We start from the raw sequence: 456,502 nt of genomic DNA, 5'->3' as shown, positions 1-456,502 counted from the left end.
AGATCCTCAACCCCGAGAAGCGCGTGCTGATGCCGACCCTGGAGGCGACCTGCTCGCTGGACCTGGGCTGCCCGGTGGACGAGTTCTCGGCGTTCTGCGATCAGCATCCGGAGCGCACCGTGGTGGTCTATGCGAACACCTCGGCGGCGGTGAAGGCGCGGGCGGACTGGGTGGTGACCTCCAGCTGCGCGGTGGAGATCGTCGAGCACCTGATGGACAACGGCGAGCCGATCCTCTGGGCGCCGGACCAGCACCTGGGGCGCTACATCCAGCGCGAGACCGGCGCGGACATGCTGCTCTGGGACGGCGCCTGCATCGTCCACGAGGAGTTCAAGGCCAAGCAGCTGGAAGACCTCAAGGCGCTCTATCCGGACGCGGCGATCCTGGTGCATCCGGAGTCGCCCGAGGCAGTGGTCGAGCTGGCCGATGCGGTGGGTTCCACCAGCCAGCTGATCAAGGCGGCGCAGACGCTGCCGAACAAGCGCTTCATCGTCGCCACCGACCGCGGCATCTTCTACAAGATGCAGCAGCTGTGCCCGGAGAAGGAGTTCATCGAGGCCCCCACCGCCGGCAACGGCGCGACGTGCCGCAGCTGCGCGCACTGCCCGTGGATGGCGATGAATACCCTGGAGCGCACCCTGGCGTGCCTGAAGGAGGGCAGTGGCGAGATATTCGTCGACCCGGCGCTGATTCCCAAGGCCATCAAGCCGCTCAAGCGCATGCTCGACTTCACCCAGGCGGCCAGGCTGAAGCTGGCGGGCAACGCCTGATCCATGGTTGAAACAAAAAAGGCCCGGTATTGCACCGGGCCTTTTCTTTGGCGCTTTTCGTAGGCGAGCTTGCTCGCGAATCGCCCAGCACCGTAGTGGCCGGTAAACCGTTCGCGAGCAAGCTCGCTCCTACAGGGGCAGTCTCAGCGGCCCATCATTTCCTTCAGCAGGCGCTCCTGCTCGCGGAACTCCTGCTGGCGCGCATCCAGGCGCGCGGCCAGGGTGAAGTTGCCGCCGGCGCGGCGCTTGGCGAAGTCCAGTTGCTCGATGGCGTGCTTGTAGTCGCCGGTGAGCGCGTCGTACTCCGCGCGGGCCTGGTACACGCCGATGGCGTTGCCGCTGAGGGTGCAGGCGTCCGCCAGGCGGCTCCAGACATCCGGGTCCAGCGGGCGCTTCTGCGACAGCTTGAACAGCGTCTTCTCCGCCTCGGCGGCGCGGTTGGTCTTCATCATCAGGTCGGCCTGGGCCTGGATCAGCGGGTAACTCTCCGGGTACTGGCCGAGCAGGCGCTGCACCCGCGCCTGGGCATCGGGGAGTTTGTTGGCGGTGATGTCCAGGTCGACCATGGCCAGGTTGTAGCTGATGTCGTTGGGCGCCTCGGCCAGCAATTGCTGGAGAGCGCTGCGGGCATCGTTCAACTGGCCCATGCGGATCTGCGAGAGCGCCAGGCCGTAGCGCGCCGCGTCGTTCTTCGGATCGTCGTTGAGCACCGCGCGGAAGCGCTTGCCGGCCATGCCGGGGGTTTCTTCGAAGATCAGCTGCACGCGGGCGCGCATCAGTTCGTAGCGCAGTGAGTCTTCCTTGCCGCCCGTGGGGAACTGTTCGGCGCGGTTGCGGGTGTCGGCGATGCGTGAATCGGTGACCGGGTGGGTCAGCAGGAACTCCGGCGGTTTGCCCTCGTAGCGGTACTGGCGGGCCAGGCGCTCGAACATGTTCGGCATGGAGCGCGGGTCGTAGCCGGCGCGCGCCATGGTGGCGATGCCGACACGGTCGGCTTCCTGTTCGTTCTGCCGGGAGAAGCGCAACTGGTTCTGGATCGCCGCGGCCTGGGTCGAGGCGATCGCAGCGATGCCGGCGTCACCGGCACCGGCCGCGGCGGCGACGATGCCGGCCAGCATGGCCGCCATCACCGGCACCTGCATGCGCTGCTGGGCCTCGATGCCGCGAGCGAAGTGGCGCTGGCTCAGGTGGCTGAGTTCGTGGGCCAGTACGGCGATGTATTCGCCCTCGGTCTGCGCATAGAAGAACAGGCCGCCGTTGATGCCGATGACGCCGCCGGGCGCGGCGAAGGCGTTGATCTGCTTGTCGCGGATCAGGATGAATGCCAGGCGGTGGTCCTGCAGTTCGCTGGATTCGGCCAGGCGATAGACGGTGGCCTCGACGTAGTCCTTGAGCTGCGGGTCGTTGAGCGTGTCGACCTGGCTGCGCAACATGCTCAGCCAAGCGCGGCCAAGCTGGAACTCCTGCTCCGGGGAGACGACGGACGAGCTGGCGTCGCCCAGGGACGGCAGGTCGTCCGACATCGCGGGTGTCGCCAGGGCGCAGGCGATGCAGAGCAGGGCGGGGCGCAGTGCTTTCATGTACACGGGGCTCGTTCCGGGAAAGGCTCTACTTTAGCCGTACGGCATTGCCGATGCCTAGGTCGCGCGGTGCAACGGTGGCGCAAAGCTATGTCGCCATTTTGCCTGTGGCCTGGGTCCCAGGCCGCGAGGCTGGTGGGCTGGTCCGGGGCGGAGGAGGTAGCGGGTCCTGGTTACTTTTCCAAGGCTTTCGGTATTCTTGAGGGCCATTCCCGGAGTTCGTTTCGATGTCTGATTCCAAACCGCCCGTCCCCGCCTGTGACGCGGAGCTGGATGCCAGCGGTCTCAATTGTCCGCTGCCCCTGCTCAAGGCCAAGCTCGAGCTGAACCGCCTGCCCAGTGGCGCGGTGCTCAAGGTGATCGCCACCGATGCCGGGTCGCAACGGGATTTCCGCGCCTTCGCCGAGCTCGCCGGGCATTCGCTGCTGCGTGAAGAGGTCGAGGCCGGCGTCTACCGCTACTGGCTGCGCAAGAAGTAGCCACTCAGGTTTCCGGGTGACCGGAACGCTAGCCCTTTCGTTTCGCAGGTCTTTCCATGCTCAAGGTTTTGCAGGACTGGATGCAGCGCTATTTCTCCGACGAGGAGGCGATAGTGCTGGCGGTCATTCTGGTGCTGGGGTTCACCGTCATCCTGGCGTTCGGCGGGATGCTCGCGCCGGTGCTGGCGGCGATGGTGATCGCCTTCCTGATCCAGGGCATGGTGGGCGTGCTGGAGCGCCTGCGCATGCCGCATCTGTTCGCGGTCTGGCTGGTCTATTCGCTGTTCCTGGGGCTGCTCGCGGTGTTCCTGCTGGTGCTGGTGCCGCTGGTCTGGAAGCAGCTGTTCACCCTGCTCAACGAGCTGCCGCGCATGCTTGGCGAGTGGCAGGCGACGCTGCTGATGCTGCCCGAGCGCTACCCGGGCATGGTCACCGAGGAGCAGGTGCTGCGCACCGTCGAGGCGGCGCGCGACGAGCTGGGCCGGCTCGGCCAGTGGGCGCTGACCTTCTCGCTGTCCGGGCTGCCGGTACTGGTCAACGTGATGATCTACCTGGTGCTGGTGCCGATCCTGGTGTTCTTCTTCCTCAAGGACCGCCGCCGCTTCTATCTCTGGTTCCACCGCTACCTGCCGCGCGAGCGTGGCCTGATGAAGCAGGTGTGGAAGGAGATGAACCAGCAGATCGCCAACTACATCCGCGGCAAGGTCATCGAGATTTTCATCACCGGCGTGACGACCTACATCGCCTTCGTGGTACTGGGGCTGGACTACGCGGCGCTGCTCGCCCTGCTGGTCGGCCTGTCGGTGGTGGTGCCCTACATCGGCGCGGTGGTGGTGACCGTGCCGGTGGCGCTGATCGCGCTGTTCCAGTGGGGCTGGAGCGACCAGTTCCTCTATCTGATGGCGGTGCACGCGATCATCCAGGCGCTGGACGGCAACGTGCTGGTGCCGCTGCTGTTTTCCGAGGCGGTCAACCTGCATCCGGTGGCGATCATCTGCGCCGTGCTGCTGTTCGGCGGCATGTGGGGCTTCTGGGGGGTATTCTTCGCCATTCCGCTGGCGACGCTGGTGAAAGCGGTGCTGGATGCCTGGCCCCGGCACCCGGAGCTGGAGCGACAGGTCAGTCCGCTGATGTGACACGGTCAAAGAAAAAGCCCCGCAGTGCGGGGCTTTTTTCATGGTCCGGCGGGTCAGGCCTTGTTCAGCGCCTGGGCCGCGGCGAGCACGGCGTCGACGTGGCCGGGCACTTTCACGCCGCGCCATTCCTGGCGCAGCACGCCCTTGGCGTCGATCAGGAAGGTGCTGCGGTCCACGCCCATGTATTCCTTGCCGTAGAGCTTCTTCAGCTTGATCACGTCGAACAGCTGGCAGATGGCCTCATCCTTGTCGCTGATCAGCTCGAAGGGGAAGCACTGCTTGGCCTTGAAGTTCTCGTGGGACTTGATGCCGTCGCGGGACACGCCGAAGACCACGGTGTTGGCCTTGGCGAAATCCTCGATCCGGTCGCGGAAGCCTTGCCCTTCGGTGGTGCAGCCGGGGGTGCTGTCCTTGGGGTAGAAGTACAGCACGACCTGCTGGCCCTTCAGCGCCGACAGGCGAAAGTCGACACCGCTGGTGGCCTGGGCCTGGAAATCGGCGACGGCTTTGTTCAGTTCAACGGCCATGGGGCTCTCCTTAAGGGTGCTGCGGGCGCCAGGGCTCGATCAGCGCGTCCAGGTTCAGGGCGTCGGCGAAGTCGAGGAACTGGTCGCGCAACCAGCTGATCTGGGTGCCGGCCGGTAGGGTCACGGTGATGGTGGCGTTGAGCATGCTGGTATTGGTGTGCGGCGCCTGGTAGGTGTCGCAGGTGAGGTTCTCCAGCTCGATGTGGTGATCGATGAAGAACTGGCACAGCTCGTTGAGGATATCCGGGCGATACACCGCGCTGACGTAGGCCACGTAGGGCAGCGCCTGGGCGCGGGTGACGTGGGCGTTGCTGCGGGTGACGCTGAGGGTGAAGCCATGACGCTTGGCCAGCGCCGGCAGGCCGCCGTCCAGGCGGGCCAGTGCGTCCCAGCTGCCGGCGACCTGCAGGACCAGCGCGCTGAACTCGCCGTGGCGGGTCAAGCGGCTGCTGATCACCGAGCAACGGTTATCGACGCAGGTGCGGCACAGCACGCTGGTCAGCTCCATCGGGTTCGGGCCCAGCGCGCTGATCAGAAGAAATTGTTCACGAGGGTGAGAGGTGGACATGCAGCTTTCCTGGGAATGGCGGCCAGCGGGCCGCATCGACAAAGGAAGAAGGGTAGCGAAAAGCGCCGATGAGGGGAATGTCTGGACGCTCGCGGGACGCTGCTGTCAGCTTGTGCGTGGCCGGTGGCGACAGTACCATTACGGCTTTCTTTTTCCGGCAGGAGCGGTTGCATGATTGCGGGCAGTATGGTGGCGCTGGTCACCCCCTTCGATGCTCAGGGTCGACTGGATTGGGACAGCCTCGCGAAGCTGGTGGACTTCCACCTGCAGGAAGGCACCAACGCCATCGTTGCGATCGGCACCACGGGTGAATCGGCCACGCTGGACGTGAGCGAGCACCTGGAAGTGATCCGTCGCGTGGTCGACCAGGTCAATGGCCGCATCCCGGTGATCGCCGGTACCGGCGCCAACTCCACCCGCGAAGCGGTCGAGCTGACCGAGGCCGCCAAGAGCGGCGGCGCCGACGCCTGCCTGCTGGTGACCCCGTACTACAACAAGCCGACCCAGGAAGGCCTGTACCAGCACTTCCGCCATATCGCCGAAGCCGTGGCCATCCCGCAGATCCTCTACAACGTCCCGGGCCGCACCGCCTGCGACATGCTGCCGGAGACCGTCGAGCGCCTGTCCAAGGTGCCGAACATCATCGGCATCAAGGAAGCCACCGGCGACCTGCAGCGCGGCAAGGAAGTGCTCGACCGCGTCGGCCGGGACTTCCTGGTCTATTCCGGCGACGACGCCACCGCCGTCGAACTGATGCTGATGGGCGGCAAGGGCAACATCTCGGTGACCGCCAACGTCGCTCCGCGCGCCATGAGCGACCTGTGCGCCGCCGCCATGCGTGGCGATGCCGCCGAGGCCCGTGCCATCAACGACCGCCTGATGCCGCTGCACAAGGCCCTGTTCATCGAATCCAACCCGATTCCGGTGAAGTTCGCCCTGCATGAAATGGGTCTGATCCCCGAAGGCATCCGCCTGCCCCTGACCTGGCTCAGCCCGCGTTGCCACGAACCGCTGCGTCAGGCCATGCGCCAGACCGGCGTGCTGGCTTAAGGAGCTCCCTCGCATGAAGCGACTGGCAGGACTGACTGCGCTCGCCCTGGTCATCGGCAACACCTCCGGCTGCGGCTGGCTGTGGGGTCCGGACGGCTATTTCCGCGACCGCGGCGACGATTACCTCAACGCCCGCGAAACGGCACCGATGAACGTGCCCGAAGGCCTGCAGAGCAAACCGCTCGATCCGCTGCTGCCGATCCCCATGAACGTCGCCACCAGTACCGAGAAGGAAGGCGAGTTCGAAGTGCCGCGCCCGCAGGCGCTGGCCAGCTCCGGCGAAGTCAGCGACTTCAGCCTGCAGAAGAGTGGCGATTCGCGCTGGCTGATCGCCCAGCGCCCGCCGGCTGAAGTCTGGCCGGTGGCCCACCAGTTCTTCCAGGACAACGGCTTCTCCATCGCCGACGAGCGCCCGCAGACCGGCGAATTCAGCACCAACTGGCAGCCGCTCTCGCAGCTCTCCGCGCCCTTGGCGCGCCGTCTGAGCAGCCGCGTCTCCGGCGTCGAGCCCGACAGCGAAGCGCGCGTGCGCGTGCGCATCGAGCCGGGCGTGGAAACCAACACCAGTGAAGTCTACGTGCTGAGCGAAACCCGCCCGGCCGGTAGCACCGCCAGCGCCGACTGGCCGTCCAAGCCGGCCGTGCCGAGCCTGGACGCCGCGCTGCTCGACGAAATGCTGGCGAGCATGGCCACCAGCGCCGAGAAGGGCGGTTCCGTCTCGCTGCTCGCCGCGCATTCGGCCTACGACACGCCCGGCACCGCCGAGCTGAGCAAGGACGGCAGCGGCAACCCGGTACTCACCGTGGATTCCGACTTCGACCGCGCCTGGGTCAGCGTCGGCCGCGCGCTGGATCGCGCCGACATCCGCGTCGACGACCTCAACCGCAGCCTGGGCGTGTACTACCTCAACATCGCCGAAGGCGCGAAGAAGCCGGACGAAGAACAGCCTGGCTTCTTCAGCCGCATGTTCGGCGGCGGCGAGAAGACCAAGGAAGAGGAAGACGCCAAGGCGCAGCGCTACCAGCTTCGCCTGACCAGCGTGAACAACACGGTGCAGATCACCGTCGACAAAGACATCAACACCTCCGCGCCGGCTGATGTCGCGCAGGGCGTGCTGGAAAAACTCCAGGAGAGTATGCGCAGTGCACTTCGCGGTACTGGGGAGCGGAAGCCGGGGCAATTCGGCCTTGGTGAGCAGTTCTGACACCCGGATACTGATCGATTGCGGCTTCCCGCTGCGTGAAACCATCCGCCGTCTGGCGCGCCTGGGCGTAGAGCCCGGGCAACTGGACGCGATACTCGTCACGCACGAGCACTCCGATCACGTCCATGGCGTCGAACTGCTGGCCCGGCACCATCGAATACCCGTTTACCTCAGCGCCGGCACCCTGCAGGGAATGCGCAAGCCGGTGGACGCGGCGGGGCTGCTCAAGGGCGGCGACCGCCTGCAGCTGAAAGACCTGGAAGTCACTGCGGTGAGCGTTTCCCACGATGCGCGGGAGCCCCTGCAGTACGTGTTTTCCGATGGCCGGAAGCGTTTTGGCCAGCTCACCGATCTGGGAGCTGCCACGGCGCAGGTGCTGGAATGCTATCGTGGCCTCGATGCGTTGATCATCGAGGCGAACCACGATACCGACATGCTGGCCCGCGGTCCGTATCCCTACCCACTCAAAGCCCGCGTCGGCGGCCAGTGGGGACATTTGAACAACCGGCAGGCCGCCGAACTGGTGGCGCAGCTGGGCTGGGAAAGCCTGCAGCACCTGGTGCTGGCGCATCTCAGCGAAAAGAACAACTCGCCGCAGCTGGCCCGGCAAAGCTTCGTCGACACCCTCGGGTGCGACCCGGACTGGCTGCAGGTGGCCGATCAGCATTCGGGACTCGACTGGCGCACCATCGCCTGAGCCCATCCATTCAAGCAAGCGGAGCCCATCATGGAAAAACGCGAAGAACTCTATCGCGGCAAGGCCAAGTCGGTTTACACCACCGATGACGCCGACCGCCTCGTCCTGCTGTTCCGCAACGACACCTCGGCGTTCGACGGCAAGCGCATCGAGCAGCTCGATCGCAAAGGCATGGTGAACAACAAGTTCAACGCCTTCATCATGCAGAAGCTCGAAGCCGCCGGCATCCCGACCCAGTTCGACGCCCTGCTGTCGGACAACGAAGTGCTGGTCAAGAAGCTCGCCATGATCCCGGTCGAGTGCGTGGTGCGCAACTACGCCGCCGGCAGCCTGGTGCGCCGCCTGGGCGTGGAAGAGGGCCTGCAGCTCACTCCGCCGACCTTCGAACTGTTCCTGAAGAACGATGCCCTGGGCGACCCCTTCATCAACGAATCCCACGTCCAGGCCTTCGGCTGGGCGACCCTGGAGCAACTGGCCGAAATGAAGGCCTACTCCTTCAAGGTCAACCAGGTGCTGAGCAAGCTGTTCGACGACGCCGGCCTGCTACTGGTGGACTTCAAGCTCGAATTCGGCCTGTTCCACGGCAAGATCGTCCTGGGCGACGAGTTCAGCCCGGACGGCTGCCGCCTGTGGGACAAGGAAACCCGCAAGAAGATGGACAAGGACCGCTTCCGCCAGGGCCTGGGTGACGTGATCGAGGCCTACGAAGAAGTGGCTCGCCGCCTGGGCGTGCCGCTCTGATCCGACGAGCGCACGCAAGCGCCTGATACCACGCAAAAAAATCCGAAAACAAAGCTTCGCGTTCGGACTTCAAGCTGGTATCATGCGCGCCGCACGGAGAGATGCCGGAGTGGTCGAACGGGACGGATTCGAAATCCGTTGAGTCAGCAATGGCTCCTAGGGTTCAAATCCCTATCTCTCCGCCATTACAGATGGCCGAAGCCCCTGAAATTCCAGGAATTTCAGGGGCTTTGTCTTTTCCGGGGTTGCTCAATTGGGCCAAAACCCGTTCTCCCACACCCCGCTTGATCCCTCCACATCTCCTTTCCGGGCCCCGGCCCTTTCAGACGCAGTAGACAGGCTGGTGGACTTTCACTTTCGTTCCCGCCAGAGCTGCCGCACAATCGCCTGAGCTTGAAAGCCCAGGAAGCAAGGATGCGCACGAACTACGTTCTGATCGACTACGAGAACATCCCGGTAAAGTCCCTGGAGCTGTTACAGGACCTGCATTTCCGCCTGCGGGTTTTCCTTGGTCCGAATAACTCGAAACTCCCCACCGAACTGGTCGTGGCCATGCAGCGGCTGGGGGAGCGCGCCGAGTACATCCAGCTGGAAACCTCCAGTCCCAACGCCCTCGACTTCCACATCGCCTACTATCTGGGCCGGCTTGCGCTGGAGGATCCCACGGCGTTCTTCCACATCATTTCCGCTGATAAGGGTTTCGACCCGCTTCTCAAGCACCTTAAGGGCAAGGGCATCTTCGCGATGCGCTCGGCAAGCATCGAGGCAATGCCCTGCTTCAAGGCACTGCCGGCCCTGCAAGCGACGCTCGCTGCTACCGCGGCCAATGCCCAGCAAGCGCCTTCGGACAGACAGAGCGAAGAGCCAGCCGAGCATCTCAAGCGGGCGGTAGACGATCTGATTCGCCGGAAGAACGCCAAGCCGGGAACCGTGAAGAAACTCATCAACACCATTCACTCGACGCTGGGAAAAGAGGTCGAGCTTTCCTGCGCTGAAAGCGTGTACCAGCAGCTACAGAAGAAGGGCTACGTCAAAGTGAAGGGCGAGAAGGTTGCCTACTCGCTGCCTGATCACCTCTAGTTTCGTCAGGGATGAGCACTAAAGTGTTCCTTCTGCTCTGCCTGTCCATCCTCCGCATGCATTGATCTGTGGCGCGGGCAAGGCTGCGTGGAAATACGCGACGCAGCCGAACGCTGGCAACCCACCCGAATACCCGCGGCATGGCGGCTCCAGCGGAGTCTCCATGATCTTCTTTTGAGGCGACGATCTGCGTGCGATGATGCGCCAGACTGGCGAGCTGCCAGTGGTCCCAACCTTCGTGTAGACGTCATTCGAGAAGAAACATGGACGACCTTCAGAATGCTGGTGTGCGTCTTCACCAACTCAAGCTGTACGTCGACAATCACCTGCACGACCGCTACCTGGCCCTGCCACTGACCATCGTGGTGGCGGCGTTGCTGACCTTGTGGGTGCCGGTCTGGCAGGCCGTGCTATGGGCTACCCTCGAGGTCGCCACCATTGCCATGTACGTCAGCGTCTATCTCCGCTTTCGCCGCGCAAAGCCTAGCCTGCGGAGCGAGAAGTACTGGGCGCGCAGGATCGCCTTGGCGCACAGCGTCCACATGGTCCTGTGGTCGTCCATCGTGGTGTGGGCCTACGTGCCAGGCAATATCGCCAGTTTGATGTTCGTCATGCTGGTGCATGTGGGGCTGATTTCGCTGACCGTGGTCATGAGCAACCCGCACCGCCTGCTGCTCTTTTCCGACCTGGCCGCACCGACGGTGGCGCTGCTGGCTCCGCCATTGCTCGATGGCAGTCTGTTCAGTCTCGGGCTGGCGGCGCTCGGCTGGTTCTATATCGTCCTGATGCTCCTGGTTGGCCTGAAGATTCACGCCAATACCACGGAAACACTGGTGCTCAGGCAGCGTAATGACGAGCTCATCCGCAGGCTCGAACAGCAGGTCAAGTGCGATGAGCTGACGGGTTTGCGCAATCGTCGGCACTTCGTCGACACGGGCTGCCTGGAGCTGCAGCGCGCGGCGCGATACCGGTCCTCGCTTGCGCTCCTGATGGTGGATATCGACCACTTCAAGCAAGTCAACGACACCCACGGGCACCTCGCTGGCGACGAAGTGCTCAAGGCGGTGGCCCTGGCCTGCGAGGAAACGGTGCGAGCCAACGATTGCCTGGCGCGCCTGGGCGGCGAGGAGTTCGCCGTGCTGATGCCGGAAACGACCGCCCATCAAGCCGGCGCGGCGGCCGAGCGACTGCGCGTGGCCATTGCCCGGGTGCGCTGCGAATTGGGGGAAAGCCTGGTAATGCCCACGGTGAGCATCGGCGTGGCGGTTGCCGAAGTGGGCGAGGAAAGTCTGTCTTCCCTGATGCGCCGTGCCGATCATGCGATGTATGCGGCGAAGTCGAAGGGGCGAAACCGCGTGGAAATCGCCCCTTCGCGGGTGGAGGGAAATCTTTCCTTGCAGGGCGAGGCCTAGGTTAAGGCGCAGGGCTTATCCAACCGGTGGCGCCTTCCACCACTCCGGAGGGACAAGGCTTCAATCCGCTCGCCTGCCGCCCTCGTCATCCGCAGTACCCATCCATCTTTTCCCGATTCTTCTGGCTCGGCTCCGCCTGATACTGCTGCCGCCAGAACTGGCAAGGCGTGCTGTTGAAACGCTTGTCCTGCCCCGCTTTCTCGATCTCGCGATTCTGCTGCTCCTGCACGGCCTGCTGGCGTTGCAGGTATTGCTGGAACATCTCTTCATTGCTGTGCGGCGCCGGGGCGGCAGCGGGTGGCGCAGCGGGGCGAGCGGCCAGGAAGGGCGGAATATCGCGCCAGATCAGCCAGCCGGTGGCGGCCACGGCCATGCAGCCGAGCCAGATGCCCGCGGCGATGGCGAGGGTGAGTTTCCAGGCGCTGAGGTGAGTGGGGCTGTGGGGCATGGCGGCCGGGGCGTGGTGGACGGGCCCCACAGATAACCCATCGCTGACGATCGGGAAAGGGGCAGTCCCGCGACACCGGGGCGTCGCGGGCTGCGGCTTATTTCTGCGCCTGCTCGAAGGCTTCCATGGCGCGCAGGGAGTAGACATAGGCGGCGCCGGCGTTCAGGGCGATGGCGGTGGCAAGGGTCTGGGCGATCTCGGCTTCGGTGGCGCCGGCCTTGCGCGCGGCCTCGGTGTGCACGCCGATGCAACCGTCGCAGCGGGTGGTGATGGCCACGGCGATGGCGATCAGTTCGCGGGTCTTGGCGTCCAGGGCGTCGCCGTCGGCGGCCGCGGCGTCGAGGGCCTGGTAGGCGGCGATCATTTTCGGGTGTTTCTTGCCCAGGGCGCCGAAGGCTTTCTTCACGGCGGGCACGTATTCGGACCAGTTGAACAGCATGGTGTCTCTCCTTGGAGGCCGGTTGGGGTTGGCCTTGAAGCTTAGCCTGCGTCAGCCGGTTGGCGGGAGATTGTCTGTTCCGCTCATTTTCTCATCGGTGCGCACGACTGCCGCCGGGGCGTGTCGTGCGGCCGGCTCAGCAGGCGTCGAGGATCTCGTAGCGCTGCCGCGCGTTGCCCTGGCCGACTTCCAGTTCATCGCCGGGCTGGCGGTGGAGCAGGGCGCTGCCCAGCGGCGCGCGGCTGGTGATGACGAGGATTTCGCTGCCTTCGTGCTGCACCTTCAGGCCGGCGGCATCCGGGCCGAGGAACACCCAGCGTTGCTGGCCGTGGTCGTTGACCAGTTGCACCAGGGCGCTGGTCTGGATGCCCGACTGCTCGTCGAAGTCGCGCAGCTGCAGGTTCTCGAACTGCGACAGTGCCTGGCGGATTTCCTCGACGCGGCGCGACTGGCCGGCAGCGAGGTAGGCCGCTTCGAGCCCGAGGGTGTCGTACTTGTTCTCGGCGATGTTCTCTTCGTGGGTCGCGGTCTCGTGGGCCGTCCGGGCGGCGCGCACGGCGACGTCGAGGTCTTCGGCGAGGCGGGCGAGGATCAGCTGGTAGACGAATTTCTTGTCCATGGCGACGGGAGTGGAATGAAAGGCGCCTATCCTAGGGCCTTTGCCGGCGTCTGCGAAGAACCTTTCAGGACTTCCCCGCGGCGGCGCTGGCTGGTCAATGCCAGCACCTGCCACGTTGCGATCAATAGCCGGCCAGTATGTTGGCGATCCGTCCGTTGTCGGTGTCGACCAGGACGTAGTCGCCATTGACGTGCAGCCAGCGATGGCCGCGCGGCGGCGCATAGAGGTGGCGCGCTCGCCAGTCGGTGACCCAGTAGCGGTCGCCACGGTAGACCGGCACCACCACGACGCCACGATGCCAGTCGCGATGGGGTACCGGCATGCCAGCATGTGGGCGGAAGTGCGGGTCCCGGTAGTAACGCGGGTCGGCGTGGTCGTGGCGCACTTGCCGGTCATGGTCGCCCCGGTGTTGTTGCGGCCCGTGGTTGTCCTGCCGGTACGGGCCATGATCCGGGCCGGGCTGGGCGAAACTGGCCAGGGGGCTGCCGAGCGTCAGGGCGGCACAGAGCAGAGCGGCGGACTTCTTCATGGTGTTCTCCTGGTGCATCCGGCCTCGCCGGTGCGTATTTCCTGCTTTCATCGTCCGGGCGAGCCGGGCAGTTCATGAGACCGCAGCTCCGCGTCAACGAGCGCCAAGGCTAAGTAAATGTCTTGTAAAGAATTTTCAAGTCCTCTCGGTTCCCGGGCAGCGGCCGTTGCGCCGGCAGATACGGCCGGACGTACTTTGTGCGGTTGCAGCATTTGATGCTATGTTTGCAGTAAATACACCAAGAGGAGTTTCACCGTGAGCGCGCTGCTGAAGGACAACCCGGCTGCCGATGCCGTCCTCGCCAAGGCCGTGCTGACCGCCCGCGAGCACCTGGCGATGACCCAGCAGGAACTGGCCGCCATCGTCGGCGTGGACCGCAGCGCCGTCAGCCGCTGGAAGCAGGGCGGCCTGCGGGTGGACAGCAAGACCGGCGAGCTGGCCCTGCTGCTGGTGCGGGTCTACCGCGCGCTGTTCGCCCTGTTCGGCGGCAACCTGGAGGACATGCGCCACTTCCTGCGCACCGAGAACCGTCACCTGAGCGGCGTGCCGCTGCAGTTGATGGAGCAGGTGCAGGGGCTGGTGGCGGTGGTCGAGTATCTGGACGCCATCCGGGGCAAGGTCTGAATGTCCTTCGAGACGGGCGCCCGCATCTGGGCCAGGCATGCGCCGGAATCGGTCGTCAGCCCCATCCGCGGGCGCCTGGTGCGCCTGGTGGAAAGCCAGGGCCAGGTGGCCACGCTGCAACTGGTGGACACCCTGGCCGAGCAGGCACTGCTGGAGGAACTGCTGGAAACCAGCAAGCCGCGCGTGCCGCCGCCCGCCGAGCACCTGCATTACCTGTTGAAGACGCCGTTCCGCTATCCGCCGCTGCGCTGGGGCTCGCGCTTCGGCCGGCGGCATGAGCCGAGCCTGTTCTACGCGGCGCTGAAGCTGGACACGGCGATGGCGGAGTCGGCCTTCTACCGCTTCGTGCTCTGGGAGGGGATGAGCGTGCCGCCGCCGAGCGGGCGGATTCTCTCCGAGCACGCCTCGTTCGAGGCGCGCTTCCAGGTGCAGCGCGGCGTGCGCCTGCAGTTGCCGCCGTTCCGCGAGTACGAGCCGGCGCTGCGCGATCCGTCGGATTACCGCGTCGCCCAGGGCCTGGGCAGCGCGATGCGCGAGGCCGGGGTCGAGGCGTTCGAATACCGCTCGGCGCGCTGCCCGAACGGCGGGGTGAACGTGGCGCTGTTCGCCCCCTCGGCCTTCACCGAGAAGCGTCCGCGCAACCTGATGCCCTGGCTGTGCGAGACCACGGCGGAGTACGTCGCCTTCAAGCACGCCCAGGTGCCGGATACGCCGCGGCTGTTCCCGCGCGGGCAATTCCTGGTGGACGGGCGCCTCCCGTATCCCGCCTGACCGTCCGTCGTGCCGCGGCATGTCGTCGCGGGCAGCGGTGTAAGGTGCGGGATGGTTACGCAGGGAGTGCCACATGGATATACGGATAGCCGTCCACCCCAGCGACAGTCGCCGCTGGCGGGTCTACCTGAATCAGTTCTTCTTCGACTGCGGCAGCCGCGGCGCGGCTGAACGCGTCTTCGCGCGAGCCTGCGACGCCGAGCGGCAGGCGGCGCTGCTGCCCAATCCGCCCAAGGCCGCCCGGCCCGAACGGCGGCGCGCCCAGCGGATGGAATGGGTATGAGACGGTTGATACTCCCGCCATCTGACCCGCAGCGGATGACCCGGATGCCGGCCCGGGCCTCGCCCGGCTGACCCGGTTTCCTCTCGCTTTCCACCTCGTACCGACCTTTCCACCGCCCTGTTTCAGGGCGGTCGGCCCTCGCTTGGCGCGCACTTGTGCACAATGCCGATGCGCGCTGTCAAGCCCCCGTAATATTGCATCCAGTCATTTTTCTGATTCTCTTGCTTTTTATAACTTATTGAAAAATAAGGATAATTTACGTTGGTGAAAAAATCGCCAATCTGTCATGCGCCCCCGTTTCACTGGGGGTGGGGCGCTTTTTCATCACGTTTTCCACCAACTTATCCACAGCTTCTGTGGATTGTCCCGAGCGCTTGCTCAGGAGCCCTGTTCCAGGGCCTTTACAGGTGGCAAGGCGTCGCAAGGTAGCCGGCTGTTAGTATTGCGCGATCGTTTGTCACACCCCGGAGTACCGCATGCCCCTCGACCTCTCCGCCCTGTTGCTCGGCGCGCTTGCCGGCCTGTTGCCCATGGCGGCGCTGGCCTGGCGCCTGCAGTCGCAGCGTGTCGCCACGGAGCAGGAGGCGACCCTGCTGCGCGAGCGCCTGGCCAATGCGCAGCTCGCGCAGGACGGCCTGTCGGCCCAGGCCGAGGCGGATCGCGAGGCCTTCCAGCGCCTGAGTGGCCGGCATGGCGAATTGTCCGCCGAAGCCGCCGCGCTGCGCCGCGAGGTCGAGCTGGGCAAGCAGGAGCGCGAGCGCCTGGGCGCGGCGGAACAGGACTGGCAGGCCGAGCGCGCGGACAAGGAGGTCGAGCTGCGGCGCCTGTCCGCCGAGCACGCGGCCTTGTCCGCCGAGCTGCGCGAGCAGCAGGACCATCACCAGCAGCGCCTGGGCGACCTGCAATCGGCCCGCGACGAGCTGCGCGCGCAGTTCGCCGAACTGGCCGGGAAGATCTTCGACGAACGCGAGCAGCGTTTCGCCGAGTCCAGCCAGCAGCGCCTGGGGCAGTTGCTCGACCCGCTGAAGGAACGCATCCAGGCCTTCGAGAAGCGCGTGGAGGAGAGCTACCAGGCCGAGGCCCGCGAGCGTTTCTCGCTGACGAAGGAGCTGGAGCGCCTGCAGCAGTTGAACCTGCGCCTGGGCGAGGAGGCGACCAACCTGACCCGCGCGCTGAAGGGCCAGAAGACCCAGGGCAACTGGGGCGAGCTGGTGCTGGAGCGGGTGCTGGAGCACGCCGGCCTGGAGAAGGGCCGCGAGTACGAGACCCAGGTCAGCCTGCGCGCGCCGGACGGCGAGCGCTTCCAGCCCGACGTGCTGATCCGCCTGCCCGGCGACAAGCAGGTGGTGGTGGACGCCAAGGTCAGCCTCACCGCCTACCAGCAGTTCATTGCCGCCGAGGACGAGGTGATTCGCCAGCAGGCGCTCAAGCAGCACGTGCTGTCCCTGCGCAACCATGTGAAGGGGCTGTCCGGCAAGGATTACCGCCGTCTGGAAGGGCTGCACAGCCTCGACTTCGTGCTGCTGTTCATGCCGGTGGAGGCGGCTTTCTCGGCGGCGCTGCAGGCCGAGCCGAACCTGTTCCAGGAGGCCTTCGAGCGCAACATCGTGATCGTCAGCCCGACCACCCTGCTGGCGACCCTGCGGGTGATCGACAGCCTGTGGCGCCAGGAGCGGCAGAACCAGAACGCCCGCGAGATCGCCGAGCGCGCCGGGGCGCTGTACGACAAGTTCGTGCTCTTCGTGCAGGACCTGGACGAGATGGGCACCCGTCTGCAGCAGCTGGACAAGGCCTACGCTGCGGCGCGCAACAAGCTCAGCGAAGGGCGCGGCAACCTGATCAGCCGCGCGGAGCAGGTCAAACTGCTGGGCGCGCGGGCGAGCAAGAACCTGCCGACGGAGTGGCTGGAGCGGGCGTTGAGCGATGATTCGCAGGTGCTGGAGGAAGGGGAGTAACGCGAGTCCGCCTCACACGCACCGGCGTACTGCAGGGGCGTAGGATGGGTGGAGCTTGCGATACCCATGCTGCATTCGATGGGTATCGCTGCGCTCCACGCCATCCTACGAAGAGCGTCCTGTCGCGCGATCAGTAGACCGTCAGAACAGCGAATAGGGCTTGCCCGCCGTGCCGTCGGCGAAGCGCCGCAGGCGGAAGGCATGCAGGTCCATGCCCGGTTGTCCCTCCAGCATCCACTGGCTCATCAGCCGGCCGACGATGGGCCCCATCGCGAAGCCGTGGCCGCAGAAGCCGGTGGCCACCAGCAGGCCGGGGACTTCCGCCGGGGCGTCGAGTACCGGGATGCCGTCGGGCAGCACGTCGATCAGCCCGGCCCAGCTTTCCACCACCTTTACGTCGCGCAGGGCCGGGAAGGCTTTGGCGAGGTTGGCCTGCGCCGCGAACACGCGAGAGGTGTTCACCTTCACCTGTGGATCGCGCTCGCCCAGCAGCGGGCCGTTGGCGCTGCGCTCCGAGCCCGGCAGGCGCTGGCGCAGGTCGTGCAGCAGCGCGCCGTTGAGCCTGAAGGCGAAGCTCGCGCGGTTGGCCGGCAGGTGCGGCAGGTAGTGCCTGGCGCCGCGCAGGTAGTCGAGGCTGAGGTCGATGTCGGCCTGGGTCTCGTCGGCGAGGTTGATGCTGCCGTCGGCGCGCTGGCGGAAGCCGATGTTGTGGCCGATGAAGCTCTGCGCGCCGACGTCCGGGCCGGGGCTGGTGCGCGAGACGGTGCAGCGCACGGCCTGCTGCGGCAGTTCCAGGCCGAGGCTCTGCACCAGGCGCCAACTGCTGGCGCCGGCGCAGATCAGCAGGTGCCGGGTCTTCACGTAGCCGCGCTCGGTCTGCACGCCGCAGATGTCGCCGGCGGCGCGGTCGATGCCGGTGACGCCGCAGCCTTCGACGAAGATTGCGCCGCGCTCGATGGCGCGCAGGGCATAGCCGGGGGCGACCCGGCGCGGTTCGGCCTGGCCGTCGTTGGCGGTGTACAGGGCGCCGAGCGCCGGGTCGGCCAGCGCCGGCACCCGCTGGGCGACTTCGGCGCGGCTGAGCAGGCGGGTGCCGAGGCCGACGTTGGCGGCGATCTTCAGCCAGTCCTCGTGCTTCTGCCGCTGCTCCGGGGTTTCGGCCAGATACAGGCAGCCGCCCTGGCGCCATTCCAGCGGCAGTTGCAGGTCGGCTTCGAGACGTTCCCACAGCGGGATGGCGGCCATCATCAGCGGCACTTCCGCCGGGTCGCGCGCCTGCTGGCGGACGAAGCCCCAGGCACGGGTGGATTGCTGGCTGGCGATGCCGGCCTTGTCCAGCACCAGCACGCGCATGCCCTGCCCGGCGAGATACCAGGCGCTGGCGCAGCCCATGATGCCGCTGCCGGCGATGACCACGTCGACCTGCTCCGGCAGGCGCTCCACGCGGGCGGAAAGGGCGGGGTGAAGCGGGTAGGTTCCCATCGGCATACGGCGGCGTCCCTGAGTCGAGTGGCGGATGCCGCAGTATGCGTTCGGCGTGCGCCGCGCAACCACTGCGCGGGCACGCCGGCAGGAGGCCCTACGAGGCGCGCGCGGCGCGGCTGGCGGCCGGCGAGCGGGCCAGGTAGTCCAGCGCTTCCTGGGTGTTGGCCTCGTGGTCCGGGTGGTACCAGGGCTTGAAGTAGCGCAGGAAGCTGGTGCCCACCGAGCCGAGCTTCGGCAGCACGCCGCGCCTCGAACCGTCGAGCCAGATGGCGGCGAAGGAGCGCGGCCGGACGATGCTCGGGTCCTGCCGCGACAGGGTGCGGGTGCCGAAGGCGAACAGCCAGGTGATCAGCGGCCACACCACGAACATCCACAACTGGCGGCTGATGAAGCTGCCGCCCAGGTGCACGTGCAGGTCGTGGGCGACGTTGCGGTGCTCCACTTCCTCGGCGCCGTGCCAGCGGAACAGGTCGAGCAGCACCGGGTCGGCGCCCTTGCGGTCCAGCGCGTCGGCCTCCAGCACCCATTTGCCGAGCACGCAGGTGAAGTGCTCCACCGCCGCGACGATGGCGCAGCGCTGGCCGATCCACCAGCGCCTGAGCCAGGGCGTGCGGTCGAACAGGCCGGAGCCCAGCGGCGTGTCGCTGAGCAGCTGTTCGAACAGGTAGTCCATGACCTTCAGGTAGCGCGTGGAGTCGATGCCGTGGTGGTTGAGGTAGCGCTCCAGCGCGCCGGAGTGGGCGCGGGCGTGCATCGCCTCCTGGCGGATGAAGCCCTGCACGTCGTCGCGCAGGCGGGCGTCCGTGACGAAGGGCAGCGCCTTGTTGTACAGCCGGCAGAACCACAGCTCGCCGGCCGGCAGCATCATGTGGATGACGTTGATCACGTGCGAAGCCTCGGCCTCGCCGGGAATCCAGTGCAGCGGCGAGTTGGAGTAGTCGAACTGCACCTTGCGTTGCACCAGCTTGTGATGATGGTCGTTCATGGGGATTCTCAGTCGGTCAGGTCGAGGCGGGCGAACAGGCGCGACAGCCAGGGCATGAAGCGCCATTGCAGGGCGCCCAGGTGCACTTCGCTGCCAACCTTCACCAGCGGCTGGTTGCGCTCCACCGCGCGGGCGATGCGCTCGCCGACGGTGTCCGGGCTGAGCCGGCGGCGACGGTAGAAGCGCTGCACCTTCGCGCGGTGTTTCGCTTGCTGTTCGTCGTCGAGTCCGGCGAAACGGGTGGCCTGGACGATGCCGGTGTCGACGAAGCCCGGACACGCCGCGCTGACGCCGATGCCGTGGCCGGCCAGCTCGGCGCGCAGGCATTCGCTGAGCATCAGCACCGCCGCCTTGCTGGTGGCATAGGCCGGGTAGTTGCGCGACGGCGCGAAGGCCACGCCGGAGGCGACGTTGACCAGGTGCCCGGGCGTGCCGGCCTCGACCATCTGCTTGCCGAACAGCCGGCAGCCGTCGATCACACTCCACAGGTTGATGCGCAGCAGGCGCTCCCACTCCTGCGGGGTGGTCTTGAGCATCGGCCCGGCCAGGCCGATGCCGGCGTTGCTCACCACCACGTCGGGCACGCCGAGGCTGCTCTTCACCCACTGGGCGAAGCGCTCCATCGCCGCGCTGTCGCCGACGTCCACGCAGTAGCTGCAGGCGCTGGCGCCCAGCGCCCGGGCCAGCTCCGCGCTGCGCTCGGCGGCGGCCGGGTCGATGTCCGCGGCCAGCACGCTGGCGCCGCGCTCGGCGAAGCTGAGCAGGGTCGAGCGGCCGATGCCGCCGCCGGCGCCGGTGACCACCACCAGCTTGCCGGCGAAGGACCCGGCGCCGGGTTTGTGCGCCGCGCGTTGCAGCTCGGGGCCGGCCTCGCCGCCTTCGACGTGCTGGACGAATTCGCCGATCCAGCGCGCCAGCTGCGTCGGCTCCGCCAGCAGTTGCCAATGCCCGGCGCTGACCTCGCGGCGCCACAGGCGCGGCGCCCACAGCGAGAGCTGCTGGAACAGCTGCTGGCCGACATAGCGGTCGCGGGTCGGCACGATCAGTTGCATCGGCACCTCGGTGTGGCGCCTGCGCGGCCTGAAGATCGCGCTGATGAAGTTGGCCCGGTAGAGCTTCACGCCATGTTCGCCGTCGCTGGCCTGGTGCGGGTTGCGCGGCGGGTTGCGGATGCCCTCGACCTGGCGCAGGTAGCGCGGCCACAGGCGCGCCGCGCCCAGGCGCCAGGACAGCACCGGCAGCAGCGGCAGGTGGAAGTAATAGATGTACCAGGAGTGCAGCAGCTGGCTGAGCATCTGCAGCAGCGCGCGCGGCGTCTTGCGCTGCAGGCGGTCGCGCATCCAGAAGCCGACGTGGTCCAGGCAGGGGCCGGAGATGCTGGTGTAGGAGGCGATGCGCGCGCGCAGCTCGGGATCGGTGACGCTTTCCCAGGTCTGGATCGAGCCCCAGTCGTGGGCCAGCAGATGCACGGCGCGTTGCGGGCTGACCGCGTCGAGCACCGCCCTGAGGTCCTGGCTGAGCAGCTCCAGGCGGTAGTCGCGGGTCCTGCGCGGTTTGTCCGATTCGCCGGCGCCGCGCACGTCGTAGGCCACCACCTGGAAGCGCCCGGCCAGGCGCTGGATCAGCGGCAGCCAGACGTCATGGTTGTCCGGGTAGCCGTGGACGCAGAGGAGCATCGGCAGGTGCGCCTCGCCCCAGCGCCAGACCGCCAGGCGCACGTCGCCGGAGCGCACGTCCAGGCGCTCGGGCGTCGGCAACGGGTTCTCCAGCATCGCGTTCATGCCACCTCCCGCCGCGCCGGGGCGCTGACCAGGCCGCGGGCGATCCAGCGGCGCACGTGGGGCAGGTCGTCGTCCAGCCAGAAGGCGTCGTCCGCGGTGACCACCAGCAGCTCCTCGAATTTGGCGCCCACGCCGCGCAGGCCCAGGTGCGGTTCCACCGCCCACAGGCCGGGCGTCGGCGCGTGCCGTGAGCGGTCGTTGCTCGACCACAGCGGCGACCAGCCTTCGCGGCGGCCGGTGATCAGCGCGTTCTTCACCAGGGTGGCGACGTTGCGCACGCCGAAGCGCGCGATCGACGGGCCGCTGCTGCGCGCGCCGAGCTTTTCCACGCGGTGCGCCAGCACTTCGAAGGGGTAGGCCTTGTGCCGGGGCAGGGTGCCCTGGCGCTGGCAGAGGCGGTCCACCGACTGGCTGACCTCGGCCAGCGGCAGGCGCTGGCGGACCTGTTCGAGGATCAGGTTGCGGTGCGCCAGCAGGTCATCCATCAGCCGCTCCAGCAGCAGGTTGCTGCCCAGCGCGCCGGAGTAGCCGACGTCGGCGGTGTAGGCGCCCAGGGTCGGCGCGCAGTCGAGGATGAACGGCATGCCTTCCTCCAGGCGCTGCCTGCCGGGGTAGAAGGCCAGGTTGAAGCCGCCCAGGTGGCGCAGGCCGTCGAAGCCCCTGAACGCGGTGCGCGGGCCGAACCAGGCGAAGGGCTGGTGGAACCAGTCGCGCACGCCGTGATCGAGCAGCCAGGTCTTCATCAGCGCGGCGGTCTCGCGCTCGCTGATGCCCGGACGCAGTTCGCCGGCAATGGTTTCGCAGCAGCGGTAGGCCAGCTGCTGAATCTCGCGGAAGTGCCGCAGGTCTTCGGGAGTGGGCACCCAGGCGCCGTGGGACATGACTTTCTCCAGGCTGGTTGTGGTTATCGTGACATTGAGCGATGTCACGATCGATGCTGACCCATCGCTGGCCGCTGCGCCATGTCGTGCGCGGCGGGCCTGGAGTGTTACCGGACGGGCAAGCCGCTGGCGGCGCGGCTTGCGGGAGGACGGCGGAAATCGGGCGGGCGCAGTTCCCGTCTTTGGTTGGGCCGCCGGGCTGTGCGGCGGGTCACCAAGGCATTAGCCCTTTGGATTGTTCGGCGTGGCGAACGCTGGCTATCATCCGGCCCATGAGCACACCCCTGAACCTGCTGCAGCGCCTGCTGCAACGCCCGGACGACGCGCCCCCGGCGCAAGAGGACGCGCGCGAATACACGGTGGACGAACTGGCCCGCGAGGCCGGCAGCACCGTGCGCAACCTGCGCGCCTACCAGGACCGCGGCCTGATGCCGCCGCCGGAGCGCCGCGGCCGCGCCGGGGTGTACTTCGCCAGCCACCTGCGCCGGCTGCGGCTGATCAACCGCCTGCTGGAGCGCGGCTACAACATCGCCAACATCAAGGAACTGCTGGAGAGCTGGGAGCGCGGCCACGACCTGGACCACGTGCTCGGCCTCGACGAGGCCATCGTCGGCCCGTGGAACCTGGAATCGCCCGGCAGCATCGGGTTCAGCGACCTGCAGGCGCTGTTCGGCGACGAACTCAACGACGCGGTGATCGAGCAGGCGCTGGAGCAGGGCCTGCTGGCTTTCGACGGCGAGCGCATCAGCATTCCCAGCCCGCGCCTGTTCAACGCCGGCGTCGAGCTGTACCGCGCCGGCATTCCGCTGGCCGCGCTGCTCGATCATCTCGCCGTGTTGCGCAGCGACACCGAGCACCTGGCCGCCGGCATCGTGCGCCTGGTGGTCACCCATCTGGTGGACAGGCCCGGCGCCGACCTGCTGCCCGGCGCGGCCGACCTGGAGCGCCTCGCCGAGGTGTTCCAGCGCCTGCGTCCGCTGGCCGAGCAGGTGGTGCTGGTGGAGCTGGCGCGCGGCCTGAAGCGCTCAGCCAACGAGATGCTCGGCGAGCGCGTCGGGGAAATCCTTCGCCGGTTGGAAACGCCGGAGTAGCGGCTCAGGTCCTGCCCGCCGCCAGTGCCAGCTTGCCGCGCAGCCAGCGCCGCGCGGGCTCTTCCTCACTGGTCTCGGACCAGATCTGCACGAAGTCGAAAGGCCCTGGTTTGGGCGGGGTTCGCGAGCAAGCTCGCTCCTACGAAGAACAGGCACGGTGCTCCTCTGTAGGAGCGAGCTTGCTCGCGAACCGCCGCTGCTGCCAAATCCCGGTTGGGCGACTTATCTAAGGCTCAGATGCCGGCTCAACAACGCCCTCAACGCCGCCGGTTTCACCGGCTTGGGCAGGAAGTCCAGCCCCGCCGCGTGGATCTGCGCCACCAACTCGGGACGGGCGTCGGCGCTGATCACCACGCCCGGCACCGGCTCGCCCAGGCGGGTGCGCAGCCAGGCCATGAGGTCGGTGCCCAGCTCGCCGTCGTCCAGGTGGTAGTCGATCAGCGCCAGCTGCGGACGCGCGTCGCCTTCCAGCAGGGCCTGGCATTCCTCGCGGCTGCGCGCGGTGAGCACGCGGCAGCCCCAGCGGCTGAGCAGGCTGTTCATGCCGGTGAGGATGCTGTCCTCGTTGTCCACGCAGAGCACCTGCGCGCCGTTGAGCTGTTCCGGGGTTTCCACCTTGTGCCCGTTGATCTGCGCCGGCGCCGGCTGCCGGGCCAGCGGCACGCTGACGCTGAAGACGCTGCCCTTGCCCGGCCAGGAGCGCACTTCCAGGCGGTGGCCGAGCACCTTGCACAGCCGGTCGGCGATTGCCAGGCCCAGGCCCAGGCCCTTTTCCGCGCGGGTCTGGTGGCTGTCCAGGCGCTTGAATTCCTCGAAGATCACGTGGAGCTTGTCCGGCGGGATGCCCGGGCCGTGGTCCCACACCTCCAGGCGCAGGTGCCCGGCGTCGCGGCGCACGCCCAGCAGCACGTGGCCCTTGGCGTAGCGGAAGGCGTTGGTGAGGAAATTCTGCAGCACCCGGCGCAGCAGCTTGATGTCGCTCTCGATGCGCAGCTTGCTGCCGCGCACGTGGAAGTCGATGCCGTGCTCCTGGGCCAGCACGCGGAATTCCACGCCGAGGGTGTCGTACAGGTTGCTCAGCGGGAAGGCCGCGACGTCGGCGCTGACGCGGCCGCCTTCCAGGCGCGAGATGTCCAGCAGGTCGGCGATCAGGTCTTCCGCCGAGCGCAGCGAGGAGTCCAGGTGGCGCACCAGTTCGGTGGCTTCCTCGGGCAGTTTTTCCTGGTGGGAGAGGGCAGCGGAGAACAGCCGCGCGGCGTTCAGCGGTTGCATCAGGTCGTGGCTGACCGCGGCGAGGAAGCGCGACTTCGACTGGTTCGCCGCCTCGGCGTTGCCCTTGGCCTCGGTGAGCGCCTGGTTCAGCTGCGAGAGCTCGAAGGTGCGCTCCTGCACGCGCTGCTCCAGGCCCTCGTTGGCGTCCTTGAGGCCCTGTTCGGCGTCGCGGAAGGCGGTGATGTCGGTGAAGCTCATGACGAAGCCGCCGCCGGGCATCGGGTTGCCGATCAGCTCGATCACCCGGCCGTTGGGGAACAGCCGCTCGGAGGTGTGCGGGGTGCCCTGGCGCATCCAGTACAGGCGCTTGGCCACGTGCAGGTCCGGGTCGCCCGGCCCGCACAGGCCGCGCTCGGCGTTGTAGCGGATGATGTCGGCGATCGGCCGGCCGACGTAGATCAGCCCTTCCGGATACTCGAACAGCTCGATGTAGCGGTGGTTCCAGGCCACCAGCCGCGCCGACTGGTCGACCACGCTGATGCCCTGGGTGATGTTCTCGATGGCGCCCTGCAGCAGCGCGCGGTTGAACTGCAGCACTTCGGAGGCTTCGTCGGCGATCTTCACCACGTCCTCCACCTGCATCTCGCGGCCTTCGATGGCGGCCTTCACCACCGCGCGCGCCGAGGAGGCGCCGAGCACGCCGGCGAGCAGGCGTTCGGTGTGGGCGATCCACTCGCCGTTGGCGTTCTGGCTCGGGGTGAAGCCCTTGCCCTGGCGGTAGGCGAAGCGGATGAAGCTCTGCCGCGCGCGCTCCTCGCCGACGAAGCGGGCGGCGAGCATCAGCAGGTCTTCCAGTTGCACCGCGAGCATCGAGCGCGAGCTGAGTTTCTGCGAGATTTCCTGGCCGATGAAGCGGCCGGCCTGCCAGTGCTCGGAGACGCGGGTGCGGGAGAACACCGAGACCAGTCCGAACAGCGCGAAGTTGCCGATCAGCGAGAGCAGCACGCCGAGGGTCAGCGGCTCGATCAGCAGGCCGAACGGTCGGCCTGCCAGCCAGGCCAGGCCCGGGAAGGCTTCCAGCGACCAGCCCAGGCCCTTGGCGATCACCGGCAGCACCAGGGTGTAGGCCCACAGCAGCGCGCCGGCGGCGAGTCCGGCGAACACGCCGCGGCGGTTGGCCTGCTTCCAGTACAGCGCGCCGATCATCGCCGGGCCGAGCTGGGCGATGGCGGCGAAGGCGATCTGGCCGATGGTCGCCAGGCTCGCGCTGGAACCCAGCAGGCGGTAGCTGACGTAGGCCAGCAGGAGGATCAGCGCGATGCTCACCCGGCGCACGGTCAGCAGCCAGTGGCGGAACGCCTCGAAGGGCTGCTCGGCCTCGCCTTTGCGGCGCAGCAGCCAGGGCAGCAGCATGTCGTTGGAGACCATGGTGGACAGCGCCACGCTGGCCACGATGACCATGCCGGTGGCCGCCGAGGCGCCGCCGATGAAGGCCAGCAGGGCCAGCGCCGGATGGGCTTCGGCCAGCGGCAGGCTGATCACGAAGGAATCGGGGATGACCCCGGCCGGCAGTTGCAACTGCCCGGCCAGCGCGATGGGCACCACGAACAGCGCGGCCAGTACCAGGTAGATCGGGAACACCCAGCGCGCCAGGTTGAGGTCGCGCGGCTCGATGTTCTCCACCACCAGCACGTGGAACTGCCGCGGCAGGCACATGATGGCGGTCATCGCCACGCCGGTCTGCAGCAGCAGGCCCGGCCAGTGCGCGGTCTCTTCCCAGTAGCTGGCCAGTTGCGGCGCGGCGCGGGCCTGGTCGAACAGGTCGCCGAAGCCGTCGTAGAGGCCGTAGGTGACGAAGACGCCCACCGCGAGGAAGGCGGCGAGCTTGACCAGGGATTCGAAGGCGATGGCCAGGACCATGCCGCGGTGGTGTTCGGTGACGTCCAGGCTGCGGGTGCCGAAGACGATGGTGAACAGCGCCAGCACCAGCGAGACGATCAGCGCGGTGTCCTGGGCGCGGCTGCCGCCGGCGTCGGCGCCGGCACCGATCAGCAGGTTCACCCCGAGCACGATGCCCTTGAGCTGCAGGGCGATGTAGGGCAGCACGCAGACCACGCAGATCAGCGCCACCACCACCGCCAGGGACTGCGACTTGCCGTAGCGCGCGGCGATGAAGTCGGCGATGGAGGTGATGTTCTCCTGCTTGCTGATCATGATCATCTTCTGCAGCACCCAGGGCGCGAAGAGCATCAGCAGCACGGGGCCGACGTAGATCGGCAGGAACGACCAGAGCTGGCCGGCGGCCTGGCCGACGGCACCGAAGAAGGTCCAGCTGGTGCAGTACACCGCCAGGGAGAGGCTGTAGACCCAGGCGCGGACGCGCGGCGAAAGTGGGGCGCGACGGCGGTCGCCATAGAACGCGATGGCGAACAGGACCGCCATGTAGAGCAGGGCGACCGTTGCGATCAGCCCACTGGACAACGACATGCTGACTCCGAAATGACTGGCTCCCCCGCAGGAGCGCTCGCAGCAGTTTCGCACCAAAGTTCCGATGTGTCAGACGCTTGCTACCAATGTCTCAGTGGCGCTGTGTCGCGCTTCTCACTTGAGGTGCGCCGGCCGGGCTGATAGCGTGCCGGCCTTTACGCGCCGCCCGTCTGTCGAGCCCCCTTGCGGGTGCGGCACTTCGGCCAGCCGCTACGCTCTGAAATGAGCGAGATTCCCGCGTCGACGCATCCAGGAGGACGCCATGTTCAGACCGTCACCGATCACCTTGCAGCGCGGGGCCTTGCGCCTGGAGCCGATGGTGGAGGCCGACGTGTCGGAACTGGTGACGCTGGCGGAAGCCAACCGCGAGGCGTTGCAGTTCATGAGCGCCCCGCAGCGTCCGGACTGGTACCGCCAGGGCCTGGCCGACCAGCGCGAGGGCCGCGCGCTGCCGCTGGTGGTGCGCCTGGGCAACGAGATCGTCGGCACCACGCGCTTCATGGACTTCCTCCCGGCGCTGCCGGCCTGCGAGATCGGCGCCACCTGGCTGGACCAGGCGCAGCACGGCAGCGGCCTCAATGCGACCATGAAGTACCTGATGCTGCGCCAGGCCTTCGACGGCTGGAAGATGGTCCGCGTGCAGCTCAAGACCGCCGCCAGCAACCTGCGCTCGCAGCGCGCCATCGAGAAGCTCGGCGCGGTCCGCGAAGGCGTGCTGCGCAATCACCGGCGCCTGGCCGGCGGCCGGCTCGACGACACCATTCTGTACAGCATCACCGACCGCGAGTGGCCGCAGGTGAAAGCCGCGCTGGAGGCGCGTTTCACCGGCTGACGGCGCTGTTGTAAGCTGGCTGGCCGCTCTCTGGCGAGCGGCGAGGCGGCGGAGCGAGAGATGCAACACGGTGGCGTGGACGGAGAAAAGACACGGTTCTGGCGGGCCCAGGAATTGGGCGGCGTCGAGCTGCTGCACGCGCGCTACATCGAGCAGGTGTTTTCGCCCCACGTCCACGAAGGCTTCGCCTTGGTGCTGATCGAGCAGGGCGCGCAGCGCTTCCACCATCGCGGCGGCGAGCATTTCGCCCCCAGCGGCAGCATGGTGCTGATCAACCCCGACGAGGTGCACACCGGCTCCAAGGCCGACGAGGCGGGCTGGCTGTACCGTGGCTTTTATCCCGAGCTGGGGCAGGTCTCCGGCATCCTCGAGGAACTCGAACTGGGCCGCTCCGGCACGCCGTCCTTCGCCGCCAGCGTGGTGCAGGACCCGGAACTGGTGCAGGCGTTGCTCGGCGCCCACCGGCTGCTGGAGTCCGAGGCGACGGTGCTGCAGCGCCAGACCTGCTGGCGCGAGGCCCTGTTGCTGCTGTTCCAGCGCCATGCGCGGATTCCCGATGCGCCGGCCGCCGGCAACGAGCCCCTGGCGGTGGTGCGCGCCCGCGAGCTGCTGGGTGCGCGGCTGATCGATCCGCCGTCGCTGGAGGAGCTTTCGGCGGCGGTCGGCCTGTCGCCGTTCCATTTCGCCCGGGTGTTCCGCAAGGCCACCGGCCTGCCGCCCCACGCCTGGCTCAAGCAGCGCCGCCTGGAGCAGGCCCGCGCCCTGCTCAAGCAGGGTTGCGCGCCGGTGAGCGTGGCGATGCAGCTGGGCTTCGCCGACCAGAGCCATCTCGGCCGCCAGTTCAAGCAGGCCTACGGAGTGGGGCCCGGCGAATACCGCCAGGCTTGCGCAAGATCGTTCCAGACGGCGTGAACCGTTCGCTCCGGGCTGGAGCCAAGGAGACGCCCTGTCACGCAAGGCCCACTGCCTGCGCCAGCCTTTCCAGGGTTGTCGGCGTCGTCATCCAGGGCACCCCGGCCAGCACCGCCGACCTGCTCGCCGGTATCGTCCGCATCGCGATTTCCGCCGTGCCCCGCAACCTGCTGGTGTTCTTCCTGCTGCGCTGGATGCCCGGACAATTGCTCGCAAGAAAGATAATCCAGTCCAATAGGAAAAACATATCATTTGATAGAGATTTTCATTTACGAAATTTACGATTTGGCGTAATTTGCGCCCCCTTCACGTAGTGCCCGCAGAGGGGGAAGCATGTCGTCCGTTCGTTCATGGTCGCGCCTGGCGATCGCCGTTGCCCTGGCCACGCCGCTGCTGCCGGCCCAGGCCGAAGAAGAGACCAAGGAGCTGGATTCGGTCACCGTGGTCGGTGACTGGCTCGGCGACGCCGACCAGCAGGTGGTGCAGAACCACCCCGGCGCGCGCACCGTGGTGCGCCGCGAAGCGATGGTCGAAAAGGGCGCGCAGAACGTGCGCGACGTGCTGCGCGGGGTTCCCGGCGTACAGGTGCAGGACAACAACGGCACCGGCGGCAGCGACGTTTCCCTCAACGTCGGCGTGCGCGGCCTGACTTCGCGCCTGTCGCCGCGCTCCACCATTCTCATCGACGGCGTACCGGCCGCCGTGGCGCCCTATGGCCAGCCGCAGATGTCGATGTTCCCGCTGTCGGTGGGCAACCTCGACAGCGTCGACGTGGTGCGTGGCGCCGGTTCCGTGCGCTATGGCCCGCAGAACGTCGGCGGGGTGATCAACTTCGTCACCCGGGCGATTCCCAAGGAGTTCTCCGGCGACGTCGGCACCACCACCGAGACCGCTTCCCACGGCGGCTGGAAGAAGCTCTACAACGCCTTCCTCGGCGGCACCGCCGACAACGGCATGGGCGTCGCGCTGCTGTATTCCGGCGTGAAGGGCGCGGGCTACCGCGACGGCAACGATTCCACCGACATCGACGACGTGATGCTCAAGACCCACTGGGCGCCCACCGATGTCGACGAGTTCTCCGCCAACTTCCACTACTACGACGGCAGCGCCGACATGCCCGGCGGCCTGACCCAGGCGCAGTTCGACAAGGACCCGTACCAGTCCGTGCGTGACTGGGACAACTTCACCGGCCGGCGCAAGGACGTTTCGCTCAAGTACAAGCGGCAGATCGACGACCTCACCCAGTTCGAAGTGCTGACCTACTACAGCGACAGCTTCCGCGGCAGCAACATCGCCAACCGCGACCGCAATGCCCTGGCGTCCTACCCGCGCGACTACCACACCTTCGGCATCGAGCCGCGGGTGTCGAAGATCTTCATGGTCGGCCCGACCACCCAGGAAGCCAGCATCGGCTATCGCTACCTGAAGGAAGCCATGCACGAGCGCGCCAGCCAGGTCGGCCTGGTCGACAACGTGCCGACCGTGAAACCGGACGCCGACGGCCACACCTACCAGGACCGTACCGGCGGCACCGAAGCCAACGCCATCTACCTCGACGACAAGATCGACGTGGGCAACTGGACGGTGACCCCGGGCATCCGCTTCGAGAGCATCTCCACCGACTGGCACGACCGCCCCGTCGTCGACAACAAGGGCAAGCCGGTGCAGGAGAAGAAGCGCAGCAAGGACTACAACGAGCCGCTGCCGGCGCTGGCGGTGATGTATCACCTGTCGGACGAGTGGAAGCTGTTCGCCAACTACGAGACGTCCTTCGGCAGCCTGCAGTACTTCCAGCTCGGCCAGGGCGGCAGCGGCAACGAAACCGCCAACGGCCTGCAGCCGGAGAAGGCCAAGACCTACGAAGTGGGCACCCGCTACGACGACGGCGTGTGGGGCGGCGAGGTGACGCTGTTCTACATCGACTTCGACGACGAGCTGCAGTACATCAGCAACGACGTGGGCTGGAGCAACCTGGGCACCACCAAGCACCAGGGCGTCGAGACCTCGGTGCACTACGACATGGCCGCGCTCGACCCGGTGCTGTCGGGCCTGACCGCCTATGGCACCTTCACCTACACGCATGCCACCTACGAGGGCGAAATCCCCGGCTTCAAGGGCCGCGACCTGCCGCTGTACTCGCGCCAGGTGGCGACCGTCGGCCTGCGCTACGAGCGCGACCGCTGGACCTACAACCTGGACGGCTTCGCCCAGTCGAAGCAGCGCGCGCCCGGCCCGACCACCGACAGCAAGGGCAACTTCACCGGCAACTACATCACCGAACCGACCGCCGATGGCCAGTACGGCGACATTCCCGGCTACATGCTGTGGAACGTCCGCGCCGGCTACGACTTCGGCCCGCAGCTGTCGAACCTGAAGCTGGCCGCCGGGGTGAAGAACGTCTTCGACCAGATGAACTACACCCGCTCCAGCGACAACAATGCCGGTATCTACCTGGGCGAACCGCGCACCTTCTTCGTGCAGGGCAGCGTCGGTTTCTGACCCGGCCCTCGCCTGAGTGAAAAGCCCGTCCCAGCGACGGGCTTTTTCTTGCCCGCAGCAACCCGGCAGATCATCGGTTGCAGTGGATTTGCGCGGAAAATGTGGCTTTTCTTCACGCCATTGCCGTCAAATCCGTGCTGTCATTCCGGCCACGCGGCCATCACGCAGGTAAACAAGGACGATGACTGAACATTCGCAATTCGCCCTGCTGGGCAAGAAGCGTTTCCTGCCATTCTTCATCACCCAGCTGCTGGGTGCCTTCAACGACAACATCTTCAAGCAGTCGCTGATCCTGGCGATCCTCTACCACCTCACCGTCGGCGGTGACCGCAACCTGCTGGTCAACCTCTGCGCGCTGCTGTTCATCCTGCCGTTCTTCCTGTTCTCCGCCCTGGGCGGGCAGTTCGGCGAGAAGTTCAACAAGGACGCGCTGATGCGCGCGCTGAAGCTGGCCGAAATCGCGATCATGCTGGTCGGCGCCGCCGGCTTCGTGCTCGGCAGCCTGCCGCTGCTGTTCCTCGCGCTATTCGCCATGGGCACCCACTCGGCGCTGTTCGGCCCGGTGAAGTATTCGATCCTGCCGCAGCACCTGCGGGAGGACGAACTGGTCGGCGGCAACGCGCTGGTGGAAATGGGCACCTTCCTCGCCATCCTCGCCGGCACCATCGGCGCGGGCGTGCTGATGTCGCGCCAGGACTACGCCGCCGGCGTCGGCATCGCCGTGGTGCTGGTGGCGACCTGCGGCTACCTGGCCAGCCGCAACATCCCCCGCGCGGCGGCCGCGCTGCCGGAGCTGGCGGTGGACTGGAACATCTTCCGCCAGTCCTGGAGCATCCTCATGCTCGGCCTGCGCCAGCGTCCGGCGGTGTCGCGCTCGCTGGTGGGCAGCTCCTGGTTCTGGTTCCTCGGCGCGGTCTACCTGACGCAGATCCCGACCTACGCCAAGGACCTGCTGCACGGCGACGAGAGCGTGGTGACGCTGATCCTCACCGTGTTCTCGGTGGGCATCGCACTGGGGTCGATGCTCTGCGAAAAGCTCTCGGGCAAGAAGGTCGAGATCGGCCTGGTGCCCTTCGGCTCCATCGGCCTGAGCCTGTTCGGCATCCTCCTCTGGTGGCATTCCGGCGGCTTCCCGCAGGGCGAGCAGCCGTACGACTGGCTGGCGGTGCTGGAGCATTCGCAGTCCTGGGCGGTGCTGGCCGACATCCTCGGCATCGGCATCTTCGGCGGCTTCTACATCGTGCCGCTGTACGCGCTGATCCAGGCGCGCACCGAGGAGGACAAGCGGGCGCGGGTGATCGCCGCCAACAACATCCTCAATGCGTTGTTCATGGTGGCGGCGGCGATCGTCTCGATCCTGCTGCTGTCGGTGGCGAAGCTGTCGATCCCCGAGCTGTTCCTCGTGCTGTCGCTGATGAACGTCGCGGTGAACGTGTACATCTTCAAGATCGTTCCCGAGTTCACCATGCGCTTCCTGGTCTGGCTGCTGACCCATTCGATGTACCGGGTCGACCACCGCAACCTCGACGTCATTCCCGACGAGGGCCCAGTGGTGCTGGTGTGCAACCACGTGTCCTTCGTCGACGCGCTGCTGATCGCCGGTTCCGTGCGGCGCCCGGTGCGCTTCGTCATCTACTACAAGATCTTCCGCATCCCGGTGCTCAACTTCATCTTCCGCACCGCCGGCGCGGTGCCGATCGCCGGGCGCAGCGAGGATGCGGCGACCTATGAGCGGGCGTTCGCCAAGGTTGCCGAGTACCTGCGCGACGGCGAGGTGGTGTGCATCTTCCCCGAGGGCATGCTGACCCTGGATGGCGAGATGAACGAGTTCCGCAGCGGGGTGGAGCGGATCATCGCGGAGACCCCGGTGCCGGTGATCCCGATGGCGCTGCAGGGGCTGTGGGGCAGCTTCTTCAGCCGCGATCCGCGCAAGGGCTTCCTGCGCCGCATCTGGTCGCGGGTGTGCCTGGTGGCCGGCCAGCCGGTGGCGCCGCAGGAGGCCGGGCGCCTGGCGCTGCAGGAGCGGGTCGCGGCCCTGCGCGGCGCGGCGCGCTGAGTTTCCCTGCAGAAAAGAAAAAGCCCCGGCAGTGCCGGGGCTTTTTCATGGGCAAATCGCGGTTCAGATGACCTGAACTTCGTCAGCCTGCAGGCCTTTCTGGCCTTCAACAACGATGAAGGAGACCTTCTGGCCTTCCTGCAGCGACTTGAAGCCAGTGCCCTGGATGGAGCGGAAATGCACGAAGACATCGTTGCCGCTTTCCGGAGTGATGAAGCCGAAGCCCTTGGCGTCGTTGAACCACTTGACGGTGCCGGTCTGACGATTCGACATGGAATTACACCTTGAACAATTGAATATTGTTTTGCGGAAAAGTCCGCGCTCGTCCTGAGTTGCAAGGTGCAGTCGATGCCGGGTGATGGGGATTCGCCCCACCAGGTCACGAGCCACAGTGACCCAAGCAAACACAGTGGCCCGCAGCATACCGACAAATTTTCGGGAAAGCGACAGCCCGCCGGCATCGACCCCGATGCAGCGTCAGTGGCTCAGTTTCAGGCCGACCAGCCCGCACAGGATCAGCGCCACGCTGAGGATGCGCACCGGCGCCATGGACTCGCCGAACAGCCAGATACCCACCGCGACGGTGCCTGCCGCGCCGATGCCGGTCCAGATGGCGTAGGCGGTGCCCAGCGGCAGGTTCTTCATCGCCACGCCCAGCAATCCCACGCTGGCGGCCATCGCCAGGACGGTGAGCACGGAGGGCAGCGGACGGGTGAAACCTTCGGTGTACTTCAGGCCGACGGCCCAGGCGACTTCGAACAGGCCGGCGACGAACAGGATGATCCAGGACATGGGAACTCCAGACGGTGGATGGATGGAAGGGCCGTCCCCGCTGGAGCACCGGAAGGTGGTGAGGTCGTCCTCACAATGTGCATTATTTTGCACAAATTCGGTGCGCCGGGCAAGCCGGGCACCGGATCAGTGCCTCATCGCGAGGCTTGCTGCTGCGCGGGCGGCTCGTCGTCCATGCGCCGGAACCAGGTGGAAAGCGTCGCCCCGGAAATGTTGTGCCAGACGCTGAACAGCGCGCTGGGCACCGCCGCCAGCGGCGAGAAGTGCGCGCTGGCCAGGGCGGCGCCGAGGCCGGAGTTCTGCATGCCGACCTCCAGCGCCAGCGACTTGCGCTGTGGCAGCGGCAGGCCGAAGACCTTGGCAGTGAAATAGCCGAGCAGGAAGCCGAAGCCGTTGTGCAGGATTACCACCGCCAGGATCAGCAGGCCGGACTCGGCGATCCTCGCCTGGCTGGCCGCGACCACCGCGGCGACGATGATCACGATGGCCACCACCGAGACCAGCGGCAGCACCTCGACCGCATGCCGTACCCGCGCGCCGAGCAGGCGCCGGGCGGCGAGGCCGAGAACGATCGGCGCCACCACGACCTGCAGGATCGACCAGAACAGCGCGCCGAAGGAGACCGGCAGCCAGGCCGAGGCCAGCAGCCAGATCAGCGCCGGAGTGAGCAGCGGGGCGAGGAGGGTGGTGACGCCGGCGATGGCCACCGACAGCGCCAGGTCGCCGCGCGACAGCCAGGTCATCACGTTGGAGGCGGTGCCGCTGGGGCAGCAGCCGACCAGGATCACCCCGACGGCGATTTCCGCCGGCAGGCGCAGCGCCTGGCAGAGCAGCCAGGCCACGCCGGGCATGATCACGAAGTGGGCGACCACCCCGAGGGAGACGCGCCAGGGATGCCGGGCGACTTCGGCGAAGTCCTCGACCTTGAGCGTCAGACCCATGCCGAACATCACCACGCCGAGCATCGGCACGATGGCGGGGGCGAGCGGAGTGAACAGGCCGGGGGCGAAGAACGCCAGGATGGCGAACAGCAGCACCCAGAGGGCGAAGGTGTTGCCCATGAAGCGGCTGAGTCGGACGAGGGCGCGCACGGGGCTTTCCTTTTTATAGTGTCGGGCGCCGCGCGGGCGCGGCGCCCGTCGGAGCGTCAGATGCCTTCCGGAATCGCCTCGCCGCCGAGCGCTTCGATCAGCGCCGGGAGGAATTCGGCAAAGGTCAGCATCATCAGGGTGAAGCTGGCGTCGAGCTGGCCGAGGGCGTCTTCGCCGCCGTCCTGCTCCGCCTTTTCCTGCAACAGGTCCTCGAAGCGCAGGCGCTTGATCGTCACCTTGTCGTCGAGGACGAAGGACAGCTTGTCCGACCAGGCCAGGGACAGCTGGGTGACCAGCTTGCCGGAGGTCAGGTGCAGCTGGATTTCCTCGCTGGTCAGGTCCTGGCGCTTGCAGCGCACCACGCCGCCGTCTTCGTGGGTGTCGCGCAGCTCGCACTCGTCGAGGACGAAGAAGTCGCCGGCGGCTTCCTGGGTCTTCACCCATTCGGTGAGGGTGGCGGTCGGCGCGACCTTCACGGTCAGCGGGCGCACCGGCAGCGAGCCGAGGGCTTCGCGCAGGGTGGACAGCAGGTCCTCGGCCTTCTTCGCGCTGGAGGAGTCGACCAGGATCAGGCCGAGGCTCGGGGCGATGGCGGCGAAGGTCGCCGAGCGGCGGATGAAGGCGCGTGGCAGCAGGCTCTGGACGATCTCGTCCTTGAGCTGGTCGCGTTCCTTCTTGTAGACCTTGCGCATCTGCGCGGCCTCGATTTCGTCGACCTTGTCCTTCAGCGCGTCACGCACGACGCTGCCGGGGAGGATGCGCTCTTCCTTGCGCGCGCTGATCAGGAAGAAGCCTTCGCTGGCGTGGACCAGCGGCGCGTCCGGACCCTTGCCGAAGGGCGCGGAGAAACCGTAGGTGGTCAGCTCCTGGCTGGCGCAGGGGCGCGCCGGCTTGCTGGCCAGGGCCTTCTCCAGGGCATCGGCGTCGATCTGCAGATCCTGGGTGAGGCGGTATACGAGCAGGTTGCGGAACCACATGAGGGGCGAACTCCTGGACACAAAGAACGCATTATTCCGTCCGGCGCTTTCCAGGCCAACCCCGTTTTGTCATTCGCACGCTTCATCTAAGCCTTTGGAACATCTGAAAATTTTTTTCATCACGGGGCTTGCCAGTCTCGAGTCTCCTCCGTAGAATGCGCCCCACTTCGAGAGTGAAGGGTGATTAGCTCAGCTGGGAGAGCATCTGCCTTACAAGCAGAGGGTCGGCGGTTCGATCCCGTCATCACCCACCAAACTCGAGGTCCGACGCAGCGGTAGTTCAGTCGGTTAGAATACCGGCCTGTCACGCCGGGGGTCGCGGGTTCGAGTCCCGTCCGCTGCGCCATATTCCGAAAAGCCCTCAGGTAGCGATACCTGGGGGCTTTTTCTTTGCGTGCGGAAAAGCCCCGCCACGTTGCATTCCTGCGACCTGCTCGCCGTACATATCCCGTTAATTTTCCTATAAGTTTGCTGTGGGAACTTCTCCCCTGGCGGGGGTTCCTATTGCCCATAGCCACTGGCCACGAGCGCCTGATAAGCTCGCGGCTTCAAAGACCCTGCCGTGACGGCGCAAAGACAAGGATTCAGCATGAAACAACATCGGTTGGCGGCAGCGATCGCGCTGGTCGGCCTGGTTCTCGCAGGCTGCGACAAGCAAGCCGCTGAAGTGGAACTGAAGACCCCCGCGCAGAAAGCCTCCTACGGCATCGGCCTGAACATGGGCAAGAGCCTGGCCCAGGAAGGCATGAATGACCTGGACTCCAAGGCCGTCGCCCAGGGTATCGACGATGCCATCGGCAAGAAGAAGCAGAAGCTGACCGACGAAGAGCTGACCGAGGCCTTCACCTTCCTGCAGAAGCGCGCCGAAGAGCAGCTCGCCAAGAAGAACTCCGAAGCCCTGGAAGCAGGCAAGAAGTTCCTCGAGGAGAATGCCAAGCGCGAGGGCGTGGTCACCACCAAGTCCGGCCTGCAGTATGAAGTCGTGAAGAAGGCCGAGGGTCCGCAGCCCAAGGCTACCGACGTGGTGACCGTTCACTACGAAGGCAAGCTGGTCGACGGCACCGTGTTCGACAGCTCCATCCAGCGCGGCAGCCCGATCGATCTGCCGGTCGGGGGCGTGATTCCGGGCTGGGTCGAAGCCCTGCAGCTGATGCATGTCGGCGAGAAGATCAAGCTCTACATCCCGAGCGAGCTGGCCTACGGCGCGCAGAGCCCGAGCCCGACCATCCCGGCGAACTCCGTGCTGGTGTTCGATCTGGAGCTGCTGGCCATCAAGGACCAGAATCAGCCGGAAGCGACTGAAGAAGCTCCGAAGCAGAACTGAGTACCTTCGTACCAATGAAAACGCCCCGTTACCCGCGGGGCGTTTTCGTTTTTGCGGGACCGGCTCTGGAGCGGCGTGCTGACCTTAGGGGCTGTTTAGGAAAAGTCTGACCCCCGGTGTTACGCTTATGCACATATTTGCCGCAGTTGTCGTATTGCCGGGTGCTTGACATTCGCGCAGCCATCGAATAGCCGCAACTGCATGATTTTTAACGCATTTGTCGGGCTGGATAAAAAATCGCCTATCTGTCTGGAAGCCTGATGCCCCGGGCGTTTGGGCGGTATTGAAACTGTCTTTCAACAGAGTTATCCACAGTAAAGGTGGATAACCCGAAGCAATTTGTCTGGATGTTCCCACCGAGGTGATGTGATGAAAAAGCCTCCAGGATTCGATCGCTACCTGAATCTTGCCGGACGCTTCCTGGCCCGCGGCCGGGTTCCGGCGTTGCTGTTCGCGGTGGCGCGCAAGAGCGGCCGGCTGAAGCTGGCCCGCAATGACCTGAAGCTGCTCCAGGAACTGTTGGTGGCCTGGGTGCGCGGCGACTATCGCGGCATCAGCTCCCAGGCCCTGGTGTCCGTGGTGGCGGCGCTGCTGTACTTCCTGGCGCCGGTGGACCTGGTGCCCGACTGGCTGCTGGGCGTGGGATTCCTCGATGACCTGGCCGTGCTGGCCTGGGTCGTGCGCCGCTGGCAGTCCGAGCTGGATGCCTTCAAGGTGTGGCGCGACGGCCAGGGGGTGGAAGCCCGCGAGGCACTCAAGCAACTGCCGGCGCCGGAGCCGGTTCAGCGTCTCTGACGCAGCAGCTGGTTCTGATGGGCGAGCATGCGCTGGATGGAGCCATCGTCCACCAGCGCCTGCAACGCCGCGTCGAGACGCTCGGGCGGAAGCGGTAAGGCCGGGCCGTAGGAGCAGTGGATCGAATAGTGCTGCAGGGCCACTGGATTGATCCGGATGGCCAGGCCGGGATGTTCCAGCAGCACGAACTCCAGCGGCCGGCGCATGTCGACAATGGCGTCCAGGCGGTTGTGTTCGAGCATGTGCAAGCGGGTTTCGAGGTTGCGCACGTCACTGCGGCGGATCGTGCGGTTGGCGAAGGCCGCCATCAGATCGGGCGGGTAGACGTAGCCCAGGCTGGTGCCCAGCGTGTGGCCGCGAAGGCTGTCGAGGGTGGTCAGCGCCGGCGCGTCGTTGCGCTGCGCCAGTACGTCTTCCTCCTCGAACAGGCTGGGCGACCAGTGCAGTTTCTCCGGAGCGCTCATCCATTGCGGGTTGTTGATGCACAGCAGGTGGATGCTGCCCTGTTGCAGCGCGGCTTCCGTGCGCTTGTCGGGGGTCTCGACGAAGCGAACCTGGAGGTTCAGGAGTTGTCCGACCCTTTCGCCCAGATCGCGGACGAAGCCGCGTGCCAGTTCGTGGTCAATACTTTCCACGTAGGGCATCGAGTTGTTTGGCGAGTAGCCCCAGCGCAGTTCTTCGGCGCCGCAGAGGGCGCTCGTCAGGCAGAGGCAGATCGGGAGGAGGCGCTGCAAGTCGGTCCCCATGTCCGGTTGGAGGTGACGGCTGCAGCAGTATAGCCGGCACAGGTGCCCGTCAGGCTGTTAAGATGGCGGCCTGCAAGGAGTGTGCTCATGAACGTGCAAGTCATCATGCGTGACGGCGAGGCAGAATACGCCGTTGTTCCCTGGGCCGAGTACCAGGCACTGCTGGCCGCTGCCGGCCGTGGCGCTGCGCAGGTGGTTCGGCCTGCCGCGGCACCGGTGTCCGATGAGGCGCCGAACTGGAAGTCCCAGCGCGAGGCGCGCGGTCTTTCCATCGAAATGTTGGCGCGTGCGGTGGGCATCAGCCCGTCGTACCTCGGCCTCATCGAAAGCGGCGAGCGCGAGGCCAGCGACGCCATTCAGCACGGCCTGCGCCGTGCCCTGGGCAGTGGGGAGTCCGGGTCTTGAGCGTACTGATCAGTCGCAAGCACTGGGATGGTCTGTTGGGCGAGCTGGAAGACGCTCGCCGCCAGCGCCATCTGTTGACCTACCGGGCGCTGATCGAGCGTTTGCAACTGCCGGCCCCGGCCATGACCACCCTGACCGCCGCCCTCGAACATCTCGCCGCGCTGGATGCGCGCGCCGGGCGTCCGTTGCGCAGTTCCCTGGTGATTAGCCAGGGGGCGAGCCGCCTGCCGCGTACCGGCTTCTTCGAATGCGTGGAGCGCCTCGGGCGCTTTTCCGGTGCGCCGGACGGCCCGGCCGCAGCCGGGTGGCATGCGGCGGAAGTGGTGCGGGTCTTCGAGTTCGAGTACCCCGAGGAGCCCTGACGTGGCGACACCCCGTGAGCTGTTCTGGCGTCTGCGCGCGCGCCTGACCTACGCCGTGGCGCGGCGCCTGATGGGCTGGCCCTGGCTGGTGCGCCAGCCGCGCGCCTGGCAGTGGATGCAGGGGCAGTTCTCGCGCATGGCCAATCTGGGCGATATCGCCGCGCAGAGCTTCTATGGACACCTGCTGCTGTTCCGCGGGCAGGGCCTGGGGGCGCGCGAGGAAGGCTTGCGCCTGCTGCGCCTGGCCGCCGCCGGTGGCGATGCCAAGGCGGCATACCAGGTCGGTGTGCAGGCGCTCAAGGGCGATACGCGGCATGCCGCCGATGCCCGGGAAACCGCCCGTTACTGGGGCCAGGCCGCCGAGGCGGGCCATCCGCTGGCGGCACGCAAGCTGGTGGAGCTGTACCGCAGTGGCGGGCCCGGTCTGCAGCCCGACGAGGAGCAGGCCGCGCGCTATGAAGCGCGCGCCCGGCAGCTCGGCCTCTGAGCTCAGTCGGCGCTAAGGATGTACAGGCTGTAGCCGGGCATGGCCTTGGCGTGCCGCTTGGCCTCCGAGGCCAGCGCGGCCAGTTGGCCGGCATCCAGGCGCGTGCAGGCCTCGGGCGTGAGCTGCACCACGCCGATCGACAGTGACAGCAGCGGAAACGCCTCGCGCTGCCCCTGGCGGTTGTGTGCGATGAAGCAGCCCGCCTCCAGGTGCTCGCGGCTGTAGAAGCGCCGGCATTGTCCCTGGAAGTCTTCCAGCAGGTGATTGAGGCGTTCGCGCCAGTCCCGGCCGCCGAGCACCAGCATGAAATCATCGCCGCCGATGTGGCCGACGAAATCCTGCGCCGGGTCCACCCGCTCACCCAGGCATTGCGCCAGGCACAGCAGCACTTCGTCGCCGCGGGCATAGCCGTAGAGGTCGTTGAAGGGCTTGAAGCTGTCGATGTCCACGTAGCACACCACGGCTTCCCGGCCCTGTTGCAGCAGTCGGCCCAGGCACTGCTGGATGGGCACGTTGCCGGGCAGCAGGGTCAGCGGATTGGCGTGCCGGGCCTGGCGGATCTTCTGTTCGGTGATCAGCTTGAGCACGTCGATCACCCGCCCCAGGCCCAGGTAGCGGCCGTTCAGGGTGATGATGAAGTCTTCCTCGATGCGCTGCCGCGCGCGGCTGGTGAGCAGGCGGCTGACCTGCTGCAGCGACTGGTTGCGTTCGACGGCGAGGAAGTCGCTGCTCATCAGCCGGCTGATCGGCTTGCGCGCATAGACTTCCGTGGCGAAGGGCTTGAGCAGGGCGTCGGACAGCGCATGGCGATGCACGATGCCCACCGGCTGCCCATGCTGGTCGAGCACCGCCAGGGAGTTGAGGTTGGCCTGGGCGCGGAAGGCTTCCAGCACGTCGCCGATCGGGGTGTGGTCGGCCACCGCCGGTTGCTCCAGTAGCAGCGGCAGCAGGTCGGAATGATCTTCGGCGAGCAGGGTGCCGCCGGCGTCCACCTCCGGCAGCAGGTTGCGCGCATCGCGCGGCGGCTGCTCGCTGGGGCGGCCGAACAGGTAGCCCTGCACCAGGTCGATGCCCATTTCCGAGAGCACCGCGAGCTCTTCCGGAAGCTCGATGCCTTCGGCGATGACCTGGGCGCGCGAGGCGTGGGCCATCTTCAGGATGGAACCGACGAACTCGCGCTTCACCATGTCCTGGTGGATGCCTTCGATGAAGTGGCGGTCGATCTTCACGTAGTCGGGGCGCAGCTCCGACCACAGGCGCAGGCTGGAATAGCCGGCGCCGAGGTCGTCCAGGGCGATGGAGAAACCCATCGCCCGGTAATGGTGAAGGGCGTTGTCGAGCAGGCTGAAATCCTCGATCGGGGTCTGCTCGGTGAGTTCGATGACCACGTCGTTCGGCGAGATGCCGAAGGTCTGCAGCAGCTGCAGGGTGCGGCCGGGCTGGTGAGTCGGCTCCAGCAGCGATTCGGGGGAGACGTTGAGGAAGAGTTTGCCGTCGAGCTTCAGGTCACGAAAGCGGGTGCAGGCCTGGCGCCGGCAGAGCAGTTCGAGCTGGCTGAGGCGGCCGCTGCTGCGGGCGATGCTGAACAGGGGGAGCGGTGAGTGCAGGGGGCCGTTGGAAGGGCCGCGGGTGAGGGCTTCGTAGCCGATCAGGCGCTTTTCGGAGAGCGACAGGATGGGCTGGAACAGGCAGTGCAGGTCGCCGTGAGCGAGGATCTGGTCCAGGGCGCTCAACTGCTCGGTGACGGTCATGACGGTTCTCGGTGGATGAAAATGCACAGGGCCGGTTTCCCGGCCCTGTGCATTTCACGACAGCATCATGACTGTTTGATTACATCCGATCAGTGTTTGGCGACCTGCGTGTCGAGGTTCAGGTAGTCGATCAGGATGTGCCCGGATTCGGTCAGGTAGGCGTCGTCCTGCGGCTTGGTCTTGTCTTCCTCCGGCAGGGCGTTCTCGTCTTCCTTCTTCAGTTCCTTGAGCGGCTCCTGGCCCTTGGATTTGCGCAGGGCGTTCTCCATGGCCAGCTGGCGGTTCTCGATGCTGGTCTGCTGGGCGCGGCGCTTGGCTTCGTTGAGGCTGACGGTCTTCTCCTTCATCAGCTCCTGGGCCAGCGCCAGACGCTCGCGGGCGTAGACGAAGTCGGCGTTGTTCGCGGTGCGCGCGTCATGCCGGCTGCGCAGCTGGTCGAGGAACGGCTTGAACGGGTCGGCCTGGGCGGTCAGCGCCGGCTTGATGGTGTCCCACGGCATGGAGTCGGGCAGGGCGCTCTCGCCGATTTCCTTGTCGTCGACGATGGACGGGTAGCTGATGTCCGGGATCACGCCCTGGTGCTGGGTGCTCTGGCCGGAGACGCGGTAGAACTTGGCCAGGGTCAGCTTCAGCTCGCCGTGGTTGAGCGGCTGGATGGTCTGCACGGTGCCCTTGCCGAAGGTCTGGCCGCCGACGATCAGTGCGCGGTGGTAGTCCTGCATGGCGCCGGCGAAGATCTCCGAGGCCGAGGCGGACAGGCGGTTGACCAGCACGGTCATCGGACCGGTGTAGAAGGCCTTGCCTTCGTCATCGTTGAGCACGTCGACGCGGCCGTCGCTGTTGCGCACCAGCACGGTCGGGCCCTGGTCGATGAACAGGCCGGTCAGCTCGGTGGCTTCCTGCAGGGAGCCGCCGCCATTGTTGCGCAGGTCGATGACGATGCCGTCGACCTTGTCCTTCTGCAGTTCGGCGATCAGCTTCTTCACGTCGCGGGTGGTGGACTTGTAGTCCGGGTCGCCGGCGCGGTAGGCCTTGAAGTCGAGGTAGAAGGCCGGCACGTCGATGATGCCCAGCTTGTAGCTCTTGCCTTCGTGGTCGAGGGTGATTTCCGACTTCTTCGCCGCCTGGTCTTCGAGCTTCACCGCCTCGCGGGTGATGGTGACGATCTTGCTGGTCTGGTCGTTCGGCGCGTTGCTCGCCGGGATCACCTCCAGGCGCACCTGCGAACCTTTCGGACCGCGGATCAGCTTGACCACTTCATCCAGGCGCCAGCCGACCACGTCGACCATTTCGCCCTTGCCCTGGGCGACGCCGATGATCTTGTCGGAGGTGGCGATCTGCTTGCTCTTCTCCGCGGGGCCCGCCGGTACCAGGCGCACGACCTTGACGTAGTCGTTGTCGCTCTGCAGCACGGCGCCGATGCCTTCCAGCGAGAGGCTCATGTTGATGTCGAAGTTTTCCGCGCTGTCCGGCGACAGGTACTGGGTGTGCGGATCGTAGGTCTGCGCGAAGGCGTTGATGTAGGCCTGGAAGATGTCTTCGCTGCGGGTCTGCTCCAGACGCATCAGCTGGTTCTTGTAGCGCTTGGTCAGCTGTTCCTGGATGGCCTTGTTGTCCTTGCCGGCGATCTTCAGGCGCAGGACTTCGTCCTTGACCTTCTTGCGCCACAGGTCGTCCAGCTCGGCGCCGTTCTTCGCCCAGGGGGACTTTTCACGGTCGATCTCGAGGGACTCGCTGGTGCTGAAGTCGAGCTTGTCGACGCCCTTGTCGAGCAGCGCCAGGGCGAAGTCCAGGCGCTCCTTCAGGCGGTCGAGATGGCGCTTGTAGATGGTGAAGCCGGGGTCGAGCTCGCCGCTCTTCAGGAAGTCGTCGAACTGGGTGCGCCAGGGGGCGAACTGGTCGATGTCGGCGGCGGTGAAGTACATGCGCGCCGGGTCGAGGGTCTTCAGGTAGCTGTCATAGATCTTCGCCGAGCGCTCGTCGTTCAGCGGCGGCTTGTTGTAGTGATGGCGCTTGAGCAGCTCAACGATGTTGAGGCTGGCGATCACCTGGTCCCGGTCCGGCTGCAGGCCATCCCACACGTTCGGGGCGCTGGTGGCGGCAAACGAGGACAGGGTGGTTGCGCCGAGGATGAACAACAGGGCGGTACGGGGCAAAAATCGCTTCATGCTGATTCGACTGAGTGCGGAGTTATGACGCATATTAGGCCGTAATTGGCGGCGCCGGGTTCAATCGCTGGAGAATTCGGCGCGAAGAAAAGGCCCGACCTTACGGATCGGGCCCTGCAAGGTCACTATGGAGGCAGCGTGAACGCATTGCAAGGTATCGAAGGACGGGTGGAATGGGCCGAGCGCCCCGCTCCGGCCTGCGCGCAGGGAGAGATTCGCATCCAGGTCGCCGCCGCCGGACTCAACCGTGCCGACCTGTTGCAGGTGGCCGGCCTGTACCCGCCGCCGCCCGGGGCCAGCGATGTCATCGGCCTGGAGTGCTCCGGGGTGGTCGCCGAGGTGGGCGCCGGCAGCACCTGGCAGGTCGGCGACCGGGTCTGCGCGCTGCTCGCCGGTGGCGGCATGGCCGAGGAAGTGGTGGTGGACGAGCGGCACGTTTTGCCCGTACCGGCGGGGCTCTCCCTGGCCGAGGCCGCGGCGCTGCCCGAGGTCTACGCCACCGCCTGGCTGAACCTGTTCATGCTCGGCGCGCTGCAGCCGGGCGAGAAGGTCCTGCTGCATGCCGGCGCCAGTGGCGTCGGCTCGGCCGGCATCCAGCTGTGCAAGGCCTTCGGCAGCCCCTGCTGGGTCAGCGTCGGTTCCGCCGAGCGCCTGGCCTACTGCGCGGAGCTGGGCGCCGAGGGCGGCGCGCTGCGTGGCGAGAGCCTCGACTCCCTGCGGGACTTCGCGCCGTTCGACGTGATCCTCGATCCGGTGGGCGCCAACTACGCCAAGCTGGACCTGGAAATCCTCGGCCGCGATGGCCGATGGGTGGTCATCGGCCTGATGGGCGGTCGCAAGGCCGAACTGGACCTGGCGCTGCTGCTGGGCAAGCGCATCCAGCTGATCGGCTCGACCCTGCGCTCGCGCGACGCCGGCTTCAAGGCGCAGCTGATCGCCGAGCTGGGGCAGAAGGTCTGGCCGCTGTTCGCAACCGGCAAGCTGAGCCCGCAACTGGAGCGCACCTTCCCGATCAGCCAGGCGCAGGGCGCCTTCGAGGCGCTGGCCAGCAACCAGGTGCAGGGCAAGGTCGTGGTGCTGATCGACGAAAGCCTGAGCTGATCGGGCGCCGGACGCAGGGAGTGCGCGCATGGCCGAGACGAGGGAGATCGCCGGCGACGGCGAGGTGGTGGAGGGTTTCTGGAGCCTGCCGGGCTGGCTCAACAGCCTGCTGTGGCTGCTCCAGTTCGCCTTGAGCGCCGCGGCCGGCGCGCTGGGTGTGCTGCTGTGCGTGTTGTGGCTGCCCGAGGGGGGCGTCTGGATTCTGTCAGGCGTGGTTGCCAGCTTCTTCCTCATTCACCTGTCCGTCGTCGCCCATGAGCTGGGCCATCTGCTGGCGGCGCGCTGGAGCGGGATGACGGTTCTGCGCATGCGTGTCGGACGCCTGGATATCCGGATGTTGCGCAACGGCTGGAAACTGGGCTGGCCGCCGCGCACGCAAAAACGCCTGCAGGGCTTTGTCATGGCCTTCGCCGATCCGCGCGGTTCCTGGCGGCGGCAGCATATGTGCTTCGTTGCCGGTGGGCCGCTGGCGAATCTGACCCTTGCGCTGTTGGTTGGCGCGCTGGGGATGTTGCTGGTACCCAACGCCGCCGCCGGGGTACTGCTGGCATTCGCTGCCTGCAACGCCTGTGTGGGCATCGCCAATCTGCTGCCGGTCGAGCGCAAGCCGCAGGTCAGCGACGGGCTCTGGCTGCTGCGCTGGTGGCGCGGTATGGATGTCGGCCATCCCAGGCTGGCTTTCGCCCGGCTGATGGCGGCGGCCTGCGCGGGACAGTGCGCCGATCAGGCGGACCCGGCGGACCTGCGCCTGCTGGAGGCTCAGGAGCAGCCCATGTCGCTGCTGGCGCTGTATATCCGCCTCAGGGGGCTGCTGGTCCAGGGACGCTGGGAAGACGCAGCCGCGCTGGATGCCGTGTTCCAGGCGCAACGCACGGCGCTGCCGGAGGCGATGCTGCGTCCGCTGTACGACCTGTTGCGACTGATGGACACCGAGCTGGCATTCGCCCGGGCGGTGGCCAGCGGGAGTGCCGTCGGGCTGCTCGACGAGTTGCTGCCGCGCCGGCTGCAACGGGAATACGCCAGCATCTGGGCGCGCTGCCTGGCCCTGCGTGCGGCGCTGGCCGGCGACGACGGGGAGCTTCGCCGTCAGTTGGCGCGGGGGCTCGAGCATGCCGCGCTGTCGCCCGATCTTTCCATGGAGAAGGAAGAGGCGCGAATCCAGCAGGGCATGCTCCGCTTCCTGCGCGGCTGAGCCGGCTCACTTCCAGACGAGATTGTCCCAGCCCATCGCCTGCGCATGTTCCAGCAGCACCGGGTCGGCGTTCACCACATGCGGGTGGCCGACCAGCCTGAGCAGCGGCAGGTCATTGCGCGAGTCGGAGTAGAAGTGCGCGTCGGCCAGCGGGCTGTCGTCGCCCCGCAGCAGGTCGCGCAGGCGCAGCACCTTGCCTTCGCGGTAGGTGAGGACGCCCACGGTGCGGCCGGTGTAATGGCCGTTCACCACCTCCAGGTCGATGGCCAGCACTTCGTCGATGCCGATCCGCTGCGCGATCGGCTGTACCAGATGCACCCCCGAGGCGGAGATCACCAGCGGGCGGTCGCCGGCCTCGCGGTGGCGGGCGAGGGTGGTGCAGGCGTCGCTGTGGATCAGCGGCTCGATCACCTCCTCGACGAAGGCTTCCACCTCGCGCTCGATCTCCTCCACGCCGCGCCCGGCCATCGGCTCCAGGGCGAAGGCCATGTAGTCCTCCATGGGCAGCTTGCCCAGTGCGTACAGCGCCATCAGTTCGGCGTCGCGCCTGAGGAACGACTCCGCGTCGACCCAGCCGAGATCGGCCATGCGCCGGCTCCACAGGCTTGCGCAGTCGCCGTCGATCAGGGTGTCGTCAAGGTCGAAGATCACCAGGGCCATCAGGCCACCTCCCGGATGCTTTCAATATCCACGTGCAGGCCGAGCGTGGTGCCGGCCGGGTAGAGACGCTCGGCGCTGCGGTTGAGGACGTCCACGGTCAGCTCCACGCCGGCGGCGTCCACCCGGTAGCGGATCACGTTGCCGAGCAGGCTGTGGGAGACCACCCGGACCGGGATGCCGTCGTCCGCCTCCACGCTCAGGCGCAGGGACTCCGGACGGATCGCCACCTTCTGCTGGAAGGGCCGGTCCAGCAGGCGGCTCGCCTGGGCGGCTTCGAGCAGGTTGTAGTTGCCGATGAAGCCGGCGGCGAAGGCGTTTTCCGGCGCGGTGTAGAGGGTTTCCGCGTCGCCGCTCTGGACGATGCGCCCGGCGTTCATCAGCACGACGCGGTCGGAGAGGGTCAGCGCCTCCTCCTGGTCGTGGGTGACGAACACCGTGGTCAGTTGCAGCTCCTGCTGGATGCGCCGGATCTGTTCGCGCAGGTGCTTGCGGATGCGCGCGTCCAGCGCCGACAGCGGCTCGTCGAGCAGCAGCAGGCGCGGGCGGGTGACCAGCGAGCGGGCCAGGGCGACGCGCTGGCACTGGCCGCCGGAGAGCTGGTGCGGGTAGCGCGCGGCCAGCCCGCCCAGTTCGACCATCTCCAGCGCCTCGCCGACGCGCTGGGCGGACTCCGCCGCCGGCACCTTCTGCATGCGCAGGCCGAAGGCGACGTTCTGCTCCACGGTCATGTTGGGGAACAGCGCGTAGCTCTGGAACACCATGGCGATGCCGCGCTTCTGCGGGCTGGCGGGCACGATGTCCTCGCCGTCCAGCAGGATGCGCCCGCTGTCCACCGGGGTGAGCCCGGCGATGCAGCGCAGCAGGGTGGACTTGCCGCAGCCGCTGGGGCCGAGCAGGGTGACGAACTCGCCGCGTTCGGCGGCGAAGTCGATGTCCTGGAACACCGAGGTGTTGTCGTAGCTCTTGTTCAGTCGTTCGACGCTGAGGAAGCTCATGTCAGGCCTTGTCCTTGTTCAAGCGGTTGGCCGCCCAGGTGAGCAGCAGGACGAAGAGGAAGTAGGAGACCACCACCGCGCTGGTGTAGTGGCCGCTGCTGTTGCGCATGTTGTTGAGGAACACCTGCAGGGTCTCGTAGCGGGTGCCCACCAGCAGGTTGGCGAAGACGAACTCGCCGATGAGGAAGGAGAACGACAGGAACAGCGCCACCATCAGGCCCTTGCGCAGGTTCGGCAGCACCACCAGCAGGGCCGCCTGCCAGGTGCTGGCGCCGAGCAGGTGGGCGGCGTCCATCAGGTCGTGCAGGTTGATCGCCTGCAGGTTGTTGCTGATCGCCCGGTACATGAACGGCAGGGCGATGGTGAAGTAGCAGCCGATCAGCACCCAGGGCGTGCCGATCAGCGGCAGCGGGCCGGCGGCATAGAGCTGCAGCAGGCCGACCGAGGAGACCACCGGCGGCACCGCGAAGGGCAGCAGGATCAGCACGTTCATCAGCGCGTCCAGGCGCGGGAAGTAGTAGTGCACGACGAACATCAGCGGCAGCACCAGCACCACGCTCAGCACCAGCGAGCCGAAGCACACCAGCAGCGACTGGCCGAAGGCGGTGAGGAAGCGCGGGTCGCTCCACAGCGTCAGGTACCACTTCAGCGTCATCCCGTCGGGCAGCACGCTGGCGCCCCAGGCGGTGGACAGCGAGTAGAGCAGGGTGGCGGCCAGCGGCACGAGGAGGATCAGGAACAGCGCGTACACCACCGCTCGGTGGTAGATCCCGCTAGCGTTTCTGGACATGGTAGCTCCGGCGCAGCAGCCACTGGTGGGCGAGGGTGATCAGGGTCATCAGGCCGACCAGGAACATGGCCAGCGCGCTGGCCATGTTCGGGTCGAGGAACACGTCGCCCGAGACCAGCCCGGCGATGCGGATCGGCACCACGTTGAAGTTGCCGGTGGTCAGCGAGTACACCGTGGCGTAGGCGCCCAGGGCGTTGGCCAGGAGGATGACGAAGGTGCCCAGCAGCGCCGGGGTCAGCACCGGGATGCCGATGTGCCGCCAGAACGCCCAGTGGCTGGCGCCCAGCAGCGCGGCGGACTCGCGCCAGTCCTCGCGCAGCGCGTCGAAGGCCGGGTAGAGCAGCATCACCCCCAGCGGAATCTGGAAGTAGGTGTAGAGGATGATCAGGCCGGTCTTCGAGTAGAGGTTGAAGTCGTGGATGATCCCCGCCTGTTTCAGCAGCAGCGTGATGGCGCCGTTGAAGCCGAGGATGATGATGAAGGCGAAGGCCAGCGGCACCCCGGCGAAGTTGCTGGTCATGTTGGCGAAGGCCATCACGAAGTCGCGCAGCCGGCTGTCCACCTGGCGCAGCGAGTAGCTGCCGAGCACGGCGATGAGCAGGCCGATCAGGCTCGACCACAGCGAGATTTCCAGGCTGTAGCGGATCGCCTGCAGGTAGAACGGCGAGCCGAGGATCTCGGCGAAGTTGCCCAGGCCCCAGGCATCGCTGGTGCGCAGGCTGTTCACCGCGATCCACAGCAGCGGGGCGACCTCGAAGGCGAAGAAGAACACCGCGAAGGGCAGCAGGCAGAGCAGGGCGACGAGTTTTCCGCGATTCGATCTCATGCCTTGAGCAACTCCCGGCAGACGGGTTTGTCGTGGGCGGCGCCGAGGATTTCGCACAGCGTGCCGCACAGCTCGACCTGGCGCGGGCGCGCCTGGTCGTCGAGGCTGAAGGCGTCGCCGAAGACGAACAGCGGCACTTCGCGCTCCTCCGGCAGGGTGCCGCCGTGGCTGCGGTCGTCGTTCATGCCGTGGTCGGCGGTGACCATCACCTGGTAGCCGGCTGCCAGCCACTGGTGCAGGTACTCGGAGAGGATGACGTCGGCGTGCCGCGCGCTGTTGCGGTACTGCGCGGTGCCCAGGCCGTGCTTGTGGCCGGCGTCGTCGATGTTCATCGGATGCACCAGCAGGCAGTTCGGCGCGTGGCGGCGGCGCAGCGACTCGGCGTCGGTGAACAGGTGCGAGTCGGGGTAGTGGTCGGTCCAGTAGAAGTGGCCATGCTGGATCGGCAGGGATTGGTCGTCGGTGTGGCGGTCGCGGGCCGGGTCGAAGGGCGTGCGGTTGTACAGCTCGCTGATCCAGTGATAGGCCGCCGCGGCGGTCGACAGGCCGGCGGCGCGGGCATAGTGGAACAGGCTGCGCTGGTTCGACAGGCGCGACACGTCGTTGTGCAGGATGCCGCTGTCGATGGGCGGCACGCCCGTGAGGATGCATTCGTAGAGCGGGCGCGACAGCGAGGGCAGCTCGCATTCGAGCCGGTAGAGCCGGCCGCGGCCGGCGTTGCACAGGGCCTGCAGGTGGCCCATGCAGTCGTGGGCGACGCTGTGGTTGAGGCCGTCGAGGATGACCAGGATGACGTCGTGGCGCATGGGGCGGGGCCTTTGTCGGCGCGCGGAGCCGCCCCGGCGAACCGGGGCGGCCGGGCGTCACTGCATGTTGATGATGACGTGTTCCTGCCACAGGCGCGGCAGCCGCTTGGAGGTCTCTTCCCAGGCCTTGGCGTCCTTGATCGGCTGGGCCTTGGCGTACTGCTCGTTGGGCAGCAGCTTGGCCTTCACCTCGGCCGGCAGGGTCAGATGCTCGGCGCGGATCGGCCGGGCGTTGCCCTTGGCCAGGTTGATCTGCCCGGCGTCGCTGAAGATGTACTCGCGGGCCAGCTTGGCGGCGTTCGGGTTCTTCGCGTGCTTGTTGATGATGGTGGTGTAGCCGGAGATCACCGAGCCGTCGGAGGGAATCAGCACCTCGAAGCGCGACGGGTCGATCTGGTCGCGGTAGCTCAGGCCGTTGAAGTCCCAGACGATGCCGACTTCGACCTCGCCCTTCTCCAGGGTATTGATCACCGGGTTGGTCAGCGACAGACGGCCCTGCTTGGCCAGCTGCGCGAAGAACTCCAGGCCCGGCTTGATATTGGTCTCGTCGCCGCCGTTGGCGATGCTCGCCGCCAGCACGCCGTTGACCGCCTGGGCCGCGGTGCTGACGTCGCCGATGGTGACCTTGTACGAGCCGTTGAGCAGGTCGGCCCAGCTGTGCGGGACGTCCTTGACCAACTGCTTGTTGACGATGAAGGCGATGGTGCCGGTGTAGGCCAGCGCCCAGTGGCCGTCCTTGTCCTTGGCCCACTCCGGAACCTGGTCCCAGGTGCTCGGCTTGTAGGGCTGGCTGACGTCCTGCTGCACGGCGATCGGCCCGAAGGCGGCGCCGACGTCACCGATGTCGGCGCTGGCGTTCTCCGCTTCGGCCTTGAACTTGGCCAGCTCCTGGGCCGAGCTCATGTCGGTGTCCATGTGCTTGAGGCCGTACTTGCTTTCCAGGTCCTTCCAGGTGTCCTTCCAGTTCGCCCAGCTGTCGGGCATGCCCACGCTGTTCACCTGGCCTTCCTTGCGGGCGGCGGCTTCCAGCGATTGCAGGTCGGCGTCGGCCGCCATGGCGAGGCCACTGCCGATGGCAATGGCCGATCCCAGCAGTGAAGCAAGCAAGCGTTTCATTCGGTGCTCCTTCGATCGTGAGGTAGGTCCGTGTCCGGCATCCGCCGACGCGGGAACGCATTGGTCTAGATCAGCAAGACCCAGGCCAATCTATGCGGCCCGGATGACAGTTTGATGTCCTGCCTGGCGCCGGCACGGGCGGCGAGGCAGTCCGGCGGGGCGTCCGGGGAAAGCGTAGACCATCGCCAACGTCGCGGTTTCATTGGTCTACGCTGCTTTCTTGAACTGGCGCGGGCGCCGCCTGAAAGCCGGCTGTCACGGGACGGTCACGGGATTTTCCTAGGATGGCGGCACCCCGGGGCGGGCAGCGAAATGCCCCGTTTCCGGTCTGGACTAGGCCAAAAGAGGACTCGGCATGCGCGATGCGGCGCTACCCACGGTGACGGCGATCTGCCGGGCACTGATCGAACAGATCGACAGCGGGCTGCTCCGCGCCGGCGGCAAGCTGCCGGCCGAGCGCAAGCTCAGCGAACTGTTCGATACCACGCGGATCACCTTGCGCGAGGCGCTGGGCCAACTGGAGGCCCAGGGGCTGATCTACCGCGAGGAACGCCGTGGCTGGTTCGTCTCGCCGCCGCGCCTGCTCTACAACCCGCTGGTGCGCAGCCACTACCACGCGATGGTCGAAGGGCAGGGCCGCGTGCCGGCCACCGAAGTGCTGTCGGCCCGGCAGATCCCCGCCAGCGCGGCGATCTGCGAGCTGCTGGAGCTGCCGGCGCTGTCCAGCGTGTTCCAGATCCGCCGCCTGCGGCGGGTGGACGGCCGGCTGGTGCTCTACGTCGAGCACTACCTGAATCCGGCGTATTTCCCCGGCATTCTCGACAGCGACCTCACCTGCTCGCTGACCGAGCTGTACGGCAGCCGCTACGACATCCGCTACGGCCGCGTGCGCTTCGACATGGTGCCCACCGCCCTGCACGGCGAGGCGGCCGGCGTGCTGCGCGTCGCCGAGGGCAGCCCGGCGCTGCGCATCACCCGCATCAACCGCGACCAGCACGGGCGGATCATCGACTGCGACCTGGAGTTCTGGCGGCACGATGCCATTCATGTGAGCGTGGAAGTGCCGGATTGAACCTCCGGCGCAGCGGGACGGTGCTCTTGTAGGAGCGGACTCCGTCCGCGATCAACCCCGCAGCGGAACCCATCGCGGACGGAGTCCGCTCCTACGAAAACCATCCCCGTGCACGGGTTGCCTCCCCGCAGTCAGGGTGACGGGCTTTTGATCTCGTAGGAGCGGATCTTATCCGCGATCCGGCCGCCAGGCCGGCCCTTTGGGCCATCGCGGGCGAAGTCCGCTCCTACGCAAGCCATCTCGGTGCGCGGGGCGCGCGATTGCTCTCATGGAACGCGCCTGCGGAAGCAGGGGCGCTCGGCTGCGGAGTGCGGAGCGGTTCGATCTCCCGCCGGCGACACCAAGGAAAAACGCCCGGCAAGTGCCGGGCGTTCGGGTCAGGGCAGGTCGGCGCTGTCGTAGAAGGCGCTGAGGACCTTGGTCAGGTAGTGCAGGTCCTGGCTGCCGGCCAGCTCGCGGATGGAGTGCATGGCGAAGGTCGGCAGGCCGATGTCCACGGTGCGCACGCCGATCTGGCTGGCGGTGATCGGACCGATGGTGGAGCCGCAGCCCATGTCGCTGCGGGTCACGAAGCTCTGCACCGGCACTTCGTTTTCCAGGCACAGGTGGCGGAAGAAGCCGGCGGTCTCGCTGTTGGTGGCGTAGCGCTGGTTGCTGTTGATCTTGATCACCGGGCCGCCGTTGAGCTTCGGGCCGTGGTTGGCGTCGTGCTTGTCGGCGTAGTTGGGGTGCACGCCGTGGGCGTTGTCGGCGGAGACCAGCAGCGAGCGCTGCACGGCGCGGGTGTAGATGTCGTTCTCCGGCAGCAGGCGGCGCAGCACCTGTTCGAGGAACGGGCCGTCGGCGCCGCAGGCGGAGCAGGAGCCGACTTCCTCGTGATCGGTGCAGACCAGCACGCCACTCTGTGCGGCATCGCTGGCCAGCAGCGCCTGCAGGCCGGCGTAGCAGGACAGCAGGTTGTCCAGGCGGGCGCCGGCGATGAAGGCCTGGTCGAGGCCGATCACGGCGGCGCGCTGGGTGTCGTAGAAGCTCAGTTCGTAGTCGAGGATGGCGTCGGCGGTGATGCCGTGTTCCAGCTGCAGCTGCTCGCCGAGCAGGTCGCGGAAGTCGCGGCCCTCGCCGGCGGAGACCTGGGCGAGGATCGGCGGCAGCTCGGTCTGCGCGTTGATCGCCCAGCCCATGTTCGCCTCGCGGTTGAGGTGGATGGCCAGGTTGGGGATCACGGCGATCGGCGCCTTGAAGTCGATCAGCTTGCTTTCCACCTTGCCGGCCAGGCGGAAGGTGACGCGGCCGGCCAGCGACAGGTCGCGGTCGAACCAGGGGGCGAACAGCGCGCCGCCGTAGACCTCGACGCCCAGTTGCCAGTAGCCCTGGCGCACCAGCTCGGGATTGGGCTTGACCCGCAGGCAGGGGCTGTCGGTGTGCGCGCCGACCAGGCGCAGGCCGCTCTCCAGCAGCGGCGCGCTGCCGAGCTTGAAGGCGATCAGCGACGAGTCGTTGCGGGTGACGTAATAGTGGCCACCGGCTTCGGTGCGCCAGGCGTCGCGCTCGTCCAGACGCTGGTAGCCGGCCTCGTCGAGGCGGCGGGCGAGGGTCTGGGTGGCATGGAAAGGCGTGGGGGAGGCCGCGAGGAAGTCGATCAGGCCCTGGTTGAGTTCTGCACGCATGGGTAACTCCGGACAGCGAATGGCCGGAAGTTTAACGTAAATGCGTGGGGCTGCGGCCGGGGGAAGCGTGTGGTGCAGGGTATTCAAGCGTTCGCGGTTGTACGCCGAGATACCTGTGTGCCAGTGGGCGCTTTTGTGGGCGCTCCCCGTGGGCCCGCTCCTGGCCCTACCGGATAGCACTGTGCTTCCTCTGTAGGAGCGAGCTTGCTCGCGAACGCATGACGCCGTGCCGGCCCGGTTCGCGAGCAAGCTCGCTCCTACGAAAAGCAGACAGTCGTCCTGCAGATGGCGGCCGCGGGGTGTCAGAACGGCGCGGGCGACTCGAAGCGCAGGCGCTCGCCGGTCTGCGGGTGGGTCAGGCACAGCAGGCTGGCGTGCAGGCATAGGCGGTCGCGCAGGCTGAGGGCTTCGCCCTCGGCGTACAGGCGGTCGCCCAGCAGCGGGTGGCCGATGCTCAGCATGTGCACGCGCAGCTGGTGCGAGCGACCGGTGATCGGGGTGAGTTCGACGCGGCTCCAGTTGCCGTGGCGCTCCATCACGCGCCAGAAGGTCAGCGCATGGCGGCCCTGCTCGAAGTCCACCACGTGGCGCGGCTTGGTCGGCGGGTCGTAGCGCAGCGGCGCCTCGATGCGCCCGCTGTCCGGTTCCGGCTCGCCCCAGCACAGCGCGGTGTAGGCCTTCTCGGTCTCGCGGTCGTGGAACTGCCGGGACAGCTCGCGGTGGCTGTCGGCGTCGCGGGCCAGCACGATCAGGCCGGAGGTTTCCCAGTCCAGGCGGTGGACGATGCGCGCTTCCGGATAGCCGTTCTCCTGCAGGCGGGTGATCAGGCAGTCCTTGTTGTCGTCCGCGCGGCCGGGCACGGAGAGCAGCAGGGTGGGCTTGTTCACCACCAGCAGGGCGGCGTCCTCATGGATGAATTCGATCTGGGAAAGCGGCATGGAAGCTCTTGCTGGAATAAGGGGGGGCTGAAACGACTGCGGCGGCCGAGGCCGCCGCAGGTTCACCACCGCCGGATCAACGTTCCGGCAGGGTGATGTTGAGTTCCAGGATCGAACAGCTGCCCTGGTTGGCCAGTTCGACCTGAACCTGCTCCTGGTCGATGGGTACGTATTTGCGGATCACTTCCAGCAGGTCTTTCTGCAGCTGCGGGAGGTAGTCCGGTTGCGAACGGTTGCCGCGCTCATGGGCGACGATGATCTGGAGTCTTTCTTTCGCGATGGAAGCGCTGGAGGGCTGCTTCCGGCTGCGGAAGAAGTCTAAAAGGCTCATTCACGTCCTCCGAACAGTCGTTGCAGGAATCCTTTCTTCTGCACATCGAGGAATCGATGCGGCATCTCTTTGCCCATCAGACGCTCGACGGCATCGCTGTAGGCCTGGCCGGCGTCGCTCTCTTCGTCGAGGATGACCGGCACGCCCTGGTTGGAAGCCTTGAGCACCGCCTGGGACTCCGGGATCACGCCGAGCAGGCGGATGGCCAGGATTTCCTCGACGTCCTCGACGCCGAGCATTTCGCCCTTGGTGACGCGCTCGGGGTTGTAGCGGGTCAGCAGCAGGTGCTCCTTGATCGGGTCCTCGCCCTTCTCGGCGCGGGCGGACTTGCTGGCCAGCAGGCCGAGCATGCGGTCGGAGTCGCGGACCGAGGAGACTTCCGGGTTGGTCACGACGATCGCCTCGTCGGCGTAGTACATGGCCAGGTGGGCGCCTTTCTCGATGCCCGCCGGGGAGTCGCAGATGATGTAGTCGAAGGACTGCTTGAGCTCTTCCATCACCTTGCCGACGCCGTCCTGGGTGAGGGCGTCCTTGTCGCGGGTCTGGCTGGCGGCCAGCACGTACAGGTTCTCGAGGCGCTTGTCCTTGATCAGGGCCTGGGTGAGGGTGGCTTCGCCGTTGATGACGTTGACGAAGTCATAAACCACGCGGCGTTCGCAGCCCATGATCAGGTCGAGGTTACGCAGGCCCACGTCGAAGTCGACGATGACGGTCTTGTGGCCGCGCAGGGCCAGGCCGGTGCCGATGGCTGCGCTGGTGGTGGTTTTACCGACGCCACCCTTACCGGAAGTGACTACGAGGATCTTGGCCAAGGTGATTCACCCCAAAGAAAAAACGAAGAATTCTGGTCCCTGAAATTCGCGGCAGTATCCGTTAAAGGCGGGTGATGTTCAACACGTCACCCGACAGGCTGACATGCACCGCCTGCCCCCATTGCGGACTGCGTCGAAGGTCTTCGGCGACCTTGTAATTTCCAGCGATGGACACCAGTTCGGCGGCCAGTTGCTGGCAGAAAATCCGTGCGCTGGTGTCACCCTTGACACCGGCCAGGGCACGTCCGCGCATCGGACCGTAAACATGGATATTGCCGTCGGCGAGAAGTTCCGCGCCGGGACTGACCGGCGCCAGCACGATCAGGTCGCCGCCGGCAGCATAGATCTGCACGCCGCCGCGCACCGGGGTGGTGACCAGTTTGGTCGGGCGCACGACAGGCGCGGGCGCTTCCGCCGGTTTTTCCGGCGCGGCGGGGGCCTCGGCTTCGGCGGGTTTCTCCGCCTGGGCTTCCGCCGGCTTCGCGGCGTTCGCCTCGGCGTGCGCGGTGGCGCTGCCGGCGGCCTGTTCCACGGCCTTCTCGGACAGGCGCTGGCCGCGCGGGCGGCGCACCGGCTCGGCGCCGGTCAGCGGGGAGTCCTTCGGCTCGACGATGCGCTCGCGGGACGAGCCCGACGGCGGCAGCACCGGGATGTCGAACATGGTGGCCAGACGGATGTCTTCCTCGCGGCTGGCGCGGATGGCCAGGGTGCGCAGGCCGTGGCGGCGGCAGATGTCCAGCACGCCCTGGAGGTCGAGCTGGCCCTCGCCGTCGGGCAGCTTGTCCAACGCCAGCACCAGCGGGGTGTCACGGAAGAAATTGGGCGCCTGGGCGACCTTGTCGGCGAGCTGCCGGTCCAGGCGCGGCAGGTCGTTGTGGGCCAGTTCCAGAACGGTGACGGCGAGCATGCTGCCCTTGAGCTGGAATACGGGATCGTGGTCGAGAAGGTCAGCTTGGCTCATGGTCGGACTGCGTCATTAAATGGGTTGGACTTATAGCGGACCGACCCGGCAGCCGCAAGCGTGGCGGATTGCTAGGGGCGGCAGCTGTTTCGGCGCGGCGCGCGCGGGCAAGGTAGAATGTCGCCCTTTGCCCCAGCCGGACGCTTTCATGGAACGCCCCACCTTTCGCCGCGAATTCCTCCACCCCAGCCACTGGCCGCTCTGGCTCGGCCTTGGCGCGCTCTGGCTGGTGGTGCAGTTGCCGTATCCGGCGCTGCTCCGGCTCGGGCGGGCGCTGGGCGCGGTGATGTACCGCGTGGTCGGCAGCCGCCGGGCGATTGCCGCGCGCAACCTGGAACTGTGCTTCCCGGAGCTGTCCGCCGCCGAGCGCACCCGCCTGCTCAAGGAAAACTTCGCCTCCACCGGCATCGCCTTCTTCGAGATGGCCATGAGCTGGTGGTGGCCGAAGGCGCGCCTGGCGAAGCTGGCGCACATCGAGGGCATCGAGCACCTGAAGCAGGCCGAGGCCGAAGGCAAGGGCGTGATCCTCATGGCCATGCACTTCACCACCCTGGAGATCGGCGCCGCGCTGCTCGGCCAGGTGCAGACCATCGACGGCATGTACCGCGAGCACGACAACCCGGTGTTCGACTTCGTCCAGCGCGCCGGCCGCGAGCGGCACAACGCCGACGCCACCGCCATCGAGCGTGAGGACGTGCGCGCGATGCTCAAGGTGCTGCGCGCCGGCCGCGCCATCTGGTACGCGCCGGACCAGGACTACGGCATCAAGCAGAGCATCTTCGTGCCGCTGTTCGGCATCCCGGCCGCCACCGTCACCGCCACCACCAAGTTCGCCCGCCTGGGCCGCGCGCTGGTGTGCCCCTTCACCCAGTCGCGCCTGGCCGACGGTTCCGGCTATCGCCTGACCATCCATCCGCCGCTGGACGACTTCCCCGGCGAGACCGAGGAGGCCGACTGCCTGCGGGTCAACCGCTGGGTCGAGCAGGAGATCCGCCGCCAGCCCGAGCAGTACCTCTGGGCGCACCGCCGCTTCAAGAGCCGCCCCGCGGGCGAGCCCAAGCTCTACCCGAGGAAGAAGAAGTAGGTTCCGGCGGGCTACTCTGGATTCGAGGTGACAAGGACTTCAACCGTGACCGACTCCGCCAGCCCCGCGACTCCCCCTGCCGTGACCGGCCTGATCCTCTCCGGGGGCGGGGCGCGGGCGGCCTATCAGGTCGGCGTGCTGGCGGCGATCGCCGAGCTGCTCCCGGAGGGCGCCGCGAATCCCTTTCCGGTGATCGTCGGCACCTCGGCGGGGGGGATCAACGCGGTCGGGCTGGCCTGCGGGGCGCTGTCCTTCCCGGCGGCGGTGCAGCGGCTCACCGAGGTCTGGAAGAGCTTTCGCACCGGCCAGGTGTACCGCGCCGACTGGCCGGGCGTAGTCGCCCAGGCGTTGCGCTTCCTCGGCCACAGCCTGCTGGGGCTGGGCAAGCGCCAGCCGGTGGCGCTGCTGGACAGCACGCCGCTGCGCTACCTGCTCGAACGTGAACTGGACTTCTCCGGCATCGCCGCCGCCGTGCGCCGGCGCAACCTGCGCGCGGTGGCGGTCACCGCGTTCGGCTACGAGTCCGGCCAGGCGGTGACCTTCTACCAGGGCCGCGCGACCATCGAGCCGTGGCTGCGCCATCGGCGCATCGGCGTGCCGACGCGGTTGCGCCTGGAGCACCTGCTCGCCAGCTCGGCGATTCCGCTGCTGTTCCGGCCGGTGAAGGTGAACCGCGAATATTTCGGCGACGGCGCGGTGCGCCAGCAGGCGCCGATCAGCCCGGCGCTGCACCTGGGCGCCAATCGCGTGCTGGTGATCGGCGTGAGCGGCAATCCGAGCCTGGGCAGCGCCAACGAGCAGGTGGGCAATTACCGCAGCGGCCAGCCGCCGAGCCTGGCACAGGTGGGTATCCAGCTGCTCAACAGCACCTTCATCGACAGCCTGGAAGGCGATATCGAGCTGCTGCACCGGATCAATTTCCTCAGTTCGATGGTGCCGGAGGGCAAGCGCCGCGCGGCGCTCGGGCTGCAACCGGTCGAGGTGCTGCTGATCTCGCCGAGCAAGCCGCTGGAGGAGATCGCCGCCGACTACCGCCACGAGCTGCCGCGCGCGCTGCGCCTGTTCCTGCGCGGACCGGGGGCGACCAAGGTGAGCGGGGCGGGGGTGCTGAGTTACCTGCTGTTCGAGCCGGGCTACTGCAATGCGCTGATCGAGCTGGGCTACCGCGACGCCATGGAAAAACGCGCCGAACTGGCGCGCTTCCTGGGGATGGAGGATTGGTCGCTGTAGGAGCGGACTCCGTCCGCGATGCTCTTGCTTTTCGTAGGGGGATAACGCGCAGCGTTATCTCCCTGATGGGTATCGCTTCGCTCCACGCCATCCTACGACGTGCAAATCCTTCAGCCGCTGCTCTACCTGTCACGCCGAAATTGCAGGCGCGCATGGGGTCCCGTCAGGAGGCCGAGTGGAGGTATTGCGCAGAGGGGCGAGCGGCATGGATGCCGCGAGAGGCTTGAAGGGCCATGGATGGCCCTTGCAAGCCGACCCTCGGAGCAATACCGGAGCGAGGGGAGTCCGGCGAAGCCGGACCCGGATGTCGGGACGAGTCCTTTTGGTTCCTTTTGGGACGCCAAAAGGGACTCGCCCGGGAGGGCGAAACAAGAAGTCTCAGCGCACGCCGAAGCGGCGCATGAACTCCGAACAGGACAGTGGATAACGCTGCGAGTTATCCGCCCTACGAAGAGCAAAAGCATCGCGGAGAAGCTCCGCTCCTACGAAAGCAGTGTTTCCCGTGTAGGAGCGGACCTTGTCCGCGAATTGCGGGCATGGCCCGCTCCCGCAAGGGGCGTCGATCAGACCGCCAGCACCCCGTCACGGTAATCGCGCAGTGCCTGCTCGATCTCCTCGCGGCTGTTCATCACGAACGGGCCGTACTGCACGATCGGCTCGTTGAGCGGCTTGCCGGCCAGCAGCAGGACGCGGGCTCCGCCCTCGCTGGAAATCCGGATCTCGTCGCCCTGGCCGAGCCGCACCAGGCGGTTGGTGGCCACGGTCTCGTCGCCGCGCTCGCCCGGAACCTTCAGCGAACCTTCGTAGACGTACAGCATCACCCGGTGTCCCGCCGGAATGCGCGGGCTGACCGAGGCGCCCGCCGGCAGCACCAGGTCGTAGTAGTGCGGCTCGGTGCCGGGGCGCTGCACGGCGCCGTCCTGGGCGGTCTCGCCGTCGTCGAAGCGGCCGGCGATCACGGTGACGCCGACGCCCTGCGCGGTGGTGGTGCGCGGCACGTCTTCCGGCTCGATGTCGCGGTAGCCGGCCGGCGACAGCTTGTCCTTCGCCGGCAGGTTCAGCCACAGCTGGAAGCCGCGCATGGCGCCTTCTTCCTGTTCGGGCATCTCGCTGTGGATGATGCCGTGGGCGGCGGTCATCCACTGCACGCCGCCGGGCTTGAGCAGGCCGCGGTTGCCCAGGTGGTCTTCGTGGCGCATGCGCCCTTCGAGCATGTAGGTGACGGTCTCGAAGCCACGGTGCGGGTGGGACGGGAAGCCGGCGATGTAGTCGTCCGGGTTCTGCGTGTCGAACTGGTCGAGCATCAGGAACGGGTCGAAGCGCTCGAGGCCGGGGCCGCCGATCACGCGGGTCAGGCGCACGCCGGCGCCGTCGGAGGCGGGGTGGCCGATTTGTTGGTCGATCAGGGTACGCAAGCGGGTCATGGAAACCTCCTCGATCAGTGAATGAGGCGATCATAGTCCTGATCGATGAATCAATGGTTGCGAGTTTTTCGCCAAAACAATCGATTTAATGGATGTGTTGGCCGAAAAAGAAACCGCCGCGAAAGGGCGGCGGTTTCGTCTCACTCGTTGATCTGCAGCTTGCGCGCCTGGGTGTAGACGTAGCGCAGCTTTTCGTACTCGAACGGGGTGTTCAGCTGGCCATAGCGGAAGCTCGTGCTGTAACGCCTGTCGATGATCTCCAGCGCCGGCAGTTCCCAGTATTCGCTGCCGAGGCTGGAGACGTTGAGGTAGTCGACCTCGCGGGCCGCCACGAAGTCGGTCACCAGGCCGCCGGTGTCGCGCAGGTTGGAGGGGCCGAGGATCGGCAGCACCAGGAAGGGGCCTTCCGACACGCCCCAGTAGCCCAGGGTCTGGCCGAAGTCCTCGCTGATCCTCGGCAGGCCCATGGCGGTGGCCGGGTCCAAGAGGCCGGCGATGCCGAAGACGGTGTTGAACAGCAGGCGCGCGGTGCTGTTCGCCGCGCGCCGGGCCTTGAGCTGGGCGACGTTGTTGAGCAGGGTCGGCACTTCGCCCAGGTTGTTGAAGAAGTTGCTCACGCCGGTGCGCACGAAGCGCGGGGTGACGTACTCGTAGCCGTTGACCACGGGCAGGAACACCCACTCGTCGAAGCGGTAGTTGAAGTGGTAGACGCGGCGGTTCCACGACTCCCAGGGGTCGTAGACGTTGAGGGCGTCCAGGGTGGCGCGCTCGAACTCGCGCTGGTCCAGGCCGGGGTTGAACTTCAGCTTGTCCAGCGGGTGCTTGAAGCCGTCGGCCTGCGGCTGCTGGGAGACATCGTCGGCGTCGCGGGGGGCGGGTAGCGTGTCGGCGGCCTGCGCCAGGCCGCAGCACAGCGCCAGGACGAATATCCAGGAGGAGCGGAATGGCATCGGTCAGTTCCCTGTCTGCGCGGCTGCCAGGCCCGGGGCCTGCGCATCCTGTCCCTTGAGGAACGCCAGCATGTCCTGGGCGTTCACGCGGTAGTTGAGGTTGCCGCAATGGCCGCCGAGCGGGTAGAGCGTCAGGCGCTCGCCGAAGGTGCGGCGCAGGAAGCCGATGTCGCCGGGCCCCAGGATGACGTCGTCGGCGTTGTGCATCACGGCGACCTTCGGGCTGTCGTGCAGGTAGTCCTTCAGGGCGTAGAGGCTCACCTGCTGGACCAGTTGCGGCAGGCTGTTGCCGTTGCCGTGGGCGCGCCAGACGGGGATCAGCTGTTCGGTCATGTAGCAGTTGAAGTCGCATTGCATGGCGCGCTTGAAGAAGGGCTCCAGGCTGGTGCCTTCGCTGATCGGGTAGTCCGGCGGGGTGATCAGGCCGCGGCGGTTGATCAGGTCGGAGGTGAAGGCCATGTCGGCCGCCGAGAAGCGGAACACCGTGCCGATCAGCATGGCCATTTCTTCATTGCTCAGGCGCTGCCTGGACTGCTGCAGCTCGAAGACGAAGGCATCGTTGAGGTCGATGTAGCCCTTCTGCTTGAAGAAGCGCGACAGCCTGGCCAGCATCACCTGGTAGAAGGTCTTGGAGTCGTTGATGCCCTTGACCCGGGTCTGCACCAGCTTGTCCATGTTGCTGGTCGAGGTGTAGAGGTTCACCGGCGGGTTGAGCAGCAGCACGCGCTTGAAGTTGAAGCTGCGGCGGGTTTCGTCGAGCTGGCTGACGAAGGCGGCGTGCAGGGCGCCGAGGCTGTAGCCGGTGAGGTAGAACCCGCTGACCGGCAGCTCCGGATGCTGGGCGCGCACGGCCTGCATCACCCGGTAGAGGTCCTCGGCGTCGGTGGGGCTGAAGCCCGGCGTGGCGGACTGCGAGGCGGCGGCCATGAAGTCCCAGCTGCTCGGCGAGGAAATCTGCACCACGTGGTAGCCGGCGCCGTAGAACAGGCGCTTGAGGTACTCCGGCGTGCTGCTGGCGTAGTTCGCGCCGGTGCCGGCGATGATGAAGATCAGCGGCGCCTCGTGGCGCTGCCAGGCCAGGCGGTAGCGCAGCGCCCGTACCGACCAGAAGTTGGCCGGCAGCTGGTGCTCGCGCTCCGGACGCAGCCGCAGGGAGAAGTCGCGCTGGCGTATGTCGCGGTCATCGGGCAGGGGCGGGCGCAGGTCCGGCGGCGTCGTGGCGATGGTCGCCTCGAACGGGTTGGTCAGCGGAAAGCCGTAGCCCGCCTCGTCGACATCGCGGCTGAACGCCGGCCCGGCGAGTCCCAGGGCGAGACAGCCGAGCAGGACGGCCGCGCGGGAAAGACATTTCATGGCGAAAGAGTCCTTTCGGAAGGAAATCAACTCTGTTGAGGTCGGCCAATATGACCAGCGCATCGCCCACAAGTGCGATGGCCCGTCCTACCCCTTGAGCGCCAGGTCGCGCAGCGCATCGCCGGTCAGGCGGTAGACGGTCCATTCGTCCTGCGCCCGGGCGCCCAGGCTGCGATAGAAGCCGATGGCCGGCTCGTTCCAGTCCAGCACGGACCATTCCAGGCGTCCGCAGCCGCGCTCCACGGCCAGCCGCGCCAGTTCCGTGAGCAGCGCCTTGCCCAGCCCGGCGCCGCGGGCGGCGGGGCGCACGTACAGGTCTTCGAGGTAGATGCCCGGCTGGCTGAGCCAGGTGGAGTAGTTGTGGAAGAACAGCGCGAAGCCCTGCGGCTCGCCGTCCACCTCGCCGATCAGCACTTCGGCGTAGGGCCGTGGGCCGAACAGGTGGTCGTGCATGCGCTGGGCGTCGGCCTTGACCTCATGCACCAGCCGCTCGTAGTCGGCGAGTTCGGTGATCAGTTCGAGGATCAGCGGGATGTCGGCGGGAACGGCGGGGCGGTGCGTGACGCTTGGCATGGGGGATTCCTTGATGAGCGGGATGCCCGAGAATGCCCCGTGGCCGGCGCCGCTGGCAACCGCCCGATGCGGCGCGTCAGAGGCGCTCCAGGCGTTCCACCCAGACCAGCTCGCAGGCGCCGACGCCGGTGTCCTCGCGGCTCAGCGAGCTGACCCAGCGCCAGCCGTCGTCGCCCTCCACGCGCACCAGCTTGCCGCTCAGGCGGACGGTCTCGCCCGCGCTCACCTTCGCCAGCGCGCGCGCCACGCTGTCGTTGGCCGGGATCATGTGCATGTTGGCGGCGTGGGTTTCGAGCTCCCGCCGGGGGATCGGCAGCCTGTCCGCGTGCCAGTAGAACCAGCGGTTGCCCTGGCTGAAGCGGATATCGGCCAGCACCTGCGGGTCGGCCATCGGGCCCCAGCCCAGGGCGAGATCGGTGGGCGACAGGTCGGCCTCGCGGCCCAGGCGATAGTCCTCGCGCCCCAGCACCCGCGCCTCGATAGTGAAATCCTCCAGCGGATAGATGGCATAGCGCTCGACCCGGAAGCCGCCGTTGGGCAGCACCTGGCTCTGCGGGTGGGGCACGGGCTGGCGGTCGGTCGGCCACAGCCACCAGAAGCTGGTCGCCACGCAGACCAGCAGGAACAGGGTCGATCGCTTCATCGAAGGCTCCGTTGGTGCGCGAAGTCTACGCAGGAACCGGCGCCTCTTGCATCGGCCCTTGTGCTGGCTATGCTGTGCGCCGTTTTCTTGTCTCTGTAGCGGAGTTCTGGCGCCATGCCCCGTCGATTGCCCGTGATCCTGCTGCTGCTCGCCCTGGCGCTGTGGCTGGCCGCCAGCTACGGCGTGCGTTTCGGGCTGATGGAGGATGGCCGCTGGGTCGGGCTCTGCGCCGACGACGCCGGGCGCTGGGAGTGCGGCGTGCGTGCCCAGCTGGGCTGGCTGATCCACTTCGGCGTGTTCGGCCAACTGGCGCTGGGCCTGTCGGCGCTGGCCTTCCTGGTCCCCGGACGTGCCGGCTGGTGGCTGGCGGTGCTGGCGATGCTGGTCGGCCTGCCGGCGCTGGTGCTGTACAACGCCGGTCTTGCGGTGTTTGCCGTGGTGCTGGCCGGGCTGCGCCTGGTGCGCGCGCGGCGGCCCTGATTCAGCCGGCGCTCGCCGGTACGCCGCTGGCCAGCGGCTGGGGTTGCCGCAGTCCACGGCAGAGCGCCCCGAGCAGCAGCAGGCTGACCGCCGCCCAGCCCAGCGCCTGCAGGTTGTTCAGCCCCTCCAGCGCCAGTTGCGCGGGTAGGCCGAGGGCGATGACCAGCGCCAGCAGCAGCGCCTCGCGGCGCGGCGCGACGGCCGGGCGGAACAGGTAGACCAGCGCCGGGAACAGCAGCGCGGCGCTGGGGAAGCTGCGGTAGCGGGCGTCGAACACCAGCCCCAGCATCAGCACCGCACCGGCGAAGCCGGCCGCCGCCAGCCAGAGCCCGGCGCGGCGCTCCAGCCAGTCGAAGGCCGTTTCCCGCCAGCCGGCGCGAGCCGACAGGGCCAGGCTGAGGTGCAGCAGCACCAGCAGGTTCAGCCCGATCAGGCAGGCCGCCCACAGCCACTCGCCCCAGGAACGGCTGCTGACCACCGCCAGCTCCGTCCACAGCCCGATGCAGGCGCCGCCCAGCGCGGCGCCCAAGGGCAGCAGCAAGGCGGCGCGCGACGAGGCGGGACGGCCGGCGGCGAGCAGGCCGCCGAGGCCGATCAGCCCCGACAACCCCAGCCACAGCGGCCACGCCGGCAGGTTGCTGACCGGCCCGGCGAGCACGCCCTTTTCCCCGCGGTCGGCGCTGAACAGGCCCCAGTAGCCGCCCACCGCGCCTTCGCTCTGCCGCTTCCAGGGCTGGTCGAAGGCCTCGATCAGGTTGTAGTGCCAGCCGCGCGCTTCGGCCATGTGCACGAAACCGCGGATGAAGCGTGCCTCGTTGACCCGGCTGGGCAGGGCGGTCTCGCGCTGGCGGCCTTCGCTGGGCCAGCCGGTCTCGCCGATCAGGATGTCCTTGGGCGCGAACTCGCGGCCGAAGTCCTCGCGAACCTGCGCCACGTGGGCGAGGGCGTCGTCGATGCCGCGCGGATCGTCTTCCCAGTAGGGCAGCAGGTGGATGGTGATGAAGTCCACCGCCGGGGCGATCTCCGGGTGGCGGTGCCAGAACTCCCAGACGTCGGCGTAGGTCACCGGCTGGCGCACCTGCGATTTCACCTGGCGGATCAGCCCGGCGAGGTAGCTTCCGGTGACTTCCTTGCGCAGCAGGGTCTCGTTGCCGACGATCACCGCCCGGACCACGTCCGGGTATTCGTTGGCGGCCTTGATCAGCGCGGCGATCTCATGCCCGGTGTCCACCGGGTTGGCGTTGACCCAGGCGCCGAGCATCAGCTTCAGGCCGTGCTTGCGGGCCAGCGCCGGGATGCCTTCCAGGCCGGTCATGGAGTAGGTGCGCACGCAGTCGAAGCGCGTCGCCAGCAGCGCCAGGTCGGCGTCCATCTGCGCGGGGCGCAGGACGAAGGGCTGGTCGAAGGGCGACTGGTCCTTGGCGAAGGGGCTGTAGGAGGCGCATTGCAGCTTGTGCGTGGGCGTCGCCGCATCGGGCAGCTCCAGCGGCCTGCCGAGGCCGTACCAGAGCCCGCAGAGGGCGGCGACGGCGATCAGCAGGGCGAGGCAATAGGGCAGCAGCGCAAAACGCGGGGACTGGGACATGGAGGCGAAGGCACGCGAACCGTGGGTCGCGCATCTTAGCAACGCCGCCGGCCGCCGTCAGTGCCCCACGGGGCACTCAGGCGTGGCGGTGGATCCAGTGGTGCGCCGGCACGGCGCCTGCGTGGTCGCCCTGTTCGATGCGCTTCCAGAGCTTCTCGTGGAAGTGGAAGCCGACGGCGTTGCACAGCGGCTCGACGATCGCCAGCAGGCCGCCCACGGTGATGCTGCCGGTCAGGGCGTAGGCGACGCTGAAGGCGATGGTGAAGTGCATCAGGGTGAAGGTGACGGTCTTGAGCATGGCGGTCTCTCCAAGGTGAGAATGGTTCTCCGTTGAGAAGAGACTAGCTTTCCCCCGTTCCGCCGGGTAATCGGCTCTGTGCATGGGGGCGATAGATCGCCTTGCGTCGCTGTTGGGCAGGTGAGGTCGCGGACGCGCCGATCCTGTCGCGGATCGGACCGTTGCGTGTCGTTCTCAGAGCAGCCCTTGCGCGGCCCGCGCCGATCATGGAAGGGCGGCCAAGACCGCGATACGCGCCGGGCGCCCGCCCGGACGTCAACAATTACGGGGAGAAAACCATGCGAATGATGCGACGCCTGTTGGGCCTGGGCGCAGGCCTGGTGCTGTCGGCCGCGGCGGGAATGGCCGCCGCGGCGGCCAAGCCGGAAATCACCATCGGTTACGTCGACGGCTGGTCGGACAGCGTGGCCACCACGCACGTGGCCGCCGAGATCATGCGTGAGAAGCTCGGCTACCAGGTCAAGCTGATGCCGGTCGCGGCCGGGATCATGTGGCAGGGCGTGGCGCGCGGCAAGCTCGACGCCATGCTCTCGGCCTGGCTGCCGGTCACCCACGGCGCCTACTACGACAAGATGAAGGACAAGGTGGTCAACCTGGGCGTGAACTACCCGGGGGCGAAGATCGGCCTGATCGTGCCCGAGTACGTGAAAGCCAACAGCATCGACGACCTCAACGCGCAGAAGGCCGACTTCGACGGCCGCATCGTCGGCATCGACGCCGGCGCCGGGGTGATGCTCAAGACCGACCAGGCGATCAAGGACTACGGCCTGGACTACAAGCTGGTGGCCAGTTCCGGCAGCGGCATGATCGCCGAGCTGACCCGCGCGGAGAACGACAAGAAGGCCGTGGCGGTGACCGGCTGGATTCCGCACTGGATGTTCGCCAAGTGGAAGCTGAAGTTCCTCGAGGACCCGAAGAAGGTCTACGGCGACGAGGAACACGTCGACAGCGTCGCCAACCCGGCGCTGGAGAAGAAGGCACCCGAGGTCTGGGCCTTCCTGAAGAAATTCCAGTGGAAGGACGGCCAGGAAATCGGCGAGGTGATGCTCGCCGTGCAGGACGGCGAGAAGCCGGACGTGGCCGCCAGGAAGTGGGTGCAGGCGCATCCGGACCGCGTGAAAGAGTGGCTGTAAGCGTCTGATCCGCCCCTCGATCGACACAGGAAAATCCCCCGCGAAGCGCTGCCTTCGCGGGGGATTTTTTCATCGCGCAGCGTCTATTCCGGGCTTGTTCGCAGGGGAGGGCGAATCGCTACGACTAAAGTCGTCTGGAGCCCTTGCAGCGCTCACATAAATTAGGGATCGACGACATCCGCGTCATCCCCCGCTGTGAGGACAAGAACAAAATGAACGACAGCATCTACCAGCGGATTGATACCAATCCGCGCTTCAAAGAATTGGTGGCCAAGCGCGAGCGATTCGCCTGGCTGCTCTCCCTGCTCATGCTGGGCCTCTACGTGCTCTTCATCCTGCTGATCGCCTTCCAGCCGCAGTTGCTCGGCGCGAAGCTCAGTCCCGATTCGTCCGTTACCTGGGGCATCCCCATCGGTGTCGGGCTGATCGTCTCGGCCTTCGTGCTCACCGGCATCTACGTGCGCCGTGCCAACGGCGAGTTCGACCGCCTGAATCAGGAAGTCCTGAAGGAGATCCAGCAATGATCGCCCGCCTGTTCGCGGCCCTCGGCCTGGCCGCCTTCGCCCCCGCCCTCTGGGCCGACGCCCTGACCGGCGACGTGCAACGCCAGCCGATCAACGTCTCCGCGATCGTCATGTTCGTCGTCTTCGTCGGCATGACCCTGTGCATCACCTACTGGGCCTCCAAGCGCAGCAAGTCGGCCGCCGACTTCTACACCGCTGGCGGCAGCATCACCGGCTTCCAGAACGGCCTGGCGATCGCCGGCGACTACATGTCCGCCGCGTCCTTCCTCGGCATTTCCGCGCTGGTGTTCACCTCCGGCTACGACGGCCTGATCTACTCGATCGGCTTCCTGGTCGGCTGGCCGATCATCCTCTTCCTGATCGCCGAACGCCTGCGCAACCTGGGCAAGTACACCTTCGCTGACGTGGCGTCCTACCGCCTCAAGCAGAAGGACATCCGCACCCTGTCCGCCTGCGGCTCGCTGGTGGTTGTAGCCTTCTACCTGATCGCGCAGATGGTCGGCGCCGGCAAGCTGATCGAGCTGCTGTTCGGCCTGAACTATCACGTCGCCGTGGTCCTGGTCGGCATCCTGATGGTGCTCTACGTGCTGTTCGGCGGCATGCTCGCCACCACCTGGGTACAGATCATCAAGGCCGTGCTGCTGCTCTGCGGTGCCTCCTTCATGGCGATCATGGTGCTCAAGCACGTCAACTTCGACATCAGCGCGCTGTTCTCCGAAGCCATCAAGGTGCACCCGAAGGGCGAGGCGATCATGAGCCCCGGCGGCCTGGTGAAGGACCCGATCTCGGCCTTCTCCCTGGGCTTCGCGCTGATGTTCGGCACCGCTGGCCTGCCGCACATCCTGATGCGCTTCTTCACCGTCAGTGACGCCAAGGAAGCCCGCAAGTCGGTATTCTTCGCCACCGGCTTCATCGGCTACTTCTACATCCTGACCTTCATCATCGGCTTCGGCGCCATCGTGCTGGTGAGCACCAACCCGGCATTCAAGGACGCCTCCGGCGCCCTGCTGGGCGGCAACAACATGGCCGCGGTGCACCTGGCCAACGCCGTGGGCGGCAGCCTGTTCCTGGGCTTCATCTCCGCCGTGGCCTTCGCCACCATCCTCGCGGTGGTCGCCGGCCTGACCCTGGCCGGTGCCTCGGCCGTGTCCCACGACCTGTACGCCAGCGTGCTGAAGGGCGGCAAGGCCAACGAGAAGGACGAGCTGCGCGTATCGAAGATCACCACCGTCTGCCTGGGCGTGGTCGCGATCGTCCTCGGCGTGCTGTTCGAGAAGCAGAACATCGCCTTCATGGTCGGCCTGGCCTTCTCCATCGCCGCCAGCTGCAACTTCCCGGTGCTGCTGCTCTCCATGTACTGGAAGAAGCTGACCACCCGCGGCGCCATGATCGGCGGCTGGATGGGCCTGATCACCGCGGTGGTGCTGATGATCCTCGGCCCGACCATCTGGGTGCAGATCCTCGGCCACGAGAAGCCCGTCTACCCGTTCGAATACCCGGCGCTGTTCTCCATGGCCGTGGCCTTCATCGGTATCTGGTTCTTCTCCATCACCGACAAGTCGACTGCGGCCGACGAAGAGCGCGCGCGCTTCTTCCCGCAGTTCATCCGTTCGCAGACCGGCCTGGGTGCCAGTGGCGCAGTCGCCCACTGATCGCCTGAACCGAGCTGACCTGGGGGGCCGGGAGTGGAGACGCTCCCGGCCCCTCTGCTTTGAGACGGAGTTCATTGCATGTCCGACGATTTCAACTTCACTTCGCCACCCTTCGACCAGTTGCGCCCGCAGGAGCGCGAGCAACTGCTCGAAGCGCTGAGCGTGGGTTACTACACGGTCGACGAAGTGCTGCTCGAAGCCGGCGCGCCGGTGCCCTGCCTGTTCATCCTGCTCAAGGGCGTGATCGAGGAGCGCGGCGAGGACGGCAAGCTGTTCGCCCAGTACGCCACCGAAGACCTCTTCGATGTGCGCGGGCTGCTCTCCGGCAGCAGCAAGCACCGCTACCTGGCGGTGGAGGAGAGCATCGTCTACGAACTGCCGGCACAGGTCTTCCACCAGCTGTGCGCCGGCAATCCCGAGTTCGCCCGCTTCTTCCGCGCCGACCTTGCGAGCAAGCGCCAGCTGGAGCGCCGCGACGGGCAGAACCTCGCCGAATTCATCCTCACCCGCATCGCCCGCGAGCACCTGCTGCCGGCCATCGAGGTGGACGCCGGGCTGCCGCTGGGCGACGCCGCGCGCCTGCAGCTGGAACGCGGCGCCGATGCCCTGCTGGTGCGCGAGGACGGTGCGCTGGGGATCGTCACCCGCACCGACCTGATGGTCGCGCACTTCCGCAACGGCAGCGGCGAGGGCGAGCCCATCGGCCCGCTGGCGCACCGGCCGCTGGCCTGCGTCGAGCTGGGCGACTTCCTGTTCGACGCGATGATCCTGATGACCCGCCTGCGCATCGAGCGCGTGGCGGTCGCCGAGGCGGGCAAGGTGGTCGGGTTGCTGCACCTGACCCAGGTGCTCAGCCTGTTCTCCACCCATTCCCACGTGCTGGCGCTGCGCATCGCCCGCGCCGAAAGCGAGGCGGAGCTGCGCGCGGCGGCGGAAACCCTGCACACCCTGATCGCCACCCTGGCCGGCAACGGCATCCGCCTGTGCTTCATCATGCAACTGGTCAGCGCGCTCAACGAGCAACTGCTGGAGCGTCTCTTCGAACTGCAGATCCCGCCGGCGCTGCGCGGCAAGTGCTGCCTGATCGTGATGGGCAGCGAAGGCCGCGCCGAGCAGTTGCTCAAGACCGACCAGGACAACGCCCTGATCCTCGCCGACGACATGCCGGTGGAGCAGGGCCTGCAACTGATGCAGCGCTTCTCCGCGTCCCTGCTGGACTTCGGTTACCCGCCCTGTCCCGGCGGGGTCATGGCCAACCGCGCCGAGTGGTGCAAGCCGCTGTCCGAATGGCAGCACGAACTGAGCGAAGTGGCGCTGCCGATGCTGGGGCGTCCGGACCAGTTGATGCGCCTGTCGATCCTCGCCGATGCCTGGCCGGTGGCCGGCAACCTGCAACTGTTCGACGGCCTGCGCGAGAGCCTCGACGCCCTGGCCGGCGATGACAGCCGCTGGCTCAGCGACCTGGCGCTGCCGGCCCTGCAGTTCGACACGCCGCTGACCTTCCTCGGCCAGCTCAAGACCCAGGACGCGCACCTGGACGTCAAGCGCGGCGGCATCTTCCCCATCGTCCACGGCGCCCGCGCGCTGGCGCTGCGCGAAGGGCTGGAGGCGCGCGGCACCCTGGCGCGCCTGGCCGCGCTCAAGGCACTCGGCGTGCTGGACGAGTCGCTGGCGGACAATCTGGTCGAGTCCTTCGAGCTGTTCCTGCAGCTGCGCCTGCGCCAGCAGCTGGACGGCGAGCGCGACGGCCGCGTGCAGGGGCTCGACGTCTCGCGGCTGAGCCGCCACGAGCGCGACCTGCTGCGCTACGGCCTGCACGTGGTGAAGAAGTTCAAGCAGAGCCTGATCCGGCAATTCCATCTGGAGACCCGATGAACGCGTGCATACATCTTCCCGATCACCAGTGGTCCGCCTGGCGCCGCCGCCTGTACTGGTGGCGCCATGATCCGGCGGATGCCGAGGAACTGGTGTCGCTGGACCTGGAAACCACCAGCCTCGACCCGCGCAAGGCCGACATCCTCAGCATCGGCGCGGTGCGCATCCGGCACGGCAAGCTGATCCTCGGCGAGCGCCTGGAGCTGCTGGTGGAGCCGCCGCCGAGCCTGGACGGCGACTCCATCCGCATCCACAAGCTGCGCCGCGCCGACCTCGAAGGGCAGCTGCCGCTGGCGGAGGCCCTGCGCCGGGTGCAGGCGTTCGTCGGCGACCGCCCGCTGCTCGGCTATTACCTGTCCTTCGACGTCGCCGTGCTGCGCCGGCACCTGCGCGAGCAGCTCGGCGCGCGCCTGGACAATCCGCGGGTGGAGGTTTCCGAGCTGTACCACCGCAAGATGAGCCGGCGCTTCCCCGACCTGCACCTGGACCTGCGCTTCGACACCCTGGCGCGCCACCTGGACATCCCGGTGGAAGGCCGCCACACCGCGATCGGCGATGCGCGCACCGCCGCGCTGATGTTCCTGCGCCTGCGCAAGGGCTCGCTGCCGCGCGACCTGAACTGAGCCTCGCCGGCCCGTCGCGGCGCACCACCCTCCGCGGTACCGGGCGGGGAATGCTGGTGCTGTGCGTGACTTCACGCCCCCGGTGAGACCTGGGAACGTACCGCGGGGCCACAGGGTGACCCGTCGCACAGCCCCGCCGCTGACCACGTACTAACATTGCGGACCTTTTCCATCGTGGAGCCGAGCGGATGCCGGGTGTTGTGCTGGTCGCACTGGGAGTGTTGTGGTTGGTCGTCCAGTGCGGCATGGGATTGCTGCCGCTGGCCGCTGCCGGTTCGCTGGAACCGGTCAGCCAGCCCGAGCGCTTCTGGCAGTTCGCCTTCCTCGGCCCCTCCATTCCCCTGGCCATGGGGCTGTTCCTGCTGCGCTACCGCGTGCGCCGTTTCGCCGAGCTCAAGCACGAGAGCGTCAACTGCGCGGCTCACCTGCTGATCTGCGCCGGGGTGGCCCTGGTGCTCGGCAAACTCTGCTCGCTGCTGATCGGCTGATCGGCTGATCGGCTGATTCAAGAGCCTGCGACGGCGGTTTGCCGGGGGCATTCAGCGGCCTGATATGGCCGCCGGGGCGGTGGGCCTTGGTTACACTCGGTCCACTGTCCCGGACAACTCCCCCCGAACAAGAAAAGGCAAACCTCCCTATGCAAAACCGCATCATGATCACCGGCGCCGGTTCCGGCCTCGGCCGCGAAATCGCCCTGCGCTGGGCCCGCGAGGGCTGGAAGCTGGCCCTGGCCGACGTCAACGAGGCGGGCCTGGCGGAAACCCTCAAGCTGGTGCGCGCCGCCGGCGGCGACGGCTTCACCCAGCGCTGCGACGTGCGCGACTACAGCCAGCTGACCCAGCTGGCGCAGTCCTGCGAAGAGAAGTTCGGCGGCATCGACATCATCGTCAACAACGCCGGCGTGGCCTCGGGCGGCTTCTTCGGCGAGCTGTCGCTGGAGGACTGGGACTGGCAGATCTCGATCAACCTGATGGGCGTGGTCAAGGGCTGCAAGGCCTTCCTGCCGCTGCTGGAGCAGAGCAAGGGGCGGATCATCAACATCGCCTCCATGGCCGCGCTGATGCAGGGCCCGGCGATGAGCAACTACAACGTGGCCAAGGCCGGCGTGGTGGCGCTGTCCGAAAGCCTGCTGGCCGAGCTGAGCCTGGTGGACGTGAAGGTCCACGTGGTCTGCCCGTCGTTCTTCCAGACCAACCTGCTGGACTCCTTCCGCGGCCCCAGCCCGGAAATGAAGAGCCAGGTCGGCAAGCTGCTGGAGAGCTCGCCGATCAGCGCCGCCGACATCGCCGACTACATCCACCGGGAAGTCGCCCGCGACGCCTTCATGATCCTGCCCCACGAACAGGGCCGCATGGCCTGGCAGATCAAGCAGCAGAACCCGCAGGCGATCTACGACGAGATGGCGAAGATGGCGGAGAAGATGCAGGCCAAGCGCCGCAGCCTCGCCTGAGGCGCGGGCCGTTTCGCCTTCTTTCGGTGCGCCGGGAGACAGGGCTTGCCCAGACCGGTGCAAAGGGTTAGCTTTAGTCACCGGCCTGCCTGGCTGAAGAACGTTGGACCCCGGTGAAAGCCCCGCTCATTTTGCGGGGCTTTTGCTTTTCCGGGGCCGGCTTCCGGGGCCTGCCGCGCAACTGCGGGGCCGCGCGCTTTCCCGCGCGCGGGCGCTGTGCTAGAAGGCAGCGGTGTCAATGAGGGAGTACCAGCTTGCAGTCCGAATCCATCGTCTATGGTTGCATCCGCGACTGGCCCGGCGACTCGATGGAGCGCCGCCTGCGCCGCGCGGCCAACCGCAAGGTGCTCGACAGCCTGCCGGCGGGGGAGGCCTGGCCCTTCCTCGGCCGCGAGATGTTCAGCCGCTGCGAGCAGGAAGGCGCGGGGCTCTACCGGTCCCAGGTGATCCATTTCGGCGCCAGCTACCAGGCGGTCGAGTACGAGTGGAGCCTGTGGGTCGAACAGTTCGAGGCGCTGCTGCGCAGGCTGTACTGGGCCAGCGCGGTGGTTCACCTGGAAACCGAAGTCAACGGCAGCCACACCTTCCGCTGGGAGTCCGAGCGCGGTTTCCACAGCCCGCAGGAAGACGACCTGCGCGTGCGCTGCGCCTGGGAGCGCGAAGGCAACCTGCGCGGCTGAGCCGGCGCCTGCCGTGATGGAACAAGCCTGATGATCAATTACCTGTGGTTCGTCCTCGCTGCCTTCTGCGAGATCGCCGGCTGCTACGCCTTCTACCTCTGGCTGCGGCTGGACCGGAGCGTCCTGTGGATCGCCCCCGGCCTGCTCAGCCTGACGCTCTTCGCCCTGCTGCTGACCCGCGTCGAGGCCAGCTACGCCGGGCGCGCCTACGCGGCCTACGGCGGCATCTACGTCGCCGCCTCGCTGTTCTGGCTGGCCTTCGTGGAAAAGAGCCGCCCGCTGTGGAGCGACTGGGTCGGCGTGGCGCTCTGCGTGGCGGGGGCCAGCGTGGTGCTGTTCGGGCCGCGTTTCGCGCCCTGAATAGCAGGGGCGGGCCATGCAGCGCTTCCGCAGGGGGACGCTTTCGTAGGAGCGGACTTCGTCCGCGATGCTTTTGTCTTGTTCGGTGTTTCTGCGCCGCTTCGGCGTGCGCTGGGAGATTTTGTTTCGCCCCCTCGGGCGACCTACTTTGCCAAACGACGCAAAGTAGGCAAAAGTCTGTGCCCCTGCATCCGGTTTTTCGCTTAGGCGAAAAATTCCCTCGCTCCATCGAAGTTTCAGGGGCCCGCGTTGACGGGCCATCCCTGGCCCGACAACGCTCTCGCGGCATCCATGCCGCTCAACCCCTGAAACTCCGATTCCGCTCGGCCTCCTGAAGGGGCGCTCCGGTGCGCGCGGATATTTCTCTGGAAGTCTGAAGGGCTAGAGCCGGAGCTGGAGCCGGAGCCAGAACGGAGCGCTGGCGCTCTCGTAGGAGCGGATCTTATCCGCGAAGGGGGGCGCTTTCTGCCGGGCCGTCCCGGGCACGCCGGTCGGGATTTCGCGGACAAGGTCCGCTTGTACGGGGTGGGCTAGCGCTGGCTCAGTCCTCCCGCCACTCCTTCGGCACTTCGCTTTTCAGCATCAGCTGGCACTGCTGGCTTTCCGGATCGAAGACGATCACCGCCTCGCCGCGCTTCAGGGCGTGGCGCGCGCGCTCCACGCGCACGTCCAGCGGCGTGTCGTCGCCGTTGTCGGTGCCTTCGCGGGTGACGAAGTCTTCCAGCAGGTTGTTCAGGGTCTCGGCTTCGAGCAGGTCGTGGGGAATCAGCATCTTTCGGGCACTCGCCATCGCAGCGCGGGATTGTAGTCCCGCGCCGCGATGGCGGCGAGCGTCGCTCAGGACTTGTCCTTGTCCGCGCCGTCGTTGTTCTCCAGCAGTTCGTCCACCGGCGGTACGTGGGTGGTGCTTTCCATGTGCACCGGATGTTCCAGTTGCTTGCTGAAGCGCTCCAGGGCGCCTTCGCTCGGCTGTGCGTCGCTGTCGAACACCGGCGGGCTGAGCAGGTAGGCGGTGAGCAGGCGGGCGAGGGCGGCGAGGCTGTCGATGTGGGTGCGCTCGTAGCCGTGGGTGGCGTCGCAGCCGAAGGCCAGCAGCGCGGTGCGGATGTCGTGGCCGGCGGTGACCGCCGACTGCGCGTCGCTGTGGTAGTAGCGGAACAGGTCGCGGCGCACGGCGATCTCGTGGCGTTCGCTCAGCCGCAGCAGGTGCCGCGACAGGTGATAGTCGTAGGGCCCGCCGGAGTCCTGCAGGGCCACGCTCACCGCGTGCTCGCTGGAGTTCTGCCCCCCGGCCACCGGGGCGATGTCGATGCCGACGAACTCGCTGACGTCCCAGGGCAGCGCGCCGGCCGCGCCGGAGCCGATTTCCTCGGTGATGGTGAACAGCGGGTGGCAGTCGATCGGCGGCTGCTGGCCGCTCTCGCGGACCGCCTTCAGCGCCGCCAGCAGCGCGGCGACGCCGGCCTTGTCATCGAGGTGGCGGGCGCTGATGTGGCCGCTCTCGGTGAATTCCGGCAGCGGGTCGAAGGCGACGAAATCGCCAATGGCCACGCCCAGGGTCTCGCTGTCGGCGCGGCTGACGGTGTAGGCGTCCAGGCGCAGTTCGACGTGGTCCCAACTGATCGGCAGGTTGTCCACCGCGGTGTTGAACGCGTGCCCGGAGGCCAGCAGCGGCAGCACGCTGCCGCGTAGCACACCGTTCTCGCAGAACACCGTGACCCGGCTGCCCTCGGCGAAGCGGCTCGACCAGCAGCCCACCGGCGCCAGCGCCAAGCGGCCGTCGGGCTTGATCTCGCGGACGATCGCGCCAATGGTGTCCAGATGCGCCGAGACCGCGCGGTCCGGGCTGTTGCGCCGGCCCGAGAGCGTCGCGCGGATGGTCCCGCGGCGGGTCATCTCGAAGGGCACGCCGATCTCCTCCAGGCGCTCGGCGACGTAGCGCACGATGGTGTCGGTGAAGCCGGTGGGGCTGGGGATGGCGAGCATTTCCAGCAGCACGCGCTGCAGGTAGTTCAGGTCGGGTTGTGGCAGTGGACTCATGCCGAAGCCTCCGTGCCGGGGTGGGATTCACGGTGGAGCAGTTCGCGGCTCAGCGGGAACAGCAGGTCGACGAAGCGCTCGGCGGTGGGCTGCGGCTCATGGTTGGCCAGCCCCGGCCGTTCGTTGGCCTCGATGATCACGTAGTCCGGCTGGTCGGCGTCGCGCACCAGCAGGTCGAGGCCGGTGACCGGGATTTCCAGCGCGCGCGCCGCGCGGATCGCGGCCTCGGCCAGTTTCGGGTGCAGGTGCCCGGTGACGTCCTCCAGGGTGCCGCCGGTGTGCAGGTTGGCGGTGCGGCGCACGGCCAGGCGCTGGCCGCTGGGCAGCACGTCGTCGTAGCCGAAGCCGGCGGCGGCCAGGGTGCGTTCGGTCTCGCCGTCCAGCGGGATGCGGCTTTCGCCGCCGGTGGCGGCCTGCCGGCGGCGGCTCTGCGCCTCGATCAGCTTGCGGATGCTGTGCCGGCCGTCGCCGATGACTTCGGCCGGGCGGCGGATCGCGGCGGCCACCACTTCATAGCCGATCACCACGATGCGCAGGTCCTGGCCTGCGTGGAAGCTCTCGAGGATCACCCGGGTGTCGAACTGCCTGGCCTGGGCGATGGCGCTTTCCACCTCGCCGGTGCTGCGCAGGTCCACGGCGACGCCCTGGCCCTGCTCGCCATCCACCGGCTTGACCACCAGCGAGCCGTGCTCGGCGAGGAACTTCGCATTGTCCCGGGCGCTGCCCGCCAGGCGCTGCTGCGGCTGGCGCAGGCCGGCGCGGTCGAGGGCGCGGTGGGTGAGGGTCTTGTCCTGGCACAGGCTCATGCTCACCGCGCTGGTCAGGTCGCACAGCGATTCGCGGCAGCGGATGCGCCGGCCGCCCTGGGTGAGGGTGAACAGCCCGGCGTCGCTGTCCTGCACCTGCACCTCGATGCCGCGCCGATGGGCTTCGTCGACGATGATCCGGGCGTAGGGGTTCAGGCCCTCTTCAGGGCCGGGGCCGAGGAACAGCGACTGGTTGATGCTGTTCTTGCACTTGATGGCGAAGGTCGGCAGCTCGCGGAAGCGCAGCTTGCGGTAGAGCGCCTTGGCCTGCTGGTTGCTGTGCAGCACCGACAGGTCGAGGTAGGCCAGGCCGCGGCTCATGAAGTGCTCGATCAGGTGGCGGACCAGCGCCTCGCCGACGCCGGGGCGGCTGGACTGCGGGTCCACCGCCAGGCACCAGAGGCTGGAGCCGCCTTCCGGGTCGCGGAAGGCCTTGGCGTGGTTGATGCCCATGACGGTGCCGATCACCGTGCCGGTCTCGTCGTCCTCGGCCAGCCAGTAGGCCGGCCCGCCGAGGTGGCGCGGGGTGACCTGCACCGGGTCGACCGGCAGCATGCCGCGCGCCAGGTACAGGCGGTTGATCGCCGCCCAGTCGTCCTCGCTGTGCACCCGGCGGATGCGGAAGCCGCGGAACGGCCGGCGCGCCGGGCGGTAGTCGGTGAACCACAGGCGCAGGGCGTCGGAGGGGTCGAGGAAGAGTTGCTGCGGCGCCTGTGCCAGCACCTGCTGCGGCGCGGCGACGTAGAGGGCGATGTCGCGCTCGCCGGGGCGTTCGTGGAGCAGTTCCTCGGCCAGCTGTTCGGCGGTGGCGAAGGTGTGCCCGATGAGCAGGCGGCCCCAGCCGCACTGCAGGATCAGCGGGCCCTCGTGGCGCTGCGCGTGGTCGCCGGCGAAGCGCGCCTGGAGGCGTTCGTAGGTCGGCGTCTGGCCTCGCAGCAGGCGCTGGTTGTGGGGGTGAGGCAGGTTCAAATGGGTCTTCATGGCGTACTCCCTGAAAAGCATTCGTCCTGGGCTTCACAAACCTTGTTCGGTCAGCCAGAGGTTGAGCGCGGCCAGCTGCCAGAGCTTGGAGCCCCGCAGTGGCGTGAGGTCGGTCGACGGGTCGCTGAGCAGGCGGTCGAACATCGCCGTCTCGAACATGCCGCGGTCCTGGCTCGGGTCCAGCAGCAGCTCGCTGACCCAGGCGCGGGTGTTGCCTTGCAGGTGCTTGAGGCCGGGCACCGGGAAATAGCCCTTGGGCCGGTCGATGACGGCGCTGGGGATGACCCGGCGCGCGGCGGCCTTGAGCACCTGCTTGCCGCCGTCGCCGAGCTTGAAGCGCGACGGGATGCGCGCCGACAGCTCGGCCACCCGGTAGTCGAGGAACGGCACGCGGGCTTCCAGGCCCCAGGCCATGGTCATGTTGTCCACGCGCTTGACCGGGTCGTCGACCAGCATGATGGTGCTGTCCAGGCGCAGCGCCTTGTCCACCGGGTCGTCGGCGCCGGGTTGGGCGAAGTGCTCGCGGACGAACTCGCCGGCCACGTCCTCCACCCGCAGCGCCTCGCGCACGGTTTCCAGGTACTCGCCGTGGCTGCGGTCGAAGAACGCCGCGCGGTAGGCCTGCAACGGGTCCTTCGCGCCGGCCACCTTCGGGTACCAGTGGTAGCCGGCGAACAGCTCGTCGGCGCCCTGGCCGCTCTGCACCACCTTGCAGTGCTGCGACACCTCGCGGGAGAGCAGGTAGAAGGCGATGCAGTCGTGGCTGACCATCGGCTCGCTCATGGCCTGGAAGGCCGCCGGCAGCTGCTCGATGACTTCCTGCTCGGCGATGCGCAGCTGGTGGTGGCGGGTGCCGTAGTGCCGGGCGATCAGGTCCGAATACTGGAATTCGTCGCCGCGCTCGCCGCCGGCATCCTCGAAGCCGATGGAGAAGGTCAGCAGGTCGTCCACCCCGGCCTCGTGCAGCAGGCCGACCAGCAGGCTCGAATCGACCCCGCCGGAGAGCAGCACGCCCACCTCGCGGGCGGCGCGCTGGCGCACGCTCACCGCGTCGCGCAGGCTGTCCAGCAGGCGTTCTTCCCAGTCTTCCAGGGTCAGCTCCCGTTCGTCCGGCAGCGGGCCGTAGTCCAGGCTCCACCAGCGCTGGCGCTCGGTGTGGCCTTCGGCGTCGATGCTCATCCAGCTGGCCGGCGGCAGTTTCTGCACCTCGGCCAGGAGGGTGCGCGGGGCGGGCACCACGGCGTGGAAGTTGAGGTAGTGGTTGAGCGCCACCGGGTCCAGCGCCGGATCGATGTCGCCGCCCTTGAGCAGCGCCGGCAGGCTGGAGGCGAAGCGCAGGCGCTGGCCGGTCCGCGACAGGTACAGCGGCTTGATGCCGAGGCGGTCGCGGGCGATGAACAGACGCCGTTTGTCACGCTCCCAGATGGCGAAGGCGAACATGCCATTGAGGCGTGGCAATAGTTGCTCGCCCCAGGCGTGATACCCCTTTAGAAGTACTTCGGTGTCGCCACCGGAGAAAAAGTGGTAGCCGAGGGCTTCCAGTTCCCCGCGCAGTTCGGGGTAGTTGTAGATTGCGCCGTTGAACACCAGCGACAGGCCCAGCGTCGGGTCGATCATCGGCTGGCCGGAGGCTTCGGCCAGGTCCATGATCTTCAGGCGCCGGTGCCCCAGGGCCAGTGGCCCTTCGCTGTGGAAGCCCCAGGCATCGGGGCCCCGCGGGGCGAGGTGGTGGGTGATGCGTTCGACCGCGGCGAGATCGGCGGCCTGCTTATCGAAGCGAAGTTCTCCTGCTATTCCGCACATGTCCTTACCGGTTCTCCGTTGGGGATGAGTGGGTGGTCCCAGAGAGGGGCCATAGGGGAGGACCGTCCGAATGGATGAGAGTTCTATTTTGATTTCATTGAGGAAAGTTCCAAGGCACAGGTGAACGATGATGGCCGATAGCAAATCTTCGATGCGTGACGCCCATGCCCTGTCGATGCTGCAGGCGCTGCGGCGGCTGCAGCAGGCGGCCGACATGCACTCCAAGAGCCTGGGGCGCGATGGTGAGTTGACGCCGCTGCAATTGCTGATCCTGCAGGTGATGGCGCTGGAGGGGGAAATTACCGCCGCCCAGCTGGCCCGGCAGGTCGCGCTCTCCCAGTCCTCGCTGTCGGGCGCCCTGACGCGCCTGGAAAGCCGGGGCCTGCTGACGCGCCGGCGTGACGCCGAGGACCGCCGCAAGCAGTGGCTGAGCCTGACCGGCGCGGGGCACCAGGCCTTGCGCGAGGGGCCGGAGCTGCTGCCCGAGCATGCCCTGGAGCGCTTCGCCGGCCTGCCGGAGTGGGAGCAACACGCCGTTCTCGCCGGGCTGCTGCGCGCCGCCGAGCTGTTCGAGACGCCCGAAGCGGCGGGTGTGGAAGAGGAAGAAGAGGAAGAAGAGGAAGAAAGCTAGGACGCCAGCAGCTTCTGCGCGGCCAGCGACAGGCTGACCGCCACCAGCATCAGGGCGAACAGGCGCTGCAGCGTGGCGCCGCCCAGGCGCACGGCCAGGCGGTTGCCGGCCAGCACCCCGAACGCGCCGCCCGCGGCGAGGCTGGCGAGCAGCGGCAGGGGCGGCTGGGCATCGCTCAGGTAGAGCAGGAAGCCGCCGCCGGAGACCAGCGCGATCACCGCCATGGAAGTCCCGGTCGCCGCCAGCATCGACAGCGGGGTGAACCACAGCAGCCCCGGCACGATCAGGAAACCGCCGCCCACCCCCATCAGGCCGGACAGCAGGCCCACCGCCAGGCCCACGCCCAGCAGCGCGCCGTTGCGCGTCGTCTGGCCGCCCGTGCGCTCCTGGCGCGAGCCCTGCCACATGCGCCAGGCGGACCACAGCACCAGCAGGCAGAAACCGACGATCAGCCAGGCATCGGGCACGAATTTCCCCAGCCACTGGCCGATGGCATTGCCCGGCCAGCCGGTGATCACCAGCCAGAACAGCGGCCGCCACGCCACCTGCCCGTGACGCGCCCGGGGTACCGCGCCGATCGCCGCCGACAGCGCCACCGCGCCGAGGCTGACGCCGATGGCATCGTGCAGCGGCAGGTGCAGGCTGAGCAGCAGCGGCAGCGCCACCAGCGAGCCGCCGGCGCCGGTCAGGCCCAGCAGCAGGCCGAGGATCAGGCCGATGACCAGGGACTCCAGCAGTAGTGCATCCATGTCGGTGGTCCGCTCTGGAAGTGGGGCGCGGCCCGACCGGCCGCGCGGCGATCAGGAGGACTTCTGCCCGCGCACGACGTCACGCAGGAAGAAGCGGTTGGGGTGGCAGGCCTCGGCCACGGCGCGCGGCAACGGCAGCGGCTCGTCGTCCAGCCAGGCCGCCAGCAGCTCGGCGGCCAGCGGCGCGGTGACCAGCCCGCGCGAGCCGTGGGCGCTGTTCAGGTACAGGCCGTCGAGCCAGGGGCAGGGCGTCTCCGGCTCCTGCCGGGCGTCCTTGCCGAGCACCGCGTAGGCCGCCGCGAAGGCGTCGCGGTCGGCCAGCGGGCCCACCAGCGGCAGGTAGTCCGGGGTGGTGCAGCGGAAGGCGGCGCGGCCCTGCAGGGTCGCCGGGTCGAGCTGGGCGATGCGCATGCGCTCGCTCAGGTCTGTGGATATCTCCGCCAGCAGATCGAGGTTGCCCAGGTGTTCTTCCAGCGATGGCTCGGTGTCGTCGCGCTTGAACTCGAAGCTGGCGCCCAGGGTGTGTTCGCCGTGGCGGGGCGGCGCCACGTAGCCCTCGGCGCAGACCACGGTGCTCAGCGCCGCGCTCTCGGCGGTGGCCGGCACGCGGGTGATCTGCCCGCGGATGCGTTTCATCGGCAGGCTCTGCGCGCCGTCGAAGCGGCGCACCTCGGCGGCGGTGGCGAGGATGGCGACCGGCGCGCTGGCGAGTTTCTCGTCGCCACGCCAGGCGCTCCAGCCATCGCCGTCGCGTTGCAGGCGGACTTCCTCGCCGGTCAGCACGCGGATATTCGGATGCTTGGCCAGATGCCGGCACAGCGCCGGCGGATGCACCCAGCCGCCCTCGGGGAAGAACAGCCCGCCGGCGGGCAGGCCGACGCCGGCGATGCGTTCGGCCTCGGCCTTGTCCAGCAGGCGCAGCAGCGAGTCCGGGAAGGCCGCGGCCAGCTGCGCCTGGCGCTGCGCCTCGGCATCGCCGAAGCCCAGTTGCAGCACGCCGCAATCGGACCATTCCTCGCCTTTCTGCAAGCGCTCGATCAGCCGCCGGGTATGGCCGAAGCCGCTGACGACCAGGCGCGACAGCGCGGTGCCGTGGGCCGACAGCTTGAGGTAGAGCACGCCCTGGGGATTGCCCGAGGCTTCCTCGGCGAGGGCGTCGTGGCGTTCGATCAGCGTCACTTGCCAGCCCCGCTCCGCGAGGCTGGCGGCGCTGGCGCAGCCGGCCATGCCGCCGCCGATCACCAGCGCCTCGCGCGGGCCGCTCGGGCGCGGCGGGCGGGCGTACCAGGGCTTGGCGGCGGGCTGTTCGGCGCCTGTGTAGGTGCCTTGCGACATCTCCCACTTCTTGCCGTGGCCGGGCGTGCGGCGCATGGCGAAGCCGGCGGCGATCAGCCCGCGGCGGACGAAGCCGGCGCTGGTGAAGGTGGCCAGGCTCGCGCCCGGCGCCGAGAGCCGGGCGAGCTGGGCATACAACGCGTCGTTCCACATCTCCGGGTTCTTCGCCGGCGAGAAGCCGTCGAGGAACCAGGCGTCGATGCGTGCGTCCAGCTCCTGCAGGGCGTCCAGCGCGTCGCCCACCAGCAGGGTCAGCACCACGCGGCCGCCGGCGAAGACGAAGCGCTGGAAGCCGGGGTTGATCGCCACGTACTGCGCCAGCAGCTGTTCCGACCAGCCCGCCAGTTGCGGCCAGAGGGCCAGGGCGCGGCGCAGGTCGTCCGGCGCCACCGGGAATTTCTCCACGCTGACGAAGTGCAGCCGCGCATCGGCCGAGGCCAGCGCGTCGAACTGCTGCCAGGCGCAGAGGAAGTTCAGCCCGGTGCCGAAGCCGGTCTCGCCGATGCACAGCCGGCCGCCGGCGGGCAGCGCGGCGAAGCGCTCGGGCAGGCGGTTGCCGGCGATGAACACGTGGTGCGTCTCGTCGATGCCCGAGGCGCTGGAGAAGTACACGTCGCCATAGACGCGGGAGGTGGGCTGGCCGTTTTCGTCCCAGTCGATCTGGGCGTTGTGGACTTTCGGCGGGGAAGGAAGCATGGAGTCGGTCGCGGTGAAGACGAAGGCGGCAGTTTAGCCGATCCGCCGCGCGCACCTCAGGGGGGACCGCCGTTTCGCCGTGCGCCGCGTTGCCGCGGCAGGTCAGCGGCGACGACGAAATGTCAGCAGCGCGGCCGCCACATCCGCTACCTTTACGGCATTCGGAATCAAGGAGAGGTGCATGTTCGAATCCGCCGAGATCGGCCATTCCATCGACAAGGAAACCTACGACAAGGAGGTCGCCGTCCTGCGCGAGGCGCTGCTCGAGGCGCAGTACGAGCTCAAGCAGCAGGCGCGCTTCCCGGTGGTCATCCTGATCAACGGCATCGAGGGCGCCGGCAAGGGCGAGACGGTGAAGCTGCTCAACGAGTGGATGGACCCGCGCCTGATCCAGGTGGAAAGCTTCCTCCTGCCCACCGACGAGGAACTTTCCCGCCCGCCGCAGTGGCGCTTCTGGCGCAAGCTGCCGCCCAAGGGGCGCATCGGTATCTTCTTCGGCAACTGGTACAGCCAGATGCTCTATGCGCGGGTGACCGGCGAGATCAAGGACAACCAGCTGGATGTCCTGATCGACGACGCCGAGCGCTTCGAGCGCATGTATTCCGACGAAGGCGCGCTGATCTTCAAGTTCTGGTTCCACCTGTCCAAGCGGCAGCTCAAGGAGCGCCTCAAGGCCCTGGAGCACGATCCGCAGCGCAGCTGGCAGCTCAGCGAGCTGGACTGGAAGCAGAGCGAGGTCTACGACAAGTTCGTGCGCTACGGCGAGCGCGTGCTGCGCCGCACCAGCCGCGACTACGCGCCCTGGTACGTGGTCGAGGGCGTCGACGAGCGCTACCGCAGCCTGACGGTGGGCCGCACTCTCCTCGAAGGCCTGCAGGCCGCGCTCAGGCTCCAGGACCGGCCGGCGCCGCAGCCTCATGCCGCGCCCCTGGTGTCGAGCCTGGACAACAAGGGGCTGCTCGACGCGCTCGACCTGAGCCTGAAGCTGGACAAGGAGCAGTACAAGGAGCAGATGGCGAAGGAGCAGGCGCGCCTGGCCACGCTGATGCGCGACAAGCACTTCCGCAGCCATTCGCTGATCGCCGTGTTCGAGGGCAACGACGCCGCCGGCAAGGGCGGCGCCATCCGCCGCGTGACCGACGCGCTGGACCCGCGCCAGTACCACATCGTGCCGATCGCCGCGCCCACCGAGGAAGAGCGTGCCCAGCCCTACCTGTGGCGCTTCTGGCGGCACATGCCGGGGCGCGGGCAGTTCACCATCTTCGACCGTTCCTGGTACGGCCGGGTGCTGGTGGAGCGGGTCGAGGGCTTCACCCCGGACGCCGACTGGCTGCGCTCCTACGCCGAGATCAACGACTTCGAGGAGCAGTTGGTGAACTTCGGCATCGTGCTGGTGAAGTTCTGGCTGTCCATCGACCAGGATACCCAGCTGGAGCGCTTCAAGGAGCGCGAGTCGATTCCGTTCAAGCGCTTCAAGATCACCGAGGAAGACTGGCGCAACCGCGACAAGTGGGACCACTACGTGGACGCGGTGGGCGACATGGTCGACCGCACCAGCACGGAGATCGCGCCCTGGACGCTGGTGGAGGCCAACGACAAGCGCTTCGCCCGGGTGAAGGTGCTGCGCACCATCGCCGACGCGCTGGAGGCGGCCTACGCGAAGAAGAAGGGCTGACCGGCTCTTCGTAGGCGCGAGCTTGCTCGCGAACGGCGTTTCGCCTGCAGCCCAGGCACGGAGGAAGGCCGAGGTTCGCGAGCAAGCCCGCTCCTACAGGTCTCCAGGCACCGGCCTCAGAAGTTGCGCCCCAGGTTGATGTACACCGCGTGCTCGCTGGCGTCGTTCAGGCCGTAGCTGAACGACAGCGGCCCCAGCGGGGTCTCGAAGCCCATCAGGAGGCTGCCGGCGTTGATGTAGCCGGTGTCGTAGCTGTTGTCGTTGTTCCACACCCGGCCGCGCTCCAGGCTGCCGCCCAGGTAGAAGGGGAAGTCCAGCGGCAGGAACGAGCGCTCGGTCATGCGCCGGTAGTAGATGACCCGGCCGAGGCTGTAGTTCTGCCCGGCCAGGGCGTCCTGGCGGTAGCCCGAGAGCTGCCGCGCGCCGCCGAGCAGGAAGCTCGACACCACCACGTTGGCATCGTCGAGGGTGCGGCCGTAGCCGCCGCCGAGCACGAAGGTGTCCGCGCCGCTGCTCAGCGCCTTGTCCAGGCGGATGTCCCACTGCCGGTAGCGGTCGTCGTCGCCCAGGGACGGCGTGTGCTCGCGGAAGCTCGTCTGGATGTCCTCGCCCTCGCGGGGGAAGTCGACGTTGTCCATGGTGTCGAAGGAATACTTGAGCTCGGCATAGCCCTCGTTGAAGTGGTAGTTGGGCAGGTCCTGGTCGCCGACGCGCACGTCGGCCTTGCCGTAGGCCTGGGCCACGCCGAAGCGGACCTCGCCGTTGTTGGCGATCTGCCGGCCGAGGTTGAGGCCGTAGCCGTAGCGCTCCAGGCGGTACTCGGCGATGGGATCGTCGTTGTCGGTGGCCTCGACGTTCTGCGCCTCGTTGAACAGGAAGGGCGCGACGAAGTAGCGCGAGCCGACGTCCAGCGGCTGGTAGAACTCGCTGTAGATTTCCTGGCGGTCGCCGATCTGCAGGCGCGTCAGCCATTCCGCGCCGAGGCGGTTGATGCCGTTCATGCGGTAGCTGGCGCCGACGTTGAAGGTGCTGTCGCCGCTCAGGTCGTCGGAGAGGTTCAGGCCCAGGCGCAGGTAATCGGTGCCGCTGCGCTTGCCGTAGGCGTGGATCACCAGGGCGTTGCCGGCTTTTCGGTGCACCACGCGGTATTGCACCTGGTCGAAGTAGTCCAGGCCGTAGAGGGTGCTCATGTCGCGCTGCAGGCGTTCGAGGTCCAGGCGTTCGCCCAGCGGCTGGCGGATGTAGTGGAGGATGACCTCGTCGCTGACCTTGGAGTTGTTCTCCACCTCGATGCGGGCGATCACCGGCTGGCGTTCACCGGGCGCGCGCGCCTCGCTCAGGGCGACGGCGCGTTCGTCGCCGTCCTGGCGCAGGCCGGCCAGGCGCGGCGCGAGGATGCTGGTGGCGCGGTAGCCGGCGTCGATCAGTTGCGGCACCTTGCCGAAGTCGGCGGAGCCGTAGGCGCTCAGCGGCGGCTGGATCAGCACGTCGCTGGCGCCCAGGGTGGCCAGCTGCGCCTCGGAGTTCTTGCGGGTCATCAGGGTGACGGACTGGTTGAGCATGTCCACCACCGTGGTCAGCTGCTTGCGGTCCAGCAGCGGGTTGCCGATGTCGACCACGATGACCACGTCGACGCCCATCTGCCGCGCCACGTCCACCGGGATGTTGTCGACCATGCCGCCGTCGACCAGCAGCTTGCCGTTGACGTCCACCGGGGCGAACACCGCCGGGATCGACATGCTGGCGCGGATCGCCTGGGGCAGGTGGCCCTTGGCGAACACCACTTTCTCGCCGGTGGCGATGTCGGTGGCCACCGCGCGGAAGGGGATGGCCAGCTTGTCGAAGTCGCGGGTGTCGCTGGTGTGCACCAGCAGGCGTTCCAGCAGCATCGACAGGTTCTGGCCCTGGATCGCGCCCAGCGGCAGGCCGAGGGTGCCGTCGTCGCGGAAGCTGAGCTTCTGTTTCACCAGGAAGTCGCGGTCGTCCTGCTTGCGCCGGAAGGGCATGTCGACCCGCGGCGGGGAGTCGGACAGCGCCTGCTGCCAGTCCAGGCCCAGGGCCAGCTGTTCCAGCTCTTTGGGGGTGTAGCCCGCCGCGTACAGCCCGCCGATCACCGCGCCCATGCTGGTGCCGGCGATGGCGTCGACGTGGATGCCCTGTTCGTCCAGCGCCTTGAGCACGCCGATGTGCGCCAGGCCGCGCGCCGCGCCGCCGGAGAGCACCAGGCCGATCTTCGGCGGCGCGGTGGCCGCCAGGGCGCCGAGGGGCAGGAGCAGGAACAGGACGAACAGCAGGCGGCGCATGACAGAATAATCCGGGCAGGCTTGTCGCCCGGTATTATAGGTGCGCGTCCTTGAGCGGGGTCTGATTCATGTCCGAAGGCAAAGCCGAAATCGTCATCACCTATTGCACCCAGTGCCAGTGGCTGCTGCGCGCCGCCTGGCTGGCGCAGGAACTGCTGAGCACCTTCGGCGACGACCTGGGCAAGGTCAGCCTGGTGCCGGGCACCGGCGGGGTGTTCCGGATCACCTGCGACGGCGAGCAGATCTGGGAGCGCAAGGCCGACGGCGGTTTCCCCGAGGCCAAGGTGCTCAAGCAGCGGGTGCGCGACCGCATCGATCCGCAGCGCGACCTGGGCCACAACGAGCGTTCCTGAATCCGCGCTGAACCGGCCGCCGGATGTATTGGTTAGCTGGCTAACTTGTTTGCTTCATGTCAACGGGGTACGCCCGTACCGCTTTTAGCCTGAGCGCATCCGTTTCCGCAGGGGATGCCCGACATGAGCATCATCGTCACCGGCGCCGCCGGTTTCATCGGCAGCAACCTGGTCAGGGCGCTGAACCGGCGCGGCGAGACCGACATCATCGCCGTCGACGATCTGACCGACGGCGACAAGTTCGCCAACCTCGCCGACTGCGACATCGGCGATTACCTCGACAAGCGCGACTTCATCGAGCGCTACGCCCGCGGCGACTTCGGCGTGGTGCGCGCGCTGCTGCACCAGGGCGCCTGCTCCAGCACCGTGGAGCGCGACGGGCGCTACATGATGGACAACAACTACCGCTACAGCTGCCAGTTGCTGGACGCCAGCCTGTCGCTGGGCGTGCCGTTCCTCTACGCCTCGTCGGCGGCGGTGTACGGCGGCGGCCGGGAGTTCCGCGAGATGCGCTCGTGCGAGCGGCCGCTGAACGTCTACGGCTATTCGAAGTTCCTCTTCGACCAGCGCGTGCGCAAGGTGCTGCCCGGCGCGCGCAGCCAGATCGCCGGCTTCCGCTACTTCAACGTCTACGGCCCGCGCGAGCAGCACAAGGGGCGCATGGCCTCGGTGGCGCGGCACTGCTTCAACCAGTTCCGCGAGACGGGCAAGGTGCAGCTGTTCGGCGAGTACGGCGACTACCCGGCCGGCGGGCACCTGCGCGATTTCGTTTCGGTGGAGGACGTGGCTGCGGTCAACCTGCATTTCCTCGACCACCCCGAGCACAGCGGCATCTTCAACCTCGGCAGCGGCCGCGCGCAGTCGTTCAACGACGTGGCGCTGGCGGTGATCAACACCCTGCGCGCGCAGCAGGACCTGCAGCCGCTGACCCTGGAAGCGGCGATCCGCTCCGGGCTGCTGGAATACATCGGGTTCCCGGAGGAGCTGCGTGGCAAGTACCAGTGCTACACCTGCGCCGACATCGCTTTCCTGCGCGAGGCCGGCTACCGCGAGCCGATGCTGGGCGTGGAGGAGGGGGTTGAGCGGTATTGCCGCGCGTTGCTGGAGCGGGAACGCGCCGGCGTGTAGCGGCGGTTTTACCCAGTCTTTACCCGTGCTGACACTCAGGGACGCGGGGACGCGCGATCATTGCACCCAGGGCCCCGCCCGAGCGGGCGGGGTTACAGCGTCAACCGAGGCTCCCGACATACGGGAGCCGTCAGCGGACAGGCCGCTTCGCAGGCTGTCATGCGAGGAGTCCTTGGCAGTCCCTTCGGGGCAAGGACTCGGAATCCGCATGCTGCGAGGCGGCCTTCTTTATTTGCGGGCACGGAGCTTCGATGAATCGTAGAAGCGGACTTTGTCCGCGAATCCTGTGCGGGGCTATCGCGGACGGAGTCCGCTCCTACGGGACCACGTGCGTTATGCCGCCCCACGCGCACTGAGAAAAGTGGCGAAGATGATCAGCGCGCCGCCCGCCAGCATGCGCAGGCTCGGCTCTTCGCCGAACAGCATGGCGGCGAAGGCGATGCCGTAGACCGGCTCCAGGGCGAAGATCACCGCCGCGGTGCGTGCCTTGATCAGCCGCAGGCTGGCGACGAACAGGCTGTGGGCGACGCCGGTGCAGAGTACGCCGAGGGCCACCAGCCACAGCCAGTCCATGCCGCGCACCGAGGGCAGGTCGAGCAGCACCAATGGCAGCAGGCAGGCGATGATCGTCAGGTTCTGGCACAGCGCCGCCTGGATCGGGTCGATGCCGCGCACGCTGACCCGGTTGGCCAGCGACAGCAGGGCGAACAGCAGGCCGGAGACGGTGCCCCAGAGCAGCCCGGCAGTGGCGCCGTCGCGCAGGTCCAGGCTCGGGGTGACCATCACCAGGCCGATGCACACCAGCGCCACCACCCCGTATTCGCCCCTGCGGATGCGCTCGCGGAACAGCAGCCCCTCCAGCAGCACGGTGAAGGCCGGGAAGCTGGCGAAGCCGAGGGTGGCGACCGCGACGCCGCCGACCTTCACCGCGAGGAAGAAGGTCAGCCAGTGGGTGCACAGCAGCACGCCGCTGCCCAGCAGCATGGCCGCCTGTTTCAGCCCGGGCCGGCGCTGCTGCCGCAGATGCCCGGCGAACACCGCCGCCAGCGACAGCGAGCCGAACAGCGCGCGGCCGAAGACGATGATCAGCGGGCCGGCGAGGATGAGTTTGCCGAAGATGCCGGACAGCCCGAACATCAGGGCGCCGATGTGCAGGCCGAGCAGGGCGCCGCGGGGAGTGAGTCGGGAAATGGAGATCATGCCTGCGAACCCGCCGACTGCCGTGGCGGGACCCTTGCGGAAAAAGTGGAAGCGCGCCGGGCGGGCCGGCGCGGGTGGTAATGCCACTCAGGCCAGCCGTGCGCCATTGGGCAGCGGCTTGTCGAAACCGGCCAGCACCACCTTGTCGTCGCTGTCGTAGACGCCGGTGACCAGCACTTCCGAGCGCACGCCGGCGATGGACTTGGGCGCGAAGTTGCACACGCACAGCACCTGGCGGCCGATCAGCCCGGCGAGGGCGTAGTGCGCGGTGATCTGCGCGCTGGAGGTCTTCAGCCCCAGTGGGCCGAGGTCCACCTGGAGGATGTAGGCGGGCTTGCGCGCCTTCACGTTGGGCTCGGCCTGGACGATGGTGCCCACGCGCAGTTCGACGCGTTCGAAATCCTGCCACTCGATGGTGTCTGCCGACATCGCTGTTCCCCGTTCGTTGATCGGTTCGATGGCCGGCAGTCTAGGCCGCGGGCGCGCGCCTGTCTGTCGCGCGGCTAGCGGGAATTGTCGCGCGCCTCCCGGCGCAGCTGGCGCGGCGTGGTGCCGAACTGGCGCGCCAGCGCGGCGGTGAAGGCGCTCTGCGAGGCGTAGCCGACCCGGGCGGCGATCTCGCCCACCGGCAGGCGGGTGCCGCGCAGCAGCTCGCGGGCCTGATGCAGGCGGCGCTGGCGCACGTAGTCCATGGGCGTCTGCCCGGTCTCGGCGAGGAAGCGGGCGTGGAAGCGCGCGGCGGACAGCCCGGCGAGGCGCGCGAGGTCGGCCACCTGCAGTGGGTGCGCGGCGTGGCGGTCGATGTAGCTGTCGAGGCTGGCCAGCGGCAGCTGCGCCGGCTCGTCCAGGCGCTGCTGGCCGGCGGCGAGGCTGGCGAGCAGGAGGATGGCGCCCTGGCGCGCCAGCACCGGGTCGTGCAGCGGGCTGCCGGCGAGCCAGTGCACCAGCTGCGCCTGGTCGCCGCTGAGCAGGCGCTGGCCGGGGGTTTCCAGCAGGCGGCGGCCGGCGTCGGCGTGCTGGCCGAGGCCGCCGAGCAGGTCGTCCTCGTCCTCCAGGTCGACCACCAGGCAGCGGCTGCCGGCGGGGCTGGCGCAGACGTGGTGGGTCTCGCGCGGGACCACGGCGAAGTGCTGCCGGGTCACCAGGCTGCCGCGGCCATCCACCTCGAAATCCAGGCTGCCGGACAGGCCCAGCACCAGCTGCGCATGGCTGTGGCTGTGGGCGAGGTGCTCGTGGTGGTAGTTGCGCAGGGAGAGGATCAGGCTCATCGGCGGCTCCGGTGGACTAGGGGGAGTCTAGCGCGGCGGCGGCTGTAACGGGACTGTCGCCAGTCGGTCATGTGCACTTCACCGCCAGTGCCGAAAATTGGAAAAACCCCACTGGAGGTCGCCGACGATGAGCAGCGCGCAACGCATGACGCCGACGAAGAAACAACGCGTTCGGACCCTGTGGATATCCGATGTCCACCTCGGCACCCGCGATTGCCAGGCCGAGCACCTGGCCGGCTTCCTCAAGCGCTACCACGCCGACCGCATCTACCTGGTCGGCGACATCATCGATGGCTGGAAGCTGCGCGGCGGCATGTACTGGCCGCAGGCGCACACCAACGTGATCCGCCGCCTGCTGACCATGAGCAAGCGCGGCACCGAGGTGATCTACGTCACCGGCAACCACGATGAATTCCTGCGCCGCTATTCCACGCTGCTGCTGGGCAACATCCGCCTGGTGGACGAGATCGAGCACACCACCGTCGACGGCCGGCGCCTGCTGGTGATCCACGGCGACCAGTTCGACGTGATCACCCGCTACCACAAGTGGCTGGCCTTCCTCGGCGACTCCGCCTACGAGTTCACCCTGACCCTCAACCGCTGGCTGAACTACTGGCGCAGCCGCTACGGCTACGGTTACTGGTCGCTGTCGGCGTACCTCAAGCACAAGGTCAAGACGGCGGTGAACTTCATCAGCGACTTCGAGGAAGCCATCGCCCACGAGGTGCAGAAGCGCGGCCTCAACGGCGTGGTCTGCGGGCACATCCACCACGCGGAAATCCGCCGGATCGGCGAGGTGGAATACCTCAACTGCGGCGACTGGGTGGAATCCTGCAGCGCGCTGATCGAGCACTGGGACGGCAGCATCCAGCTCTACCGGCTGGCCGAGGAGCAGGCGCGCGTCGCCGAGCCGGCGGCGGTCGGGACGGCGGCATGAGGCTGCTGATCGTCAGCGATGCCTGGCTGCCGCAAGTCAACGGCGTGGTCACCAGCCTCAAGGCGCTGGTGGCGGAACTGGAAGGGCTGGGCCATGTGGTCGGCCTGATCACCCCGCAGGATTTCCGTCACCGTCCGTGCCCGAGCTATCCGGAAATCCCGCTGGCCTGGGACCTGTGGAAGGTCGGCGGGAAGATCGCCGGATTCGCCCCCGACTGCGTCCACCTCGCCACCGAAGGGCCGCTGGGCTGGGCCGCGCGGCGCTGGCTGATGCGCCGGGGCCTGAAGTTCAGCAGCGCCATCCACACGCGCTTTCCCGAATACGTGAATACCCGCTGGCCCTGGTTGCCGCTGGACTGGGGCTACGCCTTCCTGCGCCGCTTCCACGCGCCGAGCCAGGCCGTGCTGGTGAGCAGCGAGCGGATGTGCGAAGCCTTCGCCGAACGCGGCCTGGAGAACCTGGCGCTGTGGCGCAAGGGCGTCGACCTGGCGCGTTTCCAGCCGGGCGACGGAGCGCCGGCGAGCGATCCGGTGTTCCTCTACGTCGGGCGCCTGGCGCGGGAGAAGAATCTGGAAGCCTTCCTCGACCTGGATCTGCCCGGGCGCAAGCGCGTGGTGGGTGATGGCCCGCAGCGCGGCGAGCTGGAGGCACGTTATCCACAGGCGGAGTTCCTCGGCTACCGCCACGGCGAGGAGCTGGCGGCGGCCTATCGCAGCGCCAGCGTGCTGGTGTTCCCCTCGCGGACCGACACCCTCGGGCTGGTGATGTACGAGGCGCTGGCCTGCGGCACGCCGGTGGCGGCCTTCCCGGTGGCGGGGCCGCTGGACGTGCTGGAGGAGGGGGTGACCGGCGCGCTGGACGAGGACCTGCGCGGCGCCTGCCGGCGGGCGCTGGAACTGGATCGCCAGGCCTGCGCGAACTGGGCGCGCGGGCAGTCCTGGCGGCTGTCGGCGCAGGAATTCCTCGCCCTGCAGGTGCGCCTGACGGAGCTGCCGGTCAGCGAAGCGCCGGCCTGCTGATCAGAACAGCGGCTGGTCGTGGTCCAGGCTCTGGTCCACCAGCCATTTGCCGTGGGCGATGGAGGCGTGCTGGGCCTTGTCCAGGTCCGCCATGAAGGCGAATTCCACCGGCAGCGTCTTGCGCTTGGTGGTCTGGCCGTCCGGGGTGGTGATGTGGCAGCCGCCGGCCCAGGGCGTGGGCAGGCCGGGGTGTTCGACGACATCGGCGGTGATGATGTGCTGGCGGTGTTCGCATTGCATCAGGCTCATGGGGCATCCTCCGGGCTGTGCGCCAACGGCCCGGGCCGGGCGCGTGACGGGGCGGAACGGAGCCGGCGGGGTTTGCCGGCAAGCCTTGCCTGTCCCACCATAGACCAGCCTCCGGGGCCTTACCGCCGGATACCGACGAACGTGAATGTCCCGAACTGGTCGAACCTTCCCTTCCCGGGCGCTGCGCGCCAGACTGTCGCTCATGCCGATCCAGACCCTTTCCCGCCTCGCCGATGTGGATGCCCGCCAGTGGGATGCCCTGCTGCCGGACGGCCAGCCGTTCCTGCGCCACGCCTTTCTTTCCGCCCTTGAGGAAAGCGGCAGCGTGGGCGGCCGGACGGGCTGGACGCCGGCCCATTGCGTCCTGCGCGGCGACGATGGCCGCCTGCTCGCCGCCGCGCCGGCCTACCTGAAGAGCCATTCCTACGGCGAGTACGTGTTCGACTGGAGCTGGGCCGACGCCTGCCAGCGGGCCGGCATCCGCTATTACCCCAAGCTGCTGGTGGGCGTGCCCTTCACCCCGGTGGGCGGCGCGCGGCTGCTGGGCGCGCCCGGGGCGGCGCTGAGCCTGGTCGGCGCGCTGGCGGGGGAGGTGGAGGAGGCGCGTTGTTCCGGCGTGCACGTGAACTTCACCGACGCCGCCGCCGATGCGCTGCTGGCCGGCGCCGACGGCTGGCTGGAGCGCCTGGGCTGCCAGTACCACTGGCGCAACCGCGGCTACCGGGACTTCCAGGATTTCCTCGACGCGCTCAGCTCGCGCAAGCGCAAGCAACTGCGCAAGGAGCGCGAGCAGGTCGCCGGGCTGGGCATCGATTTCGTCTGGATGGAGGGCCGGGAGCTTTCCGAGGCGCACTGGGACTTCGTCTACGCCTGCTACAGCAGCACCTACGAGGTGCGCGGGCAGGCGCCGTACCTGACGCGGAGCTTCTTCAGCCTGCTCGGCGAGCGCATGCCGGAGGCCGTTCGCGTGGTCTTTGCCCATCGCGGCGGGCGGCCGGTGGCGATGGCCTTCAGCCTGGTCGGCGGCGATACCCTGTACGGCCGCTACTGGGGCTGCCTGGCGGAGTTCGACCGCCTGCATTTCGAGACCTGCTTCTACCAGGGGCTGGATTTCGCCATCGGTCACGGCCTGCGGCGCTTCGATGCCGGGGCGCAGGGCGAGCACAAACTGGTGCGCGGTTTCGAGCCGGTGATCACGCGTTCCTGGCATCGCCTCGGCCATCCCGGCCTGCGGGAGGCGGTGGCGGAGGTCCTGGAGCAGGAGCGGGTGGGGATTCTGGCCTACGCCGAAGAGGCGCGGGCGGCGTTGCCGTATCGGCAGGACGGCTCTGCGTAGGAGCGAGCTTGCTCGCGAACTCGCCTGACGCCGGCCTTGCCGGTGGATCGCGGACAAGGGCCGATCCTACAGGGGCACCGCTTTCGTAGGAGCGGATCTTATCCGCGATGCTTTTGGTTGGGTGTTTCTGCGCCGCTTCGGCGTGTGCTGGGAGATTTGGTTTCGCCCCCTCGGGCGACCTACTTTGGCAAACGCCCCAAAATAGGCAAAGGTCTGTGCCCCATCATCCGGGTCCCGCTTCGCGGGACTTCCCTCGCTCCATCGAAGTTTCAGGGGCCCGCGCTGACGGGCCATCCCTGGCCCGACAGCGCTCTCGCGGCATCCATGCCGCTCAACCCCTGAAACTCCGATTCCACTCGGCCTCCTGAAGGGGCGCTTCGGTGCGCGCGGATATTCCTCTGGAAATCTTCAAGAGCCAAAGCCCAAAGCCACAGCGTGCCAGGGATTTGCTTGTGTAGGAGCGGACCTTGTCCGCGAAGCTCTTGAGCCGGGCCTATCGCGGACAAGGTCCGCTCCTACAAAAGTCGATCCCACCGTAGGAGCGGACTCCGTCCGCGATGCTCTTGCTCTTTGTAGGGTGGATAACGCGCAGCGTTATCCACCTGATGGGTATCGCTTCGCTCCACGCCATCCTACGACGTGCAAATCCTTCAGCCGCTGCTCTGCCTGTCACACCGAAATTGCAGGCGCGCGCAGGGTCCCGTCAGGAGGCCGAGTGGAGGTATTGCGCAGAGGGGCGAGCGGCATGGATGCCGCGAGAGGCTTGAAGGGCCATGGATGGCCCTTGCAAGCCGACCCTCGGAGCAATGCCGGAGCGAGGGGAGTCCGGCGAAGCCGGACCCGGATGTCGGGACAAGTCCTTTTGGTTCCTTTTGGGACGCCAAAAGGGACTCGCCCGGGAGGGCGAAACCAAAACTCTCAGCACACGCCGAAGCGGCGCAGAAACACCGACCCCAAAGCACGGCGGATAACGCTCAAGACGTTAGAAGATCATCGCGGGGGGATATCGGCGCAGTCGAGGATATCGGCGCAATGGCCGTGAATCAGGATCGCCCTCCGACCGCCACCACAGGCTCGCGGGGGATTGGCCAAGACGGCCGGAGGGCGATGTTCGCTGAGGCTCAGCCCTGGCTGGTGCTGCCGCCCCATTCGAGGAAACGCACCTTGTGGGTTTCGCCCTGGTGGTCCTGGTAGACCAGGTAGGCCGGAACGACGCCGACCCGGCCGGAGTTGTCGGTGCGGTGCAGCACCTTGTCCACGTCCAGCGGCATGCCGTAGTGGTACTCGGTGACCGGCAGATCGGCGCCGGGGTTCTTGATTGCGTCCTGGGCAAAGGCCATGGGGGCGAGGCTGGAGATGACAGCCGACACGACAGAGGCAAGCTTCATTCTGGGGTTCCTCGTGAATGGGTTTGAAAGCCCCACCGGGGAGCGCTGGCATCGATGATGTCTGTCCTGGGGTCCAGACAGGACAGGGGACGATGCTTCAGGCGTCCATCAGGTGGCGGGGCACGGGACAGATACTTCCATCCCGGCCGCCCGCCGAGAAATTGATGTGCTTGCTAATGAAGATTGACGAGGGTGATGCGGCGCTCTGTCGCAGGCGCCGCCGTCGAGGTGAAGCCTCAGGGCGTCCAGTCGCGCCAGTGCTCGCAGTCGCCCCGGCACTGGCCGGGGCAGGCGCAGCCGGTGCGGCTGCGCCCGGTGGCTTTTTCCATGCGCCGGGCGACCTCGTCGTCATCGGCGAAGGGCAGCATGCTGGCCTCCTCGATGCCGCGCCCGCGGTGCGCCCGCAAGGTCCAGCCGACGCCGAAATACAGCGCCAGCAGACCAGCCAGTCCCAGCCACGGGCTCATCTCAGACCATCCGCTCGGCGGCGAGCATGGCCTGCGGCTGGGCGAGGCGCACGGTCCGCCAGGTGTTCCAGGCCATCAGCAGCATGCCGGAGAGGAACATCAGCCCGCCGCTCATGCGCACCACGAAGCCCGGGTGGCTGGCCTGCAGGGCTTCCACGAAGGAGTAGGTCAGCGTGCCGTCGGCGTTCACCGCGCGCCACATCAGGCCCTGGGTGATGCCGTTGACCCACATCGAGGCGATGTACAGCACCGTGCCGATGGTCGCCAGCCAGAAGTGCGCGTTGATCAGGCCGACGCTGTGCATCTGCTCGCGGCCGAAGACCTTCGGAATCAGGTGGTACAGGGAGCCGATGGAGATCATCGCCACCCAGCCCAGGGCGCCGGCGTGGACGTGGCCGATGGTCCAGTCGGTGTAGTGCGACAGGGCGTTGACGGTCTTGATCGCCATCATCGGGCCCTCGAAGGTGGACATGCCGTAGAAGGCCAGCGAGACGACGAGGAAGCGCAGGATCGGGTCGCTGCGCAACTTATGCCAGGCGCCGGAGAGGGTCATCATGCCGTTGATCATCCCGCCCCAGCTCGGTGCCAGGAGGATCAGCGACATCACCATGCCCAGGGTCTGCGCCCAGTCCGGCAGCGCGGTGTAGTGCAGGTGGTGCGGGCCGGCCCAGATGTACAGGGTGATCAGCGCCCAGAAGTGCACGATGGACAGCCGGTAGGAATACACCGGCCGCCCGGCCTGCTTGGGCACGAAGTAATACATCATCCCGAGGAAGCCGGTGGTGAGGAAGAAACCCACCGCGTTGTGCCCGTACCACCACTGCACCATGGCGTCGGTGGCGCCGGAGTACACCGGGTAGGACTTGAACCAGCTCACCGGAATCGCCAGGTGGTTGACCACGTGCAGCATCGCGGTGACCACGATGAACGCGGCGAAGAACCAGTTGCCCACGTAGATGTGCGAGGTCTTGCGCCGCATCAGCGTGCCGAAGAACACCGCCGCGTAGGCGACCCAGACGATGGCCATCCACACTGCGCCGGAAAATTCGATCTCGGCGTATTCCTTGGTGGTGGTGTTGCCCAGCGGCAGGCTGACCAGCATCACCAGGATCAGCGCCTGCCAGCCCCAGAAGGTGAAGGCGGCCAGGCCGTCGGAGAACAGCCGCACCTGGCAGGTGCGCTGGACCGTGTAGTAGCTGGTGGCGAACAGCGCGCAACCGCCGAAGGCGAAGATCACCAGGCTGGTGTGCAGCGGGCGCAGGCGCCCGAAACTGGTCCACGGCAGGTCCAGGTTCAGTTGCGGCCAGACCAGCTGGGAGGCGATCAGAACCCCCATGGCCATGCCGACGACTCCCCAGACCACCGTCATGATGGCGAACTGGCGGACCACCTTGTAGTTGTACGCCTGCTCCGTGCTTCTCGTGTTCATGCTGGATTCCCGCTTGTGTCAGATCGTCCGGGCGCGCGCGGACGGGCCGGCGGCGCGCTCCGGTGAGCGGGCAATCTAAGGAGATGCGTCAGCGGGAAACAGATTCAGATGGGCCGTGCAAATGCATATCAGCGGCCAGCCGCGCGGATTCAGTCGATCGCGGCGCGCCCTGCGAGGAAATGCCGCAGGCGTTCCTGCAGGTAATCCACCGCCTGCTCGTGGGCGAGGTATTCGCTGACGCGCATCAGGCGCCAATACTGGCCTTCGTCGCCGAAACGGATGGCGTCGAACTCGGACTGTTCCAGCCGCGCCACCAGAAACCACGCCCAGGGCGCCGGGCCGTGGGTGGCGGGGTAGCGGCGCTGCCATTCGATGCGCTGTTCGTCCAGGCGCACGGAGAACTCCTCCTCCAGTTCGCGCAGCGCGCACTGCGCCGGAGTCTCGCCGCCTTCGCGGCCGCCGCCGGGGAAATCCCAGCAGCCGGGGTAGGGGATGCCGGGCTTGTCGTCGCGCTTGTAGACCACCAGTTGGCCGGCATGGAACAGCGCGAGCTTGGCGCCGGTGAAGTCGTCTTCGTGCCGCATGGCTTCATTCCCCCTGTAAGTCGACTAGTCTTTCCCGACTGCGGACGGTGCTTTGCCGCCCGCAAGCGCGTATGATGCGCGACCTTTTTCTTCGTTGCATGCCACACCGGGAGGTGCCCAGATGACCGACACGCACGAAAACCTTGATGAACTTACCCCCGCGCCGGCCGGCGAGAAGCTGCAGAAAGTCCTCGCCCGCATGGGCGTCGGCTCGCGCCGTGACGTCGAGGCCTGGATCGAGGATGGCCGGGTCAAGGTCAACGGCGCCGTGGCCACCCTCGGCCAGCGCATCGGCGATCACGACGCCATCGCCGTCGACGACCGCCTGCTCAAGCGCGAAGCCATCGAAGAGCACGTTCGCCGCGTGCTGATCTACAACAAGCCCGAAGGCGAAGTCTGCACCCGCGACGATCCGGAAGGCCGCCCGACCGTGTTCGACCGCCTGCCGCGCCTGCGCAGCGGCCGCTGGATCAACATCGGCCGCCTGGACATCAACACCACCGGCCTGCTGATGTTCACCACCGACGGCGAGCTGGCCAACCGCCTGATGCACCCGTCCTACGAGATGGACCGCGAGTACGCCGTGCGCGTGCGCGGCGAAGTCGACGAAGAAATGATCGAGCGCCTGAAAGCCGGCGTGATGCTCGAAGACGGCCCGGCCAAGTTCAGCGACATCCAGGAAGCGCCCGGCGGCGAAGGCTTCAACCACTGGTACCACGTGGTGGTGATGGAAGGCCGCAACCGCGAGGTTCGTCGCCTGTGGGAGTCCCAGGGGGTGATCGTCAGCCGCCTGAAGCGCGTGCGCTTCGGACCGGTGTTCCTGACCTCCGAACTGACCATGGGCCGCTACCGCGAGATGGACCAGCGCGAAGTCGACATCCTCAGCGAGGAAGTCGGCCTCAAGCCCGTCGCCCTGCCGAACCTGTCCGGCAAGGCCATGGAGAAGATCGAGCGGCAGTCGCGCAAGCTCGGCAAGAAGCTGGCGCCCAGCGAGCGTCCGGGCCGTGGCTCGCGTTCGCGCAAGGAGCACGCCGAAGGCGAGCGTCCGCAGCGCGCTCCGCGTCCGGTGGCTGGCGAGCGTCCGGCGCGTGCGCCGCGTGATTCCGACGAGCGTCCGGCCCGCGCCCCGCGTGGCGACGACAGCCGCGCGCCGCGCAAGCCGCGGGATGCCGGCAGTGATCGTCCGGTTCGCGCCCCGCGTGGCGAGGCTGCCGACGGTCGCGCTCCGCGCAAGCCGCGCGATGCGGGTGATCGTCCGGCCCGTGGTCCGCGCAGCGAAGCCGGTGAAGGCCGCGCGCCGCGCAAGGCCCCGGGCGATCGTCCGGCCCGTGCACCGCGTGGTGACGAGCGCGCTCCGCGTTCGTCCGACCGCAACAAGGGCGCCCCGCTGGCCGAGCGTCCGAGCGACGTGAACCGCAAGCGCCCGGCCCGTCCGGAAGGCGAGCGCGCCGAGCGCCCGGCCAAGCCGGCCCCGCGCAAGCCGATCGCCAAGCGCCGCCCGCAGGCAGCCGGCGACGGCATGCGTCCGGGCTTCAAGCGCTGATCGCGAGCCGAAATGAAAAAAGGACTCCTCGGAGTCCTTTTTTCTTGCCTGCGATCCGTGCCCGGGCAGGCGTCAGCCGGCGCAGGCCAGCCGGTTGCGCCCGGCGCGCTTGGCGCGGTAGAGCGCGTCGTCGGCGCGGCGCAGCAGGTCGTCCACCGACTCGCCGCCCTTGAGGGTGGCGCAGCCCAGGCTGATGGACAGCGGCAAGCGCTTGCCGCCGTTGACCAGGTGCAGCTCCTCCACGGCATGCCGCAGCCGCTCGCCCACCTGGACGGCGCTGCTGCCGGGGGTGTTGGAGAGCAGCACGAGGAATTCCTCGCCGCCGAAACGGAACACCATGTCAACGTTGCGCAGGCTGTTCCTGATCGCCGTCGCCACCGCGCGCAGGGCGTCGTCGCCGATGCTGTGGCCGTGCGCGTCGTTGATCTGCTTGAAGTGGTCCAGGTCGAGCATCAGCACCGACAGCGGCTGCAGGTGGCGCCGGGCGACCTCGACCTCGCGGTTCAGGGCCTGGTCCATGGCGATGCGGTTGCCGGCGCCGGTCAGCGCATCGCGCAGCGCGGACTGCACCGCGGCGCGGTAGAGCAGGGCGTTGCGCAGGGGGTAGAGCAGACAGGCCATCAGCGATTCCAGCTGGCCCAGCTCGGCCTCGGAGAAGCGCTGGCGGCGGCGGAAGCAGAGTTCGCCCAGGTATTCGCCGTCATGGCTGAGGCGATAGTCGGCGCTGTGCGGCGCCGTGTCGCCGAACTCCAGCCGCAGGTCGGCCCCGCTGTTCTGGTAGGCCAGGTAGTCCAGCGGCAGCAGGCGCTGGATCTCGCTGAAGAACACCGACAGGATGCGTTCGGCTTCCAGGCTCGCCTGCAGTTGCAGGTTCAGCTGCTGGCGCAGCTCCAGCAGGTCGAGCGGGCGCCTGGAGGGCTGGCGGGGTTCCAGGGTGGCCAGGCGCTGGAGCTTGGCGGCATCGAAGTCGATGGTGTTGGACTGCTTGGGTGGAACCATGGCGCGAGGCAACCTCTGACGCATTTCGTACGGCGACAGGGCAGACAGAGCGATTTTCGTGCCAGCCCTCGGAAAGTCTACAAATGAGGGCTTATGGACCGGTTAAGGCCGGTCCGGGTTCCGGAGGTGAGGACGGTTTCGTCAGAAGAATGGCGAAATGATGGCACTTCGCCGGGCGGGATAAAACGAGGTAGCCAGAAAACCGGCGGAGCGCGGCGCCCTCGATGCGGGGCGACGGCGCCGTGCTCCGGGGTGTCAGTCCTGGGCGTTGAAGGCCTGGCCGTTGACGCCCTTGCTGTCCGGGCCCATCAGGTACAGGTAGACCGGCATGATCTCTTCGGGCGCCGGGTTGTTGAAGGCGTTCTCGCCCGGATAGGCGTGGGCGCGCATGGCGGTGCGGGTGGCGCCGGGGTTGACGCTGTTGGCGCGCACGCTGCTGATGTCCTCGCACTCGTCCGCCAGTACCTGCATCAGGCCCTCGGTGGCGAACTTCGACACCGCGTAGGCGCCCCAGTAGGCACGGCCCTTGCGGCCGACGCTGCTGGAGGTGAAGACCACCGAGGCGTCCTCGGAGAGCTTGAGCAGTGGCAGCAGGGTGTGGGTGAGGCTGAACATGGCGTTGACGTTCACCTGCATGACGCGGGTGAAGTTGTCGGTGGAGATCTGCTCGATGGGCGAACGCAGGCCGAGGATCGAGGCGTTGTGCAGCAGGCCGTCGAGCTTGCCGAATTCCTTTTCGATGGTGGCGGCCAGCTCGTCGTACTGGTGCGGCAGGGTGGTTTCCAGGTTCAGCGGAATGACCACCGGTTCCGGATGGCCGGCGGCGACGATCAGGTCATAGACCTCGTTGAGGTAGTCCTCGGTCTTGCCCAGCAGCAGCACGGTGGCGCCGTGGGCGGCGAAGGCGAGCGCGGCGGCCCTGCCGATGCCGCGGCCGGCGCCGGTGACCAGGATTACGCGGCCCTTGAGCAGGTCGGGGCGGGCGGAATAGTCGAACATGGTTTCTCCTTGGCGGAGCCCGTCAGCGCGACGAACTCCTTAGGGTTCGGCTCAGCAGGAGCAGAGGGCGCGGTCGAGGACGGCGAGCAGCTCGCGCGGGTGGTCGACGATGACGTCGGCGCCCCAGTGCGCGGGGTTGTCGTCCGGGTGGATGTAGCCGTAGCGCACGGCCGCGGTCTTGGTCCCGGCGGCGCGGCCCGACTCGATGTCGCGCAGGTCGTCGCCGATGAACAGTACTTCGGACGGGTCGACCTTCAGCTGGCTGCAGGCCAGCAGGAGCATTTCCGGGTCCGGCTTGCTCCGGGTCACGTGGTCCGGGCAGACCAGCACCGCCGAGCGCTCGGCCAGGCCCAACTGCTGCATGATCGGCGCGGCGAAGCGCACCGGCTTGTTGGTCACCACGCCCCAGACCAGGCGCGACTGCTCGATGTTCTCCAACAGCTCGACCATGCCGTCGTACGGGCGGGTGAGGACGGCGCAATGCTCCTGGTAGCGGTCGAGGAATTCCTGGCGCAGGGTCTCGAAGCCGGGGGCTTCCGGGTCCATGTCGAAGGTTGCGGCGACCATGGCGCGGGCGCCACCGGAGACCACGTCCTGGATGCGCTTGTCGTCGATCGCCGGGCGGCCGTGGGCGGCGAGCATCGCCTGGCATACGGCGATGAAGTCCGGCGCCGTATCCAGCAGCGTGCCGTCCATGTCGAAGAGAACCGCTCTGAGCATGCGCTTCACTCCTCGCGCAGGGTCTGGATCATGTAGTTGACGTCGACGTCGTCGGCCAGCTTGTAGTGCTTGGTCAGCGGGTTGTAGGTCAGGCCGATGATGTCCTTGACCGCCAGCCCCGCATCGCGCGACCAGGCGCCCAGCTCGGAGGGGCGGATGAATTTCTTGAAGTCGTGGGTGCCGCGCGGCAGCAGGCGCATCACGTATTCCGCGCCGACGATGGCGAACAGGTAGGCCTTCGGGTTGCGGTTGATGGTGGAGAAGAACACCTGGCCGCCGGGCTTGACCATCTTGTGGCAGGCGCGGATCACCGAGGCCGGGTCGGGCACGTGTTCGAGCATTTCCAGGCAGGTGACCACGTCGAACTGGCCGGGCATTTCCTCGGCCAGTTCCTCGGCGGTGCAGCGGCGGTATTCCACCGGCACGCCGGATTCCAGCTGGTGCAGCTGGGCCACCGCCAGGGGCGCCTCGCCCATGTCGATGCCCATGACAGTGGCGCCGCGCTGGGCCATGGCCTCGCTGAGGATGCCGCCGCCGCAGCCGACGTCGAGCACCTTCTTGCCGGCGAGGCTGACGCGCTCGTCGATCCAGTTGACCCGCAGCGGGTTGATGTCGTGCAGGGGCTTGAACTCGCTTTCGCGGTCCCACCAGCGGTGGGCGAGGGCCTCGAATTTGGCGATCTCGGCGTGGTCGACGTTGCTCATGGTGTCCCTATTGATCAAAAAGCCGGAAACGAAGACTGACTATGATGCCAGCTTCGCTCAATGGATGGGGCGCGGCATGACAGATTGTCGCAGCGGCGGCCCGCATCCGGGGCCGCGCTGCCTGCGGACGCGCGCTCAGGCGCCGGCGATCCTGCGGCCCCATTCGCCGGCCACGGCGATCAGGCGCTCTTCGTCCAGGCGGGTGAGCCTGCCGTCGTCCAGCAACTGCTTGCCGCCGACCCAGACGTGGCGCACGCAGTCGCGGCCGCTGGCGTAGATCAGCTGGGAGACCGGCTCGTAGACCGGCTGCTGGGCCAGGCCCGAGAGGTCGAAGGCGGTCAGGTCGGCGGATTTGCCCAGCTCCAGGCTGCCGGCTTCCTGCTCCATGCCCAGCGCGCGGGCGCCGTTCAGGGTGGCCATGCGCAGGGCGCGGTGGGCGTCCAGCGCGGTGGCCTGGCCGGCCACGGCCTTGGCCAGCAGGGCGGCGGTGCGGGTTTCGCCGAGCAGGTCGAGGTCGTTGTTGCTGGCCGCGCCGTCGGTGCCGATGGCGACGTTGACGCCGGCCTGCCACAGGCGCTCCACCGGGCAGAAGCCGCTGGCCAGCTTGAGGTTGGATTCCGGGCAGTGCACCACCGAGCTGTTGGTTTCCACCAGTATGGCGAGGTCGTCGTCGTTCACCTGGGTCATGTGCACGGCCTGGAAGCGCGGGCCGAGCAGGCCCAGGCGGTGCAGGCGGGCCAGCGGCCGCTCGGCGTGCTTCTCCAGCGCCTGCTGGACCTCGAAGGCGGTCTCGTGGACGTGCATGTGGATGCCGGCGTCCAGTTCCTCGGCGAGCATCAGGATGTTTTCCAGCTTGTCGTCGCTGACCGTGTAGGGCGCGTGCGGGCCGAAGGCGACCTTGATCCGCGGGTGGTGCTTGAGGTCGTCGCGCAGCGCCAGGCCCTGGCGGATCGCTTCATCGGCGTCGCGGGCGCCGGGCACCGGGAAGTCCAGCACCGGCACGCTGATCTGCGCGCGCACGCCGGCCTTGTGCACCGCCGCGCAGGCCACCTGCGGGTGGAAGTACATGTCGGAGAAGCAGGTGATGCCGCCCTTGAGCTGCTCGGCGATGGCCAGCTCGGTGCCGTCGCGGACGAAGTCCTCGCCGACCCACTTGGCCTCGGCCGGCCAGATGTGCTCCTGCAGCCAGGTCATCAGCGGCAGGTCGTCGGCCAGGCCGCGGAACAGGCTCATCGCCGCGTGGCCGTGGGCGTTGATCAGCCCGGGGGCGAGCAGCATGCCCGGCAGCTCGCGGGTTTCCCTGGCCGGATGGCGCAGCGCCTCGGCACGCGGGGCGAGCAGGGCGATGCGGCCGTCGCGGATGCCCAACCCGTGACCCAGCAGGACGATGCCGGCGGGTTCCACGGGGACGATCCAGGTGGGGAGCAGGAGCAGGTCGAGCGGGACTTTGGCGGTGGGCATGAAGCGCATCCTGGGCGCGGCGGAGAGAGGGCCGGAGTATAGCCGAGCAGCACTGCCTGCGGCTCGGTATACTCGGCGCTTTTACCCGCCTGCGCGGGAAGATTCCTGGGGGCCGGGAAAGGCCCGCGATTCCATTCGAACGAAGAGGTGTTCCATGCGTGAGCGACTGTTGGCGGCCGAACGGGTAACGGCCATTGATTGGCGCAAGGGGACCCTCCGCCTGCTGGACCAGCGCCTGCTGCCGCTGGAGGAAACCTGGCTGTCCTATGAAAGCGCCGAGGGCGTGGCCGAGGCCATCCGCCAGATGGTGGTGCGCGGCGCGCCGGCCATCGGCATCGCCGCCGCCTATGGCGTGGTCCTGGGCCTGCGCGCGCGGCTGGCGGTCGGCGGCGACTGGCGGGCGGCGCTGGAAGACGACTTCAGCGTGCTGGCCGAGTCGCGGCCGACCGCGGTCAACCTGTTCTGGGCGCTGAACCGCATGCGCGACCGCCTGGAGCGCCTGAAGCCGGGCGAAGACCCGCTGCCGCTGCTGGAGGCGGAAGCCATCGCCATCCACGAAAGCGACCGCGAGGCCAACCTGACCATGGCCCAGCTCGGCGTGGAGCTGATCCGCAAGCAGCACAGCGGCCCGCAGAAGATCCTCACCCACTGCAACACCGGCGCCCTGGCCACCGGCGGCTTCGGCACCGCGCTGGGGGTGATCCGCGCCGCGCACCTGGAAGGGCTGATCGAGCGCGTCTACGCCGACGAGACCCGTCCCTGGCTGCAGGGCGCGCGCCTGACCGCCTGGGAGCTGGCCAACGAGAACGTGCCGGTCACCCTCAATGCCGACGCGGCCGCCGCGCACCTGATGAAGACCCAGAGCATCACCTGGGTCATCGTCGGCGCCGACCGCATCACCGCCAACGGCGACGTGGCCAACAAGATCGGCACCTACCAGCTGGCGGTCAACGCCATGCACCACGGCGTGCGCTTCATGGTGGTGGCGCCCAGCTCGACCATCGACATGAACCTGGAAAGCGGCGAGGACATCCCGATCGAGGAGCGTGACGGCCGTGAACTGCTGGAAATCGGCGGCAAGCGGGTCGCCGCCGAGGTCGATGCCTTCAATCCGGTGTTCGATGTGACTCCGGCGGACCTGATCGACGCCATCGTGACCGAGCGCGGGGTGGTCGAGCGCCCTGACGCCGAGCGCATGGCCCAGCTGATGAGCCGCAAGCGCCTGCACTGACGGGGCTGCGGCAATTCATCGAGGGGCTTGGGCGAGGGTAGGGTTTGACCCTGGCTTGTGGTAAGCTCCGACGGTTCTTGATGGGGCGTTTTTTCGGCCCCCACAGCATCGCGGATCAGCGGCCAAGTCGTTGATTTGTAGAGAGTCGGTGGCGCTTTGATGGCGCACCGCGCTCCGCCAGGCTCAGGACGGGCGAGGCGGAGTCCCATTTGAAAAAGGAACCAGGCTTCTCATGGGCGAACTGGCCAAAGAAATCCTCCCGGTCAACATCGAAGACGAACTCCGACAGTCCTACCTCGATTACGCCATGAGCGTGATCGTCGGTCGTGCCCTGCCCGATGCGCGCGACGGCTTGAAGCCCGTGCACCGGCGCGTCCTGTACGCCATGAGCGAACTGGGCAACGACTGGAACAAGCCCTACAAGAAGTCCGCCCGTGTGGTCGGTGACGTGATCGGTAAGTACCACCCGCACGGCGACACCGCGGTGTACGACACCATCGTGCGCATGGCCCAGCCCTTCTCGCTGCGCTACATGCTGGTCGACGGCCAGGGCAACTTCGGTTCGGTGGACGGCGACAACGCCGCGGCCATGCGATACACCGAAGTGCGCATGGCCAAGCTGGCCCACGAACTGCTGGCGGACCTGGACAAGGAAACCGTCGACTGGGTGCCCAACTACGACGGCACCGAGCAGATTCCGGCAGTCATGCCGACCAAGATCCCCAACCTGCTGGTCAACGGTTCCAGCGGTATCGCCGTGGGCATGGCGACCAACATCCCGCCGCACAACCTCGGCGAAGTGATCGACGGCTGCCTGGCGCTGATGGACAACGCCGAACTCACCGTCGACGACCTGATGCAGTACATCCCCGGCCCGGACTTCCCGACCGCGGGCATCATCAACGGCCGTGCGGGCATCATCGAGGCCTATCGCACCGGCCGTGGCCGCATCTATATCCGTGCCCGCGCCGACATCGAGGACATGGAGAAGGGCGGCAACCGCCAGCAGATCATCATCACCGAGCTGCCCTACCAGCTGAACAAGGCCCGGCTGATCGAGAAGATCGCCGAGCTGGTGAAAGAGAAGAAGATCGAAGGCATCACCGAGCTGCGCGACGAGTCCGACAAGGACGGCATGCGCGTGGTCATCGAGCTGCGCCGCGGCGAAGTGGGCGAGGTCGTGCTGAACAACCTCTACGCCCAGACCCAGCTGCAGAGCGTGTTCGGCATCAACGTGGTGGCCCTGGTCGACGGCCAGCCGCGCACGATGAACCTCAAGGAAATGCTCGAGGTCTTCATCCGTCACCGCCGCGAAGTGGTGACCCGGCGGACCGTCTTCGAGCTGCGCAAGGCCCGCGAGCGCGGCCACATCCTCGAAGGCCAGGCGGTCGCCCTGTCGAACATCGACCCGGTGATCGAGCTGATCAAGTCTTCGCCGACCCCGGCCGAGGCCAAGGAGCGCCTGATCGCCACCGCCTGGGCATCCAGCGCCGTGGAAGCCATGGTCGAGCGCGCCGGCGCCGATTCCTGCCGTCCGGAAGACCTAGACCCGCAGTACGGCCTGCGCGACGGCAAGTACTACCTGTCGCCGGAGCAGGCCCAGGCCATCCTGGAGCTGCGCCTGCACCGCCTGACCGGCCTGGAGCACGAGAAGCTCCTGTCCGAGTACCAGGAAATCCTCGCCCTGATCGGCGAGCTGATCCGCATCCTGACCAGCCCCGAGCGCCTGATGGAAGTCATCCGCGAGGAACTGGAGAAGGTCAAGGCCGAGTTCGGCGACGCCCGCCGCACCGAGATCGTCGCGTCCCAGGTGGACCTGACCATCGCCGACCTGATCACCGAAGAAGAGCGCGTGGTGACCATCTCCCACGGCGGCTACGCCAAGTCCCAGCCGCTGGCCGCCTACGAGGCGCAGCGTCGCGGTGGCAAGGGCAAGTCGGCCAGTGGTGTGAAGGACGAGGACTACATCGAGCACCTGCTGGTCGCCAACAGCCACGCCACCCTGCTGCTGTTCTCCAGCAAGGGCAAGGTCTACTGGCTGCGCACCTTCGAGATTCCGGAAGCCTCGCGCACCGCCCGTGGCCGCCCGCTGGTCAACCTGCTGCCGCTGGACGAGGGCGAGCGCATCACCGCGATGCTGCAGATCGACCTGGAAGCCGTGCGCGCGCAGTTCGCCGGCGAGGAAGGCGATGACGACGACGTGGTCGCCGAACAGGTCGCCGAGGTGGTGGAAGCCGAAGAGGCCGAGGAAGGCGACGACGCCGACTTCAGCCAGGACGAGCCGACCGGCGCGTACATCTTCATGGCCACCATGAAAGGCACCGTGAAGAAGACCCCGCTGATCCAGTTCACCAAGCCGCGCTCCAACGGCCTGATCGCACTGAAGCTGGAAGAGGGCGACTCGCTGATCGCCGCCGCCATCACCGACGGCTCGAAGGACGTGATGATGTTCTCCGACGCCGGCAAGGTGATCCGCTTCAAGGAAAGCAAGGTGCGCATCATGGGGCGTAACGCCCGTGGCGTGCGCGGCATGCGCCTGGTCGAAGGCCAGCGCATCATCTCCATGCTGATTCCGGAATGCCGCGAGGCGCAGATCCTCACCGCCTCCGAGCGCGGTTACGGCAAGCGCACGCCGCTGGCCGACTACCCGCGTCGCGGCCGCGGTGGCCAGGGCGTGATCGCCATGGTGATCAACGAACGCAACGGCAACCTGGTGGGCGCCGTCCAGGTGCTGGACGGCGAGGAGATCATGCTGATTTCCGACCAGGGCACCCTGGTCCGTACCCGTGTCGACGAAGTCCGCGGCGCGGGCCGGAATACCCAGGGCGTGATCCTCATCAAGCTGGCCGCCGACGAGACCGTCGTGGGCCTGGAGCGGGTGCAGGAGCCTACCGTCGTGGAAGACGACGTCATCGAAGGCGAGATCGTCGAAGGCGACGTGTCGGACGAGAACCAAGAAGCAGGCGAAGCCGTGGCTGAAGAAGCCCCGCAGGCCAGCGAAGACTGATAGAGCGAGAGTGGATGTGAGCAAGCGAGCCTATAACTTCTGCGCCGGCCCGGCGGCGCTTCCCACCGAGGTGCTGGAGCGCGCCCGCGCCGAACTGCTGGACTGGCAGGGCAAGGGCCTGTCGGTCATGGAGATGAGCCACCGCAGCGACGACTACGTGGCCATCGCCGAGCGCGCCGAGCAGGACCTGCGCGACCTGATGGAGGTTCCGTCGAACTACAAGGTGCTGTTCCTGCAGGGCGGCGCCAGCCAGCAGTTCGCCGAGATTCCGCTGAACCTGCTGCCCGAGGATGGCGTGGCCGACTACGTGGAAACCGGCATCTGGTCGCGCAAGGCCATCGAAGAGGCTCGCCGCTTCGGCAACGTCAACGTGGTCGCCAGCGCGTCCAGGTACGACTACTTCGCCATCCCCGGGCAGAACGAGTGGAACCTGACCCCGGGCGCCGCCTACCTGCACTACGCGTCCAACGAGACCATCGGCGGCCTGGAGTTCGACTGGATTCCGGAAACCGGCGACGTGCCGCTGGTGGTGGACATGTCCTCGGATATCCTCTCCCGCCCGGTCGACGTGTCGAAGTTCGGCCTGATCTACGCCGGCGCGCAGAAGAACATCGGACCAAGCGGCCTGGTGGTGGTCATCGTCCGCGAAGACCTGCTCGGCCGCGCCCGCAGCATCTGCCCGACCATGCTCAACTACAAGGTCGCCGCCGACAACGGCTCCATGTACAACACCCCGGCGACCTATTCCTGGTACCTCTCCGGTCTGGTCTTCCAGTGGCTGAAGGAGCAGGGCGGCGTCGAGGCCATGGAGCAGCGCAACCGCGCCAAGAAGGACCTGCTGTACTCCTTCATCGACAGCAGCGACTTCTACACCAACCCGATCCAGCCCAGCGCCCGCTCCTGGATGAACGTGCCGTTCCGCCTGGCCGACGAGAAGCTCGACAAGGCCTTCCTCGAAGGTGCCGACGCGCGCGGCCTGCTCAACCTCAAGGGCCACCGCTCGGTGGGCGGCATGCGTGCCTCCATCTACAACGCCCTGGGCCTGGACGCCATCGAGGCGCTGGTCGGTTACATGGCCGAGTTCGAGAAGGAGCACGGCTGATGAGCGACGCTGACCAGCTCAAGGCTTTGCGCGTACGCATCGACAGCCTCGACGAGAAGATCCTCGAGCTGATCAGCGAACGCGCCCGCTGCGCCACCGACGTGGCGCGGGTGAAGATGGCCACCCTGCCCGAAGGCGAGAAACCGGTGTTCTACCGACCCGAGCGCGAGGCCTGGGTGCTCAAGCACATCATGGAACTGAACAAGGGGCCGCTGGGCAACGAAGAGATGGCGCGGCTGTTCCGCGAGATCATGTCGTCCTGCCTGGCCCTGGAGCAGCCGCTCAAGGTCGCCTACCTCGGCCCCGAGGGCACCTTCACCCAGGCCGCGGCGCTCAAGCACTTCGGCCATGCGGTGATCAGCACGCCGATGGCCGCCATCGACGAAGTGTTCCGCGAAGTCGCCGCCGGCGCGGTGAACTTCGGCGTGGTGCCGGTGGAAAACTCCACCGAGGGCGCGGTCAACCACACCCTCGACAGCTTCCTCGAGCACGACATGGTGATCTGCGGCGAGGTGGAGCTGCGCATCCACCACCACCTGCTGGTGGGCGAGAACACCAAGACCGACAACATCACCCGCATCTATTCCCACGCCCAGTCCCTGGCCCAGTGCCGCAAGTGGCTGGACGCGCACTACCCGAACGTCGAGCGCGTGGCGGTCTCCAGCAACGCCGACGCCGCCAAGCGGGTGAAGAGCGAGTGGAACAGCGCGGCCATCGCCGGTGACATGGCCGCCAGCCTGTACGGCCTGGACAAGCTGTTCGAGAAGATCGAGGACCGCCCGGACAACTCCACGCGCTTCCTCATCATCGGCAGCCAGGAAGTGCCGCCCACCGGCGACGACAAGACCTCGATCATCGTCTCCATGCGCAACAAGCCGGGCGCGCTGCACGAGCTGCTGGTGCCGTTCCACACCAACGGCATCGACCTGACCCGCATCGAGACCCGCCCGTCGCGCAGCGGCAAGTGGACCTACGTGTTCTTCATCGACTTCGTCGGCCACCACAAGGACCCGCTGATCAAGGACGTGCTGGAGAAGATCAACAGCGAAGCCGTCGCCCTCAAGGTGCTGGGGTCCTATCCGAAGGCCGTGCTCTGATGCCGATGCCTCGCGACGTGCGTTGGCAGGCGCTGGCCGTCGATCGCGAGGCGCGTGCCCGGATCAAGGAGCAGCACCCCTGCCTGATCTGGCTGACCGGCCTCAGCGGCTCCGGCAAGTCGACCCTGGCCGATGCCCTGGAGCACCGGCTGCACGCGGCGGGGCGGCATACCTACCTGCTCGACGGCGACAACCTCCGCCACGGACTGAACCGCGATCTGGGCTTCAGCGCCGACGACCGCAGCGAGAACATCCGCCGGGTCGGCGAGGTCGGTGCGCTCATGGTGGATGCCGGCCTGATCGCCATCGCCGCGTTCATCTCGCCGTTCCGCAACGACCGCGACATGGTGCGCGGCCTGCTGCCGGAGCGCTTCGTCGAAGTGCACGTGGCGACGCCGCTGAGCGTCTGCGAAGAGCGCGATCCCAAGGGCCTGTACCGGAAGGCGCGTGCCGGCGAGCTCAAGGAGTTCACCGGCATCGATTCCCCGTTCGAAGTGCCGCTGGCGGCCGAGCTGACCATCGACACCTCCACGCTGTCGGTCGAGGAAGCCGTCGACCGCATCTGCAATTACATGGTGGCCGCCGGCTATATCGACTCATTCTGAGCGGCCACACTCGAGAGAGATGCCCATGAGCTGTGATTTCCTTGCCCTGGCCCAGCCGGGCGTGCAGAAGCTTTCCCCCTACGTGCCCGGCAAGCCGGTCGACGAACTGGCCCGTGAGCTGAAGCTCGACCCCGCCGGCATCGTCAAGCTGGCCAGCAACGAGAACCCGCTGGGCCCGAGCCCGAAGGCCCTCGAGGCGATCCGCGGCGAGCTGGCCGAGCTGACCCGCTACCCCGACGGCAACGGCTTCGAGCTGAAGAGCCGCCTGGCCGCCCGCTGCGGCGTCGGCACCGCGCAGGTCACCCTGGGCAACGGTTCCAACGATATCCTCGACCTGGTCGCCCGCGCCTACCTCGCGCCCGGCCTGAACGCCGTGTTCAGCCAGTACGCCTTCGCCGTCTACCCGATCTCCACCCAGGCCGTCGGTGCCCAGGGCAAGGTCGTGCCGGCGAAAGACTGGGGCCATGACCTGGAAGCCATGCTGGCGGCCATCGACGCCAACACCCGCGTGGTCTTCATCGCCAACCCGAACAACCCCACCGGCACCTGGTTCGGCCCGGACGCGCTGGAGCGCTTCCTGTCCAAGGTTCCGCAGAACGTCCTGGTGGTGCTCGACGAGGCCTACATCGAGTACGCCGAAGGCGAGGAACTGCCGGACGGCCTGAAGTACCTGGCCCGCTACCCGAACCTGCTGGTCTCGCGCACCTTCTCCAAGGCCTACGGCCTGGCGTCGCTGCGGGTCGGCTACGCGATCTCCTCGGCGCAGGTCGCCGACGTGCTCAACCGCGTGCGCCAGCCGTTCAACGTCAACAGCCTGGCCCTGGCCGCCGCCTGCGCCGCGCTGGACGACGCCGAGTACCTCGCCGAAGGCAAGCGCATCAACGACGAAGGCATGATCCAGCTGGAAAACGGCCTGCGCGCGCTCGACCTGCAGTGGATTCCGTCCAAGGGCAACTTCATCGCCGTGGACCTCAAGCGCGACGCCGGCCCGGTCTACCAGGCCCTGCTCGCCGAAGGCGTGATCGTCCGCCCGGTGGGTGGCTATGGCATGCCGCAGCACCTGCGCATCTCCATCGGCCTGCCGGCCGAGAACGCCCGCTTCCTCGAAGCGCTGGCCAAGGTGCTCGCCCGTGCCTGATGTCCAGCCGCGCAAGCTGCGCCGCCTGGTGGTGGTGGGGCTCGGCCTGATCGGCGGCTCCTTCGCCAAGGGCATCCGCGAGAAGCGCCTGTTCGAGGAAGTGGTTGGCGTCGACCGCGACCCGCAGACCCGCCGCCTGACCGTCGAGCTGGGCGTGGTCGACCGCTGCGAGGAAAGCCTCGCCGCCGGTTGCCGCGACGCCGATGTGATCCAGCTCGCCGTGCCGATCCTGGCCATGGAGAAGGTCCTCGGCGAACTGGCCGGCTTCGACCTGGGCAACGCCATCCTCACCGACGTCGGCAGCGCCAAGGGCAACGTGGTCCGCGCCGCGACGGCGGTGTTCGGCGGCATGCCGGCGCGCTTCGTCCCCGGCCATCCCATCGCCGGCTCCGAGCAGAGCGGGGTGGAGGCGGCCAACGGCAAATTGTTCCGCCGTCATAAAGTCATCCTCACGCCGCTGGATAATGCCGACGCGGACGCGATCCGTTGCGTCGAGGCGCTCTGGCGCGAGCTGGGCGCGGATGTCGAGCAGATGGACGTCGAGCACCACGACGAAGTCCTCGCCGCCACCAGCCACCTGCCGCACCTGCTGGCCTTCACGCTGGTCGACTCGCTGGCCAAACGCAGCGAGAATCTGGAAATCTTCCGCTATGCCGCTGGCGGCTTCCGCGATTTCACGCGGATCGCCGGCAGCGACCCGGTGATGTGGCACGACATCTTCCTCGCCAACCGCGGGGCGGTGCTGCGCATCCTCGACGTATTCCGCGACGACCTCGACGACTTGCGCGAGGCCGTCGACAAGGGCGACGGGCAGCAATTGATGGGCGTCTTCACCCGCGCCCGGGTTGCCCGCGAGCATTTCAGCAAAATCCTGGCCCAACGGGCCTATGTGGACGCCATGCACAACAATGACCTGATTTTCCTGGCCCAGCCGGGTGGCCGCCTGTCCGGACGCGTTCGCGTACCGGGCGACAAGTCCATTTCCCACCGCTCGATCATGCTCGGCTCGCTGGCCGAAGGCACCACCGAGGTGCAGGGCTTCCTCGAGGGCGAAGACGCCCTGGCCACCATCCAGGCGTTCCGCGACATGGGCGTGGTCATCGAAGGCCCGCACCACGGCCGCGTCACCGTCCATGGCGTCGGCCTGCACGGCCTGAAGCCGCCGCCCGGCCCGATCTACCTGGGCAACTCCGGCACCTCCATGCGCCTGCTCAGCGGCCTGCTCGCCGCCCAGCCGTTCGACACCACCCTGACCGGCGACCCGTCGCTGTCCAAGCGCCCGATGAACCGCGTGGCCAAGCCGCTGCGCGAGATGGGCGCGGTGATCGAGACCGGCCCCGAAGGCCGTCCGCCGCTGACCATCCGTGGCGGTCACAAGCTCACCGGCATGCACTACGACATGCCGATGGCCAGCGCCCAGGTCAAATCCTGCCTGCTGCTCGCCGGCCTCTACGCCGCCGGCGAAACCTCCACCACCGAGCCGGCGCCGACCCGCGACCATACCGAGCGCATGCTGCGCGGCTTCGGCTACCCGGTCGACGTCGAGGGCGCCACCGCCCGCGTCGAGTCCGGCCACAAGCTCACCGCCACCTCGATCGAAGTCCCGGCGGACATTTCCTCCGCCGCCTTCTTCCTAGTCGCCGCGAGCATCGCCGAAGGTTCCGACCTGACCCTCGAGCACGTCGGCATCAACCCGACCCGCACCGGCGTGATCGACATCCTCAAGCTGATGGGCGCCGACATCACCCTGGAAAACCAGCGTGAAGTGGGTGGCGAGCCGGTCGCCGACATCCGCGTGCGCTCGGCCAGGCTCAAGGGCATCGACATTCCCGAAGACCTGGTGCCGCTGGCCATCGACGAGTTCCCGGTGCTCTTCGTCGCCGCCGCCAATGCCGAGGGCCGCACCGTGCTGCGCGGCGCGGAAGAGCTGCGGGTGAAGGAATCCGACCGCATCCAGGTGATGGCCGACGGCCTGATCGCCCTGGGCGTGAAAGCCGAGCCGACCCCGGACGGCATCATCATCGACGGCGGCGCCTACGGCGGCGGCGAAGTCTGGAGCCACGGCGACCACCGCATCGCCATGTCCTTCAGCGTGGCCTCCCTGCGCGCCGGCGCGCCGATCCGCATCCACGACTGCGCCAACGTCGCGACCTCCTTCCCGGACTTCCTCGGGCTGGCGTCCGGCGCCGGCATCCGCGTCGCCGAGGAGGGCAAGTGATGGCTGGCGAATGGCCGGTCGTCGCCATCGACGGCCCCAGCGGCTCCGGCAAGGGCACCGTCGCCGGCCTGCTGGCCAAGCGCCTGGGCTGGAACCTGCTGGACTCCGGCGCGCTGTACCGCCTGCTGGCGTTCGCCGCCGGCAACCACGGCATCGACCTGACCAATGAGGAAGCCCTCAAGGTCCTGGCGGCGCACCTGGACGTGCAGTTCACCCACGGCAAGGGCGGACAGGGCCAGCACATCATCCTCGAAGGCGAAGACGTCACCGACGTGATCCGCACCGAGCAGGTCGGCGCCGGCGCATCGCAAGTCGCCGCGCTGCCGGCGGTGCGCGACGCGCTGCTGCAGCGCCAGCGCGCCTTCCTCGAAGCGCCGGGCCTGGTGGCCGACGGCCGCGACATGGGCACCGTGGTGTTCCCCGACGCGCCGCTGAAGATCTTCCTCACCGCTTCGGCCGAGGAGCGCGCGCGCCGCCGCTACCTGCAGCTGAAGAACAAGGGCATCGACAGCGACCAGGCGCAACTGGCCGAGGAAATCCGCATCCGCGACGAGCGCGACAGCCAGCGCGCCGTGGCGCCGCTGAAGCCGGCCAAGGGGGCGATCCTGGTGGACTCCACGCAGATGAGCATCGAGGCGGTGGTGGACAGCATCGTCGCGGAGATGGCCCGACTCGGCCTGGACAACCTCTGATCCCGCAAGCCCCTCCGGACGCCCACGGCGCTCGGAAGGGGCTTTCCCTTCGCTCGGAAATTGCCGTCCGCAGCTGCGGACCGATCCTACATCCCCGATAGCCCCCAGCCCTCACCATAGCCCGCTCGTTTTCCACCGCCGTTCGTGTGTGGAGACAGGCTTGAGTGGATTGGAGGGCGCGTGTCGAATCATCTCTTATCTGTCTGGTGCGGGCCGCTGCTCGAGCGGGCCGGGTTGGCCATGGCGCTGGCGCGGCGCGAGATCGAGTCCCGCTACCGCGGCACGCTGCCGGGCCGGGCCTGGATCGTTTTCGCGCCCTTCCTGATGCTGGCCGTCTACACCTTCGTGTTCGGTCATATCCTGAAGTCCCGCTGGGGCGCCGATCAGGACACGGCTTCCTTCGCCCTCACGCTGTTTTCCGGGTTGCTGCTCAACACGCTGATGGGCGAATGCCTCGGGCGTGCCGCCTCGGTGATGCACGGCTACGGCAGCTACGTCAAAAAGCTGGTCTTTCCCCTCGAAGTCATTCCGCTCTCCGTTCTGCTCGCCGGCCTGCTCAATGCGCTCATCGGCTATCTCGTCCTGCTGGTGGCGATGCCGCTGCTGGGGCATTCGCCGGGCTGGAGCGCGCTCTATCTGCCGCTGGCGCTGTTGCCGTTTGTCTTGTGCCTTGCCGGCCTGACCTTCCTCACGGCGGCGTTGGGCACCTATTTCCGGGACGTCGGGCAGATCGTGCAGTTCGTCCTGATACTCGCCCTGTTCCTCAGTCCCATCCTCTATCCGCTGAGTTCACTGCCTGAACCGGCGCGCGACTATCTCGCGCTGAATCCACTGACCATCCCGGTCGAAACGGTGCGCGCCGTTCTCTTCGGCTCACCCTTGCCGGCGCCCTCGCAGCTCGTCGTTTACAACCTGGTGGCGGCGGGGCTGGCGCTACTGGGCATCGGGCTGTTCATGCGGGTGAAATGCGGGTTCGCCGATGTCCTCTGAAGCCGTGGCCGCGTTGGCTAGGCCGGTCTCGCCGGACCTGCTGGGGCAGCGCCTGATCCGCAAGGGCGTGGTGTCCGAGCAGGAGGTCGAACGCGCGCTCGAACTGCAGGCGCGCATCGGCGGCCGCCTGGGAGGCCTCCTCATGCGTTCCGGGGCGCTGTCCGAGACGGCGCTGCTCGAGGAGCTCGCCGAGCAACTGGCGCTTCCGCTGGTGGGGCGGGACCTGGAAGCGCCATCCGCCGCGGCCATTGCCGAGCTGCTGGGGGCGACGCCGATCAGGGGCGACTGGTTCCTCGGCGAGCAGGTCGTGCTCTGGCTGGATCAGTCAGGAGCCTTGCAGGTGGCCGCCCGCGACCCCTTCGAGCCGGCCCTGCGCGAGGTGCTGAACCACTTCTATCCGGGGCAGGAGCAGCACTGGGTGCTGTGCCGCTCCCAGGACCTGGACGCCTGGTTGCGGACGGTCGACGAACACCAGCAGCGCGACGGTTGGAAGTCCCGGATGTTCGCGGATGACGATGTACGGCACCTGCGGGAAATGGCCGAGGAGGCGCCGATCGTCGAGTTGGTGAACAACGTGATCGGCCAGGCCATCGAAAAGCGCGCATCGGACATTCATATCGAGCCGGGCGAGTTCAGCTTCCAGATTCGCTTCCGGGTCGACGGTGTGCTGCAGGCGCAGCTGTCGCTTCCCCGCGAACGCTTCGCCGCCGTGGTCTCGCGAATCAAGCTGATCTCCCTGATCGATATCGCCGAACGGCGCCTGCCGCAGGATGGACGGATGAGCGTGAGGGTGGGCGGCCAGGACATGGATATCCGCGTCTCGACCCTGCCCGGGGTGCATGGCGAGTCCGTGGTGATGCGTCTGTTGCCCAAGGCGCGCGAGGGGCTGCGCCTGGACAGCCTCGGCATGCTGGCGGATCACCTGGAAATGATGCGCGCCTGGACTCGGGAGCCGCACGGCATCGTGCTGGTGACCGGGCCGACCGGCTCGGGCAAGTCGACCACGCTCTACGGCTGCCTGGAGTCGATCAATGACGGGGTGCGCAAGATCATCACGGTGGAAGACCCGGTGGAATACCAGGTGCCCCATATCACCCAGGTGCAGGCCCACGCCGAAATCGGCCTGACCTTCGCGGCGGCGCTGCGCTCGATCCTGCGGCAGGACCCGGACGTGATCATGATCGGCGAGATACGCGACCTGGAAACGGCGGAAATCGCCGTGCAGTCCTCCCTCACCGGTCACCTGGTGTTCTCGACCCTGCACACGAACGACGCCGTGAGTGCCTTCACCCGCCTCATCGACATGGGCGTGGAGCCGTTCCTGGTGGCCTCGCCGGTGCGCGGCGTGCAGGCCCAGCGCCTGGTGCGCAGCCTCTGCCGGCACTGTGCCGAACCCCATGTACCGGGGCTTGCCGAGGGGGAGCTGCAGGGCGTGGAGACGCTGGTGGCGAAGCTCTTCCCCGGCCGGGAGCCGGCCTGGAAGCGCGCGGTGGGGTGCGCGCAGTGCCAGGGCAGCGGCTACCGGGGACGCCTGGGCATCTACGAAATGATCGACGTGTCGCCGCAGATGCAGGAGCTGATCATGCAGCGCTCCGCGGTGGAGCAGATGCGCCATCTGGCGCTGGCACAGGGTTTCCGCAGCATGCGCGAGGACGGCTTCATCAAGGCCTGGATGGGCCTGACCACGGTCGATGAAGTTCATCGCGTGACCAGTGGTTGACGCCATGCGCATGCAATACCTTGCCATCGACCGTCACGGCAAACGCTGCCGCGGTGAGCTGAACGCCAGCTCCAGGGAGGATGCCGCCCGCCAGCTGGAGGGGCAGGGGCTTACGCCACTGTCGCTGCAGCAGCCCGGTCGTTCGCTGGTGCGCGGAAGCCGACGGCTACGGGCCGAGGAGCTCAATCTGGCGCTTCACGAACTGGCGACCCTGCTTGGCGCGGGCGTCAGCCTGTCGGATGCGGTCGAGGCGCAGCAGCGGGCCGCGCAACATCCGCGCCTCGCCGAGGCCCTGCAGCGGATGGACGATGGGCTGCGTCAGGGCCGGTCCTTCCCCCAGGTGCTGGAGACGGCGGCGCTACCGTTGCCGCGCTATGCCTATCAGCTGGTCGCGGCCGGCGAGATGACCGGCAACCTCGCGGCGGCCTTGCGCGACTGCGTCACGCAGATGGAATACGAACGCCGTACCCGCGACGAGATCCGCAATGCCCTGATCTATCCGGCGATCCTGGTGCTGAGCGGCATCGGGGCGGTGGCGATGATGTTCGTCTTCGTCGTACCCAAGTTCGCCAACCTGCTGGAACACGCCGATCGTCTGCCCTGGCTCGCCTGGGCGGTACTCAGCAGTGGCGTCTGGTGCAGGAGCAACTCGGTGCTTCTGGCCGTGCTGGTGACCATGGCGGTGGTCGCCGGCGCATCGCTGGCGGGCAATCCTCGCATACGGGGGCGCAGCCTGGGCGCCCTGCTGCGGCTGCCTCTGCTGGGGGAATGGCTGCTGCAGGCCGAGATCGCCCAGTGGGCGAAGGTCCTCGGCACCCTGCTGGGAAATCGCGTGGCGCTGGTCGACGCCTTGCGCCTCGCCAGCGAGAGCCTGCGCATTCCCGCGCAGCGAGAGGTCATGGAGCGGGTCACCCAGGATGTGCGGGGCGGTTCGTCCCTCTCCCTGGCGCTGGAGAGCCGGCACGCGATTACCGCGACCGGCGGCAACCTGGTCCGGGTTGGCGAGAAGTCCGGGCGCTTGTCGGAAATGCTCGACAGCCTCGCCGAGCTGTACGAGGAGCACGGACGATCACGGATGCGCAGGGTTCTGGCGCTGGTGGAGCCGTTGTCGATCCTGCTGATCGGCGCGGCCTTCGGCGTGATCATCACCGGCGTCGTGCTGGCGATCACCAGCGCCAACGATATCGTGCTGTGAGCGGGCTGCGGCGGGTTGGCCCGCCGGGCAGTGGAAAATCGCCGGCGCCGATCCCGACGCCGGCCCTGTGGATGGAGAGCGTGAGTGAAGCGCAGGCATGCAGAGCAGGGATTCACCCTGCTGGAGATGATCGTGGTCCTGGTGATCATCGGATTGCTCATGGGGCTGGTCGGCCCACGGTTGTTCAACCAGGCCGACAAGGCCAAGGTCCAGACCGCCGAAACGCAGGTCAAGATGCTCAAGGGGGCGCTGATGACCATGCGTCTGGACATCGGCAGGTTGCCAACGGAGCAGGAGGGCCTGGCGCTGCTGAACACCGCGCCCAGCGACGAACCCACCAGAAAGTACTGGAAGGGGCCGTACCTGGAGGGAGGCGTGCCCCTGGACCCCTGGAATCATCCCTATGTCTACGGCACCAGGCCGAGCCGGGAGCAACCCTTCTCGCTCTACAGCCTGGGCGCCGATGGTCAGTCGGGGGGCGAAGGTGAGAATGCCGAGATCGGCTATCTGCCCGGGCAGTGAGCGTCCATCGGGGTTCACGCTGCTCGAAATGGTCGTGGTGCTGGCGTTGGTGGCGCTGCTCGGTGCAGTGGTCATGCCCGGCCTGCTGAAGATGCAGGAGGCCTGGAAGCGCCGTATCGACACCCAGGACATCGCCCACCAGCTGGGCAGCCTCGGCTATCGCGCGCGCCTTGAAGCGACCGAGGTGGTGATAGGGCCCCAGGGTGTCCGGCCCGAGAGGATGCTGAAGATGCCGGCCGGGTGGACCTTGTCCGCGGCCTCGCCCGTGGTGTTTCGCAGCAATGGCGCCTGCCTGGGCGGTCAGGTCGATCTGCACCGGGGGGAGGTGGTGGATCACCTCAGGCTGGAGGCTCCCCTGTGCCTGCCGAGCCGCTCATGAACCGACGCCAGGCCGGCTTCACGCTACTGGAGGCCGTGGTGGCCATGACGCTGCTGATGGTGGTGGGCGGAGCCTTGCTGGCCTGGCTCAACGCCGGATTCGTCACGCTGGAACGCATGGCCGACGTACGGCGCCGGCTCGATGCGTCACGGGTCGCCCTGGCGTATCTGGAGCGGATCAATCCCGCGCTCCAGCGCGAAGGCCAGGTGCGCCTGGGGCCCTACACGCTGGAGTGGAAGAGCGAAGTCCTGGCGCAGGCCCGGCCCATCGTCGGTCGCTACAGTGGCGCGCCGGGGCCGTACGATGCCACGTTGTACCGGGTCAAGGCGCGCATCGGCGAGGAGCGCGAGGCGCCGCTGGAGCTGTTCGTCGAACTGCCGGGATTCCAGCGGACACGCGACGCCCAGGATGCGGGGGGCGCGGAATGAGGTTCCAGCGTAACGCGCGCGGACTCGACTCGGGTTTCACCCTGCTGGAACTGCTGGTGGTGCTCGTTCTGGTGTCCTTCATCACGACGCTGCTGGTCCAGGGAATGGCCTATGTCGCCAAGGTCAACGATACCTTCGTGCGCCAGGGGGACCAGCATTACCGGCGGGTGCTGGCGTTCGGCTGGTTCTCCGACGCGATCTCCCAGCTGGCGGCGCCGGCTCAGGGTGATACCGGCGAACGGTTTCGCGGCGACCCGCTGAGTTTCGAGGCGGTGACGCTGGGCAGCCTGGATCGCCGGGAAGGCATCCCGACGCCTTTTGCCTTCCGCCTGGAGCCCGTGGATTCGGCCGCCGAGCTGATCTACGTACGGCGCGTCGAAGCCAGCCGCTGGCCGCTGCTGGCGATCGCGGAGGACGCTCGCTTCCAATACCAGGATGCCCAGGGGCGCTGGCACGGGGACTGGCCGCCCGCGCCCGAGTTGGCGGATTCGCTGCCGGATGCCGTTGCCATTGCCTCCGAGCGGGAAAGGTTGTTCCTGATGGCGACGGTACAGATGCCCCGCCGAGGTCTGACCGTCGATGACCGCTGATAGCGGGGCCGGCCGGGGTGCCGCCCAGCGGGGCTTCGTACTGGTCGGCGTCATCTGGTTCCTGGCCTGCATGACGCTGGTGGTCGGCGCCGCGGTACTGTGGCTCGACCGCTCGCGGGAAGGGCTCGAGGCCGAGCGGCAGGCGGTGCGGAGAAGCTTCGAGGAGCGCAGCATGCTGAGCCGCCTGACCTGGCTGATCGCCACCCACCGCCTGACCGCCGCCGGCCAGACCACTGAGCAGAGCGCCGCTGTCGATCCCTCGGAGATGGATCCGTCGATGCTGCCCGCGGGGGGCGAGTTGCCTGTGGATGGCCGGGAATTGTGCCTGCCGAACGGCTACTGCGTGACGCTGATCGACCGGGCGTCCCGGTTGAGCCTGAGCGGCAGCGATCCGGCCGCCGTCAACGCGCTGTTGCTTAGCCTCGGCGTACCGGCGGAAAGCACCGCGCGCATGCTGCTCGAACTGGCCCGCTACCAGGCTGCCGATCGGGACGGGGCCTCGCCTTCGTGGGGGCGACGCAGCCTGCGCTCGCCCATGGAGGTGTTCCGCCTGCCGTCCTGGCGGCCCTGGGAGGAGCTTCTGGTCAGTGGTGGCTGGAGCGAACTGGTCACGGTGGGCGAGGCCGGCCTCAACCTGAACACCGCCAGCGCCGTGGTGCTGGCCCGGGCGTGGCGACTTCCTGAGGGAGGGCTCCTTCGCCTGCTCGAGCTCCGCCGGCAACAGCCGATTCTCAGTGGCGCCGATCTGGAGAACGTCCTCGGCGGCTACTACGGCGATATCCCGGCGGAAGGCTGGTCGCGCCTGCCCAGCTCCGTGATCCTGATCCGTCTCCGTCCGCGCGACGGAGAGGCCCGCTACGAGCTTCAGCTCGAACTGACCCCCAGCAGTCCCTACCTGCCGCCCTGGCAGCTCCTCCAACGAAGAACCCTACCCAGCCATGCTTCCGAAATCGTTAAACCTCAACCGTCTCCGGCTTCAACTGGCCTACTCGCCGCCCCGCTTGTGGCAGGTCCCTGGAGCTGACGGAAAGCCCCTCCTGCGCTGGACGCAGCGTCCGCAGGGGCTCTGGCGCACAGCGGCGACGCAGTGGGTGATCGATCGCTCCCAGTGCCTCTATCGTTGCCTCGACTTCAGCCATGTGCCACGGGCGCAGCGTGGCCAGGCGCTGGCGATGAAGCTGTCCGGCCTGTCGCCCTATCGCACCCCTGAGCACCACGTCGCCTGGCGGGGTGGCCAGGCCTTGCTGTGGATATGGGACCGGCAGGCCCGGCTGGCGTTGGCGCAGGAAATGGCCGATGTTCCCAGGCGGTATCGCTGCCTGCCCGAGTCCCTGTTGCAGCGTCCGGAGGATGCGGCGCCGGCCGCCCTGCGTCTGCTGCAGGTGATGCACGGCTACGACCTGCAGGTCTGGAAGCAGGGCATCCTGCTGCTGAGCCTTCACTTCCGGGAACTGCCGTCCTTGCAGCAGATCCGCTTGGTGACGCGTGGTGTGCCGGAAGTGGAGGTCGCAAGCGTGCCCGACGTGCAGAGGCTCGACTATCTGCAGGCGCCGTGGGCCGCGGCGGGCGGGCAGGGGGGCGATGGCGCCTGGGAGCGCTGGGTGCCCCATGGACTGGCCGCCGCGCTGGTGCTGGGCGGGGCGCTGGAAATGACCCAGGGCGTCCTTGCCTGGTGGGGGACGCGCGCGTTGCAGGCCGAGCATGCGCAACTGGTCGGGGAGATCGAGCCGCTGCTCGACGCCCGCTCCCGCGCTCAGCGTGCCGTTACGCAATCCCAGGAAATCCAGCAGCGGATGCAGGCGCTGCCCGGGCAGATCGAGCTGATGAAAAGAGTCGCGGGGCTGCTTCCCGCGGACAGCCGGCTGACGACCTGGCGCTTCGATGGCCGTGAGCTGGCGCTGCTGATCAATACCACGAACATGGACCCGCGCTTCTTCGTCCAGCGCCTGCAGGACGAAGGCCGTTTCCGCGATGTGCGGGTAGAACCCTCGCCGCGCGGCGAAGGTTTGCAGTTGGCCATGTCCCTGAAATAACGGAGCGGAACCATGGGAGAACTATGGGTGATATCGCGCCAGCGATGGCAGCAACTGGCTCAGCGCTGGCAGGAGCAGCCTCGCCTGCGCCTGGCCGGCTGGATCGTCCTGGCGCTGCTGGCGATCGACCTGCTGACGCTTTGCGCCGACTGGAAAGGCGCGAGGCAGCAGGACTATGCGAGCAGCGCCGCGCAGCTGCGGAAAATGCAGGAGCTGGCCCGGCAGTCCTACTGGCCGGAGCGGGCGATGCAGGCCGAGGATCGCCTGGCGCGGTTCCGGGCGCATCTATGGCAGGCGCAGAATGCCTCGCTGGCGCGGGCCGACGTGCAGGCCTGGCTGGATGTCGAGATCAGGAAAGCCGGCGTGCGGGAGCCGCGGATGACAGTGCTGGACCCGGTGGATTTCGCTGATGGCAAGCCGGACCCCCGGGTCGAAGTACAGGTGCGCGGAACCTTCGATCCCGCCAGTTATGGGCGGCTGCTGTTCGCCATCGAGGGCGCCGGGCGCTGGATCAGCATCGAGCGCGTCGAGCTGAGCAATGGCGTGTCGCCGTCGATCAATCTACAGCTGGTATTTCATTTCGCTACCGGGCCGGAAGCTCCCGTGACCACGGATCGCCCGGCGGATGCCGGAAGTCCGTCGTAGCTTCCCGTGCTCTATTTCCTGGTCCGGACTTTGCCTGGGCGCTGAACCATCCTCCGGGTGCCGCATCGAAGGCCGTCGAACCACGGTTCGATGGACTCCGGCAGTTGCTGTAGCATCGCGTGATGCCGCATCCGCGCAGGGGCAACGAACGTCGCCGGGCGCGGGTGTCCAGGCCGGGCTTTTGGCCTTCTCGGCGCTGCACCGGCGGCGTTCGGAAACTGTTGATGGATTTTTCCAGGAGGCGGATCAGCCCATGCTGAGCGCGGAACTCAAGGCGTTCTACCGGGTGGCGAAGCTGGGCAGCATCACCCAGGCGGCGAAGAAGCTCGGCCTGAGCCAGCCCACCGTCACCACCCAGATCCGCAATCTGGAAAGCCAGTACGCAGTGGAACTGTTCTACCGTGGCGGCCGCCGCCTGACCCTGAGCGACGAGGGCGCGCGCCTGTTGCCGATGGTCGAGGCGCTGTTGCGGCAGGAAGCCGACATCGAGTTCTACCTGCGCAACTGCGGGCAGATGCAGGGCGCGCTGCGCATCGGCGCCACCTCGCCCTATTACGTGCTCGGCCTGATCAAGACCTTCCGCGAGCGCTACCCGCAGATCGAGGTGTCGGTGGAGATCGGCAACTCCCAGCAGGTACTCGAAGCGCTCGTCGAATGCCGGGTCGACCTGGCGGCGTCCTCGCAGCAGGTGGACGATGCCCGCCTGACCCGCGTGGTGCTCGGCAGCGACCCGCTGGTGCTGGCGGTTCACCGCAGCCACCCGCTGGCGATGCAGCAGTCGGTGGCCATGGGCGACCTGCGCAATCACTGCCTGCTGATGCGCGAGGCGGGTTCCACCACCCGCGAGCTCACCGAGGCGATGCTGCTGGAAGCCGGGGTGACGCCGGCCTCGATGCTGGAGATCGGCAGCCGCGAGTCGATCCGCGAGGCGGTGATCCGCAACCTGGGCGTGAGCATCATCGCCCGCCAGGAGGTGCCGGATAACCCGCAGCTGTGCGTGCTGGAAATCACCGGCGCGCGGCAGATGAACGAATACCTCTATTGCCTGAAGGACCGCCGGCAGGCGCGGCTGCCCAGTGCCTTCCTGGCGTTGGCGCAAGCGCAGGAAGCCCCGTAGCAGAGCGCCTGCTGGCGAACATCCCGCCTGTCCCCGGGCTCGCTGCTACGCAAAAATCTTCAGCCCCATACCAAAATCTGCCTATGGATCTATCGGTGCGCTTTCCCTCGCCGCAATAGTGCCGTCGCATTCGCTCCCTAGCATGAACCTCGTCCAGTCACGCCGCTGCCCGCGCGGCGTGAGCCATAAGAAAACGAGGTACCGCCATGCACACGACCATCGCCGGCACGCCGCTCAGCGTGCGCCACATCCGTAAACGTTTCGGCCAGTTCGTCGCCCTCGACGGGGTGTCGCTGGACGTCAAGGCCGGCGAACTGGTCTGTCTGCTCGGCCCCTCCGGCTGCGGCAAGACCACTCTGCTGCGCTGCATCGCCGGCCTGGAGCGCCAGGACGACGGCAGCCTGCACCTGGGCCCGCGTGATGTGTCGAACCTGCCGCCGCAGGCGCGGGACTACGGCATCCTGTTCCAGTCCTACGCGCTGTTCCCCAACCTGACCGTCGAGCAGAACATCGCCTACGGCCTGACCAACGCATCCAAGGACGAGGCGCGCCGCCGCGTAGCCGAGATGCTCGAACTGGTCGGCCTGACCGGCAGCGAGAAGAAGTACCCCGGCCAGCTCTCCGGCGGCCAGCAGCAGCGCGTGGCCATGGCCCGCGCGCTGGCGCCGAGCCCGTCGCTGCTGCTGCTCGACGAGCCGATGTCGGCGCTGGATGCCCGCGTCCGCGAGCACCTGTGCGGCGAGCTGCGCCAGCTGCAGAAGCGCCTGGGCATCACCACCGTGATGGTCACCCACAACCAGGACGAGGCCATGCTGATGGCCGACCGCATCGCGGTGATGAACCACGGGCGCATCGAGCAGTACGGCACCGCCCGGGCGATCTACAGCACCCCGGCCACGCCCTTCGTCGCCGAGTTCGTCGGCCAGGGCAACTGGCTGCCGTTCGAGCGCGCCAGCGACGGCCATGCCCGCGTCGGCAGCCTCAACCTGCGCCTGCAGGCCCAGGCCGCCAGCGCCTCGGGCCGGCTGTTCTGCCGTCCGGAAGCGATCAGCGTGAACCCGGCGGTGCATCAGGAAAACCTGTTCCGCGCGCAGATCCGCGAGATCACCTTCCTCGGCAACCGCTGCCGCATGAGCTTCGAGCTGGAACAGCTGCCGGGCCATGCGCTGCTGGCCGAGCTGGCGCCGGAGGACATGCCGCGCCTGGGCTCCCCGGACATCTGGGTGTCGCTCCCGCCGCGCAGCCTGCAGGTGTTCGCCTGAGATGGACGCCGTGGTGAAACACAGCCCGGCGCTGGCCGCCGGCAGGATTCGCGGCGATCTGGGTGATCGCCTGTTCGTGCGTGGCGGCAAGTACCTGCTGCTGGTCCTGCTCACCCTCGCGGTCCTGCTGCCGCTGCTGGCCATCTTCTGGCGCGGCTTCAGCAGCGCGGCGGGGCAGGGCGGCGGCGTCGCCGCCATGGGCGAGCTGCTGCGCAGCGACAATTTCCACTGGCTGCTGGGCAACAGCCTGAAGGTCTCGCTGAGCGTGGCCGCCATCGTGGTGCCGCTGGCCTATGCCTTCGCCTACGCGCTGCAGCGCACGCTGATCCCGGCCAAGGGCCTGTGGCGGGGGATTTCCCTGCTGCCGCTGCTGGCGCCGTCGATGCTGCCGGGTATCGCGCTGATTTACCTGTTCGGCAACCAGGGCCTGCTGCGCGGCTGGGTGCCGGACAACATCTACGGCTTCTGGGGCATCGTCCTCGGCGAGGCCATCTACACCTTCCCCCATGCGCTGATGATCCTGCTGTCGGCGCTGTCGCTGGCCGACGCGCGCCTGTTCGACGCCGCGTCGAGCATGGGCGCCAGCCCCTGGAGGGCCTTCCGCAGCATCACCTGGCCGGCCTCGCGGCAGGGCGTGTTCGCCGCCGCCTGCCTGGTGTTCACCCTGACCATCACCGACTTCGGCGTACCGGTCGTGGTGGGCGGCGATTACCAGGTGCTGGCGCTGGAAGCCTACAAGGCGGTGGTCGGCCAGCAGCAGTTCGGCCGTGGCGCGCAGATCGGCATGATCCTGCTGCTGCCGGCGCTGCTCAGCTTCGCCGTCGACACCTGGCTGCGTCACCGCCAGGGCGACGCCATGAGCGGCCGCGCGCAGGTCTACCATCCCAAGCCGTCGCGCCGCCGCGATGCCGCCTTCCTCGCCATCGTGCTGCTGGTCTGCGCGGTGCTGCTGGGCGTGCTGGGCATGGCGGTGTACTCCTCGCTGGTGAAGTTCTGGCCGTACAACCTGTCGCTGTCGCTGCGCCACTACGACTTCGATGCCACCGCCGGCGGCGGCTGGCTGGCCTACCGCAACAGCCTGAGCATGGCCGCCTGCACCGCGATCATCGGCAGCGCGCTGATCTTCACCGGCGCCTACCTGATCGAGAAGACCCGCGAGCAGCAATGGCTGAACCAGCTGCTGCGCATGCTCTGCTTCGTGCCGATGGCCGTCCCCGGCCTGGTGCTGGGCCTGGGCTACGTGTTCTTCTTCAACCTGCCGGGCAACCCGCTGAACCTGTTCTACGGCAGCATGACCCTGCTGGTGGTGTGCACCATCGCCCACTACCTGACCACCGCGCAGATGACCGCCACCGCCGCGCTGCGCCAGCTCGACGGCGAGTTCGAGGCCGCAGCCCTGTCGCTGAAGATGCCGCTGTGGCGCCACTACCTGCGCGTCACCGTGCCGATCTGCCTGCCGGCGCTGCTGGATATCGTCCGCTACCTGTTCGTCTCGGCGATGACCACGGTGTCGGCGGCGATCTTCCTCTACAACCCGGACACCATCCTCGCCGCCGTCGCCGTGCTGAACATGGACGACTCCGGCAACGTCGGCGGCGCCGCCGCCATGTCCACCCTGATCCTGCTCACGTCCGCCGCCGTGTCGCTGCTGCTGGCCGGCGCCTCGCGCGGCCTGCTGCGCCGCTCCCAGGCCTGGAGGAAGTGATCGCCCTGAACATCCACCGTTGCACCGATCGTCATTCCCCGCGCAGGCGGGGACCCAATGAATAACAAGGAGCTCCACATGTTCAAACGTCTTGCCCTCGCCGCCGCCGTGGTCGCCGGTTTCGCCGCACAGGCCCAGGCCGCCGATACCGAACTGACCGTCTACACCGCGCTGGAGCCGGAACAGCTGACCGCCTACAAGCAGGCCTTCGAAGCCGAGAACCCGGACATCAGGATCAAGTGGGTGCGCGACTCCACCGGCATCGTCACCGCCAAGCTGCTGGCCGAGAAGGACCGTCCGCAGGCCGACGCCGTCTGGGGCCTGGCCGCGTCCAGCCTGGCCATCCTCGACCAGCAGGGCATGCTCGAGCCCTACGCGCCCAAGCACCTGGACGCCATCGGCAAGAACTACCGCGACGCGGCCAACCCGCCGGCCTGGGTCGGCATGGACGTCTGGGCCGCCACCATCTGCTTCAACACCGCCGAGGCCGAGAAGCTGGGCCTGGAGAAGCCCATCAGCTGGCAGGACCTGACCAAGCCCGAGTACAAGGGCAAGATCGTCATGCCGAACCCGGCGTCCTCCGGCACCGGCTTCCTCGACGTCTCCGCCTGGCTGCAGACCTTCGGCGAGAAGCAGGGCTGGGCCTACATGGACGCCCTGCACGAGAACATCGGCCAGTACGTCCACTCCGGCTCCAAGCCGTGCAAGCTGGCCGCCGCCGGCGAATTCCCGATCGGCATCTCCTTCGAATACCCGGCCGTGCAGCTCAAGCGCCAGGGCGCGCCGCTGGACATCGTCCTGCCCAAGGAGGGCCTGGGCTGGGAAATCGAAGCCACCGGCATCGTCAAGGGCACCCAGCATGAAGCCGCCGCGAAGAAGCTCGCCGACTTCTCCGCCAGCCCCAAGGCCATGGAGCTGTACAAGGAAAACTTCGCCGTGCTGGCCCAGCCGGGCATCGCCAAGCCGCAGACCGAACTGCCGGCCGACTACGAGCAGCGGCTGATCAAGAACGACTTCGCCTGGGCCTCGAAGAACCGCGACAGCATCCTCGCCGAGTGGCGCAAGCGCTACGACGGCAAGTCGGAAAAGGTCGCGCAGAAGTAAGCGTGTGAGCCCTCTTTCCAGCAGGAAGAGGGCGCCGCCCCGGAAGCGAGGCGGCCCTATCGTCGAACCCTCGCGCCTGCCGCGCGCGTCACGGCAGGCGCGGGGCGCACCTCGCAAGAAGGACTCTTCCATGACCCAGACCCACTGCGACGTCGCCATCGTCGGCGCCGGCATCCTCGGCCTTTCCCACGCCTACGCCGCCGCCCGCCGCGGCCTTTCCGTGCGCGTCTTCGAGCGCAGCGCCACGCCCCTGGGCGCCTCGGTGCGCAACTTCGGCCAGGCCCTGGTCACCGGCCAGCCGCCGGGCGTGATGTCGGACCTGGCGCGGGCCAGCCGGTCGATCTGGGCGCACTGGGCCGAGCAGGCCGGGTTCTCCCTGCGCCGCAACGGTTCGCTGCTGTTCGCCCGCAGCGACGCGGAGGAGGCGCTGCTGGAAGCCTTCTGCGCCGGCCGCGCGCAGGAGCTGGACTACCGCGTCGAACTGCTGCGCGGCAGCGCCCTCAACGATCTCTACGAAGGCCGCTTCCGCCATCACCGCGCGGCGCTGCACGGCTTCGACGACCAGCAGCTGTACTCCCGCGAGGCGCTGCCGACGCTGATCGACTACCTGCGGCGCGAACAGGGCGTGCGCTTCCATTTCTCCACCCTGGTCCGCGACGTCGACAGCGGCGTGCTGCGCACCACGGCGGGCACCTTCAGCGCCGGACAGGTGATCGTCTGCTCCGGCCACGATTACCAGACCCTGCTGGCCGAGGCCATCGCGCCGCTGCAGCCGCAGGTGTGCCGCCTGCAGATGCTGCGGGCGCGGCCGCAGGTCGACTTCGGCCTGGGCCATGCCGTGCTCACCGGATTGAGCTGCGTGCACTACGGCGCCTTCTCCGACCTGCCGGAAGCCGAGGCGATCCGCGCGCAGATCCGCCGCGAGACGCCGGAGCTGGAAGCCCAGGGCATCCACCTGCTGATCAGCCCGACCCCGCATGGCGAGCTGATCATCGGCGACTCCCATGACTACGGCAGCGATGCCGCGCCGTTCAACGCGGAGGCCGTGGACCGGCTGATGCTGGAACTGGCCGAGGACACCCTGGGCATGCGCGTCGAGGTGGTCGAGCGCTGGCAGGGCGTCTACGGTGCGCGCGGGCCGGGGCCGTTCTCGGTGCTGCCGGCGGCGGACGGCATCACCGCCGTGCTGATGCACACCGGCGTGGGCATGAGCGTCGGCCCGGCGCTGGGCGAGCGCACCGTCGCCGGGCTGTTCGGCTGACGGCTGTCACGGGACTGTCATTCTTCGTTCACCGGGTTCTGCTAACACCACGGGGCGAGCGTATTGCTCTTCGTAGGAACGAGATTGCTCGCGAACAGCCTGTGCCGTGCGGGTTCGCGAGCAAGCTCGCTCCTACGTCCGGACCCACCTGCGTGCGCGGAGAACCATGAACCACAGCATCGTCCAGAGCCAGCGGGATTCCGACCTGTTCGGCCTTCTCTATGGCTTCAGCTTCCGTCCCGGCCAGCCCGGCCTGGAGATCGATTCGCCGACCATGCTGCAGCGCCTGCGCGAGCCGCGCGCGGAGGATGAATTCCTCTGGCTGCACCTGAACCTGGCGCACGCGGCCTGCGAGCGCTGGATGAAGTCGCACCTGGAGCTGCCCGACTACTTCTTCGAGACCCTGCGCGAAGGCTCGCGCTCGACCCGCATCGAGCATGTGGACGATGCCCTGCTGGCGGTGGTCAACGACGTGGTGCTCGACTTCAGCAGCCGCATGTCCTCGGACGTCGCCACGCTCTGGGTGTGCGCCCGCGGCCGCCTGCTGGTGACCACCCGCGCCCAGCCGCTGCGCTCGGTGGACAGCCTGCGCTCCTCGGTCAAGCACGGCGAGAGCTTCCACTCGCCGCTGGAGCTGCTGATCCACCTGCTGCGCGACCAGGGCGACATCCTCACCCGCATCGTCCGCGAGACCAGCATCAGCGTGGACCGCATCGAGGACCAGCTGCTGTCCGCGCGCCTGTCCGACAACCGCGCCGACCTGGGCGCCATGCGCCGCGTGCTGGTGCGCCTGCAACGCCTGCTGGCGCTGGAACCGGGCTCGCTGATGCGCCTGCTCAACCGCCCGCCGCAATGGCTGAAGGAAGACGACGTGCGCGTGCTGCGCGAGGCCACCGAGGAATTCTCCCTGGTGATCAACGACCTCACCGCCCTGGGTGAACGCATCAAGCTGCTGCAGGAAGAGATCGCCGCCAAGCTCAACGAGCAGAGCAGCCGCACCCTGTTCACCCTGACGGTGGTCACGGTGCTGGCGCTGCCGATCAACATCATCGCCGGCTTCTTCGGCATGAACGTCGGCGGCATTCCGTTCTCCGAGGATCCGGAAGGCTTCTGGATCCTGGTGGTGCTGGTGGCCACGTTCACCGGCCTGGCCGGGCGCTGGGCGTTCCGCAAGCGGGATGACTATTGAGCGGCCGGGCCCCTGGTCGGGAAGGAAAGCGGCCGCCTCGTCGCCTTCATCCCCGGCCCCCTGACACTGGCCTGACGCCGACCTATCCTGATCTGGCTCCGGAAAAACCAGCGAGGCCCGCCATGTCCTTGACCGATGAATCCGTAATCCTGCGCATCCACCGCGAGCTGCTCGACCAGAGCGACGAGGAACTGGAACTGGAGCTGCTCGAAGACGTGCGCAACCTTGAAGAGCTGTTCGACGGCAGCGCCGAAGTCGATGCCGGGAAGATGGCGCGCCGCCGCTACTTCAGCGAGCTGTTCCGCCTGCAGGGCGAACTGGTGAAGCTGCAGGGCTGGGTGGTGAAGACCGGGCACAAGGTGGTGATCCTCTTCGAAGGCCGCGACGCGGCGGGCAAGGGCGGGGTGATCAAGCGCATCACCCAGCGCCTCAATCCGCGCGTCTGCCGCGTTGCCGCGCTGCCCGCGCCGAACGACCGCGAGCAGACCCAGTGGTATTTCCAGCGCTACGTCTCGCACCTGCCGGCGGCGGGGGAGATCGTCCTGTTCGACCGCAGCTGGTACAACCGCGCCGGCGTCGAGCGGGTCATGGGCTTCTGCTCCGACGACCAGTACGAGGAATTCTTCCGCAGCGTGCCGGAGTTCGAGCGCATGCTGGTGCGCTCCGGCATCCAGGTCATCAAGTACTGGTTCTCCATCTCCGACGAGGAGCAGCATCTGCGCTTCCTCAGCCGCATCCACGACCCGCTCAAGCAGTGGAAGCTCAGCCCCATGGACCTGGAGTCGCGGCGGCGCTGGGAGGCCTACACCAAGGCCAAGGAAATCATGATGGAGCGCACCCACATCCCCGAGGCGCCCTGGTGGGTGGTGCAGGCCGACGACAAGAAGCGCGCGCGCCTGAACTGCATCCAGCACCTGCTGAACCAGATTCCCTACCAGGACGTCGAGCACCCGGCGGTGGTCCTGCCGGAGCGGCAGCGCCACGAGGATTACTCGCGCACCCCGACGCCGCAGGAGATGGTGGTGCCGGAGGTCTACTGAGGTAGGGCAACGCCGCGGCGCGCCCGAGAGCGCCGTATGACGGCGAACGGTCAGCGCGTCATTCAAAGTATTCCGTTCCGATGGCCCGGGTGCCGGCCCTGCCGGCGGCCATCGTGCTGTCCGCCTCGTTCCGAGCGCGGAGGCAATTGGCGAAACGCCGCTCTTCGGAGCGGCGTTTGCATTTTGGGGGACGGCTTTCTCAGGAGCGGACCTTGTCCGCGATCCGGCCGGCAGGCCGGTAGAAGAGCATCGCGGACAAGGTCCGCTCCTACGCGAATTCCGTGTTTTGCGTCGCTTGAAATATCGAACGGGCGGTGAGTATTTTGTACAGGTCGCGCACCCTGCGCGGCCTCGTATTACAAGGACAAGACGTCATGACTAGCGAAGGAAGCAGCCCGCTCGCCGAGCGCCTGGCTGGAGTCGAGGAGATCGAGTGCGTCACCCCCGACCTCAATGGGGTGCCGCGCGGCAAGGTGATGACCGGCGAAGGCTTCCTAACCGGCCGCCGCCTGCAACTGGCGCGCGGCGTCCTGCTGCAATGCATCATGGGTGGCTACCCGCCGGCGAGGTTCTACGGCAGCGACGACGGCGACCTCGCCCTGGTCGCTGAGCCGACCCAGATCCACCGCCTGCCCTGGAGCGACGAGCCGCGCGCCTTCGCCATCTGCGACGCGCTGGAACTCGACGGCCAGCCCTCCGGCCTGTCCACCCGCGGCCTGCTCAAGCGGGTGCTGGCGCGCTACGCCGGGCACGGCTGGAGCCCGGTGGTGGCGACCGAGCTGGAATTCTTCGTCTTCGCCCCCAACCCCGACGCCAACGAAGCCTTCCAGGCGCCGCTCGGCCCGGACGGCCGCCGCGAGACCGGCCACTCGGCCTTTAGCGTGTCGTCCAACAACGGCCTGCGGCCGTTCTTCCAGGACGTCTACCGCTGCATGGCGGCGGTCGGGCTGGAGCGCGACACCTTCATGCACGAGATGGGCACCAGCCAGTTCGAGATCAATTTCCTGCACGGCGATCCGCTGCTGCTGGCCGACCAGACCTTCCTGTTCAAGCACCTGCTCAAGGAAGTCGCGCTCAGGCACGGGCTGATCGTGGTGTGCATGGCCAAGCCGCTGGCGAAGACGCCGGGCAGCTCGATGCACATCCACCAGAGCGTCGTCGACGGCGACGGCCGCAACATCTTCACCGATGCCGCCGACGAGGCCACGCCGGCCTTCCGCCACTTCATCGGCGGCCTGCAGGCGTGCCTGGCGGACTTCACCCTGCTGTTCGCGCCGAACGTGAATTCCTTCCAGCGCCTGTGCCATCCCTACGCCTCGCCGAACAACGCCTGCTGGTCCCACGACAACCGCGCCGCCGGCCTGCGCATCCCGGCCAGCGCGCCGGTGGCCCGCCGCGTGGAGAACCGCCTGCCGGGCGCCGACGCCAACCCCTACCTGACCATCGCCGCCAGCCTGGCCGCCGGCCTGCACGGCATCGAGCGCGCGCTGGAGCCGACCGCGCCGATCCAGGGCGAGTTCGAGGTGCCGGAGGAACTGCTGCTGCCCTGCACGATGTACGACGCCCTGCAGCGCCTGAGGCACAGCCAGCTGGCCCGCGAGGTGTTCGGCAACGAGTTCGTCGACGGCTACGTGGCGACCAAGTCGATGGAGCTGTCCAGCTTCTTCGACGAGATCACCCCCTGGGAGCGCCGCGTGCTGGCCGCCCAGGCCTGATCCGTCGCGCGCAGGTACGTCGGCACGGCCGCGCCGGAACAGCGCGCGGCTGTGATCGGCGGGCATTTCCCCGGCATCCTCGCGCATCCCGCCGGCATCCTTCGGGATGCCCCGTTCTCCGCTGCGCGACCCGCTCTGTTCCAGCTCCGGCAGGGCTCTCGACGCGTTGCCCGGCAGGCTCTAAGGTGTCATCGCACGTCCCGCTTTCCGCTGTCCGGGCGCCGTCCGCCGCGCCCGGGACCGTTCTGGACCAGGAGGTCCGATGCACCGGATTTTCACTGCCTTCCGCGCGCTGTATTTCTCCGCCGTGATGTTGTTGACCGGCTCCGGCCTGCTCAGTACCTACCTCGCCCTGCGCCTGGCGGAGGAGAAGGTGAACGGGCTGTGGGTGGGCGCCATGATGGCGGCCTACTACCTGGGGCTGGTGCTGGGCGGCAAGATCGGCCACCGGCTGATCGCCCGCGTCGGCCATATCCGCGCCTATGTCGCCTGCGGCGGGATGGTCACCGCGGCGGTGCTGGGCATCGGCCTGCTGCCCTGGCTGTCGGGCTGGCTGGTGCTGCGGACGCTGATCGGCCTGGGGATGATGTGCCAGTACATGGTCATCGAAAGCTGGCTCAACGAGCAGGCGGACGCGCGCCAGCGCGGCGCGGTGTTCGCCGGCTACATGGTGGCGTCCTACCTCGGCCTGGTGGCCGGCCAGCTGGTGCTGGTGGTGCATCCGGCCCTGGGCCAGGAGCTGCCGATGATGATCGCGCTGAGCTTCGCCCTGTCGCTGGTGCCGGTGTCGATCACCCACAAGGTCCACCCCGCGCCCCTGCGTCCGGCGCCGCTGGAGCCGCGCTTCTTCCTCAAGCGCGTGCCGCAGTCGCTGACCACGGTGCTGGTCTCCGGGCTGGTGATCGGCTCGTTCTACGGCCTGGCGCCGCTCTACGCGGTGGACCAGGGCCTGAGCACCAAGGAGATCGGCCTGTTCATGGGCGGCTGCATCTTCGCCGGGCTGCTGGTGCAGGGGCCGCTGGGCTGGCTGTCGGACCGCTGCGATCGCGCCGTGCTGATCCGCAATGCGGCGATCCTGCTGCTGCTCACGGCCATGCCGCTGGCCCTGCAGCCGCTGTTGCCGCTGCCGCCGCTGACCCTGGGGCTGTTGTTGCCGATGGGCTTCCTGGTCTGCCTGGTGCAGTTCACCCTTTATCCGCTGGCGGTGGCGTTTTCCAACGACCACGTCGAGGGCGACCGCCGCGTGTCGCTGACGGCGATGCTGCTGGTGACCTTCGGCGTCGGCGCCTGCGTCGGCCCGCTGGTGGCCGGCGCGCTGATGAAGCTGTTCGGCACGAACATGCTCTACGCCTTCGTCTGCGCCTGCTCGCTGATCCTGATCTGGCGCGTGCAGCCGGAGAAGGTCAGCGGCGAGCACCGGGTCGACGAGGCGCCGGTCAAGCACGTGGCCACGCCGGACAGCCTGGCCTCGTCGCCGCTGTCGGCGGCGCTCGACCCGCGGGTCGACGACCGCGCGGTGGAGACGCAGATGAAGGGCAACGACGGCACGGTGCCGGCGCCTGAAGCGGAAGAGGAAAGCCGGCCCGCATAAGGGCCGTGGAGGAGGGCGGCAAGCGCTTGCCGCCCGGAGTCAGCCGCGGGCTAGAACAGCTCGTCCTTCTCGAAGCGCCGGGCTTCGCGCTGCAACTGGTAGACGAAACGCTCGATGTTGCGCTGGACCAGGCCGCTGACCTGCAGGAAGCGCACGCCGGCGAAGCTGACGCCGACCTTTTCCTCGAAGTACACGTGGCGCAGTTCCACTTCCAGGGTGATGGCGCCGAACGGCAGGCGGGCGGTGAAGCGCTCGTAGACCTGCCCCGGTTGCAGGCGGTCGCGGGCGTCACCTTCCAGGCGCACCTTGCAGCCGGTGGCGGAGATATCGATCAGGTTGCCCTTGAGCGGGGCCTTGAGCTTCTCGCCGGCGATTTCCACCGTGACCGGCTGGCCCTGCCCGACGCTGGCGCGGAAGGCGTTGCGGCGCTGGTGGTAGAGCACCTGCTCCGGTACCGGCAGCCAGTAGCAGCGGTGGCCGTCGATCTCGGCGAAGTAGGCGTTCTGCTGGCATTCCCAGGCGATGCGCACGCCCTCGTGGAAGGCCTCGATGCGGAACGGCTCGCCGTTCTGCAGGAAGCGCTCGCCGTCGTTGGGGATGAGTTCGTCCAGGGCGATCAGGTTGCGTTCGCGGTTGACCTCGACGACGAAACTCTGGAAACGCTGGCTGCGCTCGGCGAAGGTGAGCACCAGGGGATCGTGGCTGTCCAGGAGCGTCCGCAGGCAGGCATGGATTTCCACCGGAACCTTGAGGATCTTCGGTGGTTGAGGGCCGTTTTCCTCGGCAAACAGGTTGGCCACGGTCCGCAAATCTCCATATTGACGGTGTTTGTTATAGGTATGGCAGGGGCAAGGTCAGTGATGGCATTGTGCCCAAAGGCTGGCCCTCAGGCCAGTGCTCAGGCCTGGCTGAGCGGGCGCTGCCGGTTGCCCTGGGTCGAACCGCCGCGACGGTCGTAGAGATTGGGCATGTCCTGCCCGCGCAGGATGTCGAGCAGGCGGCCGGTGCTGGCCTGGCCGGCGCGGATGATCCGGCCGTTGCGCAGGTTGGCTTCCCGGCATTGTTCGAGCAGTGCGCCCAGCTCGTCGCCGCGCGCCAGCAGGTCGCCGTTGCCGCTGCGCTCGGCGAGCTGCTCCAGGCCCTGGCGATCCACGCTGAGACCCGCCTGCTGCAGCGCGGCGGCGCGCTCGCGGCCGTTGCGTTCGAGCTGCTGCATCAGCGGCACCTTGCGTTCCAGCAGCTGTTGCAGCTGCGCCAGATCGCGCGCCTGCAGCGCCTGGTACTCGTCGTCGATCAGCTGCAGCAGCTGGCGGGCTGCGTCGATGTCGCCGTCGATCAGGGAAAACAGGGCATCGGACATCTTGGGCTCGGCACTCAGGCTAGCGCGACGCGTGCGTCAGCGCTGGGATTCGAAATCGAGCAGCTTGCCGGCGACTTTCTGACTGTCGACCTGATAGCTGCCGTCGGCGATCGCCTGCTTGATGCGGGCCACTTTGTCCTTGTCGACCACGGGTTGGTCCTTGAGTTGATCGCTGACTTTCTGCAACTGCTGGGCAGTATCGCTGAGCTGCACCGGCTCGCCGCTCCTGGCAGGAGCGGTGGAGCTGGCGGACTCGGCCGGGGCTTCGCTGCGACCGTTCTGCGCAGCACCGCTACGGCCAGTGGTGACTGGCGTAGAGGCCGGGTTCAGCCGGTTGAAGTCGATAACCATGATGAAAACCTCTGGGGGTATTTGGACGCTTGCCAAGCTTTTCGGCCGGCTGGCGGAAAACTTTAGGCCGATTTTTTGCGCACCCGAGCACAGTTTAGTGAAGGCTGCGCCCATCATGCCAGACTCGGCGCGCTACAGGCTGACTTCGACGGCTCCGGGCTCCACCACGCGCGCCTTGACGATGCGCTGCGAGCGCAGGTTGCGTACCCGGATCTGCTGCCCGGGCACGCCGTCGGACAGCGCTTCGCCGGGCATCACCACGTTGACGGCGCTGGTGCGGGCGCGGATCACCACCTGGTCGCCCTTGCGGATCGCCTCGGCCTGTTCGAGGAAGACTGGCGCGAGCACCTGGTCGTTCACCGCGGCGCGGGTGAGCTTGAGGCCGATCACCCGTTCCGGGTCGGTCAGGTAGCCCTGGGTCAGCGGGCCGACGTCGCGCTCCACCAGCGAGATGTCGGCGGCTTCGATGACGTGGTCGCGCTTGAGCGGCAGGGTGGTGACGACCACCTGGCGGAACAGCTTCACCGTGGCCGGGACGAACACCGTCCAGGGCGAGCTGCCGTCGCAGCGCACCCGCACCGTGACCCGCCCGACCGGCTGCGCCGGGCTTTCCAGGGCCTGCGTCAAGTCCTTGTCGCACTGCGCCAGGCGCAGGCGGGGGTCGATGCGCGCCACTTCGATTTCATAGCGCGCCTCGATTCCGCTGGTCTGCAGATAATCTTCGACTTTGAATTCAAGAAAGCCCTGGGTGGAGCCGATAAGGATTTCAGGCGCAGTGAATCCGTCGGCCCTCGTGGCGCCGGCGGTCAGCGCAGCGCAGATGCCGAGCAGGGCGGCCATCAGGTCGCGCGCGTTGCGCAGCTGTCGGAAAAATGTCGTTGCCTGTTTCATGCAACGGGTTAAGCAATGGTCGTGCCGCCTGGTGGTTCAGGCGGTCTTGCGTGCAGGGGAGGCTCAATGGCCGGAGTCATGGATTCAGTCAACCAGCGCACCCAGCTGGTTGGCCAGAATCGTCTCGAGCTGCTGCTGTTCCGGCTGAACGGCAGCCAGTTGTACGGGATCAACGTGTTCAAGGTGAAAGAGGTACTGCAGTGCCCGCGCCTGACCGTGATGCCCAAGTCCAGCCAAGTGGTGCGCGGGGTGGCGAACATCCGTGGCGGCACCATCCCGATCCTCGATCTGGCGTTGGCCACGGGGCGTCACGCCCTGCGGGACATCGGCAACAGCTTCGTGATCATCACCGAGTACAACACCAAGGTGCAGGGCTTCCTGGTGCATTCGGTGGAGCGCATCGTCAACATGAACTGGGAGTCGATCCATCCGCCACCCAAGGGCACCGGCCGCGACCACTACCTGACGGCGGTGACGCGGGTCGACAACCAGCTGGTGGAAATCATCGACGTGGAGAAGATCCTCGCCGAAGTGGCGCCGACCCCGGAGGACATCTCCGAGGGCGTGCTGGACGCCGAGACCCAGTCCCGCGCGGTGAGCAAGCGGGTGCTGGTGGTGGACGATTCCTCGGTGGCGCGCAAGCAACTGGTGCGCTGCCTGGAAACCGTCGGCGTCGAGGTGCTGGCGCTCAACGACGGCCGCCAGGCGCTGGACTACCTGCGGCAGATGGTGGAGGCGGGCGGGCATCCGGGCAGCGACCTGCTGATGGTGATCTCGGATATCGAGATGCCGGAGATGGACGGCTACACGCTGACCGCGGAAATCCGTCACGACCCGCGCATGCAGGATTTGCACATTCTCCTGCATACTTCGCTGTCCGGGGTGTTCAACCAGGCCATGGTGAAGAAGGTCGGCGCAGACGACTTCCTCGCCAAGTTCCGTCCCGATGACCTGGCCGCCCGCGTGGCGGACCGGATCAGGGCGGTGGATGGCACGGCGGCCTGAGTCCACCTCGGCAAGCCGGGCGGCGCCGGTGCCGCCCGCATCGTCTATGGTTTTTTGAGCACCGGTCAGGCAGTTGCCGCCATGGCGGCGGCAACCGTCCACGAGTTGAAGAGGCGTATCTGTGACATCCATCAATTCCGAATTCGAGCTGTTCCGGGATTTCCTGGAGAAGACCTGTGGCATCCTCCTGGGCGCCAACAAGCAGTACCTGGTCTCCAGCCGCTTGAACAAGTTGATGGAGCAGCAGGGCATCAAGTCCCTCGGCGAACTGGTGCAGAAGGTCCAGGGCCGCAGCCAGCTGCGCGAGCAGGTGGTGGACGCCATGACCACCAACGAGACCCTGTGGTTTCGCGATACCTATCCCTTCGAGGTGCTGAAGGGCCGGGTGCTGCCGGAGATGATCAAGGCCAGCCCGGGCCAGCGCCTGCGCATCTGGTCGGCGGCCTGTTCCTCGGGGCAGGAGCCGTATTCGCTGTCGATGGCCATCGACGAGTTCGAGCGCACCAACCTCGGCCAGCTCAAGGCCGGCGTGCAGATCGTCGCCACCGATCTTTCCGGCTCCATGCTCAACGCCTGCCGCGCTGGCGAGTACGACAGCCTGGCCATCGGCCGTGGCCTGTCGCAGGAGCGCCTGGCTCGCTACTTCGACCAGAAGACCCCGGGGCGCTGGACGGTCAAGCCGGCGATCAAGAGCCGCGTGGAGTTCCGCGCGCTGAACCTGCTGGACAGCTACGCCAGCCTCGGCAGGTTCGACATGGTGTTCTGCCGCAACGTGCTGATCTATTTCTCCGCCGAGGTGAAGCGCGACATCCTGTTGCGCATCCATGCGACGCTGAAGCCGGGTGGCTATCTGTTCCTCGGCGCTTCCGAGGCGCTCAATGCGTTGCCGGATCATTACCAGATGGTCCAGTGCAGCCCGGGGATCATCTACAAGGCCAAGTGATTGGCCGACACCTCGCCTGTTCGGGCGGGGCTCTCGTAGGAGCGGAGCTTCTCCGCGATGCTTTTGTTCTTCGTACGGTGTTTCTGCGCCGCTTCGGCGTGTGCGGGAACTTTTCGTTTCGCCCTCCCGGGCGAGTCCCTTTTGGGGCCCCAAAAGGAACCAAAAGGGCCCGTCCCGACATCCGGGTCTTCGCTGCGCTCAGACTGCCCTCCTTCCGGCATTGCTCCGAGGGTCGGCTTGCAAGGGCCATCCATGGCCCTTCAAGCCTCTCGCGGCATCCATGCCGCTCGCCCCTCTACGCAATACCTCCACTCGGCCTCCTGACGGGACTCTGCGCGCGCCGGATATTTCGGTGTGACAGGCAGAGCCAGGGCTGAAGGATTTGCGCGTCGTAGGATGGCGTGGAGCGAAGCGATACCCATCGATGATTTGTGCCGAGATGCTTTTCGTAGGAGCGGACCTTGTCCGCGAAGCTCTTGAGCGGGGCTGATCGCGGACAAGGTCCGCTCCTACACGAGCAAATTCCGGGCGCGCTGTGCTTTGGGCTTTGGCTTTTGAAGACTTCCAGAGAAACCTCCGCACACTCCGGGGCGCCCCTTCAGGAGGCCGAGTGGAATCGGAGTTTCAGGGGTTGAGCGGCATGGATGCCGCGAGAGCGTTGTCGGGCCAGGGATGGCCCGTCAACGCGGGCCCCTGAAACTTCGATGGAGCGAGGGTATTTTTCGCCTAAGCGAAAAACCGGATGCAGGGGCACAGACCTTTGCCTACTTTGGGTCGTTTGCCAAAGTGGGTCGCCCGAGGGGGCGAAACAAAATCTTCCAGCACACGCCGAAGCGGCGCATGAACACCGGGCAAGATGGCGGATCACGCCACTCATCAGCACACGCCGAAGCGACGCAGAAACACCCAACCCCGAAAGACAAAGAGCATCGCGGAGAAGCTCCGCTCCTACGAAAAGCGGCCAGAAGCGGCAATGGTGGGAGAGGGCGGCACGCTTGCCGCCGGCAAGGAAACCGGTTGCCGCTTGCCGCTGTTTGCCGCCCCTTGCCGCTCTCGATACATGCTCAAGCCATTGATATTAAAGGATATATAAATCTGGCACGCACCTTGCTGAAGTGTTGGCAAGCCCACACCGGCAAACAGGTTCGTGACCATGAGCATCAGCTTCGACAAAGCCCTCGGCATCCACCAGCAAGCGCTGAGCTTCCGCTCCCAGCGCGCTGAAGTCCTGGCTAACAACCTGGCCAACGCCGACACGCCGAACTACAAGGCGCGCGACCTGGATTTCGCCTCGGTGCTGGCTGCCCAGTCCGACAAGATGAAGAACGGCACCTTCAACGCCACGCGTACCAACGCGCATCACATCGCCGCCGAAGGTTTCGGCATGGGCGAGGACGTCCTCAAGTACCGCACGCCGTTCCATCCCTCCATCGACCAGAACACCGTGGATGAGCAGATCGAGCAGTCCAACTACGCGGAGAACTCCGTGCAGTTCCAGGCCTCGTTCACCTTCCTCAACAACAAGTTCAAAGGGCTGATGAACGCCCTGCGCGGGGAGTAATCGCCATGTCGCTCGCCAGTGTCTTCAACATCGCCGGGACCGGCATGAGTGCCCAGACCACCCGTCTGAACACCACCGCCTCGAACATCGCCAACGCCGAGACCGTCTCCTCCAGCGTCGACCAGACCTACCGCGCCCGCCATCCGGTGTTCGCCACCATGTTCCAGCAGGCCCAGGACGGCGACCAGGGTTCGCTGTTCGGCGAGACCGACCGGGCCGGCTCCGGCGTGCAGGTGCTGGGCGTGATCGAGGACAAGAGCGCGCTGATCCCGCGCTACGAGCCCAATCACCCGGCCGCCGACAAGGATGGCTACGTGTACTACCCGAACGTCAACGTGGTGGAGGAGATGGCCGACATGATCTCCGCCAGCCGCGCGTTCCAGACCAACGCGGAAATGATGAACACCGCCAAGCAGATGATGCAGAAGGTCCTGACCCTGGGTCAGTAAGCGCTGAGGAAGCACGATGAGCATCGATAACAGCAGCATCAACGGCGCAAGCTCGGTTCTGGACCAGTACGCCGTCAAGAACGACAGCAAGGGCACTACCGGCACCAACAACCTCGGCAAGGACGAGTTCCTCAAGCTGCTGGTCGCGCAGATGAACAACCAGGACCCGATGTCGCCGCAGGAAAACGGCGAGTTCATCGCCCAGCTGGCGCAGTTCAGCACCGTGGAAGGCATCCAGTCGCTGAACACCAGCATGGACAGCGTCCTCTCCAACTACCAGTCGTCCCAGGCCCTGCAGGCCTCCTCGCTGGTGGGGCGCAAGGTCATCGTGCCGACCGACAAGTCGATGGTGGACACCTCCGAGACCTTCAAGGGCACCTTCACCCTGCCGGTTTCCACGGCCAACAGCTGGGTCAACGTCTACGACGACAGCGGCACCCTGGTGAACCGCGTCGAGATGGGCCAGCAGACCGCCGGCAACGTCAACTTCATGTGGGACGGCAAGGACTCCAGCGGCAATCTCATGCCGCCGGGGCGCTACAAGTTCGAGGCGCAGACCAACTACGAAGGCAAGACCTACGGCCTGACCACCTTCCTGCCGGCCAACGTCGACAGCGTGACCCTCGGGCAGAACGGCGGCGAGCTGACGCTGAACCTCGCCGGGCTGGGCAGCATCGGCCTGTCCCAGGTGCAGATCATCGGCCAGTAACGAACCAGGCCAGGAGCCATCGCGCTGGCGCCGGGCAAGGCGGAGGCGGACGCGGAGTTTGCGTATTTGCAAATGAGCAGTCCGCTTCCAACGCCGCCCGGCCGACGCGCAGAGGCTCCTGAACAGATTCGCGTCGGCGATACCGACAAGGAGATTAGAGATGTCTTTCAATATCGGGCTCAGCGGTATCAAGGCCGCCTCCAGTGACCTGAACACCACCGGCAACAACATCGCCAACGCCAGCACCATCGGCTTCAAGCAGTCGCGCTCGGAGTTCTCCGACGTCTATGCCGCCTCCGTGCTGGGCTCCGGGCAGAATCCGGTGGGCAGCGGCGTGCTGCTGTCCAACGTCTCGCAGCTGTTCAACCAGGGCACCATCGAGTCCACGCAGAACGCGCTGGACATGGCCATCAACGGCAACGGCTTCTTCGTCACCAGCAACAACGGCGCGATCAGCTACACCCGTGCCGGCTACTTCGGCACCGACAAGAACGGCTTCGTGGTCGACAACAACGGCTACCGCCTGCAGGGCTACCCGGTGAACGCCCAGGGCCAGCTGCAGAACGGCGTGGTCGGCGACCTGCACATCGAAACCGGCAACCAGGCGCCGCAGGCCACCAGCCAGATCGCCCAGACCTTCAACCTGAACTCCACCAACACCACGCCGACGGTCACCCCGTTCAACGCCAACGACCCGACCACCTACAACTCCTCGACCTCGGTGAACATCTACGACAGCCAGGGCAACGCCCACGTGCTGACCCAGTACTTCACCAAGACCGGCCCCAACAACTGGACCATGAACGTGCTGGTGGACGGCCGCAATCCGGCGAACCCGGCCGATGACGCCACCGCCATCAGCGCGGCGACCACCGCCGCCGGCACGGCCGGCGCCACCCCGGCCAGCGTTGCCGCCGCCGTTGCCGCTTCCGGGGCGTCGCAGGCCGCCATCGATGCCGCCACCACCGCGGCGGCCGCCACCGGCGCCACCGCCGCCAGCGTGCTGGCCGCCGTCAGCGGCGCGGGCAGCAGCCCGTACCAGGTCGACCTGACCTTCAGCCCGGCCGGCCAGTTGCTGACCCAGACTCCGGTGAACAACGGCACCGGCAATGCCTTCACGGTGAACCCCACCGACGGCACCCTGACGATGGGCGACTGGGTGCCGGCGATCTCCGACGGCAAGACCCCGCCGACCTGGAGCGCCAACGGCGCCACCGCGAACGCGGGCGGCATCTCCCTGGACATCCGCAAGTCCACCCAGTACGCCACCGCCTTCGCGGTGAACAGCGTCAACCAGGACGGCTACACCACCGGCCAGCTGTCGGGCCTGGAGATCGACGACCAGGGCAACATCTTCGCCCGCTACACCAACGGCCAGTCCAAGGTGCAGGGCCAGGTGGTGCTGGCGAACTTCGCCAACGTCCAGGGCCTGACCCCGATCGGCAAGACCTCCTGGGTGCAGTCCTCGGAGTCCGGCGAGCCGGTGGTCGGCACCCCGCGCTCGGGCACCCTCGGCGCGTTGCAGTCCGGTTCGCTGGAGGATTCCAACGTCGACCTGTCCACCGAGCTGGTGGACCTGATCGTCGCCCAGCGCAACTATCAGGCCAATGCCAAGACCATCCAGACCGAGGATGCGGTCACCCAGGCCATCATCAACCTGCGGTAATACTTTGCTTCTGTAGGCGCGAGCTTGCTCGCGAACCGGCCTGACGCCGGCCTTGCCGGCGGATCGCGGACGAAGTCCGCTCCTACGAAAGCAGTGTTCCCCCTGTAGGAGCGGACCTTGTCCGCGATGCTTTTGCTCTTCATAGGCTGGATAGTGCGCAGCGTTGTCCACCGCGATGGGTATCGCTTCGCTCCACGCCATCCTACGTGGAGCGGCAACCCCCCTTGCCGGTGGCGGCAGACCATCGCCGCCGGCGGCTGCGAAAGGCTCCTTCGGGAGCCTTCTGTTTTTAGAAGTCCTTTGATATCAGTAGGTTGTGCGTAAATTCGAGTCCTGGCACGACACTTGCTGAATAGCCTCCATCACACCCGCGAGCGGCAATCGACGCGGGCCTGGAGGATTCGATGGACAAGATGCTGTACGTCTCGATGAGCGGAGCGAGCCAGAACACCCTGGCCATGCGCGCTCACGCCAACAACCTGGCGAACATCTCCACCAACGGCTTCCGCCGTGACTTCGAGCAGGCGCGCTCGATGCAGGTGTTCGGCGACAGTTTCCCGGCGCGGGTCTACGCCATGAGCGAGCGTCCGGCCACCGACTTCTCCGCCGGCAGCCTGCAGGACACCGGCCGCGACCTCGACATCGCCGCCAAGGGCGATGCCTGGATCGCCGTGCAGGCGCCCGATGGCGGTGAAGCTTATGTGCGCACCGGCAGCCTGCAGGTCGACGCCCTCGGCCAGCTGCGCACCGGCGACGGTTTGCCGGTGATCGGCAATGGCGGGCCGATCGCCGTGCCGCCGCAGGAAAAGATCGACATCGGCGAAGACGGCACCATCAGCATCCGTGGCCTGGGCGACAACCCCAGCGTGGTGGCCGAGGTCGACCGCATCAAGCTGGTCACCGCGGACCCCAAGCAACTGGAGAAGGGCGCCGACGGCCTGGTACGCATCAAGCAGCAGCCCGGCCAGCCGGCGCCGCAGGCCGACGCCAACGCCAGGATCGAGTCGGGCTTCCTCGAAGCGAGCAACGTCAACGCGGTGGAAGAGATGACCTCGATCCTCTCGCTGTCCCGCCAGTTCGAGCTCCACGTCAAGATGATGCGCACCGCCGAGGACGATTCGGCGGCCATGGCGCGGGTTTTGCAATTTAGCTAATCACCAGTTCGAGGCGCCATGAATCCGGCGCCCGAGGAGAACGACGATGCTTCCGGCTCTGTGGGTCAGCAAGACGGGTCTTTCGGCCCAGGACATGAACCTGACCACCATTTCCAACAACCTGGCCAACGTGTCCACCACGGGCTTCAAGCGCGACCGCGCGGAGTTCCAGGACCTGCTGTACCAGATCAAGCGTCAGCCCGGCGCCAACTCCACCCAGGACAGCCAGCTGCCCTCGGGCCTGCAGCTGGGCACCGGTGTGCGCATCGTCGGCACCCAGAAGAACTTCACCGAAGGCAGCCTGCAGACCACCGACCAGCCGCTGGACATGGCGGTCAACGGCCGCGGCTTCTTCCAGGTGCTGATGCCCGATGGCACCGTCGGCTACACCCGCGACGGCAGCTTCCACCTGAACTCCGACGGCCAGATCGTCACCTCCAACGGTTACGCGCTGGAGCCGGCCGTGGTCGTGCCGAACGAGACCCAGACCTTCACCGTCGGCCAGGACGGCACCGTCTCGGTGACCACCCCGGCCAACCCGCAGCCGCAGATCATCGGCAACATCCAGACCGCCGACTTCATCAACCCGGCCGGCCTGCAGGCGATCGGCAACAACCTGTTCCTGGAAACCGGCTCCAGCGGCGCGCCGCAGGTCGGCACCCCGGGGCTGAACGGCCTGGGCACGGTGCAGCAGAACACCCTGGAAAACTCCAACGTCAACGTGGTCGAGGAGCTGGTGAACATGATCACCACCCAGCGCGCCTACGAGATGAACTCCAAGGTCATCTCCACAGCGGACCAGATGCTGTCGTTCGTGACCCAGAACCTGTAACGACCGGCTGCGCGTCGGTCGTGATTCAAGTTGGAGCCGCAGGCTCCCGAGAGGTAGCTGTAAATGAACCGTTCCCACCTTCTTCCGCTGCTGGCCATCGCCGCGCTGGCCGGGTGCGTCGGTCCTGCGCCGAAGCCGGACGACCCCTATTACGCCCCCGTGCTGCCGCGCACCCCGATGCCCGCCGCGCAGAACAACGGTTCGATCTACCAGGCCGGTTTCGACAACAACCTCTACGGCGACCGCAAGGCCTTCCGCGTGGGCGACATCATCACCATCACCCTCAACGAGAAGACCCAGGCCAGCAAGAAGGCCAACTCGGACATCTCCAAGGACAGCAACACCAAGATCGGCCTGACCTCGATGTTCGGCAGCGGCCTGACCACCAACAACCCCGTCGGCGGCGGCGACCTCAGCCTCAGCGCCGAGTACGGCGGCACCCGCGAAGCCAAGGGCGACAGCCAGGCCGGGCAGAGCAACAGCCTGAGCGGCTCGGTGACCGTCACCGTGGCCGACGTCATGCCCAACGGCATCCTCGCCGTGCGCGGCGAGAAGTGGATGACCCTGAACACCGGCAACGAACTGGTGCGCATCGCCGGCCTGATCCGCGCCGACGACATTGCCACCGACAACACCGTGCCCTCCACCCGCGTGGCCGACGCGCGCATCACCTACTCGGGCACCGGTGCGTTCGCCGATGCGAGCCAGCCGGGCTGGTTCGATCGCTTCTTCCTCAGCCCGCTGTTCCCGTTCTGAGGATGACGACCATGACTGCGCACGCTGGCGTTGTAGGAGCGGACCTTGTCCGCGAAGGCCTGGCCCGGATCGCGGACAAGGTCCGCGCCTGCGGCCTGCTGCTGCTCTGCGCGCTGCTGGCCGTGCCGGCCGCCCACGCCGAGCGGCTGAAGGACATCGCCACCATCCAGGGCGTGCGCAGCAACCAGCTGATCGGCTACGGCCTGGTGGTCGGCCTCAACGGCAGCGGCGACCAGACCACCCAGACGCCCTTCACCCTGCAGACCTTCAACAACATGCTGGCGCAGTTCGGCATCAAGGTGCCGGCCAACGTCGGCAACGTGCAGCTGAAGAACGTCGCCGCGGTGTCCGTGCACGCCGACCTGCCGCCCTTCGCCAAGCCGGGCCAGGCCATCGACATCACCGTCTCCTCCATCGGCAACGCCAAGAGCCTGCGCGGCGGCAGCCTGCTGATGACCCAGCTCAAGGGCATCGACGGCCAGACCTACGCCGTGGCCCAGGGCAACCTGGTGGTGGGCGGCTTCGACGCCGAGGGCCGCGACGGCTCGAAGATCACCGTCAACGTGCCGTCGGCCGGCCGCATCCCGGCGGGCGCCACCGTGGAGCGCACGGTGCCGAGCGGCTTCGACCAGGGCAACAGCCTGACCCTGAACCTCAACCGTCCGGACTTCACCACCGCCAAGCACATCGTCGACCGCATCAACGAACTGCTCGGCCCGGGCGTGGCCCAGGCCATCGACGGCGGCTCGGTGCGGGTCAGCGCGCCGCTGGACCCGAACCAGCGCGTGGACTACATGTCGGTGCTGGAAAACCTCGACGTGCAGTCCGGCGAGGCAGTGGCCAAGGTCATCATCAACTCGCGCACCGGCACCATCGTGATCGGCCAGAACGTGCGCGTGTCGCCGGCCGCCGTGACCCACGGCAGCCTCACCGTGACCATCACCGAAGACCCCATCGTCAGCCAGCCCGGCCCCTTCTCCAACGGCCAGACCGCCGTGGTGCCGCGCTCGCGGGTGAACGCCGACCAGGAAGCCAAGCCGATGTTCAAGTTCGGCCCGGGCACCACGCTGGATGAAATCGTCCGCGCCGTGAACCAGGTGGGCGCCGCGCCCAGCGACCTGATGGCGATCCTCGAAGCCCTGAAACAGGCCGGCGCGCTGCAGGCCGACCTGATCGTGATCTGAGGACGCCGCCGTGGACGCCAAACTGCTTTCCGCCGGTGCCTCCAGCACCAACTCCGGGGCCTACACCGACCTCAACCGCCTGGCGCAGCTGAAGAACGGCGCCGGGCGCGACAGCGAAGCCAACATCCGCAAGGTTGCCCAGGAATTCGAATCGCTGTTCATGAACGAGATGATGAAGTCCATGCGCTCGGCCAACGACGTGCTCGCCGAGGGCAACTTCATGAACACCCCGGCCACCAAGCAGTACCAGGAAATGTACGACCAGCAGCTGTCCGTCAGCCTGTCCACCAAGGGCCACGGCATCGGCCTGTCGGACGTGCTGACCCGCCAGCTGTCGCACATGAACAGCGGCAAGCGCAGCGGCGCGGCGAACCCCTTCGCCAAGGTCGCCCAGGCCTCCGCCTGGCCGGCCACCAGCGGCGTCAACGCCAGCGGCAAGGCCTTGCCGCAACCGGCCGAGGGCCGCGACGATTCCAAGTTGCTCAATGCCCGCCGCCTGTCCCTGCCGGGCAAGCTGGCCGACCGCGTGGCGGCCGGTATCGTGCCGGGCGCCGCCACCCCGGAAGAGCAGGGCAAGCCGCTGGCCGGCGACCGCTGGCAGACCGCCAGGTCCTACGCCAGCGCCGTGGACGCCATCGACGCCGCCGCCGGCGCCCAGGACCTCGGCGACCGCGACTACGCCCAGCAGCCGCTGGCGCCGGGCAAGTCGAAGTTCGCCTCGCGGGACGAATTCATCGCCACCATGCTGCCCATGGCGCAGAAGGCCGCCCAGCGCATCGGCGTCGACCCGCGCTACCTGGTGGCCCAGGCCGCGCTGGAAACCGGCTGGGGCAAGTCCATCGTCCGCGACCAGGACGGCTCCAGCAGCCACAACCTGTTCGGCATCAAGGCCGGCTCCAGCTGGAGCGGCGACTCCGCGCGGGCGACGACCAGCGAATACGCGAACGGCAAGAAAGTGAAGGAAGTCGCGGCGTTCCGCTCCTACGACTCCTTCGAGCAGAGCTTCCACGACTACGTGAGCTTCCTGCAGAACAACGACCGCTATTCGGACGCGCTGGACTCCACCCGGCGCCCCGAACAGTTCATGAAGGAACTGCAGCGCGCCGGCTATGCCACCGATCCGAACTACGCCCGCAAGGTCGCGCAGATCGCCCGGCAGATGCAGGTGTACCAGGCGGTTGCCGCGGCGGACACGCCGCCACTGGGTTAAGGAAAAACAACGATGAGCGATCTACTGTCCATCGGCCTGTCTGGCCTGCGTTCGAGCCAGACCTCGCTGACGGTGACCGGCCACAACATCACCAACGTCAACACCCCCGGCTATTCCCGCCAGCAGACGGTGCAGCAGACCGGCATCCCGCAGTACACCGGCGCCGGCTACATCGGCTCGGGCAGCCAGGTGGTCGACGTGCGCCGGCTGGCCAGCGACTTCCTGTTCTCCCAGGTGCGCACCGCCACCAGCCAGGCCAATGAGCTGAATGCCTTCCAGGGGCAGATCGAGCAGCTCGACGCCCTGCTGTCGGACACCACCACCGGCATCAGCCCGGCGCTGCAGAAGTTCTTTGCCGCGCTGCAGACCGCCGCCGCCAACCCCTCCGCCACCGAAGGCCGCGAGGCGCTGCTGGCGGAAGGGCAGGGGCTGTCGAAGTCCTTCAATACCCTGTACGACCAGCTCGACAAGCAGAACAGCCTGATCAACCAGCAGCTCGGCTCGCTGGCCACGCAGGTCAATTCCCTGGCCACCAGCGTCGCCAGCTACAACGACGCCATCGCCAAGGCCAAGGCCGCCGGCGGCCAGCCCAATGACCTGATCGACGCCCGCGAAGAGACGGTGCGCAAGCTTTCCGAGCTGATCGGCGTGCAGGCCGTGCCCCAGGACGACAGCTCCATCAACCTGTTCATCGGCACCGGCCAGCCGCTGGTGGTGGGCACCACCACCTCGGCGTTGCAGGTGGTGCCGGGCACCGACGACCCGACCCGCTTCCAGGTGCAACTGGCCAGCGGCAGCGCGGTGCAGACCATCACCACGCAGATCTCCGGCGGCCAGATGGGCGGCCTGCTGGCCTACCGCGATACCGCGCTGGACGCCTCGTACAACAAGCTCGGGCAGATCGCCCTGACCTTCGCCAACGCCGTCAACCAGCAGCTCGGGCAGGGCCTGGACCTGGCCGGCAACGCCGGCAGCCCGCTGTTCGGCGACATCAACGATCCGACCATCACCGGGCTGCGGGTCATCGCCCAGTCCGGCAATACCGGCACCGTCGCCCCCAGCCTGAACATCACCGACACCGGCAAGCTCGGCGCCAGCGACTACCGCCTGGAATACGACGGCGCCAACTTCACGGCGCGGCGCCTGTCGGACAACGCGGCGATCAACGTCAGCGTCAGCGGCACCGGCCCCTACACCCTGAGCTTCGCCGACGGCAGCGGCGCTGACCAGGGCTTCCAGGTGACCATGGACAGCCTGCCGCCGGCCGGCGACGGCTTCACCCTGCAGCCCACCCGCCGCGGCGCCGCGGACATCGAGGCGGTGCTGACCAAGGCCGACCAGCTGGCCTTCGCCGGCACCGCGCGCAGCGAGGCCACCACCAACAACCGCGGCACCGGCGCCATCGGCCAGCCCAGGCTGATCGGCGGCCCGTCGCCGGTGGTGGTCAGCGACCTGCAGAACCTGTTCGGCGCGGGTGGCCTGCAACTGAGCTTCGACGCCACCGGCAACACCCTGACCGGCACCCTGCCGCCGGGCGCGACCCTGAGCTACGTGTCGCCCTCCACCAGCGGCCTGACCGCCGGGCAGACCAACACCCTGCACCTGGACTACACCGATCCGGGCACCGGCAACCAGTACAGCTACGAGTTCACCCTGAGCGGCGCGCCCCAGGCCGGCGACAGCTTCACCCTGGGCATGAACAGCAAGGGCATCTCCGACAACAGCAACGCCCTGGCGCTCTCCGGCCTGCAGAGCCGGCCCACGGTGGGCGGCACCGGCAGCACCGGGGCCAGCTTCAACGACGCCTACGGCGGCCTGGTGGAGCGCATCGGCACCCTCACCGCGCAGGTGCGCAACAACGCCGACGCCAGCGCCACCGTGCTCCAGCAGGCGCAGGACAGCCGCGACTCGCTGTCGGGCGTCAACCTCGACGAAGAGGCGGCCAACCTGATCCAGTTCCAGCAGTACTACAGCGCGTCGGCCCAGGTGATCCAGGTCGCCCGCTCCCTGTTCGACACGCTGATCGGCGCGTTCAACTGATAGAGGAAGTCGACCATGCGAATTTCCACCATCCAGGCGTACAACAACTCGGTCGGCGGCCTGCAGCGCAACTACTCCAACGTCACCCGCACCCAGGAGCAGATCAGCACCGGCAAGCGCATCCTCACCCCGGCGGACGACCCGGTGGCCTCGGTGCGCCTGCTGCAGCTGAGCCAGGAGCAGTCGCTCAACGACCAGTACAAGAGCAACATCACGGCGGCGAAGAACAGCCTGTCCTCGGAGGACTCGATCCTGCAGTCGGTGGGCAACGTCATCCAGCGCATCCGCGAGATCGCGGTGCAGGCCGGCGATGGCGCGCAGGACCCCAGCGACAAGAACGCCCTGGCCACCGAGCTGGGGCAGCGCGAGGACGAGCTGCTCAATCTGCTCAACAGCAAGGACGCCAGCGGCAAGTACCTGTTCTCCGGCAGCCAGGGCGACACCCAGCCCTTCGTGCGCAACCCTGACGGCAGCTACAGCTACCAGGGCGACGAAAGCCAGCGCCAGGTGCAGATCGCCAGCAGCACCCTGATGGGCATCAGCGACAGCGGCAAGGCGCTGTTCGATGACGTGACCAACATCAACCGCGTGACCACCCAGGGCGCCGCGGGCAACACCGGCAGCGGGCGCATCTCGCTGGGGCTGGTCAACGACAAGCAGGCCTACGACGGCAGCTTCCCGTCGAGCGTGCCGCCGGCGGCCACCGATGGCATCGGCATCCGCTTCCTCGACGACAAGAACTACGAGGTCTACGACCTCAACGACCCGGCCCTGCCGGGCAGCTACACCGCCCTGAAGACCGGCGCCATCGACGACAACTCGCAGACCAACGACTTCGTCGAGTACGCCGGCGTGAAGGTGCAGATCGACGGCAAGCCGGCGGCCGGCGATACCTTCACCGTCAACCGCGACCCGTCCACCGAGAAGAAGGGTCTGCTCAACGTGGTGGCCGACCTGCGCAAGGCGTTGTCCAGCGCGACCCAGGATCAGGAAGGCAACTACCGGATCCGCGACGCCACCGCCGTGGCCATCTCCAACCTCGACTCGGTGAACACCCAGGTGCTCTCCGGTCAGGGCAAGATCGGTGCGCGGCTCAACGTGATCGACTCCACCGAGACCTTCATCGACGACGTGAAGCTGGTGAACACCGGCGTCATCTCCGACCTGCAGGACCTGGACTACGCCGAGGCGCTGTCGCGCCTGTCGATGCAGTCCACCGTGCTGCAGGCAGCGCAGCAGAGCTACGTGAAGATCAGCGGGTTGAGCCTGTTCAACTATCTCAACTGATCGCCCTCTGGCCACAAAAAAGCCCGCGTGCCTAAAGCCGCGGGCTTTTTTGTCGATACAGGAAATGACTGCGGCGCTTCACTGGAACATGCCGGTAAGTGGCTGCAAGTGCTTGATCCGGAAGCTTAAAAAAATCTCCTGAATTTTCCCTAAAGCTCCCCGGATCAACGCCGATACATAGGACGAATGCGAATTCTTGGTGTCCCTGAGCAAGCAGGCCGAGATATCGCAAGCTCAGGAACGAACAGGACCTCTGAAGGAGACCATCATGGCCCTTACCGTCAATACGAACATTGCTTCCCTGAACACCCAGCGCAACCTCAACGGCTCGTCCAACTCGCTGAACACCTCGCTGCAGCGTCTGTCCACCGGCTACCGCATCAACAGCGCCAAGGACGACGCCGCCGGCCTGCAGATCTCCAACCGCCTGTCCAACCAGATCAGCGGCCTGAACGTCGCCACCCGCAACGCCAACGACGGTATCTCCCTGGCGCAGACCGCTGAAGGTGCCCTGCAGCAGTCCACCAACATCCTGTCGCGTATCCGTGACCTGTCCCTGCAGTCCGCCAACGGCTCCAACAGCGACGCCGACCGCGCCGCCCTGCAGAAGGAAGTAGCTGCCCAGCAGGCCGAACTGACCCGTATCGCCGACACCACCACCTTCGGTGGCCGCAAGCTGCTCGACGGCTCCTTCGGTACCTCCAGCTTCCAGGTCGGTTCCAACGCCTACGAAACCATCGACGTCAGCCTGAAGGATGCTTCGGCGTCCGCCATCGGCTCCTACCAGGTTGGTAGCGACAGCACTGTAGCCACCCCCACCGTCACCGGTAGCGTGGTAGCCGACGCTACCGCCGCCTTCACCGCCGGCGACCTGACCGTCGTAGGCAACGGCCAGTCCAAGACCGTCACCGTTGCCGCGGACGACAGCGCCAAGAGCCTGGCCGCCAAGTTCGACGGCGCCGTTTCCGGCCTGACCGCCAACGCCCGCACCGTGTTCAAGGTCGAAGTCACCCAGCCGGCCGCCGGCGACACCGCTGACTTCACCATGACCGTTGGCAGTGGCACCGATGCCCGCTCCGTCGACTTCGTCGGTGTGACCTCCACCGCCGACCTGGCCGACCAGATCAACTCCAACTCGGCCAAACTGGGCCTGAAAGCCAACCTGGACAAGGATGGCGTGCTGACCGTGGAATCCGCCACCGGCGAGAACGTTTCCTTCGGCACCATCACCGGCAACGTCACCATGCAGGCACAGGTGCAGGACGCCAACGGCAAGTTCTCCGCCGCAGCCAACATCGGCACCGCTGATGAAAGCATCGTCGGCTACGTCCAGCTGAACTCCCCGACCTCCTTCTCGGTAGCCACTCCGGCAGCCGGTGCCGGTGCTTCGGCCGAGCTGTTCGGCGCTGCCAATGCCAAGAAGAGTTCGGTAGCCGACGTGGACATCTCCACCGCCGACGGTGCCCAGCGCGCCATCGCCGTGATCGACAACGCCCTGGCCGCGATCGATGCCCAGCGTGCCGACCTCGGTGCCGTGCAGAACCGCTTCGACAACACCATCTCCAACCTGACCAACATCTCGGAGAACGCCGACGCTGCCCGCAGCCGCATCAAGGACACCGACTTCGCCGCGGAAACCGCGACCCTGTCGAAGAACCAGGTGCTGCAACAGGCCGGTACCGCGATCCTGGCCCAGGCCAACCAGCTGCCGCAGTCTGTGCTCAGCCTGCTGCGCTAACGGTTGACGGGTCTTCGATCCGACGACAGGAGGAAGGGGCAACCCTTCCTCCTTTTTGGCTTTGTGAGGGAGTGAACGATGGACGTTGGAAACATAGCCGGGCTTTCGGCGTTCAAGGGCGCTTCGCGTACCGACTCCGCGCTTCCAGCGACCTCCACCGCCGCCAGCCGGCCGGACGGGGAGAGCAAGGATGCGAAAGGGCAGGGCGATGCCCGCGCACGACTGGATGCCGCCGTCGCGGATATCCAGAAGCATGTGCAGGGTGTCCGCCGCAATCTCAATTTCAGCATCGATGACGCGACCGGCGATGTGGTGGTGAAAGTCATCGATGGCGACTCCGGCAAGGTGGTGCGGCAGATTCCTTCCGAGGAAGTGCTGAAACTTGCCGCCCGGCTCGACGATATGCGTAGCCTGATCTTCGAAGCCCAGGCCTGACGCGGCCTTGTTGGAACTGGTACGGCAATTGCTCTGATCCACGGATCGGAGTGTGCGAACGGATTTTTGACGGAGGTGGGACATGGCAGGCATCACGGGACTGGGGTCCGGGATCGATATCGACAGCATCGTGGCGTCGACGGTTAACGCGGAGAAAGCTCCGAAGCAGAACCAGATCGACGCGCTGGAGAAGAAGACCACCACCCAGATCACCGCCCTCGGGGGGCTCAAGAGTGCCATCAGCACTTTCCAGACCGCCCTGTCCAAGCTGAACTCCGTCACCCAGTTCCAGGCGCGCAGCTTCACCTCGTCGGACACCGCCGTGTTCAGCGGCAAGGCGACCGAAGCCGCGGCTCCCGGCACCTACCAGATCCAGGTGCAGCAACTGGCGACCAGCAGCAAGATCGCCCTGGGAGCGGTTCCCGGCGACACTGCCTCCACCTTCAACAGTGGCACCCTGAAAATCTCGGTGGGTGACGTCAAGCTCGACGACATCACCATCGACAGCAGCAACAACACCCTGGCGGGTGTGCGCGATGCGATCAACAAGGCCGGCAAGGGCCAGGGCGTTACCGCCACCATCGTCAACGATTCGCAGGGCTCGCGCCTGGTCATCTCCAGCAGCAAGACCGGCGAAGGCAACGACATCAAGATCGAGGCCAGCGACAGCGGCTCCGGCGGTACCCAGGCGCTGAGCAAGCTGGCCTTCGACCCGGCCACGGCGGCTGACCTGTCCAAGCTGACCGATGCGCAGAAAACCAACGGCGACGGCGGCTTCATCACCCATGCGCAGAGCGCGCTGCTCAGCGTCGATGGCCTGGAGGTCAAGAGCGACAGCAACAGCGTGTCGACCGCCATCGAAGGCGTGACCATCGACCTGAAAAGCAAGACCGAAGCGGACAAGCCGATCACCCTGACCGTCGATATGGACCGGTCCACGGTGACCAACAACATCAAGTCCTTCGTCGACGCCTACAACACCCTGATCAGCTATGTGAACGCCCAGACCAAGGTCACTTCGGTGGGTGAGGACAAGGCGCCCGTCACCGGCGCACTGGTCGGCGATGCCACCGCCCGTTCGCTGCTCAGCACCGTGCGCAACGAGCTGGTGAGCACCCAGGGCAGCAGCGACGGCAATATCCGCGTGCTGGCGGACCTTGGCGTCACCACCAAGCCCGACGGCACCCTGGAAATCGACAGCGACAAGCTGGGCAAGGCCGTCGGCGAAGATTTCGAGTCCGTCGCCTCGCTGTTCACCGGCGACAAGGGCCTGGCGACCCGGCTGGACTCCAGGCTCAAGCCGTACACCGACTCCAACGGCATCCTCGATCAGCGCAACAGCGTTCTGCAAAAGACCCTGAACAGCGTCGACGACCAGCAGGACGCGCTGGATCGCCGCATCAGCGCGCTGCAGGACCGCCTGTACAAGCAGTACAACGCCATGGACTCGCTGGTGAGCAAGCTGACCCAGACCACCAACAGCCTGGCCAGCCAGTTGGCCAGCTTGCCGTTCTCCAATAACTGATCGGACGAGCGCCCGGATTCGAGCCGGGCGCGACAAAAAAACTTCAGGAACCCTTCAAGCTCCCGCGCTGCCGGCCGATACCCTGGCCAGTAGATGAATTCCCCGCAGGAGCCTGCCATGTACGCCATGAGAGCCATGAAGCAATACCAGCAAGTCAGCCTGGAATCGCGCGTTGCCGAGTCCTCGCCGCACGGCCTGATCCAGCTGCTGATGCAGGGTGGCCTGGAGCGCATGGCGCAGGCCCGCGGCGCCATCGAGCGCGGCCAGCTGGCCGAGCGTGGCGAGCTGATCAGCAAGGCCATCGGCATCGTCGGCGGTCTGCGCGAGGCGCTGAACCTGGAGCAGGGCGGCGAACTGGCGCGCAACCTCGACAGCCTCTACGGTTACATGACCGAGCGTCTGCTGGAGGCCAACCGCAATGGCGACGCCGCGATCCTCGACGAAGTATCCGGCCTGCTGCGCGAAGTGAAGTCGGGCTGGGATTCGATCGCCGCCTGAAGGAAGGACGAGTCATGAACCAGGCCATGCAACAACTCAACGAAACCCGCGTCGCGCTTTCCGCCGCGATGTACAGCCAGGACTGGGACGCCATCGGCGAACTGGACCAGAAGTGCCGCGAGCAGGTCGACGTGGCCATGCAGGACGCCGGGCGCGACGAGCAGGCCCTGCGCGATTCCATGGAGCAGTTGCTGGCGCTCTATGGCGAGCTGGTCGCGGTCTGCACCGCCCAGCGCACCTCCATCGGCGAGGAACTGACCGCCGTGCGTCGCTCCAGCCAGGGCGCCAAGGTCTACCAGATGTTCGGCTGATCCCCGACGCCGAAGTCTTCCGGCGACGACCGCCCCTCGCGGTCGCCGTCCCCTCCGCGAACTGTGTCACAGTTCCAATGCCATGACCGGGATCAACCCTTTCGTCGGTCGTCATCAAAAAAAACACGCCATAAATTTGACTCTTGCCACATTTTTGACTTTACTAGTGGCCAAATGCTGGCGACCACGGGAAATGCGTGTCGCCGGTCTCGTGTCAGCTGCCGTTCGACAGCCTCAAAGCCCTGGGATGACAAGCTAAAGATGTGGCGCGAAACCAAGATCCTCCTGATCGACGATAACCAGGAACGCTGTCGTGACCTTTCGGTCATCTTCGGTTTCCTTGGCGAGGACCAACTCTGCTGTGGCAGCCGCGACTGGCGCCAGGCGGTCGATGCGCTGGCCAACGGCAGCCGCGACGTACTCTGCGTGCTGCTCGGCAACGTGGAAGGCAAGGGCGGATCGCTGGAGCTGCTCAAGCAGCTGGCGGTCTGGGACGAATACCTGCCGGTGCTGCTGCTCGGCGAACCGGCCCCCGGCGACTGGCCCGAGGAGCTGCGCCGCCGCGTGCTGGCCAGCCTGGAAATGCCGCCCAGCTACAACAAGCTGCTCGATTCCCTGCACCGCGCCCAGGTCTACCGCGAGATGTACGACCAGGCCCGCGAACGCGGCCGCCAGCGCGAGCCCAACCTGTTCCGCAGCCTTGTGGGCACCAGCCGCGCCATCCAGCAGGTGCGGCAGATGATGCAACAGGTCGCCGACACCGACGCCAGCGTGCTGATCCTCGGCGAGTCCGGCACCGGCAAGGAAGTGGTGGCGCGCAACCTGCACTACCATTCCAAGCGCCGCGACGCGCCCTTCGTGCCGGTGAACTGCGGCGCGATCCCGGCGGAGCTGCTGGAAAGCGAACTGTTCGGCCACGAGAAGGGCGCCTTCACCGGCGCCATCACCAGCCGCGCCGGGCGCTTCGAACTGGCCAACGGCGGCACCCTGTTCCTCGACGAGATCGGCGACATGCCGCTGCCGATGCAGGTCAAGCTGCTGCGCGTGCTGCAGGAGCGCACCTTCGAGCGCGTGGGCAGCAACAAGACGCAGAACGTGGACGTGCGCATCATCGCCGCCACCCACAAGAACCTCGAGAAGATGATCGAGGCCGGCAGCTTCCGCGAAGACCTCTACTACCGCCTCAACGTCTTCCCCATCGAGATGGCCCCGCTGCGCGAGCGCGTGGAGGACATCCCGCTGCTGATGAACGAGCTGATCTCGCGCATGGAGCACGAGAAGCGCGGTTCGATCCGCTTCAACTCCGCGGCCATCATGTCGCTCTGCCGCCACGACTGGCCGGGCAACGTGCGCGAGCTGGCGAACCTGGTCGAGCGCCTGGCGATCATGCATCCCTACGGGGTGATCGGCGTCGGCGAGCTGCCGAAGAAATTCCGCCACGTCGACGACGAGGACGAGCAACTGGCGAGCAGCCTGCGCGAGGAACTGGAAGAGCGCGCGGCGATCACCGCCGGCCTGCCGGGCCTCGACTCGCCGGCCATGCTGCCGGCCGAAGGCATCGACCTGAAGGATTACCTGGCCAACCTCGAGCAGGGCCTGATCCAGCAGGCGCTGGACGATGCCGCCGGCGTCGTCGCCCGTGCCGCCGAGCGCCTGCGCATCCGCCGCACCACCCTGGTGGAGAAGATGCGTAAGTACGGCATGAGCCGCCGCGAAGAGGAAATGGCGGAGGATTGACGCCTCCGTCACACTCTTTTCTGCAAGTCGTTGAAAATCAAAGGGTAATTTTTAGGCACGCGGTTTGCTAAGACTCATCCGACCGACAGTTCTACGACGTCGGACGGATGAGAGAACCGCATGATGCCAGTCGCCCAACGCCAGCCCGAAATGCCCTTCCAGGTGCCTGTCGACGAGAACAGGTCGGTGGAGGAGAGCAGCCGCGCGAACCTGGAACAGGCTTTTGCCCTGTTCAACCAGATGTCCAACCAGCTCAGCGAGTCCTACAGCCAGCTGGAGGCGCGCGTCACCGAGCTCAAGGGCCAGCTGGCCCTGGTCAGCGCCCAGCGCATCCAGGAACTGGCCGAGAAGGAGCGCCTGGCCAACCGCCTGCAGAGCCTGCTCGACGTGCTGCCCGGCGGCGTCATCGTGATCGACGGCCAGGGCGTGGTGCGCGACGCCAACCCGGTGGCCTGCGCACTGCTCGGCAAGCCGCTGGTGGGCATGCTCTGGCGCGAGGTGATCTCCCGCAGCTTCGCCCCGCGCGCCGACGACGGCCATGAAGTTTCCCTGCGCGATGGACGCCGCGTGTCCATCGCCATCCGCTCGCTGAACGGCGAACCCGGCCAGCTCATCCTGCTCAACGACCTGACGGAAACCCGCCGCCTGCAGGACCAGCTGGCGCGCCACGAGCGCCTGTCCGCGCTGGGCCGGATGGTCGCCTCGCTGGCCCATCAGATCCGCACGCCGCTGTCCGCCGCGATGCTCTACGCCGGCCACCTGAGCGAGCAGGCGCTGCCGCTGGAGCAGCAGCAGCGCTTCGCCGGGCGCCTCAAGGAGCGCCTGCACGAGCTGGAAAACCAGGTGCGCGACATGCTGGTGTTCGCCCGTGGCGAGCTGCCGCTGCCGGACCGCCTGGCGCCGCCGCAGCTGTTCGCCAGCCTGCGCGCCGCCGCCGAATCCCACGTCGCCGGGCTGAACGTGCGCTGGCAGTGCGACGCCCGCGAAGGCGATTTGCTGTGCAACCGCGACACCCTGGTCGGCACGCTGCTCAATCTGGTGGAAAACGCCATCCAGGCCGCCGGCCGCGATGTGCGCCTGAAGGTGCACCTGTATGCGCGCGGCGACAGCCTGCGCCTGTCCATCAGCGACAACGGCCCGGGCATGAGCGCCGAGACCCTGGCGCGCCTGGGCGAGCCCTTCTTCACCACCAAGACCACCGGCACCGGCCTCGGGCTGGCCGTGGTCAAGGCCGTCGCCAAGGCGCACCAGGGCGAGCTGCGCCTGCGCTCGCGCCCCGGCCGTGGCACCTGCGCCACCCTGATCCTGCCGCTGATCGTGGCCCAATCCATCGCTCACAAGGAATGAACACCATGGCCGCCAAAGTCCTGCTGGTCGAAGACGACCGCGCCCTGCGTGAAGCCCTCTCCGACACCCTGATGCTCGGCGGGCACGACTTCGTCGCCGTCGACTGCGCCGAGGCCGCGCTGCCGGCCCTGGAGAAGGACGCCTTCAGCCTGGTGATCAGCGACGTGAACATGCCGGGCATGGACGGGCACCAGTTGCTCGGCCTGATCCGCGCACGTTATCCACAGCTGCCGGTGCTGCTGATGACCGCCTACGGCGCGGTGGATCGCGCGGTGGAAGCCATGCGCCAGGGCGCGGCGGATTACCTGGTCAAACCCTTCGAGCCCAAGGCCCTGCTGGAGCTGGTGGCGCGCCATGCGCTGGGCACCGTCGCCCGTGCCGAGGGCGACGGTCCGGTGGCGCTGGAACCGGCCAGCCGGCAACTGCTGGAACTGGCCGCCCGCGTCGCGCGCAGCGATTCCACCGTGCTGATCTCCGGCGAGTCCGGCACCGGCAAGGAAGTGCTGGCGCAGTACATCCACCAGCAGTCGCCGCGCGCGGCCAAGCCCTTCGTGGCGATCAACTGCGCGGCGATCCCGGACAACATGCTCGAGGCCACCCTGTTCGGCCACGAGAAGGGCGCCTTCACCGGCGCCATCGCCGCCCAGCCGGGCAAGTTCGAGCTGGCCGACGGCGGCACCATTCTCCTCGACGAAATCTCCGAGATGCCGCTGGGCCTGCAGGCCAAGCTGCTGCGCGTGCTGCAGGAGCGCGAGGTGGAACGGGTCGGTGCGCGCAAGCCGATCAGTCTGGACATCCGCGTGCTCGCGACCACCAACCGCGACCTGCTCGGCGAAGTGGCGGCGGGGCGCTTCCGCGAGGACCTGTACTACCGCCTCTCGGTCTTCCCGCTGGCTTGGCGGCCGCTGCGCGAGCGCCCGGCGGACATCCTGCCGCTGGCCGAGCGCCTGCTGGCCAAGTACGCGCGCAAGATGAACCTGGCGCCGGTCAGCCTCTGCGCCGATGCCCGCGCCGCGCTGCTGGCGCATCCCTGGCCGGGCAACGTGCGCGAGCTGGACAACGCCATCCAGCGCTCGCTGATCCTGCAGCAGGGCGGCCAGGTGCAGGCCGCCGACCTGTGCCTGAGCGCACCCATCGGCCTGGCGCCGCGCCCGGCGCTGGCGGCTGTGTCGTCGGCGGCGGCGCAGGTTCCGGCCGGCGTCGAGATTCCGGCGCCTGCCGTGCAGGATGCCGGCGCCCTGGGCGAAGACCTCAAGCGCCGTGAGTTCCAGATGATCATCGACACCCTGCGCAGCGAGCGCGGCCGCCGCAAGGAGGCTGCCGAGCGCCTGGGGATCAGCCCGCGCACCTTGCGCTACAAGCTGGCGCAGATGCGTGATGCGGGGATGGATGTGGAGGCTTATCTCTACGCCAGCTGACGCTTGATGCGTTCTGCCTCCGGGCTCGCCGTTGTGCGGGGTTTTTCCTGGGGCGTTGTGTGCATTTGCTCCCGTAGGAGCGGAGCTTCTCCGCGATGCTTTTTGCTTTTCGGGGTTGGGTGTTTCTGCGCCGCTTCGGCGTGTGCTTGAAGTGGCCTAATGATTCTGGACACCCCGATAGGGCGTTAAGCTTCGCCCACAGCAGAGGTGTTCATGAGCAGAAGATCATTCAGTCCGGATTTCAAACTGGAAGCCGCCCGCCTGGTGGTGGATCAAGGCTATTCGGTACCGGCCGCCTGCAAGGCGATGGGGGTAGGGCCCACGGCGATGCGTCGTTGGGTGGCGCAGTTGCAGCTGGAGCGTGGCGGTCAGACGCCGGCGCATAGCAAGGCGCTGACGGCGGAACAGCGGCGTATTCAGGAGCTGGAGGCGCAAGTCCGCCGTTTGGAGCGGGAGAAAGAGATTCTAAAAAAGGCTACCGCTCTCTTGATGTCGGACGCTCTCGATTAATCAGACTGGTCGAGGCATTGGGCGAGCAGCATTCGCGTACAGAACTGTGTCGGTTATTCCGCGTGAATCGCAGCAGTGTCTACGCGGCCCACCAGCGCCAGGCCCTTGTCTGCAGACGACGGGAAGTGCTGCGTCGACGCGTAATGGAGTTGCATGCCCAGAGCCGGTGCGCAGCTGGCGCCCGAACCCTGTCGGCCGCCTTGCGCAACGAGGGTCATACCGTGGGCCGTTACCTGGCTGCCCGGCTGATGAAAGAGATCGGGCTGGTCAGTACGCAGCGCCGTAAACATCGCTACCGGGTCGCCAAGGAACAAAGCGTCATCGCGCCCAACGAACTGGAGCGTCGCTTCAATGTGGACCGCCCCAACCAGGTGTGGTGTGGGGATGTGACATACCTCTGGGCTGGTGGTCGCTGGATCTACCTGGCGGCGGTGATGGACCTGTATGCGCGCCGGATCGTCGGCTGGGCCGTGTCCAACCGTCCAGACTCACAACTCACCGGGCGTGCCTTGCGGGTGGCTTACGAAGCCAGGGGCAAACCACAGCAACTGATGTTTCACTCCGACCAGGGCTGTCATTACACCAGCCTCGAATTCCGCCAATTGCTCTGGCGCTACCACATCCGGCAAAGCATGAGTCGTCGAGGAAACTGCTGGGATAACGCCCCGATGGAGCGTTTCTTTAGAAGCCTCAAGTCGGAGTGGGTGCCGTCTTCCGGCTACGTCGATCAGACTCAAGCAGAGGCCGATGTGCTGCGTTACCTGACCGATTACTACAACCATCAACGGCCACATCGCCACAACGATTACCAGACCCCGGCACAGCGCGAAGAGCTGACCGGATAGACCTAAACCGGTGTCCAGTTTTACTTGACCACTTCAGCTGGGGCTTCTTGTTTCGCCCCCTCGGGCGACCTCCTTTGGCAAACGACCCAAAGGAGGCAAAGGTCTGTGCCCCTGCATCCGGCCCCGGCTTCGCCGGGGTTCCCTCGCTCCATCGAAGTTTCAGGGGCCCGCGTTGACGGGCCATCCCTGGCCCGACAACGCTCTCGCGGCATCCATGCCGCTCAACCCCTGAAACTCCGATTCCGCTCGGCCTCCTGAAGGGGCGCTCCGGTGCGCGCGGAGATTTCTCTGGAAGTCTTCAAAAGCCAAAGCCCAAAGCACAGCGCGCCCCGGATTTGCTCGTGTAGGAGCGGACCTTGTCCGCGATCAGCCCCGCTCAAGAGCTTCGCGGACAAGGTCCGCTCCTACGAAAAGCATCTCGGCACAAATCATCGATGGGTATCGCTTCGCTCCACGCCATCCTACGACGCGCAAATCCTTCAGCCCTGGCTCTGTCTGTCACACCAAAATACCCGGCGCGCGCAGAGTCCCGTCAGGAGGCCGAGTGGAGGTATTGCGCAGAGGGGCGAGCGGCATGGATGCCGCGAGAGGCTTGAAGGGCCATGGATGGCCCTTGCAAGCCGACCCTCGGAGCGATACCGGAGCGAGGGGAGTCTGAGCGCAGCGAAGACCCGGATGTCGGGACGGGCCCTTTTGGTTCCTTTTGGGGCCCCAAAAGGGACTCGCCCGGGAGGGCGAAACCCAATCTCCCAGCACACGCCGAAGCGGCGCAGAAACACCCAACCCCGAAAAACAAAAAGCATCGCGGACAAGGTCCGCTCCTACAGGAGCCGAGCGCACACAACGCCCCCCGAAAAATCCCGCACAACGGCAGACACCCCTGAGGCGTTATGCGACCCACTGCCCGAATATCCCATCCAACCCTCCTGGCTACCCCCATCACCAATTTGTTGGCACCCAAGTTGCAATCCCCTGTGCAAAGCGCCGCGCGGCGTCAAAAAACCGCGGCCAGTCGGAGGGGTAGGTAATGAGTCAGGGTGTCGAATTCAATCGTCTGCTGCTGGAGATGCGCTCCATGCAGATGGAGGCCATGGCCAAGTCGAAGGCGCAGTCCGCGCAACCGACCGAGCCGGGCGCGCCGAGCTTCTCGCAGATGCTCACCCAGGCGGTCGACAAGGTGAGCGGCACCCAGCAGGTCGCCACCGACATGGCATCCGCCTTCGAAGTCGGCCAGAGCGGCGTCGATCTCACCGACGTGATGATCGCCTCGCAGAAGGCCAGCGTGTCCTTCCAGGCCATGACCCAGGTACGCAACAAGCTCGTCCAGGCGTACCAGGACATCATGCAGATGCCGGTCTGAGGTAGCAGGTCATGGCTGACGCCAGCGTAGACAGTCAGGTTCCCGCCAAGCTCGGCGCCGATGCGCCGAAAAAGCCGCTGCTGGGCCTGACCTTCCTCGAGAACCTCGCGGACATGCCCGTGCTGCGCCAGGTCGGCCTGCTGGTCGGCCTCGCCGCCAGCATCGCCATCGGCTTCGGCATGGTGCTCTGGTCGCAGCAGCCGGACTACAAGCCGCTGTACGGCAGCCTGAACGGCGTCGACGCCAACAAGGTGGTCGAGGCCCTGGGCGCCGCCGACATTGCCTACAAGATCGAACCCAATTCCGGCGCGCTGCTGGTCAAGGCCGACGACCTGGGCCGCGCGCGCATGAAGGTCGCCAGCGCCGGCGTGGCGCCGACCGACAGCAACGTCGGCTTCGAGATCCTCGACAAGGAACAGGCGCTGGGCACCAGCCAGTTCATGGAAGCGACCAATTACCGTCGCGGCCTGGAAGGCGAACTGGCGCGCACCATTTCCAGCCTGAACAACGTCAAGGCCGCCCGCGTGCACCTGGCCATCCCGAAGAGCTCGGTGTTCGTCCGCGACGACCGCAAGCCCAGCGCCTCGGTGCTGGTCGAGCTGTATCCGGGGCGCAGCCTGGAGCCGAGCCAGGTGCTGGCGATCGTCAACCTGGTCGCCACCAGCGTGCCGGAACTGGACAAGGGCCAGGTCACGGTGGTCGACCAGAAGGGCAACCTGCTCTCCGACCAGCAGGAGCTCTCCGAGCTGACCATGGCCGGCAAGCAGTTCGACTTCACCCGGCGCATGGAGGGCAACCTCACCCAGCGCGTGCACAGCATCCTGCAGCCGGTGCTGGGCAGCGGCCGCTACAAGGCCGAAGTGGCCGCCGACGTCGACTTCAGCGCGGTGGAGTCCACCTCCGAGTCCTACAACCCGGACCAGCCGGCGCTGCGCAGCGAGCAGACCAACAACGAGGAACGGCAGAACAGCAACGGCCCGCAGGGCGTGCCGGGCGCGCTGTCGAACCAGCCGCCAGGGCCGGCCAGCGCACCGCAGACCACCGCGCAGAACGCGCCGTCCGACTTCGTCGCGCCGGGCCAGCCGCTGAAGGACGCCAACGGCCAGCCGATCATCGATCCGAAGACCGGCAGGCCGGAACTGGCGCCGTATCCGACCGACAAGCGCCAGCAGAACACCCGTAACTACGAGCTGGACCGCTCGGTGAGCTACACCAAGCAGCAGCAGGGCCGCCTGCGCCGGCTTTCCGTCGCGGTGGTGCTGGATGACCGGATGATCACCGACGCCAAGACCGGCGAGGTGACCCACAAGCCGTGGAGCGCCGACGAATTGTCGCGCTTCACCCGCCTGGTGCAGGACGCCGTGGGCTACGACGCCAGCCGCGGCGACAGCGTCAGCGTGATCAACGCGCCCTTCGCCCCCGAGCAGGGCGAGGAAATCGCCTCCCCGCCGTTCTACTCGCAGCCGTGGTTCTGGGACGTGGTCAAGCAGGTGCTGGGCATCGTCTTCATCCTGGTGCTGGTGCTGGGCGTGCTGCGCCCGGTGCTGAACAACCTGTCGGGCAGCAAGGGCAAGGCCCTGGTGGCCGGCGGCGACGCCGGGCTGGGCGAGCTGGGCGGCCTGGAAGGCGAGCTGTCGGAAGACCGCGTCAGCCTCGGCGGCCCCGCCAGCATCCTGCTGCCGAGCCCGTCCGAGGGCTACGACGCGCAGCTCAACGCGATCAAGAGCCTGGTCGCGCAGGACCCCGGGCGTGTCGCTCAGGTGGTGAAAGAGTGGATCAATTCCGATGAGTGACCGCAGATGAGCGAACCTCGGGCGAACGCCAAACTGAGCAAGGTCGACAAGGCCGCCATCCTCCTGCTGTCCCTCGGCGAGACCGACGCGGCGCAGGTGCTGCGGCACATGGGCCCCAAGGAAGTACAGAAGGTCGGCGTGGCCATGGCGCAGATGCGCAACGTGCACCGCGAGCAGGTCGAGCAGGTGATGGGCGAGTTCGTCGATATCGTCGGCGACCAGACCAGCCTGGGCGTCGGCGCCGACAGCTACATCCGCAAGATGCTCACCCAGGCCCTGGGCGAGGACAAGGCCAACAACCTGATCGACCGCATCCTGCTGGGCGGCAACACCAGCGGCCTGGACAGCCTGAAGTGGATGGAGCCGCGCGCCGTGGCCGACGTGATCCGCTACGAGCACCCGCAGATCCAGGCCATCGTGGTCGCCTACCTCGACCCGGACCAGGCCGCCGAAGTGCTCAGCCACTTCGACCACAAGGTGCGCCTGGACATCGTCCTGCGCGTGTCCTCGCTGAACACCGTGCAGCCCTCCGCGCTCAAGGAACTGAACCTGATCCTGGAGAAGCAGTTCGCCGGCAACGCCAACTCCACCCGCACCACCATGGGCGGCGTGAAGCGCGCGGCGGACATCATGAACTTCCTCGACAGCTCGGTGGAAGGCTCGCTGATGGACGCCATCCGCGAGGTGGACGAAGACCTCTCCGGGCAGATCGAGGACCTCATGTTCGTCTTCGACAACCTCGCCGACGTCGACGACCGCGGCATCCAGGCGCTGCTGCGCGAGGTGTCTTCCGACGTGCTGGTGCTGGCGCTCAAGGGCTCGGACGAGGCGATCCGCGAGAAGATCTTCCGCAACATGTCCAAGCGTGCCGCCGAACTGCTGCGCGACGACCTGGAGGCCAAGGGCCCGGTGCGCGTCAGCGAAGTGGAGGGCGCGCAGAAGGAAATCCTCACCATTGCCCGGCGCATGGCCGAATCCGGCGAGATCGTGCTCGGCGGCAAGGGCGGCGAGGAGATGATCTAAGTGGTGCCCCCGGCCAAAGACGAGCAGGAAATCAGCGAGCTGATCCGCGCGCGGGATGTTGCGGGCTTCGACCGCTGGTCGCTGCCCAGCTTCGACCCGGTCAAGCCGCAGCCCGACCCCGAGCCGGAACCCGAGCCTGTGGCCGAGGAGCCGCAGATCGAGGAAGTGCCGGAGGAGGAAGTCAAACCGCTGACGCTGGAGGAGCTCGAGGCGATCCGCCAGGACGCCTACAACGAAGGCTTCTCCACCGGCGAGAAGGACGGTTTCCACTCCGGCCAGTTGAAGGCGCGTGAGGAAGCCGACGCGGCCCTGCAACCGCGCCTGCGGAACCTGGAGACCCTGATGGGGCAACTGCTCGACCCGATCGCCGAGCAGGACCAGATGATCGAGGCGGGCCTGCTCAACCTGGTCACCCAGGTGGTGCGCCAGGTGGTGCAGCGCGAGCTGGCCACCGACTCCAGCCAGATCCGCCAGGTGCTGCGCGAGGCGCTGAAACTGCTGCCGATGGGCGCCGGCAACATCCGCATCCAGGTCAATCCGCAGGACTTCGAGCTGGTCAAGGCGCTGCGCGACCGCCACGAGGAAAACTGGCGGATCATCGAGGACGACGGCCTGCTGCCCGGCGGCTGCCGCATCGAGACCGAGCATTCGCGCATCGACGCGAGCATCGAGACGCGCCTGGCGCAGGCGGTCAAGCAGCTCTTCGAACAGCAGCGCGAGCAGGCCACCCACGCGCCGGAGCCGGACCTGCACGTCGACCTGGGCACGCCCGATGCGCCTTGAGCGGGTCAGCTTCGCCCGCCGCCTGCAGGGTTACGGCGAGGCGGTGAACCTGCCGGCGCAGCCGGTGGTGGAAGGTCGCCTGCTGCGCATGGTCGGCCTGACCCTGGAGGCCGAGGGCCTGCAGGCTTCGGTCGGCAGCCGCTGCCAGGTAATCAACGACGGCGGCTATCACCCGGTGCAGGTGGAGGCCGAGGTGATGGGCTTTTCCGGCAGCAAGATCTACCTGATGCCGGTGGGCAGCCTCGCCGGCATCGCCCCCGGCGCCCGCGTGGTGCCGCTGCCGGACTCCGGCCGCCTGCCGATGGGCATGTCCATGCTCGGCCGCGTGCTCGACGGCGTCGGCCGCGCGCTGGACGGCAAGGGCGGGATGCGCGCCGAGGACTGGGTGCCGATGGAAGGGCCGATCATCAACCCGCTGGCGCGCGACCCGATCCACGAGCCGATGGACGTCGGCATCCGCTCGATCAACTCGCTGCTCACCGTCGGCCGCGGCCAGCGCCTGGGCCTGTTCGCCGGCACCGGCGTGGGTAAGTCGGTGCTGCTGGGCATGATGACCCGCTTCACCAAGGCCGACATCATCGTGGTCGGGCTGATCGGCGAACGCGGCCGCGAGGTGAAGGAATTCATCGAGCACATCCTCGGCGAGGAAGGCCTCAAGCGTTCCGTGGTGGTCGCCTCGCCTGCCGACGACGCGCCGCTGATGCGCCTGCGCGCCGCGCAGTACTGCACGCGCATCGCCGAATACTTCCGCGACAAGGGCAAGAACGTCCTGCTGCTGATGGATTCGCTGACCCGCTACGCCCAGGCCCAGCGCGAGATCGCCCTGGCCATCGGCGAGCCGCCGGCGACCAAGGGCTATCCGCCGTCGGTGTTCGCCAAGCTGCCGCGCCTTGTCGAGCGCGCCGGCAACGGCGAGAAGGGCGGCGGCTCGATCACCGCCTTCTACACCGTGCTCAGCGAGGGCGACGACCAGCAGGACCCGATCGCCGACGCCGCCCGCGGCGTGCTCGACGGCCACTTCGTGCTGTCGCGCCGGCTGGCCGAGGAAGGCCATTACCCGGCCATCGACATCGAGGCCTCGATCAGCCGGGTGATGCCGCAGGTCACCACCCCCGAACACCTGCGCGACGCCCAGCGCTTCAAGCAACTGTGGTCGCGCTACCAGCAGAGCCGCGACCTGATCAGCGTCGGCGCCTACGTGGCCGGCGGCGACGCCGAGACGGACCTCGCCATCCAGCGCTTCCCGATCATGCGCCAGTTCCTCCGCCAGGGCCTGGGCGAAAGCCAGAACCTCGACGACAGCCGCCTGCTGCTCGACGCGGTGGTCAGCGGCAAGGCCGGCTGATGCCAGTCATGCACGATGCTTTCCGTAGGATGGGTGGAGCTTGCGATACCCATCGCTCTTCGATGACGGCCGAGAAGCAGCATGGGTATCGCTCCGCTCCACCCATCCTACGGGGCGAACTGCGCGGAGGGCGGCCATGAACCGCCGCGCCGAGCGCCTCGCCCCGGTAGTGGACATGGCCCTCAAGGCCGAACGCGAAGCCGCGCGCCAGCTCGGCCTGGTGCAGAACCAGCTGCTGCAGGCGCAGCGCAAGCTCGCCGAGCTCGAACGTTTTCGCCTGGACTACCAGCAGCAATGGATCCGCAACGGCCAGCAGGGCGTCACCGGGCAGTGGCTGATCAACTACCAGCGCTTCCTCTCGCAGCTGGAAACCGCCGTCGAACAGCAGAACCGCGCGGTGGACTGGCACCAGACCAGCGTCGACAAGGCCCGTGCCGCCTGGCAGGAGAAGTACGCCCGCCTCGAAGGCCTGCGCAAGCTGGTGGAACGCTACCGCGAGGAAGCCCGCGCCGCCGCCGACAAGTACGAGCAGAAGCAGCTCGACGAGTTTGCCCAGCGGCTGAGGCCCACCGATCACTGAGTTCGGCGCCGGTACGCTTTCAGAACTTGAAGGTGGCGCGCAGCGAGAAGAACTGGCTGTCGACGCCACCGGCGTCGCGGATGGCCGAGCCCACGGCGTAGTACTGGTAGTCGAGGTCGGCGGTGAGGTTGTCGGTGAGCCGCCACTTCAGGTTGCTGCGCAGGACGCTGCCGGTGTCCTTCGATGAGCTTTGCCCGCCTTTGACGGCAACGCCCATGTTGGCGATGTACACCGCGTCTTCGTCGCTCTGCCGGATGATCCTGAACAGGCCCGAGTCGATGCGCAGCCTGGGGCGCGGGGAGAAGGCGAATGTGGGGCCGACGATGACGGCGTTGGCGAGGGTGACCAGGCCGGACTCGCCATACACACCCGCCTTCGGAAAGAGCGGGTCGAAGGTTTCGACACGTCCGTCGCCGGCGTGGCGATCGCCGCTGGCGGCGTCGATGCGCATGCCCAGGCGCGGCTGCCAGGGGGCCTCGAAGGTGTAGCCGGTATCGCTGGAAACGGCCCAGGCGCGAATGTCGGCGTTGCCCAGGTGACCCGTCTGCCGGGCGAAATCCCAGCTGTAATCCAGCCGGCCGATCTGCCCGTACAGGCGATTGCCCAGGGTGTAGCGCTGCTCGTCCCCGTGCTGCCCGGCGAGACTGCGCCCCTTGGTTTCCAGCCCGAAGGCATAGAGATCGAGGTTCAGCTCCGGGCGTTGCGGCAGGGTTGCGTAGAGCCCGTAGAACTTGCGGTCCTTGTCGCTGCCATTGTCGAAGGATTGCGGATCGAGGCGCACCGGCCGGAACGCGAAAGCATCCAGCTGTGCCCGCCCGGCGGCGCCGAGGCTCAGGCGCAGGCCGTCGTAGCTCATGCGCACGTTGGGAAAGTCCCGCCAGGTGACCCAGGCCTGGCTGCCGAGTGCCATTTCCTGGCGTCCGAGCCGAGTCTGCAGAGGGATGTCGCCCGGTTTCGCATTGAGATCGACGAAGGCCTGGTGGATTTCGTTGCGGCTGTCCTCGGCGGGGGAGTAGAGGTCGTTGCCCCAGGCCCGGGTGTTTTCCATTTCGATGAAGGCGCGCAGGCGATCATCCAGCAGGTGCAGGTCGGCATGTGCGTGCAGGCGCTGCATCAGCGAGCTGTCGTCATGGATGCCGCGCAGGCCGAAGACCGGCTGCTGCAGTGCTTCCATGCGATAGCGGGCCTCGCCGCCCAGCTGCAGCCAGGCACTCCCGGAAAGCCGTTGGTAGCGCAGCGCGTCGAACGGGGCGGTGCGCCTGGCCGGATCATCCAGGAAGCGATAGTCCTCCAGCCAGCGCGCAGGGCCGGGCGGCAACGGACGCTCCTGTTCGAGCGAGGGCGGCGCGGCGGTTGCCGCAAGGGAAACGAGTGCCAGCGGCAGGATGGCGGCTGGCCGGCGATGGCGGGTAGACCACATGGCGGTATTCCTTGTTCTTGTAATGGGCCGATGCGTGGCCGAGCGCGGCCGGGAGAAACGGGTTCTCCTGGCACGCGAGGGGAGGGAGGAGCGCTGCGCCGCGGAGCGCAGCGCGGCAGGTCACTGCACGCAGCGACCGTAGAGGCAGGTCATCTGGCCGTAGCGGTAACGGATCGGCGCGCTGACCACGCCGTTGCTCCTGGCGTATTCATCCCAGTCCGCCGCCAGTTCCGCGGCTTTGCCGGGTGCCTGCGTGGCCAGGTCGTGCAGCAGGCTCGGGTCCTTGACGTAGTCGAAGAGCTGCCAGTGGCCGGTGCCATAGGGCGGGGCCTGCATCAGCAGGGTCCAGTTGCCCTTGTAGAGCGCGCGGCGGCCATTGAACTCCCAACCCAGCGCGCGCTCGGCCTGCGGCTTGTCGGGGGCCTGCAGGGCCAGTCGCATCGAGCGGCCTTGCAATGGCAGCAGGTCGTGCCCGTTGCGCTGGTTCGGGTAGCTGACGTGGGCCAGCTCGAGCACCGTGGGCATCAGGTCTTTCACGTGCAGCAACTGGGCGTTGATCTGGCCGGGCCTGCCCCAGCCGGGATAGCGCACGATGGCCGGCACGTTGATGCCGCCGCGGGCGGTCAGGCTCTTGAAGTAGGGGAAGGGCGTCATGCCGACCTGCGCCCACTGCGGACCGAGTATGAGGTAGGAGCCCCGGCGGCCCTGGTTCTGCGGCCGGTTGTCGAAGTTCCCGTCGACCCATGCCTGGATGCCGCCATGGTCGTCGGTGGTGCCCAGCGACTCCAGGGATGAAGCCTCCGAACCGTTGTCGGACATGAACACGATGAAGGTGTCGTCCAGTTCGCCGGTCCTGCGCAGGTACTCGATGACACGGCCGATGTTGTGATCGAGGTTGTCCACCATCGCGGCATACACCGACATGACGCGCGCCTGCTCCTCGCGCTGGGCCTCGGTGAGCTGGTCCCAGCCCGGCAGGCGCCCGGCCAGCGGTACGTTGGCCTGCGCATCGATGGACACCAGGCCGAGCTGCTTCATCCGCGCCAGCCGCTGCTGGCGGATCTGCTCGTAACCTTCCTGATAGTGGCCCCGGTACTTCTTGAGGTATTCGTCGGGGGCCTGCAGCGGCCAGTGCGGCGCGGTGAACGCCAGGTAGCCGAAGAAGGGTTTGCCGGGTTCACGCTGCGTCTGCAGATAGTCCAGCATGCGCTCGGTGTAGAAGTCGCTGGAATAGAAGTCCTTGGGTAGCCGGACTTCCTTGCCATCCTCCAGATAGCGGGCCAGGTAGTTGCCGGGGAACATCGGGCGCATGTCCATGTGGCTGGCCCCACCGGGCAGCAGCACGAAGGAGTGCTCGAAGCCGCGCGCGGAAGGAATGGCCTGGGGCGACATGCCCAGGTGCCACTTGCCGGCCATGAAGGTGTTGTAGCCATTGTCCCTGAGCTGCTCGGCGAGGGTCGTGACGCGCTGGTTCAGATAGCCCTCGTAGCCATTCCTGCCCTTCTGCTCCGGTTGCAGGTACTCGGCCATGGTGCCGAGCCCGGCCTGGTGGTTGTCCACGCCGGTCAGCAGCATCGAGCGGCTGACCGAGCAGGTCGGGCCGGCATAGAAGTTCTTCAGGCGGACGCCGTCTTCGGCCAGTTTCTGCAGCGACGGCGTGGAGATTTCGCCGCCGAAGGGCTGGGTATCCGAATAGCCCAGGTCGTCGGCGACGATGAACAGGACGTTGGGGCGCTTCGCGGTTTCGGCGTGAGCCGGTGAGGTCAGGCAGAACGACGCAGGGAGGAGTAGCAGGAGGAGTTTGGAGAGGAGGCTGCGCATCCGGGCGATTCCTTTTTGTAATTGTTTTATCGGCCCCTGCCACCAGGGGCGCCGGATCATAGGAATGCCCAGGCGGATGCAAAGAACCATAGGGTCACTGGCGACATGTCTGTTCGCGGTTGCGCAACGCTGGAGGGTGCCCGGCGGATGCCGGATACCCCGCGTTCGCGCTGGACGCAGCGTCCTGCCTGGCTTCGAGGCCGTGATGGCGATCGCGGGCGACTGTCCTCGTTGGCGTCCCGGGTGGGGCGTCCTGGGGCTGTCGTCAGAAATATCTCCCTGAAGAATGGGATGTTGGTTGTAGGTAAATTGGGGGGCGGTCCGGGCCGGTCGGTCCTGCATCGCTCTGCGGATGACATGGGCGAGAAGCCCGCTCAGAACAGCGGCCGCGACATCTTGAACATGAACGCCGGATCGCAATAGGCGTTGTGCCCGGAGTAGGCGCTGCAGTCGTCGCCGGTCAGGCTGCCGCCGCTGTAGGAGAAGTCCAGGTCGATGCCCAGCCAGGGCCGGCGCAGGTTCACCGACCAGTCGTCGAAACCGCTGACGCTGCCGCCACTGCCCAGGCTGGCCGGGGCGGCGAGGTGGTAGGTGGAATACTTGAAGGACAGCGCGAAGCCCAGGTCCCGCTCCAGGCCCAGGTCGGTGAACAGCGTGGCGGTGCTGCGGCCGTTCTGGTCGCTGTAGGCCGCGCCGAGGCGGCTGCCGAACACCGAGAGACCGCCGTACAGCGCCTGGCTGTCGAAGTCCGGCTGTTCCGGGCGGCTGTAGCGCAGGGTGCCCAGCTCGTAGCCCAGCCCGCCGTCGCCCAGCGCGTGCTTGAAGCCGGCGTAGCTGTCGATCTCCAGCGGCTTTTCCTGTTCGAGGTTCGAGGTCCAGCTGCCGATGTACCAGCCGGTGGCGTGGCTGACGTCCACGCCGCCTAGCACGCTGTTCGCCTGGCCGGGCCGGACCAGCCCCTGGGCCATGCTGCGGGTCGGTGAGTTGGCGAGTTTCAGTTCGAAATCGCCCAGCTCGCGCTGCATTACCCGGTTATGGGTGCATGACACCGTGCAGACAGCGCAGGCCACGATGAGAATGGACTTGTACATGCTCCCTCTCCATTGCCTGGTGCGACCCGGCGCGGGCTTCCGGCGAACCCCGGCCGGCATGTCGCAGCCAGGAAGGGTAACGGCATTTGCCCGGGCCGTGGGGGCCGGCGGTCCATTTCGCGGGAATCCGGCGGGGTCCGGCGATGGCCTTCCGACAGCTGCCGAGGTTGCCGGTGTCATGACTTGCTGCTAAATCTTCAAGCTCGGACGCGCCGTTCGATCGACAAGGAGAATCCCATGGCCATCACTTGCGTTCCCTCCGCTGACGGGCAGGAGCTGACCATCGTGGTCCAGGGCCGTTTCGATTTCGGTGCGCACCAGGAATTCCGCGACGCCTACGAGCGCGTCGACATCACGCCCCGGCGCTATGTGATCGACCTCAAGGGCGCCACCTACCTGGACAGCTCGGCGCTGGGCATGCTGCTCCTGCTGCGCGACCACGCCGGCGGCGAGAACGCGCAGATCAGCCTGGTGCACTGCAACGCGGACGTGCGCAAGATCCTCGCCATCTCCAACTTCGAACAGCTGTTCACGATCAGCTGAACCCGCTGTTCCGCCTCCGAGAGCGGCCATGGCTGATTTCCTCACGGTCCTGATCGCCGACGACAACGCCGCCGACCGCCTGCTGCTGTCCACCATCGTCAGCCGCCAGGGCCACCGGGTGCTCACCGCCGCCAACGGCCTGGAAGCGCTGGCGCTGTTCGCCCAGGAGCGCCCGCAGCTGGTGCTGATGGATGCGCTGATGCCGGTGATGGACGGCTTCGAGGCGGCGCGGCGGATTCGCCGGCAGGCCGGCGAGGAACTGGTGCCGATCATCTTCCTCACCTCGCTGAGCGAGCCCGAGGCGCTGGTGCAGAGCCTGGAGGCGGGCGGCGACGACTTCCTCTCCAAGCCCTACAACCGGATCATCCTCGAAGCCAAGATCCGCGCCATGGGCCGCCTGCACCACCTGCAGCGGATGGTGCTGGAGCAGCGCGACCTGATCGCCCGGCACAACGAGCACCTGCTCAACGAACAGCGGGTGGCCAAGGCGGTGTTCGACAAGGTGGCGCACTCGGGCTGCCTCAACGCGGCGAACATCCGCTACCTGCAATCGCCCTTCGCGCTGTTCAACGGCGACCTGCTGCTGGCCGCGTTCAAGCCCTCCGGCGGCATGCACGTGCTGCTCGGCGACTTCACCGGCCACGGCCTGCCGGCGGCCATTGGCGCCATGCCGCTGGCCGAGGTGTTCTACGGCATGACCGCCAAGGGCTACCCGATGGCGGACATCCTTCGCGAGATGAACGCCAAGCTCAAGCGCATCCTCCCGCTGGGCGTGTTCTGCTGCGCGGCCATGCTCAACCTGAGCTTCCAGCGCGGCCTGGTGGAGGTGTGGAACGGCGGGCTGCCCAATGGCTACCTGGTGCGGGGGGACAAGCGCGAGGCGCTGCCGCTGGCGTCGCGCCACCTGCCGCTGGGCATCCTCGACGCGGCCTCGTTCAACGCGCACTGCGAGGTCTACGCGATGGAGGAGGGCGACCGCGTGTTCCTCTTCTCCGATGGCGTGACCGAGGCGCGCAACGCCGCCGGCGAGATGTTCGGCGAGCAGCGCCTGCGCGAGGTCTACGACGGCGAGCCGGTGCCGGCGCGGCTGTTCGACGGCATCCAGTCGGCGCTGGCGCGCTTCCGGGGCGAGGTGCAGGACGACGTCAGCATGCTGGAAGTCGTGCTGGTGCCGGAGCACTCGCTGCAGCGGCCGCCGCTGGCGTTCTCCGACAGCGGCCTGAGCAGCCCGCTGGACTGGTCCGCCAGCTTCGAATTCCGCGCGCCGACCCTGCGGCATTTCAGCCCACTGCCGTTCCTGCTGCAGCTGCTGCTGGAGGTGCAGGACCTGCGCCCCAGGGGCGGCGCGCTCTACACCGTGCTCGCCGAGCTGTATTCCAACGCCCTGGAGCACGGCGTGATGGGCCTGGATTCCGCGCTCAAGTGCGATGCCGACGGCTTCGCCCGCTATTACCGGCTGCGCAGCCAGCGCCTGGCGGAGCTGCGCGACGGCTTCGTGCGCTTCCACCTCGACCTCGCGCCCCATGGCGACGGCGGGCGCCTGCTGGTGCGGGTGGAGGACAGCGGCGACGGCTTCGACGTCGGCGCGGTGCTGGCGGCCCAGCGCACCGCCGGCAGCCTCTGCGGACGCGGCCTGGCGCTGGTGCGGCAGCTGGCCGACCGCTGCCAGTGGTCGGCTGATGGCAAATCGGTCTCCGTGGAGTTCTTCTGGTCGGCTAAGGCATAATCCGCCCTTCGCTTGCCCTGCGGAGTGGCGAGCTGTCCTGCCGGGAGTGCCGAATGTCCGAGCCGCATCTCGATGACGCCGTGCTGAGCAACCTGCTGTCGATCATGGAAGACGAATACCCGTTGCTGGTGGAGACCTACCTGAGCGACTCCGAGGAGCGCCTGCGCAGCATCCGCGCGGCCTTTGCCGCCGCCGACGGCCCCGCGCTGCGCCACGCCGCGCACAGCTTCAAGGGCAGCTGCGGGAACATGGGCGCCGCCGTGCTCAGCGGCCTGTGCAAGCAGCTCGAAGAGGCCGCCCGGCACAATGACCTGGCCGCCGCGCAGGGGCTGATCGCGAAGGTCGAGCACGAATTCTCCATCGTCCGCACCCTGCTGCTGCCCGGCCGCGCCTGACCCTCTCCACCCAAGCGGATTAAAAGGCGACTTGGCCCGCCCCTTGCTATCTCCGTGATGGATATTCACATCGACGGAGAACTCCGATGGCTGTCGCCCCGGATATTTTATTGACGCCTGCGCCGGACCCCCGGCCCAAGGCGGCGCTCTCCAAACCCGCGCAGAATTCGCCCGACGCCAGCAGCGACAAGGGCTCCAGCTTTGCCGACGTCTACGCGCAGGAGCAGCGTCCGGCGCCCAGCGAGCGCCCGGACAAGGCGGCCAAGCCCAAGGCCGGGAAGTCCACGGACGCCGCCGACAAGGACACCGCCGCCAGCGATCCCAAGGATGCCGCTGCCGCCGACGCGCCAGCGCTTGCCGAAGACGGCAAGGCCTTGCCGGCCGACGGCGAGGCCAGGGTTTCCGAGGCCGAGGACAAGCCCGACGCCACCCTCGACCCGCTGCTGATGCTGGGCATGACCGGCCAGCTGCCGCCCGGCGAGGCGCCGCCGCTGGTGATCAGCAGTGGCGTCGGCCAGCAGACCGCGGCCAGCACCGACAGCGACCTGGAAAAGCTCAACGCGCTGCCGGGCGTGGCCATGGCCCTCGACGCGGGCGCCCAGGACCAGACGCAGCAGGCCCGGCAGGCGCAGGTGACGGGCGACGCGGCGGCCAGGCCCGGCGACCAGCCGGCGGACGGCAAGGCCAAGGTCGACCTGTCGGCGATGCTCTCGGCGCTGAACCCGGATGCCACGGCGAAGGCCGCCGACGCCAAGCTGGCCGACGGCGCCTTGCCGGCCGGCGCGGACCTGGGCCAGCAATTGCCGGAGCTGCAGGCCGAGGCCAAGCCCGAGGCGCCGCGCAACGAATCCTTCGCCGCGCGGCTGGAGTCGCTGAGCCAGGCGCTCAACACCCCGCAGGCCCTGACCAACCGCCCGGTCAACCCGCTGGTGCCGGGGCAGCCGGTGTCGGTGCAGCAGAGCGGCTGGACCGACCAGGTGGTGGACCGGGTGATGTGGATGTCCTCGCAGAACCTGAAAAGCGCCGAGATCCAGATGGACCCGGCCGACCTCGGCCGCCTGGAGGTGCGCATCCACATGAGCGCCGACCAGACCCAGGTGAACTTCGTCAGCGCCAACGCCGGCGTGCGCGAGGCGCTGGACAGCCAGCAGCACCGCCTGCGCGAGATGTTCAGCCAGCAGGGCATGGGGCAGCTGGACGTCAACGTCTCCGACCAGTCCGCTCGTGGCTGGCAGCAGCAGGGCGGCGACGAGCGGGGCGGCTCGCGGCGCGGCGGGCGGTCCTCCGGTGCGGACGACGAGCCGATGATCGGCGGGGTCTCCGAGATCCGCCCGCAGACGGCGGCGCAGGGCAGGGGGATGGTGGATTACTACGCGTGATGTGAGAGGCGCTTGTTCTTGTTGTGGGAGCGAGGGGGGCGCCTAGCCCTTGCTCGCGAACAGAATTGTCCGGCCACATCGGTGTTGGGCGATTCGCGAGCAAGCTCGCTCCTACGAAGAGCTCGCGCCGCCCTTGTAGGATTGAATGGGCGGCGCGAGCCATTGCCAATCCTCATGCCTGGGAAATTTCTCTCACCTCCCCCGTGACATCCTTCGGGCAGCCTGTAATATCCGCGGCGGCGCCAGTCAGACAATTCCGAACTGGCATGGCCCTTGCTCCTACCCCGGTATCTGCGCAGTGCGCCGGAAAAGTGACGGATATTTGGCATGGCCAAGAAAGATCAGACGCCTCCCTTCCCTGATGGTCAGGCCCCCGGCAAGGGCAAGCTGAAGCTCATCATCCTTATCGCCGTGGCCTTCCTGCTGGCGGTGGGGCTGTCGGTCGGCGGCACCTGGTTCTTCCTCAGCAGGAACGCCAAGCCCGCCGACGCCGAGGCGCATGCCGAACAGGCGGCGCCGGGCAAGCAGCAGGCGATCTACGAAATCCTCGCGCCGTCCTTCGTGGTCAACTTCAACCAGGGCGGCCGCCAGCGCTACCTGCAGGTGGCGGTGGCGCTGATGGGCCGCGACCAGGCCCAGATGGACGCGCTGCGCGCGCAGATGCCGCTGGTGCGCAACCAGCTGGTGATGCTGTTCTCCAGCCAGAATTTCGACACGCTGGTGACCCCGGTGGGCAAGGAAATGCTGCGCCAGCAGGCCACGTCCAGCATCCAGGAACTGGCGAAGAAGGCCACCGGTCAGTTGACCGTGGAGCAAGTGCTTTTCACCAACTTCGTATTGCAGTAGGTACCCGCCATGGCCATGCAGGATCTGCTTTCCCAGGACGAGATCGACGCGCTGCTGCACGGCGTCGACGATGGCCTGGTGGAAACCGAGTCCGACGTCGAGCCGGGGACGATCAAGTCCTACGACCTGACCAGCCAGGACCGCATCGTCCGGGGCCGCATGCCGACCCTGGAGATGATCAACGAGCGCTTCGCGCGCTACACCCGCATCAGCATGTTCAACCTGCTGCGCCGCTCGGCGGACGTCGCCGTGGGCGGCGTGCAGGTGATGAAGTTCGGCGAGTACGTACACTCGCTGTACGTGCCCACCAGCCTCAACCTGGTGAAGATGAAGCCGCTGCGCGGCACCGCGCTGTTCATCCTCGACGCCAAGCTGGTGTTCAAGCTGGTGGACAACTTCTTCGGCGGCGACGGCCGCCACGCCAAGATCGAGGGCCGCGAGTTCACCCCCACCGAGCTGCGCGTGGTGCGGATGGTCATCGAGCAGGCCTTCGTCGACCTCGCCGAGGCCTGGCACGCGGTGATGCCGATCCACTTCGAGTACGTCAACTCCGAGGTGAACCCGGCGATGGCCAACATCGTCAGCCCCAGCGAAGTGGTGGTGGTCTCCACCTTCCACATCGAGCTGGACGGCGGCGGCGGCGACCTGCACATCACCCTGCCGTACTCGATGATCGAGCCGATCCGCGAGATGCTCGACGCCGGCTTCCAGTCCGACGTGGACGACCAGGACGAGCGCTGGATCAACGCCCTGCGCGAGGACATCATCGACGTCCAAGTGCCGGTCGGCGCCACCGTGGTCCGCCGCCAGCTCAAGCTGCGGGACATCCTGCACATGCAGCCGGGCGACGTGATCCCGGTGGAGATGCCCGAATACATGATCATGCGCGCCAACGGCGTGCCTTCCTTCAAGGTCAAGCTGGGTTCGCACAAGGGCAACCTGGCCTTGCAGATTCTCGATCCGCTCGAGCGCTCGCGCTGAGCAGGAGGACCCACCATGGCAGACGAACACAACGTGACCCCCGAAGAGCAGGCCCTGGCCGACGAATGGGCCGCCGCGCTCTCCGAGTCGGGCGACGCCAACCAGGACGATATCGATGCGCTGATGGCTCAGGGCGGCGCCACTCCGGTGGCCGCGGCCCCGGCCGTGCCGCGCGCGCCGATGGAAGAGTTCGGCATGGCGCCCAGGGCGCCGGCCATCGCCGGCCTGGAAGGGCCGAACCTGGACGTGATCCTGGATATCCCGGTGACCATTTCCATGGAGGTCGGGCATACCGACATCAGCATCCGCAACCTGCTGCAGCTCAACCAGGGCTCGGTGATCGAGCTCGATCGCCTGGCCGGCGAGCCGCTGGACGTGCTGGTCAACGGCACCCTGATCGCCCACGGCGAGGTGGTGGTGGTGAACGAGAAGTTCGGCATCCGCCTCACCGACGTGATCAGTCCCAGCGAACGCATCAAGAAGCTGCGCTGACATGGCCCGCCTGTCCGCGATCCTCGGCGCCCTGCCACTGGCGGGGCTGTCCCTCCTGGCGTTCGGCGGGGAGGCCGGCGCGCCGGTGTCGACGCCCGCCATCGTCCATGCCAGCTCCGCGCCGAGCATGATCACCGGCGGCGCCGGCGCGCAGTTGCTGCAACTGCTGCTGGGGCTGGTGCTGGTGGTCGGCCTGATCTTCCTGCTCGCCTGGCTGGTGCGCCGGGTGCAGCAGGTCAACCCGCGCGGCCAGCAGGCGATCCGCCTGGTGTCCAGCCAGGCCCTCGGCCCGCGCGACCGCCTGGTGCTGGTGCAGGTGGGCGAGGAGCAGATCCTGCTCGGCCTCACGCCCGGCCGCATCACCCCGCTGCACGTGCTGCGCCAGCCGGTGCACGCCGCCGACGCGGAGCCGGCGCAGCCGGAGTTCGCCCAGCGCCTGCTGGAGTTGCTGAACAAGGACAAGGGCCGCCCGCAGTGACCCGTTCGCCGAATCCTTCCGCCCTGCTCGGCGCGCTCAAGCGTTGCGCGCCGTGGCTTCTGGGGCTGCTGGCGCTGACGGTGCCGCAGGCCTTCGCCGCCGATCCGACGCAGATCCCGGCGATCACCGTGACCACCAACCCGCAGGGTCAGCAGGAATACTCGGTCAGCCTGCAGATCCTGCTGATCATGACGGCGCTGAGTTTCATCCCGGCGTTCGTCATGCTGATGACCAGCTTCACCCGGATCATCATCGTCTTCTCCATCCTGCGCCAGGCGCTGGGCCTGCAGAGCACGCCGTCGAACCAGGTGCTGATCGGCCTCGCGCTGTTCCTCACCCTGTTCGTCATGGCGCCGGTGTTCGACAAGATCAACGGCAACGCGCTGCAGCCCTACCTCAACGAGCAGATTCCGGCGCAGGAGGCGCTCAGCCGCGCCGAGGTGCCGCTGAAGGCCTTCATGCTGGGGCAGACCCGGCAGTCGGACCTGGAGCTGTTCGTCCGCCTGTCCAAGCGCACCGACATCCAGAGCGCCGACGCCACGCCGCTGACCATCCTGGTCCCGGCCTTCGTCACCTCGGAGCTGAAGACCGCGTTCCAGATCGGCTTCATGATCTTCATCCCGTTCCTGATCATCGACCTGGTGGTGTCCAGCGTGCTGATGGCGATGGGCATGATGATGCTGTCGCCGCTGGTCATCTCGCTGCCGTTCAAGATCATGCTGTTCGTGCTGGTGGACGGCTGGGCGCTGATCATCGGCACCCTGGCCGGCAGTTTCGGGACGGTGTAGCGATGCCCGCCGCGCCTGTCGGGGTGAATGCCTGCCGTGGCACCGCAGGATGGCGTGGAGCGAAGCGATACCCATCGATTTCCGGGCAAGCGGCGCTGATGGGTATCGCAGGCTCCACCCATCCTACGAAAAGCGGGCCCCTGCCGGCTGTGGCGAAAGAGGAGCAATCATGACCCCCGAAGTAGCGGTAGACCTGTTTCGCGAAGCGCTCTGGCTGACGGCGGTGATCGTCGCCATCCTGATCCTGCCCAGCCTGCTGGTGGGCCTGGTGGTGGCGATGTTCCAGGCCGCCACGCAGATCAACGAGCAGACCCTGAGCTTCCTGCCGCGCCTGATCGTGGTGCTGCTCACCCTGATCGTGCTGGGGCCCTGGCTGATACGGCAGCTGATGGAATACACCCAGACGCTGATCGGCAACATCCCGACGCTGATCGGCTGATGCTGGAGCTCACCAACGCGCAGATCGGCGGCTGGGTCGGGGCCTTCCTGTTCCCGCTGTTCCGCATCGCCGCGCTGCTGATGGTGATGCCGATCTTCGGCACCCAGCTGGTGCCGACCCGCGTGCGCCTGTACCTGGCCCTGGCGATCGCCGTGGTGCTGGTGCCGAACCTGCCGCCGATGCCGCAGGTGGACGCGCTGAGCGGCAAGGCGATGCTGCTGATCGGCGAGCAGATCCTCATCGGCGCCATGCTCGGCTTCACCCTGCAGCTGATGTTCCACGCCTTCGTCATCGCCGGGCAGATCATCTCCATGCAGATGGGCCTGGGCTTCGCCTCGATGATCGACCCCGCCAACGGCATCTCGGTGCCGGTGCTCGGGCAGTTCTTCACCATGCTGGTGACCCTGCTGTTCCTGGCCATGAACGGCCACCTGGTGGTGTTCGAGGTGCTGGCCGAGAGCTTCGTCACCCTGCCGGTGGGCGAGGGGCTGTCGGGCAACCACCTGATCACCGTGGCCGGCAAGCTCGGCTGGGTGATCGGCGCGGGGCTGCTGCTGGCGCTGCCGGCGATCACCGCGCTGCTGGTGGTCAACCTGGCCTTCGGCGCCATGACCCGCGCCGCGCCGCAGCTGAACATCTTCTCCATCGGCTTCCCGCTGACCCTGGTGATGGGCTTCGTCATCGTCTGGATCGGCAGCGCCGACATCCTGACGCAGTACCAGACCCTCGCCAGCGAGGGCCTGCAACTGCTCCGCGAACTGGTTCGAGCGAGGTAGCCGCGATGGCTGAGAGCGAGAGCGGTCAGGACAAGACAGAGGAACCCACAGAGAAACGGCGCCGGGAGGCGCGCGAGAAAGGCCAGCTGCCGCGTTCGCGGGAACTGAACACCCTCGCCGTGCTCGTCGCCGGCGCCGGCGGCCTGCTGATCTACGGCGCGGGCCTGGCGGACGCGCTGATGCGCCTGATGCGCGGCAGCTTCGAGCTGTCCCGCGAAACCGTGCTGAACAGCGACAGCATGCTGCGCCTGCTGGCAGGCGCCGCGCAGATCGCAGGCTCGGGCCTGTGGCCGATCCTCGCGTTGCTGCTGGTGGCGGCGCTGGCCGGGCCGGTGGCCCTCGGCGGCTGGCTGTTCTCCAGCGAGGCGCTGGCGCCCAAGTTCAGCCGCCTGAACCCGCTGGAAGGGCTCAAGCGGATGTTCTCGAGCAAGTCCCTGCTGGAGCTGTTCAAGGCGCTGATCAAGTTCACCGTGGTGCTCAGCGTGGCGATCCTGGTGTTGCAGTCGGACAAGGACGACCTGCTGGCGATGGCCCACGAGCCCCTCGAACAGGCGCTGGTGCACTGCGTCCGGGTGGTCGGCTGGAGCGCCTTCTGGCTGGCCTGCAGCCTGCTGCTGATCGCTGCCGTGGACGTGCCGTACCAGCTCTGGGACAACCGCCAGAAGCTGATGATGACCAAGCAGGAAGTGCGCGACGAGTACAAGGACTCCGAGGGCAAGCCGGAGGTCAAGGCCAAGGTCCGCCAGATGCAGCGCGAGATGGCGCAGCGGCGGATGATGCAGGCGGTGCCGGACGCCGACGTGGTGATCACCAACCCGACGCACTTCGCGGTCGCCCTCAAGTACGACCCCGGCGCCTCCGGCGCGCCGAAGCTGCTGGCCAAGGGCAACGACTTCATGGCGCTGAAGATCCGCGAGGTGGCCCAGGAGCACAAGATCACGGTGCTGGAGTCGCCGGCCCTGGCGCGGGCGGTGTACTACTCCACCGAGCTGGACCACGAGATTCCCGCCGGTCTCTACCTGGCCGTCGCCCAGGTGCTGGCCTATGTCTACCAGCTCAAGCAGTACCGCGCCGGCAAGGGCAAGCGCCCGGGGCCGATGCCGGACCTGCCGATTCCGCCGGATTTGCGGCGGGACGATTAGTGCGGTGTGTCCCGTTCCGACGGCTTGCGGGCTGTTTGTCAGCGCGATGCCTGGGTAGTATCGCGTCACCCTGATCAGCGCCAGGAGGCGCAGGAAACGCTATGGAAAGCACTGTTCGTGACCGGCGGATCGCCGCAGCTTCTCCCCTCATCTATCTGGCCCTCAGCCTTGCACTGCCCTGGTGGTCGTTGGTGGCGCTGGTGGTCGCCTACATCGCTCTGCGTCGGACTGCGCTCATCCTCACCCGCGAAGTGCTGTTGAAGATGCTCGACCTGTTGCTTTCCATCGTGCTGATCTCGCTCGGAGTAGGAGCGCTGGTCGCCGGGATGCAGGTGGTGGCCACGGACGGGGGCCTTCAGTGGCTCTTCCAACTGAATCGGCTGCTGATCAATCTGCTGTCGACACTGGCGCTGATCTACCTGGTGCTCAGCCTCGGTTTCACTTGCGTGCGGGCCTGGCGTGGGCAGTTGCATACGCCGAAGCTGTCGATGGGGATCATTGAGGCGCTGCGTGGGCGGCGAGTGACCGCTTCCTGATCGGATGCCCCCGGGAGCTCCCGGGGGCGTCAAAACCGCTCATTTCAGTTCGTAGGGTGGATAACGCGGAGCGTTATCCACCGTTTTGGCGTTGGTGTTTCTGCGTCGCTTCGGTATGTGCTGGGGCTTTTTGTTTCGCCCCCTCGGGCGACCTCCTTTGGCAAACGCCCCAAAGGAGGCAAAGGTCTCTGCCCCTGCATCCGGGTCCCGCTTCGCGGGACTTCCCTCGCTCCATCGGAGTTTCAGGGGCCCGCGTTGACGGGCCATCCCTGGCCCGACAACGCTCTCGCGGCATCCATGCCGCTCGACCCCTGAAACTCCGATTCCACTCGGCCTCCTGAAGGGGCGCTCCGGTGCGTGTGGATGTTTCTCTGGAAGTCTTCAAGAGCCAAAGCCCAAAGCACAGCGCACTCGGGATCTGCTCGTGTAGGAGCGGACCTTGTCCGCGAAGCTCTTGAGCGGGGCTGATCGCGGACAAGGTCCGCTCCTACAAAAGCCGCAGGTTCCCGTAGGAGCGGACTCCGTCCGCGATGTGCAGGTGCCGCGCCCGGATCACGGATGAGTCCGCAGAAACCCGTCAAGACCGGCTATTTCCGCTGCTTCGAAAAAGTTGGAACGCTTCCTGCTAAACCCCTGCAAACGCCCGCTCGGGCGTCAAAAGTTTGATCCGGCGGGCGCGAGTCCCGTCGCAGGGCAGGGGAGTCGAGGGTGGACCGCACGCAACTGATCAGCAACGTTCGCAGCAATCTGGCGGGCCTGGGCCGGGGCAACCTCGGCGTGCCGCTGCTGCTGCTGGCGATGCTGGGCATGATGACCCTGCCGATCCCGCCGTTCCTGCTGGACGTGCTGTTCACCTTCAACATCGCCCTGTCCATCGTCGTCCTGCTGGTCTGCGTGTACGCGCTGCGGCCGCTGGACTTCGCGGTGTTCCCGACCATCCTGCTGGTCGCAACCCTGCTGCGCCTGGCGCTGAACGTCGCCTCCACCCGCGTGGTGCTACTCCACGGCCATGACGGCCACGCCGCCGCGGGCAAGGTGATCCAGGCCTTCGGCGAGGTGGTGATCGGCGGCAACTACGTGGTCGGCATCGTGGTCTTCGCGATCCTCATGATCATCAACTTCGTGGTGGTCACCAAGGGCGCCGGGCGTATCTCCGAGGTGAGCGCGCGCTTCACCCTCGACGCCATGCCCGGCAAGCAGATGGCCATCGACGCCGACCTCAACGCCGGCCTGATCGAGCAGGCGGAAGCCAAGAAGCGCCGCGCCGAGGTGGCCCAGGAGGCCGACTTCTACGGCTCCATGGACGGTGCCAGCAAGTTCGTCCGCGGCGACGCCGTCGCCGGCCTGCTGATCCTCTTCATCAACCTCATCGGCGGCATCGCCATCGGCATGCTGCAGCACTCCATGGGCTTTGGCGACGCCGGCAAGGTCTACGCCCTGCTGACCATCGGCGACGGCCTGGTGGCGCAGCTGCCGTCGCTGCTGCTGTCCACCGCCGCGGCGATCATGGTGACCCGCGTGTCCAGCGCCGAGGACATGGGCCAGCAGGTCAACCGGCAGATGTTCGCCTCGCCCAAGGCGCTGGCCATCTCCGCCGCGATCCTGATCGCCATGGGCCTGGTGCCCGGCATGCCGCACGTTTCCTTCGTCGGCCTCGGTGGCCTGGCCGCCGGCGGCGCATACCTGATCTGGCAGCGCCAGCGCCAGGCGGCGCAGCAGGCCGCGCAGGAAACCCAGCGCCAGCAGGAGCTGCTGCCGGCCCAGCGCGCCCAGGAGTCCAAGGAGCTGGGCTGGGACGACGTGACCCCGGTGGACATGGTCGGCCTGGAGGTCGGCTACCGGCTGATCCCGCTGGTGGACCGCAACCAGGGCGGCCAGCTGCTGGCGCGGATCAAGGGCGTGCGCAAGAAGCTGTCCCAGGACCTGGGCTTCCTGATGCCGTCGGTGCATATCCGTGACAATCTCGACCTGCTGCCCAACGCCTACCGCCTGACGCTGATGGGCGTCAGCGTGGCCGAGGCGGAGATCTACCCGGACCGCGAACTGGCGATCAATCCCGGCCAGGTGTTCGGCAGCCTCAACGGCATCGCCGGCAAGGACCCGGCCTTCGGCCTGGAGGCGGTGTGGATCGAGGCGTCCCAGCGCGACCAGGCGCAGTCCCTGGGCTACACCGTGGTCGACGCCAGCACCGTGGTCGCCACCCACCTCAACCAGGTGCTGCACAAGCATGCCCACGAGCTGCTCGGCCACGAGGAAGTCCAGCAACTGATGCAGCTGCTGGCCAAGACCTCGCCCAAGCTCGCCGAAGAGCTGGTGCCGGGGATGATTTCCCTGTCGACCCTGCTCAAGGTCCTGCAGGCGCTGCTGCAGGAGCAGGTGCCGGTGCGCGACATCCGCACCATTGCCGAGGCCATCGCCAACGTTGCCGCCAAGAGTCAAGATCCCGCCGCCATGGTGGCCGCGGTTCGCGTCGCGCTGTCCCGCGCAATCGTGCAAACCATTGTGGGACTAGAGCCGGAGCTGCCTGTGATCACTCTGGAACCCAGGTTGGAACAGATATTGCTCAATAGTCTTCAGAAGGCCGGACAGGGCTCCGAAGACGGCATGTTGCTGGAGCCCGGAATGGCGGAAAAGCTGCAACGCTCGATGGTCGAGGCGGCGCAGCGCCAGGAAATGCTCGGCAAGCCGGCGATCCTGCTGGTGGCCGGCCCGGTCCGCGCGATGATGTCCCGGTTCGCGCGGATGGCGGTCCCCACCATGCACGTGCTGGCCTACCAGGAAATCCCGGACAACAAACAAGTCACCATTGTCGCCACCGTTGGGCAGCAATAGTCAGTAGTCGAATAGAGAGCACCGAGGTCGCAGGCCATGCAGGTAAAACGCTTCTTCGCCGCCGATATGCGTCAGGCCATGAAACTGGTCCGTGACGAACTGGGCCCGGACGCCGTGATCATCGGCAATCGCCGGGTGGCCGGCGGCGTCGAGCTGACCGCGGCGCTGGACTACCAGGCCCCGGCGGCGGCCAGCAAGCCGAACCCGGCGCTGGAAGTCGAACTGCGCAAGACCCAGGCGCGCATCGCCCAGGCCAAGGCCGAGCTGAGCGAGCCGGTCCGCGCCAGCGCGGCCGAGCGCAAGGACCGTCAAATGTACGACGCGCAGGCGCCGCGCCGCACGGCGGCCGAGACCCTGGCCGAAGCCATGGAGGCGCCGGCCGCACCGGCCGCCGCCAACGTCGGCCAGCAGGCCCTGGAAGCCATGCGCTTCGAACTCAACGGCCTGCGCGAACTGATCGAAGTGCAACTCGGCTCCATTGCCTGGAACCAGCTGCAGAGCCAGCGTCCGAAGCAGGCCAACCTGTGGCGCCGCCTGCAGCGCATGGGCCTGCCGGCGGACCTGTCGCGCAGCCTGCTGGAGAAGGTGGCGTCCATCGCCGACCCGAAGCAGGCCTGGCGCATGCTGCTGGCGCACCTGGCGCGCTCGATCAACACCCCGGAAAACGACCTGCTGGAGCAGGGCGGGGTGGTCGCGCTGGTCGGCCCGGCCGGCATGGGCAAGACCACCACCCTGGCCAAGCTGGCGGTCCGCTACGTGCTCAAGTACGGCGCGCAGAGCATCGCCCTGGTGTCGATGGACAACTTCCGCATCGGCGCCCAGGAGCAGATCAAGACCCTCGGCCGCATCCTCGATGTGCCGGTGGTCCTGGTCAGCCCGGGGCAGTCGCTGGTCCAGGCCATGGCGCCGCTGGCGCGCAAGCGCCTGGTGCTGATCGATACCGCCGGCCTGTCCGCCAACGATCCGGCGCTGCGCATGCAGCTCGAAGCGCTGGCCGCGCAGAGCCTCAACGTACAGAACTACCTGGTGCTGGCCGCGACCAGCCAGAGCCAGGTGCTCAAGGCGGCGTGGCAGAACTACCGCGCCTGCGGCCTGGCCGGCTGCATCCTGACCAAACTGGACGAGGCCGGCAGCCTCGGCGAGGCGCTCGCCCTGGCTATCGGCCGGCGCCTCCCGGTGGCCTACCTGGCGGACGGTCCGAAGATTCCGGACGACCTGCAGGTGGCGCGCAGTCACCAGCTGGTCAGCCGCGCGGTGAGCCTGCAGGCGCCGGAAGAGCCGAGCGAGGACGACATGGCCGACCTGTTCGCCGGCCTGTACCAGCGCGCCGGCTGAACGATTCGAAGAGCCCCGTGGTGGGGCGATGGGCGGCCGGCTTGGGCCGCCCGGCGAGGCGGATGCTCTGGGAGACGATCCGCGAGCGCCGGAAGCGGTAGAGCACCGCGGCCGGCAGGGCCGCAGCGCCAGGAGGCGCGGCGGCTGAATGACGAGACAGGGTATTGATATGGGCATGCATCCCGTTCAGGTAATCGCGGTCACCGGTGGCAAGGGTGGCGTCGGCAAGACCAATGTGTCGGTGAATCTGGCACTGGCGCTGGCCGACCTCGGCCGGCGAGTCATGCTGATGGACGCCGACCTGGGCCTGGCCAACGTCGACGTGCTGCTGGGCCTGACGCCCAAGCGCACGCTGGCCGACGTCATCGAGGGCGAATGCGATCTGCGCGACGTGATCCTCCAGGGGCCCGGCGGCATCCGCATCGTCCCGGCGGCCTCCGGGACGCAGAGCATGGTGCACCTCACGCCGATGCAGCACGCCGGCCTGATCCAGGCCTTCAGCGATATCAGCGAGAACATCGACGTGCTGGTGGTGGACACCGCCGCCGGCATCGGCGACTCGGTGGTGAGCTTCGTCCGCGCGGCGCAGGAAGTGCTGCTGGTGGTCTGCGACGAACCGACCTCGATCACCGACGCCTACGCCTTGATCAAGCTGCTCAACCGCGACTACGGCATGACCCGCTTCCGCGTGCTGGCGAACATGGCGCACAGCCCGCAGGAGGGCCGCAACCTGTTCGCCAAGCTGACCAAGGTCACCGACCGCTTCCTCGACGTGGCGCTGCAGTACGTCGGCGCCATCCCCTACGACGAGTCGGTGCGCAAGGCGGTGCAGAAGCAGCGTTCGGTGTACGAGGCGTTCCCGCGCAGCAAGGCGTCCCTGGCCTTCCGGGCGATCGCGCAGAAGGTCGACAGCTGGCCGCTGCCGGCCAATCCGCGCGGGCACCTGGAGTTCTTCGTCGAACGCCTGGTGCAGCATCCAGCCACGGGACCCGCCGCATGATGCCGGCCTCTGGAGCGCGTATGTACAGCAAGGCGCAGGCACAGAATTCCCAGGACCAGCTGATCCAGCGCTACGCGCCGCTGGTCAAGCGGATCGCCTACCACCTGCTCGGCCGCCTGCCCGCCAGCGTGCAGGTCGAGGACCTGATGCAGGCCGGCATGATCGGCCTGCTGGAAGCGGCGAAGAAATACGACGCCGGCAAGGGCGCGAGCTTCGAGACCTACGCCGGCATCCGCATCCGCGGCGCCATGCTCGACGAGGTGCGCAAGGGCGACTGGGCGCCGCGCTCGGTGCACCGCAACACCCGCATGGTCAGCGACGCGATCCGTACCGTCGAAGCGAGAACCGGCCGCGACGCTAAAGATCAGGAAGTTGCTGCCGAACTCAATATGAGCCTCGAGGATTATTACGGCATCCTCAGCGACACCCAGGGCAGCCGGCTGTACAGCTTCGACGATCTGCTGCAGGACGGCGAGCAGGGCAGCGGCCTGGCCGAAGACGCTTCGCACCAGGTCAACGAGCCCGCCCACGGCCTGGAGGACGAACGCTTCCAGGCGGCGCTCGCCGACGCCATCACCAAGCTGCCCGAGCGCGAGCGGCTGGTGCTGGCGCTGTATTACGACGAGGAGCTCAACCTCAAGGAGATCGGCGAGGTGCTCGGCGTCAGCGAGTCGCGGGTCAGCCAGCTGCACAGCCAGTGCGCGGCGCGCCTGCGGGCGCGTCTGGCGGAGTGGCGCGCGCACTGAGCTTCGGGTAGTTTCGCGGCGGCATTTTCTGTAGGAAATGCTCGCAGGAGTTTCGAATTCTCTGGGTGACGTCCCTTTGACGTCCCCGCACGGCACGAGCGCATGACGCTCGATGAATTGACGGCACGCCCGCCAGGACGTGCCTGGTATCGATGGAGGTCGGTTTGGACAAGAATATGAAAATTCTCATCGTGGACGACTTCTCCACGATGAGGCGCATCATCAAGAACCTCCTGCGGGACCTGGGGTTCACCAACACCGCGGAAGCCGACGACGGCACCACCGCGCTGCCGATGCTGCACAGCGGCAACTTCGATTTCCTCGTCACCGACTGGAACATGCCCGGCATGACCGGCATCGACCTGCTGCGCGCGGTTCGCGCCGACGAGCGCCTCAAGCACCTGCCGGTGCTGATGGTCACCGCCGAGGCCAAGCGCGACCAGATCATCGAAGCGGCCCAGGCCGGGGTCAACGGCTATGTGGTCAAGCCTTTCACCGCTCAGGTGCTGAAGGAAAAGATCGAGAAGATTTTCGAGCGGGTCGGCGGCTGAGGCTGGCCAAGAGGGCGTCATGGATCTCGTCAACGAATCCGCGGGTGACTTCGAGTCGACCCTGAAAAAACACGCGCGCGAATTGGTCGACTGCCTCGATCGCGGTGAAGTGCAGACCGCCGTGCAGCTGATCTCCGAACTCACCCAGGCGCGCGATCGTGGGCTCTACCAGGAAGTCGGCAAGCTCACCCGCGAGCTGCACAACGCCATCGTCAACTTCCAGATCGATCCGAATTCCCGCCACGCCGAGGAAATGTCGCAGATCGCCGACGCCACCGACCGCCTGTCCTACGTGGTGACCATGACCGAGAGGGCGGCCAACCGCACCATGGACCTGGTGGAGGAGTGCACCCCGGTGGTCTCGCACATCGAGAACGAGGCCAAGGCGCTGCAGGAAGACTGGTCGCGCTTCATGCGCCGCGAGCTGGGCGCCGATGCCTTCCGCGACCTCGCCAAGCGCGTCGAGCAGTTCCTCTACAGCAGCGCCCAGGACAGCCGCAAGCTGTCCGCGCACCTCAACGACATTCTTCTGGCGCAGGACTTCCAGGACCTCACCGGGCAGGTGATCAAGCGCGTCACCAAGCTGGTCACCGAGGTCGAGACGAACCTGGTCAAGCTGGTCTGGATGGCCGGCCAGGTGGACCGCTACGCCGGCATCGAGCATGACCACGAGGGGATGCGCGAGGCGGTGGAAAAAGAAAGATCGTCCAAGGGTGAAGGTCCGCAGATCGCTGCCGATACAAGAAAGGACGTCGTATCCGGTCAGGACGATGTCGACGACCTGTTGTCCAGCCTAGGTTTTTGAGTGTCGTTGACACTGTAGGGAGCACCGAATGAGCTTCGACGCCGATGACGAGATCCTCCAGGACTTCCTGGTGGAGGCCGGCGAGATCCTCGAGCAACTGTCCGAGCAACTGGTTGAGCTGGAAAGCCGCCCGGATGACATGGACCTGCTCAACGCAATCTTCCGTGGGTTCCACACCGTCAAGGGCGGGGCGGGCTTCCTCCAGTTGAACGCGCTGGTGGAGTGCTGCCACATCGCCGAGAACGTGTTCGACATCCTGCGCAAGGGCGCGCGCCGCGTGGATGCCGAGCTGATGGACGTGGTCCTGCAGGCGCTGGACACCGTCAACGTGATGTTCCAGCAGGTGCGCGATGCGGAAGAGCCGACCCCGGCCACGCCCGAGCTGCTGGCCGCGCTCTCGCGCCTGGCCGAGCCGGCTGGCGACGAACCGGCCGCGGCACCGCCGGCCGCCGAGCCCGAGCCTGCTGCGCAGGCTCCCGCCGCCTACGGCGACATCACCGACGCCGAGTTCGAGCAACTGATGGACGCCCTGGAGCCGGCCGCCGCCGAGCCCGCGCCCGCGGCGGATGCCGAAGCGGCCTCCGACGACGACATCACCGACGACGAATTCGAAGCGCTGCTCGACCAGCTGCACGGCAAGGGCCAGTTCGGCGGCGCCAAGGAGCCCGCCAGCGCCGCCCCCGCCGCGAGCGCGCAGGCACCGGCCGCCGGCGACGAGATCAGCGACGACGAGTTCGAAGCGCTGCTCGACCAGCTGCATGGCAAGGGCCAGTTCACCGGCGCCAAGGAAGAGCCGGCTGCCGCCCCGGCCGGGAATGCCGCCGCCCCCGCCGCCGCTGGCGACGACAACATCACCGACGACGAATTCGAGGCGCTGCTCGACCAGCTGCACGGCAAGGGCCAGTTCGGCGGCGCCAAGGACGAGCCGGCCGCCGCCGCTCAACCGGCCGCCAAGCCCGCTGCCAAAGCCGCCGCTCCCGCGCCGCAGCCCAAGCCCGCCGCCGCGCCGGCTCCGGCCGCCGCCAAGCCCGCCGAGGCCGCCCGCGCCGCGCATCCGGACAAATCGGCCAGCGAAGCGGAAACCACGGTGCGCGTGGACACCGCGCGCCTCGACGACATCATGAACATGGTCGGCGAACTGGTGCTGGTGCGTAACCGCCTGGTGCGCCTGGGCGCCAACAGCGGCGACGAGGCGATGGCCAAGGCCGTGTCGAACCTCGACGTGGTCACCGCCGACCTGCAGTCGGCGGTCATGAAGACCCGCATGCAGCCGATCAAGAAGGTCTTCGGCCGCTTCCCCCGGCAGGTCCGCGACCTGGCGCGCCAGCTGAAGAAAGAGATCAACCTGGAGCTGATCGGCGAAGAAACCGACCTGGACAAGAACCTCGTCGAGGCCCTGGCCGACCCGCTGGTGCACCTGGTGCGCAACGCGGTGGACCACGGCATCGAAGGCCCGGACGAGCGCGAGGCTGCCGGCAAGTCGCGCTCGGGCAAGGTGGTGCTGTCCGCCGAGCAGGAGGGCGACCACATCCTGCTGTCGATCTCCGACGACGGCAAGGGCATGGACCCGGACGTGCTGCGCGCCAAGGCGGTGGAGAAGGGCCTGCTGGAGAAGGACGCCGCCGACCGCCTCTCCGAGTCCGACTGCTACAACCTGATCTTCGCCCCGGGCTTCTCGACCAAGGCCGAGATTTCCGACGTCTCCGGCCGCGGCGTCGGCATGGACGTGGTGAAGACCCGGATTTCCCAGCTCAACGGCATCATCAACATCTACTCGGCCAAGGGCCAGGGCTCGAAGATCGTCATCAAGGTGCCGCTGACCCTGGCGATCATGCCGACCCTGATGGTGATGCTGGGCGACCAGGCCTTCGCCTTCCCGCTGGTGAACGTCAACGAGATCTTCCACCTCGACCTGTCCAACACCAACGTGGTCGACGGCCAGGAAGTGGTGATCGTCCGCGACAAGGCCCTGCCATTGTTCTACCTCAAGCGCTGGCTGGTGCCGGGCGCGCAGTATGACGAGCCGGGCGAGGGCCATGTGGTGATCCTCTCCGTGGGCACCCAGCGCATCGGCTTCGTGGTCGACCAGCTGGTGGGCCAGGAAGAGGTGGTGATCAAGCCGCTGGGCAAGATGCTGCAGGGCACGCCGGGCATGGCCGGGGCGACCATCACCGGGGACGGGCGCATCGCCCTGATCCTCGATGTGCCGAGCATGCTCAAGCGCTACGCACGGCGTATCTGATTTCGGCGCGCGGGGACGCCCGCGCGCGGCAAGGCTTTATTCAGGAGTGTCTATGGTTGTCAAAGTCCTGGTGGTGGACGATTCGGGATTCTTCCGCCGCCGTGTCTCGGAGATTCTGTCCGCCGACCCGCAGATCCAGGTGGTCGGTACGGCCACCAACGGCCGCGAGGCGATCGATCAGGCGCTGGCGCTCAGGCCCGACGTGATCACCATGGACTACGAGATGCCGCTGATGGACGGCATCACCGCCGTGCGGAGCATCATGCAGCGCTGTCCGACGCCGGTGCTGATGTTCTCCTCGCTGACCCACGAGGGCGCGCGGGTGACCCTGGACGCGCTGGACGCCGGCGCCGTCGATTACCTGCCGAAGAACTTCGAGGACATCTCGCGCAACCCGGACAAGGTGCGCCAGCTGCTGTGCGAGAAGGTCCACACCATCGCCCGCAGCAACCGCCGCTTCGCCGCCTACGCCACCACCACCCCGATGCCCGCGCCGGCCGCCGCCAGCGCCGCGCGCCATGCCGCGCCGGCCTCCGCCGGCAGCCCCGCGCCCGCCGCGCCGGCGCCGTCCGCCGCCCCAAAGCGTAAGCCCTACCGGCTGGTGGCCATCGGTACTTCCACCGGTGGGCCGGTGGCGCTGCAGCGGGTCCTGACCCAGCTGCCTGCCAACTTCCCCGCGCCGCTGGTGCTGATCCAGCACATGCCGGCGGCATTCACCAAGGCCTTCGCCGAGCGCCTGGACAAGCTCTGCCGGATCACCGTCAAGGAAGCCGAGGACGGCGACCAGCTGCGCCCCGGCGTGGCCCTGCTGGCCCCCGGCGGCAAGCAGATGATGATTGACGCGCGCGGCTCGGTGCGCATCCTCCCCGGCGATGAGCGGCTGAACTACAAGCCCTGCGTCGACGTGACCTTCGGCTCCGCCTCCAAGGCCTACGGCGACAAGGTGCTGGCGGTGGTCCTCACCGGCATGGGCGCCGACGGCCGCGAAGGCGCGCGGATGCTCAAGCAGAGCGGCAGCCAGGTGTGGGCGCAGGACGAGGCCAGCTGCGTGATCTACGGCATGCCGATGGCGATCGCCAAGGCCGGCCTCGCCGACGCGGTGTACGGCCTGGACGATATCGGCCGCCACCTCACCGAGGCCTGCGGCTGATGGATGTGCTCAGCCTGGTCGGCCTGATCCTCGCGCTGGTCGCCATCATCGGCGGCAACTTCCTCGAGGGCGGGCATGTCGGCGCGCTGGCCAACGGCCCGGCGGCGCTGATCGTGGTCGGCGGCACCCTGGCCGCCGCGCTGCTGCAGACCCCGGTGCCGGTGCTCAAGCGTTCGGTGAACCTGCTGCGCTGGATCATCCTGCCGCCCAGGGTCGACCTGGTCGGCGGCATCGGCCATGTGGTCGGCTGGAGCATGACCGCGCGCAAGGAGGGCCTGCTGGGCCTGGAAAGCGTCGCCGACGCCGAGCACGACCCCTTCGCGCGCAAGGGCCTGCAACTGCTGGTGGACGGCACCGAGCCGGAAGCCATCCGCAGCATTCTCGAAGTCGACCTGTACAACCAGGAAAGCCGCGACCTGGCGGCGGCCAAGGTGTTCGAAAGCATGGGCGGCTACTCGCCGACCATCGGCATCATCGGCGCGGTGATGGGCCTGATCCACGTGATGGGCAACCTCGCCGACCCCAGCCAGCTGGGCGGCGGCATCGCCGTGGCCTTCGTCGCCACCATCTATGGCGTGGGCCTGGCCAACCTGCTGCTGCTGCCGGTGGGCAACAAGCTCAAGAGCATCGTGCTGCGCCAATCCTGCTACCGCGAGATGCTGATGGAGGGCCTGCTGTCCATCGCCGAGGGCGAGAACCCGCGCTCCATCGAACTGAAGCTGCAAGGCTTCGCCGGCTGAGGAGGGGACGCCAATGCCTCGCCGCCGCCGCCACGAGGAACACGAGAATCACGAACGCTGGCTGGTGTCCTACGCGGACTTCATCACCCTGCTGTTCGCCTTCTTCGTGGTGATGTACTCGATCTCCTCGATCAACCAGGGCAAGTACAAGATCCTCTCGGAAACCCTCACGGGCGTGTTCAACCAGCCCGACCGCGCGGTCCGCCCGATCCCCGTCGGCGAGGAGCGGCCGCGCACCCAGCAGCCGGACCAGTCGCTGAACGAACCGATGGACGAGGGCCAGCCCCAGGGCAGCCCGGACACCCTGGAGCAGATTTCCGAGAGCATGCGCCAGGCGTTCGGCGAGCTGATCAAGAGCGACCAGGTCAGCGTGCGCGGCAACGAGTTCTGGATCGAGATCACCCTCAATTCCAGCCTGTTGTTCCCCAGCGGCGATGCGATTCCCAACGACGCCGCCTTCGGCATCATCGAGAAGGTCGCCGGAATTCTGGCGCCTTACCGCAACCCGGTGCACGTCGAAGGCTTCACCGACAACGTGCCGATCCACAACGCCCAGTACCCGACCAACTGGGAACTGTCGGCGGCCCGCGCCGCGAGCATCGTGCGCATGCTCGCCCAGGACGGGCTGGACGCCGGCCGGCTGGCGGCGGTGGGCTATGGTGAATTCCAGCCGGTGGCGGACAACGCGACGGCGGAAGGGCGCGCGCGCAACCGCCGGGTGGTGCTGGTGATCTCCCGCAACCTGGAGGTGCGCCGCAGCGTCAGCGGCGTGGGCAGCGGCAAGGCGCAGGCGGACCCGGCGCTGCGACATGCTGGCACGCAACCTGCACCGGTGCTTGCCGGTGAGGCGCCCGCGGGCGGCGCCGTCAATTCTTCGTCATCGGCGGCAGGGCAATGAAAGTGAGCAGCATGAAAACCCTGAGCCGATCCTCGGTCAGCGCGGAGCGAGCACTATGAAAGTCTGGGCGGTAGCCAACCAGAAAGGTGGCGTCGGCAAGACCACATCCTCCATCGCCCTGGCGGGCCTGCTGGCCGACGCCGGCAAGCGCGTGCTGATCGTCGACCTCGACCCGCACGGCTCGATGACCAGCTATTTCGGCCATGACCCGGACACCCTGGAGCACAGCGTGTTCGACCTGTTCCTGCACCAGGGCAGCGTCCCCGAGGGGCTGCCGGAGCAACTGCTGCTGCCGACCAGCCACGAGAACATCCGCCTGTTGCCGTCGAGCACCGCGCTGGCCACCCTGGAGCGCCAGTCGCCGGGGCAGAACGGCCTGGGCCTGGTGATCGCCAGGAGCCTGGCGCAGCTGTGGAACCAGTTCGACCACGCGATCATCGACAGCCCGCCGCTGCTCGGCGTGCTGATGGTCAACGCGATGGCGGCCAGCCAGCACCTGGTGATCCCGGTGCAGACCGAGTTCCTCGCCCTCAAGGGCCTGGAGCGCATGGTCAACACCCTGACGATGGTCAACCGCTCGCGCAAGCAGGCGCTGCCGTTCACCATCGTGCCGACCCTGTTCGACCGCCGCACCCAGGCTTCGCTGGGCGCACTGCGGGTGCTGCGCGACACCTATCCCGACACGCTCTGGCAGGCCTTCGTGCCGGTGGACACCAAGCTGCGCGACGCCAGCCGCCACGGCCTGGTGCCGTCGCGCAACGATGCCAACAGCCGCGGGGTGATCGCCTACCGCGCGCTGCTCAAGCATCTGCTGGCACAGTTGCCGGCGGCGCAGGTGGCCTGAGCATGGCCGGCCTCGAACAAAGAATCCGACGAGAGCGTTCAAGTCTCGCTGCTGCACGGCCGATAGGCTGGAAAGTCCCCTTGCGCGGTCATCACCCATGAGTCGTTCCGTTACCGCCACGCGTCCCCAGCTTGCGCTGCAGTCCTACCTGGACGCGCTGCTGCAGGATGCCTTCGTAGACTTCGCCGACGAGCCGGCGGCGCCGGTTGCCGCGCCCGTTGCGCCGGCGCCGGTCGCCCTGGCCAGTGCCGAGCCGCTGCCGGCGGTCGTCGTCGAGCCCCAGCCGACCCTGGTGGAGCCGCAGCGCGACAGCATCAGCCTGGACGAATTCGAAGCCGCGGTGCTCGAAGAGCAGGTGCGCGATGCGCGCCTGAGCCTCGCCCGCGAGCCCGCCGCGCCGCCGGTCGCGGCCGCGCCCGTGGTGGCGCCGCCGAGCCGGGCGGTGCAGGATGCGCAGGTCATCGAGCTGCGCCAGCCGGGCAGCGCCGAGATGCCCGCCGCGCCGCTGGCGCTGCTGGACAACGGCCGCCCGGTGTGGGCTGCCGAGCCCTTCGAGTGCCTGCTGTTCGACGTCGCCGGGCTGACCCTGGCGGTGCCGCTGGTCTGCCTGGGCTCGATCTACCCGCTGGCGGGCCACGACCTGACCCCGCTGTTCGGCCAGCCGGACTGGTTCCTCGGAATCCTGCCGGGCCAGGCCGGCAACCTGAAGGTGCTCGACACCGCGCGCTGGGTGATGCCCGAGCGCTACCGCGACGACTATCGCGAAGGCTTGCAGTACGTGATTTCCGTGCAGGGCTACGAGTGGGGGCTGGCGGTGCACCAGGTCAGCCGCTCGGTGCGCCTGGACCCGTCCGAGGTGAAATGGCGCAGCCAGCGCCAGCAGCGCCCGTGGCTGGCCGGCACGGTGATCGAACAGATGTGCGCGCTGCTCGACGTCTCGGCCCTGGCCGAACTGATCGCCAGCAACGCGACGCGGCGCCCGCAGCATTGAGCGCGCACTGATTTGAACGCCAATCCATTTAACGAAAGCCACCGCGCCGCTGGCGGCGCGGTTAGACGAAGAGGCGAAGGGATATGAAGAAAACGTCAGCGCAAGGTGCCGAAGATCCGATTCTGCAGTGGGTCACCTTCCGCCTGGACAACGAGACCTACGGCATCAACGTGATGCAGGTCCAGGAAGTGCTGCGCTACACCGAGATCGCGCCGGTGCCCGGTGCCCCGAGCTACGTGCTGGGCATCATCAACCTGCGCGGCAACGTGGTCACCGTGATCGACACCCGCCAGCGCTTCGGCCTGGACCCGGCGCCGGTCTCCGACAACACCCGCATCGTCATCATCGAGGCGGACAAGCAGGTGGTGGGCATCCTGGTCGACAGCGTCGCCGAGGTGGTCTACCTGCGCCAGTCCGAGATCGAGACCGCGCCCAACGTCGGTAACGAGGAGTCGGCCAAGTTCATCCAGGGCGTCTGCAACAAGAACGGCGAACTGCTGATCCTGGTCGAGCTGGACAAGATGATGACCGAGGAAGAGTGGTCGGAGCTGGAGAGCATCTGAGGTGCTGATCGCGCTGGTGATCCTCGGCGTGGCCTGTGCCGGCCTCGCCGGGACGTGCGCCTGGCTGGCGCGGCGTCAGCGCGCCCAGCTGGCGCAGGCGGCGGAGCACGCCGCGCGGATCGCCGAGCTCGAACAGCGCCTGAAGGCGCAGGGCAAGTGCCTGGAGTCCTACCAGCAGGTCAACGTCCGCATGGGCGAGGAACTGCGCGAGCTGGGCAGGCAGGTCGCCCCGCTGCCCGAGCGCCTGACGCGCATGGAGCAGCGCGACCCCTCCACGCTGTCCTACAGCCAGGCCGCGCGCCTGGTCGGCATGGGCGCCTCGGCCGCCGACCTGACCCAGAGCTGCGGACTGTCCCAGGCCGAAGCCGAACTGGTTGCGCGCTTGCACCAGCGCAAGCCGGAAGAGTAGGGCGCCTGATCGGGCTGGCGGAGGGGCGGCGCTTCGGCGTATTTCGCTTTGAGTCTTCGTAGAGCTGTTCATCGCTCCAGAAGTACTCCTCGCCGGCGGTGGTCTGCAGTTCAGGGATTACAACGCTCTAGATCCACGAGCCGTTATCTTATCGGTTTTATTTTATAAATTAAGGCGCTTCGGTTTCTCGAATGGCCTCAATCAGTTCCTCCATAGTGGAATCATATGGTGGTTTCCATGGTGGCATATCACTTTCTAACCACTCATCATACTCTTCAGAGCTGAGAATTTTCCTGAGTTCGTCGACTATTATTCTTCTGGTCTTGGATAATTTATTTAAAACATCATTCTCTTTAAAGAATAGAAACAGTGCCAGCGATGCTCTAGTGCTGTCGGGGAATCCTGATGCGATTCTGTCAATTGATGGGACTATAGTTTCCAATTGAGTTGCAGCATAGGTTAGGCTCTTTATTTTCTCAGTGTCTCCTTGTGGGTTTTGTTGTTTTTTCATTTAGTGCTATATCTCCTTTGATCTTGCAATCCTCTACGCCGAGATTGTTCTAATCCTTACCATGTTGATCATGGAAAAGAACTTTACAGTAGAAGCCGGTTGATTTTTTTCTGTTGCTGTTATAAAATGATACGATGGTTCGTCTCCATCATCGCTCATCTGATGGAATACCATTCCGCTATACTGTAAATAGGACACCATGCTCAGCAGTATTTCCTTGTGTTTTTTCATGTCCTTCAAATATATGTTTATCTCGTAAAGATTGTCCTGTTCGCTAATTGTGAAATTTTGTACTTCTTGCTTTTGACTAAGTAGTGTTCTGATGTCTATGGGTATACCTTGGTCGGTCTTTATGATTGTTTATTTAAGTATGAAATCAATTATTTTTTCATTCATCTTCTAGATGGCCTTGGGATGTATTTTCCGCCACGGGCGCGGGCTGGGCGATGGGCGTGACGCTGCCCGGTGCGTAGGTCCAGCTGGTCGCCTGCTCGTAAAGAATCTCGCCATCGGCGCGGATGGGGGCGGCTTCAATGAGGTGTTCACCGCTCCAGAAGTACTCCTCGCCGACGATCTGTTGTTTATCCGTCGTGCCGCGGATGACCTAGAGCCTGAGGATACGTCAGCTCCAAGCACCGTATTCGTAGCGGTCAGGGCCGCAGCGGACGATGCCGCCTTGTCGGTGGATAAGCTGGCCGCTTTATTTTACTGAATAATGAATCTGCTTTATTTATTCTGCTATTTTAGTTGATGAATTGATTATTTATAATGATTTTTATATCTTCTGGTGTAACAGGATTTGGTAGTTCGAATCGCTTAAAGTTTTCTAGTGCGGATTCGAGTTCTTTTGTGGCCTCACGGTCTTCTTTTATTAAATTGATCATTAAGTTTTGGGTTATTTGGGTTTTTTTGAAAATATTAAATTTTAAAACAAAATAGCAGATTGCTAGTGATAGCTCTTCTACTGACTCTTCATTTTGGCTGCCAATGCGTGCTAATGTTGTTCTAATTGTCTCTAGATCAATTATTGAGTTAATTATATCTTCTTTGCGAGGTTTCATGCTTGGCGTCTCTTGGTATAATCCGCTTTTTCTTCTTCTAGATATATGTCGTCTTCGATGGTGTGTTTTGTCTGTCGTGTTGTGGATGACCTAAAACTTGCGGATACGCCGGCTACAGGCGCCGTAAGTGTAGTGGTAAGGCTGCAGTGGATGGCGCATGCATCTTGGTTGAAAAATCAGCCTTTCTCTTATTCGTTAATAGATGTTTTTATTAATTTAGAGAGGGTCGAGAGGTAAAAAAGAGCTAATGTCATTTTTTGATCCAATTATGTACTTTTCTAATTTGAGCCTGGTTATGTCATCAAGTGAGGCTGGGGCCCAGTTCCAATCTTGATCTTCAGGAGGGATTCCAAACCACTTGGCTTTTGTGTGTTCGTTTGGATTGCATGACATGGCTATATCGCATGTCATGTATTCGAACTCTACAGATAGCCCTGCTATTCTATTGTCTTTTAGCTTGATCAGAAATAACTCATCGCTCTGATTGTATTCGCCAACGCTGCACGCCATTGCTACAAAGTATTTTGTGTTCACTGCCTACTCCGGGAAGGATGTCACTACAGTATTGCTATTCGGTTTGGTAACTATTCGCACGTTATTTAGTATCGGGGTGCCTGCTGCTGCGCCGGACCTCCCTCCACCCAGGCCTGCGTCTGGATATGGTATTGCATAGTTCCAATTTCCATTGCCTCCAACTGTGGGCTGTATTCCGTCGCGCACTGCAATATCCCATGCCTTGTTAGTGGTAGTTATCGGGTCTTCAACAAATACGCCGTGAGCAGCTCTATCAGCAATATCAGCTCCATGACGCATAACATGATCGGGTGCCGATTCACCTTTCGGGTTTACCCCTGACCAATCAAGAGATCCGCTAGCTGGGCAGGGAGCTAATCCCAATGGGTCCACCCACCCCATCGGGTTATGCACATACCCCTGAGGCCGGTTCCCCCCGCCCAACCCCAATGGGTCCGGACTCAGGTACTGCGCCGTCTGCGGGTCATAGTAGCGGTGCCGGTTGTAGTGCAGGCCGCTTTCCGCATCGTAGTACTGGCCGGGGAAACGGAAGGGGCATTCCACGGCATCGCCGTCGTCATTGGCGGCTTTCCAGAGTCGCGCCCAGCCCCAGACGTTGGGGCTGTTGGACCAGACCAGTTCGCCCTGCTCGCTGAGCAGTTCGCGCGGGCTGCCCAGGTGATCGGTGACGATGTAGCAGAGCTTGCCGTTCTTGCGTTGGGCGATGGGCGTGACGCTGCCCGGTGCGTAGGTCCAACTGGTCGCCTGCTCGTAAAGAATCTCGCCATCGGCGCGGATGGGGGCGGCTTCAATGAGGTGTTCACCGCTCCAGAAGTACTCCTCGCCGACGATCTGCCGGGTGTCCACGGTGCCGTGGATGACCAGGAACTTGCTGATGCGCCGGCCAAGGGCGTCGTAGATGTAGCGCCAGTGTTCGCCCCCGGGCGTGTGCAGTTGGGTGAGGCGGTTGTCGGCGTTCCAGCGGTAGGCCCAGCGCTGGGGGCGGAAGCCGTTGCGCTGTACCGTTTTGCCGATCAGCCGGCCGCAGGCGTCGTATTCGTAGCGGTCGGGCCCGCAGCGCACGACGCGCCCGCCTTGTTGTTCGATGGCCTGGCCGTGTTCGCTTGCGGCCAAGGGCTGGGCTTCGCTGATCAGGTCCAGGGCTTTGTCGTAGCGCCAGCGTTGGAGATGGGCGCCACCCAGGTGGGCGGCGATGATCTGGTCGTTGGCGTTGTACTGGTAGCGGCTGCGGCCCCAGCGCGAGTCGTCGATCTGGAGGGGGTTGAAGGCTTTGTCATAGGTGTAGTTGCGCTGGACGTGGCTTTGCAGTTCGCTCGGCAGCCCGGCGACGGTCCGGGCCCGGCCGGCGCTTTGGGCGCTGAGCAGGCCGATGCGGTTGTACTGCTGTTGTTGCAGGAAACCCGCGCTGCTGTGGCGCTGGATGTCGCGGCCGAGGGCGTCGCGAAGGACGGCGAGCGGGGCGTGGTCGCCGATGTTGAGTTTGGCCAGGTCGCCGCTTTGATCGTGCTGCCAGCGAATGTCAGGGAGGGCGGCATTGGCTTGGCGATCCGTTTCCGGTTCGAAGAAAGCGCCGGCCTGGAGGATGACGGGTAGGCCGCTGTCGGCGTCGTACTGATGGCGAATCTCGCGGTAGTTGCAGCGCTCGAGGATCACCCGGCCGGTAGCGTCGCGCTGGTATTCGATCAGGGCGCCGAGGCTGCTGATGCGGATCAGGTGGCCGTTGGTGTCGTAGCCCAGATGGGTGATTTCGACGGGGCCATTGGCGGGGTGCTGCTCGATGCGGGTCAGGCGTGCCGAGTCCAGCTCGTAGTGGTAGTGGATGCGTGCGCCGTCGGCGCAGTGTTTCTCGGTCAGCCAGCCGATGGCGTTGTAGCTGTAGCGGGTGAGGCAGCCGGCGAAGTCGCGTTCGCTCACCAGGCGCCCGGCGGCGTCGTACTGGTAGCGGTAGTGCTGGCCCAGGCCGTTGGTGACGCGGACCAGGCGCGCCAGCCTGTCGTAGGCCAGGAGCAAGGTCTGGCCACCGGGTTGGGTGAGGCCGAACAACAGGTCGAAGGGGCCGTAGTGGTATTGGGTGCTGCGGCCTTCGCCATCGGTGAAGCGCTGGACGCGATGTTCGCCGTCGTACTGCCAGTGTTGCCGGGTGCCGTCGCTGAGGGTCAGGGCGGCGACAGAGCCGCGCGGATGGGCGTGGTGGGCGTAGCTGAGCCGGGTGATATGGCCGAGCGGGTCGGCGTGGCTGAGCGGCCGGCCGAACACGTCGAGGCTCAGTTGATGGGTGTGGCCGTTGGGTTGTTCGATGGCGCACAGGCGGTGGTGTGGATCGTAGCGGTAGCGCAGGCTGCCGCCATCGGGGTTGAGCTGTTCCAGTTGCTCGCCGTGTTCGCCGTGGCGGTAACGCACCTGTCGACCATCGGGCAGTTGCAGGGTGTCGAGGTTGCCGCGTTCGTCGTAGCTCAGCGTCCACGCGCTGCCGTCACTGGCGCAGTAGCGCGTGAGGTTGCCGAAGGCGTCGTAGTGGCGGGTTTCGCGGCTGTCGTCGGGATCGATCCGGGTAAGCAGTTCGCCGGCGTCGCTGTAGTGGTAGCGGGTAACGCGGCCCAGCGGGTCGGTTTCGCTGAGTTTGTTGGTGAATTCGTCCCATTCGGTGAGCCATTCCTGGCCGAGCGGGTCGATTTTCCGGACCACCAGGTTGTTGTGATCGTAGTAGAAGCGGCTGTGCCCACCTTCGGCGTCGAAGTAGTGGGTGCACCGGGCAAGTTCTTCGTATTCGAAACGGTCGTTGTAGAAACCTTGTGGGGTGCCGACGGTGTGTACGCGGCCATGATCGTCGTAGGTCATGTCGACCTGCGTCTGGTCGGTATCGCGCCATTGCAGCATGTAGCCCCGGTTGTCGTAGGTATGCTGGAGCTGGCCGAATTGCTGGCTATGGCAATGGGTGAGGAGGCCGAAGGTTTCGTAGCGACAGTTCAGGAGATTGCGTTCGGGTTGCCCGGACTCGAGTAGCGTGATGCTTTCGATCAGGCCGCTGGAGGTGTGGCGCACGACCAGCTGGAAGCCATCGCTGTGGGTGATGCGATGCAGGCGGCCGTCTGCGTAGTGGAAGCGGATGGCATTGCCATTGCGGTCTTCGATGGCGCTCAGTGGCCGTGTGGCGCGCTCGTTGGGTTCAAAACGCAGGGTGTGTCGGGTGCGCCGGTCATAGAGGAACAGGGTCGATGAGCGGTTGCCGGATAATTGATATCGCCCGTCGCGCAGGTTGTGCGCGAGGACGTCATCTTCCGGCGCAAGGTAGACGAGCGTGGCGCCTTCGGCGGTGTGGAAGGTGATGCGCTGGTCGTCGAGCTCCAGGCGCTGGGACCACTCATCTGCCCATTTGCGGCCGAAGACTCCACGGAACGATTGGCGCGAGCGGTAGTGCCGATTCAGGCGCAGGGGGATGCTGCCGGGAATGTCGAGCACCGGCCAGGTTTGAATGTAATCGCCAGTGGCGACATCGACCGGCTCGCTCTCGAGTCCACATTTTCCGGACTCGCAATTCGTTCCTTCCGCCGAGGCGTTTCCGGGTTTGTCGCCTTCGCTCTGGCCTGTGGGCTTTCCTTGTTCTACGTGGACGCCGTCGCCGCTTTTGGCCGCGCTGCTCGATTGTGCGGCCCGCTCGACGTCGGCTGCATCACCGACCGCGTCAGCGGCTTTGGTGGCTTCAGCGGCTTTTGCCGCTTCGGCTGCCTTTGTGACTTTGTTGGCTTCGCCAAGTTTGCCCAGGATGCTGGCCTTCAGGCCGGCGAGGGGCAGCGTGGATACTTCCAGCGCGCCCCGTGTAATGGCTTCTGTGTAGTCGCCTTTTTCCCAGGGGGTGACGACCGGTTGGACCATTGCGCTTCCAATCGCCTTTGCCTTTCCCTTGGCATCGGCGGTCACCGTTTCCGGGGTCACGTTTCCCAGGCGGATATCTTCCCCAAGAATCTGTGCATCCAGCACCTTGGCTTGAACGCCGGCAGGTGTGTAGATCGTCTGCTGGATTTTGCCGACTGCCTTTGCGCCTTCGTAGCCCAGCTCGCCGATGCCGGTGGCGATGTCCTTGACGAACCCCAGGGTACCGCGCTGTATCTGTGCGCCGATCTCGCCGACGCCTGGAATCAGGTCGCTGAAGGGGACGCCGGGAAGAGGGGCTGACTTGATGTCGGCAATGCGGGCGTCCAGCATTTTGTTGAGGTCATCGAAGCGAACGAACTCGTCGGCCGCATCGAAGTCGATGAGTTGTTCGTTCAGGGCTTCGCGCTTGGCCTTGAGTTCTTCCAGATAGGGACTGGTGCGTTCACCGGGTGGGGCGTCCGGGTTGCTGGCGGCACTGGCAGGGTCGCTGCCGCCGGCATTTTTGCGGTTACTGACGATCTTCCCGAGCGCCCCGCCGATGCCGTTGGCATCGCAGTTCACCAGGCAGTAGCTGTCATGGCGGGCAAGCGGAAGACCGTTGACGATGACCGTGCTGTGACCATCCAGCAGCTTGACGTGGCCGGAGCCCAGCGAGGTGGTTGCAACGACATGCTGCCCGGCATCTGCCTGGACTTGCTTGAACAGGTCGCCCTGCCGGTAGACCGGTACGCCTTGTGCCTTGACGTTGGGTGAGGACTTGACCTGCTTGTCCAAGGTCGCGAAGGAGTCGAAGGCAATGATCGGTGGGCCAACCCGGCAGAAGTCGGGTGTGACGCAGATGGCCTTCCACTGGGTGCTTTCGTTGGCAACGTGTCGCTTGGTGCCGCCGGCCGCTGCGGCAGGCGGAGCAACGGGAGTGGACTCCAGCGCCACCCGCTGTCGCTGGAGGTCAGCCAGTTCGCCCTGCATGCGGCTGCGGCTTGACAGCTCGGCGTCGGTTAGCGGACGGAGCTTTTCCAGCTTGTCCAGCGTGCCAAGGAGGCTGCTGGCCTGTGATTGACGATTGGACAGCTCAGTCAGCGTGCGTGCATTTACGTCTTTCTGCTCTGCGGCTGCATCCTCTGTCATCGAGGAGATGCTTAAGCGGTCGGTCATGCTTGGGAACTCCTTTTCCCGGACGGCCCCAAGGCCGAAAGTGCTGTCAGGCCAATGGTCAGGCGATTGAGCGCCGTCTGCTGCGCCAGGGGGAGGCGCCACAGCAGCGTGGTCTGATGGGCGTCGAGATCGATTCGAACGGTATCCAGAACCGGAAACCGGACATGGCCGTCGGGATCGTCTTCATTGATGAGCACCAGCGGGACCATGCCGGGCAGGCACATCGAGCGTTCCCCGTCCGTGAGGCAGCCTTTGAGCCGGACCGGTTCATTGCCCGCCAGGTGTGTGGATGAGACCAGGTCAGCGGGAGCGCTCTGGTAGAAACGGGGATCGAAATCTTCGGGGAGGAAGGGGTAGCGTTCCTCCTGCCAGCGCTGGTCGTAGGTGCCCTGAAGGGAGACTCTCGGCTCCCACCATCGGGCGATGGGGCCAAAGCCTTGGGGTGTCAGTTTCTGGTGGGGGTGCTCAAAAGGTGCATGAGGTTCCTCCAGCTGCGGGGCGGGCATTTTCCTGATCTGCGCGAGGTGTTCTTCGATGCGTTGCCGTGCCGCTTTGTCCAGGCTCTTGAGCGCCGCCGAATCGGGTAGCCAGCCACATCCGGCGGCGTTCAAGGCGTAATGGACGCTGGCTGCTGGCATGCCCTCGGCTGGTGGCTCTGGATCGTAGAAGCAGCCGCCGAAGGCCAGCCGGTAATCCAGCGGAACCTGATCGACTGGAATGGCCTCGCCCAGGCGCCAGCCGGTCGCGGAGTCACGCAACTCTCTTGGCCCACTGACCTTGATGGATTTGCTCACCGGCCCTACGTGGAGTTCGGCCAGCCAGTGTTTGAGCGGCCGGCCCTGATAGGCCCGGAGGTGGCCCTGCATCGATATGTCGGTCCCCGGCTTGCCCAGCACCAGATCGCCTTCCTCGGCGATCACCGCCTTCAGTGGCTGGGTGCTGACCGGCCCGTCGTAGCAATCGCCAAACTGGATGGGGCGCTGTTCGGCGGCCAGCGTCATCGGCGCACCATCGCGGCTGAAGTCGAAGGTGCCGCGCAGCACCAGGATGTCGAAGGGCTCGCCGGAGGGGGCGCATTTTTCGTAGAGCAGGTGTGGCAGCCCGCTGTGGTTGTCGATCCGGATCATCACCAGCAATCCTTCGGTGCCTTGACCGCCCCCAGTGGGTCCGAGCCGCCCAGGCTGCCGAGTCCGGGGGATGTGCCGTCGAGCATCCCTGCGGCCGCCCCGGCAAGGCCGCCGAGGTCGCCGCCGAGCGCTGCGCCGGCCAAACTTGCCAGCCCGCCGGCGTCGTTCAGCGGGTTGAAGCCGGAGAAGCCGGGCGAGGCGGCATCGACGGTGATGCTGGGCGCGGCCTGGGCGGTGCCGCTGTTGAGGTGAACGTCCTTGGGGGCGTCGGCGTTGACGGTGTTGGCGGACTTCAGGTGAATGTCCGGGGCATCGAGGAAGATGCCCTCGGCGGTGATGACGATCTTCGAGGGGCCGACCCGCAGGGTGATGCTTTCGCCGTCCATCTGCAGGCTGGAGCCGCTGGCCGCTTTCTGTGCTGCGGGCGAGCTGGTGGAGGTGTCCGCGACGATGTTCTTCTTCGCGGCCATCGCCGGGGTCGCATCATCGGACGAGCCCAGCAGCCCGCCGCCGACGTTCAGCGTCATGGAGGTGCCAATGGTGGTGGAGCGGTTCTTGCCGATGCGCTCCACCTGGTTCATGCCGACGATGGTGTTCAGGTGCAGTCCGACGTTCTGGCTGTACACCGTGCCGATGTTCATCATCTTGGCCAGGCCGACGTTCTGCAGGTAGGTCAGCTTGACCGTCTCGGTCTTCATGCGGTCGACGGTGATCGACCAGTTGCGCTTGATGTGGTCGGTCTCGTGCTTGTCGACGGTCTTGGTGCGGTTCTTGTGGATGGTGACCGTTTCGTTGCCGTCGACGGTTTCGCGGCGGTTGTTGCCGACGTGCACGGTTTCGTCGTGGTCGATGGTCTTGCTGCGGTCCTTGCCGACCCAGTGGGTTTCGTTGTGCTCGACCTCGATGTCCTGGTCGCGCTCGGCGTGGATATAGATCTGCTCGGAGCCTTTGCGGTCTTCGATGCGCAGTTCGTTGGCGCCATCGCCGCCAAGGCTGCTGTTGGTCTTGAATACGCTGCGGGTCTTGTGTTCGGGCAGGGCGTAGGGCACCGGGCGCAGCTTGTTCGGCAGGCAGCCGTGGATCAGCGGCTGGTCCGGGTCACCCTCGAGAAAGCTCACCAGCACTTCCATGCCGATACGCGGAATCACGACGTGGCCATAGCCGCTGTGGGCCCAGCTGCTGGCGACGCGCACCCAGCAACTGCTCTTGTCGTCGAACTGGCCGTCACGGTCCCAGTGGAACTGGACCTTCACCCGTCCGTAGGCATCGCAGTGGATTTCCTCGCCTTTGGGGCCGGTGACCACGGCGGTCTGGCTGCCCAGCACGCGGGGCTTGGGATGGAGCAGCTGCGGGCGATGGATGGTGTAGGCGGAGATGGTTTCGAAGTGGTTGCGGTAGCCCTGTTCGGCACCGTCGCCGGCGTGCTCCTCCAGCACCTGGGGCTGGTAGCCGTGGTGGCTGACGCGGGTGACGGTCCATAGCGCGTTGTTGGCGCCTACGGGGTGGTCGGTGAGGGTGATCAGGTGGCCGCAGTGCACCGGCCGGTCGCCGCCGCCGAAGGCTTTCTGCTGGTCGGCGGTGTGGCGTTGCAGGGCAATCCGGCTGAGCTGCCTGCCGCGATCGTTATGGAGGAAGTGGCCGGGGTAATCGTAGTCTTCGAGGTCCGGCTTGCCGTCGCCCTTGTCCTTGCCCTCGAGCAGGATGGCGGGCTTTTCGAAGTTGTAGTCCCGCCGGGTAACGCGGGAGGTACGGATCGCTGCGCCCATGCCGAAATGCTTGACCACCGGGGTATCGGCGACCAGGCCGGTGTCGCTGTGGAAGGGCACCTTGCCAATGGTCGCCCAGGCTGCCGGGCTGTCACCGAAGACCAGGGTGTGATCGCCGACGGAGTGCTCGAAGTGCCGGTGTATGCCTTCCTCTTCGCAGAGCCGGGAAACGAAATCCAGGTCGCTCTCGTTGTACTGCACGCAGTACTCGCGTTCCGGTGGCGGACCGGAAAGGCGGAAGGCGAAGGTGCTCAGGCCATGCTCGCCGAGGATGGTGGAGATGATCTGCTGGGCGTTCCTGTGCTGGAAGATGCGCTGGTTTCGGCGCAGGGCCAGGTTGGCCAGGTGTGGTTCGAGGATCAGGCGGGTGTGGCAGAAGCGTGGGTCACTGGCGCCAAGGCTGGCTTCGCGAATGAGGCCGTGGATGCCGTTGAGTTGCTGGTCGAAGGCCAGGAAGGCTTGCTTCGACAGCAGGCCGTCGGGCGACGGTGCGCGTTCGCTGACGACTTCGATCTCGATACGGTAAAGGCTGTCCAGCGCTTCATCGCCGTGGAATTCGAGAACACGCAGGTCGCTGGGAGCGCCGCCGATGAACAGCTGGAATTGCGTCTGGTTGGCTGCCTGGAACACGCCTGTCTCTCCGTGAGGTCCGTTCTGGAACGCTGGACTTTAGGGAGGGATGAGGTGGCCGGGACCCCGGCAAATCCGGGTTGGGAGATGTCTGTCAGTGGACGCGGAAACGTCCACGCCCTGAGGTTGCGGATTCCCGTAAATGGCCCTGCGCCGGCAGTCGTTCTTCGGCCTGCGGCAAACACTGAACGAGGCGGCGATCCGGCCGGCCAGGGACGTTCGCAGGGGTGTTTCCACCCGCTGCTGGATTCTGCCGCCGCCCCGGCGGTGGCATGTCGGGTAGTTGGTTGCAGGCCGTTTACTACGCATCTTTCAGATGCGTCTGATCAGAGAGCCACTGGAACGTCATTAGATTGGCCCCGTCGAAACTTCCCTGAGGGCCACCGATATGGCTGCCATTTCTCCCCGGGCCATGGTGCTGTGTTCGCATCCGGGCCGGCTGCTCGATTACAGCGTGCTGCTCAATCGCCTGGAGCTCTATCACCTGAGCCTGTGCCTGGACCTGGACGAGGTGCGCAAGGCGCTGTCCGGCCAGCAGCGCTTCGGCCTGTTCATCTACGACGACTTCGTGCCCGGCACCAACGAACTGACGAGTCTGAAGGCCCTCAGCCGGAGCAATGCCTTCCGCCAGTTCGTGCTGGTCGGCAGCTTCAGCACCGAGGAACGGGCCGGGCTGTTCCGCTGGGCGTGGCGCAATCGGGTGCCGTTGCTGCGGGTGCTGGACAAGCCGCTTTCGCTGGACCAGCTGTGCGAGATCGCCGGCAGTCTGGCGTTCTACCGCCGTGCGGACGAGCAGCCGATGCGCTCGCCCGCGGGAGCGATCTGCGATTACCAGTTGCCCGGCGAGCCGCGCTGTGACCGGGCCTGTCGCTGAGCGCTATCAATCGGCCCGGCGTTCGGGCCCTTCCAGCAGCAACGGGGCGTCGTCGGCGGGCGACGCTGCGCTGCGCGGACTCTTGCCCTTGAGGTACCAGGCGAAGGCGATGATCTCGGCGATGGTGCGATAGAGCGCCTCGGGAATCGCCTCGCCCAGCTCCAGCCGCGCCAGCAGGCGCACCAGCTCGGCGTTCTCGTAGATCGGCACTTCATGATGGCGGGCGATGGCGAGGATGGTTTCGGCCAGTTCGTCGTCGCCCTTGGCCGTGAGGGTCGGGGCGCTCTGGCCGTCGTAGTTGAGGGCGATGACCTGGCGCGGCGCTGTCTTCGGCTTGCTCATGCGGTTTCATCCACCCAGCGTTGTTCCACGGCGGTGCGCCCGCCCTGGGGCGGCTTGCCCAGGCTGCAGGACAGTTCGCCGACGGTGAGGCCGGCGTCGTTCAGGCGCTGGCGCAGGGCGCCCAGCTCGCGGTCGATCAGGCTGACGGTGCTGGCGCGTTCGGCCCACAACTGGCTGGCGATGCTGCCGTGGGCGAGGGTGGCCTGGGCGTGCAGCGGGCCGAGCGGGTCGAGGTCGAAGGCCAGCTCCACGCGCCAGAGCGTGTCGCGCTGCTGTTCGCGCTCGCTGCCCTGGCGTTCTTCCTGCTGGATGCGCACTTGCAGTGGCACCAGGTCGTGCTGCTGGCGCAGGGGGATTTCCATCTGCCAGGTATTGAGCAGCGTGCCGTCGGGCAGCACTTCGTTCTGCGACAGGCTGGAAAGCTGGTGGGTCTGCAGGCGCGACACGGCTGCGGCGGCCAGCTTGAGCAGGGCTTCCAGGTCGCCTTCCTCTTCCAGCTGGTGCGCCAGCCGGCTGGGCAGCGGGAAGCTGGCCGGCGGCGGGGTGCGTCCGCCGGTCTGGCCGAGCACGCCGAGGGCGTTGCGCACGAAGGCCGGCAGCGCCTGCGCCAGACTGCTGGCGCCGGCCAGGGCGTTGCTCGGGAGATTGCCCAGCACCGAAGCGGCGGTGCCGTTCTGCGCCGGCAGCAGTTGGGCGATCAGGCGCAGCAGATTGGCCTTGAAGTCCTGCGGCAGGTCCTGCGCGCCGCGCAGCAGCTGGGCTTCGAGGAACACGCCGCTCTGCTGGATGGCCTGGGCCACTCCCTTGGCGTCGCCGAGCTGGCGGATATCGGGCAGGCCGGTCAGCAGCTTGTCCACCGCCTGCCGCAGCCCGGGGTTCAGCGACTGGCCGCGCCCGGCGCCCTGCAAGGCCTGGAACAGTCCTTCCAGGGAGCCTTGCCGGCCCTGCTGGCTGGCCAGTTGCCGGCTGACGTCGAGCTGGTCGAGGAGGCTGGCCAGCGGCAGGAACTGCAGGGCCTGCTGGCCCTGTACCCGCGCGCTGAGCAGGCTGCCCGGCGGCAGCGGGTGGGGTGATTCGAGGCTGAGCTGGCGCCCGGCCAGCGAGGTGTTCAGCAGGCTGACCAGCACCTTGTAGACGGCCTGGCCCGCCTTGCCCTGGGCGATCAGCTCGCTGGCATCGACCTTGCCCTGCAGCAGGGTGCCCACCGGCAGCAGGTCGAGGTCCAGGCTTTCCAGTGGCACCTGGCCGGTCAGGCTCCGATTCGCCGTGGCCTGTTCCAGCAGGGTGGCGGCGAGGCTGCTCTGGGACAGCGCCGACAGCTGCAGCGTGCTGCCCTCGGGCAGGGCCTGCGGGCTCTGGGCGCTGACCAGGGTCTGCTGGCCGCTGGCCAGGGTCAGGCGCAGCAGGAGCTGGAAGCTGACCTGGCTGTCGCGCACCGCGACCACCTCGGCCTGGGCCTTTTCACCCGGCGGCAGCAGGTCGCCCAGGCTCTGCGCGAGCTTGAGGGTCAGTTCCGCAGCGCTCGGGGCGCCGCGCGGCGGAGGGGAGGGCGGGAGCGGGCGGGAGGCGCCAATTTCGCTCGGCATCGGGGACCTGCCTGGGCAGCGGGACGGGTGGACGCCCAGTGTATCGGCGCGCGTCGCAGGCACTTTAGACCGTCCGGCGGCGGCAGGGCATTCCAGGCGGGAGCGCCGTGCGCTGATTTGACGTTACACCCTGTCGAAAAACCTGACGTCGAGCACAGGAGCGGCTGTGTATAATGCGCCGCCCGTGGTCGCGCATGACGGCCCGGGCGGAATGGCCGCGTTTTTGCACCACTGAATGTTTTCTGCCCGACGGTTGCCGATGCCCTTGACCCATCCACTTCTCGAAGCCGTGGCGCTCGCCTGCGAGCGGGACTGGCGCATGTTGTTCGAGCGTCTCGATTTGCGACTGGGCGCCGGCGAGATGCTACAGATCATCGGCCCCAACGGTAGCGGCAAGACCAGCCTGCTGCGCCTGCTCAGCGGGCTGATGCAGCCCACCGCCGGCGAGGTGCTGCTCAATGGCCGGCCCCTGCGCGAGCAGCGCGGCGAGTTGGCCCGGCTGCTGCTGTGGATCGGCCACGCCGCCGGCATCAAGGGCCTGCTGAGCGCCGAAGAGAATCTCGCCTGGCTCTGCGCCCTGCACCAGCCGGCCAACCGCGATGCCATCTGGCAGGCCCTGGCCGCCGTCGGCCTGCGCGGCTTCGAGGACGTTCCCTGCCACACCCTGTCCGCCGGCCAGCAGCGCCGCGTGGCCCTGGCGCGCCTGTACCTGGAAGCGCCGCCGCTGTGGATCCTCGACGAACCCTTCACCGCCCTCGACAAGCAGGGCGTGGCGCAGCTCGAGGAGCACCTGGCCGGTCATTGCGAGCGCGGCGGCCTGGTCGTGCTGACCACCCACCACAGCCTGGCGCGGATGCCCGCCGGCTACCGGGCGCTCGATCTCGGCCAGCATGGTCGCGAGGTGGCTGCCTGATGAGCAACGTCTTCACCCTGCTGCTCGCCCGCGAGGCGCGCCTGCTGTTCCGCCGCCCGGCGGAGCTGGCCAACCCGCTGGTATTCTTCGCCATCGTCATCGCGCTGTTCCCGCTGGCGGTCGGTCCCGAGTCGGAAATGCTCAAGAACCTCTCGCCGGGGCTGGTCTGGGTCGCGGCGCTGCTGGCGGTGCTGCTGTCGCTGGATGGTCTGTTCCGCAGCGATTTCGAGGATGGCTCGCTGGAGCAGTGGGTCCTTTCGCCGCACCCCCTGGCACTTCTGGTATTGGCCAAAGTGCTGGCACACTGGCTGGTTTCAGGACTGGCCCTGGTGCTGCTGTCCCCGCTGTTCGCCCTCATGCTGGGGCTGCCGGCGCGCTGCCTGCCGGACCTGCTGTTGTCGCTGCTGCTGGGCACGCCGATATTGAGCCTGCTGGGCGCGGTGGGCGCGGCGCTGACGGTGGGGCTCAAGCGTGGTGGCCTGCTGCTGGCGCTGCTGATCCTGCCGCTGTACATACCGGTGCTGATCCTCGGCAGCGGTGCGCTGCAGGCATCGCTGCAGGGGCTGCCAACCGCCGGGCACCTGCTGTGGCTGGCCAGCCTGACGGCGTTAGCATTGACGCTGACGCCCTTTGCCATCGCCGCCGGGCTGAAGATCAGCGTCGGCGAGTGAACGAACGAGCGCCGGACTTCGGAAGCGGTACCGGCGACAGAGTAGAGCTTTACAGAGCCTGATGATGAACTGGACTTGGTTTCACAAGCTTGGGTCGCCCAAGTGGTTCTACGAGATCAGCGGACGCTGGCTGCCCTGGTTCGCCGTCGCCGCGGTCTTGCTGATGAGCGTCGGCATCGTCTGGGGCCTGGCCTTCGCGCCGCCGGACTACCAGCAGGGCAACAGCTTCCGCATCATCTATATCCATGTGCCGGCGGCCTTCGTCGCCCAGTCCTGCTATGTGATGCTGGCGGTGGCCGGCGCCATCGGCCTGATCTGGAAGATGAAGATCGCCGACGTCGCCGTGCAGTGCGCCGCGCCCATCGGTGCGTGGATGACCTTCGTCGCGCTGGTCACCGGCGCCATCTGGGGCAAGCCGACCTGGGGCGCCTGGTGGGTGTGGGACGCGCGCCTGACCTCGATGCTGATCCTGCTGTTCCTCTACTTCGGCGTCATCGCCCTCGGCCAGGCGATCACCAACCGCGACAGCGCGGCCAAGGCCTGCGCGGTGCTGTCCATCGTCGGCGTGGTGAACATCCCGATCATCAAGTACTCGGTGGACTGGTGGAACACCCTGCACCAGCCGGCCACCTTCACCCTGACCGAGAAGCCGCCGATGCCGCCGGAGATGTGGATTCCGCTGCTGCTGATGGTCGCCGGCTTCTACTGCTTCTTCGCCGTGGCGCTGCTGCTGCGCATGCGCCTGGAAGTGCTCAAGCGCGAAGCCCGCGCGAGCTGGGTCAAGGCTGAGGTGGAGCGCGCGCTATGAGTTTCCAGTCCTTCGGTGATTTCCTCGCCATGGGTCACCATGGCCTTTATGTGTGGTCGGCCTACGCCATCAGTCTGGTGGTGCTGGCACTCAACGTCGCCTCGCCCATGCTGGCGCGCCGGCGATATCTGCAAGAAGAGGCGCGTCGTCTGCGCCGGGAGGCCAACAAGTGAATCCGGTCCGCAAGAAGCGTCTGCTCATCGTCCTCGCCATCGTCGCCGGCGTGGGCGTCGCCGTCAGCCTGGCGCTGTCGGCCCTGCAGCAGAACATCAACCTGTTCTACACCCCGACCCAGATCGCCAACGGCGAGGCCCCGCACGACACCCGCATCCGCGCCGGCGGCATGGTGGAGAAGGGCTCGCTCAAGCGTTCGGCGGATTCGCTGGATGTCGAGTTCGTGGTCACCGACTTCGTCAAGGAAGTCACCGTGAAGTACCGCGGCATCCTGCCGGACCTGTTCCGCGAAGGGCAGGGCATCGTCGCCCTGGGCAAGATCGACGAGAGCGGCGTGCTGACCGCCGACGAAGTGCTGGCCAAGCACGACGAGAAATACATGCCGCCGGAAGTCACCAAGGCGCTCAAGGACAGCGGCAAGCTGGGCAGCGCCGAAGCCGGCCAGGCCGGCGCCACGGCGCAGGGGAGCAACTGACATGGTTCCCGAGCTCGGCCATCTTTCCCTGATCCTGGCGCTGTGCATGGCGCTGGTGATGTCCTTCTTCCCGCTGATCGGCGCCTGGCGCGGCGATCGCCAGTGGATGAGCCTGGCGCGCCCGGCGGCCTGGGGGCAGTTCGCCTTCCTGCTGTTCTCCTTCGGCTGCCTGAGCTGGGCCTTCCTCCACGATGATTTCTCGGTGGCCTACGTTGCCAGCAACTCCAACAGCGCGCTGCCCTGGTTCTACAAGCTCAGCGCCGTGTGGGGCGCCCACGAGGGCTCGCTGCTGCTCTGGGCGCTGATCCTCGGCGGCTGGACCTTCGCCGTCTCGGTGTTCTCCCGGGAGCTGCCGGAAACCATGCTGGCCCGCGTGCTGGCGGTGATGGGGATGATCAGCACCGGCTTCCTGCTGTTCCTGATCATCACCTCCAACCCCTTCAAGCGCCTGCTGCCGCAGATGCCGGCCGACGGCAACGACCTCAACCCGCTGCTGCAGGACCCGGGCCTGATCTTCCACCCGCCGATGCTCTACATGGGCTACGTGGGCTTCTCGGTGGCCTTCGCCTTCGCCATCGCCGCCCTGCTCGGCGGCCGCCTCGACGCCGCCTGGGCGCGCTGGTCGCGGCCCTGGACCCTGGTGGCCTGGACCTTCCTCGGCATCGGCATCGTGCTCGGCTCCTGGTGGGCCTACTACGAGCTGGGCTGGGGCGGCTGGTGGTTCTGGGACCCGGTGGAAAACGCCTCCTTCATGCCCTGGCTGGTGGGCACCGCGCTGATCCACTCGCTGGCGGTGACCGAGAAGCGTGGCGTGTTCAAGAGCTGGACCGTGCTGCTGGCCATCGCGGCCTTCTCCCTGAGCCTCCTGGGCACCTTCCTGGTCCGCTCCGGCGTACTGACCTCGGTGCACGCCTTCGCCGCCGATCCGCAGCGCGGCGTGTTCGTCCTGGCCTTCCTGCTGGTGGTGGTCGGCGGTTCGCTGACCCTGTTCGCCCTGCGCGCGCCGGTGGTCAAGAGCCAGGTCGGCTTCGCCCTGTGGTCCCGCGAGACCCTGCTGCTGCTGAACAACCTGGTGCTGGTGGTGACCGCCTCGATGATCCTGATCGGCACCCTCTACCCGCTGGTGCTCGACGCCATCAGCGGCGCCAAGCTGTCGGTCGGCCCGCCGTACTTCAACGCGCTGTTCATGCCGCTGATGGCGATCCTCATGCTGGCCCTGGCGGTCGGCGTGCTGGTGCGCTGGAAGGACACCCCGACCCGCTGGCTGCGCGGCATGCTCACCCCGGTGCTGATCGGCACCCTGGTGCTGGGCGTGGCCGGCAGCTTCCTCTACGGCGAGCTGCACTGGGAGGTCCTCTGCGTGTTCCTGCTGGCCGCCTGGGTGGTGCTGGCCGGCGTGCGCGACTTCTTCGACAAGGTCCGCCACAAGGGCGTGATCGCCGGCGCCGCGGGCCTCAACCGCAGCTACTGGGGCATGCAGCTGGCGCACTTCGGTATCGCCGTCTGCGCCATCGGCGTGGTGCTCACCAGCCAGTTCAGCGCCCAGCGCGACCTGCGCATGGCGCCGGGCGAGTCGGTGGAGCTGGCCGGCTACCAGTTCCTCTTCGAGGGCACCCGGCATTTCGAGGGGCCGAACTTCACCTCCGACAAGGGCACCGTCCGCGTGATCCGCGACGGCTCCGAAGTCGCGGTGCTGCATCCGGAAAAACGCCTGTACAGCGTGCAGAGCTCGATGATGACCGAGGCCGGCATCCACGGCGGCCTGACCCGCGACCTCTACGTCGCCCTCGGTGAGCCGCTGGACAACGGCGCCTGGGCGGTGCGCGTGCACATCAAGCCGTTCGTGCGCTTCATCTGGCTGGGCGGCCTGCTGATGGCCCTGGGCGGTGTAATGGCGGCGCTCGACCGCCGCTACCGGCTGAAAGTGAAAACGCGTGTACGCGAGGCCCTGGGCCTCGCCGGACAGGGAGCCTGAGTGTGAAGCGTGCGATCCTGCTGTTGCCCCTGGCGATCTTCCTGGTCGTCGCGGTATTCCTCTTCCGTGGCCTGTGGCTGGACCCCAGCGAGCTGCCCTCGGCGCTGATCGGCAAGCCGTTCCCGGCGTTCACCCTGCCCAGCGTCACCGAGCCGGGCAAGACCTACACCGAGGCCGACCTCAAGGGCAAGCCGGCGCTGGTCAACGTCTGGGGCACCTGGTGCCCGACCTGCCGCTTCGAGCACCCGGTGCTCACCGAACTGGCCGCCAAGGGCGTGGTGATCTACGGCATCAACTACAAGGACGACGGCGCCGCCGCGCAGAAGTGGCTGGCGGAGCTGCACAACCCCTACCTGCTGAACATCGCCGACGCCGCCGGCACCCTGGGCCTCGACCTGGGCGTCTATGGCGCGCCGGAGACCTACATCATCGACAAGGACGGCATCATCCGTCACAAGCTGGTCGGCGCCATCGACGAAAAGGTCTGGCGCGAGCAGCTGGCGCCGGTCTACCAGGGCCTGGTGGACGAAGCGGAGGGCAAATGAAGCGATTCTTCGCCGCCGCAGCGCTCGGCATTGCCCTCAGCGGCATCGCCCACGCGGCCATCGACACCTACGAGTTCGCCAGCGACGCCGAGCGCGAGCGCTTCCGCGACCTGACCACCGAGCTGCGCTGCCCCAAGTGCCAGAACCAGGACATCGCCGACTCCAACGCGCCGATCGCCGCCGACCTGCGCAAGCAGATCTACACCCAGATGGCGGCCGGCAAGAGCAACCAGCAGATCATCGACTACATGGTCGATCGCTACGGCGAATTCGTGCGCTACAAGCCCGAAGTCAGCGAGCGCACCTGGCTGCTCTGGTTCGGCCCCGCCGCGCTGCTGGGCCTGGGCGTGATCGTGCTCGGCGTGATCGTCGCCCGTCGCCGCCGCCCGGCCGCCGCCACATCCACCACGCTGTCCGCCGAGGAGCAGGCGCGTCTCGACCAATTGCTGGATAACCAAGACAAATGATCGACTTCTGGCTCGCCGCCGGCCTGCTGTTGCTGGCGGCCCTGGCATTCCTCGTCATCCCCCTGCTGCGCGGCCGCCGCGCCCAGGCCGAGGAAGACCGCACCGCCCTCAACGTCGCCCTGTACCAGGAGCGTCTGGCCGAACTGACCGCCCAGCGTGACGCCGGCACCCTCGACGACGCCCAGCTGGAAGCCGGCCGCGCCGAGGCCGCCCGCGAGCTGCTGGCCGATACCGAAGGCAGCGCCGAGGACCGCCGCTCCCGCCTCGGCCGCGCCGCGCCGCTGATCGCGGCGCTGGCCCTGCCGTTCCTCGCCCTCGGCCTGTACCTGCACTGGGGCGCCAGCGACAAGGTCGAGCTGGCCCGCGAATTCGCCCAGGCGCCCAAGTCCATGGAAGAAATGACCGCCCGCCTGGAGCGCGCGGTGCAGGCGCAGCCGGATTCCGCCGAAGGCTGGTATTTCCTCGGCCGCACCTACATGACCCAGAACCGCGCCGTCGATGCCGCCAAGGCCTTCGAGCAGGCCGCGCGCCTCTCCGGCCGCCAGCCGGAAGTCCTCGGCCAGTGGGCCCAGGCGCTGTACTTCGCCGGCAACCGGGCGCTGAGCCCGGAAGTGCGCGAGCTGGCGGAGGAAGCGCTGAAGAAGGACCCGCAGGAAGTCACCACCCTCGGCCTGCTCGGCATCGCCGCCTTCGAGGATGAGAAGTACGCCGCGGCCGTCGATTACTGGGGCCGCCTGGTCGCGGTGCTGCCGGCCGACGATCCGTCCCGCGAGGCCATCGCCGGCGGCATCGAGCGTGCCCGCCAGCGCATGATCGAGAAGGGCGAGACGCCGCCCGCCGAGCCTGCCGCGCCCGCCACCGCCGGCGTGACGCTGAAGGTGAAGGTCGACCTGAGCGCTGCGGTGAAGGGCCAGGTCAAGCCGGACGACAGCGTGTTCGTCTTCGCCCGCGCGGTGAGCGGCCCGCCGATGCCGCTGGCGGTGAAGCGCCTGAAGGTCTCCGACCTGCCCACTGAAGTGGCGCTCAGCGATGCCGATGCGATGATGCCGCAGCTCAAGCTCTCGGCCTTCCCGCAGGTGCAGCTGGTGGCGCGGATTTCCCGCTCCGGCAATGCGACCGCCGGGGAATGGATCGGCCGCAGCGAAGCGTTGTCTACTGCCCAGGCTGGCGAGCAGGCTGTCACCATCGACAGCCCTGACCAGCGCTGAACCGGACAAGAGAGGGTAGCGTGATGAAGGGTAGATTGCTGGCGCTGAGCGCCTTGCTGGTACTGGGTGGTTGCGTGGTGCAGCCGCCGCAGCCGGAGCAGCCTCCTGTACAGACACCGGCCCCGCCGCAGCCGGGCACCACCACCCGGCCGCCGGTCAAGTCGTCGTCCGCGCCGATCACCCCGCAGCCGAGCAAGCCGCAGTCCACCTCCAAGCGCCCGCCCCAGTTCGCCCCGCCGCCCGGCGGCAATGGCCGCTGGGATGCCAGCCTGGGCGTCTACGTGATGCAGGGGCAGAAGGACACCTACTACCGCCAGCGCACCTACTACCACTGGGATAACGGCTGGTACTGGAGCGTTGGTCCGCAGGGTCCCTGGACCGGGACCGACAGCACCGGCGTGCCGCCGGGGCTGACGCGCAAATACAGCGCGCCGTAGCCTGCCCTCGCTCGTTGTAGGCGCGAGCTTGCTCGCGACCCCCCTTGACGCCGGCCCTGCCGGCGGATCGCGGACAAGGTCCGCTCCTACAGGGGCGTGACTCTCGTAGGAGCGGAGCTTCTCCGCGATGCTCTTTGCTCGGTGTTTCTGCGCCGCTTCGGCGTGTGCGGGAAGATTTTGTTTCGCCCTCCCGGGCGAGTCCCTTTTGGGGCCCCAAAAGGAACCAAAAGGGCCCGTCCCGACATCCGGGTCTTCGCTTCGCTCAGACTCCCCTCCTTCCGGTATCGCTCCGAGGGTCGGCTTGCAAGGGCCGTCCCTGGCCCTTCAAGCCTCTCGCGGCATCCATGCCGCTCGCCCCTCTGCGCAATACCTCCACTCGGCCTCCTGACGGGACTCTGCGCGCGCCTGCGACTTCGGTGTGACAGAAAGAGCCGTGGCTGAAGGATTTGCACGTCGTAGGATGGCGTGGAGCGAAGCGATACCCATCACTCCCATAGGGTCGATTGATGATCTGCGCCGAGGTGCTTTTCGTAGGAGCGGACCTTGTCCGCGATCGGCCCCGCTCAAGAGCATCGCGGACGGAGTCCGCTCCTACGGGGAGCCGCATTCGTAGATGCGAAAACCGCGCACCCTCAATCGAACGTCCCCATCTGCGCGCCCACCTCTATCACTTCCACCCGGTTGCGCCCGCTGGCCTTGGCCCGGTACAGCGCCTTGTCCGCCGCCGCGTAGAGCTGTTCGTAGGTGCCGGGCACGCCGGCCTCCAGGCTGGCGATGCCGAAGCTGGCGGTCAGGTAGAGCAGGCCGTCCTTCATCGGCAGCGGGGTTTCCTCCAGCAGCCTGCGGACCTTTTCGGCGATGCTGCGCGCTTGCGCCTGGTCGGTGTCGGGCAACAGCAGCAGGAATTCCTCCCCGCCCAGCCGCGCCACGCTGTCGCCGCTGCGGGTGTAGTTGCGCAGCAGGCTGGCGGCATGGCGGATCACCTCGTCGCCCAGCGGGTGGCCGTAGCGGTCGTTGATGAATTTGAAATGATCCAGGTCCACCATCAGCAGGCTGGTCGGCGCCGGCAGGCGGGACACCCGCGACAGTTCCATGGACACCAGTTGGTCGAACTGCCGGCGGTTGAACAGCCCGGTCAGCGGATCGTGGCCGGCGAGGTATTCCAGCTGGCGGTTCTTCTCTTCCAGTTCCAGCCGCTGCTGGCGGAGGAACGTGCGCTGGCGCAGGTTGCGTACGTGGCCTTGCCAGAGGATCAGCGACAGCACCAGGCCGATGCCGCTGATGGTCAGCCCGCCCATCTGGTTGGACAGGCGCAGCTCCGGGGTCGTCTGGGTCAGCAGCATCGTCACCTCGAAGGCGGCGAGGGCGAGGACGTAGAGCGCGATGGCGTGGCGCGGGCGCATCAGGATGATCAGCGCGGTACCCGCCGAGGCCATCAGGAAGGGGGTGATGCTGCTGGTGACCTGCTGGTCCGCACCGGTGATGGCGATGCCGAAGCCGAGCAGGGTGGCGCTGGCCAGCAGGCTCAGCAGGCTCATGAACCACAGTGGCGGGTCGCGCTGGGGGCGCGAGGCGAACCAGGCGAGCAGCCCCAGGCCGCCGAACAGCACGGCGATCATGGCGTGGATGCGGATGATATCCAGGCGCCAGCCGTCGTACTGCGGGCTGGAGCCCTGCAGGTTGAGCCAGAACACCAGGATGTGGACCAGGTCGAACGCTACCGCGAAGGAGGCGGCGAAATACAGCCGCCGCAGGTTTTCCCGGGCAATCGGCAGCGCCAGCGCGTCATTGGCCGCGATGGAGTGTTTCAGGCGCTGGAGCCACGTCCTGGGCATGATGACTGCTTCTCCCAAGCAAGTCCCGGCAGTTGGAGAATAGCCAGCGACGATGGCACTGTCGTGGCAGGTTGAAAAGATGTGACCGGGTTGTCTGGCACGACTGTCTGAAGCTACCTTCGAGAAATCGTTATTGCTGCAACAATCCGCCCCGGATCATTGTCGGAATCGCCCGCCGCGGGCATAGTCCGCCCCCCTGGATGCTGAAGGAATCGGTCATGAACAGAGTGCAACGCCTGTCGGTGGAGGATGGCCTGGACGCCGAGCGGGCCCTGCTGGACGCTGCCTTCCGCGCTGAGCGGGACAGCGGGCTGCTGTTCTGGCGCCCGCTCCAGCAGGCGCTGGTGATGCCGCGCCGGCTCAGCCGGCTGGACGGCTTCGGTGCGGCGCAGCAGGCCTGCGCCGAACTGGGCTGGCCGATCGCCCTGCGCGATACCGGCGGCGAGCCGGTGCCGCAGTCGCCGGCCGTGCTCAACGTCGCCCTGGTCTATGCGATTCCACTGGCGGACAACGAGCAGACGCGCATCGAAACCGCCTACCAGCGCCTCTGCCAGCCGCTCTGCGACTGGCTCGCCGCCCTGGGCCTGGACCCGGGGCTGGGCGAGGTGGAGGGCGCCTTCTGCGACGGCCGCTACAACGTCAACCTGGGCGGGCGCAAGCTGGTCGGCACCGCCCAGCGCTGGCGCCGCCGGCCCAGCGACGGCCGCTACGTGGTGCTGGCCCACGGCGCGATCCTGATGGAAAACCAGCGTGAGCCGATGGTCGAGGTGGTCAACGCCTTCTACCGGCACTGCGGGCTCGACGCGCACTGCCGCGCCGCCAGCCATGTGGCGCTGGACGAACGACACGCGCGGCCGTGGGAGCAGGTGGAGGCGCTGGCCGGGCGCTTCCAGCGGCACCTGATGGCCGAGGGCGTGGCCTTGCAGGCCTGAATGGAAACGGCCTGATTTGAACGACATGGGTGGATCTTCGCTTCGCCCCAACCCTTCCAAGGAGTCTTGATACATGGAACATGGGACGAACTACCTGCAGTCGGCAGTGGTGTTCCTGCTCGCGGCGGTCTTCATGGTGCCGCTGGCCAAGCGCCTGCAGCTGGGGGCCGTGCTCGGCTACCTGCTGGCCGGCGTGTTCATCGGCCCCTCGCTGCTGGGCCTGATCGACAACCCGGACAGCGTCGCCAGCCTGTCCGAGCTGGGCGTGGTGCTGCTGCTGTTCATCATCGGCCTGGAACTCTCGCCCAAGCGCCTGTGGGTGATGCGCAAGCAGGTGTTCGGCGTGGGCCTGGCCCAGGTGCTGCTCACCGCGCTGGCCCTCGCCAGCCTGGGCGTGCTGGTCTTCGGCCTGCCGATGAACACCTCCGTGGTGATCGGCGGCGGCCTGGCGCTGTCGTCCACCGCCTTCGGCCTGCAGATCCTCGCCGAGCGCAAGGAGCTGAACAGCCACTACGGCCGCCTGGCATTCGCCATCCTGCTGTTCCAGGACATCGCGGCCATCCCGCTGATCGCCATGATCCCGCTGCTGGGCGCGCGCGCCGACGCGGCGGCGCCGGGCGGCGACCTGGCCCACGTGCTGGAGGTGGTCGGCAGCATCGCCGTGGTGGTGATCGGCGGACGCTTCCTGCTGCGCCCGGTATTCCGCTCGGTGGCGCGCACCGGCCAGGCCGACCTGTCCACCGCCACCGCGCTGCTGGTGGTGGTGGGCACCGCCTGGCTGATGGAGGCGGCGGGTGTGTCCATGGGCCTGGGCGCCTTCCTCGCCGGCCTGCTGCTGGCCGACTCCGAGTACCGCCACGAACTGGAAGCGCAGATCGAGCCGTTCAAGGGGCTGCTGCTGGGGCTGTTCTTCATCAGCGTCGGCATGAGCGCCGACCTCGGCCTGCTGCGCAGCGAGCCGCTGCGGGTGATCGGCCTGACCCTGCTGCTGGTCGGGATCAAGTTCCCGCTGCTGTTCATCATCGGCCGCCTGGCCGGCGGGCTGGACAAGGTCTCGGCGCTGCGCCTGGGCGTGCTGCTGGGCGCCGGCGGCGAATTCGCCTTCGTGGTGTTCAAGCTGGCGCGGGCCCAGGACCTGATGGATGCCGACCTGCATGCCCTGCTGGTGCTGGGCATCACCCTGTCGATGGCGATGACGCCGCTGCTGGTGCTGGCCCTGGCGCGCAGCATCAAGCCCAGGCCGGACGCCCTGCGCGAGCCGCCGGCGGAATACCGCCAGATGCCCGACGACGCGCCCCGCGTGGTGATTGCCGGCATGGGCCGGATGGGCCAGGTGATCGCCCGTATCATGCGCGCCCAGGGCGTGCCCTTCGTGGCGCTGGATACCTCGGTGGACACCATCGAGCTGACCCGCAGCTACGGCAATATCCCGATCTTCTACGGCGACCCGCTGCGCCCGGAAATCCTCCGCGCCGCGCAGGTGGAAAAGGCCGAGTTCTTCGTGGTCGCCACCGACGACCCGCAGACCAACATCGAGACCGCGCGGCTGGTGCGCAAGCTCTACCCGCACATGAAGATCATCGGCCGGGCGCGCAACCGCCAGCACGTCTACCACCTGCTCGACGTCGACGCCAACCCGGTGCGCGAGACCTTCCATTCCAGCCTGGAGATGAGCCGCCTGCTGCTCACCGGCCTGGGGCTGAACGAGGATCAGGTGGCGGCGCGCATCCGCCGCTTCAGGCGTCACGACGAGGCGGTGCTGATGGCCCAGTACCACGTCTACGACGACGAGAAGGCGGTGATCCAGACCGCCCGCGAGGCGCGCAAGGAACTGGAGACGCTGTTCGAGGCCGACCACCTGGAAGACCAGGGCATCGGCCACCACTGACGGCCCATTCCGCGCATCGATAATGCTGGGGCGGGCCTGCCGCCCCGGCGCATTCTCGGGCCTTCGCAATGGAGGCCCTTCGATGAGCGACTACCGCACTTTCACCCGCGAAGACCGCGACGGCGTTGCCGTGGTGACCTTCCGGCACCCGCCGATCAACCTGGTCGACCGCGCCATGGTCATCGACCTGCTGCGCCTGGCCGACGCGCTGGAAGCCGACCGCGAGACCCGCGTGGTGCTGTTCCGCAGCGCCAACCCGGACTTCTTCCTCGCCCACTACGACCTCGGCAGCCAGCTGGACGCGCCGCCGATGAGCCTGCCGGAGGGCGTGCCCAGCCCGCTCAGTGCGCTGTTCAGCCGCTACGCCCGGCTGCCGCAGGCGACCATCGGCGAACTGCGTGGCCGTGCGCGCGGCGCCGGCAGCGAATTCCTCCTGGCGCTGGACATGCGTTTCGCCTCCCGCGAGCGGGCGCTGCTCGGCCAGCCGGAAGTGGCGGTCGGCCTGCTGCCCGGCGCCGGCGGCACGGTGCGCCTGGCGCAGCTGCTGGGACGGGGCAGGGCGCTGGAGGTGTGCCTGGGCGGCGAGGATTTCGATGCGGACATGGCCGAGCGCTATGACTGGATCAACCGTGCGCTGCCGGATGCGCAGCTGGAGACGTTCTGCGAGGCCCTGGCGCGGCGTATCGCCGGTTTCCCGGCGGGCGGCATCGCCCATGTGAAGGCGCTGGTGGAGCGGGTTGCGGCGGCGGATTCCGGAGCGTTGGTGGAGGAGTCGCAACGCTTCGTGGCGGATATGAGCGGGGAAGAAACCTTGCGGCGGGTGCGCTGGATGATGGCCAACGGCGGCCAGCAGGACGGCGCCTTCGAACGCGACCTGGGGGCCGCGCTGGGGCGCTACCGGGGTTGACTCAGGCAGCCTCGGCCAGCGCCGGCTTGCGTTGCGCCGCCACGGCGCGCGGCTTGCGCACGGTCGGCCGGCGACGTTCGGGAATGACGATCGGCTGGCCCGGCGAGCGCAGGGTCAGCACCGCCACCACGCTGGCCAGCACGACGGTGGCCAGGATCACGCTGGCCAGGGCGACGTAGAGCAGCAGCTCCACCAGGGAGCCAACCAGGAGCAGGAAGTCCAGTACGATTTGCATGATCCAATCCTCTTTCGAACCGTGGGCGAGTGTCGCGGGTTGCGGGTTCGCCCCTGCGGCCTGGAAGAGGTGGCCGGCGAATCTGGTTCCTGCGAGCTGATGGGGCGAAGATGCCGTGCGGGCCCGGTGAAGAGAACTGAAAGCGCCTGCTGTTCACTATCGACGTCATCGATAGCGGCGCGAAGTGGCGGGGCAGAGCGGTTCCCCACCTTTTGCGGGGAACCCTGGACCTTGGTCGGATGGAGGTTTAGAAGCGCTCGCCCGGCTGCAGGTAGCGCCACTGGCCGACCGGCAGCCTGGCCATGGCCACGCCGCCCAGGCGGATGCGGCGGATCGCCTCGACGCGCAGCCCGGCCTCCCGGCACAGCTTGCCGATCAGCCCCGGACGCACCTGCTTGCCGGCGATGCGCAGCCGGGCCTCGCTCTGCCAGCTGGCCTTCAGCGGCAGGCCCTGGGGTAGCTGCTTCAGGCCGTGGGCGTCGAGTTCGCCGCTGACCTCGATCACGTACTCGTGCTCGACGCGCGCGGCATCGTCCACCAGCTTGCGGATGACGCCGTAATTCTGGGTGAACACCAGCAGGCCGCTGGCGGCGTCTTCCAGCGGGGTGGTCGGGCGCTGCTGGCGCAGATGCTTGCGCAGCAGGCGCTGCGGCGAGGGATCGTCGCTCCAGCGCTGTTCCGCCCGCAGCAGCGCCACGGCGTCCTCGACGCTGCAGCCGGCGGGCTTGTGCAGCAGCAGGGTGACCGGCGGCAGGGGCTCGGGCAGGGCGCCGGGCAGCAGTTCGACGCGCTGGCTGTCGACCTTGAACTGCGGTTCCTCCACCGCCACGCCATCCACGGTCACCCAGCCGCCCTCGATGTACAGCTCGGCTTCGCGGCGCGAACAGGGCAGCAGCTCGGCGAGGCGCTTGGACAGGCGGATGGGTTCGGACATGACGGAAGACCGGGGCGGGAAAAGGGGCACCATTGTAACCGCAAGCCGGCGGAATGCCTGCTGGTGGTGGGGCATGAACCGGGTTCCGGGCTTGGTCGACGCGGCATCAGGACCAAGGGTCCGACGAACAGGTCGATGGAAATGCGCTGAGGGGGACGTGGAGGAGGGGGAACGGGCAGCCTGCCGGGACCGGCAGGCTTGCCGAAGGGGGTATTACTTCTTGCCGAGGCTGATGTGGCGGCTCGGTGCGCCGTAGTTCTGACCGGTCACGCCCTTGGCGATCTGCTGGATCTCGCCGCCGGACTTCAGGAAGGCGGCTACCTGGTCTGCCAGCGCTTCGCTGGTCGCGGTCGCGGCGGGTGCCTTGGGGGCGGCTTTCTGGCGGGTGGAGGGCTTGGTGGTCATATCTGCCATACCTGTCTGCGCAAATTGGCCGCCCATTGTACACCAGATGAGCACCTTTCGGGGCGGGTATCGGCACGAGCGGTCCGGCGCCGCGCCAGCCGTCGCCTGTACGGCGTTCGCGGTGCTACGCTCCGGGGGCCTGATGCGCATCGAGACGTCCATGCCCCTGCTGTCATCCCGCCAGCGCAATGCCCTGCGTCTGGCCCGTGCATTCCTCGCCCCGTATCGCTGGCGCGCCCTGGGTGCGCTGGTGGCGCTGCTGTTCACCGCGGCGATCACCCTGTCACTGGGCCAGGGCATCCGCATGCTGGTGGACCAGGGCTTCGTCACCCAGTCCGAGCCGTTGCTCAACCGCGCCATCGGGGTCTTCTTCGTGCTGGTGACGGGGCTCGCGGTGGGCACTTTCGTGCGCTTCTATCTGGTCTCGTGGATCGGCGAGCGCTTCGTCGCCGACATCCGCCGGCGGGTCTTCGATCACCTGATCGAGCTGCACCCGGGCTTCTACGAGGACAACCGCGCCTCGGAAATCCAGTCGCGCCTGACCGCCGACACCACGCTGCTGCAGACGGTGATCGGCTCGTCGCTGTCGATGGCGTTGCGCAACACGCTGATGCTGATCGGCGGTGTAGCGCTGATGTTCGTCACCAACGCCAAGCTGACCAGCATCGTGGTCGCCTCGCTGCCGCTGGTCATCGCGCCGATCCTGCTGTTCGGCCGCCGCGTGCGCAGCCTGTCGCGGCAGAGCCAGGACCGCGTCGCCGACGTCGGCAGCTACGTCGGCGAGACGCTCGGGCAGATCAAGACGGTGCAGGCCTACAACCACCAGGCGCAGGATCGCCAGCGCTTCGGCGCCACCGTCGAGCAGGCCTTCGACACCGCGCGGCGGCGCATCCTGCAGCGTTCCTGGCTGGTCAGCGTGGTGATCCTGCTGGTGCTCGGCGCGGTGGGCGTGATGCTCTGGGTCGGCGGCATGGACGTGATCGCCGGGCGGATCACCGCCGGCGAGCTGGCGGCCTTCGTGTTCTACAGCCTGATCGTCGGCATGGCCTTCGGCACCTTGAGCGAGGTGATCGGCGAGCTGCAGCGCGCCGCTGGCGCCGCCGAGCGCATCGCCGAGCTGCTGCGGGCGCGCAGCGACATCCACGCGCCGGCCAGCGACGCGCTGCGACTGCCGGCGCGGGTCGGCGGCCGCCTCTCGCTGGAGGGGGTGCGCTTCGCCTATCCGTCGCGCCCGCAGCAATGGGCCATCGATGGCATCGACCTGCGCGTCGAGCCGGGGGAGACCCTGGCGCTGGTCGGGCCCTCCGGCGCCGGCAAGTCCACCCTGTTCGACCTGCTGCTGCGCTTCTACGACCCGCAGGAGGGGCGCATCCGCATCGACGGCCAGCCCATCGCCCGGCTCGATCCCGCCGACCTGCGCCGCAGCTATGCCCTGGTGTCGCAGAACCCGGCGCTGTTCTACGGTAGCGTGGAGGAGAACATCCGCTACGGCCGGCCCGTCGCCAGCGACGCCGAGGTCGAGGCCGCCGCCCGCGCCGCCCACGCGCACGAGTTCATCCTGCGCCTGCCGCAGGGCTACCGCACCCACCTGGGCGAGAGCGGCCAGGGCCTTTCCGGCGGCCAGCGCCAGCGCCTGGCGATCGCCCGCGCGCTGCTGGTGGACGCGCCGATCCTGCTGCTCGACGAAGCCACCAGCGCCCTCGACGCGGAGAGCGAACACCTGATCCAGCAAGCCCTGCCGGGGTTGATGAGCGGGCGCACCACGCTGGTGATCGCGCACCGGCTGGCCACGGTGCTGAACGCCGACCGCATCGCGGTGATCGACCACGGCCGGCTGGTGGCGCTGGGGCGGCATGCCGAGCTGGTGACCAGCAACCCGCTGTATGCACGTCTGGCCGAGCTGCAGTTCGGCCAGGCCGAGAGCCTGTAGGAGCGAGCTTGCTCGCGAACCAGCCCCGCTGCGGAGCCATTCGCGAGCAAGCTCGCTCCTGCAACAATCCCCATCCGGCAAACCGGCGGCAGCCATTGCGCGCCATAGCGCGTAGAATGCCCGCCCCGTTCACGAGGTAAGCGTCATGGCAGTCATAGGTCGGTTCAATTCGTTGCAGGTGGCCAAGCACACCGAGTTCGGTCTCTACCTGGATGGCGGCGACCGCGGCGAAATCCTGCTGCCCAAGCGCTACGTGCCGAAGAACGAGCCGACCGAGGTGGGCGACTGGCTCAACGTGTTCCTCTACTTCGACAGCGAGGACCGCATCATCGCCACCACCTTGAAGCCCAAGGTGCAGGTCGGCGGTTTCGCCAGCCTCAAGGTGGTGGAGGTCAGCCGCGTCGGCCTGTTCCTCGACTGGGGCCTGCCCAAGGACCTGCTGCTGCCGCACTCGGAGGAGAAGCGCCCGCTGCAGGTCGGCGACTACGTGGTGGTGCACGTCTATCTCGACGAACGCACCCGCCGCATCACCGCCACCGCACGGCTGGACCGCTACCTGGACCGCACCCCGGCCAACTACCGCGTCGGCCAGGCGGTCGACCTGCTGGTGGTGGAGCGCACCGACCTCGGCTACAAGGCGATCATCGAAGGCCGGCACTGGGGCCTGATCCACAAGAACGAAGTCTTCAAGTTCATGCGCAGCGGCCTGCGCGAGACCGGCTACATCAAGGAGCTGCGCGCCGACGGCAAGATCAGCCTGAGCCTGCAACCGGCCGGAGCCGGCCTTTCCGATGCGCTGAGCGAGCAGATTCTCAGCGCCCTGCGCGAGGCCGGCGGCAAGCTCGCGCTCAGCGACAAGAGCCCGCCGGAGCTGATCGCGCAGCAGTTCGGCGTCAGCAAGGGCAACTTCAAGAAGGCCATCGGCGGGCTGTACAAGCAGGGGCTGATCGTCATCCTCGACGACGGTATCGAACTGGTCTGAGCGGCCCGGCCGCGCGGCCGCAGGATGGCGCTCCGCGGCGCAGCGGCGGCGCGGTGCGCGATGGCCGGCGGGGCAGGGCGCCGGCCTGTCACATCATGTGACGGAAGCGGTTCCAGGCGTGCTCGACGGAGACCAGCCAGTTCGGCGTCGCCGAGCCGAAGCCGGCGATTTCCAGGCGCGGATGGTGGCGCACCACCATGTCCAGCAGGGGCTCCTGCTCGGGTTTCACGTCGACGAAGAACACGTGCCGGCCCTCATGCAGGCTGGGCTCGAAGCGGCGCATGTCGCCGCTGGGACGCTGCAGGCCGACGAAGCTGCCTTCCCACAGGCTGAAGCCCAGCAGCACCGCGGCGAGGAACAGCACCGGAATCCAGCCCGCGGCGGTCTGCGTCCAGCCGCTCAGGTAGCCCACCAGCAGCACCAGCACCGCCAGCGAGGCGCCGATCAGCAGGCCGACCTTGCCCCAGTGCACCACGTCCTGCTTCATCACCGAGGGCACTTCGTGCAGCCGGTGCTCGTCCAGCGCGGCGTCCTGCTCGCTCAGCACGTGCATCTGCTCCATGCTGATGCCGCTTTCCTGCAGTTCGTGTTCGACCTTGTCCAGGTCGTCCAGGTTGTCGCTGATGTAGTAATGCCTGTTCATGACGAACCTCCGCCCCCCGCTCGTACCCCCTGGGTTTGACCTCGATTTGCCGTGGATATCGGCAGATCGCCGCCATTTGCTGAATTTCGTCAGGATTGAGTCTAGCACCGGCGGGTTGCCCTCCGCGGCGCGGGAGCCCAGTGGTCGCACGGCTTGCGCGAGGTCCGCGCATGGCCGAGGATTCCGCTTTGGAAGCAGTCCAGGGGCACGACCGACATGATCCGCGAAATTCTCAAGATGGGTGACGAGCGCCTGCTGCGCGTGGCGCCGCCGGTGCCCGCGTCGATGTTCGGCAGCGCCGAGTTGCAGGCGCTGATCGACGACATGTTCGAGACCATGCACCACGTCGGCGGCGTCGGCCTGGCCGCTCCGCAGATCGGCGTGGACCTGCAGCTGGTGATCTTCGGTTTCGAGCGCAGCGAGCGCTACCCGGACGCCCCGGCGGTGCCGCCGACCATCCTGCTCAACCCGCTGGTCACGCCGCTCGGCGAGGAACTGGAGGAGGGCTGGGAAGGCTGCCTGTCGGTGCCCGGCCTGCGCGGCGCGGTGAACCGCTACCGGAGCATCCGCTACCAGGGCGTCGACCCGCAGGGGCAGCCGATCGACCGCAGCGTCGAGGGCTTCCATGCCCGCGTGGTGCAGCACGAGTGCGATCACCTGATCGGCCGGTTGTATCCGTCGCGGATCACCGACTTCAGCAAGTTCGGCTTTACCGAGGTGCTGTTCCCGGGGCTCGATCCGAAGGCGGATGACTGACTTCGGAGCGGAGTGTTTTTGTAGGAGCGAGCTTGCTCGCGAACCTGCCTGACGCCTGCACCGCCGGAAAATCCGTTCGCGAGCAAGCTCGCTCCTACAGGTAGGGTGTGTCGGGCGAGGTCGGAATCGATAAGCGGATAGCCTCTTCCAAGGCTATCCGCGTGACGAGGGGCGAGCCCTCAGGACGTTTGCTGCGGGGTGCCCAGCAGCGTCTTGCCGGATTTCTTCTGCCGCTTGGCCATGCGCTTTTCGTGCGCGGTTTTCAGCGGCTTCTTCTTGGTTTGCTTTTTCGCGTCGAGACCTTTCATGAGCCTGTCCTCCGACGGGATGCCCTCGATCCGAGGGCGGACAGCTTCAGCATAGCCCTCGGGCGGCGCGCCGCGCGGCCGTTCAGCCGGCGGCGAGGCGTTCCAGCTCGCGGCGCACCATCGCGGCGTAATGCGGCGGGCTCAGGCGGTACAGCTCGGTGGCCACCCAGGGCAGCCAGCGCGCGCCCATGGCCGCGCGCTCGCCCAGCAGGCGCCGGGCTTCGGCCTCGGCGCGCCGGGCGTGTTCCTGGTGGTAGTCGGCACGGCTCATGGGATGGGTATTCAACTCCCGGCGCAAGTGAGGGTCTGCGGGTCGATGACGATGCTGGCCAGCGGCTTGCCGTCGCTGCCGGTGTATTCGTGGGTGACGCCCAGGTGGTGTTGGCGGAAGCGCTGCAGCAGCTCGGTCTGCTGGCAGGTGGTGCTTTCCAGCTGCGACCTCAGGCCGTTCTCGAACTTGGCGCGGGTGCCCAGGTCCATCTGGTCCAGGCGCAGGCTGGAAATCGCGTAGCGGTAATACAGCATCTTCTTCTGCGGGTCGAGCTGCATGCTGTCGAGGGTGGTGACCTTGTCCACCTGGCGCGGCAGGTTGGCGCGGGAAACCTGGTCGAAATAGGCCACCGAGTCCTTGAGGAACTTGGCTTCGTCGGCGGCCTCGTCGGCCTGTACGGCCAGGCTGGTCAGCAGCAGGAGGGGCAGGGCGAGACGGGAGATCGGCATGCGGTTGTCCTGTACGGCGATGGGAGTGGGGCGCGGGGCGCCAGGGTGTTTATAGGCCATGACGGGCCGTTGCGCCTGGCATCGGCCACCGACGAGCGGCTATGGTTCGTACTGGAGCGCGCGGCGGGGGGCTTCCCGCCTGGCGCCGCTTCGCCCGGCGTCAAGCGGCCATCACCAAGGATGTGCAGGATGCGTTTCATCGACATGCGCGGGCTCCGCCTGGGGCCCTGGACCTTGAGCAGGCTGACGGTGAAGGCGTTTCTCGATGACGAGATGCCCATCTATGCCGCCGCCCTGGCTTACGAGGGGTTGTTCTCGCTGTTCCCCTTCCTGCTGTTCCTCATCGCCCTGCTGGGCTTCCTGCAGTTGCCGGAGTTCTTCGACTGGCTGCGCGGACAGGCCGACTACGTGCTGCCGGCGCCGGCGCTGGAGCAGGTCAATCCGGTCATCGACCAGCTGCAGCAGCGCCAGGGCGGCCTGCTGTCGCTCGGCATCATCGTCGCGCTGTGGTCGTCCTCGGCGGCGGTGCGCTCGCTGATGTTCGCGCTGAACGCGGCGTACGACGTACGCGAGGCGCGCCCGGCGTGGAAGCGCATCCCGCTGTCGCTGTTCTACACCGTCGGCCTGGTCGGCATGCTGCTGGTGATCGCCGCGCTGATGGTCCTCGGTCCGCAGGTCATGGGCTGGATCGCCGGGCAGGTGGGGCTGGAGGATTATGTGGTGAGCCTCTGGGGCGTGCTGCGCTGGCCGGTCATCGTCCTGCTGATGACGATGGCGGTGGCGGTGATCTACCACGTCGCGCCGGACGTGAAGCAGACCTTCCGCCTCATCACCCCCGGCTCGGTGCTCGCCGTCGTGCTGTGGATTTCGGCGTCCCTGGGGTTCGGCGTCTACGTGCAGAACTTCGCCGACTACAACGCCATGTACGGCAGCGTCGGCGCCATCATCGTCCTGCTGCTGTACTTCTACATTTCCTCCGGGGTGCTGCTGCTGGGCGCGGAGCTCAATGCGGTGATCGATCGCCATCTGCCCCACGGCGGCAGCCCCGGCTAGCGTCAGGCGCCGAAGATCGACGCCCCCGTCTCATCCTCCATCCCGCGCTCCAGCTTGATCTTCAGCGCCAGGTCGGTGCGCGAGTCGGCGAACTTGAGCGCGTCGGTGACGCTGACGCGGCCATCCTCCAGCAGCTTGTAGAGGCTCTGGTCGAAGCTCTGCATGCCGCTTTCCAGGGCGCGCTCCACGGCGCCCTTGAGCTCCGGCAGCTCGTCGCGCTGGATGATGCCGCGGATGTGCGGCGTGCCCAGCATCAGCTCCACCGCCACCACGCGGCGCTGGCGCGTGCCGGGGACCAGGCGCTGGCCGACCAGCGCCAGGAGGTTCTGCGACAGGTCGGCGAGCACCTGCGGGCGCGCTTCATCGGGGAAGAACCGGGCGATGCGCTCGATGGCGTGGCGGCAGCTGGTGCCGTGCAGGGTGGCGACGCACAGGTGGCCGGTCTCGGCGTAGTGCAGGGCGTTCTGCATGGTCGGCGCGTCGCGGATTTCGCCGAGCATGATCACGTCCGGCGCCTCGCGCAGCACGTTGCGCAGGGCGTCTTCGTAGCTGTGGGTGTCCAGGCCGACCTCGCGCTGGTCGATGATCGACTTCTGGTGCGAATGGAGGAACTCGATCGGGTCCTCGATGCAGACGATGTGCCCGGAGCGGTGGCGGTTGCGGAAGTCCAGCATGCTCGCCAGGGTGGTGGACTTGCCCGAGCCCGCCGCGCCGATCACCAGGATCAGCCCGCGGTCCTGCATCGCCAGCTTGTCGAGGATCGACGGCAGGCCGAGGCTGGTCACGTCCGGGATCACCTGCTTGATCAGCCGCACCACCATCGCCACCTCGCCGCGCTGGTAGTAGATGTTGGCGCGGAAGCGGCCGACCTCCGGCACGCTGATCGCCAGGTTCATCTCCAGGTCGCGCTCGAACTCCGTCACCTGCTCGGGCGTCATCAGCTGCCACGCCAGGGTCTTCACCTCGCCGTTGCCCAGCGCGCGCTGGTCCACCGGCCGGCTGTGCCCCTCGACCTTGATGTGCGGCGGCGCGCCGACGCTGAAGAACATGTCGGAGCCGGCGTGCTGCGGCAGCTGGCTCAGGTAGGTGAAGACGTCGGGCAGGTCGGTGGTGCTGGCATCGCTCATGGAAACATCCTTTGTACTGCGATAGGTCCCCGCGGGGAGGGCGCGTCTGCATTCAGACTAGCCAAGCGGCAGGCATGCAGGGCATGAAGCCTAGGGGAGGCGCGAGCGGCGGACTTTGACGCACCGCATGTGGCCGGCTGCGCTGGCGGGAATCATTACGGGCCCGGTGAGCCGCCGATTCTACGTCATCTGCACTCGGGTGCCTGTGGCGCAGTCGATTGCCTGGCGGATGCGACCTGCGTCGGTAGTCGCAAGCCGGAGGCGGATCGCCGCTCGTTGTGCGGCTGTCTGGCGGTATTGATGACGGGGGCGGGGATGCTGGAGCGAGGGGATGCGCCGCGCCCCTCGACGGGCACGGCGCGGGCGGAGCGGATCAGTCTTCGCGGCTGGTCACTTCCACCAGGTGGTAGCCGAACTGGGTCTTCACCGGGCCCTGCACGACGTTCAGCGGTGCGCTGAACACCACCTGGTCGAACTCGCGGACCATCTGGCCCGGGCGGAAGCTGCCCAGGTCGCCGCCGCTGCGGCCGGACGGGCAGGTGGAGTTGTCGCGGGCCACCTGGGCGAAATCAGCGCCGCCTTCGATGGCAGCTTTGAGTTCATTGCACTTGGCTTCGCTGGAAACCAGGATGTGACGGGCGGATGCACGGGCCATGGGATAACTCCTGAACAGACGGTAGGAAAGGGCGAAGCCTAGCTGATTCGCCGGCGGAACCCAATGCAGGGCCGCCTGGCGGCGGGGCTGCCGCTCTTCGTAGGAGCGAGCTTGCTCGCGAACTGCCCGGCGCCGGAGCTGGCGGGAGACTCCATCGCGGACAAGGTCCGCTCCTACGGGAGCGCATCCTGGCGAATACCTCGATGCGAGTCCGCTTTTGTAGGAGCGGACCTTGTCCGCGAAATTCCAGACACCGGAGCTGCCGGAATCCATCGCGGACAGAGTCCGCTCCTGCGGGAATCCGGCCGGTAAATCGGAGCGACGCGGCGGGGGGCTCTTGCAGGAGCGGACTCCGTCCGCGATCAGCCCGGCGCCGGAGCTGCCGGGAAACGCTTCGCGGACAAGGTCCGCTCCTACACGACAACCGTTACGCCTGGGGCGCGAGCACCTTGGCCAGGTGCTGCCGGTAGCGCTCCACATCGCCCTCGATGTCCGGGCGCTTCATCACGTCGACGCAGAGGAAGGTCGGCAGCGGGCTCATGCCGAGGAACTGGTTGGCCTTGTGGAAGGGGAAGTACACCGCGTCCACGCCCTTGCCCTCGAAGAAGTCGGTCGGGTCGTCGAAGGCCTGCTGCGGCGCGTTCCAGGTGGCCGAGATCATGTATTGCTTGCCCTGCAGCAGGCCGCCGCTGCCGTACTTCTGCGAGGCGTCGGAGCGGGTGCGGCCGTCGTTGGCGTAGAGGCTGCCGTGGCCGGCGGTGAACACCTCGTCGATGTACTGCTTCAGCGTCCAGGGCGCGCCCATCCACCAGCCGGGCATCTGGTACACGATGACGTCGGCCCAGAGCATCTTCTGCACTTCTTCCTGGATGTCGTAGCCGCCGTCGACGAAGGTTTCCTTCACGTCGCAGCCGGCATGGTCCAGGTAGGCGATGGCCGCTTCGTGCAGGGTCGCGTTGTACTGGCCATTGGAATGGGCGAACTGCTTGCCGCCATTGATCAGCAGGATCTTTTTCATGGAAGGGACTCTTGAAGTGGCAAATTCAGGATGACGGCAGGATAGCGGCGCGGCTACGGCGGAAAAACCCGTTTCCGGGCAAAGGATAGGTGCGTGAGAATCACGAATGGCATTTGTTGATTTGCGTCAGGATTGGCAATCTTCCCCGCCAATCCTGAGCCCATGCCCATGTACGCCTTCATCCTCCACGCCCACACCCGACCGGAAAAGGCCGAGTCCTTCGAGCGCCTGTTCCGTACCTACCTCGCGCCGAGTCGTGCCGAGGACGGCTGCATCCAGTACCACATGCTGCGCGACGCCAGCGACCCGACCCTGTTCACCTTCTTCGAGGTCTGGCAGAGCCGCGAGCACCTGGCCGTGCACACCGCGCTGCCGCACATGCGCGAATTCCACGAACGGCGCATGGACTACCTGCGCCGCGATTTCGACATCCGGGACGTCGAGGTGATGCAGCCGCTGGCGCGCTGATCCGCAGCCGCGCGGCCGGCGCTTCCCACGCACGCGGCGCAGCCAAACGCCGAAGAATCGCGCATCATGTAGGCCATTTCGCCAAGGGGAGTCCCGCATGGGTGCCACGTCCTTCATCCCGCGCAGCCTGCTGCTGTCGCTGGGGCTGCTGTCCGCCACCTTCGCCGTCGCCGCCGACCAGGAGCAACTGGTCGAGGCCATCAACGCCTATCGCGGCGAGGTGCAGTCCTGCGCCGGCAGCGCCTCGCAGGTCCTCCCGCCGCTGGCGGTTGAGCAGCGCCTGGCGATCCCCGCCAGCGTCGGCGACTGGAAGACCGCGCTGAACCAGACCGGCTACCCCATGAGCAGCGTGCGCATGCTCAGCCTCATCGGCCCGCGCGATGCGAACGCGGCGATGAAGGCCCTGCAGGAGAGTTTCTGCCAGGTGCTGCTCGACCCGCAGTTCGTCGACGTCGGCGTGAACCGCGAGGGCGACGACTGGCGCATCCTCCTCGGTCGCCCGTTGCTGCAAGGCAAGCTCGGCACCTGGGAGGCCGAAGGCCAGCAGCTGCTGCAGGCGATCAACGCCGCCCGCGCCCAGGCCCGCCAGTGCGGCGGACAGAACTTCGGCAACGCCCCCGCGCTGGCCTGGAACACCACCCTTGGCAGCATCGCCGAAGGCCACAGCCGCGACATGGCCAACAACAACTACTTCGACCACAAGGGCCGCGACGGCAGCACCCCGGGCGACCGCGCCGAGCTGGGTGGCTACACGTTCCAGCAGATCGGCGAGAACATTGCCGCCGGCCAGGGCAACGCGCGCAAGGTGGTGGACAGCTGGCTGTCCAGCCCCGGCCACTGCGCCAACCTGATGAACCCGCAGTTCAGCGAACTGGGCGCGGCCTACGCGGCCGACCCGAAGAGCGACGCGGGCATCTACTGGACGGCGATGTTCGGGACGCAGTAAACGCGTCCAGGCCGGCATTGATCCCCCTGTAGGAGCGAGCTTGCTCGCGAACCCGCCGAAAGGCGGTCGGCTTCTGCCGACCATCGCGGAGAAGCTCCGCTCCTACGGGAGCCGGGCCCGCGCCAAGGCCTTCGTAGGATGGGTGGAGCTTGCGATACCCATCAGCATTGCTACCCGAGACTCGATGGGTATCGCTTCGCTCCACGCCATCCTACGGCGCTGTTGGGCGCCCGGGTCGCTCGATCCCTGAGTGCCGCCCAAAGAAAAACCGGCGCACGAGCGCCGGTTTTCACCTCCGTAGCGAGCTTGCTCGCGAACCCGCCGAAAGGCGGTCGGCCTCCGCCGACCATCGCGAAGAAGCTCCGCTCCTACGGGAGCCTGTTCCGCTCCAGAGCCTCCGTAGGATGGGTGGAGCTTGCGATACCCATCAGCGTTGCTACCCGAGACTCGATGGGTATCGCTTCGCTCCACGCCATCCTACGGCGCTGTTGGGAGCCCGGGTCGCTCGATCCCTGAATGCCGCCCAAAGAAAAACCGGCGCACGAGCGCCGGTTTTTTCTTGTCTCGCCAGGGGAGTCAGCCAGACCTCCCGCCCGCGCCATCCGCTCAGTGCGGCTGGTTCAGGGTCAGGCGCATGTGGCGGTTCACATCCTTGTACAGCAGGTAGCGGAAGCGGCCCGGGCCGCCCGAGTAGCAGGCCTGCGGGCAGAAGGCGCGCAGCCACATGAAGTCGCCGGCTTCCACCTCGACCCAGTCCTGGTTCAGGCGGTACACCGCCTTGCCTTCCAGCACGTACAGGCCGTGTTCCATCACGTGGGTCTCGGCGAAGGGGATCACGCCGCCCGGCTCGAAGTTGACGATGTTGACGTGCATGTCATGGCGCATGTCGCTCAGATCGACGAAGCGGGTGGTGCTCCAGCGGCCTTCGGTATCCGGCATCACCTTCGGCTCGATGTCCTGCTCGTTGGTGACGAAGGCTTCCGGCAGCGGTACGCCGTCGACCTTCTGGTAGTGCTTGCGGATCCAGTGGAAGCGCGCGTGCTGGCCGGAGGTGTTGCGGATTTTCCAGTCGGCACCCGGCGGGATGAAGGCGTAGCCGCCCGGCTGCAGGCTGTGCTGCTGGCCCTGCAGGGTCAGGCTCAGCTCGCCTTCGACCACGAACAGCACGGCCTCGGCGTTGGCGTCCTGCTCCGGCTTGTCGCTGCCGCCGTTGGGGGCCAGCTCGACGATGTACTGCGAGAAGGTCTCGGCGAAACCGGACAGCGGACGGGCGATGACCCACATGCGCATGTTGTCCCAGAAGGGCAGGTGGCTGGTGACGATGTCACGCATCACGCCCTTGGGGATCACGGCATAGGCTTCGGTGAACATCGCGCGGTCGGTGAGCAGTTCGGTCTGTGCCGGGTGCCCGCCGTGCGGCGCGTAATAGCTGGTTTTGGCCATGGGACGATTCCTCATTGTTGTCTTGCTGCCCGGCGCCAGGCGCCGGGGCGAACAATTCGTGCAGGGCGACGCGCTGGCCGTCGCTGGGAACCACGATATCCAGCGGCATGTTCATGCACAAATTAAATGTTGGAATCCACTGTATTCAATTTGTGAATGCGTGAGCGGCGCCGCTCAGCCCTGCGTGTCCTGGGCCAGAACCCGCGACAGCACGCGGGCCAGCTCCTTCACCATCGGGTCCGCCGCCGGCCGGTGCAGCAGCGCCACCTCGAACACATCCACCGAGGGCAGGCCGGTGTTCTTCGGCAGCACCGCGTGCTCCGCCGTGACCGCCCGCAGCGGCAGCAGGCCGATGCCCATGCCGTCGGCGATGGCCGACTGGATGCCGGAGAGGCTGGAACTGGTGAAGCTGATGTGCCAGCGCCGGCCGACGGCCTCCAGCGCGGCGATCAGCTCGTCGCGGTACACCCCGCGCGGCGGGAAGGTGACGATGGGCAGCGGGTCCAGCTCGATGCAGGGGTTCTTCGCGCTGTCCACCCAGCGCGTCTTCTCCGGCCAGCAGGCCACCGCCTCGCGGGCGTTCTGCCGCTGCTTGAGCAGCACCAGGTCCAGCTCGCCGCGGTCGTAGCTGGCGGACAGGTCGCGGCTCAGGCCGCTGGTGACCTCCAGCTTCACCTGCGGGTAGCGCCGGTTGAACGCCGCCAGCTGCTCGGTGGTGCGCCCCGTGGCGAAGTCGTCCGGCACGCCGATGCGCACCGTCAGCGCCACCAGCGCGCCGGACAGCGCCTCGACCATCTCGTCGTTCAGCGCCAGCAGGCGCCGCGCATAGCCCAGCAGCGTCTCCCCGGCATCGGTGGGCAGCACGTCGCGGTTGCCGCGCTCCAGCAGGCGGTGCCCGGCCATCTCCTCCAGGCGGCGGATCTTCTGGCTGATGGTGGACTGGGTCGAGTGCAGGCGCGTGGCGGCCGTGGTGAAGCTGCCGCAGTCGGCCACCGTGACGATGGCGCGGAGCAGGTCGAGGTCGAACAGGCGGGTATTCGATTTTTCACTGTCGCTCATGGCGGTATCGGTTTTCTGAATGTCGATTCCGCTTTTAACAGCTCGCTTGAACGCCGGCAATGCGGACGTGGCGCGCCGCTTGGCCACGGGAGACGGCGCCGCTGCCTGCGGGAGCGGTCTGTCTGGAGGTAGGACGTATGAGAATCAGGAAAGCCATTGCTTGTTGATGGTCCGGAAACTGCTGCCTTTTTGCCTGAACAATCCCGATTTCTTCTCTTTTGGTTGGTCTCGGCAGCGTCTTTGCGAGGGAGTTCGGATTTTTGACTTTTCCAAGGGCTATTTCGGTGTGAGGGCGGATTAAGACGCGGATGGCGGGTTCTTGTTGGCCTTGAGTTCAGGTGCTCTTCTCTGGCCGCTCTCGGAATGGAGGAAGAGGTGATCTGGCGGAAATATCCCGATGTGCCGCTGTGCTGCATCGGGCACAGCTTCGGTGGCGCGACCTTGGGGGCGTCTCCGGCGATCGGGCTGGTGGACCACATCGTGCTGGTGTCGGCGCAGAGCGGCTACATGGGGCATTTCGGCCCTCGCATCCGGGCGTTGCTGCGCATGTATGTGTATCTCCTGATCCCGCTGCTGGTCCCGATCCGGGGGTATTTCCCGGCGAAGAAGATCGGCGCGGGAGAAAACATTCCCCGAAAGGTGATCTATCGCTGGCGGCGATGGGTGCGGGTGCCGGGATACCTTCAGGCTGATCCGGGACTGAACCGGGAGGGATACCGGCGCTTCAAGGGCACGCTCGTGGCGCTGGCGTTCAGCGATGACCGGATGGCCCCGCTGGGCAGCGTTGCGGAGGTCGTCGACTACTACAGCCAGGCCGCGCACTCATCGCTGCAGAGCATTTCCCCCGAAGAGGCGGGCATGCGCGAGATCGGGCATTTCAAGATGTTCTCCCGCCGTGCCGCGGAAGCCGTCTGGCCGCTGATCCATCAGAGCCTGGTTTCATCGCCGGAGTGGCTTGGCGGCATTCGCCACTGAGCCCCCGCAACTGCCCGGCGGCGCTCGGCGTGGAGCTTGAGCAGCACGGTACTTGCGATACCCATTGGCCCGTCTATGGGTGTCGCCCGCTCCACCCGCCCGGTTCCTTACGCAAGCCTTGCCGCCCGGGCAGTCAGATATCGGTGAACTTCGACCAGGGATCGCCTTGTCCCGCGCGTCGGTCGCCCTTGCGGCGGTCCGCCTCGAAACGGATGCTCTGGCGCCGGTCGGTGCCGCTGCGCCGCTCCCCCCCGTGGCGGGTATCGACCATGAATTTCGGCTTGGCCGGCACCGCAGGCGCGGCCGACTCTGCCTCGGCGGGTTCCATGGGGACCAGGGTGAGTTCATCGAGGTTCAGCTTGTCATCGGTGCTCATCGCGTCACTCCTGTGCATCGCACAGCACTGAGCGTAGATCAGGGTGACGCTCTTGTAGGCGCGAGTCGGCTTGCGAAGAGACAAAGGTGTGGGGATGTAGAAGCAAGGCCGTCCAAGCCCGCAGGGATCATGCGTGCAGGGGCACCGCATCAGGCCTGTGGTCGCTGGCGTGGTGTTGTTCTCTTCAGGGGAAGGGGAGGCAGCAGGGATAGATACTTAGAGGTAACGTGGCCCCTGGACGAACAGGGGCCGGTTGGTCGTCAGGCTGCCGAATGGAGCAGCGCCGGAATCTGCTCGGAGTCCTTGAGGGCATTCAGGAGGAGAGGGTCGTCGTCGAACCAGCCTTTTTCGGCCAGCTTCAGGCGCTCGTCGAGCAAGGCGCAGACGGCCAGGGCCGCCAGGGCACGGTCGCCATTGGCTTCACGGATCGCTTTCTCAATTTCTTTACGCAGTTTCATATCGTCATCCCTAGCGCCGGATTGGGTTGGATGCCCTCGCTGCAGGCAGGGCTATTCACGGTTCGTTTCGCGTGGGTGTGTGGAGCACAGGGACTTCGGCATTTTTTATCACTGACGGTTCCCTTCGATAGCCTTTTGGTACTTCTCCGGTCGATTCATGACGGTCGTCCAGGCCTTCCAGACGAGGTCCTCGTGGCAGTTGCCATGCCGTGCAGGAAGAAGCGTAGTCGAAGGGGAGAAGCACCGGTGTGCAGATGCATCGCTGAGGAGCTGGCTTCTTCTCGGTCTGAACGATGCGCTTGCCACCTTAAGGTGGCATTAAGGGTTTCCGGGGGCGCCTGTTCGCAGTGCTGGAAGTGGGTTAAGCGAGCTCGCGAACTGTTTCACAAAGCGGGAGGGGAGCTCGTAGGGTGAATCCACCGAGCGCGGAGGTGGGGCCGGCGATTGTAGGCGCGAGCTTGCTCGCGAACCGCCCAACTCCGGTGCCGCCGGGAAGCACCGTCCGCGAGCAAGCGCGCTCCCCGGGTTCACCTGCGCTCGCTCATTGCGCCTCGTCCTCCCGCCGGCGCTCCTGCGCCGGGGCCGTGTACCAGTGCTCCCTGGGCACCCATTTCTCCTGCGCGGGGTCGCCCAGGTAGTGCGGCGACATGATCTGCACGCCGTACTCGTTGAACACGTCCTGGATATTGGCGTGGAGCATCGTCAGCAGTTCCGCGCGGGAGCGGGGCTCGCCGGGCACCGCCTGGGCCACCAGCCGGTATTCGGGATAGAAGTCCGACAGGGCCGTCTGGAACACCTGCGGCGCCGGTATCTGGAGTACGCCGGGGGTGCGCCGCGCCGCTTCGAGGAGCATCGCCTCCACCTGCCGCCAGGGCGTGTCGTAGCCGATGGTCACGGTGGTATCCACCACGTAGCCCTCGCCATGCACCACGCGGGAGTAGTTCTTGGTCACCGAGCCGGTGATCATCGAATTGGGCAGCGTCAGCATCTCGCCCAGGCCGGTGCGGATGGTCGTGGTGAACATCCCGATTGCGGTCACCGTCCCCTCGTAGTCGCCAACCCGGACGAACTCGCCGACGCGCAGCGTGCGGGTGTAGGTGAGGATCAGCCCCGCGGCGGCCTGCCCGACCACGCTCGATGCGCCCAGCGAGATCATCAGGCCGATCAGCACCGACAGCCCCTTGAACGCCTCCGTGCCGGAGCCGGGCAGGTAGGGATAGGCCATCGCCACGGCGAACAGCCAGATCGCCAGCGAAGTCAGCCGGGTCGTGGTCTGCAGGGTTTCCCGGGTGAGCCAGGTGATGGTGCCGGGCCGGGACAGGCGCTCCAGCAGCTTCTTGCTGAATGCGCTGAAACCCCGGGCGAGGAAGAGGATCAACACCGCGATGACCAGCCCCGGAACGGCGCTGACCAGCGCCTCGGCCAAGTAGCGGACCAGATGCAGCAGGTAGCGATGGAGGCCCTCGCCCCAGGGCCGGGTGTAGGGGAAGCGCTGCAGCACGAACGCCAGCCACTGGTAGGTGAGCAACAGCACCAGCGACCAGTACAGCAGCGTCATCAGGTGCCTTGCCAGCGGGATGAGGTTGCGCATGTCGATCAACTGCGCCTGACCGATCATCAGCGCGCTGGCATGTTTCTGGATGCTCTTCGGCAGCCAGGACAGTGCCCGTTCGCGGAGCCAGGAAAGCAGGCGCAACAGCCCGAGGTACAGCAGCGTCGCCACGATGGTGATCCCGCCGGCGATGAGCAGGAAGCGCAGACTCCGTGCTTCCTGGAGCTCGGCGATGACCTGGCGCACGCGCTGCGCCGCGTCCTCCGCGGCGTCGGGAACCGAGCCGCCCGGTGATTCGACGTCCTTGGGCGAGACGATGAAGGCCCGGCGGTCGCCCACCAGCACCAGATAGCTGTTCTGCACCGGGCTCAGCCTGACCTCCAGGTCCTCGGTGCCGTCGAGCAGCTCATTGATCACACCCTCCGCCCGCCTGACGCGAACGTCGGGCGACTCACCCAGCAGGGTGGCGTGGAACGTGAAGATGCTGCGATTGGCGATCTTCAGTTCGGCGGGAGCCTCCGATACCGTCGCGGTCTCCTCTACGGCCTGGGCAACGGTGGAAAACACGATATAGAAAGCCAAAAAGACAGTGGCACCCCACCCGCTCACCCGCTTCCCCATGCATCGAACTCCGGCCGGTCATCCATTCTTCACCGGGCACTGCCCGGCCATTTCAGCCTAGTTCAATTCGAGTCGGCGCTCGCGAATCCCCGAAGCGTTTCCGCGCCCATCTCCGTAGGGTGGATGACGCTCTTTCATCCACCAACCACAGACTTCCCGTAGGGTGGATGGCGCTCTTCCCATCCACCAACCCGAACCACCCCCGCTCACTCCCCCCAACGTCCACCATCCTGCCCCGACGCACCGCCCGCCCAATCCACCGGATAAATCCCATCCCGCACCGCCCGGTGAAAACTCGAATACGGCCAATCCCGCACACACGCCGCATGGCTATGTTTGACGGGATTGAAATGGATGTAATCGAAATGCCGCTGGTAATCGAGCGGGTCGCGGATCAGGTGCTCCCAATAGCGACGTTGCCAGATACCCCGCTCGCTGCGATCACGCCGGGCATCGCTGCGCGATTCAAGGTTCGGCAAGCGCCTGGAGAAGGCGAACTTGATTGCCTTCCAGCGATCCGCATAGGCCACGTCGCCGGGAGGCAGGGTCCAGAGGCAGTGCATGTGTTCCGGCAGAACGACCCAGGCATCGATATGGAACGGGTGGCGTTGTTTGACGGCACCGACCACGCTACGCAGCAGGTCGATCTCGCGCACCAGCAGGTCGTCGCGGCGATCGCGCAGGTTGACGGTAAAGAAGTAGGTGCCGCCCGGCATCCGTGCGCGGCGGTAATCGGACATGGTTCCTCCGGGGGTATGGAGTGAAGCGTTGGTGGATGAAAAGAGCGTCATCCACCCTACATGAACGCTCATCCACCGGGCGCGGAGGTGGGGCCGGCGATTGTAGGAGCGAGCTTGCTCGCGAACTGGCTCAACTTCAGTGCCTCCGTTCGCGAGCAAGCTCGCTCCTACGCGGAAGGGTCAGGCTTCGGCGCTCAGCTCCGGCCATTGCCGGTAGGGCACCCACAGCAGGCCCTGCCAGCGCAGCACGGTGAGGTTCTGCGTGGGGCCGTGGAGGGTTTCGCGACGGGGTTCGCCGAGGTCGGTGCGGTGCTGGTCGCGCAGGGTGGGGATGACGTGTTGGGAAATCCACTGGCGGATGCAGCGGTTTTCCGGGTGGAAGAAGTGGATCAGCGTGGCGTACAGGCCGGATTCGCTGAGCAGCAGTTCATCCACGTATTCGCCATTGCTGTCTCGCACCCAGGCCTGGCGGTGCTGGTCGTCGTCCAGGTTGCGCGCCACGCGGTCTTCCAGCACGGGAAAGCCGATCAGCTTGCCCAGGTCGTGGGCGCAGAACCAGCACTGGTCTTCCAGCAGCACGGCGCGCAGCTGGCGCTTGTGGCGGGTGAAAACGGTGGGGATCAGGACCTCTTCAGACATGGCGCACCTCCGGGGTGGAGGGGGAAGAGGGTGGGCACAGCGAAGCGCCTTCGGGGTGAAGGCTGGGGGTGAAAGGCATATCCATTACCTCTGTGTGATGTAACCAGCTTTCTTAGGGCTGGGGTGCCGGGAGTTAAGAAACCCCACACAGAGGGCCGGACGTATTCCCCTTTCGGGTCTTGTATTAGCCCACTCCCGACGTCACAGAGTCTTTTTCGAGGACGAATGAATCCAGCGTGCTCGAAAAAGCCGCTTAACTTTCGGGAGCGGTCAGGCCGCTGTGTGACAGGCGTTTCTTAGGCGCCGGGCGTGAGGGTAGAGCGATAGTTGTTGGTGGTCAACCTAGGCCGCTTTTAATATCCTGATATGTCGAGCTCTAAATTGCATGTTTTAGAGGCTCCCTCTAAATCCGGGAAGAGGGTGGCATGATTTATGTTCATGCGGTTTAGATATTTTAGGCAGTTATCAATCCCGGTCTTTGGGATGTTGATTTTTAATATGCGTATTATGTTTTTGTCTTCTTCTTCGTTGTAGTTGCTCTTCTTCCAAGACTCAAGGTCGATATTGTTTGGCGCGCGCGTAAATAGTCCTCTCTGATTTACAAGTCTATTGTTTTCGTCGCTTAGGGGGCGAATGATTTCGACTTTTTGTATCTTGTCTTTTGTTTCTGTTGTTGATGCCTTGTTTATTATTCTTTGGTTGTATGCTCCTGCAGATATTTGCGACAAGGCAAATACAGAGAACTTTTCAAAGTTGTCTTGCTTTGCTCCAGATGCAGCGAAGAAGAGTGCAACAAAGGGGGACTCTGTCCAATCAAGAAGTGGTGTTTTTAAGCCATGATGCTGGCCGAGGGGCCACCAGTCATTCTCGGTTGTGAGGTTCGGAGGGTTGTTTCCTCGTCTGCCTCTGACAGAGTATTTAAAATTTTGCAGGTGTGAGGATCTTTTGGGGGAAGTGGGCGACTTGATAACTCTATCTAGGGTCGGCTCAAGCTTCCATTTTGAATTTGCTTGGCCGCGATATATGTAGGTCTTGTAGTCGAGCATTTCTTGGTTTATGTAGTCTGAAAAATATTTCCAAGAGCTTAGGTTTATTTCGTAAACACCTCTGTCAAAAGTTCCAGCGGTCCAGCGAGAGGTTCTGGCCATGTTGGCTCCTAAAAATAAAAAGCCCCGCACTAGGCGGGGCTTTTCGTCTTTCTAATCACTGCCCCAAAATTCCATTTCGGCTTACAGCGTTTCTAATGGTCTTGACTTACTGCTTCGCTACTACCGTACCTTTTCAGATGGATTTATCCCAGGTGCCGAATATTATCAATAGGTTACCAACCGGCTGGATTTGCTCCGTTTCACCAATTCCTGGAATATGTGCTTTCTTTTGCGCTAAGTACTGGACTGATAGGGAGTCGGAATTGGCCACGAGGGTGAATGACGGTTGTGGCGGATCATTGGGGCACGCTGCGTGCTGGTAGGGGAAGAGCGTGTGACGGAGAGGAGAAACTAAGAGGGAAGTGGATTAATACTCAGGGGATGCTCTATAGATAGCGTCAAGCTCTGCTCTTAAAATTGTATTTTGACCTTTGAGAAAGTCCTTGTGGGAGGGAGGAAGAAGATGAATTCTATTTTTCGCTATTTGCTGCTGAATTCTTTTTGGACTTAGTCGGTACTCAGTTCTCGCCGTCTTTTCAGTAGTGTAGGTTTTGAAGTGATTTTTCACCTTCTCGGCGTCTAGAGAACTCATCAGTGATGTAGTTGTTAGCTTGATTTCTTTAATGAAGCTTGCAGAAACAAATCGGGCATGGATCATGATTGTTGAGCAGCCTGAGAGCTTCTCAACCTCCAAAAACGTGAGAAGCCGACTTCTCCAGCGTAGGGCCTGATACAGGCTTTTGCGGGTACATAGATCCCTGCCAGGAAGTCCTGTGCTCCGAATGGCCGGAGCAGTCTCCAAAATGCCCATCTTGATGAGGGTCGGGATATCCTTGACGCCCAATCGTAGTTTGCTGGCTGCTTCGCTAAATAATATTCCTGAGCAGGAGGAGGTCTGGAGTCTGGGGGCTGTAGGAGGCCTAGGAGTGGTAAGAAATGAGAGAAGCTCTGCGGAGATTTTGTCCTTTCGATAGGCGACGAGTGATGAGCCGAAAGCCCTGTTACGTACCTCCTGGATACCCGCCGAAGTCAATAGTTTCTGTACAGTCTTGGGTTTGATTCCTAGATTCTTGGAGATTTCACGGTTGAGTACATAGGTCTGGTGGAACCTTTCGACCTCACTGCAAGGGAATAGCACCCCAACTTTCCTCTGAAACCGCTCTCCCTTAAGTAAGCCAAAGTAGTGAAGACGCTTTATCGTCTGCTTACTCGTGGTCAATGCGTATGCTGCTTCCGTTGCATTCATAAGCCTATTGGCGTTGCACGGATAGGGCTGATGATCGAAGTCATCCCAACTGATTTTGGGACACTCCATCAGTAAGCGGCAGAGATCCTGTACTTGGAATAGTTTGATAGTGGTTCCGGTAGGCCTGCTCTGATTTGGGATCTTGCTCTTCTGGGATCTTTCAATCTTGAAGGTAAATCTGAGCTCTGCTGGATTGAATAATAGTTGGCTACACTCACAGGCGTGAGCTCGGGATGAGGGTTTCTGCTGCGATGCGGCAAAAAAGTACTCGATGGCATAAGTGCGCAATTGGGTGTTGTCTGTCAGTAGCCATGGTGCCAGAATTGCCCGCCGATGTAGGCAAGGGTAAAGAGATTGTTGCTTTCTGATATGGCTGAAGAAGTAGTCTTTATCACCGGTGGCGACGTTTTGGCAATCGGCTAGCAAGTCATGGCTGCGTATTGGGCTTTCTAGATAGCGTGTGCATTTTATCGCTGTGCAGAGGTTTTTCATATAAATATGGTCAGCCTCTTGGAGTGCCTGCGCAACTAGCATCGTGGAGTAACTATTGGCGGGTTGAGTCGTGAGTTGGCGTAAGTCTTGGCCGCAGGCGCAAATCCAGCCTTTTAGGTTGCGCCAGCTAATAGGGACGTTACAGCTAGGGCACGTCAGATAGTAATATTGGCTGTGTTTGGGGCAGATATCACAGAACTCATAAGCATGCATGTGGTGTAAGTAGCCCTCTCTCAGGCAGTCTGGACATATGGCCAGATCTTGGCGCAGCATGTGAGTCGGTAACCGTATCCCGTTAATCGTGAATACGTCGGTGCGATAGCGCATGGACTTGGTGTTAAATATAGATTTAAGTAGTTCTCGATCTTCGTTTCTCAGTGTGGGTTGCCCCAATATCAATCTATATAGATTCGATCCTACCCATTGATTAGCGGGGATCCCACTATTCCCCAGGCCAAAAGACTTAAGGAATTGGTCCACGCAGAGATAACCATTTCTTTGAGCCATTCTCAGGATGGTGCTTGCAAAGCTTTCCTCATCCAGTGGAAGGGCGACATAAGGGATTCTCATCATTATAGCTTACCAAAAAGAATTCCCTGCAGCTCTGCTAGCGAAAGTTCAAAGGGGTTCTTCTTCGTCAGGCGTCGCGCATAATGAATTCGTGTCGCGGCATAAGCCAGGTCTTCACGGATAAACTTTCGGTCGTTTCTTTCCAGTGCCTGTTTCAAGGCGGAGTGTAGCAATAGCCTGAGGATGCGCAGGTTTCCAGCAGTGAAAATAAAAAGTGCCAACAGAAGTTTTTCGTCGCAAAGAACCAACACTTCATCAAACGGCATGGCATTGCTGATTTCTCGGGCAAAGGCCGCCACGAGTGTGGCGTAAACGTCCTGTTCCTCTGGTGTGCCCAGCGAGAAGTTGTACAGGTAAGCCCTGAACGGAAATCTGCCCGCCAGTTGCTCATCTTCATCCACGATCTCCTCACTTTTTCGAGTGCCGGAGAGAATGACAGTGCCTTTGAACGTATTGATCAATACCTTAACCCAGTCGCATACTCCGTTGCGTGTGGGCTCGGCTCCTCGTGATATTAGATGTTGCCACTCATCCAAAATGATGATTTTCGTGCAGCAAGTAGCTAGCAAGGTAAACAATCGACTCTCCAGGTTACTGAGAGATTGATTGTTCTTGTGTGAGCCCAGCTCCTTAAGAATACGATCGACGAGGCCTTTGATCGTTGCATGAGGTGGGACTACACAGCTGATAACCGGCCGCAGGATCGTGACGCCGTCCTTGCTGCGGGTAACTCGGGAGTCACCGACCCGGGCGGTGAGGATTTGACAAATTCGCGTTTTGCCGGTGCCGGCATCGCCGAGCAATAGCACCGAACTTGGCTCGTGGCGGTCACGGGTCATTTCGATTGCCTCATTGATGGTGTCCATCGCATTCTTGAAATACGGGTGGACCACGGTAAATGAGGAAAATCTGGTAAGAATGTCTGTTGTGTCAGGACTCTTCATGCTGAATATCCTCGACGTTAAATGTTTCGAACTTCTCGGTCTCGATGATGCTCAAGGAAACTGAAATTGGGCGGAAATTGGCCTCCTCAGAGTGTACGTAAGGGCGTTCCAGCGATTTGTTTTTCCCGGAGGGACAACTCTTTTTGCCTCGTTGCTTGGCAGAGCGTTGAGCAGCCTTCCTTTTGATCTCTTGGATGTCCTCGAAGAGTTCCTTGCGCACTTTCAATGCCAAGCTCTCATTGAAGTTTGTCCGGCTCTCATTGATCTCTCGCATGACGTTGAGGTGTTCGCTTAAGGTCAATTCATGCTGATATGCTGGTCGGGTTGCAAATGCCGGAATCATCTCTTTAGGCGAATTGCGATGAGCAACCCAGACCTCAGAGAGGTCACATGGGTCGTAATAGACGATAGCGGTTTGTTTTTTTCCCAAGCGTGCGGCAGTTTCTGCAATTCCAGGCCCGGTCCATAAGAGATTGAACATTCTCACACGGCCATTGGACAGTCTGCGATAACAGATGCTACGTGTCAGTTGCTTGAGGTCGGATGAACTGTAGCGTTCTGGCGGTGGTGATTTCTGAAGGAGTTCCAGGCGCTTTTGGTGAGGCGACATGTACAGTTCATCGTGGTAACTGTTATGGTAAATCTTCAGCCACTTGATAAATGCGGTGCGAAGTTCCTGGAGTGTGAGGCAGGCATGCTCTTTTGACTTGTAATCACCCAGCTTGGCGGGCGACTCCTTGGTCGTACCGGGCAGCATATGCACCAACCCCTGATCAACGGTTCGGAAGAAGCGCTCAATAAAGGCTTTCGCGTCCGGTTGTCCTGGAGGGACGTAGCGCAGCGAGATGCCCAGGGTATTGGCAATGTTCTGAAGCCAGTCGTTGGCGTTTTCTGAACCATTATCCAGATCAGCGTTACGCATCTTTCCCCCGCTGTCAGGATCATCCTCGTCTCCTTGAATGGCATTAATGAGAGCTAAAACCACGTGTTCTGCGCAGACGGCGCCAAGCGACATGTGCCAGCCCGTGCATTCTCGCGTGCTAGGGTTGAGTCCTGCGACCAGGACTGGCCGTCCCAAGGGTTGGCCGGTTTCGTCGACAACCACCACATCCATGGTTTTTGTATCAAATTGCACTGTGGCGTACAGGTCGTCCTCCACATAGAGAGCTCGGCCGTGTTTAAAGGTCCTTTGTGCCGCCTTGTTTCCTTCGCGCATACGTACGGCGAGGTAGCGGTCGGTGCTCACCACTTGCCGCCAGAACGTGGCATAGGAGGGCGGTTTTAGTAGCGGCATGTCCGCCTTCGCACGCTTAACGTTTTCCGCCTGAATATGTCCTTTCAGCAAACGGTAGGTGTATTGAATGGTCGGGCGTTCGCGAGTCAAATAGACCGTGTTGATGTAATGTTTCATCATTTCGATTACGGCTAGTTTGATCGCGCGTGACCGATGTGTGGGATAGTTGGGTAGCAATGCCAACGGATTACGATTGTTGCGCAGATAGCGCATGGTCCAGCAGTACACTGTGACGGGGGAGGGTTTGCGCTGATCGCCGAGAGAGGCGGCGGTCACGTCAATCAGTTTGCGCAGACGGCTTCTCGTGCAGCCCGTAAGTTCTTTCTGTTCCAGATAGGCTTCTACATAGGCACGGCGATAGTCATATTTCTGCCGGTCGGCTGCCGAGCGGAGCAACCGAGAAGCGTCGCTGAGCTCGCCAGGGGCGGCCACCTTTTTAGTGATGCTGCCCTGATGTTCCAACACGGCAAACTCCGCGCGTGAGAGGTAGCGTCGCTGGAATCCAGTAAGTGAGCACAGAGAGATCTGGTCATCCAAGACGCAGGTGACGACATAGGTGTCGTGTTCCAGATCGTACTGGGCACCGACCATTGGGGGGCTTGAATGGCTCATGATAATACCTCCAGCGTCGTGCTTGTTGTTAATAAACGGTCCAGATCAACGCCGAAGACCTCGTTGAAAATGGCCAAGTATTTGGCCGAACAGCTGATGGCTGGTAGTTCTCGTAGCAAGGCGTCGAGTGTCAGATGTCTCGGCAAAAGAGGTATTTGGCTAATGAGGTAGGCGTATTCTTCGGGGCGGGTATTGAACGAGCGTGAGTACAGCAGTTTTAGATTTCTCAATAGATGGTGTGGGCGGATATCACTGGTGTCTAAAAGTTGAAGTTCGCTACCGCGCTCGTTGAGTAATTTTTTTGCAGCCGTTAATTTTCGAAGATATTTTGAGGGTAATCGATTTCGATCTGGTTTTACCTCTACATAAAATAGCTCTTCACTACTGTTTACGCAGAAGTCCGGTGTGTAGATAAAAGTTTCGCCGTCATCGAGAAGCGTCAAGGTTTCAGGTTGGCTCCGATAGTCCAAGACTTGCTTATCGAACTCAAGTAGGAGGCAGTAATCTGCTTCCAGCACGCTTTCGCAGATTACTTGACAGTTATTCTTACGGGACGGGAAAAAAACAACATTTTTTCCATAGTGACAGCGAGTCACGTTTCGTGCTGTTTCATTAGCTGCAGCCATGATGAGTCCCCTGGGCTGGATGGGCCTAACCAGGTGCCGTACTCAGTACGCGACGAGAGCAATTCGCATCCTCGCCATGTGTCGACACTCAAGGTCGAGAGTCCTCCTCTTTACGGCCCGGTGTAATACGGAATTTCGAATTTTTTCTTGAGGCTAAATGCGTCTAAACCGGGGCTTAGATAGGGGTGTTGCTTTAGCATTTGCTAGGCGTATGGTGAGGGGGTGTTCTGCTTGGTACGGTATGGGTCGATGGAGCTAGGCAGGCAGCCAACGCGGCATGTCACGCGTTTGCGTTCGCTCTTCATGGGGCACTCGTTGCCTCAGGTGTTTGGTTGTGCGCATAAACCCTATGCCCTAATGACCGCAGGGAATATGTGGGCTGATCGTCAAGTACTGAACGGACTGATGGACAATCCTTATCAAGACTGGCGGGTCTGTTTTCGGGGCGGAAAAATCCGAGATGAAGTGCGTATTCGCTTGTGCGCGGAGTTTCCGATGTTGTCCGAGGTCTATAATAATCCACTCTGGGATGTTCTAAGGGTGCTGGCCACTCAACAACCTACCGATAGCCTTGTGGAACACTTTAAACTGAACGGTCATGATATTGCCGGCTTCTCCAATCCAGACATGGAACGCCTTTGCGGCGTGCCGAGCTGGCAGCGCTTTGGATTGCTATTGGCGATGCTTTTCTCATTCTCTTTGAAGTGGCAGCTGCACAGTCTATGGTTGCAGAAGAATTTTTCGAATTACTTTGAGATAGCTTGTTTGCGCGAACCACTTTGCTTCGTTTCGACGGAACTGTATGAAGTGCTGAGTTCTCTGCTCGCTAAGCGTCAGGATATCGTCATAAATAATTGGCCAGAAACCGCCGAAGCACTTCATCAATCCATCAAATTCAGGAATTATTTGTTTTGCCTGATGCGTGAAATGCAGTGGGCAAAAGACGCGGATGATCGAGGCTATGAACTACTCTGGAAGCTAATGGATCGTCATTGGGCTTGCGAACTCAAGGTGCTGCTGATTGACAGTACGCAGGGGAGTAGAAGGCCCTGTTCCACTGCGTTGCTGCAAAGTGCGAGACGGGCACTAGACTACCAGCGGCGAACTCAACTGCAGTTTGTCGCGTAGGGTGCACACCAAGGCGTCACTCTTACCGGGTCTCTTGTCTGGCGAGGGTACTGGCCTGAGCAATTCGTTCAGGAAGCGTGTGTTGCAGTACCGTCTGCAACTGTTCGATTTGACGGCGCTGGTCACGCAACTGGTGTTGTTGCACGCGTAGCGCTGTTAGGTGCGGACGGAGGCGCTTTTTCAGCGATGATGCTTCTTCCTCTGCATCCAACCGCGCGCGTTGCAGATGTGCCTGTTCGGTGTTCCATGCCGCTTGGCTCTGTTCGATTTGCGCGTGCAGTTCGCGCAGTTCCCGCTCCTTCTCAAACTCCCGCTGAGTCAGCATTTGAGCTTCGGCGATGAGTCGTTCATTGGCGCGATTGAGGGCGACGACATCGTTTTGCTGGCTCATCAACTGGTCTCGCACGATGCGAAGCTCCTTCTTTAACTGTTGGAGTTGCGCTTCATGGCGGCTCAGTTCTTGGGTTCTTAGCTCCTGTTGGTGTTGCCGATAATGTTCGAGGGAGTCGCGCGCATGTCGAAGCTTCTCTTCTAGCGATCGCAGCTGTGCCGCACGCTCCTCCAGCAACAGTTGAGCATTGGTGTCGGCTTGCAGTAGGCGGCGAATCTCGACTTCCCCGTGTTGCTGTTGATTCAGCAACAGGTGTTCACGCTCACGTTGCTCTTGCGCCAGTTGCTTCAGCTGGCTGACTTGCTCCTGCAACTGCTGGATCCGCTCGACCTGAAGTTGTCGTTGATGGCGAAACTCCTCCTTCTCTCTCGCCAGGGCTTCGCGTTGCGTGATGATCGCGTCCTCGGCCGCGGCCTGCAGACGTTCCGCCACGGGTAGCAAGAGATGCTCGAGCTCCCGAATCAACGAGGGCGTTGGATCAGGTCTAGGCTGATTAATGAGTTCCTTCAGATAGCGTTGAATGGTGCTTTTGGATCCGGTGTTACCTAGCTCGATACGGACGTTGTCGATGGTAGGGCGCAAGCCTCGCGCAAGCAGCGCATCGCGAGCCTGTTTGACCAAGGCTTTGTTGACTCCGGCATTGGCCATGGCGACCTCCGACAATTTCGTAGCGTGTCATGGAGTATGGAATTACAGGTGTACTGCCGCCGAATTTTGGCATCAACAGCTGACGAACTGACGTTAGAGAATTGGGATTTCTCTAACGTGAGGCGTGAAAAGCACCGTTATAGGCGGTTATTCGGTACGCGGGAGGTGGCTCATGGCGACTGACCGGGTGACGCACTATATCCAGGCCGGCACGCGTGACAGTACGCTGCGCCGCTATCGCCAGGCCCTGGAGCATTTCGAGGTGGTCTGGGGTGGTTTCCTGCCGGCGACTGCCGAGTCTGTTGCGGCCTACCTGGCGGACTACGCCGGTGAGTTGTCGAGCAGCACGCTGCGCGGGCGTTTGGCGGCGTTGGCGAAATGGCATACGCGCAATGGCTTTGTCGATCCCACCAAATCGTTGCGGGTGCGCGAGGTGTTTCGTGGTATCCGAGCCGAACATCCGCAGGTGGAGCGGCAGGCAGAACCGTTGCAACTGCAGGCGTTGAACCAATGTGTGGAATGGTTGGAGCAGTGCGAGCAGTCGGAGGATGCCGCTGAACGACTGCGCGCTCACCGTGATCGCGCGCTGATCCTATTGGGCTTCTGGCGGGCCTTTCGCAGCGACGAGCTGTGCCGACTGCAGGTGGAACACATCCACGTGCAGCCGTCGCGAAAGCTCGTGGTCTTCGTCCCGCGCAGCAAGGGGGATCGCGAGAACCGCGGGCAACACTTCAGCGTACCGGCCTTGCAGCGTTTGTGCCCGGTGCAGGCCTATGAGACCTGGCTGGCCGTTTCTGGCCTGCAGCAGGGGCCGGTGTTTCGGGCGCTGGATCGCTGGGGGCATCTGGCCGAGGAGGCGCTGCACCCGAACAGCGTGTCACGCATCTTGCGCCAGGCGCTGCTGCACAGTGGTTTGGCGGCTGAGCGTTATAGCAGCCACTCGCTGCGTCGTGGTTTTGCGACCTGGGCCAGCGACAATCGCTGGAGTCAGAAGGCCCTGATGGAGTATGTCGGCTGGCGTGATGGGCGTTCGGCCTTGCGCTATATCGAGCCGGAGATGCCCTTCGGCGAATTGCTGCGCCAGCCCTCCCGGTCGTGACGCGCCAGGGGGAAGGTGGCTGAAGAAAAAATCGACCAGAACCCCCGAAGTGAAGATTTTCTGCGGGGAGTGAGGAAAACTTTCAGGCGGGCGGCGGCCGTGAAGATTTCCTTGCGGCAAGAGGACTGCCGACAAGCATTGCGCGAGGAGTCGTACTACTCAGGTTGGCCATTTGCGCGCATGCTGCATTCAAAGGGGCGGACAACGAGGGGTGTTATGGACGCCGTGGATTTACCGAGGATGTCGGTACCAGCGCTGATGGAGTACCTGCGCGCTGCGGATGGAGTAAGCGTTTCGCTGGAGCGCTACCTTCAGGTGTTCGCCATGCACCCGGAAACCTTGGCGGCTCGGGCGGGCGTGACGTGCAGGGAGCTCTCGCATACGCCGGAGTCGGCGCCAGTGCAGGCGTTTATCCGGGATGCGCTGCGGGTGGTACTGATGTTAGCGGAGAGTGGTTCCTCGCTCGACCGCGTGATTTTCTGTTTCCGTAACGAGCCGCTGCCGGCCTTCGATTATCGAACGGCAGAAGAGTTGGTCAGTGCGGGCAAGACCGACCACGTACTCCAGTTCATCGAGTCTTGGCTAGCAGGGGCTCAAGGATGAGTCGCAAGGCTTCCCTTGGCCCCTCTGCCTATGTCTATGTGGCGTGTTATCGAACACTCCTCAGGGCAGTGGATCGCCGTTATGACGTTCGTGGCTATCTACTGCATGACATGGTGCTGCTATGCCTCGCGAATCATGGCCGGCTGCCACCGGCAAGACGATGCTGTTACCGGGAGTTTGTCCAAGATGAGGCCCTTGATTATCTGGAGCGCATGGCAACTTGGCTACTCTATGGGGCCATGGGACTGCTGGGGCCGAACCGAATAGTGAGCGTTAGTTCTACAGGCGCTGATTAACGTCTACCAGTCTTGGGGGGCGTGGTCTGTTGAATCTCCTGGAGGAAGCGGTTGCGCCGTCTTGAAGGCTGCAACCGTCTCGTTGTTCGATGACTCGGGCATGGGAGCGCGCCATACTTGCATGTGGCGAGGAGAGTGCGCTTAGTCTTTCCCGAGGTGAGGTTATGACCGCTGTTGGGCGAAGACGACCAACTGCCATTGAATCTTACCGGCCCCTGGTGCGTGTTGGTGATGGTTTTGTGGCGGCAGTGTGTGCCCCTTGGCAATTGCGATTTCATCTCCGCAGGCGGTGCATCGGTAAATTCCCGGATTGGTTGCCGTTGCGCCGGGCGCGTGTGTTTCATCAAAGGCGGGATGATTGTTCTGCTGCAAGATTTGCGAATATTTATATTGGGCCATAGTTGTCTGTTCTCGCTGTTTTTAGTTCTCTTCGCAGCGTATAAAGTGCTCGCTGTTCTTGATGTACATTTCTATTCGTTGGTTTTCCCAATGATATTTTTCTGTTTTCTTGTATGAAATGGATGGTTTCCAGATACCGAAAAAGATGTACTCCTCCCCTGGGTTGAAATGTGTGGCGAGATCGGGAGTGGTGACAACGATCTGGGGTTGAGGTTTCTTGATGACGTTCTGGGCGTTTGGGCTGACAAATGGGGGGACGAGCTTGAGTGTATGATATTTCCGTTGGGTCGAAGGCTGCTCGATTCTGTCAATGTGGCCGTTAATAGCTAGGGGAATGGTGTATTGGTCTTTGGGGTAGTACTTGAGAAAAGTATGGAGATTCTCATGGTCAAAGAAAAATCTTGACCACGGGACTTTCATTCCTTTGTGATCTAGGGTGATGAGTTCCTTTAGTTCTTCATTGTTTGCGCAAAGATTGCGAAGCTCAAGTATCTGTTTGAGTGTTTTTAAATAGGTGCTGAGCTTCCCATGGCTGGAGTAGCTCTTCTCTGGGGTGTCTGGGCGCGGTGGTCTAGCTTTTCGTTCGAAAGCCGCCTTTGTAGACTCCCAATATGCATTTTGCAGAATGTGGAGACGCAATTCGTAGCGTGCGTTTTCGATCGCGCCAAATAAGTCGGAATCAGATTCTCTTGCAACAACCGAAAGCGCACCTTTCAAGTTGTATTTACAGTTCTGGTGATGCTCTGAGCTCTTCTTCAGGCGATAGCAAGGGAGAACCTCTATCGTCTGGTCAGCGCATTTTCGAAGGTGTCGTTTGACAAAGCTTATTTCTGCATTGCACACATGGGAGTCGCAGTAGGGTTGGGGGCTTGTGCTGAGCGCTTCATACTGTAGCGCAGTGATGCCGCCCAACCCTTGGATGAGTGCTCGAGGTATCTTGCTCCCCACAGGATCTCCTTGCTATGACTGTATCTCTACTGAATACACTCCTGTGTTTTGCGGAGGAATGCAAGCCTCCGCTACCCTGCTAGGGATTAGACATTCGTTGTGTTTGTTTCCGAAGAGAGCTAACTGTGAGGGTAACTTTTGCATCACTGCTACGAATCGTAGCAGCAATACTCGATTCGACTACCGTAGAGGTCATCCCATATGCTGGTGTGGCTGTGCGGTCGTACTGCTTGTGAAGTTGGCGCTTGTTGTGGCGTGTCTTTTTGTAGAGACGTTGGTTGGCAGCGCACTGGACAGAGAAGAGAAATACTTGGCGATGATCTCCCTTTGGTGCGTAGATTACTTCTACGGTATAGTCTGAACGCTGAGTTAATCCCTTGGGTAGGGATAGTTAAATGTCAAAGCTTGTCGAGTTCCGAGCCGCAGAGAAGGCGCTGGCTGAACAGCTGGCACACTTGGAGTCACTGAAAAACGATGCCGCGCTCAAGGCAGAAATCGAGTTCGAAACGAAAATCAAGGAACTGATGGCGGCCTATGGAAAATCGCTACGAGATATAGTTTCGATTCTCGATCCGGAGACGGTACGTGAAGCCGGTGTGCGTGGCGCTCGCATATCTCAATCGACGCGACGTGCGCGTGCTGTCAAGGTGTATAGGAATCCGCATACTAGTGAGATGGTAGAAACCAAAGGTGGTAACCACAAGGTATTGAAAGCCTGGAAAGCGGAGTATGGCAACGATGTCGTTGAGTCCTGGTTACAAAGCTGATCCGCTGGCTCGCTACGCTTTTGCAGCGTGAGGGGCTGCGACAGGAAGTTGAGGAGGCAGTATAGAAACGACCACTCCTGTCGCAGTATTGACTCCGGAGCTGTACTTCATCTTCCGCTGCATCCTAATGACTTGCTTGTTACTCTTTTGTATTGGCATGGCAATCTGGTTTTCGCTGATCCCCTTGAGTCGCGCCACCAAACACAGTCAAACCGCGAAGCCAGCCTCAATGGTTTCAAGCATATGTATGGTGGTGGTCAGAGTAGGCTGATCGTTATGCCAGTATGCCAGCTAAGAAGAGGTGAGCAGCTCCGCTGAAAAAAGATGTGAACACTTGCTCCTATGTCGGGGGCAGTCCATTGCTGGCACCCTGTTAGGAGTCGTCAAATCGCCTGAGGTGGCAACTGCTGCAGACAGTTGCTTCGAGCTTAGCCCTCGCCGTGCATTTAGCCCCACCAAAGTCACCGCCAACCATCACTCCCGCAGCTGTCATCCGTGCTTTTCGGGAGCATCGCTCTGTGGCTCGAGTGAAGCTGTTCGGGGTGCAGTAGTATCTGTGCGTGCCCGTTGGCCATGGTGTTTCCTACCACCTGCCATGCGCTGATCGGGGGGGAGGAGCCTTGGCTGGCACATCGCTACCAGCGAGCAGAAGGTTTCGAAGCGGCCGGCGAGAGTCCAGAAGATACCTATATGGGCAGCGTTACGCATGATGTCATCGATTGTTTATTACGATACACTTGAACAGTATTTTGTATTTCGTTCATGATTTGGGGCTCCTAATGCTGTCTGCCAGCAATGACCCATAGCGAGAAATGACAGCTTCCAGTCTTTTCGATCAGATGGATTTGTTAGATAGGGTGGCAAACTGATGGTGCATTATTCAAATAAAAACTTCGTGCCTGGCCAGAATATAGGTTTCATGTTGGTCAAGGCGCGGAACATTGTCTCGTGTGAGGCGGATGCTGCCCTGAAGGAACTGGGGGTTACTGGGCAGCAAATGGGCGTGCTGTTAACTCTACGCCGAGGTGAGGCGATTACCTCGGTGGCGCTATCCAAACTCTTCTGTATCGACACTGGTTCGGTCTCACGCATGCTTGACCGGCTTGAGAGCAAAGGACTCGTTCGTCGCATCCGGAGTACCGAGGACCGTCGAGTGATCGTCCTGCGCCTGACTCCGGAGGGGGAGCGAATAGCTGACAGGGGGACTGAGTTCATAGTCCCTTTGCTGAATTCTCGGCTATCGAGGTTCAGTGAGGAAGAGTTCTCCGAATTTTTCCGCTTTCTTCAGATGTTTCTATCTGACTGATCATTAGAGAAATAGGCTGTGTGCTTACGATGCAGATGTGAATGCGAATTCGTGGGCTTCTTTCAAGCGAGGTGGTTTGCCAGGATGAAGCTGAATCGGCCAATTTTCTTTGCTTAGCCCCCTATGTAGACTGCACGTGGTACATCCGTCTTGGGGGCTAGGTTCACCATGCGCCGGCAGTACTCATTTTTGAAATTTCTGATATGTAATACCCACTACTGCAAGTTGTGTCAGAAATTCGACCAACGCGTCGAGCCGGCGGCTTGGTAGGCGCCATTCCGGATAATCGTCAAGGATAGTCATTACACTACGAACGACCAACGTCAGTTTTCCCTCATCCCTAACATACTTGCTCGATATTTGCTTGATGATTCCCCGCATATGCTCAATCTGAGCCAGTCGAATTACCATTATCGCGTTCTTTTGCTCGTTGGTGAGCTGGCGGAGTTCTAGGCGAGATAATACCTGCCTGCCGTGATTAGCAAGACTGAAGTGCACATGTGAATGGATATATTGCCGTAGGCGCTGCAAGCCGCTGGCATTACTCGGATCTTCTGCCCGGAGTGTGTCCAGCAGATCTGACTCATGCTCTTCGATTAGCTCGAACAGCAATGCCTGCTTGCTGTCCATGTGGTTGTATAGCGATCCGGCCTGCATGCCGAGAGCATTGGCGAGCTGGCGCAGGCTGACGCTCTGGAAGCCTTGCTCGACGAACAGCTGGAGTGCCACCCGACGAAGTCTTTCGTGAGCGCAAGGCTGTTTGACCAATTGCGGCTTTGTGTATTCCTCGTGCCGATATAGCATCGATTCGGCGGCTGGGCAGTCGGACTCGGCAGTCGATATGGTTTGTTTCACGATTAATCTCGATGCAGCGTCAAGGCAAGCCCCTGGCCTCCGCCGATGCACAGCGTGACAAGGCCCTTCCTGGCATCGCGGCGGATCATTTCGTACAGGAGGGGAACCAGTACCTGGCAGCCGGAAGGGTCGATCGGGTGGTCAAGAGCGATGGCACCACCATTGACTTTGTCGATGTCCCAACCCTGCTCCCCGCCAACTGACAGAGCCTGCGCGGCGAAGGTTTCGTTGGCTTCTATCAGGTCGAGATCGGCCAGTGCCCAGCCGGCCTTTTCCAGGTATTTGCGGCTGGCTGGGACCGGCCAACACCCATGATTCCCATCGCGGCAGCGGATCGTCTGGGCCGCCATGGCGACTGTCTCAGACCCGACCCGCACAGCTTGCTCATGGGCGGGCACGACATAAGGCAGCCCGGCAGTGATTGCCGCCCGGCGTGCCGGATTCTGTCCGCAGCCCTCGATAAGCACCTGGCAGAGAATCACTTCATCTACGTAGGTTGTAGCCAAGCCTGTTTTGTCTAGCAGGGTGCGGATTACGGCGCTGCCTAATTCGACGGCACTGAAGTCGGCCAGGCTGTCCTGGAAGACACCGATGGCGGTACGGTCGGCGGCGACGACGTCTTGCATGCTACCTCTCCGAATAAAACTGTCTTCGGCCCGAGCTCTCGTCGTGGTCACAACTGGGTGACCTGGATGTGTGCACTCATGCCAGTTGTCTGAGTGGCGTCGTGGAACTGTGCTTCACCACGCAACCGGGCTAGCAATCGTGTCTTGCGCTCTTCGGCGTGGGCTAGATAGCGCTCCTTGACCTGGCCATAGCCGCGTACGGCATCCGGCAATCGAGCTAGCTCCACCGCAGCGGCAAAGTTGTCGGTAGTGAAGCGGGCCAGCACTTCGTCGAGGATCGCCTCGTAGCTTTCCAGCCATGCGCGCTCGACCTTGCGCTCATGGGTGCGAGCGAAGGGGTCGAGCCAGGTGTTACGCAGGCGCCGGAAACGGGCGAGCAGGCGGAAGCCCTTGAGCATCCATGGACCGAAGCTGCGCTTGGCCGGTTCTACACCCGGTGCAGTCTTGTTGAGCAGTGGTGGGGCCAGATGGAAGTTCAGGTGGTAATTGCCCTCGAAGGTTGCCTCGATCTTACGAATGAACTCGTCGTTGGCGAAAAGACGGGCTACTTCATACTCGTCCTTGATCGCCAGTGCCTTGAAGTAATAGCGCGCCACTGCCTCGGTGAGGGCGCCGGGCTGGCCATTGAGGGTGCTTTCCGCGACGCTGAAGCGTTCGACGCGCTTACGATAGCGCTCGGCGTAGGCAGCGTCCTGATAGTCGGTCAGGAACTTGGTGCGCCGGGCAACGATCTCGTCCAGGTTCTGCGACAACTGCCGGTCGCGGCTCTCGACCCTGCCCGCTGCGAGCAACTGGCGTACTCGTTGCGAGTCAACTGCGTAGCGGCGGCCCCAGACGAAGGCAGTGCGATTGAACTCAACCGCCGTGCCGTTAAGTTCGATGGCCTCCAGCAGGGCCGTCTCGCCTATCGGCAACCAACCTTTCTGGTAGGCATAGCCGAGCATGAGGGTATTAGTGGCGATGGAGTCGCCCATCAGAGCGGTAGCGATCGCGCTGGCATCGACAAATTCCGCCCGCTCCGCGCCGACTGCTTCGTTGATTTGTGCGGCCATTTCGTGACTGCGGAAGCGAGGGTCGGGGTTTTCCAGCAGGTCACCGGTTTCCGCCTGGCGGGCGAAGGTGCGGACGAAGGCGCTGGTGATGCTTTCTTCGCTGTTGATCAGGGCTTGACTGACGCCCTGGCGCAGCTTGGCCAGGGTCTCTGTGTTGGCACTCACCACCAGGTCGCAGCCCAGCAACAGGCTGGCCTCGCCCTCTGCGATGCGGGGGGCGAACAGTTGTTCCTGGCGAGCGGCGATGCGGATGTGTGACCAAACCGCGCCACCTTTCTGCGCCATCCCGGCCATGTCCAGGTTCAGCACGCCCTTGCCCTCAAGGAAAGCTGCCATACCCAGGAGGGCGCCGATGGTGACCACTCCGGTGCCACCGACGCCGGTGACTAGGATGCTGTAGGGCTGCCCGAGGTCGGGCAGCAACGGCTCGGGAAGCTCCCAGACATCCCCGGCGCTCTGCACCAGCGCTTTGGGCTTGCGCAGCCGGCCGCCTTCGACGGTGACAAAGCTTGGGCAGAATCCAGAGAGGCAGGTGAAGTCCTTGTTGCAGGACGACTGGTCAATCTCTCGCTTGCTACCGAACTCGGTCTCCACTGCGACTACCGACATGCAGTTGGACTTATTACTGCAATCGCCGCAGCCTTCGCAAACCGCCTCGTTGATCACTACCCGTCGCGCTGGATCGGGAAATTTGCCGCGCTTGCGACGGCGGCGTTTCTCGGCAGCACAGGTTTGGTCATAGATGATCGCGGATACACCGGGAAATTCACGCAGCTGCTTCTGCACTTCTTCCATCAGGTCGCGATGCCGGACCGGTACCCCGGCTGCCAGGTCGTGTACCTCCTGGTATCTGTCCGGATCGTCGCTGACTACCACGATACGCTGAACGCCTTCGGCGGCGAGTTGTCGGGAGATCTGCGCCACGCTCAGGCTGCCGTCCACCGGTTGCCCTCCGGTCATCGCCACAGCATCGTTGTAGAGGATCTTGTAGGTGATCGGCACCTTGGCCGCCACGGCCGCGCGGATGGCTAGCAGGCCAGAGTGGAAATAGGTGCCATCGCCGAGATTGGCGAACACGTGGCGGGTTTCTGTGAATGGCGCCTGGCCGACCCAGGCCACGCCTTCGCCGCCCATCTGGCTGAAGGTCTCGGTGCGCGGATAGATCCAGGCCGCCATGTAGTGGCAGCCGATGCCTGCCAGAGCTCGGCTGCCCTCCGGTACTTTGGTTGAGGAGTTGTGAGGACATCCGGAGCAGTAGTGCGGTACCCGCTCCATCAGGTTGCTGAATTGCTGCTTGCAACCGAACTGGGCGTCTAGCACCGCCAGGTGCATCTGTAACGGACCGTGCGGGTGCATGCGCAAGATGCGCTTGGCCAGGGCTCGGGCGATCTGCGCCGGCGTCAAGTCGTTGATTGCCGGCAGCAGCCAATCGGTGTGCGGCAGGCTCCACTCGCCCTTGTCGTCGAACTTGCCGACGATGCGCGGGCGCACATCCTCGCGCCAGTTGTACAGCTCCTCCTTGAGCTGGTACTCGATCATGTGGCGCTTTTCCTCGACCACCACGATCTCTTCCAGCCCTTCGGCGAACTGGCGCACTCCCTCGGCCTCTAGCGGCCAGACCATGCCGACCTTGTAGACTCGCAGGCCTATCCGCTCGGCCTGCTCCTGGTCGATTCCGAGAATCTCCAGCGCCTGGCACACATCCAGATAGGACTTGCCGGAGGTGATGATGCCGATGCGTGCCCGACTCGAGTCCAGAGTCACTCGGTTGAGGCCGTTGGCCCGGGCATAGGCGGCGGCTGCGTAGAGTTTGTGCTCCAGCAATCGCTGTTCCTGGGCCAGCGGTGGGTCCGGCCAGCGGATGTTGAGTCCGCCTTCGGGCAGAGCGAAATCGGGAGTGACCGGCTGCACGCGATTGATGTCAAGGTCGACGATGGCCGCGCTTTCTACGGTATCGGCTACCGCCTTGAGCGCTACCCAGCACCCGGAGTAACGCGACATGGCGAATCCGTGCAGACCATAGTCAAGGTACTCCTGCACGCCGGATGGTGCCAGCACCGGCATCATCACGGCCTTGAATATGTGTTCGGTCTGGTGCGGAAGCGAGGAGGAGCGAGCACCGTGGTCATCGCCGGCAATGGCCAGCACGCCGCCGAAGCGTGAGGTACCGGCGGCATTGGCGTGACGGAATACATCGCCGCAGCGGTCCACGCCGGGGCCCTTGCCGTACCAGATACCAAACACGCCGTCGTGCTTGGCGCCGGGGAACAGGTTGACCTGCTGGGTACCCCACAACGAGGTGGCCGCGAGGTCTTCATTGACCCCCGGCTGGAACAACACCTGGTGCTGCTTGAGGTGGTCGCGGGCTTTCCACAGCGCCTGGTCGAAGCCGCCGAGGGGGGAGCCGCGATAGCCGGAGATAAAGCCTGCGGTGTCGAGGCCGCTGTCGAGGTCGCGCTGGCGTTGCATCAATGGTAGCCGGACCAGTGCCTGGATCCCTGTCATCAGGGCCTTTCCGGTCTGCTGGACGTACTTGTCTTCCAAGGAGAGTGGTGTGCTCACGGCTAACCTCCAATTGTTCTTGTCGTTGCGACCGCGCCAGGACGTCTCGCATTTTGTTGAACGAATTATTGGTTAGTGTTCATTTTTTGTTGAGTGATAAAAATTACTTATAGGTATCTGAAAATCTAATGCCTTGGTTTTCGCCTGTGCTTTTCGGCAATAGATTTCTGTGTTTCGGCGATACCCCGATTCGTTGTTTCCGGCCCCGCCCTTCCCGTCTACTAGTACTGCGGTCGTGCCGAGAGACCGTCAGCACCGGCTGAAAATAACAACGAGCAAGACGGAGACTGCTGATGTCGAGTGCCAACCTGATCTGGGGCCATTTGCTGCTGGGTATGCTGGCGGCTCTGGCGTGTGGGGGCATGGTCCAGGCGCAGGAGTTCGAAACTGCCAACCCGGACCTGAAGCTGCGCAGGGACAATACTCTGCGCTACAACCTTGGGGTCCGGACTGAAGGGCGTGATAGTGCCCTGGCCAATAACGCCACCTACGATGAGTCCGATTCGAAGTTTGATCGTGGGGGCGTGGTGACCAACCGCGTTGACCTGATGAGCGAATTCGAACTGACCTGCCGGGAGTACCATGGCTTCCGCGTCAGCGGTGCAGCCTGGTATGACCAGGCCTATGCCGATACGGATGTCGAGACGGCCTCCGGTAACGTCTACTACGCCGGCGCGGGGGCTGGCTCGAGTACCTCCAGTTACAGCGGCAGGCACTGCTCCGGATTCACAAAGCGCTATCACCGAGGCTTGAGCGGCGAGCTGCTTGATGCTTTTGCCTTCACCCGCTTCAACCTCGGCGACGTACCGATCAGCGTACGTGCAGGTCGTCATACGGTGTATTGGGGCAATGGGGTGCTGATCGCCGGCCATGCAGTGTCCTATTCGCAGGCCCCGTTGGATGGACGCAAGGCGGTTAGCAGCCCGGGGACCGAGACACGCGAGATATTTCTGCCCCTGGGCAGTTATCCGCCCAGGCCCAGTTCACCGAGAACCTGTCCGTCGCCGCCCAGTATTTCCTCGAGTGGGAGTCGACCCGCGCGCCGGAGAGTGGCACCTATCTCGCTTCTGCCGGCGTCGCTCTTGAGGGCCCTGACCGGATGCCGTTGTTCACCGGCGTCGCCCGACCGATCAACGATCCGGTGACGCCGCGAAACCGCAGCAACTGGGGGGGGATGGGCACCTATAGCCTGGATTTCCTGCACTCGGACCTCAGTCTGTTCTACCGCCGGTTCGACGACTACAACCCGTGGGGGCTGCAGGTCGGCAGTGACTTCGCACGCTACGTCTACGCCAGGGACGTTCGACTTTACGGCCTGGGGTGGTCGGTGGGACCGGTATAAGGTGGCGGGTCGGTTGGTGTCGACCTTTCCTATCGGCAAAACGCCCCGCTGGTATCGAGCAACTTCAGTATGGCCGACAACGCGGGAGGCCGTGGTGACACCTGAACATCCCCAATGCACTGGACATGCCCTTGCCCCAGGCCGAAGACATTGTCGCCTTGGCTCTGCAGGAGCTGCCTAACGGTCCGACCCTGGTCCATCCCCAATACGTCGACATTACTGGCTCCGGGCAGGCGCCGGGCCGGGTGCGACGCGAGCACGTGATCGCCAAGAGTGCCGAGGCCGCGGTTTTCATCGGCAACGACTGACACACTTACCACGAGAGTGAACGAGGCCTGCTCATGAAAGGTTTCAACAACGCGGAATTAAAGCGGGGCTGGCACGTGATAATTCTGGTAGTCGTCGGAGTGGCGACAAGCTCTAGTTCGCTGCTGCTGTACAGCTTTGGCGCCATGGTTATACCGCTGGAACGGGCCATGGGGTGGGCGCGCACTGACCTGCAGGCGGCGATCACTGCCCTGTCACTGGGCACCATCGTCGGCGTGCAACTGGCCGGCTGGCTCAACCTGCGCTATGACCTGCGCGCCGTCACGCTGGTTTCGCTGGTCGCGCTAGCCCTGAGTGTCTGCACGCTAGCGCGCATCGGTGGTTTTATCTGGACGCTCTACTTGGGGTTCTTCCTAGTGCCGCTAGCCGGGCTGGGTACCTTGCAGATCACTTGGTCGCATCTGGTCAATCTATGGTTCGAAGAAAATCGCGGGCTTGCCCTGGCAATCATCCTCAGCGGCTCCGGTCTTGCCGCAATCGGTTTGGCTTCTGCTTCGTCTGCTTTCTGGTCGGCCCGTTATTGCTGCTGACGCTGGGGGTGTATCCGCGCTTCAGGCAGGAGTCGGCGGTAGTGCATGGATAATTTTCTGGACAAATTATTAAAATGTGCTCAATTAATTGGCTTCTGAAATCGTGTAGAAAAAATAAGAAGGAGGCTGTATGCGCGCTGCTGTGATTTCCGAACGCAATGTTCCGCCGCTGGTGGGCGATTTCTGTGAACCCGAGCTGCAGGACGGTGCGGTCCTGATCGACGTCGACACTGCCGGTCTCGGCGGCTGGGATGTGCTCGGTGCCTATCGCCTAGGGGTGGAGTACCCCTGCGTGATCCGTGGAGAGGGTGTGGGGCACACCACCGATGGCCGCCGCGTGTATTTTGGTGAGCGCTCGGTAGCGCCGTTTGGTGCCTGGGCCGAGCGTACCCTGGTACCTGCTCCCGAGGTGTGGGAGGTACCGGATGACGTCGACGACAAGACCGCCATCAGTATGGGCATCGCCGCTACCGGGGCCATAGTGCCGTTGGAGAAAGCCGAGATCCAGAAGGGCGAGAAGGTGCTCATCCTTGGTGCCACTGGTACCCTCGGCCAAATAGCTCTACAACTGGCTCGTGGTATGGGGGCGGGTAAGGTGGTGGGTGCCGCACGCGCGGAGCAAGCCCTGTTGGGCCTGAAAACGCGTGGTATCGCTGATGAGGTGGTGACTTTGGGGGGAGCGGACGACGTGGCCGCCCTAAAGGACGCCGCCGACGGTGGGTTCGACGTGGTCCTCGATCTGGTCTGTGGCCAACCGATGCTCACCGCCCTGAAGGCCACCAACTGGGGAGCGCGGATCATGACTATCGGTACCGGGGCGGGGCGGCAAGTCAACCTGGACATTGCCGACCTGCTGTTCCGCTCGTTGTCTTGTATCGGCACCGGTCAGCGTCCACCGGCTGAGCGCGAGCAGATCTGGCGGCGTCTTCTGAAGATTGCCAAGGAACAGAATATTTGGATCGACTATATGGACTACACCCTGGACCAGGCCACCGAGGCCTGGGCTGCACAAGTGGCCGGCCCGCACGCGAAGATCACTGCAAGCATCAAACGCTGAGTCGCTTGGGAGCCCGCGGCCTGCATCCCGGCGGTTAAGAAGTCTAATGCTTGCCGGGGTGCGGAGCGGAATGTACTGCTGGTCCGCTAAGAGGGACTGTAATTGCTGCGCTGATGACGGAATTCCTCTGGTGTCATTCCAACCTCCTTGCGAAAGGCTGCGGTGAAAGCAGCAGCATTCTGGAAACCGGCACCATGGGCGACCTGCTTGATCAGCAGATGCCTGTCGGCTAGCAGCACCATGGCTTTGCGGATACGGATTTCCGCCGCGTAACAGCGTAGAGTCTTGCCGGTGGTGTGCTTGAAATACGCCGATAGCTTTCTCACTGGCAGTGAGCAGGCATCTGCTAGGCGATGCAAGGAAGCGTCCTCGGCAGATCCATACTCTAGCATTTCACGTAGTAGTTTCAGCTGACGGGGCGTTAGTTTGCCGCATGCCTCATCGTCGCGATGGCTGCCTAGGAACTCCCGGCGCAGATCCAAGGCGATGCTGGTTAGCAAGCATTCGGTATGCAGCTCACTGGCGAAGCCCGGTGCGACAACTTCTTCGGCCAGGCGTTGCAGTGTGCTTTGCAGGTAGTGACTCTGTAGGTCGAGCATGTTCTCGTCGGTGCGGCCTGCCCAATCCCAACGGTAGGCTGCCAGGTCACCGAGGTCTGCCGGATCGAATAGGCAGATCACGGCTTTTTGCTGGCAGGCGTCATGTTTGAGATGGAACTCGGTACCATGGGGAATGAATAGAAGTTGGCCGAGTGGTTTGAATTCGTGCTGAATGTGGCCGCGGAAGCTACCGAGGTTGTGCGCTTTTTCGTTGCACCCGAAGCCCGAAGGGGTGAGTAGCATGCGTATCAGACAGCCCTTGCGGGTCTCGATCAGTGCAGTTCCGGCGCTAGGCCAGAAGGCATGTTCCTGGCGCACGTCAAAGCCTTTCTTGCAAAGCGATGCTTCTGTCACGAAAGCCCCCGATTGCTCGGATTCGTACTCGCAGTAATTGATCGCGTTCATCTTCAACCTTCAGCAATTCTTGTTATTGGCGCTGAAATGCGAACGGTCGCAGGAGCACCGAGCGCAGGCTCGCTCGGTGGTGCTTTCGTCTAAGCCCGAGTCTACCCAGGGAGATCACGAAGGCGATTCATAAAAATAAGAGGCAGGTATCGGAAAAGCAGATGGCGAGAGGTAAGGACATTTCCATGCGGCAACTCCGTTACTTTGTAGCGGCAGCTGACGCCGGCCAGTTCTCCCAGGCCGCACTCAAGGTGCATGTGTCGCAATCGGCAATCACTGCGGCCGTCCTGCAGCTTGAGGAAACGTTGGGGGCTAGTCTGTTCGAGCGCTTACCTTATGGAGTGGCACTGACTGCCGAGGGGCACAAGTTTGCCCTGCATGCCCGACATATTCTGGATACCCTGCAGGATGCCCTTAGTGAGCCGCTGTTACTCGGTCATTCGATGCAGGGAGTCGTGAGGGTCGGTGCGTCTTACACGGTGCTCGGCTACTTCCTACCGGCACTTCTGGCGCGTTTCAAACGCAGTTACCCTCAGGTGGAAATCGACCTCATTGACATGGACCGTTCGAGCATCGAGGCTGCAGTGGCCGACGGTTGCCTTGACCTGGGTTTGGTGATCACCTCCAATAGTCAGGACCTGTCTCGCTTCGAGCATCATGTACTGATCCGTTCTCGGCGCCAGCTCTGGCTTGCTAGTCAGCATCCTCTAATGACGGCGAGCTCGGTCACTCTCGAGGATGTCGCCGGGCACGCCTATATTCTGGCAACAGTGGACGAGGGTGACGTCTCCACTAACCGTTACTGGGAGGCGCAGGGGCTAGCGCCACAGGTGGCGTTCCGTACCTCTTCGATGGAAGCTCTGCGTGGTCTGGTGGCGCACGGTTTTGGCGTCGCCATCCTGTCCGACATGCTTTATCGCGCCTGGTCCCTGGAGGGCAAGAAAATCGAGGCACGTCCATTGGCCGATGCCATTCCGCCCATGGAACTCGGATTGGTTTGGCGTCCCGACGCCGACCTACCGGAGCCCGCCCAGGCATTCCGGCAGTTCCTGATCATGGCATGTGCTTCCTAAACGCGCTGATAGGCATCGGCCGAGAGGGAATGCACAGCCCACCCCGGCTCGATGAGATCAGGGGCGGTTTCTAGTGCTTGTCCAGTTCGATTTCGATGGCCTGAAGTAGACGCGAATCGTCCGTCGCCACATCCGGGGCGAAGCGGCCAACCACCTGTCCGTCACGGCTGACCAGGAACTTCTCGAAGTTCCACAGTACCGCGGGAATCGGTCCCGCTTCTATGCCATAGCCTTTGAGGCGTTCGCGCATCGGACCTTCGCCTACGGTGTGTGGTTGCGCCTCCGTCAGCAGTCGGTACAGGGGATGGCGGTATTCGCCGGTCACCGCGATCTTGGAGAACAGGGGGAACCGGACGGCGTAGTTCAGTTCGCAGAATGCCTTGATTTCCTCGTCGCTGCCGGGCTCTTGTTCCCTGAAGTCATTGGCTGGGAAGCCCAGGATCTCGAGCCCGGCCGGCCCCTTGTCCTCGTAGAGCTTTTCCAGACCGGCATACTGGGGGGTGAGCCCGCACTTCGAAGCAACGTTCACCACCAGAAGTACCTTGCCCTTGAAGCGCTCGAGCGTCAGGGCATCGCCTTCGATGCTCTTGAGTGGGATGTCGTAGATCGTCTGGGTCATGTTGTTCTGCTCCTTTCGTTTGGGACGGGGAGTCGACTCTTTCAGGCTTGTTCGTTGCGCTTCCGGGCTGTTTCGACGAAATCGCGTTTGAGGGTAGGGAAATAGGCTATCTGCCCACCCATGCCACCGCTGATGTCAATGGACGCGGCGCTGATGAACGAAGCGTACTCGCTGGCCAGGAACAGAGCCATGCCGGCGACGTCCTCGGGCTTGCCGAAGCGACCGAGTGGAACCACCTTGAGCACCATCTCGTTGAACTCCTCGCGGCTTACGCCGGGCGGCATCTCTTTGTAATGGCGCTCCCACTGCCCGGTGTCGATCCAGCCCATGTTCAGACTGTTGACGAGGATGTTGTCTTGCGCCAGGGACATGCCTAATGAGCGCGAGAGGGCGATGCAGGAGGCTCGGTTGATCACCGAGGGGATGCCGTCCGGGGTGGGCACGCTCCCCGCGAGAGCGTTGATTTCTATGATCCGTCCCCAGCGTTGAGCACGCATGTATGGAACCACTGCCTGGACGAAACGATAGTGACCCAGCTGCAGGATATTGGCGTGTTCGAGAATGGCCTCTGGTGTCAGGGTGTCCAGGTTGCCGCCCTTGCCCTGACCTGCATTGTTGACCAGGACGTCCACGCCACCCCAGGTCTCGGCGACCTCGGTGACAAATGCTTTGACCCCTGTTGTATTGGTGACATCGACGGCACGAGCAATGACTGCCTGCGCGGTGCTTTCCAGTTCCTGGCCAGCGGTCGTCACAGCTTCCAGGGTACGGGCGCAAATAGCCACTTTCGCGCCTTCGTTGGCAAATGCCTGGGCGATTGCCTTGCCAATGCCTCGTGACGCGCCGGTTATGATGACTCGTTTACCTCTGAGATCGATGTGCATGGAGCCTCCTGCTGTGGCCGATGGCCGGGGGTATCCGATGGATGCCGGCCTGTTGCGCCGCATTAAATCCCAGAGAGCGGGTTTTTTAAAGAAAATATTGAACAAAAAATATGTTTGTGTTTATTTTGGATTCGCCTCTCGCATTCTGCCTGACCCGGTGTCTGTGAAGGTCCCGTATGGGGCCAAACTGCGCGCATTCCGGGAGCGTGGGGCGCCTCTAAGCAGGGACCTCAGTCTGTGCACGTGATTCTGAATATAGAATTGAAATCTGCATATGGAATTATTTGCGCTGATCGGCTAGGGTGCTGATAGGTTTGATGGAACGTTTCTGCGATTGGTGTGCATAAATTGCCAAGGGGCCCCAGGCGAGGCCGATGGGAGTATTAGTACGATTCTGCTCCTAAGTGTTTGAAAATAAAAATAAAAGGATCTGAGATGAACGCGATGGCAATGAAGAGGTCTGGGCGCAAGTCCCTCGTTCTCAGTGGTCTGGCCCTGGCTGTCATGGGGCAGGTCGGTGGTGTGATGGCGATGGACATCGATGTCGGCAATCCCGACCTACGGCTGCGATGGGACAACACTGTGCGGTACAACCTCGGGGTTCGGACCGAGGGTCAGGACCACAAGATCATGAACAACCCGAACTACGACGAGTCCGACGGCAAATTCGACAAGGGCGATGTCGTCACCAATCGCCTGGATTTGCTCAGTGAACTTGACCTCTCCTTCCGCGATCAGTACGGCGCACGCCTGAGCGCCGCGGCCTGGTACGACGATGCCTACCACGATACTGATGTGAAGAGTAACGTCCCGGGCTATTCGACCAGTTACAACCGGGATCGCTACAGTTCCGAAACCAAGCGCTATGCGCTCGGACCCTCCGGTGAAATCCTCGATGCCTTTGTGTGGAGCAACTTCCAGCTGGGGCAGACGCCCATCAACGTAAAGGTCGGCCGGCACACCAATTACTGGGGGGAGGGGCTGCTGTTCGGTGCCCATGCTGTGTCCTACTCCCAGGCACCAACCGATGGTATGAAGGCAGTAGTTAGCCCCGGTATCGAGACCAAGGAAGTCTTCCTGCCGATCGGGCAGATTTCCGCGAAAGCCCAGGTCACCGACAACCTTTCCATTGCCGGTCAGTACTTCTACGAGTGGGACAATACCCGCTTCCCTTATGGTGGAACTTACTTCGGCGCAGCAGATCCCTTCTTCGAAGGCCCTGATAGGTTGCCTGCGGCTCCAGGCTTCAACCTCAATCATGCGTCTTCTAAGCGTGGGCGCGATGGTGAGAACTGGGGAGTGATGGCCAAGCTAAATGTCGAGGCTATCGAAACTACCTTTGGTGCTTATTATCGCCAATTCGACGACTACCAACCCTGGCTATCGCCACAGGTTGATGCTGCCCATCGCCAATACCGACTGGTTTATCCGCGTGACGTCAAGCTGGTGGGCGTCAGCGCTTCCCGGGCCATTGGCAGCGCCGCAGTAGGTGCAGAACTGTCCTATCGCAAGGATGGGGCGCTCAATGCTACTGGCGTCAGCTTGCTGGACGATGAGGGGCCACGTGGTGACACCATCCACTTCGTGGCCAACGCCGTGTACGGCGTACCGCGCAACTTCATCGCCGATAACGCAACGCTGGTCACTGAGTTCGCCTACAGCCATCTGGACAAGGTGACGGAGCACAAGGAGCTTTACAAAGGCGAAGGCTACAACTGCGTGGATGTCCAAACCGGCGGCAAGGGTGACAAATCCGATGGCTGCTCTACCCGTGACTACTACGCCGTGGCGGTGAACTACACCCCGCAATATGTCGAGATCCTGCCGTCATGGACTCTTGATGTGCCGCTGACCATTAACTATGGCCTGCACGGTAATGCTGCCAGCGCCGGTGGTGGTAGCGAGGGCGCGCTTTCCTGGTCGGTCGGTGCGAAGATGACCTACCGTCAGGAACACGAATTCAGCCTGCGCTACGCCGACGTATCCGCGCAGGAGAAGAATTCCCTGAATGCCAATGGAGAGCGGATGGTCAATGGCAACGGTAACGTTGGCGGTACCGACCGTGGTTGGTTGGTCTTCACCTACAAAACCTCCTTTTAATAATTCCAAGAACGGAGACTGGTCATGAAACTTCGACTCGCCTTAGCCCTTGCCTTGGGTGGACTCTCTTTGCCGGTACTGGCTGCCGTGAGCCAGCAGGAGGCCGCCGAACTCGGCAAGGACCTGACGCCCTGGGGGGCGATCAAAGCTGGTAATGCCGATGGTACCATCCCTGCCTATGAGGGTGGCCTGAAGAAGGCCCCGCCAGGGTTCCAGCCGGACAGCGGATTCTGGGTCGATCCCTTCAAGGATGAGAAGCCCCTGTTCCGCATCACCGCTGCGAATGCCGACAAATACGCAGACAAGCTCAGCGAGGGGCAAAAGGCCCTCCTCAAGCGCAATCCCGAGACCTGGTACATGGACGTCTACCCGAGTCATCGGACAACCGCCTATCCCGACGCCGTGGTCAACGCGACGCTACGCAATGCCACTGGTTGCCAGGTGCAAAAGGATGGCCTAGCGGTCGACCCCGCCTGTCGTGGCGGCCTGCCGTTCCCTATCCCGAAAAACGGCAACGAGGTGATGTGGAACCAGCAGCTGCGCTACAAGATCGGTCCGGGCTATTCCACTACCAGTTCTTCCAACAGTTGGGTGATCGATACCAATGGCCAGGTGACCAAGACTGCCGAGCAGGCGACCTTCGAGGAAACGCCGTTCTACCAGACCAGCCAGACCGATCGTGATCCGATGATGTACGCCAGGGTGTTCTCGCTGAACAACTTCCCGGCGCGGCGGGCGGGGGAGGTGATCGTCCTCAACGATTACCTCGACCCGGAAGCCAAGCCACGTCGTTCCTTCAGCTACACCCCAGGGCAGCGCCGGGTCAAGCTGGCTCCTGAGTTCAACTTCGACACCCCCGTTGCCAGCCAGGGCGGGGTAACTCTGTTCGACGAACTGCAGATGTTTTCCGGCAGCCAGGACCGCTTCGACTACAAGCTGGTAGGCCGCAAGGAAATGTACATTCCCTATAACGCGTACAAGTTCTACTTCGATTGCAAGCAGGACGAGCAATTCCTCAAGAACCACGCCAATCCTGCCTGCGAGCGTTGGGAACTGCACCGTGTCTGGGTGGTCGAGGCAACTCTCAAGCCTGGCATGCGCCACGTCTACAGCAAACGGACCTACTACCTCGATGAAGACACCTTCGGCATCGGCCTGTACGACGCCTGGGACAAGAGCGGTGCGCTGTACCGGGCGATCTTCCTCAGCGGCGTGCAGATTTACGACAAGAACATCCCTTACAACGTGAAGAACGTCGTGTACGACTTCAACAAGGGGATGTGGGCACTGTTGAACGATGCGCTGAAAGGTGGTTATCGCTTCACTGACGAGCCCTATTCGGAGCGTCAGATGAACCCGGAGGCGATCGTCTCCCGCGTCACCCAGCGTTGACTGTGAGCCCGCGCGACATTGCTTGCGTGGGCAGATGACAAGAAATGGGCGCGTCGGTGTGCTTGCTTTGGCCGGACGCGCCCGGTGGTTGAGGAAAATAACAATGACAAGCCCTTGCCGTGACCTGATCCATTCGATGCACTGCCTGCTGACTGGCAGATGGCAAGTTCGCCGGCAGGTGTTGTTGGCTGTGGCTTCGACTCCTCTGTTGCTGTTCGCCCCGTTGTTCGCTGGCGCGGCGACGATTGTCGGGAATGACGTCCTGAGCAAGCCTGCTCCGAAGGTAAGTCCTCATATACGCCCTCCAATTGTTGCTGTGACCCACTCTGGCGAGGCACTGCTCGGTGTCGGTCCACATGGTGTGATCCTACGCTCGGAAGACAATGGCCAGAATTGGAGCCAGGTTCCCAGTCCGGTTTCCAGCGATCTGGTGCAAGTACGCTTCACCGATACGAAGAATGGCTGGATCGTCGGCCACGACGCTTTGCTATTGCACAGTGGCGATGGCGGCCGGAGTTGGCAGATACGCCTGGATGGAAGGCAGGTACTGGTGCTCCTGCGCGAGCACTACTCGCGAGCAGAGAAAGCTGGAGATCAGCAGGCTGGCGACCTGTTGCGTGAAATCGACCTGGCAATGAAAACCTCGGCAACGTCGGATGTCTTGCCCACGCCGTTGCTCGATGTTGCCTTCGATGACAAGGGTAATGGCTTTGTAGTGGGCGCTTTCGGCCTGATGCTGCACAGCACGGATGCCGGCGCCACTTGGGAGCCCTGGATTGAGCGCTCGGATAACGAGCGGCGTATGCACCTCTATGGACTCGCCCAGGACCATGGTCAGTTCTACGCCTGTGGCGAGCAGGGACTGCTGCTGCGCCTGAACCCCGAGTCGCAGCATTTCGTCAAGGTTGAGACGCCCTATGGCGGTACCTTCTTTGGTATCGCCGCTCGTGACGGTCTTCTGCTTGCCTATGGCCTGCGCGGCAACTTGTATGCGAGCCAGGATGATGGCCGGGACTGGCGCAAGGTCGAAACCGGGTTGGACAGTAGTGTGGTGGGGTTGGTTGATGAGGCTGGTTCGCTGGTGCTGGTCAGCCAGAGCGGGCAACTGGCGGTACTGGCCCCGAGTTCATTGCTGGTACGGGCCCTTGAGCCGGTACGCTCCAGCGAAGTTTATGCGGCGAGCCGAACTGGCCGAGATGGCCGCTTGCTTGTGGCTACCTACGCCGGCGCACGGGTCGTGCAGATCGCCACAGCGGAATGAGCCTGCGGCTCCCCTCCAGAGAGAACGTAGAAATGGTCGAGCAGAAATACAACAGTGGAATGCCGGTGATCCCTGACCTTCGGGACTTCGACATGACCTCCGGCGGGTTTCTCGAGCGAGTGATCTTCAACAATCGCATCTTGGTGTTGCTGGCATGCCTTGTTGCCACCCTGGTACTGGGCTTCCATGCGACTCGATTGCAGGTTAACGCCAGCTTCGAAAAGATGATTCCTAGCGCCAGCCCGTATATCAAGAATTATCTTGCCTACAAGAGCGAGTTGCCTGGGCTCGGTAACAGCGTGCGGATCGTGGTGGAGAACAAGAAGGGAGACATCTATGACCATGACTACTTGACCGCGCTGCAGAAGGTGAATGACACCCTGTACCTGATTCCCGGGGTCGATCGTTCTTGGATGAAGTCTCTGTGGATGCCGATCGTGCGCTGGAAGGAGGTTACCGAGGAAGGCATCGACGGTGGTGCGGTGATGCCCGCCGATTACAACGGTAGCCAGGCGTCCATTAACAAGCTTCGGCGCAATATCGCGCGCGCAGGCATTCTGGGAAGTTTGGTGGCCAACGACAGTCGCTCCAGCATGATCGTCGCCCCCCTCTTGGAGACCAATCCCCAGACTGGCCAGCCGCTGAACTACCGCGAGTTCTCCCGCCAGTTGGAGACCCAACTACGGTCGATGGAGAACGACTCGGTTGGTATCCATATCGTTGGTTTCAGCAAGCTGGTCGGTGATCTGATCGATGGTCTCTACGCGGTAATGCTGTTCTTCGGCGCGTCGGTGATCATCGCCGCAGTCTTCGTCTACTTCTATACCCGCTGCCTGCGCAGCACTTTGCTGTTGGTTGGCATCGCCGTGGCTGGCGTAATCTGGCTGCTCGGCCTGATGGAGCTACTCGGCTACGAACTGGATCCCTACTCGATCCTGGTGCCGTTTCTGATCTTCGCCATCGGGATTTCCCATGGCACGCAGAAGATGAACGGCATTCTCCAGGACATCGGGCGTGGTACACACAAGTACATTGCTGCCCGCTACACCTTCCGCCGTTTGTTCCTGACCGGGTTGACAGCGTTGCTGTGTAATATCGTCGGCTTCGCCGTCCTGGTGATCATCGATATCCCGGTGATCCGCGACTTGGCCTTGACCACCAGTATCGGTGTGGCTGTGCTGATCTTCACCAAACTGCTGCTGATCCCCGTAGCGCTGTCCTATCTCGGGGTCAGTCAGAAGGCCGCGCGGATCGCCATCGAGAAGGATCGCGCCGGGGAAGCCAACCGCGGTTTCCTCGGCCATATCTGGCACGGTCTTGACCGCTTCACCGAACGTCCCTGGTCGATAGGGGTGATCGCCCTGTCCGTTATCGTTACCGCTGCATGCAGTGTGGTAATGCTTCATCTCAAGGTCGGTGACCTTGACCCTGGGGCGCCGGAGTTGCGCGCTGACTCGCGCTACAATCAGGACAACGCGTTCATCACCGCCAACTATGGCCTGTCCAGCGACCAGTTCGTGGTGATCATGAAGACCAACGAGGACAACTGCCGCCTCTATCAGCCGTTGCAGACTATGGACCGGCTGGCCTGGCAATTGCGTCAGACCGAGGGCGTGCAGACCACCAGTTCGCTGGCCGAGACTGTGCGTTTCTTCACTGCGGGCATGGCCGAAGGCAGCGGCAAGTGGCTGACCATCAGTCGTGACCAGGCGATCACTAATTCCTCGGTAGACTCGGCGATGATCTCCTCGCCGGGGATCACCAACCAGAAGTGCTCGATCACACCGCTGATTGCCTATCTGGCCGATCACAAGGCCGACACGCTCAACCGCGTGCTGCGGGTTGCTGAGGAGTTCGCCAGGCAGAACAACATCAGTACCGGAGAGCAACCGGTCGAGTTCCTCCTTGCCGCCGGTAACGCCGGTATCGAGGCTGCTACAAACATCGAGGTGGAGCGGGGTATCGTCACCATGTACCTGGCGGTGTATGGCGCCACAGCATTACTTTGCCTGCTCACTTTCCGTAGCTGGCGTGCCACGCTGGTAGCGCTGATTCCGTTGCTGATGACAACCATCATCTGCAAGGCCCTGATGGTGTGGCTGGGTATTGGCTTGAAGGTGGCGACCTTGCCGGTCATCGCCGTCGGCGTCGGCGTCGGCGTCGACTATGCCCTGTACCTGCTCAGCGTGCAGTTGGCGGTGCAGGAGCGTGGTGGCAGCCTGACTGTGGCTTATCGGCGCTCCCTAGACTTCACTGGCAGAGTGGTAGCCCTGATCGGTTTGACTATGGCGGCGGGCGTCGTTACCTGGGCCTGGTCACCCATCAAGTTCCAGGCCGACATGGGCATCCTGCTGACCTTCATGTTCCTCTGGAACATGCTCGGCGCTCTTGTGCTCATACCGGCCCTGTCCCATTTCCTGCTCAACCCGAAAGCTCGTCCCGCAGAACCCTTGATGGCTGGCAACACTGTGCCCGGCCCTCTCGGGAAAGGCACGGACGTAAACGTCCACGTTGCTACCGCCCATTGATCAACCCGGCCTACAGGGGCGGATGCTCGGTGGTATGTCTCCGCGCCTGGCCGACGACTAGAGGAAAGTTGCATGTTCGAATTGTTGATGAGCGCCGACATGATGGTGCCGGACCCCGACGGGATGACCGAGAAGCTAGTGGACAAGCTCGGTGTCTATAAGCATGAGCGCTGGCGGCAGGCGTTCGATAACCACCCCTACATCGCGCATTTCCTGCGGGTGCACAAATCCTTGGCGGTGGCGCCTACGCGCATCGAGCCGCAGTGGCACCTCGACAAGCCGAACCCCGGAGACCCGTTGTTCCACGATTTCCTAGAAAGCCTCAAGGACTATCAGGGGCATCATCGGCCGATGATGACCCACTCCATTGTCCTGGCCCTGCACCGCGAGAAGTTCTCTGTGCTGGTAGATAAGTTGATGCGCCGCCGCCTGCCGTTCCGCATGGCGCAGCGCACGCCGGAGATGCCGTTTGATCGCCTATGGCTCGGTGCCACGCCGGAGCAGCCGTATTACCAGCCTTCGGTCGACGGAGGCCTATGCATCGAGATCATGGAGACCGAGCCGCTGCAGATGCCGGCGGAAACCTACGCGCTGCCGCCGGTGCAGCCCCGTGACCTGGCGCCCGGCGGTATGGTGCGGGTGACTGCCCGCGGCTTCCTGGTGCGTGATCTGGACGAGACCTTGCGCAAGGTGTCCGCCAATCTTGACTGGGAGCCCAGCGGTCCGGTGGAGCAACTGCGTGAGGAAGGTTATCGCCGAGCGCGCATGGGCTTTACTGTGGCCAACAGCGCGACTCTCGATGTGCTCGAAGCGACCCACTGGAACACCGATGCCGGTCACTATTTGAACAACTGGGGCCCGGGCCCGTACTACATCCGCATTGGTGTCAACGACTTGGCTGCGAAGGCTGAGGAGTTGCGCGCGCGGGGGACTGCCTTCCAGTGGATCGAGTCGAGCGAAGCTGTTGGTGGTCGGCCACTGATCAAGGTCGACCCGAAGGAACTGGACGGCCAGGTGTTCGAGTTCGAGGAGGTGCTTGTATGACTTCCAGTTCGGAGGTATTGGATCCGCTGGTGATCAATGGAGCTGTTCGCATCGAGCGCGATTCCACCCTGGGTTGGATCGTGCTGACCCGGCCCGGACAGATCAACGCTATTAATGACGATATCCGCATCGGCGTGCCGAAGGCTTTGGCGCAGCTGGAGACCGACCCGCAGGTGCGGGTCATCCTAATTCGCGGCGAGGGTGACCGAGGTTTTTGCGCCGGTGCGGACATCAAGGAAAAACGTGGTGATGAGTCGGCCATACAGGTTCGTCAGCGTATGGAGCATTCCCGCTGGATAGAGTCCCTGGACCGCATCTCCAAGCCAGTGATAGCCGCCATCCATGGCTACTGCATGGGGGGAGGTCTGGAGCTGGCTCTGGCTTGCGATATCCGCTTCGCCGCGCCAAGTGCGGTATTTGCCCTACCGGAAACCGGGCTCGGCCTCATTCCCGGTGGCGGCGGAACCCAGCGCTTGGCGCGAGTCGTTGCTCCGGGGCTAGCCATGGACCTCCTGTTGACTGGTGAGCGGATTAGAGCGGATGAAGCCCGCCGGGTTGGTCTGATCACCCGCCTGGCGAGCGACGAGACCAACTGGCTTGATGAGGTTGCGGCACTCGCCCGGTTGATAGCCACCAAGCCGCCTGCCGCTTCTGCTTACGTCAAACAGGCCGCGCGGGCTGCGTTGGAGCTGGACATCAAGCGCGGACTGGATCTTGAATTAGATCTGTTTGCGCTCCTGGCACCAACCAAGGACCGCCGAGAGGCCGCGCTAGCGTTTGCCGAGCGGCGTGTACCGCGCTTCACCGGTGAATGACGGGAATGAGTTGAAAGTAGTGTGGAGAACAAGGTTATGACCAGTATGGGAAAACTATCTGGACGCGTTGCGATCGTCACTGGCTCCGGTGGCGGACTGGGGGCCGAATGCGCGCGGGTTTTGGCCTCCCATGGGGCCTCCATTGCCGTAGTCGACATCAATGGAGAGGCTGCCGCGGAAGTGGCGGCCTCCTTGATATCTTCTGGTCACGAGGCGCTGGGCATCCGCACCGATGTCTCGTCGGAAGAGGACGTCCACGCCATGGTTGGCCAGGTCAAGGAGCATTTCGGTCGCATTGACGTGCTGCATAACAATGCTGCAGTGCTCAATGCCGGGCAGCGACAGCGCGATCGCGACCTGGCTAATCTCGACATGGACGCTTTCGACCGGGCCATCGCTGTCAACCTACGTGGAGCGGTGCTATGCACCAAACACGTCGTTCCGGTGATGCTGGAGCAAGGTGGCGGCTCGATTATTTTCGCCACCTCCGGTCTGGGTGTGCAGGGGGATATGTCGCTGACAGGCTACGCCACCTCCAAGGCGGCGCTGCTGATGCTGCCTAAGCTGGTTGCTGCGCAGTACGGCAAGCAGGGGGTTCGCGGCAACGCTGTACAGATCGGTCTTGCGCCGCAGCACCCATTGCCTGACGCCCTGCTGGACATCATGCGTGACAACCACTGCACGCCGGAGCTGGGCACCCCTCGGCAGATCGCCGACGTGGTGGCTTTCCTGGCCTCCGACGAGTCCTCGTTCATCACCGGCAGTACCGTGGTGGCCGATGGCGGCTTCAGTAGCCACACTCCGTCACTGGTAGCGGTGCGCAAGCTGTTCGACCAGATGGGGCGCAATAGCATGTGAGCGAAGCGGGCCGGTAGGGGCGGTCAGGCCTCACGCCTGCGTGCTGAAGCTCAATCCGCACCAATCCGAATGGACCCGGGCGAGAAGTGTGGTCGTCAGTGCCCGGAGACGCCAAGCATTCCCCCGACTGGCCACTACCTGCTGTAGCTTGGCAATTTGCTGGCCACCTGGATGAGCAGCCCTTGTAGCTGCCGATAGTCATGCCCTTGCGCCCGCATCGACCGTTCCCTTTAGAAAACTTTTATTCGTGGTCACCGATGTCGATATCGGCGAGGGCTGTGCCTTGCGCCGCAAGAGTCGCTGGAGAATTGTTTGACCGCCGGTAAAACGATGCCCAACCACTGCCGGTTGGTTGTTGCTAGCGTTGCCTTCCCGGTGAAAGGCAGGACCCTAGCCTTCTGCCAAGCAGGTAGTAGTGGTCTGGTGAGAGATTGCCAGAGCCACCAGGCACTTACTCAAAACAGCGATGAACAAGAACAATCAAGCCATGAAAAATGACAACACGGATTTCGATGTAATTATCGTGGGTGGTGGTACCAACGGCCTGTCGGCGGGTTGCTACCTAGGGATGGATGGCAAGAAGGTGTTGGTGCTTGAGGCGCTGGACAAGGTTGGCGGAATGGCCTCATCGGGCTACCTGATTCCCGAGGCGCCGCAACACCTCGTACACCCTTGCGCGATGGATATGATGTCCATGCGCGTTCATGCCCACGTACCCCACGAGCTGCAGCTCGAACGGCATGGGTTCAAGTCGATCGAGCTGTCGCCGGGCTACGTGTACTTGCACCCGGATGGCACCTCGCTGGTGTTCTGGCGTGATCGTCAAAAGACGGCCGCGGAAATCCGCCGTTACAGCACCAGGGACGCTGAGGCATTCCTTGAGTTCATGGCGGTCATCGACCTGTTCCTCGACATCGCTTTGCCGATGATGCGGATCGACCCGGCTCGGACCAACATCATGACCAAGCTGAAGGTCGTAGGTACTGCACTCAAACACCGCAAGCTCAAGCCCGAGCTGATGGCGCTGATGACCGGTTCGGCACACCAGGCCGCGCGGGAGCGCTTCGAGCACCCGGTGACCATCTCTGCCATGTGTGCGCTCACTGGCCTGGCCGGCGACATCAGTGCCGATGGTGGTGGCATCTATTACGCCCTGCTGGGTTTCCTCCATCGCTTCGGTGTTGGTCGGGTGATCGGTGGCATGCAGCAGCTCAGTAACGCCATGCGCGCGCGCCTGGAGGAGCTTGGTGGCCAGGTCCTGACCCTGGCCCGTGTCGAGGAAATCCTCGCCAGCCGGGGCAAGGTTCGGGGTGTACGGTTAGCTGATGGACGTGAGTTCACGGCCCGTGCGGTTGTTGCCGGCTGCCATCCCAAGGTCGCGCTGGAAATGGTCAGCGCCGGAGAAATGCCACGCAACCTGCTGACCCGTATCGCCATGGCACCGGCCAACGCCAGGGGCTCTGGGCCGCTTAAGGTGGACCTGGCACTTGATGGACAGATCGCAGTACCTCGTTTCGAGGCTGCCAGAGGCGATGGTGTCGACCTGCGCAAGGCCTGCCTGATGATAGGTACCGAAGAGGCGGTACTGGAGAACTTCGCCTCTAGCGCCCGGGGAGAAGTGCCGCGCCTGCCCTACATCACCATGGTAGCTCCCAACTCGGTGGATCCTTCGCAGTCGCCGGAGGGACAGGACGTGCTCTATATCTACCCGCCGGTAATGCCGGTCGCTCCTCTTGAAGGGTGGGATGCGCTCAGGGAGCGAGTGGCTGACCAAGTGGTCGAACAACTGTCCGAATACGTCGAGGGTATTCAGGGGCATGTAATTGGGCGCTGGATCGAGGCGGCGCCGGATTTCACTGCACGCTTGAATACAGTGAACGGTTGCGTGGTGCATATCGACACCACGTCCATGCGCTCCAGTGCCATGCGGCCAGCCTATGGCCTCGGTGGAGAGACTCTCCCGGTCGAAGGGTTGTACTTGGGGAGCGCCGGTATCCACCCAGGCGGTGGCGTCAACGGCATGGCCGGGCGGCTGGCGGCCGGCCGGGTGAAGCGCTACTTGGCGCAAGTCGGAAGAAAGTAGCCGATGGCCGTGTAGGTGTCCTCTGGCACGGTCGTTCTAGTGCAGGGCGATGCTGGCGAGGATGAAGTCCGCAGAATGTTGGCGCCAGGTGGTCATGCCTTCCTCTGAGGTGGTGTCCAGGCCGGCCAGCGCCGACATCGAATAGCGGTTGGTGAACCAGCCGGTAGTAACCAGCGCGGCGGTGGCGAGAAACAGCCGGGGGTTGATCCCGGCCTTGAAGTCCCCAGCCTCGGCGCCGCGTCGCAGGATGCCGTCGAGCTTGTCTATCAGCCTTGGCGTCAGCTCCAGGAAGCGGTTGCGCGGTGTCTCGTGGGTGTTGTGGTAGTGGATGCCCTCCAGGGCTAGTGCGCCGAGCAGCGGATCGTGACGATACTGGTCGAAAAAGTGGTTGAGCATTCCCTGCATGGCTTGCATCGGTGGTAGTAAGTCGACATCCAACTCCACCAGCTCGGACATGACGCGCTCGGAGCATTCGTCCAGCACGGCGATGAACAGACCTTCCTTGGAGCCGTAGTAGTGGTAGACCAACTGTTTGGTGATCCCCGCTTCGCGGGCGAGCTCCTCCATGCGCACGCCGGTGAGACCCTTCTTCGCGAATTCCAAGCGGGCTACCTCGATCAGGCGGCGGATCGTGTTGCGTTTTCCGGGTTCATTCTGCACCGCGGTTTTCACCCTGGGCTCCTTATGGCAGCGATGGGCTGACGTACTTCGTTTGACCTTGGGTAAAACGAATCGAGTCGCAGAAAAGAGGCAGCTCGTTAGTATCCCAAGTCGGTGATTCCGAAAGGATACCGCTACTTGCGGCCTGGCGAGCAAGCCGGGGTGTTTCCAAATGAAATATCGCAGCGGGACCCTTACCCCGTGATGCTGATGGCCTGCCACCGTGCCGGCGTCGGTCGACTTCGACAACAACAATTTAGAGTGTTTAATCTCATGAGCACTAATAGCGCTTCTGCCCTTGATCTCAAGGAAAACTACTCCGCAGTCTCCGAAACCTATCGTGGTACCGACCTGGACATCCATGCCGTTTGCCGAGAGCAGCGGTTGAAGTCACCGATCTACGAAGGTGACTTCATCACTCAGTTCGGGGTGCCGACCAATGCGGGTATCCAGCAAGGTACCCGGCCAACTTTCGCGCTGTTTAAGTATCAGGACGTGCTGGCGGTGCTGCGCGACGGGAGCACCTTCACCAACGGCTTCATCGCCGAAGGCCTGGGCGCCTTCTTCGACGGCCTGGTGATCCTGGCCATGGACGGCGAGCCGCACCGAAAGGTGCGTGCCCTGCTGCAACCGGCATTCATGCCGGAGAATGTGAACAAGTGGCGTGGACAGATCGACGAGGTGATTCGCAGGGAGTTTCTTGAGCCGCTGGTATCGAAGAAGAGCGCCGACCTGATGGAGTTCGGCCTGGAGCTGCCGATTCGCATCATGTACGCGCTGATGGGGTTCCCCACAGACGATCCGTCGAAATACAAGCAATACGCTGCCTGGGCACTGGCCATGGTTGGTGGCAATCAGATCGACCCAGCGAAGATGGACGAAGCGCGTAAGCGTGCCGGCATCGCAGTAAAGGGACTTTACGACGCTATCCACGCCGTCGTGGTGCAGCGGCGTGCCGAGGGCAGCCACGGCGACGATGTGGTCGGCCGCCTGCTGCGTGCCGAATTCGAAGGACGCACTCTGGACGATCATGAGGTAGTCACCTTCACCCGTTCGCTATTGCCCGCTGCTGGTGAAACCACCACGCGCATGTTCAGCTCGGTGATGGCCCTGTTGCTCACCACTCCGGGCTTGCTGGAGCGGGTGAAGGCAGATCGCTCACTCGTTCCCAAGTTGATGGACGAAACCGCGCGCTTTGAGCCGGTGGCGACCTTCAAGGTTCGTGAGACAGCAAAGGACGTGGAGTTCCATGGGGTGAAAATTCCCAAGGGCTCCTTCGTTCAATGCATGGTGGTTTCCGCCAACCGCGACGAGGACGCTTTCGAGAACCCTGACGTGTTTGACATCGACCGCAAGCTCAAGCCTTCCTTCGGCTTCGGTTTTGGCCCGCATATGTGCATTGGTCAGTTCATTGCCAAGGTCGAGATCAACTGCTCGATCAACGCCATCCTCGACCTGTTCCCCAATATCCGTCTGGATCCGTCGAAGTCGGTGCCGGTCATCGAGGGTGCACAGTTACGCGGTGCCTCGTCGCTCCCGGTGATCTGGGACTGAGCCTCGCTGCCCCTTTGCCTTGCGTGCCCTCGACAATTACGACAAGAGAGAATCCCCATGAGAACTTTCAAGACGATTCCCGTGCGTGGTGACTTTGGTTTCCAGCAACTGGTCGGCCCGCATCAAGTCAGCGGTGCCTCGATGGGTGGTATCCGGGGTTATTTCGGCTTGCAGTTGAGCAAATCCTCGCCGTTCGGCTCGGTGCGTGACGAGGAGGGCAACATCTATTCATTCGTGCGTTCGCTGATGGCGCCGGGCGGTACGCCGAACCCGACCAAGTTCTTCTACCTGAACAACCATGTCGACGGTATCAACCTGCGCATGGATCACGAGAAGATGGCTCGCCAGGCGTCGACGCCGATGCCGGTGCAGACCCTGGAGGGCGACACCGTGCGCTGGACCAGCCAACCCGGCGAGGCCGGTAATGGTTGGGAAATCACGGCCAACAGTGAACGCCTGAGCTGGCGCGAGGACGGCCTGTTCCAACTGGAAGGACGGCTGCTCGGCCCGGGCCTGCAGTGGTATCTGCCGGGAGTGGAATGGGGCACCTTCTATGTGTCCCAACTCTGGGAACTGGCCGGCATCTGCGAAGGACGGCCGGTGAAGGGGGCGATGGCGCTGGACCAGTTCTACATGGCAGAGGGCGGTGCAATCCACTTCAAGAAGGACCTTGTAGTCAATAACAACAAGCACGTGCTCTGGTGGTCGTTTGTCACTGTCTACAAGGACGGCAGTTGGGACGCCGGTTCCTTCATGGTTGGCCACGATCACCTGGGCTATGCGATCTTCACCAACGATAAAGGTGAGGTGCGTGTGACCACCGATATCGAAGGACAAACCCGGCACAAGGAAGGTAGCTACTTCCTTGAGTCGGCTCGAATTGTGCTCGAAGGTGAGGAGGAGTGGGAGTTTCTTCCCGACACCAGGGGTGAAATGATCGACTTTGTCGGTGGCTTCCCGATCACCGCACAGCAGGAGGGGCGCTGGCGCCGTGTCGGAGACACCCGAGAGCCTTCGCACTGGCTAGGCTGGGGAGAGTCCGACCGGCGCAACGGTTCGGCGCGCAACATGCCGGGCCGGGATATCTGATCTGGCCGCTCGAGCTCCGTGCGGCCCAAGCTCCGCGGGAGTGTTCCGTACAAGAACAGGGGAAACAGCCGATGAGGTTCAAGAACAAGGTGGTGCTGGTCACCGGTGCCGGGCGAGGCATGGGGCGAGCCATCGCGCTGGCGTACGCGAGCGAAGGGGCAAAGGTGATAGTGTCTGCTCGTACGCCACGCCATGGCGAGGAAACCGTCGCGCAGATCGCGGCACTGGGCAGCGAGGCTCACCTGGTCGGTGGTGACATTGCCGACCGCTCGTCGGTCAAGACCATGATTGAGGGTGGTGTGGAGCATTTTGGCGCACTGGACATCCTTGTCCATTGTGCCGCGGATACATCATCCGGGTTGGTCGTCGAGATGACGGACGAGACGTTCGATCATTTGGTGCGCAGCAATATCCAGTCGCTGTTCTGGCTGGCCAAGGATGCGGCACCCCATCTTTCTAAGGCGCAGGACAAGGGCCGGATCGTATTCATCTCCTCTGGCGAGGCCAATCGCAAGTACACGCCAACGCTGATCCCGTACAGTTCCAGCAAGGCGTTCATGAACGCCTTTGCCCGTGGGCTGGCGGTGGAGTTCGGCGCACTGAACATTCTGGTCAACGTGATCGAGCCGGGGCTGATAGGCACCGATCACATGTTCGAGTCCCTGGGGGAAGAGCTACCGCACCGCCTGGCCGAGCGCTTCCCTGTGCCCCGTTTGGGGCAGTCGGCGGATATCGCCGCCGCTGCGTTGTTCCTGACCTCCGACGACGCTTCCTATATCACTGGTACCTCCCTGCTGGTCGACGGCGGCGCCACTATGGTGGCCATGCCCAAGGTCGAAGAAATCCTCAAGGGGCATTGAGCCCGGATTGCGCAGGCTGCCAACGGGCGATTGCGTCAGGAGTCCCTGTATGTCCGATACCTCCAATTCATACTGGCGCTCAGCTTTCGACATTGCTGAGTTCAGGCGTGGCTGGCGCATCCTGCTACTCGGTCTCGTGGGGATCTGCACCAGTATCAGCGCCGGTTTGCTTTATGGCTTCGGCACCCTGGTCATTCCCCTTGAGCAGGCCTTTGGTTGGAGCCGGGGCGAGCTACAAGCGTCTATCACCTTCCTGTTTGCCGGTGTGGCCGTTTCCACCCAACTGGTCGGCCCGCTGTATCACCGTTTCGGCCTGCGGCGGGTGGCGATCGTATCGATCCTGCTGCAGGTGGTCGGCTATGTGGCAATCACGCGGATCGAGCATTCCATCGGTTGGCTGTACCTGGCGTTCTTCTCCATGCCGTTGGTCTGTGCAGGCACTATTGCCATTACCTGGACGCAACTGGTCAACCTGTGGTTCGAGCGCAACCGTGGTTTGGCCTTGGCGGCTATCCTCTGCGGCACTGGGATGATGGCGCTGCTGCTGCCGCCATTACTGGCCGGCCTGATCGCCCGGTTCGGCTGGCAGGCTGGCTTTTTCGCCCTAGCGGCGCTGCCCTTGCTGTTTACCTTGCCTATGGCCTTGGCATGGATGCGTTTGCCAACGGAGGTCGAGTCCATGTCCTCGACGGAGCGTGCGTTGGCTACACAACTGAACGGTTTCAGCTTCCGCCAGGCACTGCGCTCGCCGGTATATTGGAGTTTCAATGTCGCGCTGATCCTATCGGTGTGCCTTACCGTCGGTATGGTCACCAATATAGTGCCCATGTTGCAGAGCAAGGGGCTTTCCGCCCAAGTAGCGAGCCAGATCTTCAGCAGCTTCGGCATTTCCATCATCGCCGGGCGTCTATTGGTAGGCTATCTGCTGGACCGCTACCCTCCGGTCCTGGTCGCAGTGACGAGCCTGGCGCTACCGGCCATCGGTTGCGCGGTCTTTCTGTTCGCTGGTGTGCAGAGTACCGCGCTGCTGGTGTTCGCCACCCTGTGCGTCGGTGTCAGCGCCGGTGCTGAATTCGACCTGGCGGCATTCCTCATAGCGCGTTATTTCGGGCTGCGCGACTACGCGCGTATCTTCGGCCTGCACCTGGCCTTGGTCACAGTCATGTCCGGCTTGATGCCGGTGTTCTTCGGTTATCTCTACGAGGCGTACCAGGGCTATTCGGCGGTGCTGCTGTGCTGCCTGGCCTGTTCCCTCATCGGGCCGTCGATCCTGCTCTGGCTGCGGCCGGCAGCGGTGGTCGCGGTCCAAGCAACGGCATGCCTGAAGCGGTGTGCGAACGTCCGGCGGGCCTGCCCGTCTGCGGATACTAGGAGTAAGCAATGAGTGCGCAAGAAACCATCGAGCATTTCCTGCATGGCCAGATCGATTGCTGGAACAACGGCGACAAGGAGGGGTTCTTCGAGCATTACCGGCGGATGTCGCCCGCTGGCCTGAACATCGAGTACGTTGGCCGTGCTCTGCCGACCGACCCATGGCAGATCCTCGAAGGCATGTGGGAAAACCAGCAGCCGCGTTTTCGCGTGGAGGTCAAGGAAACCATCATCAACGGCGAGGAAGCCGCCTGCCATCATCGCAATGCGTTGCGTGACGGCAATGGCGGTATCGAGACCATCGAGCTGTACCGTTTCCAGGACGGCAGGTTGTGGGTGCGATATTTCATCAAGGCGTGAAGGAAGCCACGGGGCACGCAGGCGCGCGCCCCTGACGCTCAGCCGCGAGCGGCCCGCTCCTGCCTGCGCGCTGCCCGCCAGCCCTGGAACAGGAGCAGCGGCAGGCGTAGGATCACGCCGATGCCGAGCAGCTGGGCGGCCTGCCAGCAGTCTTGCGGGTGGACCAGGATGGTGGTGCTCATGGCACCCATGACCTTGCCCTTGATCACCAGTCGTTGACCCTCGCGAGTGATGGATTTGACGTCCACCATCTCCACGCCTTCCTTGCTGAACATCTTCATGCTGCGCTTGCTCCTGCCTGGGGCTCAGGCCCCGACCAGTTCGTCGAAGTCCAGGCCGGATTCCTCCAGCAGCACCCGCGCCACGTTGCGCCCGGAGGCGGCGGTGACACCGCCGCCGGGGTGGGTGCTGGCGCCGGCCAGGTACAGGCCCGCCACCGGCGACTTGTACTGGGCGTAGCCGGGAGCAGGGCGGTTGCCGGCGATCTGCCAGGAGTAGGAGCCGAAATGCAGGATGTCGGCGCCGATCATGGCGTTGTTGTGGCGTTCGATGTCCAGCGGGGTCATCCACGAGAAGCCGAGGATGTTGTCGTCGTCCATGTTGGTGGTGAGCTTGCGCAGATCATCGAGAAAAGCGTGGGCCACCTCTTTGCCGATCTCGTCCCAGCGCTGGGCGCCGCCCTTGAGGTGGTAGGGGCAGAAGGCGTACATGTTGAGCACGCGACTGCCTTCAGGGGCGCGGGTCTTATCGTAGGTGTCCTGGGTCACGTAGGCGATGAAGTCGCGGCGCGGGATGCCGTACTCCAGGTCGCGGAAGGCGCGGGCGAATTCCTCGGGGTCGGAATGCGAGCGTTCCACCCAGAAGAAGTCGTCCACCGCCGGGCCGACCTTATAGCGCGGTGCCTCGCGCAGGGCGACGTGCATGTTGAACGGCTGGAAGCTGCTGTGCTTGAGGGTGCGGATGCGCTGCTCGAAGCCTTCGGGCAACTCGCAGCCGGGGACCATGGCGGGGAATACCTGCTTGGCATGCAGGGTGGAGATCACGCCCTGGCGAGCGAGGATTTCCTCGCCGCTGTCGAGGATCACGCCGGTCGTCTTGCCGCCGTCAATCTTGAACTGTTTGATCGGCGCCTCAGTGCGCACCTCGCCGCCATGGTGTTCCAGGCAGGCGCGCAGGGCGTCGGCGAAGGCTCCGGAACCGCCGACCGGGATGCCCACGCCGTAGCGGTGCATCAGCGGCAGGATGATGTAGAAGCCGAAGCCGGTGCCGTTGTCGAACGGGTTCATCATCGCCTCGGAAGCGTAGCGGGCCAGGGCGATCTTGACCTTGTCGTTCTCGAACCATTCGCTGATGTAGTCCCAGGCGCTCATCGCCTGGGTGCGCATCAGTTCCTGGCCGACCTGGCTCTGTTCCATCATCAGCGCTTGGTGCGAAGCGCTAGGCGGCGTGTTGAACATGCCCATGACCAGCATGTCGAGGTTCTGGAACACCTGGTAGTTGAAGCGGCGGTAGGCGTCGGCGTCACGCTCGGAAAACTTGGCGATGGCCTGGCAGGTGCGCTCTAGGTCGGTGTAGAACTCCAGGGTGCTGCCGTCGTCGTAGAAGATCGCGGTCATCTTGTCGGGGTTAATGTATTTCAGGCCGAACTTCGCTTTCAGCTCCAGCTCGTCGTTGCGTAGCAGCGGGTTGGCCTGCAGCAGGGTGTGCGCCACCGAGCAGACGTCGTGCTTGAAGCCGGGAATGGTCAGCTCGCGGGTCATGACCCCGCCGCCGACCTTGTCGTTCTTCTCCACCACGCACACGCTGCGCCCGGCCTTGGCCAGGTAGCAGGCGGCGACCAGACCGTTGTGGCCGCCGCCGGCGATGACGATGTCGTAGGTCTTGCTCATCTTCTTGTCCTTTTTCTGTCGATGTTGGTGTTGGATTCACGCGCTCAGTCGTCGGGGTAGCGCTCCACGGGCATGACGCTGGGGCCAAGGATCGGTCCGGCCCGCTCATGGCCCCAAACGCTCAGATGCTCGGGGTTCAGCTCGAAGCCGTCGTGGTGCCAGGGCTCCAATTCATGGATGCACTCAACCGCGAACCCGGACGGGCTGAAGTGGTAGAAGGAAACGTGCGGGTCCTGACAGTGCTGGCCGAGGGTCATCTGCATCGGCAGCTCGCGCTGGCGCACGATGTCGTAGGTCTTGCCGAGATCGCTCAGGCTCTTGACGAACAGGCCGATGTGCTGCACCCCCTTCATGCCGGGGGCATGGCCGAAGGCGATGTCGTGGCTGGTCTTGTCGTTCAGCTTGGCCCGGAAGAAGCCGGTACGGCCCTTGCCGGCGCCCGCGCCGTACCAGTGGAAGCCCATCAGCTCGATGAAGAAGGCTTCCAGTTCGGGACCGTAGTCCGGCGTCATCAGGACGATATGGCCGACGCCGCGCTCGTCGGCGACGAAACCGCCGTGGGGGCGACCGGGAACGAACGAGCGCGGCGTCCACTTCTGTCCGTAGAAGAGTTCGTGCTGGTAGCCCGCCGGGCAGCGGAAGCGCACCAGTTCGCGCACTCCGCGTATCTCGCGCAAGGCGTCATCGCCGATTTCCAGGGCCACCCCGGTTGCGCGAAAGCGCGCCACTGCGGCGTCGAAGGCCTGCCGTCCGCGGGCTTCCCAGCCGATATAGGCGATGTGGTCGATGGGGCCGGGGTGAAAGGCGATGCGGTGACGGCGGTCGTCGCTGCGCAGGTACAGTGAGTCGGGGTCGCCCGCCGGGGCGTTGCCCAGCCCCAGGCCGAGCACCTGCGGTGCGTACTCGCGCCAGGCGTCCAGGTTCGGGCTTTCGAAGCCCAGGTAGCCAATGCCGATGATGTCCATGCTGGCCTCGTGTCGTGGTCTTGAACCGTCCCCTCCCGGCCTTTGCCCGGGAGGGGCGCCATGGCCTTTCCTACAACGCGGTCTGGGCGTCCGCCTGGGCGAACATCGCGTTGATGTCGCCGGAGGTCACCGGCTGGCCTTTCTCGCGCTTGGGCGCGGCTCCGCCCATGCCCAGTGCCGGCTCGATATTGACGTGCGTGGCCTGGGCGCGCAGCGCGCCGACGGTGCAATTCTCCCGACCGAGCAGGGGGAACGGGTCGTAGGAGAACTCACGCATGGCGTTGAGGTGGGTGACCTTGTGGATGGTCGCCTCGGGCAGCTTGCGCAGGCTTTCCCAGGCCACTTCCGGCGAATTCGGCCAGGTGCAGTCGGAGTGCGGGTAGTCGCATTCCCAGGTGACCATGTTCTCACCCACGTCCGGCAGGTTGCGCAGGCCGAAATCGTCCTCGATGAAGCAGGTGATTATGTGCTTGCGGAAGATGTCGCTGGGCTTCTTGCCGCCGAAGTCGGCGTTGGTCCAGGCGTGGTGGTGGCGATGGGTGAAGTCGGCGCGTTCCAGCAGGTAGGGGATCCAGCCGATGCCGCCTTCGGACAGGGCCATGCGCAGGTTGGGGAACTTCTTCCACATCGGCGCCCAGATCCAGTCGGCGGCCGAGTTGGCGATGGAGATCGGCATGGAGGTGATCCAGGCATCGATCGGCGACAGCTCGGATGCGTGCTCGGCCTTGATGCCGGTGCCGATGTGGCAGCAGATCACCACGTTGTTGTCGGAGCAGGCTTTCCACAGTGGGTCCCAGTAGTCGCTGTGGATCGACGGGAAGCCGTGCAGCGCTGGGTTGTCGGACAGCGACAGGGCATGCACGCCGAGTTTGGCCAGACGCTCGACTTCGGCGGCGGCGGCCTGCATGTCCCACCAGGGCACCAGCATCAGCGGGATGAAACGTCCCGGCGCGACGTTGCACCAGTCGTGCAGGTGCCAGTCGTTGTAGGCCTGGATGGCCGCCAGGGACACGGCGCGGTCCGGGTGGTTCTGGAAGCGCTGGCCGGCGAAGCCGGGGAAGGTGGGGAAGCAGATCGAGCCGAGGATGCCGTTGGCGCTCATGTCATCGACGCGGGCCTTGATGTCCCAGGTGCCGCGGCGCATGTGCTCGTAGCCCAGCGGCTCCATACCGTATTCCTCCTTGGGCCGGCCGACCACCGAGTTGAGGCCCATGTAGCCCGTGGCCTGGCCTTCGAATACCCAGACATCACGGCCGCCGTGCTGCTCGACGCGCGGCTGGCGGCCCTTGAAGCGTGCCGGCATGTGGCGGTCGAAGGCGCCGGCCGGTTCGATGGCGTGGTCGTCCACGCTGACGAGGATCATGTCTTCGAGTTGCATTGTCGTTCTCCGTGGTTGGCCGCAGCGGCTGCGGCCTATACTTCTGTCGGGTCGATCAAAGGAAAATGCCGAGGTTCGGGGTGCCGATCACCGCCTGGTCCAGCAGGATTTCGCGCCGCGCCAGTTTCAGTTGGCCGTTCTCGCGGCGCAGGATGTCGTGGCGTTCGCAGGGGATCAGGTCGAAGTCGTCGAAGTCGAAGCGGCTGCGGGTCACCAGCAGGTAGCTCAGTACCTTGTATTCGTCGGCCTTGTCGGTGCCGAACACGCGGACGTTGCTGACCAGGCGCCGGGTGCGCGAGGGCGGGTCCTCGCCCCAGGCGCTGCGGGTGTCGGTGATGCGCATGATGCGCACCATCAGCGAGCCATGGCTCTCATGCAGGTGCTGGACGTTGCGCACCACGGTCTGCTGTTGCTGGCGGTTGGGACGGGTGAGGCGCGCCGGGGCGTTGTACTCGATATCCAGGGTCAGGGTTTCGCTCCACTGTTTGAGTTGCAGGGTGTCCAGCAACTCCGCTTCGTCGTAGAGGAAGTCGACGATTTCGCTATGCAGCGGGCTGCCGCTGGAGATGCGCTTGCTGCGATCGGTCGGCGGCAGGGGCGTGGGGGCGAGCAGGGTCTGTAGGTCGTTCATGGCGATCTCCGTGAGGCTGTGCGTGCCATCGGCTGCGCTGCGCAGCCGGGCAGGGTGTACGAGGATTGGGGGTCAGGCCGTCATCAGCGCGTGCCAGTATTTCCACCACTGCCACTGGGTATCGTCCTTGGTGAAGCCCTCGCCGACATAACCGGGGCCGGGCCAGTCGGCAGGCTTGGTGTCGTCTTCGTACAAGGCCTGATACTTGAGGGTGATGTCCTCGCTCATCGCTCCCTTGGCCGCCAGGGTCATGTGTGGCCAGGTGTCGGAGTCGTCCTGTTCGACCATGCCGGAGGTGCCGAGCAGTTGGATCGACTGGCGCAGCATGCGCGCCTTGATTTCCGGCGGGGTGTCCTTCTCGGCGAGGATCCAGTTGACGAATTCCAGCTTGTCCGGCCCCTTGGGGATATAGGCGTGCAGGGCCATGGCGCCGAGCACGGTGCCGTCCGGCTGAGGCAGGTAGATGAACTCGAACAGGCCATTGGGGAAGAAGTTGCCCACCTGCGGCGGGCGCCAGCTCATGACGTGCAACTGCTCGGGGCTGAAGCGCTTGAGCAGCTCCGGGACCATTTCCCGGGTGATGCCCGGTGGTGGCAGTAGGGTGAGTTTTTCCTCGGCGCTCATGGTGGACGGGTCGCGTCCGGTGAGGCGCTGGATCTTGCGGTCCAGTTCGATGCAGCGCATGGTATGGCCGTGTTCGGTCCAGACTTCGACGCCGTACATTTCCGGGCTGAGGTCGCCGCCCTTGCCTTCGGCATCCGGCTTCTTCGCATAGGGGCCGACCTCGCCCAGCCAGCGGTGCAGGGTCAGGGTGTGGAAACCGTCCGAGGCGGATTGCTCGCAGGCGGTCTTCCAGTTGGCGCGGATGATGAAGCGCTGTGGTGGGCCGAGCACTTCCATGCCGGCGGTGGTGCGGCACCAGAGCGTGTCGAAATACCATTTGGCATCGCCGAGGAAGTCCTCGAAGGACTGGCCGTCGATGTTCCAGGTGGCGAAGATTAGGCCGCCATAGACGGACACGCGGGCCTTGTGCAGGCCGAGTTCGGCCTTCGTGCGCATCTTGCCGTGCATGCACTCCTTTTCCACCGGCGCGGCGATGAAGTCGCCGTTGGGGCGGAAGGTCCAGCCATGGTAGATGCACACATGGGCGGCGGCGTTGCCGCCATCGACGGTGGAGATCTTCATGCCTCGGTGCGGGCAGACGTTCAGCGAGACATGGATCTGCTCGTCGCTGGAGCGGGCGACGATCACCGAGTCAGAGCCCATGTCGCGGACGACGAAGTCGCCCTTGTTCGGAATCTCGGTTTCGTGGCCAAGGAAGACCCAGGTCCTGGCGAAGATTTTCTTCATTTCAAGGGTATAAAGCTCGGGGTCGGACAGCGTCCGCATCTTCACTTCATGTTTTTCCAGGTCGATCAGGTCCGAAATCCTCGTGCCGTCGCTCAGCGCCGGGTTGGTAGTGCTGGTCATAGTCGGTCTTCGCTCTTGTTGTTTAATATGAACAAAAAATAGTTTTTTGTTCATTTGCGAGCCGATTATCTGCCCCGTGGAGGGCTTTTTAATTGATCTGAGTCAACGGCTGCTCAGGGCCGGAAACCACCGGTCAGGCACGTTGCTGCTCCCGTTGGGCAGCCTTTCAGATCTATGGAATGGGGCTTGTGGAGTAGGGTGTGGCGGGTTTGCCGGCGGCCGGGGCGCTGGTTGCAGAATGCAGGTATCGATTTGTATGGGCAATATTATTGAAATTGTTCAGTTATGCTTCGACCGCCAGCGCCCCACTCTTCACTGGCCGGGGCGCTGGCGCAGGTACAGCACCAGGGTAAGGCCGAGGGTCGAGAGCAGGGCTGAGCAGAAGAAAATCCATGGCAGACCGAAATGCGCGGCCACCAGGCCCATCAGTGGGCCGGCCAGCCCTACGGCCAGGTCGAAGAACAGCGACAGTGTGCTCAGGGCCGAATTACGGTTGCTCTCCGGCGTGCGCGCCAGGGTTTCCACCCCCAGCCCCGGATAGACCCAGGACACCCCCAGGCCGGTCAGCGCCGAGCCGAGGATCGCCACCAGGGGCGTAGGTGCCAGCCAAACGAGCAGCAGCCCAAGGGTTTGTACCGTCAGGCAGAGCGCGACCACCCGGTAGCCGCCGAAGCGTGGCAGCGCGTTGGGCGATGCCAGCCGGGCGCAGATGAAGGCGATGCCGAAGGCGCTCAGGCAATAGGCCGCGTTGTTCCAGCCCCGGCTGTCGAAGTACAGGGCGACGAAGGCGGTCAGGCTGCCGAAGCCCACCGAGCTGCAGGCGATGGCCAGGCCGTTGGGCAGCACGGCGAGGAACACGCAGTGGAATGGCAGGCGTATGCCCGGCAGCAACGGGGCCGGCGGTCGGCTCCGGGCGAACAGCAGGGGCAGCAAGCCGAGCAGGGTGATGCCGATACCGATGCCGGCAAGCCCCAGCTGGTCCCGTACTAGAACGCCGAGCGGCGCGCCGAGGGCGGTTCCGCCATAGGCGGCGATGCCATTCCAGGACATCACCTGTGCGGTACGTGTCGTGCCATGCAGGCCAATGGCCCAGGTGCAGCAGGGTGTCGAGATCAGAGCCGAAGAGATGCCCTGGAGGATGCGCCCGGTGAGCAGCAGCGCCAGGCCGGCCCCCGGGGGCAGCGGCAGGATGATCGCCAGAGCCGTCAGCAGGCCGCTGCCGGTCAGCACGGCTAGTCCGGTCATCACCGTGCGTTTGGCGCCATGGGTGTCGGCAAGCAGGCCAGCCAGTGGGCGCGACAGCAGGGTCGTCAGGTACTGCATGCCGATCACCAGGCCAACCATGGCGCTGCTGAATCCGAGGGTATTCAGGACATGGCCGGGCAACACGGCAAGGGGGAGTCCGTTGGCGATGTAGGAGGCGAAGTTGAAGCAGACGATCGAGACGATCGACAGGCCGGTGGAAAGCGATTGGCTACGGGCGTTCATCAGGTGTCGCCTTGAGCGGACGGCAGTCGGTGCAGGCTCGTTCGGCAGGGAGCGGGATTGGCCGTGGCGCTGGCCGAAGCCGCGCCCTGCGGTGGGCGCGGCGGCGGTCGTTCAGTCGCGGTTGGCGGCTTCCCAGGCCTTGAGCTCGAAGCCTTCGGCGGCGGCCTCGGCGGCGCTCAGCTGCGGCGGGCGGGAGAGAATCTTGCGCGCGGCCATGTGGTCGCCCGGTCGGTTGCAGGATTCCACCGCGATCAATTGGTCGTCGCGGAAACACAGCACAGAGAGCTGCTGGGTTTCCGTCGAGCCGAGGGTCACTGTGCTGTCGTAGCCGGTGGAAAGCCCGGCGATCTGCAGCTTGAGGTTGCCCTGATCGGTCCAGAACCAGGGCAGTGCGGCGTAGGGTGCCGATTTGCCAAGCAGTCGCGTTGCCACGTTGCGCGCCTGGTCGACGGCGTTCTGTACGGATTCCAGGCGGGTCGGTTGTTCGCCGTTCTGCAGGCAAGGGAAGCAGGCGACGTCACCGATGGCGGAGATGTGCGGATCGGAGGTCAGCAGGTTGGCGTCAACGCGGATGCCGTTTTCGATGGTTAGGCCAGCCTCGCTGGCCAGTTGGGTGTTGGGGATCACGCCAATACCGAAGACCACCAGGTCGGCCGGCAGCAGGCGTCCATCCGAAGTCTGCACACCACTGACTCGGCCGGCATTGCCTTCGATCCGGGTCAGGCCCTGGCGGAAATCGAACTTTACCCCCCAGGCCTCATGTGCTTGGCGGAACAACTGGGACATCTCCGCTGAGACGGCGCGTGCCATCGGGCGGTCGCCGAGCTCCAAGACGTGCACGCTGGCACCCTGTTCGGCGGCCACTGCGGCGAACTCCAGGCCGATGAAGCCGGCACCGACTACCACAACGTTGCGGATTTCCTTCACCAGCGGGGCTAGGGCGTCGGCATCCTGTTTGGTCTTGACGCCGAATACGCCCTGCAGTTCGGCACCGGGGACCGGCAGTGGGCGGTTATGGGCTCCGGTGGCGAGGACCAGATGATCGTAGGAGACCGCCTCGCCGGAGGCTAGCAGAACCCGACGGTTCTGCCTGTCGATGGCGGTAGCTTGGTCGTGGCGAAGGTCGATGCGCTGGGTGGTGAAAAACTCGGCTGGACGGAATAGAAGAGCGTTCTCGTTGATCTTGCCAAGCAGGTAGGCCTTAGACAGCGGTGGCCGCTGGTACGGGAGGCCCGGCTCGTCACCGATCAGAGTGATAGTGCCGTCATATCCTTCTTGGCGCAGCGAGGCCGCGATCTGAAAACCGGCCTGTCCGGCGCCGACGATGACTACTGAGGCAAGTGACATAAGGACCTCTTCTTCAGAATTGCGATGCAGGCAGGTGCAGCACTAGGCCGTCGAGTTCTTCGCTGATGAATACCTGGCAGGTCAGGCGGCTGTTGTCGCGGCGCTCGAAGGCGCAGTCGAGCATGTCGTTTTCGGTGCTCTCCGGCGCAGGCAAACGTGCCAGCCAGGCTTCGTCGACATAGGCATGGCAGGTGGCGCAGGCACAGGCACCACCGCAATCTGCCGGGATGCCGGGTATCGAAGCGAAGGTGGCGGCCTGCATTACCGATTGGCCGATATCCCCGATCACCTTGTGCTCGGTGCCGTTGTGCTCAATGAAGGTCAGTGTGGGCATGGTCTTCTCCTTGGGTGTCGGGTCAGGGGTGGGACGCGATCGGCGTCGAGACGAAGCGGGGAGCGCTGCCCAGAGTCAGTAGCAACAGGGGGCCGATCAAGCTGCAGGCAAGGGAATAGACCAGCATTGCCGAATAGCCTCCGGTGCGGCTGAGAAGGAAGGCGAACAACAGTGGCGCGAGGGCTGATGCCACGGTATTCAGACCCTGGTGTACACCGAACAGGCGGCCGTACTCGCGCAGGCCGAAGTAGCGTGCGACCAGGAAGGCGGCGATGTCGAACTCGGCACCGGCGCCGAAACCCACCAGCACGGCGGCCAGCAGTAGCGGAGCGAACTCTGTGGTGCCGCCGAGGTAGACCAGGCAGCCGATGGCCGGCAACGCCAGGCTGATGGCGGCCACCATTGGTGGCCAGAGGCGGTCGAGCAGGTAGCCGATGAGCATGCGGCCAAAGATCAGGGCAATGCCGAAGCCACTGAAGATCAGGTTTGCCTCTGCGGCTGGCAGGCCTTTGGTCTGCAACATGGGGACGGTGCTGGTGACCATGCCGACGATAGAGGAAATCACAAGCGCCAGGGCCAGGTTGCAGGTCCAGAACTTGGTCGAGTACATGCCTTCACGGAAGCTCAGGCCGGGCAGTTCTAGCAGGGTACTGGTGTCGCCCTGCGCGCGTTGGCCGGCTCTGTCGGAAAGCTTGAACCAAAGCAGGGTCAGCGGTAATAGCAGCAGCAAGTTGAGCAGGGCGAGAAGAACGAAGGCTGCGCGCCAGTCCCATTGCTCGATGCTCCAGGACATCAGGCGCGGGACGACCGCCGCGGTCAAGCCGGTACCGGACAGGCCGATAGCCAGGGCCAGCCCGCGATTGCGGTCGTACCAGAGGCTGAGTAACTGGGTCCAGGTTACCGCCAGCGCTCCCATGCCGATCAAAGGCAGGACAGCGAAAGCTAGGTATAGCGACCAGATCGACCCGTTCAGCTGAGTGGTGCCTAGGTAGCCCAGAGACAGCAGGATCAGCGAGATGACTGTCACCTGCTTCATGCCGTAGCGCAAGTTGAACCAGCCAACCAGCTGCAGCGAGATTACTGCGCCACCGAAGAGGAAAGTGATCGCCGCCTGAAGTTCGCTCTTGTTCCACCCGAATGCCGCTTCCAGCGGCACTACCAGGGTACCGAACCCGTAGAGCAGGGCAGCATTGATGCTGACAGCAACCCCAACCACGGACAGTAGCAGGATGCGCCATCCCCGTTTGAACTCGGTGAAGTCAATAGCCGCTTCGTTTCGGGCGGTAGGCATGGTTTGGCGTCCTTTATTGGTTTTGTAGGGCCGGGGTCTCGAGCAGGCAAGGCGTCTTATTTGATGTTATGTACATAAACGTGAATACTGTGCAAATAGTATGGCGGGGCAGCGTGCCTGTCCAGCTATCTTCCATAACAACAAGAACGGTGAGTGCCATGATGTTTCTGAGAGGGCTTTCGATCGGCGCCAAGCTTCTCGTGCTGCCAGGGTTGTTCGTGCTGTCACTACTGATCGTGTCGGGGATGGCCTATAGGGGGCTGCTCAAGCAGCAGGCAGTGATTGAGGAAATCGACCACCTGCGTTTCCATCAGTATCGCCAGGTGCTCGAAACCTCCTCGGCTTCGCAAGCGGCGATGGTGGGCGCCTATGCTGTGGTAGTGCGAATCCTCGAGTCGAATGGCTCGGCCTCCAGGGAGGAGCTCGAGTCCTATCTCGAGGATATGCAGGACAGTATCGATGACATGCATACAGGGATGGGCAAGCTGGCTCAGGAGACCCGCCTGGGCGGCGAGGAGAAAACCCTCTATCGAGCCGTGGAAGAGCAGGCTGGGGTGGTCGGTGAAGGCTTGTCTGACTTCAAACGCACGGCCGTTGACGATCAGTTGCAGGCGGCGGCGTTGCTGGGGCGAATGCGTGCCGAATACAACGGTTTGCAGGGGCAGTTCAACCGGTTGCTGGGGTTGCAGGCGGAGTTGACCTCCAATGCCTTCATCGAGGCTGGCGATCTGCAGCGGCAGTTGTCCAGGATGCTGATTGTTGTCCTCGTTGCGGCTAGCGCTCTAGCTCTGTTTGTCAGTCTGCTGCTGCGTCGACAGATTGTTCGAGCCATTCGGGAAATTGAGCAAGCTTCCGTTAGGTTGCGCGATGGCGACCTGACCCTCCGTGTGCGGGTAATGGGGCGTGACGAGATAGCCCATACTGCGCAGGCTTTCAACGAGCTGATTGACAGTTTCCAGCAGGCAATGTGGCAGGTCACCAATGTGGCAATTTCGGTTGGCACTTCAGCGGAACAGTTGGTGGAGGCCTCCGCACAGGTGGCTGAGAGCTCCACTGCGCAGGTCGATGCTGTGGCCTCGGTATCGCTCATTATCGGGCAGATGAGCGACGGTATAGCGACTATTTCCAGTCATGCGGAAAGCTTGCGCAGTTCGGCGGAGGCGAGCCTGCACGGGGCGGAGAATGGTCATCTGGCGCTGTCACGCTTGCTCGAGAATATCGACAGCGTGCGTCACGCGTTCTCAGAAATACGGGGATCGGTAAGCGACTTCGTGGAAAGCACCACGGCCATCACTGCGAGCATTACTCAGGTCAAGGACCTGTCGGCCCAAACAAACCTGCTGGCCCTCAATGCGGCTATCGAAGCCGCGCGCGCCGGCGAAAGTGGGCGTGGATTCAGCGTGGTGGCGGACGAGGTGCGCAGTCTGGCGCAGCGTTCCGCCCTAGCGGCCAACTCGATCAACGAGCTGACCTCGAAGTTGGAAGGGCAGTCTGAGGTGGTGGACGAAGCCTTGCGTGCTGGCACTGTGGCGCTGGAGGACAGCAGCAGGCTGCTGGCTGACCTGGAGTCCACGTTACAGCAGGCGGCGGAATTGGTGGGGGATTCCACTCGTGGCGTGGAACAGATTGCCGATGCGGTCCGCGTGCAGAATGTCGGTGGACGGGACGTGGCTCTGAATGTCGAGCGCATTGCGCGCATGGCTGGAGAGGGGGATGCGATTGCTCATAGTGTCTCCAGTGCCGTTATTTCGTTGCGAGGGCTCTCCGAGGAGTTGACCCTGGCGGTAGGTCGCTTCCGCTTTCAGGGAGAGTCGGAGGCGGCCGACTGCACCTTGGTCTGATCCTGTGCGGGAGCATCGATTGCGTTTGCCTTTCTGTTACCGGCGGATCGGCGGTAGTTAGCCGGTTTTGAGCGGTCTGGGGGGATAGGTCGCAGCTATTCGAGGCGAGATGACTTTGGTTTTTGGAAGCGTACTGGGCTTTTATTTACAAATTTAAGAAAAGTGTTCATTATTTTTGCGCCTGCTTGGATAAGGAGAATAAGATGAGTTCCGACAAGGCCCGATTCGAGGTTGTGGTCGAGCGCAGCCGCTGCTGTGGCTACGGTCTTTGTGCTGCGATCTGTCCCAGCATCTACAAGCTGGATGCCGATGGTTTGGTTTACGTCGATAACAAGGCTGTTCCCGTCGAACTGGAAGACGAGGCACGAGAGGGCGCCGAAGCTTGCCCGGCCGAAGCCATCTGGCTCGAAGAGATCAAGCCTGAGGGGCAATAGCGGTATCCGATCTGAGAAAATCAGAACAAGAAATGGAGAATGCAATGACTGGGCGTCTTGAAGGTAAGGTCGCGCTGATCACCGGAACTGGCGGTGGCCAGGGTAGGGCGGCGGCGCTGCGCTTCGCCCGTGAGGGCGCTATCGTCGTGGGCTGCGACCTCAATGGTGCAGCACACGAGGAAACCGCCGCTCTGCTGAGCGCCCAGGGACTTCGTCTGCATGGTCGAGCGCCCGTCGACCTCGGTGACTATGAGCAGGCCAGGGCCTGGGTCGAGGCGGCTGTGGTTGAGCATGGTGGCATTGATATCCTGTACAACAACGCATCGGCGGCACGCTTCGGCAAGGTCAATGAACTGTCTGTCGAGGATTGGCATTACACCATTCGCAACGAGATCGACCTGCTGTTTTATACCACTAAGTACGCCTGGGGCCATCTGGCTGCGCGGCGTGGAGTCATTATCAATGTTTCTTCCACGGCAGCCTGGGGTGGCTCCAAGGTCGCGGGAATTTCCGCACATGCCGCAGCGAAGGGGGCGGTTGTGTCCTTTACTCGGCAACTGGCTGTCGAAGGGGCTCCCCTGGGGATTCGCGCCGTTAGTCTCAGCCCTGGCTTCGTCGCTACCCCAGGGACCTTGGAGTTTCTGGAAAATCCGGTGGCGCGAGCGGCGCTTCTCGATGGTGTCCTGATGGACCGCCCTGGCGAACCCGAGGAAGTGGTCGCCCTGGCCCTATTCCTGGCATCCGGCGAGGCCTCCTTCGTGACCGGATCTGATTTCGTCATCGATGGCGGTCTGCTGGCTATCTAGCTAGGCATAGCCGTTCCTCCCAAGACATTCGAACAAGAAGGTGAAGGCATGGATATCATCGGCATCGGCTACATGGGGTTCGAGACCGCGAGCCTTGACGCCTGGCGCGAATATGGCCCGCAGGTCATGGGTTTCGGCATTGGCAAGTCGCCGGACAGCGATCTGGCGTCGTTGTATTTCAGGATCGACGACCGGCGGCACCGCTTTGCCTTTCACCCTGGCAAGGTGGATCGCCTTGCCTATATCGGTTGGGAGGCGGTCGGACGTATGGCTTTCGAGGCTGGTCTGAGGAAGCTCGAGGCTGCGGGAGTGGAGTTCGTGAGAGGCGATACGGCGTTCTGCGAGCTACGTGGAGTGCGTGAAGTAGTACGTTTCCGCGACCCGGTGGGCTACCAGTACGAACTGTTCTACGGACAGAAGTGGACGCCACGCTCTTTCATTCCCGGTCGTCCGCATACCGGCTTCCTGGCCGATGAACGTGGTGCTGGGCACGTAGTGGTGATCACTCCGGAATACACTCCGGAGTTGGAGCATTTCCTGCTCGATGTGATGGGTTTCCACTGGTACGGAGCCGGCGCCGGCAAGGGCCGAACCGGCTTCTTCCGCGCCAAGCTGAACAACCATACCAGCCACGACATCGCCTACGGCCACGGTCCAGGGCGCATGGGGGTGCAGCATGTCGGCCTGTTCGTGCGCAATGTGCGTGATGTGGGTGAAACCTACGATATCGTGCGCAAGCGCGAACTGCCGATGATGATGACCCTTGGCCAGCACAGCCAGGATCCGCATCTGTCCTTCTACCACTTCACACCGTCCGGCTTTGCCTTCGAGACCATAGCTGAGATTGAGCCGTGGCAGGGCGATCCCTATGAGCTCAACCCCGAGACCCTGAGTTTATGGGGCCATGAGATGGTTGGTCCGATCCTTGGACCGAGCGTGCGTACCCCCGAGGAAGTGCTGGACGCCGAGTACCTAGCCGGCAAGAAGCGCTGAGCATGCGCCTGGCGAGGGTTGAGGTAGCCGGTGAGGTATTCTGGGCATTGCTCGATTCGGATCTGCAGCGCCTTCGCCGCATTCGCGAGCCATTCGCTGCCTGGGCGCAGGTGATCGGGCAGGGGGGGATGATCAACCTGGGACTCGATGATGACTGCCTTGCGCTGTCGGCGTGCCGCTTGCTGCCGCCCTTGGAGCCGGGGGCGCGTGTTTTTGGCGTGGGCTTGAACTATCGCAGCCATCTTGAGCGTCTTGGCAGTTCGCCTCCGGCTCATCCGCTGGCCTACTTGAAGCCGGATTCCGCGCTGGTTGGCGCGTACGACGAAATAGCCTATCCGGCCCTGACCGGACAGCTCGACTATGAGGTCGAGTTGGTCGCTGTGGTTGCCCGGCCGCTAGGCGAGGAAGCGCTGGCCAGTGCTTGTCTACTCGGCTACACGGTCGGCAATGACGTCAGTGCGCGGGACGCGGGGAGGCGTATCGGTCGCCTCGACCTGCTAACTCAGAAAGCCATGGATCGCACTACACCGATCGGTCCCTGGATCGTCACTCTCGACGAATTGGGCGGCACCGGACAGCCTGAGTTGGAGATGGGCCTAGAGGTCAACGGTGAACCGCGTCAGCGGGACAATACTCGGCAGATGATCTTCCCGGTGGACGAATTGCTCGATTATCTTGATGCGCGTATTAGCTTGCGGCCGGGCGACCTGGTGTTCACCGGCTCGACTCACGGTGTGGGCATGGAGGATGGTCGCTTCCTTGCGCCGGGTGATTTGGTCGAGGCGCGCATCGACGGGATCGGCGAGCTGCGCAACCGTGTTGGTCCCCGGCGTATACTGTCTGCTGCGCGAAGTGCCGGGCGGCTGGGCAGGCCTGACGGCGAATGAGTATGGACAGGCAGGCCAACTCTGCTTTGGCAGTGGCGGAACACTCCTCGTTTTGGGCGCCGTTGCGTCATGGCCTGTTCGTCGGCCTTTGGCTGGCCTGTGCGGTCGCCAACCTGGCGATCTGGATGCAGACCGTGGGGGCAGCCTGGATCATGACCCAGCTATCAGCATCACCCCTGATGGTTTCCCTGGTACAGACGGCCATTACCCTGCCTGTCTTCCTGTTCGCTTTGCCGGGCGGGGTGCTCGCTGACCGCATGGATCCACGCCGTTTGTTGCTTCTCACCCAGGCGGTCATCTTGGTGGCGGCCGCAGCGCTCTGCCTGCTGGATTGGGGGGAACTGCTGGAGGCCTGGTCGCTGCTGCTGTTCACGTTCCTGCTGGGGGTCGGTAGCGCCTTGGGTATGGCGGCCTGGATGGTGACGGTGGTCGGAGTCATTCCACGTGAGCAGGTGCCGGCGGCGGTCTCTCTCAATGGTATTTCCGTTAATGCCACTCGGGCCCTGGGGCCGGCTCTGGCCGGCGCACTGATCGTCTGGTGGACCAGCGCCGCAGTATTCCTGGTCATCGCACTATGCATGGCTGCAGTGCTCGTATTCATCTTCCGTCTGCCGGCTCGCGTCCATGCCGACGGCTTGCCACCTGAAACCTTAGTCGGCGGCATGCGCAGCGGCCTGCGCTACATCCGCCACTCGACGGTTCTGTCTAGCGCGCTCAAGCGGGTATTCGTGTTCACCAGTTGCGCCAGCGCGTTATGGGCACTGATGCCGCTGGTAGCCAAGGAGGAGCTGCGCATGGACGCCGGTGGCTATGGGCTGCTGATGGCGTTTATGGGGGCTGGGGCGGTCCTCGCTGCGCTCGGTCTGACCAGCATCTATCGCCGTTTTGCCCTGCGGCGGTTGATCGACGCCGGGGCGCTCGCCTTTGCTGTGGCGACCCTGGCGGCGGCGCTGTCGCGCAGCCAGGTGGTGATCTGTGCCACGCTCCTGCTGGCCGGCATGGGCTGGATGGCGGTGAACGCGACCATTTCCACCGTGGTACAGACTTATGCTGCGAACTGGGTGCGAGCCCGTGTCGCCTCGGTTTACCTCCTGGTGCTGATGGGCTCAATGGCCCTTGGTGGCGCCCTGTGGGGGGCTCTCGCGCAATATCTGGGGTTGCAGCAAAGTCTGCTGCTATCGGCATCGAGCATCTTCCTGGGCTTGTTCCTGACTCGTGGTGGGGCGATCGAGATGGGCCGCGAAGCTGACTTCGCCGATGCCCAGCAAACGGACAAGCCGATGCTGGTCACTGAGGGCGTCGCCCACGGCGACGGGCCGGTGTGCATCGAAGTCGGCTACCGGGTGGATGCTGCCGGGCGTGAGGCGTTTCTGCGTGTGGTCTATGCCGTCGGCCAGACGCGACGGCGTAATGGTGCGCGGAATTGGTGCCTGTACCGTGATCTGGAGGAGTCCAACCGCTACGTCGAGCGCTTCATCGTCGAGTCGTGGCTGGATTACCTGCGCCAGTGCGGACGCATGACCCAGGGGGACGAAGCGCAGGCAGTACCACTTTCGCCTTTTCGCGAGGGCCGATCGACCCGACGCTATGTCAATCAAGCACCGGTAGAGGGCTTCTAGAAATCTCTATATTAAATTTGCTAGTCAATAGTGTTCTCGTTATAGAATTGATCGATAGAAAATAATAGAGAGCACGCCTATGGAAAGCCCAGAGCTCACGGAGGTTGGCAATAGTCGCAAGGGCTCCAGCGTCACGGTGAAACCGGTCGCCAACGCGATTCGCATACTCCGTCATTTGAGCCAGAGCGGGGCGCCGGAGCGTTCGGTGGACATTGCTCGGCGCCTGTCGATCAACCCCAGCACCTGCTTCAACATCCTGCGTACCTTGGCCATGGAGGATGTGATCGATTTCAACCCGATGTCCAAGCGCTATTCGGCCGGCCTGGGATTGGCCCGCCTAGTTGGGCAACTGGTTACCCAAGGGCAGCGTGTGCAATTGGTTAAGCCGCTGCTGCAGGAGTTCGCCGCGCGCATGCAGGTAACTATCACCCTTTGGCGGCGCATGGGGGAGGATCGCATCGTCATCGTTAGCTCGGCGGCCAGTCCTGCCGATGTGCGCATTGACATGGCCGAGGGGCAGCGCTTTCCGATGCTGATGGGGGCCAGCGGTCGGCTGTTCTCGACCCAGCTGGACCTGGACACGCCGGCATTCGAGGATATCTACCATCGGATACGCTGGGCGCGCCACTTGCCAATCGAGACCTATCGCGAGGAAGTTCACCTAGCCGCGGAACGGGGTTGGGCGGTGGACGATGGGTATTTCTCGGTTGGCATCCAGGCGGTCGCTGCGCCGGTGTATTCCCCTGAGGGCGCAATCGATTTCACTGTCTCCGCCGTGATGTTCCGCGGCCAGCGAGACGACGAGGGGGTTGGTGAACTGGCCGCCGAGCTCATCGAGTTCTGTACCTCACTGGCGGGTATTCTGTTCTGATCTCTTGGCTGGTGACCGCGTCAGTCGCAGGCCAGCAGCAGGCTGCCGCCCAATGGGCCGCCGCCGGCGGCCACCACAGAGAGGGAATGTGGTGCAGTCTGGCGTCCTTCCGCGCGTCCCCATAACTGCAGACAGGCTTCGTGGACATAGCCCAGGCCGTGGGTGCGTCCACCGGACAGTTGGCCACCGTTGGTATTGAGTGGCAGCCCGCCGTCCAGGGCGATCCTCGCACCGCCTTCAACAAAGGCGCCGCTTTGTCCCACCGGGCACAGACCCAGGGCTTCCAGCCAGATCATGGTGAGGATCGAAAAGCCGTCGTAGAGTTGAGCCGAGCCGACATCAGCTGGCGTGTAGTCGGTGCGCGCCCACATCATCCGGGCAACGTCGAAGGCTGCCATCTCAGTCAGCGAGATCTGATCCCAGGACCACGGTTGGTTCAGCGCGGCCCCGATGGCCTCTATACGAATAGGAGCATTGCGCGTGTCCCGCGCAGCATCGCGGCGCGATAGGACGATGGCGGTGGATGCATCGCAGTGCACATCACAGTCGTACATGCGCAGGGGGGTGGAAATCATCCGCGAGTGCAGGTAATCGTCCATCGTCATCGGCGTGCGGTAGATGGCCTTGGGATTACGTGCAGCATTGCGTCGGCAGGTCAATGCGATCTGCGCGAGTTGTTCGGGGCGGGTGCCGTATTCGTGGAAATGGCGCTGCGCATAAAGTGCCATCAGGTTGATGCCGGACATGACATTGAAGGGCGTCAGCCATTGCCAAGCGTAGCTACTATCGCGCCCTTGGGTCTTGTTGGTCAGCGCTCCTGCCTGCCTGTTGTGCAGGCGCGCCGTGGCCTCGGTGATGGTTCGGAATACCAGGACGTGGCGGCAAAGACCGGCGGCGATGGCCATTGCCCCGTTGATCACCCCGGCCAGAGGGCCAGGCCCCTCGTAGCCGGCGCCAAACCAGTTGACGTTCAACCCTAGGGCGCTTTTCAGGGCGCTGGGGCCGACTGGCGAGAAGGGATCGCCATTGTTGTTGTCGCCCGGCCAGCAGGCGACGCCATCGATGTCATGGCGCTCAAGGCCTGCATCGGCAATTGCTTCCAGGCAGGCATCGAGGGTCAGGTGCATAGCTGACTTGCTAGACGGCCGGGCCACCTCGGACTGGCCGATGCCGGTGATAGCGACCTCTTTTTCGTAGCGATGAGGGGGCATCATTGATCCTTCTCAAACAGAGGGAGCCAGACATCCTCGATGTGGAGGAAGCTGACCCGTACCAGCATGTCGATCCGCACTTGGAGCGGGTCCATCCCAATTACATTGCTGACGAAACGCAGGCCCTGCTGCTCGACCAGCTCGATAATGGCGACGACGTAGGGTACTTCCAGGTCGGCGACCCAAGGCTGGTAGTTGAGGGTGTAGCTCAGCACCTTGCCTCTTCCTGACACCGCGCGAGGTGCGACCTCCCGGCTCGCGCAGCGGGGGCAGATTGGCCCGGGCGGGTGGAAATAGTGTGCGCAGCCCTGACAATGGTGGATCAACAGCTGGTCGTGCTCGCCACCCTGCCAGAAGGCGCGGTTGTCGGCGTTGAGGGCGGGCAGTTTTCTGGTCATTCGCGGAACCTGCGAGCACTGGCTTGGATGTATGTGCTCTAATAATTGCACATATTTTCTAGAAGTGTCATATATTTATGCCGGGTTATACGCTAACCACATAGCTCGCTATCTAACAACAAGAGGATCCTTTTGCCATGTCCCGGCCTTTGCAAGACAAGACAATCATCGTCACCGGCGGGTTCGGTGCTCTCGGCGGGGCCGTTGGTCGCCTGCTGCTGGAGCGCGGTGCGCAGGTTGCTCTGCTCGATCGCGCCGAAATTCCAGCTAGTCTGGGCGATGTTTCTGGGGTTCTGCCCTTGGGCGGCGTCGACCTGACCTCTACCGAGTCGGCGCGGCTTGCCGTGGCCCGGGTGGTGGAGCGCTTCGGACACCTCGACGGCCTAATCAACGTCGCTGGTGGGTTCGCCTGGGAATCCTTCGAGGATGGCGCTCTGGATACGTGGGATCGCCTGTATCAGATCAACCTTCGTACGGCTCTGGTGAGCAGCCAGGCTGCGCTGCCCTATTTGCTTGCTGCCGAGTCCGGACGCATCGTGAACATTGGCGCTCTGGCGTCCCTGAAGGCGGGCCTGGGCATGGGCGCGTATGCCGCCTCCAAATCCGGGGTGGCACGCCTCACTGAAACACTGGCTGAAGAGCTCAAAGATCGTGGGGTCACCGTCAATGCGGTACTGCCAAGCATCATCGACACTCCAGCGAATCGCGCAGACATGCCGGACTCCGATGCCAGTCGCTGGGTAACGCCGGAGGCTTTGGCCAGAGTAATTGCATTCCTGCTCTCGGACGATGCCACACCCATTACGGGAGCCTGCCTGCCTGTGGCTGGTCGGGTATGACGCCCGTGGCCTTCTGCTGCTCTTCGACTGGAGTACAAAAGTCATGAGATTGGTAACCTTTACCGACGGCAACGGGTTTGCGCGTGCCGGGGCCTTGCTGGAGAACGACCAGATCGTCCTGGACCTACAGGCCGCCTGCCAGGCCCGATACGGAAGCGAGCGTCCCGAGTTGGTCAGCGTGCTGGCGCTGGTCGAGGCCGGGGAGGAGGGCTTGGCTCTTGCCCGTTCGATGGTGGAGCAGGTTCCTGCAAGAGCCGTGCGTGCCCGGGCGGCGGTGAAGCTGCACGCACCGATTCAGCCACCGCCGCAGATGCGCGATTGCTCCTGTTTCGAGCTACACCTGCGGCAGAGCTTTGCCGCAGCACGCCGGGCCCGTGCACTGCGAACGCCAGACCCGGAGGCTACGCTCAAGGCGATGAATACGCGTGCCGACGAGCGCGTCATCGAAACCTTCAACCGCCAACCCATCTACTACAAATGCAACCGCTTCGCGGTCATCGGTATTGACGACGAATTCCAGTGGCCGAGCTTCAGCAAGGCGCTGGACTTCGAGCTGGAGTTCGGTTGCTACATCGGCAAGCGTGGTAAGGACATCAGTCGCGATGCGGCCCGCTCGCACATCGTCGGTTACACCATCTTCAACGACATGAGCGCCCGCGACGCCCAGGCTGCGGAGATGCCCGGCATGCTCGGCCCTGCCAAGAGCAAGGACTTCGACACGGCGAACATCATGGGGCCATGCCTGGTGACGGCTGATGAGTTGGGCGACCCCTACGATCTGGAGATGGTCGCGAAGGTGAACGGCGAGGAGTGGGGGCGTGGCAACACTCGTGAGATGCGCTGGTCCTTCGAGGACGTCATCGCCCATGTGTCGCGTTCGGAAACGCTCTATCCCGGGGAGTTCCTCGGCTCCGGCACGGTCGGCAACGGCTGTGGCCTGGAGCAGTTGCGCTATCTGAAGTCTGGCGATTTGGTCGAACTGGCGGTGGAGGGTATTGGTGTGCTGCGCACCCGGGTGGGGCGCGCGGAGCAAGGGGGGGGCTGATATGTCTCAAGCCGCAGCTCTGTTGGCACGTGATATCCCAGAGCGTTGCTTTGCGCTTTATGTGTACATTTTGGTTAAAAGTGTCTTATATTCTGCCGAGGCTTTCATTCGCCGTAGTGCCCTGATCAGGAGGCAATCATGCTAACAAGAACAAGCCCTGTATTGTCCGACGGAACCAAGGTTTCCGACCTTATCTTCCCCGATACCCGCGAAGTACAGATGCGCGTGCTGTCGGACCGCGAGATCTACGAGCTGGAGATGGAGAAGATCTTCGGCAAGATCTGGGTGTTCCTCGGCCATGAGTCCGAGATTCCCAACTCCGGCGACTTCGTTGTGCGCGACATGGGCTCCGACTCAGTGATCGTCGCCCGTGGAAAGGATGGCGAGGTTTATGTAAACCTCAACGTCTGCCCCCACCGCGGCATGCGCATCAGCACCGCCGACTGCGGCAATACGCAAATCCACAAGTGCATCTACCACGGCTGGGCGTTCCGTCCCAACGGTGACTTCATCGGCTCGCCGGTGGAGCGCGAATGTATGCATGGCAAGATGTTACCCAAGGAGGCGCTTGGCCTGAAGAAGGCTCGGGTCACGCTCTATGGCGGGTTGATCTTCGCCACCTGGAACGTCGATGGTCCCTCCTTCGATGAGTTCCTCGGCGATGCCAAGTGGTACTATGACATGCTGTTCTGCCGTTCTGACAAGGGCATGGAAGTGCTCGGTCCGCCGCAGCGTTTCATTGTCAATGCCAACTGGAAGACTGCTGGTGAGCAGTCCGCCGCCGATGGCTTCCATACCTTGACACTGCACCGCTGGCTGGGCGAGGTCGGTAACTATGCGAAGAAAGGCGACGGTGAAGGTGAAGGCGCCGACCTCAGTCCGGAGATGATCGGTGTGGAGGTCAGTTCGCCGCACGGCCATGCTCTTCGCTGCATTGACCTAGCCCGCAAAATCAAACGCCTTACCGGTCTCGACCCTGCGGAACTGTCGGTGCAGGAGAAGCTGAACGCCTTGCCGCCGGCCGGGATGACGCGTGAAATGGTTGAGCAGTTGGCGCGCAATCTCAGTGAGGAGCAGCTTGAGGTACTGACTAGCATGCCACCGCAGGTTGGTGGGATGTTCCCGAACATACTGTTCGGGTTCGTCTATATCCCGCAGCCGGATGGATCGGTGGTTGGCTCCATGACCATGCACGCATACGTGCCTCAGGGGCCCGACAAGCTCGAGTTCGTCAACTGGATCTTCGCCGAGAAGGACGCACCAGCAGAACTGCGCGAGAAGATGCTCAGGCAGACTATCCAGCTATTCGGTACCTCCGGGATGGTCGAGCAGGATGACTCCGATACCTGGCCGCACATGACCCTGGCTGCCAAGGGGGCGATGGGCCGCCAGATGACCCTCAAGTACCAAGCCTGCTATGAGACCGGCGCGCCTGCGGGCTGGCCAGGGCCGGGCATCGTCAACGAGGGCTTCACCAAGGACGACACCCAGTGGCATTGGTGGTTGTACTGGCATGAACTGATGACGGCGGAGAGCTGATCGTCGCGTCGTTCCAGGCAAAACCACACATTTCAGGAGTTACACATGGCCCAAGTACAAGAGCGCGGCGTCGATCAGATCCAGCCGGGGTCGCCCGTCGGTATCAAGCGCGTCCCGGTAGGTTCGGATATCTACAACCAGGTGGTGACCTTCCTCTATGAGGAGGCGACCCTGTTGGATCAGATCCGTCTGCAGGAATGGGGTGCACGCTTGGCTCCAGACCTCGTCTATACCGTACCGCTTCGCCACACCCGCCTGCAGTCGGAATTGTCCACCACCATCGTGCGTACCGTGCAGCATTACCATGACGACTACCGTTCGATCATGGGGCGAATTCTGCGGCTGTCCGGCAAGAGCGCGTGGGCGGAGGATCCGCCCTCGCGCACCCGGCGCCTGGTGACCAACGTCTTCGTCGAGGAGACCGAAAAGTCCAACGAGTTCGTGGTGACCAGTTACTTGCTGTTGACCCGCAATCGCTTCAAGGACCACCATGTCGACATCATAAGTGGTGAGCGCCGGGATGTGTTGCGTTTGACTGATGAGGGCTTCAAGCTGGCGTGCCGCGAGGTCATTCTTGATCAGGCCGTGTTGGGCACGCCGAACCTCGCCGTGTTCCTCTGACGACCCTACCATGGCGCTCCCTTCTTTGAAGGGAGGCCTAATTCCGTTGTGGGCCTCGGTGCCGGGGCGAGTTATACCGGTACAGGTTTTTTTCATGTTGGCCCTCTCTTGGTGGGCGTGCTGACGTTTTCGGAGCGCACGTTATCTGCCGAAGCCAGCGTCATGTTGTGTCGGAGTTTTGTTTCATCCGGTTTGGCTCACCCCCTTCCCCTAAGGGGAAGGGGGCTGGTGAGTTGGCATCAGTGGCTGGCTGGTTATTCTCCGGCCAGCCAGTCTTGGTCGCCCGAGCATAGATGTGCTGCCGTGTCGCTGAAATCCCAAGTTGAACCCTTGATCCGTAGGGCTTGCGCAGCCCGTGCCGGTTGCTGGCTATAGCAGAGACTGGTGCTGGATGCATGGACCTGGGAGTCCAGTGGATGCTGGCGGCCCAGTGAAATCTGGGTGCACCTGCGTAGCAATAGCGCAGCTTCCGCATCTTCTTCGGGAAGATGGCTAAGGGCCCAGCGAGCCATTCCTTCGCGCAGATTTACCCCGCAGTAGGGCGCTGGCCCTTCGATGATCGAGCCTCGTACCTCCCAGCTCAGCAGGAGCCTCCCATCACGAAGCAGTACCGGTGTCGTGCGTTCGTTGACGCGGTCCGGTACTTGGACATCGTAGCATCGGCGGAGCGTTCCGCGGGCCGCATTGGCGATGGCCAGGCCGGCAAGGTCTAGCAGGTGTGTGCATTGATGCTGGGCATCGGTCTGCCGGGTCACTGTATGGGCGATATGGCTGAGTGGCATGCCGATCAGTTGCTCCAACTGATCGGTTGCTTGTGGGCAGGCGGAGTAGGGGTAGCGCAAGGCCTCCCCGCCAATCTCCCGTACGATGCCGTCACTATGGTGTAGCCAGACGCGGAAGTGATGGAAGTCGTCCTCAAGAGTAGCCCGTATCTCTCGCATGGCATCCTGTGGCGTAGAGACGATTTCCACTCGGCGGCGGAACATGCTGGTCATCGTTTTTTCCTTGCGCTGGTTTCCGCAGGTGCCTGATCTTGCGGATTGAAGTATATTTGAACAGTATACGCAAAAGTGTTCATCTAAAAACAAGAAGGAATTCGTTATGAAGCTATTGCAAGAGCAGATAGCGCTGGTAACTGGCGCTGGTGGCGGTATTGGTCGCGGCGTGGCGTTGAGCTTTGCCAAGGCCGGCGCCGCGGTAGTGATAGCCGAGCTGGACGAGGCCTCTGGCAAGGCTGTGGAGGGCGAGTTGCTGGCGCTTGGCGCGCGCGCGGTTTTCATCAGAACCGACGTGACCAGCAAGGTGGATATTGAGGCGGCTATCCAGGTGGCAGTGGAGCGTTTCGGAGGGCTGGATATTCTGGTCAACAATGCGTTCGCCCCCACGCCCAATGTGCTACTGGAGGAGAAGACCGACGAGATGCTGGCTCGGACCCTCGACTCCACCTTGTGGGCCGCTTGGTGGTCGATGAAGGCTGCACTGCCGCACATGCGCGTGCGCGGCGGCGGCAAGATCATCAACTTCTACTCCATCGACACCGAGGTCGGTGCTTGGCTGCATGGCGACTACAACGCAGCGAAGGCTGGTGTCGTCGGTTTGACCCGCAGTGCGGCCTCGGAGTGGGGGCGTTTCAACATCCGCGTGAACGCCATTGCGCCTACCGCCATGGGGGCAACCTTCCATAAGCTGGCGGCGGAGAGCCCGGGGTTTGCCGAGCGTTCCGCCGCTCTACGCCCGTTGGGGCGTTGCGGGGAGCCGGAGGAAGATATTGGGCCAGTAGTGGTATTTCTGGCTTCTGAGATGTCGCGCTTCGTCACCGGCGAGACTCTCCATGTCGATGGCGGGCTGCACCTCCCTGGCTACAATTCCCGACCGGCCACCGTACCTGTGCGCGAATACTGACGGGAGGCATCGAGCGCGGCTATTGCCACCGCGCTTTCTTCTGTAACACGGGGCGAGGTCGCAAGATCAGGGTGAGGTGCACACTAGTTCCATCGCGAGGAAGGATAGCGAGCCCCGGCCAGTCAGAAAGTGAGGCCGGGGCTGCATAGCGGGTCAGCGCTTGGCGATCTTGATATCAGTGTCTTCCAGGTCCCAGGTGTCGGCTGTCTTGCCTTCGTCGCGCAGCTCATACTTCAGCACGCGGCCCTGGGGGTTCTTCGGCAGGTTGGTGCGGAACTCGATGTAGCGGGGCAGGGCGTAATAAGGGACTGACTCGACAGCCCAGTGGAACAGCTCTTCCGGAGTCAGGCAGGCCCCTTCATGTAGCACTGCGGTCACCTTGACGTCGTCCTCGCCCTTGTCGGACGGCACGGCATGCACGGCAACCTCGGCCAGGGCCGGGTGCACAGCGAAGGCGGCTTCCATCTCGAAGCTGGAGATATTTTCGCCACGGCGGCGCAGGTAATCCTTCTTGCGATCGACGAAATAGAAGAAGCCTTCGTCGTCGAACTTGCCGACGTCGCCGGTGTGGAACCACATGTTGCGCATCAGCTTCAGGGTATCTGCGGGGCGATTCCAGTAGCCCTGGAACATGATGTCCGGACGTAATGGGCGGACGACGATTTCGCCGGGAGTGTTGGCGGGCAGTTCTTGGTCGTTGTCATCGACGATCCGCACGTCGAAGTCTGGGATGCGTTTGCCGGACGAGCCAGGCGCTGCGTATTCGCCGGCGGCCAGAGAAGTGACTACGCAAGCCTCGGTGAGGCCATAGCCATTTCCGCCGACCAGTTTGCTGCCGAAGCGTTCGCGCCAGATTTTCTTGGTTTCCTCGGTATAGGGGTTGCCGCGAGCAGTATGGATCTGACCATAGCAGCGTTTCATCGCCTCGTTGTCAGGGGCCTGAGCTAGCAGGCCACCCATTCCGCCGAGGATGGAGGCAATAGTAGCGCCGGAACGCTCGACTTCCTGCCAAAAGTTGGAGACCGAGAAGCGCGGTAGGATCGCTGCCCGTGCACCAACGAGGATGCTGGCGATGATGCTGACGCACAGGGCGTTCATGTGGAACAGCGGCAGGGGCGTGATGGTTACGTCGTTTTCGTTGGCCGGACCGGCTCGCAGCTGTAGGCGCGCCAGATTGCACATGAAGTTGTAACTGATCATGCAGCCCTTTGAGGGGCCGGTGGTGCCAGAGGTATAGATCAGACAAGCCAGGTCGGAAGCTTCCGGTTTGACGCTCAGAGGGGTGTCGTCGTTGCCACGGTGTTCGTCCAAGGCGGCGATAGGAATGCGGCAGTTCTTGGGAGCAATGAAGTCACCGCGACAGAGAATCCGGGTGACGTTAGTGAGCTGCTCGGCCAGCGGAGTGATGCGTGTCAGGTAGTCCGCTTCGCAGATGACCAGATGGGTTCCGGTGTCAGCGATCTGGTGACGGAGGAACTCGCCTTTGAGCGCGGTGTTGATCGGAACGCTAACTGCACGCAGCTTGTTGATCGCCAGCCAGCACACGACAGCGTCGATGTTGTTGTCCAGCATTGTCAGCACGGTCTCGCCTGGTAGCACGCCGAGGTTCGAGAGCGCATGGGCCATGCGGGTGGAAATCGAGTCGACTTCAGAATATGTGTATAACTTTCCGCTGAAATCCAATAGGACTCGGTCTGGATGCTTTGCTACCGCTCGTTCAAGCGCTGCGATAACAGTGTCTCGTTCCCCCATGGACCAGGTGTCCGGATGGCCAGTGCCGCTCATGTCTCGATCTCCTTAGGGCCTGCCCTGGTGCGGGCAAGCGATTTTATTTTGAAGAGAGAATGCCATTCTAGATTCAAATTTTACAGATGTCTTCAGTTAAAATTTGAACAGGTTTTGCTGATACTGCCTATATCTTGTGGTAGTGTTGCTCTTATTTAGCCGCTGAGAATCCTTGTCAATGACTTCGAAAGCCACCAGATCGAGCAAGGGCGCGAGTGACAAGCTCGCCAGAAAGAATGCCAGTCCTGCGGAGAAGCCTGCTACCGTCACGAAAAGGCCTGTTCAGAAAAATGGTGTTGCCTCGTCGGTGAATGGCAAGGTAAGGCCCAATAAGCGCTCCGAGGAGACCGTTACGAATATCCTGTCTGCCACCGAGGAGGTGGTGCTGCGCTCCGGCGCAGATCGGATATCGATCCTGGATGTTTGCCAGGTGGCTGGGGTGTCCCGGGGGACGTTCTATCGCTACTTCTCCTCCCAGGAGGACTTGCTGGATACCTTCTCCCGCCACAAACGGGACAGCTTCCATGAGTCGCTGGCCTTGGCGCTGGGGGATATTGCCGACCCCGACGCGCGTTTGAATGCGCTGATTACCTACCTCGATAATTACCTTGAGCAGAGCCGCGCCCGACGCTTGCTCGTGGTGGCGCCTGACTATGCCCTGGGTTTCTTCCGGCGGATATTCCATGATTCCATCGTGCGCTTTCAGGATCTGCTGGGGATCGTGTTCGATGAGTGGGATGCCCGGCTAGGCATCAAGATCGACCGGGAGCTGGTCTGCGAAATGATCATTCGCTATGTCCTGAGCGAAGTGCTCGTGCCCGAGGGGGTTAGTCGTCGTCTCTTGCCGGTACGTGTACGGAAACTCGTCGTTGCCTTGACTGTCGGCTCCACCTCGCGCTCTCGCCGCTGATCGACCTTGCCGCCACCCTCTGCTAGGGGGTGGCTGGCTCCTTCCTCTCTCCCGTCCTCTCTGCTTTAGCCCCGCCCTCACTCAGTCGCACCCTTCCCATCCGATCTCGTCTCCCCCCTTTTTTTTGGTTCTTCGCGGAGTCTGGGGAAAGAGCGGATTGACAGTCAGGGAAGCGGGTAGATTGGCAGTCGCCAAACGAACCAACCCCCACCCCCTGCTGTCGCCGTGCATCCTATTGATCTTGCTGCTTTCTGGCCAGGCTACGAAGTCATCGCCTGCCACCCATCTGCCGACAGCACCCTGCTGATCGAGCTCAAGCCTCACGCCAGCGCTGTCCCCAAATGCGGGCGCTGCGGTCAGGCCAGTCCATTAATCCACGAACGGCGGATTCGCCGGGTGCGTGATCGCGATCTGTTCGACCAGCGCGTCCTGCTCCAACTGCCGGTGCGCCGCGTCGACTGCCTGCGCTGTGGTCGGGTGACCGAGCGGATCGACTGGCTGGAGCCAGCGTCGCGCTTGACCCAGCGCTTGCGCATCTGGCTCGAGGCTTTGCTGCAATTACTGCCCATCAGTCACGTCAGTCGCCTCGTCGGTCTGCATTGGCACACGCTCAAGCAGCTCGACAAACGTCGTCTAGAGGCCGCAGTCGGTGCTTTCGAGCCGGGTGACGTTCGCCGTCTGGTGATGGACGAGTTCGCTCTTCACAAAGGACATCGTTACGCCACCGTGATCATGGATGCGCAGCGGACACGCGTGCTGTGGGTCGGGCATGGCAACAGCCGCGAGGCGATTCAGCCGTTCTTCGAACTGCTCGGTGAGCGCTGCCAGCAAATCGAGGCCGTGGCGATGGACATGAACACCGCCTTCGATCTGGAAGTAAAACAGCATTGCCCCCGTGCCGAAGTGGTCTACGACCTATTCCACGTGGTGGCTCGCTATGGCCGGGAGGTGATCGACCGCATCCGTGTCGATCAGGCCAACGCGCTACGCCAGGACAAAGCGGCACGCAAGGTAATCAAGCAGAGTCGTTGGTTGCTGCTGCGCAATCGCGAAAACCTCAAGGATCAGCAAGCCGTGCAGTTGCAGGAAATCCTCGAGGCCAACCAGCCACTGGCCACGGTCTACGTGCTCAAGGATACGCTCAAGGAAATCTGGTACGCCCCCAGCGTGCGGGAGGGTTGGCGCCGCTGGCGGGACTGGTTGCGCCACGCCAGGGACAGTGGCCTGGCCCCGCTGCAACGCTTCGCTCGCAATCTGCGCAAATACGTCCGAGGCATCCTGGCCAGCGCTCGCTTCCCCATGCACACCAGCCTGCTGGAAGGGGTAAACAACCGCATCAAGGTGATCAAGCGCATGGCCTATGGCTTCAGGGACTCCGCCTACTTTTTCCTGAAAATCAAGGCCGCCTTCCCCGGGAAAGCGCGATGAACCTTTTTTTTTCCTTACCCATTCCTCCTGGGGCTGTTCTGCTACCGCTCGTCTCGAGAGGTTGGAGTCGGGGTTGTGTCTTGTGATCTTAAAAATAAATTGAACAGTTTTTTGATTTATGATCAATTTAAAATTATGCTTCACCATGAAAGCGGGCCTGACGCGCATGTTGAGTGATGTGTACCCGGCTAGGCCGGGTACGCCACGAGCGTTGCGCTACATAAACACAAAAAATGCCACTCTGAGGTATCCAGACTATGCTCATCGATCTTCACGCCCACGCGCCCCATCCCGACTACTACGACCAGCATCCCTACTGGGGACCGGCCTTCGAGCTGCAACCCGATGGCGACATCAAGCTGCGAGTGGGAGACTGGATACTGACCCTGGGTGCTCCGGAGCGTAAGAAGGCGCTGCGCGAGGCGCATGCTCGTGGCGAAACGCTGAACGTGGCGGAATACATGGCGAAATGGCGTGACCCGAGCCATCGCCTCGCTGCGATGGATGCGGCGGGTCAGGCTGCCCAGGTGCTCTCGGTGCCGAGCCATTGCTACATGTACTGGACGGAAGCCGAGTTCGCCGTGCCCTTTGCTCGCCGGGTCAATGATGCGCTGGCGAGCTACTGCTCTGCAGCGCCCAATCGCTTGATGTTCTGGGCACACGCGCCACTGAATGTACCGCACGAGGCGGCCAAGGAAATCCGTCGTGCCTGCACCGTACTGGGCGCCAAGGGCCTGGTTGCCGGTGGTTCCAACTTTGGCGGGCTGGAATACGACTCACCCGAGCTGGATCCCGTGTGGGAGACACTGTGCGACCTCGACCTGCCGATTTTCGTGCATGGCTACAACCAGTCCGTAACCTGGGGTAAGGACGCCAATACCGATCGCTATGAGACGACCGCGATCGTGGGTATGAACTATGACGAAACCAAGTGCTTCTGGTACCTGATCAATGGCGGTGTGCTGGATCGCTTCCCGAACCTGAAGGTCTACATCACTCATGGTGGTGGCTTCGTGCCCTATCAGTTGGGGCGCATGGCGCAGACCAACCCCAATCTCGACGTCTATCACAACAAGAAGCCATTCCTGGATTATCTGTCCAACTTCTATTTCGACGTGGAGTTGCACGAGCTCCCCATGCGTCAGGCCATGCTGGACGTCATTGGTGCTGATCGAGTGGTGTACGGCTCCAACTTCGGCGGCAGTGATGCGGTGCGCCATGACCTGACGGAAGGGCTGCGCCTATCCGACGAGGATCTGCAGAAGATCCGCTGGAAAAACGCCTGTGATCTCCTGCACCTGGATCCGACCAAATTGGGCAAGGTGGGTGCCTGATGAAGCTGGCGCGCTGTTCCTATTTCCAAACGGGGCCCTTCTGGGCTGTCGTTGACCCTGAGCGCGACGAGGTCCATGCCATCGATGGGGAATTTTCCCAGTGGGCCCCCGCATTGGCCAGGGGGGCAGGTATCAGTGCCCTGCGCCTTTCTGGACCGTCGCTACCGCTGTCTAAGATGTGCCTCCTACCTCCGATCGAACCGGTCAACCGGGTGGTGGTGGCGGGTGCAAACTATGCCAAGCACCTGGCTGATGACTTCGGCCTCGCCAGCCCTCCACAGCCGGTGGCCTTCCTCAAAGCCTACGGTGCGCTGATCGGCGCGAAAGACCCGATTCGCTATCCACCCCTGACCGAGGAGCTAGACCACGAGGTCGAATTGGTGGCGGTGATCGGTAATTCCGAGATAGACCTGGATGACCCGCTGGCCAGCGTTCTGGGCTACACCGTTGGCAACGACGTCAGCGCACGGGACCTGCAGCGCAGTGGTCCGGCGGGTATCGGCATGGACCTGTTTGCGGCCAAGAGTCAGGACTGTACCACCGGGCTTGGGCCCTGGATCGTCACCAAGGACGAGTTTCCAGTCGGCTCACCTGAGCTGCGCCTAATCCTTAAGGTCAACGGCGAGATTCGACAAGACGGCTCGACCGCGGAGATGACCTGGGATGTCGGCCAGCTGATTCGTTTCGTCCAGCAGCGATCCAGCTTTGCCTGTGGTGACGTGCTGTTCACCGGTTCGCCGGCCGGTGTCGGCATGGGAACTGGCCGATTCCTCAATCCCGGGGATGTCGTCGAGGCAACCATCGAGGGCATAGGCACATTGTGCAACGTAGTGGGCAAGAAGTCCCGCGACTGAATCGAGAGCGAAGCATGAGCACTGATAAACAAGAAAAGATCGTGGTAGTGGGGGCTGGTCTGATGGGGACCGGTATTGCGCACGGGTTCGCCAGTTCCGGCTATCCCACCGTGCTGGTGGATACCAACCCTGAGTCGTTGTCCCGCGCCAGGGGCAATATCGGCAAGATCCTCGAGGATGGTGTATCGCTTGGCAAAGTCTCCGCTGAGTCGGCGCAGGCATCCTTGGCGCGCCTGTCCACCAGCGGCGACCTGGCCGAGGCCGCGCAGGGGGCCGATTGGCTGGTGGAAACGGTTTCCGAGCGACTGGATGTGAAGAGGGCGGTGGTTGCCCAGGCCGAGCCGCTGCTCGCCCCCGGCGCAATCATCGCCACCAATACCTCGGCGCTGAGTGTGACCGAGATCGCCGCCGCCCTAGCCAGCCCCGAGCGGGTCATCGGCATGCATTTCTTCAATCCGGTGCACAAGATGAAGCTGGTGGAGCTGGTTCGCGGTCTGGCGACCAGTGACGAGGCGCTGGTGCGTACTCGTGAGCTGTGCGGTGCAATGGGTAAGACCTCGATCGTTGTCAACGAGTCGCCTGGCCTGACCACCAGCCGGATGTCCGCATTGCTCGGCAACGAGGCGATGTACATGCTCCAGGAGGGTACGGCCAGTGCTGAGGATATCGACACGGCTCTGCGTCTGGGTTTCAACCACCCCATGGGGCCTTTGGAGCTGGGTGACCTGACCGGCTGGGATACCCGATTGTCTGTCTTGCGCTACCTGCATCAGACCTTGGGCGAGAAGTTCCGGCCGTGCCCTCTGATTATCAAGATGGTCGCCGCCGGGCGCTTCGGCCGCAAGACCGGGCATGGCGTCTATCGCTATGAAGAGGGCACGCGGGTGCCGGGCTCCGGCCTCAAGGCGAGTGCACTATGAAAGACATAGTGATCGTCGATGCAGTACGTACGCCGATTGGCCGTTTCCGCGGTGGTTTGGCCGGTGTGCGTGCCGATCACCTGGGAGCACTGGTGATTGGCAAGCTGCTGGAGCGCGTAGGCCTGTCGCCAGCGCAGGTTGATGACGTGATACTCGGCTGCGTCACCCAGATCGGCGAACAGTCGGCCAACATTGCCCGAACCGCGTTACTTGGTGCCGGCTGGCCGGTGGATATCCCTGGGCTGACCATCGACCGCAAGTGCGGGTCGGGAGAGGTGGCGGTGCATGTCGCCGCTGGCGCCATTGCCGCCGGGGGCGTTGACATCGTGGTTGCCGGCGGGGCGGAGAACATGAGCCGTGTACCGATGGGGAGCAACCGCGAGATCCACGGCGAAGCTTTTGGTTGGATGGCTGCCGAGCGTTATGAGCTGACCAGTCAGGGTGAGGCCGCCGAGCGTATTGCCGACAAGTGGTCGCTCAGCCGTGACGAACTGGACGACTACGCCTTCGTCAGCCATAGCCGGGCGGCCGCTGCGGCTGATTCCGGGTATTTCGCTAATGAAATCGTCGAAGTACCGGTCGAGGGTTTGCGCGAGCATGGGTTTAGCGAACCTGTAGCACCGCTGCGGGCGGACGAGACCATTCGTCGTGACACGTCCCGGGGTAAGTTGTCGACCTTGAAGACCAGTTTCCGCCCTGAGGGCGGCCGCATCACCGCCGGAAACTCTTCACAGATTTCCGATGGTGCGGCAGCACTGCTGTTGATGTCGGTGGAAACTGCTCAGCGTCTGGGATTGAAGCCTCGGGCTCGGATTCGTGCGTTCACCACGGTGGGGGCTGACCCGACGCTGATGCTTACTGGCCCGATCGCTGCCACCTACAAGGTGCTGCAGAAAGCTGGCCTGGGCATCAGTGATATCGATTTGTTCGAGGTCAACGAGGCCTTCGCTTCGGTACCGCTAGCCTGGATGCATGAAACCGGTGTCTCGCACGAGCGACTCAATGTCAACGGTGGTGCCATCGCCCTGGGCCACCCGCTTGGCGCTAGTGGCGCACGGCTGATGACCACGCTGCTGAACGAGTTGGAGCGGCGCGGTGCCCGTTATGGGCTGCAGGCGATTTGCTGTGCCGGAGGCATGGGGACCGCAACCATCATCGAGCGCCTTGGTTGAACAGATGGAGAGGGCTGCAGGCATAGCGCGAATTTCCATGGTACCGCTGGAGGATATGCCGGCCGAGCTGCGCGAGGCCATCGTGTGGGGGCAGGAAACCCGCATGCTCAGTTCGACAAGGCCGATCCAGGTCTGGGCGCATCGCCCTGGCCTGGCCCTGGCCTGGCTGGAGCTGATGGCCGGCTTCTATCGGGACAGCTTGCTGGACGAGCGCTTGCGCGAGCTGTTGCGGCTGAAGATCGCCAGTATCACCACCTGCCAGGCATGCCAGTTGGCGCGCAAGTCCGATGAGGTCAGCGAGGACGATATTGCCTGCTTGGCGACCGACAGTGAGCGCTTCACTCCTGCCGAGCGGGCTGCTCTGCGTTTTGCCGAACTGTTCGCGGGTGACTACATGGCCATCGACGACGAGCACTACGCACGAATGGCCGAATTCTTCAGTCCGGCTCAGGTGACGGAAATCAACCTCTATTGTGCCCTGATGCTAGCCGGTGGTCGTATGACTTACGTCCAGCAAGCTTATTGAACGCATTGTTCATACGCCTTGGCTGGGCATTTCTTTTCTTGATTTTGGGCAAAATGTAAAAAATCGTTCAGATTTATGCATAGCGTGCCTAATATGCCCGATAGGGCGTGTCCCTCACGGGGCCACGCATACCGGCTACGTACAACAAGAAAGGAGATGTCCATGTCCGCCCCGGCCCAAAGCAACTTGGAGCAAGTCTTCGCCAATGTCGCGAGCAACTACCGAGGTGCCGATATCGATCTGCACGCGGTATATCGTGAGATGCGCGAGAAATCCCCGGTTCTCCCGGAGAACTTCATGGCGCGCCTGGGTGTGCCGTCGATTGCCGGACTTGATCCTGACCGTCCGGTTTTCACGCTGTTCAAGTACGACGATGTCATGGCGGTGATGCGCGATGCCACGAATTTCACCAGTGGCTTCATCGCCGAGGGGCTGGGGTCGTTCTTCGATGGCCTGATCCTCACCGCCATGGATGGACTCGCGCACAAGAACATCCGCAGCCTGCTGCAGCCGGTGTTCATGCCCGAGACAGTCAATCGCTGGAAGGAATCCAAGATCGATCGGGTTATCCGCGATGAGTATCTGAAGCCCATGGTTGCTAGCAAGCGTGCGGATCTCATGGAATTCGCCCTGTACTTCCCCATTCGCGTGATCTACTCGCTGATCGGCTTCCCCGAGGACCGTCCCGAGGAGATAGAGCAGTATGCCGCCTGGGCGCTGGCTATCCTGGCTGGTCCGCAGGTTGATCCCGAGAGGGCTGCCGCCGCACGTGGCGCGGCGATGGAGGCCGCCCAGGCTCTCTATGACGTGGTCAAGGTGGTAGTAGCGCAACGTCGTGCCGAAGGCGCTGCGGGCGATGACCTGATCAGCCGTCTGATTCGGGCCGAGTACGAGGGGCGCTCACTTGATGATCATGAGATCACCACCTTTGTCCGTTCGCTGCTCCCGGCGGCGAGCGAGACTACCACTCGTACCTTTGGCACCTTGATGGCACTGCTGCTGGAGCGGCCGGAGCTACTGGCGCGTATCCGTGAGGACCGCAGCCTAGTGCCCAGAGTCATCGACGAAACGGTGCGCTACGAGCCGGTGGCCACTTTCAAGGTGCGCCAGGCGGCCAAGGACGTCGAGATTCGTGGCGTGGCCATTCCCAAGGGGGCCATGGTCTCGTGCATTGTCAGCTCGGCCAACCGTGACGAGGACGCGTTCGAGCAGGCCGACAGCTTCAACATCGACCGCAAGTCCAGGCCGTCGTTCGGTTTCGGTTTCGGTCCGCATATGTGCATTGGTCAGTTCGTCGCCAAAACAGAAATCAACTGCGCGCTTAATGCCGTCCTCGACCTGATGCCCAATATTCGCCTCGATGTCGGCAAACCGGCCCCACAAATTATCGGAGCGCAACTGCGTGGCCCCCATCACCTACATGTGATCTGGGATTGAGCCACGTGGCCCTGGTCTTTGCGGGGCGTGCTCGATGTGTTCCTGATAGAATATGTAGTTGAACATATTTAAAAAAAGTGTTTAATTTATCTCGGTCGTGCTCTATGATCGGAAACACATCAGGAACCCGTAAGCCAAGGGGAAAACAACAATGAAGATTGAAGATCTGATTCTTGTCAGCGTTGATGACCACGCGATCGAGCCGCCGAATGCCTTTGCACGTCACATGCCGGCCCGCTTCAAGGGGCGCGAGCCCCACGTTGTCAAGCGCGGAGAGCGCGATGTGTGGGTCTTCGAGGAGCAGGCCACCGGTTATATGGGCCTCAACTCGGTGGTCGGGCGGCCCAAGGAGGAGTACGGCATGGAGCCGCTGGGCTATGAGCAGATGCGCCGCGGCACCTGGAACATCAGTGATCGTGTGGACGACATGAACGCCAATGGCGTACTCGGCTCACTCTGCTTCCCGACCTTTCCTGGCTTCGCCGGCCAGCGCTTCCAGAACCACTCGGACCGCGCCGTGTCCCTGGCGGCCATCCAGGCCTACAACGACTGGCACCTGCACGATTGGTGCAATGCCGCGCCGGGACGTTTCATCCCGCTGATGCTGGTGCCCTGGTGGGACATGCAGGCCGCAGCCGCGGAGGTTGCGCGCTTGGCCAAGCAAGGCGTGCATGCCCTCTCGCTATCCGACAACCCGGCGATTCACGGCTTCCCGTCGATCCACAGTGACTACTGGGACCCGCTATGGAAAGCCTGCGCCGACCACAACGTGGTGATCTGCTGCCACATCGGTACCGGCGTCAAGGCCGAGCACGCCTCCGACCTGTCTCCGATCGACGCCTGGATCACCTCTATGCCGATCTCCATCGCCAACTCGGCGGCCGACTGGATTTGGGCGCCGATGTGGAAGAAATTCCCGAGCCTACGTATGGCCCTGTCCGAAGGCAGCATCGGCTGGATTCCCTACTTGCTGGAACGCGCCGACTTCACCCATCGCCATCACAACGCTTGGACCAATTCCAACTTCGGTGGACAGATGCCTAGCGACATCTTCAAGAAGCATTTCATCACCTGCTTCATCGAGGATAACTTCGGGCTGCAGAACCTGAAGTTCATGAACGAAGAGATGGTGACCTGGGAAAGCGACTACCCGCACTCCGACTGCACCTGGCCGAACTCGCCGGAAACGGCCTGGGAAGGCCTGAGGCACTTGCCCAAGGAGACCATCGACAAGGTCACCCACCTCAACGCCATGCGCGAGTTCTCCTACGACCCGTTCGCGATTCTCGGTCGCGAGAACTGCACGGTCGGCGCCTTGCGCGCCCAAGCTGCGCACGTGAAAACCGAGCCGGCGCTGGGCCTTGGTGGCGCCGACCACGGGCGTGCCGATGGCAAGCCGGTCACTTCTGGCGACATCAATGCGATGTTTGCGAAGGCAGACGCCGGCACTGCTCTCTGATAAGGCGCCTACCAGCCCTCTCCCTTAATGTCGGGGAGGGCTGGCGGGTTTCGGCTCACCTGTCAGTGATTGGCCTTGTGCCCCATTTCGAGAGTTCGCATGTCTATCGCTCAATTCACTTACAGCAGGATTCCCCACGAAGCGGAGTTGCTCCGCCACGAGGTGCGGACATTTCTCCAGGACTATCTTGCCGAGTATCCGGCGACCGCCCGGGCGCAATCCTGGATGGGGTTCGATGCGGGGTTCAGTCGCCAGCTCGGCGCCCGGGGCTGGGTCGGCATGGCGTTGCCGAAGCGCTATGGCGGCATTGAAGCCGGTCCTTTCTCTCGCTACGTAATCATTGAGGAGTTGCTGGCCTCCGGTGCACCGGTGTCGGCGCACTGGATTGCTGACCGGCAGAGCGGCCCGCTGATAAACCGTTTCGGCAGCGAGGCGCAGAAAGACCGTTACCTTCCGTCGATCTGCCGCGGCGAAAGCTATTTCTGCATTGGTATGAGCGAGCCGAACTCAGGTTCCGACCTAGCTTCGATCAAGACCTCCGCTCGTCGCAATGACGGTGGTTGGTTGCTCAACGGACAGAAGGTGTGGACCACAAACGCCCAGCACTCGCATTTCATGATCGCCCTGGTGCGTACCGGCGAGAAGCAGGCGGCGCGCCATGAGGGTATGTCGCAGTTCATCGTCGACCTCAGCCTGCCGGGGATCATCATCCGTCCCATCCGAGACCTGGCCGGTGGCGAGCATTTCAACGAGGTGTTCTTCGACAACGTTCAGCTCGATGCGGATGCGCTGATCGGTACCGAAGGCAAGGGCTGGGAGCAGGTCACCGCCGAGCTGGCTTTCGAGCGTAGCGGTCCGGAACGCTTCCTCAGCTGCATGGCCTTGTTCAGGACACTGATCGATGCACTCGGCCACAGTCCGGATGCCCTACAGTGCCGCGAGGTTGGCCGCCTCACGGCGAAGCTGCTGACCTTGCGCAATATGTCATTGGCAGTCACCGCGCAACTGGCTGCCGGCGAGCATCCGACCTGGGCTGCTTCCTGCGTCAAGGATCTGGGCAATCTGTTCGAGCAGGAACTGCCCGAGGTCGCCCAACTGCTGGTCGAGGCCGAGCCTCGCCTAGTTGGTGGCAGCGAACACGCCCGGGTCCTGGCCTATCTGATGCAGATGGCACCTTCCTTCTCTCTGCGCGGTGGTACTCGCGAAATCCTGCGCGGCATCATCGCGCGTGGCCTGGGGTTGCGATAATCATGCGAGAACTATTTGAATCGACCATTGAGCGCCTGCTCGGCAATCTGGCCACGTCGGAATACGTGCTCGGCTGCGAAGGTGGTGCGTGGCCAGCAGAACTCTGGAGCGTCCTGGAGGACTCTGGTTTCACACTGGCTGCCGTACCTGAAGCCCTGGGTGGGGGCGAGGCGGGGTGGGCTGATCTCTATGTGCTGGCTCGCGCCGCCGGCCGTTTTGCTGCGCCAGTGCCCCTGGGTGAAGCGCTGCTGGCCAACTGGTTGCTTGGCAAGGCCGGGCTCGAAGGACATAGTGGCGTCCTCAGCTTTGGCGCCAGCGTTCAACTCAGCCTGCGGCGCGACAAGGTGGATGGCTCCGTGCATGACGTGCCTTGGGGGCGGTATGTCGATGCGGTGGTGGCCGTTGCCGATACCGCTGATGGTCCACGTGTAGTCCTGTTGGACCGTGCCGCGGCGGCTGAACAGATCCTGGCCCTGAACGTGGCTGGAGAGCCACGCGATGGCCTGCGCTTCAGCTCGGCTCCGGTGCTCGCCAGTGCACCCCTGCCGGCGGGGATGCCGGGTGATGTTCTTTTGTTGGGGGGGGCGTTGCTGCGTTCCGCACAGATCGCCGGGGCCTTGCGAGCGCTGCTGGACATGACCTCTGACTACGCCTGCGAGCGCAACCAGTTTGGCCGCCCGATCGGCGCCTTCCAGGCTATCCAGCAACAGCTCGCGGTATTCGCCGAGCAGGCGGCGGCCGCTGGTGTCGCTGCGGAGGCTGCCTTCGTCGAATCGGACACTGACCTGGCCGCCCTCAGTATTGCTGTTGCAAAGGTCAGTACCGCCGAGGCAGCCAGCGTCGGCGCCAGTATCGCCCATTCTGTGCACGGCGCCATCGGCTTTACCCAGGAGTATTCGCTGCACCTGCTGTCGCGTCGCCTGTGGGCCTGGCGTAGCGAGTTTGGTTCGGCCAGCCTGTGGAGCCAGCGTATCGGCCAACTGGCCTGCGCCGCTGGTGGCCAAGGCTACTGGCCGTTGCTTACAGGGCACGCAACCCAATCTCTACCTGGACTCGGGGGACATACAGCATGAATCCCTTTCTGCAGATCGAGCGGGACGGCGCCATCGTCACCGTGCGCATGAACCACCCGGAAACCCGCAACGCGCTGACCTCGCCGGAGCAAATCCAGGAGTTCGTCGACCTTTGCGCCGAACTGCGTCGGGATCACTCGGCGCGGGTTATGGTACTGACCGGCAACGGCAGCGCCTTCTGCGCCGGCGGCAACGTCAAGGACATGCGCAGTCGCGAGGGGATATTCGCCGGGTCCCCTTACGAACTGCGTAATACCTATCGTGATGGTATCCAGCGCATCCCGCTGGCGTTGTACGAGCTGGATATTCCGGTGATTGCCGCTATCAACGGCCCGGCGATTGGCGCCGGACTGGACCTGGCTTGCATGTGTGATATTCGCCTGGCGTCGACTTCGGCACTGTTCGCGGAAAGTTTTGTCCGACTGGGGATTGTACCGGGCGATGGGGGGGCTTGGTTGCTGCCACGCATCATCGGCATCCCCAAGGCAAGTCTGATGGCTTTCACCGGTGACACCGTCAATGCCGCCAAGGCTCTGGAGTGGGGGTTGGTGGAGCAAGTCTGCACCCACGAGACGCTCCAGGCCGAGGCCCGGTCGCTGGCACAGCGCATCTCTGTGAATCCGGGGCATGCCCTGCGCCTGTGCAAGCGATTGCTGCGAGAGGGCCAGCACATGCGCCTCGATTCGCTGCTGGAGTTGTCCGCCGCTTACCAGTCGCTGGCCCACCACACGGAAGACCATCAGGAAGCGGTCTCCGCCTTCTTGGACAAGCGCAAGCCGGATTATCTGGACCGTTGAGAAGACCGACTGAACTGGAGTGATAGTTATGCGTGGTGTTTTCCGTGAAGACCACAACTTGTTCCGCGAGCAGGCGCGACGTTTCGTCGATCGCGAGATCGTGCCTCACCTGCATGAGTGGGAAAAGAACGGCATCGTGCCCAAGGAGATCTGGCTGAAGGCGGGCGAGACCGGGCTGCTGTGCTCCACCGTGCCGGAAGAATATGGCGGCTCCGGTGGCGATTTCGGCCACTCCGCTGTGATGATCGAAGAGTTGGCCAGGGCCAATGCGACTGCCGTGGGCTTCACCACTCACTCGGAGATAGTCGCACCCTACATCGTCGCCTATGGCAGCGAAGAGCAGAAGCAGAAGTGGCTGCCACGGATGGTCAGTGGCGAGCTGATTGGCGTGATAGCCATGAGCGAACCTGGCATCGGCAGCGACCTGCGCTCGATGCGCACTCTGGCACGCCGCGACGGTGGCGACTACATCGTTTCCGGACAGAAGACCTTCATCACCAATGGCGGTAATGCCGGACTGGTAGTCACCGCCACCAAGCTCGACCCGGCGGCCAAGGAACTGACGCTGATCTGTATCGAGGAAGAGCGCAAGGGCTTCTCCAAGGGGCGCTTGCTGGAGAAGATAGGCCTCAAGGGCCAGGATACCGCCGAGCTGTTCTTCGACGAGGTGCGGGTACCGGCTAGCAACCGCCTGGGTGAGGAGGGGCAGGGCTTCAAGTATCTGACCCACCAGTTGGCCTGGGAGCGTCTGATCATCGCCATCCGTGCGGCGCAGTCAATCCATACCCTACTGGAAGAAACCATCGAATACACCCGCGATCGTAAGGTATTTGGTAAGCCGGTACTGGATTTCCAGAACACCCGTTTCAAGCTAGCCGAGGCCAAGGCGCAGGCGACCATGTTGCGGGTTTTCGTCGACGACTGCCTAGCCAAGGTTATGCGTGGTGAACTACCGGCGGATGTCGCCGCCATGGCCAAGTTGCTCGGTTCGGAGATGCAGGGCAAGTTGCTCGACGAATTCCTTCAACTGCACGGTGGCTACGGCTTCATGAGCGAATACAAGGTCAGTCGCGCCTGGGTGGATGCACGAGTTGCACGCATCTATGGCGGCACCTCTGAAATCATGAAAGAAATCATTGGACGTACCCTGTAATCGGAGGGCTTCGAGCCAATGACTATTGCTGACACCGAGGCCTCCAAGTTGTCTATTTTTCGCCATGTATTGCTACTGCTGCTCGGTGTGCTTTGCCTGTCCAGCGCCCTGGCCCAAGACGAAGGAAATTATGCGGCGGAGGCTATGCAGGCTAATCGTCTGTTGGACCGAGCTGTTGCCTACTACCGGGAAAAGGGGGAGGCTGCTTTTGCTGCCTTCAGTCGTCAGGGAGAGTTCGTCGATGGCGAATTCTATGTTTATGTCGTCGACACTAGCGGCGTGATGTTGGCCAGCGGAGGGCCGTCGGCGAACTTGGTGGGGCGCAATATCGGTGGCGTGCTTGACGCTGAATTGAACAAGTCCTTCAAGGCGGCGTTGGCGTTGCCAGAGGATGGTGAAACCCATAGCGCCGATTACCACTGGGTGAACTGGGTTGATGGCAAGACCGAGCGCAAGCGAGTGTTTTTCAGGCGTGTTGGTGAGCGGATCTTCGCGGTCGGCTATTACATGCCTCGCTCCAGCAAGCAGGAGGCTATCCAACTGTTGGAGCGCGCGAGTGCCGCGATAGCAGTCAACCCCGCGAAGGTGATCGAGCAGGTCAACAGCCTGGACATGGAGTTTATCCGTGATGATCTGTATGTCTTCATCGTCGACCTGGATACTCTGAAGTTCAGCGCCCACGGTTACAACCTGCGCTTGGTTGGTACTGAATTCCGTGCTTTGCAGTCCGCCGACCAAAAGCGGATCGGTATACAGATGCTCGATGCGCTGAAGAAGGGTGGTGGATATGCAGAGGTGAGCTATCTGTGGCGCAACCCTGCGAGCAATCGCCTTGAGCAGAAGAGCACCCTGCTTCGCCAAGTAGGGCGATACGCCGTGGCGGTCGGTTACTACATACGCCCTGGGACCTGAAGGGCGTTGTGGTACGCGAAGCGGGGAGCCTGTGGAGCTTGTCTGGATGTGCGCTGGTTTCCAGTGACTCCTGGGTTCGTTAGGACGGATGACTCATGATCTATCTGTTCCCCATTCTAGCTTCGCTGATCTGGGCCGGTAGCACGGTAGTCAATCGACTGGCCGTCGGTGCTATCGAGCCGGCGGCCATTTCCTTCTATCGCTGGCTCCTGGCGTTCATCTTGCTCAGCCCCTGGTTGCTGCCCAGGGCCTGGAAGCAACGGCGGTTGATCCGCCGGCACTTCTGGCAGCTGTTTGCCCTCGGAGTGTTGGGCATGGCCCTGTATCAGTCGCTAGCCTACTTCGCCGCGCATACGGTTTCTGCCACCTCGATGGGCCTGATTCTCGGTACCATGCCGCTGCTGACCACGCTGCTGGCATTACCGTTGATGGGGGTGCGGCCGACGCCTTCTGTCTGGCTCGGTTGTCTGGTCTCATTCTGCGGGCTCGCCCTGCTTATCAGTGCCGGACAGCCGAGTCGGCTGTGGCGGGAAGGAATGGGCTTGGGCGAGTTCCTCATGCTCATGGCGTCGCTGTCCTATGCGGTCTACTGCCTGCTGCTCAAGCGCTGGCAATTACCGATAGCGACCTGGGAGTCACTCTATGTGCAGGTGTTCTGTGGCTTGATCGTGTTGCTACCAGCGTTCCTGCTGGCCCCTTCGGTGCAACTGACAGCGCACAACTTGCCGCTGGTGGTCTATGCCGGTCTGTTCGCGTCGGCGCTGGCGCCCGGGCTCTGGAACCATGCGCTTGGGGAGATCGGAGCGGAGAGGATTGCGGTGTTTATGAACCTTACGCCATTGTTCACCGGCTTGCTGGCAGTGGTGCTACTGGGTGAGGAACTGCATGGCTATCACGCTATTGGTGGTGGCCTGATTCTGTTTGGCATCGCTGTGGTACAGGGACTCGTACCGATGCCGCGCAGGGGGACCAGGACCGGTACGGGAGGGACGGGACCCAGGTGCTCCGACACCTGAGCCCGCTTGGGGATGATCAGCGGCTGACCTGGGGCTCCAGTTTGAGCAGGCGGATCGCGTTGCCACTGCGAATCTTCTCCCGGTCATCTCCGCTCAGGCCCAGGTTCTCGGTGAGGTCGCCATGGGCATAGGCTCCCCCGAAGTTAGTGCCGTAGACCAGCCGATCCACGCCGACGACCTCCACCACGCCACGGCGCAGGCCTAGCGCATGTACGTCGAGGTCGAAGTAGAAGTTGTCCAGGTAGTCCATCAACGGCCTGCGGTTGCGGGCATCCGGTGCCATGGCCTGGTTCAGTTCGCTGAGGCGGCCGAGCTGAAACACCGCCATACCGCCAGCATGGGTGATGTAGGCCTTGAGTTTAGGATACGCATCCAGCGCACCACCGCAGATCAGGTACCAGAAGAACAGCGTTTCATCGACGCAGTCACCAACGATCGAGGTGGTCTCGAACTTGTCGTCGGTGTGCTTCTCGCCCCAGTAGATGGACTGGTTGAAGCCGTGCACCATGATAGGCACATCCAACTGCTCGATTTTCTCCCAGACCGGAAACAGGCGTTCGTCATGGGTTTCGATACCATTGAAATTGGTACCGCCGACACAGACTCCCTTGGCGCCCAACTGCTGGACAGCGCGCTCGATCTCCCTTGTTGCTGCTTCCGGCTCGGCCAGGTTTGCATGGCACCAGAAGTCGAAATGCTGCGGATCCTGACGGCAATAGGCGGCCATTTCGTCATTGCATATGCGTGCGTATTCGGTCCCGAACTCACCTGCCCAGTACATGAATGCATGAGAGGGTACTGAAACTACCAGTTTGTCTACGCCGCGCTCGGCCATCAGGCGTCGGCGGCTTTCATGGGTCATGCGACCCAGTAGGTTGGCTTCGGCTTCCTCGTCGCTTCGCGCCTTGGACGGCTGCTTGGTGCCCAAGGAAAAGTGACCGACTGTAAAGCCTGTGGTCTTCATGAAGGGGCCCCAGAACTCATGGCGGTTCAGCATTCCCTTTGTCACGAGGTGGGCATGGATATCGATCAGCACGGTGTAGTCCTCAGGGTGGGTTGCAAGGCAGTGGCACGGATTTATAAAATCTTATTTGAACATAAATTAAAAATTTGTTCATATGCTTTCCAGGCAACCATCAAGCCGGCCTTCGACATTGGCTGGCCCAGGAATCCACCGAGCCCGGAGATCAACAATGAATAAGACTTGGTTCGTCACGGGGGCCACCCGTGGTCTCGGCGAGGCCATTGCCAGAGCAGCGCTGGAAGCAGGTGACAATGTTGTTGCGACAGGTCGCCATCTGACTCGTCTCGAACGGGTGTTCGAGCCCTTTGCTGAGCGTGTACTGGCTCTGCAATTGGATGTCACCGAGGCTGGCCAGGCGGCCGCCGTGGTTGAGGCAGCAGTACAACGTTTCGGGCGTATTGACGTTGTCGTGAATAATGCGGGATATGGCCAACTGGGTCCCTTCGAGGAGAACGACGCCGGAGCAGCAGAGCGGCAGTTTGCAACCAATGTCTTCGGCCTGTTCCATGTCTGCCGTGCAGTGCTGCCAACGTTGCGCCGACAGCGCAGTGGACACATCTTCAATGTTTCCTCCATTGCTGGTCTGACCGGTATGGCTGGTGCGGCGCTGTATTGTTCGGCGAAGTTCGCTGTGGAGGGGTTTTCCGAATCCCTTGCCCAAGAGGTCGCGCAATTCGGCATACGCGTAACTCTGATCGAGCCTGGCGCCTTTCGTACCGACTTTCTCGATGGCAGTTCGGCCGCTTTGGGTAGCAACAGCCTGGAGGACTATGCCGAGCTCAGTCGTCGTATCAAGGCGTCGTCGGCGGCTAACAATCACCAACAGAAGGGCGATCCCGCCAAGCTGGGTGTGATGCTTGTGAGGCTGGCCGGTGAAGAGCATCCGCCGCTGCGCTACCTGGCCGGTTCCGATGCCCTGCAAGTAATGACAGGAAAACTGGTGGCGTTGACTCGCGAAGTGGAGCAGTGGCGCGATTGGTCGGCACTCACCGACGGGAATTTCAGCTGAGGCCAGGGAGATCGTTGAGGGTGGGTTCGGCTCTGCCTGGAGCCGGACATTGCCATTGGGTCGAAGGCATCACAGGATTTGTGAAGGAACTTCTACTTGAATCGCGATAACAAGAAAGACAATCGGTTTCGGAGTTACCTGCTGATATTGATGCTGCTGGCTTGTGCCAGGGGAGAGGCTTTGGGGGCACAGGACCGACAGGCGTTGCACGGGATGCGCACTCTGGCGACCCGGGCGGCCGTCAATGCGCTGCTCTACTACAACCTCAACGGCACCCCCTATGAGGCAGAGAACATCGAAGTCTCCACCCGTGAACTGGAGCGCTTGCACGAAATGGCCACGCAAGTGGGGGATGCGTCTCTGATTGAGCAGGTCCGCCGGTTCGACAATGCGGTTGTCGAACTCAAGCACCTGCCACAAAGCATCGCTGACGCTCGCCAGGTTCAGGCAGCTTATACACGTTGGTTGCCCGCTGTCGTTGAGGGGTATTCCAACCTAGAAAGGTTACTGACCGAGCACTACGACGCTGCTCCTGATCCGGGGAAGATGCAAGACGAACTGCACGAGCTAAGTCAGAATATCGGGCAGATGTTGATCTCGTACCAACTGGCGTCCTTTCCGAACTTCGGCGGCGACCTCTGGATTCTCGACGATCAAGCACTCGCCTCGCTGGATAGCAGTATCGAACGGCACTTTGCTGAGCTATCCGCGCGCGGCCACGATCTGTCCACGACTCTGAACGCTCCACAGCGTGACTACCATTTCGTGCGTCCGCGCCTTCTGGAGCCGTCAAGGCACTGGGCGCCGAATGCGGTAGCGCTGTACCTGATGAAAGCGATGACCGCCCTTGATGATGAAGTACGGCGCTTGGGGACTAGGTCCAGATAATTCGCGCGTGTAGTTGCTTGGTCTCTTAGAAACCAGAAATTACCCTACCGGAGGACTGTAATGATGTTTACGCATTTGACTGTGGGCACCAATGACCTGGTAAAGGCGCACGCCTTCTACAATCTTGTTCTTCCCACACTGGGCTACGTCTGTTTGGCATCCATGGAAAATTCCGCAGTCTGGGGAGGAGCAGATTCTCGCTTCGTGGTCCTGAAGCCAACTGATGGCAATGTCGCAACAGTAGGTAACGGCGTAACGATAGGTTTCACCGCCCCCACCCGGGCTGCGGTGGATGAATTTCACAAGGTGGCTCTGCAGGCTGGAGGCGTCGATGCGGGGGCCCCCGGTCCGCGGAACTACGGCCCTCACGTATATTCCGCGTATGTACGTGATCTGGATGGCCACAAGATCGTTGCCACTTGTCTGAACCTCGAATGAGTCGGGCAGACGTAGAGTGCATCCATGTGCCGACGTCAGTCGAGGTGTCGCAAATTCTGGCGGATGCCCGGTTGAGCGCTTCTGCCTGGCTAGTCCGGCAAATAGCCTGGTGTTGGGGCGGCTGCTCTGTGTCGATGGCGTCACCGAAGTTCTGGAGCGGGGGGGGGGGGCACTGGTAAGCCCGAAGTGCTAGGTTGTCAGGTTCAATGGAGTCGCTGTTGAAGATGCTGCGACTTTATTTAATGCAGCGGTTCGACAAACTGGTAATGGTTCAGGCATAGGCTGACGAGCCGGTTTTTTCCACGAGCTTTTGCTGTGACTTTGGAATGGCCTGTTTTCAGCGGTTGAAAAGAATGGTCATGACACTTGGTTTTGCCTCTAGGTGCGAGTACTTGGGGTGATTGTGGCTATGTCAAGTTGTTGAGTGTCGCTAGAGTAATTCTGGCCTGCCGCCAATAGACCTGCCAGGAAGAAACTATGGAAGAAGTCTAAGAGCGCGGCGGCTGTAGTTTTCTTCATGTCGATGGTGGGATTTTTGTAAGTGTTTTCCATGAGTAGAGCAATACAAGGTCCGACAATGCAGAGTACGAAGTACGGCAGGTCGGGAGCGGTTCTAGGAATGCCGCTAATCTGGCTAGAAATCTCCAGTAGTCTCGATATTTGAGCATCACCCTCTTTTTCAAAGAGCTTCTGAAGTCTCGAAGATGGCTGGAATAGTTCTCTTATAAGTATCTGGACATACCATATGTCTTTTGTTGTAATTATGTCGATCAGACGCTCTAAGGTGCGACGCAATTGTATCGATGCCGGGAGCCCTAGGTCAGAGGTAGGGCTCAGTTCTGGAAGGCGATCTATTCGCCTTTTAGCTTCGGAAATAACCTCCTCGTAAAGCTTTGCGCGACTGCCAAAATGGTAATTTATTGAGGCAGAGCTGGTGCCAGATTTCTCTGCAATTAATGCGCTTTTCACTCCTGCCAGACCGTACTTAGCAATAAGCCGACCGGCCTCCTCAATAATGTGCTCGCGAGTGGCAGCGCCGTCTGATCTTGATGAGGAATGACTGTTGGTCACGTGAGTCTCCGCTTTGATCTGCTTTGTGGCCTGATCCGCAACTGATGTGCAGTTAGTTAAGGCTATTACTTGCATTTCGCCGCTCAAACTCCATCGGACGGAGATTGCCCAATATCGAGTGGCGACGGAGGTGATTGTAAAGGTAGATGCAGTCGAGCAAGTCACTTTTCGCATTCTGGTTGCTGGTGTAGTGCGTCAGGTACAGCCGTTCTGCTTTCGGCGAGCGGAAGAAACGCTCCACCTCCGTATTGTCCCGGCAAGCCTCTGGTTGCGAGGGGCTGTGCAGGATGCGAATTTGCCGGGACCAAGGCTAAGTAGTCGTAGGTACAGCCGTACCAACCGTTCCTTCGCCGACTTCAACAACACCATGTGCCTGAGCCCGGCGCTGACCATCGACCGCGAACAGGCCGACCAGATCCTTTCGATCCTCGATGAGGCTCTGGCAGAGGAGGGGAAAGTTTTCTAATGAAGTCCCATGGGCAACGACGGGAAGCGGTGTCGATGGGCTTTGTCAGAGCGATTCCGGTGCTGTCCCTAACATGCCCCCTTGAAGTGAAAAATTCCAGCTCATAGTGACAAATGACGCAAATAGAGCAACGTGGTTACATCTTCACTTTCGCGGTTTCGACATAAAGAAAGTCGATCTCGAAGTAGTCAGATATACATATTTTTCACTCTAGATCACCAAAGTATCTGTGATTTTGCACATACTAACGATCAGGGTGTCTTGGAAGGCGTGGATGTTCCGCTGGGCGGCGGCGTTGGTTCTCCGGCAAGGGTTTTGGCGCTTCTTGATTTGTCAATCCCCCAAACGGCCTTCGCTACCTCTTCAATTTTTGCAACGAACTTGTCGACGTTGAAACCGGCGATGAATGCAAGGGCGAAGAAACCAATCTCGCTTGCGTCGGCCTTTGAGCTCGACTCCAGCACAAGGAGGCCAGCTTTGAGGAATAGAAAACTGACTGCCCCGGCAATAGTGCTGGTGATGGGGCGAATGAAATACCAGATGTGCCAGTCTGGGTCCCAACGCTTATGAACGCATTTGTTTAGGTATATCGCCCGGAAGCAATACAGCGCCCCGCCCACATAAGCGATAGCGCCACACATGAGCGGCACGCGCAATGGCGCGTAGGGGACTGGTAACCAACCTAATGCCATGGCACCTATCGAGTAGGTTGCGAAGATGAGCCAGCCCAATAGATAGAACAGGATCCCTAGGATCATCCATATGTGCTTGGCTGGAGCGTCCCCTGTTACGCCGTTATCACTCATTTTGCTGTGCCTCCCCTATAGGAATATGTTCCTCGATGCGAAGCATGACGATTTGCTGGGAGTCATTCACGGGGTCGCCCGCCTTGAGATTCAAGTTCAGGCGGCGATTGAGGTAGTAGAGCTGGGCTTTGCGGGCACGAAGCTTGGTTTCTCCATTTACCATTTGGTAGTCGTGCTCAATCGCTCGGCGCTTATTAGGGGGGTAAGTCGGATTGGGTCCGATGACTACGTCGATCAATGTTTCCCACTCTGCATCTCGTGGGATAGGTGAGGGGGGGGGGGGAGGAGTTGATGACCTCTGTAATTCGCCCCAGTACAAAGTCCTTGAAAATGAGCGACCTGAAACAGAATGCTCGGACGTGCCACCGGAAGCCGTCGCTTGCAAACGACGTCGGGTAAATGGTTCGTAGTGTCGGCTCATCGAAGTGAGTCATTGAGCGATAGTCAACGGTGAGCGCCTCACTTCTTTGGATCGCTCTGATCAGATGTATGAGTATTTGCGCGTCGACCTGTCGGGTAGGTGAGGGCAGGCTTGCCACTGGTGGTGCCCACCCAACGAAGCTGTCACTGGCAGCGACCGTACCAGTCTCTCGCAACAGCAGTTCATTGAGGTAATGGCTGCTGCTTGGATTAGTCAGGACGGGCCGAAATGCTGAAGTGGCCACGTAGGTCTTCAGCGTGCGGTCATAGACCATATTGCCTGGCGCCAGCTCTTGATAAGCCGCAAGGTCAAGTGATGCCTGGGGTACCGATATCCGGAAGAAGGTCGTCAGATCAGAGCGGTTAAGCCGCCCCTCCCAAAGCAATCGAAAATCGATGAACTCCAGGCGACGATCTTGTCCCCAGCGTCCGGTGCGAGCTGTTGGACTGGTCATAGGCGTTCCGCTAAAGTAATTGTGGGCATAAAAAATAGTCGCATAAAGTCTAGACGGGTAGTTTTTCTATGCGTATCTTAGCGTGCCTGTTGGCTTTCTCAAGCTCGCGTAGCGACCCGGGGAGGGTTTTATGGCGGCGAAGATCACATTTTTCCAAGTCGGCAATGGTGACATGACGCTTGTTCGTCTCGCGGACACGCGTGTTACAACTATTCTCATTGACAGCAATATTCGTGCAGCAGCTGATGATCCTGATGATGAGACGCCAGACGTCGCAAAGGCGCTTCGCAAGCGGCTGATGATCGACAAGGACGGACGTCCGTTTGTTGATGTGTTTCTGCTGAGTCACCCCGACCAGGACCACTGTCGAGGTCTGATTAAGCATTTCTGGCTGGGTGATCCCGCCGATTATCCCGACGACGATCTGGATCAGGCTGACAGGCGCATCCTGATCGGTGAGATCTGGTCTTCGCCCCTGATTTTCCGTCGTCGCTCAGCAAACCATACGCTGTGTAACGATGCCGGGGCATTCGACAAGGAAGCCCGGCGCAGGGTCAAATACTGGCGTACCTATAGGAGTGCCAGCACCGGCAACCGTATCCTCATCATGGGAGAGGACATCAAGGGTAAGACTGACGACCTTGGATCGATTGTCATCAAGTCGGGCGACAAGTTCAGCCGAATTGACGGAGAGGATTGCTCTGCATTTTTTAGAGCTCACCTGCTGGCCCCGACGCCGCATGACGATGATGAGGCGCTCGAGGAGCAGCTCAGCAAGAATGAGTCCAGCGTTGTCATGAATATGGAGATCTCTCAATCGGCGTATTCGCCTTCTAAGGCTCGTTTCCTGATTGGCGGTGACGCAGCGGTGCTTATCTGGGAGCGCCTGTGGGATCGTTTTGAGCGGTCCCCTGAGACCCTTGAGTACGATCTACTTCTTGCTCCCCACCATTGCTCTTGGCGCACCCTGTCTTACGACAGTTGGTCGGAGAATGGGGAGGACGCCAGGCTCAACGAAGGTGCGCGTAATGCCCTTGGCCAAGCCCGTAGTGGCGCAACCATTGTCTCCAGTAGCAAAGAGATTCTCGACGACGACATCGACCCGCCGAACATTCGTGCAAAGCGTGAGTACAAGGATATCCTGGACGGGGTGGATGGCTGGTTTGGCTGCACGGGAGATCTGAAGGATGAAGCAGTTCTGGAGTTCACGGTGGAGTCGGGCGGTACAGTCAGGCGGGCCACTGTGGCGGCGGTCCTGGCTGGGGCTGCAACGACTTCGGTAGCGGCTGCAGTCGCGCCGCGGGCTGGAAGCGGAAAATGATCGAGTACTTCGAGCTCGGCGACGCTGTGGCGTGCTTCCAGGAGGATGCACTCTATCCCGAGACGATCACGCTTCTGAACGCTTGTCGTGCGAGCCCGCACATCGATGTACGCGAATTGCGGTGTGAGACGATTGATGGGGCTCGCACGGATTACATTATCATTGATGCTGGCGACGGCACCGTAGACTCTGGAAACCCCGCTGGCATTCGTCGACGAGAGCGCTTGGCAATAGGGATCAATCCGCAGTATCGGGTACCTATTTTGGTACACACGCTGCGTAAGGATTTTCCTGCGCTCTCACATCAGCACCCGACCGTGCTTGGGCGTCCTAGGATGCTCTGCTTGTATGATTCTGCATGGGCAGCAGTGCAGCGCGGTTGGACGCCACAGCGCTTCATTGCACGGATGTTCTGGTGGCTAAGAGAGTCGGCACAACTCAAACTACATCGGGAGGATCAGCCTCTCGAGCCGCTTTTCTATATGAGCCCCTGCCAGCTGATTCTTCCTGCCAATTATGCGGATTACATCGCCTCAGATGATCAGGCACTTAACTTTTTGAGGGTGCCGTCAGAAGAATCGATCATCCTTCGGGCTGTACCAGCTGATCCGTCAAATCAATCCAAAGCCGTTAGGGTAATCTCCATCAACGTGCCACCCGTGGATTCAACCGCAGTGGTTGCTCTGCCTGGCACGCTTGGTTCATTGCAGGAGCAGTTGGAGGCCTGGGGGAGCGATCTAGCAGAACAGTTGTACACCAGTGTCTTTGACGCCATCCCAGATGGTGTTGTGCTCGCTGACGGGGCTGGTGAGGGGATGTTGATCCTCCTGTGGGTTCCTCGCACTCGCGCTGGGGCTCTCGAGCGGGCAGATGTGATCGGTTACTTGATGACTTCGTCCCTGCTTGAGCTTGCTGATGCGTTTGAGATGCTTGGTATGCCCGATCAGAATGGTCGTCGCTTGCGGATCGCTCTGCTTGATGGGTACCGGGGCTCTGGATGGCGCTCCCTGCCGCTATTGCCGGTAGAGGTGCGTTCGGCTCTCACTGCACAATTCGCTCGAGAGCTGTCTGCGGTGGAGCCAGAGAGCGCACAGTTCGACGGAGTCTTAGCCGGTGTAGGTGCGCTAGGTAGTGCTTTGGCTGACCTCTGGGTTCGTCAGGGCTGGGGGCGGTGGACGTATGTCGATCCGGATCGGCTCATGCCACACAACCTCAGTCGTCACCTAGCATCCGATGACTGCATCGGCTTTCTTAAAGCTGACGTCATGCGCGCATTTGCACGGGACATTTACCCCAATGAACTGGCGCCAGTTGCCATTGCAAAAAGCATTGTCGCCGATGACGAACAGGTCCATGCCGCATTGGATAAAGCTCAACTCGTCGTCGACGTTACGACTACCTTCGAAGTTCCTCGCGAGCTGGCTCATATGCAGGATGCACCTCGTACGGTGAGCCTTTTCCTGGCGCCGTCGGGGCTTTCGAGCGTGATGATTCTTGAAGACCAGGATCGAAAGCAACGCATCGATGGACTCGAGGGACAGTACTACCGGGCGATTTTGACCAGCGAATGGGGTAGCACACATTTAGCCAATCACTTGGGCGATCGCTGGGTCGGTGGTGGATGCCGAGATATTTCGGTACGGATGTCCAATGAGAGTGTTCATACCCACGCAGGTATTCTGTCGCGTCAGCTGCGGCAGTCGGTGCTTAGGCCGGACGCGCGCCTCTGCATCTGGACCTATGAGGAGCATTCCGGAGCAGTGTCTGCTCATGAAGTGCCGGTATGGGACGTAGTTTCCCGGGAGTCGAACGGCTGGACAATTAAATACGATACTTTCTTGGTCGAGAAGCTCAGGCACGCTCGGGTTGCGGCTCTTCCTAATGAAACTGGTGGAAGCGTCCTAGGTGTCACGGATTTTAAGTCCAAGACTATTGTTGTTGTCGACGTGCTTCCCACTCCGAGTGATAGTCGGGCTAGCTCCAGTCATTTCATTAGAGGGGAAGAGGGCCAGCAAGAGATGCTTGAGGAGGTGCACCGCCGAACTGCGCGAGTGGTGGACTATATTGGCGAATGGCATTCCCACCCAGATGGTTGTTCTTCTCGCCCAAGCCAAGATGATGAGAAATTGCTCGATACGTTGCACCGCAAGATGAGTGCGGAGGGCCTCCCTGCCTTGATGGTCATTGTCGCCAGGGATGAGGAGTCATTCCTTGTGCGTTAGCGCACTCCGCAGGCAAGCAGCGCGCATAGATTATGCTGTAGGGGGGGGGATTTAGTCCTGCGCTAGGTGATTGATTGCTTGGAGTTTGGAGGTGTTCTTGAAAGTCTTTTGGTATTTGTTGAACTCAATATCTGGTATGTTTTTCATGGGGGACATGCTACTTCAAACCGAAAAGGCTAGGCAGTTTATGCAAGAGGTTGATCGTGGTTATTTTTCGATGATCTCTATAGCTAGGCGTTCGCAAGTCTCGGTGGTATTGGTTTGGGTCGCCAAGGTCTTTGGTGGATTGGCTTTCTTTTCTTTTTTAATGATTCTAATCGCAGGCTGGTTTCGTTGGAGGCTGGATGGTATCGGCTTCGCTTTAGTTACCACGTTTCTTGGGGCTGTGCTACTTACAGGGTCTTTATTTTGGGTTCTCCGACATAGAATAATTATTCGGGAGTTTCTGGGGATTGCCGGATTTTTTGGGGGTTCCTGCCTGATGCTGCCAATGGGAGATATGCTATTGAATATAAATGTCACCCAAGGTATCGCATCTCTGATTGCTCGTGATTATGGCTACTTGTGGGGTGGTGCTATTCCTGTTGGTTTACTTCAAAGTGCTCTTGTTCTGGGGAGTATCTTTATTATATCGCTTGCGTGCCTATACCTGTTTGCCTGGGTGTACGCAGCACCAGTAGCTCTGTTTGCGATTTCTATTGTCGCCATGCCGATACTTTGGGCTCGGCTTAATTTGAGGTTGTTCCCGAAGCGACCAATAGTCCTTTTGTTTTTGGTTGTCTTTTTAATTAGTACTGCTGCTCTTGTTTTCTTCAATTGGGATTGACGTCTAGGTGATGGTTTGCCAGGTTTCTCGTTGAGCCTCGTCCGTGCTGTGCAGATACTTGCTTCTCATTTGTGTTTTCGAACTATCAATCTGTTCACCATCGGCAAAGAGTCACCTAGCTATGATAATGATGAGCTGTTCGTCAATCACGTGCTCAGGGACGATCGTGATGTCTTTCATACGCAGGCTACGGACACCGTAGTCGAGTTCGGCGTGACAATTTTGGCACAGGCAGATACTGATGGATGAATGCCAGCAAAGCTATGCGGAGACGTCGCATCCTGGGCCGAGTTTTAGCAAGAGGCATTGGAAGCGACGACATCTGTACCACAAATACAACAGAACCCACCGAACGGTCGTATGATGGCTTCTGGTTTTAGTTTTAATCTCGTGCTGACTCTTACGCTCACGCGTTAAAGCGAAATACAATCATCTCTCCCGTGGCACACACTTGGCCATTGGCACTCAGAGAAAGTTCTATAATCGCCTTTCTACCCTCCAGAGACTTAAGCTTCCCCTCGAGACTCAACTCGACACAGAGCGGGGTTGGCTTGCGATAAACAACCGTGAGTGTTCCGGTGACAAATCGAATCGCCTCAACCTCGTCGCCCATCTGGCGATTCTCAGCTAGATAGCAGAAGGCGGCTGCGCTTGCGGCACCGTGGCAATCGAGGAGCGATGCAATCAGTCCGCCGTAGGCATTGCCTGGATAACCACCGCTGTACATCGGGTCGGGAAGAAATCGTGCTTGCACCACGTCCCCGATTAGGTAGCTCTTCAGCTTGTGGCCATTTTCATTCTCCGTGCCGCAGTCATAGCAGTGTGCGAACTCCTCCGGATAGTGATCCTGAGTTGCCAACATACCGTTCCTTCTTTTGATTGGTCGTAAACGCACATTGATATTGCCTTCCTGTCGCAACGTATCAGAGCAATCTGCTGGTGGTCATCTATTAAATTGTGAGAATGCGCATGTGGGGACACTTGGATTGCAGCGAGGCTCAGGGCTGTGTGAAAGGTTGTTCGAAGAGCTCATCGGAGGCGAGACAGGCTTTGTGCCTGTTCACTTTCACTCATTCGATGACGGAAGGCAGTATGCCGTCTGTGTTTGAAATGGCTCAATACCGGCCTCGGACCGGTGAATGCCTGAATGCGGCCCAAGCTGTGTGAAAATCTCTGCTGAGTTCTGCCGCTGGTCCGGAGCACCGAAGGGCCGTTTTCGGGGAGCACATAACCCCACCGTGCAAGGCACCTGAAGGAGTATCGTGTGTCGGATAAACGATGTCGTACATGTACCCGAGCAGGAGGTTCTCAATGAAGATCACAGCTATGGAACAGACCGAATCGGTCAGAGATGTCCTATGCGACGTTTGTGGCGATAGCACGCGTGTTGAAGGGTATGGATTGCAATTTGGTACTCTTCGCGCCAGTTGGGGTTATGGCTCGTCCCATGATGGTGAGCGCTATGAGGTCCATCTGTGCGAGCCCTGCTTTTTTAGGGTGCTTTCCGGGCTCAGGCGAGAGCGCATGGTGAGCTTCATGTTCGGCGATGAGGACCAAGAGCTCAGCCATTTTGGACGCCTTGCTCGCGATGATTTCTTCAATGACTGCGGTAGCACGACCTCCTGATTTCCTGCTACGAGGGCTTTGCCCAGCGCTGGCATGCGGATATGCGGTGAGCGAAAGGCGGCAGGAGGAATAAGCCATGAAGGGAGTACTCCAGCCAGCGGCGCTATCGGTCGCCGAGCTGATCGACTGCCTGCGTCCCACGAACGAGGCGCCCTATTCGGTTGAGCACTATGCCGAGATCTTTGGCCTCAGCCCTGCCGTGTTTGCCGACCAGATCATTGCCTATCGTCGCAGCCACCTATCGCACTGTCTTGCGCTCCGTGGATGAGCGTTATGACGTTCGCGGCTATGACGGTGGCGGCCTACCTGGCGCACCGCGCCACCCTGCCTGAGGCGCAGCGGGCATACTTCGAGCAGCATGCACCAGCGGAGGTGGATGGCCTGCCTGGAAAAGTTCACGGCCAAGTTGCTGTTTGGCTGCAAGGGGCGCTTTTCGCCGCAAGAGTACCGTTACTAATGAGCGACTGATCTCGAGTTCGGAGTCGCATGCGAGAACCGCACGTCAAAATACCTACGATGACATCACGTGACGAGGACATGGGCCATAGTTGACCTCAGTACCTGGCGAGCGGTTGGCGTCGCCGCGCCGCTGGCGAATCAGCGACAGATCGGAGTCGTTGAAGGTGTAGTAACGGACCAGGTCATCCTGGCTTTCCGGCAGCGCGAGCAGGCTATCCCGCCCCGTGGCTGAGAGGATCAAGCGACGCGGCATGTATCAATCGTCCGTGCGGAGGTACTGATAGAGGGTTTCCCGGCTGATGTTGAATTCACGGGCGAGTTGCGCCTTGGACTGGCCGGCCCTCACCCGCTGCCGCAGGGTAACAGCTTGCTCGTCGGACAGGGCTTTCTTGCGGCCCCGATACGCGCCGCGTTGCTTCGTCAGGACAATACCTTCGCGCTGCCGATCACGGATCAGGGTGCGCTCGAATTCAGCAAAGGCCCCCATCATCGACAGCATTAGGTTGGTCATCGGCGAGTCCTCACCAGCGAATACTAGGCCCTCCTTCAGGAGTTCATGAGGAGATCGGCAGCTTCGTGAATATTTTTCGATCTCAGTTTTATATTTTCAGGCCGCCCAAGCTGAGTATATTTCAAGGTATCTACCATGCTTCCCCAAAACTTGCACCGCTCTACAGTCTCCTTTTCCTCAGCGACTGATCTTTTACAAATCTCCGCAACAACCTGTTCATACCAGTCAGCAGACATAGAGTTAATAGCATTATTTGCAATCAGTTGAATGCCGGGGCGATCTATTATATTAATTATTTTTGCCTCATTAATTAAATTTTCGATTAGCTCTGTGCAAAAAGTCATTCGCAGCATTCCGCTCATGAGCCCTCGCCAAGGCATGTAGCTTACATTTTTTACCACCATTGGAAGCAGCATTGACATGCGGAATAGAAGTCGAGCAATGAAGGAGGCGGATTGAACAGCGTTCACAGGTAGAAGCGTTCCAAGCACTGTCATAGCTCCTAGTGCAAGCATACCGCTAGCGGTTGCTCCGTGTCCGCCATCTACTGGAATAGTATCGCAAGCACTGAGCAATACAATAGGAGGCATATTGATCTGGCTCTGTAACTCCCAAACATTTAATTCCTCGCCCCCAACTATAATTGAGCCCATAGCAGAATCTGTTTTTAGTGAGCCGTGACCATCAAAAATCATCAGCGCCCCTTTGAAGCTATTAATTATAGCAACAAATTCTTCAGATGACTCAATATCAACAATCCTGTATTTTGGATATTCCTCATGCATGTTGGTCCAATGCTGAAGAGTGGTTTCAAGAGTGTATTTGATTTTGTCGCTTTCCGAGAAAGATCGAACAATCAATATCTCATCAAAGTCAGAGAGAGCTATTGTCTTATGTCGACTTCTAAGGGTTTGGAGTAAGTTTATATTGCCTGGAGTTGCTGGTATCCGGCTGACGTCACATCTTAACATCAATGGCAACCCCCTCAGCGGAAGCCATTCAAGTGGTAAATCAGTTACTATAGACACCCCGGAAAACTCGGGAAGCTTTTCTTTAAAAAAAGACAAAAATCGCTTGTCAACCAACAAGAGCATTCGCTCCTTAAGTGTCATTCCGAGCTTGTTTAATTTAAAATTGGCATGACAGCCATTCCCTCTGGCGCAATTGGCTAGATTGATTAAATCGCCTTTGATCTTATTTATTTTAGGCTCAATTCGGATGATCGGAAATAAATCAGACAAGCCCAATATGCCCAAGGAGATATTGAACAACTCAAGCTCTTGCCGATGTAGCGAAATAAAAGTTTTCCCCACAGAATCTGAGGTTATGGCAGCTATCGCTTCTGATTGATAGCCAACCAATCTTCTAATGTAATTCTCAGACTTTACAGCTGAGTTAACATAGATTCTGAGGGCGGCGACAAGTTCTTTTTTTAGAGAGCCATCAGGGAATAGCTTATCTAAATCTACCTTGTAGATTCTCCATAGAATCGGCTCTACACTGATACATAAACGGTTTTCAGTAGAAGCGTTATCTGTCAGGCTCGATCTGCTCCCCCATAGCGCTCGACTACTACGTAGTATCGCCGGGATGTAGTTTTCATTGCCGCTGGGCATGAGTCTCCCCTCGCGGACAATGTCCAAGCATAAACTTTCGGCTATCAATTCATTTGCATATGTCAGCCCATGACGATAGCCAGGGAAAGCTAATCGCTTCCAAGACTTTTTCTTGGGCCCTAGCACTTCACTTACTGCCTCAAAAAACTCTTGCGGCACTCTACCGTCTTCTAGAAGAGCAAGAGCTCTTGCTATGGCATAGTTACCTATTTTTCTTGGACTAAAATCCCTTTCTTCCTTGCTCGCTGATTTTGCGGTAGATATGTGCAAGAACCCATTCCCGTACTCGCTCGAGAGGAAGTCTTTGACGGGGAGATACATTCGCTCGTCGGATAGCACTATTTTTAATACTGGAGTTGACTTTGCGTGCGTGTACATTGACTCGATATTAACTGGTATGCACACAAAGCTAGTTATGCCAGAAGCTCTAGCAGTTGCCACGCTTTTCCTACTGGCCTTGATCTCTCTTACATCAAATGGAAGTTTTGCTGCAAAATCTAACAGCCATCTGGATTTTACAACTTCAGGCCAATACGCTAGAAAGAAAGTTTCCGTATTGTACTCACGAAAGTGCGGGATAAAATAACTGATAGCGAATCTTATATCTCGAAAATGTTCTTCTTCAAAAATCCGCTCCGCTAAATCAGATTCACTTACATATGATTTTCTTGTCATTTGAAAATCCTTTTCAATTACTCACTAGCCACCGAAAAGCTTCTTGCGTTGTGCGGTTCGTTCCCTGCGTAGGTTTTCGTAGGCGGTTCGCCGCTTGGCCGCTTCGTTGATTAGCTCCAAGATCAGAGTGATGTCGCTGTGCAATTCCTCGCGCGTGGGCAGTGGCAGTTGGCGTTCACCCGGGGTGTCATGGGCCTCAGTGGCTTCACAAGCCCGAGCATAAACCGCCAGCATCTTCTCCCACTCATCTGCAGGGTGGCCGATGACGGCGCCAAAGGCCTCGACGCTCACCACGTCGCTGAACGGTTGAACCGTATTGTTCAGGAAAACTTCCCGGATGGCGCGCTCGACGGTACCTCTGAGGCTTGAGTAGCCCGCAGCGATTTGCCGCTCAAGTTCATCATCCGGGTAGCTGTCTTCCGGAGCGCTCAACGCTTTCGCACGATCACGCAGATCAGCCAGGCGGGCTTTGGTGTCCATCGTGGCCCATGTTAGCCCTTCGCTTACCAGTCCTGGCGACTCATCCCAACCAATGGTCTTGTAACTGGCCGGGCGATCAGCGCGCTGAAGTGCCATGGCCAGTTCGGTCAGGAATACCGCGTCATGTGTGAACACCAACACCTGGCGGGTCTCGGCTAGCGCAACCAAACGCCGAGCGATGGCCCGACGATAAACATGGTCTAGAGAGGTTGAGGGGTCGTCAAAAATGACCGTCGAGGTATGTGGCAGAGATTCGAGTTCGGCGATGAACATGGCCATCCCCAAAGCACGCTGTTCCCCCTCGGAAAGCACTTTAGAAGCCTTCGCCGTGATTTCCTGCAGGCGTAGGGTAACCTTGGTCACCCCCAGCTCCGTGCGTCCGGTCAGGTCGGGTTGCACTCGGCGTTTATAGCCCAAGGCTTTCAATTCGGCATTCATGGCGGCGGCCAATGCCTCGGTTACATACGTCGCGGCCAGAGCCGTCAGCTTGCGTGATACCGTTCCAGGATTTAGGGCTGCATGACAGCGGCTTAACACAGCATGAGTCTGCTTGTCCTGAATGAAGCGCTCCACCGCGCCGAGCTGGCCGGAAAGGCGCTGACGCGCATCCAGGTCTGCCAGTTCTTGGCTCAGCGCTAAACGCACAGCAGGATCGGTGGAGGTCCGGAGGGTACTGGCGTCAGCGCGCAGCGAAGCAGCCTTGCTGGCGAACTCACTGTCTAGGTTCGCTTCCGGTGAAAGTGGCTCTGATTCAGGAGACCAGTCTCCCGCTTCCAATGTTTGACTGACCCAAGTGTGCCGGACGGCCCAAACCGAGGCCGCTGTAGTAATGGTGGCGTGTAGATCGGGGAGCCGCTCCGCCACTTCAGCCAGCGTGGGCGCATCCAGGATGCTGAGGTCAACGGCCTTCACTTTCCCCAGAGCGGTCATACGGGCATCGTTGGCTGTTTGTGCATCTGCTGTCGCAGTATCCGAGATAAAAGCTGCAAAACGCCGCATGCGTTCCGCTGCATCGACTGAGTAGGGTTGCTGGCAGAGCACGCAGCGTGCGTCGAGTTCCAGGTGCGGGAATAAATGTCCGGAATATGCTGCCCGCTGAGAGAAGGCTTCAGCGGCCCGGTACATCGTTTGCCAAAGCACATCGCCGGTGCCCTCTAACAGAGTGGCGGTGTGTGAAGCCAATGTTGGTGGTTCCGTGGTGTCCTGTGTCCCCCGCCCCTGGAGGCGCGCTTGTGCTAGTTGCATGGCGAGGTGTGCAGCTTTTTCCGCGGTGATGAGTTCCTTTGCCCTCGCAATGGCCCGGTCACCCACCCATCGTTGTGCCGCCTCGGCACGGCGTTGCGCTTGGTCCAGGCGGGTCGCCAGGCGCTCCAAGGCCAGCGCTTGGGGAGTAGGATCGGTTTCCAGCAGTGTCCGCTTCAGAAACTCAAGCCTTCGGAGTTCCTCGTCAGTGAGCGTTCCCAATCGAACCAGTACTGCGCGATCCGAGTCTGCCCCCAGGCTGGCGATGTAACGGCCGACTTCGGTATTACCCTTCAGCGGCTCGAACTGCTGGGAATCCAGAACCAACGCATTGCGCTCAGCTCCAATCCGGGTCTGCAAGTCGCGCTGCAGCAGGACCAGGCGCGTCAGGTGGATCAGTCCGTATGGCTGAAATGCCGGGGTGCCTTCCGCATCGATATAGTCGTTGGCACAGGCTACGTCGTATACCGATACCGCGCTCAAATGTGGATGGGCTGGCCCGCTCTGAACCCAACGCGCAGTTTCCGGCGTGCCATCCACCAGGATGGAGAATTCAGCAGATGGAGGCCGAGGTGGAGTTGCGGCCCCAAAGGCGTTGGGCAGCACCTCCACTCGATGTCGGGCTTTGCAGGCGTTCTTGAAGACGCGGGCATAGCCGGATTTGCCGGCCCCGTTGTGACCAAAAAAGATGGTCATGCCCTCCGGCACGAGGTCAAATGCTCGACCAGAAGGGAAACCGTTGACCTGATCCAGCCCGGAGACACCGGTCAGTCGCACGGTGGCGCCACTGCAGGCCCCCGGAACGTCATCCAATGTGAATGGTTTGGTGGCCCCTGTGGTCGCATTTTCCCGTTCTTGCTCGCGAACCATTTGCAGGATGGTTTCGATGTCATCTTGGGCGAGTTCGGGCCGCGTAAAAATCCGGCGCAGTGCCTCTTGTTGCCAGGGCCTAAGTCCACCAGTCCACGCGATGATCTCGTCCAGCAATGACATAGCAGTCTCCTTTGCCTGGGCACCCGATTAAAGGACGAGGCTGCACAAATGGCAAGTAGCCATCTGGGGTAGATCGAGGCCATCAGCTGACCGCTACGCACAAGAAATACCGCATGCTTCTGCCTCGGTATCCGTCCCGAACTGGTTGTTGCCAGGCGCCATAGCATCGCCCCCCGGAATCAGATCGATCAGTTATCCCTGTGCCTTCACTCCTGTCACCTGTCGATGTGAGCGAGCAAATGCGTCGAAGTGCCCACAGAGGATTCCAATGCTGGCCTCGCCGCGAGGCTACCGAAGGAGATCGCCGGGTCGGTGTAGCGCATCGCTGATTTAATGTCCTTCCAGCCCACGTAGGTCATCAGCGCTTTGAGATCCCAGCCATTGGCCGTGGCCCAGGTGGCGAAGCCGCGGCTCAGCGAATGACTGGTGTACAGCTCAGCCGGGACACCGGCGCGCAACAATATCTGGCGTAGCAGGCTGATCAGGCTGCCGGGGTGCAGCGCCTTGTTGTTCAGGTGCCCCCAGCGATCCAGGCGGCGAAACACGGCCCCGCGCGCCATGCCGGCGAACTTCGAGGTTCTTGGCATCCATCTGGTGACTCCTTTCCTGCGGCAGTCTGAGTCTAGCGTTCAGTCTCGTACGCAGCCTGTCTGCGATGTGCCGGGAGTGGCTTTATACACATAGGCCACGCCCGCTTAGATTTTTCGGTGTGTGGCGGACGCTTGCGTTTGGCGGGCATCATCAAAAAAAGGCCGGTGTGCATAGCAGCACTCCGGCCCTTTCGACTGCTCCTCTTCACCGCCATCCTTAACGGCTCCAAGGTTCTTGCTTGTTACACTCCGCACTCATTTGGTGCGTTTATTCCACTTTGAAGTGAATAAATTCCAATTCTTAGTGAAAAATGACGACTACTTCCGTCAGTCCCAGCTCAGCGCGCCGCCGGTCTGGTACTCGATCACGCGGGTCTCGAAGAAGTTCTTCTCTTTCTTCAGGTCCATGATTTCGCTCATCCACGGGAACGGGTTGCTGGTGCCCGGGTATTCCTCCTTGAGGCCGATCTGGGTCAGGCGGCGGTTGGCGATGAACTTGAGGTAGTCCTCCATCATCGCCGCGTTCATGCCCAGTACGCCGCGCGGCATGGTGTCGCGAGCGTATTCGATCTCCAGCTGGGTGCCCTGGAGGATCATCTGGGTGGCCTCGTCCTTCATCTGGGCATCCCACAGGTGCGGGTTTTCGATCTTGATCTGGTTGATCACGTCGATGCCGAAGTTCAGGTGCATGGATTCGTCGCGCAGGATGTACTGGAACTGCTCGGCGGTGCCGGTCATCTTGTTGCGGCGGCCCATGGAGAGGATCTGGGTGAAGCCGCAGTAGAAGAAGATGCCTTCGAGCACGCAGTAGTAGGCGATCAGGTTGCGCAGGAACTGGCGGTCGGTCTCCGGGGTGCCGGTGTTGAACTTCGGATCGGAGATCGAGCGGGTGTACTTGAGGCCCCAGGACGCCTTCTTCGCGACGCTCGGGATCTCGTGGTACATGTTGAAGATTTCGCCCTCGTCCATGCCCAGCGACTCGATGCAGTACTGGTAGGCGTGGGTGTGGATCGCTTCTTCGAAGGCCTGGCGCAGGATGTACTGGCGGCATTCGGGGTTGGTGATCAGGCGGTAGACGGCCAGCACCAGGTTGTTGGCGACCAGGGAGTCGGCGGTGGAGAAGAAGCCGAGGTTGCGCATGACGATGCGGCGCTCGTCTTCGCTGAGGCCGTCCTTGCTCTTCCACAGGGCAATGTCGGCGTTCATGTTCACTTCCTGCGGCATCCAGTGGTTGGCGCAACCATCCAGATACTTCTGCCAGGCCCAGTCGTACTTGAAGGGTACGAGCTGGTTGAGGTCGGCGCGGGCGTTGATCATCTGCTTGTCGCCGACCTGTACGCGGGCGGCGGCGCCTTCCAGGTCGTCCAGGCCTTCCTGGATGTCGAGGGCATCGAGGGCCTGCTTGGCGCGGGCGATGGCATCGGAGTCGGCGGCCGAAACGGCGCGGGCGTCTTCCACGGAGCCGGCGGCTTCGGAGTCGAGCTTGTCAGCGCTCTGCGCGGCGGCCTGGGCGACAGCCGGGGCGGCCTTGGTTTCGGTGGCGTCTTCTTTGTCGAATTCGTCCCAGCTCAGCATGGGTCCTCTCCTGTTCTGGACGGCCGTTCTGTGGCGGCCTGATGTCTGGTTGCGTGATGGTGCACGCGAAAGCTCTGGATTCTTGGGGAGGGCTTTCGAAAGCCCCTTTCCCCGGTCCTCTCCCGGAAGGAGAGGGGACTGCATTTGCCATCTATCGGCGTGACGCTGAGCGAGTGACCGCTAGGCGCCCGGTTGGCTGGAGCCCCTGAGCGTACGACTGTACGTGATGGGGGCCGGCCAACCGGGCAACGACGCGGGCGCCGCTCAGCGCCGCGCATACACCATTACTGGCAGGCTTCGCAGTCGGGGTTGTCGATGCTGCAGGCCTTGGGCACCGGAGCCGGCTGCGGCGCGGCGGCCGGAGCGGGAGCGGCCTGCAGGCCTTCGTCGCCACCGGCCGACACGGCATTGAGCTTGCCGGTGTTGATGGTGGACTTCTCGGTGCTGGTGGCGGCCAGGGCACGGAGGTAGTAGGTGGTCTTCAGGCCACGGTACCAGGCCATGCGGTAGGTCACGTCGAGCTTCTTGCCCGAGGCGCCGGCGATGTAGAGGTTCAGCGACTGGGCCTGGTCGATCCACTTCTGGCGGCGGCTGGCGGCGTCGACGATCCACTTGGTCTCGACTTCGAACGCGGTGGCGTACAGGTCCTTGAGGTCCTGCGGGATGCGCTCGATCTGCTGCACGGAGCCGTCGTAGTACTTCAGGTCGTTGACCATGACCGGGTCCCACAGGCCACGGGCCTTGAGGTCGTGTACCAGGTAGGGGTTGATCACGGTGAACTCGCCGGAGAGGTTCGATTTCACGTACAGGTTCTGGTAGGTCGGCTCGATGGACTGCGATACGCCGGTGATGTTGGCGATGGTCGCGGTCGGCGCGATGGCCATGATGTTCGAGTTGCGGATGCCTTTCTGTACGCGGGCACGGACCGGCGCCCAGTCCAGGGACTCGCTCAGGTCGACGTCGATGTACTTCTGGCCGCGGGCTTCGATGAGGATCTGCTGCGAGTCCAGCGGCAGGATGCCCTTGGACCACAGGGAGCCGGCGAAGGTCTCGTAGGCGCCACGCTCGTCGGCCAGGTCACAGGAGGCCTGGATGGCGAAGTAGCTGACCGCTTCCATGGACTTGTCGGCGAACTCGATGGCCGCGTCGGAGCCGTAGGCGATGTGCTGCAGGTACAGGGCGTCCTGGAAGCCCATGATGCCCAGGCCGACCGGACGGTGCTTGAGGTTGGAGTTGCGCGCCTGAGGGACCGAGTAGTAGTTGATGTCGATGACGTTATCGAGCATGCGCACCGCGGTCTTGACGGTCTTCTCCAGCTTGGCGGTGTCCAGCTTGCCGTCGACGATGTGGTTGACCAGGTTGATCGAGCCCAGGTTGCACACCGCGATCTCGTCGGCGTTGGTGTTCAGGGTGATCTCGGTGCACAGGTTCGAGCTGTGCACCACGCCCACGTGCTGCTGCGGGCTGCGCAGGTTGCACGGGTCCTTGAAGGTCAGCCACGGGTGGCCGGTCTCGAACAGCATCGAGAGCATCTTGCGCCACAGGTCCTTGGCCTGGACGACCTTGAACACCTTGATCTTGTTGTACTCGGTCAGGGCTTCGTAATACTCGTAGCGCTCTTCGAAGGCCTTGCCGGTCAGGTCGTGCAGGTCCGGTACTTCGGACGGCGAGAACAGGGTCCACTTGCCGTCGTCGAAGACGCGCTTCATGAACAGGTCCGGAATCCAGTTCGCGGTGTTCATGTCGTGGGTGCGGCGACGGTCGTCACCGGTGTTCTTGCGCAGTTCGAGGAATTCCTCGATGTCCAGGTGCCAGGTTTCCAGGTACGCGCAGACGGCGCCCTTGCGCTTGCCGCCCTGGTTCACGGCCACGGCGGTGTCGTTCACCACCTTGAGGAACGGAACCACGCCCTGGGATTTGCCGTTGGTGCCCTTGATGTAGGAGCCCAGCGCGCGCACCGGGGTCCAGTCGTTGCCCAGGCCGCCGGCGAATTTGGACAGCATGGCGTTGTCGTGGATGGCGTTGTAGATGCCCGACAGGTCGTCCGGAACGGTGGTCAGGTAGCAGCTGGAGAGCTGCGGACGCAGGGTGCCGGCGTTGAACAGGGTCGGGGTCGACGACATGTAGTCGAACGACGAGAGCAGGTTGTAGAACTCGATGGCACGGGCTTCACGGTCCTTCTCTTCGATGGCCAGGCCCATGGCCACGCGCATGAAGAAGACCTGCGGCAGTTCGAAACGGATGCCGTCCTTGTGGATGAAGTAGCGGTCGTACAGGGTCTGCAGGCCGAGGTAGGTGAACTGCTGGTCGCGCTCGTGGTTGATCGCGGCGCCCAGCTTGGCCAGGTCGTAGCCCTTGAGCTTGCTGTCGATCAGCTCGAACTCGGAACCTTTCTCGACGTAGGCGGCCAATGCCTGCGCGTAGAGGTCGGCCATCTCGTGGTGAGTGGCGCTCTCGGCGACGCCCAGGAAGCCCAGGGCTTCGGCGCGCAGGGTGTCCATCAGCAGGCGGGCGGTGACGTAGGAGTAGTTCGGCTCGCGCTCGACCAGGGTGCGGGCGGTCATCACCAGGGCGGTGTTGACGTCCTTCTCGGCGACGCCGTCGTACAGGTTCTTCAGGGTCTCGCGTTCGATCAGCTCGCCATCGACTTCGGCCAGGCCTTCGCAGGCTTCGCGGATGATGGTCTGCAGGCGGCCCATGTCCAGCGGCTGGGTGCTGCCGTCGGCCTTGGTGATGCGGATGCTCGGGTGCGGCTGGGCGATGTCGCTGGCGACGCCGGCGTTCTTGCGCTCGTTGGCGCGGGCTTCGCGGTAGATCACGTAGTCGCGGGCGACTTTCTGTTCGCCGGCGCGCATCAGGGACAGTTCGACCTGGTCCTGGATTTCTTCGATGTGGATGGTGCCACCGGAAGGCATGCGGCGCTTGAAGGTCGCGGTGACCTGTTCGGTCAGGCGGCGCACGGTTTCATGGATGCGCGACGAGGCGGCAGCGGTGCCGCCCTCCACGGCGAGGAACGCCTTGGTGATGGCTACGGTGATCTTGTCATCGGTGTAGGGAACTACGGTGCCGTTGCGCTTGATCACGCGCAGCTGGCCCGGCGCGGTGGCGGCCAGATCCTGGGCGGATTCGGCTGCCTGCGGCGCTGCGGCCTGCGGGTTCTCGCGAGTGGTGTCGGTTTGCATGGGTGGGGGTCTCCACGTTCTCGTAATTGGTGTGTTGCGTAGCGCCTCGGGGCGCCCGTCCCGAAATAAAGAGCGAAAAGAGCGAAAGCCCGCGGCAGGACCGCAAGCTGGAAATTCACTGGAGCAGGGGGATTCGGACCCGAAGCGCCTCCCTGGCCCAAATCGGGTGCCGGCTTTACGGGCCGGGACCACAATACCTAGTGGTGTTGAACGTTAGGTTGCAACACCCGTACCGCATTTCCATCGACATGAATCGCTCCTTGCGGGGTGGTCCGCTCGGCCCATCAGTACGGCTGGAATACGTTGTGGTTGAACCGGAGGAGCCGTGGAACAGGCTCGCGACTTCGACATTCTTCTAGTATCCGGTCCACTGTGGTAACCCCAAGATGTAGGGGTATACCGCAACGGAGATACAAGATAATGCGCTAATGGGGTGTTTGCAAGGCGAGGGGTTCTGGAAAAGCTGTGGATAAAATGTGAGTGAAATGTGGGTGAAGCGGGGTAACTCGCGGGAGGCCGCAGCCTGACTGCGTTTTGCCGCTCGTCGTGGTTCCGGCAGATTTTTCACTCGCCGGACCGGCGTGCCGCGGCGCCGAACAGTACCACAATATGTAGTGTTTTTACCTCGGCGCCCCTCGGCCCCTTCGCGCGCTCCCCGGCCGCGCTGGCGGCGTGCGGCCGGCCGGGCAATCTGGCTACAATGCCGGCCGCTTTCGCGGGCTTTCGTCTTTAGTAGTGGGTAGTGCCCGCCATGGATCAGGAGGCAAGGTGGAACAAGAAGCGCGCATTCTCATCGTCGAGGACGACCAGCGACTGGCCGAGCTGACCCAGGACTACCTGGAGAGCAACGGCCTGGCGGTCGCCATCGAATCCAACGGCGCGGCGGCGGTGGCGCGGGTGCTGGCCGAGCGCCCGGACCTGGTGGTGCTCGACCTGATGCTGCCCGGCGAGGATGGCCTGTCGATCTGCAAGCGCCTGCGCCCGGACTACGACGGCCCGATCCTGATGCTCACCGCGCGCACCGACGACATGGACCAGGTGCAGGGCCTGGAGATGGGCGCCGACGACTATGTGTGCAAGCCGGTGCGCCCGCGCCTGCTGCTGGCGCGCATCCGTGCGCTGCTGCGGCGCAGCGAACCGGCCGAAACCGCGCCGGCGGCCGCCGGCGGCAAGCGCCTGGCCTTCGGCAAGCTGGTGATCGACAACGCCATGCGCGAGGCCTGGCTGGACGAGCAGACCATCGAGCTGACCAGCGCCGAGTTCGACCTGCTCTGGCTGCTGGCGTCGAACGCCGGGCGCATCCTCTCCCGCGAGGAAATCTTCAACGCCCTGCGCGGCATCGAGTACGACGGCCAGGACCGTTCCATCGACGTGCGCATCTCGCGCATCCGCCCGAAGATCGGCGACGACCCGATGCACCCGCGCCTGATCAAGACGGTGCGCAGCAAGGGTTACCTGTTCGTCGGGGAGCTTTGAGGCCGGGGCCCGATGAAATCCATCTTCCTGCGCATCTACGGCGGCATGTTGCTGACCCTGGTGCTGGTGGCCGCCCTCGGCGTGCTGGCCCTGCACCTGGTCAACGAGGTGCGCGGCGAGCGTTACCGGGAAGACCTGGCGCGCGGCACCTTCCGCCTGATGGCCGATGAGCTGCTGCCCATGGGCGAGGTGGACCGCAAGCGCGCGCTGACCCAGTGGAGCCGCCTGCTGGGCATTCCGCTGAAGCTGGCCGCCCTGGACGGGCTGGGCGTGGAAGGGCGCAGCCGGGCGCGGCTGATGAACGATCAGGTGCTGGTGGAGGCCGGCGCGCCGCACCGGGTGCGGGTGCTCACCCAGGTCAGCGCGGCGGAGGGGCTGATCCTCGCCGGCGAGGTGGAGCAGGTCAGCGAGCAGCTGGCGCGCGCCACCATCTACCTGCTGATGGACGAGCTCAAGCGCTACCCCGCCAGCGAGCAGCCCTACCACCTGGCGCGCATCGTCCGCGACAAGCGCTTCGGCTTCGACGTGCACCTGCTGCGCCTGAAGGAGGTGGACCTCGACGACGACCAGAGCCGCCGCGTGGAGGAGGGCGACACGGTGCTGGCGCTGGGCAAGGACGGCGACTCGATCCGCGTGCTGGCCGGCATCCTCGACACGCCCTGGGTGCTGGAGCTGGGGCCGATCTACCAGATGAATCCCTATCCGCCGCAGCTGCTGTCGATCATCGTGATCGTCGCGCTGAGCCTGATCGGCCTGACCCTGTACCTGCTGATCAGCGGCCTCGAACAGCGCCTGCGCAGCCTGGAGTCGGCGGCCACGCGCATCGCCCGCGGCAGCCTGGATACCCGCGTGGAGGCGGGCGGCGCCGACTCGGTGGGGCGCCTGGCGGGGGCCTTCAACCACATGGCGGAGCAGTTGCAGCTGCTGCTGACGGTGCAGCGCGAGCTGGTGCGCGCGGTGTCCCACGAGTTGCGCACGCCGGTGGCGCGCCTGCGCTTCGGCCTGGAGATGATCGAGTCGGCGGAGACCGAGGCGTCGCGGCGCAAGTACATGGACGGCATGGACGGCGATATCCAGGACCTCGACCAGCTGGTGGACGAGATGCTCATCTACGCGCGCCTGGAGCAGGGCTCGCCGGCGCTGACCTACCAGCGCCTGGAGCTGGCCGCGCTGGTGGAGCAGGTGGTGGCGGAGATCGCCCCGCTGCGGCGGGAGATCAGCGTCACCGTCGAGCCGGGGCCGCTGGTGCCGTTCGACCAGGGCAGCTGGGTGGAGGCCGAGCCGCGCTACCTGCACCGCGCCCTGCAGAACCTGCTGACCAACGCCCTGCGCTATGCCGAGGGCCGCGTGCGGGTCAGCTACCGGGTCAGCGTGGACCGCTGCCAGGTGGACGTCGAGGACGATGGCCCGGGGGTGCCGGAGTCGCACTGGCCGCGCCTGTTCCAGCCGTTCTTCCGCGCCGACGACAGCCGCACGCGGGTCACCGGCGGGCACGGGCTGGGGCTTTCCATCGTGCGGCGGATCATCCACTGGCACGGCGGCCGCGCGCTGATCGCGCGCAGCGAAAGCCTCGGCGGGGCGTGCTTCACCCTGGCCTGGCCGCGCCGGCAGGCCCCCAAGGCCGAGTGAGTCCCCGGCGCGGCGCCGCGTTATCCCTTTCGCTTGCGTTATTCCATGAGGGGTATTGCCGCTTTTTCGCTATCGTTATGTAATTTGAGTTATAGCGATGGCTTGCCGAGGCAGGCTCGCCGGTTCCGAAGCCCCGATAACGACACCCCACTGGAGTTTCACGATGAAACACCGCTTCGCTCGCGTTTCCCTGCTGGTCGCTTGCTGCTTCGCTTTGCACTCGGCCCTGGCCGATGAAGTGCAGGTGGCCGTCGCCGCCAACTTCACCGCGCCGATCCAGGCGATCGCCAGGGACTTCGAGAAGGACACCGGGCACAAGCTGGTCGCCGCCTACGGCGCCACCGGGCAGTTCTATACCCAGATCAGGAACGGCGCACCCTTCGAGGTGTTCCTCGCCGCCGACGACGCCACGCCGAAGAGGCTGGAAGCGGAGAAGGAAATCGTCCCCGGTTCGCGCTTCACCTACGCCATCGGCACCCTGGCGCTGTGGTCGGCGAAGGACGGCTACGTCGACGCCAAGGGCGAGGTGCTGAAGACCGACGGCTTCAGGCACCTGTCCATCGCCAACCCGAAAGCCGCGCCCTACGGCCTGGCCGCGACCCAGGTGCTGGACAGGATGGGCCTCACCGGCAAGCTCGCCGGCAAGCTCGTCGAAGGCCAGAACATCACCCAGGCCTTCCAGTTCGTTTCCACCGGCAACGCCGAACTGGGCTTCGTGGCGTTGTCGCAGGTCTACAAGGATGGCAAGGTGACCGGCGGTTCCGCCTGGATCGTTCCGGGCAACCTGCACGACCCGATCCGCCAGGACGCGGTGATCCTCAACAAGGGCAGGGACAGCGCCGCCGCCAAGGCGCTGGTCGAGTACCTGAAGGGCCCGAAGGCCGCCGCGGTGATCCGCTCCTACGGCTACGAAATCTGACGCGCCACAGGCTAAGGAACAGGCGATGCCCCTGACCCAGGAGGATTTCCAGACCATCCGGCTCACCCTTGAGCTGGCGGGCCTGAGCACGGTGATTCTCCTGCTGGTCGGCACGCCCGTCGCCTGGTGGCTGGCGCGCACCCGCTCCTGGCTGAAGGGCCCGCTGGGGGCGGTGGTGGCGCTGCCGCTGGTGCTGCCGCCGACGGTGATCGGCTTCTACCTGCTGCTCGTCCTGGGGCCCGGCGGCTTCATCGGCCAGCTCACCGAGAGCCTGGGGCTGGGGCGGCTGCCGTTCACCTTCGCCGGGCTGGTGGTGGGCTCGGTGTTCTACTCGCTGCCCTTCGTGGTGCAGCCGTTGCAGAACGCCTTCGAGGCGATCGGCGACAAACCGCTGGAGGCCGCCGCGACCCTGCGGGCGAGCCCCCTGGATACCTTCTTCTCGGTGGTCCTGCCGCTGGCGCGGCCGGGCTTCATCACCGCCAGCATCCTCGGCTTCGCCCACACGGTCGGCGAGTTCGGCGTGGTGCTGATGATCGGCGGCAACATCCCGGGCAGGACCCGCGTGGTGTCGGTGCAGATCTACGACCACGTCGAGGCCATGGAGTACGCCCAGGCGCACTGGCTGGCCGGCGGCATGCTGGCGTTCTCCTTCCTCGTCCTGCTGGCGCTCTACGCGAGCCGCCGCAGCCGTTCGGCCTGGGCCTGAGGTGGGGATGAGGAAAACCATCGAGGCACGTTTCCAGATCGCCTACCCGGATTTCAGCCTGGACGTGGACCTGCAACTGCCCGGACGCGGCGTCAGCGCGCTGTTCGGCCACTCCGGCTCGGGCAAGACCACCTGCCTGCGCTGCATCGCCGGCCTGGAACGCGCGCCGCTCGGCCGCCTGGTGGTGAACGGCGAGGTCTGGCAGGACAGCGCCACCGGCCTCTTCCTGCCGCCGCACAAGCGCGCGCTGGGCTATGTGTTCCAGGACGCCAACCTGTTCGAGCACCTGTCGGTGCGGCGCAACCTCGCCTATGGCATGCAGCGCGTGCCGCGCGACCAGCACCGGGTGGCGCTGGAGCAGGCCAGCGAGCTGCTGGGCATCGGCCACCTGCTGGAGCGCATGCCGCGGCACCTGTCCGGCGGCGAGCGGCAGCGCGTCGGCATGGCCCGCGCGCTGCTGACCAGCCCGCGCCTGCTGCTGATGGACGAGCCGCTGGCGGCGCTGGACCTCAAGCGCAAGGCGGAAATCCTGCCGTACCTGGAGCGCCTGCACGACGAGCTGGATATCCCGGTCCTCTACGTCAGCCACTCGCCGGACGAAGTGGCGCGGCTGGCCGACCATCTGGTGCTGCTCGAACAGGGCCGGGCCATCGCCAGCGGCCCGGTGATGGACACCCTGGCGCGCACCGACCTGCCGATTTCGCACCTGGAGGACGCCGGCGTGGTGATCGACGGCCAGGTGCTGTCCCACGATGCCGGCTACAGCCTGCTCACCGTCGGCCTGCCGCACAGCCGGCAGAGCATCCGCCTGGCCCACCCGCCGATGGAGCAGGGCCGGGCGCTGCGCATCAAGGTGCAGGCGCGGGACGTCAGCCTGAGCCTGGAGCCGGCGGCGCACAGCAGCATTCTCAACGTGCTGCCGGCGACCGTGGTGGAAATCGCCCCGACCGACAATCCCGCGCACCTGCTGGTGAAGCTGGACATCGCCGGCACGCCGCTGCTGGCGCGGATCACCCGCTACTCCCACGACCATCTCGGCCTGCATGCCGGGCAGGCGGTGTGGGCGCAGATCAAGTCGGTGGCGCTGCTGGCCTGACCCGCCCCGCGCTGCCCCCGCCCTTCGTAGGAGCGGAGCTTCTCCGCGATGCTTTTTGTTGCCTACCCCAGGCGCCGGTCTTACAGGACCGGAATCGCCACCAGACTGAGCAGCCGGGTCCCGTTCAGACCGAACTGCCCGTCGATTTCCCTGCCGCGATGCCATTCCGCCGACAGGTCGGTGAGCAGCCGCAGGCGCGCGTGGCCGCCGGCCGACCAGTGGATCAGCTCGGCGTGCTGGAAGTAGAAGCGCTGGCGCACCAGCGGGAAGAGCGCCTTGAACAGGCTTTCCTTGAGCGAGAAGGTGAGGGTGACCTGCAGCGCCGCCTGCGCGGGATCGAGCCGCGCCAGTTCGTCCGGGGTGAGGATTTCCCCGGCCAGGTGTTGCGCGCGGTCGCTGTCGAGGCGGCTTTCCACGTCCAGCCCGAGGCCGCGCCAGTCGCTGGCGCGGCCGACCACGGCCGCCGCCCAGCCGTCGCCGTGGGTGATCGAGCCGCAGAAGCCGGCCGGCCAGACCGGCGCGCGTTCCTCGTCGGTGCCGGGCACCACGGCGCCGGCGCCGCTGGCCTGCAGCGCCGCGCGGGCGCAGAGGCGGCCGGCGAGGTATTCGGCCTGGCGCTTGGCGACGGCGCGCCGGATGTTCGCCGGGGCCGGCACCTGGCTCCGCTGGAAGTCGTCGGGCTGCAGGCGCTGGCGATCGAAATGGGTGCTGCGCACCAGGCAGCCGGCCAGCGGCGTGGGCAACGGCCAGTCGGTGCTGAGCGGGGTGCAGAAGGCGGGAAGGGTGGTCATCGGGCTATTCTGCCGCGCCACAACGTGGCCCACCAGTCACGCGGCGCTTACATTCCTTTGCAAACCTTCACCAAAGGCTTACGGATTCGCCGTCGCAGCTTTGCCACACTGCGCGACGCGTTCCCTCTGGGGACGCAGGTGAGGTTGTTGTCGGCGCACCGCCAAGGCGGGCCCGGCCTTTACACTTGATTGAGTGCGGGAGCCCCCAGGGGCTCCCGTTTTTTTTGCGCGCGTGAAAAGGCTCAGGACTTCTCGGCGAAGATTTCCTTGAGGAACGCCTGCAGGTCCGCCCAGGACGACTGGTCGGCGGCCTTGTCGTAGCCGATGTCCAGGCCGTGGCCCTTGTGCATGCTGGCGTCGGGGTTGGTGAAGCCGTGCTTGGCGTTGGGCTGGATGACCAGCTTGTAGTCCGCCTTGGCGTTGTCCATCTCGGCCTTGAAGGCGACGACGCTGTCGGCCGGCACCAGGGTGTCGGCGCCGCCGTGCTCGACCAGTATCTTCGGCTTGATGCCCGGTTGCGCCGGGGTGGCGGTGGCCAGCACGCCGTGGAAGCTGGCCACGCCGGCCAGCGGCAGGCCGGCGCGGGCCATGTCCAGCACCACCTTGCCGCCGAAGCAGTAGCCGATCGCGGCGATCCGGCTGGGGTCGGTCTGCGGCTGCTTCTTCAGCAGGTCGAGGGCGGCCTGGAAGCGCGCCTTGGCGGCGTCGGCGTTCTTCAGCGCCTCGCTCATGAAGGCCTTGGCGTCCTCGGGGTGCTCGGTGTGCTTGCCGCCGCCGTACATGTCGATGGCCAGCGCGCTGTAGCCCAGCGCGGCGAGGTCGCGGGCGCGGCGCTTGGCGTAGTCGTTCAGCCCCCACCACTCGTGCACCACCAGCACCCCGGGGCGGATGCCGGCCTTGGCGTCGTCGTAGGCGAAGTAGCCGATCATCTTCGTGCCGTCGGCGGACTGGTAGGGGATTTCCTGGGTCTTGATCGCAGCGCCGGCGCTGGCGGTGAAGGCGAACAGCAACAGGGCGGTGAGCAGGCGCATGGGGACTCTCCGTGGCGGTGGCCGAAGGCGACCCATCAGAAGATAGCCGCTTCTGCGGCAAGTGCCCGGCCAATGCCGCCGCAACCGCTCAAGTCCGCGGCGATGGATGAAATGTAAGACGGCCTCGACTACCCTTGGCGCCACTCCCACGACTCCGCAAAGCGATTGGCTGATGCTTGACCTCAGTACCTGGAACCTGACCATCCCGCAGCGCGGCCCGGCCGCGACCATCTCCACCGCGAAGCTGAGGCGCGACTACCAGAGTCCCTACTTCCAGCGCAGCGCCAACGGCGTGGAGTTCTGGGTGCCGGTCAACGGCGCGCACACCAACGGCAGCGAGTACCCGCGCACCGAACTGCGCGAGACCCTGCCCAACGGCGCGCTGCACTCCTGGCGCTACACCAGGGCCGACAACCTGCTGGTGGCCACCCTGCGGGTCGACGCGGTGCCGTCCAGCCGGCGCATGGTGATCGGGCAGATCCACAGCAACGGCAGCAACAGCGCCGAAGCGCTGCCGCTGGTCAAGCTGGTCTACCAGCAGCGCCTGAACCTGGGCCGCGTGCTGGCGCTGGTGCGCGGGCGGCCCGACGACAGCACCACCCGCACTTACACCGTGTACGAGGGCATCCCGCTGGGCGAGGCGTTCAGCTACCGGCTGGGCGTATCGAGCGGCGGCGTGCTGAGCATCCAGGTCAAGGACGGCCAGCTGACCCAGCAACTGGACCCGCAGTGGGCCTACCAGGGGCTGTACTTCAAGGCCGGGCTTTACCTGCAGGACAATCGCGGGCCGGCGAGCGAGGGCGGCCGCGCCACCTTCAGCAACCTGGCCATCTACCACCAATGAGGATGTTTTCCATGGCGTTGCGCAAATCCCTGGCCCTTTCCCTGCTGCTGCCGGCCGCGCTGGCGCAGGCGGCGCCGGGCGACGACTTCGGCGCCTGCCTGGAGCGCCTGCAGGACAAGGCGCAGGCCAGCGGCGTCAGCGCGGCCAGCTACGCGCGCTTCACCCAGGGCCTGCAGGCGGACATGAGCGTGCTCGCCCTGCTCGACGCGCAGCCGGAGTTCACCACGCCGATCTGGGATTACCTGGCCGGGCTGGTGGACGAGCAGCGCGTGGCCGACGGCAAGGCGACGATGGCCGAGCACGCCGGGCTGCTGCGCAAGGTCGCCGCGCGCTACCAGGTCGACCCGGCCGCCGTGGTGGCGGTGTGGGGCGTGGAGAGCGACTTCGGCCGTACGGTCGGCAAGCGGCCGCTGCTGGTCTCGCTGTCGACCCTGTCGTGCTACGGGCGCCGGCAGGCGTTCTTCCAGGGCGAGTTCCTCTCCACCCTCAAGCTGCTGCAGGCCGGCGACATCCGCGACAGCGGCATCACCGGCTCCTGGGCCGGCGCCTTCGGCCAGACGCAGTTCATGCCGTCCACCTACGCGCGCATCGCCGAGGACTTCGACGGCGACGGCCACCGCGACCTGGTGGGCAGCACCGCCGACGCCCTGGCGTCCACCGCCAACTACCTGCGCAAGGCGGGCTGGCGCGAAGGCCAGCCCTGGGGCTACGAGGTGAAGCTGCCGGCCGGCTTCGACCCGGCGCTGGCCGGGCGCAGCAAGCGCCGGGCGATCGCCGACTGGACCGCGCGCGGGGTGAAGCGCATCGACGGCAAGCCGATCCCGGTGCTGGATTCCAAGGCCGCCATCCTGCTGCCGGCCGGCGCGCAGGGCCCGGCCTTCCTGGTGCTGCGCAACTACGACGCGATCTACTCCTACAACGCGGCGGAGAGCTATGCGCTGGCCATCGCCCTGCTGTCCGACCGCCTGCGCGGCGAGCCGGGGCTGCGCAGCGCCTGGCCGACCGACGACCCCGGGCTGAGCCGGGTGCAGCGCAAGGAGTTGCAGGAATTGCTGATCCAGCGTGGCTACGACATCGGCCAGGCCGACGGCATGATCGGCGACGTGACGCGCCGGGCGATCCAGGAAGAACAGCGCAAGCGCGGCATCGAACCGGCGGATGGCCGTGCGGGGCAGAGGATTCTCAAGGCGTTGCAGGGCGGGTAGCCCGTCGCGCTGCCCCGGGGCGCGCGCTCTTCGTAGGAGCGGACCTTGTCCGCGATGCTTTTTGCTTGGGTGTGCATGCGCCGCTTCGGCGTGTGCGGGGACTTCTTGTTTCGCCCCCTCGGGCGACCTACTTTGGCAAGTGCCCCAAAGTAGGCAAAGGTCTGTGCCCCTGCATCCGGTTTTTCGCTTAGGCGAAAAATTCCCTCGCTCCATCGGAGTTTCAGGGGCCCGCGTTGACGGGCCATCCCTGGCCCGACAACGCTCTCGCGACATCCATGTCGCTCGACCCCTGAAACTCCGATTCCGCTCGGCCTCCTGAAGGGGCGCTCCGGTGCGCGCGGAGGTTTCTCTGGAAGTCTGAAGAGTCAGAGCCAGAGCGCTGGCGCTCTTCGTAGGAGCGGACCTTGTCCGCGATCCGCCCGGCCCCGGAGCTGCCGGGGGATTCGTTCGCGAGCAAGCTCGCTCCTACAAAAAAGCGGCTCCTGCGTATGGGCGAAGGACCGTACGAGCGAGCTTGCTCGCGAACCCGGCACGTTCATTCAGCGGCGATTCAGCTTTCCGACAGGTTGCGTTCAGTGGCCCACCCGTAGACTGCTTCCCATCAACCCACTGAAGAACCTGGGGGGAACAACTCCGGGTTCTGACCGATACTGCAACCGGGCACGCAGGTCCGGTTGCCCGATTCAGGGAGCACGCGCATGAAACTGCTGGTGGTGGAAGACGAGGCGCTGTTGCGCCATCACCTGTACACCCGGCTCGGCGAGCAGGGCCACGTGGTCGACGCCGTTGCCGATGCCGAAGAGGCGCTGTACCGCGCCAGCGAATACCACCATGACCTGGCGATGATCGACCTCGGCCTGCCGGGCATGAGCGGCCTGGACCTGATCCGCGAGTTCCGCAACCAGGGCCGGACCTTCCCGATCCTCATCCTCACCGCGCGCGGCAACTGGCAGGACAAGGTCGAGGGCCTCGCCGCCGGCGCCGACGACTACGTGGTCAAGCCCTTCCAGTTCGAGGAACTGGAGGCGCGCCTGAATGCCCTGCTGCGCCGCTCCAGCGGCTTCTCCCAGTCGAGCATCGAGGCCGGCCCGCTGTTGCTCGACCTCAACCGCAAGCAGGCGCTGGTCGAGGGCGAATCGCTGCAACTGACCGCCTTCGAGTACCGCATCCTCGAATACCTCATGCGCCATCACCAGCAGGTGGTGGCCAAGGAGCGGCTGATCGAGCAGCTCTACCCCGATGACGACGAGCACGACCCGAACGTGATCGAAGTGCTGGTCGGCCGCCTGCGCCGCAAGCTGGAAGGGACCTCCGGCTTCAGGCCCATCGATACGGTGCGCGGCCAGGGCTACATCTTCAACGAGCTGTGCAAATGATCCGCTCGCTGCGCCTGCGTCTGATGATCGGCGCGGCGCTGCTGGCCATCCTGTTCATGGCCGCCCTGCTGCCGGCGTTGCAGCGGGCCTTCACCATCGCCCTGGAAGACGCCATCCAGCAGCGCCTGGCGGCGGACGTGGCGACCCTGGTGTCGGCCGCGCGCATCCAGGGCGACCGGCTGAGCATGCCGGAGCGCCTGCCGGTGGAGGACTTCAATCTCCCCGAGTCCAAGCTGCTGGGCTACATCTACGACCGCACCGGCCAGCTGGTCTGGCGCTCCACCTCTACCCAGGATGAAAGCGTGGAGTACGTCCCCAGGTACGATGGCGTGCTCGACCATGTGTACACCCACATCTGGGACCATTCCGGCCAGGAGTTCCTCGTCTACGACGTGGAGATCGACCTGCTCGGCGGCAAGCAGGCGGCCTACAGCATCGTCACCATGCAGTCGGAGAGCCAGTTCCGGCAACTGGTGCAGGGCTTCCGCAAGCAGCTCTACCTGTGGCTGGGCGGTGCGCTGCTGGTGCTGCTGGGGATGCTCTGGCTCGGCCTGGGCTGGGGCTTCCGCTCGATGCGCGGACTGCGCGCCGAGCTCGACCAGGTCGAGGCGGGCGAGCGCGAGCGCCTGAGCGACCAGCACCCGGACGAACTGCTGCGCCTGACCGGCTCGCTGAACCGCCTGCTCGACAGCGAGCGCACCCAGCGCGAGCGCTACCGCAATTCCCTCGGCGATCTCGCCCACAGCCTGAAGACCCCGCTGGCGGTGCTGCAGGGCGTCAGCGAGAACCTCGCCGGGCAGCCGCAGAACCGCGAGCAGGTGCAGGTGCTGCAGAACCAGATCGAACGCATGAGCCAGCAGATCGGCTACCAGCTGCAACGCGCCAGCCTGCGCAAGAGCGGCCTGGTGCGCCACCGCGCGGCGCTCGCGCCCCTGCTCGATACCTTGAGCGGCGCGCTGGACAAGGTCTACCGCGACAAGCGCGTGGTGCTGGAGCGCGACATCCCGCCGGGATTCGCCCTGCCGCTGGAGCAGGGCGCGCTGCTGGAAATGCTCGGCAACCTGCTGGAGAACGCCTACCGCCTGTGCCTGACGACGGTGAAGGTCAGCGCCCGCCAGCAGGGGCGCGTCTTCGAACTCCTCGTCGAGGACGACGGCCCCGGGGTCCCGGCCGGCCAGCGCGAGCGCATCCTCAAGCGCGGCGAACGCCTGGACACCCAGCACCCCGGCCAGGGCATCGGCACGGCGGTGGTCAGGGACATCATCGACAGCTACGACGGCGAGCTGGCGCTGGAGGATTCCGCGCTGGGCGGAGCGTGTTTCCGGATTCGGTTGCCGGGGTAGCCCTGCGGGCGCGCCGCGCTGCTTTCGTAGGAGCGGATCTTATCCGCGAAGCTCTTGTGCGGGGATTTCGCGGATAAGATCCGCTCCTACAAGAGCCGCCGCCCGGCATTCGCCGCGGGGTTGGCTGGGCTCGCGCCGCGCCGCGTCATTCCCCCCGCTGCGCCCGGTACGCCCCCGGCGTCAGCCCCGTCCACTTCTTGAACGCCCGGTGGAAGGCCGAGGGTTCGGAGAAGCCGATCCGGTCGGCGATGTCCTGGATCGTCAGTTCGTCGCGCCCCAGGTAGTAGATCGCCAGGTCGCGGCGCAGCTGGTCCTTCAATTCCTGGAAGTTCGGGCCTTCCTCGCGCAGGTGGCGGCGCAGGGTCTGCGGGCTCATGTGCAGTTGCGCGGCGACCTGCTCCAGGTCCGGCCAGTGGCGGCAGTCGCGGCCGAGCAGGCGGCGGATCTGGCTGCTCAGGCTGTCGCCGCCGTCGGGGCGGGCGAGCAGGTCGGCGGGGGAGTCCTTGAGGAAGTGCTTGAGCGTGCGCTCGTCCTGCAGCAGCGGCATGTCCAGGTAGCGCGCCGGCAGCAGCAGGCTGGTGCTGCCGGCGGCGAAGCGGCGCGGGCAGGGGAACAGCAGGTCGTACTCGGCCTGGTGCTCCGGCGCGGGGTAGCTGAAGGTGGCTTCGTCCAGGCGGATGCGCTGGCCGATCAGCCAGCTGGCCAGGCGGTGCCAGATCAGCAGCAGGCTCTCGGCGAGGAAATGGTCGGGGTCGCGCAGGTGGCTCTCGTCCAGGGTCAGGCGCGCCCGCTCGCCCTCGCGCACCAGGTGGATCGCCGGGGCCTCGGGGAACAGGCCGTAGAACAGCGTGCCTCGGCTCAGCGCCTTTTCCAGCGTGCGGCAGTGGATGATGGCGTTGCACATCATGGCGAAGGTGCCGCGCTTGCTGGGCATGGCGCCGAAGCCCATGTACTCGTCGTCCAGCGCTTCCCACAGGCGCTGCATCAGGCGCGTGAACTGGCCGGGGTCGATCCGCGCGCGGGGTTCGTCGAGCACCGCCGGGGCGATGCCGGCGTCGCGCAGCAGGGCCGCGGTGTCCAGTCCCCGGCGCCGGGCGCCTTGTACGGCGGCACGGACGAAATGGCTGGCGATGGTGCGTTCTCGCATGGGGATTCCTTGTTTTTCTGTCCGTGCGTGCGGTGCGGCCGCCGAGCGGGTCCGACCGTTTCGGCGCTGACAATCTACGGCACGAAGGCGGTTGGCGGATACCCGCCAGAGGGCGGGAAATCCGCCAGCCAAGAGGCGGGTTTCCGCCAGATCGGGGCCTGGGTGTGCTCTGCTTTTTTTGATAACTATATGAATTTAAAAGAAAAATATATTTATTCGGAGTCTGGCACAGCACTTGCCATAAGCGCTCAAGGCCTGCCCCTGGGTGGGTCCTGAAAACAAATTCTCCCACTGCAGGGAGATAACGCGTTCGGTGTTGCGTCCCCTGGCGGGAGCGCACGCCCCGTGAGGACAGAGCTGCCATGAACAAGCAACCCTTCTACAAGAGCCTGTACGTGCAGGTACTGATCGCCATCGCCATCGGTATCGCGCTCGGCCACTTCTACCCCGACACCGCCAAACTGATGAAGCCGCTGGGCGATGGCTTCGTCAAACTGATCAAGATGGCCATCGCGCCGATCATCTTCTGTACCGTGGTCACCGGCATCGCCGGCATGCAGAGCATGAAGGCCGTGGGCAAGACCGGCGGCATGGCGCTGCTGTACTTCGAGATCGTCTCCACCATCGCGCTGATCATCGGCCTGGTCGTGGTCAACGTCGTGCAGCCGGGCTCCGGCATGCACGCCGACGTCGCCACCCTGACCGCGGAGATGAACAAGAACGCGGCGCTCACCGGCTACATCGCCTCCGGCGCGAAGCAGAGCACCATCGAGTTCTTCATGAACGTGATCCCGAACACCGTGGTCGGCGCCTTCGCCAACGGCGACATCCTGCAGGTGCTGTTCTTCTCGGTGCTGTTCGGCTATGCGCTGCACCGCATGGGCAGCTACGGCCAGCCGCTGTTCCAGCTCATCGAGCGCTTCACCCAGGTGATGTTCAACATCATCAACGTGATCATGAAGGTCGCCCCGATCGGTGCCTTCGGCGCCATGGCCTTCACCATCGGCGCCTACGGCCTGGGCTCGCTGGTGCAGCTCGGCCAGCTGATGCTGTGCTTCTACCTCACCTGCCTGCTGTTCGTGCTGGTGGTGCTCGGCAGCATCGCCCGCGCCCACGGTTTCAACATCCTGCGCTTCATCTCCTACATCCGCGAAGAGCTGCTGATCGTGCTGGGTACCTCGTCCTCCGAGTCGGCCCTGCCGCGCATGATCGCCAAGATGGAGAAGCTGGGCGCCGACAAGAGCGTGGTCGGCCTGGTGATCCCCACCGGCTACTCGTTCAACCTGGACGGCACCTCGATCTACCTGACCATGGCCGCCGTGTTCATCGCCCAGGCCACCGACACGCCGATGGACATCACCCATCAGCTGACCCTGCTGGTGGTGCTGCTGATCGCGTCCAAGGGCGCCGCCGGCGTCACCGGTTCGGGCTTCATCGTGCTGGCCGCCACCCTGTCCGCCGTCGGCCACCTGCCGGTCGCCGGCCTGGCGCTGATCCTGGGCATCGACCGCTTCATGTCCGAGGCCCGCGCCCTGACCAACCTGGTCGGCAACGGCGTCGCCACCATCGTGGTCGCCAAGTGGTGCAAGCAGCTGGACGAGAAGACCCTGGCCGAGGAACTGGCCGCCGGTCCGGACAACGCCGCGGAAGCCCAGCCTTCCCACTGAGTGTCCCGATGAGAGATTCGGCCCGGTGAACGTGAAGCACCGGAGCCTTTCCAGCCCGCTCGAAAGAGCGGGCTTTTTTATGGGCGGGTGGTTTGTGCCGGCGGCTCTTGGCAGGACCGAGGGATTCGTGCCGGGGCTATCGCGGACAAGGTCCGCTCCTACGGGAGCGCACCGTGCCAGCTGGTTGCGTAGGAGCGGACCTTGTCCGCGATGCAAGGCGCAGCCTTGCCGATCTTTCAGGCGCCGGCGACAGGATCGCGGAGAGGGGATGCACCGCGCGCAGGAGCGGACTCTGTCCTCGATCGGGGAGGGATAACCAGGAGAGAGCAGGCGCAGGCCGTGCAGCCTGCGCCTGAGGGGAGACGCGGGGATCAGAGAATGATCTTGTCCTTGAGCTTCTCGGCGGCCTGCTGCAGCGCCTCGATGACCCGTTCCTTGTCGTAGTTCTGCACGTTGTTGGTGTCCAGGTACATGGAGAAGCCCGGCACCTCGTGCTCGATGAAGCTGGGGTTGGAACCCAGGTCGCGGCGGAAGTCGACCACCTGGTAGATCTGCACCGGCTTGCTGAAGCCCTTCACCGTGATCTGGCCCTTGTCGCGGCACATCAGCACGTCCTTCACCAGCGAGTAGGTCTCGTGGCTGATGAGGATCTCGCCGGCTTCGGCGGCGTTTTCCAGGCGGCTGGCGAGGTTCACTTCGCGGCCGATGATGGTGTAGTCCATGCGCGTGTCGGCGCCGAAGTTGCCCACGGTGCAGTAGCCGGTGTTCAGGCCCATGCGCACCTCCAGCGGCTTGGTGATACCCTGGGCGCGCCACTGCTGGCGCATGACCTTCATGTGCTTGCGCATGGCCACGGCCATGGACACCGCCGCCGCGGCGTCCTTTCGCGCACCCTGGGTGGCGGGGTCGCCGAAGAACACCATCACGCAGTCGCCGACGAACTTGTCGATGGTGCCGCCGTACTTGAGGGCGATCTTCGACATTTCGTTGAGGTAGTTGTTGAGCATGTCGGTGAGGGCTTCGGCTTCCAGCTCCTCGGACAGCTCGGTGAAGCCCTTGATGTCGGAGAAGAATACGGTGAGCTTCTTGCGCTGGGTTTCCAGGCGCACGCTCTTCTTGCCGCTGAAGATCGATTCCCACACCTGCGGCGACAGGTACTTGGCCAGGTTGCTGGCCAGCCGCGCGGCCTTCTCCTGCTCGCGGGTGATCTCCGCGCGGGCCAGGCCCAGGCGCAGGCCCTGCTGGTGGACGAAGTAGGCGGTGGTGCAGATGTACAGCGTGGAGAACAGCACGTTGACCAGCGCCACGATGGCTGGCGTGCCCTCCTTGTAGACCGGGGAAAGCAGCGCCGCGCTGAACACCGCCGCGCTGAGCATGACCAGCAGGCCGAGGCCGAGGGAGCGCAGGCCGCCGATGATCAGCGCGGAGAAGGCCAGCACCAGCACCAGCATCAGGCTCGGCACTTCCGAGAAGCCCATCAGCGCGGTGGCGACGCCGGCGTGCAGGGCGTCGATGAACAGCAGGACCAGGCGGGTGCGTTGCGGCTGGTCGTGCTTGAAGCGGCGGCTCAGCTGCTGGGCGAGATGCGGGTAGAGCAGGGCGTAGGGGACCATCCAGAGGATGTCGTAGCCGAAGTACTTGCTGAAGGTGCCGGCGGTGATGGTCGCGGCGACCGCGATATAGGCCAGCACGCGGGAATGGTATTCGCGCAGGGGGGCGGGAGAGAGCTGGCCGACGGGGCGCTCGGTGACGATAGGCTTCATGCGCAGGAAAAGTCCCTGGTTAGTGTCGGCGCAATCCTGATTGACGCCAGCCGCGCGATTGCGGATTCCGGAATCTTATTCCATGCGCCGCCCGCTGGGCCAGCGGCGGTTCGCAAAGCGCGTCGCGGACCGCCGCAGCCGTCTGTTTCATGCCATGGCGCCGTCGGGCTTGCGGTAGATCGAGCGGCGCGGCTGGGCGAAGACCCGGCGCAGCATCGGCTCGAAGAACTCCAGCGGCAGGGTTTCCGCGTCCGGGTCGAAGGCGGCGGCGTCGTAGCGGGCGCAGAACTCGATGGTCCGGGCGTACTGCGGGTGGTCCTTGAACTGCTCGCGCAGGTGCCGGTCCAGGCCCAGGTGGTGGAAGAAGTAGTAGCCCTGGAAGATCGCGTGCTTCTCGATCATCCACAGGTTCTCCTCGCTGACGAAGGGCTTGAGGATGGCGGCGGCGATGTCGGCGTGGTTGTACGAGCCGAGGGTGTCGCCGATGTCGTGGAGCAGGGCGCAGACCACGTATTCCTCGTCGCGGCCGTCGCGGTGGGCCAGGGTGGCGGTCTGCAGCGAGTGGGTCAGGCGGTCCACCGGGAAACCGCCGAAATCGCCGTCGAGCAGGCGCAGGTGGGCGAGGATGCGCTCGGGCAGCAGGGCGGCGTACTGGCCGAAGTCCCTGGCGATGATCGCCCAGTCCTCGGCGCTGCCGTCTTCCATGTGGGTGAAACTGGCGCGTGCATTCATCGGGCTGTGCTCTTGTGATTGTTGGGGGATGGCACGGCACTGAGTCTAGGGCCGGCGGGCGCCGGCGGCAGTGGCCGGACACGCCGGCGGGGTGTTCCGGCGGCTCGCGAATGGCGCGCCATCAGCCGGGTCGATGGCGGAGGGCGGCGGACGCCCATGAAAAAAGCCGGAGCTGCCCAGCAGCTCCGGCTTTCACGCTTTTGTAGGAGCGGACTTCGTCCGCGATCCGGCCGCAAGGCCGGTGTTCGACCAATCGCGGACGGAGTCCGCTCCTACGTCATGCCCCGAATCAGTTCGGGGTATAGATTTGGTCGAACACGCCGCCGTCGGCGAAGTGGGTCTTCTGCACGCTGCGCCAGTCGCCGAAGGTCTTCTCCACCGGGAAGAAGTCCACCTTCGGGAAGCGGTCGGAGAACCTGGCGAGGATTTCCGGGTTGCGCGGGCGCAGGTAGTTGTTCGCGGCGATGGTCTGGCCCTCGTCGGACCACAGGTACTTCAGGTAGGCCTCGGCCTGGGCGCGGCTGCCTTTCTTGTCGACCACCTTGTCCACCACGGTCACCGGCGGCTCGGCTTCGGCGGAGACGCTCGGGTAGACCACCTCGAAGCCGCCGCGGCCGAATTCGCGGGCGATCATCTCGGCCTCGTTCTCGAAGGTCACCAGCACGTCGCCGATCTGGTTCTGCATGAAGGTGGTGGTCGCCGCGCGGCCGCCGGTGTCCAGCACCGGGACGTGCCTGAACAGCTGGCCGACGAATTCCCGGGCCTTGGCGTCATCCGCGCCGTGCTTCTGCGCATAGCCCCAGGCGGAGAGGTAGGTGTAGCGGCCGTTGCCCGAGGTCTTGGGGTTCGGCACCACCACCTGCACGCCGTCCTTGAGCAGGTCCGGCCAGTCCTTCAGGCCCTTGGGGTTGCCCTTGCGGACGATGAACACGGTGGCCGAGGTGAAGGGCGCGCTGTTGTTCGGCAGGCGGGTGGCCCAGTCCTTGGGGATCAGCGCGCCGTTGTCGGCCAGGGCGTCGATGTCGGTGGCCTGGTTCATGGTGATGACGTCGGCCGGCAGGCCGTCGATCACCGCGCGGGCCTGCTTGCTGGAACCGCCGTGGGACATCTGGATGACGATGTTCTCGCCTTTCTCCGCCTGCCAGTGCTTCTGGAAGGCCGCGTTGTATTCCTTGTAGAAGTCGCGCATCACGTCGTAGGAGACGTTGAGCAGGGGTTGGGCGGCCTGGGCCGCGGAGGCCAGGGCGAGGCCGGCGGCGAGCAGCGAGGCGCTGAACAGTCGTTTCACGATCCGATCCTTTGGGCAGTGTTGCAGAGGTCGGATTATGCCGGCGGGTTATATGGCGCCTAAATACTTAAAGGTTATTTGCTTATTCATCCGCGCGCGGACAGCCGCAATGCGCAGCGTGGGCAGCCTGCCGGACGAGAGAGGGGGGAGGTCGCGGGACGGCGGGCGCGCCGCCGTCCCGGCCGGGGTCAGGCGCGTTCGCCGACCGCGGACGTGTCGTCGTCGCCTTCGGCCAGGCAGGCCGCGGCGGTGAACAGCACGTCGGTGGAGGAGTTCAGCGCGGTCTCGGCCGAATCCTGGAGGATGCCGATGATGAAGCCGACCGCCACCACCTGCATCGCCACCTCGCTGGAGATGCCGAACAGGCCGCAGGCCAGCGGGATCAGCAGCAGCGAACCGCCGGCCACGCCGGACGCGCCGCAGGCGCAGACCGAGGCGACCACGCTGAGCAGGATGGCGGTGGGCAGGTCCACGGCGATGCCCAGGGTGTGCACCGCTGCCAGGGTCAGCACGCTGATGGTGATCGCCGCGCCGGCCATGTTGATGGTGGCGCCCAGCGGGATCGACACCGAATAGGTGTCTTCGTGCAGGCCCAGACGTTCGCACAGCTGCAGGTTGACCGGGATGTTGGCCGCCGAGCTGCGGGTGAAGAAGGCGGTGATGCCGCTCTCGCGCAGGCAGGTCAGCACCAGCGGGTACGGGTTGCGGCGGATCTTGCTGAAGACGATCAGCGGGTTCACCACCAGCGCGACGAACAGCATGCAGCCCAGCAGCACCGCCAGCAGGTGCAGGTAACCGAGCAGGGCGTCGAAGCCGGACTCGGCGATGGTGCCGGCCACCAGGCCGAAGATGCCCAGCGGGGCGAAGGCGATCACCACGCGGACGATCAGGGTCACGCCATTGGCCATGTCATCGAGCAGGTCGCGGGTGCTCTGGCGGGCGTGGCGCAGGGCTATCCCTAAGCCGATGGCCCAGGCCAGGATGGCGATGAAGTCCGCCTCCAGCAGCGCCTTCACCGGGTTGGTGGTGACGCTGAACAGCAGCGAACGCAGCACCTCGCCGATGCCGCCGGGCGGCGTCAGTTCGCTGGTCGGCGCATGCAGCACCAGGGTCGAGGGGAAGGCGAAGCTGGCGATCACCGCGATCACCGCCGCCGAGAAGGTGCCGATCAGGTACAGCAGCAGGATCGGCCGGATGTGCGTGCGTTGGCCCTGCTTGTGGTTGGCGATGGAGGCCATCACCAGCATCAGCACGAGCACCGGCGCCACGGCCTTCAGGGCGGAGATGAACAGCTTGCCGAGCAGGCCGACCGCCCCTGCGCCTTGCGGCCAGAGCACGGCGAGGGCGATGCCGCAGAGCATGCCGATGAAGATCCGCAGGACCAGGCTGGTGCGCTTGAGCCGCTGCAGGAGGGTAGGAGTTGGGAGCGTCATGACATCGTTCGCTGCGTAGGAATGGGATTGCACCGGAAGACCGGATGCGCGAGGGCGCGGATTATGCCGTCTGATGCCGGGAAATGCGCGGTTATCCGTCGATCGGGCGGTCAGGTTCCGTATCGATGGGGGTCAGGCCGCAGTCTGGACGGGCGGGCGGGGAGCGGCATTGATCCATGCCGGCCGCATCGTGAAAAGGGCGGGGATCAGCCGAGGTCGGCGAAGGCTTCCGGGGCCAGGTCGATGTCGGCGACCCGTTGCACGGCGCCGCGCATGGTCACCTGGAAGTCGTCCTCGACGCGGATTTCCAGGCGGCCGCCGGCCAGTTGCAGGTCGATGCGTTCGTCGCACAGGCCGAGCTTGCGCGCCACCGAGGCCGCCGCGCAGCTGCTGGTGCCGGAGGACAGGGTGTATCCGGCGCCGCGCTCCCAGATTTCCACGCGCAGGGCATCGCGGGACAGCCACTGGACGAACTGCACGTTGGTGCGCCGGGGGAACAGCGGGTGGTTCTCCAGCAGCGGGCCGAGGCGGCAGGCCAGCTCGCGGCTGGTCTGTTCGACGAACACCACGCAGTGCGGGTTGCCCATGGACACGGCGTTGATCTTCAGCGCCACGCCGTCGATTTCCAGCGGGTATGACAGCGCCTCGGGCGCGTTGATCAGCACCGGAATCCTCGCGCAGGCGAATTCGGCGCGGCCCATGGAAACCTCCACGCTGCGCCCTTCATCGAACACCTGGCTGGTGACGGTGCCGCCGGCGGTGACGATGTCGAACGGTTTGTCCGCCACCAGGGCGCAGTCCCACAGGTAACGGGAGAAGATGCGCAGGCCGTTGCCGCTCTTCTCCGCTTCGGAACCGTCGGGATTGAGGATGCGCAGGCCGAAGGCGCTGTCGGTGTGATTCGCCAGGAGGATGCCGTCGGAACCGATGCCGTGGTGATGGTCGCAGACGCGACCGACCTGCTCGGCGGTCAGGGCGAACGGCGCGGTGTCGGCGTAGACCAGATAGTCGTTGCCCAGGGCCTGGTATTTCACGAAGTGCATGGTGGCAATCCGTCGCGATGAGGAGCGCTCGACTATACACGCGGCCCGCCGCCTTCCGCGCGCGGGTTGCGCCGCAGCGCTTCCAGCAGGCGCCCAGCCAGGATCACCAGCCAGCAGGCGAGGATGAAGGGCGCGGTGAAGGCCGGCAGGCCGATCAGGGCGAAGCCGGGTTGCAGCAGCACGGCGAGGACGATGCCGCACAGCGGCGCCAGCGGGTTGCGCAAGCGCAGCGACAGGGCAATGCCCGCCAGCGCACCGTTCAGGCCGAGCAGGCCGGCCTGCGCCGAAGCGGCCGGCAGGCCGAACAGCGGTGCGATCGCCAGCGCGCCGGCGGCGCCGACCAGGGCCCAGAAGGCCGCGCGGCGATCGGCCAGCAGCAGGCCGAGGGCGATGGTCAGGCCGGCCAGGGGCTCGCCGAGGAAGATCACTTCGCCGAAGCCCAGGGCGGTCGAATCCAGAAGGGGATTGGCCACGCCGCAGGACAGGCAGCCCAGCCCCGTCGCCGGTGCCAGGCCGATGGCCGTGCCCAGCGCCGCCGCGACCCAGCCGGGCAGCACGAAGGCCAGCGTATAGGCCGGCAGGCCGAAGCGCCGGCGCGACTGGCGCAGCAGGCCCGCCTGCAACGCAACGGCACCGAGGATGGCGGCGATGCAGAGCACCACCAGCCCCGCCGACCACTGGAACAGGAAGGGCAGCAGCAGGCCGACGAGGAGCGGGTTGTAGTCGTGCAGGCCGGCGTCGATGTCCGCCTGCGGCACGCGCAGGAAGCGCGCGGTGAGCGGGCCGAGCAACGCGCCGAGGACGGCGCCGGGCAGCAGGCGCGGCGCCGACCAGGCGATCGCCAGCAGCAGGATCAGGCCGAAGCGCGCGTCGGCCTGCAGGTAGATCTGGCCGAATCCGATCAGCCGGGTACGGGCGAACTGAATGAGGGGCATGCTGCTACTGGTCAGTGGAAAACATGGACTCGGTTGCGCTCCGGCGGACGCCGGGCGTCGCGGTGGCGCAGCGTAGAGCATCCTGTGACGCCGGCATACGGGGCCGCGCCACGGGCTTGGAAAAGAAAGGAGGCGGCCGGCGGGATCGCCGCCAGCCGCCCCGAAAATCCATGGCCAGCATGGGAGTTGCTGCGTGGGGGCCATGGACCGACAAGCATTCGGTACTCATGCATTCGGTACCAAGGTCAAACCCGGACGGACGGGGACGCGGCCCCGTATTCCCGGCCCCGTCCGTCCGGGTGTGACGCGGTGCGGAGGCACGCTCGCGGGCGTGCCTCCTGAACCCGGTTGCCCTCTCCCGCGCACGGGAGCGGGGCTTTCATTCTTAAGCCTGCAACGCCGGCGCCACCGTCTCGATGCGCAGCATGTTGGTGCTGCCCGGCTGGCCGAAGGGCACGCCGGCGGTGATCACCACGGTGTCGCCACGGCGCGCCATGCGCTGGGCCAGGGCGATGTCCAGGGCGGTGGAGCAGATTTCGTCGACATGGGCGAGCTGCGCGTTGACCACCGAATGGACGCCCCAGGCCACCGTCAGGCGGCGGGCCGATTTCAGTTGCGGCGTCAGGCTCAGGATCGGCGCCTTTGGCCGCTCGCGGGAGGCGCGCAGGGTCGAGGCGCCGGACTCGGTGTAGTTCACCAGCACCGCCACCGGCAGGATGCGGCTGATCCGGCGGATCGCGCAGCTGATGGCGTCGGAGACGGTGGCGTCCGGCTCCGGACGGTTGATCTCCAGCGTGGCCTGGTAATCCGGCTCGGCTTCGACCTGGCGGATGATCTTCGCCATCATCTCCACCGCTTCGCGCGGGTACTGGCCCGAGGCGCTCTCGGCGCTGAGCATCACGCAGTCGGCGCCTTCGCTGACGGCGTTGGCCACGTCGGTCACCTCGGCGCGGGTCGGCGCCGGGGAGAAACGCATGGATTCGAGCATCTGGGTCGCCACCACCACCGGGCGGCCGAGCTGGCGGCAGACCTGGATGATGCGCTTCTGGATGCCCGGCACGCTTTCCGCCGGCATCTCCACGCCGAGGTCGCCACGGGCGACCATGATCGCGTCGGACAGGCGCGCGATGGCTTCGATGGACTGCACCGCCGAAGGCTTCTCGATCTTGGCCATGAGGAAGGCCTTGTCGCCGATCAGCGCGCGGGCTTCCTCGATGTCTTCGGGGCGCTGCACGAAGGACAGCGCGACCCAGTCCACGCCCAGCTCCAGGCCGAACGCCAGGTCACGGCGGTCCTTGGCGGTCAGCGGGCTGAGCTTGAGCACCGCCTCGGGCACGTTGACGCCCTTGCGGTCGGACAGCTCGCCGCTGTTCATCACGCGGGTCTCGATGGAGTCGGATTGGGCGTTGAGCACCTGCAGGCGAATCTTGCCGTCGTCCAGCAGCAGGCTCATGCCCGGCTCCAGCGCCTGGATGATTTCCGGGTGGGGCAGGGTGACGCGCTTGTCGTCGCCCGGCGCATCGTTCAGGTCGAGGGTGAAGGTCTGGCCCTTCTGCAACTGTACCGCGCCGCCTGCGAAACGCCCCACGCGCAGCTTCGGTCCCTGCAGGTCCATGAGGATGCCGATGGGGTAGTTCAGCTCGGCTTCCACTTCGCGCACCCAGGCGAAACGCTGGGCGTGGTCGCTGTATTCGCCGTGGCTGAAGTTCAGGCGGAACAGGTTGGCGCCGGCTTCCACCAGCGCGCGGATGTCGTCGCGGCTTTTGATCGCCGGGCCCAGGGTCGCGAGGATTTTCACTTTTTTATCGGGAGTCATTTTTCGAGGACCAGGATGGCGCGGAAGTCGTTGACGTTGGTGCGGGTCGGCCGGGTGATGACCAGGTCGCCCAGTTCGGCGAAGAAGCCGTAGCCGTTGTTGTCGTCGAGCTCGTGCAACGGGTTCAGGCCGGCCTTGAGCGCGCGGCTGTAGCTGCACGGGCTCATCAGGGCACCGGCGTTGCTTTCCATGCCGTCGATGCCGTCGGTGTCCCCCGCCAGGGCCCAGATGTTCGGTTCACCCTTGAGGTCGGCGGTGAGGCTGAGGAGAAACTCGGCGTTGCGTCCGCCACGGCCGCTGCCGCGTACGGTCACGGTGGTCTCGCCACCGGAGAGGATCAGGCACGGCGCCTTGATCGGCTGGCCATGCTTGCGGACCTGCCGGGCGATGCCGGCGTGGACCTTGGCCACCTCGCGGGATTCGCCCTCCAGGTCACCGAGGATCAGCGTCGGGATGCCCGCGGCCTGCGCCTTGGCGGCCACCGCGTCGAGGGCGTGCTGCGGCGTGGCGATCAGCGTGAAGTGGCTGCGCGACAGGCATTCGTCGCCGGGTTTGACGGTCTCCGAGCGCGGGTCTTCCAGCCAGGCGCGCACGTGCGCCGGGACGTCGATGGCGTAGCGCTTGAGGATCGCCAGGGCGTCGGCGGAGGTGGTCGGGTCGCCCACGGTGGGGCCGGAGGCGATCACCGTGGCCTCGTCGCCGGGCACGTCGGAAATCGCGTAGGTGTACACGCTGGCCGGCCAGCAGGCGCGGGCCAGGCGGCCGCCCTTGATGGCGGAGAGGTGCTTGCGCACGCAGTTCATTTCGCCGATGGCGGCGCCGGATTTCAGCAGCGCCTTGTTCAGGCTGCGCTTGTCGTCGAGGCTGATGCCCGCGGCCGGCAGGGCGAGCAGGGCGGAGCCGCCGCCGGAAAGCAGGAAGATCACCCGGTCGTTCTCGGTCAGCCCGCTGACCAGCTCCAGCACGCGGCGCGCGACGCGCTCGCCGGCGTCGTCCGGCACCGGGTGCGAGGCTTCCACCACTTCGATGCGGCGGCAGTCGGCGCCATAGCCGTAGGGCGCCACCACCAGGCCTTCGACCTGGCCGTTCCAGTGCTTCTCGGCGACTTCGGCCATCGCTCCGGCGGCCTTGCCGGCGCCGATGACGATGGTGCGGCCACCCTGGTCGGTGGGCAGGTGCCGGGCCAGCACCTGGGCCGGATGCGCGGCGGCGATGGCGGTGTCGAACAGCTCGCGCAGGAAGGCGCGTGGGTCCAGGCTCATGACAGGCTCCCGTGATTCTTGTTGTGGTGTTCCATGGCTCAGGCTTCTGTCTCCAGAAGACTCAGTGATGGAATCGAACGCCCCGGCCGGCGAGGCCGTGACTCCTTCCGGCCGGGTGTTCGAAGCGCTTTGCAGCATGACGGGCTAAGTCACTCCCATAACCTCGCCCGTCACCTTGCTCCGTCTGGCGGATAACGCCGTTGGCGTCATCCGCCCTACGTCGTGCTCTTCGTAGGATGGGTGGAGCTTGCGATACCCATCACCAATGGGTGCAGGGATCGATGGGTATCGCTTCGCTCCACGCCATCCTACGAGGCGGCTTCTCAGTCCTTGCGGATGGAGAAGTTGGCCATGTGCTCCAGGCCCTTGATCAGGCCGGAGTGGTCCCAGTTGCTGCCGCCGATGGCCGCGCAGGTGCTGAACACCTGCTGGGCGTTGGCGGTGTTGGGCAGGTTCAGGCCCAGTTCGCGGGCGCCGGCCAGGGCCAGGTTGAGGTCCTTCTGGTGCAGGCTGATGCGGAAGCCCGGGTCGAAGGTGCCCTTGACCATGCGCTCGCCGTGCACTTCGAGGATGCGCGAGGAGGCGAAGCCGCCCATCAGCGCTTCGCGCACCTTGGCCGGGTCGGCACCGTTCTTCGCGGCGAACAGCAGGGCTTCGGCGACGGCCTGGATGTTCAGGGCGACGATGATCTGGTTGGCCACCTTGGCGGTCTGGCCATCGCCATTGCCGCCGACGCGGGTGATGTTCTTGCCCATGGCCTGGAACAGCGGCAGGGCGCGTTCGAAGGTGTTCGGGTAGCCGCCGACCATGATGCTCAGGGTCGCCGCCTTGGCGCCGACTTCACCGCCGGAGACCGGGGCGTCCAGGTATTGCGCGCCGGTGGCCTTGATCTTCTCGGCGAAGGTCTTGGTGGCGGTGGGGGAGATCGAACTCATGTCGATCACCACCTTGTTCGGGCCCACGCCTTCGGCGATGCCGTCCTTGCGGAACAGCACGTCGTCGACCTGCGGGGTGTCCGGGACCATCACGATGATGAACTCGGCTTCCTGGGCGACTTCCCTGGGGTTGGCCAGGGCGATGGCGCCGCCTTCGACCAGGGCCGCCGGGGCGGCGTCGTGGTGGGTGGAAACGAAGAGCTGGTGACCGGCTTTCTGCAGGTTCTGCGCCATGGGCAGGCCCATGATGCCGGTGCCGATGAATCCGATTTTGGCCATGAGGAATTCTCCTGGTTGTTCTTGTTGGGCGTTCGGCTCCCCGCGTGCGCGGTTAGCCGATGAGCAGGCCGCAGGATGGGGCGGGCGGCGCTTCGCTCCACGCCATCCTGCGAAGTGAGTCGGTCACACCACGTTGTGGCTCTTCAGCCAGCCGAGGCCGGCTTCGGTGGTGGTTTTGGGCTTGTATTCGCAGCCGATCCAGCCGCGGTAGCCGATGCGCTCCAGGTGGTCGAACAGGAAGCGGTAGTTGATCTCGCCGGTGCCCGGTTCGTGGCGGCCGGGGTTGTCGGCCAGCTGGATGTGGTTGATCGCCGGGAGGTTCTTCTCCAGGGTCCGCGCCAGGTCACCTTCCATGATCTGCATGTGGTAGATGTCGTACTGCAGGAACAGGTTGGCGCTGCCGACCTTCTCGCGGAGCTCCAGGGCCTGCTGGGTGTTCTGCAGGTAGAAGCCGGGAATGTCGATCGTGTTGATCATCTCCATGACCAGCTTGATGCCCGCGGCTTCGAGCTTGCCCGCCGCGTACTCCAGGTTGTTCAGGAAGGTGTTCTCGATCGTCGCGCAGTCATGACCCTGCGGACGGATGCCGGCCAGGCAGTTGATCTGGGTGTTGCCCAGCACCTTGGCGTAGGCGATGGCCTTGTCGACGCCGGCGCGGAATTCCTCGACGCGGTCGGGGTGGCAGGCGATGCCGCGCTCACCCTTGGCCCAGTCGCCGGCGGGCAGGTTGAACAGCACCTGTTCGAGCTTGTTGGCGTCCAGGCGGGCCTTGATCGCCTCGGCCTCGACGTCATACGGGAAGAGGTACTCGACACCGCTGAAACCGGCGCGCGCGGCGGCTTCGAAGCGGTCGAGGAAATCCACTTCGGTGAACAGCATGGACAGGTTGGCGCAGAAACGGGGCATGTCGGGGGCCTCCTGATGGGCTTTCTTGCTTGTTTGCCGGGGCCCCGCCAGCGCGGGGCCCCAATGAACGTCTCAATCCAGCAGCGAGATGGCGGTCGGTGCGTCGACACCCCGCAGCGCCAGTTCCTCGAACTCGTTCACCGCGTTGATCTCGGTGCCCATGGAGATGTTGGTGACACGCTCCAGGATGACCTCGACCACCACCGGTACCCGGTGCTGCTGCATCAGCTCGCGGGCCTGGGCGAAGGCCGCGCCGATCTGGTTCGGGTCGAACACGCGGATCGCCTTGCAACCCAGCCCTTCGACCACGGAGACGTGATCCACGCCGTAGCCGTTGAGTTCCGGCGCGTTGACGTTGTCGAACGCCAGCTGCACGCAGTAGTCGATCTCGAAGCCGCGCTGCGCCTGGCGGATCAGGCCCAGGTAGGAGTTGTTCACCAGCACGTGGATGTACGGCAGGTTGAACTGCGCGCCGGCGGCCAGCTCCTCGACCATGAACTGGAAATCGTAGTCGCCCGACAGCGCGACGACCTGCCGGCCCGGGTCGGCCTTGACCACGCCCAGCGCCGCCGGAATGGTCCAGCCCAGCGGACCGGCCTGGCCGCAGTTGATCCAGTGGCGCGGCTTGTACACGTGCAGGAACTGCGCGCCGGCGATCTGCGACAGGCCGATGGTGCTGACGTAGCAGGTGTCCTTGCCGAAGAACTCGTTCATCTCTTCGTAGACGCGCTGCGGCTTGACCGGCACGTTGTCGAAGTGGGTCTTGCGCTGCATCGTGCGCTTGCGCTCGCGGCAGGCTTCGACCCAGGCGCTGCGGTCCTTCAGCTTGCCGGCGGCTTTCCACTCGCGGGCAACGATGAGGAACACGTCCAGGGCGGAGCCGGCGTCGGACACTATCCCTAAGTCCGGGGTGAACACGCGGCCGATCTGGGTCGGTTCGATGTCCACGTGCACGAATTTGCGGCCGGCGGTGTAGACGTCGACCGAGCCGGTGTGGCGGTTGGCCCAGCGGTTGCCGATGCCGAACACCATGTCCGATTCCAGCACGGTGGCGTTGCCATAGCGGTGCGAGGTCTGCAGGCCGCACATGCCGGCCATCAGCGGGTGATCGTCGGGGATGCTGCCCCAGCCCATCAGGGTCGGCACCACCGGCACGCCGGTCAGCTCGGCGAACTCCACCAGCTTGTCGGAGGCGTCGGCGTTGATGATGCCGCCGCCGGCGCAGATCAGCGGGCGCTCGGCGTCATTGAGCAGGGCCAGGGCCTTCTCGGCCTGGGCGCGGGTGGCCTTGGGCTTGTTCACCGGCAGCGGCTCGTAGGCGTCGATGTCGAACTCGATCTCGGCCATCTGCACGTCGAACGGCAGGTCGATCAGCACCGGGCCGGGGCGGCCGCTGCGCATTTCGAAGAAGGCCTTCTGGAAGGCGTAGGGCACCTGGCCCGGCTCCAGCACGGTGGTCGCCCACTTGGTCACCGGCTTGACGATGCTGGTGATGTCCACGGCCTGGAAGTCTTCCTTGTGCAGGCGCGCACGGGGAGCCTGGCCGGTGATGCAGAGGATCGGGATGGAATCGGCGGAGGCCGAATAGAGGCCGGTGACCATGTCGGTGCCGGCCGGGCCCGAGGTGCCGATGCACACGCCGATGTTGCCGGCGGTGGTGCGGGTGTAGCCCTCGGCCATGTGCGACGCGCCTTCGACGTGGCGGGCCAGGACGTGATCGATGCCACCGAGTTTCTTCATGGCCGCATACATGGGGTTGATGGCGGCGCCCGGCACGCCGAAGGCGGTATCGACCCCTTCGCGGCGCATCACCAGTACGGCAGCCTCGATTGCTCTCATTCTGGCCATATTTTGTTCCTCGGTTTTTATACTGATTGTGTACAAAATGTGAGGCGATTCTAGGCAGGCTCTCCGTTGAAGGTCAAGACGGGTTGTATACGGAGGAATGAGCGGTAGATTTTGCCGTGAAGCCTTTTGGCGCGCGGATTCCGGCGTCAGTTACGGTTGGTGAATCAAACCTTCGTTTGAAAAAATGTATACAAAATTATGTACGAATTGTCCTTTTTTGTTGCTTTGAGGGGAGCCTTCGGCTACTAGATTGCGTACAGATTTCTGATGCGCGTGTGCGCAGGCGATTGCCTGGCCGCACACCCGTGGCCCCGGCTTATCAACCTTGAAGAGGAACACCCCATGAGCACCCTGAGTCTGGAAACCGCACTGGACATCACCCGCCAGGCCCTGGCCGCCAGCCGCGAGCTGTCCACCGCGCCGCTGACCATCGCCGTGCTGGATGCCGGCGGGCATCTGGTGACCCTGCAGCGCGAGGACGGCGCGAGCCTGCTTCGCCCGCAGATCGCCATCGGCAAGGCGTGGGGCGCGGTGGCGCTGGGCAAGTCGTCGCGCGTGCTGGCGGCGGACGCGCAGCAGCGCCCGTCCTTCATCGCGGCGGTGAACACCCTGGCGCAGGGCAACGTGGTGCCGGCGCCGGGCGGCGTGCTGATCCGCAATCAGGCCAACGAAGTGATCGGCGCCATCGGCATCAGCGGCGACGCCTCGGACATCGACGAGCAATGCGCGATCCGCGGCGTGCAGGCGTCGGGCCTGGTGGCCGACGCGGGCTGATTTCTGTAGGAGCGAGCTTGCTCGCGAACCGCCGATTGCTCCGAATGCCTCAGGAGTGAAGCGGATTCGCGAGCAAGCTCGCGCCTACACGCACAGGTATGCCGCACCCCCGCAGGATGGGTGGAGCGAAGCGATACCCATGCCGCAGCAGCTGGAAACCGTCAGATCGACAACGGCCGCAACCGTCCCTGTGGTTTGGGCTCGCAGCCGTTGTCCGGCGCGGTGCCGCGCAGCACCAGGCGGGTGATGGTTTCGGTGGCGGCCTCGAAGTCGGCGTCGCTGAGGCTGGTCTTGCCGGTGACCATGGAGATCTGCCAGTCGAAATCGGCGTAGGTCTGGGTCGCCGCCCAGATGGTGAACAGCAGGTGATGCGGGTCCACCGGGGCCAGCAGGCCGCGGTCGATCCAGCTCTGCAGGCAGGCGATGTTGCGCTGCGCCTGGGCGTTCAGTTCGTCCAGGTACTCCTTCGGCAGGTGCGGCGCGCCGTGCATCAGTTCGCTGGCGAACACCTTGGACGCGTGCGGCAGCTCCTGGGAAATCCTCACCTTGGAACGGATGTAGGCCCTGAGCGCCTCGCCCGGTTCGTCGTCCTCGCGGAACGGCGCGGAAGCCTGCAGCAGCGGCTCGACGATGCTTTCCAGCACGCAGCGGTAGAGGTTTTCCTTGGTCTGGAAGTAGTAGTAGACGTTGGGCTTGGGCAGGCCGGCGCGAGCGGCGATGTCGCTGGTCTTGGTCGCCGCGAAGCCCTTTTCGGCGAATTCCTCGCTGGCTGCGCGCAGGATCAGGCGCCGGTTTCGCTCGCGAATGCTGGTCATGGGTGCTGGTCTTCTTGTGCTGCTGTGGTTGCCCAACCGAGCCGGGCATCGTAGCACCGGCCTCGCAACCCCCTCAAGGCGACGCGCCTCGGCGGGTTTCCTGACTTGCGGGTCTGATTCGTGTATATATCGGCAAGCGGCTAATGTATTGCCAGCGCACCTTCCTCTGGCCTGCCTGCCAACCGGAACCCTGACTGCCCATGCCTGATTCCCAACTGGTCGACCCCTTCGGCCGCCGCATCACCTACCTGCGCCTGTCGGTCACCGACCGCTGCGACTTCCGCTGCACCTACTGCATGAGCGAGGACATGCAGTTCCTGCCGCGCGACCAGGTGCTGAGCCTGGAAGAGCTGGAGGCGGTGGCGGATGCCTTCATCGGCCTGGGCGTGCGGCGTATCCGCATCACCGGCGGCGAGCCGCTGGTGCGCAAGGGGCTGACCAGCCTGCTGGCGAGGCTGGGCGCGCGGCCGGAGCTGGAAGACCTCGCCATCACCACCAATGGCTCGCAACTGCGCGAGCGCGCCGCCGAGCTGCGCGCCGCCGGCGTACGCCGGTTGAACATCAGCCTCGATTCCCTGCGCCGCGAACGTTTCGCCGCCTTCACCCGCACCGACAAGCTGGAGCAGGTGCTCGACGGCATCGATGCCGCGCGCGAGGCGGGCTTCGAGCGGATCAAGCTGAACACCGTGGTGCAGAAGGGGCGCAACGACGACGAAGTCTGCGACCTGGTGGCCTTCGCCCTGGGCAAGGGGCTGGACATCAGCTTCATCGAGGAAATGCCGCTGGGCAGCATCAGCAGCCATGAGCGCAAGGTCACCCTGTGCAGCAGCGACGAGGTGCGCGCGCACCTGGCCGAGCGCTGGCAACTGCTGCCGACGCCCGAGCGCAGCGGCGGACCGTCGCGCTATTACCGCATCGATGGCCATGCCAGCCGCATCGGCTTCATCTCGCCGCACAGCCACAACTTCTGTGGCGACTGCAACCGCGTGCGGGTGACCGCCGAAGGCAAGCTGGTGCTGTGCCTGGGCCATGAGGGCGCGCTGGACCTGCGCCGCCTGCTGCGCGAGCACCCCGGCGACGTCGCCCGCCTGCGCGGGGCGCTGATGGAGGCGCTGCGGCTCAAGCCCGAGCGCCATCACTTCGACGCCGAGCAGCAGGTGCAGGTGCTGCGCTTCATGAGCGTGACCGGCGGCTGAACCCTTCCGCGCCGGGCAGCGGAACCCGGAATTTCTCGAGTGGCAGGAGGCCGGCGGCCTCGCCCTGGGCGCATATCTTCCCTAGAATCGCCGCTGCCGTTCGCGCGCCAGCCGTAGGGAGGATGAAGTGCGCCGCGCTTTGTTCATCTGCAGCCGCAACCGCCTGCGCAGCCCGACCGCTGAAAGCGTCTTCGCCAGTTGGCCGGACGTCGAGACCGACTCCGCCGGGCTGGCGCCGGACGCGGAAGTCCCGCTGAGCGCCGAGCAACTGGAGTGGGCCGATCTGGTCTTCGTCATGGAGCGGCGGCAGCGGCAGGTGCTGCTGCGCCGGTTCCCGCAGGCGATGCGCGGCAAGCGGCTGATCTGCCTGGACATCCCCGACGACTACGCCTACCTGCAGCCGGAGCTGGTGCTCCTGCTGGAGCGCAAGGCCGGTCCCTTCCTGCGGCGGGAGGGGGCATGAGCGAGCTCCGCATTCCGCTGCGCGAGGGGGTAATGGTCTGTCCCGGCTTCCGCATCCAGGCGCAGCCCGAACCTTCCCTGGAAATCGACGGTGACCTGCTCTGGGCGCTGGAGCAGCCGCGCTGGTGCGACCTGGCTGTCGAGCTGGAAGAGCGCGATGGCGCCTGGTGGGTCACGCCGCTGCCGCTGGAGCGCCAGGCTGGCGTCGCTCCGCAGCGGGTGATCGGCTGGCGCGACGAGCCGGTGCGCATCGAACAGCCCGAAGGCATCGAGGATGCCGAGGCCGCCATCCACTGGTGGCGCGGCGGCGCGGTCGCCGATGTGCGCGGGCGCATCAGCCATCATTCCTGGGGGCGCCTGCTGCGCGTGGAGGGCGGCGGCTTCGGGGTTGAGCACATGCTCTTTCCCCGTGGGCACGCCTGCGTCTACCTGGGGCATCTCGACGCCGATTGGCGCGCATTACGCTTCGAACTCTTTTCCTGACCTAGCATCTTAATAGTTAGCGGCCCAGCGGTTGGCGCCGACATGGCGGGAGCGTTGCGGCTTGCCGGCTTTTGCGCCGAGCGGCAGCACCTCGTGCCTTTGAGCATGTAGTCAATGATGAGGTGACCCAGAATGACACTAACAAAGCGGGTGAAGAGCCTTGCAGCCGTGCTGGTGCTGGCGCAATTGGGCGTGGTGGCGGAGGTTCCGCTGGCACAGGCGAGCATGGTCGCTACCGGTGAGGTGCTGCAGGCGCAGCAACAACAGGTCGACCGTGAACAATTGCTGAAGATGCTCGATGACCAGGGCGTGCAGAAAAAGCTGCAGTCCATGGGCGTTGAGCGCAGTCAGGTCGAGCAGCGCATCAAGAGCCTCTCCAACGAGGAGCTGGCGCAGTTCAACCAGCAGCTGGACCAGGCGCCCGCCGGTGGCATCATCGGCATCATCCTGCTGTTCCTGCTGATCTTCATCATCACCGACGTTCTCTGCATCACCCACATCTTCACCTTCGTCAGGTGCCAGCGTTGAGTCGCTGGGCCATGGCTGCCGCGCTGGCGGCGGCCGTGGCGCTCGGCGGCTGCGCCCAGGCGCCGAAGTTGCCGCCGGCTGTGGAGGCGTTGCCCGAGCGCGTGGAGCTGCGCGAGGTGCAGTTCTTCCCGCAGCAGGAGTTCCAGTGCGGCCCCGCCGCGCTGGCGACCATGCTCAACCAGCGCGGCGTGCGGGTGACGCCGCGGCAGCTGAAGGAGCGCGTGTTCCTCCCGCAGCGCCAGGGCAGCCTGCAGGTGGAGCTGGTGGCGGCGGCGCGGGAGAAGGGCATGCTGGTCTATCCGCTGCGGCCGCGCCTGGAGGATGTGCTGAGCGAGGTGGCGGCGGGCAACCCGGTGCTGGTCCTGCAGAACCAGGGGCTGGATTGGCTGCCGATGTGGCACTTCGCGGTGGTGGTCGGTTTCGACCGGCAGCGCCATGAGCTGATCCTGCGTTCGGGGATCACCGAGCGGCTGGTGATCGACTTCACCGCCTTCGACGTCACCTGGGCGCGCAGCAATCGCTGGGCGGTGCTGACCTTGCCGGCGGATCGCCTGCCGGCCACGGTGGAGCCGACCGCCTGGCTGCGCGCCGCCCATGACCTGGAGGAGACCGGCCAGCCGGCCCTGGCCGAGCAGGCCTATCGCACGGCGACCCGGGCCTGGCCGCAGGACGCGCTGGGCTGGTTCGCCCTGGCCAATGCGCGGTACGCGGGTGGCGACCTGGCCGATGCGGAGTCGGCCTTGCGGCAAAGCGTGGCTGCGCGTCCCGATTTCGCCGCGGGCTGGTTCAACCTGGGCAATGTGCTGGGCGAGCGTGGCTGCCCGCAGCAGGCGCATGAGGCGGGCAGCTGTGCGGCCCGGCTGGCGCCGGCGGACCCGCGATTTTCGGTGGTTCCCGGTGGGGCTGCGGACTCCGCTGCCCGTTGCGAGTCGCTGCCGGCGTGCCCGGGCGGCTGAACCTGTTCCGGTCTTTGCGGGTGGAAAAGAAAACGGCGCCTCAGGGCGCCGTTGTTCTTCGTGCGGAGCGGAGCGTCAGACGCCCAGCTTGTCGCGCAGGTTGTAGTACCAGGCGCCCATCGCGGTGAAGGGCACGCGGAACATGCGGCCGCCCGGGAACGGGTAGTGCGGCAGGTCGGCGAAGGCGTCGAAGCGCTCGGCCTGGCCGCGCAGGGCCTCGGCCAGCACCTTGCCGGCGAGGTGGGTGTAGGTCACGCCGTGGCCGGAGCAGCCCTGGGAGTAATAGATGTTGTCGCCGATGCGGCCAACCTGCGGCAGACGCGACAGGGTCAGCAGGAAATTGCCGGTCCAGGCGAAGTCGATCTTCACGTTCTTCAGCTGCGGGAACACCTTGAGCATCTTCGGACGGATGATCGCCTCGATGTCGGCCGGGTCGCGCGCACCGTAGATCACGCCGCCGCCGAAGATCAGGCGCTTGTCGCCGGAGAGGCGGTAGTAGTCCAGCAGGTAGTTGCAGTCTTCGATGCAGTAGTCCTGCGGCAGCAGGCCCCTGGCCTGTTCGTCGCTCAGCGGCTCGGTGGTGATCACCTGGGTGCCGCAGGGCATCGACTTGGACGCCAGTTCCGGCACCAGGCCACCGAGGTAGGCGTTACCGGCGACCACCACGAACTTGGCCTTCACGCGGCCTTTCGGGGTGTGCACCACCGGGTTGGCGCCGCGGTCGATGCGTACGGCCGGGCTCTGCTCGTGGATCGCGCCACCCAGGGACTCCACGGCCGCGGCTTCGCCCAGGGCGAGGTTCAGCGGATGGACATGGCCGCCGCTCATGTCGAGCATGCCGCCGATGTAGCTGTCGGTGGCGACGACTTCGCGGATGCGCTTGGCGTCCATCAGTTCCAGCTGGGTATGGCCGTAGCGTTCCCACAGCTTCTTCTGGGCTTCCAGGTGGCCCATCTGCTTGGTGCTGAGGGCCGCGAACACGCCGCCGTCCTTCAGGTCGCACTGGATGTTGTACTTGGCGATGCGCTCGCGAATGATGCGGCCGCCTTCAAAGGCCATCTGGCCCAGCAGTTGCGCCTGCTTGGCGCCGACGGTGCGTTCGATGACGTCGATGTCGCGGCTGTAGCTGTTGACGATCTGGCCGCCGTTACGGCCCGAAGCGCCGAAGCCGACCTTGGCGGCTTCCAGTACGGTGACCTTGAAGCCGTTCTCCAGCAGGAACAGCGCGGTGGACAGGCCGGTGTAGCCGGCGCCGATCACGCAGACGTCGGTCTCCACCTCGCCCTGCAGCTCAGGACGGGCCGGGACCGGGTTGGCCGAGGCTGCGTAATAGGAAGTGGGGTAGGGAGTGTGCGGCATAATGCACCTGTGTTTGTTATTTTTTACGAGATAGGTGGATGCTACCTGAGTCGAATCGGGTCGGCTAGTATCCGTGCAAAATAATTTACGGACGGTCGAACATAAAAAAATTCACTTTTTCAGTGGCTTAGCGAAAAAAGTGCTTGACGCTCCAAAACGATCGCGTAGAATGCGCCCACATCGACAGGCACATAGCTCAGTTGGTTAGAGCACCACCTTGACATGGTGGGGGTCGTTGGTTCGAGTCCAATTGTGCCTACCAAACATAATCGCTTCGGCGATTGCAAAAAGGGCGATCCGAAAGGATCGCCCTTTTTGTTTGCCCGCAGAAAAGCTGGCTCGCCTGTTATGGTGTCTCCTGGGGTGTGTTGGAGGTGGTGATGAGCGCTCTGCGATTCTGTTTGTTGCTCGGCGCGCTGTTGGCGTCGGAGCAGGCGCTGGCGGAGATGCAGGTGATCTGGCCGAGCGGCTGGAGTGTTTCGCGCTCGCCGGCGGAGGCGGTGGCCGATGCCCCGGTGATCCGCCAGCGCGGTGTGCGCCTGGCGGAGGATGGCGCCCAGGAACTGGTCATGGAGGTCACGCGCAGTCGCCTGGGTGGCAGCGCTTCCATCAATGTGTCGAATGTCATCGTCGAGATGCGCAAGGCGTTGCAGAAGGATTTCCTCCGCCAGGGCTTCCTGGCTGCGTGCAGCAAGCCCCTGGATACGAAGCTGGGCGGGCTGGATGGCCTGGAGGTGCATTGCGGCATCAGCCAGAACGGCACCGAGGTACTGAAGCAGACCCTGCAGGTGGCGCTGGGTGATGGAGCGGCTTATTCGCTGACCTATGCCGTGCCGTCGGAGCGCTATGCGGCGCTGGCGGGCGAGATCGAATCGGTGAAGGCGGGGATCAGTCTGCGCTGACCTTTCTGGCGTTGCTTCCTTTATATGGGAGGCAGAAAAGCAAAAGCCCCGCTTCGGCGGGGCTTTTCATTTTCAGGCTCAGGCGGCGAGGGTGGCTTGCACTCGCTGGATGACCGCGTTCAGCGGTGCTTCGTCCTGGTATTGCTGGGGGTACAGGCGCTCGGTGTGCTTGGCGATGCCATGCTCGTTCACCAGCGTGAAGCTGAAGCCGTGCTTGCGCTTGGCCTGGATGACGCAGTTCAGAGGGGCGAAAGCCACCGAAAGGGTGTGAATCGCCTCCTGGATTTGCAGGGAGGTTTTCATTGTCTTGTCTTTCCAAATAGGTAACGGCCTTGTGACCGTTGAAATCGTAAAAAGCTCCGGGTGCAATCTGAGGATGCAGAAGGCGTGTGACCGGAATATGGCAGCGAATGGAAACTTGAGGGTCGGTTCGCGTCAGTCTGCAGTGTTGGGTGAAAGCAGTTGAACTGACGTGGGCGCTATCGCTCGGGCAAACTTTCCTGGCGCGGTTGGCGTGCTCTGGAATCGATGCGGAGGATGCGCTGGCCGTGGCCCTGTAGTAACCAGCTTCAACCCTGGATCAAGGTAGGGGAGTGCTGGGAGGGGCGACCTTAGGTTTGGTACTCGCGTGCGGAATTATATGGATTTCTGTCGGCAATGGCCAGTTGGTCTTCGGCCGTTGGTCAGAATCATTGCGAGACGGTAAAGAAAACCGCAGGGCGGGAGCGCCCTGCGGTTTTTCGTCTTACTTCTGCAGCCAGGATTCGACGATTTCGGCGCCGAACTGTTGCTTCCAGGCTTTCAGGGTCTTGTGATTGCCGCCCTTGGTCTCGATGATTTCGCCGGTATTGGGGTTCTTGTAGGTCTTCAGCTGGCGGCTGCGGCGATGCTGGGTCGGCGCCGGTTCGCCGGGGGCCTGCGGGTCGAGAATGTCGATGACATTGCGCAGGTTCATGCCGTACTGGTCCATCAGGGCTTGCAGTTGGTCCTTGAACTCCAGTTCTTTTTTCAGGCTGCTGTCATTCTTGAGTTTTTCCAGCAGGGCGAGTTGTTCTTTGAGCTGGCGTTCGGCTTCGCGGAATTCCGCAAGTTTGGACATCTTATGCTCCCGTGGGCAGGGGTGAATTGTTGGGGGATTTTCTGTTTTTGTTGTTGTCGGCGTCAACTGCGGATATGAATTATTGCGAGCCGTAAAATAAGCCTTAAATGTCAGGGCTGTGTTATTCGGGGCGCAGATTAGTTGCTGCTTGAGGGATAATGCGCGGACTAAAGGGGCAGGCTTTCGTCAAGTCCCTCTGAATATTGTGTGCTTTGTTGTGGTGCGTTGAGTGCGAGTGCTGGATGAATAGAGAGTACGTGCGGTATCGGGTCAATGATTATGAGCTCGCCTGCCAGGCGGCGGGGCAGGGTGTGCCGCTTGTGCTGGTTCATGGATCGCTCTGCGATTCCCGCTATTGGCAGGGGCAGTTTGCGGCGTTATCGACTCGCTATCGCGTAGTGGCCCCCAGCCTGCGCCACTATTTCCCTGAGCGGTGGGATGGCGAAGGCGCGGGGTTCACGACGGAGCAGCATGTGAGCGATCTGCTGGCATTGCTGGATCAGTTGCCCGGTCCGGTGCATTTGCTCGGGCATTCGAGGGGCGGCAATCTTTGTCTGCGTGTGGCCTTGATGGCGCCGCAGAAGTTGCGCTCCCTGACGCTGGCCGATCCCGGCGGAGATTTTGCGGAAGATGTATTCCGTATGGCGGGTTTGGTTCCGCCGGTATCTCCGGTTGCGCGCAATCAGTTTCGTCAGCAGGCGCTGGCAATGATTCGCGCCGGTCAGGTTGGCGAGGGGTTGCAGCTCTTCGTCGATACTGTCAGCGGTGCGGGTGTGTGGGCGCGCTCCTCCCGCCAGTTCCGCGAAATGGCCACGGCCAATGCCATGACGCTGGTGGGGCAGGTGGAGGACCATCCGCCGCCGATTTCCCAAGTTCAGCTCGAACAGCTGCAATTACCGGTTCTGCTGATCGGTGGCGCGAAGAGTCCGGAGCCCTTTCCGCGGATTCTCCAGGCACTGCAATCGACCTTGGCGGATGTCCGTGCTGCGACGATTCCCGGCGCCTCCCATGGCATGAACGTGATCCGTCCGGCTGCCTTCAATCGCGCCGTGCTGGAGTTTGTCGAGCAATACTGAGGCAAGTCAGGGTTACCGCTCGTCAGCTATCCAAAGTTGCAGTAACATCCCACGCCTTGCCCGCTATCGCCCGCGGGCAGGTTTCATCCGATTTCTTCCAGTGATCTCCGTCCGCGCGTGCAAGCGCAGGGTGCCGACAAGGCGCCTGCCACTGTGGGGCAGGCCTACCCGGCGGGCGACGCTTACTGGCACATCCCAACCCATGTGGCCTTTCGTAGGGGTCACCACTAGGAGAGGAGGCGCCATGCCCATCATTACTCTTCCCGACGGTAGTCAGCGTTCCTTCGATCATCCGGTCAGCGTGGCCGAGGTGGCGCAATCCATTGGTGCGGGCCTGGCGAAAGCCACCCTGGCCGGCAAGGTCAACGGCCGCCTGGTCGATGCCAGCGACATCATCGACAGTGATGCGACCCTGCAGATCATCACCCCGAAGGACGAGGACGGGCTGGAAATCATCCGCCACTCCTGCGCTCACCTGGTGGGCCATGCGGTCAAGCAGCTGTACCCGACCGCCAGGATGGTCATCGGTCCGGTGATCGACGAAGGCTTCTATTACGACATCGCCTTCGAGCGTCCCTTCACGCCGGAAGACATGGCTGCCATCGAAAAGCGCATGGCCGAGCTGATCGACAAGGACTACGACGTCATCAAGAAGATGACTCCGCGTGCCGAAGTCATCGAGACCTTCAAGGCCCGTGGTGAGGAGTACAAGCTGCGCCTCATCGACGACATGCCGGACGAGAAGGCCATGGGCCTGTACTTCCATGAGGAGTACGTGGACATGTGCCGTGGCCCGCACGTGCCGAACACCCGCTTCCTGAAGGCTTTCAAGCTGACCAAGATTTCCGGTGCCTACTGGCGCGGTGATTCGAAGAACGAGCAGCTGCAGCGTGTCTACGGCACCGCCTGGGCGGACAAGAAGCAGCTGGCCGCCTATGTCCAGCGCATCGAGGAAGCCGAGAAGCGCGATCACCGCCGCATCGGCAAGCAGCTCGACCTCTTCCATCTCCAGGAAGAAGCGCCGGGCATGGTCTTCTGGCACCCGAACGGCTGGACCGTCTATCAGGTGCTCGAGCAGTACATGCGCAAGGTGCAGCGTGACCACGGCTATGTGGAAGTTCGCACCCCGCAGGTCGTCGATCGCATCCTCTGGGAGCGCTCGGGCCACTGGTCGAACTACGCCGAGAACATGTTCACCACTTCGTCGGAAAGTCGCGACTTCGCGGTCAAGCCGATGAACTGCCCGTGCCACGTGCAGATCTTCAACCAGGGTCTGAAGTCCTACCGCGACCTGCCGCTGCGCCTCGCCGAGTTCGGCGCCTGCCACCGTAACGAGCCGTCCGGTGCGCTGCACGGCATCATGCGCGTGCGTGGCTTCACTCAGGACGACGCCCACATCTTCTGCACCGAAGAGCAGGTGAAGAAGGAAGCGGCCGACTTCATCAAGCTGACCCTGCAGGTCTATTCGGACTTCGGCTTCAGCGACATCTCCATGAAGCTGTCCACCCGTCCGGCCAAGCGCGTCGGTTCCGAAGAACTGTGGGATCGCGCCGAAGGTGCGCTGGCCGATGCGCTGAACGAGTCCGGCCTGGAGTGGGAATACCAGCCGGGCGAGGGCGCCTTCTACGGCCCGAAGATCGAGTTCACCCTGAAGGACTGCCTCGGCCGCAACTGGCAGTGCGGCACCCTGCAGTACGACCCGAACCTGCCGGAGCGCCTGGACGCCAGCTACATCGCCGAAGACAACAGCCGCACCCGTCCGGTGATGCTGCACCGCGCCATTCTTGGTTCCTTCGAGCGCTTCATCGGCATGCTGATCGAGCACTACGCCGGCCTGTTCCCGGCCTGGCTCGCGCCGACCCAGGCGGTGGTGATGAATATCACTGACAAGCAGGGCGAATGGGCCGAGGAAGTGGGGCGTCAGCTCGAGCAAAGCGGATTCCGTGCCAAGTCCGACTTGAGAAACGAGAAAATCGGCTTTAAAATCCGCGAGCATACTTTGCTCAAGGTTCCCTACCTCCTGGTTATTGGAGACAGGGAAGTTGAATCGCAGGCCGTCGCCGTACGTACGCGCGAAGGGGAAGACCTCGGCTCCATGCCGATCTCCCAGTTCGTCGAGCTGCTGGCTCGAGCGGTTTCCCGGCGTGGTCGCCAAGACTCGGAGTAATCATTATTAAGCGTGAAATGAGACAGGATAAGCGGGCTCTCCCGAAACCGCCGATCAACGAGAATATCACCGCCCGTGAGGTTCGTCTGATTGGTGCTGACGGTCAGCAGATAGGAGTGGTGTCCCTCGACGAGGCCCTCCGTCAAGCCGACGAGGCCAAGCTGGACCTGGTAGAAATTTCTGCTGATGCGGTGCCCCCTGTCTGCCGCATCATGGACTACGGCAAGCACCTCTTCGAGAAGAAGAAGCAGGCCGCCGCTGCGAAGAAGAACCAGCACCAGCAACAGATCAAAGAAATCAAGTTTCGTCCAGGGACGGAAGAAGGGGATTACCAGGTAAAACTACGCAACCTGGTACGTTTCCTTAATGAAGGGGACAAGGCCAAGGTATCGCTTCGATTCCGTGGTCGTGAGATGGCCCACCAGGAGCTGGGCATGGAGCTGTTGAAGCGGGTCGAGAACGACCTCGCCGAATTCGGCACCGTGGAACAGCATCCAAAGCTGGAAGGACGCCAGCTGATGATGGTCATCGCTCCCAAGAAGCGTAAATAACCTCCCGGGCACTGGCAGGCCTGATGGTTATCAGTTGTTAACGAATGCGGAGTACTAAACATGCCAAAGATGAAAACCAAGAGTGGCGCTAAGAAGCGCTTCAAAGTGACTGCTGGTGGCATCAAGCACAAGCACGCTTTCAAGAGCCACATCCTGACCAAAATGACCACCAAGCGTAAGCGTCAGCTGCGCGGCACTTCGATGCTCGCTGCTTCCGACGTTCGCCGTGTAGCACGCTCCCTGCGTCTGCGTTGATTTCTGGTAGAGGATAGATAAATGGCTCGTGTTAAGCGTGGCGTGATTGCCCGTCGTCGTCACAAGAAGATCCTGAAGCTCGCAAAAGGCTACTACGGCGCGCGTTCGCGCGTGTTCCGCGTTGCCAAGCAGGCGGTAATCAAGGCTGGCCAATACGCCTACCGTGACCGTCGTCAGCGCAAGCGTCAGTTCCGCGCCCTGTGGATCGCCCGTATCAACGCTGGTGCTCGTCAGAACGGTCTGTCCTACAGCCGTCTGATCGCCGGCCTGAAGAAGGCGGCCATCGAGATCGACCGTAAGGTACTGGCCGATCTGGCTGTGAACGAAAAAGCGGCGTTTACCGCGATTGTCGAGAAAGCGAAGGCCAGCCTGGCTTAAGCCCCACGACAGTTACCGGATCTCGGTCCGGACGTAACGTCACCGATAGGGGAAGAGCCTTACCGCTCTTCCCCTATTTTGTATCTGGAGTTGGTACATGGAAAACCTGGACGCGCTGGTTTCGCAGGCCCTGGATGCCGTGCGAAACACCGAAGACGTCAACGCCCTGGAGCAGATCCGGGTTCACTACCTCGGCAAGAAAGGCGAACTGACCCAGGTCATGAAGACCCTGGGCGACCTGCCGGCCGAAGAGCGCCCCAAGGTCGGCGCGCTGATCAACGTCGCCAAGGAAAAGGTTCAGGATGCCCTGAACGCCCGCAAGGCCGAGCTTGAGGGCGCCGCCCTCGCCGCCAAGCTGGCTGCCGAGCGCATCGATGTGACCCTGCCGGGCCGTGGCCAGTCCTCCGGTGGGCTGCATCCGGTCACCCGTACCAAGGAACGCATCGAGCAGTGCTTCACCCGCATCGGCTATGAAGTGGCCGAGGGGCCGGAAGTCGAAGACGACTACCACAACTTCGAAGCGCTCAACATCCCGGGTCACCACCCGGCTCGTGCCATGCACGACACTTTCTATTTCAATGCGAACATGCTGCTGCGCACCCACACCTCGCCGGTACAGGTCCGCACCATGGAAAACCAGAAGCCGCCGATTCGCATTGTCTGCCCGGGCCGCGTCTACCGCTGCGACTCCGACCTGACCCACTCGCCAATGTTCCACCAGGTCGAAGGTCTGCTGGTCGACGAAGACGTCAGCTTCGCCGACCTCAAGGGCACCATCGAGGAATTCCTCCGCGCCTTCTTCGAGAAGGAATTCTCCGTCCGCTTCCGTCCGTCCTTCTTCCCCTTCACCGAGCCTTCGGCGGAAGTCGACATCCAATGCGTGCTCTGCAGCGGCAAGGGTTGCCGCGTCTGCAAGCAGACCGGCTGGCTGGAAGTCATGGGTTGCGGCATGGTCCACCCGAACGTGCTGCGTATGTCCGGCATCGACCCCGAGAAATACCAGGGCTTCGCCTTCGGTATGGGCATCGAGCGTCTGGCCATGCTGCGCTATGGCGTGAACGACTTGCGCCTGTTCTTCGACAACGATCTGCGGTTCCTCGGCCAGTTCCGCTAGCCCGCACGACCGTCAACGTATTTAGGAGAGCAGGATGAAATTCAGTGAACAGTGGCTGCGGAGCTGGGTAAATCCGCAGGTATCCCGTGACGAGCTGGTGGCTCGTCTGTCCATGGCGGGCCTCGAGGTCGACGCCGTGATCCCGGTTGCCGGCCAGTTCAGCGGCGTGGTCGTGGGCGAAGTGCTGTCGACCGAGCAGCACCCGGACGCCGACAAGCTGCGTGTCTGCCAGGTCAGCAACGGTTCGGAGACCTTCCAGGTCGTCTGCGGCGCGCCTAATGTGCGCCCGGGTCTGAGGATCCCCTTCGCCATGATCGGTGCCGAACTGCCGGGTGACTTCAATATCAAGAAGGCCAAGCTGCGTGGCGTCGAATCCAACGGCATGCTGTGCTCGGCCAAAGAGCTGGAAATCAGCGACGACAACGCCGGTCTGATGGAGCTCGCCGCGGATGCGCCGGTTGGCGTCAGCATCCGTGACTACCTCGAGCTGGACGACGCCTCCATCGAGATCGGTTTGACCCCGAACCGCGGCGACTGCCTGTCCCTGACCGGTCTTGCGCGTGAAGTCGGCGCGCTGTACAGCGCCGAGGTCAATCCGGTGGTGGTCAACACCGTCGCCCCGCACAGCGACGAAGTGCGCGGCATTGAACTGCTGGCGCCCAAGGCCTGTCCGCGTTATCTCGGTCGCGTCATCCGCAACGTCGACTTGAGCAAGCCGACCCCCCTGTGGATGGTCGAGCGCCTGCGCCGTTCCGACATCCGCAGCATCGACGCCGCCGTCGACATCACCAACTACGTGATGATCGAACTGGGCCAGCCGATGCACGCCTTCGACCTCGACGAGATCAAGGGCGGCGTGCGCGTGCGCATGGCGGAGGAGGGCGAGAAGCTTGTCCTGCTTGACGGCCAGGAAGTCGCCCTGCGTGCCGACACCCTGGTGATCGCCGATCACGAACGCGCTCTGGCCATCGCCGGCGTGATGGGCGGTGAGCACAGCGGCGTCAGCGCCAAGACTCGCGACCTGTTCCTCGAAAGCGCCTTCTTCGACAGCATCGCCGTTGCCGGCAAGGCCCGCTCCTATGGCCTGCACACCGATGCCTCGCACCGCTTCGAGCGTGGCGTGGACTGGCTGTTGGCCCGTCGCGCCATGGAGCGCGCCACCGAACTGCTGCTGCAGATCGTCGGCGGCGAAGCCGGCCCGATCGTGGAAGAAGTCAGCGAAGCAGACCTACCGAAGGTTGCCCCTGTTTCTCTACGCGCCGAGCGCGTCACCCAGATGCTGGGCATGGAGCTGGACAGCGCGGAAATCGAGCGTCTGCTGACCGCCTTGGAGTTCGACGTACAGAAAGTCGGTGCCGATGCCTGGACCGTTGCGGTCCCGAGCCATCGCTTCGACGTTTCCATCGAAGTCGATCTGATCGAGGAGTTGGGCCGCCTGTACGGCTACAACCGTTTGCCGGTCCGTTACCCGCAGGCCCGTCTGGCGCCGAACACCAAGTCTGAGTCCCAGGCCGAGCTGCCGGCGCTGCGCCGCCTGCTGGTCGCCCGTGACTACCAGGAAGCCATCACCTACAGCTTCATCGATCCCAAGTTGTTCGAGCTGTTCCACCCCGGCGTCGAGCCACTGATGCTGGCCAATCCGATCTCCGCCGACATGGCCGCCATGCGCGCCTCGCTCTGGCCGGGTCTGGTGAAGTCCCTGCAGCATAACCTCAACCGTCAGCAGACCCGTGTTCGTCTGTTCGAAAGCGGTCTGCGCTTCGTCGGTCAGTTGGAAGGGCTGGTGCAGGAAAACATGCTTGCCGGCGTGGTCTGTGGTCCTCGTCAGCCGGAAGGCTGGGCCAACGGTCGCGAAAGCGTCGACTTCTTCGATGTGAAGGCCGACGTCGAGGCGCTGCTGGGTAACGCCGGCGCCATCGATGCGTTCACCTTCTCTCCGGCAGAGCATCCGGCGCTGCACCCGGGCCAGACTGCAAGGATCGAACGTGACGGCGAACTGGTCGGTTACCTCGGCGCGCTGCACCCGGAACTGGCGAAGGAGCTGGACCTGGATCGCCCGGTCTTCCTCTTCGAACTGGTGCTGGCTGAAGTGGCCAAGGGCCGCCTGCCGAAATTCAGCGAACTGTCGCGCTTCCCTGAGGTGCGCCGTGACCTCGCGCTGTTGGTGGATCTGGATACTCCGGCTGAATTCGTCCTCGCCACGATCCGTGAAGCGGCGGGCGAATGGCTGACAGACCTCAGGCTCTTTGACGTCTACCACGGTAAAGGCATTGATCCGCTTAGAAAAAGCTTGGCGGTTGGCTTGACCTGGCAGCATCCATCACGCACTCTTAACGATGACGAGGTGAACGCGACTACGCAGAATATCGTCGCCTCGCTGGAACAAAGGTTCAACGCCACGTTAAGGAAGTAGCGTATGGGGGCTCTGACGAAAGCTGAAATTGCTGAACGTCTGTACGAAGAGCTGGGCCTGAATAAGCGGGAAGCCAAAGAACTGGTGGAGCTCTTCTTTGAAGAGATCCGCCAGGCGCTGGAGCATAACGAACAGGTGAAGTTGTCAGGTTTCGGCAACTTCGACCTGCGCGACAAGCGCCAGCGTCCCGGACGCAACCCGAAGACGGGAGAGGAAATCCCGATCACAGCCCGGCGCGTCGTCACCTTTCGTCCAGGGCAGAAACTGAAAGCCAGGGTTGAGGCTTATGCTGGAACCAAGTCATAACGACGAGCTGCCCCCCATTCCGGGCAAGCGCTACTTCACTATCGGTGAAGTGAGCGACCTTTGCGCGGTGAAGCCACACGTGCTGCGGTATTGGGAGCAGGAATTCCCGCAACTCAATCCGGTCAAGCGAAGGGGCAACCGGCGCTACTACCAGCGCCAGGACGTGCTCATGATTCGCCAGATCCGCGCGCTGCTCTACGATCAGGGCTTCACCATCGGTGGCGCCCGTCAGCGCCTCACCGGCGATGAAGCACGCGAGGACGCCACTCAGTACAAGCAACTGATCCGGCAGATGATCGCCGAATTGGAGGACGTTCTGCACGTCCTGCGCAAGTAACTGAAAAAAATGAAAAAAGTACTTCTCCGAAGCGAATGCTTGGGGTATAGTGCGATCCGCTTCCAGGGCAACTTGGTCGCAAAGTCGGGGCGTAGCGCAGCCTGGTAGCGCACTTGCATGGGGTGCAAGGGGTCGAGTGTTCGAATCACTCCGTCCCGACCAAATTTTGATAAGCGGCTCAAGTACTTACGTGCTTGGGCCGTTTTCATTTCTGGCGTCGCACAAAACTGGCGCAAAATGTGCGCGAAGCTATCGGGCGATTTCACTGATATCCAGGCCAGGAACAGCATCCGACCAAACCACATCCTCGTGGTCTCGCTGGTAGTTCTTCGTCATCTCTTCTCTGGCGTGCCCCGCAACCTTCTGCCCGTCCTTTCCGGCTTTCTTGTACAGGTGCAGCGATAGCGCCCTGATCTCGTGGAAGCCTGGCATCTCTTCTTCGCGCCAATCTGCATAGCAGCCTGCTTCGTCCCTGGCCTCCTTGAAGGTCCTGGTCAGATAGCGCTCGTCAATCTTCGTCCAGTGCTCCTTGCGTGCCCCGAGATTCTGCCGTTTTCGCTGCGGCCTCCGGTGGATCAGGAAGGGGGATGGCACGTTATCGCGGCATTGGTTGAGCACGCTCTGCAGTTCCGGTGTCACTTGGAACCGAATCCACGCTGCGTCGGACGCCTTCGCCGTCTTTCGCTGTACGACATACAGGAATCCGTCCCGAATATCATCGAAGCGCATTGCCAGGATGTCGGTGCGCCGCTGAGCAGTTATCAGCGCAAGGTCGATCGCGTTCTTCAACCAATCCGGCGCCTTTTCTCTAATCGCTCGCAAGCCATCGACTGTGTGGCGCTTCCGCTGCTTCTTCTCGATCCTGGGGATTGTGATTGCGGCGGGGTTGTCAGGGCATAGGCCCTTCGCAACGGCGTGATTGAAAATGTCGACGAGGAGGGCGCGCGCCTGATTAGCTGCCCGCGGAGTCAGACTGTCCAGTAGCTTCGCGACCATACGAATGGTGATGCCATCGATGGCATTTGACGGCCAGGCCGCCCGGAACTGCCGAAAACGCACTCTGTAAAGTTCGAGGGTGCCTTTCGCTAGCTCGCGAGGTGGCAGTACCTCCCGCTCGTAGTAGTCCAAGAAGCTAACGAACAGATCTACTTCGACCCCTTGGACTTTGGATACGAGATCACCGCCCTGCATGAACGTCAGGTTCAACTGCCTGGCGGCGTCGATGGCTTTGGCTCGGTCTTCTCCGAATTGGAACCATTTGCCATCGGTAGGGCGACGGTAACGATAGATGCTGCGTCGTGCGTCAAAGTAGAGGTTCTGCGGCAAGCCATTGTTTTCTTTTTTCCGAGGCCGTGGCGACATTAACCTGATCCTTGTAGAACCATGGCGACCAGATCCTCACCGGTTGACTTCGTGAAGGCCGCCCAGTCGATGTACCAGAGCCTGCCGATCTGCTTGCCCGGAATTTCTCCATTCCGGATTTTGTTGCGGATGGTTTGGCCGCACAGGGGAGTGCCATTGCTGCCCCAGTAGCGGCGCTGGAATTCGCTTATCTTGATGAGCTCTATGTTCATCCGTTGTTCCTTGGTGTCTGGGCTTGCCCCTCAAGCCGCGCGGTAATCCATTCATCAATTTCCACGGAATCCCAGCCAACAGCTCGGATTCCAATCGGTTTTGCTTTTGGAAACTCCCCCTTAGCCATGAGGAGATAGATGCTCGAGCGCTTGAAGCCGCAAAGGCGAATTACTTCTGGCAATCGCAAGATTCGTCTCTGGGAGGGCTGGCGAGTGGCAGTTTCTTTAACCATGATGGCCTCGGGTGTGAATCTTCAGATGGTTTGGATTGGTTGCTACTCCAATGATGGTGGTCCGATAGGGGAGGGCGAAGATCTCTTACTAGGGGAAGCAACTGCCGGCTGCCTACCCATATCCCAAAGCGCCCTGTTTCCAAGGCGCTTCAGTGATGCTTTCGATGTTGTTCCCGCGTTCGCCTGCTGGGCTTCTGAAACCCGCGGGTCTTGCTTCTGGTGTCTTGGTGGACCGCCTCGCCGGAATGCCGCGCGCTGCAGTCAGGTGTTTTGAATTCCGGCACTGTTACCCGCCACCGATGCCTGGGCGATGATTTTTGTTCTCTTCGCATCCGCTGTACCAGGTACCGAGCCCTGTTCTGAAGAGCCCCGGTAGGGAGCTTTTGCGATGCAACCCTCAGCCCGGCTGCCTCCAGATCGGCGCCAAAGCTTCGAGCAGGCCGGCTACCAGAGGCCGGCATGGGTTCCCACATTGTTAAAGAGCGAGCACCAATGATTTGGCGTTTACCTAAATTGGCTTTATTGGATTGAGCAATTCAAGCTCGCCCGTTTGTGAATCAAGAAAAACTGACTTTTCCTACTTGTTGAGTAACTGATTCGCACAAAACAGCCCGCTCAAGGCGGGTTAGTGATGAAGGCGGGGATCTACGGCGAGGTGAGCGCCTAGCGGCTGGCCGCCAGATATGCGAGATGCCTCTCTGTCAGGGAGTGGCACCAATGTAAGCCATGGTTTCTACGAGGTGAGCCATGAGAAATTTCCTTTAAGTAATAGCCGACATAAAGCGCTGCGCGAGGCGCAGCACTGTCCGGACGAATGAAATGAGAAGGGTGTGAAGGCCGATCAGGCCGGCAGGTTGAAGCGATGACCGCAGGTCAGGCAGCGGTTGTGAGCGAGGGCGTGGCGGTCGAGCGACTCACCCAACTGAGCGCCGAGTGCGCAGCCACTGACACCGCCGGCCAGGCCGCCGAGGATGGCGCCCGATACGGAGCCGAGGGTGATGCCAACCGGCCCGGCAATAGCACCGACGACAGCCTCAGCCTGACCGCCAGCTAGGGCTGCGCTGACGCCACGCGCAATACCGCCCATGGTGCCGATGGCTGCGCCGACTTTCATGGCGTGGTGGAAAGAAGCGACTTTGGGGGAATGACCGCGAGGACACGGCAATGACATAGGGCGAACCTCTGTGGTGGTGATGTCATTGCGGTTATGTAGGACTGAAATTTTTTCGAATCAAATTTCCATCGCCGCCCCCTTGAAACAGAAGATGCGGTGGCTCGCACCGGCTAAGGGATGGGTAAACGACTGTGTTTATAACTTCCAGGCTAGGGGCGCGACAGAATCTGACGCCCACCTGTGAATAATGACGCAATCTACCTTTCCAAGGCTCACTATGAACGAACGCAAAGCCGCGGCTGACGCCATTAGCCGATCAGCAGAGTCCATTCTTCCGCCGCTGCGCGAAGCACGCTTTGACCTCGCTGCCGACGTGATCCTATCGGCCAGCACCCGTCTTCAGCTCGACGAGTGCCTGGCCCGTCTGCGTTTCCACCGGAAGATCTACGAGGACTGGGGCTTTGCCGCCGTGGACCCGATGGGCATGACCGCCATCCTGAACTTCTACGGACCGCCAGGTACCGGAAAGACCCTTTGCGCCGAAGCACTTGCCGGGCGGCTCGGGATGCCGTTTATGGCCTTGGGCATCGCTGAACTGGAAAGCAAGTTCATGGGTGATACCGCCAAGAACATCCAGGCAGCCTTCGAACGCGCCCGTGAGAGTGGCGCTCTGTTGTTCTTCGATGAGGCCGACACGTTGCTGGGGAAGCGCCTGTCCTCGGTCACCCAGGGGGTGGACAACGAAGTCAACGCCATGCGCTCGACCCTGCTGATCGAACTGGAACGCTTCGAGGGCATCGTGGTTTTCGCCACCAACTTCGCCCGGAACTACGACGAAGCCTTCCGCAGCCGCATCGGTTACCACATCGAGTTCGCTCTGCCCGACCTTGAAGCGCGGCGGCGTCTCTGGGAGCGCTTCCTGGTCGACGGGATTCCTCTGGACGACTCGCGGGAAGCCTTGCTCGACAGCGCCAGCTCGCGCTCCGAAGGACTCTCCGGGCGTGAGATCCGCACCTGCATGCGCCTGGCGCTGCCCAAGGCGTTCCTCGCCGCCGAGCGCGACGACAGCTCGCCACGGCTTAACGCCGAGCATCTGTACGCCGCCATAGACGAAGTACTGGCAACCCACGAACACGTGGCCACACCTCATTCATCCGGCAAGACGCACTCCGCACAGGACGCGGCCCGGGCCAAGGCCCTGCTGGGCATTCAGTAAGCAAGCAAGGAGAACGTCATGGGACTTTTTTCGTGGGTCAGCAGTGCGGTCGAAAGCGTGGGCAACTTCGCCAGCGCGGCCTGGGACAAAACCAAGGAAGTAGCCGCCAAGGCGCTCGACTGGATGGCCGACAAGGCCGAGGGCTTCGTCGGCACCGTGAAGGAGGTCTGGAAGAAGGTTAAGCCCTTCGTCGAGAAGGTGGTGCGCCCGGGAGTCCAGTTCGCCGCCCAGTGGAGCGCGAAGAACCTGCCCACCTTTCCCTGGGTGAGCAGCGCCCTGAACGCCTTCGACAAGGTCCTGGGCGCCCTGCTTGCCTGGGACCAGAGCGAGATGGCGAAGAAGGTCGACGCCGCCATCAAGTGGGCCATCCACAGGGCCCGGGAGCTGCGCGACCTGTGGCTGAACGACAAGGAAATGGCCGAAGCCGAGGCGCACGAGGAAACCCTTCGCCAGGCGCGTGGCGATGTGCGTGGCGATGCGGCCCAGGCGCTCGACGTGGCCTTGCTCATCACTCAGTACGCGCAGCTCGCGTCGCGAATCAAGGACGTGCTGCAGAACAATGCGATCGCCGACTTCCATCATTACCTTCGCCTGCGCGCTGCGCAGAAGCTGCTCAAGGACACCGAGCAACGCCTGGTCGAAGCTCAGGACATCCATGCCATCGACGCGGACGACCTGTTCCTCACCGAGATAGCCGCCGAGCTACTGAAGCCGCGCCCCCAGTTGAGCGAAGCGCAGACCGCGCGCCTGGACTCGATCATCCTGCAGCGCTTCGGCAAGAAGCTGATCCCGTTCGTCTTCGAGGAACTGATCGTCGCCTGGGGCGTGAACCAGGCCGATATGGAGCAGCAATGGAAAAGCCTCGACAAAGCCCTCTCCGAACAGAAATTGCAGATCCGTCGTCTGGAAGTGAGCCAGCGCCTGGCCGAGCTCAGCGCCGAGGAAACTGCCCAGTTGGCGGCACTGCAGGTTGAACTGCCGAAACTCGAGGCGCAGATGAACAGCAAGCGCAAAGTCACCAACGAAATGCGCAACTACGTCTACGCCGCCGAGGGCTTCCTGCAGATGCTGGAACGCAACCCCGAGGACTTCGCTGGCAAGGAATACCTGATCGAAGACAGCGCCGCCGCCGGCATGCTGATCATCGATTGCGCCCAACACGGCAAGCGCTGGGAAGACCTGAGCGAAGACGAGCAATACCTGATCATCGACTTCGCCAACATGTTCGAAGAGGCGAGCCGCGCCCGCACCGCCAAACTGGTCGAGGTGGCGGCGTGAGTTTCGAGGAAATCCTGGGGTTCCTGAAACCTGGCAACGACTCCATCCAGTTGGTCTTCGGCTCGCTGGTTCTGACGCTGGCCCTGATTACCCTGGTCGCCATGTGGCTGGGCGCGCGGCCGGCCCGCTGGGAAAAGAAGTGGAGCGGCGGCGGCGCCCAGGACCTAGACGTCGAGCACGGCTCGCTGAACGAGATCAGCGCGGCGGTGGCCAGCGCCGGCGAGAAGATGGCCGACGTCATGCCGGGCATCCTGCTGATCCTCGGCCTCCTGGGCACCTTCCTGGGCCTTGGCATCGCTCTGAACAAGGCCTCCAGCATCCTCATCGAAGCCAATGCCGGCGGCGGCATGGACAACGCTATGACCAACCTCATGGGCATGATGGAGGGGCTGGGCACCAAGTTCAAAACCTCCACCTGGGGCATCATGGCGTTTCTGCTCATCAAGACCATGGCTAGCCTGAGTCGCTATGAGGAGCGGCGCCTGCGCTGGTGCATCGGCAAGATGAAGACCGCCTTCGAGCAAGGACGCCAGGCGCTGCGCGAGGCCCGCGAGCACGAACAGCAGTCGCTGCTCGGCGCCCTGGCGACGATCGACCAGACCCTGCAGAGCCACCTGCAAGCCAACCACGGCGTACTTGAACAGCACTTCCAGCTGAGCAAGCACGCTACCCTGGCCACAGGCTCCGCGCTGGAAGCCACCCACCAGGCAGTACAGGAGCTGCAACAAGCGCTCGCGCCGCAGTTGCAGACACTCAACGCCAACAGCCTGGACGCCTGTCGCTCGCTCTCCGAGGCCACCGCCCAGTTGCAACGCCACGGCGAACAGAACCAGCAGCAACTGGAAGATACCCGCGCCACCCGCGCCAGTCTCGAGAGTTTCGTCGAGGCCAACAGCCGCAACCTTGGAGCGCTCTCCGATGCGGCCAGCCAGATGGCCGGCGCCGCCAGCGGGATCGGCCAGTCCGCCGAGCAGTTGCAGGGCGCCATCGGCGACTTCGAGACCAGCGTGGGTGAAGTGCTCAACGGCCTCAAGCGCGACCTGGCCGGCGCCATCGACAACATGGGCGAGAGCTTTGCGCACAACATGACGAACATCTCCAGCACCATGGCCGAGGCCACCGCGGGTATCTCCGGTGCGGTGGCGGACCTGTCGGATAACGTTGGTAAAACCATGGAAAGCGTCCAGCGCTCGAACGAGGCGTCCATCGATATCCAGAAGAACGCGCAGCGCGAGTTCCTGGTGACCAGCGGCTCGCTCATCACCAACGTCGAAGGCATGACGACCCTGGTCAACGACCTGCGCGAACAGATCGTCTCGGGCCTGAAGGCCGTCTCGGAAAGTGGCCGCCGCATGGTCGCCCTCGACCGCCGCTACAACGGTGTCGTCGACCTGGCCGCACAAAGCGCCCTCGCCCTGGAACAGCTGGTGGCGCAACTGCAGACCATGCAGCAGAGCAGCCCGCTGCAACCGGTGCTGGAGCAGATGGTCGATCAGGTTGGTGCCGTCAGCAGCAGTCTCGGCGGCATCGACAGCCACGTCCTGGCGCTCACCCGCGATCTGAAAAGCAGCAACAGCGGCGAGCACGTTGGCCGTATCCGCCATGCCATGGACGAAGTGATCCGGTACCTGGAAGGTCTCGACAACCGCCTGCAGCAACTCAGCCTCGAACGCGAAGAGGCCTGAGTAACCCGCCATGAAGGACAAACCTAACGAATGGGTGTCGATCTCCGACTTGATGGCCGGGGTGATGGCGGTGGTGATGCTGTTGCTGGTGATGTCGGTACTGCAGAAGACCTACTCCGATCTCAAGCACAAGCAGGAGATGGAGCAGAGCACCAGCTCGCAGCGCGACAAGGTCAACCGCATGCTGGTCGAGCTGAAGCAGTCCCTCAGCGGCACGGCCAGCGAGGGCCTGGTGGCGATCGATGTCAACGCGCAGAAGTTCACCCTGCGCGATGGCGTGTTCGGGCGCGGCAGCGCCTGCGTCACTGACCAGGCAAAGCAGGCGTTCATCAGCATTGAGGAGAAAGTCTCGGACTTCCTCGGCGAGTTCCACAACGGCAAGGTTTATGTCGAAGGGCATACGGACAACCTTCCGGTCTCGCGCCCGGTGACCAATTTCGACGCGTTCTGCACCGTGTACGACGACAACTTCACCCTGTCCGCGGCCCGCGCTCGCGAGGCGCGCAAGCTGATCATCGGCCAACTGACACCAGCCAGTGCCAAGCGCGTCGTGGTAGCCGGCTACGGCGAGTCCCAGCCGATTCCCGGAGTACCGCCGGAGGATGCTCAGCAACGGCGCATTGAGGTTCGTCTGGTGGTGCAGGATGACGACGTACACGACTGATCAATAGTTGAAAGGCAAGAATAACCATCAGGGGGCGGAGTTTCATCAAACTGAGATTGGTCTCGAAGTAGACCGATCTCTCTTGATGTCGAGGAGGATCGCCGAGCATGCATGAATATCTCCTCGACGAGGCGAGCCTGTTCGTGGAGCTGGGATGGAGCCCGGATGGGGACTGTTGAAAGCACTTCGCTGGTTTCTCAGAGCCTACCCAATGCGGAAGTTGAGCCTTTTGTAGACCGCTAGGCCGACCCCGTTGAATTGGTCCTCCGCCCAGTCTCCCTTTGCCGGATTCGTGCTGGGGATAATTATTACTTCGTTTTGTTAAGTGTGTTTTCTTCACGCGAAAGCTGATGAGGTTCTCCGCTTTAACGGTCGGTAAGTTCTTGGTGAAGTCGAATGCAGGGGGCTGGAAAGTGCTCCAGGTCAAACTGTCTACGCGCATGCTAGAAAAATTCAAAATTAATTGTAGGGCCGATTTTTTCTTGCTTGCGCGGTCTGCTGAATATGGTGTTTTCGTGCTTTTTCCTTCATGATAAATCCCTTGTTTTGTGGTCTATAGAGGGACTCAGATTGGAAGCGCCAAGCCAGTCAAGTAGCAAAGGCTCTAGAAAGCTAGAGTTTAAGTTTTCGACGCCATTTAAAGTTGATGCTGCGGAAGCTAATGTTTTTGTTCATGGCTACTCTGCAGGGCATGATCTTGATGATCGCCAAAGTCTGATAAATAGCATTCCTCTAGAATTGCACGATCAATTGAATATATTTGCATTCTGGCCGTCCAGCCATTTTACGCGTCTTAATGGTAAGGCTAAGAATCTGATAATTGTCATGTCGCGTATTCATGTTGTTGCCTCTGCCTTGGCATTGGCAGCTGACCGGATCGCCCACTTCTCCCTGATTCGGTCTAGAGCGGATGATATGGGGACGGTCCTTTATGATCAACTTCGTGATCACCTGAAAGTCCATCACCCTCAAGTCGAACGGGTCAATTTGATTGGCCACTCTCTAGGTGGGCGGGTGGTAGTAAATCTCCTAAAAAAGCTGCCATTCAATAAGTCGGAACAATGCCCCGCTATTGGCGATGTTTTACTCATGGCGACGGCCGCTGAAGTTTCTCCTAGTGAAGCATTCGCAATGTTTCAGCGGATTGATGGTCGGCTCATAAATGCGTACTCCGAAAGCGATAATGTTCTTTTATTGAATGCTGACGAAAATAGCCTCGGACGTCAGAAGGTCCGTCATTTCTCCAATATTCACATGGAAGGATTCGGCCATTCGGACTACTGGCCGAAACTGCGGGAGGTTATGAGAAAAGCAAGGTTCTCCAGTTGGGTAGGACCCGGGAGCAGACTTGCGCTGTTATCGGAAGATGACTTCGTCAAGGGCGATGACCGCCTTTATCAAGTGCTCAGGATTTCGGATACTGAATTGCTTGATGCTGCGATTACACATTTGAAAAGCAGTAGCTGGACGACGATAAACGACACTGAAGCAGATCTTGCCTTAGCCTTAACTCGTGAACTGCAATTGGTTTCCGGGCACTTTGTTGCTAACTTTGTCAGGGGTAGGGGGCTGCGCTACTCGAAGATTCTGGAGATGCTTGCTGAGCATTATGGACTGGCTTCGGAACTTCACCACTGTGCCAAGATTGTCGAGTACGAGCAGGTATTGCTCCAATACATGTTTCAATATGCGTTTCCCGATGGAAATCCGCTGGTTAATAAAACTGTCGAAGAGGTTAAGGCTATGCCGCAGAGTGTGTACCTGGCGGCAGTGGATGCTCTAGCCAAACGCTTGACGCTTGCTTCTTATTTTCAGATTAACAGCGGGGAATTGCCATCGTCGGAGCTAGGATCCAATACGGAAATTGCCAGTTGCACTGCTATGGTTGATATAACGCAAGCATACTTGAGAAGCACCTTTGAGGTATTTCGTGGCCTGGAAAAGGAGGTCGCCAGAATTATGATAAATCTGAAAACTGCGATCAAGCCAGGATATTCGGCATTGATTCCGACAATCGCCATTGTTTATTACGCGCGTCTGCAGGTTGATGAGGAGTGCCTTATGTAGTTTCCGGCCGAAGCCTTACAGCCTCATCATAAAGAAAACTCTTGCCGTCATCGGGTCAAGAAGGGCTACGAGTTATGCCGTGAGTGCAGCGCAAGAAAGAGGAACGCGAGGTAGCGGCCTCGGAATGTCCGGCCCAGCAGGGGGGGAGGCTCCGGCACACCTGAGGTTGCCGACAGTACTGACTGAACTTGCGGTTCGTATAAGGCTTCAGTTGTATGGCAATGAGCCACCTATCGCGATAGGCTAGTGCTTTCTGGCGCCACTTGGCCGGCCGGAAGTGGATAATTTCAAGGTAGAACGATGTCCAAAGCGAAGGATACGCTGCTCAGGCTATTTGCTCTTTTGCGTCTGATTCCCGTCGAGCCGCGACGAATAGCAACCACGACTCTTCTGGAAAAGCTCAAGGATCGAGGGTTCAGCGTTACTCTTCGTTCGGTCCAGCGAGATCTAGGTCGGCTCTCCGTGCCGTTCTCGTTGCTGTGCGACACAAGTGAGACCCCTTATCGCTGGAGCTTCACGCGGGATGCCTCGTCGGAGTTTGCGGATATGGATGCTCCGACCGCATTGGCGCTGTATCTATCGGAACATCATCTGAAGGAAACTCTGCCGCAGAGCGTTTTGGCGCAGCTCGGGCCGCAATTTCGTAGAGCCCGCAATTATCTAGACGGGCTTGGACGTAACGGATTGGCACATTGGGCGCGCAGGGTCCGTACACTCCCTAACGGAAAAGCGTTGATGCCAGCCCAGTTGGCTCCCAGGGTTTGGGCCCAGGTTTCTGCGGCACTGCTAGAGGGGCGGCAGTTGCAGGTCGAGTACCTGAGCCGGAGTAAGGAAGGGCGGAAAAACCTGCGTATTCACCCACTGGCTCTTGTTTCCCGTCACTCGATCACCTACCTGATTGGCACTGCCAACGATTATGTCGATCTGCGGCAGTTCGCCTTGCACCGGATTCAGAGTGCACAGCTTTTGGATCTTCCGGTGAACGAGCACAAGGACTTCAGTCTAGATCGCTATATCGCGGACGGTGCGTTTTCTCGGCGTCAGGCCGCTGAAGGGGTCGAGTTAATTGCGGATGTCCACCCGCAAGTCGCCTGGCTCCTGAACGAAACGCCGTTGAGCGAGCGGCAGAGTCTGGAGCCTGTCTCTGGGGGGGATTGGCAGCGTCTGCGTGCCCACGTTCCGCTCGATCAGGAAACCCTCTGGTGGATATTTGGCCTCAACGACCATATCCGTGTGCACGCGCCGCAGGTATGGGTGGATGAGATCAAGTCGAAACTGGACAGTCTGGGACGGATGTATTCGGTCGCGCAGCCTGCGATGCTTCAGCTCGATGGATGAACATTATTGGCCACTGCACGATGCAGGACGGCCGGGTAGGTGTTTATCGCGATGCCCTGGTTTGGTGAGTTGGCAGTCTAGTGGCATTACGCGATGGATATTTCTGTATCTATTTGGCAACTGTTGTGTTCCGCCGCAACGCGAGTTGTCGGAATAGGTAGGAGGCGATTCGGGCCAGATGCCTGGAGAGCGTAAGGAGAAATGGCGTGGCGCTATACGACTCGATCATCCTGGAGATTGAAAACGGAGTGCTCGAAAAGGAGCTCAGAGCTGCTGACCTGCTCGGGGATACACGCAAGGTATTTTGGCGTATCGATGGAAAGGAGGTTGTGCGCTATCGCGTAGGTTTTGATTTCTACTCTGAGAGCCATATCCGTACTGAGATGGCCAACAATGCTGAAGACTCCGGCTATTCAGTTCGGGCGGGGCAGGTGGCTAAGTATCGACGGGTGGCGGAAGGACTCTATCGGGTGATCGCTCTGGATGAGCAGGAGGAGTGGCTTGAGAAGGAAGGGGCATCGGCATCCTCCACCATTGCCGAATCGTCCCTGGTTAAACTGGAAGATCGCTTTGCCTGTTACCTAGAGAACGAACCGTTTCAGATCTTCAACCGCAAGCGCAAGAGTCTTCATCCGCAGAAGCCCGTGACGGGAGTGGATGCAAGAATCTCCTGCTACTTCTGGCCCACTCCTGCAATCGGTTATGACGACACGGAGCAACTTCTGCAAAGCTTCGTGGTGCGAGCGCAGAAGCTGCTGTTGAGTGGCCTACAGGGGAATGCTTTGGAGGCTCTCGCGTTGTTCTCAGAGATTTGTCAGTGGGGCGGAGTGCGTTTGCCGACTGAGGATCCGCAGGTGGTGGTGGACAACCTATGCCTGGCTGCACTGAAGAACCGGAAAAGCTCGGCGTCGATGAATAGTGCCTGGACCAAGCTCTATGCGATCTTCTATCCCGATGATTTCCTGATCTATGACTCGCGAGTGGCCACCGCTCTGGTTTCTATAGCTGAAAGCGTGATGGCAGACGCCGATTTGAGCACTTTCAGGAAGGCCTATCCCAGTCTTGGTGTCATTTCCGGCAGGGGAGGTTCTCGGCCCCGTGCGACCCGTATTCGCTGGAGCAATGCCTATACATCCTGGTCCGCGCAGTTGGATGCGAACGATCTGGCCAAAACTGTACTCACATCGCTCAATCAGCGTGGTGGGCACACCTACAGCTTGCGTCAGTTGGAAGCAGTCTTGTTCATGGAGGGATATTGATTGCGCCCTAAGTATCTTTGTGGCGATCCACGTTTGCCGTCTGCTGCTCCCGCTCGCGCTTCATTTCGCTGTACTCGCGATGCAGCTCGTAGCCTTTCTTGGCGACAACAATGAAGCCGATAACCGCAAAAAGATTTTTCATGTGCTAGTGCTCCACGTTCAGAAATTTTTAACGTCGATCAAACCGTAGCAAGTGTTCGAGCCGGGCCCTGATCACATCGATCGCGGTTGCCCTGCGCTGCGTCACGGGTTCGTGACTGCATTTCGGACATCGGATGTAGTAATCGAATCCAATCGCGAACACATCGCTCTTCGGTAGGGTTGTTTTCTGCCACGAGCAACGTGGACAGCTAAATGTGATAGGCGGCGGTGGGATCGGCATAGGGGTGCCTTCAGGCCTTGTTGTTCCGTAATCTAGGCGTGCCGCGCGACAACTTGTGTCGCCGGCGCTAGGTTCATTTCGCGTCGCCCTGGCGAGCAGGGCTGGTGGGGCGACCCAATCACCATCCCGGATATCGCCGACAGATCTGCTCGTCGTGGCGGCGATCCTCACCGTACTCGCCACCGTAAATGCGCGGCACCTCATCGATATCGACGGCGACCTGTTCGATCACCTCGCGCAATTCCAGCGATGCGAGCCAACGCTCGGGAATGCTGGCGCTGCCGAGTTGGATGCCGAGCAAATGTCCGGCGATCATTCCCGTGCTGTCGCTGTCCCCACTGTGATTGACGGCCCAGGTCACCCCCTGCTCGAAGCTGTCGGCCATCAATGCACACCACAATCCGATGGCCAGCGCTTCCTCGGCCGTCCATCCGCCACCCAGCAGCGCAATGACTTTAGGGGTCGGCCGAATGCCCTTCTGATAAAGTGCCAACACCAGTTCGATGAACTCTCGTGTCTCGCTCATGCCTTCGCGATGTCCGTACTGCCGGAGGCTTCCCAGGATTGCCTCCTCCAGCGAACAGGAAGGCAGCAGGAGGCGAGCGAGAATGTCAGCAAACAGCCCGGCTGCCAGATACCCGGTCGGATGCCCGTGGGTGAGATGAGCAGACTCCGCCGCCAGCTCGAAGGGCTCAGGGAAGAATGCATGGGGCGCTACCCTCATGACACCGCCGCAGCCCTTGCTGCCGTTGCGTGCCGCTTCGCCAAAGGACTTGCAATCACGCAACGCCGATAGACACGTCATACCGGGTGCTCGACGAGACCAGAGCGCCCTCTCCTGAATCAACCATCCGTCTTTCGCCACCTCGGTGGCTGGTTCTCCGCCCTGAGTTAGGTACCAGCGCAATAGCGCGTGGTGAATCACCGATGGCGGATGGCAGAGACCACGCGATGCCTGTCTGACATGGGCACGCAACAGCCCCTCGGCCGTGAACAGCATCATCTGCGTGTCATCGGTAATCGCTCCTGTGACGCCATAGGCCTGAGCGAAATCTCGGATGCCTGACGAGCCAAACTTCCGCTCAATGGTCGCCCAATCGAGAAACTCCACCGGAGCTCCCAAGGCATCTCCGACGGCCCCACCCAGCAGGCAGCCCTTGATCCTGTCCAGACGATTCATACTCCGCTCCTTAGATATCTTCAGCCGCGCTGACAAAGTTCCAACTGGCATTACGACAACTGGACGTGGGGACGTTTGGTCAGCCCCATTTGCGTCAGCTCGCTGCTGAATCTGTTGAATGACGGAATCAGGTTATGTAGCTTTGAGCGACGTATCTATGGTGTTTACCTGTACAGGTAAGGTTTTCGAACACGAGAGGGCTCAATGAAACGGAAGCAGTCGATCGAATCTGTCCGCTGGGATCTGGCGCTGCGTTATCGCCTGATCGAAACCGTGGCCTGGTGGGAAGGCCGGCTAACCACGGGGCATCTGATGCAGAGCTTCGGTATCAGTCGGCAGCAGGCATCGAAGGACATCAACACCTACATCACCGAGCATGCGCCTAAAAACCTGACATATGACAAACACCTGAAGGGCTATGTCCCCAGCCTGAAGTTCTCACCAAAGTTCATCGACAACAGTGCCAGCGCCTATCTGCACCTGTTGAGCCAGAACAAGGAGCGAGCACCACATATCGAGGGGCTGGCCCTGGCTTATGCGCATACCGAAGTGCTGAAGGTGCCGGATCGTTCCGTGCAGCCGCAGGTGTTGCGCCCCCTGGTAAGGGCCTGCCGTGAAGGGCTGCGTCTGGAATGCGAGTATGTCTCGCTAGCCAATCCAGTACCGGAGACACGACTCATTGCCCCACACACACTCATCTACACCGGCATGCGCTGGCATGTCCGAGCCTTCTGTGAGAAGAACCGGGACTACCGCGACTTTGTCCTCAGTCGCTTCCGCGGTGAACCGGATGTACTGGATGTCTCCGAGCACGGACGAGAAGAGGACACCGGCTGGTCCTCCGAAGTGACTGTGATCATTGAGCCCGACCCACGCCTGAAACCGGAGCAGAAGGCTATCGTCGCGCAGGACTACGGCATGCAGCAGGAGCAACTGCTAATCCCCAGTCGCGGAGCCCTGGTGCAATACGTGCTGCAGCGCTATCAGATTGACCCGAACAAGATCCAGGCTAAGGCCGCTGCACAGCAGATCGTGGTGGCGAACCTGGAAGAGCTTCGGCAATGGATCTACCAGTGACGGAACGAAGCAGTAGTGCGGAGCGGATTGTTGAGTAGTGCCTAGATAATCGGTCCGCCATTCCACTCCGCAGTAGCCAGGTTTATGCCTGGTGACGCTACAGCACGTCATCGCAGTTTCAGCGCTTGAGCAGGGCTGCTATCGTTGTGCCATTGCCACAAGGAGTCGTTGCATGCAGTACCAAGCCTTGAAGGAGCGTCATCGCCTGGAGCGAGACCAACAGCACCCCAATCTCAGCCTACGTATTCACCGCGCTCTCAGTTGGCTGAACCGCGCCGAACAGGCTGATGATGTCGATGGCCGTTTCATCTTCCTGTGGATTGCTTTTAACGCTGCCTATGCCACGGATATTGATGAGCAGCGTCGACTCTCCGAGCAGGAGACCTTCAAAGCCTTTCTGGAAAAGCTCTGTTCACTCGACGTTTCGCGCAGCATCGAGAGGCTTGTCTGGTCTGAGTTCTCCGGAAGCATTCGTGTATTGCTGGATAACCCCTTTGTGTTCCAGAGCTTTTGGGACCATCAGAACGGCAAGATCAGCGAGGCAGAGTGGAAAGAGCGTTTCAGCAACGGTAAGCGTGCCGCTCAGCAAGCGCTTGCCAGTCGCAACACGCCAGCGGTGTTGGGGGTGCTGTTTAACCGCATCTATACCCTGCGCAACCAACTCATCCATGGCGGCGCCACGTGGAACGGCAGCGTCAACCGTGATCAACTGCGTGATTGTTGCAGCCTGTTAGGCAAGCTGGTCCCTCTGATCATCCAACTGATGCTGGACAACCCGGATACTCTTTGGGGTGATGCCTGTTATCCGGTAGTGGGCTGATCGTTTTTCTCAGTGGATTTGCCGAGAGGAGTGACCAAATGAACCAGCCCACCACCGTCAAGGCTTTGGAAGATCTAGGACGGGTAAGACTGTCCACCCACTTCTTCATGCGTGACTTCCTCTACTCGGAAATCAGCCAGATAGAGGGTATTCCCAATATTCCAGACTTCCCGGATCGCGCCATCGAGGCGGGAAAACAGCTCTGTGAACAATTGCTGGAACCCTTGCAAGACCGTTTCGGCCGGATCGTTATTCGCTCGGCCTATCGCTCGCCAGCGGTGAATGCCAAGGGGGCCGAGAACAACAACCAGTACAGCTGCGCCGCCAACGAGAAGAACTACGCCTCGCACATCTGGGATTACCCTGATGCAGAAGGTTACCTAGGCGCCACGTCCTGCATCGTAGTGCCGGCATTGCTGCCTTGGTATTACCAGACCGATGACTGGACCCCGTTGGCATGGTGGATTCACGATAACCTGCCCTATGCCAGCCAGTTCTGGTTCCCCAAGCTCGCCGCTTTCAACCTGCGCTGGAGCGCCAATCCGGGCGCTTTGCCGAACATCAGCACCTACGTCAACAATCCGCACACGGGTGACAAGAAGGCGCTGGTGAAGAACGGGGTGGCAGCATTGGGGACCGAAGAGCGTAAGCGAATCGTTGTCCCCTGGCTGGCCAGTATCGGCTGAGCCTGTACCTAAACGTGACACGTGCTCGGGCCTAGGACCCGTACAACGGACCTTTCCGCCGCGCATAGCAAGTAACCTGCTCGAAAACTTGACCTGTATGAACGCCCATTATTGGTGTGTCCATTAGGGCGACATATCCTTCCAGTGTGCTCACTGGATGTGGGCGGGAATAGCGCCTGTGGGGCACGGATGCCCCTCTCAGGTGTGATTCGGCATCGGACGGAGGGCAGGGTAATGGAGCTCAGCGCACACGCCATTCAACGCTGCAGTCAGCGTGACATCCGGCAACAGCAGGTACAGTCGATCGTCGGCATGGCGAGCAGCACATCGCCTAAGTAGCCTGGCGCTGGCGTTTTGGCTTTACCGAGTGCGGGCAGCTGGATAAGGTGACCGCCTTTGCAAATAGGCTGCAGGTCTCCAGGGACGGCACTGCCCGCGCTGCTTGGCCGGCAAGCTCCCTGCGTCTCTCCAGCCCCAATTTTTTCAGATAGCCCCCGGATCGGGGCGTCAGGAGTGATGTACATGAGCGAGTTGGGGCAGGTCCTGCTGGCCGCCGTTCCCGCCGATGGTTCGAGCATTGGCAATCAGTCGCTGCTGGAGCGCCTGAAAGGTCAGTTCCCGCAGTTGACCGAGGAAGCCTACTTCGAAGCGCGTGACGCCTTGATTGCCCAAGGCACACTGCAAAAAGGCCGTGGCCGTGGCGGTTCCGTCATGCGTGCCGGGGCGCAGGCGCAAAGCCTGGCCGAGCAGGCGCTGAACAAGGCGCGGCAGCGTCAGGAATCGCTCGAACTGGAAAAGTCTGCCGAGCCGAAGGCCAAGCCCGCCCGCGCGGCAGCCAAGGTACAGGCGGCCACCGGCATCGAGGACATGAAGAAAACCCTCTGGGCCGCCGCCGACAAGCTGCGCGCCAACATGGACGCCGCCGAATACAAGCACATCGTCCTCGGGCTGATCTTCCTCAAGTACATCTCCGACAGCTTCGCCGGCCTGCGCGAGCAGCTCACGCGGCGCTTCCTCGACGAAAACGACGAGTACTACCTGGGCGATGACGACGCCGAGCTGCTCGCCGGCGAGTTGGAAGAGCGCGACTACTACAAGGCCGAGAACGTCTTCTGGGTGCCCGAGGCTGCGCGTTGGGAAGGTCTGCGGGCCGCCGCCAAGCAGGCGGACATCGGCAAGCGCATCGACGAGGCCCTGGCCGTCATCGAGGCGGAAAACCCGAGCCTGAAGAACATCCTCGACAAGCGCTACGCCCGCGCGCAGTTGCCGGACGGCAAGCTCGGCGAGCTGGTCGACTTGGTCGCCACCATCGGCTTCGGCGACGATGCCAGCAAGGCCCGCGACCTGCTCGGCCAGGTCTACGAATACTTCCTCGGCCAGTTCGCCAGCGCCGAAGGCAAGAAGGGCGGGCAGTTCTATACCCCGGCCAGCATCGTGAAAACCCTGGTGGCCGTGCTCAATCCGCACCATGGCAAGGTGTACGACCCCTGCTGCGGCAGCGGTGGCATGTTCGTGCAGTCGGAAAAGTTCATCGAAGCCCACGGCGGCAAGCTGGGCGACGTGTCCATCTACGGCCAGGAGTCCAACCCTACCACCTGGCGCCTGGCGGCGATGAACCTGGCCATTCGCGGCATCGACTTCAACCTCGGCAAGGAGCCGGCGGACACCTTCGTGCGCAACCAGCACCCGGACCTGCGCGCCGACTTCATTCTCGCCAACCCGCCGTTCAACATCAGCGACTGGTGGCACGGCAGCCTGGAGGGCGACCCGCGCTGGGTCTACGGCACCCCGCCGCAAGGCAACGCCAACTACGCCTGGCTGCAACACATGCTCTACCAGCTCAAGCCCAACGGCCGCGCCGGCATCGTGCTGGCCAACGGCTCTATGAGCTCCAGCCAGAACAGCGAAGGCGACATCCGCAAGGCCATGGTCGAGGCGGATGTGGTGGAGGTGATGGTCGCGCTGCCCAGCCAACTGTTCTTCAACACCCAGATTCCCGCTTGCCTTTGGTTCCTGGCCAAGGAAAAACGCCATGCGCTGAGCACTGGCGGCATCGACCGCAGCGGCCAAGTGCTCTTCATCGATGCCCGTAAGTTGGGCACCAACGTCAGCCGCGTGCAGATCGAACTGACTGACGCCAATATCGAACGCATTGCCAGCACTGTGGCGGCCTGGCGCGGTGAAGCCCTGGATGAAGGCGGGCAGGTCGGCGAGTACGCCGATATTCCTGGTTTCTGCCGTAGCGTGACCCTGGCGGAAATTGCCGAGCATGGTCATGTACTGACGCCGGGCCGCTATGTCGGCGCCGAGGAAGTGGAGGATGACGATGAAGCCTTTGCCGAGAAGATGCAGCGGCTGACTAAGCAATTGGGCGAGCAGATGCGAAAGGGCGCGGAACTCGACCAGTTGGTCCGGCAGAAGCTGGGAGGGCTTGGGTATGAGTTCTGAGGTGCTTGTCGGGCGTTTTTCTATCGGTGATTTGATAAAAGCAGGAGTCATTTCTGCGCATAAGGATGGGAACTTTGGTTCGCTATACCCAAGAATTGAAGATTTTGTAGACGACGGCATACCGTTATTGACTGCTAAGGTCGTCAACGCTGGGCGAATTGACTTCGATGCGGCACAGAAGCTCCGCCAAGAGAAAGCGAACAAATTGCCCTATGGATTTATTCAGGCTGGTGATGTTTTGCTTTCGCATAATGCTACTGTTGGCAGGGTTGCTATTGTTCCCGAGTTCAATGGTCAAGCAATGATCGGCACTTCGCTGACGTACTTCAGACTCGATAACTCAAGGTTACTTCCTCGATATTTGGCATGTTTTTTTGAGAGTCGCGACTTTCAGAATCAGCTAGCCGGTGTGATGGGGCTCTCGACGAGGAACCAAGTTCCCATCACAGCTCAGCGTCTTCTGGAAATTGAAGTACCTCCTCTGGATGTTCAGGGGCAGCTTTCCGAGTTCGTTGGCGCGATTGATGATCGTATCACCCTGCTCCGCGAGACCAATACCACCCTGGAGGCCATCGCTCAGGCGCTGTTCAAATCCTGGTTCGTCGATTTCGACCCCGTGCGCGTCAAGGCCGAAGGCCGCCAGCCGGAAGGCATGGACGCCGCCACTGCCGCTCTGTTCCCCGATAGCTTCGAAGAGTCTGAGTTGGGGTTGGTACCGAAAGGGTGGGCAGTGGGGTGTGCGGGTGATTTAGCCGCGCAGAAGAAAGGTTCAGTGAATCCACTGGCATCACCACAGACACTGTTTGAACACTACAGTCTTCCTGCATTTGATGAAGGGCAGTCTCCGGTGCTCGAACTCGGTCAGGAGATCAAAAGCAACAAGACCCCGTTGCCTGAGGAGTCAGTGCTGCTTTCTAAGCTGAATCCCCACATACCCAGAGTGTGGCTACCGGTCTTTCATGGGCCGAATGCTGTTTGCTCTACAGAGTTTTTGGCCTATTCGCCAAAACATGGTACAGGAAAAGAGCTGATTTACAGCTTGTTCTGCTCGGATGAGTTTCAGCAGCAGCTGTGCCAATTGGTAACGGGGACCTCTAACAGTCATCAGCGCGTAAAGCCAGATCAAGTATTGACGATTAAATTATCGATTCCAGATCAAGTTTTGCGCCAAGCGTTCGTTGATGCGACAAGACCTATCTTTGAGCAGGTCTACTTCAATCGACGACAGGCACAGACGCTCAAAGAGCTTCGCGACACTCTCTTACCCCGTTTGATCTCCGGCCAGCTGCGATTGCCGGAGGCTGAGGCTTTGGTTGCGGGTGACACGCGAGCGTGCGTTGGCGCTTATTGAAGGTTGCCGCAAGGCAGTGATCGAACAACTCTTCTCCAGCGATGAATGGCGCTGCCGACAAGCTGTTACAGCGCCACTCATCTGAACGACTTAATTCAACCGCACAGAGGGGCTCGTAGAAGCTCCCAGGGAACAAGCAGGGCTAGGGCTATGGACTTCACGAATTGGTTGGATTTGTTAGGGAAAGCAACGCACGAGCAATTGACTGCGCCCGCCTTCGTGGTGAGCTTGGTGACGTTGCTGTGCCTTTGGTACGGCGTGCGTTACTTCCTGTATTCGTTCGTTCTGAGCCGCCGCATCAAGCGGGTTTCGAAGGAGGTTCGCGCCGTCGGCGAGCTGCAACCGGCCAAGCGTCGCGGTGCACTGGAGCAGGTATTCCAGAAGCCTCCCCTGCGACATACGTGGCAGGAATACGCGGAAACGCTGCACGACCAATTTGAAGTGCGCGACGGCGAGCGGCAGCTGCTGCGCTCACGCGCAACGGCTGGCGCTGGACACTTCTTCACGTCTCAGACGGTGGTGGAAACACCGCTTGGCACCGAATTCTACAAGCACTTGCCGGGCATTCTGACCGGCATCGGGATTGTCGGTACCTTCTTCGGCTTGATGCTGGGTTTGCAGCATTTCAATCCGGGTACGCCGGAGCAGGTCAACGCCAGCGTCGATCAGTTGCTCAAGGACGTATTGTTTGCCTTCCTGGGTTCCTTCTTCTCGATCTTTGCCTCCATCGCTGTCACGCTCACCGAGAAGTGGCGTTTGGGGCGCTGCTACAAGCACCTGGAAAAACTGACCGAGGCCATCGACGGCCTGTTCGATAGCGGCGTTGGCGAGGAGTACCTAGCCGAGCTGGTGAAATCGAGCAATGAAAGCTCAATCCAGACCCGCCAACTCAAGGACAGCCTGGTCACCGACCTGCGCGAGATGCTGCAGAACCTGGTGGACACCCAGGTGCGCGAAAGCTTGAGGCTGGCCGACACCCTGTCCGCCAGTTACCGCGACTCTGGCCAGGTGTTGGCCGAACAGATTGGCGGTGCGATCGAAAACAGTCTGAAGGCGCCGTTGGAGCAAATCGCCGGGGCCGTGCAGTCGGCGAGCGGCGATCAGAGCAACCAGGTGCAGAGCCTTCTGCAGGATGTGCTGGTGGCCTTCATGAACAAGCTGGAGAGCACCTTCGGCCAGCAGTTCAATGGCCTGCACGAAATGATGGGGCAGTCGGTAGCTGCCATGCAGTCCATGCAACAGGGCTTTAATGCGCTGGTGGATGACATGCGTTCGGCTAGCGAGAGCTCGACGCAGAACAGCGCGAAGATGATCGCCCAGCTCCTGGCCGATATGCAGGCTGGGCAGAACAGCATGCAGGCCGGCATGAACGAGATGCTGGCCAATCTGCAGGCCTCCATTGCGCGAATCGGCAGTGAAGGCGAGGGGGCCGGCGAGCGCATGGCCCAGCAGTTGGAGAAGCTATTCGCCGAGAGCGAAGCGCGCCAGCAAGCCATGGCGGAAAACCTGCAGGCCTTTATCGAGACGATGAAGCAGAACATCGGCCAGGGTCAGCAGGAAACCATGGCCAAGATCGCCGGCTCGGTAGACGTGCTGGGCGAGCAACTGGGCGCCATGTTCAAGCAGATGGAACAAGGCCGCGCGCAGATGGACCAGGCCACCAAGGTCGCCCAGGTCGAGCTGCACCGTGGTACCCGCGAGATGGTTGGTGGCCTTGAGAGGCAGGTCAATGACTTGCTGGATGCAGTGGCCGAGCAGAACGGCTCCATGCAGGACACCGTCAAGCTGCTCAGTGCTCAAACCGAACAGCATTTGCAGAGCATGCAGGCCGGCGCGGAGAAGATGCGTGTCGCGGCGGAGCGCTTCGAAACGGCGGGGCAGAGTGTCACGAAGGCCAGCGAGGCCACCACAGGCATGCTGGGTGCTATCCAGGGCTCTGGAACCGAGCTGGTGAGCGCTTCACGCGAACTCGGCAGCATCGTGGCTGACTACCGCAACAACCGCGATGCCCTAGCTCAAACCCTGAGCGTGATTCAAGGCGTGGTTGCCAGCGCGCAAAGCGAGGCCGCCGGACGCACCCAGTACCTGCTGGATATGAAGCAGCAGAGCGAACGGCTGCAAGCGCTGAACCGTGAGGTTCATGACTACCTCGAGCAGATCAGCGACGTGCTGGGCAAGGGCTTCGGGGAGTTCACCGAAGGCGTTGACCGTAGCCTGCGCCAGACCCTGGGCAGCCTGGATGCCGAACTGCACAAGGCCATGACCAGCCTGGCCGGTGGCGTCGAGGGTGTGAAGGAAAGCCTGGACGACTTCAGCGACATCATGGATCGCATCCAGCGCAAATAAGCGGGGGCTAGGCAATGTTTGGCAAATCAGCCGCCCCGGCTCGGGCGCGGGACGAAGGCGAGAAGCCCTTCTGGATCTCCTTCGCCGACCTGATGACGGCGATGATGATCCTATTTCTGGTGGTAATGGTGGCTTCGCTAAGCTCGGTGACGCAGCGCATCCAGCAGGTCGAGCAGGGCGAGAAGCAGCGGGGCAAGGACATCGCGATGCTCTGCCAGGATCTCAAGCTCAAGGCGGGGAACCTGAATAACACCATCGTCGTGGACTGCCACGATAACCGCATCAGCTTTGGCGAAGCGGGCCGCTTCGGGCACAACCAGTACTTGCTCAACGCCCAGGGACAAAAGGCCCTGCAGGATGTCGTGCCGCTGATTTTGGACGCGGCCGATAGCGAAGAGGGCCGCAAGTGGCTCAAGCAGGTGGTAATCGAGGGCTTCACCGATACCGACGGCTCCTATCTGTACAACCTGCACCTGTCCCTGCAGCGCTCCGAGTGGGTGATGTGCAGCCTGCTCGATAGCCGTAGCCCCGTACAGCAAGGCCTTTCGGCGGCGCGGCAGCAACAGATTCGCTCGATGTTCCTGGCCGGCGGCGTGTCGTTCAACAGTGCCCAAGAAACTAAAGAAGCGAGTCGGCGTGTTGAATTGCGCATGCAATTCTTCGGGCTGAAAGACAAGGAGCATCAGGGGGAAGAAGAACAGCCCGTCTTCACGACCACGGCACTGGAGAAGTGCCAGCTGGAGATGCGCTAGATGAGCCGGGCGTTGTCGTCTCTTACCGACGCCATTGCGCGTGGCTTACTGCGCCAGCAGGAGCGTACGGCGGATACTGGGCTGAGTGGATTTGTCGCTTTGCAGCGCGCAGGGGCGGACTTAGCTCAGCGTTTCGATCAGGTGGAAAAGGCCCTGGCCCCGCCCCGCGAGAAGCGTTTGTTGGCGTTGAACAAGTTCAAGCACGAGCAGCCGCTCACTTCCTCGGAATGGCGGCTGGTGTTTGCCGGCTTGGCTGATGACGACGAAACGACACTGCCGGTGCTGGAGGATGACAAGCTGTTTGGGCGAGTCCACCGCGAGGTGTCCGAGCGTATTGAGCAGGAGAGGCTGAGCCGTCGAGACTGGCTGGCGCTCTGCTTCAGCTATTTCGCATACGACGGTGACAAGCCTGCCGAGAACGACAACTGGCGGACCCTGCGCGGTGATATCGATCGGGGCTTTGATGCGGTCAAACGGCGCATCGGTCGTGAGAAAGAATGGATGCGGATTGTCCAGCAGCACCGCGACCTGTTCGGCGATCAGGCGGGAAAACAGCTCGCGGAGGAAATCTTTGCGGGGCGCGCCAAAGACTTGTCCGCACTGCAGGCCATCGCGCAGGTGCCGGATAGCAGTTGGTTGTGGCAGCGCATCTTTGCGGTGTTGCTGTCCCGCATCTTTGAGCTGGATGACGACACTTTCGTGCAGCGCCTGCCCGAGCTAGTCGAGTTGGGGCAGCTGAATACGCGGTACATGAACCCGGTGCTCAGCGCCTGCCTCACCCGCTATTACCGATCGCGCTTTCGTGAACAGTCCTCCTCTCTGCTCAAGCAAGCCGCGCTGGAGCACTGGGGAAGCCCACAGATGCGCTCTAAGCAAAACGCCTGGTTGCAGTACGTGGAGCAGCCGGTCTGCGCGATGGTGGTGGCCTGGTTCGCCAAGGAGGACTTGGAGCACTTCTTCACGTTGCTCAAGGGCGAGGCGGAGGTCGATCAATCGCGCTTGTTCTATTGGCTGCGCTTCGCCAACCAGATGAGCTACACGCGGATCGTGATGGGCAACGATGCCTGGAATGATCAAAGCAGTGACTTCGTGGCCTTCCGCGAGAAGAACAAAGGGCGATTAAGTCAGTTGGCAGGCGGCTCTATCCGAAACAACGCGGTAGTGATGCAGATCGGCAACTACTTCTTCGTCGAGTTTTCGGAGACGGGGAACGCCTGCTACGTCTATCGCGCTGATTCGGCTCCGTTCGATCCAGACAAGCGAGTTTTGGGGCTGGCCTCCGAGTTGAAACAAGCTGCTCGGGCGCTGAGACGTATGAATCACTCGCCGGCACCGAGACGCCCCAACCTCGTCGAGGGGTGGCTGGAAAAATTCGATAGCGAGCTTCGGGATCTGGGCATCGCTCCTCAGTCATCCAGTGCCCACAACGAGCCCCGGAAGACGGGGGGCCAAGCTTCCATCGAGGCTCAGTTGGCCGCCCAGTTGCAGCATATTGACTACCGGCTTATGGACAACCGTGGCAAAGGTGGAGCCTTGATGGTCAAGCTTGCGCGTGACGATGCGCGGGCCAGGGTTGCGCTAGCGCGGTTGGGGTTTAAAGAGATGAACAAGAACCCGCTGACATTCTGGAGAAGCTGATGCTGGGGCGATTCTTTTCAAGGACTGAGCGGAACGCTCAAAAGTCGAACGAAGCCTTTAAGCCACAGATAGATGAGCAGGGGCTCTGTTATCCGCTGAGCCTGGCTCAGAGCGAGGTGCATTGGCCGTTGGCGGCTTATCTCGATCAGTTGTTCGAGGAGGATTTCGCCTCCCAGCTGAGTGATCGCTGGCTGTTGCCATGGGACGCGCTTTACCAGTTGCTTGACGACCCCGAGCACCAAACCAGTCTGCCGCTGCTGGGCATTCCGCCTGAGGCCAACTTTCAGCCGCTGCTAGCTAGCAGCGGTAGCCTCGCCGAAGCAGGCTTCAAGGTGTTTATCCAGGGGTGGCGAGATCCCAAGACCGGCGCTGTCGTGAATATTGATCGCGTCGGGCCTGTCGTTCGCCAGGGCGAGCGGGCCGAGTTATTGCCTCATGCGGTGTGGTCACTGTTGCAAGCTGTGCGGCGTTTGAGTGCGGCGCAACAGGGAGCGCCCGGAGAGGCCACCAATCAGGTTGGCTGGGCGAATATCCGCAAGTTAGCCAAGAAGGCCAACGCAGGGATGGATGGCTTCCTCGACAAAACTGTGGTGATCAAGCCTGAGCGGCTGCAGCTGAGGCCCAGAAAAAGTGTGGTGGGTGGCGTTCCGGTCATCGAGCTGGAAGCGTCCTTCGACGGGCAGCCAGCCAACTGGATGGCGAGCTTCGATGGCTACAAGCAAGTACAGGATACGTACCGCGTAACAGGCGACGATGGATCAGTCACCCATGTGCTGATCGAGCCCGAGGTGAAGGCGGTACTGGCGTCAGTGAGGGATCTACCCGGCCGGCGAGTGGCGGGTGATGAGGCCTTGTCGTTGATTCGAAACCCGTACAGCGTCATTGGCGATGCGGCTCAGACAGTGGTTGATCCCGATGACTACGAGGCCGGTCTCGCCGAGGCCGGTATTCACTTCCATCGCTTTAGTATTGAGCCGGCACTGAGTGCGGATGGACGGCATATCGAGTCTGTCAGCCTTTATCTGGAACCGATCACGGCTACGCCGGAGCCCGAGGCGGCTTTCCGCTTTACGGCTGCGCGCGAGCTAGCGTCTTTTGTGCGTGAGTTGCAGGTCAAGCTGGCGGCGGGGTTACCCGCCGGGCTTTGGCAGGGCTATGAGCTTGAGTTGAGCGACTTCGACTTAGCTCAACTAGCAGGGATTAGCGGGTTGCTCAGCGACTGGCAGCGGCAGGAGGCCGGTCAGACCTTCGATGCGGTGCTGGACCTGGCTTCATACGGAGATCGCGTTATCGGTATCGGTGAAGCGGAGCGCATTACCTCGCCGTTTTTGGTCAAGGAATCCACAGAGAACTGGCTGCCAAGCGACGTCAAGGAGTTGGGTATTGATGGCGAGCTGCTGAATAGTTGGGATCCTGCTAATCGCGAGCATTTCGACGAGTTCGAGCATTGCCTTGATCTGGCCCGTGCAGCTGGCGATGAACAAGTCCATTTGCCGGGGAGTGAGATTTCCTTACCCCTGAATGTGGCTGAGCAGCTGTACGACGCCTGGGCCAAAAAGCTCAATCCGGGCGAGTCGAGCACTGTTGGTGGGGAGAAAGCAGCCAAGGTTCCCCGGGCCGTACTGCAGATTGAGCACAACATCGAAGACGCCGCTTACGCACAGACTCGCGAGGCAGCGTTGATGGCTGCACATCATGCCAATGCGGATATTCCGGAATTGCTACGACCTGAAGTCCAGCTGCGAGATCATCAGTTGAAGGGCATTGGTTGGATGCAGCACCTGTTCAAATTGGCGCCGGATCGAGTAGCTGGTTGTTTGTTGGCCGATGACATGGGGCTGGGGAAGACCATTCAGTTGCTGACGTTCGTGACCTGGTATCTGGAGCAGCAACCCGAAGGTGAGCCCGTCCTGATCGTGGCGCCGGTATCGCTGCTGGATAACTGGGAGCGTGAGCTGCAGCGGTTCTTCTTCGCGGATGCGCTGCCGGTGCTCAAGCTTTATGGCGGTGCGCTGAGTGCGGTGAAGTTCAGGAAGGAAGAGATTCCGAACGAACTTCAGGCCAAAGGCATCAAGAACCTGTTGCGCCCCGGATGGATGGGGGAGGCGAGGATTGTCCTGACCACCTATGAGACGCTTAGGGACCAGGAGTTTTCTCTTGCTCGTCAGCAGTGGGCGATTGTGATCTGCGACGAGGCGCAGAAGATCAAGAACCCAGCGGCACTCATTACCCAGGCGGCGAAAGCCATTCCAGCGCGCTTCCGGGTGGCCTGTACTGGCACGCCAGTCGAGAACACTTTGATCGACCTGTGGTGTCTGTTCGACTTCATCCAGCCCGGGTTTCTTGGCGGGCTGAACCAGTTCGGCCGAGAATATCAGCGGCCAATCGAGGCCGGTGCTGAGCGAGATACCGTGGCGCTCGAACGGCTGCGAGGCTTGATCGAGCCGCAAACCCTGCGCCGTACCAAGCAGGACGTGGCGAAGGATCTTCCCGCCAAGATCGAAGACCAGGCCAGCCGCTCGCTGCAGATGCACACCTTGCAGCGCAATCTTTATCTGTCTGAGGTCGCTCAGTACAGCCAGAAGCAGCAGATGCAGGAGCAATTGGAGCAACGCGAAAGCGGCATGCTCGGCCTGCTGCATCGCCTTAAGCTGGTGTGCGCGCACCCGTTCAGCGTGCAGCCTGATCCGCGCTTGCGGGAGTATTCGCCCAAGCTGCGATGGCTGTTGAGTCAGTTGGAGCGCATCAAGCGTTCGGGCAGTGGCGACAAGGTCATCCTGTTTACCGAGCTGCGGGATATTCAGCGCGAGCTGCAACACGCTATTCAGCAGCACTTTGGCTTCAAGCCGACCGTGATCAACGGCGATACCAGCACCAGCAGCCAAAGTGCACAAAGTCGCCAGCGCTTGATCGATCGCTTCCAGGAGGAGCCTGGCTTCTCGGTGATCATTCTCTCGACCGTGGCGGTTGGCTTCGGGGTGAACGTGCAAGCTGCGAACCACGTGATCCATTTCACTCGCTGCTGGAATCCCGCCAAAGAAGACCAGGCCACAGACCGTGCCTACCGCATTGGTCAGGAGAAGGACGTCTACGTCTATTACCCGACCATCCGCGACCCCAGCATGCCGACATTCGAAGCCACGCTGGATGAGCTTCTGCAGAAGCGGCGTGCCTTGGCGCGGGACATGTTGCATGGCGCTTCGGAAATCAAGGCAGCGGAGTTTGGTGATGTTTTGAGAGCGCAAGGATGACTAACAACTATTTCACGGACTGCTGCCGTTCTTACGCGGGAACCATGGCGCAGCTTTTGGAGGTGTGCCTATGAGCTTGGCAGCTCAAGAAGCAGCGGATCAGCAGTGGAGCGACTTTCTTCTGCACTGGCCGTTGGAATCCCTTTCCGAACTGACCTTGGAGCGGTACACCCAGGCCGGTGATAGCAATACGTTTACTTACTGGTTGGAGGTGGCGACTGAGGAGCTGGGCTCTATTTGGGGGGGCTCGGCCTTTAAGTTCGGCATCTACTCGCGGAAAGACAAGAGTCCCAAGGCAGGAGATCAGCACACGCAGTACTCGACTGACTATGCCTGGGTCAGCAAGTACGGTGACTCGGCAGAGTCGGCATTCGCCCGGGTAAAAAGCATCATTCTGGATATTGCTCAGGCATCCCGACGTGGTGATTTGGCGGCGATTGACGCGGCCGATCTTGGCACTGTTACCAAGTGGAAGTTGGCCTTTTTGTACCAGGATCGCGAAAAGCCGACGGTACTGCCTGTGTATCTAGAGGACTCATTGCGCTTGGCCAGTGGCATGGCTAAACCGGCTACGCCAGGGCAGATGCATGCGGCTTTGATGGCTGAACGAGCCGATAGTCCTCTGATGGATTATGGCCGGCAGGTGTGGCAGCAAGCATCGCATTTGGCGGCCCAGAGATGGTCTGGCCAGCGCCTGAAAGAGTTGTTGGAGGTCTCAGAAGACGTTACGTCAGTGAAGCCTGCGACGGTAAAAATGGCCGGCTTCCAAACTCATGATGGGCGACAGTTGGCGCTCGAACCTGGCCGAAAGCCGGCGCTGTTCCTGGAGCCCGGCGATTGGATGGCTAAGGCCAAGTCTTTTTTGCCCGACTGGGAGACCTACCCGGCCGAGCGCACCCGACACAGTGGTCTAGAGGCTAATGCTCCTCGCTTGTGGCTCGGTTCCCCGGCCATTTTGGTGAGCTTGCCCAGCGAGGAGGCTTTTCAGGCTCTTCTGGGCTTGTACCTAGATGACATGTCAGTTGGGCAAGCAACCGAGATCAAAATTGGATCAAACCTCATGAGCAGCGCACCTCTTAATCAAATTCTCTTTGGCCCACCAGGTACCGGCAAAACCTACGCCACTGTCGAGGCCGCGTTGGAGGTTTTGGATCAGACCTATCTGGTTGCCAATCGCCAGGACCGTGTACTGCTTAAGACTCGCTTCGATCAGTTGGCAGAGGAAGGACGCATTCGCTTCGTAACCTTCCACCAGAGCTTTAGCTATGAAGACTTTGTTGAAGGCTTACGCGCTGAGAGCGATGAGACTAACGGACAGCTGCGTTATGAAGTGGTCGACGGCGTATTCAAGAGCTTGTGCGAAGTAGCTTCCGCTAAGGTGATGCAGCAAGCGGAGGCTCCGCTAGATCTAGGGAAGCGCCGCGTCTGGAAAATGTCACTCGGAAACACGTTGGGCAGCGATGCTGGCATTTACGACGAGTGCTTGCAGGGCGGCTATGTGCTGCTGGGGTATGGTGGCGGCGTCGACTTCAGCGGGTGCAAAAGTCGAGGCGAAGTCCGGCAGCGCTTTGCTGATGCCGGTGTATCGCTTGATGGCTCTAATGATTACAGCCTGACCAGCGTTTCGGCATTCGTCACCAAGATGAAACCGGGCGACTTGGTTGTGGTGAGTGATGGCAATTTTAAATTCCGCGCCATTGGCGAAATTTCTGGGGACTACGCCTTCAAGCCGCATGCTGAGTATGAGGATGGCTACGCCCAGATGCGCTCGGTGAAGTGGCTGCGCCAATACAGCCCCTCTCTGCCGCATGGTGAGCTGCTCAATGCCCAGTTCAGCCAGATGACGTTGTATGAGCTGCGTAACCCAACGTTGAATCGCGAGAAGCTGCAGGCATTGTTGGGCTCTCAGGTAGCCGCTAACGCCGGCCATATTTTCTCGGTGGGTCAGGTTTTCGGCAGGGACTATCAAGTTGTGCAGGTGACCACCGACCTGCTTGAGCTAAAAAAGCCAAATGGCAATTCACTACCTTTTTCGATCAGCATGTTGAGCGAGCTAGCTGAGGCAGTGCGCACAGGAAAGATCACGCTGCAAGATATTCGCGAGAAAACCGCCGTCGAGAAGCTTCCGGGATCGACGTTGGAGCCTTACTTGGTCAATGGCTACAACAACATCCTGTCCCCTTTGGTTGAACACATACTCACTGCTGGAGGGACGGCCGGCGGAGCTGATGGCAATTCGGACGCACGGGTCTTGATCATTGACGAGATCAATCGAGGCAATGTTTCTCGTATCTTCGGTGAGCTGATCACCCTGATAGAGCACTCCAAGCGTGCGGGGGCTGAAGAGGCTCTTTCGGTGGTGCTGCCTTATTCCAAGCAGCGTTTCACTGTTCCGCAGAATGTCTACCTGATCGGCACCATGAACACTGCTGACCGCTCTCTGGCTGGGCTGGATATCGCACTGCGCCGTCGTTTTGAGTTTCGCGAAATGCCGCCTAGGCCTGAGCTGCTGGATGATGTGGACATTGGTGGTCTGAATATCGGCCAACTGCTGCGGACTATGAACCAGCGCATCGAGGTGCTGCTGGACCGGGATCACTGCCTGGGTCACGCCTATTTCATACCACTCAAGACCGAGCCCACACTGGAACGGTTGGAGGCTATTTTCCGCAACCAGATTCTGCCGTTGTTGCAGGAGTATTTCTTCGAAGATTGGGAGCGGATTGGCTGGGTACTGAATGATCAGCAGGCGAGCACTCGGAACACCGAGCGCTTTGTAAGACGCCCCCAGAGTGAGCACAGACTTGCCGAGCTGTTTGGTGGCGAGGTGGCGGAGAAGCTCAGTGATCAACGCTGGGAGTTGAACGGCAATGCCTTTGGCTCGCTGGACAGCTATCTCACGATTCTGGGCGGAGCCCTGTGACGGTCAAACTGATCACCATCCGCGAATACGCTCGCCTCACAACCGAGGCGGTGACACCTTCGCTGGATGAGGCTCAAATTTCGAACAGCGCCTTTGACTGGCTCTGCGAGCTAAGCGCTCGTTTTAATCGGGGCGGTGCCACGCTTCTGCAAGTAGAGGGGCGCCGCTCGCTGAAATGGGATAGCTACGTGGGCGTTATAGAAACGCCTTGCGGTACGCGACTGGAAGTTCTGCCCAAACACCACCAGCAGGATGATTGCAGGCGGAAAAGCAGAGCGCTGTTGCGCAAGCTCATTCAGAGCGCCTTGTCGTTGAAGCCTCGCGAGACATCGGCAACTAGCCTCGAACTGTTCGATGCGCCCCTAAGCGAGTGGGTGATGGCGCAGTTTCTCAATGAGCTGGACCTGTTGGTTAAGCGTGGGGTGCGCTTCGATTACAAGCGTGTCGAAGAGGGGCAGCGCTTCCTGCGGGGGCAGCTCAATATGGTTGCGCAGATGCGCCAACCACCGGGGAGGCAGCATCACTTTCAGATTCGCCATGATGTGTTCCTACCCGATCGTGCCGAGAACCGTCTGCTTAAGCTGGCACTGGAGTTGGTCGCCAAGACTACGCAAGATGCTGCCAACTGGCGCCTGGGCAACGAGCTACGAGCGATATTGGCGGAGGTACCGGCCAGTCACCAGGTGAGCCTGGATCTGCGTGCCTGGGGCCGCGACCGATTGATGGCGCACTATCAGGCCATCAAACCTTGGTGCGAGTTGATCCTCAATCAGCAGATGCCCGTTGCTGTGGCCGGCCAATGGCATGGCATGAGCCTGCTCTTCCCGATGGAGAAGCTGTTTGAGCGCTTTGTGGAGCGCTGGCTGAGGCTGCAATTGATCGCAGGTGCTCGACTCACTGCCCAGGCTGCTCGTCATAGTCTTTGCGCTCACGACCAGGGTGCGATGTTCCGTTTGGAGCCTGACCTCCTGCTGGAGTGTGGACAGAAGGCCTGGGTGCTAGATACCAAGTGGAAAAAGCTGGATGGCGGTGACCGGCAGAACAAATACGGGCTCAGCCAGGCGGATTTCTATCAGCTCTTTGCCTATGGGCAGAAATACCTTGGCGGGCGGGGAGAGATGGCGCTGATCTACCCGCGATGGGCAGGGTTCGAGCGGCATCTGGCGCCGTTCGAATTCAGTCCGGAGTTGAAGCTTTGGGTGCTGCCCTTTGATCTGGACGAGGAAGCCTTGGTGGGGCTGGATCAAGTTGATTTTGCTCGCTGCATACGCCAGCCGGGATATGCCTTGAGCTTGCCAGCATTAGAGAAGAATTGAGGTTTGGGAATGACCGAAGACCAACTGGAACAGGAAGCCCTTGGCTGGCTGAGTGAGCTGGGCTACCAGCATCTGTATGGGCCGGATATCTCCCATGAGGGGACTAATCCAGAGCGCGAAAGCTATCGAGATGTATTGCTGGCAATGCGCTTGCGCGCAGCGATTGCCCGGCTTAATCCGCAAGTGCCGCTGGCGGCGCGCGAAGATGCTTTGCGACAGGTGCTAGAGCTGGGATTACCGGTGCAGCTCTCGGCGAATCGCCTATTCCACCGGGTGTTGGTCAATGGCGTGTCGGTTCAGTACCAGAAGGATGGTGAAACCCGCGGCGACTTTGTGCGGCTGGTTGATTGGGTTGATGTAGGGGCCAACGAGTGGCTGGCTATCAACCAGTTCAGCATTCAAGGTCCTAAGCATACGCGTCGGCCAGACATCATCTTGTTTGTTAATGGCATGCCTCTGGTGCTGCTGGAGCTGAAGAACCCGGCGGATCTGAATGCTGACCTGATCAAGGCCTTCGACCAGATACAGACCTACAAAGAGCAGATCCCAGACGTTTTCCACTACAACGAGATTCTGGTGATCAGCGACGGCAGTGAGGCGCGCATGGGCTCGCTCTCGGCCGATATCGAGCGCTTTGCCCGCTGGCGCACAATCGATGGCGAAAAGCTGGATCCGCTGGGCGAGTTCAATGAGTTGGAAACCCTGGTTCGTGGGGTTCTGGCGCCGGAATTGCTGTTGGATTACCTGCGATATTTCGTGCTGTTCGAGGACGACGGCCGGCTTGTGAAGAAGATCGCCGGTTACCACCAGTTCCACGCCGTGCGCGCGGCCATCAGTCAGGTGGTTCAGGCTTCAAGGCCTGGCGGCACGCACAAGGGTGGTGTGGTGTGGCACACCCAAGGCTCGGGCAAAAGCATCACTATGACCTGCTTTGCGGCTCGGGTGATGCAAGCTGCTGAGATGGAGAACCCGACCATCGTCGTGATCACCGACCGTAACGACCTGGACGGTCAACTATTCGGGGTGTTCTCTCTCTCGCAGGATCTTCTGCGTGAGCAGCCTGTTCAGGCGGCTACTCGTGGTGATCTACGGGATAAGTTGGGTAACCGGCCCAGCGGTGGCATCGTTTTCGCCACCATTCAGAAGTTCATGCCAGGGGTGGACGAGGACAGCTTCCCGGTACTTTCCAACCGCTCGAACATCGTGGTTATTGCCGATGAGGCGCATCGCACCCAATACGGTTTCAACGCCGAGTTAAAGGTGGATACGCTGAAGGTTGCGGAGGGACAGGCGCGCTATCAGGTGGGGTATGCCCAGCACCTGCGCGATGCCTTGCCCAATGCCACTTTCGTTGCTTTTACCGGTACGCCGGTGTCCAGCGAAGACCGTGATACGCGCGCAGTCTTTGGTGATTACATCCACGTCTACGACATGCAGCAGGCCAAGGAAGATGGCGCCACAGTGGCTATTTTCTACGAGTCGCGCCTGGCCAAGTTGGCACTCAACGAAAGCGAGTTGCCACAGATCGATGATCAGGTGGACGAGCTGGCCGAGGATGAGGAAGAGGATCAGCAATCACGTCTGAAGTCCCGATGGGCCGCTCTGGAAAAGGTGGTAGGAGCTGAGCCTCGCTTGAAGCGTGTGGCGGCTGATCTGGTGACGCATTTCGAGGAGCGCAGTCAGGCTCAGCAGGGCAAAGCAATGATCGTGGCCATGAGTCGCGAGATTTGTGTGCATCTGTACAACGAGATCATCGCGCTGCGCCCTGAGTGGCATGATGAAGATCCCGAAAAGGGGATGATCAAGATCGTGATGACTGGCAGCGCCTCGGATAAGCCGTTGCTGCGTCCGCATATCTATCCCGGTCAGGTGAAGAAACGCCTGGAAAAGCGCTTCAAGGACCCGAAGGATCCGCTGCAGCTGGTGATTGTACGGGACATGTGGTTGACCGGCTTCGATGCTCCCTGTGTGCATACGCTTTACGTAGACAAGCCGATGAAAGGCCACAACCTGATGCAGGCCATTGCTCGGGTGAACCGCGTGTTCAAGGACAAGCAGGGCGGCCTGGTGGTGGATTACATCGGCATTGCCAACGAACTAAAGGCCGCGCTCAAGGAGTACACCGCAAGTAAAGGGCGCGGCCGGCCAACAGTGGATGCTCACGAAGCCTACGCACTGCTCGAGGAAAAACTCGATGTTCTGCGCGCCATGCTGCATGGCTTTGACTACAGCGATTTCCTTACCGGCGGACACAAGCTGTTGGCGGGGGCTGCGAACCATGTGCTGGGGCTGGAGGATGGCAAAAAGCGCTTTGCTGATAACGCCCTGGCTATGAGCAAGGCATTCAGTCTGTGTTGCACCCTAGATGAGGCTAAAGCTGTGCGCGAGGAGGTGGCATTCCTCCAGGCGATTAAGGTGTTGCTCACTAAGCGCGAGATCAGCGCGAAGAAAAAGACCGACGAAGAGCGCGACTTGGCCATCCGCCAGATCATTGGCAATGCAGTGGTCTCCGGCGAAGTGGTCGACGTGTTTGCTGCCGTGGGGTTGGACAAGCCGAACATTGGCCTGCTGGATGACGAGTTCCTTGCCGAGGTTCGTAATCTGCCGGAGAAGAATCTCGCGGTAGAGCTGCTGGAGCGTCTCCTAGAGGGGGAAATCAAGAGCAAGTTTTCCAGCAATCTGGCGCAGGAGAAGAAGTTCTCCGAATTGCTTGGGAACGTGATCAAGCGCTACCAGAATCGCTCCATCGAGACTGCGCAGGTGATCGAAGAGCTGATCGACATGGCCAAGAAGTTCGCCGCAGCCAGCAAGCGCGGGGAGAAGCTTGGTCTGAACGACGATGAGCTGTCGTTCTACGATGCTTTGGCTAACAACGAGGCGTCGGTGCGAGAACTGGGGGATGAGACGCTAGCGAAGATTGCTCACGAGCTGACCGAAAGTCTGCGGCAGAACGTAACCGTGGATTGGAACAGCCGCGATAGTGTGCGGGCTAAGTTGCGGCTTTTGGTCAAGCGCATTCTGCGCAAGTACAAGTATCCGCCGGATCAGCAGGAGGAGGCCGCGCAGTTAGTTTTGGCGCAGGCGGAGACACTCTGTGAGGCTTGGGTGTAGGGCAGACCAGTGCCGTGAGTCGGCAGTATGAGTAATCATCGAGACATCCGATGCATGGAAAGAGCAGCATGAGCGAACTACAAGGCCTCATCACCAGTCTCTACGATCAGGCCAAAAGTGGGCACTGGGATCGAGTCTTATCCGAGTGGAAAGAGCTTCCCCTAATTGCGCGACGATGCAGCCGTTTTCAGAAGTCCTCTTCCGGCTGGACGTTTCTGCATCAAGCGGCTTACTTCGGGAACCAGGACGCTTGCCTGGAGTTGATTCGCATGGGTGCGTCGACTGGAAATCCATCGCATGATGGAAAGACGGCTGCGGATATTGCACTTGAGAAGGGCCATACAACGCTGGCCTCGCAATTGCGCCGAGCTTTGCAGGACGAGGACTCACTGTGGGTCACATCCGCTGATCCAGACCTACTGCCGTGCAGCAATCTTTGGGGAGAGGCAATAGAGCACCGAGCACTTGAGGTCTTGCTGGTTGCCTATGCAGGTGGAGTCGTCAGAATTCCACTAGGCGCCAGGTACTTCACTGATTCGTTCGCACGCATCTTGGTCGGTTGGCATGGCACCTACGACCCGCCATGTGGCATGGACGGTGAGTCAATGCTGTGAAACTCTATGGGGCTCTCACAGCGCTCACTTCTCTCCAGAAGCGTTTATCTGGCGCCAACCAAGGTTTAGTCGACTAGGGAACGGTCATGCTGCATGCATTTGCTCACAAGAAGTCCAGACTCTACCGACGGTATCTGCATCGCTCGCAGCGTGAACTGGGCGATGAGCGAGCAACCCAAGAGGACGAGATCACCTCGACTATCTTCGGAAGCCTCGAGCTCCTTCCTGAGGCAGAGGTAGCGAAGTTCTGGGCAAAATTGGCGGCCTTGTCTTCTCATCCATCGCTCCTCCCGACTGGCGAAGCCACAAGCGCTGTCATGAGGTTTTGGCCGGGCAGGGGGCAGATTCAGCCCGACCTCATGGTCGAGGTGTTCTGGGGGGTAGAGCGACGCTTGCTCTTGGTTGAGCTCAAGTGGCGCTCGCCTTTGAGTGGAGAGGATCAGCTGCACAAGCAATGGGAGCAGTTTCTGACTGCTGCCGAGCGGCAAATCGCACTGCACCTGTTCATTGGAATCGAGACTGCCGAGGGCTATCAGGCGCTAGCCCAACGGGATGTCTGGAAAGGACGACTATGCCTACTCAACTGGCAGCACGTCCTGTACTGCGCAACCTACTACTCGAATAACGGGAGCCGTCAGTTCAAGCTGTGGGCGAAGCATTGCACCCATCTGCTTGGCCTCCTGGGTGTGGCGCCTTTCATGGGCTTCAAGCGGATCGAGGCGCCTGAAATCCCTGACCTCAGTGAACGAGTTTTCTGGAAGGGGAGCCACGGCATTGCCGGGCTAATCCCACCGAACATCCCCGAGCTGGGCGATGAAACGGTTTTCTTCACCCACAGCATCAAGGAGCGAGCCATGCTGGGCCATCAGATTTCTGCATGCTTCGAATTTGTGTCCAAGGTAGGCCAGGAGGTTAACAACCTCAATACGCTGATCCCGGAAGCGATAAACCGGATGTTGGGCGAGCCCAAACTGGCGGAGGTCTATGCCTCCCTCAGCTGGGATGAGGATGATGCGAGCTCCGACGACAATTGGGTTGGCACTGACACCATTTGCTCAATCCCGTTGATCATCAAGCCCAAGCGTAAGGCCACCTTGTACTTGGGATACCAGATCAGCCTGATGGGCGCCGGCATCAATGCGGGCGGCAACAAGGTGCCGCTGATTCATGTTTTCTGCTGGAGCTATGGGGCAGGTTCGTTCCCTGACTGTTCGATGATGTTCCCCTTGGGGGCTGGCGAGCAGGAACTTGATGGCCAATCTCTCTTTGTCTTCAAAGATGAGCCCGGTGCCCCACGTTCCTGGACGTACTCGCTGGATCTGTCGGTGATCAACACGCTCGATGACGTAGAGCGGCTGATCATCAAGCCCATGCGCAAGCTTCTGCTCAACGCCAGCGGTCGCGAAGCATTCACGGGCAACGTCAAGGGGTTGGTCTGCTACGAAGAGATCGCTGATGAACCAGGGCAGTACACTGTCAGCATTCGCGACCATTGACACGGACGGTCACCCACATCTTGCGTCCATAGCAAAAAAACACTGTAGGCCGCCCAAGTCACCTTGTGTGACTCCGGTATGCGTCCATTGGTGCGGCAGCCGATGACCGATCCCACGCGCCCGCGGCGTCGGCAGTCGCGTTAGCACATTCTTGAGATAGGCATACGGATCATGCTCGTTGAGATGTGCTGACTGTACAAACTCATGATCGCTGCCGCGCTTGCCGTTACGCAGCGACTCGGCAAACAGCTAGCTGGAGCACCCCAGGGCCCAGGGGCGGATTGGTTCTCGATCCAGTTGTTGTCCACGGGCACCGCATCGTTCTCGAGATCTCGAGTCAGAGCACTCCAGCGTTTGAGGCTGTAGCTCAGGGCCTTGGCGATGGCTGAGCCGTCGGCTACCAACTGGCGTTGGGCGAGCATCCAGGTGTGCAGGTGTGCAGTGCATCGAGAATCGATGCGGCTTGTTCCTGGCGTATTCGTCGCCGATCTTCGTTGCTCATATCGCGGGCTTGCCGTTCGTTTCCCTACAGGCTGGCGATTGAGAGCAGGGCCTGTTCAGCCAATTGGCTTTTGTTCGCTGCGTGCAGGTTGAAGAACTTGCGCCGGGCGTGGGCCCGCAGCCTGGGCATTGGCCATAGCAGTGCAGGTGATTACCTCCGTCGCTTTGCCGCTAGCGGTCACACCTGGCCTTTCGCGTTGTCCGATGTTGAGTTGGAGCGCCAGCTGTTTTCACCGGTTCCGATGGTGTCCTGTGAGCTACGGCTACTGCCCAACTGGGCCTGGGTACATACCGAGCTGCGCCGGCTTGGCATGACCCTGGCGTTGCTCTGGCCGGAGCATCGACTGAGCCGGCCGCCATCCAAGACTCAGTCGTTTCTAATCCAGCGGGCTTAGATTAACTGTCTGTTTCGACCCACATTATCGTGATCTAATACACGTATCGAAGAACGCAGCCGATGGGCGCATCAAAAACACGGCGTCCTCCGGATCTGGAACTGCCGCATACAAAGTCGTCACGAGTGAAGACGAGTGCGCTCTAAATTTGCTTCTCAGCTGCTACTTCATTCGCTAGCTTTGCTAGCTTTGCTAGCTTTGCTGGCTTAGACGGCATGAAAGAAGCTCAGGCGAAAGCCATCTGGAGCAAGGAAGGAAACAGATGAGCCAGAAGGCGAGCGGTGCTCAACCTAGCAGGATAGGCTGGGATTGGGGGCGGGTTTGATGACATCGCAATCGAAGCGGTCCATTAAGCGATACATTCGAGCCATTGGCTTATTGGCTCATCGGTGCAATACCGATGCGGCGACCCTCGTGGGGACGGTCCTACGCCTTTGGTGCAACATTGAGTTTCCCGCACTTCCTAAGCCGTCCCTACCTTACTCGGAGGCGTTGGCTTCCGAGCCGGAAGTCGTCGCATTCGTCGCGCTTCTGGGGCAGTTGGGTTTCCTCGAGGCCACATACTGGCTCAGTTCGTCCTATGCGATGCTTGCTGAAGAGGGCTACCGCAAGAAGCTGGCGATGTTCTTCACGCCTGTGTCGCTGACGGAAGGATTACTCGACGACTTAGCCGAACAAGGCGCCGATTTTGGAAGCCTTTCCTTCATGGATCCAGCCTGCGGGGGGGCCGCCTTCCTGGCCCCGATCGCGCTTCGCATGCGAATAGCGCTGACGACTGAAGGACTCTCTCCTCTTAAGTTGCTCAAGCACGTCGAGAAGCACCTCTATGGCACTGACTTGGACAAGACGTTGTGCGAGCTATCCAAGCACTTTCTGTGTATGGCCCTGCACACCGAAATTCAAAAAACTGGCTACGTCCCAGCATTCAACGTTCATCAGGCGAACTCGCTGACTGAGCTGTCCGCCAGCTTAGGCAGGGTCGACATCGTCGTCTGCAACCCGCCATACCGAAAAATGACTGCCGAGGAGCTTGAGCCGTTGCGGGCTGCATACGCGGATGTTATCGAAGCGCAGCCTAACCTCTACTGCTTGTTCATCACGCTCTGCGTGCGCCTACTGCGTAACGGTGGCCGCGCCGCGCTCGTTACACCGACCAGCTTCCTTTCTGGCCAGTACTTTAGTCGACTACGCAAATTTCTAATTCGCAACACTGACGTCGAGCACATCGGCATGGTCAGTGACCGAAAGGGTGTATTCATCGACGTCGAGCAAGAAACGGCGCTGACCATCATGCGTCGGCGCGTCGAAGAGGATCGCGCGCAGGTTCGAGCCAACGTCTCTGTGGTCTCTGGCAAAGGCCAATACAAAAGCGTTGGCGAATGTTTGCTTCCAAACGCCGGTGCAGTGTGGCCCATTCCACGCTCCATCGAAGACGTAGCTCTCGTCAAGACCGTCAGCTTGTCCAAGTTTCGACTGTCAGACTATGGCTACAGGGTACGCATAGGCGCCTATGTCTGGAACCGCGACAAGCGACCTAAGTTCGAGTCGCTTCAGGACGCGAGGCAGGCAAAGGCACACACCACTATCCCACTGCTGTGGTCGAGAGACATTATCGCCGGGGGAATTGTCCAGCTGGAGGTCACCTCCGCCTACAACGGCGAGCACCGTTTTGTTGATGTTGGAAATAAAAAGTGCCAATCGGTAGTTAGATCACCTTGCGTAGTTATGCAGCGAGTGACATCAAATGACCAACACCGCCGCCTTGTGGCCGCCGCTGTATCACAGGCTGTTTTTGCGACATATGGTGGGTTTATCGGTGAAAATCACGTGGTTATCGTCGAGCAAGTGACCGAAAAACCGGCGCTACCTCCGACGAAATTAGCAGAGCTCCTCAGCACGTATGCCGTGGACCGCTACTTCCGGTGTATTTCTGGTGCTACCAACGTTTCAGTTTTTGAGCTAAGCCAACTTGCGCTACCGGATCCGATAGCGCTCAAAAAAGCTCTGACCAATGGCAGCACCTTGGATGATGCTGTGAATGAGATCTTTCAACTCGTACCTGAGAGCTGAATAGACAAGGCCAGGAGGGCTGTTCTGCAATGAGCCATCTCAAATCGCTAGCGGAGCGCTTGGCAGACCAAACCAAAGCCCGTGAAAAGCTCGCAGAATTCGCGCGCAAGATTGCGGCACGGAAAATCGACTCTAAGCAGCAAGCTTTAAAGCCCAAGACAGTTGCACCTGCGCCACTCGCGCAGGAATCGCGCATACAGCGTCCGTGGGCTCAGGTACGCGCTGGAAGCGCACATGTGGATTATCAATCGAGAGCGACTGACGAACCCATTGTCCTGCAGCCTTGGACGAAGGAGCTCGTGAGCACACTGCTAAGTGCTGCGGACGGCGGAGGCGTCACACTTTGCTTGGTCTGGCCGTCCAAGCTGACCTCACTTCCCGTACTACATGCTCTAGCCAACATCGAGCGTGTATTCGCCAAGGACTTACGCGGACTTCGAACCCTAATCTACCCCGCTACCCATGCGTGCCGAACCTCTCTTCATGGCGTGCTTGTAGAGAAAACCCATCTGAGCGATTTCTTTCGAACCCTGTGGGCGGTCCAGCCCAACGGATCCGTTTCTGAGGTGAGCAGCACTACGTCGCCGGCCTTTCTCGCTGCGCTGAACGCCATCAACGATATTCGAAACTATCATCCTGAGCTACCCAACCCATCCCTCGCGGAGCTTGTTCCGACCTTCGTTTTCGACCCCGCTAAACGGGCGTGGATGACGACAGTTGCTAACCCGCTCGAGCGGACTCTGTCAAAGGTTGATCGCCTCGCAAACCGGCGTGACCTTCGTCAGAAGGTCGGCTCTGAGTGGAGTGAGTCAGACAAGGCGCCAGGAGCGCTGATGGCCATGCACTACACGGCCAGAAAGAACGCGTGGCGAACCGCGATCACCACGCCGGCGTTGAAGGGCCAGGGGCGCCCGGAGCTCCTGCTACTTGACGCCACCTGCGCCGCTATTCACACGAGCTATTCTGCGGTTAAGCGTATCCCTGACTTCTTGCACTTCACTCGCGAGAATGGCTTCGTAGATACTGGGTCTGTCATCGTTACAGATGACCCGAAGACGTTTTTCATCCTCCAAGCACGGCTCAATAAATTCAGGCTGACATTCTCTACGAAGGTGTGGGCTGTTGAAGCCAACGACGTGCTGCTCTCGGCACACCCCGTTGCTCCAGGTTGGCAGCCGGTCCAGCGCAGCAACTCGAGCTTCAGTGTGAGCATCGTTGACCGGGACGCGTCCCAGCTTGCTCTGACGTTTCAGCGTCTGACTTCAGCCGCGGGCAACGAGGAGAGTCCGGCCTACCAAGCACTGCTAGAGGCTTGCATGTACGTCCTGCGGCTGTCCAACATGCCGGCTGGATACACCGACCTCACTGAGGCCGCGGCGGAGGCCGGCGAAGGCGACTACCTCAGCCAACAGAGCGCCTGGACGCCTGTGAAGCTCAAACTCGCCGCAGCGCTCGACTCCGGCGCGTTGAACACAGTGCGCGACGCCGTTGAACGAGCCATCGAGCGAGCCGAAAAGCTCCTCGACGACTGGAACGATGCCACGCCAATGGCATCTCGCATGCTGGCCGAAGTTCGCAAGCACGCAGTTGATAGCCGACAAGGTGTTTCGCTGATACTTCCGAGCAACCAGTATGTGCTGCTGGCGCATCGCTTTCTGCAGCGGAAGCTGGGGGTGGATTGGGCCGGTGCTCAAGAGTGTATCGAGTGGCACACACTTTCGAGCGTGGGCAAGACGCTTACTAGTGACAGCAATGGCAAGCACTTCACCTTCGTCGGCATCAATTCAGACGTGCTTCGCATTTTGGTGACGCATCCGGAAGTACCGCAGGGAACTGCGGTATTGGTTGCGTATCGGCAGGCGGAATCCACGCTCACGATTCTCACCAACATGAAGGAAGTGGACGCGTTCAAGGCGTACCGCGGGCGCATCGGTCTGCTGGCTCAGGAACTGGATCGGCGCCTTGCGGAGGTGCCGAACCCGCTGGTCATCGGCAAACTCCGTGAGATGCCCCTCACGTTCAGGTTTGACGACTATGGTCACAACAGTCAAAGCGGTGAGCAGGCGTACTACAAGTTTGAGCTGGAAGGTGGTATCCGAGCATATGCCTCTGGCTGGGTCTATCGCCATGTGCCCGACGAGGATCCTCCGTTCCGCCGCGCGGCCGCAGGTGCTATCCAGCCTGGTGACTTCATCTTTGACATGAGCGACGAGCTGCGCTCTAAGCTAGAGTCGTCACTGAAGCTGAACGGTGAAGGCGTCAGCTCCGTGGTGGACCCAGTGCGCATGCTGCTCAAGCTGTACCACGACGATGTTCAACGGCGCTGCGCATTGATGTTCAAGTCCTCGAAGCGGTCAGCGTTGGCGCGCAAGATTCACGCTCGGATGGTCGAGCTGGACCCGAAGGCCGCGGACTGCCGGCCGGGCCGGGTGTATTACTGGTTGGCCCTGCAGGCAAAGGACGACACGCGGCCACACGCTTCCAGGGACTCCAAGTACTTCAAGGTCTTCTGCAAGGCTTTGGGCATCAGCGACGAGGCGGCCGAGCAGCACTGGGGCTTCGTGCGCAATGCACGGCGTCTGAGCCAGTATTTGGGACGAGAGCTGGTCGCCCGGTATGCCGAGATTCTGTTCCAGCCTGAGAGCGCCGCGACCTATCGTAAGGTTCCCGAAGACGTCATCCGGCAGCTGCAGCAGGATGCGTTGCGCTGCGTCTATCGCGTCGAACACGTGGTGCCAGCGCCGGCGCGGGTGACCACAAGCAAGCAGGGAGAGACAAGTGCGCATCCTCAGTAAGAACCCCCGCGACATTCATCCAGCCCACAAGGAAGCCGTGGTCGACAGTCTGCTTAATGGGCTGTCGGCAAGACTCGCTGGCAGAGGCGACTTCTACAAGGTTATCTACGGGGCCAAGCCAAGCGCGGCACTGATGTCGGAGTTCATCGTGCCAATGCCACCAGAGGAGCGCAGCGGCGACGAGGAGGCGGACCCCATTCGCATCAGTGCGCACGGTATGGACTTCCAGATCCGGTCAACTGCTGCAGGCGTCACGCTGGGCGTGTCGCTTACTGGTGCTGTGTACGTCCGCATTCTGCCGACCGAGTACGAAGTCAATCCCGGGGGGCGGTTGGAAGCCACGTTCCCCTTGACGCGAGAAGCCCGCGCCGATATCCGCGCCAAGGTCAAGGATGCGCTGGGCAAGCTTGTGGCTGAGCTGCCTGGTGGCAAGACGCATCCGGATTGGGCGGCGAAGAGCTATGAGGCCCGGAAGGCTGTGTACGAGTCGATGGGGCTGCTGTTCGACAACCGACTGGACCGTGCACCGGTAGAGGAGGACTCGGAGGCCGAGGGCACCGATGGTGATAACGGTGAAGGCGGAGAGGCCAGTGAGGCGCGCCCAGTCCAAGAGGTTGCCGTCGGCCTGGCAACTCCTGACGGCCTAGCGGAAGACATTCCTCCTCCTCCGAAGTGGCTTAGGCTCGAGCTCACTCTGCCCTCCTTCGAGTTCACGCCGGCAACAGCCGAGGTCGACGCCAAGAAGGCAACGGATGCCCTGAACGAAGCCGTCGCCAAACAGCTTGCGGACTGGGCAGGCGGCTCGGACCCAGAAACAGGCGGCAAGTTGTGGGGATACCGGCGCACACGGGTCCGACCGTCCGACGTTCGCGACTGGACGCGCTATTTGGATCGGGTGCGCGCCTCGGATCTTACGGTAATCGTGCCGCAGATTGAGCTGCGCTGGGTTGTTCAGGCAGTGCCTGACCCGGTCGACTCGACTCGCATGACCATTCATGTGGCACTGGAGAACTGGACAGCTCCGCTCACGAAGACCAACTTCAAGGAGCTGGAACCCTCGCTATTCCAGGTCTCGGTGACTACGGCGGTACCAGCGGCCGACCACCAGTTCCTGCGCTTGGACCGAGTTAAGCCGTCCTACCGGTACAATCAATATCTTAAATACCCGGCGCTGGGATTCAACGGTGGCATCATCCTGACTGTTGACGGCGCACTGCACCGGCTGACCACGACGTGGGCACCGCGCTACGTGCTGCCTCGAATCACCCCGACCAATAGCGCCGTCGAACGCAACATCGAGAAGCTGGCCCATCCCGACTGCCTGGCCGGCCTGAAGCCGCTCGTCACGACCTACGAGGCGTGGCTGGCCAAGGTCGAAAAGCATCCAGCAGACCTGGGCCTTGACGGACCAAATGCCGTGGAACAACTAGCGGCCGAGAAGGAGAAACTGCACCAAGACCTCGCGGCGTGGCGCAGTGAACTGGGGGCTATCCGTTGTGGCCTGGAGATCCTCGAGAAGTCCCGTGCGAATTGGAGCGGGCCAGGTATCCAGTCGTCGCCGCTTGGTATCCCGTTTGAGGCGTGGGTGTCGATGAACACTGCCATGGCCAAGGTGGCCAAGTCGAAGGGCTATGATGAGTGGCGACTGTTCCAGCTCGCCTTCATCTTGGCCTCTATTCCGGCTTTCGCGACGCGCATCCGTGAGTTCCATAGCTTTTACACGCCCGAGGTTGCCAAGCACGCCAACGCTGTGACGCTGCTGTATTTCTCCACTGGTGGTGGCAAGTCCGAGGCGTTTCTAGGCCTGCTTGCGTTCGTACTTTTCCTCGACCGTCTTCGGAGCAAGCACCGGGGTGTGTCGGCCTTGATGCGATACCCGTTGCGCCTGCTCACCCTTCAACAAGCGCGCCGTACTTTCGCGACTTTGGGGGCGGCCGAAGAGGTTCGACACAAGCGCCAGCATCCTGGCGAGCCGTTCTCGCTTGGATTCTGGGTGGGTGGAAGCAATACGCCAAACTGGCATTCCGAGGACGGCTACACCGAAGTGCCCAGTGACGATGAAGTCGCTCCAGGCGCGGAGCCCAAGCACAAGGATACCCAGCCCTACAAAAGCGCCCGGGAGCGCTGGCTAAAGCTGTCCTCGTGTCCGTTCTGTGGCAACAAGGACGGTAGTCTGCTGGCGCTGCGCCGTCACTCGGGCATTGGTGCCAACGCGATGGGGCACTACTGCACCGCGCCGAAAGAGAAGTGTTCCTGGAATGCCCGGTTTGCCAGGCCGACGCCGCTGCCTTTCTACATCGTCGACGAAGATATCTACGATCTAGCTCCGTCCGTCCTCTTGGGTACGGTCGACAAGCTCGCCGCCATCGGTCAGTCGCAGGGTACCATCCGCAAGTTTTTCGCCATGTTTGGCTTTGCTCCATTGGTGGAGAACGGCAGTGAGCGCCTGTACGTCCCGATGAAGCCAAAGGATTGGGATGGGCACCCGGGCTCCGGAACCCGCGCACTGTTTCCTTCGTTCGCTTCAGGCGAAAAGAGGTTCTTCGACCCGTTTCCGGCCCTCCTGATTCAGGACGAGGCCCACTTGCTGGACGAGTCCCTGGGTACCTTCTCGGGCCTATTCGAATCGGCACTGGAGGCGGCGCTTGACCAGCTCTCGCCACTGCTGAAGGGCTATCTTTCGTACGAGCCAGAGTCCGCTGTCCGTCGAAGAATTAAGGTCATTGCCGCATCAGCCACAGTCAGCGAGCCGCAGCGTCAGATGCGCAACCTGTACCAACGCGACAATACGGTACGGTTTCCATATCCGGGGCCCACGCTCTACGACTCTTTCTACGCGACGCCCCTGCAGCCTGACGTTTCATCAGATGACACCGAGCGTGCAGCCATTCCCGTCAGCGAAGTGGAGCTTCGCAGCCACTGGGCCCGTGTCTACGCCTCGGTCCTTACCAACGGACACCGTCACACCGTGGCGATGGCATCGGTGCTCGGTCACTATCACGTGATGCTCACCGGCTTGTACGAGCGCCTGCGTAGCGAAGATCCGGCCAAAGAGAAGGCCGCGCGCGACGAACTCATTCAGTGGGTGTCTCCTGGACCCCAGCAGGCACAATTTGTACGGCTCCTGGTGGGTGCAGACGCTGCCACGCTGTTGACGCTGGTGGACCTGCACCGCATCGCGCTGACGTACGTCACGAACAAAAAAGGTGGCGACCAGGTCATCGATACGGAGAAGGTTCAGTTCGAGAAACTGCACCAGTTCGAGGGCTACACCGACCAATCGCTGAACTCGGAACTAATCTCCGGGGCGGTGTCGGCAGCGGACATTCAGGACATCGTTAGGAGGGCCGAGACGCGAGTTGGTGTCAACAAGCCGTTCCCGGAATTGAATGATACGCTTCGGTCGGTTATCGCCACCTCCGCTATCTCGCACGGCGTCGACGTGGAAGAGTTCAACGCGATGTTCTTCGCAGGCATCCCATCGGACATCGCGGAGTACATCCAAGCATCGTCACGCGTGGGGCGCACGCATGTAGGCTTCTCGCTGCTGGTGCCCGTACCACAGCGGTATCGCGACCGGTTTGTGCTGGAGATTCACGACATCTTCCACCGGTTCCTGGAGCGGATGATTCTGCCAGCGGCTGTTGACCGATGGGCCGAGAAGGCGCTGGTGCGAGTGATGCCGAGCTTCTTCCAGGAGTACGTCTGTGGAATGAACGCCATCGGTCGGCTGTGCGCGGCGGACGACGACAAGAAGCGCGACAGCCCGACGTTTGCCATGGCACCCGATGTGCGTGACTTCCTGAACGTGCCGGCCAACATGAAGACTACCGAAGCCTTCATAGAGAAGGCGCTCGGTCTGTCCTTCTCACCCTCCCCTGAGGGGAAGAACTACTACTGCTCGCTGATCAAGGCGCAGCTTGCCCACTACCAGCAGGATTTGGATGTCGACCGATTGGTGAACGGCACTCGCTTGGTCCAGTTCTTTGCTGCACGCAACAGTCTGCTGCGGCCGATGACATCGCTGCGCGACGTGGATCAGCCCGGCCTTATCCATGAGTCGGGTACTGATGCGTCATACAGGCGTGTGGCCGACGGTATGACTAAGCGTGCGATGGAGTTCATTCGGCGAGGTTCTGGTGCCGATATCGACTCGACTGATAGTGCGACAGAAGGTCGGAGCTGACGGAGAAGCAAGATGGCCAAAGCGAAAACAATGAACCGCTCCCGCAACCAGCTTGCGACAGCCTACGCCCCGGAGAGTTTCTTCACATTCGAAGGTGGGCTTGGGGCCTGTATTGCCCGCTCTTCGGCCGGCGAACCAATCCAGCTTTCGGGGTCAACCATGGACTTGGTATTCGAGCGGATGAACGAGCTCGGGCGCGCCTGGTTCACCAACGCCTTGTCCGCGCGCGACGGTGACTCGACAAAACCACGCATCCTTCCTGCGCAATGCGTCGACCAAGCCCTGCTCGACTTGAATAGGACGGAGTTCCAACTACCGGGCCAGGATCGATTCTATCTCTGTCGACCCTCACACATGGAGTACACACCGGCACCGCTGACGTTCGTGTGCCGCACTTGTGGAATGTTCCAGGACTACGAGAACCTCGCGGAGCTAGACAAGCGCCTCGAATACCTGACGCCCGAGCACTGCCCTAACCCCAAGAAGAAGGGACAATGCGACTGGGAACAGCTCGACGTTATCTTCGTGCACTGGTCGGGTCACTGGGAGGCGGCCTTCCCTGGTCAGTGGCATTGGAGTGATCGCGATGCCAAGGTCGTCAAGCGCCGTGACAACTGTGTCTGCGGGAGCTATCTGTTCAAGTTGAATCGACGCTCCGCTGGCATCGGCGATTGGTTCTTCGAGTGCGCAGCCTGCGATAAACCCCTGTCGCCAAAGTGGCTGCAGAACGACCGCAACACCTTGCGCATTCTTGGACCGGCGATGGGACCGGACCGGCTGACCGAGGTGCGTATGCAGGCGACGCCTTATCGCGCGTCGAGTGCGTACTACGTCAAGTCGGACCTGTTCATTGACTTCAAGGACGGCAGCCAGCAGCTACTGACCCGACTGCGGCCGGGACGGGAGGCGGAGCTCAAGGACTTCGTGGCCAAGCAGTATGGCTTTGCCGCGCAATCCATTACTGACGAGGATGTGCAAAAGGCCTGCGACGGCAAGGTGGAGTGCGCCAAGGACCTGG

At 63.9% G+C, this 456,502-nt stretch carries 412 protein-coding genes, 5 tRNA genes and 9 pseudogenes (2 of these 426 running past the window's edge); 268 read left to right on the top strand and 158 right to left on the bottom strand.

The features are described from left to right. On the top strand, positions 1-770 hold the 3' portion of the coding sequence (nadA, locus tag AC3B6A_RS19810; protein WP_488398809.1) for a quinolinate synthase NadA. It extends 289 nt beyond the left edge of the window; only the last 770 of its 1,059 coding nucleotides appear in the window; its start codon lies off the left edge, out of view; the stop codon is at positions 768-770. Positions 771-913: 143 nt separating this feature from the next. Here nadA and AC3B6A_RS19805 read toward each other — a convergent pair whose 3' ends face one another. After that, a complete protein-coding gene (locus AC3B6A_RS19805; protein WP_488398808.1) occupies positions 914-2,350 on the bottom strand; it encodes a M48 family metalloprotease in 1,437 nt (478 codons plus the stop codon). A gap of 227 nt (positions 2,351-2,577) precedes the next feature. Between AC3B6A_RS19805 and AC3B6A_RS19800 the strand changes: the two genes are divergently transcribed. Further along, entirely contained in the window at positions 2,578-2,829 is a 252-nt protein-coding gene (locus tag AC3B6A_RS19800; RefSeq protein WP_488398807.1) for a sulfurtransferase TusA family protein, read from the top strand. Between the two features lie 56 nt (positions 2,830-2,885). Beyond that, complete coding sequence (locus tag AC3B6A_RS19795) at positions 2,886-3,965, top strand: AI-2E family transporter (protein ID WP_488398806.1); 1,080 nt, start codon at positions 2,886-2,888, stop codon at positions 3,963-3,965. A 53-nt stretch (positions 3,966-4,018) separates the two neighbouring features. Here AC3B6A_RS19795 and AC3B6A_RS19790 read toward each other — a convergent pair whose 3' ends face one another. Both AC3B6A_RS19790 and AC3B6A_RS19785 read right to left on the bottom strand, forming a co-directional pair. After that, positions 4,019-4,492, bottom strand: coding sequence for a peroxiredoxin (locus AC3B6A_RS19790; protein WP_488398805.1), 474 nt, complete (start codon positions 4,490-4,492; stop codon positions 4,019-4,021). Between the two features lie 10 nt (positions 4,493-4,502). Next, positions 4,503-5,060, bottom strand: coding sequence for a glycine cleavage system transcriptional repressor (locus tag AC3B6A_RS19785; RefSeq protein ID WP_488398804.1), 558 nt, complete (start codon positions 5,058-5,060; stop codon positions 4,503-4,505). Between the two features lie 171 nt (positions 5,061-5,231). Between AC3B6A_RS19785 and dapA the strand changes: the two genes are divergently transcribed. The 7 genes from dapA to AC3B6A_RS19750 all read left to right on the top strand — a co-directional run bounded on the left by dapA (position 5,232) and on the right by AC3B6A_RS19750 (position 11,244). Beyond that, positions 5,232-6,110 (top strand): 4-hydroxy-tetrahydrodipicolinate synthase, encoded by an 879-nt coding sequence (dapA, locus tag AC3B6A_RS19780; RefSeq protein ID WP_488398803.1) that lies wholly within the window; start codon positions 5,232-5,234, stop codon positions 6,108-6,110. Between the two features lie 13 nt (positions 6,111-6,123). Then, the gene (gene bamC, locus AC3B6A_RS19775; RefSeq protein ID WP_488398802.1) at positions 6,124-7,314 is read left to right on the top strand and encodes an NlpB/DapX family lipoprotein; all 1,191 of its coding nucleotides are present in this window, start codon (positions 6,124-6,126) and stop codon (positions 7,312-7,314) included. Then, a complete protein-coding gene (locus AC3B6A_RS19770; RefSeq protein ID WP_488398801.1) occupies positions 7,253-8,011 on the top strand; it encodes an MBL fold metallo-hydrolase in 759 nt (252 codons plus the stop codon). Before bamC ends, AC3B6A_RS19770 begins: the two co-directional genes overlap by 62 nt. A gap of 30 nt (positions 8,012-8,041) precedes the next feature. After that, entirely contained in the window at positions 8,042-8,752 is a 711-nt protein-coding gene (purC, locus tag AC3B6A_RS19765; protein WP_488398800.1) for a phosphoribosylaminoimidazolesuccinocarboxamide synthase, read from the top strand. Positions 8,753-8,847: 95 nt separating this feature from the next. Next, a tRNA-Ser gene (locus tag AC3B6A_RS19760) sits at positions 8,848-8,937 on the top strand. 229 nt (positions 8,938-9,166) lie between these two features. Beyond that, positions 9,167-9,832 (top strand): PIN domain-containing protein, encoded by a 666-nt coding sequence (locus AC3B6A_RS19755; protein ID WP_488398799.1) that lies wholly within the window; start codon positions 9,167-9,169, stop codon positions 9,830-9,832. A 263-nt stretch (positions 9,833-10,095) separates the two neighbouring features. Continuing rightward, positions 10,096-11,244: a GGDEF domain-containing protein gene (locus AC3B6A_RS19750; RefSeq protein ID WP_488398798.1), complete on the top strand. Its 1,149-nt coding sequence runs from the start codon at positions 10,096-10,098 to the stop codon at positions 11,242-11,244. Positions 11,245-11,329: 85 nt separating this feature from the next. On the opposite strand, the gene AC3B6A_RS19745 is transcribed toward AC3B6A_RS19750, so the two are convergent. From AC3B6A_RS19745 to AC3B6A_RS19730, 4 genes are all read right to left on the bottom strand, one after another. After that, positions 11,330-11,692: a hypothetical protein gene (locus tag AC3B6A_RS19745; RefSeq protein ID WP_488398797.1), complete on the bottom strand. Its 363-nt coding sequence runs from the start codon at positions 11,690-11,692 to the stop codon at positions 11,330-11,332. Positions 11,693-11,789: 97 nt separating this feature from the next. Then, positions 11,790-12,131 carry a carboxymuconolactone decarboxylase family protein gene (locus tag AC3B6A_RS19740; protein ID WP_488398796.1) on the bottom strand — a complete coding sequence of 114 codons (342 nt, stop codon included), beginning with the start codon at positions 12,129-12,131 and terminating at the stop codon, positions 11,790-11,792. A gap of 136 nt (positions 12,132-12,267) precedes the next feature. Next, complete coding sequence (locus AC3B6A_RS19735) at positions 12,268-12,750, bottom strand: GreA/GreB family elongation factor (protein WP_488398795.1); 483 nt, start codon at positions 12,748-12,750, stop codon at positions 12,268-12,270. 121 nt (positions 12,751-12,871) lie between these two features. Next, positions 12,872-13,279 carry an RcnB family protein gene (locus AC3B6A_RS19730; protein ID WP_488403647.1) on the bottom strand — a complete coding sequence of 136 codons (408 nt, stop codon included), beginning with the start codon at positions 13,277-13,279 and terminating at the stop codon, positions 12,872-12,874. A 255-nt stretch (positions 13,280-13,534) separates the two neighbouring features. Between AC3B6A_RS19730 and AC3B6A_RS19725 the strand changes: the two genes are divergently transcribed. From AC3B6A_RS19725 to AC3B6A_RS19710, 4 genes are all read left to right on the top strand, one after another. Beyond that, positions 13,535-13,903: an antitoxin Xre/MbcA/ParS toxin-binding domain-containing protein gene (locus tag AC3B6A_RS19725; RefSeq protein ID WP_488398794.1), complete on the top strand. Its 369-nt coding sequence runs from the start codon at positions 13,535-13,537 to the stop codon at positions 13,901-13,903. Next, positions 13,904-14,674: an RES family NAD+ phosphorylase gene (locus AC3B6A_RS19720; protein WP_488398793.1), complete on the top strand. Its 771-nt coding sequence runs from the start codon at positions 13,904-13,906 to the stop codon at positions 14,672-14,674. A 73-nt stretch (positions 14,675-14,747) separates the two neighbouring features. Next, a complete protein-coding gene (locus AC3B6A_RS19715; protein ID WP_488398792.1) occupies positions 14,748-14,957 on the top strand; it encodes a hypothetical protein in 210 nt (69 codons plus the stop codon). Between the two features lie 590 nt (positions 14,958-15,547). Next, a complete protein-coding gene (locus tag AC3B6A_RS19710; RefSeq protein WP_488403645.1) occupies positions 15,548-16,912 on the top strand; it encodes a DNA recombination protein RmuC in 1,365 nt (454 codons plus the stop codon). A 141-nt stretch (positions 16,913-17,053) separates the two neighbouring features. Here AC3B6A_RS19710 and AC3B6A_RS19705 read toward each other — a convergent pair whose 3' ends face one another. The 4 genes from AC3B6A_RS19705 to AC3B6A_RS19690 form a co-directional block, all read right to left on the bottom strand. Next, on the bottom strand, positions 17,054-18,400 hold the full coding sequence (locus AC3B6A_RS19705; protein ID WP_488398791.1) for an NAD(P)/FAD-dependent oxidoreductase: 1,347 nt from the start codon (positions 18,398-18,400) through the stop codon (positions 17,054-17,056). Between the two features lie 91 nt (positions 18,401-18,491). Continuing rightward, on the bottom strand, positions 18,492-19,382 hold the full coding sequence (locus tag AC3B6A_RS19700) for a metal-dependent hydrolase (protein WP_488398790.1): 891 nt from the start codon (positions 19,380-19,382) through the stop codon (positions 18,492-18,494). 8 nt (positions 19,383-19,390) lie between these two features. Beyond that, positions 19,391-21,163, bottom strand: a complete 1,773-nt coding sequence (locus AC3B6A_RS19695) for an SDR family oxidoreductase (protein WP_488398789.1) — start codon at positions 21,161-21,163, stop codon at positions 19,391-19,393. After that, on the bottom strand, positions 21,160-22,044 hold the full coding sequence (locus AC3B6A_RS19690; protein ID WP_488398788.1) for a M24 family metallopeptidase: 885 nt from the start codon (positions 22,042-22,044) through the stop codon (positions 21,160-21,162). The genes AC3B6A_RS19695 and AC3B6A_RS19690 overlap by 4 nt, the downstream gene beginning before the upstream one ends. Before the next feature lie 392 nt (positions 22,045-22,436). Here AC3B6A_RS19690 and AC3B6A_RS19685 point away from each other — a divergent pair, with 392 nt between their 5' ends. Further along, a complete protein-coding gene (locus AC3B6A_RS19685; protein WP_488403644.1) occupies positions 22,437-23,135 on the top strand; it encodes a MerR family transcriptional regulator in 699 nt (232 codons plus the stop codon). Between the two features lie 222 nt (positions 23,136-23,357). On the opposite strand, the gene AC3B6A_RS19680 is transcribed toward AC3B6A_RS19685, so the two are convergent. Then, positions 23,358-26,834, bottom strand: coding sequence for a PAS domain-containing hybrid sensor histidine kinase/response regulator (locus AC3B6A_RS19680; RefSeq protein ID WP_488398787.1), 3,477 nt, complete (start codon positions 26,832-26,834; stop codon positions 23,358-23,360). A gap of 262 nt (positions 26,835-27,096) precedes the next feature. On the opposite strand from AC3B6A_RS19680, the gene AC3B6A_RS19675 reads away from it, so the two are divergent. The 5 genes from AC3B6A_RS19675 (at position 27,097) to AC3B6A_RS19655 (ending at position 33,133) form a co-directional block, all read left to right on the top strand. Beyond that, positions 27,097-27,666, top strand: coding sequence for a GNAT family N-acetyltransferase (locus AC3B6A_RS19675; RefSeq protein ID WP_488398786.1), 570 nt, complete (start codon positions 27,097-27,099; stop codon positions 27,664-27,666). Positions 27,667-27,726: 60 nt separating this feature from the next. After that, positions 27,727-28,578 carry a helix-turn-helix transcriptional regulator gene (locus tag AC3B6A_RS19670; protein WP_488398785.1) on the top strand — a complete coding sequence of 284 codons (852 nt, stop codon included), beginning with the start codon at positions 27,727-27,729 and terminating at the stop codon, positions 28,576-28,578. Further along, positions 28,551-28,892: a hypothetical protein gene (locus tag AC3B6A_RS19665; RefSeq protein WP_488398784.1), complete on the top strand. Its 342-nt coding sequence runs from the start codon at positions 28,551-28,553 to the stop codon at positions 28,890-28,892. Before AC3B6A_RS19670 ends, AC3B6A_RS19665 begins: the two co-directional genes overlap by 28 nt. A 19-nt stretch (positions 28,893-28,911) precedes the next feature. Next, a complete protein-coding gene (locus AC3B6A_RS19660) occupies positions 28,912-31,077 on the top strand; it encodes a TonB-dependent receptor family protein (protein WP_488398783.1) in 2,166 nt (721 codons plus the stop codon). A 181-nt stretch (positions 31,078-31,258) separates the two neighbouring features. Beyond that, positions 31,259-33,133, top strand: coding sequence for an MFS transporter (locus AC3B6A_RS19655; protein ID WP_488398782.1), 1,875 nt, complete (start codon positions 31,259-31,261; stop codon positions 33,131-33,133). 63 nt (positions 33,134-33,196) lie between these two features. Here the strand turns inward: AC3B6A_RS19655 and AC3B6A_RS19650 are convergent, their stop codons facing one another. From AC3B6A_RS19650 to rdgC, 4 genes are all read right to left on the bottom strand, one after another. Continuing rightward, positions 33,197-33,406, bottom strand: a complete 210-nt coding sequence (locus AC3B6A_RS19650) for a cold-shock protein (RefSeq protein WP_024763416.1) — start codon at positions 33,404-33,406, stop codon at positions 33,197-33,199. A 204-nt stretch (positions 33,407-33,610) separates the two neighbouring features. Further along, positions 33,611-33,925: a quaternary ammonium compound efflux SMR transporter SugE gene (gene sugE / locus AC3B6A_RS19645; RefSeq protein ID WP_488398781.1), complete on the bottom strand. Its 315-nt coding sequence runs from the start codon at positions 33,923-33,925 to the stop codon at positions 33,611-33,613. Positions 33,926-34,059: 134 nt separating this feature from the next. Continuing rightward, complete coding sequence (locus AC3B6A_RS19640; protein ID WP_488398780.1) at positions 34,060-35,016, bottom strand: bile acid:sodium symporter family protein; 957 nt, start codon at positions 35,014-35,016, stop codon at positions 34,060-34,062. Positions 35,017-35,072: 56 nt separating this feature from the next. Next, the gene (gene rdgC, locus AC3B6A_RS19635; RefSeq protein ID WP_488398779.1) at positions 35,073-35,993 is read right to left on the bottom strand and encodes a recombination-associated protein RdgC; all 921 of its coding nucleotides are present in this window, start codon (positions 35,991-35,993) and stop codon (positions 35,073-35,075) included. Positions 35,994-36,171: 178 nt separating this feature from the next. Between rdgC and AC3B6A_RS19630 the strand changes: the two genes are divergently transcribed. From AC3B6A_RS19630 to AC3B6A_RS19615, 4 genes are all read left to right on the top strand, one after another. After that, positions 36,172-36,247 (top strand) — tRNA-Val (locus tag AC3B6A_RS19630). A gap of 15 nt (positions 36,248-36,262) precedes the next feature. Further along, a tRNA-Asp gene (locus tag AC3B6A_RS19625) sits at positions 36,263-36,339 on the top strand. Between the two features lie 243 nt (positions 36,340-36,582). After that, positions 36,583-37,317, top strand: a complete 735-nt coding sequence (gene bamJ, locus AC3B6A_RS19620) for a BamJ family beta-barrel-assembly machinery protein (RefSeq protein ID WP_488398778.1) — start codon at positions 36,583-36,585, stop codon at positions 37,315-37,317. A 369-nt stretch (positions 37,318-37,686) separates the two neighbouring features. Further along, positions 37,687-38,112: a YkvA family protein gene (locus AC3B6A_RS19615; RefSeq protein ID WP_488398777.1), complete on the top strand. Its 426-nt coding sequence runs from the start codon at positions 37,687-37,689 to the stop codon at positions 38,110-38,112. On the opposite strand, the gene AC3B6A_RS19610 is transcribed toward AC3B6A_RS19615, so the two are convergent. After that, positions 38,100-38,858, bottom strand: coding sequence for a substrate-binding periplasmic protein (locus AC3B6A_RS19610; RefSeq protein WP_488398776.1), 759 nt, complete (start codon positions 38,856-38,858; stop codon positions 38,100-38,102). The genes AC3B6A_RS19615 and AC3B6A_RS19610 overlap by 13 nt on opposite strands. 87 nt (positions 38,859-38,945) lie before the next feature. Between AC3B6A_RS19610 and AC3B6A_RS19605 the strand changes: the two genes are divergently transcribed. The 3 genes from AC3B6A_RS19605 (at position 38,946) to AC3B6A_RS19595 (ending at position 40,112) form a co-directional block, all read left to right on the top strand. After that, positions 38,946-39,263 carry a helix-turn-helix domain-containing protein gene (locus AC3B6A_RS19605; protein WP_488398775.1) on the top strand — a complete coding sequence of 106 codons (318 nt, stop codon included), beginning with the start codon at positions 38,946-38,948 and terminating at the stop codon, positions 39,261-39,263. Continuing rightward, the gene (locus tag AC3B6A_RS19600; RefSeq protein WP_488398774.1) at positions 39,260-39,625 is read left to right on the top strand and encodes a hypothetical protein; all 366 of its coding nucleotides are present in this window, start codon (positions 39,260-39,262) and stop codon (positions 39,623-39,625) included. Before AC3B6A_RS19605 ends, AC3B6A_RS19600 begins: the two co-directional genes overlap by 4 nt. Before the next feature lie 70 nt (positions 39,626-39,695). Next, positions 39,696-40,112 carry an SEL1-like repeat protein gene (locus AC3B6A_RS19595; RefSeq protein WP_488403642.1) on the top strand — a complete coding sequence of 139 codons (417 nt, stop codon included), beginning with the start codon at positions 39,696-39,698 and terminating at the stop codon, positions 40,110-40,112. Positions 40,113-40,114: 2 nt separating this feature from the next. On the opposite strand, the gene AC3B6A_RS19590 is transcribed toward AC3B6A_RS19595, so the two are convergent. Continuing rightward, positions 40,115-41,863 (bottom strand): EAL domain-containing protein, encoded by a 1,749-nt coding sequence (locus AC3B6A_RS19590; protein WP_488398773.1) that lies wholly within the window; start codon positions 41,861-41,863, stop codon positions 40,115-40,117. 89 nt (positions 41,864-41,952) lie between these two features. Next, positions 41,953-44,031: a carboxy terminal-processing peptidase gene (locus tag AC3B6A_RS19585; RefSeq protein WP_488398772.1), complete on the bottom strand. Its 2,079-nt coding sequence runs from the start codon at positions 44,029-44,031 to the stop codon at positions 41,953-41,955. Positions 44,032-44,169: 138 nt separating this feature from the next. On the opposite strand from AC3B6A_RS19585, the gene AC3B6A_RS19580 reads away from it, so the two are divergent. Together AC3B6A_RS19580 and AC3B6A_RS19575 are read left to right on the top strand one after the other, a co-directional pair. Then, a complete protein-coding gene (locus tag AC3B6A_RS19580) occupies positions 44,170-45,132 on the top strand; it encodes an NAD(P)H-quinone oxidoreductase (protein ID WP_488398771.1) in 963 nt (320 codons plus the stop codon). A gap of 28 nt (positions 45,133-45,160) precedes the next feature. Beyond that, positions 45,161-46,324 carry a site-2 protease family protein gene (locus AC3B6A_RS19575; RefSeq protein WP_488398770.1) on the top strand — a complete coding sequence of 388 codons (1,164 nt, stop codon included), beginning with the start codon at positions 45,161-45,163 and terminating at the stop codon, positions 46,322-46,324. Positions 46,325-46,330: 6 nt separating this feature from the next. Here AC3B6A_RS19575 and AC3B6A_RS19570 read toward each other — a convergent pair whose 3' ends face one another. The 6 genes from AC3B6A_RS19570 to AC3B6A_RS19545 are packed head-to-tail and all read right to left on the bottom strand — an operon-like array spanning position 46,331 to position 51,517. Next, the gene (locus AC3B6A_RS19570; protein WP_488398768.1) at positions 46,331-46,984 is read right to left on the bottom strand and encodes an HAD family hydrolase; all 654 of its coding nucleotides are present in this window, start codon (positions 46,982-46,984) and stop codon (positions 46,331-46,333) included. Then, entirely contained in the window at positions 46,984-47,979 is a 996-nt protein-coding gene (locus AC3B6A_RS19565) for an ABC transporter ATP-binding protein (RefSeq protein ID WP_488398767.1), read from the bottom strand. The genes AC3B6A_RS19570 and AC3B6A_RS19565 overlap by 1 nt, the downstream gene beginning before the upstream one ends. 1 nt (position 47,980) lies before the next feature. Next, positions 47,981-48,769 carry an ABC transporter permease gene (locus AC3B6A_RS19560; protein ID WP_488398766.1) on the bottom strand — a complete coding sequence of 263 codons (789 nt, stop codon included), beginning with the start codon at positions 48,767-48,769 and terminating at the stop codon, positions 47,981-47,983. Beyond that, on the bottom strand, positions 48,753-49,595 hold the full coding sequence (locus tag AC3B6A_RS19555) for an ABC transporter permease (protein ID WP_488398765.1): 843 nt from the start codon (positions 49,593-49,595) through the stop codon (positions 48,753-48,755). The genes AC3B6A_RS19560 and AC3B6A_RS19555 overlap by 17 nt, the downstream gene beginning before the upstream one ends. Next, the gene (locus AC3B6A_RS19550; RefSeq protein ID WP_488398764.1) at positions 49,592-50,401 is read right to left on the bottom strand and encodes an alkaline phosphatase family protein; all 810 of its coding nucleotides are present in this window, start codon (positions 50,399-50,401) and stop codon (positions 49,592-49,594) included. Before AC3B6A_RS19550 ends, AC3B6A_RS19555 begins: the two co-directional genes overlap by 4 nt. A gap of 57 nt (positions 50,402-50,458) precedes the next feature. Beyond that, positions 50,459-51,517, bottom strand: coding sequence for an ABC transporter substrate-binding protein (locus AC3B6A_RS19545; RefSeq protein WP_488398763.1), 1,059 nt, complete (start codon positions 51,515-51,517; stop codon positions 50,459-50,461). 355 nt (positions 51,518-51,872) lie between these two features. Here AC3B6A_RS19545 and AC3B6A_RS19540 point away from each other — a divergent pair, with 355 nt between their 5' ends. Further along, positions 51,873-52,589, top strand: a complete 717-nt coding sequence (locus AC3B6A_RS19540) for a UTRA domain-containing protein (protein ID WP_488398762.1) — start codon at positions 51,873-51,875, stop codon at positions 52,587-52,589. Positions 52,590-52,966: 377 nt separating this feature from the next. On the opposite strand, the gene AC3B6A_RS19535 is transcribed toward AC3B6A_RS19540, so the two are convergent. The 5 genes from AC3B6A_RS19535 to minC all read right to left on the bottom strand — a co-directional run bounded on the left by AC3B6A_RS19535 (position 52,967) and on the right by minC (position 57,298). Further along, the gene (locus AC3B6A_RS19535) at positions 52,967-54,256 is read right to left on the bottom strand and encodes a M18 family aminopeptidase (RefSeq protein WP_488398761.1); all 1,290 of its coding nucleotides are present in this window, start codon (positions 54,254-54,256) and stop codon (positions 52,967-52,969) included. Between the two features lie 302 nt (positions 54,257-54,558). Next, positions 54,559-55,194 (bottom strand): RluA family pseudouridine synthase, encoded by a 636-nt coding sequence (locus tag AC3B6A_RS19530; protein WP_488398760.1) that lies wholly within the window; start codon positions 55,192-55,194, stop codon positions 54,559-54,561. A gap of 76 nt (positions 55,195-55,270) precedes the next feature. Beyond that, on the bottom strand, positions 55,271-55,525 hold the full coding sequence (minE, locus tag AC3B6A_RS19525; protein WP_207887941.1) for a cell division topological specificity factor MinE: 255 nt from the start codon (positions 55,523-55,525) through the stop codon (positions 55,271-55,273). Continuing rightward, positions 55,522-56,337, bottom strand: coding sequence for a septum site-determining protein MinD (gene minD, locus AC3B6A_RS19520; protein ID WP_488398759.1), 816 nt, complete (start codon positions 56,335-56,337; stop codon positions 55,522-55,524). The genes minE and minD overlap by 4 nt, the downstream gene beginning before the upstream one ends. A 61-nt stretch (positions 56,338-56,398) precedes the next feature. Next, positions 56,399-57,298, bottom strand: a complete 900-nt coding sequence (minC, locus tag AC3B6A_RS19515) for a septum site-determining protein MinC (protein WP_488398758.1) — start codon at positions 57,296-57,298, stop codon at positions 56,399-56,401. A gap of 148 nt (positions 57,299-57,446) precedes the next feature. On the opposite strand from minC, the gene AC3B6A_RS19510 reads away from it, so the two are divergent. Together AC3B6A_RS19510 and AC3B6A_RS19505 are read left to right on the top strand one after the other, a co-directional pair. Continuing rightward, positions 57,447-58,382, top strand: a complete 936-nt coding sequence (locus AC3B6A_RS19510; protein WP_488398757.1) for a lipid A biosynthesis lauroyl acyltransferase — start codon at positions 57,447-57,449, stop codon at positions 58,380-58,382. Positions 58,383-58,427: 45 nt separating this feature from the next. After that, complete coding sequence (locus AC3B6A_RS19505; protein WP_488398756.1) at positions 58,428-59,612, top strand: patatin-like phospholipase family protein; 1,185 nt, start codon at positions 58,428-58,430, stop codon at positions 59,610-59,612. A 563-nt stretch (positions 59,613-60,175) separates the two neighbouring features. On the opposite strand, the gene AC3B6A_RS19500 is transcribed toward AC3B6A_RS19505, so the two are convergent. From AC3B6A_RS19500 to AC3B6A_RS19480, 5 genes are all read right to left on the bottom strand, one after another. Then, positions 60,176-61,036 carry a pirin family protein gene (locus AC3B6A_RS19500; protein ID WP_488398755.1) on the bottom strand — a complete coding sequence of 287 codons (861 nt, stop codon included), beginning with the start codon at positions 61,034-61,036 and terminating at the stop codon, positions 60,176-60,178. A 140-nt stretch (positions 61,037-61,176) separates the two neighbouring features. After that, the gene (locus AC3B6A_RS19495; protein ID WP_488398754.1) at positions 61,177-61,986 is read right to left on the bottom strand and encodes an MlaA family lipoprotein; all 810 of its coding nucleotides are present in this window, start codon (positions 61,984-61,986) and stop codon (positions 61,177-61,179) included. A gap of 3 nt (positions 61,987-61,989) precedes the next feature. Beyond that, positions 61,990-63,339: a lipid asymmetry maintenance lipase MlaY gene (mlaY, locus tag AC3B6A_RS19490; RefSeq protein WP_488398753.1), complete on the bottom strand. Its 1,350-nt coding sequence runs from the start codon at positions 63,337-63,339 to the stop codon at positions 61,990-61,992. Between the two features lie 87 nt (positions 63,340-63,426). Next, a complete protein-coding gene (locus tag AC3B6A_RS19485; protein ID WP_488398752.1) occupies positions 63,427-63,912 on the bottom strand; it encodes a GNAT family N-acetyltransferase in 486 nt (161 codons plus the stop codon). A gap of 76 nt (positions 63,913-63,988) precedes the next feature. Beyond that, entirely contained in the window at positions 63,989-64,555 is a 567-nt protein-coding gene (locus tag AC3B6A_RS19480; RefSeq protein ID WP_488398751.1) for a hypothetical protein, read from the bottom strand. Between the two features lie 114 nt (positions 64,556-64,669). Between AC3B6A_RS19480 and AC3B6A_RS19475 the strand changes: the two genes are divergently transcribed. Then, positions 64,670-65,035: a hypothetical protein gene (locus AC3B6A_RS19475; RefSeq protein WP_488398750.1), complete on the top strand. Its 366-nt coding sequence runs from the start codon at positions 64,670-64,672 to the stop codon at positions 65,033-65,035. Position 65,036: 1 nt separating this feature from the next. On the opposite strand, the gene AC3B6A_RS19470 is transcribed toward AC3B6A_RS19475, so the two are convergent. Further along, a complete protein-coding gene (locus AC3B6A_RS19470) occupies positions 65,037-66,620 on the bottom strand; it encodes a glycoside hydrolase family 17 protein (protein ID WP_488398749.1) in 1,584 nt (527 codons plus the stop codon). Between the two features lie 76 nt (positions 66,621-66,696). Further along, positions 66,697-66,918 (bottom strand): DUF2061 domain-containing protein, encoded by a 222-nt coding sequence (locus AC3B6A_RS19465; protein ID WP_488398748.1) that lies wholly within the window; start codon positions 66,916-66,918, stop codon positions 66,697-66,699. A gap of 278 nt (positions 66,919-67,196) precedes the next feature. On the opposite strand from AC3B6A_RS19465, the gene AC3B6A_RS19460 reads away from it, so the two are divergent. From AC3B6A_RS19460 to AC3B6A_RS19420, 9 genes are all read left to right on the top strand, one after another. Then, positions 67,197-68,051, top strand: a complete 855-nt coding sequence (locus AC3B6A_RS19460) for a glycine betaine ABC transporter substrate-binding protein (RefSeq protein ID WP_488398747.1) — start codon at positions 67,197-67,199, stop codon at positions 68,049-68,051. Positions 68,052-68,263: 212 nt separating this feature from the next. Further along, entirely contained in the window at positions 68,264-68,575 is a 312-nt protein-coding gene (locus AC3B6A_RS19455; RefSeq protein ID WP_488398746.1) for a DUF485 domain-containing protein, read from the top strand. Then, entirely contained in the window at positions 68,572-70,227 is a 1,656-nt protein-coding gene (locus AC3B6A_RS19450; RefSeq protein WP_488398745.1) for a cation acetate symporter, read from the top strand. Before AC3B6A_RS19455 ends, AC3B6A_RS19450 begins: the two co-directional genes overlap by 4 nt. 78 nt (positions 70,228-70,305) lie before the next feature. Beyond that, entirely contained in the window at positions 70,306-72,102 is a 1,797-nt protein-coding gene (locus AC3B6A_RS19445; protein WP_488398744.1) for a DUF294 nucleotidyltransferase-like domain-containing protein, read from the top strand. Continuing rightward, positions 72,099-72,725, top strand: coding sequence for a 3'-5' exonuclease (locus AC3B6A_RS19440; RefSeq protein ID WP_488398743.1), 627 nt, complete (start codon positions 72,099-72,101; stop codon positions 72,723-72,725). The genes AC3B6A_RS19445 and AC3B6A_RS19440 overlap by 4 nt, the downstream gene beginning before the upstream one ends. Positions 72,726-72,913: 188 nt before the next feature. After that, positions 72,914-73,213 carry a hypothetical protein gene (locus tag AC3B6A_RS19435; RefSeq protein WP_488398742.1) on the top strand — a complete coding sequence of 100 codons (300 nt, stop codon included), beginning with the start codon at positions 72,914-72,916 and terminating at the stop codon, positions 73,211-73,213. 149 nt (positions 73,214-73,362) lie between these two features. Continuing rightward, entirely contained in the window at positions 73,363-74,175 is an 813-nt protein-coding gene (locus tag AC3B6A_RS19430) for an SDR family oxidoreductase (protein WP_488398741.1), read from the top strand. Between the two features lie 254 nt (positions 74,176-74,429). Further along, positions 74,430-74,855: a hypothetical protein gene (locus AC3B6A_RS19425; RefSeq protein ID WP_488398740.1), complete on the top strand. Its 426-nt coding sequence runs from the start codon at positions 74,430-74,432 to the stop codon at positions 74,853-74,855. A gap of 30 nt (positions 74,856-74,885) precedes the next feature. Then, positions 74,886-75,215, top strand: coding sequence for a YnfA family protein (locus AC3B6A_RS19420; protein WP_488398739.1), 330 nt, complete (start codon positions 74,886-74,888; stop codon positions 75,213-75,215). Between the two features lie 541 nt (positions 75,216-75,756). On the opposite strand, the gene AC3B6A_RS19415 is transcribed toward AC3B6A_RS19420, so the two are convergent. The 4 genes from AC3B6A_RS19415 to AC3B6A_RS19400 all read right to left on the bottom strand — a co-directional run bounded on the left by AC3B6A_RS19415 (position 75,757) and on the right by AC3B6A_RS19400 (position 80,845). Next, positions 75,757-75,987, bottom strand: a complete 231-nt coding sequence (locus tag AC3B6A_RS19415; RefSeq protein WP_488398738.1) for a YheU family protein — start codon at positions 75,985-75,987, stop codon at positions 75,757-75,759. 65 nt (positions 75,988-76,052) lie between these two features. After that, positions 76,053-77,255, bottom strand: coding sequence for an osmoprotectant NAGGN system M42 family peptidase (locus AC3B6A_RS19410; RefSeq protein ID WP_488398737.1), 1,203 nt, complete (start codon positions 77,253-77,255; stop codon positions 76,053-76,055). Next, on the bottom strand, positions 77,252-79,042 hold the full coding sequence (gene ngg, locus AC3B6A_RS19405; RefSeq protein ID WP_488398736.1) for an N-acetylglutaminylglutamine synthetase: 1,791 nt from the start codon (positions 79,040-79,042) through the stop codon (positions 77,252-77,254). The genes AC3B6A_RS19410 and ngg overlap by 4 nt, the downstream gene beginning before the upstream one ends. Before the next feature lie 33 nt (positions 79,043-79,075). Beyond that, a complete protein-coding gene (locus tag AC3B6A_RS19400) occupies positions 79,076-80,845 on the bottom strand; it encodes an N-acetylglutaminylglutamine amidotransferase (RefSeq protein ID WP_488398735.1) in 1,770 nt (589 codons plus the stop codon). A gap of 130 nt (positions 80,846-80,975) precedes the next feature. On the opposite strand from AC3B6A_RS19400, the gene AC3B6A_RS19395 reads away from it, so the two are divergent. Beyond that, positions 80,976-81,476, top strand: a complete 501-nt coding sequence (locus AC3B6A_RS19395; RefSeq protein WP_488398734.1) for a MarR family winged helix-turn-helix transcriptional regulator — start codon at positions 80,976-80,978, stop codon at positions 81,474-81,476. Here the strand turns inward: AC3B6A_RS19395 and AC3B6A_RS19390 are convergent. Together AC3B6A_RS19390 and mnmC are read right to left on the bottom strand one after the other, a co-directional pair. Further along, positions 81,473-82,225, bottom strand: a complete 753-nt coding sequence (locus AC3B6A_RS19390; RefSeq protein WP_488398733.1) for a sulfite exporter TauE/SafE family protein — start codon at positions 82,223-82,225, stop codon at positions 81,473-81,475. The genes AC3B6A_RS19395 and AC3B6A_RS19390 overlap by 4 nt on opposite strands. Positions 82,226-82,276: 51 nt before the next feature. Beyond that, on the bottom strand, positions 82,277-84,256 hold the full coding sequence (mnmC, locus tag AC3B6A_RS19385) for a bifunctional tRNA (5-methylaminomethyl-2-thiouridine)(34)-methyltransferase MnmC2/FAD-dependent 5-carboxymethylaminomethyl-2-thiouridine(34) oxidoreductase MnmC1 (RefSeq protein WP_488398732.1): 1,980 nt from the start codon (positions 84,254-84,256) through the stop codon (positions 82,277-82,279). A 181-nt stretch (positions 84,257-84,437) separates the two neighbouring features. Here mnmC and pap point away from each other — a divergent pair, with 181 nt between their 5' ends. Continuing rightward, complete coding sequence (gene pap / locus AC3B6A_RS19380) at positions 84,438-85,931, top strand: polyphosphate:AMP phosphotransferase (protein WP_488398731.1); 1,494 nt, start codon at positions 84,438-84,440, stop codon at positions 85,929-85,931. 116 nt (positions 85,932-86,047) lie between these two features. On the opposite strand, the gene AC3B6A_RS19375 is transcribed toward pap, so the two are convergent. Next, a complete protein-coding gene (locus tag AC3B6A_RS19375) occupies positions 86,048-88,234 on the bottom strand; it encodes a patatin-like phospholipase family protein (RefSeq protein WP_488398730.1) in 2,187 nt (728 codons plus the stop codon). Positions 88,235-88,302: 68 nt separating this feature from the next. On the opposite strand from AC3B6A_RS19375, the gene AC3B6A_RS19370 reads away from it, so the two are divergent. Together AC3B6A_RS19370 and rfaD are read left to right on the top strand one after the other, a co-directional pair. Continuing rightward, a complete protein-coding gene (locus AC3B6A_RS19370; RefSeq protein WP_488398729.1) occupies positions 88,303-88,587 on the top strand; it encodes an Rdx family protein in 285 nt (94 codons plus the stop codon). A gap of 123 nt (positions 88,588-88,710) precedes the next feature. Further along, positions 88,711-89,715 (top strand): ADP-glyceromanno-heptose 6-epimerase, encoded by a 1,005-nt coding sequence (gene rfaD, locus AC3B6A_RS19365; RefSeq protein WP_488398728.1) that lies wholly within the window; start codon positions 88,711-88,713, stop codon positions 89,713-89,715. A gap of 333 nt (positions 89,716-90,048) precedes the next feature. On the opposite strand, the gene AC3B6A_RS19360 is transcribed toward rfaD, so the two are convergent. From AC3B6A_RS19360 to AC3B6A_RS19350, 3 genes are all read right to left on the bottom strand, one after another. Further along, the gene (locus AC3B6A_RS19360; RefSeq protein WP_488398727.1) at positions 90,049-90,915 is read right to left on the bottom strand and encodes a DMT family transporter; all 867 of its coding nucleotides are present in this window, start codon (positions 90,913-90,915) and stop codon (positions 90,049-90,051) included. An 87-nt stretch (positions 90,916-91,002) separates the two neighbouring features. Beyond that, entirely contained in the window at positions 91,003-91,344 is a 342-nt protein-coding gene (locus AC3B6A_RS19355; RefSeq protein ID WP_488398726.1) for a tRNA-binding protein, read from the bottom strand. 74 nt (positions 91,345-91,418) lie between these two features. Next, positions 91,419-92,183, bottom strand: a complete 765-nt coding sequence (locus AC3B6A_RS19350; protein ID WP_488398725.1) for a helix-turn-helix transcriptional regulator — start codon at positions 92,181-92,183, stop codon at positions 91,419-91,421. Positions 92,184-92,310: 127 nt separating this feature from the next. On the opposite strand from AC3B6A_RS19350, the gene AC3B6A_RS19345 reads away from it, so the two are divergent. Both AC3B6A_RS19345 and AC3B6A_RS19340 read left to right on the top strand, forming a co-directional pair. Then, the gene (locus tag AC3B6A_RS19345; RefSeq protein ID WP_488398724.1) at positions 92,311-93,120 is read left to right on the top strand and encodes a UDP-2,3-diacylglucosamine diphosphatase; all 810 of its coding nucleotides are present in this window, start codon (positions 92,311-92,313) and stop codon (positions 93,118-93,120) included. Beyond that, positions 93,117-94,139, top strand: coding sequence for a glycosyltransferase family 4 protein (locus AC3B6A_RS19340; RefSeq protein WP_488398723.1), 1,023 nt, complete (start codon positions 93,117-93,119; stop codon positions 94,137-94,139). The genes AC3B6A_RS19345 and AC3B6A_RS19340 overlap by 4 nt, the downstream gene beginning before the upstream one ends. On the opposite strand, the gene AC3B6A_RS19335 is transcribed toward AC3B6A_RS19340, so the two are convergent. Next, positions 94,140-94,388: a hypothetical protein gene (locus AC3B6A_RS19335; RefSeq protein WP_488398722.1), complete on the bottom strand. Its 249-nt coding sequence runs from the start codon at positions 94,386-94,388 to the stop codon at positions 94,140-94,142. It lies immediately after the preceding gene. Between the two features lie 202 nt (positions 94,389-94,590). Here AC3B6A_RS19335 and AC3B6A_RS19330 point away from each other — a divergent pair, with 202 nt between their 5' ends. After that, on the top strand, positions 94,591-95,724 hold the full coding sequence (locus AC3B6A_RS19330; protein ID WP_488398721.1) for a GNAT family N-acetyltransferase: 1,134 nt from the start codon (positions 94,591-94,593) through the stop codon (positions 95,722-95,724). A 1,121-nt stretch (positions 95,725-96,845) separates the two neighbouring features. Here AC3B6A_RS19330 and AC3B6A_RS19325 read toward each other — a convergent pair. From AC3B6A_RS19325 to AC3B6A_RS19310, 4 genes are all read right to left on the bottom strand, one after another. Further along, positions 96,846-97,112 (bottom strand): DUF2790 domain-containing protein, encoded by a 267-nt coding sequence (locus AC3B6A_RS19325; protein WP_488398720.1) that lies wholly within the window; start codon positions 97,110-97,112, stop codon positions 96,846-96,848. 236 nt (positions 97,113-97,348) lie between these two features. After that, a complete protein-coding gene (locus tag AC3B6A_RS19320; protein ID WP_488398719.1) occupies positions 97,349-97,579 on the bottom strand; it encodes a cbb3-type cytochrome c oxidase subunit 3 in 231 nt (76 codons plus the stop codon). A gap of 1 nt (position 97,580) precedes the next feature. Next, entirely contained in the window at positions 97,581-99,008 is a 1,428-nt protein-coding gene (gene ccoN, locus AC3B6A_RS19315) for a cytochrome-c oxidase, cbb3-type subunit I (RefSeq protein WP_488398718.1), read from the bottom strand. A 149-nt stretch (positions 99,009-99,157) separates the two neighbouring features. Beyond that, a complete protein-coding gene (locus tag AC3B6A_RS19310; protein WP_488398717.1) occupies positions 99,158-99,592 on the bottom strand; it encodes an NUDIX hydrolase in 435 nt (144 codons plus the stop codon). A gap of 121 nt (positions 99,593-99,713) precedes the next feature. Here AC3B6A_RS19310 and rluB point away from each other — a divergent pair, with 121 nt between their 5' ends. Further along, positions 99,714-101,135 (top strand): 23S rRNA pseudouridine(2605) synthase RluB, encoded by a 1,422-nt coding sequence (gene rluB / locus AC3B6A_RS19305; protein WP_488398716.1) that lies wholly within the window; start codon positions 99,714-99,716, stop codon positions 101,133-101,135. Between the two features lie 72 nt (positions 101,136-101,207). On the opposite strand, the gene AC3B6A_RS19300 is transcribed toward rluB, so the two are convergent. The 5 genes from AC3B6A_RS19300 to AC3B6A_RS19280 form a co-directional block, all read right to left on the bottom strand. Further along, positions 101,208-102,134, bottom strand: a complete 927-nt coding sequence (locus AC3B6A_RS19300; RefSeq protein ID WP_488398715.1) for a GGDEF domain-containing protein — start codon at positions 102,132-102,134, stop codon at positions 101,208-101,210. 255 nt (positions 102,135-102,389) lie between these two features. Further along, complete coding sequence (locus tag AC3B6A_RS19295; RefSeq protein WP_488398714.1) at positions 102,390-103,133, bottom strand: YciK family oxidoreductase; 744 nt, start codon at positions 103,131-103,133, stop codon at positions 102,390-102,392. Positions 103,134-103,184: 51 nt separating this feature from the next. Next, positions 103,185-103,862, bottom strand: coding sequence for an N-acetylmuramic acid 6-phosphate phosphatase MupP (mupP, locus tag AC3B6A_RS19290; RefSeq protein WP_488398713.1), 678 nt, complete (start codon positions 103,860-103,862; stop codon positions 103,185-103,187). After that, positions 103,859-104,557, bottom strand: a complete 699-nt coding sequence (gene ubiG / locus AC3B6A_RS19285) for a bifunctional 2-polyprenyl-6-hydroxyphenol methylase/3-demethylubiquinol 3-O-methyltransferase UbiG (RefSeq protein ID WP_488398712.1) — start codon at positions 104,555-104,557, stop codon at positions 103,859-103,861. Before ubiG ends, mupP begins: the two co-directional genes overlap by 4 nt. Positions 104,558-104,692: 135 nt before the next feature. Beyond that, complete coding sequence (locus tag AC3B6A_RS19280) at positions 104,693-106,018, bottom strand: TRZ/ATZ family hydrolase (protein ID WP_488398711.1); 1,326 nt, start codon at positions 106,016-106,018, stop codon at positions 104,693-104,695. A gap of 154 nt (positions 106,019-106,172) precedes the next feature. On the opposite strand from AC3B6A_RS19280, the gene mtnA reads away from it, so the two are divergent. The 27 genes from mtnA to AC3B6A_RS19145 all read left to right on the top strand — a co-directional run bounded on the left by mtnA (position 106,173) and on the right by AC3B6A_RS19145 (position 137,594). Next, positions 106,173-107,249: an S-methyl-5-thioribose-1-phosphate isomerase gene (gene mtnA, locus AC3B6A_RS19275; RefSeq protein ID WP_488398710.1), complete on the top strand. Its 1,077-nt coding sequence runs from the start codon at positions 106,173-106,175 to the stop codon at positions 107,247-107,249. A 232-nt stretch (positions 107,250-107,481) separates the two neighbouring features. Beyond that, positions 107,482-110,256 carry a DNA gyrase subunit A gene (gyrA, locus tag AC3B6A_RS19270; protein ID WP_488398709.1) on the top strand — a complete coding sequence of 925 codons (2,775 nt, stop codon included), beginning with the start codon at positions 107,482-107,484 and terminating at the stop codon, positions 110,254-110,256. 16 nt (positions 110,257-110,272) lie between these two features. Then, on the top strand, positions 110,273-111,358 hold the full coding sequence (gene serC / locus AC3B6A_RS19265) for a 3-phosphoserine/phosphohydroxythreonine transaminase (RefSeq protein ID WP_488398708.1): 1,086 nt from the start codon (positions 110,273-110,275) through the stop codon (positions 111,356-111,358). Further along, positions 111,358-112,455, top strand: coding sequence for a prephenate dehydratase (pheA, locus tag AC3B6A_RS19260; RefSeq protein ID WP_488398707.1), 1,098 nt, complete (start codon positions 111,358-111,360; stop codon positions 112,453-112,455). Before serC ends, pheA begins: the two co-directional genes overlap by 1 nt. Further along, complete coding sequence (gene cysC / locus AC3B6A_RS19255; protein WP_488398706.1) at positions 112,455-113,060, top strand: adenylyl-sulfate kinase; 606 nt, start codon at positions 112,455-112,457, stop codon at positions 113,058-113,060. The genes pheA and cysC overlap by 1 nt, the downstream gene beginning before the upstream one ends. Before the next feature lie 25 nt (positions 113,061-113,085). Beyond that, entirely contained in the window at positions 113,086-114,198 is a 1,113-nt protein-coding gene (gene hisC / locus AC3B6A_RS19250) for a histidinol-phosphate transaminase (protein ID WP_488398705.1), read from the top strand. Next, the gene (locus AC3B6A_RS19245) at positions 114,191-116,416 is read left to right on the top strand and encodes a bifunctional prephenate dehydrogenase/3-phosphoshikimate 1-carboxyvinyltransferase (RefSeq protein WP_488398704.1); all 2,226 of its coding nucleotides are present in this window, start codon (positions 114,191-114,193) and stop codon (positions 116,414-116,416) included. The genes hisC and AC3B6A_RS19245 overlap by 8 nt, the downstream gene beginning before the upstream one ends. Then, a complete protein-coding gene (gene cmk / locus AC3B6A_RS19240; protein WP_488398703.1) occupies positions 116,416-117,108 on the top strand; it encodes a (d)CMP kinase in 693 nt (230 codons plus the stop codon). The genes AC3B6A_RS19245 and cmk overlap by 1 nt, the downstream gene beginning before the upstream one ends. 240 nt (positions 117,109-117,348) lie before the next feature. Further along, the gene (locus AC3B6A_RS19235; RefSeq protein WP_488403640.1) at positions 117,349-118,098 is read left to right on the top strand and encodes an ABC transporter permease; all 750 of its coding nucleotides are present in this window, start codon (positions 117,349-117,351) and stop codon (positions 118,096-118,098) included. Further along, on the top strand, positions 118,088-119,818 hold the full coding sequence (locus AC3B6A_RS19230; protein ID WP_488398702.1) for a GspE/PulE family protein: 1,731 nt from the start codon (positions 118,088-118,090) through the stop codon (positions 119,816-119,818). The genes AC3B6A_RS19235 and AC3B6A_RS19230 overlap by 11 nt, the downstream gene beginning before the upstream one ends. Positions 119,819-119,822: 4 nt before the next feature. After that, positions 119,823-121,013, top strand: coding sequence for a type II secretion system F family protein (locus tag AC3B6A_RS19225; RefSeq protein ID WP_488398701.1), 1,191 nt, complete (start codon positions 119,823-119,825; stop codon positions 121,011-121,013). A gap of 126 nt (positions 121,014-121,139) precedes the next feature. Then, entirely contained in the window at positions 121,140-121,535 is a 396-nt protein-coding gene (gene gspG, locus AC3B6A_RS19220) for a type II secretion system major pseudopilin GspG (protein ID WP_488403639.1), read from the top strand. Between the two features lie 28 nt (positions 121,536-121,563). Further along, positions 121,564-121,914: a type II secretion system protein gene (locus AC3B6A_RS19215; protein ID WP_488398700.1), complete on the top strand. Its 351-nt coding sequence runs from the start codon at positions 121,564-121,566 to the stop codon at positions 121,912-121,914. Beyond that, the gene (locus tag AC3B6A_RS19210; RefSeq protein ID WP_488398699.1) at positions 121,911-122,342 is read left to right on the top strand and encodes a PulJ/GspJ family protein; all 432 of its coding nucleotides are present in this window, start codon (positions 121,911-121,913) and stop codon (positions 122,340-122,342) included. Before AC3B6A_RS19215 ends, AC3B6A_RS19210 begins: the two co-directional genes overlap by 4 nt. Continuing rightward, complete coding sequence (locus tag AC3B6A_RS19205) at positions 122,339-122,932, top strand: prepilin-type N-terminal cleavage/methylation domain-containing protein (RefSeq protein ID WP_488398698.1); 594 nt, start codon at positions 122,339-122,341, stop codon at positions 122,930-122,932. Before AC3B6A_RS19210 ends, AC3B6A_RS19205 begins: the two co-directional genes overlap by 4 nt. Then, on the top strand, positions 122,922-123,956 hold the full coding sequence (locus AC3B6A_RS19200) for a hypothetical protein (RefSeq protein WP_488398697.1): 1,035 nt from the start codon (positions 122,922-122,924) through the stop codon (positions 123,954-123,956). The genes AC3B6A_RS19205 and AC3B6A_RS19200 overlap by 11 nt, the downstream gene beginning before the upstream one ends. A gap of 67 nt (positions 123,957-124,023) precedes the next feature. After that, on the top strand, positions 124,024-124,965 hold the full coding sequence (locus AC3B6A_RS19195) for a PilN family protein (protein WP_488398696.1): 942 nt from the start codon (positions 124,024-124,026) through the stop codon (positions 124,963-124,965). A 27-nt stretch (positions 124,966-124,992) separates the two neighbouring features. Continuing rightward, complete coding sequence (locus AC3B6A_RS19190) at positions 124,993-125,610, top strand: hypothetical protein (protein WP_488398695.1); 618 nt, start codon at positions 124,993-124,995, stop codon at positions 125,608-125,610. 253 nt (positions 125,611-125,863) lie between these two features. Continuing rightward, positions 125,864-126,727: a LysR substrate-binding domain-containing protein gene (locus tag AC3B6A_RS19185; RefSeq protein ID WP_488398694.1), complete on the top strand. Its 864-nt coding sequence runs from the start codon at positions 125,864-125,866 to the stop codon at positions 126,725-126,727. Between the two features lie 206 nt (positions 126,728-126,933). After that, positions 126,934-127,989 (top strand): putative 2-aminoethylphosphonate ABC transporter ATP-binding protein, encoded by a 1,056-nt coding sequence (locus AC3B6A_RS19180; protein WP_488398693.1) that lies wholly within the window; start codon positions 126,934-126,936, stop codon positions 127,987-127,989. Position 127,990: 1 nt separating this feature from the next. Continuing rightward, positions 127,991-129,694 carry a putative 2-aminoethylphosphonate ABC transporter permease subunit gene (locus tag AC3B6A_RS19175; RefSeq protein WP_488398692.1) on the top strand — a complete coding sequence of 568 codons (1,704 nt, stop codon included), beginning with the start codon at positions 127,991-127,993 and terminating at the stop codon, positions 129,692-129,694. Positions 129,695-129,772: 78 nt separating this feature from the next. Further along, entirely contained in the window at positions 129,773-130,798 is a 1,026-nt protein-coding gene (locus tag AC3B6A_RS19170; RefSeq protein ID WP_488398691.1) for a putative 2-aminoethylphosphonate ABC transporter substrate-binding protein, read from the top strand. Between the two features lie 130 nt (positions 130,799-130,928). Continuing rightward, a complete protein-coding gene (locus tag AC3B6A_RS19165) occupies positions 130,929-132,059 on the top strand; it encodes a TIGR03364 family FAD-dependent oxidoreductase (protein WP_488398690.1) in 1,131 nt (376 codons plus the stop codon). A gap of 166 nt (positions 132,060-132,225) precedes the next feature. Continuing rightward, on the top strand, positions 132,226-133,248 hold the full coding sequence (locus AC3B6A_RS19160; protein ID WP_488398689.1) for a transporter: 1,023 nt from the start codon (positions 132,226-132,228) through the stop codon (positions 133,246-133,248). A gap of 122 nt (positions 133,249-133,370) precedes the next feature. Next, complete coding sequence (ppk2, locus tag AC3B6A_RS19155; protein ID WP_488398688.1) at positions 133,371-134,288, top strand: polyphosphate kinase 2; 918 nt, start codon at positions 133,371-133,373, stop codon at positions 134,286-134,288. A gap of 476 nt (positions 134,289-134,764) precedes the next feature. Next, the gene (locus tag AC3B6A_RS19150; RefSeq protein ID WP_488403637.1) at positions 134,765-136,003 is read left to right on the top strand and encodes a glutamine synthetase family protein; all 1,239 of its coding nucleotides are present in this window, start codon (positions 134,765-134,767) and stop codon (positions 136,001-136,003) included. A 262-nt stretch (positions 136,004-136,265) separates the two neighbouring features. Next, entirely contained in the window at positions 136,266-137,594 is a 1,329-nt protein-coding gene (locus AC3B6A_RS19145) for an MFS transporter (RefSeq protein ID WP_488398687.1), read from the top strand. A 50-nt stretch (positions 137,595-137,644) separates the two neighbouring features. Here the strand turns inward: AC3B6A_RS19145 and AC3B6A_RS19140 are convergent, their stop codons facing one another. The 4 genes from AC3B6A_RS19140 to flgA form a co-directional block, all read right to left on the bottom strand. After that, entirely contained in the window at positions 137,645-138,394 is a 750-nt protein-coding gene (locus tag AC3B6A_RS19140) for a flagellar brake protein (RefSeq protein ID WP_488398686.1), read from the bottom strand. A 98-nt stretch (positions 138,395-138,492) separates the two neighbouring features. Further along, positions 138,493-138,954, bottom strand: coding sequence for a flagellar protein FlgN (locus AC3B6A_RS19135; RefSeq protein ID WP_488398685.1), 462 nt, complete (start codon positions 138,952-138,954; stop codon positions 138,493-138,495). A 36-nt stretch (positions 138,955-138,990) separates the two neighbouring features. Continuing rightward, positions 138,991-139,305, bottom strand: a complete 315-nt coding sequence (flgM, locus tag AC3B6A_RS19130) for a flagellar biosynthesis anti-sigma factor FlgM (RefSeq protein ID WP_488398684.1) — start codon at positions 139,303-139,305, stop codon at positions 138,991-138,993. 132 nt (positions 139,306-139,437) lie between these two features. Next, a complete protein-coding gene (gene flgA / locus AC3B6A_RS19125; RefSeq protein ID WP_488398683.1) occupies positions 139,438-140,145 on the bottom strand; it encodes a flagellar basal body P-ring formation chaperone FlgA in 708 nt (235 codons plus the stop codon). Between the two features lie 117 nt (positions 140,146-140,262). Here flgA and AC3B6A_RS19120 point away from each other — a divergent pair, with 117 nt between their 5' ends. Next, a complete protein-coding gene (locus AC3B6A_RS19120) occupies positions 140,263-141,201 on the top strand; it encodes a chemotaxis protein CheV (protein WP_488398682.1) in 939 nt (312 codons plus the stop codon). Positions 141,202-141,322: 121 nt separating this feature from the next. Further along, positions 141,323-142,144, top strand: a complete 822-nt coding sequence (cheR, locus tag AC3B6A_RS19115) for a protein-glutamate O-methyltransferase CheR (protein WP_488398681.1) — start codon at positions 141,323-141,325, stop codon at positions 142,142-142,144. 948 nt (positions 142,145-143,092) lie between these two features. Here the strand turns inward: cheR and AC3B6A_RS19110 are convergent. Then, entirely contained in the window at positions 143,093-143,299 is a 207-nt protein-coding gene (locus AC3B6A_RS19110) for a hypothetical protein (RefSeq protein ID WP_488398680.1), read from the bottom strand. Between AC3B6A_RS19110 and flgB the strand changes: the two genes are divergently transcribed. From flgB to fliJ, 26 genes are all read left to right on the top strand, one after another. Then, positions 143,298-143,705: a flagellar basal body rod protein FlgB gene (gene flgB / locus AC3B6A_RS19105; RefSeq protein WP_488398679.1), complete on the top strand. Its 408-nt coding sequence runs from the start codon at positions 143,298-143,300 to the stop codon at positions 143,703-143,705. The genes AC3B6A_RS19110 and flgB overlap by 2 nt on opposite strands. A 5-nt stretch (positions 143,706-143,710) precedes the next feature. Beyond that, entirely contained in the window at positions 143,711-144,154 is a 444-nt protein-coding gene (flgC, locus tag AC3B6A_RS19100; protein ID WP_488398678.1) for a flagellar basal body rod protein FlgC, read from the top strand. Positions 144,155-144,170: 16 nt separating this feature from the next. After that, positions 144,171-144,863 carry a flagellar hook assembly protein FlgD gene (gene flgD, locus AC3B6A_RS19095; protein WP_488398677.1) on the top strand — a complete coding sequence of 231 codons (693 nt, stop codon included), beginning with the start codon at positions 144,171-144,173 and terminating at the stop codon, positions 144,861-144,863. Positions 144,864-145,023: 160 nt separating this feature from the next. Beyond that, complete coding sequence (locus AC3B6A_RS19090; RefSeq protein WP_488398676.1) at positions 145,024-146,529, top strand: flagellar hook protein FlgE; 1,506 nt, start codon at positions 145,024-145,026, stop codon at positions 146,527-146,529. A gap of 404 nt (positions 146,530-146,933) precedes the next feature. After that, positions 146,934-147,683 (top strand): flagellar basal-body rod protein FlgF, encoded by a 750-nt coding sequence (locus tag AC3B6A_RS19085; RefSeq protein WP_488398675.1) that lies wholly within the window; start codon positions 146,934-146,936, stop codon positions 147,681-147,683. A 46-nt stretch (positions 147,684-147,729) separates the two neighbouring features. Beyond that, on the top strand, positions 147,730-148,515 hold the full coding sequence (gene flgG / locus AC3B6A_RS19080; RefSeq protein ID WP_488398674.1) for a flagellar basal-body rod protein FlgG: 786 nt from the start codon (positions 147,730-147,732) through the stop codon (positions 148,513-148,515). 63 nt (positions 148,516-148,578) lie between these two features. Continuing rightward, positions 148,579-149,271, top strand: coding sequence for a flagellar basal body L-ring protein FlgH (gene flgH, locus AC3B6A_RS19075; protein ID WP_488398673.1), 693 nt, complete (start codon positions 148,579-148,581; stop codon positions 149,269-149,271). A gap of 11 nt (positions 149,272-149,282) precedes the next feature. After that, a complete protein-coding gene (locus AC3B6A_RS19070) occupies positions 149,283-150,455 on the top strand; it encodes a flagellar basal body P-ring protein FlgI (protein ID WP_488398672.1) in 1,173 nt (390 codons plus the stop codon). A 10-nt stretch (positions 150,456-150,465) separates the two neighbouring features. Next, positions 150,466-151,665 (top strand): flagellar assembly peptidoglycan hydrolase FlgJ, encoded by a 1,200-nt coding sequence (gene flgJ / locus AC3B6A_RS19065; protein ID WP_488398671.1) that lies wholly within the window; start codon positions 150,466-150,468, stop codon positions 151,663-151,665. A 12-nt stretch (positions 151,666-151,677) separates the two neighbouring features. Continuing rightward, positions 151,678-153,705, top strand: coding sequence for a flagellar hook-associated protein FlgK (gene flgK, locus AC3B6A_RS19060; RefSeq protein WP_488398670.1), 2,028 nt, complete (start codon positions 151,678-151,680; stop codon positions 153,703-153,705). Between the two features lie 15 nt (positions 153,706-153,720). Continuing rightward, the gene (flgL, locus tag AC3B6A_RS19055; RefSeq protein WP_488398669.1) at positions 153,721-154,992 is read left to right on the top strand and encodes a flagellar hook-associated protein FlgL; all 1,272 of its coding nucleotides are present in this window, start codon (positions 153,721-153,723) and stop codon (positions 154,990-154,992) included. Positions 154,993-155,260: 268 nt separating this feature from the next. Further along, complete coding sequence (locus AC3B6A_RS19050; RefSeq protein ID WP_488398668.1) at positions 155,261-156,730, top strand: flagellin; 1,470 nt, start codon at positions 155,261-155,263, stop codon at positions 156,728-156,730. 78 nt (positions 156,731-156,808) lie between these two features. Next, positions 156,809-157,165, top strand: coding sequence for a flagellar protein FlaG (locus AC3B6A_RS19045; protein WP_488398667.1), 357 nt, complete (start codon positions 156,809-156,811; stop codon positions 157,163-157,165). A gap of 82 nt (positions 157,166-157,247) precedes the next feature. Further along, a complete protein-coding gene (gene fliD / locus AC3B6A_RS19040) occupies positions 157,248-158,690 on the top strand; it encodes a flagellar filament capping protein FliD (RefSeq protein ID WP_488398666.1) in 1,443 nt (480 codons plus the stop codon). A 117-nt stretch (positions 158,691-158,807) separates the two neighbouring features. Further along, a complete protein-coding gene (gene fliS, locus AC3B6A_RS19035; RefSeq protein WP_488398664.1) occupies positions 158,808-159,188 on the top strand; it encodes a flagellar export chaperone FliS in 381 nt (126 codons plus the stop codon). Positions 159,189-159,202: 14 nt separating this feature from the next. Then, the gene (gene fliT, locus AC3B6A_RS19030) at positions 159,203-159,499 is read left to right on the top strand and encodes a flagellar protein FliT (RefSeq protein ID WP_488398663.1); all 297 of its coding nucleotides are present in this window, start codon (positions 159,203-159,205) and stop codon (positions 159,497-159,499) included. Positions 159,500-159,760: 261 nt separating this feature from the next. Continuing rightward, on the top strand, positions 159,761-161,236 hold the full coding sequence (locus AC3B6A_RS19025) for a sigma-54 dependent transcriptional regulator (RefSeq protein WP_488398662.1): 1,476 nt from the start codon (positions 159,761-159,763) through the stop codon (positions 161,234-161,236). A 150-nt stretch (positions 161,237-161,386) separates the two neighbouring features. Then, complete coding sequence (locus tag AC3B6A_RS19020) at positions 161,387-162,583, top strand: sensor histidine kinase (protein WP_488403635.1); 1,197 nt, start codon at positions 161,387-161,389, stop codon at positions 162,581-162,583. A gap of 5 nt (positions 162,584-162,588) precedes the next feature. Further along, on the top strand, positions 162,589-164,001 hold the full coding sequence (gene fleR / locus AC3B6A_RS19015; protein ID WP_488398661.1) for a sigma-54-dependent response regulator transcription factor FleR: 1,413 nt from the start codon (positions 162,589-162,591) through the stop codon (positions 163,999-164,001). 213 nt (positions 164,002-164,214) lie between these two features. Further along, positions 164,215-165,356, top strand: a protein-coding gene (locus AC3B6A_RS19010) for an IS3 family transposase (RefSeq protein WP_488397875.1) whose coding sequence is annotated in 2 segments (ribosomal slippage) — positions 164,215-164,467 and positions 164,467-165,356 — 1,143 coding nt in all. Because the reading frame shifts where the segments join, the coding sequence is not laid out codon by codon here. Between the two features lie 1,027 nt (positions 165,357-166,383). Next, the gene (gene fliE / locus AC3B6A_RS19005; RefSeq protein WP_488398660.1) at positions 166,384-166,716 is read left to right on the top strand and encodes a flagellar hook-basal body complex protein FliE; all 333 of its coding nucleotides are present in this window, start codon (positions 166,384-166,386) and stop codon (positions 166,714-166,716) included. A gap of 11 nt (positions 166,717-166,727) precedes the next feature. Continuing rightward, positions 166,728-168,509 carry a flagellar basal-body MS-ring/collar protein FliF gene (gene fliF / locus AC3B6A_RS19000; protein WP_488398659.1) on the top strand — a complete coding sequence of 594 codons (1,782 nt, stop codon included), beginning with the start codon at positions 166,728-166,730 and terminating at the stop codon, positions 168,507-168,509. Between the two features lie 6 nt (positions 168,510-168,515). After that, the gene (fliG, locus tag AC3B6A_RS18995) at positions 168,516-169,532 is read left to right on the top strand and encodes a flagellar motor switch protein FliG (protein WP_488398658.1); all 1,017 of its coding nucleotides are present in this window, start codon (positions 168,516-168,518) and stop codon (positions 169,530-169,532) included. After that, a complete protein-coding gene (gene fliH, locus AC3B6A_RS18990; RefSeq protein ID WP_488398657.1) occupies positions 169,533-170,315 on the top strand; it encodes a flagellar assembly protein FliH in 783 nt (260 codons plus the stop codon). Further along, positions 170,305-171,660: a flagellar protein export ATPase FliI gene (gene fliI / locus AC3B6A_RS18985; RefSeq protein WP_488398656.1), complete on the top strand. Its 1,356-nt coding sequence runs from the start codon at positions 170,305-170,307 to the stop codon at positions 171,658-171,660. The genes fliH and fliI overlap by 11 nt, the downstream gene beginning before the upstream one ends. A gap of 136 nt (positions 171,661-171,796) precedes the next feature. Further along, positions 171,797-172,240: a flagellar export protein FliJ gene (gene fliJ / locus AC3B6A_RS18980; protein WP_488398655.1), complete on the top strand. Its 444-nt coding sequence runs from the start codon at positions 171,797-171,799 to the stop codon at positions 172,238-172,240. 19 nt (positions 172,241-172,259) lie between these two features. Here fliJ and AC3B6A_RS18975 read toward each other — a convergent pair whose 3' ends face one another. From AC3B6A_RS18975 to AC3B6A_RS18965, 3 genes are all read right to left on the bottom strand, one after another. Next, positions 172,260-173,660, bottom strand: a complete 1,401-nt coding sequence (locus AC3B6A_RS18975) for an alginate export family protein (RefSeq protein WP_488398654.1) — start codon at positions 173,658-173,660, stop codon at positions 172,260-172,262. A gap of 120 nt (positions 173,661-173,780) precedes the next feature. Continuing rightward, on the bottom strand, positions 173,781-175,481 hold the full coding sequence (locus AC3B6A_RS18970; protein ID WP_488398653.1) for an arylsulfatase: 1,701 nt from the start codon (positions 175,479-175,481) through the stop codon (positions 173,781-173,783). A 374-nt stretch (positions 175,482-175,855) separates the two neighbouring features. After that, positions 175,856-176,572 (bottom strand): TorF family putative porin, encoded by a 717-nt coding sequence (locus AC3B6A_RS18965; protein ID WP_488398652.1) that lies wholly within the window; start codon positions 176,570-176,572, stop codon positions 175,856-175,858. 237 nt (positions 176,573-176,809) lie between these two features. Here AC3B6A_RS18965 and AC3B6A_RS18960 point away from each other — a divergent pair, with 237 nt between their 5' ends. The 27 genes from AC3B6A_RS18960 (at position 176,810) to AC3B6A_RS18830 (ending at position 202,199) form a co-directional block, all read left to right on the top strand. Continuing rightward, entirely contained in the window at positions 176,810-177,115 is a 306-nt protein-coding gene (locus AC3B6A_RS18960) for an STAS domain-containing protein (RefSeq protein WP_488398651.1), read from the top strand. A 28-nt stretch (positions 177,116-177,143) separates the two neighbouring features. Then, entirely contained in the window at positions 177,144-178,841 is a 1,698-nt protein-coding gene (locus AC3B6A_RS18955; protein WP_488398650.1) for an ATP-binding SpoIIE family protein phosphatase, read from the top strand. Positions 178,842-178,894: 53 nt separating this feature from the next. Then, positions 178,895-179,236, top strand: coding sequence for an Hpt domain-containing protein (locus tag AC3B6A_RS18950; RefSeq protein WP_488398649.1), 342 nt, complete (start codon positions 178,895-178,897; stop codon positions 179,234-179,236). An 86-nt stretch (positions 179,237-179,322) separates the two neighbouring features. Further along, positions 179,323-180,615 (top strand): flagellar hook-length control protein FliK, encoded by a 1,293-nt coding sequence (locus AC3B6A_RS18945; protein ID WP_488398648.1) that lies wholly within the window; start codon positions 179,323-179,325, stop codon positions 180,613-180,615. Between the two features lie 327 nt (positions 180,616-180,942). Continuing rightward, positions 180,943-181,461: a flagellar basal body-associated protein FliL gene (gene fliL / locus AC3B6A_RS18940; protein ID WP_488398647.1), complete on the top strand. Its 519-nt coding sequence runs from the start codon at positions 180,943-180,945 to the stop codon at positions 181,459-181,461. Positions 181,462-181,470: 9 nt separating this feature from the next. Then, the gene (fliM, locus tag AC3B6A_RS18935) at positions 181,471-182,442 is read left to right on the top strand and encodes a flagellar motor switch protein FliM (RefSeq protein ID WP_488398646.1); all 972 of its coding nucleotides are present in this window, start codon (positions 181,471-181,473) and stop codon (positions 182,440-182,442) included. 15 nt (positions 182,443-182,457) lie between these two features. Continuing rightward, a complete protein-coding gene (gene fliN, locus AC3B6A_RS18930; protein ID WP_488398645.1) occupies positions 182,458-182,934 on the top strand; it encodes a flagellar motor switch protein FliN in 477 nt (158 codons plus the stop codon). A 1-nt stretch (position 182,935) separates the two neighbouring features. Next, on the top strand, positions 182,936-183,412 hold the full coding sequence (fliO, locus tag AC3B6A_RS18925; protein ID WP_488398644.1) for a flagellar biosynthetic protein FliO: 477 nt from the start codon (positions 182,936-182,938) through the stop codon (positions 183,410-183,412). A 59-nt stretch (positions 183,413-183,471) separates the two neighbouring features. Beyond that, the gene (gene fliP, locus AC3B6A_RS18920) at positions 183,472-184,200 is read left to right on the top strand and encodes a flagellar type III secretion system pore protein FliP (RefSeq protein ID WP_488403634.1); all 729 of its coding nucleotides are present in this window, start codon (positions 183,472-183,474) and stop codon (positions 184,198-184,200) included. Positions 184,201-184,369: 169 nt separating this feature from the next. After that, positions 184,370-184,639: a flagellar biosynthesis protein FliQ gene (gene fliQ / locus AC3B6A_RS18915; protein WP_488398643.1), complete on the top strand. Its 270-nt coding sequence runs from the start codon at positions 184,370-184,372 to the stop codon at positions 184,637-184,639. Beyond that, positions 184,639-185,415: a flagellar biosynthetic protein FliR gene (gene fliR / locus AC3B6A_RS18910; protein ID WP_488398642.1), complete on the top strand. Its 777-nt coding sequence runs from the start codon at positions 184,639-184,641 to the stop codon at positions 185,413-185,415. Before fliQ ends, fliR begins: the two co-directional genes overlap by 1 nt. Positions 185,416-185,420: 5 nt before the next feature. Beyond that, entirely contained in the window at positions 185,421-186,557 is a 1,137-nt protein-coding gene (gene flhB, locus AC3B6A_RS18905) for a flagellar biosynthesis protein FlhB (protein ID WP_488398641.1), read from the top strand. Between the two features lie 101 nt (positions 186,558-186,658). Beyond that, positions 186,659-187,093: a hypothetical protein gene (locus tag AC3B6A_RS18900; protein WP_488398640.1), complete on the top strand. Its 435-nt coding sequence runs from the start codon at positions 186,659-186,661 to the stop codon at positions 187,091-187,093. Positions 187,094-187,801: 708 nt separating this feature from the next. Then, a complete protein-coding gene (gene flhA / locus AC3B6A_RS18895) occupies positions 187,802-189,925 on the top strand; it encodes a flagellar biosynthesis protein FlhA (protein ID WP_488398639.1) in 2,124 nt (707 codons plus the stop codon). Positions 189,926-189,961: 36 nt separating this feature from the next. Beyond that, a complete protein-coding gene (gene flhF, locus AC3B6A_RS18890) occupies positions 189,962-191,260 on the top strand; it encodes a flagellar biosynthesis GTPase FlhF (protein WP_488398638.1) in 1,299 nt (432 codons plus the stop codon). 169 nt (positions 191,261-191,429) lie between these two features. Then, a complete protein-coding gene (gene fleN / locus AC3B6A_RS18885) occupies positions 191,430-192,260 on the top strand; it encodes a flagellar synthesis regulator FleN (protein ID WP_488398637.1) in 831 nt (276 codons plus the stop codon). Next, a complete protein-coding gene (gene fliA, locus AC3B6A_RS18880; protein WP_488398636.1) occupies positions 192,257-193,006 on the top strand; it encodes an RNA polymerase sigma factor FliA in 750 nt (249 codons plus the stop codon). Before fleN ends, fliA begins: the two co-directional genes overlap by 4 nt. Positions 193,007-193,182: 176 nt before the next feature. After that, positions 193,183-193,557 (top strand): chemotaxis response regulator CheY, encoded by a 375-nt coding sequence (locus tag AC3B6A_RS18875; protein ID WP_009621098.1) that lies wholly within the window; start codon positions 193,183-193,185, stop codon positions 193,555-193,557. A 19-nt stretch (positions 193,558-193,576) separates the two neighbouring features. Beyond that, the gene (locus AC3B6A_RS18870) at positions 193,577-194,362 is read left to right on the top strand and encodes a protein phosphatase CheZ (RefSeq protein ID WP_488398635.1); all 786 of its coding nucleotides are present in this window, start codon (positions 193,577-193,579) and stop codon (positions 194,360-194,362) included. Positions 194,363-194,390: 28 nt separating this feature from the next. Continuing rightward, positions 194,391-196,604, top strand: a complete 2,214-nt coding sequence (locus tag AC3B6A_RS18865; RefSeq protein WP_488398634.1) for a chemotaxis protein CheA — start codon at positions 194,391-194,393, stop codon at positions 196,602-196,604. Between the two features lie 52 nt (positions 196,605-196,656). Further along, positions 196,657-197,754, top strand: coding sequence for a protein-glutamate methylesterase/protein-glutamine glutaminase (locus AC3B6A_RS18860; RefSeq protein ID WP_488398633.1), 1,098 nt, complete (start codon positions 196,657-196,659; stop codon positions 197,752-197,754). After that, entirely contained in the window at positions 197,754-198,494 is a 741-nt protein-coding gene (locus AC3B6A_RS18855) for a flagellar motor protein (RefSeq protein WP_488398632.1), read from the top strand. Before AC3B6A_RS18860 ends, AC3B6A_RS18855 begins: the two co-directional genes overlap by 1 nt. 13 nt (positions 198,495-198,507) lie before the next feature. Then, positions 198,508-199,392: a flagellar motor protein MotD gene (gene motD, locus AC3B6A_RS18850; RefSeq protein WP_488398631.1), complete on the top strand. Its 885-nt coding sequence runs from the start codon at positions 198,508-198,510 to the stop codon at positions 199,390-199,392. Positions 199,393-199,447: 55 nt separating this feature from the next. Next, positions 199,448-200,236 carry a ParA family protein gene (locus tag AC3B6A_RS18845; protein WP_488398630.1) on the top strand — a complete coding sequence of 263 codons (789 nt, stop codon included), beginning with the start codon at positions 199,448-199,450 and terminating at the stop codon, positions 200,234-200,236. 97 nt (positions 200,237-200,333) lie between these two features. Further along, positions 200,334-201,227: a CheW domain-containing protein gene (locus tag AC3B6A_RS18840; protein WP_488398629.1), complete on the top strand. Its 894-nt coding sequence runs from the start codon at positions 200,334-200,336 to the stop codon at positions 201,225-201,227. An 83-nt stretch (positions 201,228-201,310) separates the two neighbouring features. Next, complete coding sequence (locus AC3B6A_RS18835) at positions 201,311-201,790, top strand: chemotaxis protein CheW (protein WP_015476565.1); 480 nt, start codon at positions 201,311-201,313, stop codon at positions 201,788-201,790. Position 201,791: 1 nt separating this feature from the next. Continuing rightward, on the top strand, positions 201,792-202,199 hold the full coding sequence (locus tag AC3B6A_RS18830) for a DUF2802 domain-containing protein (RefSeq protein ID WP_488398628.1): 408 nt from the start codon (positions 201,792-201,794) through the stop codon (positions 202,197-202,199). A 169-nt stretch (positions 202,200-202,368) separates the two neighbouring features. Here AC3B6A_RS18830 and AC3B6A_RS18825 read toward each other — a convergent pair whose 3' ends face one another. The 6 genes from AC3B6A_RS18825 to AC3B6A_RS18800 all read right to left on the bottom strand — a co-directional run bounded on the left by AC3B6A_RS18825 (position 202,369) and on the right by AC3B6A_RS18800 (position 212,856). Continuing rightward, positions 202,369-202,710 (bottom strand): hypothetical protein, encoded by a 342-nt coding sequence (locus AC3B6A_RS18825; RefSeq protein ID WP_488398627.1) that lies wholly within the window; start codon positions 202,708-202,710, stop codon positions 202,369-202,371. Positions 202,711-203,453: 743 nt separating this feature from the next. After that, positions 203,454-203,771 (bottom strand): hypothetical protein, encoded by a 318-nt coding sequence (locus tag AC3B6A_RS18820; protein ID WP_488398626.1) that lies wholly within the window; start codon positions 203,769-203,771, stop codon positions 203,454-203,456. 216 nt (positions 203,772-203,987) lie between these two features. Beyond that, a complete protein-coding gene (locus AC3B6A_RS18815; protein ID WP_488398625.1) occupies positions 203,988-204,305 on the bottom strand; it encodes a hypothetical protein in 318 nt (105 codons plus the stop codon). A gap of 3 nt (positions 204,306-204,308) precedes the next feature. Beyond that, positions 204,309-209,333 (bottom strand): RHS repeat-associated core domain-containing protein, encoded by a 5,025-nt coding sequence (locus tag AC3B6A_RS18810; protein ID WP_488398624.1) that lies wholly within the window; start codon positions 209,331-209,333, stop codon positions 204,309-204,311. Continuing rightward, complete coding sequence (locus AC3B6A_RS18805; RefSeq protein WP_488398623.1) at positions 209,330-210,460, bottom strand: DUF2169 family type VI secretion system accessory protein; 1,131 nt, start codon at positions 210,458-210,460, stop codon at positions 209,330-209,332. Before AC3B6A_RS18805 ends, AC3B6A_RS18810 begins: the two co-directional genes overlap by 4 nt. After that, complete coding sequence (locus tag AC3B6A_RS18800; protein WP_488398622.1) at positions 210,460-212,856, bottom strand: type VI secretion system Vgr family protein; 2,397 nt, start codon at positions 212,854-212,856, stop codon at positions 210,460-210,462. Before AC3B6A_RS18800 ends, AC3B6A_RS18805 begins: the two co-directional genes overlap by 1 nt. Before the next feature lie 388 nt (positions 212,857-213,244). On the opposite strand from AC3B6A_RS18800, the gene AC3B6A_RS18795 reads away from it, so the two are divergent. After that, a complete protein-coding gene (locus AC3B6A_RS18795) occupies positions 213,245-213,730 on the top strand; it encodes a hypothetical protein (protein WP_488398621.1) in 486 nt (161 codons plus the stop codon). A gap of 6 nt (positions 213,731-213,736) precedes the next feature. On the opposite strand, the gene AC3B6A_RS18790 is transcribed toward AC3B6A_RS18795, so the two are convergent. Continuing rightward, on the bottom strand, positions 213,737-214,072 hold the full coding sequence (locus AC3B6A_RS18790; protein WP_488398620.1) for an EscU/YscU/HrcU family type III secretion system export apparatus switch protein: 336 nt from the start codon (positions 214,070-214,072) through the stop codon (positions 213,737-213,739). Then, on the bottom strand, positions 214,069-215,658 hold the full coding sequence (fliK, locus tag AC3B6A_RS18785) for a flagellar hook-length control protein FliK (RefSeq protein WP_488398619.1): 1,590 nt from the start codon (positions 215,656-215,658) through the stop codon (positions 214,069-214,071). The genes AC3B6A_RS18790 and fliK overlap by 4 nt, the downstream gene beginning before the upstream one ends. A 259-nt stretch (positions 215,659-215,917) precedes the next feature. Between fliK and ccmA the strand changes: the two genes are divergently transcribed. From ccmA to AC3B6A_RS18735, 10 genes are all read left to right on the top strand, one after another. Next, entirely contained in the window at positions 215,918-216,571 is a 654-nt protein-coding gene (ccmA, locus tag AC3B6A_RS18780; protein WP_488398618.1) for a cytochrome c biogenesis heme-transporting ATPase CcmA, read from the top strand. After that, positions 216,571-217,242, top strand: coding sequence for a heme exporter protein CcmB (ccmB, locus tag AC3B6A_RS18775; protein ID WP_413351979.1), 672 nt, complete (start codon positions 216,571-216,573; stop codon positions 217,240-217,242). The genes ccmA and ccmB overlap by 1 nt, the downstream gene beginning before the upstream one ends. A gap of 61 nt (positions 217,243-217,303) precedes the next feature. Further along, a complete protein-coding gene (locus tag AC3B6A_RS18770; protein ID WP_488398617.1) occupies positions 217,304-218,050 on the top strand; it encodes a heme ABC transporter permease in 747 nt (248 codons plus the stop codon). Beyond that, positions 218,047-218,223 carry a heme exporter protein CcmD gene (gene ccmD, locus AC3B6A_RS18765; RefSeq protein ID WP_488398616.1) on the top strand — a complete coding sequence of 59 codons (177 nt, stop codon included), beginning with the start codon at positions 218,047-218,049 and terminating at the stop codon, positions 218,221-218,223. The genes AC3B6A_RS18770 and ccmD overlap by 4 nt, the downstream gene beginning before the upstream one ends. Beyond that, positions 218,220-218,699, top strand: a complete 480-nt coding sequence (ccmE, locus tag AC3B6A_RS18760) for a cytochrome c maturation protein CcmE (RefSeq protein ID WP_488398615.1) — start codon at positions 218,220-218,222, stop codon at positions 218,697-218,699. Before ccmD ends, ccmE begins: the two co-directional genes overlap by 4 nt. A gap of 1 nt (position 218,700) precedes the next feature. After that, positions 218,701-220,674, top strand: coding sequence for a heme lyase CcmF/NrfE family subunit (locus AC3B6A_RS18755; RefSeq protein WP_488398614.1), 1,974 nt, complete (start codon positions 218,701-218,703; stop codon positions 220,672-220,674). 2 nt (positions 220,675-220,676) lie between these two features. Then, entirely contained in the window at positions 220,677-221,219 is a 543-nt protein-coding gene (dsbE, locus tag AC3B6A_RS18750) for a thiol:disulfide interchange protein DsbE (protein ID WP_488398613.1), read from the top strand. Continuing rightward, positions 221,216-221,686, top strand: a complete 471-nt coding sequence (locus tag AC3B6A_RS18745) for a cytochrome c-type biogenesis protein (RefSeq protein WP_488398612.1) — start codon at positions 221,216-221,218, stop codon at positions 221,684-221,686. The genes dsbE and AC3B6A_RS18745 overlap by 4 nt, the downstream gene beginning before the upstream one ends. Continuing rightward, positions 221,683-222,894 carry a c-type cytochrome biogenesis protein CcmI gene (gene ccmI / locus AC3B6A_RS18740; RefSeq protein WP_488398611.1) on the top strand — a complete coding sequence of 404 codons (1,212 nt, stop codon included), beginning with the start codon at positions 221,683-221,685 and terminating at the stop codon, positions 222,892-222,894. Before AC3B6A_RS18745 ends, ccmI begins: the two co-directional genes overlap by 4 nt. A 23-nt stretch (positions 222,895-222,917) precedes the next feature. Next, positions 222,918-223,331, top strand: coding sequence for a hypothetical protein (locus tag AC3B6A_RS18735; protein WP_488398610.1), 414 nt, complete (start codon positions 222,918-222,920; stop codon positions 223,329-223,331). Positions 223,332-223,963: 632 nt separating this feature from the next. Here AC3B6A_RS18735 and AC3B6A_RS18730 read toward each other — a convergent pair. After that, positions 223,964-225,166 (bottom strand): GGDEF domain-containing protein, encoded by a 1,203-nt coding sequence (locus tag AC3B6A_RS18730; RefSeq protein WP_488398609.1) that lies wholly within the window; start codon positions 225,164-225,166, stop codon positions 223,964-223,966. Between the two features lie 218 nt (positions 225,167-225,384). Here AC3B6A_RS18730 and AC3B6A_RS18725 point away from each other — a divergent pair, with 218 nt between their 5' ends. From AC3B6A_RS18725 to AC3B6A_RS18715, 3 genes are all read left to right on the top strand, one after another. Further along, positions 225,385-226,098 carry a lipoate--protein ligase family protein gene (locus tag AC3B6A_RS18725; protein ID WP_488398608.1) on the top strand — a complete coding sequence of 238 codons (714 nt, stop codon included), beginning with the start codon at positions 225,385-225,387 and terminating at the stop codon, positions 226,096-226,098. 73 nt (positions 226,099-226,171) lie between these two features. Further along, complete coding sequence (locus AC3B6A_RS18720) at positions 226,172-227,986, top strand: monovalent cation:proton antiporter-2 (CPA2) family protein (protein ID WP_488398607.1); 1,815 nt, start codon at positions 226,172-226,174, stop codon at positions 227,984-227,986. A gap of 82 nt (positions 227,987-228,068) precedes the next feature. Then, complete coding sequence (locus AC3B6A_RS18715) at positions 228,069-228,893, top strand: enoyl-CoA hydratase/isomerase family protein (RefSeq protein ID WP_488398605.1); 825 nt, start codon at positions 228,069-228,071, stop codon at positions 228,891-228,893. 1 nt (position 228,894) lies between these two features. On the opposite strand, the gene AC3B6A_RS18710 is transcribed toward AC3B6A_RS18715, so the two are convergent. The 3 genes from AC3B6A_RS18710 to AC3B6A_RS18700 form a co-directional block, all read right to left on the bottom strand. Beyond that, positions 228,895-229,128 (bottom strand): hypothetical protein, encoded by a 234-nt coding sequence (locus AC3B6A_RS18710; RefSeq protein ID WP_488398604.1) that lies wholly within the window; start codon positions 229,126-229,128, stop codon positions 228,895-228,897. A gap of 247 nt (positions 229,129-229,375) precedes the next feature. After that, positions 229,376-230,062: an RNA pseudouridine synthase gene (locus AC3B6A_RS18705; protein ID WP_488398603.1), complete on the bottom strand. Its 687-nt coding sequence runs from the start codon at positions 230,060-230,062 to the stop codon at positions 229,376-229,378. A gap of 213 nt (positions 230,063-230,275) precedes the next feature. Then, positions 230,276-230,476, bottom strand: coding sequence for a PFL_1563 family small protein (locus AC3B6A_RS18700; protein WP_416788546.1), 201 nt, complete (start codon positions 230,474-230,476; stop codon positions 230,276-230,278). A gap of 151 nt (positions 230,477-230,627) precedes the next feature. Here AC3B6A_RS18700 and AC3B6A_RS18695 point away from each other — a divergent pair, with 151 nt between their 5' ends. Both AC3B6A_RS18695 and AC3B6A_RS18690 read left to right on the top strand, forming a co-directional pair. Next, on the top strand, positions 230,628-232,397 hold the full coding sequence (locus AC3B6A_RS18695) for an ABC transporter transmembrane domain-containing protein (RefSeq protein ID WP_488398602.1): 1,770 nt from the start codon (positions 230,628-230,630) through the stop codon (positions 232,395-232,397). Positions 232,398-232,542: 145 nt separating this feature from the next. Beyond that, complete coding sequence (locus AC3B6A_RS18690) at positions 232,543-233,379, top strand: CvfB family protein (RefSeq protein ID WP_488398601.1); 837 nt, start codon at positions 232,543-232,545, stop codon at positions 233,377-233,379. Between the two features lie 88 nt (positions 233,380-233,467). On the opposite strand, the gene AC3B6A_RS18685 is transcribed toward AC3B6A_RS18690, so the two are convergent. After that, positions 233,468-234,022 carry a magnesium transporter gene (locus AC3B6A_RS18685; protein ID WP_488398600.1) on the bottom strand — a complete coding sequence of 185 codons (555 nt, stop codon included), beginning with the start codon at positions 234,020-234,022 and terminating at the stop codon, positions 233,468-233,470. A gap of 216 nt (positions 234,023-234,238) precedes the next feature. Between AC3B6A_RS18685 and def the strand changes: the two genes are divergently transcribed. Next, positions 234,239-234,778, top strand: a complete 540-nt coding sequence (gene def / locus AC3B6A_RS18680) for a peptide deformylase (RefSeq protein ID WP_488398599.1) — start codon at positions 234,239-234,241, stop codon at positions 234,776-234,778. A 179-nt stretch (positions 234,779-234,957) separates the two neighbouring features. On the opposite strand, the gene AC3B6A_RS18675 is transcribed toward def, so the two are convergent. From AC3B6A_RS18675 to AC3B6A_RS18665, 3 genes are all read right to left on the bottom strand, one after another. Continuing rightward, positions 234,958-235,086 carry a hypothetical protein gene (locus AC3B6A_RS18675; RefSeq protein WP_488398598.1) on the bottom strand — a complete coding sequence of 43 codons (129 nt, stop codon included), beginning with the start codon at positions 235,084-235,086 and terminating at the stop codon, positions 234,958-234,960. Positions 235,087-235,168: 82 nt separating this feature from the next. After that, entirely contained in the window at positions 235,169-235,357 is a 189-nt protein-coding gene (locus tag AC3B6A_RS18670) for a hypothetical protein (RefSeq protein ID WP_488398597.1), read from the bottom strand. A gap of 11 nt (positions 235,358-235,368) precedes the next feature. Continuing rightward, positions 235,369-235,806, bottom strand: a complete 438-nt coding sequence (locus AC3B6A_RS18665) for a hypothetical protein (RefSeq protein ID WP_488398596.1) — start codon at positions 235,804-235,806, stop codon at positions 235,369-235,371. 189 nt (positions 235,807-235,995) lie between these two features. Between AC3B6A_RS18665 and AC3B6A_RS18660 the strand changes: the two genes are divergently transcribed. Further along, complete coding sequence (locus AC3B6A_RS18660) at positions 235,996-236,859, top strand: YihY/virulence factor BrkB family protein (RefSeq protein ID WP_488398595.1); 864 nt, start codon at positions 235,996-235,998, stop codon at positions 236,857-236,859. A gap of 2 nt (positions 236,860-236,861) precedes the next feature. On the opposite strand, the gene AC3B6A_RS18655 is transcribed toward AC3B6A_RS18660, so the two are convergent. The 3 genes from AC3B6A_RS18655 to mdaB all read right to left on the bottom strand — a co-directional run bounded on the left by AC3B6A_RS18655 (position 236,862) and on the right by mdaB (position 239,659). Beyond that, positions 236,862-237,986 carry a PilT/PilU family type 4a pilus ATPase gene (locus tag AC3B6A_RS18655; protein ID WP_488398594.1) on the bottom strand — a complete coding sequence of 375 codons (1,125 nt, stop codon included), beginning with the start codon at positions 237,984-237,986 and terminating at the stop codon, positions 236,862-236,864. A 373-nt stretch (positions 237,987-238,359) separates the two neighbouring features. Next, a complete protein-coding gene (locus AC3B6A_RS18650) occupies positions 238,360-238,641 on the bottom strand; it encodes a peptidylprolyl isomerase (RefSeq protein ID WP_152222096.1) in 282 nt (93 codons plus the stop codon). Positions 238,642-239,068: 427 nt separating this feature from the next. Beyond that, positions 239,069-239,659 (bottom strand): NADPH:quinone oxidoreductase MdaB, encoded by a 591-nt coding sequence (mdaB, locus tag AC3B6A_RS18645; protein WP_488398593.1) that lies wholly within the window; start codon positions 239,657-239,659, stop codon positions 239,069-239,071. A gap of 168 nt (positions 239,660-239,827) precedes the next feature. On the opposite strand from mdaB, the gene AC3B6A_RS18640 reads away from it, so the two are divergent. Together AC3B6A_RS18640 and AC3B6A_RS18635 are read left to right on the top strand one after the other, a co-directional pair. After that, positions 239,828-240,127 carry a putative quinol monooxygenase gene (locus AC3B6A_RS18640; protein WP_488398592.1) on the top strand — a complete coding sequence of 100 codons (300 nt, stop codon included), beginning with the start codon at positions 239,828-239,830 and terminating at the stop codon, positions 240,125-240,127. 97 nt (positions 240,128-240,224) lie between these two features. Further along, positions 240,225-241,073, top strand: coding sequence for a CAP domain-containing protein (locus tag AC3B6A_RS18635; RefSeq protein WP_488398591.1), 849 nt, complete (start codon positions 240,225-240,227; stop codon positions 241,071-241,073). A gap of 606 nt (positions 241,074-241,679) precedes the next feature. On the opposite strand, the gene AC3B6A_RS18630 is transcribed toward AC3B6A_RS18635, so the two are convergent. Continuing rightward, on the bottom strand, positions 241,680-242,516 hold the full coding sequence (locus AC3B6A_RS18630; protein WP_488398590.1) for a bifunctional allantoicase/(S)-ureidoglycine aminohydrolase: 837 nt from the start codon (positions 242,514-242,516) through the stop codon (positions 241,680-241,682). Between the two features lie 174 nt (positions 242,517-242,690). Further along, positions 242,691-243,575 carry a LysR family transcriptional regulator gene (locus tag AC3B6A_RS18625; protein ID WP_488398589.1) on the bottom strand — a complete coding sequence of 295 codons (885 nt, stop codon included), beginning with the start codon at positions 243,573-243,575 and terminating at the stop codon, positions 242,691-242,693. A 375-nt stretch (positions 243,576-243,950) separates the two neighbouring features. Between AC3B6A_RS18625 and AC3B6A_RS18620 the strand changes: the two genes are divergently transcribed. After that, entirely contained in the window at positions 243,951-244,550 is a 600-nt protein-coding gene (locus AC3B6A_RS18620; RefSeq protein ID WP_488398588.1) for a hypothetical protein, read from the top strand. Between the two features lie 133 nt (positions 244,551-244,683). Here AC3B6A_RS18620 and AC3B6A_RS18615 read toward each other — a convergent pair whose 3' ends face one another. The 10 genes from AC3B6A_RS18615 to AC3B6A_RS18570 form a co-directional block, all read right to left on the bottom strand. Next, positions 244,684-244,926 carry a hypothetical protein gene (locus AC3B6A_RS18615; protein WP_488398587.1) on the bottom strand — a complete coding sequence of 81 codons (243 nt, stop codon included), beginning with the start codon at positions 244,924-244,926 and terminating at the stop codon, positions 244,684-244,686. 260 nt (positions 244,927-245,186) lie between these two features. Then, entirely contained in the window at positions 245,187-245,384 is a 198-nt protein-coding gene (locus tag AC3B6A_RS18610; RefSeq protein WP_488398586.1) for a hypothetical protein, read from the bottom strand. A 541-nt stretch (positions 245,385-245,925) separates the two neighbouring features. Then, positions 245,926-247,557 (bottom strand): mechanosensitive ion channel family protein, encoded by a 1,632-nt coding sequence (locus tag AC3B6A_RS18605; RefSeq protein WP_488398585.1) that lies wholly within the window; start codon positions 247,555-247,557, stop codon positions 245,926-245,928. Between the two features lie 206 nt (positions 247,558-247,763). Beyond that, the gene (locus AC3B6A_RS18600) at positions 247,764-248,297 is read right to left on the bottom strand and encodes an REP-associated tyrosine transposase (protein ID WP_488398584.1); all 534 of its coding nucleotides are present in this window, start codon (positions 248,295-248,297) and stop codon (positions 247,764-247,766) included. Between the two features lie 180 nt (positions 248,298-248,477). Then, positions 248,478-248,936, bottom strand: a complete 459-nt coding sequence (locus tag AC3B6A_RS18595) for a BRO-N domain-containing protein (protein WP_488398583.1) — start codon at positions 248,934-248,936, stop codon at positions 248,478-248,480. A gap of 353 nt (positions 248,937-249,289) precedes the next feature. Beyond that, positions 249,290-250,084: an FRG domain-containing protein gene (locus AC3B6A_RS18590; protein WP_488398582.1), complete on the bottom strand. Its 795-nt coding sequence runs from the start codon at positions 250,082-250,084 to the stop codon at positions 249,290-249,292. A 367-nt stretch (positions 250,085-250,451) separates the two neighbouring features. After that, the gene (locus tag AC3B6A_RS18585; RefSeq protein WP_488398581.1) at positions 250,452-252,395 is read right to left on the bottom strand and encodes a TniQ family protein; all 1,944 of its coding nucleotides are present in this window, start codon (positions 252,393-252,395) and stop codon (positions 250,452-250,454) included. Continuing rightward, positions 252,395-253,336 (bottom strand): TniB family NTP-binding protein, encoded by a 942-nt coding sequence (locus AC3B6A_RS18580; RefSeq protein ID WP_116424777.1) that lies wholly within the window; start codon positions 253,334-253,336, stop codon positions 252,395-252,397. Before AC3B6A_RS18580 ends, AC3B6A_RS18585 begins: the two co-directional genes overlap by 1 nt. Continuing rightward, positions 253,323-255,242, bottom strand: coding sequence for a TnsB C-terminal domain-containing protein (locus tag AC3B6A_RS18575; protein ID WP_082816381.1), 1,920 nt, complete (start codon positions 255,240-255,242; stop codon positions 253,323-253,325). The genes AC3B6A_RS18580 and AC3B6A_RS18575 overlap by 14 nt, the downstream gene beginning before the upstream one ends. After that, positions 255,239-255,868, bottom strand: coding sequence for a TnsA endonuclease N-terminal domain-containing protein (locus AC3B6A_RS18570; RefSeq protein WP_082816380.1), 630 nt, complete (start codon positions 255,866-255,868; stop codon positions 255,239-255,241). Before AC3B6A_RS18570 ends, AC3B6A_RS18575 begins: the two co-directional genes overlap by 4 nt. Positions 255,869-256,156: 288 nt before the next feature. Here AC3B6A_RS18570 and AC3B6A_RS18565 point away from each other — a divergent pair, with 288 nt between their 5' ends. Beyond that, on the top strand, positions 256,157-256,996 hold the full coding sequence (locus AC3B6A_RS18565) for a type 2 periplasmic-binding domain-containing protein (protein ID WP_488398580.1): 840 nt from the start codon (positions 256,157-256,159) through the stop codon (positions 256,994-256,996). Positions 256,997-257,018: 22 nt separating this feature from the next. Here AC3B6A_RS18565 and AC3B6A_RS18560 read toward each other — a convergent pair whose 3' ends face one another. Continuing rightward, positions 257,019-258,035 (bottom strand): DNA-binding protein, encoded by a 1,017-nt coding sequence (locus AC3B6A_RS18560; RefSeq protein ID WP_061562293.1) that lies wholly within the window; start codon positions 258,033-258,035, stop codon positions 257,019-257,021. 172 nt (positions 258,036-258,207) lie between these two features. Between AC3B6A_RS18560 and AC3B6A_RS18555 the strand changes: the two genes are divergently transcribed. Together AC3B6A_RS18555 and AC3B6A_RS18550 are read left to right on the top strand one after the other, a co-directional pair. Beyond that, positions 258,208-259,134: a site-specific integrase gene (locus tag AC3B6A_RS18555; RefSeq protein ID WP_058490489.1), complete on the top strand. Its 927-nt coding sequence runs from the start codon at positions 258,208-258,210 to the stop codon at positions 259,132-259,134. A 216-nt stretch (positions 259,135-259,350) separates the two neighbouring features. Beyond that, positions 259,351-259,737 (top strand): hypothetical protein, encoded by a 387-nt coding sequence (locus AC3B6A_RS18550; protein WP_058490487.1) that lies wholly within the window; start codon positions 259,351-259,353, stop codon positions 259,735-259,737. Positions 259,738-260,453: 716 nt separating this feature from the next. On the opposite strand, the gene AC3B6A_RS18545 is transcribed toward AC3B6A_RS18550, so the two are convergent. Continuing rightward, positions 260,454-261,380, bottom strand: coding sequence for a hypothetical protein (locus tag AC3B6A_RS18545; protein ID WP_064987638.1), 927 nt, complete (start codon positions 261,378-261,380; stop codon positions 260,454-260,456). 395 nt (positions 261,381-261,775) lie between these two features. On the opposite strand from AC3B6A_RS18545, the gene AC3B6A_RS18540 reads away from it, so the two are divergent. Together AC3B6A_RS18540 and AC3B6A_RS18535 are read left to right on the top strand one after the other, a co-directional pair. Beyond that, positions 261,776-262,147 carry a histone-like nucleoid-structuring protein, MvaT/MvaU family gene (locus AC3B6A_RS18540; protein ID WP_082816379.1) on the top strand — a complete coding sequence of 124 codons (372 nt, stop codon included), beginning with the start codon at positions 261,776-261,778 and terminating at the stop codon, positions 262,145-262,147. An 868-nt stretch (positions 262,148-263,015) separates the two neighbouring features. After that, positions 263,016-263,453 (top strand): MarR family winged helix-turn-helix transcriptional regulator, encoded by a 438-nt coding sequence (locus AC3B6A_RS18535; protein WP_061562292.1) that lies wholly within the window; start codon positions 263,016-263,018, stop codon positions 263,451-263,453. Between the two features lie 183 nt (positions 263,454-263,636). Here the strand turns inward: AC3B6A_RS18535 and AC3B6A_RS18530 are convergent, their stop codons facing one another. Genes AC3B6A_RS18530 through AC3B6A_RS18520 form a run of 3 tightly spaced genes read right to left on the bottom strand, consistent with a single transcriptional unit; the run spans position 263,637 to position 268,548 of the window. Continuing rightward, positions 263,637-264,308 (bottom strand): TetR/AcrR family transcriptional regulator, encoded by a 672-nt coding sequence (locus AC3B6A_RS18530; protein ID WP_082816378.1) that lies wholly within the window; start codon positions 264,306-264,308, stop codon positions 263,637-263,639. Between the two features lie 2 nt (positions 264,309-264,310). Next, on the bottom strand, positions 264,311-264,934 hold the full coding sequence (locus AC3B6A_RS18525) for a thiolase family protein (protein WP_058490479.1): 624 nt from the start codon (positions 264,932-264,934) through the stop codon (positions 264,311-264,313). A 47-nt stretch (positions 264,935-264,981) separates the two neighbouring features. Next, complete coding sequence (locus AC3B6A_RS18520; protein WP_058490477.1) at positions 264,982-268,548, bottom strand: indolepyruvate ferredoxin oxidoreductase family protein; 3,567 nt, start codon at positions 268,546-268,548, stop codon at positions 264,982-264,984. Between the two features lie 293 nt (positions 268,549-268,841). On the opposite strand from AC3B6A_RS18520, the pseudogene AC3B6A_RS18515 reads away from it, so the two are divergent. The 5 genes and pseudogenes from AC3B6A_RS18515 to AC3B6A_RS18495 form a co-directional block, all read left to right on the top strand. Further along, a pseudogene (locus tag AC3B6A_RS18515) lies at positions 268,842-269,450 on the top strand (DUF1302 domain-containing protein); the annotation flags it as partial. Positions 269,451-269,494: 44 nt separating this feature from the next. Further along, a complete protein-coding gene (locus AC3B6A_RS18510) occupies positions 269,495-269,890 on the top strand; it encodes a DUF1302 family protein (RefSeq protein WP_333546030.1) in 396 nt (131 codons plus the stop codon). A gap of 131 nt (positions 269,891-270,021) precedes the next feature. Next, positions 270,022-270,198, top strand: coding sequence for a hypothetical protein (locus AC3B6A_RS18505; protein WP_158546392.1), 177 nt, complete (start codon positions 270,022-270,024; stop codon positions 270,196-270,198). 33 nt (positions 270,199-270,231) lie between these two features. Further along, positions 270,232-270,702, top strand: a pseudogene (locus tag AC3B6A_RS18500) (MFS transporter); the annotation flags it as partial. A gap of 175 nt (positions 270,703-270,877) precedes the next feature. Then, positions 270,878-271,804 carry a quinone oxidoreductase family protein gene (locus AC3B6A_RS18495; RefSeq protein ID WP_061562290.1) on the top strand — a complete coding sequence of 309 codons (927 nt, stop codon included), beginning with the start codon at positions 270,878-270,880 and terminating at the stop codon, positions 271,802-271,804. An 86-nt stretch (positions 271,805-271,890) separates the two neighbouring features. On the opposite strand, the gene AC3B6A_RS18490 is transcribed toward AC3B6A_RS18495, so the two are convergent. Beyond that, entirely contained in the window at positions 271,891-272,808 is a 918-nt protein-coding gene (locus AC3B6A_RS18490; RefSeq protein WP_116424776.1) for a helix-turn-helix domain-containing protein, read from the bottom strand. Positions 272,809-272,969: 161 nt separating this feature from the next. Between AC3B6A_RS18490 and AC3B6A_RS18485 the strand changes: the two genes are divergently transcribed. Continuing rightward, on the top strand, positions 272,970-273,881 hold the full coding sequence (locus tag AC3B6A_RS18485; RefSeq protein WP_058490471.1) for a LysR family transcriptional regulator: 912 nt from the start codon (positions 272,970-272,972) through the stop codon (positions 273,879-273,881). Positions 273,882-273,951: 70 nt separating this feature from the next. On the opposite strand, the gene AC3B6A_RS18480 is transcribed toward AC3B6A_RS18485, so the two are convergent. Next, positions 273,952-274,500 carry a glutathione peroxidase gene (locus AC3B6A_RS18480; RefSeq protein ID WP_058490469.1) on the bottom strand — a complete coding sequence of 183 codons (549 nt, stop codon included), beginning with the start codon at positions 274,498-274,500 and terminating at the stop codon, positions 273,952-273,954. A 41-nt stretch (positions 274,501-274,541) separates the two neighbouring features. Beyond that, a complete protein-coding gene (locus tag AC3B6A_RS18475) occupies positions 274,542-275,384 on the bottom strand; it encodes an SDR family oxidoreductase (RefSeq protein WP_058490467.1) in 843 nt (280 codons plus the stop codon). 435 nt (positions 275,385-275,819) lie between these two features. Between AC3B6A_RS18475 and AC3B6A_RS18470 the strand changes: the two genes are divergently transcribed. From AC3B6A_RS18470 to AC3B6A_RS18435, 8 genes are all read left to right on the top strand, one after another. Next, complete coding sequence (locus tag AC3B6A_RS18470) at positions 275,820-277,484, top strand: DUF1302 domain-containing protein (protein ID WP_370686640.1); 1,665 nt, start codon at positions 275,820-275,822, stop codon at positions 277,482-277,484. Positions 277,485-277,508: 24 nt separating this feature from the next. Further along, positions 277,509-278,876: a DUF1329 domain-containing protein gene (locus AC3B6A_RS18465; protein WP_058490465.1), complete on the top strand. Its 1,368-nt coding sequence runs from the start codon at positions 277,509-277,511 to the stop codon at positions 278,874-278,876. A gap of 103 nt (positions 278,877-278,979) precedes the next feature. Then, complete coding sequence (locus AC3B6A_RS18460) at positions 278,980-280,137, top strand: WD40/YVTN/BNR-like repeat-containing protein (protein ID WP_082816377.1); 1,158 nt, start codon at positions 278,980-278,982, stop codon at positions 280,135-280,137. A gap of 32 nt (positions 280,138-280,169) precedes the next feature. Next, entirely contained in the window at positions 280,170-282,665 is a 2,496-nt protein-coding gene (locus AC3B6A_RS18455; RefSeq protein WP_058490463.1) for an efflux RND transporter permease subunit, read from the top strand. A 72-nt stretch (positions 282,666-282,737) separates the two neighbouring features. Continuing rightward, entirely contained in the window at positions 282,738-283,709 is a 972-nt protein-coding gene (locus AC3B6A_RS18450) for a VOC family protein (RefSeq protein ID WP_058490457.1), read from the top strand. Next, positions 283,706-284,524 (top strand): enoyl-CoA hydratase/isomerase family protein, encoded by an 819-nt coding sequence (locus tag AC3B6A_RS18445; RefSeq protein WP_058490455.1) that lies wholly within the window; start codon positions 283,706-283,708, stop codon positions 284,522-284,524. The genes AC3B6A_RS18450 and AC3B6A_RS18445 overlap by 4 nt, the downstream gene beginning before the upstream one ends. Before the next feature lie 36 nt (positions 284,525-284,560). Continuing rightward, positions 284,561-285,382 carry an SDR family NAD(P)-dependent oxidoreductase gene (locus tag AC3B6A_RS18440; RefSeq protein ID WP_061562288.1) on the top strand — a complete coding sequence of 274 codons (822 nt, stop codon included), beginning with the start codon at positions 284,561-284,563 and terminating at the stop codon, positions 285,380-285,382. A gap of 466 nt (positions 285,383-285,848) precedes the next feature. Beyond that, the gene (locus tag AC3B6A_RS18435; RefSeq protein ID WP_058490451.1) at positions 285,849-287,465 is read left to right on the top strand and encodes a phytoene desaturase family protein; all 1,617 of its coding nucleotides are present in this window, start codon (positions 285,849-285,851) and stop codon (positions 287,463-287,465) included. Positions 287,466-287,501: 36 nt separating this feature from the next. On the opposite strand, the gene AC3B6A_RS18430 is transcribed toward AC3B6A_RS18435, so the two are convergent. Continuing rightward, positions 287,502-288,137, bottom strand: coding sequence for a TetR/AcrR family transcriptional regulator (locus AC3B6A_RS18430; protein WP_058490449.1), 636 nt, complete (start codon positions 288,135-288,137; stop codon positions 287,502-287,504). A gap of 261 nt (positions 288,138-288,398) precedes the next feature. On the opposite strand from AC3B6A_RS18430, the gene AC3B6A_RS18425 reads away from it, so the two are divergent. The 5 genes from AC3B6A_RS18425 to AC3B6A_RS18405 all read left to right on the top strand — a co-directional run bounded on the left by AC3B6A_RS18425 (position 288,399) and on the right by AC3B6A_RS18405 (position 293,359). Further along, the gene (locus AC3B6A_RS18425; RefSeq protein ID WP_058490447.1) at positions 288,399-289,679 is read left to right on the top strand and encodes a cytochrome P450; all 1,281 of its coding nucleotides are present in this window, start codon (positions 288,399-288,401) and stop codon (positions 289,677-289,679) included. Between the two features lie 57 nt (positions 289,680-289,736). Beyond that, positions 289,737-290,768, top strand: coding sequence for a hypothetical protein (locus AC3B6A_RS18420; protein ID WP_058490445.1), 1,032 nt, complete (start codon positions 289,737-289,739; stop codon positions 290,766-290,768). Positions 290,769-290,839: 71 nt separating this feature from the next. Then, positions 290,840-291,628, top strand: coding sequence for an SDR family NAD(P)-dependent oxidoreductase (locus AC3B6A_RS18415; RefSeq protein ID WP_058490443.1), 789 nt, complete (start codon positions 290,840-290,842; stop codon positions 291,626-291,628). Positions 291,629-291,677: 49 nt separating this feature from the next. Next, entirely contained in the window at positions 291,678-293,012 is a 1,335-nt protein-coding gene (locus tag AC3B6A_RS18410) for an MFS transporter (protein WP_058490441.1), read from the top strand. Beyond that, positions 293,009-293,359, top strand: a complete 351-nt coding sequence (locus AC3B6A_RS18405; RefSeq protein ID WP_058490438.1) for a nuclear transport factor 2-like protein — start codon at positions 293,009-293,011, stop codon at positions 293,357-293,359. Before AC3B6A_RS18410 ends, AC3B6A_RS18405 begins: the two co-directional genes overlap by 4 nt. A gap of 38 nt (positions 293,360-293,397) precedes the next feature. Here AC3B6A_RS18405 and AC3B6A_RS18400 read toward each other — a convergent pair whose 3' ends face one another. The 10 genes from AC3B6A_RS18400 to AC3B6A_RS18355 all read right to left on the bottom strand — a co-directional run bounded on the left by AC3B6A_RS18400 (position 293,398) and on the right by AC3B6A_RS18355 (position 304,152). Next, positions 293,398-293,640 (bottom strand): hypothetical protein, encoded by a 243-nt coding sequence (locus AC3B6A_RS18400; protein ID WP_058490436.1) that lies wholly within the window; start codon positions 293,638-293,640, stop codon positions 293,398-293,400. A gap of 24 nt (positions 293,641-293,664) precedes the next feature. Continuing rightward, on the bottom strand, positions 293,665-295,248 hold the full coding sequence (locus AC3B6A_RS18395; RefSeq protein ID WP_058490435.1) for a phytoene desaturase family protein: 1,584 nt from the start codon (positions 295,246-295,248) through the stop codon (positions 293,665-293,667). A gap of 44 nt (positions 295,249-295,292) precedes the next feature. After that, positions 295,293-296,213 carry a VOC family protein gene (locus AC3B6A_RS18390; protein WP_058490433.1) on the bottom strand — a complete coding sequence of 307 codons (921 nt, stop codon included), beginning with the start codon at positions 296,211-296,213 and terminating at the stop codon, positions 295,293-295,295. A gap of 70 nt (positions 296,214-296,283) precedes the next feature. Then, a complete protein-coding gene (locus AC3B6A_RS18385) occupies positions 296,284-297,591 on the bottom strand; it encodes an amidohydrolase family protein (RefSeq protein WP_058490431.1) in 1,308 nt (435 codons plus the stop codon). Between the two features lie 55 nt (positions 297,592-297,646). Next, a complete protein-coding gene (locus tag AC3B6A_RS18380) occupies positions 297,647-298,222 on the bottom strand; it encodes an aromatic-ring-hydroxylating dioxygenase subunit beta (RefSeq protein ID WP_058490429.1) in 576 nt (191 codons plus the stop codon). A 72-nt stretch (positions 298,223-298,294) separates the two neighbouring features. Then, positions 298,295-299,692 (bottom strand): aromatic ring-hydroxylating dioxygenase subunit alpha, encoded by a 1,398-nt coding sequence (locus AC3B6A_RS18375; RefSeq protein ID WP_058490427.1) that lies wholly within the window; start codon positions 299,690-299,692, stop codon positions 298,295-298,297. 312 nt (positions 299,693-300,004) lie between these two features. After that, entirely contained in the window at positions 300,005-301,180 is a 1,176-nt protein-coding gene (locus AC3B6A_RS18370; protein WP_058490425.1) for an MFS transporter, read from the bottom strand. 111 nt (positions 301,181-301,291) lie between these two features. Beyond that, positions 301,292-302,527, bottom strand: a complete 1,236-nt coding sequence (locus AC3B6A_RS18365; protein ID WP_058490424.1) for an NAD(P)/FAD-dependent oxidoreductase — start codon at positions 302,525-302,527, stop codon at positions 301,292-301,294. A 13-nt stretch (positions 302,528-302,540) separates the two neighbouring features. Then, positions 302,541-302,861 carry a 2Fe-2S iron-sulfur cluster-binding protein gene (locus tag AC3B6A_RS18360; protein ID WP_058490423.1) on the bottom strand — a complete coding sequence of 107 codons (321 nt, stop codon included), beginning with the start codon at positions 302,859-302,861 and terminating at the stop codon, positions 302,541-302,543. A gap of 22 nt (positions 302,862-302,883) precedes the next feature. Continuing rightward, positions 302,884-304,152: an MFS transporter gene (locus tag AC3B6A_RS18355; protein ID WP_058490422.1), complete on the bottom strand. Its 1,269-nt coding sequence runs from the start codon at positions 304,150-304,152 to the stop codon at positions 302,884-302,886. A 68-nt stretch (positions 304,153-304,220) separates the two neighbouring features. Here AC3B6A_RS18355 and AC3B6A_RS18350 point away from each other — a divergent pair. The 8 genes and pseudogenes from AC3B6A_RS18350 to AC3B6A_RS18315 all read left to right on the top strand — a co-directional run. Next, positions 304,221-305,051, top strand: a pseudogene (locus tag AC3B6A_RS18350) (methyl-accepting chemotaxis protein); the annotation flags it as partial. A 426-nt stretch (positions 305,052-305,477) separates the two neighbouring features. Next, a pseudogene (locus AC3B6A_RS18345) lies at positions 305,478-305,993 on the top strand (methyl-accepting chemotaxis protein); the annotation flags it as partial. Positions 305,994-306,196: 203 nt separating this feature from the next. Next, positions 306,197-306,427 (top strand): ferredoxin, encoded by a 231-nt coding sequence (locus AC3B6A_RS18340; RefSeq protein WP_058490419.1) that lies wholly within the window; start codon positions 306,197-306,199, stop codon positions 306,425-306,427. 44 nt (positions 306,428-306,471) lie between these two features. Then, on the top strand, positions 306,472-307,233 hold the full coding sequence (locus AC3B6A_RS18335) for an SDR family NAD(P)-dependent oxidoreductase (protein WP_058490417.1): 762 nt from the start codon (positions 306,472-306,474) through the stop codon (positions 307,231-307,233). Positions 307,234-307,281: 48 nt separating this feature from the next. Further along, positions 307,282-308,226 (top strand): VOC family protein, encoded by a 945-nt coding sequence (locus tag AC3B6A_RS18330; protein ID WP_058490415.1) that lies wholly within the window; start codon positions 307,282-307,284, stop codon positions 308,224-308,226. Positions 308,227-308,228: 2 nt separating this feature from the next. Continuing rightward, the gene (locus tag AC3B6A_RS18325) at positions 308,229-309,113 is read left to right on the top strand and encodes a fumarylacetoacetate hydrolase family protein (RefSeq protein WP_058490414.1); all 885 of its coding nucleotides are present in this window, start codon (positions 308,229-308,231) and stop codon (positions 309,111-309,113) included. Further along, entirely contained in the window at positions 309,110-310,732 is a 1,623-nt protein-coding gene (locus AC3B6A_RS18320) for an MFS transporter (protein ID WP_116424775.1), read from the top strand. Before AC3B6A_RS18325 ends, AC3B6A_RS18320 begins: the two co-directional genes overlap by 4 nt. A gap of 79 nt (positions 310,733-310,811) precedes the next feature. Then, positions 310,812-311,603 (top strand): IclR family transcriptional regulator, encoded by a 792-nt coding sequence (locus tag AC3B6A_RS18315; protein ID WP_058490410.1) that lies wholly within the window; start codon positions 310,812-310,814, stop codon positions 311,601-311,603. A gap of 20 nt (positions 311,604-311,623) precedes the next feature. Here AC3B6A_RS18315 and AC3B6A_RS18310 read toward each other — a convergent pair whose 3' ends face one another. Together AC3B6A_RS18310 and AC3B6A_RS18305 are read right to left on the bottom strand one after the other, a co-directional pair. After that, entirely contained in the window at positions 311,624-312,817 is a 1,194-nt protein-coding gene (locus AC3B6A_RS18310) for a thiolase family protein (protein ID WP_370686639.1), read from the bottom strand. Then, positions 312,814-313,212: a Zn-ribbon domain-containing OB-fold protein gene (locus tag AC3B6A_RS18305; protein ID WP_058490405.1), complete on the bottom strand. Its 399-nt coding sequence runs from the start codon at positions 313,210-313,212 to the stop codon at positions 312,814-312,816. Before AC3B6A_RS18305 ends, AC3B6A_RS18310 begins: the two co-directional genes overlap by 4 nt. Positions 313,213-313,349: 137 nt before the next feature. Between AC3B6A_RS18305 and AC3B6A_RS18300 the strand changes: the two genes are divergently transcribed. From AC3B6A_RS18300 to AC3B6A_RS18285, 4 genes are all read left to right on the top strand, one after another. Next, positions 313,350-314,051: an SDR family NAD(P)-dependent oxidoreductase gene (locus AC3B6A_RS18300; protein ID WP_058490403.1), complete on the top strand. Its 702-nt coding sequence runs from the start codon at positions 313,350-313,352 to the stop codon at positions 314,049-314,051. Positions 314,052-314,094: 43 nt separating this feature from the next. Further along, positions 314,095-315,096, top strand: a complete 1,002-nt coding sequence (locus tag AC3B6A_RS18295; RefSeq protein ID WP_058490401.1) for a fumarylacetoacetate hydrolase family protein — start codon at positions 314,095-314,097, stop codon at positions 315,094-315,096. Positions 315,097-315,234: 138 nt separating this feature from the next. After that, a complete protein-coding gene (locus AC3B6A_RS18290) occupies positions 315,235-316,635 on the top strand; it encodes an aromatic ring-hydroxylating dioxygenase subunit alpha (RefSeq protein ID WP_058490397.1) in 1,401 nt (466 codons plus the stop codon). A 45-nt stretch (positions 316,636-316,680) separates the two neighbouring features. Next, positions 316,681-317,256, top strand: a complete 576-nt coding sequence (locus AC3B6A_RS18285; protein WP_058490396.1) for an aromatic-ring-hydroxylating dioxygenase subunit beta — start codon at positions 316,681-316,683, stop codon at positions 317,254-317,256. Between the two features lie 254 nt (positions 317,257-317,510). On the opposite strand, the gene AC3B6A_RS18280 is transcribed toward AC3B6A_RS18285, so the two are convergent. Continuing rightward, a complete protein-coding gene (locus AC3B6A_RS18280; RefSeq protein WP_058490395.1) occupies positions 317,511-318,251 on the bottom strand; it encodes a DUF2889 domain-containing protein in 741 nt (246 codons plus the stop codon). A 106-nt stretch (positions 318,252-318,357) separates the two neighbouring features. Here AC3B6A_RS18280 and AC3B6A_RS18275 point away from each other — a divergent pair, with 106 nt between their 5' ends. Continuing rightward, entirely contained in the window at positions 318,358-319,158 is an 801-nt protein-coding gene (locus AC3B6A_RS18275; protein ID WP_058490394.1) for an SDR family NAD(P)-dependent oxidoreductase, read from the top strand. 153 nt (positions 319,159-319,311) lie between these two features. Here AC3B6A_RS18275 and AC3B6A_RS18270 read toward each other — a convergent pair whose 3' ends face one another. Beyond that, positions 319,312-320,943, bottom strand: a complete 1,632-nt coding sequence (locus tag AC3B6A_RS18270; protein ID WP_058490392.1) for an ATP-dependent acyl-CoA ligase — start codon at positions 320,941-320,943, stop codon at positions 319,312-319,314. Positions 320,944-321,121: 178 nt separating this feature from the next. Here AC3B6A_RS18270 and AC3B6A_RS18265 point away from each other — a divergent pair, with 178 nt between their 5' ends. The 15 genes from AC3B6A_RS18265 (at position 321,122) to AC3B6A_RS18195 (ending at position 337,182) form a co-directional block, all read left to right on the top strand. Next, on the top strand, positions 321,122-321,853 hold the full coding sequence (locus tag AC3B6A_RS18265) for a TetR/AcrR family transcriptional regulator (RefSeq protein WP_058490387.1): 732 nt from the start codon (positions 321,122-321,124) through the stop codon (positions 321,851-321,853). Positions 321,854-322,078: 225 nt separating this feature from the next. Next, positions 322,079-323,281: an ISL3 family transposase gene (locus tag AC3B6A_RS18260; protein ID WP_249916914.1), complete on the top strand. Its 1,203-nt coding sequence runs from the start codon at positions 322,079-322,081 to the stop codon at positions 323,279-323,281. Positions 323,282-323,538: 257 nt separating this feature from the next. Then, positions 323,539-324,615 carry an amidohydrolase family protein gene (locus AC3B6A_RS18255; protein ID WP_058490386.1) on the top strand — a complete coding sequence of 359 codons (1,077 nt, stop codon included), beginning with the start codon at positions 323,539-323,541 and terminating at the stop codon, positions 324,613-324,615. Continuing rightward, positions 324,615-325,469 carry a fumarylacetoacetate hydrolase family protein gene (locus AC3B6A_RS18250; protein WP_058490385.1) on the top strand — a complete coding sequence of 285 codons (855 nt, stop codon included), beginning with the start codon at positions 324,615-324,617 and terminating at the stop codon, positions 325,467-325,469. Before AC3B6A_RS18255 ends, AC3B6A_RS18250 begins: the two co-directional genes overlap by 1 nt. Before the next feature lie 14 nt (positions 325,470-325,483). Next, the gene (locus AC3B6A_RS18245; RefSeq protein ID WP_058490384.1) at positions 325,484-326,389 is read left to right on the top strand and encodes a 3-hydroxyacyl-CoA dehydrogenase; all 906 of its coding nucleotides are present in this window, start codon (positions 325,484-325,486) and stop codon (positions 326,387-326,389) included. Then, positions 326,386-327,561, top strand: a complete 1,176-nt coding sequence (locus tag AC3B6A_RS18240; protein WP_058490383.1) for a thiolase family protein — start codon at positions 326,386-326,388, stop codon at positions 327,559-327,561. The genes AC3B6A_RS18245 and AC3B6A_RS18240 overlap by 4 nt, the downstream gene beginning before the upstream one ends. Then, entirely contained in the window at positions 327,554-328,087 is a 534-nt protein-coding gene (locus tag AC3B6A_RS18235) for a carboxymuconolactone decarboxylase family protein (protein ID WP_488398578.1), read from the top strand. The genes AC3B6A_RS18240 and AC3B6A_RS18235 overlap by 8 nt, the downstream gene beginning before the upstream one ends. 162 nt (positions 328,088-328,249) lie before the next feature. Continuing rightward, entirely contained in the window at positions 328,250-329,524 is a 1,275-nt protein-coding gene (locus tag AC3B6A_RS18230) for a cytochrome P450 (RefSeq protein ID WP_058490381.1), read from the top strand. 151 nt (positions 329,525-329,675) lie between these two features. After that, entirely contained in the window at positions 329,676-330,983 is a 1,308-nt protein-coding gene (locus AC3B6A_RS18225) for an amidohydrolase family protein (RefSeq protein ID WP_058490380.1), read from the top strand. Between the two features lie 99 nt (positions 330,984-331,082). Then, complete coding sequence (locus AC3B6A_RS18220) at positions 331,083-332,231, top strand: acyl-CoA dehydrogenase family protein (RefSeq protein ID WP_058490379.1); 1,149 nt, start codon at positions 331,083-331,085, stop codon at positions 332,229-332,231. A gap of 2 nt (positions 332,232-332,233) precedes the next feature. Beyond that, the gene (locus AC3B6A_RS18215; RefSeq protein WP_058490378.1) at positions 332,234-333,304 is read left to right on the top strand and encodes an acyl-CoA dehydrogenase family protein; all 1,071 of its coding nucleotides are present in this window, start codon (positions 332,234-332,236) and stop codon (positions 333,302-333,304) included. Next, entirely contained in the window at positions 333,301-334,101 is an 801-nt protein-coding gene (locus AC3B6A_RS18210) for a crotonase/enoyl-CoA hydratase family protein (RefSeq protein ID WP_058490377.1), read from the top strand. The genes AC3B6A_RS18215 and AC3B6A_RS18210 overlap by 4 nt, the downstream gene beginning before the upstream one ends. Positions 334,102-334,129: 28 nt before the next feature. Then, positions 334,130-335,254, top strand: coding sequence for an acyl-CoA dehydrogenase family protein (locus AC3B6A_RS18205; protein WP_058490376.1), 1,125 nt, complete (start codon positions 334,130-334,132; stop codon positions 335,252-335,254). Positions 335,255-335,272: 18 nt separating this feature from the next. Further along, positions 335,273-336,166, top strand: coding sequence for a cache domain-containing protein (locus AC3B6A_RS18200; RefSeq protein WP_082816376.1), 894 nt, complete (start codon positions 335,273-335,275; stop codon positions 336,164-336,166). A gap of 95 nt (positions 336,167-336,261) precedes the next feature. Next, complete coding sequence (locus tag AC3B6A_RS18195) at positions 336,262-337,182, top strand: DMT family transporter (protein WP_116424774.1); 921 nt, start codon at positions 336,262-336,264, stop codon at positions 337,180-337,182. Between the two features lie 16 nt (positions 337,183-337,198). On the opposite strand, the gene AC3B6A_RS18190 is transcribed toward AC3B6A_RS18195, so the two are convergent. After that, on the bottom strand, positions 337,199-338,218 hold the full coding sequence (locus tag AC3B6A_RS18190; protein ID WP_058490373.1) for an amidohydrolase family protein: 1,020 nt from the start codon (positions 338,216-338,218) through the stop codon (positions 337,199-337,201). 157 nt (positions 338,219-338,375) lie between these two features. On the opposite strand from AC3B6A_RS18190, the gene AC3B6A_RS18185 reads away from it, so the two are divergent. The 3 genes from AC3B6A_RS18185 (at position 338,376) to AC3B6A_RS18175 (ending at position 340,541) form a co-directional block, all read left to right on the top strand. Next, positions 338,376-339,215, top strand: a complete 840-nt coding sequence (locus AC3B6A_RS18185; RefSeq protein WP_058490372.1) for an oxidoreductase — start codon at positions 338,376-338,378, stop codon at positions 339,213-339,215. 96 nt (positions 339,216-339,311) lie between these two features. Further along, the gene (locus AC3B6A_RS18180; RefSeq protein WP_061562285.1) at positions 339,312-340,103 is read left to right on the top strand and encodes a hypothetical protein; all 792 of its coding nucleotides are present in this window, start codon (positions 339,312-339,314) and stop codon (positions 340,101-340,103) included. A gap of 60 nt (positions 340,104-340,163) precedes the next feature. Next, a complete protein-coding gene (locus AC3B6A_RS18175) occupies positions 340,164-340,541 on the top strand; it encodes a VOC family protein (protein WP_082816375.1) in 378 nt (125 codons plus the stop codon). Between the two features lie 378 nt (positions 340,542-340,919). On the opposite strand, the gene AC3B6A_RS18170 is transcribed toward AC3B6A_RS18175, so the two are convergent. The 5 genes from AC3B6A_RS18170 to AC3B6A_RS18150 form a co-directional block, all read right to left on the bottom strand. Beyond that, positions 340,920-341,612 carry a TetR/AcrR family transcriptional regulator gene (locus tag AC3B6A_RS18170; RefSeq protein ID WP_181926015.1) on the bottom strand — a complete coding sequence of 231 codons (693 nt, stop codon included), beginning with the start codon at positions 341,610-341,612 and terminating at the stop codon, positions 340,920-340,922. A 52-nt stretch (positions 341,613-341,664) separates the two neighbouring features. Continuing rightward, entirely contained in the window at positions 341,665-341,853 is a 189-nt protein-coding gene (locus tag AC3B6A_RS18165) for an IS3 family transposase (protein WP_366917378.1), read from the bottom strand. Between the two features lie 476 nt (positions 341,854-342,329). Further along, positions 342,330-342,884 carry a hypothetical protein gene (locus AC3B6A_RS18160; protein ID WP_225617171.1) on the bottom strand — a complete coding sequence of 185 codons (555 nt, stop codon included), beginning with the start codon at positions 342,882-342,884 and terminating at the stop codon, positions 342,330-342,332. After that, entirely contained in the window at positions 342,877-343,122 is a 246-nt protein-coding gene (locus tag AC3B6A_RS18155) for a BrxR family transcriptional regulator (protein ID WP_141679811.1), read from the bottom strand. Before AC3B6A_RS18155 ends, AC3B6A_RS18160 begins: the two co-directional genes overlap by 8 nt. Beyond that, complete coding sequence (locus AC3B6A_RS18150; protein ID WP_488398577.1) at positions 343,079-343,759, bottom strand: BrxR family helix-turn-helix transcriptional regulator; 681 nt, start codon at positions 343,757-343,759, stop codon at positions 343,079-343,081. Before AC3B6A_RS18150 ends, AC3B6A_RS18155 begins: the two co-directional genes overlap by 44 nt. 130 nt (positions 343,760-343,889) lie before the next feature. On the opposite strand from AC3B6A_RS18150, the gene mblB reads away from it, so the two are divergent. The 4 genes from mblB (at position 343,890) to AC3B6A_RS18130 (ending at position 348,377) form a co-directional block, all read left to right on the top strand. Beyond that, a complete protein-coding gene (gene mblB / locus AC3B6A_RS18145; RefSeq protein ID WP_061562284.1) occupies positions 343,890-345,080 on the top strand; it encodes an anti-phage 6A-MBL system MBL-fold protein in 1,191 nt (396 codons plus the stop codon). Beyond that, entirely contained in the window at positions 345,077-347,302 is a 2,226-nt protein-coding gene (gene cap2-3, locus AC3B6A_RS18140; RefSeq protein WP_061562283.1) for an anti-phage 6A-MBL system cap2_3 protein, read from the top strand. Before mblB ends, cap2-3 begins: the two co-directional genes overlap by 4 nt. Before the next feature lie 91 nt (positions 347,303-347,393). Further along, on the top strand, positions 347,394-348,128 hold the full coding sequence (locus AC3B6A_RS18135) for a hypothetical protein (RefSeq protein WP_147310753.1): 735 nt from the start codon (positions 347,394-347,396) through the stop codon (positions 348,126-348,128). Between the two features lie 30 nt (positions 348,129-348,158). Further along, the gene (locus AC3B6A_RS18130; protein WP_145923929.1) at positions 348,159-348,377 is read left to right on the top strand and encodes a hypothetical protein; all 219 of its coding nucleotides are present in this window, start codon (positions 348,159-348,161) and stop codon (positions 348,375-348,377) included. Positions 348,378-348,534: 157 nt separating this feature from the next. Here the strand turns inward: AC3B6A_RS18130 and AC3B6A_RS18125 are convergent, their stop codons facing one another. Beyond that, on the bottom strand, positions 348,535-348,990 hold the full coding sequence (locus AC3B6A_RS18125; protein ID WP_116424773.1) for a PaaI family thioesterase: 456 nt from the start codon (positions 348,988-348,990) through the stop codon (positions 348,535-348,537). 449 nt (positions 348,991-349,439) lie between these two features. Between AC3B6A_RS18125 and AC3B6A_RS18120 the strand changes: the two genes are divergently transcribed. Beyond that, positions 349,440-349,754 carry a hypothetical protein gene (locus tag AC3B6A_RS18120; RefSeq protein ID WP_116424902.1) on the top strand — a complete coding sequence of 105 codons (315 nt, stop codon included), beginning with the start codon at positions 349,440-349,442 and terminating at the stop codon, positions 349,752-349,754. Positions 349,755-349,830: 76 nt separating this feature from the next. After that, positions 349,831-350,022 (top strand): hypothetical protein, encoded by a 192-nt coding sequence (locus AC3B6A_RS18115; RefSeq protein ID WP_153562516.1) that lies wholly within the window; start codon positions 349,831-349,833, stop codon positions 350,020-350,022. Between the two features lie 300 nt (positions 350,023-350,322). On the opposite strand, the pseudogene AC3B6A_RS18110 reads toward AC3B6A_RS18115, so the two are convergent. The 7 genes and pseudogenes from AC3B6A_RS18110 to AC3B6A_RS18080 all read right to left on the bottom strand — a co-directional run. Then, positions 350,323-350,466: pseudogene (locus AC3B6A_RS18110) on the bottom strand (DUF4158 domain-containing protein); the annotation flags it as partial. A 3-nt stretch (positions 350,467-350,469) separates the two neighbouring features. Further along, a pseudogene (locus AC3B6A_RS18105) lies at positions 350,470-350,769 on the bottom strand (helix-turn-helix domain-containing protein); the annotation flags it as partial. Next, complete coding sequence (locus AC3B6A_RS18100; RefSeq protein ID WP_145923928.1) at positions 350,760-353,015, bottom strand: hypothetical protein; 2,256 nt, start codon at positions 353,013-353,015, stop codon at positions 350,760-350,762. The pseudogene AC3B6A_RS18105 and the gene AC3B6A_RS18100, both read right to left, overlap by 10 nt. Positions 353,016-353,039: 24 nt before the next feature. Next, on the bottom strand, positions 353,040-355,730 hold the full coding sequence (locus AC3B6A_RS18095; RefSeq protein ID WP_042929796.1) for an AAA family ATPase: 2,691 nt from the start codon (positions 355,728-355,730) through the stop codon (positions 353,040-353,042). Between the two features lie 215 nt (positions 355,731-355,945). Beyond that, positions 355,946-356,317 carry a tyrosine-type recombinase/integrase gene (locus tag AC3B6A_RS18090; RefSeq protein WP_042929798.1) on the bottom strand — a complete coding sequence of 124 codons (372 nt, stop codon included), beginning with the start codon at positions 356,315-356,317 and terminating at the stop codon, positions 355,946-355,948. Positions 356,318-356,647: 330 nt separating this feature from the next. After that, positions 356,648-357,895 carry a ribonucleotide-diphosphate reductase subunit beta gene (locus tag AC3B6A_RS18085; RefSeq protein ID WP_488398575.1) on the bottom strand — a complete coding sequence of 416 codons (1,248 nt, stop codon included), beginning with the start codon at positions 357,893-357,895 and terminating at the stop codon, positions 356,648-356,650. A gap of 284 nt (positions 357,896-358,179) precedes the next feature. Beyond that, positions 358,180-361,077, bottom strand: coding sequence for a ribonucleoside-diphosphate reductase subunit alpha (locus AC3B6A_RS18080; protein WP_488398574.1), 2,898 nt, complete (start codon positions 361,075-361,077; stop codon positions 358,180-358,182). Between the two features lie 768 nt (positions 361,078-361,845). On the opposite strand from AC3B6A_RS18080, the gene AC3B6A_RS18075 reads away from it, so the two are divergent. The 5 genes from AC3B6A_RS18075 (at position 361,846) to modC (ending at position 366,903) form a co-directional block, all read left to right on the top strand. Continuing rightward, positions 361,846-362,553 (top strand): response regulator, encoded by a 708-nt coding sequence (locus tag AC3B6A_RS18075; RefSeq protein WP_488398573.1) that lies wholly within the window; start codon positions 361,846-361,848, stop codon positions 362,551-362,553. A gap of 12 nt (positions 362,554-362,565) precedes the next feature. Next, positions 362,566-364,182 (top strand): ATP-binding protein, encoded by a 1,617-nt coding sequence (locus tag AC3B6A_RS18070; protein ID WP_488398572.1) that lies wholly within the window; start codon positions 362,566-362,568, stop codon positions 364,180-364,182. 163 nt (positions 364,183-364,345) lie between these two features. Continuing rightward, entirely contained in the window at positions 364,346-365,101 is a 756-nt protein-coding gene (gene modA / locus AC3B6A_RS18065; protein WP_488398571.1) for a molybdate ABC transporter substrate-binding protein, read from the top strand. Between the two features lie 25 nt (positions 365,102-365,126). Further along, the gene (gene modB / locus AC3B6A_RS18060; protein WP_488398570.1) at positions 365,127-365,807 is read left to right on the top strand and encodes a molybdate ABC transporter permease subunit; all 681 of its coding nucleotides are present in this window, start codon (positions 365,127-365,129) and stop codon (positions 365,805-365,807) included. A 7-nt stretch (positions 365,808-365,814) separates the two neighbouring features. Continuing rightward, positions 365,815-366,903 (top strand): molybdenum ABC transporter ATP-binding protein, encoded by a 1,089-nt coding sequence (gene modC, locus AC3B6A_RS18055; RefSeq protein WP_488398569.1) that lies wholly within the window; start codon positions 365,815-365,817, stop codon positions 366,901-366,903. An 80-nt stretch (positions 366,904-366,983) separates the two neighbouring features. Here the strand turns inward: modC and AC3B6A_RS18050 are convergent, their stop codons facing one another. Together AC3B6A_RS18050 and AC3B6A_RS18045 are read right to left on the bottom strand one after the other, a co-directional pair. Continuing rightward, on the bottom strand, positions 366,984-367,694 hold the full coding sequence (locus AC3B6A_RS18050) for a 4'-phosphopantetheinyl transferase family protein (RefSeq protein WP_488398568.1): 711 nt from the start codon (positions 367,692-367,694) through the stop codon (positions 366,984-366,986). Between the two features lie 242 nt (positions 367,695-367,936). Continuing rightward, positions 367,937-368,725 carry a dienelactone hydrolase family protein gene (locus AC3B6A_RS18045; RefSeq protein ID WP_488398567.1) on the bottom strand — a complete coding sequence of 263 codons (789 nt, stop codon included), beginning with the start codon at positions 368,723-368,725 and terminating at the stop codon, positions 367,937-367,939. Between the two features lie 172 nt (positions 368,726-368,897). Between AC3B6A_RS18045 and AC3B6A_RS18040 the strand changes: the two genes are divergently transcribed. The 4 genes from AC3B6A_RS18040 to AC3B6A_RS18025 all read left to right on the top strand — a co-directional run bounded on the left by AC3B6A_RS18040 (position 368,898) and on the right by AC3B6A_RS18025 (position 373,493). After that, complete coding sequence (locus tag AC3B6A_RS18040) at positions 368,898-369,569, top strand: alginate lyase (RefSeq protein ID WP_488398566.1); 672 nt, start codon at positions 368,898-368,900, stop codon at positions 369,567-369,569. A gap of 11 nt (positions 369,570-369,580) precedes the next feature. After that, complete coding sequence (locus tag AC3B6A_RS18035; RefSeq protein WP_488398565.1) at positions 369,581-370,774, top strand: lytic murein transglycosylase; 1,194 nt, start codon at positions 369,581-369,583, stop codon at positions 370,772-370,774. Between the two features lie 698 nt (positions 370,775-371,472). Then, positions 371,473-372,150 carry a response regulator gene (locus AC3B6A_RS18030; RefSeq protein WP_488398564.1) on the top strand — a complete coding sequence of 226 codons (678 nt, stop codon included), beginning with the start codon at positions 371,473-371,475 and terminating at the stop codon, positions 372,148-372,150. Further along, complete coding sequence (locus tag AC3B6A_RS18025; RefSeq protein WP_488398563.1) at positions 372,147-373,493, top strand: ATP-binding protein; 1,347 nt, start codon at positions 372,147-372,149, stop codon at positions 373,491-373,493. Before AC3B6A_RS18030 ends, AC3B6A_RS18025 begins: the two co-directional genes overlap by 4 nt. Positions 373,494-373,638: 145 nt before the next feature. Here the strand turns inward: AC3B6A_RS18025 and AC3B6A_RS18020 are convergent, their stop codons facing one another. Then, positions 373,639-374,640 (bottom strand): AraC family transcriptional regulator, encoded by a 1,002-nt coding sequence (locus tag AC3B6A_RS18020; RefSeq protein WP_488398562.1) that lies wholly within the window; start codon positions 374,638-374,640, stop codon positions 373,639-373,641. Between the two features lie 362 nt (positions 374,641-375,002). Here AC3B6A_RS18020 and AC3B6A_RS18015 point away from each other — a divergent pair. Continuing rightward, positions 375,003-376,336 (top strand): annotated as a pseudogene (locus AC3B6A_RS18015) (dicarboxylate/amino acid:cation symporter). Positions 376,337-376,678: 342 nt separating this feature from the next. On the opposite strand, the gene AC3B6A_RS18010 reads toward AC3B6A_RS18015, so the two are convergent. The 11 genes from AC3B6A_RS18010 to gcl form a co-directional block, all read right to left on the bottom strand. Continuing rightward, a complete protein-coding gene (locus AC3B6A_RS18010; RefSeq protein ID WP_488398561.1) occupies positions 376,679-378,070 on the bottom strand; it encodes an adenylate/guanylate cyclase domain-containing protein in 1,392 nt (463 codons plus the stop codon). A gap of 147 nt (positions 378,071-378,217) precedes the next feature. Beyond that, positions 378,218-378,802 carry an HD domain-containing protein gene (locus AC3B6A_RS18005; protein ID WP_488398560.1) on the bottom strand — a complete coding sequence of 195 codons (585 nt, stop codon included), beginning with the start codon at positions 378,800-378,802 and terminating at the stop codon, positions 378,218-378,220. Positions 378,803-379,091: 289 nt separating this feature from the next. Continuing rightward, positions 379,092-380,090, bottom strand: a complete 999-nt coding sequence (locus AC3B6A_RS18000) for a sulfate ABC transporter substrate-binding protein (RefSeq protein WP_488398559.1) — start codon at positions 380,088-380,090, stop codon at positions 379,092-379,094. A 188-nt stretch (positions 380,091-380,278) separates the two neighbouring features. Then, entirely contained in the window at positions 380,279-381,523 is a 1,245-nt protein-coding gene (gene sstT / locus AC3B6A_RS17995) for a serine/threonine transporter SstT (protein WP_488398558.1), read from the bottom strand. Between the two features lie 206 nt (positions 381,524-381,729). Further along, entirely contained in the window at positions 381,730-382,566 is an 837-nt protein-coding gene (gene dapF, locus AC3B6A_RS17990) for a diaminopimelate epimerase (RefSeq protein ID WP_488398557.1), read from the bottom strand. Between the two features lie 32 nt (positions 382,567-382,598). After that, positions 382,599-383,501, bottom strand: a complete 903-nt coding sequence (locus AC3B6A_RS17985) for an urea transporter (protein WP_488398556.1) — start codon at positions 383,499-383,501, stop codon at positions 382,599-382,601. A 385-nt stretch (positions 383,502-383,886) separates the two neighbouring features. Next, the gene (gene pyk, locus AC3B6A_RS17980; protein ID WP_488398555.1) at positions 383,887-385,317 is read right to left on the bottom strand and encodes a pyruvate kinase; all 1,431 of its coding nucleotides are present in this window, start codon (positions 385,315-385,317) and stop codon (positions 383,887-383,889) included. Further along, complete coding sequence (locus AC3B6A_RS17975) at positions 385,314-386,579, bottom strand: glycerate kinase type-2 family protein (protein WP_488398554.1); 1,266 nt, start codon at positions 386,577-386,579, stop codon at positions 385,314-385,316. The genes pyk and AC3B6A_RS17975 overlap by 4 nt, the downstream gene beginning before the upstream one ends. A 323-nt stretch (positions 386,580-386,902) precedes the next feature. Further along, on the bottom strand, positions 386,903-387,793 hold the full coding sequence (locus AC3B6A_RS17970) for a 2-hydroxy-3-oxopropionate reductase (protein WP_488398553.1): 891 nt from the start codon (positions 387,791-387,793) through the stop codon (positions 386,903-386,905). A gap of 123 nt (positions 387,794-387,916) precedes the next feature. Further along, on the bottom strand, positions 387,917-388,699 hold the full coding sequence (gene hyi, locus AC3B6A_RS17965; RefSeq protein WP_488398552.1) for a hydroxypyruvate isomerase: 783 nt from the start codon (positions 388,697-388,699) through the stop codon (positions 387,917-387,919). A 72-nt stretch (positions 388,700-388,771) separates the two neighbouring features. After that, positions 388,772-390,547 (bottom strand): glyoxylate carboligase, encoded by a 1,776-nt coding sequence (gcl, locus tag AC3B6A_RS17960; protein WP_488398551.1) that lies wholly within the window; start codon positions 390,545-390,547, stop codon positions 388,772-388,774. 342 nt (positions 390,548-390,889) lie between these two features. Between gcl and AC3B6A_RS17955 the strand changes: the two genes are divergently transcribed. Further along, a complete protein-coding gene (locus AC3B6A_RS17955; protein ID WP_488398550.1) occupies positions 390,890-391,321 on the top strand; it encodes a GlcG/HbpS family heme-binding protein in 432 nt (143 codons plus the stop codon). Positions 391,322-391,482: 161 nt separating this feature from the next. On the opposite strand, the gene AC3B6A_RS17950 is transcribed toward AC3B6A_RS17955, so the two are convergent. After that, the gene (locus AC3B6A_RS17950; protein WP_488398549.1) at positions 391,483-392,136 is read right to left on the bottom strand and encodes a TetR/AcrR family transcriptional regulator; all 654 of its coding nucleotides are present in this window, start codon (positions 392,134-392,136) and stop codon (positions 391,483-391,485) included. Positions 392,137-392,336: 200 nt separating this feature from the next. On the opposite strand from AC3B6A_RS17950, the gene moaA reads away from it, so the two are divergent. The 5 genes from moaA to AC3B6A_RS17925 all read left to right on the top strand — a co-directional run bounded on the left by moaA (position 392,337) and on the right by AC3B6A_RS17925 (position 395,761). Further along, complete coding sequence (moaA, locus tag AC3B6A_RS17945) at positions 392,337-393,332, top strand: GTP 3',8-cyclase MoaA (protein ID WP_488398548.1); 996 nt, start codon at positions 392,337-392,339, stop codon at positions 393,330-393,332. A gap of 127 nt (positions 393,333-393,459) precedes the next feature. Continuing rightward, positions 393,460-393,795 (top strand): low molecular weight protein tyrosine phosphatase family protein, encoded by a 336-nt coding sequence (locus AC3B6A_RS17940; protein ID WP_488398547.1) that lies wholly within the window; start codon positions 393,460-393,462, stop codon positions 393,793-393,795. Next, positions 393,792-394,277 (top strand): hypothetical protein, encoded by a 486-nt coding sequence (locus tag AC3B6A_RS17935; RefSeq protein ID WP_488398546.1) that lies wholly within the window; start codon positions 393,792-393,794, stop codon positions 394,275-394,277. The genes AC3B6A_RS17940 and AC3B6A_RS17935 overlap by 4 nt, the downstream gene beginning before the upstream one ends. Positions 394,278-394,409: 132 nt before the next feature. Beyond that, positions 394,410-394,805, top strand: coding sequence for a PA2779 family protein (locus AC3B6A_RS17930; RefSeq protein ID WP_488398545.1), 396 nt, complete (start codon positions 394,410-394,412; stop codon positions 394,803-394,805). 11 nt (positions 394,806-394,816) lie between these two features. Beyond that, complete coding sequence (locus AC3B6A_RS17925; protein WP_488403631.1) at positions 394,817-395,761, top strand: PA2778 family cysteine peptidase; 945 nt, start codon at positions 394,817-394,819, stop codon at positions 395,759-395,761. 75 nt (positions 395,762-395,836) lie between these two features. On the opposite strand, the gene AC3B6A_RS17920 is transcribed toward AC3B6A_RS17925, so the two are convergent. Further along, positions 395,837-397,120, bottom strand: a complete 1,284-nt coding sequence (locus AC3B6A_RS17920) for an NAD(P)/FAD-dependent oxidoreductase (protein ID WP_488398544.1) — start codon at positions 397,118-397,120, stop codon at positions 395,837-395,839. A gap of 185 nt (positions 397,121-397,305) precedes the next feature. Here AC3B6A_RS17920 and AC3B6A_RS17915 point away from each other — a divergent pair. Next, a tRNA-Val gene (locus AC3B6A_RS17915) sits at positions 397,306-397,382 on the top strand. Between the two features lie 118 nt (positions 397,383-397,500). Then, on the top strand, positions 397,501-398,022 hold the full coding sequence (locus AC3B6A_RS17910) for a DUF4946 domain-containing protein (protein WP_488398543.1): 522 nt from the start codon (positions 397,501-397,503) through the stop codon (positions 398,020-398,022). 78 nt (positions 398,023-398,100) lie between these two features. Here AC3B6A_RS17910 and AC3B6A_RS17905 read toward each other — a convergent pair whose 3' ends face one another. Both AC3B6A_RS17905 and AC3B6A_RS17900 read right to left on the bottom strand, forming a co-directional pair. After that, a complete protein-coding gene (locus AC3B6A_RS17905; protein WP_488398542.1) occupies positions 398,101-398,325 on the bottom strand; it encodes a hypothetical protein in 225 nt (74 codons plus the stop codon). Between the two features lie 442 nt (positions 398,326-398,767). Beyond that, a complete protein-coding gene (locus tag AC3B6A_RS17900; RefSeq protein ID WP_488398541.1) occupies positions 398,768-399,121 on the bottom strand; it encodes a histone-like nucleoid-structuring protein, MvaT/MvaU family in 354 nt (117 codons plus the stop codon). A gap of 242 nt (positions 399,122-399,363) precedes the next feature. Here AC3B6A_RS17900 and AC3B6A_RS17895 point away from each other — a divergent pair, with 242 nt between their 5' ends. The 10 genes from AC3B6A_RS17895 (at position 399,364) to AC3B6A_RS17850 (ending at position 407,880) form a co-directional block, all read left to right on the top strand. Further along, positions 399,364-400,197, top strand: coding sequence for an alpha/beta fold hydrolase (locus AC3B6A_RS17895; protein ID WP_488398540.1), 834 nt, complete (start codon positions 399,364-399,366; stop codon positions 400,195-400,197). Between the two features lie 244 nt (positions 400,198-400,441). After that, positions 400,442-402,364 carry a threonine--tRNA ligase gene (thrS, locus tag AC3B6A_RS17890; protein WP_488398539.1) on the top strand — a complete coding sequence of 641 codons (1,923 nt, stop codon included), beginning with the start codon at positions 400,442-400,444 and terminating at the stop codon, positions 402,362-402,364. Then, positions 402,364-402,915, top strand: coding sequence for a translation initiation factor IF-3 (gene infC / locus AC3B6A_RS17885; protein WP_275611977.1), 552 nt, complete (start codon positions 402,364-402,366; stop codon positions 402,913-402,915). The genes thrS and infC overlap by 1 nt, the downstream gene beginning before the upstream one ends. 60 nt (positions 402,916-402,975) lie before the next feature. After that, the gene (gene rpmI, locus AC3B6A_RS17880; protein WP_017516491.1) at positions 402,976-403,170 is read left to right on the top strand and encodes a 50S ribosomal protein L35; all 195 of its coding nucleotides are present in this window, start codon (positions 402,976-402,978) and stop codon (positions 403,168-403,170) included. A 21-nt stretch (positions 403,171-403,191) separates the two neighbouring features. Continuing rightward, positions 403,192-403,548 carry a 50S ribosomal protein L20 gene (gene rplT / locus AC3B6A_RS17875; RefSeq protein WP_003099086.1) on the top strand — a complete coding sequence of 119 codons (357 nt, stop codon included), beginning with the start codon at positions 403,192-403,194 and terminating at the stop codon, positions 403,546-403,548. 97 nt (positions 403,549-403,645) lie between these two features. Continuing rightward, positions 403,646-404,662, top strand: a complete 1,017-nt coding sequence (gene pheS / locus AC3B6A_RS17870) for a phenylalanine--tRNA ligase subunit alpha (RefSeq protein ID WP_488398538.1) — start codon at positions 403,646-403,648, stop codon at positions 404,660-404,662. Positions 404,663-404,696: 34 nt separating this feature from the next. Next, a complete protein-coding gene (gene pheT / locus AC3B6A_RS17865; protein ID WP_488398537.1) occupies positions 404,697-407,075 on the top strand; it encodes a phenylalanine--tRNA ligase subunit beta in 2,379 nt (792 codons plus the stop codon). Between the two features lie 3 nt (positions 407,076-407,078). Continuing rightward, positions 407,079-407,381 (top strand): integration host factor subunit alpha, encoded by a 303-nt coding sequence (ihfA, locus tag AC3B6A_RS17860; RefSeq protein WP_003090661.1) that lies wholly within the window; start codon positions 407,079-407,081, stop codon positions 407,379-407,381. Continuing rightward, entirely contained in the window at positions 407,362-407,718 is a 357-nt protein-coding gene (locus AC3B6A_RS17855; protein WP_015476661.1) for a MerR family transcriptional regulator, read from the top strand. Before ihfA ends, AC3B6A_RS17855 begins: the two co-directional genes overlap by 20 nt. An 85-nt stretch (positions 407,719-407,803) precedes the next feature. Then, positions 407,804-407,880, top strand: a tRNA-Pro gene (locus tag AC3B6A_RS17850). An 87-nt stretch (positions 407,881-407,967) separates the two neighbouring features. Here AC3B6A_RS17850 and AC3B6A_RS17845 read toward each other — a convergent pair. From AC3B6A_RS17845 to AC3B6A_RS17830, 4 genes are all read right to left on the bottom strand, one after another. Next, a complete protein-coding gene (locus AC3B6A_RS17845; RefSeq protein ID WP_488398536.1) occupies positions 407,968-409,080 on the bottom strand; it encodes a tyrosine-type recombinase/integrase in 1,113 nt (370 codons plus the stop codon). Further along, positions 409,080-409,292 (bottom strand): helix-turn-helix domain-containing protein, encoded by a 213-nt coding sequence (locus AC3B6A_RS17840; RefSeq protein WP_488398535.1) that lies wholly within the window; start codon positions 409,290-409,292, stop codon positions 409,080-409,082. The genes AC3B6A_RS17845 and AC3B6A_RS17840 overlap by 1 nt, the downstream gene beginning before the upstream one ends. Further along, the gene (locus tag AC3B6A_RS17835) at positions 409,289-409,525 is read right to left on the bottom strand and encodes an AlpA family transcriptional regulator (protein WP_488398534.1); all 237 of its coding nucleotides are present in this window, start codon (positions 409,523-409,525) and stop codon (positions 409,289-409,291) included. The genes AC3B6A_RS17840 and AC3B6A_RS17835 overlap by 4 nt, the downstream gene beginning before the upstream one ends. Before the next feature lie 841 nt (positions 409,526-410,366). Then, a complete protein-coding gene (locus tag AC3B6A_RS17830) occupies positions 410,367-410,639 on the bottom strand; it encodes a hypothetical protein (RefSeq protein ID WP_488398533.1) in 273 nt (90 codons plus the stop codon). Between the two features lie 277 nt (positions 410,640-410,916). Here AC3B6A_RS17830 and AC3B6A_RS17825 point away from each other — a divergent pair, with 277 nt between their 5' ends. The 7 genes from AC3B6A_RS17825 (at position 410,917) to AC3B6A_RS17795 (ending at position 420,146) form a co-directional block, all read left to right on the top strand. Beyond that, positions 410,917-411,855: an ATP-binding protein gene (locus AC3B6A_RS17825; RefSeq protein ID WP_488398532.1), complete on the top strand. Its 939-nt coding sequence runs from the start codon at positions 410,917-410,919 to the stop codon at positions 411,853-411,855. A gap of 18 nt (positions 411,856-411,873) precedes the next feature. Next, the gene (locus AC3B6A_RS17820) at positions 411,874-413,133 is read left to right on the top strand and encodes a hypothetical protein (protein WP_488398531.1); all 1,260 of its coding nucleotides are present in this window, start codon (positions 411,874-411,876) and stop codon (positions 413,131-413,133) included. Then, complete coding sequence (locus AC3B6A_RS17815) at positions 413,130-414,818, top strand: hypothetical protein (protein ID WP_488398530.1); 1,689 nt, start codon at positions 413,130-413,132, stop codon at positions 414,816-414,818. The genes AC3B6A_RS17820 and AC3B6A_RS17815 overlap by 4 nt, the downstream gene beginning before the upstream one ends. Before the next feature lie 10 nt (positions 414,819-414,828). Continuing rightward, positions 414,829-415,482: an OmpA/MotB family protein gene (locus AC3B6A_RS17810; RefSeq protein ID WP_488398529.1), complete on the top strand. Its 654-nt coding sequence runs from the start codon at positions 414,829-414,831 to the stop codon at positions 415,480-415,482. Positions 415,483-415,968: 486 nt separating this feature from the next. Continuing rightward, the gene (locus tag AC3B6A_RS17805; protein WP_488398528.1) at positions 415,969-417,549 is read left to right on the top strand and encodes a DUF726 domain-containing protein; all 1,581 of its coding nucleotides are present in this window, start codon (positions 415,969-415,971) and stop codon (positions 417,547-417,549) included. Between the two features lie 300 nt (positions 417,550-417,849). Next, positions 417,850-418,887 carry a helix-turn-helix transcriptional regulator gene (locus AC3B6A_RS17800; RefSeq protein ID WP_488398527.1) on the top strand — a complete coding sequence of 346 codons (1,038 nt, stop codon included), beginning with the start codon at positions 417,850-417,852 and terminating at the stop codon, positions 418,885-418,887. A gap of 206 nt (positions 418,888-419,093) precedes the next feature. Continuing rightward, positions 419,094-420,146 carry a hypothetical protein gene (locus tag AC3B6A_RS17795; RefSeq protein ID WP_488398526.1) on the top strand — a complete coding sequence of 351 codons (1,053 nt, stop codon included), beginning with the start codon at positions 419,094-419,096 and terminating at the stop codon, positions 420,144-420,146. 7 nt (positions 420,147-420,153) lie between these two features. On the opposite strand, the gene AC3B6A_RS17790 is transcribed toward AC3B6A_RS17795, so the two are convergent. Both AC3B6A_RS17790 and AC3B6A_RS17785 read right to left on the bottom strand, forming a co-directional pair. Beyond that, positions 420,154-420,288: a hypothetical protein gene (locus AC3B6A_RS17790; RefSeq protein ID WP_488398525.1), complete on the bottom strand. Its 135-nt coding sequence runs from the start codon at positions 420,286-420,288 to the stop codon at positions 420,154-420,156. A 358-nt stretch (positions 420,289-420,646) separates the two neighbouring features. Then, on the bottom strand, positions 420,647-421,708 hold the full coding sequence (locus tag AC3B6A_RS17785) for an ADP-ribosylglycohydrolase family protein (protein ID WP_488398524.1): 1,062 nt from the start codon (positions 421,706-421,708) through the stop codon (positions 420,647-420,649). Between the two features lie 204 nt (positions 421,709-421,912). On the opposite strand from AC3B6A_RS17785, the gene AC3B6A_RS17780 reads away from it, so the two are divergent. From AC3B6A_RS17780 to AC3B6A_RS17715, 14 genes are all read left to right on the top strand, one after another. Then, complete coding sequence (locus AC3B6A_RS17780; RefSeq protein ID WP_488398523.1) at positions 421,913-422,785, top strand: helix-turn-helix transcriptional regulator; 873 nt, start codon at positions 421,913-421,915, stop codon at positions 422,783-422,785. 172 nt (positions 422,786-422,957) lie between these two features. Then, complete coding sequence (locus tag AC3B6A_RS17775) at positions 422,958-423,605, top strand: hypothetical protein (RefSeq protein WP_488398522.1); 648 nt, start codon at positions 422,958-422,960, stop codon at positions 423,603-423,605. A gap of 38 nt (positions 423,606-423,643) precedes the next feature. Then, positions 423,644-424,291 (top strand): peptidase M15, encoded by a 648-nt coding sequence (locus AC3B6A_RS17770; RefSeq protein ID WP_488398521.1) that lies wholly within the window; start codon positions 423,644-423,646, stop codon positions 424,289-424,291. A gap of 522 nt (positions 424,292-424,813) precedes the next feature. Next, complete coding sequence (locus AC3B6A_RS17765; RefSeq protein ID WP_488398520.1) at positions 424,814-426,739, top strand: class I SAM-dependent DNA methyltransferase; 1,926 nt, start codon at positions 424,814-424,816, stop codon at positions 426,737-426,739. Continuing rightward, on the top strand, positions 426,729-428,090 hold the full coding sequence (locus tag AC3B6A_RS17760; protein WP_488398519.1) for a restriction endonuclease subunit S: 1,362 nt from the start codon (positions 426,729-426,731) through the stop codon (positions 428,088-428,090). The genes AC3B6A_RS17765 and AC3B6A_RS17760 overlap by 11 nt, the downstream gene beginning before the upstream one ends. Before the next feature lie 150 nt (positions 428,091-428,240). Next, a complete protein-coding gene (gene zorA1 / locus AC3B6A_RS17755) occupies positions 428,241-430,436 on the top strand; it encodes a type I Zorya anti-phage system protein ZorA1 (protein WP_488398518.1) in 2,196 nt (731 codons plus the stop codon). 14 nt (positions 430,437-430,450) lie between these two features. Further along, positions 430,451-431,188, top strand: a complete 738-nt coding sequence (gene zorB1, locus AC3B6A_RS17750; protein ID WP_488398517.1) for a type I Zorya anti-phage system protein ZorB1 — start codon at positions 430,451-430,453, stop codon at positions 431,186-431,188. Then, positions 431,189-432,826, top strand: coding sequence for a type I Zorya anti-phage system protein ZorC (gene zorC, locus AC3B6A_RS17745; RefSeq protein ID WP_488398516.1), 1,638 nt, complete (start codon positions 431,189-431,191; stop codon positions 432,824-432,826). Continuing rightward, positions 432,826-436,077, top strand: coding sequence for a type I Zorya anti-phage system protein ZorD (zorD, locus tag AC3B6A_RS17740; protein ID WP_488398515.1), 3,252 nt, complete (start codon positions 432,826-432,828; stop codon positions 436,075-436,077). The genes zorC and zorD overlap by 1 nt, the downstream gene beginning before the upstream one ends. A gap of 1,015 nt (positions 436,078-437,092) precedes the next feature. Next, positions 437,093-439,000 (top strand): DUF8426 domain-containing protein, encoded by a 1,908-nt coding sequence (locus AC3B6A_RS17735; protein ID WP_488403630.1) that lies wholly within the window; start codon positions 437,093-437,095, stop codon positions 438,998-439,000. After that, positions 438,997-440,316 (top strand): McrC family protein, encoded by a 1,320-nt coding sequence (locus tag AC3B6A_RS17730; protein ID WP_488398514.1) that lies wholly within the window; start codon positions 438,997-438,999, stop codon positions 440,314-440,316. The genes AC3B6A_RS17735 and AC3B6A_RS17730 overlap by 4 nt, the downstream gene beginning before the upstream one ends. A gap of 9 nt (positions 440,317-440,325) precedes the next feature. Continuing rightward, the gene (locus AC3B6A_RS17725) at positions 440,326-443,427 is read left to right on the top strand and encodes a type I restriction endonuclease subunit R (protein ID WP_488398513.1); all 3,102 of its coding nucleotides are present in this window, start codon (positions 440,326-440,328) and stop codon (positions 443,425-443,427) included. A gap of 68 nt (positions 443,428-443,495) precedes the next feature. After that, complete coding sequence (locus tag AC3B6A_RS17720) at positions 443,496-444,041, top strand: ankyrin repeat domain-containing protein (RefSeq protein ID WP_488398512.1); 546 nt, start codon at positions 443,496-443,498, stop codon at positions 444,039-444,041. Between the two features lie 86 nt (positions 444,042-444,127). Beyond that, positions 444,128-445,537 (top strand): hypothetical protein, encoded by a 1,410-nt coding sequence (locus AC3B6A_RS17715; RefSeq protein WP_488398511.1) that lies wholly within the window; start codon positions 444,128-444,130, stop codon positions 445,535-445,537. A gap of 9 nt (positions 445,538-445,546) precedes the next feature. On the opposite strand, the pseudogene AC3B6A_RS17710 reads toward AC3B6A_RS17715, so the two are convergent. Beyond that, positions 445,547-446,153: pseudogene (locus tag AC3B6A_RS17710) on the bottom strand (IS66 family transposase); the annotation flags it as partial. Here AC3B6A_RS17710 and AC3B6A_RS17705 point away from each other — a divergent pair. The 5 genes and pseudogenes from AC3B6A_RS17705 to AC3B6A_RS17685 form a co-directional block, all read left to right on the top strand. Further along, positions 446,110-446,394 (top strand): annotated as a pseudogene (locus AC3B6A_RS17705) (hypothetical protein); the annotation flags it as partial. The pseudogenes AC3B6A_RS17710 and AC3B6A_RS17705 sit on opposite strands and share 44 nt — an antisense overlap. A 363-nt stretch (positions 446,395-446,757) precedes the next feature. After that, positions 446,758-448,503, top strand: coding sequence for an HsdM family class I SAM-dependent methyltransferase (locus AC3B6A_RS17700; protein WP_488398510.1), 1,746 nt, complete (start codon positions 446,758-446,760; stop codon positions 448,501-448,503). A 29-nt stretch (positions 448,504-448,532) separates the two neighbouring features. After that, positions 448,533-451,298, top strand: a complete 2,766-nt coding sequence (locus tag AC3B6A_RS17695; RefSeq protein ID WP_488398509.1) for a hypothetical protein — start codon at positions 448,533-448,535, stop codon at positions 451,296-451,298. Beyond that, positions 451,282-455,484 carry a C-terminal helicase domain-containing protein gene (locus tag AC3B6A_RS17690; RefSeq protein WP_488398508.1) on the top strand — a complete coding sequence of 1,401 codons (4,203 nt, stop codon included), beginning with the start codon at positions 451,282-451,284 and terminating at the stop codon, positions 455,482-455,484. The genes AC3B6A_RS17695 and AC3B6A_RS17690 overlap by 17 nt, the downstream gene beginning before the upstream one ends. A gap of 12 nt (positions 455,485-455,496) precedes the next feature. Continuing rightward, on the top strand, positions 455,497-456,502 hold the beginning of the coding sequence (locus tag AC3B6A_RS17685; protein WP_488398507.1) for a DUF8724 domain-containing protein. It continues 1,190 nt past the right edge of the window; the window shows 1,006 of its 2,196 coding nt (coding positions 1-1,006); it begins with the start codon at positions 455,497-455,499; its stop codon lies off the right edge, out of view.

This window comes from Pseudomonas sp. B12(2026) (assembly GCF_057767015.1).
Note: the sequence above shows the minus strand (reverse complement) of the source record. Positions and strands in the feature narration are given on the sequence as shown.

Coding starts and splice junctions, on each gene's coding strand:
- pheS (WP_488398538.1), top strand. CDS start 403,646: ATGGAAAACCTGGACGCGCTGGTTTCGCAGGCCCTGGATGCCGTGCGA.
- ccmA (WP_488398618.1), top strand. CDS start 215,918: ATGCCCTTGACCCATCCACTTCTCGAAGCCGTGGCGCTCGCCTGCGAG.
- AC3B6A_RS18900 (WP_488398640.1), top strand. CDS start 186,659: ATGGAAAGCACTGTTCGTGACCGGCGGATCGCCGCAGCTTCTCCCCTC.
- AC3B6A_RS19680 (WP_488398787.1), bottom strand. CDS start 26,834: ATGTCGTTGTCCAGTGGGCTGATCGCAACGGTCGCCCTGCTCTACATG.
- AC3B6A_RS17845 (WP_488398536.1), bottom strand. CDS start 409,080: ATGTCGCCACGGCCTCGGAAAAAAGAAAACAATGGCTTGCCGCAGAAC.
- AC3B6A_RS19730 (WP_488403647.1), bottom strand. CDS start 13,279: ATGAAGAAGTCCGCCGCTCTGCTCTGTGCCGCCCTGACGCTCGGCAGC.
- AC3B6A_RS17895 (WP_488398540.1), top strand. CDS start 399,364: ATGAATAGAGAGTACGTGCGGTATCGGGTCAATGATTATGAGCTCGCC.
- AC3B6A_RS18975 (WP_488398654.1), bottom strand. CDS start 173,660: ATGTGGTCTACCCGCCATCGCCGGCCAGCCGCCATCCTGCCGCTGGCA.
- AC3B6A_RS19555 (WP_488398765.1), bottom strand. CDS start 49,595: ATGAGATCGAATCGCGGAAAACTCGTCGCCCTGCTCTGCCTGCTGCCC.
- AC3B6A_RS18205 (WP_058490376.1), top strand. CDS start 334,130: ATGCGTGGTGTTTTCCGTGAAGACCACAACTTGTTCCGCGAGCAGGCG.
- AC3B6A_RS19440 (WP_488398743.1), top strand. CDS start 72,099: ATGAACGCGTGCATACATCTTCCCGATCACCAGTGGTCCGCCTGGCGC.
- AC3B6A_RS17985 (WP_488398556.1), bottom strand. CDS start 383,501: ATGCCCCTCATTCAGTTCGCCCGTACCCGGCTGATCGGATTCGGCCAG.
- AC3B6A_RS19470 (WP_488398749.1), bottom strand. CDS start 66,620: ATGTCCCAGTCCCCGCGTTTTGCGCTGCTGCCCTATTGCCTCGCCCTG.
- AC3B6A_RS18875 (WP_009621098.1), top strand. CDS start 193,183: ATGAAAATTCTCATCGTGGACGACTTCTCCACGATGAGGCGCATCATC.
- fliA (WP_488398636.1), top strand. CDS start 192,257: ATGATGCCGGCCTCTGGAGCGCGTATGTACAGCAAGGCGCAGGCACAG.
- AC3B6A_RS19605 (WP_488398775.1), top strand. CDS start 38,946: ATGAACGTGCAAGTCATCATGCGTGACGGCGAGGCAGAATACGCCGTT.
- AC3B6A_RS18175 (WP_082816375.1), top strand. CDS start 340,164: ATGATGTTTACGCATTTGACTGTGGGCACCAATGACCTGGTAAAGGCG.
- AC3B6A_RS18670 (WP_488398597.1), bottom strand. CDS start 235,357: ATGAGCCGTGCCGACTACCACCAGGAACACGCCCGGCGCGCCGAGGCC.
- AC3B6A_RS19670 (WP_488398785.1), top strand. CDS start 27,727: ATGCAACACGGTGGCGTGGACGGAGAAAAGACACGGTTCTGGCGGGCC.
- mdaB (WP_488398593.1), bottom strand. CDS start 239,659: ATGAAAAAGATCCTGCTGATCAATGGCGGCAAGCAGTTCGCCCATTCC.
- AC3B6A_RS19050 (WP_488398668.1), top strand. CDS start 155,261: ATGGCCCTTACCGTCAATACGAACATTGCTTCCCTGAACACCCAGCGC.
- AC3B6A_RS18020 (WP_488398562.1), bottom strand. CDS start 374,640: ATGCGAGAACGCACCATCGCCAGCCATTTCGTCCGTGCCGCCGTACAA.
- AC3B6A_RS18195 (WP_116424774.1), top strand. CDS start 336,262: ATGATCTATCTGTTCCCCATTCTAGCTTCGCTGATCTGGGCCGGTAGC.
- AC3B6A_RS18460 (WP_082816377.1), top strand. CDS start 278,980: ATGACAAGCCCTTGCCGTGACCTGATCCATTCGATGCACTGCCTGCTG.
- AC3B6A_RS18370 (WP_058490425.1), bottom strand. CDS start 301,180: ATGAACGCCCGTAGCCAATCGCTTTCCACCGGCCTGTCGATCGTCTCG.
- AC3B6A_RS17765 (WP_488398520.1), top strand. CDS start 424,814: ATGAGCGAGTTGGGGCAGGTCCTGCTGGCCGCCGTTCCCGCCGATGGT.
- sugE (WP_488398781.1), bottom strand. CDS start 33,925: ATGTCCTGGATCATCCTGTTCGTCGCCGGCCTGTTCGAAGTCGCCTGG.
- AC3B6A_RS19310 (WP_488398717.1), bottom strand. CDS start 99,592: ATGCGGCACGAAGACGACTTCACCGGCGCCAAGCTCGCGCTGTTCCAT.
- AC3B6A_RS19150 (WP_488403637.1), top strand. CDS start 134,765: ATGACCGGCGAAGGCTTCCTAACCGGCCGCCGCCTGCAACTGGCGCGC.
- AC3B6A_RS18325 (WP_058490414.1), top strand. CDS start 308,229: ATGCGCCTGGCGAGGGTTGAGGTAGCCGGTGAGGTATTCTGGGCATTG.
- AC3B6A_RS19330 (WP_488398721.1), top strand. CDS start 94,591: ATGCCGATCCAGACCCTTTCCCGCCTCGCCGATGTGGATGCCCGCCAG.
- AC3B6A_RS19550 (WP_488398764.1), bottom strand. CDS start 50,401: ATGCGCCACGACGTCATCCTGGTCATCCTCGACGGCCTCAACCACAGC.
- AC3B6A_RS17715 (WP_488398511.1), top strand. CDS start 444,128: ATGCTGCATGCATTTGCTCACAAGAAGTCCAGACTCTACCGACGGTAT.
- bamJ (WP_488398778.1), top strand. CDS start 36,583: ATGAAACAACATCGGTTGGCGGCAGCGATCGCGCTGGTCGGCCTGGTT.
- AC3B6A_RS18125 (WP_116424773.1), bottom strand. CDS start 348,990: ATGTTGGCAACTCAGGATCACTATCCGGAGGAGTTCGCACACTGCTAT.
- AC3B6A_RS19705 (WP_488398791.1), bottom strand. CDS start 18,400: ATGCCGATGGGAACCTACCCGCTTCACCCCGCCCTTTCCGCCCGCGTG.
- AC3B6A_RS18475 (WP_058490467.1), bottom strand. CDS start 275,384: ATGCACATCGATCTCAGAGGTAAACGAGTCATCATAACCGGCGCGTCA.
- ccmB (WP_413351979.1), top strand. CDS start 216,571: ATGAGCAACGTCTTCACCCTGCTGCTCGCCCGCGAGGCGCGCCTGCTG.
- AC3B6A_RS19455 (WP_488398746.1), top strand. CDS start 68,264: ATGAACGACAGCATCTACCAGCGGATTGATACCAATCCGCGCTTCAAA.
- AC3B6A_RS19650 (WP_024763416.1), bottom strand. CDS start 33,406: ATGTCGAATCGTCAGACCGGCACCGTCAAGTGGTTCAACGACGCCAAG.
- AC3B6A_RS19390 (WP_488398733.1), bottom strand. CDS start 82,225: ATGGATGCACTACTGCTGGAGTCCCTGGTCATCGGCCTGATCCTCGGC.
- zorB1 (WP_488398517.1), top strand. CDS start 430,451: ATGTTTGGCAAATCAGCCGCCCCGGCTCGGGCGCGGGACGAAGGCGAG.
- AC3B6A_RS19375 (WP_488398730.1), bottom strand. CDS start 88,234: ATGCGCCGCCTGCTGTTCGTCCTGTTCCTGCTCCTGCCCCTCGGCGCC.
- dapF (WP_488398557.1), bottom strand. CDS start 382,566: ATGCACTTCGTGAAATACCAGGCCCTGGGCAACGACTATCTGGTCTAC.
- flgG (WP_488398674.1), top strand. CDS start 147,730: ATGCTTCCGGCTCTGTGGGTCAGCAAGACGGGTCTTTCGGCCCAGGAC.
- AC3B6A_RS18855 (WP_488398632.1), top strand. CDS start 197,754: ATGGATGTGCTCAGCCTGGTCGGCCTGATCCTCGCGCTGGTCGCCATC.
- thrS (WP_488398539.1), top strand. CDS start 400,442: ATGCCCATCATTACTCTTCCCGACGGTAGTCAGCGTTCCTTCGATCAT.
- ngg (WP_488398736.1), bottom strand. CDS start 79,042: ATGAAGACCCATTTGAACCTGCCTCACCCCCACAACCAGCGCCTGCTG.
- AC3B6A_RS19500 (WP_488398755.1), bottom strand. CDS start 61,036: ATGACCCGCTTGCGTACCCTGATCGACCAACAAATCGGCCACCCCGCC.
- AC3B6A_RS18635 (WP_488398591.1), top strand. CDS start 240,225: ATGGGTGCCACGTCCTTCATCCCGCGCAGCCTGCTGCTGTCGCTGGGG.
- AC3B6A_RS17800 (WP_488398527.1), top strand. CDS start 417,850: ATGTCCAAAGCGAAGGATACGCTGCTCAGGCTATTTGCTCTTTTGCGT.
- AC3B6A_RS18450 (WP_058490457.1), top strand. CDS start 282,738: ATGTTCGAATTGTTGATGAGCGCCGACATGATGGTGCCGGACCCCGAC.
- AC3B6A_RS19185 (WP_488398694.1), top strand. CDS start 125,864: ATGCTGAGCGCGGAACTCAAGGCGTTCTACCGGGTGGCGAAGCTGGGC.
- AC3B6A_RS18220 (WP_058490379.1), top strand. CDS start 331,083: ATGTCTATCGCTCAATTCACTTACAGCAGGATTCCCCACGAAGCGGAG.
- AC3B6A_RS18845 (WP_488398630.1), top strand. CDS start 199,448: ATGAAAGTCTGGGCGGTAGCCAACCAGAAAGGTGGCGTCGGCAAGACC.
- AC3B6A_RS18360 (WP_058490423.1), bottom strand. CDS start 302,861: ATGCCCACACTGACCTTCATTGAGCACAACGGCACCGAGCACAAGGTG.
- AC3B6A_RS18860 (WP_488398633.1), top strand. CDS start 196,657: ATGGTTGTCAAAGTCCTGGTGGTGGACGATTCGGGATTCTTCCGCCGC.
- AC3B6A_RS19495 (WP_488398754.1), bottom strand. CDS start 61,986: ATGCCATTCCGCTCCTCCTGGATATTCGTCCTGGCGCTGTGCTGCGGC.
- AC3B6A_RS18470 (WP_370686640.1), top strand. CDS start 275,820: ATGAACGCGATGGCAATGAAGAGGTCTGGGCGCAAGTCCCTCGTTCTC.
- AC3B6A_RS19325 (WP_488398720.1), bottom strand. CDS start 97,112: ATGAAGCTTGCCTCTGTCGTGTCGGCTGTCATCTCCAGCCTCGCCCCC.
- flgA (WP_488398683.1), bottom strand. CDS start 140,145: ATGGCCGCCCTGCTCGGCATCTGCGCTGCGCTGACCGCCGGCGCCACG.
- AC3B6A_RS18225 (WP_058490380.1), top strand. CDS start 329,676: ATGAAGATTGAAGATCTGATTCTTGTCAGCGTTGATGACCACGCGATC.
- AC3B6A_RS18255 (WP_058490386.1), top strand. CDS start 323,539: ATGCTCATCGATCTTCACGCCCACGCGCCCCATCCCGACTACTACGAC.
- minC (WP_488398758.1), bottom strand. CDS start 57,298: ATGAGCCAAGCTGACCTTCTCGACCACGATCCCGTATTCCAGCTCAAG.
- AC3B6A_RS19295 (WP_488398714.1), bottom strand. CDS start 103,133: ATGTTCGACTATTCCGCCCGCCCCGACCTGCTCAAGGGCCGCGTAATC.
- AC3B6A_RS18305 (WP_058490405.1), bottom strand. CDS start 313,212: ATGACCAGAAAACTGCCCGCCCTCAACGCCGACAACCGCGCCTTCTGG.
- AC3B6A_RS19170 (WP_488398691.1), top strand. CDS start 129,773: ATGTTCAAACGTCTTGCCCTCGCCGCCGCCGTGGTCGCCGGTTTCGCC.
- AC3B6A_RS17970 (WP_488398553.1), bottom strand. CDS start 387,793: ATGGCCAAAATCGGATTCATCGGCACCGGCATCATGGGCCTGCCCATG.
- AC3B6A_RS18250 (WP_058490385.1), top strand. CDS start 324,615: ATGAAGCTGGCGCGCTGTTCCTATTTCCAAACGGGGCCCTTCTGGGCT.
- AC3B6A_RS18690 (WP_488398601.1), top strand. CDS start 232,543: ATGGCAGTCATAGGTCGGTTCAATTCGTTGCAGGTGGCCAAGCACACC.
- AC3B6A_RS18455 (WP_058490463.1), top strand. CDS start 280,170: ATGGTCGAGCAGAAATACAACAGTGGAATGCCGGTGATCCCTGACCTT.
- def (WP_488398599.1), top strand. CDS start 234,239: ATGATCCGCGAAATTCTCAAGATGGGTGACGAGCGCCTGCTGCGCGTG.
- AC3B6A_RS18585 (WP_488398581.1), bottom strand. CDS start 252,395: ATGATGAGAATCCCTTATGTCGCCCTTCCACTGGATGAGGAAAGCTTT.
- AC3B6A_RS19460 (WP_488398747.1), top strand. CDS start 67,197: ATGCGAATGATGCGACGCCTGTTGGGCCTGGGCGCAGGCCTGGTGCTG.
- AC3B6A_RS19420 (WP_488398739.1), top strand. CDS start 74,886: ATGATCAATTACCTGTGGTTCGTCCTCGCTGCCTTCTGCGAGATCGCC.
- modC (WP_488398569.1), top strand. CDS start 365,815: ATGAGGAAAACCATCGAGGCACGTTTCCAGATCGCCTACCCGGATTTC.
- sstT (WP_488398558.1), bottom strand. CDS start 381,523: ATGACGCTCCCAACTCCTACCCTCCTGCAGCGGCTCAAGCGCACCAGC.
- AC3B6A_RS17950 (WP_488398549.1), bottom strand. CDS start 392,136: ATGACCAGCATTCGCGAGCGAAACCGGCGCCTGATCCTGCGCGCAGCC.
- AC3B6A_RS18820 (WP_488398626.1), bottom strand. CDS start 203,771: ATGAAACCTCGCAAAGAAGATATAATTAACTCAATAATTGATCTAGAG.
- AC3B6A_RS18610 (WP_488398586.1), bottom strand. CDS start 245,384: ATGAAACTGCGTAAAGAAATTGAGAAAGCGATCCGTGAAGCCAATGGC.
- cap2-3 (WP_061562283.1), top strand. CDS start 345,077: ATGATCGAGTACTTCGAGCTCGGCGACGCTGTGGCGTGCTTCCAGGAG.
- AC3B6A_RS17735 (WP_488403630.1), top strand. CDS start 437,093: ATGTCAGTTGGGCAAGCAACCGAGATCAAAATTGGATCAAACCTCATG.
- cysC (WP_488398706.1), top strand. CDS start 112,455: ATGCCGATGCCTCGCGACGTGCGTTGGCAGGCGCTGGCCGTCGATCGC.
- AC3B6A_RS18665 (WP_488398596.1), bottom strand. CDS start 235,806: ATGCCGATCTCCCGTCTCGCCCTGCCCCTCCTGCTGCTGACCAGCCTG.
- fleN (WP_488398637.1), top strand. CDS start 191,430: ATGGGCATGCATCCCGTTCAGGTAATCGCGGTCACCGGTGGCAAGGGT.
- AC3B6A_RS18825 (WP_488398627.1), bottom strand. CDS start 202,710: ATGAAAAAACAACAAAACCCACAAGGAGACACTGAGAAAATAAAGAGC.
- AC3B6A_RS19745 (WP_488398797.1), bottom strand. CDS start 11,692: ATGCCCCACAGCCCCACTCACCTCAGCGCCTGGAAACTCACCCTCGCC.
- AC3B6A_RS18025 (WP_488398563.1), top strand. CDS start 372,147: ATGATCCGCTCGCTGCGCCTGCGTCTGATGATCGGCGCGGCGCTGCTG.
- AC3B6A_RS19805 (WP_488398808.1), bottom strand. CDS start 2,350: ATGAAAGCACTGCGCCCCGCCCTGCTCTGCATCGCCTGCGCCCTGGCG.
- AC3B6A_RS18425 (WP_058490447.1), top strand. CDS start 288,399: ATGAGCACTAATAGCGCTTCTGCCCTTGATCTCAAGGAAAACTACTCC.
- AC3B6A_RS18755 (WP_488398614.1), top strand. CDS start 218,701: ATGGTTCCCGAGCTCGGCCATCTTTCCCTGATCCTGGCGCTGTGCATG.
- AC3B6A_RS19560 (WP_488398766.1), bottom strand. CDS start 48,769: ATGTCCAGAAACGCTAGCGGGATCTACCACCGAGCGGTGGTGTACGCG.
- fliN (WP_488398645.1), top strand. CDS start 182,458: ATGGCAGACGAACACAACGTGACCCCCGAAGAGCAGGCCCTGGCCGAC.
- AC3B6A_RS19800 (WP_488398807.1), top strand. CDS start 2,578: ATGTCTGATTCCAAACCGCCCGTCCCCGCCTGTGACGCGGAGCTGGAT.
- AC3B6A_RS19180 (WP_488398693.1), top strand. CDS start 126,934: ATGCACACGACCATCGCCGGCACGCCGCTCAGCGTGCGCCACATCCGT.
- pheA (WP_488398707.1), top strand. CDS start 111,358: ATGAGCGACGCTGACCAGCTCAAGGCTTTGCGCGTACGCATCGACAGC.
- AC3B6A_RS17825 (WP_488398532.1), top strand. CDS start 410,917: ATGAACGAACGCAAAGCCGCGGCTGACGCCATTAGCCGATCAGCAGAG.
- AC3B6A_RS17720 (WP_488398512.1), top strand. CDS start 443,496: ATGAGCGAACTACAAGGCCTCATCACCAGTCTCTACGATCAGGCCAAA.
- pap (WP_488398731.1), top strand. CDS start 84,438: ATGTTCGAATCCGCCGAGATCGGCCATTCCATCGACAAGGAAACCTAC.
- AC3B6A_RS18030 (WP_488398564.1), top strand. CDS start 371,473: ATGAAACTGCTGGTGGTGGAAGACGAGGCGCTGTTGCGCCATCACCTG.
- dapA (WP_488398803.1), top strand. CDS start 5,232: ATGATTGCGGGCAGTATGGTGGCGCTGGTCACCCCCTTCGATGCTCAG.
- AC3B6A_RS18795 (WP_488398621.1), top strand. CDS start 213,245: ATGGCTGCCATTTCTCCCCGGGCCATGGTGCTGTGTTCGCATCCGGGC.
- flhB (WP_488398641.1), top strand. CDS start 185,421: ATGGCTGAGAGCGAGAGCGGTCAGGACAAGACAGAGGAACCCACAGAG.
- AC3B6A_RS17785 (WP_488398524.1), bottom strand. CDS start 421,708: ATGAATCGTCTGGACAGGATCAAGGGCTGCCTGCTGGGTGGGGCCGTC.
- AC3B6A_RS18010 (WP_488398561.1), bottom strand. CDS start 378,070: ATGAAGCCTATCGTCACCGAGCGCCCCGTCGGCCAGCTCTCTCCCGCC.
- AC3B6A_RS19790 (WP_488398805.1), bottom strand. CDS start 4,492: ATGGCCGTTGAACTGAACAAAGCCGTCGCCGATTTCCAGGCCCAGGCC.
- AC3B6A_RS18285 (WP_058490396.1), top strand. CDS start 316,681: ATGGCCCAAGTACAAGAGCGCGGCGTCGATCAGATCCAGCCGGGGTCG.
- AC3B6A_RS18315 (WP_058490410.1), top strand. CDS start 310,812: ATGGAAAGCCCAGAGCTCACGGAGGTTGGCAATAGTCGCAAGGGCTCC.
- AC3B6A_RS19340 (WP_488398723.1), top strand. CDS start 93,117: ATGAGGCTGCTGATCGTCAGCGATGCCTGGCTGCCGCAAGTCAACGGC.
- fliL (WP_488398647.1), top strand. CDS start 180,943: ATGGCCAAGAAAGATCAGACGCCTCCCTTCCCTGATGGTCAGGCCCCC.
- AC3B6A_RS17855 (WP_015476661.1), top strand. CDS start 407,362: ATGCTGGAACCAAGTCATAACGACGAGCTGCCCCCCATTCCGGGCAAG.
- gspG (WP_488403639.1), top strand. CDS start 121,140: ATGATCGTGGTCCTGGTGATCATCGGATTGCTCATGGGGCTGGTCGGC.
- AC3B6A_RS19445 (WP_488398744.1), top strand. CDS start 70,306: ATGTCCGACGATTTCAACTTCACTTCGCCACCCTTCGACCAGTTGCGC.
- AC3B6A_RS17840 (WP_488398535.1), bottom strand. CDS start 409,292: ATGAACATAGAGCTCATCAAGATAAGCGAATTCCAGCGCCGCTACTGG.
- AC3B6A_RS17905 (WP_488398542.1), bottom strand. CDS start 398,325: ATGAAAACCTCCCTGCAAATCCAGGAGGCGATTCACACCCTTTCGGTG.
- AC3B6A_RS19610 (WP_488398776.1), bottom strand. CDS start 38,858: ATGGGGACCGACTTGCAGCGCCTCCTCCCGATCTGCCTCTGCCTGACG.
- AC3B6A_RS19120 (WP_488398682.1), top strand. CDS start 140,263: ATGGCCGGAGTCATGGATTCAGTCAACCAGCGCACCCAGCTGGTTGGC.
- AC3B6A_RS18120 (WP_116424902.1), top strand. CDS start 349,440: ATGAAGATCACAGCTATGGAACAGACCGAATCGGTCAGAGATGTCCTA.
- AC3B6A_RS19370 (WP_488398729.1), top strand. CDS start 88,303: ATGTCCGAAGGCAAAGCCGAAATCGTCATCACCTATTGCACCCAGTGC.
- flgD (WP_488398677.1), top strand. CDS start 144,171: ATGAGCATCGATAACAGCAGCATCAACGGCGCAAGCTCGGTTCTGGAC.
- AC3B6A_RS18365 (WP_058490424.1), bottom strand. CDS start 302,527: ATGTCACTTGCCTCAGTAGTCATCGTCGGCGCCGGACAGGCCGGTTTT.
- hisC (WP_488398705.1), top strand. CDS start 113,086: ATGAGCTGTGATTTCCTTGCCCTGGCCCAGCCGGGCGTGCAGAAGCTT.
- AC3B6A_RS19300 (WP_488398715.1), bottom strand. CDS start 102,134: ATGGTTCCACCCAAGCAGTCCAACACCATCGACTTCGATGCCGCCAAG.
- flgC (WP_488398678.1), top strand. CDS start 143,711: ATGTCGCTCGCCAGTGTCTTCAACATCGCCGGGACCGGCATGAGTGCC.
- AC3B6A_RS19410 (WP_488398737.1), bottom strand. CDS start 77,255: ATGAGTCCACTGCCACAACCCGACCTGAACTACCTGCAGCGCGTGCTG.
- AC3B6A_RS17790 (WP_488398525.1), bottom strand. CDS start 420,288: ATGAAAAATCTTTTTGCGGTTATCGGCTTCATTGTTGTCGCCAAGAAA.
- zorA1 (WP_488398518.1), top strand. CDS start 428,241: ATGGACTTCACGAATTGGTTGGATTTGTTAGGGAAAGCAACGCACGAG.
- fliM (WP_488398646.1), top strand. CDS start 181,471: ATGGCCATGCAGGATCTGCTTTCCCAGGACGAGATCGACGCGCTGCTG.
- AC3B6A_RS18310 (WP_370686639.1), bottom strand. CDS start 312,817: ATGATGCCCCCTCATCGCTACGAAAAAGAGGTCGCTATCACCGGCATC.
- AC3B6A_RS18705 (WP_488398603.1), bottom strand. CDS start 230,062: ATGTCCGAACCCATCCGCCTGTCCAAGCGCCTCGCCGAGCTGCTGCCC.
- AC3B6A_RS18835 (WP_015476565.1), top strand. CDS start 201,311: ATGAAGAAAACGTCAGCGCAAGGTGCCGAAGATCCGATTCTGCAGTGG.
- ccmD (WP_488398616.1), top strand. CDS start 218,047: ATGAGTTTCCAGTCCTTCGGTGATTTCCTCGCCATGGGTCACCATGGC.
- fleR (WP_488398661.1), top strand. CDS start 162,589: ATGGCCGCCAAAGTCCTGCTGGTCGAAGACGACCGCGCCCTGCGTGAA.
- AC3B6A_RS18960 (WP_488398651.1), top strand. CDS start 176,810: ATGGCCATCACTTGCGTTCCCTCCGCTGACGGGCAGGAGCTGACCATC.
- AC3B6A_RS18770 (WP_488398617.1), top strand. CDS start 217,304: ATGATGAACTGGACTTGGTTTCACAAGCTTGGGTCGCCCAAGTGGTTC.
- pyk (WP_488398555.1), bottom strand. CDS start 385,317: ATGACTCCCGATAAAAAAGTGAAAATCCTCGCGACCCTGGGCCCGGCG.
- AC3B6A_RS19350 (WP_488398725.1), bottom strand. CDS start 92,183: ATGAGCCTGATCCTCTCCCTGCGCAACTACCACCACGAGCACCTCGCC.
- AC3B6A_RS18445 (WP_058490455.1), top strand. CDS start 283,706: ATGACTTCCAGTTCGGAGGTATTGGATCCGCTGGTGATCAATGGAGCT.
- rpmI (WP_017516491.1), top strand. CDS start 402,976: ATGCCAAAGATGAAAACCAAGAGTGGCGCTAAGAAGCGCTTCAAAGTG.
- ubiG (WP_488398712.1), bottom strand. CDS start 104,557: ATGAGCAACGTCGACCACGCCGAGATCGCCAAATTCGAGGCCCTCGCC.
- flhF (WP_488398638.1), top strand. CDS start 189,962: ATGCAGGTAAAACGCTTCTTCGCCGCCGATATGCGTCAGGCCATGAAA.
- AC3B6A_RS18005 (WP_488398560.1), bottom strand. CDS start 378,802: ATGAATGCACGCGCCAGTTTCACCCACATGGAAGACGGCAGCGCCGAG.
- AC3B6A_RS19590 (WP_488398773.1), bottom strand. CDS start 41,863: ATGACCGTCACCGAGCAGTTGAGCGCCCTGGACCAGATCCTCGCTCAC.
- AC3B6A_RS18300 (WP_058490403.1), top strand. CDS start 313,350: ATGTCCCGGCCTTTGCAAGACAAGACAATCATCGTCACCGGCGGGTTC.
- minE (WP_207887941.1), bottom strand. CDS start 55,525: ATGAGCCTTTTAGACTTCTTCCGCAGCCGGAAGCAGCCCTCCAGCGCT.
- AC3B6A_RS19465 (WP_488398748.1), bottom strand. CDS start 66,918: ATGCTCAAGACCGTCACCTTCACCCTGATGCACTTCACCATCGCCTTC.
- ihfA (WP_003090661.1), top strand. CDS start 407,079: ATGGGGGCTCTGACGAAAGCTGAAATTGCTGAACGTCTGTACGAAGAG.
- AC3B6A_RS18085 (WP_488398575.1), bottom strand. CDS start 357,895: ATGCTGAGCTGGGACGAATTCGACAAAGAAGACGCCACCGAAACCAAG.
- AC3B6A_RS18080 (WP_488398574.1), bottom strand. CDS start 361,077: ATGCAAACCGACACCACTCGCGAGAACCCGCAGGCCGCAGCGCCGCAG.
- AC3B6A_RS19510 (WP_488398757.1), top strand. CDS start 57,447: ATGGAACGCCCCACCTTTCGCCGCGAATTCCTCCACCCCAGCCACTGG.
- AC3B6A_RS18420 (WP_058490445.1), top strand. CDS start 289,737: ATGAGAACTTTCAAGACGATTCCCGTGCGTGGTGACTTTGGTTTCCAG.
- AC3B6A_RS19045 (WP_488398667.1), top strand. CDS start 156,809: ATGGACGTTGGAAACATAGCCGGGCTTTCGGCGTTCAAGGGCGCTTCG.
- AC3B6A_RS19450 (WP_488398745.1), top strand. CDS start 68,572: ATGATCGCCCGCCTGTTCGCGGCCCTCGGCCTGGCCGCCTTCGCCCCC.
- AC3B6A_RS18695 (WP_488398602.1), top strand. CDS start 230,628: ATGCCCCTGCTGTCATCCCGCCAGCGCAATGCCCTGCGTCTGGCCCGT.
- AC3B6A_RS18440 (WP_061562288.1), top strand. CDS start 284,561: ATGACCAGTATGGGAAAACTATCTGGACGCGTTGCGATCGTCACTGGC.
- AC3B6A_RS18555 (WP_058490489.1), top strand. CDS start 258,208: ATGGCGACTGACCGGGTGACGCACTATATCCAGGCCGGCACGCGTGAC.
- AC3B6A_RS19695 (WP_488398789.1), bottom strand. CDS start 21,163: ATGAACGCGATGCTGGAGAACCCGTTGCCGACGCCCGAGCGCCTGGAC.
- AC3B6A_RS18465 (WP_058490465.1), top strand. CDS start 277,509: ATGAAACTTCGACTCGCCTTAGCCCTTGCCTTGGGTGGACTCTCTTTG.
- AC3B6A_RS18595 (WP_488398583.1), bottom strand. CDS start 248,936: ATGTCTGAAGAGGTCCTGATCCCCACCGTTTTCACCCGCCACAAGCGC.
- AC3B6A_RS18320 (WP_116424775.1), top strand. CDS start 309,110: ATGAGTATGGACAGGCAGGCCAACTCTGCTTTGGCAGTGGCGGAACAC.
- AC3B6A_RS18405 (WP_058490438.1), top strand. CDS start 293,009: ATGAGTGCGCAAGAAACCATCGAGCATTTCCTGCATGGCCAGATCGAT.
- AC3B6A_RS18495 (WP_061562290.1), top strand. CDS start 270,878: ATGCGCGCTGCTGTGATTTCCGAACGCAATGTTCCGCCGCTGGTGGGC.
- AC3B6A_RS18230 (WP_058490381.1), top strand. CDS start 328,250: ATGTCCGCCCCGGCCCAAAGCAACTTGGAGCAAGTCTTCGCCAATGTC.
- ccoN (WP_488398718.1), bottom strand. CDS start 99,008: ATGAACACGAGAAGCACGGAGCAGGCGTACAACTACAAGGTGGTCCGC.
- AC3B6A_RS18415 (WP_058490443.1), top strand. CDS start 290,840: ATGAGGTTCAAGAACAAGGTGGTGCTGGTCACCGGTGCCGGGCGAGGC.
- AC3B6A_RS19480 (WP_488398751.1), bottom strand. CDS start 64,555: ATGAAGCGATCGACCCTGTTCCTGCTGGTCTGCGTGGCGACCAGCTTC.
- AC3B6A_RS18240 (WP_058490383.1), top strand. CDS start 326,386: ATGAAAGACATAGTGATCGTCGATGCAGTACGTACGCCGATTGGCCGT.
- AC3B6A_RS17955 (WP_488398550.1), top strand. CDS start 390,890: ATGAGCACCCTGAGTCTGGAAACCGCACTGGACATCACCCGCCAGGCC.
- ccmI (WP_488398611.1), top strand. CDS start 221,683: ATGATCGACTTCTGGCTCGCCGCCGGCCTGCTGTTGCTGGCGGCCCTG.
- modA (WP_488398571.1), top strand. CDS start 364,346: ATGAAACACCGCTTCGCTCGCGTTTCCCTGCTGGTCGCTTGCTGCTTC.
- AC3B6A_RS17820 (WP_488398531.1), top strand. CDS start 411,874: ATGGGACTTTTTTCGTGGGTCAGCAGTGCGGTCGAAAGCGTGGGCAAC.
- fliT (WP_488398663.1), top strand. CDS start 159,203: ATGAACCAGGCCATGCAACAACTCAACGAAACCCGCGTCGCGCTTTCC.
- AC3B6A_RS18160 (WP_225617171.1), bottom strand. CDS start 342,884: ATGAGTGATAACGGCGTAACAGGGGACGCTCCAGCCAAGCACATATGG.
- AC3B6A_RS18070 (WP_488398572.1), top strand. CDS start 362,566: ATGAAATCCATCTTCCTGCGCATCTACGGCGGCATGTTGCTGACCCTG.
- flgK (WP_488398670.1), top strand. CDS start 151,678: ATGAGCGATCTACTGTCCATCGGCCTGTCTGGCCTGCGTTCGAGCCAG.
- fliF (WP_488398659.1), top strand. CDS start 166,728: ATGGCTGACGCCAGCGTAGACAGTCAGGTTCCCGCCAAGCTCGGCGCC.
- rdgC (WP_488398779.1), bottom strand. CDS start 35,993: ATGTGGTTCCGCAACCTGCTCGTATACCGCCTCACCCAGGATCTGCAG.
- AC3B6A_RS19070 (WP_488398672.1), top strand. CDS start 149,283: ATGACTGCGCACGCTGGCGTTGTAGGAGCGGACCTTGTCCGCGAAGGC.
- rfaD (WP_488398728.1), top strand. CDS start 88,711: ATGAGCATCATCGTCACCGGCGCCGCCGGTTTCATCGGCAGCAACCTG.
- ppk2 (WP_488398688.1), top strand. CDS start 133,371: ATGTCCTTGACCGATGAATCCGTAATCCTGCGCATCCACCGCGAGCTG.
- AC3B6A_RS18185 (WP_058490372.1), top strand. CDS start 338,376: ATGAATAAGACTTGGTTCGTCACGGGGGCCACCCGTGGTCTCGGCGAG.
- AC3B6A_RS19355 (WP_488398726.1), bottom strand. CDS start 91,344: ATGTCGGCAGACACCATCGAGTGGCAGGATTTCGAACGCGTCGAACTG.
- AC3B6A_RS19025 (WP_488398662.1), top strand. CDS start 159,761: ATGTGGCGCGAAACCAAGATCCTCCTGATCGACGATAACCAGGAACGC.
- AC3B6A_RS17700 (WP_488398510.1), top strand. CDS start 446,758: ATGACATCGCAATCGAAGCGGTCCATTAAGCGATACATTCGAGCCATT.
- AC3B6A_RS18040 (WP_488398566.1), top strand. CDS start 368,898: ATGCTTGACCTCAGTACCTGGAACCTGACCATCCCGCAGCGCGGCCCG.
- AC3B6A_RS18200 (WP_082816376.1), top strand. CDS start 335,273: ATGACTATTGCTGACACCGAGGCCTCCAAGTTGTCTATTTTTCGCCAT.
- hyi (WP_488398552.1), bottom strand. CDS start 388,699: ATGCCCCGTTTCTGCGCCAACCTGTCCATGCTGTTCACCGAAGTGGAT.
- AC3B6A_RS18710 (WP_488398604.1), bottom strand. CDS start 229,128: ATGCAAATCGTACTGGACTTCCTGCTCCTGGTTGGCTCCCTGGTGGAG.
- AC3B6A_RS18630 (WP_488398590.1), bottom strand. CDS start 242,516: ATGGCCAAAACCAGCTATTACGCGCCGCACGGCGGGCACCCGGCACAG.
- fliI (WP_488398656.1), top strand. CDS start 170,305: ATGCGCCTTGAGCGGGTCAGCTTCGCCCGCCGCCTGCAGGGTTACGGC.
- AC3B6A_RS19205 (WP_488398698.1), top strand. CDS start 122,339: ATGAGGTTCCAGCGTAACGCGCGCGGACTCGACTCGGGTTTCACCCTG.
- AC3B6A_RS17775 (WP_488398522.1), top strand. CDS start 422,958: ATGCAGTACCAAGCCTTGAAGGAGCGTCATCGCCTGGAGCGAGACCAA.
- AC3B6A_RS19215 (WP_488398700.1), top strand. CDS start 121,564: ATGGTCGTGGTGCTGGCGTTGGTGGCGCTGCTCGGTGCAGTGGTCATG.
- AC3B6A_RS18050 (WP_488398568.1), bottom strand. CDS start 367,694: ATGACCACCCTTCCCGCCTTCTGCACCCCGCTCAGCACCGACTGGCCG.
- AC3B6A_RS19020 (WP_488403635.1), top strand. CDS start 161,387: ATGCCCTTCCAGGTGCCTGTCGACGAGAACAGGTCGGTGGAGGAGAGC.
- AC3B6A_RS18275 (WP_058490394.1), top strand. CDS start 318,358: ATGAAGCTATTGCAAGAGCAGATAGCGCTGGTAACTGGCGCTGGTGGC.
- AC3B6A_RS18280 (WP_058490395.1), bottom strand. CDS start 318,251: ATGACCAGCATGTTCCGCCGCCGAGTGGAAATCGTCTCTACGCCACAG.
- AC3B6A_RS19435 (WP_488398742.1), top strand. CDS start 72,914: ATGCCGGGTGTTGTGCTGGTCGCACTGGGAGTGTTGTGGTTGGTCGTC.
- mblB (WP_061562284.1), top strand. CDS start 343,890: ATGGCGGCGAAGATCACATTTTTCCAAGTCGGCAATGGTGACATGACG.
- AC3B6A_RS19660 (WP_488398783.1), top strand. CDS start 28,912: ATGTCGTCCGTTCGTTCATGGTCGCGCCTGGCGATCGCCGTTGCCCTG.
- AC3B6A_RS19160 (WP_488398689.1), top strand. CDS start 132,226: ATGAACCACAGCATCGTCCAGAGCCAGCGGGATTCCGACCTGTTCGGC.
- AC3B6A_RS19675 (WP_488398786.1), top strand. CDS start 27,097: ATGTTCAGACCGTCACCGATCACCTTGCAGCGCGGGGCCTTGCGCCTG.
- AC3B6A_RS18955 (WP_488398650.1), top strand. CDS start 177,144: ATGGCTGATTTCCTCACGGTCCTGATCGCCGACGACAACGCCGCCGAC.
- AC3B6A_RS18535 (WP_061562292.1), top strand. CDS start 263,016: ATGGTGCATTATTCAAATAAAAACTTCGTGCCTGGCCAGAATATAGGT.
- AC3B6A_RS18380 (WP_058490429.1), bottom strand. CDS start 298,222: ATGAACGACCTACAGACCCTGCTCGCCCCCACGCCCCTGCCGCCGACC.
- AC3B6A_RS19615 (WP_488398777.1), top strand. CDS start 37,687: ATGAAAAAGCCTCCAGGATTCGATCGCTACCTGAATCTTGCCGGACGC.
- AC3B6A_RS18560 (WP_061562293.1), bottom strand. CDS start 258,035: ATGGCCAATGCCGGAGTCAACAAAGCCTTGGTCAAACAGGCTCGCGAT.
- AC3B6A_RS18480 (WP_058490469.1), bottom strand. CDS start 274,500: ATGACCCAGACGATCTACGACATCCCACTCAAGAGCATCGAAGGCGAT.
- AC3B6A_RS18575 (WP_082816381.1), bottom strand. CDS start 255,242: ATGAGCCATTCAAGCCCCCCAATGGTCGGTGCCCAGTACGATCTGGAA.
- AC3B6A_RS18790 (WP_488398620.1), bottom strand. CDS start 214,072: ATGAGCAAGCCGAAGACAGCGCCGCGCCAGGTCATCGCCCTCAACTAC.
- AC3B6A_RS18400 (WP_058490436.1), bottom strand. CDS start 293,640: ATGAAGATGTTCAGCAAGGAAGGCGTGGAGATGGTGGACGTCAAATCC.
- gyrA (WP_488398709.1), top strand. CDS start 107,482: ATGGGCGAACTGGCCAAAGAAATCCTCCCGGTCAACATCGAAGACGAA.
- AC3B6A_RS17910 (WP_488398543.1), top strand. CDS start 397,501: ATGAGCGCTCTGCGATTCTGTTTGTTGCTCGGCGCGCTGTTGGCGTCG.
- AC3B6A_RS18660 (WP_488398595.1), top strand. CDS start 235,996: ATGCGTTTCATCGACATGCGCGGGCTCCGCCTGGGGCCCTGGACCTTG.
- AC3B6A_RS17975 (WP_488398554.1), bottom strand. CDS start 386,579: ATGAGCCTGGACCCACGCGCCTTCCTGCGCGAGCTGTTCGACACCGCC.
- rluB (WP_488398716.1), top strand. CDS start 99,714: ATGACCGACACGCACGAAAACCTTGATGAACTTACCCCCGCGCCGGCC.
- AC3B6A_RS19595 (WP_488403642.1), top strand. CDS start 39,696: ATGGGCTGGCCCTGGCTGGTGCGCCAGCCGCGCGCCTGGCAGTGGATG.
- AC3B6A_RS18685 (WP_488398600.1), bottom strand. CDS start 234,022: ATGAACAGGCATTACTACATCAGCGACAACCTGGACGACCTGGACAAG.
- AC3B6A_RS18245 (WP_058490384.1), top strand. CDS start 325,484: ATGAGCACTGATAAACAAGAAAAGATCGTGGTAGTGGGGGCTGGTCTG.
- gcl (WP_488398551.1), bottom strand. CDS start 390,547: ATGGCCAGAATGAGAGCAATCGAGGCTGCCGTACTGGTGATGCGCCGC.
- AC3B6A_RS19740 (WP_488398796.1), bottom strand. CDS start 12,131: ATGCTGTTCAACTGGTCCGAATACGTGCCCGCCGTGAAGAAAGCCTTC.
- AC3B6A_RS17925 (WP_488403631.1), top strand. CDS start 394,817: ATGGCTGCCGCGCTGGCGGCGGCCGTGGCGCTCGGCGGCTGCGCCCAG.
- AC3B6A_RS17830 (WP_488398533.1), bottom strand. CDS start 410,639: ATGAAAGTCGGCGCAGCCATCGGCACCATGGGCGGTATTGCGCGTGGC.
- AC3B6A_RS18525 (WP_058490479.1), bottom strand. CDS start 264,934: ATGCAAGACGTCGTCGCCGCCGACCGTACCGCCATCGGTGTCTTCCAG.
- AC3B6A_RS18115 (WP_153562516.1), top strand. CDS start 349,831: ATGAAGGGAGTACTCCAGCCAGCGGCGCTATCGGTCGCCGAGCTGATC.
- AC3B6A_RS17760 (WP_488398519.1), top strand. CDS start 426,729: ATGAGTTCTGAGGTGCTTGTCGGGCGTTTTTCTATCGGTGATTTGATA.
- AC3B6A_RS18335 (WP_058490417.1), top strand. CDS start 306,472: ATGACTGGGCGTCTTGAAGGTAAGGTCGCGCTGATCACCGGAACTGGC.
- AC3B6A_RS18215 (WP_058490378.1), top strand. CDS start 332,234: ATGCGAGAACTATTTGAATCGACCATTGAGCGCCTGCTCGGCAATCTG.
- motD (WP_488398631.1), top strand. CDS start 198,508: ATGCCTCGCCGCCGCCGCCACGAGGAACACGAGAATCACGAACGCTGG.
- AC3B6A_RS19085 (WP_488398675.1), top strand. CDS start 146,934: ATGGACAAGATGCTGTACGTCTCGATGAGCGGAGCGAGCCAGAACACC.
- AC3B6A_RS18700 (WP_416788546.1), bottom strand. CDS start 230,476: ATGGCAGATATGACCACCAAGCCCTCCACCCGCCAGAAAGCCGCCCCC.
- mtnA (WP_488398710.1), top strand. CDS start 106,173: ATGCGTGAGCGACTGTTGGCGGCCGAACGGGTAACGGCCATTGATTGG.
- modB (WP_488398570.1), top strand. CDS start 365,127: ATGCCCCTGACCCAGGAGGATTTCCAGACCATCCGGCTCACCCTTGAG.
- AC3B6A_RS18970 (WP_488398653.1), bottom strand. CDS start 175,481: ATGCGCAGCCTCCTCTCCAAACTCCTCCTGCTACTCCTCCCTGCGTCG.
- AC3B6A_RS19395 (WP_488398734.1), top strand. CDS start 80,976: ATGGCCGATAGCAAATCTTCGATGCGTGACGCCCATGCCCTGTCGATG.
- AC3B6A_RS19230 (WP_488398702.1), top strand. CDS start 118,088: ATGTCCTCTGAAGCCGTGGCCGCGTTGGCTAGGCCGGTCTCGCCGGAC.
- AC3B6A_RS18965 (WP_488398652.1), bottom strand. CDS start 176,572: ATGTACAAGTCCATTCTCATCGTGGCCTGCGCTGTCTGCACGGTGTCA.
- fliQ (WP_488398643.1), top strand. CDS start 184,370: ATGACCCCCGAAGTAGCGGTAGACCTGTTTCGCGAAGCGCTCTGGCTG.
- AC3B6A_RS17695 (WP_488398509.1), top strand. CDS start 448,533: ATGAGCCATCTCAAATCGCTAGCGGAGCGCTTGGCAGACCAAACCAAA.
- AC3B6A_RS18870 (WP_488398635.1), top strand. CDS start 193,577: ATGGATCTCGTCAACGAATCCGCGGGTGACTTCGAGTCGACCCTGAAA.
- AC3B6A_RS19335 (WP_488398722.1), bottom strand. CDS start 94,388: ATGAGCCTGATGCAATGCGAACACCGCCAGCACATCATCACCGCCGAT.
- AC3B6A_RS19585 (WP_488398772.1), bottom strand. CDS start 44,031: ATGAAGCGATTTTTGCCCCGTACCGCCCTGTTGTTCATCCTCGGCGCA.
- AC3B6A_RS18390 (WP_058490433.1), bottom strand. CDS start 296,213: ATGGACATCATCGGCATTGGCTACCTGGGCTTCGAAAGCCCGAACCTG.
- AC3B6A_RS18355 (WP_058490422.1), bottom strand. CDS start 304,152: ATGCCTACCGCCCGAAACGAAGCGGCTATTGACTTCACCGAGTTCAAA.
- AC3B6A_RS18720 (WP_488398607.1), top strand. CDS start 226,172: ATGGAACATGGGACGAACTACCTGCAGTCGGCAGTGGTGTTCCTGCTC.
- AC3B6A_RS18490 (WP_116424776.1), bottom strand. CDS start 272,808: ATGAACGCGATCAATTACTGCGAGTACGAATCCGAGCAATCGGGGGCT.
- purC (WP_488398800.1), top strand. CDS start 8,042: ATGGAAAAACGCGAAGAACTCTATCGCGGCAAGGCCAAGTCGGTTTAC.
- AC3B6A_RS19540 (WP_488398762.1), top strand. CDS start 51,873: ATGCGCGATGCGGCGCTACCCACGGTGACGGCGATCTGCCGGGCACTG.
- AC3B6A_RS18435 (WP_058490451.1), top strand. CDS start 285,849: ATGAACAAGAACAATCAAGCCATGAAAAATGACAACACGGATTTCGAT.
- AC3B6A_RS19210 (WP_488398699.1), top strand. CDS start 121,911: ATGAACCGACGCCAGGCCGGCTTCACGCTACTGGAGGCCGTGGTGGCC.
- AC3B6A_RS17835 (WP_488398534.1), bottom strand. CDS start 409,525: ATGGTTAAAGAAACTGCCACTCGCCAGCCCTCCCAGAGACGAATCTTG.
- AC3B6A_RS17930 (WP_488398545.1), top strand. CDS start 394,410: ATGACACTAACAAAGCGGGTGAAGAGCCTTGCAGCCGTGCTGGTGCTG.
- AC3B6A_RS19545 (WP_488398763.1), bottom strand. CDS start 51,517: ATGAAACGCTTGCTTGCTTCACTGCTGGGATCGGCCATTGCCATCGGC.
- AC3B6A_RS18540 (WP_082816379.1), top strand. CDS start 261,776: ATGTCAAAGCTTGTCGAGTTCCGAGCCGCAGAGAAGGCGCTGGCTGAA.
- AC3B6A_RS19690 (WP_488398788.1), bottom strand. CDS start 22,044: ATGTCCCACGGCGCCTGGGTGCCCACTCCCGAAGACCTGCGGCACTTC.
- AC3B6A_RS19535 (WP_488398761.1), bottom strand. CDS start 54,256: ATGCGTGCAGAACTCAACCAGGGCCTGATCGACTTCCTCGCGGCCTCC.
- AC3B6A_RS18410 (WP_058490441.1), top strand. CDS start 291,678: ATGTCCGATACCTCCAATTCATACTGGCGCTCAGCTTTCGACATTGCT.
- AC3B6A_RS19225 (WP_488398701.1), top strand. CDS start 119,823: ATGCGCATGCAATACCTTGCCATCGACCGTCACGGCAAACGCTGCCGC.
- AC3B6A_RS18100 (WP_145923928.1), bottom strand. CDS start 353,015: ATGACAAGAAAATCATATGTAAGTGAATCTGATTTAGCGGAGCGGATT.
- AC3B6A_RS18615 (WP_488398587.1), bottom strand. CDS start 244,926: ATGAGCACCGATGACAAGCTGAACCTCGATGAACTCACCCTGGTCCCC.
- AC3B6A_RS19485 (WP_488398752.1), bottom strand. CDS start 63,912: ATGCCAAGCGTCACGCACCGCCCCGCCGTTCCCGCCGACATCCCGCTG.
- AC3B6A_RS18095 (WP_042929796.1), bottom strand. CDS start 355,730: ATGTCATTGCTGGACGAGATCATCGCGTGGACTGGTGGACTTAGGCCC.
- AC3B6A_RS19735 (WP_488398795.1), bottom strand. CDS start 12,750: ATGGACAAGAAATTCGTCTACCAGCTGATCCTCGCCCGCCTCGCCGAA.
- AC3B6A_RS18725 (WP_488398608.1), top strand. CDS start 225,385: ATGAACAGAGTGCAACGCCTGTCGGTGGAGGATGGCCTGGACGCCGAG.
- AC3B6A_RS18385 (WP_058490431.1), bottom strand. CDS start 297,591: ATGCAACTCGAAGACATGATCCTCGTCAGCGTGGACGACCACGCCATC.
- AC3B6A_RS19430 (WP_488398741.1), top strand. CDS start 73,363: ATGCAAAACCGCATCATGATCACCGGCGCCGGTTCCGGCCTCGGCCGC.
- AC3B6A_RS19785 (WP_488398804.1), bottom strand. CDS start 5,060: ATGTCCACCTCTCACCCTCGTGAACAATTTCTTCTGATCAGCGCGCTG.
- AC3B6A_RS18945 (WP_488398648.1), top strand. CDS start 179,323: ATGGCTGTCGCCCCGGATATTTTATTGACGCCTGCGCCGGACCCCCGG.
- AC3B6A_RS18640 (WP_488398592.1), top strand. CDS start 239,828: ATGTACGCCTTCATCCTCCACGCCCACACCCGACCGGAAAAGGCCGAG.
- AC3B6A_RS19400 (WP_488398735.1), bottom strand. CDS start 80,845: ATGTGCGGAATAGCAGGAGAACTTCGCTTCGATAAGCAGGCCGCCGAT.
- fliE (WP_488398660.1), top strand. CDS start 166,384: ATGAGTCAGGGTGTCGAATTCAATCGTCTGCTGCTGGAGATGCGCTCC.
- AC3B6A_RS18590 (WP_488398582.1), bottom strand. CDS start 250,084: ATGGCCAGAACCTCTCGCTGGACCGCTGGAACTTTTGACAGAGGTGTT.
- bamC (WP_488398802.1), top strand. CDS start 6,124: ATGAAGCGACTGGCAGGACTGACTGCGCTCGCCCTGGTCATCGGCAAC.
- AC3B6A_RS18340 (WP_058490419.1), top strand. CDS start 306,197: ATGAGTTCCGACAAGGCCCGATTCGAGGTTGTGGTCGAGCGCAGCCGC.
- AC3B6A_RS19570 (WP_488398768.1), bottom strand. CDS start 46,984: ATGGCCCTGGTGATCTTCGACCTTGACGACACCCTGATCGACGGCGAC.
- fliJ (WP_488398655.1), top strand. CDS start 171,797: ATGAACCGCCGCGCCGAGCGCCTCGCCCCGGTAGTGGACATGGCCCTC.
- AC3B6A_RS18840 (WP_488398629.1), top strand. CDS start 200,334: ATGAGTCGTTCCGTTACCGCCACGCGTCCCCAGCTTGCGCTGCAGTCC.
- rplT (WP_003099086.1), top strand. CDS start 403,192: ATGGCTCGTGTTAAGCGTGGCGTGATTGCCCGTCGTCGTCACAAGAAG.
- AC3B6A_RS19200 (WP_488398697.1), top strand. CDS start 122,922: ATGACCGCTGATAGCGGGGCCGGCCGGGGTGCCGCCCAGCGGGGCTTC.
- flgM (WP_488398684.1), bottom strand. CDS start 139,305: ATGGTTATCGACTTCAACCGGCTGAACCCGGCCTCTACGCCAGTCACC.
- AC3B6A_RS18150 (WP_488398577.1), bottom strand. CDS start 343,759: ATGACCAGTCCAACAGCTCGCACCGGACGCTGGGGACAAGATCGTCGC.
- AC3B6A_RS19575 (WP_488398770.1), top strand. CDS start 45,161: ATGGCCGAGACGAGGGAGATCGCCGGCGACGGCGAGGTGGTGGAGGGT.
- AC3B6A_RS19715 (WP_488398792.1), top strand. CDS start 14,748: ATGGATATACGGATAGCCGTCCACCCCAGCGACAGTCGCCGCTGGCGG.
- AC3B6A_RS19475 (WP_488398750.1), top strand. CDS start 64,670: ATGCCCCGTCGATTGCCCGTGATCCTGCTGCTGCTCGCCCTGGCGCTG.
- AC3B6A_RS18550 (WP_058490487.1), top strand. CDS start 259,351: ATGGACGCCGTGGATTTACCGAGGATGTCGGTACCAGCGCTGATGGAG.
- AC3B6A_RS19345 (WP_488398724.1), top strand. CDS start 92,311: ATGAGCAGCGCGCAACGCATGACGCCGACGAAGAAACAACGCGTTCGG.
- flgL (WP_488398669.1), top strand. CDS start 153,721: ATGCGAATTTCCACCATCCAGGCGTACAACAACTCGGTCGGCGGCCTG.
- AC3B6A_RS18090 (WP_042929798.1), bottom strand. CDS start 356,317: ATGCCAAGAACCTCGAAGTTCGCCGGCATGGCGCGCGGGGCCGTGTTT.
- AC3B6A_RS18745 (WP_488398612.1), top strand. CDS start 221,216: ATGAAGCGATTCTTCGCCGCCGCAGCGCTCGGCATTGCCCTCAGCGGC.
- fliR (WP_488398642.1), top strand. CDS start 184,639: ATGCTGGAGCTCACCAACGCGCAGATCGGCGGCTGGGTCGGGGCCTTC.
- fliS (WP_488398664.1), top strand. CDS start 158,808: ATGTACGCCATGAGAGCCATGAAGCAATACCAGCAAGTCAGCCTGGAA.
- AC3B6A_RS19165 (WP_488398690.1), top strand. CDS start 130,929: ATGACCCAGACCCACTGCGACGTCGCCATCGTCGGCGCCGGCATCCTC.
- flgH (WP_488398673.1), top strand. CDS start 148,579: ATGAACCGTTCCCACCTTCTTCCGCTGCTGGCCATCGCCGCGCTGGCC.
- AC3B6A_RS18265 (WP_058490387.1), top strand. CDS start 321,122: ATGACTTCGAAAGCCACCAGATCGAGCAAGGGCGCGAGTGACAAGCTC.
- AC3B6A_RS18810 (WP_488398624.1), bottom strand. CDS start 209,333: ATGACCGACCGCTTAAGCATCTCCTCGATGACAGAGGATGCAGCCGCA.
- AC3B6A_RS18375 (WP_058490427.1), bottom strand. CDS start 299,692: ATGACCAGCACTACCAACCCGGCGCTGAGCGACGGCACGAGGATTTCG.
- fliD (WP_488398666.1), top strand. CDS start 157,248: ATGGCAGGCATCACGGGACTGGGGTCCGGGATCGATATCGACAGCATC.
- AC3B6A_RS19360 (WP_488398727.1), bottom strand. CDS start 90,915: ATGATCTCCATTTCCCGACTCACTCCCCGCGGCGCCCTGCTCGGCCTG.
- fliK (WP_488398619.1), bottom strand. CDS start 215,658: ATGCCGAGCGAAATTGGCGCCTCCCGCCCGCTCCCGCCCTCCCCTCCG.
- AC3B6A_RS18625 (WP_488398589.1), bottom strand. CDS start 243,575: ATGAGCGACAGTGAAAAATCGAATACCCGCCTGTTCGACCTCGACCTG.
- AC3B6A_RS19280 (WP_488398711.1), bottom strand. CDS start 106,018: ATGCCCACCGCCAAAGTCCCGCTCGACCTGCTCCTGCTCCCCACCTGG.
- fliG (WP_488398658.1), top strand. CDS start 168,516: ATGAGCGAACCTCGGGCGAACGCCAAACTGAGCAAGGTCGACAAGGCC.
- AC3B6A_RS17810 (WP_488398529.1), top strand. CDS start 414,829: ATGAAGGACAAACCTAACGAATGGGTGTCGATCTCCGACTTGATGGCC.
- AC3B6A_RS18730 (WP_488398609.1), bottom strand. CDS start 225,166: ATGCCCAGGACGTGGCTCCAGCGCCTGAAACACTCCATCGCGGCCAAT.
- AC3B6A_RS19750 (WP_488398798.1), top strand. CDS start 10,096: ATGGACGACCTTCAGAATGCTGGTGTGCGTCTTCACCAACTCAAGCTG.
- mnmC (WP_488398732.1), bottom strand. CDS start 84,256: ATGCTTCCTTCCCCGCCGAAAGTCCACAACGCCCAGATCGACTGGGAC.
- AC3B6A_RS18865 (WP_488398634.1), top strand. CDS start 194,391: ATGAGCTTCGACGCCGATGACGAGATCCTCCAGGACTTCCTGGTGGAG.
- AC3B6A_RS19090 (WP_488398676.1), top strand. CDS start 145,024: ATGTCTTTCAATATCGGGCTCAGCGGTATCAAGGCCGCCTCCAGTGAC.
- pheT (WP_488398537.1), top strand. CDS start 404,697: ATGAAATTCAGTGAACAGTGGCTGCGGAGCTGGGTAAATCCGCAGGTA.
- AC3B6A_RS19755 (WP_488398799.1), top strand. CDS start 9,167: ATGCGCACGAACTACGTTCTGATCGACTACGAGAACATCCCGGTAAAG.
- AC3B6A_RS18600 (WP_488398584.1), bottom strand. CDS start 248,297: ATGTCCGATTACCGCCGCGCACGGATGCCGGGCGGCACCTACTTCTTT.
- moaA (WP_488398548.1), top strand. CDS start 392,337: ATGCCTGATTCCCAACTGGTCGACCCCTTCGGCCGCCGCATCACCTAC.
- zorC (WP_488398516.1), top strand. CDS start 431,189: ATGAGCCGGGCGTTGTCGTCTCTTACCGACGCCATTGCGCGTGGCTTA.
- flgB (WP_488398679.1), top strand. CDS start 143,298: ATGAGCATCAGCTTCGACAAAGCCCTCGGCATCCACCAGCAAGCGCTG.
- AC3B6A_RS19415 (WP_488398738.1), bottom strand. CDS start 75,987: ATGCTGATTCCCCACGACCTGCTCGAAGCCGAGACCCTGAACAACCTG.
- AC3B6A_RS17935 (WP_488398546.1), top strand. CDS start 393,792: ATGAGCGAGCTCCGCATTCCGCTGCGCGAGGGGGTAATGGTCTGTCCC.
- zorD (WP_488398515.1), top strand. CDS start 432,826: ATGCTGGGGCGATTCTTTTCAAGGACTGAGCGGAACGCTCAAAAGTCG.
- AC3B6A_RS18675 (WP_488398598.1), bottom strand. CDS start 235,086: ATGAAAGGTCTCGACGCGAAAAAGCAAACCAAGAAGAAGCCGCTGAAA.
- AC3B6A_RS19320 (WP_488398719.1), bottom strand. CDS start 97,579: ATGAGCCCGTGGCTGGGACTGGCTGGTCTGCTGGCGCTGTATTTCGGC.
- AC3B6A_RS19720 (WP_488398793.1), top strand. CDS start 13,904: ATGTCCTTCGAGACGGGCGCCCGCATCTGGGCCAGGCATGCGCCGGAA.
- AC3B6A_RS18045 (WP_488398567.1), bottom strand. CDS start 368,725: ATGCGCCTGCTCACCGCCCTGTTGCTGTTCGCCTTCACCGCCAGCGCC.
- AC3B6A_RS17725 (WP_488398513.1), top strand. CDS start 440,326: ATGACCGAAGACCAACTGGAACAGGAAGCCCTTGGCTGGCTGAGTGAG.
- AC3B6A_RS18485 (WP_058490471.1), top strand. CDS start 272,970: ATGGCGAGAGGTAAGGACATTTCCATGCGGCAACTCCGTTACTTTGTA.
- AC3B6A_RS19530 (WP_488398760.1), bottom strand. CDS start 55,194: ATGCCGCTTTCCCAGATCGAATTCATCCATGAGGACGCCGCCCTGCTG.
- AC3B6A_RS19110 (WP_488398680.1), bottom strand. CDS start 143,299: ATGGTCACGAACCTGTTTGCCGGTGTGGGCTTGCCAACACTTCAGCAA.
- AC3B6A_RS18715 (WP_488398605.1), top strand. CDS start 228,069: ATGAGCGACTACCGCACTTTCACCCGCGAAGACCGCGACGGCGTTGCC.
- AC3B6A_RS19565 (WP_488398767.1), bottom strand. CDS start 47,979: ATGAGCTTCCTCAGCGTCGAACGACTGAACAAGAGCTACGACAACACC.
- AC3B6A_RS17900 (WP_488398541.1), bottom strand. CDS start 399,121: ATGTCCAAACTTGCGGAATTCCGCGAAGCCGAACGCCAGCTCAAAGAA.
- AC3B6A_RS18805 (WP_488398623.1), bottom strand. CDS start 210,460: ATGATCCGGATCGACAACCACAGCGGGCTGCCACACCTGCTCTACGAA.
- AC3B6A_RS18605 (WP_488398585.1), bottom strand. CDS start 247,557: ATGGGGAAGCGGGTGAGCGGGTGGGGTGCCACTGTCTTTTTGGCTTTC.
- AC3B6A_RS18950 (WP_488398649.1), top strand. CDS start 178,895: ATGTCCGAGCCGCATCTCGATGACGCCGTGCTGAGCAACCTGCTGTCG.
- AC3B6A_RS18210 (WP_058490377.1), top strand. CDS start 333,301: ATGAATCCCTTTCTGCAGATCGAGCGGGACGGCGCCATCGTCACCGTG.
- AC3B6A_RS18570 (WP_082816380.1), bottom strand. CDS start 255,868: ATGGCTGCAGCTAATGAAACAGCACGAAACGTGACTCGCTGTCACTAT.
- AC3B6A_RS18290 (WP_058490397.1), top strand. CDS start 315,235: ATGCTAACAAGAACAAGCCCTGTATTGTCCGACGGAACCAAGGTTTCC.
- AC3B6A_RS18295 (WP_058490401.1), top strand. CDS start 314,095: ATGAGATTGGTAACCTTTACCGACGGCAACGGGTTTGCGCGTGCCGGG.
- AC3B6A_RS18580 (WP_116424777.1), bottom strand. CDS start 253,336: ATGAAGAGTCCTGACACAACAGACATTCTTACCAGATTTTCCTCATTT.
- AC3B6A_RS17920 (WP_488398544.1), bottom strand. CDS start 397,120: ATGCCGCACACTCCCTACCCCACTTCCTATTACGCAGCCTCGGCCAAC.
- AC3B6A_RS19700 (WP_488398790.1), bottom strand. CDS start 19,382: ATGAACGACCATCATCACAAGCTGGTGCAACGCAAGGTGCAGTTCGAC.
- AC3B6A_RS19145 (WP_488398687.1), top strand. CDS start 136,266: ATGCACCGGATTTTCACTGCCTTCCGCGCGCTGTATTTCTCCGCCGTG.
- fliO (WP_488398644.1), top strand. CDS start 182,936: ATGGCCCGCCTGTCCGCGATCCTCGGCGCCCTGCCACTGGCGGGGCTG.
- AC3B6A_RS19795 (WP_488398806.1), top strand. CDS start 2,886: ATGCTCAAGGTTTTGCAGGACTGGATGCAGCGCTATTTCTCCGACGAG.
- AC3B6A_RS18330 (WP_058490415.1), top strand. CDS start 307,282: ATGGATATCATCGGCATCGGCTACATGGGGTTCGAGACCGCGAGCCTT.
- AC3B6A_RS17780 (WP_488398523.1), top strand. CDS start 421,913: ATGAAACGGAAGCAGTCGATCGAATCTGTCCGCTGGGATCTGGCGCTG.
- AC3B6A_RS18035 (WP_488398565.1), top strand. CDS start 369,581: ATGGCGTTGCGCAAATCCCTGGCCCTTTCCCTGCTGCTGCCGGCCGCG.
- AC3B6A_RS18270 (WP_058490392.1), bottom strand. CDS start 320,943: ATGAGCGGCACTGGCCATCCGGACACCTGGTCCATGGGGGAACGAGAC.
- AC3B6A_RS19135 (WP_488398685.1), bottom strand. CDS start 138,954: ATGTCCGATGCCCTGTTTTCCCTGATCGACGGCGACATCGACGCAGCC.
- AC3B6A_RS17770 (WP_488398521.1), top strand. CDS start 423,644: ATGAACCAGCCCACCACCGTCAAGGCTTTGGAAGATCTAGGACGGGTA.
- AC3B6A_RS18395 (WP_058490435.1), bottom strand. CDS start 295,248: ATGAGCAAGACCTACGACATCGTCATCGCCGGCGGCGGCCACAACGGT.
- mlaY (WP_488398753.1), bottom strand. CDS start 63,339: ATGAAATGTCTTTCCCGCGCGGCCGTCCTGCTCGGCTGTCTCGCCCTG.
- AC3B6A_RS19175 (WP_488398692.1), top strand. CDS start 127,991: ATGGACGCCGTGGTGAAACACAGCCCGGCGCTGGCCGCCGGCAGGATT.
- AC3B6A_RS18655 (WP_488398594.1), bottom strand. CDS start 237,986: ATGAGCGATGCCAGCACCACCGACCTGCCCGACGTCTTCACCTACCTG.
- cmk (WP_488398703.1), top strand. CDS start 116,416: ATGGCTGGCGAATGGCCGGTCGTCGCCATCGACGGCCCCAGCGGCTCC.
- AC3B6A_RS19655 (WP_488398782.1), top strand. CDS start 31,259: ATGACTGAACATTCGCAATTCGCCCTGCTGGGCAAGAAGCGTTTCCTG.
- AC3B6A_RS19235 (WP_488403640.1), top strand. CDS start 117,349: ATGGCGCTGGCGCGGCGCGAGATCGAGTCCCGCTACCGCGGCACGCTG.
- AC3B6A_RS18735 (WP_488398610.1), top strand. CDS start 222,918: ATGAAGGGTAGATTGCTGGCGCTGAGCGCCTTGCTGGTACTGGGTGGT.
- AC3B6A_RS18650 (WP_152222096.1), bottom strand. CDS start 238,641: ATGGCCCGTGCATCCGCCCGTCACATCCTGGTTTCCAGCGAAGCCAAG.